Source organism: Anabaena sp. TISTR 8404 (assembly GCF_056847745.1).
The window spans coordinates 3690737-4152109 of record NZ_CP180578.1 but is presented as its reverse complement, the minus strand read 5'-3'; the positions used below and the strand labels follow the sequence as shown (position 1 = coordinate 4152109).

At 40.4% G+C, this 461373-nt stretch carries 405 protein-coding genes, 1 tRNA gene, 1 other RNA gene and 4 pseudogenes (1 of these 411 running past the window's edge); 202 read left to right on the top strand and 209 right to left on the bottom strand.

From position 1 onward, the window contains the following. Nucleotides 1-318, top strand: partial view of an ATP-dependent Clp protease proteolytic subunit gene (locus ACMX3D_RS17960; protein WP_482747237.1) — the 3' portion only. Its footprint begins 276 nt before the window's first position; only the last 318 of its 594 coding nucleotides appear in the window; the start codon falls outside the window, past its left edge; it ends in the stop codon at nt 316-318. A gap of 189 nt (nt 319-507) precedes the next feature. After that, a complete protein-coding gene (locus ACMX3D_RS17955) occupies nt 508-1206 on the top strand; it encodes a J domain-containing protein (protein WP_482747236.1) in 699 nt (232 codons plus the stop codon). A gap of 132 nt (nt 1207-1338) precedes the next feature. Here ACMX3D_RS17955 and truB read toward each other — a convergent pair whose 3' ends face one another. Continuing rightward, a complete protein-coding gene (gene truB / locus ACMX3D_RS17950) occupies nt 1339-2217 on the bottom strand; it encodes a tRNA pseudouridine(55) synthase TruB (protein ID WP_482747235.1) in 879 nt (292 codons plus the stop codon). Between the two features lie 95 nt (nt 2218-2312). After that, nucleotides 2313-2912: an MBL fold metallo-hydrolase gene (locus ACMX3D_RS17945; RefSeq protein WP_482747234.1), complete on the bottom strand. Its 600-nt coding sequence runs from the start codon at nt 2910-2912 to the stop codon at nt 2313-2315. A gap of 130 nt (nt 2913-3042) precedes the next feature. Here ACMX3D_RS17945 and ACMX3D_RS17940 point away from each other — a divergent pair, with 130 nt between their 5' ends. Then, nucleotides 3043-3468: an acyl-CoA thioesterase gene (locus ACMX3D_RS17940; RefSeq protein ID WP_482747233.1), complete on the top strand. Its 426-nt coding sequence runs from the start codon at nt 3043-3045 to the stop codon at nt 3466-3468. 16 nt (nt 3469-3484) lie between these two features. Here ACMX3D_RS17940 and ACMX3D_RS17935 read toward each other — a convergent pair whose 3' ends face one another. Then, entirely contained in the window at nt 3485-4123 is a 639-nt protein-coding gene (locus tag ACMX3D_RS17935) for a glutathione S-transferase family protein (protein WP_482747232.1), read from the bottom strand. Nucleotides 4124-4335: 212 nt separating this feature from the next. Here ACMX3D_RS17935 and ACMX3D_RS17930 point away from each other — a divergent pair, with 212 nt between their 5' ends. The 3 genes from ACMX3D_RS17930 (at nt 4336) to gatC (ending at nt 6197) form a co-directional block, all read left to right on the top strand. After that, a complete protein-coding gene (locus ACMX3D_RS17930) occupies nt 4336-5037 on the top strand; it encodes an SOS response-associated peptidase (RefSeq protein ID WP_482747231.1) in 702 nt (233 codons plus the stop codon). A 224-nt stretch (nt 5038-5261) separates the two neighbouring features. Then, a complete protein-coding gene (locus ACMX3D_RS17925) occupies nt 5262-5783 on the top strand; it encodes a photosystem I assembly protein Ycf3 (protein WP_482747230.1) in 522 nt (173 codons plus the stop codon). A gap of 120 nt (nt 5784-5903) precedes the next feature. Continuing rightward, entirely contained in the window at nt 5904-6197 is a 294-nt protein-coding gene (gene gatC / locus ACMX3D_RS17920) for an Asp-tRNA(Asn)/Glu-tRNA(Gln) amidotransferase subunit GatC (protein ID WP_482747229.1), read from the top strand. Between the two features lie 49 nt (nt 6198-6246). Here the strand turns inward: gatC and ACMX3D_RS17915 are convergent, their stop codons facing one another. After that, nucleotides 6247-6867 (bottom strand): CBS domain-containing protein, encoded by a 621-nt coding sequence (locus tag ACMX3D_RS17915; RefSeq protein WP_482747228.1) that lies wholly within the window; start codon nt 6865-6867, stop codon nt 6247-6249. 413 nt (nt 6868-7280) lie between these two features. On the opposite strand from ACMX3D_RS17915, the gene ACMX3D_RS17910 reads away from it, so the two are divergent. Next, nucleotides 7281-8456 carry a hypothetical protein gene (locus ACMX3D_RS17910; RefSeq protein WP_482747227.1) on the top strand — a complete coding sequence of 392 codons (1176 nt, stop codon included), beginning with the start codon at nt 7281-7283 and terminating at the stop codon, nt 8454-8456. 285 nt (nt 8457-8741) lie between these two features. Here the strand turns inward: ACMX3D_RS17910 and ACMX3D_RS17905 are convergent, their stop codons facing one another. After that, complete coding sequence (locus ACMX3D_RS17905) at nt 8742-9185, bottom strand: hypothetical protein (RefSeq protein WP_482747226.1); 444 nt, start codon at nt 9183-9185, stop codon at nt 8742-8744. A gap of 213 nt (nt 9186-9398) precedes the next feature. Here ACMX3D_RS17905 and ACMX3D_RS17900 point away from each other — a divergent pair, with 213 nt between their 5' ends. After that, entirely contained in the window at nt 9399-10106 is a 708-nt protein-coding gene (locus ACMX3D_RS17900; RefSeq protein WP_482747225.1) for a M15 family metallopeptidase, read from the top strand. 71 nt (nt 10107-10177) lie between these two features. Here ACMX3D_RS17900 and ACMX3D_RS17895 read toward each other — a convergent pair whose 3' ends face one another. From ACMX3D_RS17895 to scyA, 24 genes are all read right to left on the bottom strand, one after another. Then, on the bottom strand, nt 10178-10651 hold the full coding sequence (locus tag ACMX3D_RS17895) for a TspO/MBR family protein (RefSeq protein WP_482747224.1): 474 nt from the start codon (nt 10649-10651) through the stop codon (nt 10178-10180). Between the two features lie 89 nt (nt 10652-10740). Further along, nucleotides 10741-11214 (bottom strand): TspO/MBR family protein, encoded by a 474-nt coding sequence (locus ACMX3D_RS17890; protein ID WP_482747223.1) that lies wholly within the window; start codon nt 11212-11214, stop codon nt 10741-10743. A 362-nt stretch (nt 11215-11576) separates the two neighbouring features. Next, nucleotides 11577-12515, bottom strand: coding sequence for a DUF6174 domain-containing protein (locus ACMX3D_RS17885; protein ID WP_482747222.1), 939 nt, complete (start codon nt 12513-12515; stop codon nt 11577-11579). A 155-nt stretch (nt 12516-12670) separates the two neighbouring features. Continuing rightward, nucleotides 12671-14005 carry a hypothetical protein gene (locus tag ACMX3D_RS17880; RefSeq protein ID WP_482747221.1) on the bottom strand — a complete coding sequence of 445 codons (1335 nt, stop codon included), beginning with the start codon at nt 14003-14005 and terminating at the stop codon, nt 12671-12673. A 358-nt stretch (nt 14006-14363) separates the two neighbouring features. Next, on the bottom strand, nt 14364-14939 hold the full coding sequence (locus ACMX3D_RS17875) for a hypothetical protein (RefSeq protein ID WP_482747220.1): 576 nt from the start codon (nt 14937-14939) through the stop codon (nt 14364-14366). Between the two features lie 476 nt (nt 14940-15415). Next, complete coding sequence (aroF, locus tag ACMX3D_RS17870) at nt 15416-16480, bottom strand: 3-deoxy-7-phosphoheptulonate synthase (RefSeq protein WP_482747219.1); 1065 nt, start codon at nt 16478-16480, stop codon at nt 15416-15418. 13 nt (nt 16481-16493) lie between these two features. After that, nucleotides 16494-17591: an anthranilate phosphoribosyltransferase gene (gene trpD / locus ACMX3D_RS17865; protein WP_482747218.1), complete on the bottom strand. Its 1098-nt coding sequence runs from the start codon at nt 17589-17591 to the stop codon at nt 16494-16496. Nucleotides 17592-17597: 6 nt separating this feature from the next. Beyond that, the gene (gene trpB, locus ACMX3D_RS17860) at nt 17598-18827 is read right to left on the bottom strand and encodes a tryptophan synthase subunit beta (RefSeq protein WP_482747217.1); all 1230 of its coding nucleotides are present in this window, start codon (nt 18825-18827) and stop codon (nt 17598-17600) included. Between the two features lie 220 nt (nt 18828-19047). Beyond that, entirely contained in the window at nt 19048-19866 is an 819-nt protein-coding gene (gene trpA / locus ACMX3D_RS17855) for a tryptophan synthase subunit alpha (protein WP_482747216.1), read from the bottom strand. Between the two features lie 305 nt (nt 19867-20171). Further along, nucleotides 20172-21008 (bottom strand): indole-3-glycerol phosphate synthase TrpC, encoded by an 837-nt coding sequence (gene trpC, locus ACMX3D_RS17850; RefSeq protein WP_482747215.1) that lies wholly within the window; start codon nt 21006-21008, stop codon nt 20172-20174. 62 nt (nt 21009-21070) lie between these two features. Then, complete coding sequence (locus ACMX3D_RS17845) at nt 21071-23269, bottom strand: anthranilate synthase (protein WP_482747214.1); 2199 nt, start codon at nt 23267-23269, stop codon at nt 21071-21073. A 294-nt stretch (nt 23270-23563) separates the two neighbouring features. Further along, nucleotides 23564-24940 (bottom strand): alkaline phosphatase family protein, encoded by a 1377-nt coding sequence (locus ACMX3D_RS17840; protein ID WP_482747213.1) that lies wholly within the window; start codon nt 24938-24940, stop codon nt 23564-23566. A 29-nt stretch (nt 24941-24969) separates the two neighbouring features. Continuing rightward, nucleotides 24970-26211 carry a metabolite traffic protein EboE gene (eboE, locus tag ACMX3D_RS17835; protein ID WP_482747212.1) on the bottom strand — a complete coding sequence of 414 codons (1242 nt, stop codon included), beginning with the start codon at nt 26209-26211 and terminating at the stop codon, nt 24970-24972. Next, complete coding sequence (locus ACMX3D_RS17830) at nt 26208-27443, bottom strand: 3-dehydroquinate synthase (RefSeq protein WP_482747211.1); 1236 nt, start codon at nt 27441-27443, stop codon at nt 26208-26210. Before ACMX3D_RS17830 ends, eboE begins: the two co-directional genes overlap by 4 nt. A gap of 20 nt (nt 27444-27463) precedes the next feature. Continuing rightward, nucleotides 27464-28303: a bifunctional chorismate mutase/prephenate dehydrogenase gene (gene tyrA / locus ACMX3D_RS17825; protein ID WP_482747210.1), complete on the bottom strand. Its 840-nt coding sequence runs from the start codon at nt 28301-28303 to the stop codon at nt 27464-27466. A 47-nt stretch (nt 28304-28350) separates the two neighbouring features. Further along, nucleotides 28351-29250 carry a UbiA-like protein EboC gene (gene eboC / locus ACMX3D_RS17820; RefSeq protein WP_482747209.1) on the bottom strand — a complete coding sequence of 300 codons (900 nt, stop codon included), beginning with the start codon at nt 29248-29250 and terminating at the stop codon, nt 28351-28353. 46 nt (nt 29251-29296) lie between these two features. Continuing rightward, nucleotides 29297-30220, bottom strand: coding sequence for a TatD family hydrolase (locus tag ACMX3D_RS17815; protein ID WP_482747208.1), 924 nt, complete (start codon nt 30218-30220; stop codon nt 29297-29299). A gap of 16 nt (nt 30221-30236) precedes the next feature. After that, complete coding sequence (locus ACMX3D_RS17810) at nt 30237-30992, bottom strand: EboA family metabolite traffic protein (RefSeq protein WP_482747207.1); 756 nt, start codon at nt 30990-30992, stop codon at nt 30237-30239. Between the two features lie 86 nt (nt 30993-31078). Then, nucleotides 31079-32269 carry a scytonemin biosynthesis PEP-CTERM protein ScyF gene (gene scyF / locus ACMX3D_RS17805; RefSeq protein WP_482747206.1) on the bottom strand — a complete coding sequence of 397 codons (1191 nt, stop codon included), beginning with the start codon at nt 32267-32269 and terminating at the stop codon, nt 31079-31081. Nucleotides 32270-32421: 152 nt separating this feature from the next. Continuing rightward, the gene (locus ACMX3D_RS17800) at nt 32422-33774 is read right to left on the bottom strand and encodes a ScyD/ScyE family protein (protein WP_482747205.1); all 1353 of its coding nucleotides are present in this window, start codon (nt 33772-33774) and stop codon (nt 32422-32424) included. 41 nt (nt 33775-33815) lie between these two features. After that, nucleotides 33816-35105 (bottom strand): ScyD/ScyE family protein, encoded by a 1290-nt coding sequence (locus tag ACMX3D_RS17795; protein ID WP_482752372.1) that lies wholly within the window; start codon nt 35103-35105, stop codon nt 33816-33818. 153 nt (nt 35106-35258) lie between these two features. Beyond that, the gene (scyC, locus tag ACMX3D_RS17790; protein WP_482747204.1) at nt 35259-36239 is read right to left on the bottom strand and encodes a scytonemin biosynthesis cyclase/decarboxylase ScyC; all 981 of its coding nucleotides are present in this window, start codon (nt 36237-36239) and stop codon (nt 35259-35261) included. 33 nt (nt 36240-36272) lie between these two features. Further along, entirely contained in the window at nt 36273-37334 is a 1062-nt protein-coding gene (scyB, locus tag ACMX3D_RS17785) for a tryptophan dehydrogenase ScyB (RefSeq protein ID WP_482747203.1), read from the bottom strand. A gap of 266 nt (nt 37335-37600) precedes the next feature. After that, nucleotides 37601-39502 carry a scytonemin biosynthesis protein ScyA gene (gene scyA / locus ACMX3D_RS17780; RefSeq protein WP_482747202.1) on the bottom strand — a complete coding sequence of 634 codons (1902 nt, stop codon included), beginning with the start codon at nt 39500-39502 and terminating at the stop codon, nt 37601-37603. A gap of 1096 nt (nt 39503-40598) precedes the next feature. Here scyA and ACMX3D_RS17775 point away from each other — a divergent pair. Next, on the top strand, nt 40599-42536 hold the full coding sequence (locus ACMX3D_RS17775; RefSeq protein WP_482747201.1) for a scytonemin biosynthesis sensor histidine kinase: 1938 nt from the start codon (nt 40599-40601) through the stop codon (nt 42534-42536). Nucleotides 42537-42689: 153 nt separating this feature from the next. Further along, nucleotides 42690-43496 (top strand): response regulator transcription factor, encoded by an 807-nt coding sequence (locus ACMX3D_RS17770; protein ID WP_482747200.1) that lies wholly within the window; start codon nt 42690-42692, stop codon nt 43494-43496. A gap of 225 nt (nt 43497-43721) precedes the next feature. Here ACMX3D_RS17770 and ACMX3D_RS17765 read toward each other — a convergent pair whose 3' ends face one another. After that, nucleotides 43722-44456 (bottom strand): phosphoadenylyl-sulfate reductase, encoded by a 735-nt coding sequence (locus ACMX3D_RS17765; RefSeq protein WP_482747199.1) that lies wholly within the window; start codon nt 44454-44456, stop codon nt 43722-43724. A gap of 2 nt (nt 44457-44458) precedes the next feature. On the opposite strand from ACMX3D_RS17765, the gene ACMX3D_RS17760 reads away from it, so the two are divergent. The 3 genes from ACMX3D_RS17760 to ACMX3D_RS17750 all read left to right on the top strand — a co-directional run bounded on the left by ACMX3D_RS17760 (nt 44459) and on the right by ACMX3D_RS17750 (nt 47702). After that, nucleotides 44459-45484, top strand: a complete 1026-nt coding sequence (locus ACMX3D_RS17760) for a class I SAM-dependent methyltransferase (protein ID WP_482747198.1) — start codon at nt 44459-44461, stop codon at nt 45482-45484. 209 nt (nt 45485-45693) lie between these two features. Continuing rightward, complete coding sequence (locus tag ACMX3D_RS17755; protein ID WP_482747197.1) at nt 45694-46614, top strand: ribonuclease D; 921 nt, start codon at nt 45694-45696, stop codon at nt 46612-46614. A gap of 245 nt (nt 46615-46859) precedes the next feature. Further along, nucleotides 46860-47702, top strand: a complete 843-nt coding sequence (locus ACMX3D_RS17750) for a tetratricopeptide repeat protein (protein ID WP_482747196.1) — start codon at nt 46860-46862, stop codon at nt 47700-47702. Between the two features lie 349 nt (nt 47703-48051). On the opposite strand, the gene ACMX3D_RS17745 is transcribed toward ACMX3D_RS17750, so the two are convergent. From ACMX3D_RS17745 to thrB, 3 genes are all read right to left on the bottom strand, one after another. After that, entirely contained in the window at nt 48052-49665 is a 1614-nt protein-coding gene (locus tag ACMX3D_RS17745; RefSeq protein WP_482747195.1) for an NAD(P)H-quinone oxidoreductase subunit 4, read from the bottom strand. A 301-nt stretch (nt 49666-49966) separates the two neighbouring features. Next, nucleotides 49967-50476, bottom strand: a complete 510-nt coding sequence (locus tag ACMX3D_RS17740; RefSeq protein ID WP_482747194.1) for a hypothetical protein — start codon at nt 50474-50476, stop codon at nt 49967-49969. 58 nt (nt 50477-50534) lie between these two features. After that, nucleotides 50535-51464, bottom strand: a complete 930-nt coding sequence (gene thrB, locus ACMX3D_RS17735; RefSeq protein WP_482752371.1) for a homoserine kinase — start codon at nt 51462-51464, stop codon at nt 50535-50537. A gap of 127 nt (nt 51465-51591) precedes the next feature. On the opposite strand from thrB, the gene ACMX3D_RS17730 reads away from it, so the two are divergent. Together ACMX3D_RS17730 and ACMX3D_RS17725 are read left to right on the top strand one after the other, a co-directional pair. Next, nucleotides 51592-51816 (top strand): hypothetical protein, encoded by a 225-nt coding sequence (locus ACMX3D_RS17730; RefSeq protein ID WP_482747193.1) that lies wholly within the window; start codon nt 51592-51594, stop codon nt 51814-51816. After that, complete coding sequence (locus ACMX3D_RS17725; protein WP_482747192.1) at nt 51806-52183, top strand: PIN domain-containing protein; 378 nt, start codon at nt 51806-51808, stop codon at nt 52181-52183. The genes ACMX3D_RS17730 and ACMX3D_RS17725 overlap by 11 nt, the downstream gene beginning before the upstream one ends. On the opposite strand, the gene ACMX3D_RS17720 is transcribed toward ACMX3D_RS17725, so the two are convergent. Both ACMX3D_RS17720 and thrS read right to left on the bottom strand, forming a co-directional pair. After that, nucleotides 52173-53111, bottom strand: a complete 939-nt coding sequence (locus tag ACMX3D_RS17720) for a hypothetical protein (RefSeq protein ID WP_482747191.1) — start codon at nt 53109-53111, stop codon at nt 52173-52175. The two genes, ACMX3D_RS17725 and ACMX3D_RS17720, sit on opposite strands and share 11 nt — an antisense overlap. Before the next feature lie 194 nt (nt 53112-53305). Beyond that, nucleotides 53306-55147: a threonine--tRNA ligase gene (gene thrS, locus ACMX3D_RS17715; RefSeq protein WP_482747190.1), complete on the bottom strand. Its 1842-nt coding sequence runs from the start codon at nt 55145-55147 to the stop codon at nt 53306-53308. Nucleotides 55148-55551: 404 nt separating this feature from the next. On the opposite strand from thrS, the gene ACMX3D_RS17710 reads away from it, so the two are divergent. Both ACMX3D_RS17710 and ACMX3D_RS17705 read left to right on the top strand, forming a co-directional pair. Beyond that, complete coding sequence (locus ACMX3D_RS17710; protein WP_482747189.1) at nt 55552-55872, top strand: DUF2605 domain-containing protein; 321 nt, start codon at nt 55552-55554, stop codon at nt 55870-55872. Nucleotides 55873-56183: 311 nt separating this feature from the next. Then, nucleotides 56184-56501, top strand: a complete 318-nt coding sequence (locus ACMX3D_RS17705; RefSeq protein WP_482747188.1) for a DUF2973 domain-containing protein — start codon at nt 56184-56186, stop codon at nt 56499-56501. Nucleotides 56502-56688: 187 nt separating this feature from the next. Here ACMX3D_RS17705 and ACMX3D_RS17700 read toward each other — a convergent pair whose 3' ends face one another. Next, nucleotides 56689-58980 carry an amylo-alpha-1,6-glucosidase gene (locus tag ACMX3D_RS17700; protein ID WP_482747187.1) on the bottom strand — a complete coding sequence of 764 codons (2292 nt, stop codon included), beginning with the start codon at nt 58978-58980 and terminating at the stop codon, nt 56689-56691. 928 nt (nt 58981-59908) lie between these two features. Here ACMX3D_RS17700 and ACMX3D_RS17695 point away from each other — a divergent pair. From ACMX3D_RS17695 to ACMX3D_RS17680, 4 genes are all read left to right on the top strand, one after another. Then, nucleotides 59909-61915, top strand: a complete 2007-nt coding sequence (locus tag ACMX3D_RS17695) for a DICT sensory domain-containing protein (RefSeq protein WP_482747186.1) — start codon at nt 59909-59911, stop codon at nt 61913-61915. 149 nt (nt 61916-62064) lie between these two features. Beyond that, the gene (locus tag ACMX3D_RS17690; protein ID WP_482747185.1) at nt 62065-62484 is read left to right on the top strand and encodes a photosystem I reaction center subunit II PsaD; all 420 of its coding nucleotides are present in this window, start codon (nt 62065-62067) and stop codon (nt 62482-62484) included. A gap of 139 nt (nt 62485-62623) precedes the next feature. Continuing rightward, nucleotides 62624-64141 carry an anthranilate synthase component I gene (gene trpE / locus ACMX3D_RS17685; RefSeq protein ID WP_482747184.1) on the top strand — a complete coding sequence of 506 codons (1518 nt, stop codon included), beginning with the start codon at nt 62624-62626 and terminating at the stop codon, nt 64139-64141. Between the two features lie 461 nt (nt 64142-64602). Next, complete coding sequence (locus tag ACMX3D_RS17680; RefSeq protein WP_482747183.1) at nt 64603-65211, top strand: pentapeptide repeat-containing protein; 609 nt, start codon at nt 64603-64605, stop codon at nt 65209-65211. On the opposite strand, the gene ACMX3D_RS17675 is transcribed toward ACMX3D_RS17680, so the two are convergent. The 3 genes from ACMX3D_RS17675 to yidD form a co-directional block, all read right to left on the bottom strand. Then, nucleotides 65201-65437 carry a hypothetical protein gene (locus tag ACMX3D_RS17675; RefSeq protein WP_482747182.1) on the bottom strand — a complete coding sequence of 79 codons (237 nt, stop codon included), beginning with the start codon at nt 65435-65437 and terminating at the stop codon, nt 65201-65203. The two genes, ACMX3D_RS17680 and ACMX3D_RS17675, sit on opposite strands and share 11 nt — an antisense overlap. 89 nt (nt 65438-65526) lie before the next feature. Further along, nucleotides 65527-66390: a DUF4114 domain-containing protein gene (locus ACMX3D_RS17670; protein WP_482747181.1), complete on the bottom strand. Its 864-nt coding sequence runs from the start codon at nt 66388-66390 to the stop codon at nt 65527-65529. A 330-nt stretch (nt 66391-66720) separates the two neighbouring features. Continuing rightward, nucleotides 66721-67020 (bottom strand): membrane protein insertion efficiency factor YidD, encoded by a 300-nt coding sequence (gene yidD, locus ACMX3D_RS17665; protein WP_482747180.1) that lies wholly within the window; start codon nt 67018-67020, stop codon nt 66721-66723. A 62-nt stretch (nt 67021-67082) separates the two neighbouring features. On the opposite strand from yidD, the gene ACMX3D_RS17660 reads away from it, so the two are divergent. The 12 genes from ACMX3D_RS17660 (at nt 67083) to uvrC (ending at nt 86578) form a co-directional block, all read left to right on the top strand. Then, nucleotides 67083-67787 (top strand): diacylglycerol/polyprenol kinase family protein, encoded by a 705-nt coding sequence (locus ACMX3D_RS17660; protein WP_482747179.1) that lies wholly within the window; start codon nt 67083-67085, stop codon nt 67785-67787. Nucleotides 67788-68352: 565 nt separating this feature from the next. After that, nucleotides 68353-68712 (top strand): CTB family bacteriocin, encoded by a 360-nt coding sequence (locus ACMX3D_RS17655; protein WP_482747178.1) that lies wholly within the window; start codon nt 68353-68355, stop codon nt 68710-68712. A gap of 376 nt (nt 68713-69088) precedes the next feature. Continuing rightward, the gene (locus ACMX3D_RS17650; RefSeq protein WP_482747177.1) at nt 69089-69460 is read left to right on the top strand and encodes a CTB family bacteriocin; all 372 of its coding nucleotides are present in this window, start codon (nt 69089-69091) and stop codon (nt 69458-69460) included. Nucleotides 69461-69657: 197 nt separating this feature from the next. After that, nucleotides 69658-69936, top strand: coding sequence for a CTB family bacteriocin (locus ACMX3D_RS17645; RefSeq protein WP_482747176.1), 279 nt, complete (start codon nt 69658-69660; stop codon nt 69934-69936). Between the two features lie 570 nt (nt 69937-70506). Beyond that, the gene (locus ACMX3D_RS17640; RefSeq protein WP_482747175.1) at nt 70507-72327 is read left to right on the top strand and encodes a beta-barrel domain-containing protein; all 1821 of its coding nucleotides are present in this window, start codon (nt 70507-70509) and stop codon (nt 72325-72327) included. 59 nt (nt 72328-72386) lie between these two features. Next, the gene (locus ACMX3D_RS17635) at nt 72387-74555 is read left to right on the top strand and encodes a peptidase domain-containing ABC transporter (protein WP_482747174.1); all 2169 of its coding nucleotides are present in this window, start codon (nt 72387-72389) and stop codon (nt 74553-74555) included. Between the two features lie 30 nt (nt 74556-74585). Next, nucleotides 74586-74891: a hypothetical protein gene (locus ACMX3D_RS17630; protein ID WP_482747173.1), complete on the top strand. Its 306-nt coding sequence runs from the start codon at nt 74586-74588 to the stop codon at nt 74889-74891. Between the two features lie 264 nt (nt 74892-75155). Then, a complete protein-coding gene (locus ACMX3D_RS17625; protein ID WP_482747172.1) occupies nt 75156-75419 on the top strand; it encodes a hypothetical protein in 264 nt (87 codons plus the stop codon). A gap of 394 nt (nt 75420-75813) precedes the next feature. Continuing rightward, a complete protein-coding gene (locus ACMX3D_RS17620; RefSeq protein WP_482747171.1) occupies nt 75814-81180 on the top strand; it encodes an AAA family ATPase in 5367 nt (1788 codons plus the stop codon). Between the two features lie 278 nt (nt 81181-81458). Beyond that, on the top strand, nt 81459-82715 hold the full coding sequence (locus ACMX3D_RS17615; RefSeq protein WP_482747170.1) for a hypothetical protein: 1257 nt from the start codon (nt 81459-81461) through the stop codon (nt 82713-82715). Between the two features lie 12 nt (nt 82716-82727). Next, nucleotides 82728-84497, top strand: coding sequence for a DNA methyltransferase (locus tag ACMX3D_RS17610; RefSeq protein WP_482747169.1), 1770 nt, complete (start codon nt 82728-82730; stop codon nt 84495-84497). A gap of 203 nt (nt 84498-84700) precedes the next feature. Next, nucleotides 84701-86578: an excinuclease ABC subunit UvrC gene (uvrC, locus tag ACMX3D_RS17605; protein ID WP_482747168.1), complete on the top strand. Its 1878-nt coding sequence runs from the start codon at nt 84701-84703 to the stop codon at nt 86576-86578. A 16-nt stretch (nt 86579-86594) separates the two neighbouring features. On the opposite strand, the gene ACMX3D_RS17600 is transcribed toward uvrC, so the two are convergent. The 3 genes from ACMX3D_RS17600 to acsF form a co-directional block, all read right to left on the bottom strand. Beyond that, nucleotides 86595-87707 (bottom strand): hypothetical protein, encoded by a 1113-nt coding sequence (locus ACMX3D_RS17600; protein WP_482747167.1) that lies wholly within the window; start codon nt 87705-87707, stop codon nt 86595-86597. Nucleotides 87708-87709: 2 nt separating this feature from the next. Beyond that, nucleotides 87710-88780 (bottom strand): DNA cytosine methyltransferase, encoded by a 1071-nt coding sequence (locus ACMX3D_RS17595; RefSeq protein ID WP_482747166.1) that lies wholly within the window; start codon nt 88778-88780, stop codon nt 87710-87712. A gap of 173 nt (nt 88781-88953) precedes the next feature. Continuing rightward, nucleotides 88954-90030, bottom strand: a complete 1077-nt coding sequence (gene acsF / locus ACMX3D_RS17590; RefSeq protein ID WP_482752370.1) for a magnesium-protoporphyrin IX monomethyl ester (oxidative) cyclase — start codon at nt 90028-90030, stop codon at nt 88954-88956. Between the two features lie 337 nt (nt 90031-90367). Here acsF and ACMX3D_RS17585 point away from each other — a divergent pair, with 337 nt between their 5' ends. Next, nucleotides 90368-90865 (top strand): TM2 domain-containing protein, encoded by a 498-nt coding sequence (locus tag ACMX3D_RS17585; RefSeq protein ID WP_482747165.1) that lies wholly within the window; start codon nt 90368-90370, stop codon nt 90863-90865. Here the strand turns inward: ACMX3D_RS17585 and ACMX3D_RS17580 are convergent. The 7 genes from ACMX3D_RS17580 to ACMX3D_RS17550 all read right to left on the bottom strand — a co-directional run bounded on the left by ACMX3D_RS17580 (nt 90862) and on the right by ACMX3D_RS17550 (nt 94029). Further along, on the bottom strand, nt 90862-91521 hold the full coding sequence (locus tag ACMX3D_RS17580) for a DUF2996 domain-containing protein (protein ID WP_482747164.1): 660 nt from the start codon (nt 91519-91521) through the stop codon (nt 90862-90864). The two genes, ACMX3D_RS17585 and ACMX3D_RS17580, sit on opposite strands and share 4 nt — an antisense overlap. 3 nt (nt 91522-91524) lie before the next feature. Further along, entirely contained in the window at nt 91525-91647 is a 123-nt protein-coding gene (locus ACMX3D_RS17575; RefSeq protein WP_482747163.1) for a hypothetical protein, read from the bottom strand. A gap of 53 nt (nt 91648-91700) precedes the next feature. Next, on the bottom strand, nt 91701-92738 hold the full coding sequence (locus ACMX3D_RS17570) for a threonine aldolase family protein (protein WP_482747162.1): 1038 nt from the start codon (nt 92736-92738) through the stop codon (nt 91701-91703). A 243-nt stretch (nt 92739-92981) separates the two neighbouring features. Beyond that, nucleotides 92982-93371: a transfer-messenger RNA gene (gene ssrA / locus ACMX3D_RS17565) on the bottom strand. Between the two features lie 176 nt (nt 93372-93547). Beyond that, nucleotides 93548-93682, bottom strand: coding sequence for a hypothetical protein (locus ACMX3D_RS17560; protein WP_482747161.1), 135 nt, complete (start codon nt 93680-93682; stop codon nt 93548-93550). Next, a complete protein-coding gene (locus ACMX3D_RS17555) occupies nt 93679-93807 on the bottom strand; it encodes a type II toxin-antitoxin system RelE/ParE family toxin (RefSeq protein WP_482752369.1) in 129 nt (42 codons plus the stop codon). Before ACMX3D_RS17555 ends, ACMX3D_RS17560 begins: the two co-directional genes overlap by 4 nt. Before the next feature lie 24 nt (nt 93808-93831). Then, nucleotides 93832-94029, bottom strand: a complete 198-nt coding sequence (locus ACMX3D_RS17550) for a hypothetical protein (protein WP_482747160.1) — start codon at nt 94027-94029, stop codon at nt 93832-93834. 373 nt (nt 94030-94402) lie between these two features. Here ACMX3D_RS17550 and ACMX3D_RS17545 point away from each other — a divergent pair, with 373 nt between their 5' ends. After that, nucleotides 94403-94540, top strand: a complete 138-nt coding sequence (locus ACMX3D_RS17545) for a hypothetical protein (RefSeq protein WP_482747159.1) — start codon at nt 94403-94405, stop codon at nt 94538-94540. A 217-nt stretch (nt 94541-94757) separates the two neighbouring features. Here ACMX3D_RS17545 and ACMX3D_RS17540 read toward each other — a convergent pair whose 3' ends face one another. After that, nucleotides 94758-95084 (bottom strand): hypothetical protein, encoded by a 327-nt coding sequence (locus ACMX3D_RS17540; protein WP_482747158.1) that lies wholly within the window; start codon nt 95082-95084, stop codon nt 94758-94760. A gap of 177 nt (nt 95085-95261) precedes the next feature. On the opposite strand from ACMX3D_RS17540, the gene ACMX3D_RS17535 reads away from it, so the two are divergent. The 5 genes from ACMX3D_RS17535 (at nt 95262) to ACMX3D_RS17515 (ending at nt 97239) form a co-directional block, all read left to right on the top strand. Then, the gene (locus tag ACMX3D_RS17535) at nt 95262-95729 is read left to right on the top strand and encodes a hypothetical protein (RefSeq protein WP_482747157.1); all 468 of its coding nucleotides are present in this window, start codon (nt 95262-95264) and stop codon (nt 95727-95729) included. After that, nucleotides 95726-96115 carry a hypothetical protein gene (locus ACMX3D_RS17530; protein WP_482747156.1) on the top strand — a complete coding sequence of 130 codons (390 nt, stop codon included), beginning with the start codon at nt 95726-95728 and terminating at the stop codon, nt 96113-96115. Before ACMX3D_RS17535 ends, ACMX3D_RS17530 begins: the two co-directional genes overlap by 4 nt. A 30-nt stretch (nt 96116-96145) precedes the next feature. Next, nucleotides 96146-96481, top strand: coding sequence for a DUF5674 family protein (locus ACMX3D_RS17525; protein ID WP_482747155.1), 336 nt, complete (start codon nt 96146-96148; stop codon nt 96479-96481). Continuing rightward, nucleotides 96478-96837 (top strand): hypothetical protein, encoded by a 360-nt coding sequence (locus ACMX3D_RS17520; RefSeq protein WP_482747154.1) that lies wholly within the window; start codon nt 96478-96480, stop codon nt 96835-96837. The genes ACMX3D_RS17525 and ACMX3D_RS17520 overlap by 4 nt, the downstream gene beginning before the upstream one ends. 192 nt (nt 96838-97029) lie before the next feature. Then, entirely contained in the window at nt 97030-97239 is a 210-nt protein-coding gene (locus ACMX3D_RS17515) for a hypothetical protein (RefSeq protein WP_482747153.1), read from the top strand. A gap of 38 nt (nt 97240-97277) precedes the next feature. Here the strand turns inward: ACMX3D_RS17515 and arfB are convergent, their stop codons facing one another. Together arfB and ACMX3D_RS17505 are read right to left on the bottom strand one after the other, a co-directional pair. Then, on the bottom strand, nt 97278-97691 hold the full coding sequence (gene arfB, locus ACMX3D_RS17510; protein ID WP_482747152.1) for an alternative ribosome rescue aminoacyl-tRNA hydrolase ArfB: 414 nt from the start codon (nt 97689-97691) through the stop codon (nt 97278-97280). Nucleotides 97692-97769: 78 nt separating this feature from the next. Then, on the bottom strand, nt 97770-97949 hold the full coding sequence (locus ACMX3D_RS17505) for a hypothetical protein (protein ID WP_482747151.1): 180 nt from the start codon (nt 97947-97949) through the stop codon (nt 97770-97772). Nucleotides 97950-98042: 93 nt separating this feature from the next. Between ACMX3D_RS17505 and ACMX3D_RS17500 the strand changes: the two genes are divergently transcribed. The 3 genes and pseudogenes from ACMX3D_RS17500 (at nt 98043) to ACMX3D_RS17490 (ending at nt 98939) form a co-directional block, all read left to right on the top strand. Then, entirely contained in the window at nt 98043-98249 is a 207-nt protein-coding gene (locus tag ACMX3D_RS17500; protein ID WP_482747150.1) for a hypothetical protein, read from the top strand. A 75-nt stretch (nt 98250-98324) separates the two neighbouring features. Beyond that, entirely contained in the window at nt 98325-98639 is a 315-nt protein-coding gene (locus ACMX3D_RS17495) for a hypothetical protein (protein WP_482747149.1), read from the top strand. A 107-nt stretch (nt 98640-98746) separates the two neighbouring features. After that, a pseudogene (locus tag ACMX3D_RS17490) lies at nt 98747-98939 on the top strand (hypothetical protein). A 32-nt stretch (nt 98940-98971) separates the two neighbouring features. Here ACMX3D_RS17490 and ACMX3D_RS17485 read toward each other — a convergent pair. The 4 genes from ACMX3D_RS17485 to ACMX3D_RS17470 form a co-directional block, all read right to left on the bottom strand. Continuing rightward, nucleotides 98972-99385 carry a DUF6632 domain-containing protein gene (locus tag ACMX3D_RS17485; RefSeq protein ID WP_482747148.1) on the bottom strand — a complete coding sequence of 138 codons (414 nt, stop codon included), beginning with the start codon at nt 99383-99385 and terminating at the stop codon, nt 98972-98974. A gap of 234 nt (nt 99386-99619) precedes the next feature. Then, nucleotides 99620-100705, bottom strand: a complete 1086-nt coding sequence (locus ACMX3D_RS17480) for a tyrosine-type recombinase/integrase (protein WP_482747147.1) — start codon at nt 100703-100705, stop codon at nt 99620-99622. A 303-nt stretch (nt 100706-101008) separates the two neighbouring features. Beyond that, the gene (psb34, locus tag ACMX3D_RS17475; protein ID WP_482747146.1) at nt 101009-101179 is read right to left on the bottom strand and encodes a photosystem II assembly protein Psb34; all 171 of its coding nucleotides are present in this window, start codon (nt 101177-101179) and stop codon (nt 101009-101011) included. A 301-nt stretch (nt 101180-101480) separates the two neighbouring features. Beyond that, nucleotides 101481-101645, bottom strand: a complete 165-nt coding sequence (locus ACMX3D_RS17470; RefSeq protein WP_482747145.1) for a type II toxin-antitoxin system ParD family antitoxin — start codon at nt 101643-101645, stop codon at nt 101481-101483. 131 nt (nt 101646-101776) lie between these two features. Between ACMX3D_RS17470 and ACMX3D_RS17465 the strand changes: the two genes are divergently transcribed. The 3 genes from ACMX3D_RS17465 to ACMX3D_RS17455 all read left to right on the top strand — a co-directional run bounded on the left by ACMX3D_RS17465 (nt 101777) and on the right by ACMX3D_RS17455 (nt 103795). Further along, entirely contained in the window at nt 101777-102187 is a 411-nt protein-coding gene (locus ACMX3D_RS17465) for a type II toxin-antitoxin system RelE/ParE family toxin (RefSeq protein ID WP_482747144.1), read from the top strand. Continuing rightward, a complete protein-coding gene (locus ACMX3D_RS17460) occupies nt 102171-102500 on the top strand; it encodes a helix-turn-helix domain-containing protein (RefSeq protein ID WP_482747143.1) in 330 nt (109 codons plus the stop codon). Before ACMX3D_RS17465 ends, ACMX3D_RS17460 begins: the two co-directional genes overlap by 17 nt. 437 nt (nt 102501-102937) lie before the next feature. Continuing rightward, complete coding sequence (locus tag ACMX3D_RS17455; protein WP_482747142.1) at nt 102938-103795, top strand: hypothetical protein; 858 nt, start codon at nt 102938-102940, stop codon at nt 103793-103795. A 153-nt stretch (nt 103796-103948) separates the two neighbouring features. On the opposite strand, the gene ACMX3D_RS17450 is transcribed toward ACMX3D_RS17455, so the two are convergent. From ACMX3D_RS17450 to ACMX3D_RS17405, 10 genes are all read right to left on the bottom strand, one after another. Next, a complete protein-coding gene (locus ACMX3D_RS17450) occupies nt 103949-104896 on the bottom strand; it encodes a F0F1 ATP synthase subunit gamma (RefSeq protein WP_482747141.1) in 948 nt (315 codons plus the stop codon). 152 nt (nt 104897-105048) lie between these two features. Then, complete coding sequence (atpA, locus tag ACMX3D_RS17445) at nt 105049-106569, bottom strand: F0F1 ATP synthase subunit alpha (RefSeq protein WP_482747140.1); 1521 nt, start codon at nt 106567-106569, stop codon at nt 105049-105051. Nucleotides 106570-106711: 142 nt separating this feature from the next. Next, nucleotides 106712-107266: an ATP synthase F1 subunit delta gene (gene atpH, locus ACMX3D_RS17440; RefSeq protein ID WP_482747139.1), complete on the bottom strand. Its 555-nt coding sequence runs from the start codon at nt 107264-107266 to the stop codon at nt 106712-106714. Then, entirely contained in the window at nt 107266-107835 is a 570-nt protein-coding gene (locus ACMX3D_RS17435; protein WP_482747138.1) for a F0F1 ATP synthase subunit B, read from the bottom strand. Before ACMX3D_RS17435 ends, atpH begins: the two co-directional genes overlap by 1 nt. Nucleotides 107836-108118: 283 nt before the next feature. Next, a complete protein-coding gene (locus ACMX3D_RS17430) occupies nt 108119-108550 on the bottom strand; it encodes a F0F1 ATP synthase subunit B' (protein WP_482747137.1) in 432 nt (143 codons plus the stop codon). A 178-nt stretch (nt 108551-108728) separates the two neighbouring features. Further along, on the bottom strand, nt 108729-108974 hold the full coding sequence (gene atpE / locus ACMX3D_RS17425) for an ATP synthase F0 subunit C (RefSeq protein ID WP_008233924.1): 246 nt from the start codon (nt 108972-108974) through the stop codon (nt 108729-108731). A gap of 154 nt (nt 108975-109128) precedes the next feature. Continuing rightward, a complete protein-coding gene (gene atpB, locus ACMX3D_RS17420) occupies nt 109129-109893 on the bottom strand; it encodes a F0F1 ATP synthase subunit A (protein ID WP_482747136.1) in 765 nt (254 codons plus the stop codon). 62 nt (nt 109894-109955) lie between these two features. Beyond that, nucleotides 109956-110441 carry an ATP synthase subunit I gene (locus ACMX3D_RS17415; RefSeq protein ID WP_190697182.1) on the bottom strand — a complete coding sequence of 162 codons (486 nt, stop codon included), beginning with the start codon at nt 110439-110441 and terminating at the stop codon, nt 109956-109958. A 236-nt stretch (nt 110442-110677) separates the two neighbouring features. Continuing rightward, the gene (locus ACMX3D_RS17410) at nt 110678-110833 is read right to left on the bottom strand and encodes a hypothetical protein (RefSeq protein ID WP_482747135.1); all 156 of its coding nucleotides are present in this window, start codon (nt 110831-110833) and stop codon (nt 110678-110680) included. Between the two features lie 355 nt (nt 110834-111188). After that, nucleotides 111189-111734, bottom strand: a complete 546-nt coding sequence (locus ACMX3D_RS17405; RefSeq protein WP_482747134.1) for a peroxiredoxin-like family protein — start codon at nt 111732-111734, stop codon at nt 111189-111191. Between the two features lie 451 nt (nt 111735-112185). On the opposite strand from ACMX3D_RS17405, the gene ACMX3D_RS17400 reads away from it, so the two are divergent. From ACMX3D_RS17400 to ACMX3D_RS17385, 4 genes are all read left to right on the top strand, one after another. Further along, nucleotides 112186-112971 carry an HAD family hydrolase gene (locus tag ACMX3D_RS17400; RefSeq protein WP_482747133.1) on the top strand — a complete coding sequence of 262 codons (786 nt, stop codon included), beginning with the start codon at nt 112186-112188 and terminating at the stop codon, nt 112969-112971. A gap of 71 nt (nt 112972-113042) precedes the next feature. Then, entirely contained in the window at nt 113043-114218 is a 1176-nt protein-coding gene (locus ACMX3D_RS17395; RefSeq protein ID WP_482747132.1) for a DNA double-strand break repair nuclease NurA, read from the top strand. 474 nt (nt 114219-114692) lie between these two features. Further along, nucleotides 114693-117419 (top strand): PAS domain S-box protein, encoded by a 2727-nt coding sequence (locus ACMX3D_RS17390; protein WP_482747131.1) that lies wholly within the window; start codon nt 114693-114695, stop codon nt 117417-117419. 173 nt (nt 117420-117592) lie between these two features. Further along, on the top strand, nt 117593-118378 hold the full coding sequence (locus tag ACMX3D_RS17385; protein ID WP_482747130.1) for an FHA domain-containing protein: 786 nt from the start codon (nt 117593-117595) through the stop codon (nt 118376-118378). A gap of 59 nt (nt 118379-118437) precedes the next feature. Here ACMX3D_RS17385 and ACMX3D_RS17380 read toward each other — a convergent pair whose 3' ends face one another. The 3 genes from ACMX3D_RS17380 to ACMX3D_RS17370 all read right to left on the bottom strand — a co-directional run bounded on the left by ACMX3D_RS17380 (nt 118438) and on the right by ACMX3D_RS17370 (nt 124502). Next, the gene (locus tag ACMX3D_RS17380; protein ID WP_482747129.1) at nt 118438-120654 is read right to left on the bottom strand and encodes a beta strand repeat-containing protein; all 2217 of its coding nucleotides are present in this window, start codon (nt 120652-120654) and stop codon (nt 118438-118440) included. A 1458-nt stretch (nt 120655-122112) separates the two neighbouring features. Continuing rightward, nucleotides 122113-122880, bottom strand: coding sequence for a class II glutamine amidotransferase (locus ACMX3D_RS17375; RefSeq protein ID WP_482747128.1), 768 nt, complete (start codon nt 122878-122880; stop codon nt 122113-122115). 170 nt (nt 122881-123050) lie between these two features. Next, complete coding sequence (locus ACMX3D_RS17370; RefSeq protein ID WP_482747127.1) at nt 123051-124502, bottom strand: MFS transporter; 1452 nt, start codon at nt 124500-124502, stop codon at nt 123051-123053. 71 nt (nt 124503-124573) lie between these two features. Between ACMX3D_RS17370 and ACMX3D_RS17365 the strand changes: the two genes are divergently transcribed. Beyond that, nucleotides 124574-125092, top strand: coding sequence for a phosphoribosyltransferase (locus ACMX3D_RS17365; RefSeq protein ID WP_482747126.1), 519 nt, complete (start codon nt 124574-124576; stop codon nt 125090-125092). An 83-nt stretch (nt 125093-125175) separates the two neighbouring features. Here ACMX3D_RS17365 and ACMX3D_RS17360 read toward each other — a convergent pair whose 3' ends face one another. Then, entirely contained in the window at nt 125176-126093 is a 918-nt protein-coding gene (locus ACMX3D_RS17360; protein ID WP_482747125.1) for an AEC family transporter, read from the bottom strand. Between the two features lie 101 nt (nt 126094-126194). Between ACMX3D_RS17360 and ACMX3D_RS17355 the strand changes: the two genes are divergently transcribed. Next, nucleotides 126195-127010 carry a M15 family metallopeptidase gene (locus ACMX3D_RS17355; RefSeq protein ID WP_482747124.1) on the top strand — a complete coding sequence of 272 codons (816 nt, stop codon included), beginning with the start codon at nt 126195-126197 and terminating at the stop codon, nt 127008-127010. A gap of 248 nt (nt 127011-127258) precedes the next feature. On the opposite strand, the gene ACMX3D_RS17350 is transcribed toward ACMX3D_RS17355, so the two are convergent. Both ACMX3D_RS17350 and ACMX3D_RS17345 read right to left on the bottom strand, forming a co-directional pair. Further along, entirely contained in the window at nt 127259-127567 is a 309-nt protein-coding gene (locus ACMX3D_RS17350; RefSeq protein ID WP_482747123.1) for a DUF1830 domain-containing protein, read from the bottom strand. A gap of 114 nt (nt 127568-127681) precedes the next feature. Beyond that, complete coding sequence (locus tag ACMX3D_RS17345; protein ID WP_482747122.1) at nt 127682-128377, bottom strand: response regulator transcription factor; 696 nt, start codon at nt 128375-128377, stop codon at nt 127682-127684. 205 nt (nt 128378-128582) lie between these two features. Here ACMX3D_RS17345 and ACMX3D_RS17340 point away from each other — a divergent pair, with 205 nt between their 5' ends. Further along, nucleotides 128583-129971, top strand: a complete 1389-nt coding sequence (locus ACMX3D_RS17340; protein ID WP_482747121.1) for a sensor histidine kinase — start codon at nt 128583-128585, stop codon at nt 129969-129971. Between the two features lie 351 nt (nt 129972-130322). Here the strand turns inward: ACMX3D_RS17340 and ACMX3D_RS17335 are convergent, their stop codons facing one another. Then, entirely contained in the window at nt 130323-130646 is a 324-nt protein-coding gene (locus ACMX3D_RS17335; RefSeq protein WP_229542675.1) for a hypothetical protein, read from the bottom strand. A 418-nt stretch (nt 130647-131064) separates the two neighbouring features. On the opposite strand from ACMX3D_RS17335, the gene ACMX3D_RS17330 reads away from it, so the two are divergent. Both ACMX3D_RS17330 and ACMX3D_RS17325 read left to right on the top strand, forming a co-directional pair. Beyond that, nucleotides 131065-131925, top strand: a complete 861-nt coding sequence (locus tag ACMX3D_RS17330; RefSeq protein WP_482747120.1) for a GGDEF domain-containing protein — start codon at nt 131065-131067, stop codon at nt 131923-131925. 320 nt (nt 131926-132245) lie between these two features. Then, a complete protein-coding gene (locus ACMX3D_RS17325; protein WP_482747119.1) occupies nt 132246-133061 on the top strand; it encodes a DUF1838 domain-containing protein in 816 nt (271 codons plus the stop codon). A gap of 43 nt (nt 133062-133104) precedes the next feature. Here ACMX3D_RS17325 and ACMX3D_RS17320 read toward each other — a convergent pair whose 3' ends face one another. Continuing rightward, complete coding sequence (locus ACMX3D_RS17320; RefSeq protein ID WP_482747118.1) at nt 133105-133473, bottom strand: pentapeptide repeat-containing protein; 369 nt, start codon at nt 133471-133473, stop codon at nt 133105-133107. Continuing rightward, a complete protein-coding gene (locus tag ACMX3D_RS17315) occupies nt 133463-133777 on the bottom strand; it encodes a hypothetical protein (protein WP_482747117.1) in 315 nt (104 codons plus the stop codon). The genes ACMX3D_RS17320 and ACMX3D_RS17315 overlap by 11 nt, the downstream gene beginning before the upstream one ends. Before the next feature lie 136 nt (nt 133778-133913). Between ACMX3D_RS17315 and ACMX3D_RS17310 the strand changes: the two genes are divergently transcribed. Beyond that, nucleotides 133914-134534, top strand: coding sequence for a hypothetical protein (locus ACMX3D_RS17310; RefSeq protein ID WP_482747116.1), 621 nt, complete (start codon nt 133914-133916; stop codon nt 134532-134534). Here ACMX3D_RS17310 and ACMX3D_RS17305 read toward each other — a convergent pair. Next, nucleotides 134531-135583: an aromatic ring-hydroxylating dioxygenase subunit alpha gene (locus ACMX3D_RS17305; RefSeq protein ID WP_482747115.1), complete on the bottom strand. Its 1053-nt coding sequence runs from the start codon at nt 135581-135583 to the stop codon at nt 134531-134533. The genes ACMX3D_RS17310 and ACMX3D_RS17305 overlap by 4 nt on opposite strands. A gap of 237 nt (nt 135584-135820) precedes the next feature. Between ACMX3D_RS17305 and ACMX3D_RS17300 the strand changes: the two genes are divergently transcribed. Together ACMX3D_RS17300 and ACMX3D_RS17295 are read left to right on the top strand one after the other, a co-directional pair. Beyond that, the gene (locus ACMX3D_RS17300; protein WP_482747114.1) at nt 135821-136300 is read left to right on the top strand and encodes a YbjN domain-containing protein; all 480 of its coding nucleotides are present in this window, start codon (nt 135821-135823) and stop codon (nt 136298-136300) included. 10 nt (nt 136301-136310) lie between these two features. Next, nucleotides 136311-137036 (top strand): lipoate--protein ligase family protein, encoded by a 726-nt coding sequence (locus tag ACMX3D_RS17295; protein ID WP_482747113.1) that lies wholly within the window; start codon nt 136311-136313, stop codon nt 137034-137036. A 73-nt stretch (nt 137037-137109) separates the two neighbouring features. On the opposite strand, the gene ACMX3D_RS17290 is transcribed toward ACMX3D_RS17295, so the two are convergent. Next, a complete protein-coding gene (locus ACMX3D_RS17290; RefSeq protein ID WP_482747112.1) occupies nt 137110-138450 on the bottom strand; it encodes a KamA family radical SAM protein in 1341 nt (446 codons plus the stop codon). Nucleotides 138451-138485: 35 nt separating this feature from the next. Beyond that, a complete protein-coding gene (locus ACMX3D_RS17285) occupies nt 138486-142016 on the bottom strand; it encodes a WD40 domain-containing protein (RefSeq protein WP_482747111.1) in 3531 nt (1176 codons plus the stop codon). A gap of 335 nt (nt 142017-142351) precedes the next feature. On the opposite strand from ACMX3D_RS17285, the gene ACMX3D_RS17280 reads away from it, so the two are divergent. Beyond that, nucleotides 142352-142732 (top strand): hypothetical protein, encoded by a 381-nt coding sequence (locus ACMX3D_RS17280; RefSeq protein ID WP_482747110.1) that lies wholly within the window; start codon nt 142352-142354, stop codon nt 142730-142732. A 606-nt stretch (nt 142733-143338) separates the two neighbouring features. Further along, nucleotides 143339-143596 carry a hypothetical protein gene (locus ACMX3D_RS17275; protein ID WP_482747109.1) on the top strand — a complete coding sequence of 86 codons (258 nt, stop codon included), beginning with the start codon at nt 143339-143341 and terminating at the stop codon, nt 143594-143596. A 234-nt stretch (nt 143597-143830) separates the two neighbouring features. On the opposite strand, the gene ACMX3D_RS17270 is transcribed toward ACMX3D_RS17275, so the two are convergent. The 10 genes and pseudogenes from ACMX3D_RS17270 to ACMX3D_RS17225 all read right to left on the bottom strand — a co-directional run bounded on the left by ACMX3D_RS17270 (nt 143831) and on the right by ACMX3D_RS17225 (nt 153144). Beyond that, nucleotides 143831-143947: a PsaJ protein gene (locus ACMX3D_RS17270; protein ID WP_482752368.1), complete on the bottom strand. Its 117-nt coding sequence runs from the start codon at nt 143945-143947 to the stop codon at nt 143831-143833. 90 nt (nt 143948-144037) lie between these two features. Beyond that, the gene (locus tag ACMX3D_RS17265) at nt 144038-144517 is read right to left on the bottom strand and encodes a DUF4383 domain-containing protein (protein WP_482747108.1); all 480 of its coding nucleotides are present in this window, start codon (nt 144515-144517) and stop codon (nt 144038-144040) included. 634 nt (nt 144518-145151) lie between these two features. Beyond that, nucleotides 145152-146156: an SDR family oxidoreductase gene (locus ACMX3D_RS17260; protein ID WP_482747107.1), complete on the bottom strand. Its 1005-nt coding sequence runs from the start codon at nt 146154-146156 to the stop codon at nt 145152-145154. 107 nt (nt 146157-146263) lie between these two features. After that, a complete protein-coding gene (locus tag ACMX3D_RS17255; RefSeq protein WP_482747106.1) occupies nt 146264-146821 on the bottom strand; it encodes a general stress protein in 558 nt (185 codons plus the stop codon). Between the two features lie 134 nt (nt 146822-146955). Continuing rightward, nucleotides 146956-147468, bottom strand: a pseudogene (locus ACMX3D_RS17250) (phytoene desaturase family protein); the annotation flags it as partial. A gap of 422 nt (nt 147469-147890) precedes the next feature. After that, on the bottom strand, nt 147891-149087 hold the full coding sequence (locus ACMX3D_RS17245) for a site-2 protease family protein (protein WP_482747105.1): 1197 nt from the start codon (nt 149085-149087) through the stop codon (nt 147891-147893). A gap of 223 nt (nt 149088-149310) precedes the next feature. After that, the gene (locus ACMX3D_RS17240; protein WP_482747104.1) at nt 149311-149958 is read right to left on the bottom strand and encodes a DUF3226 domain-containing protein; all 648 of its coding nucleotides are present in this window, start codon (nt 149956-149958) and stop codon (nt 149311-149313) included. A 2-nt stretch (nt 149959-149960) separates the two neighbouring features. Continuing rightward, a complete protein-coding gene (locus ACMX3D_RS17235; protein ID WP_482747103.1) occupies nt 149961-151145 on the bottom strand; it encodes an AAA family ATPase in 1185 nt (394 codons plus the stop codon). A 145-nt stretch (nt 151146-151290) separates the two neighbouring features. Beyond that, nucleotides 151291-152421: an aldo/keto reductase gene (locus ACMX3D_RS17230; protein ID WP_482747102.1), complete on the bottom strand. Its 1131-nt coding sequence runs from the start codon at nt 152419-152421 to the stop codon at nt 151291-151293. Nucleotides 152422-152646: 225 nt separating this feature from the next. Next, the gene (locus ACMX3D_RS17225) at nt 152647-153144 is read right to left on the bottom strand and encodes a bifunctional nuclease family protein (RefSeq protein ID WP_482747101.1); all 498 of its coding nucleotides are present in this window, start codon (nt 153142-153144) and stop codon (nt 152647-152649) included. A gap of 337 nt (nt 153145-153481) precedes the next feature. On the opposite strand from ACMX3D_RS17225, the gene ACMX3D_RS17220 reads away from it, so the two are divergent. After that, nucleotides 153482-154162 carry a riboflavin synthase gene (locus ACMX3D_RS17220; RefSeq protein WP_482747100.1) on the top strand — a complete coding sequence of 227 codons (681 nt, stop codon included), beginning with the start codon at nt 153482-153484 and terminating at the stop codon, nt 154160-154162. 62 nt (nt 154163-154224) lie between these two features. Here ACMX3D_RS17220 and ACMX3D_RS17215 read toward each other — a convergent pair whose 3' ends face one another. Both ACMX3D_RS17215 and ACMX3D_RS17210 read right to left on the bottom strand, forming a co-directional pair. Then, nucleotides 154225-155910: a M23 family metallopeptidase gene (locus ACMX3D_RS17215; protein ID WP_482747099.1), complete on the bottom strand. Its 1686-nt coding sequence runs from the start codon at nt 155908-155910 to the stop codon at nt 154225-154227. 83 nt (nt 155911-155993) lie between these two features. Further along, on the bottom strand, nt 155994-156818 hold the full coding sequence (locus ACMX3D_RS17210; RefSeq protein WP_482747098.1) for a biotin--[acetyl-CoA-carboxylase] ligase: 825 nt from the start codon (nt 156816-156818) through the stop codon (nt 155994-155996). A gap of 193 nt (nt 156819-157011) precedes the next feature. On the opposite strand from ACMX3D_RS17210, the gene pgeF reads away from it, so the two are divergent. The 5 genes from pgeF to ACMX3D_RS17185 all read left to right on the top strand — a co-directional run bounded on the left by pgeF (nt 157012) and on the right by ACMX3D_RS17185 (nt 164655). Next, nucleotides 157012-157803, top strand: a complete 792-nt coding sequence (pgeF, locus tag ACMX3D_RS17205) for a peptidoglycan editing factor PgeF (protein ID WP_482747097.1) — start codon at nt 157012-157014, stop codon at nt 157801-157803. A 173-nt stretch (nt 157804-157976) separates the two neighbouring features. Beyond that, nucleotides 157977-161000, top strand: a complete 3024-nt coding sequence (locus ACMX3D_RS17200) for a beta-propeller fold lactonase family protein (RefSeq protein WP_482747096.1) — start codon at nt 157977-157979, stop codon at nt 160998-161000. 394 nt (nt 161001-161394) lie between these two features. Continuing rightward, on the top strand, nt 161395-163077 hold the full coding sequence (locus ACMX3D_RS17195) for an iron uptake porin (protein ID WP_482747095.1): 1683 nt from the start codon (nt 161395-161397) through the stop codon (nt 163075-163077). A gap of 50 nt (nt 163078-163127) precedes the next feature. Next, nucleotides 163128-163547, top strand: coding sequence for a hypothetical protein (locus tag ACMX3D_RS17190; RefSeq protein WP_482747094.1), 420 nt, complete (start codon nt 163128-163130; stop codon nt 163545-163547). A gap of 241 nt (nt 163548-163788) precedes the next feature. Then, entirely contained in the window at nt 163789-164655 is an 867-nt protein-coding gene (locus ACMX3D_RS17185; protein ID WP_482747093.1) for an alkaline phosphatase family protein, read from the top strand. Nucleotides 164656-164758: 103 nt separating this feature from the next. Here the strand turns inward: ACMX3D_RS17185 and ACMX3D_RS17180 are convergent, their stop codons facing one another. Then, complete coding sequence (locus ACMX3D_RS17180; RefSeq protein ID WP_482752367.1) at nt 164759-165670, bottom strand: helix-turn-helix domain-containing protein; 912 nt, start codon at nt 165668-165670, stop codon at nt 164759-164761. A 76-nt stretch (nt 165671-165746) separates the two neighbouring features. On the opposite strand from ACMX3D_RS17180, the gene ACMX3D_RS17175 reads away from it, so the two are divergent. Both ACMX3D_RS17175 and ACMX3D_RS17170 read left to right on the top strand, forming a co-directional pair. Continuing rightward, nucleotides 165747-166160: a thiol-disulfide oxidoreductase DCC family protein gene (locus ACMX3D_RS17175; protein WP_482747092.1), complete on the top strand. Its 414-nt coding sequence runs from the start codon at nt 165747-165749 to the stop codon at nt 166158-166160. A 37-nt stretch (nt 166161-166197) separates the two neighbouring features. Further along, the gene (locus tag ACMX3D_RS17170; RefSeq protein ID WP_482747091.1) at nt 166198-166998 is read left to right on the top strand and encodes a Uma2 family endonuclease; all 801 of its coding nucleotides are present in this window, start codon (nt 166198-166200) and stop codon (nt 166996-166998) included. Nucleotides 166999-167065: 67 nt separating this feature from the next. On the opposite strand, the gene ACMX3D_RS17165 is transcribed toward ACMX3D_RS17170, so the two are convergent. Beyond that, nucleotides 167066-167497 (bottom strand): hypothetical protein, encoded by a 432-nt coding sequence (locus ACMX3D_RS17165; RefSeq protein ID WP_482747090.1) that lies wholly within the window; start codon nt 167495-167497, stop codon nt 167066-167068. Nucleotides 167498-167874: 377 nt separating this feature from the next. Between ACMX3D_RS17165 and psbQ the strand changes: the two genes are divergently transcribed. The 8 genes from psbQ (at nt 167875) to ACMX3D_RS17125 (ending at nt 177017) form a co-directional block, all read left to right on the top strand. Continuing rightward, nucleotides 167875-168339 (top strand): photosystem II protein PsbQ, encoded by a 465-nt coding sequence (gene psbQ / locus ACMX3D_RS17160; RefSeq protein ID WP_482747089.1) that lies wholly within the window; start codon nt 167875-167877, stop codon nt 168337-168339. 270 nt (nt 168340-168609) lie between these two features. After that, nucleotides 168610-169680, top strand: a complete 1071-nt coding sequence (locus ACMX3D_RS17155) for an NAD(P)/FAD-dependent oxidoreductase (RefSeq protein WP_482747088.1) — start codon at nt 168610-168612, stop codon at nt 169678-169680. A gap of 46 nt (nt 169681-169726) precedes the next feature. After that, nucleotides 169727-170575: an alpha/beta fold hydrolase gene (locus tag ACMX3D_RS17150; RefSeq protein ID WP_482747087.1), complete on the top strand. Its 849-nt coding sequence runs from the start codon at nt 169727-169729 to the stop codon at nt 170573-170575. Between the two features lie 192 nt (nt 170576-170767). Further along, complete coding sequence (gene hemJ, locus ACMX3D_RS17145; RefSeq protein ID WP_482747086.1) at nt 170768-171352, top strand: protoporphyrinogen oxidase HemJ; 585 nt, start codon at nt 170768-170770, stop codon at nt 171350-171352. A gap of 70 nt (nt 171353-171422) precedes the next feature. Next, nucleotides 171423-171905: a hypothetical protein gene (locus tag ACMX3D_RS17140; RefSeq protein ID WP_482747085.1), complete on the top strand. Its 483-nt coding sequence runs from the start codon at nt 171423-171425 to the stop codon at nt 171903-171905. Between the two features lie 151 nt (nt 171906-172056). Continuing rightward, nucleotides 172057-172920 (top strand): DUF6671 family protein, encoded by an 864-nt coding sequence (locus ACMX3D_RS17135; protein WP_482747084.1) that lies wholly within the window; start codon nt 172057-172059, stop codon nt 172918-172920. A gap of 693 nt (nt 172921-173613) precedes the next feature. Further along, nucleotides 173614-176139: an AAA-type ATPase lid domain-containing protein gene (locus tag ACMX3D_RS17130; protein WP_482747083.1), complete on the top strand. Its 2526-nt coding sequence runs from the start codon at nt 173614-173616 to the stop codon at nt 176137-176139. A 167-nt stretch (nt 176140-176306) separates the two neighbouring features. Beyond that, nucleotides 176307-177017, top strand: a complete 711-nt coding sequence (locus ACMX3D_RS17125; protein WP_482747082.1) for a sugar transferase — start codon at nt 176307-176309, stop codon at nt 177015-177017. Nucleotides 177018-177023: 6 nt separating this feature from the next. On the opposite strand, the gene ACMX3D_RS17120 is transcribed toward ACMX3D_RS17125, so the two are convergent. The 7 genes from ACMX3D_RS17120 to ACMX3D_RS17090 form a co-directional block, all read right to left on the bottom strand. Next, nucleotides 177024-177863, bottom strand: coding sequence for a carbohydrate ABC transporter permease (locus ACMX3D_RS17120; RefSeq protein ID WP_482747081.1), 840 nt, complete (start codon nt 177861-177863; stop codon nt 177024-177026). 182 nt (nt 177864-178045) lie between these two features. After that, nucleotides 178046-179065 carry a catalase family protein gene (locus tag ACMX3D_RS17115; protein WP_482747080.1) on the bottom strand — a complete coding sequence of 340 codons (1020 nt, stop codon included), beginning with the start codon at nt 179063-179065 and terminating at the stop codon, nt 178046-178048. Nucleotides 179066-179104: 39 nt separating this feature from the next. Further along, a complete protein-coding gene (locus tag ACMX3D_RS17110; RefSeq protein ID WP_482747079.1) occupies nt 179105-179665 on the bottom strand; it encodes a 5-formyltetrahydrofolate cyclo-ligase in 561 nt (186 codons plus the stop codon). An 82-nt stretch (nt 179666-179747) separates the two neighbouring features. Beyond that, the gene (locus ACMX3D_RS17105) at nt 179748-180692 is read right to left on the bottom strand and encodes a GDP-L-fucose synthase family protein (protein ID WP_482747078.1); all 945 of its coding nucleotides are present in this window, start codon (nt 180690-180692) and stop codon (nt 179748-179750) included. Between the two features lie 23 nt (nt 180693-180715). After that, entirely contained in the window at nt 180716-181795 is a 1080-nt protein-coding gene (gene gmd / locus ACMX3D_RS17100; RefSeq protein WP_482747077.1) for a GDP-mannose 4,6-dehydratase, read from the bottom strand. A gap of 473 nt (nt 181796-182268) precedes the next feature. Then, nucleotides 182269-183027 (bottom strand): undecaprenyl-phosphate galactose phosphotransferase family protein, encoded by a 759-nt coding sequence (locus ACMX3D_RS17095; protein WP_482752366.1) that lies wholly within the window; start codon nt 183025-183027, stop codon nt 182269-182271. Between the two features lie 113 nt (nt 183028-183140). Further along, nucleotides 183141-184283, bottom strand: coding sequence for a glycosyltransferase (locus ACMX3D_RS17090; protein ID WP_482747076.1), 1143 nt, complete (start codon nt 184281-184283; stop codon nt 183141-183143). A 280-nt stretch (nt 184284-184563) separates the two neighbouring features. On the opposite strand from ACMX3D_RS17090, the gene ACMX3D_RS17085 reads away from it, so the two are divergent. Further along, a complete protein-coding gene (locus ACMX3D_RS17085) occupies nt 184564-185496 on the top strand; it encodes an NAD-dependent epimerase/dehydratase family protein (RefSeq protein WP_482747075.1) in 933 nt (310 codons plus the stop codon). 4 nt (nt 185497-185500) lie between these two features. Here the strand turns inward: ACMX3D_RS17085 and ACMX3D_RS17080 are convergent. Continuing rightward, nucleotides 185501-186198, bottom strand: a pseudogene (locus ACMX3D_RS17080) (Uma2 family endonuclease). Nucleotides 186199-186340: 142 nt separating this feature from the next. On the opposite strand from ACMX3D_RS17080, the gene rfbB reads away from it, so the two are divergent. Both rfbB and rfbA read left to right on the top strand, forming a co-directional pair. After that, nucleotides 186341-187414, top strand: a complete 1074-nt coding sequence (rfbB, locus tag ACMX3D_RS17075) for a dTDP-glucose 4,6-dehydratase (protein ID WP_482747074.1) — start codon at nt 186341-186343, stop codon at nt 187412-187414. Further along, complete coding sequence (rfbA, locus tag ACMX3D_RS17070) at nt 187411-188325, top strand: glucose-1-phosphate thymidylyltransferase RfbA (protein WP_482747073.1); 915 nt, start codon at nt 187411-187413, stop codon at nt 188323-188325. The genes rfbB and rfbA overlap by 4 nt, the downstream gene beginning before the upstream one ends. 171 nt (nt 188326-188496) lie before the next feature. Here the strand turns inward: rfbA and ACMX3D_RS17065 are convergent, their stop codons facing one another. The 3 genes from ACMX3D_RS17065 to ACMX3D_RS17055 form a co-directional block, all read right to left on the bottom strand. Continuing rightward, the gene (locus ACMX3D_RS17065) at nt 188497-188985 is read right to left on the bottom strand and encodes a lecithin retinol acyltransferase family protein (RefSeq protein ID WP_482747072.1); all 489 of its coding nucleotides are present in this window, start codon (nt 188983-188985) and stop codon (nt 188497-188499) included. 249 nt (nt 188986-189234) lie between these two features. Further along, entirely contained in the window at nt 189235-189753 is a 519-nt protein-coding gene (gene pgsA / locus ACMX3D_RS17060; RefSeq protein ID WP_482747071.1) for a CDP-diacylglycerol--glycerol-3-phosphate 3-phosphatidyltransferase, read from the bottom strand. Between the two features lie 20 nt (nt 189754-189773). Continuing rightward, nucleotides 189774-190337 carry a Uma2 family endonuclease gene (locus tag ACMX3D_RS17055; protein ID WP_482747070.1) on the bottom strand — a complete coding sequence of 188 codons (564 nt, stop codon included), beginning with the start codon at nt 190335-190337 and terminating at the stop codon, nt 189774-189776. Nucleotides 190338-190471: 134 nt separating this feature from the next. Here ACMX3D_RS17055 and ACMX3D_RS17050 point away from each other — a divergent pair, with 134 nt between their 5' ends. Next, nucleotides 190472-191890 carry an aspartate ammonia-lyase gene (locus tag ACMX3D_RS17050; RefSeq protein WP_482747069.1) on the top strand — a complete coding sequence of 473 codons (1419 nt, stop codon included), beginning with the start codon at nt 190472-190474 and terminating at the stop codon, nt 191888-191890. A 213-nt stretch (nt 191891-192103) separates the two neighbouring features. Here the strand turns inward: ACMX3D_RS17050 and ACMX3D_RS17045 are convergent, their stop codons facing one another. Continuing rightward, a complete protein-coding gene (locus tag ACMX3D_RS17045; protein WP_482747068.1) occupies nt 192104-192526 on the bottom strand; it encodes a hypothetical protein in 423 nt (140 codons plus the stop codon). 743 nt (nt 192527-193269) lie between these two features. Between ACMX3D_RS17045 and ACMX3D_RS17040 the strand changes: the two genes are divergently transcribed. Both ACMX3D_RS17040 and ACMX3D_RS17035 read left to right on the top strand, forming a co-directional pair. Beyond that, nucleotides 193270-194241: an Npun_F2552 family protein gene (locus ACMX3D_RS17040; protein WP_482747067.1), complete on the top strand. Its 972-nt coding sequence runs from the start codon at nt 193270-193272 to the stop codon at nt 194239-194241. An 878-nt stretch (nt 194242-195119) separates the two neighbouring features. Beyond that, nucleotides 195120-195308 (top strand): TLTLP motif-containing protein, encoded by a 189-nt coding sequence (locus ACMX3D_RS17035; protein WP_482747066.1) that lies wholly within the window; start codon nt 195120-195122, stop codon nt 195306-195308. Nucleotides 195309-195373: 65 nt separating this feature from the next. Here ACMX3D_RS17035 and ACMX3D_RS17030 read toward each other — a convergent pair whose 3' ends face one another. The 3 genes from ACMX3D_RS17030 to ACMX3D_RS17020 form a co-directional block, all read right to left on the bottom strand. Continuing rightward, nucleotides 195374-195994: a Uma2 family endonuclease gene (locus tag ACMX3D_RS17030; RefSeq protein WP_482747065.1), complete on the bottom strand. Its 621-nt coding sequence runs from the start codon at nt 195992-195994 to the stop codon at nt 195374-195376. A 94-nt stretch (nt 195995-196088) separates the two neighbouring features. Then, nucleotides 196089-198893, bottom strand: coding sequence for a bifunctional acetate--CoA ligase family protein/GNAT family N-acetyltransferase (locus ACMX3D_RS17025; protein ID WP_482747064.1), 2805 nt, complete (start codon nt 198891-198893; stop codon nt 196089-196091). A gap of 129 nt (nt 198894-199022) precedes the next feature. Beyond that, entirely contained in the window at nt 199023-199496 is a 474-nt protein-coding gene (locus tag ACMX3D_RS17020; protein WP_482747063.1) for a hydrogenase maturation protease, read from the bottom strand. A 334-nt stretch (nt 199497-199830) separates the two neighbouring features. Here ACMX3D_RS17020 and ACMX3D_RS17015 point away from each other — a divergent pair, with 334 nt between their 5' ends. The 4 genes from ACMX3D_RS17015 (at nt 199831) to ACMX3D_RS17000 (ending at nt 202980) form a co-directional block, all read left to right on the top strand. Beyond that, entirely contained in the window at nt 199831-201006 is a 1176-nt protein-coding gene (locus ACMX3D_RS17015; protein ID WP_482747062.1) for a hypothetical protein, read from the top strand. 236 nt (nt 201007-201242) lie between these two features. After that, a complete protein-coding gene (gene psb34 / locus ACMX3D_RS17010) occupies nt 201243-201413 on the top strand; it encodes a photosystem II assembly protein Psb34 (protein ID WP_482747061.1) in 171 nt (56 codons plus the stop codon). 63 nt (nt 201414-201476) lie between these two features. Continuing rightward, entirely contained in the window at nt 201477-201647 is a 171-nt protein-coding gene (gene psb34, locus ACMX3D_RS17005) for a photosystem II assembly protein Psb34 (protein ID WP_482747061.1), read from the top strand. Between the two features lie 232 nt (nt 201648-201879). Continuing rightward, on the top strand, nt 201880-202980 hold the full coding sequence (locus tag ACMX3D_RS17000) for a hypothetical protein (RefSeq protein ID WP_482747060.1): 1101 nt from the start codon (nt 201880-201882) through the stop codon (nt 202978-202980). A 128-nt stretch (nt 202981-203108) separates the two neighbouring features. Here the strand turns inward: ACMX3D_RS17000 and ACMX3D_RS16995 are convergent, their stop codons facing one another. The 3 genes from ACMX3D_RS16995 to petN form a co-directional block, all read right to left on the bottom strand. Then, nucleotides 203109-206213: a GAF domain-containing sensor histidine kinase gene (locus ACMX3D_RS16995; protein ID WP_482747059.1), complete on the bottom strand. Its 3105-nt coding sequence runs from the start codon at nt 206211-206213 to the stop codon at nt 203109-203111. Between the two features lie 644 nt (nt 206214-206857). Then, complete coding sequence (locus ACMX3D_RS16990) at nt 206858-207019, bottom strand: hypothetical protein (RefSeq protein WP_482747058.1); 162 nt, start codon at nt 207017-207019, stop codon at nt 206858-206860. Between the two features lie 7 nt (nt 207020-207026). Beyond that, a complete protein-coding gene (gene petN / locus ACMX3D_RS16985) occupies nt 207027-207116 on the bottom strand; it encodes a cytochrome b6-f complex subunit PetN (RefSeq protein WP_083468698.1) in 90 nt (29 codons plus the stop codon). A 528-nt stretch (nt 207117-207644) separates the two neighbouring features. Here petN and ACMX3D_RS16980 point away from each other — a divergent pair. The 3 genes from ACMX3D_RS16980 (at nt 207645) to ACMX3D_RS16970 (ending at nt 210508) form a co-directional block, all read left to right on the top strand. Then, nucleotides 207645-208247 carry a DUF3038 domain-containing protein gene (locus ACMX3D_RS16980; protein WP_193889087.1) on the top strand — a complete coding sequence of 201 codons (603 nt, stop codon included), beginning with the start codon at nt 207645-207647 and terminating at the stop codon, nt 208245-208247. Nucleotides 208248-208272: 25 nt separating this feature from the next. Further along, the gene (locus ACMX3D_RS16975) at nt 208273-209901 is read left to right on the top strand and encodes a DUF4335 domain-containing protein (protein WP_482747057.1); all 1629 of its coding nucleotides are present in this window, start codon (nt 208273-208275) and stop codon (nt 209899-209901) included. A 322-nt stretch (nt 209902-210223) separates the two neighbouring features. Next, entirely contained in the window at nt 210224-210508 is a 285-nt protein-coding gene (locus ACMX3D_RS16970; RefSeq protein WP_482752365.1) for a YiaA/YiaB family inner membrane protein, read from the top strand. A gap of 163 nt (nt 210509-210671) precedes the next feature. Here the strand turns inward: ACMX3D_RS16970 and ACMX3D_RS16965 are convergent, their stop codons facing one another. From ACMX3D_RS16965 to ACMX3D_RS16945, 5 genes are all read right to left on the bottom strand, one after another. Continuing rightward, nucleotides 210672-211133: a ferredoxin gene (locus ACMX3D_RS16965; protein WP_482747056.1), complete on the bottom strand. Its 462-nt coding sequence runs from the start codon at nt 211131-211133 to the stop codon at nt 210672-210674. Further along, nucleotides 211133-211519, bottom strand: coding sequence for a DUF1257 domain-containing protein (locus ACMX3D_RS16960; protein WP_482747055.1), 387 nt, complete (start codon nt 211517-211519; stop codon nt 211133-211135). Before ACMX3D_RS16960 ends, ACMX3D_RS16965 begins: the two co-directional genes overlap by 1 nt. A gap of 38 nt (nt 211520-211557) precedes the next feature. Next, entirely contained in the window at nt 211558-211767 is a 210-nt protein-coding gene (locus ACMX3D_RS16955; RefSeq protein ID WP_482747054.1) for a DUF2997 domain-containing protein, read from the bottom strand. Between the two features lie 501 nt (nt 211768-212268). Then, nucleotides 212269-212808 carry an SH3 domain-containing protein gene (locus ACMX3D_RS16950; protein ID WP_482747053.1) on the bottom strand — a complete coding sequence of 180 codons (540 nt, stop codon included), beginning with the start codon at nt 212806-212808 and terminating at the stop codon, nt 212269-212271. A gap of 239 nt (nt 212809-213047) precedes the next feature. Beyond that, nucleotides 213048-215024: an ABC1 kinase family protein gene (locus tag ACMX3D_RS16945; RefSeq protein ID WP_482747052.1), complete on the bottom strand. Its 1977-nt coding sequence runs from the start codon at nt 215022-215024 to the stop codon at nt 213048-213050. A 335-nt stretch (nt 215025-215359) separates the two neighbouring features. On the opposite strand from ACMX3D_RS16945, the gene recN reads away from it, so the two are divergent. Further along, nucleotides 215360-217105: a DNA repair protein RecN gene (gene recN / locus ACMX3D_RS16940; protein ID WP_482747051.1), complete on the top strand. Its 1746-nt coding sequence runs from the start codon at nt 215360-215362 to the stop codon at nt 217103-217105. Nucleotides 217106-217274: 169 nt separating this feature from the next. Here recN and ACMX3D_RS16935 read toward each other — a convergent pair whose 3' ends face one another. Then, complete coding sequence (locus ACMX3D_RS16935; protein ID WP_482747050.1) at nt 217275-217571, bottom strand: DUF2188 domain-containing protein; 297 nt, start codon at nt 217569-217571, stop codon at nt 217275-217277. A gap of 3 nt (nt 217572-217574) precedes the next feature. Here ACMX3D_RS16935 and ACMX3D_RS16930 point away from each other — a divergent pair, with 3 nt between their 5' ends. From ACMX3D_RS16930 to ACMX3D_RS16915, 4 genes are all read left to right on the top strand, one after another. Further along, nucleotides 217575-218672: a helix-turn-helix domain-containing protein gene (locus ACMX3D_RS16930; RefSeq protein WP_482747049.1), complete on the top strand. Its 1098-nt coding sequence runs from the start codon at nt 217575-217577 to the stop codon at nt 218670-218672. Continuing rightward, nucleotides 218656-219168: a PIN domain-containing protein gene (locus ACMX3D_RS16925; RefSeq protein ID WP_482747048.1), complete on the top strand. Its 513-nt coding sequence runs from the start codon at nt 218656-218658 to the stop codon at nt 219166-219168. The genes ACMX3D_RS16930 and ACMX3D_RS16925 overlap by 17 nt, the downstream gene beginning before the upstream one ends. 475 nt (nt 219169-219643) lie before the next feature. Then, a complete protein-coding gene (locus tag ACMX3D_RS16920) occupies nt 219644-220135 on the top strand; it encodes a TerB family tellurite resistance protein (protein ID WP_482747047.1) in 492 nt (163 codons plus the stop codon). Between the two features lie 423 nt (nt 220136-220558). Continuing rightward, a complete protein-coding gene (locus ACMX3D_RS16915) occupies nt 220559-222133 on the top strand; it encodes a mechanosensitive ion channel family protein (RefSeq protein ID WP_482747046.1) in 1575 nt (524 codons plus the stop codon). 211 nt (nt 222134-222344) lie between these two features. Here ACMX3D_RS16915 and ACMX3D_RS16910 read toward each other — a convergent pair whose 3' ends face one another. Then, on the bottom strand, nt 222345-223217 hold the full coding sequence (locus ACMX3D_RS16910) for an S-methyl-5'-thioadenosine phosphorylase (RefSeq protein ID WP_482747045.1): 873 nt from the start codon (nt 223215-223217) through the stop codon (nt 222345-222347). A gap of 705 nt (nt 223218-223922) precedes the next feature. Between ACMX3D_RS16910 and ACMX3D_RS16905 the strand changes: the two genes are divergently transcribed. The 5 genes from ACMX3D_RS16905 (at nt 223923) to ACMX3D_RS16885 (ending at nt 230940) form a co-directional block, all read left to right on the top strand. Further along, nucleotides 223923-226010, top strand: a complete 2088-nt coding sequence (locus ACMX3D_RS16905) for an S-layer homology domain-containing protein (protein WP_482747044.1) — start codon at nt 223923-223925, stop codon at nt 226008-226010. Between the two features lie 128 nt (nt 226011-226138). Next, entirely contained in the window at nt 226139-226909 is a 771-nt protein-coding gene (locus ACMX3D_RS16900) for a hypothetical protein (protein WP_482747043.1), read from the top strand. A gap of 100 nt (nt 226910-227009) precedes the next feature. Beyond that, complete coding sequence (locus tag ACMX3D_RS16895) at nt 227010-227576, top strand: hypothetical protein (protein ID WP_482747042.1); 567 nt, start codon at nt 227010-227012, stop codon at nt 227574-227576. A gap of 504 nt (nt 227577-228080) precedes the next feature. Further along, entirely contained in the window at nt 228081-229415 is a 1335-nt protein-coding gene (locus ACMX3D_RS16890; protein WP_482747041.1) for an alpha/beta hydrolase family protein, read from the top strand. A gap of 265 nt (nt 229416-229680) precedes the next feature. Then, complete coding sequence (locus tag ACMX3D_RS16885; RefSeq protein WP_482747040.1) at nt 229681-230940, top strand: alkaline phosphatase PhoX; 1260 nt, start codon at nt 229681-229683, stop codon at nt 230938-230940. A gap of 188 nt (nt 230941-231128) precedes the next feature. Here ACMX3D_RS16885 and ACMX3D_RS16880 read toward each other — a convergent pair whose 3' ends face one another. Both ACMX3D_RS16880 and ACMX3D_RS16875 read right to left on the bottom strand, forming a co-directional pair. Beyond that, nucleotides 231129-231998 carry a TauD/TfdA dioxygenase family protein gene (locus tag ACMX3D_RS16880; RefSeq protein WP_482747039.1) on the bottom strand — a complete coding sequence of 290 codons (870 nt, stop codon included), beginning with the start codon at nt 231996-231998 and terminating at the stop codon, nt 231129-231131. Between the two features lie 195 nt (nt 231999-232193). Beyond that, the gene (locus tag ACMX3D_RS16875) at nt 232194-233252 is read right to left on the bottom strand and encodes a glycoside hydrolase family protein (protein ID WP_482747038.1); all 1059 of its coding nucleotides are present in this window, start codon (nt 233250-233252) and stop codon (nt 232194-232196) included. A 225-nt stretch (nt 233253-233477) separates the two neighbouring features. On the opposite strand from ACMX3D_RS16875, the gene ACMX3D_RS16870 reads away from it, so the two are divergent. Together ACMX3D_RS16870 and dxs are read left to right on the top strand one after the other, a co-directional pair. Continuing rightward, complete coding sequence (locus tag ACMX3D_RS16870; RefSeq protein ID WP_482747037.1) at nt 233478-234167, top strand: S-layer homology domain-containing protein; 690 nt, start codon at nt 233478-233480, stop codon at nt 234165-234167. Between the two features lie 246 nt (nt 234168-234413). Next, a complete protein-coding gene (gene dxs / locus ACMX3D_RS16865; protein WP_482747036.1) occupies nt 234414-236321 on the top strand; it encodes a 1-deoxy-D-xylulose-5-phosphate synthase in 1908 nt (635 codons plus the stop codon). Between the two features lie 246 nt (nt 236322-236567). On the opposite strand, the gene ACMX3D_RS16860 is transcribed toward dxs, so the two are convergent. The 9 genes from ACMX3D_RS16860 to ACMX3D_RS16820 all read right to left on the bottom strand — a co-directional run bounded on the left by ACMX3D_RS16860 (nt 236568) and on the right by ACMX3D_RS16820 (nt 246266). Beyond that, nucleotides 236568-237602, bottom strand: coding sequence for a diguanylate cyclase domain-containing protein (locus ACMX3D_RS16860; protein WP_482747035.1), 1035 nt, complete (start codon nt 237600-237602; stop codon nt 236568-236570). A 916-nt stretch (nt 237603-238518) separates the two neighbouring features. After that, a complete protein-coding gene (locus ACMX3D_RS16855) occupies nt 238519-238941 on the bottom strand; it encodes a response regulator (RefSeq protein ID WP_482747034.1) in 423 nt (140 codons plus the stop codon). 396 nt (nt 238942-239337) lie between these two features. Then, nucleotides 239338-240360: an NF038130 family PEP-CTERM protein gene (locus tag ACMX3D_RS16850; protein WP_482747033.1), complete on the bottom strand. Its 1023-nt coding sequence runs from the start codon at nt 240358-240360 to the stop codon at nt 239338-239340. A gap of 307 nt (nt 240361-240667) precedes the next feature. Beyond that, entirely contained in the window at nt 240668-241051 is a 384-nt protein-coding gene (locus tag ACMX3D_RS16845; protein ID WP_482747032.1) for a hypothetical protein, read from the bottom strand. 244 nt (nt 241052-241295) lie between these two features. Continuing rightward, the gene (locus ACMX3D_RS16840; protein WP_482747031.1) at nt 241296-242495 is read right to left on the bottom strand and encodes an LL-diaminopimelate aminotransferase; all 1200 of its coding nucleotides are present in this window, start codon (nt 242493-242495) and stop codon (nt 241296-241298) included. A gap of 67 nt (nt 242496-242562) precedes the next feature. Next, the gene (locus ACMX3D_RS16835; RefSeq protein ID WP_482747030.1) at nt 242563-242898 is read right to left on the bottom strand and encodes a thioredoxin family protein; all 336 of its coding nucleotides are present in this window, start codon (nt 242896-242898) and stop codon (nt 242563-242565) included. A gap of 370 nt (nt 242899-243268) precedes the next feature. Continuing rightward, the gene (locus ACMX3D_RS16830) at nt 243269-244063 is read right to left on the bottom strand and encodes a PspA/IM30 family protein (RefSeq protein WP_482747029.1); all 795 of its coding nucleotides are present in this window, start codon (nt 244061-244063) and stop codon (nt 243269-243271) included. 161 nt (nt 244064-244224) lie between these two features. Next, on the bottom strand, nt 244225-244932 hold the full coding sequence (locus ACMX3D_RS16825) for a PspA/IM30 family protein (RefSeq protein WP_482747028.1): 708 nt from the start codon (nt 244930-244932) through the stop codon (nt 244225-244227). Nucleotides 244933-245015: 83 nt separating this feature from the next. Next, nucleotides 245016-246266, bottom strand: a complete 1251-nt coding sequence (locus tag ACMX3D_RS16820) for a hypothetical protein (protein ID WP_482747027.1) — start codon at nt 246264-246266, stop codon at nt 245016-245018. Between the two features lie 133 nt (nt 246267-246399). Here ACMX3D_RS16820 and ACMX3D_RS16815 point away from each other — a divergent pair, with 133 nt between their 5' ends. Both ACMX3D_RS16815 and ACMX3D_RS16810 read left to right on the top strand, forming a co-directional pair. Beyond that, a complete protein-coding gene (locus tag ACMX3D_RS16815; protein WP_482747026.1) occupies nt 246400-246945 on the top strand; it encodes a DciA family protein in 546 nt (181 codons plus the stop codon). Nucleotides 246946-247791: 846 nt separating this feature from the next. Further along, a complete protein-coding gene (locus ACMX3D_RS16810; protein ID WP_482747025.1) occupies nt 247792-248109 on the top strand; it encodes a hypothetical protein in 318 nt (105 codons plus the stop codon). 211 nt (nt 248110-248320) lie between these two features. Here ACMX3D_RS16810 and menB read toward each other — a convergent pair whose 3' ends face one another. After that, a complete protein-coding gene (gene menB, locus ACMX3D_RS16805) occupies nt 248321-249154 on the bottom strand; it encodes a 1,4-dihydroxy-2-naphthoyl-CoA synthase (RefSeq protein WP_482747024.1) in 834 nt (277 codons plus the stop codon). A 247-nt stretch (nt 249155-249401) separates the two neighbouring features. Next, the gene (gene menD, locus ACMX3D_RS16800; protein WP_482752364.1) at nt 249402-251153 is read right to left on the bottom strand and encodes a 2-succinyl-5-enolpyruvyl-6-hydroxy-3-cyclohexene-1-carboxylic-acid synthase; all 1752 of its coding nucleotides are present in this window, start codon (nt 251151-251153) and stop codon (nt 249402-249404) included. Nucleotides 251154-251356: 203 nt separating this feature from the next. Between menD and folB the strand changes: the two genes are divergently transcribed. Together folB and ACMX3D_RS16790 are read left to right on the top strand one after the other, a co-directional pair. Beyond that, nucleotides 251357-251725: a dihydroneopterin aldolase gene (gene folB, locus ACMX3D_RS16795; RefSeq protein WP_482752363.1), complete on the top strand. Its 369-nt coding sequence runs from the start codon at nt 251357-251359 to the stop codon at nt 251723-251725. A 71-nt stretch (nt 251726-251796) separates the two neighbouring features. Then, nucleotides 251797-252255, top strand: coding sequence for a gamma-glutamylcyclotransferase family protein (locus ACMX3D_RS16790; RefSeq protein ID WP_482747023.1), 459 nt, complete (start codon nt 251797-251799; stop codon nt 252253-252255). A 52-nt stretch (nt 252256-252307) separates the two neighbouring features. On the opposite strand, the gene ACMX3D_RS16785 is transcribed toward ACMX3D_RS16790, so the two are convergent. The 3 genes from ACMX3D_RS16785 to ACMX3D_RS16775 form a co-directional block, all read right to left on the bottom strand. After that, a complete protein-coding gene (locus tag ACMX3D_RS16785; protein ID WP_482747022.1) occupies nt 252308-252931 on the bottom strand; it encodes an anti-sigma factor family protein in 624 nt (207 codons plus the stop codon). A 171-nt stretch (nt 252932-253102) separates the two neighbouring features. Then, nucleotides 253103-253759, bottom strand: a complete 657-nt coding sequence (locus tag ACMX3D_RS16780; RefSeq protein WP_482752362.1) for a sigma-70 family RNA polymerase sigma factor — start codon at nt 253757-253759, stop codon at nt 253103-253105. A gap of 592 nt (nt 253760-254351) precedes the next feature. Further along, complete coding sequence (locus ACMX3D_RS16775) at nt 254352-254639, bottom strand: hypothetical protein (RefSeq protein ID WP_482747021.1); 288 nt, start codon at nt 254637-254639, stop codon at nt 254352-254354. Between the two features lie 145 nt (nt 254640-254784). Here ACMX3D_RS16775 and ACMX3D_RS16770 point away from each other — a divergent pair, with 145 nt between their 5' ends. Further along, on the top strand, nt 254785-255597 hold the full coding sequence (locus ACMX3D_RS16770) for a L,D-transpeptidase (RefSeq protein WP_482747020.1): 813 nt from the start codon (nt 254785-254787) through the stop codon (nt 255595-255597). A 70-nt stretch (nt 255598-255667) separates the two neighbouring features. Here the strand turns inward: ACMX3D_RS16770 and ACMX3D_RS16765 are convergent, their stop codons facing one another. The 6 genes from ACMX3D_RS16765 to gcvT form a co-directional block, all read right to left on the bottom strand. Continuing rightward, the gene (locus ACMX3D_RS16765) at nt 255668-256213 is read right to left on the bottom strand and encodes a late competence development ComFB family protein (RefSeq protein WP_482752361.1); all 546 of its coding nucleotides are present in this window, start codon (nt 256211-256213) and stop codon (nt 255668-255670) included. Nucleotides 256214-256324: 111 nt separating this feature from the next. After that, nucleotides 256325-257233, bottom strand: coding sequence for a M23 family metallopeptidase (locus ACMX3D_RS16760; protein ID WP_482747019.1), 909 nt, complete (start codon nt 257231-257233; stop codon nt 256325-256327). Between the two features lie 347 nt (nt 257234-257580). Beyond that, the gene (locus ACMX3D_RS16755; protein WP_482747018.1) at nt 257581-258549 is read right to left on the bottom strand and encodes an AEC family transporter; all 969 of its coding nucleotides are present in this window, start codon (nt 258547-258549) and stop codon (nt 257581-257583) included. Nucleotides 258550-258710: 161 nt separating this feature from the next. Further along, entirely contained in the window at nt 258711-261602 is a 2892-nt protein-coding gene (gene gcvP / locus ACMX3D_RS16750) for an aminomethyl-transferring glycine dehydrogenase (RefSeq protein ID WP_482747017.1), read from the bottom strand. Nucleotides 261603-261716: 114 nt separating this feature from the next. Beyond that, nucleotides 261717-262103 (bottom strand): glycine cleavage system protein GcvH, encoded by a 387-nt coding sequence (gene gcvH / locus ACMX3D_RS16745; RefSeq protein ID WP_482747016.1) that lies wholly within the window; start codon nt 262101-262103, stop codon nt 261717-261719. Between the two features lie 210 nt (nt 262104-262313). Then, the gene (gene gcvT / locus ACMX3D_RS16740) at nt 262314-263444 is read right to left on the bottom strand and encodes a glycine cleavage system aminomethyltransferase GcvT (RefSeq protein WP_482747015.1); all 1131 of its coding nucleotides are present in this window, start codon (nt 263442-263444) and stop codon (nt 262314-262316) included. A 160-nt stretch (nt 263445-263604) separates the two neighbouring features. Between gcvT and ACMX3D_RS16735 the strand changes: the two genes are divergently transcribed. Next, nucleotides 263605-264099, top strand: a complete 495-nt coding sequence (locus tag ACMX3D_RS16735; RefSeq protein ID WP_482747014.1) for a pentapeptide repeat-containing protein — start codon at nt 263605-263607, stop codon at nt 264097-264099. Between the two features lie 102 nt (nt 264100-264201). On the opposite strand, the gene ACMX3D_RS16730 is transcribed toward ACMX3D_RS16735, so the two are convergent. After that, on the bottom strand, nt 264202-264552 hold the full coding sequence (locus ACMX3D_RS16730) for a DUF760 domain-containing protein (RefSeq protein ID WP_482747013.1): 351 nt from the start codon (nt 264550-264552) through the stop codon (nt 264202-264204). Nucleotides 264553-265027: 475 nt separating this feature from the next. On the opposite strand from ACMX3D_RS16730, the gene ACMX3D_RS16725 reads away from it, so the two are divergent. Both ACMX3D_RS16725 and ACMX3D_RS16720 read left to right on the top strand, forming a co-directional pair. Further along, the gene (locus tag ACMX3D_RS16725; RefSeq protein WP_482747012.1) at nt 265028-265465 is read left to right on the top strand and encodes a BON domain-containing protein; all 438 of its coding nucleotides are present in this window, start codon (nt 265028-265030) and stop codon (nt 265463-265465) included. A gap of 292 nt (nt 265466-265757) precedes the next feature. Continuing rightward, nucleotides 265758-266615: an amino acid ABC transporter substrate-binding protein gene (locus ACMX3D_RS16720; RefSeq protein WP_482752360.1), complete on the top strand. Its 858-nt coding sequence runs from the start codon at nt 265758-265760 to the stop codon at nt 266613-266615. Between the two features lie 86 nt (nt 266616-266701). On the opposite strand, the gene ACMX3D_RS16715 is transcribed toward ACMX3D_RS16720, so the two are convergent. Both ACMX3D_RS16715 and ACMX3D_RS16710 read right to left on the bottom strand, forming a co-directional pair. Continuing rightward, nucleotides 266702-268687, bottom strand: coding sequence for a potassium channel family protein (locus ACMX3D_RS16715; RefSeq protein ID WP_482747011.1), 1986 nt, complete (start codon nt 268685-268687; stop codon nt 266702-266704). A 287-nt stretch (nt 268688-268974) separates the two neighbouring features. Continuing rightward, nucleotides 268975-270102, bottom strand: a complete 1128-nt coding sequence (locus tag ACMX3D_RS16710) for an acyltransferase family protein (RefSeq protein WP_482747010.1) — start codon at nt 270100-270102, stop codon at nt 268975-268977. A gap of 311 nt (nt 270103-270413) precedes the next feature. Here ACMX3D_RS16710 and ACMX3D_RS16705 point away from each other — a divergent pair, with 311 nt between their 5' ends. From ACMX3D_RS16705 to ACMX3D_RS16660, 10 genes are all read left to right on the top strand, one after another. Then, nucleotides 270414-270875 carry a DUF3598 family protein gene (locus ACMX3D_RS16705; RefSeq protein ID WP_482747009.1) on the top strand — a complete coding sequence of 154 codons (462 nt, stop codon included), beginning with the start codon at nt 270414-270416 and terminating at the stop codon, nt 270873-270875. Beyond that, entirely contained in the window at nt 270872-270994 is a 123-nt protein-coding gene (locus ACMX3D_RS16700; protein ID WP_482747008.1) for a hypothetical protein, read from the top strand. Before ACMX3D_RS16705 ends, ACMX3D_RS16700 begins: the two co-directional genes overlap by 4 nt. A 1000-nt stretch (nt 270995-271994) precedes the next feature. Next, a complete protein-coding gene (locus ACMX3D_RS16695) occupies nt 271995-272708 on the top strand; it encodes a hypothetical protein (protein ID WP_482747007.1) in 714 nt (237 codons plus the stop codon). Next, on the top strand, nt 272612-273676 hold the full coding sequence (locus ACMX3D_RS16690; protein WP_482747006.1) for a hypothetical protein: 1065 nt from the start codon (nt 272612-272614) through the stop codon (nt 273674-273676). The genes ACMX3D_RS16695 and ACMX3D_RS16690 overlap by 97 nt, the downstream gene beginning before the upstream one ends. A 5-nt stretch (nt 273677-273681) precedes the next feature. Beyond that, entirely contained in the window at nt 273682-275115 is a 1434-nt protein-coding gene (locus ACMX3D_RS16685) for an oligosaccharide flippase family protein (RefSeq protein ID WP_482747005.1), read from the top strand. Nucleotides 275116-275145: 30 nt separating this feature from the next. Continuing rightward, entirely contained in the window at nt 275146-276324 is a 1179-nt protein-coding gene (locus tag ACMX3D_RS16680; protein WP_482747004.1) for a hypothetical protein, read from the top strand. 298 nt (nt 276325-276622) lie between these two features. Beyond that, nucleotides 276623-277465: a DUF2382 domain-containing protein gene (locus ACMX3D_RS16675; RefSeq protein WP_482747003.1), complete on the top strand. Its 843-nt coding sequence runs from the start codon at nt 276623-276625 to the stop codon at nt 277463-277465. Nucleotides 277466-277802: 337 nt separating this feature from the next. Further along, nucleotides 277803-278699 (top strand): DUF2382 domain-containing protein, encoded by an 897-nt coding sequence (locus ACMX3D_RS16670; RefSeq protein ID WP_482747002.1) that lies wholly within the window; start codon nt 277803-277805, stop codon nt 278697-278699. A 123-nt stretch (nt 278700-278822) separates the two neighbouring features. Continuing rightward, nucleotides 278823-279704 (top strand): YsnF/AvaK domain-containing protein, encoded by an 882-nt coding sequence (locus tag ACMX3D_RS16665; RefSeq protein WP_482747001.1) that lies wholly within the window; start codon nt 278823-278825, stop codon nt 279702-279704. 682 nt (nt 279705-280386) lie between these two features. Next, nucleotides 280387-281232 carry a hypothetical protein gene (locus ACMX3D_RS16660; protein WP_482747000.1) on the top strand — a complete coding sequence of 282 codons (846 nt, stop codon included), beginning with the start codon at nt 280387-280389 and terminating at the stop codon, nt 281230-281232. Nucleotides 281233-281483: 251 nt separating this feature from the next. Here the strand turns inward: ACMX3D_RS16660 and ACMX3D_RS16655 are convergent, their stop codons facing one another. Beyond that, on the bottom strand, nt 281484-282062 hold the full coding sequence (locus tag ACMX3D_RS16655; protein ID WP_482746999.1) for an HdeD family acid-resistance protein: 579 nt from the start codon (nt 282060-282062) through the stop codon (nt 281484-281486). Nucleotides 282063-282219: 157 nt separating this feature from the next. Further along, nucleotides 282220-283566: an erythromycin esterase family protein gene (locus tag ACMX3D_RS16650; RefSeq protein WP_482746998.1), complete on the bottom strand. Its 1347-nt coding sequence runs from the start codon at nt 283564-283566 to the stop codon at nt 282220-282222. Nucleotides 283567-284053: 487 nt separating this feature from the next. Here ACMX3D_RS16650 and ACMX3D_RS16645 point away from each other — a divergent pair, with 487 nt between their 5' ends. After that, nucleotides 284054-285328 (top strand): tetratricopeptide repeat protein, encoded by a 1275-nt coding sequence (locus ACMX3D_RS16645; protein WP_482746997.1) that lies wholly within the window; start codon nt 284054-284056, stop codon nt 285326-285328. A 168-nt stretch (nt 285329-285496) separates the two neighbouring features. Further along, on the top strand, nt 285497-285988 hold the full coding sequence (locus ACMX3D_RS16640) for a DUF1499 domain-containing protein (RefSeq protein WP_482746996.1): 492 nt from the start codon (nt 285497-285499) through the stop codon (nt 285986-285988). Between the two features lie 12 nt (nt 285989-286000). On the opposite strand, the gene ACMX3D_RS16635 is transcribed toward ACMX3D_RS16640, so the two are convergent. Together ACMX3D_RS16635 and ACMX3D_RS16630 are read right to left on the bottom strand one after the other, a co-directional pair. Next, on the bottom strand, nt 286001-286801 hold the full coding sequence (locus ACMX3D_RS16635; protein WP_482752359.1) for a phosphate/phosphite/phosphonate ABC transporter substrate-binding protein: 801 nt from the start codon (nt 286799-286801) through the stop codon (nt 286001-286003). A gap of 23 nt (nt 286802-286824) precedes the next feature. Beyond that, nucleotides 286825-287094 carry a hypothetical protein gene (locus tag ACMX3D_RS16630; RefSeq protein WP_482746995.1) on the bottom strand — a complete coding sequence of 90 codons (270 nt, stop codon included), beginning with the start codon at nt 287092-287094 and terminating at the stop codon, nt 286825-286827. 227 nt (nt 287095-287321) lie between these two features. Here ACMX3D_RS16630 and ACMX3D_RS16625 point away from each other — a divergent pair, with 227 nt between their 5' ends. The 6 genes from ACMX3D_RS16625 to ACMX3D_RS16600 all read left to right on the top strand — a co-directional run bounded on the left by ACMX3D_RS16625 (nt 287322) and on the right by ACMX3D_RS16600 (nt 292749). Beyond that, nucleotides 287322-287954 (top strand): bifunctional 4-hydroxy-2-oxoglutarate aldolase/2-dehydro-3-deoxy-phosphogluconate aldolase, encoded by a 633-nt coding sequence (locus tag ACMX3D_RS16625; protein WP_482746994.1) that lies wholly within the window; start codon nt 287322-287324, stop codon nt 287952-287954. Nucleotides 287955-288037: 83 nt separating this feature from the next. Beyond that, nucleotides 288038-288550: a L,D-transpeptidase gene (locus ACMX3D_RS16620; protein WP_482746993.1), complete on the top strand. Its 513-nt coding sequence runs from the start codon at nt 288038-288040 to the stop codon at nt 288548-288550. Nucleotides 288551-289115: 565 nt separating this feature from the next. Continuing rightward, entirely contained in the window at nt 289116-289655 is a 540-nt protein-coding gene (locus ACMX3D_RS16615; protein WP_482746992.1) for a L,D-transpeptidase, read from the top strand. Nucleotides 289656-290122: 467 nt separating this feature from the next. Then, nucleotides 290123-290947 (top strand): alpha/beta hydrolase, encoded by an 825-nt coding sequence (locus ACMX3D_RS16610; protein ID WP_482746991.1) that lies wholly within the window; start codon nt 290123-290125, stop codon nt 290945-290947. A gap of 136 nt (nt 290948-291083) precedes the next feature. Continuing rightward, complete coding sequence (locus tag ACMX3D_RS16605) at nt 291084-292022, top strand: DNA adenine methylase (protein WP_482746990.1); 939 nt, start codon at nt 291084-291086, stop codon at nt 292020-292022. Beyond that, nucleotides 291994-292749, top strand: coding sequence for an HNH endonuclease (locus ACMX3D_RS16600; RefSeq protein WP_482746989.1), 756 nt, complete (start codon nt 291994-291996; stop codon nt 292747-292749). Before ACMX3D_RS16605 ends, ACMX3D_RS16600 begins: the two co-directional genes overlap by 29 nt. Before the next feature lie 6 nt (nt 292750-292755). On the opposite strand, the gene ACMX3D_RS16595 is transcribed toward ACMX3D_RS16600, so the two are convergent. The 7 genes from ACMX3D_RS16595 to ACMX3D_RS16565 form a co-directional block, all read right to left on the bottom strand. After that, complete coding sequence (locus tag ACMX3D_RS16595; protein WP_482746988.1) at nt 292756-294354, bottom strand: Hsp70 family protein; 1599 nt, start codon at nt 294352-294354, stop codon at nt 292756-292758. A 49-nt stretch (nt 294355-294403) separates the two neighbouring features. Continuing rightward, entirely contained in the window at nt 294404-295351 is a 948-nt protein-coding gene (uvsE, locus tag ACMX3D_RS16590) for a UV DNA damage repair endonuclease UvsE (RefSeq protein ID WP_482746987.1), read from the bottom strand. Between the two features lie 248 nt (nt 295352-295599). After that, on the bottom strand, nt 295600-296427 hold the full coding sequence (map, locus tag ACMX3D_RS16585) for a type I methionyl aminopeptidase (RefSeq protein ID WP_482746986.1): 828 nt from the start codon (nt 296425-296427) through the stop codon (nt 295600-295602). A gap of 187 nt (nt 296428-296614) precedes the next feature. Beyond that, nucleotides 296615-297001, bottom strand: a complete 387-nt coding sequence (locus ACMX3D_RS16580; protein ID WP_482752358.1) for a cupredoxin domain-containing protein — start codon at nt 296999-297001, stop codon at nt 296615-296617. 165 nt (nt 297002-297166) lie between these two features. Beyond that, on the bottom strand, nt 297167-300025 hold the full coding sequence (locus ACMX3D_RS16575) for a M16 family metallopeptidase (RefSeq protein ID WP_482746985.1): 2859 nt from the start codon (nt 300023-300025) through the stop codon (nt 297167-297169). Nucleotides 300026-300166: 141 nt separating this feature from the next. Next, nucleotides 300167-300610, bottom strand: coding sequence for a VOC family protein (locus ACMX3D_RS16570; protein WP_482746984.1), 444 nt, complete (start codon nt 300608-300610; stop codon nt 300167-300169). A 141-nt stretch (nt 300611-300751) separates the two neighbouring features. After that, on the bottom strand, nt 300752-301261 hold the full coding sequence (locus ACMX3D_RS16565) for a TIGR02652 family protein (RefSeq protein ID WP_482752357.1): 510 nt from the start codon (nt 301259-301261) through the stop codon (nt 300752-300754). A 244-nt stretch (nt 301262-301505) separates the two neighbouring features. Here ACMX3D_RS16565 and ACMX3D_RS16560 point away from each other — a divergent pair, with 244 nt between their 5' ends. From ACMX3D_RS16560 to ACMX3D_RS16550, 3 genes are all read left to right on the top strand, one after another. Next, a complete protein-coding gene (locus ACMX3D_RS16560; protein WP_482746983.1) occupies nt 301506-302024 on the top strand; it encodes a gamma carbonic anhydrase family protein in 519 nt (172 codons plus the stop codon). A 288-nt stretch (nt 302025-302312) separates the two neighbouring features. After that, nucleotides 302313-302438, top strand: a complete 126-nt coding sequence (locus tag ACMX3D_RS16555; protein ID WP_482746982.1) for a photosystem II protein Y — start codon at nt 302313-302315, stop codon at nt 302436-302438. A 281-nt stretch (nt 302439-302719) separates the two neighbouring features. Next, nucleotides 302720-303982: a bifunctional folylpolyglutamate synthase/dihydrofolate synthase gene (locus tag ACMX3D_RS16550; RefSeq protein ID WP_482746981.1), complete on the top strand. Its 1263-nt coding sequence runs from the start codon at nt 302720-302722 to the stop codon at nt 303980-303982. A gap of 36 nt (nt 303983-304018) precedes the next feature. Here ACMX3D_RS16550 and ACMX3D_RS16545 read toward each other — a convergent pair whose 3' ends face one another. Further along, entirely contained in the window at nt 304019-305317 is a 1299-nt protein-coding gene (locus tag ACMX3D_RS16545) for an ABC transporter substrate-binding protein (protein WP_482746980.1), read from the bottom strand. Between the two features lie 139 nt (nt 305318-305456). Between ACMX3D_RS16545 and pilM the strand changes: the two genes are divergently transcribed. The 4 genes from pilM (at nt 305457) to ACMX3D_RS16525 (ending at nt 310664) form a co-directional block, all read left to right on the top strand. Beyond that, a complete protein-coding gene (gene pilM, locus ACMX3D_RS16540) occupies nt 305457-306563 on the top strand; it encodes a type IV pilus assembly protein PilM (RefSeq protein ID WP_482746979.1) in 1107 nt (368 codons plus the stop codon). 4 nt (nt 306564-306567) lie between these two features. Further along, on the top strand, nt 306568-307332 hold the full coding sequence (locus ACMX3D_RS16535; RefSeq protein ID WP_482746978.1) for a PilN domain-containing protein: 765 nt from the start codon (nt 306568-306570) through the stop codon (nt 307330-307332). Further along, nucleotides 307329-308093: a pilus assembly protein PilO gene (locus ACMX3D_RS16530; protein WP_482746977.1), complete on the top strand. Its 765-nt coding sequence runs from the start codon at nt 307329-307331 to the stop codon at nt 308091-308093. The genes ACMX3D_RS16535 and ACMX3D_RS16530 overlap by 4 nt, the downstream gene beginning before the upstream one ends. A gap of 117 nt (nt 308094-308210) precedes the next feature. Next, a complete protein-coding gene (locus ACMX3D_RS16525) occupies nt 308211-310664 on the top strand; it encodes an AMIN domain-containing protein (RefSeq protein WP_482746976.1) in 2454 nt (817 codons plus the stop codon). 396 nt (nt 310665-311060) lie between these two features. Here the strand turns inward: ACMX3D_RS16525 and psaB are convergent, their stop codons facing one another. Both psaB and psaA read right to left on the bottom strand, forming a co-directional pair. Further along, nucleotides 311061-313292, bottom strand: a complete 2232-nt coding sequence (gene psaB, locus ACMX3D_RS16520; protein ID WP_482746975.1) for a photosystem I core protein PsaB — start codon at nt 313290-313292, stop codon at nt 311061-311063. A 118-nt stretch (nt 313293-313410) separates the two neighbouring features. Beyond that, entirely contained in the window at nt 313411-315669 is a 2259-nt protein-coding gene (gene psaA, locus ACMX3D_RS16515; protein WP_482746974.1) for a photosystem I core protein PsaA, read from the bottom strand. A gap of 516 nt (nt 315670-316185) precedes the next feature. Between psaA and ACMX3D_RS16510 the strand changes: the two genes are divergently transcribed. The 3 genes from ACMX3D_RS16510 to mltA all read left to right on the top strand — a co-directional run bounded on the left by ACMX3D_RS16510 (nt 316186) and on the right by mltA (nt 319704). After that, a complete protein-coding gene (locus ACMX3D_RS16510) occupies nt 316186-317766 on the top strand; it encodes a hypothetical protein (RefSeq protein WP_482746973.1) in 1581 nt (526 codons plus the stop codon). A 435-nt stretch (nt 317767-318201) separates the two neighbouring features. Next, nucleotides 318202-318456, top strand: a complete 255-nt coding sequence (locus ACMX3D_RS16505; RefSeq protein WP_229540623.1) for a hypothetical protein — start codon at nt 318202-318204, stop codon at nt 318454-318456. A gap of 3 nt (nt 318457-318459) precedes the next feature. Beyond that, complete coding sequence (gene mltA, locus ACMX3D_RS16500) at nt 318460-319704, top strand: murein transglycosylase A (RefSeq protein ID WP_482746972.1); 1245 nt, start codon at nt 318460-318462, stop codon at nt 319702-319704. Between the two features lie 59 nt (nt 319705-319763). Here mltA and ACMX3D_RS16495 read toward each other — a convergent pair whose 3' ends face one another. Next, the gene (locus ACMX3D_RS16495) at nt 319764-320633 is read right to left on the bottom strand and encodes a DUF5895 domain-containing protein (RefSeq protein ID WP_482746971.1); all 870 of its coding nucleotides are present in this window, start codon (nt 320631-320633) and stop codon (nt 319764-319766) included. 251 nt (nt 320634-320884) lie between these two features. On the opposite strand from ACMX3D_RS16495, the gene ACMX3D_RS16490 reads away from it, so the two are divergent. Continuing rightward, complete coding sequence (locus tag ACMX3D_RS16490; protein ID WP_482746970.1) at nt 320885-321589, top strand: Uma2 family endonuclease; 705 nt, start codon at nt 320885-320887, stop codon at nt 321587-321589. Between the two features lie 93 nt (nt 321590-321682). Beyond that, the gene (locus tag ACMX3D_RS16485) at nt 321683-322852 is read left to right on the top strand and encodes a homocysteine biosynthesis protein (protein ID WP_482746969.1); all 1170 of its coding nucleotides are present in this window, start codon (nt 321683-321685) and stop codon (nt 322850-322852) included. Nucleotides 322853-322967: 115 nt separating this feature from the next. On the opposite strand, the gene ACMX3D_RS16480 is transcribed toward ACMX3D_RS16485, so the two are convergent. Further along, nucleotides 322968-323978: a hypothetical protein gene (locus tag ACMX3D_RS16480; protein ID WP_482746968.1), complete on the bottom strand. Its 1011-nt coding sequence runs from the start codon at nt 323976-323978 to the stop codon at nt 322968-322970. Between the two features lie 376 nt (nt 323979-324354). On the opposite strand from ACMX3D_RS16480, the gene ACMX3D_RS16475 reads away from it, so the two are divergent. Further along, the gene (locus tag ACMX3D_RS16475; protein ID WP_482746967.1) at nt 324355-325233 is read left to right on the top strand and encodes a tetratricopeptide repeat protein; all 879 of its coding nucleotides are present in this window, start codon (nt 324355-324357) and stop codon (nt 325231-325233) included. 461 nt (nt 325234-325694) lie between these two features. Here ACMX3D_RS16475 and ruvC read toward each other — a convergent pair whose 3' ends face one another. Beyond that, on the bottom strand, nt 325695-326186 hold the full coding sequence (ruvC, locus tag ACMX3D_RS16470; protein ID WP_482746966.1) for a crossover junction endodeoxyribonuclease RuvC: 492 nt from the start codon (nt 326184-326186) through the stop codon (nt 325695-325697). A 247-nt stretch (nt 326187-326433) separates the two neighbouring features. Between ruvC and ACMX3D_RS16465 the strand changes: the two genes are divergently transcribed. Further along, nucleotides 326434-327804: a gluconeogenesis factor YvcK family protein gene (locus ACMX3D_RS16465; RefSeq protein ID WP_482746965.1), complete on the top strand. Its 1371-nt coding sequence runs from the start codon at nt 326434-326436 to the stop codon at nt 327802-327804. A gap of 68 nt (nt 327805-327872) precedes the next feature. Further along, nucleotides 327873-328328, top strand: a complete 456-nt coding sequence (gene tsaE, locus ACMX3D_RS16460; RefSeq protein ID WP_482746964.1) for a tRNA (adenosine(37)-N6)-threonylcarbamoyltransferase complex ATPase subunit type 1 TsaE — start codon at nt 327873-327875, stop codon at nt 328326-328328. 1284 nt (nt 328329-329612) lie between these two features. Here the strand turns inward: tsaE and ACMX3D_RS16455 are convergent. Further along, entirely contained in the window at nt 329613-330788 is a 1176-nt protein-coding gene (locus tag ACMX3D_RS16455; protein WP_482746963.1) for a patatin-like phospholipase family protein, read from the bottom strand. A 506-nt stretch (nt 330789-331294) separates the two neighbouring features. After that, nucleotides 331295-332614: a dihydroorotase gene (locus ACMX3D_RS16450; RefSeq protein WP_482746962.1), complete on the bottom strand. Its 1320-nt coding sequence runs from the start codon at nt 332612-332614 to the stop codon at nt 331295-331297. Between the two features lie 244 nt (nt 332615-332858). Between ACMX3D_RS16450 and lepB the strand changes: the two genes are divergently transcribed. The 5 genes from lepB to ACMX3D_RS16425 all read left to right on the top strand — a co-directional run bounded on the left by lepB (nt 332859) and on the right by ACMX3D_RS16425 (nt 340497). After that, nucleotides 332859-333500: a signal peptidase I gene (gene lepB, locus ACMX3D_RS16445; protein WP_482746961.1), complete on the top strand. Its 642-nt coding sequence runs from the start codon at nt 332859-332861 to the stop codon at nt 333498-333500. A 15-nt stretch (nt 333501-333515) separates the two neighbouring features. After that, the gene (locus ACMX3D_RS16440) at nt 333516-334298 is read left to right on the top strand and encodes an MOSC domain-containing protein (protein WP_482746960.1); all 783 of its coding nucleotides are present in this window, start codon (nt 333516-333518) and stop codon (nt 334296-334298) included. A gap of 1024 nt (nt 334299-335322) precedes the next feature. Next, nucleotides 335323-337158 carry a two-component system response regulator gene (locus ACMX3D_RS16435; RefSeq protein WP_482746959.1) on the top strand — a complete coding sequence of 612 codons (1836 nt, stop codon included), beginning with the start codon at nt 335323-335325 and terminating at the stop codon, nt 337156-337158. A 410-nt stretch (nt 337159-337568) separates the two neighbouring features. Beyond that, the gene (gene ldpA / locus ACMX3D_RS16430; protein WP_482746958.1) at nt 337569-338708 is read left to right on the top strand and encodes a circadian clock protein LdpA; all 1140 of its coding nucleotides are present in this window, start codon (nt 337569-337571) and stop codon (nt 338706-338708) included. A 52-nt stretch (nt 338709-338760) separates the two neighbouring features. Beyond that, nucleotides 338761-340497, top strand: coding sequence for a R3H domain-containing nucleic acid-binding protein (locus tag ACMX3D_RS16425; protein WP_482746957.1), 1737 nt, complete (start codon nt 338761-338763; stop codon nt 340495-340497). A 120-nt stretch (nt 340498-340617) separates the two neighbouring features. On the opposite strand, the gene thyX is transcribed toward ACMX3D_RS16425, so the two are convergent. Then, nucleotides 340618-341340 carry an FAD-dependent thymidylate synthase gene (thyX, locus tag ACMX3D_RS16420; protein WP_482746956.1) on the bottom strand — a complete coding sequence of 241 codons (723 nt, stop codon included), beginning with the start codon at nt 341338-341340 and terminating at the stop codon, nt 340618-340620. A gap of 164 nt (nt 341341-341504) precedes the next feature. On the opposite strand from thyX, the gene ACMX3D_RS16415 reads away from it, so the two are divergent. Further along, entirely contained in the window at nt 341505-341723 is a 219-nt protein-coding gene (locus ACMX3D_RS16415; protein WP_482752356.1) for a high light inducible protein, read from the top strand. A gap of 84 nt (nt 341724-341807) precedes the next feature. Here the strand turns inward: ACMX3D_RS16415 and ACMX3D_RS16410 are convergent, their stop codons facing one another. After that, complete coding sequence (locus ACMX3D_RS16410; protein WP_482746955.1) at nt 341808-342452, bottom strand: class I SAM-dependent methyltransferase; 645 nt, start codon at nt 342450-342452, stop codon at nt 341808-341810. Between the two features lie 147 nt (nt 342453-342599). Between ACMX3D_RS16410 and ACMX3D_RS16405 the strand changes: the two genes are divergently transcribed. Together ACMX3D_RS16405 and ACMX3D_RS16400 are read left to right on the top strand one after the other, a co-directional pair. Further along, the gene (locus tag ACMX3D_RS16405; RefSeq protein WP_482746954.1) at nt 342600-344219 is read left to right on the top strand and encodes an ArnT family glycosyltransferase; all 1620 of its coding nucleotides are present in this window, start codon (nt 342600-342602) and stop codon (nt 344217-344219) included. 289 nt (nt 344220-344508) lie between these two features. Continuing rightward, nucleotides 344509-345129, top strand: coding sequence for a hypothetical protein (locus tag ACMX3D_RS16400; RefSeq protein ID WP_482746953.1), 621 nt, complete (start codon nt 344509-344511; stop codon nt 345127-345129). 114 nt (nt 345130-345243) lie between these two features. Here ACMX3D_RS16400 and ACMX3D_RS16395 read toward each other — a convergent pair whose 3' ends face one another. Both ACMX3D_RS16395 and ACMX3D_RS16390 read right to left on the bottom strand, forming a co-directional pair. Next, nucleotides 345244-345639: a four-helix bundle copper-binding protein gene (locus tag ACMX3D_RS16395; protein WP_482746952.1), complete on the bottom strand. Its 396-nt coding sequence runs from the start codon at nt 345637-345639 to the stop codon at nt 345244-345246. Between the two features lie 622 nt (nt 345640-346261). Continuing rightward, nucleotides 346262-347905, bottom strand: a complete 1644-nt coding sequence (locus ACMX3D_RS16390; protein WP_482746951.1) for a B12-binding domain-containing radical SAM protein — start codon at nt 347903-347905, stop codon at nt 346262-346264. 537 nt (nt 347906-348442) lie between these two features. Here ACMX3D_RS16390 and ACMX3D_RS16385 point away from each other — a divergent pair. Both ACMX3D_RS16385 and ACMX3D_RS16380 read left to right on the top strand, forming a co-directional pair. Continuing rightward, nucleotides 348443-348565: a hypothetical protein gene (locus ACMX3D_RS16385; protein ID WP_482746950.1), complete on the top strand. Its 123-nt coding sequence runs from the start codon at nt 348443-348445 to the stop codon at nt 348563-348565. Between the two features lie 125 nt (nt 348566-348690). Beyond that, nucleotides 348691-350892, top strand: coding sequence for a lytic transglycosylase domain-containing protein (locus ACMX3D_RS16380; RefSeq protein WP_482746949.1), 2202 nt, complete (start codon nt 348691-348693; stop codon nt 350890-350892). A 161-nt stretch (nt 350893-351053) separates the two neighbouring features. Here the strand turns inward: ACMX3D_RS16380 and ACMX3D_RS16375 are convergent, their stop codons facing one another. The 4 genes from ACMX3D_RS16375 to ACMX3D_RS16360 form a co-directional block, all read right to left on the bottom strand. Continuing rightward, complete coding sequence (locus tag ACMX3D_RS16375; protein ID WP_482746948.1) at nt 351054-351683, bottom strand: PEP-CTERM sorting domain-containing protein; 630 nt, start codon at nt 351681-351683, stop codon at nt 351054-351056. A gap of 164 nt (nt 351684-351847) precedes the next feature. Then, entirely contained in the window at nt 351848-356932 is a 5085-nt protein-coding gene (locus tag ACMX3D_RS16370) for a WD40 domain-containing protein (protein WP_482746947.1), read from the bottom strand. Next, nucleotides 356905-358239, bottom strand: a complete 1335-nt coding sequence (locus tag ACMX3D_RS16365; protein WP_482746946.1) for a P-loop NTPase fold protein — start codon at nt 358237-358239, stop codon at nt 356905-356907. Before ACMX3D_RS16365 ends, ACMX3D_RS16370 begins: the two co-directional genes overlap by 28 nt. Before the next feature lie 608 nt (nt 358240-358847). Next, nucleotides 358848-359066, bottom strand: a complete 219-nt coding sequence (locus tag ACMX3D_RS16360; protein ID WP_482746945.1) for a hypothetical protein — start codon at nt 359064-359066, stop codon at nt 358848-358850. Between the two features lie 404 nt (nt 359067-359470). Here ACMX3D_RS16360 and tatC point away from each other — a divergent pair, with 404 nt between their 5' ends. Both tatC and ACMX3D_RS16350 read left to right on the top strand, forming a co-directional pair. Further along, nucleotides 359471-360265: a twin-arginine translocase subunit TatC gene (gene tatC, locus ACMX3D_RS16355; protein WP_482746944.1), complete on the top strand. Its 795-nt coding sequence runs from the start codon at nt 359471-359473 to the stop codon at nt 360263-360265. After that, a complete protein-coding gene (locus tag ACMX3D_RS16350; RefSeq protein ID WP_482746943.1) occupies nt 360262-360597 on the top strand; it encodes a tRNA-binding protein in 336 nt (111 codons plus the stop codon). Before tatC ends, ACMX3D_RS16350 begins: the two co-directional genes overlap by 4 nt. Nucleotides 360598-360696: 99 nt before the next feature. Here ACMX3D_RS16350 and ACMX3D_RS16345 read toward each other — a convergent pair whose 3' ends face one another. Further along, the gene (locus ACMX3D_RS16345) at nt 360697-361005 is read right to left on the bottom strand and encodes a DUF3067 family protein (protein ID WP_482746942.1); all 309 of its coding nucleotides are present in this window, start codon (nt 361003-361005) and stop codon (nt 360697-360699) included. A gap of 229 nt (nt 361006-361234) precedes the next feature. Between ACMX3D_RS16345 and petC the strand changes: the two genes are divergently transcribed. The 3 genes from petC (at nt 361235) to ACMX3D_RS16330 (ending at nt 363333) form a co-directional block, all read left to right on the top strand. Beyond that, the gene (gene petC / locus ACMX3D_RS16340; protein ID WP_482746941.1) at nt 361235-361774 is read left to right on the top strand and encodes a cytochrome b6-f complex iron-sulfur subunit; all 540 of its coding nucleotides are present in this window, start codon (nt 361235-361237) and stop codon (nt 361772-361774) included. A gap of 123 nt (nt 361775-361897) precedes the next feature. Continuing rightward, the gene (gene petA, locus ACMX3D_RS16335) at nt 361898-362899 is read left to right on the top strand and encodes a cytochrome f (protein WP_482746940.1); all 1002 of its coding nucleotides are present in this window, start codon (nt 361898-361900) and stop codon (nt 362897-362899) included. 95 nt (nt 362900-362994) lie between these two features. Further along, nucleotides 362995-363333: a cupin domain-containing protein gene (locus ACMX3D_RS16330; RefSeq protein ID WP_482746939.1), complete on the top strand. Its 339-nt coding sequence runs from the start codon at nt 362995-362997 to the stop codon at nt 363331-363333. Nucleotides 363334-363405: 72 nt separating this feature from the next. Here the strand turns inward: ACMX3D_RS16330 and ACMX3D_RS16325 are convergent, their stop codons facing one another. The 5 genes and pseudogenes from ACMX3D_RS16325 to ACMX3D_RS16305 all read right to left on the bottom strand — a co-directional run bounded on the left by ACMX3D_RS16325 (nt 363406) and on the right by ACMX3D_RS16305 (nt 372245). Then, a complete protein-coding gene (locus ACMX3D_RS16325; RefSeq protein ID WP_482746938.1) occupies nt 363406-364026 on the bottom strand; it encodes a hypothetical protein in 621 nt (206 codons plus the stop codon). Nucleotides 364027-364409: 383 nt separating this feature from the next. Continuing rightward, nucleotides 364410-364760, bottom strand: a pseudogene (gene trxA / locus ACMX3D_RS16320) (thioredoxin); the annotation flags it as partial. A 308-nt stretch (nt 364761-365068) separates the two neighbouring features. Continuing rightward, entirely contained in the window at nt 365069-366232 is a 1164-nt protein-coding gene (locus ACMX3D_RS16315; protein ID WP_482746937.1) for a GuaB3 family IMP dehydrogenase-related protein, read from the bottom strand. 726 nt (nt 366233-366958) lie between these two features. Next, nucleotides 366959-369412: an endonuclease MutS2 gene (locus tag ACMX3D_RS16310; RefSeq protein ID WP_482752355.1), complete on the bottom strand. Its 2454-nt coding sequence runs from the start codon at nt 369410-369412 to the stop codon at nt 366959-366961. 442 nt (nt 369413-369854) lie between these two features. Next, nucleotides 369855-372245 carry an NACHT domain-containing protein gene (locus ACMX3D_RS16305; protein WP_482746936.1) on the bottom strand — a complete coding sequence of 797 codons (2391 nt, stop codon included), beginning with the start codon at nt 372243-372245 and terminating at the stop codon, nt 369855-369857. A gap of 160 nt (nt 372246-372405) precedes the next feature. Here ACMX3D_RS16305 and ACMX3D_RS16300 point away from each other — a divergent pair, with 160 nt between their 5' ends. The 4 genes from ACMX3D_RS16300 (at nt 372406) to ACMX3D_RS16285 (ending at nt 374143) form a co-directional block, all read left to right on the top strand. Beyond that, complete coding sequence (locus ACMX3D_RS16300; protein WP_482746935.1) at nt 372406-372618, top strand: hypothetical protein; 213 nt, start codon at nt 372406-372408, stop codon at nt 372616-372618. Between the two features lie 103 nt (nt 372619-372721). Next, nucleotides 372722-372991 carry a hypothetical protein gene (locus tag ACMX3D_RS16295; RefSeq protein ID WP_482746934.1) on the top strand — a complete coding sequence of 90 codons (270 nt, stop codon included), beginning with the start codon at nt 372722-372724 and terminating at the stop codon, nt 372989-372991. Beyond that, nucleotides 372988-373446, top strand: coding sequence for a type II toxin-antitoxin system VapC family toxin (locus ACMX3D_RS16290; protein WP_482746933.1), 459 nt, complete (start codon nt 372988-372990; stop codon nt 373444-373446). Before ACMX3D_RS16295 ends, ACMX3D_RS16290 begins: the two co-directional genes overlap by 4 nt. A gap of 109 nt (nt 373447-373555) precedes the next feature. Further along, entirely contained in the window at nt 373556-374143 is a 588-nt protein-coding gene (locus ACMX3D_RS16285; RefSeq protein ID WP_482746932.1) for a Uma2 family endonuclease, read from the top strand. Between the two features lie 146 nt (nt 374144-374289). Here the strand turns inward: ACMX3D_RS16285 and pyk are convergent, their stop codons facing one another. Beyond that, nucleotides 374290-376056: a pyruvate kinase gene (pyk, locus tag ACMX3D_RS16280; RefSeq protein WP_482746931.1), complete on the bottom strand. Its 1767-nt coding sequence runs from the start codon at nt 376054-376056 to the stop codon at nt 374290-374292. Between the two features lie 422 nt (nt 376057-376478). Here pyk and crtR point away from each other — a divergent pair, with 422 nt between their 5' ends. Both crtR and ACMX3D_RS16270 read left to right on the top strand, forming a co-directional pair. Continuing rightward, complete coding sequence (gene crtR, locus ACMX3D_RS16275; RefSeq protein WP_482746930.1) at nt 376479-377381, top strand: beta-carotene hydroxylase; 903 nt, start codon at nt 376479-376481, stop codon at nt 377379-377381. A 16-nt stretch (nt 377382-377397) separates the two neighbouring features. Next, nucleotides 377398-377538 (top strand): YpmS family protein, encoded by a 141-nt coding sequence (locus tag ACMX3D_RS16270; RefSeq protein ID WP_229543472.1) that lies wholly within the window; start codon nt 377398-377400, stop codon nt 377536-377538. Nucleotides 377539-377572: 34 nt separating this feature from the next. Here the strand turns inward: ACMX3D_RS16270 and ACMX3D_RS16265 are convergent, their stop codons facing one another. Then, nucleotides 377573-378712, bottom strand: coding sequence for a protein kinase domain-containing protein (locus tag ACMX3D_RS16265; protein WP_482746929.1), 1140 nt, complete (start codon nt 378710-378712; stop codon nt 377573-377575). Nucleotides 378713-378819: 107 nt separating this feature from the next. On the opposite strand from ACMX3D_RS16265, the gene ACMX3D_RS16260 reads away from it, so the two are divergent. The 3 genes from ACMX3D_RS16260 to ACMX3D_RS16250 are packed head-to-tail and all read left to right on the top strand — an operon-like array spanning nt 378820 to nt 380709. After that, nucleotides 378820-379914, top strand: coding sequence for a PstS family phosphate ABC transporter substrate-binding protein (locus ACMX3D_RS16260; RefSeq protein ID WP_482746928.1), 1095 nt, complete (start codon nt 378820-378822; stop codon nt 379912-379914). Beyond that, nucleotides 379911-380276, top strand: coding sequence for a papain fold toxin domain-containing protein (locus ACMX3D_RS16255; protein WP_482746927.1), 366 nt, complete (start codon nt 379911-379913; stop codon nt 380274-380276). Before ACMX3D_RS16260 ends, ACMX3D_RS16255 begins: the two co-directional genes overlap by 4 nt. 13 nt (nt 380277-380289) lie before the next feature. Beyond that, nucleotides 380290-380709, top strand: coding sequence for a hypothetical protein (locus ACMX3D_RS16250; protein ID WP_482746926.1), 420 nt, complete (start codon nt 380290-380292; stop codon nt 380707-380709). Nucleotides 380710-380731: 22 nt separating this feature from the next. Here ACMX3D_RS16250 and aroH read toward each other — a convergent pair whose 3' ends face one another. The 3 genes from aroH to ACMX3D_RS16235 all read right to left on the bottom strand — a co-directional run bounded on the left by aroH (nt 380732) and on the right by ACMX3D_RS16235 (nt 382698). Further along, nucleotides 380732-381145: a chorismate mutase gene (aroH, locus tag ACMX3D_RS16245; protein ID WP_482746925.1), complete on the bottom strand. Its 414-nt coding sequence runs from the start codon at nt 381143-381145 to the stop codon at nt 380732-380734. A gap of 77 nt (nt 381146-381222) precedes the next feature. Beyond that, on the bottom strand, nt 381223-382044 hold the full coding sequence (sppA, locus tag ACMX3D_RS16240) for a signal peptide peptidase SppA (protein WP_482746924.1): 822 nt from the start codon (nt 382042-382044) through the stop codon (nt 381223-381225). 357 nt (nt 382045-382401) lie between these two features. Continuing rightward, the gene (locus ACMX3D_RS16235) at nt 382402-382698 is read right to left on the bottom strand and encodes a hypothetical protein (RefSeq protein WP_482746923.1); all 297 of its coding nucleotides are present in this window, start codon (nt 382696-382698) and stop codon (nt 382402-382404) included. A 419-nt stretch (nt 382699-383117) separates the two neighbouring features. Between ACMX3D_RS16235 and ACMX3D_RS16230 the strand changes: the two genes are divergently transcribed. The 3 genes from ACMX3D_RS16230 to ACMX3D_RS16220 all read left to right on the top strand — a co-directional run bounded on the left by ACMX3D_RS16230 (nt 383118) and on the right by ACMX3D_RS16220 (nt 385788). Continuing rightward, on the top strand, nt 383118-383915 hold the full coding sequence (locus ACMX3D_RS16230) for an MlaE family lipid ABC transporter permease subunit (RefSeq protein WP_482746922.1): 798 nt from the start codon (nt 383118-383120) through the stop codon (nt 383913-383915). An 81-nt stretch (nt 383916-383996) separates the two neighbouring features. After that, complete coding sequence (locus tag ACMX3D_RS16225) at nt 383997-384413, top strand: DUF3119 family protein (RefSeq protein ID WP_482746921.1); 417 nt, start codon at nt 383997-383999, stop codon at nt 384411-384413. 115 nt (nt 384414-384528) lie between these two features. Beyond that, nucleotides 384529-385788, top strand: a complete 1260-nt coding sequence (locus ACMX3D_RS16220; RefSeq protein WP_482746920.1) for a DUF3086 domain-containing protein — start codon at nt 384529-384531, stop codon at nt 385786-385788. 100 nt (nt 385789-385888) lie between these two features. On the opposite strand, the gene ACMX3D_RS16215 is transcribed toward ACMX3D_RS16220, so the two are convergent. The 3 genes from ACMX3D_RS16215 to ACMX3D_RS16205 form a co-directional block, all read right to left on the bottom strand. Continuing rightward, nucleotides 385889-386107 carry a hypothetical protein gene (locus ACMX3D_RS16215; RefSeq protein ID WP_482746919.1) on the bottom strand — a complete coding sequence of 73 codons (219 nt, stop codon included), beginning with the start codon at nt 386105-386107 and terminating at the stop codon, nt 385889-385891. A 145-nt stretch (nt 386108-386252) separates the two neighbouring features. Further along, nucleotides 386253-387806 carry a GMC family oxidoreductase gene (locus ACMX3D_RS16210; protein ID WP_482746918.1) on the bottom strand — a complete coding sequence of 518 codons (1554 nt, stop codon included), beginning with the start codon at nt 387804-387806 and terminating at the stop codon, nt 386253-386255. Nucleotides 387807-388039: 233 nt separating this feature from the next. After that, complete coding sequence (locus ACMX3D_RS16205) at nt 388040-390670, bottom strand: DNA polymerase III subunit alpha (protein WP_482752354.1); 2631 nt, start codon at nt 390668-390670, stop codon at nt 388040-388042. A 198-nt stretch (nt 390671-390868) separates the two neighbouring features. Here ACMX3D_RS16205 and ACMX3D_RS16200 point away from each other — a divergent pair, with 198 nt between their 5' ends. From ACMX3D_RS16200 to ACMX3D_RS16190, 3 genes are all read left to right on the top strand, one after another. Next, nucleotides 390869-392185, top strand: a complete 1317-nt coding sequence (locus ACMX3D_RS16200) for a dicarboxylate/amino acid:cation symporter (protein ID WP_482746917.1) — start codon at nt 390869-390871, stop codon at nt 392183-392185. Between the two features lie 92 nt (nt 392186-392277). After that, the gene (locus ACMX3D_RS16195) at nt 392278-392754 is read left to right on the top strand and encodes a hypothetical protein (protein WP_482752353.1); all 477 of its coding nucleotides are present in this window, start codon (nt 392278-392280) and stop codon (nt 392752-392754) included. A 615-nt stretch (nt 392755-393369) separates the two neighbouring features. After that, nucleotides 393370-396603: a HEAT repeat domain-containing protein gene (locus ACMX3D_RS16190; RefSeq protein ID WP_482746916.1), complete on the top strand. Its 3234-nt coding sequence runs from the start codon at nt 393370-393372 to the stop codon at nt 396601-396603. Nucleotides 396604-396683: 80 nt separating this feature from the next. Here ACMX3D_RS16190 and ACMX3D_RS16185 read toward each other — a convergent pair whose 3' ends face one another. Together ACMX3D_RS16185 and ACMX3D_RS16180 are read right to left on the bottom strand one after the other, a co-directional pair. Beyond that, nucleotides 396684-397070: a response regulator gene (locus ACMX3D_RS16185; protein WP_482746915.1), complete on the bottom strand. Its 387-nt coding sequence runs from the start codon at nt 397068-397070 to the stop codon at nt 396684-396686. A gap of 130 nt (nt 397071-397200) precedes the next feature. Next, nucleotides 397201-402399, bottom strand: a complete 5199-nt coding sequence (locus tag ACMX3D_RS16180; protein WP_482746914.1) for a response regulator — start codon at nt 402397-402399, stop codon at nt 397201-397203. A 456-nt stretch (nt 402400-402855) separates the two neighbouring features. Between ACMX3D_RS16180 and ACMX3D_RS16175 the strand changes: the two genes are divergently transcribed. The 8 genes from ACMX3D_RS16175 (at nt 402856) to ACMX3D_RS16140 (ending at nt 410248) form a co-directional block, all read left to right on the top strand. Beyond that, a complete protein-coding gene (locus ACMX3D_RS16175; RefSeq protein ID WP_482746913.1) occupies nt 402856-403401 on the top strand; it encodes a universal stress protein in 546 nt (181 codons plus the stop codon). Nucleotides 403402-403443: 42 nt separating this feature from the next. Further along, the gene (gene hoxE / locus ACMX3D_RS16170) at nt 403444-403956 is read left to right on the top strand and encodes a bidirectional hydrogenase complex protein HoxE (RefSeq protein ID WP_482746912.1); all 513 of its coding nucleotides are present in this window, start codon (nt 403444-403446) and stop codon (nt 403954-403956) included. Then, the gene (locus ACMX3D_RS16165) at nt 403943-405592 is read left to right on the top strand and encodes a NuoF family protein (protein ID WP_482752352.1); all 1650 of its coding nucleotides are present in this window, start codon (nt 403943-403945) and stop codon (nt 405590-405592) included. Before hoxE ends, ACMX3D_RS16165 begins: the two co-directional genes overlap by 14 nt. A gap of 421 nt (nt 405593-406013) precedes the next feature. Beyond that, nucleotides 406014-406730 (top strand): bidirectional hydrogenase complex protein HoxU, encoded by a 717-nt coding sequence (gene hoxU / locus ACMX3D_RS16160; RefSeq protein ID WP_482746911.1) that lies wholly within the window; start codon nt 406014-406016, stop codon nt 406728-406730. Nucleotides 406731-406763: 33 nt separating this feature from the next. Continuing rightward, a complete protein-coding gene (locus tag ACMX3D_RS16155; RefSeq protein ID WP_482746910.1) occupies nt 406764-407294 on the top strand; it encodes a DUF3122 domain-containing protein in 531 nt (176 codons plus the stop codon). A 63-nt stretch (nt 407295-407357) separates the two neighbouring features. Further along, a complete protein-coding gene (locus tag ACMX3D_RS16150) occupies nt 407358-407903 on the top strand; it encodes an NADH-quinone oxidoreductase subunit B family protein (protein WP_482746909.1) in 546 nt (181 codons plus the stop codon). A 138-nt stretch (nt 407904-408041) separates the two neighbouring features. Next, nucleotides 408042-408647: a CBS domain-containing protein gene (locus ACMX3D_RS16145; protein ID WP_482746908.1), complete on the top strand. Its 606-nt coding sequence runs from the start codon at nt 408042-408044 to the stop codon at nt 408645-408647. A 149-nt stretch (nt 408648-408796) separates the two neighbouring features. Beyond that, nucleotides 408797-410248 carry a Ni/Fe hydrogenase subunit alpha gene (locus tag ACMX3D_RS16140; protein WP_482746907.1) on the top strand — a complete coding sequence of 484 codons (1452 nt, stop codon included), beginning with the start codon at nt 408797-408799 and terminating at the stop codon, nt 410246-410248. On the opposite strand, the gene ACMX3D_RS16135 is transcribed toward ACMX3D_RS16140, so the two are convergent. After that, nucleotides 410226-410777 (bottom strand): peroxiredoxin family protein, encoded by a 552-nt coding sequence (locus ACMX3D_RS16135; protein ID WP_482746906.1) that lies wholly within the window; start codon nt 410775-410777, stop codon nt 410226-410228. The two genes, ACMX3D_RS16140 and ACMX3D_RS16135, sit on opposite strands and share 23 nt — an antisense overlap. A 166-nt stretch (nt 410778-410943) precedes the next feature. After that, nucleotides 410944-411555 (bottom strand): peroxiredoxin, encoded by a 612-nt coding sequence (locus ACMX3D_RS16130; RefSeq protein ID WP_190680562.1) that lies wholly within the window; start codon nt 411553-411555, stop codon nt 410944-410946. 142 nt (nt 411556-411697) lie between these two features. On the opposite strand from ACMX3D_RS16130, the gene ACMX3D_RS16125 reads away from it, so the two are divergent. After that, nucleotides 411698-413848, top strand: coding sequence for an amylo-alpha-1,6-glucosidase (locus ACMX3D_RS16125; protein ID WP_482746905.1), 2151 nt, complete (start codon nt 411698-411700; stop codon nt 413846-413848). A gap of 104 nt (nt 413849-413952) precedes the next feature. Here the strand turns inward: ACMX3D_RS16125 and ACMX3D_RS16120 are convergent. The 5 genes from ACMX3D_RS16120 to ACMX3D_RS16100 all read right to left on the bottom strand — a co-directional run bounded on the left by ACMX3D_RS16120 (nt 413953) and on the right by ACMX3D_RS16100 (nt 420482). Continuing rightward, nucleotides 413953-414026: transfer RNA gene (locus ACMX3D_RS16120), tRNA-Met, on the bottom strand. A gap of 167 nt (nt 414027-414193) precedes the next feature. Then, a complete protein-coding gene (locus ACMX3D_RS16115; protein WP_482746904.1) occupies nt 414194-416428 on the bottom strand; it encodes a peptidoglycan DD-metalloendopeptidase family protein in 2235 nt (744 codons plus the stop codon). 825 nt (nt 416429-417253) lie between these two features. Beyond that, a complete protein-coding gene (locus ACMX3D_RS16110; RefSeq protein WP_482746903.1) occupies nt 417254-417715 on the bottom strand; it encodes a tRNA (cytidine(34)-2'-O)-methyltransferase in 462 nt (153 codons plus the stop codon). A 468-nt stretch (nt 417716-418183) separates the two neighbouring features. Beyond that, nucleotides 418184-419323: a glutamate--cysteine ligase gene (gshA, locus tag ACMX3D_RS16105; protein WP_482746902.1), complete on the bottom strand. Its 1140-nt coding sequence runs from the start codon at nt 419321-419323 to the stop codon at nt 418184-418186. A 241-nt stretch (nt 419324-419564) separates the two neighbouring features. Next, nucleotides 419565-420482 carry a histone deacetylase family protein gene (locus tag ACMX3D_RS16100; RefSeq protein WP_482746901.1) on the bottom strand — a complete coding sequence of 306 codons (918 nt, stop codon included), beginning with the start codon at nt 420480-420482 and terminating at the stop codon, nt 419565-419567. Between the two features lie 237 nt (nt 420483-420719). Between ACMX3D_RS16100 and ACMX3D_RS16095 the strand changes: the two genes are divergently transcribed. Further along, nucleotides 420720-421736, top strand: coding sequence for a mechanosensitive ion channel family protein (locus ACMX3D_RS16095; protein WP_482746900.1), 1017 nt, complete (start codon nt 420720-420722; stop codon nt 421734-421736). 147 nt (nt 421737-421883) lie between these two features. On the opposite strand, the gene ACMX3D_RS16090 is transcribed toward ACMX3D_RS16095, so the two are convergent. Continuing rightward, on the bottom strand, nt 421884-423896 hold the full coding sequence (locus ACMX3D_RS16090; protein WP_482746899.1) for an S-layer homology domain-containing protein: 2013 nt from the start codon (nt 423894-423896) through the stop codon (nt 421884-421886). A gap of 329 nt (nt 423897-424225) precedes the next feature. Here ACMX3D_RS16090 and ACMX3D_RS16085 point away from each other — a divergent pair, with 329 nt between their 5' ends. Further along, the gene (locus ACMX3D_RS16085; RefSeq protein WP_482746898.1) at nt 424226-425116 is read left to right on the top strand and encodes an alpha/beta fold hydrolase; all 891 of its coding nucleotides are present in this window, start codon (nt 424226-424228) and stop codon (nt 425114-425116) included. Between the two features lie 279 nt (nt 425117-425395). Continuing rightward, the gene (locus ACMX3D_RS16080; RefSeq protein ID WP_482746897.1) at nt 425396-426412 is read left to right on the top strand and encodes a serine/threonine protein kinase; all 1017 of its coding nucleotides are present in this window, start codon (nt 425396-425398) and stop codon (nt 426410-426412) included. On the opposite strand, the gene rimM is transcribed toward ACMX3D_RS16080, so the two are convergent. Beyond that, nucleotides 426395-427051, bottom strand: a complete 657-nt coding sequence (gene rimM, locus ACMX3D_RS16075) for a ribosome maturation factor RimM (RefSeq protein WP_482746896.1) — start codon at nt 427049-427051, stop codon at nt 426395-426397. The two genes, ACMX3D_RS16080 and rimM, sit on opposite strands and share 18 nt — an antisense overlap. 76 nt (nt 427052-427127) lie before the next feature. After that, complete coding sequence (locus tag ACMX3D_RS16070; RefSeq protein ID WP_482746895.1) at nt 427128-428411, bottom strand: valine--pyruvate transaminase; 1284 nt, start codon at nt 428409-428411, stop codon at nt 427128-427130. Between the two features lie 227 nt (nt 428412-428638). On the opposite strand from ACMX3D_RS16070, the gene ACMX3D_RS16065 reads away from it, so the two are divergent. The 5 genes from ACMX3D_RS16065 to fghA all read left to right on the top strand — a co-directional run bounded on the left by ACMX3D_RS16065 (nt 428639) and on the right by fghA (nt 432398). Further along, the gene (locus ACMX3D_RS16065) at nt 428639-429748 is read left to right on the top strand and encodes an S-(hydroxymethyl)glutathione dehydrogenase/class III alcohol dehydrogenase (protein WP_482746894.1); all 1110 of its coding nucleotides are present in this window, start codon (nt 428639-428641) and stop codon (nt 429746-429748) included. Nucleotides 429749-429829: 81 nt separating this feature from the next. Further along, on the top strand, nt 429830-430492 hold the full coding sequence (locus ACMX3D_RS16060; protein WP_482746893.1) for a Uma2 family endonuclease: 663 nt from the start codon (nt 429830-429832) through the stop codon (nt 430490-430492). A 52-nt stretch (nt 430493-430544) separates the two neighbouring features. Continuing rightward, nucleotides 430545-431024: a DUF29 domain-containing protein gene (locus ACMX3D_RS16055; RefSeq protein WP_482746892.1), complete on the top strand. Its 480-nt coding sequence runs from the start codon at nt 430545-430547 to the stop codon at nt 431022-431024. Between the two features lie 20 nt (nt 431025-431044). Beyond that, nucleotides 431045-431524, top strand: coding sequence for a DUF29 domain-containing protein (locus ACMX3D_RS16050; RefSeq protein ID WP_482746891.1), 480 nt, complete (start codon nt 431045-431047; stop codon nt 431522-431524). 31 nt (nt 431525-431555) lie between these two features. Then, on the top strand, nt 431556-432398 hold the full coding sequence (gene fghA / locus ACMX3D_RS16045) for an S-formylglutathione hydrolase (RefSeq protein ID WP_482746890.1): 843 nt from the start codon (nt 431556-431558) through the stop codon (nt 432396-432398). A gap of 22 nt (nt 432399-432420) precedes the next feature. Here fghA and ACMX3D_RS16040 read toward each other — a convergent pair whose 3' ends face one another. Both ACMX3D_RS16040 and ACMX3D_RS16035 read right to left on the bottom strand, forming a co-directional pair. Further along, a complete protein-coding gene (locus ACMX3D_RS16040; RefSeq protein ID WP_482746889.1) occupies nt 432421-435147 on the bottom strand; it encodes a non-ribosomal peptide synthetase in 2727 nt (908 codons plus the stop codon). Continuing rightward, a complete protein-coding gene (locus tag ACMX3D_RS16035; protein WP_482746888.1) occupies nt 435148-435837 on the bottom strand; it encodes a DUF6875 domain-containing protein in 690 nt (229 codons plus the stop codon). It abuts the gene before it with no gap. 1441 nt (nt 435838-437278) lie between these two features. Between ACMX3D_RS16035 and glgP the strand changes: the two genes are divergently transcribed. Together glgP and ACMX3D_RS16025 are read left to right on the top strand one after the other, a co-directional pair. Next, entirely contained in the window at nt 437279-439492 is a 2214-nt protein-coding gene (glgP, locus tag ACMX3D_RS16030; protein WP_482746887.1) for an alpha-glucan family phosphorylase, read from the top strand. Nucleotides 439493-439605: 113 nt separating this feature from the next. Next, on the top strand, nt 439606-440400 hold the full coding sequence (locus tag ACMX3D_RS16025; protein WP_482746886.1) for a Tab2 family RNA-binding protein: 795 nt from the start codon (nt 439606-439608) through the stop codon (nt 440398-440400). A gap of 108 nt (nt 440401-440508) precedes the next feature. Here ACMX3D_RS16025 and ACMX3D_RS16020 read toward each other — a convergent pair whose 3' ends face one another. Beyond that, complete coding sequence (locus ACMX3D_RS16020; protein WP_482746885.1) at nt 440509-440790, bottom strand: DUF2470 domain-containing protein; 282 nt, start codon at nt 440788-440790, stop codon at nt 440509-440511. Between the two features lie 216 nt (nt 440791-441006). Here ACMX3D_RS16020 and ACMX3D_RS16015 point away from each other — a divergent pair, with 216 nt between their 5' ends. Further along, nucleotides 441007-441765 (top strand): metallophosphoesterase family protein, encoded by a 759-nt coding sequence (locus ACMX3D_RS16015; protein WP_482746884.1) that lies wholly within the window; start codon nt 441007-441009, stop codon nt 441763-441765. Between the two features lie 151 nt (nt 441766-441916). Here ACMX3D_RS16015 and ACMX3D_RS16010 read toward each other — a convergent pair whose 3' ends face one another. Next, a complete protein-coding gene (locus ACMX3D_RS16010; RefSeq protein ID WP_482746883.1) occupies nt 441917-442771 on the bottom strand; it encodes a M48 family metallopeptidase in 855 nt (284 codons plus the stop codon). Nucleotides 442772-443123: 352 nt separating this feature from the next. On the opposite strand from ACMX3D_RS16010, the gene ACMX3D_RS16005 reads away from it, so the two are divergent. Further along, the gene (locus tag ACMX3D_RS16005; RefSeq protein WP_482746882.1) at nt 443124-443657 is read left to right on the top strand and encodes a DUF4330 domain-containing protein; all 534 of its coding nucleotides are present in this window, start codon (nt 443124-443126) and stop codon (nt 443655-443657) included. Nucleotides 443658-443786: 129 nt separating this feature from the next. Here the strand turns inward: ACMX3D_RS16005 and ACMX3D_RS16000 are convergent, their stop codons facing one another. Next, on the bottom strand, nt 443787-444689 hold the full coding sequence (locus ACMX3D_RS16000) for an alpha/beta fold hydrolase (protein ID WP_482746881.1): 903 nt from the start codon (nt 444687-444689) through the stop codon (nt 443787-443789). Between the two features lie 455 nt (nt 444690-445144). On the opposite strand from ACMX3D_RS16000, the gene ACMX3D_RS15995 reads away from it, so the two are divergent. Next, nucleotides 445145-445720, top strand: coding sequence for a hypothetical protein (locus ACMX3D_RS15995; protein WP_482746880.1), 576 nt, complete (start codon nt 445145-445147; stop codon nt 445718-445720). 178 nt (nt 445721-445898) lie between these two features. Beyond that, nucleotides 445899-446678 carry a hypothetical protein gene (locus ACMX3D_RS15990; protein WP_482746879.1) on the top strand — a complete coding sequence of 260 codons (780 nt, stop codon included), beginning with the start codon at nt 445899-445901 and terminating at the stop codon, nt 446676-446678. 39 nt (nt 446679-446717) lie between these two features. Here ACMX3D_RS15990 and ftsE read toward each other — a convergent pair whose 3' ends face one another. After that, nucleotides 446718-447467 (bottom strand): cell division ATP-binding protein FtsE, encoded by a 750-nt coding sequence (ftsE, locus tag ACMX3D_RS15985; protein WP_482746878.1) that lies wholly within the window; start codon nt 447465-447467, stop codon nt 446718-446720. A gap of 246 nt (nt 447468-447713) precedes the next feature. After that, nucleotides 447714-448466 carry a WecB/TagA/CpsF family glycosyltransferase gene (locus ACMX3D_RS15980; protein WP_482746877.1) on the bottom strand — a complete coding sequence of 251 codons (753 nt, stop codon included), beginning with the start codon at nt 448464-448466 and terminating at the stop codon, nt 447714-447716. A 739-nt stretch (nt 448467-449205) separates the two neighbouring features. Between ACMX3D_RS15980 and ACMX3D_RS15975 the strand changes: the two genes are divergently transcribed. From ACMX3D_RS15975 to ACMX3D_RS15960, 4 genes are all read left to right on the top strand, one after another. After that, nucleotides 449206-449922, top strand: coding sequence for a response regulator (locus ACMX3D_RS15975; RefSeq protein WP_482746876.1), 717 nt, complete (start codon nt 449206-449208; stop codon nt 449920-449922). 185 nt (nt 449923-450107) lie between these two features. Then, nucleotides 450108-451778 (top strand): SpoIIE family protein phosphatase, encoded by a 1671-nt coding sequence (locus ACMX3D_RS15970; RefSeq protein ID WP_482746875.1) that lies wholly within the window; start codon nt 450108-450110, stop codon nt 451776-451778. Between the two features lie 3 nt (nt 451779-451781). Beyond that, on the top strand, nt 451782-452207 hold the full coding sequence (locus ACMX3D_RS15965; RefSeq protein WP_482746874.1) for an ATP-binding protein: 426 nt from the start codon (nt 451782-451784) through the stop codon (nt 452205-452207). Between the two features lie 205 nt (nt 452208-452412). Continuing rightward, the gene (locus tag ACMX3D_RS15960; protein WP_482752351.1) at nt 452413-452853 is read left to right on the top strand and encodes a hypothetical protein; all 441 of its coding nucleotides are present in this window, start codon (nt 452413-452415) and stop codon (nt 452851-452853) included. A gap of 19 nt (nt 452854-452872) precedes the next feature. Here ACMX3D_RS15960 and ACMX3D_RS15955 read toward each other — a convergent pair whose 3' ends face one another. Next, on the bottom strand, nt 452873-453286 hold the full coding sequence (locus tag ACMX3D_RS15955; protein WP_482746873.1) for a ketosteroid isomerase family protein: 414 nt from the start codon (nt 453284-453286) through the stop codon (nt 452873-452875). Nucleotides 453287-453467: 181 nt separating this feature from the next. Beyond that, on the bottom strand, nt 453468-453989 hold the full coding sequence (locus tag ACMX3D_RS15950) for an orange carotenoid protein N-terminal domain-containing protein (protein ID WP_482746872.1): 522 nt from the start codon (nt 453987-453989) through the stop codon (nt 453468-453470). A 204-nt stretch (nt 453990-454193) separates the two neighbouring features. Between ACMX3D_RS15950 and queG the strand changes: the two genes are divergently transcribed. After that, nucleotides 454194-455168, top strand: coding sequence for a tRNA epoxyqueuosine(34) reductase QueG (gene queG, locus ACMX3D_RS15945; RefSeq protein WP_482746871.1), 975 nt, complete (start codon nt 454194-454196; stop codon nt 455166-455168). Then, entirely contained in the window at nt 455143-455781 is a 639-nt protein-coding gene (locus tag ACMX3D_RS15940) for an HAD-IA family hydrolase (protein ID WP_482746870.1), read from the top strand. Before queG ends, ACMX3D_RS15940 begins: the two co-directional genes overlap by 26 nt. A 146-nt stretch (nt 455782-455927) precedes the next feature. On the opposite strand, the gene ACMX3D_RS15935 is transcribed toward ACMX3D_RS15940, so the two are convergent. Further along, nucleotides 455928-456302 carry a hypothetical protein gene (locus ACMX3D_RS15935; protein WP_482746869.1) on the bottom strand — a complete coding sequence of 125 codons (375 nt, stop codon included), beginning with the start codon at nt 456300-456302 and terminating at the stop codon, nt 455928-455930. 215 nt (nt 456303-456517) lie between these two features. Between ACMX3D_RS15935 and ACMX3D_RS15930 the strand changes: the two genes are divergently transcribed. Next, a complete protein-coding gene (locus tag ACMX3D_RS15930; protein ID WP_482746868.1) occupies nt 456518-457048 on the top strand; it encodes an orange carotenoid protein N-terminal domain-containing protein in 531 nt (176 codons plus the stop codon). A 97-nt stretch (nt 457049-457145) separates the two neighbouring features. On the opposite strand, the gene ACMX3D_RS15925 is transcribed toward ACMX3D_RS15930, so the two are convergent. The 4 genes from ACMX3D_RS15925 to ACMX3D_RS15910 all read right to left on the bottom strand — a co-directional run bounded on the left by ACMX3D_RS15925 (nt 457146) and on the right by ACMX3D_RS15910 (nt 461261). After that, entirely contained in the window at nt 457146-457904 is a 759-nt protein-coding gene (locus ACMX3D_RS15925; protein ID WP_482746867.1) for an ABC transporter ATP-binding protein, read from the bottom strand. 328 nt (nt 457905-458232) lie between these two features. After that, the gene (locus ACMX3D_RS15920) at nt 458233-458409 is read right to left on the bottom strand and encodes a hypothetical protein (RefSeq protein ID WP_482746866.1); all 177 of its coding nucleotides are present in this window, start codon (nt 458407-458409) and stop codon (nt 458233-458235) included. 168 nt (nt 458410-458577) lie between these two features. Then, nucleotides 458578-459795 (bottom strand): ABC transporter permease, encoded by a 1218-nt coding sequence (locus tag ACMX3D_RS15915; RefSeq protein WP_482746865.1) that lies wholly within the window; start codon nt 459793-459795, stop codon nt 458578-458580. Next, complete coding sequence (locus ACMX3D_RS15910) at nt 459792-461261, bottom strand: efflux RND transporter periplasmic adaptor subunit (RefSeq protein WP_482746864.1); 1470 nt, start codon at nt 461259-461261, stop codon at nt 459792-459794. The genes ACMX3D_RS15915 and ACMX3D_RS15910 overlap by 4 nt, the downstream gene beginning before the upstream one ends. Nucleotides 461262-461373 lie beyond the last annotated feature (112 nt).

Here is a 461373-nt window from a genome sequence, read left to right as displayed (position 1 = left end):
ACCATTTGCGTTGGTCTAGCGGCTTCAATGGGTTCTTTCTTGTTGGCTGCTGGTACTAAAGGCAAGCGGTTAGCATTGCCCCATTCCCGGATTATGATTCACCAACCTTCTGGTGGAACCCGTGGACAAGCAACCGACATCGAAATTGAAGCCAGAGAAATTCTGCGGATTCGCAATCAACTCAATAACATTTACGCTCAAAATACTGGTCAAACTTTGGCCAAGATTGAGAAAGACATGGATCGCGACTTCTTTATGTCCGCCCAAGAAGCTAAAGAATACGGATTGATTGACCGTGTGATTGAAGAGCGAATCTAGGAAGTGTGAAGTGTGAAGTGTGAAGTATGAAGTGTGAAATTTTGTGCTTCATACTTCAGCCTTCATACTTCATACTTTCCCAAAACTGTCTAGTTTGAACTATAAATTAGAAAATTACTGTTTATCATTAAAACCTTAGGTTAAAAGCAGATAGCTGATAGCCATATATTAGATAGCTGACATCTCGAAATGGATCTAGGAGATTGCTACCGTTTATTGGGTTTAAGGTCGGGAGCCTCTTTTGCGGAAATCAAAACGTCTTATAGACGGCTGGCGCAGCAATATCACCCCGATATCAACCCGGATGACAAAAAAGCTAAAGATAAGTTTATTGCCTTGACCGAAGCTTATAGGCTGCTCTTAACGGTAGTACCGCCAGAGGAACCTGTCGAACAGCCGTCAAGTCAGTCGTTTGTGTCTAGGCGCGAGGAACCAAAGACGACTCGTCAAGGAACAGCACCAAAAACCACAGTCACCACTGAAACGTTTGTGTCTAGGCGTGAAGAACCAAAGGCGACGCGTCAAGAAACTGCGCCTCAAACCACAGTCACTACTGAAAAGCCACAGACACCGCCTGCAAATATTGCGGAAATTGAACAAAGGCTGAAGTGGAAGACTTACGAGCAATTACAAAGATTTTTAAAAGAAAAAAGATTTCCCCAAGCGATCGCCCTCGCAGAAGCTTTAGTAGACCGTTTACCTAAAGATGCAGAAGTTCGCCAATGGTTAGCGATCGCTTATCAAATTTGGGGACGAGCGCTAATTAATGAAAAGCAAGTCCTCAAAGCCAGAATTTACCTGAAAAAAGCCCTAAAAACTGATCCTAATAACAAAGCTTTGTGGAATGAAGTGCAACGGGATTTTCAGAAAATAGAGCAAATTTTTTAAAATTTGTCAATAGTCAAGAGTCCATAGTCCATAGTTAAAAGATACAGCAGAAAGCCTTTCAACCCTGTTCTCTGTTCCTCGTTTCCTTTTCCCTGCTATAAGAAATTTATAGCTATTGACTATTGACCATATTCAAGAAATTGGTTCAAACACCATTTGAGGAATTAATACTTCCTCTTGTGATTGACCAATTCCTAAAAATCGCGTTTCATCTTCATATACGCGCACAATTCCAGAATTATTTGAATTTACAGAAATTTTTTGTCCCTGACACCATTTCCGGGCGAGTTCTAGAGGTAAACTTACAGTAGGCAAATGCTGCAAAGCGACATCGGGAAGTATTGGTTGAAATGTCCCAGCTTGCAACTGTGCTTCTAACTCAGCAAAAGAAAGACTATTACTTAAATCAAAACCGCTGCTTTGAGTACGAGTTAAAGCTGCGAGAGTTCCGCCAGTGTTGAAAACTGTGCCTAAGTCACGAGCGATCGCTCTAATATATGTACCACTACCACAGGCGATCGCCACATCTAATTCAGGAAAATCCCCTTCGCGCCAATCTAAAATATCTATCTGAAAAACTTCGACTGTACGTGCTGGAACTTCCACAGTTTCCCCTTGACGCGCCAAATCATATAATCGTTTTCCTTCAACTTGAATTGCACTGTAAATTGGCGGTATCTGTTCAATTTTGCCGATAAATTGCGTGATTGCAGTTTCGATTTCAGTCAAACTCAAATTAGCACAAGGTTGTGAAGCGATAATTTCTCCTTGCAAATCATCGGTTGTGGTACGTACACCAAAACGAATAGTAGCTTTGTAAGCTTTTTCTCCTGGTAGATACTGCAATAATCTTGTAGCTTTACCAAGTGCAATCGGTAAAACCCCAGTCGCGGCTGGATCTAAAGTTCCCGCGTGTCCTACCCGTTTAAGACGCAACAGCTTGCGTACCCGCGCCACGCAGTCGTGAGAAGTCCAATCAAATGGTTTGTTTAAATTGAGAAAACCTTGCACAGTAATATTTTTTGATGCTTCTTGATGTGCTGTACGTCAATATGTCTGAAATTCTTGGCAATGACAAAGGGCAAATGACTACCCTGACTTACCTATCATAATGTTGCTGCTAATTCTTTTAAAAGCAGGTGTCCATCTCGAAATACTGACCAACCATCTCCTACTAGTACTGTTTCCACCTTGCTTAATTGTGCCAGCCTGTGTACAGAAGCGATCGCTGCTTCTGGATCAAGTAACTTTTCTTTTGCCAATATAGTCAAAGTTCCTGCTATGTGCGCCCGTATTAAATCGCCAGTAATCAAAGTAGTTTCTTCTAGTAGCAGCGCTAGTTCCCCAGGAGTTTTGGAACCTTGAAGTTCAATTATTTTTAACCCAGGTACAAACTCATCACCATCAAACAACCAGCGATCGCAAGCTATGGGGAAAAATTCTTTTTCTGCTGCTGGGCCAGCTATCTTAGCATAAGTTTGCACAGCAATTTCTTTCGCTGCCCTAATATGTTCAGAGTTTGTCAGTATAATCCAATCCACACCACCGAGAGATTCGAGGTGATTCCAGTCGTGGTTTGATAAAGCTACTGGATCAATCAAGATATTACCATCTGGACGAATCCAGGCAATCCCATTGAAATCAATATTTCTTGCAGGATTGAAAGTAGACCAGCCATATAAATCGGGACGGTGCAGAGATTTCATAATGATTCTGGTACTGTACCTTCAATAAATCGTAAATTAAGAGAGTTGCATCAATAATGTATCAGTAATTTTGTCTATAGTTCAAATTAGCATTTTCTTTTTATTTCACTCACGACATCCGATTATTTTCATGCAACCATTTAAGACTTTACTCCGTGTCCGGCACTATGAAATGGATGCTTTGGGACATGTGAATAATGCCGTCTACCAAAATTATTTAGAACAGGCGGCCATTGAACACTCAGAACATCTCGGTGCAACTTTAGAAGTTTACCGAGAATTAGGTGGTGTATTTGTGATGCGACGGGTAGAAATTGACTATCTCCGGCCAGCAGTAGCTGGTGATACTCTAGAAGTTACCACCTGGTTAAAAGAAATGCGTGGTACTCGTGCCTTTCGACGGTACGAAATTCGCAAACAAAACGAAGATGATTTATTAGTCACGGCTGAAGCACTGTGGGTTTGGGTAGATGCCAAAACTATGCGTCCACGACCAATTCCTAACCAAATTTCCGATAAGTTTGTGCCAATTCAAAACTTGAGTGTAGCTGAATAATCAACAAAGAATTTATTTAGCAAAACTCAGCTTCTAGGGGCATTGGTTCATGTGTAATACTGATATACCCTGGTTGAGATTTGACTCGTTCTATCCATTTTTGAATAGCTGGAAAGCTTGATAAATCAAAACCACCTTCATCGGCTACATGGGTATAAGCGAATAAGGCAATATCAGCAATAGTATAGCGATCGCCAACAAAATACAAATGAGATTGCAAATGATTTTCCATCACTCTTAATGCTGCATAACCAGGTTCACGCTTTTGTTCTAAAGCAGCCTGATATTCTTCTGCTTTCCCTAAAATTGAAATCCAAAATCTTGATGTTGCAATATACGGTTCATGACTATATTGCTCAAAAAATAACCATTGGAAAACTTGTGCTTTCAAAAAGCGATCGTAAGGTAAAAATTCTGTGTATTCACTGAGGTAAGCCAATATGGCATTTGATTCTGTTAAGTATTTCCCTGGTTCAACTTCCAAAACAGGTATTTTGCCATTAGGATTTTTACTTAAGAATTCTGGTGTCCGACTCTCTCCCTTTAAGATATTCACCTCGATTCTTTCATAGGGAATACCCATTTGTGATAATAAAAGACGTATCTTATAACCATTACCAGAGGGTAAAAAATCGTACAGACGTAGCGTTTCCATGCCAAAAATATGAATAAGATTAATGGGAGAAATGAGGCTCTAAAATACAATATCTTACAAATTAATTCGAGATGAACAGGATGATTATTTCTCTTTTATGTATCTTCATCAAAACTAGATTTATCTGAACAAATAAAAAAACAAAGTATTAATTATCTCTAGTATTTATCAAATTTAAATGTTCAATTTAATTCAATGGATAAATTAAAGATATGTGTGGAAGATTTACTTTAAATCAGCCAGATGCCTCTCTAGCTAAGGCTTTCCATCTCCAACAAATTCCAGAGTTAACTGCTCAATACAACATTGCACCAACACAAATGGTGCCAACCGTGCTACACAACCCCAGCAATAAACAGTATGAATTTCAACAGCTACGTTGGGGCTTAATTCCTGCTTGGGCAAAAGATGCCAAAATGGGAGTAAAGCTAATTAATGCTAGGGCAGAAACAGTGGCAGAAAAACCAGCTTTTCGATCAGCTTTTAAGCGCCGACGCTGTTTAGTAATAGCTGATGGCTTTTATGAATGGCAAAAGCAACAAGGTAAAAAGCAGCCCTTCTATTTTCGCCTGAAAGATGGGCAACCCTTTGGTTTTGCAGGGTTGTGGGATATATGGCACTCACCAGAAGGAGAAGAAATCACCTCTTGTACGATTGTGACAACAACAGCTAACGAATTGCTAGAACCAATCCATGATCGTATGCCAGTTATTCTAGCTCCTGAAGATTATGATTTGTGGTTAGATACTGGAGTACAAACACCAGAAAAACTCCAGCCACTATTAGATCCTTATCCTGCCCAAGCAATGACAGCCTACCCAGTGAGCAGTTTAGTGAACAAACCCCAGCACAACAGTCCAGAATGTATTATCCCCCTTAGTGAGGAGAATGCCCTCCCAAATCAGTTAAATTAACTATTGAGTGCTAAGTCTGAGTGCTGAGGAGCCACTGCGTTGGGCGGGTTTCCCGACTCCCTCAGTGGCGTTGCTGAGTGCTGAGTGCTGAGTAAAAATACAAGCCTCTAATCTCTAACCTAAGCACCTTTCTCCCCTAAAAAGGTGTACTGCACCAACCGAGAAACGCTTTAACTCCCAAGAGCATCTTTTGAGCTAGTAGCTGTACAACCATAGAGGCAGTTATGCCAAGAACACAAAAAAACGATAACTTTATTGACAAATCTTTTACAGTAATGGCGGATATCATTTTAAAGATTCTGCCAACTAACAGAAAAGCTAAAGAAGCATTTGTTTATTACCGGGATGGCATGTCGGCACAAGCAGAAGGTGAATATGCCGAAGCATTAGAATATTATGAAGAAGCCCTGACTCTAGAAGAAGATTCCAACGATCGCAGTTATATTTTCTATAACATGGGGCTAATTTACGCCAGTAACGGGGATCATGACAAAGCTTTAGAACTTTATCACCAAGCAATTGAAATCAACCCACGTCTACCCCAAGCTTTGAATAACATCGCCGTGATTTATCACTACAAAGGCGAAAAAGCGAAAGAAGCTGGAGATAATGACGGTGGTGAAGCTTTGTTTGACCAAGCAGCAGATTATTGGATTAGAGCCATTCGCATGGCTCCCAATAACTACATTGAAGCGCAAAACTGGCTGAAAACCACTGGGCGGATGCAAATTGACGTATTCTTTTAGTCAATAGTCATTAGTCAATGGTCAATGGTCAATTGTTAATAAAGCAATGAGCAAAAACTCTTGACTCTTGACTCTTGACTCTTGACTATGGACTTTTGACTATTAACTTATAACCAAACCATGATTGATCGTGACCAAGTTCATAAAGTAGCTCTTCTCGCTCGGTTAGAATTGACACCAGAAGAAGAAGAGCAATTCACCACTCAGCTAGGCAGTATTTTGGATTATGTACAACAGCTGAGTGAACTAGATGTTAGCAATGTGCCACCAACTGCACGAGCAATTGATGTCAGCAATGTGACACGAGAGGATGAGTTACAACCTTATCCTGACCGAGATGCTATTCTAGAGGGTGCGCCTGAAGAAGAACGCGAATATTTCAAAGTCCCGAAAATCCTCAACAGCGAAGAGTAAGAAAGTCTGAAGGCTGAAGTATGAAATTTATTTTTCACACTTCATACTTCTAAGGCTTATAGTTCCGGCATTCGGGCGCATTGGGATTTTCCCGACAGTATTCTTCAAAAGAAACTTTAGCCGAAACCATGCCTTCAGCTTTTTGATGGGCAGCCTCTGCTTGTAGTTCTTCCACTTCATCCCAAGCAGCAGCACAGGCTTTAGAATAAGCGCCATACTGAGTACAAATGGCACGGGCTGCTTCAACGGCTTTTTGAATTTTTGTCTCCAGCCTCAGTGCTGTTGGGGCTTCCACAAAATTACTCTTGGTTAAAATATCAGTAATTGAGATGATGCCTAACAGCTTACCTTGAATTACTGGCGCTCTGCGGATACCTGTGTTGGCAAACAACCGCGCTACATATTCCACACTCAACTCAGGATTAACCACAATGCAAGGTTTACTCATTATTTCATAAACCCTTACTTGCTTGGGGTCTTTACCGTAGGCTATTACCTTATAGACAATATCTGTTTCGCTAACCATGCCATAGGCATCATTATCATAGCGACGATCCACAACCAAGGCACGCAAGTTTTTTTCCTTCATCAGCTGAACTGCTTCAGCGACAGTTGCCGAACCACGAATGGTAATTACATCCTTGGTCATGATATCTTCAGCTTTCATCATTGCTGTAGTCTCCTGGTAAATAGCAGGGAAGCAAGGAAGTAGGAGAGCAAGTATTTCGTGGAATAGTATTATGCAGGTGGTTTTCTTTCCTATTCCCTACTTTCTACTTTCTATTCGCTACAACAATAAATTAGTGCAGGTTTCGATTCATGATGTTATCGAAAGTGACCGAAGCAGAAAATCTCGGTATGAAACATATTAAAGTGTTAAGTATGAAGTATGAAGTGCGAAGTATGAAATTTTATCCTTTAGTCTTCATCCTTTCTCCGTGACCAGGCTAGGATGATCACAGCACCATTCAAACTGCGGCTGAAACATTTTGCTAAAAGTCAAGCCAAAGCACTACACAAATGGTGCTTGCTGTAAGTTTGCACCCAGGTATACCATCTGCCAGTAAATTCTGAGACTCAGCCATGTCAAATCGTCGTTATCCACCCGCCTACTTACGTTATCTCAAAGCTAGGTTATGGAATTTTAGCAAGCCTGCTTTTTGGGGAACCGCAATTTTTTTATCAGTGCTAGGGCTAGTAATTCGAGAATACTGGACTAACCCAGATGCGTTTACCCGCAAACAAAACAGTGAAGTCACAACTGAGAAAACTGATAACTCTACCTTGTCGGCAGAAGATAAAGCGATCGCCGCAGATATTGATAACTTACCAGTTCTATATAATGAAGTTGAACAAGCAACTAGCCCTGTAACAGCTACTACCCCTACAGATAACCCCAAGTTGAAAAAGGGTAAAGATTTCCTACAGGAATTAATTAACAAACAAAAATCCTCTAAAGATACCAAATTAAATCCTAGCTTAGGGATTATTGATAGTACATCTGTATCCGAGGCAAAAAATCCTTTTGTCGCTCAAACCGAAAATCTGTTACAAGTTGGCACACAATATAGTACTAGTCAGTTCTTAACTTCGTCGTCTCAACCAAAAGAGTCAGCAGAAAACCCTTATGCAGTAAGAATTGGCATCAACCAGACTCCTCCAAATAATCCATACAACTCAATTAGTTCTTCACCAACGATACTTGCACCATCGGCTAATCAAACACCACTATCTACTAACATTAATAGTGCAACTTCCAACCCCAGCAATTCTTTTGGGCAAACCCCATACAACGGAGTTCCGCAGAATTTATCTACCATTAATAGCGCGACTTCTAATTTCAACAGCAATTTGGGACAAACTTCGTATAATCAAGTCCCGCAGAATTTATCTACTAATAGTCAGACTTCTATACCTAACACAAGTTTCAATAGCGGCACAGGCTACATCCAGCCCACTGTAACCAACGTCCCAACAAATAATTATAACGGTGTAAACACTGTGCAGCCGTTGCCTAACCAATTACCAGCAACAACGACAACACAACCTGTTACTTCGGCTGTACCAAATAACACTACACCCTACTCTGTTCAGAATTCCTCTTCATATCTTGTTACACCTGCTGCTCCAGCAAGTTATCAAAACAATCGCTATTTTAGAGGTCTACCTATTCAAATACCGCAGTCTAATTTCTCAACTACTCCTCAAATTCCAGGACAGTCTACAGGTGGAGTCCAGGGAAATCCTTACAGTTATTAATCTTCAAGATTGTAACTAAACGGCACTGTCTTAGAGTTAGCAAAGCGACTCAACACAGTGCCTCTACTTTTACAATCACAGAACATATCCCTCTTTAATCACCTCTAGAAAAAAATCTAAAACCCATATTTTTTAAGACTTTTATCAATTTCGGCGTAGTTTGGGTTGAGGAACGAAACCTAACATTCAAAAGTCTTGGCATTGTTGGGTTTCACTTCGTTCCACCCAATCTACACTTGTTTTTCTTTCTACTGAGTACTCAGCACTCAGCACTTTGCTATAGCTTCAATGCCAAAACTTTGCCTGTAGATTTTGAAAGCAGTTTCTCGGTTGGTCAGAACAGTTAGTAAATACCAAAGTTCGAGTTGTTTCTTTCAATATTTTCGTTTCTAATACACTTGGGCTGATGTGATGTTTTAGTTTGAGTTTTAGCTCATCTGTAATGGGTAAATCTTGAATTTCATTGCACAGAAATCTTACAGATTCGGTTTTGCTACGTTCTGAATAGATAAGCTTGAGAATGTTGTCAATGCCAAATCCTGCTATATATTCCGCTAAAATGCCCACCAGGCCAAGTAGTCCTAAACCACCTAATAAACCCAACGGCCCTCCCAAGGATGAGAGTAGCGTAACAACGACGGCGACACTCCCCCCTGATGCAGCAGTTGCAATTACGAAGAGTATGCCAGGAAGACCTAAACCAGCAATTTTTTTGATGATTTCATCCATTGTACTTACCTATCAATTTTTAAAAGATACTCCCATGAAGTGGCACAGCTTCATGTGAAATTTCCTTAGTAAAATTTGCTGGCATTGCCGATTTGAAAAACTCCTCTAACTTTTGCCTTTAAAACATAAGAGGATTTTTGATTTGGTTGAACTACTTAGTATGATTTAAGATTCTGGAAAAATGTCATCTAAAATCTCAAATCCAAAATTAGTATGAGACCTTATCACCATATACCCATTGTTGAATGCGGTGAACCTTTAGTAGAGATTCCTTTGGAACTGTTCGCGGTGGAATCTCCCCATCCTTATGAAAAATTGGGTGCGATTTATGGCGAATATTCTCCTTATTATCTGCGTCAGAGTGTTGTGGAAAATTTAATCCAAGCTCAAAATTATTTGGAGTCACTGCGGACTCATTGGCGTATTCAAATCTTTGATGGCTATCGCCCTGTGACTGTGCAGCAGTTTATGGTCGATTACAGCTTTGCTACAGCATTACAAGAAAGAGGACTCACGGAAGCAAAGTTATCACCAAACCAACGCCAAGAAATTTGGGAGGTGGTTTATCAAATTTGGGCTGTTCCTAGTATGGATGAAAAAACGCCGCCGCCTCATAGTACAGGGGCTGCGGTGGATGTAACTTTAGTAGATGATGCAGGGCTAGTAGTGAATATGGGTTCGCCTATTGATGAGTTGTCAGAGCGATCGCATCCCGATTACTATGCCAATCATCCCCAAAAAGAAGCACAACAATATCATACTCACCGTCAGCTATTAAATGATGTCATGTTAAAAGCTGGCTTTCAACGTAATCCTAGAGAATGGTGGCATTTTTGTTTTGGGGATCAAATGTGGGCATGGCTAAATAATCAAGCAAATCCGGCTAATAATTTTACAGCGCGTTATGGTCGAATTTTATAGCAAAGTGATGAGTACTGAATATAAACACAGTTGCATTAAATGTAAACAAATCTACTCCCTACTCTCGACCTTCACGCATCTTCAGGATTAAGTTGCTTTAATTCGTCTGTAGTTAGTGTGCCAATTGGACTCCAAACTAAATAAGGAATCAGCAATACAGTTGCTAGTAGTGAAATTGGCAAAACCGCTAAAGCTAAAATGATGGCTGAAATCATCCCAACTAAGCCAATAGTTTCGCCAACTTTCAGGCTGCGTAATCTTAGCATCAGCGGGATGTAAGCAATGGTGATGATTTCTACGAACAGGTATAAACCCATCAACAACCAAGTAACCAGGCTTCCTGGGTTGTGCTGCCAGACGATGTTAGCAGAAATTGCACCGCAAATAAAAATTGCAGTCCAAATAAAGGGAATCAGTGGTTCAAAAACTAGCCATTGTGGGCGGCTTAAATGGGCGAACCATTTCACATCACGGGGAGTAATGAAAAAACTACCAAAAGCAATTAAGAAAGTTATTACCCCAATAATTACACCGGATGAAATCATACCCTCATCCTTTTTTTATCTTTTGTCAAGTTGTACACTGCCAGTTTGACAACATAAGGTAAGGGTGAAATCAATCGCAGGTTTGATACTTAAGCATCTTGAGGATTGAGACTCTGCATCTCCCAAGTGGTATAAGTACCAATGGGACTCCACAGTAAAAAGGGTACTAATAATAATGCTGCCCAACCAGAAACAGGTAAGACAGCCAGAGTCAATATCAGACCGATAATAAAACCTGTACCACCAATAATTGTGCCTGCTTGAAGACTCCGCAACCGAAACATCACAGGCGTGTAGGCAACGATCGCAATTTCTAAAATTAAATATAAACTCATCAACAACCAAGTAGATCTTGTTCCTGGGTTTTTTTCCCAGACAATGTAAGCCGACCAAGCACCACAAATAAAAATCACAGTCCAGATAACAGGAATTGCGGCTTCAAAAGTCAGCCATCTTGGTCTTTGTAAGCGTTTGAACCACTGGCGATCGCGCGGCTGAATTAAATTAGCGCCCAAAGCCACTAATATCGCTACGCCCCCAATTACCATCCAAGATTTAATCATGCCTTTATTCCCTTGTAATTGCTGCTTATCGCTGAAATATCACCATTTATAGTGTGATTTTGTCAATCTATTTACTAAATACTCATCATCCCTGAGTCTGAGAACTTCATTGCAGTCAGAGATATTTAAATTTATACAAGCTTGATTGAGAAAAAAAAGGGGCATACAACTGCCCCTACGGATAATATATTTTTGAGATATTCCTAATTCAACGTGAATTTGACAAGTCTTTTTTGACCTCACCCCAACCCCTCTCCGAGGCGGAGAGGGGCAAAATCGAAAGAAAAAATCAAGGTTTCAAAGCCTCTCCCACTGTGGGGGAGAGGTTTGGAGAGGGGTTATTTCAATCCATCGAACTGAGGTTAATTCAAGGGTTTAAGGTTGCTAATGGTGAGGTATAGTTCTTCATCAGCTATTTGTTGGTTGTAATCGATATTGATTTGCGTGGGATAGCCAAATTTAGGATCATATTTGACTGTGATATTAGCTGCTTTTCTGGTAATTGCATCTTCAATGATGCCAAACAGTTTAGGAATAGAATTATATTGTTGGAATAATTCTGCATCCACTGGTTCATTATTATTAACAGCAGTAATAGAAGCAACTCGACCATTACGGACTGTAATGACTACTGGTTGTGTAGCCTTGGGCGCACAAAAACAACTCCTGCTAAAAGTAAAGCGATAATTAGTCAGCTTTTGCTGATTCCACAATTGGCGGTTAACTTTTAGTTGAGTGGAATTTGAATCATTAGGAGTTGGTGTTGGTTCATTTTTTGCACCAACCCACCGCTGAGAATTCACAACAGTATCTATTTTATTTTCTAAAGCTGTTAGTGCTTGCGGTGCATTGGGAGAGCCGAGATAATGATTAACAGTTTTCTGTTGTTTACCAATAGTTAGAGAAGTAATTGCCGAAGGTAAATCTGTAGGGCCGCCTTGATAGTTATTTGCTAAAGATAAATAGTTGAGTTTGTCAAATTCTGCAACCAATTTTCTCACTGCTTGCGGACTAATCCTTGCAGTTCGCTTACCCACAACTTTAACAAAACGTTCTCCTTCGTAGACAACTCTACCATCAGGAAATATGGTTATTTTATAAATTGGACAAGCACCAAAACAAGCCGTTCTTTGTAAAGAAATAATACCGGAACGTAGCTTTTTAGTATTTTGATTAAAGATTTGTTGATTAGAAGTCTGTGCAGTTAGTTGTGGTAACTGTATTGTAGATTGTGCTAAAACTTGGGCATTCAAAATTAAAGATACAAGTAATCCTGTACCGATTACGATAGGTGATCGCATATAATTTCCTGATAAACTAATGAATTATTCTGATAGACAGAACTAATTACAAAAAGTTTCCGATGCTGGCTTATAAAACCAACATCAGCAGGTGAATCTAAGTTAGAGTACAATCACCTATAACAATCTTTTTTGATTTATGTAAATCAACAAACTTAGATCCCCGACTTCTTAAAGAAGTCGGGGATCTGGTTATTTACGAGTGACGGGTAACTGCTAGATAAAGCGTTATTGTTTTTTGCCAATACTTTTTTTCTGAATTTAGAAAATAACAATAATAAAAAGCCTGATATGAACAGTGGTATTGCAGCAGTAGGTTCTGGAACAGGTTGCAAATTTTGTCCAGGCTGAAAAGGCAATTCATTGAATGGAATATCACTGAATAGACTGTTGAAGAACTGATCGAGTTGATTAGATATAGTACTGTTATCCCCACCAATTCTTCTAGAAAGGATAAGTCGGTTAAATGTCTGGGTTGCAGAACTATCAAAATTACCCGTTAATTCAATAAATTCTTGTCCAAATGTTCCTACAAGAGAATTAATCAAACTATTAACATCGCTTGGCGTTTCTTGGAAAAGGGAATTTAAAAATTCGGCATCGTCACCAACACCAATAATTGTGTTGTTGCCATCTATTAGCAAGTTACCATTACCTACAATTGTATTGTTACTAGTGAAAACAAAATTGCCATTACCTACAATTGTGTTGTTAGTACCAAAATCCCAATTCCCATTACCCAGAGTTATATTTTCATTACCAAATTGCCAATTACCATTACCTACAGTTGTATTGTTGGTTCCTTCATCCCAATACCAGTTGCCATTACCAACTGTTGTATTGTCTTGACCAAAGTTCCAATTACCATTACCAACGGTTTGATTATTTTGACCAAATTGCCAATTACCATTGCCTAAAGTTGCATTATTATTTCCATCGTCCCAGTGCCAGTTACCATTGCCAATTACTGTATTATTACTACCAAACTTCCAGTTACCATTCCCGATTGTGGCGTTGTTATTACTAAAATTCCAGTTGCCATTGCCAATCGTGGCGCTGTCGCTGCCATAATTTGTGTTGAAATTTCCAATCGTTGCGTTGCTAGTACCAAAATCTCTGTTGCCATTACCAACGGGTGCGTTGTTTCCATTAAAAGGTGGCGTATTTAAATTGAACGGATTGCCAGCACCACCAAATTGAGGTATCCCGCCACTGGTAAATGGGTTATTACTACTATTGAATAAGTTATCACCTAAAACTAACCTTAAGCGATTAAAAATTAATTGCTCAAACCGACTACTACCATCACTTGCAAAAGGGTTGATTCCACCAGGAAGCGTACTAGGACTGGTAAAAGGATTGCTAACACCTTCAGGTATGTACTGACCAATATCTGAGAGGTTCTCGAAAGGCGATCGCTGCGGCGAACTGCCATTACTGCCAGTAAAGAAATTACCCGCACCAAAAGGGTTGACAGCAGATTCTTCCATCAGCATTAATCTCCTATTTAACTTCAGGTATTTTTAGAACAGTAAAAAATTGAAAGTTAACTTAAGTCTCTACAAGCAATTAATTTTTTTATTATTTATAATTTGTCTTTACTTAATTTTTAATAGATGTTTAGACACGAAATTATCAATCTTATCCCAAATAAAATTATGATATCTTTAACTAATAAACAATGATTTATTTTTTGATTTGCATAACATTTTTTTCTTTTTCTAGTTGTGCAGTAGTGTTAAAGACACTTTAATAGCCTGATGACAATACTCAAGAATAGAAAATGAAACCGTAGTTAAACAGTTGTGTTTAACTGCGGTTTTTAGAGAGTCCTAATATCTGTTGCTATTAAGCGAATGGGAAACCACTACCGCCTGCAAAGGGATTTTCACCACCTGCAAAGGGATTTTCACCACCTGCAAAAGGATTGTTACCACCTGCAAAGGGATTGCTACCACCTGCAAAGGGATTGCTACCACCTGCAAAGGGATTGTTCCCGCCTGCAAAGGGATTGTTCCCGCCTGCAAAGGGATTTTCACCGCCTGCAAAAGGATTGTTCCCGCCTGCAAAGGGATTGCTACCACCTGCAAAAGGATTGCTACCACCACCAGTTAAAGGATCACTACCACCTTGGTTAATAGCAGTCCAAGGATTGACACCACCTGTTAAAGGGCCACCAGGTGCATTTGGGTTGCCAAAGTTAGCAAAGGGATTACCACTATAGGGAGCGCTACCGTTATTTGGATTGCCACCGTTGCCAAATGGACTACCACTACCACTAGCAGATCTGCCAAAAGCCTCAATGATGTCGTCTGATTCTACACCGGGAATATCTAGCAAAGCACCGAATGGTGATTGTCGCAGCAGAGCCTCAAGTTCTTCGCTAGAAGGGTTAGTGTTACCGCCATTATTTGAATCTGTCATGAGAAAATATCCTCCTAGATTTCGGATATAAATTTTGTTAGTACTGAAAAAATCAAGAAACAAAAAAATAACAAAAGACTAGTTGTGTCTCTTGCTTTTGGCTAAATCTAGTTAGCATTCTTTGCAGAAGTGAGCGAATATTTATTGCTATATTTAGCAGCTTGATTGCCAAGAAAGTTTACTGTTTTTAATCAAGCTATAACTAATTTTACATCCAGATATATGCTAATAATTTATTAGAGTTAATGCAATGATAAATGTTTATGTCTTTTGCAAAAAATATAATATTATTAGCTCAATAAAAGCTGATTTTAGTAAGGAAAATATAAATTGGCGCATGATTATGGCTTTAATATCATGCGCCAATTATTGATAAAAATGAAATTGCATTCCAACAACAAAATAGAGTATTAATAGCAAATATTATAAATATTTACTACTAAATTTTTACTGTTGTATGTAGGCAAAAAAGAAGACTAAACAGTAGCAAGTAAAGCTGGTACAGACCAACGTCCAACGACTTTACCAATAACTGACATTTCGTATGTTAAGCGGTCAAATCCTTCAGGTGTAAGAGATTGTGGCCCGTCAGATAACGCTCTAGCTGGATTGGGATGAACTTCAATCATTAAAGCGTCAGTACCAGCAGCGATCGCAGCTAAAGCCATAGGTTGCACATATTCAGATTTACCTGTACCATGACTTGGATCAATCATGATTGGTAAATGAGTGAGCGATCGCAACACCGGAATTACAGATAAATCCAAAGTATTGCGAGCATATTTACTATCAAAGGTTCTAATACCTCGCTCACAAAGAATTACATTCGGATTCCCCGCTGCAAGGATATATTCTGCTGCCATTAACCACTCATCAATTGTGGCGGACATCCCCCGTTTGAGCAGAACAGGTTTATCTTGTGCGCCTACTTTTTTGAGCAACGCGAAGTTTTGCATATTTCGCGCACCTATTTGAATAACATCAGCCACTCTTGATAATGCTGGTAAATCAGCAGCATCCATCAGTTCTGTGATGATACCTAAACCTGTTGCTTCCCGCGCTGCTGCTAACAAATCTAAAGCACTTTCACCATACCCTTGGAAAGCATAAGGTGAAGTACGAGGTTTGTAAGCTCCACCCCGCAAAAACTTGGCTCCAGCTGCCTTAACTCGCTTGGCGGTTTCAACAATCATTTCCTCATTCTCAACAGAACAAGGCCCAGCTACCACTACTATCGGATGCTGCTCACCAATGTAGACATCACCGTTAGGCGTGGGTACAACAACCTCGCTGGCTTCTCCATAGCGGAATTCTCGACTCACCCGCTTGAAAGGTTTTTCCACCCGCAATACTTGCTCAATCCAAGGGCTAAACTCTTGAATTTGCATCCGATCAAGAGTAGAAGTATCGCCAATCATTCCCAAGATGACTTTATGTTCGCCAACACTTTTTTCGACTGTCACTCCCCAAGTTTCTTTTAAACCTTGGCTGATGCGAGTAATTTCATCATTAGGTGTACCGTTTTTCAAGACTACAATCATCTTCTGTTCCTCATTAGTGCAAAAATTCAGCAAGTTGTTCTAACTTTGTCCAAGCAGCGCCACTTTGGAGAACTTCTTTAGCCAAAACAATGCCTTTGACGCAACCTTCTAAAATGTCTGTTGTGCCTGCAATTGCTTCACCAACTTGCAGCGCTAGAGCTGTATTTAAAGCAACTACATCCTGTTGTGCTGGAGTGCCTTTTCCTTGGAGGACAGCCTTTAAGATTTCTGCATTTTCTTGGACATCGCCACCGCGCAATGCGTCCGTTGGTGCAGGATTTAAACCGAGTTCTTGCGGATTGAGAGTTAGACAGCGGACTGTTCCAGCTTGCAGCACAGCTAAATCAGTCACATCTGCCAAACCTGCTTCGTCTAATCTTTCTCTACCGTGAAGTGCGATCGCTTTTCGGCATCCCAGTTGTGATAAGGCTTGGGCAATTTCTTCTATTAACAGTGGGTCGTTCACACCAATAATTTGCCCTGTTGGACGCAGTGGATTTACCAAAGGCCCAAGCAAGTTAAAAATAGTCCGCACCTTGAGAGTTTTGCGTAAATCAGCAACGGCTTTGAGTGCTGGATGCCAACCTGGAGCAAACAAAAAGGTGATGCCCACTTCACCAACCGCCGCTTGTACCTTCTCCGGGTTAGCATTGAGATTGATTCCCAAAGCTTCCAACACATCAGCAGAACCAGCCTTGCTAGAGGCAGAACGATTACCATGCTTGGCGACTTGCACCCCAGCAGCAGCAGCCACAAAAGCTACAGCTGTAGAGATATTAAAGGTTGAAGCACCATCTCCACCAGTTCCGCAAGTGTCAATTAGGGGAGTAGAGAGTGGGGAGTAGGGAGTAGGGTAAGAAGATTGGGATTGTAGGACGGTGGCCATGCCTACTAGTTCTTCTGCGGAAACACCTTTAGCTTGAATTGCCGCTAAGATGGCTCCTGATAAGACTGGAGGAATAGTTTCTGTTAACCAACCGTGCATTAAATCGGTAGCTTGGTCAACTGTTAATGATTGGCGCTTGAGTAGTTGTTGCAATAAAGCTGACCAGTCGGATGAAGCAGAAGTTACAGAGATTTTGTCCAGTGGGTTTTGAGTGATGGCTACCATATTAAATTAATGATTGAGGACTTTAGCGACAGTTTGAACATCCTTATCACCTCTACCAGAGCAGTTAATGACAATGCGGGGGCTGCCATCTAACTGTGGACAGAGAGTTTCTAAATAGGCGATCGCATGAGAAGTTTCCAATGCGGGAATAATCCCTTCTAGTTGCGAAAGTCGCTGAAATGCTTCTAACGCTTGCTGATCAGTCACACTGTAATATTCAGCACGACCCAGATCCTTCAAATAACTATGCTCTGGCCCAACACCGGGATAATCTAATCCCGCACTAATCGAATGAGCTTCGATAACTTGACCATCATCATCTTGAAGAATGTAGCTCATCGCACCGTGTAGAACTCCTACTCTACCTAATGTGAGAGTCGCGGCGTGTTTGTCTGTATTCACGCCTTCTCCGGCTGCTTCTACACCAATTAGACGCACAGAAGGTTCATTGACAAACTCATGAAACAATCCGATCGCATTGGAACCACCACCCACACAAGCTAAAAGAATATCTGGTAGTTCGCCCCATTTCTCTTGAGCCTGTATGCGAGTTTCTTTACCAATCACAGCGTGGAAATCACGCACCAACATCGGATAAGGATGAGGGCCAGCTACAGAACCCAAAATATAATGGGTGGTTTCAACATTCGTTACCCAATCACGAATAGCTTCCGAAGTTGCATCTTTGAGAGTGCCAGTACCAGCTTCCACAGGGCGCACTTCTGCCCCCATCAACTTCATACGGAACACATTCAGGGCTTGCCGTTCCATGTCGTGGATGCCCATGTATATGACACATTCCAAGCCAAACCGCGCACACACGGTTGCAGTTGCTACACCATGCTGTCCTGCGCCTGTCTCGGCAATAATTCGCTGCTTGCCCATGCGTTTGGCTAACAATACCTGAGCCAATGCGTTGTTAATTTTGTGAGCGCCTGTATGATTTAAATCTTCCCGCTTTAAGTAAATTTGCGCCCCTGTACCATCAGGTCTGGCGTAGTGTGCCGTCAGACGTTCCGCGAAATATAACGGGCTGGGTCTGCCTACATAGTCTCGGAGTAAATTTTGTAACTCAGTTTGGAAGTTGGCATCATGACGATACTTTTCAATAGCTGCTTCCAACTCACTTAAGGCAGGCATTAAGGTTTCGGGTACATATTTACCGCCGAATTTTCCAAATCGGCCTAAAGAATCAGGTTGTGTAAATTTGTTCTTGATGTCTGGAGTGCTGACCACAGTCTAAAATCCTCTTAATTCTTTCAAAGGTATTGTTTCACGCAGAGGCGCAGTTGACTTTTTACTGTATCTGGAAAACCTCTCTCCAAACCTCTCTCCTATGAGGAGAGAGGCTTTGACTTCTCCCCATTCCCTTATAGGGAAGGGGGTTGGGGGGTTAGGTTTAGAATTGGTTTTTCCACATGAAGTGAAAAGTCATATACACAGAGAATGCAAAGATTTACTTAGCCAAACCAACAGGTTGTAGAGATATTGCTGATTTGAGTTCTCTACACAGTTGTTCTACTGCTTGTAGTCCTTGAGTTAGGCTACCTTCTGCGAGGCGTGTGACGAAGGCGCTACCAACAATGACTGCATCTGCGCCCCATTCTTTAACTTGAAGTGCTTGTTCTGGTGCGGAGATACCAAAGCCTACACCAATGGGTTTGTCGGTGACGCTGCGTAAGTCTGTGAGTAAGTGTTGTACACGATTCTGGATTTGAGAACGCATTCCGGTAACACCTGTGACGCTAACGAGATAGATAAAGCCTTGAGATTGACGAGCGATCGCATCAATCCTATCTTTAGAACTAGTAGGAGCTACAAGTAAAATCACTTCAATGCCAAAAGATGCGGCAGTTTGAATTAATTCTGCTGCTTCTTCTAAGGGTAAATCTGGTACTACTAAACCTTTCACGCCAACGTCAGCAATTAAGGCTAAAAACGATTTAATACCCCGATGCAAAATCGGATTGTAGTAAGTAAATAAAATGATTGGTGCTTTTAAAGTAGGAATTACGTCTTTGAGCATTTCTAGCACTTGCTCTAATTTGGTTCCTTTATTCAAGGCGCGAGTAGCTGCTGCTTGAATTACAGGCCCATCTGCTAAGGGGTCAGAGTAAGGAATACCCAATTCGATAAAGTCAGCACCATTGCGATCTAAAATGCGTAAAGCGTCGGCAGTAGTTTCTAAATCTGGGTCACCAGCTGTGATGAAGGGAATCAAGGCGCATTGTTGACGCTGGCGTAAAGATTGAAAGTTATTAGAGATAGTAGTCATAATTAGTAAATTGGCGTGAATACTTATCGTTAGGATAAGGCAGGAGGCAGAAGGCAGAAGGCAGGAGTAAAAATTAGACCTCTTGCATAAATCTTTTTTTGTCTCGCGCAAAGGCGCAAAGACGCAAAGGAAAGCTTGTAAATAGGTACTTTTGCAAGAAGTCTATTGTTTTAGCCTTGTTCATTTTTTCTTACATAATTTAGCTTTTTCCTGTCGTTTTACTTTAATTTTTGATTTTTATAAGAAAAGGTTCAGGGAGAAAGGATTTATCTTTCTCCTTGACCCAACTTCTGCAAAGAGTTGATTTAAAATTGGTGAGTTTTTCCTAATAAAATATGCACAGCATTTTCTACATCATTTTGTTTAACTAAAGACTCTCCAACTAAAACGGCTCTAGCACCAACTTCAGCAACAAAAGATAAATCAGCAGGTGTATAAATTCCTGACTCACTGACAACGGTGATATCTAGGCTTTGTAATTGTGGCTGTCGCTGTGATAAAAGCTGCTGTGTTGTTTGTAAATCAACTGTAAAATCTTCGAGGTTACGGTTGTTAATTCCGACTAAACGTAGGTTATCTAGTTGTAAAACTCGATCTAGTTCAGCTAAGGTATGAACTTCTACTAAAGCAGTCATACCCAAGTCATGAATGATTTGTAAAAAGCTTTGCAGTTCTTCGTCTGATAAGATGGCGGCAATTAATAAGACTGCATCTGCACCTGCTGTGCGTGCTAGATAAATTTGATAATGGTCAATGATGAACTCTTTGCATAATAGCGGTAATGTAACTTGCGATCGCACTAAACGCAAGTTATTAAAACTACCTTGAAAAAATTTTTCATCCGTGAGAACCGATAGACAAGCCGCACCACCATTTTGATATGATTGAGCGATCGCAACTGGATCAAAATCTGCTCTAATAATCCCACGACTGGGTGATGCCTTTTTAACTTCGGCAATTAAACTAGGTTGATAAGCGTTTTCCTGTAAGGCTTTCAAGAAATCTCGCACAGGCGGCGCAGCAGTTAACTGATTTTGGACAGCAGTTAAAGATACTTCCTGCTGCATTTGTGCAACTTCTTGCTGTTTATGCCAAACAATTTCTTCAAGGATATGTCGAGGCGAGACAACTTGTTTAGTCATAAATATTCTTTGCGCCTTTGCGCCTTTGCGTGAGGTAAATTAATCGCCGGATTTAGTAATAATTACATGAATATTGACTCTTTTGTTTGCGTATATGTCCGCACTACGTTTTTAATCATTGCTAGACCAACTTCTCCAGCTAAAGTCATGATTGATTCTGGATGAAACTGTACAGCTGCAATAGGAAGCGTTTGATGTTCAATACCCATGATTACTTCGTCTTCCGAAATCGCCGTTACTCTAAGTTCTTTAGGTAAACGTTGTGGTATCGCAAACAATGAATGGTATCTCCCAACAGTAAAAGATTCCGGTAAGCCTTGGAACATCACAGAATCAGACGCAGTGACGAAAACTCGTGAGGACTTACCATGCTGGGGATAGTTAAGCACTCCCAACTCTCCGCCAAAAGCCTCTACAATACCTTGCAACCCTAGACATACACCAAACAGAGGTATTTGACGACGGACGCAAGCAGCAACAGTCTCTGGAACTTTAAAATCATGAGGTCTACCAGGGCCAGGAGATAAGACAACTAAATCTGGGCGTTCTATATCGAACAGAGATTCAGGAAAACCATGACGAAGTGTGGTAACGCTTGCACCTGTAGAACGAATGTAATTAGCGAGTGTGTGAACAAATGAGTCTTCGTAGTCAATAAGTAAGATGCGTTTCCCAGGTTCAACATTCGGAACACATTTGCTCAAGTTCGTAGTGCTGCAATCGTCAATTTTTTCGTCTTTTTGTTTAGCACGACGAATTGTTTCAAATAATGCTGCACCTTTGGTAATTGTTTCTTGCTCTTCTGCTTGTGGTACAGAATCATACAAAAGAGTCGCACCCACGCGCACTTCTGCAATTGAATCTTGCAAGCGGATAGTTCGCAGAATTAATCCAGTGTTTAAATTACCATTGAAATTTAAATACCCAACTGCACCACCATACCAACGTCGGGCGCTGCGTTCATGCTGTTCGATAAATTGAATTGCGGCGCGTTTGGGTGCGCCGGTCACTGTAACAGCCCAAGTGTGGCTAAGAAAAGCATCTAAAGCATCAAACTCTGGCCGCAAGATACCTTCAACATGATCTACTGTATGGATGAGGTGACTATACAATTCAATTTGGCGACGACCAATAACTCGTACTGAACCTGGTTCGCAAATGCGGGACTTGTCATTGCGGTCTACGTCAGTACACATTGTCAACTCTGCTTCATCTTTGGGAGAGTTGAGTAAAGAGCGAATTTGTATAGCATCATCTAAAGCATCTTGTCCCCGGCTAATTGTGCCACTAATCGGACAAGTTTCTACACGGCGACCTTCAACTCGCACAAACATTTCTGGCGACGCACCGATAAGGTATTCGCCACCAAGATTAAAAATAAATCCGTAAGGACTGGGATTAATTTGTTTGAGAGTTTCAAATAAATTACTTGGTTGTTCTTCACAAGCTGTGAAAAAGTTTTGGCTGGGAACTACTTCAAATAAATCACCACGCCGGAAGTAGTCAAGGGCAAATTCAACTTGTTTGGCATATTCGCCAATTTGATGGTCAGCATTTTGTGTAGGAGTTAAGCGTTGACCTCGATAATCAACAGACTCGCCTGTGCGCGGCAGATTATAAGTGCTACCGTGTGCTGTAATAAAGTCGTATTCTAATCTAAAAGCTTTTTGCTGATAGTAGTCAACAACTATCAATTCGTCAGGTAAATATAGAACTAAATCTCGCTGATCTGTAGGACGTTCTAAACATGGCGCAATTGGTTCAAACTGAAATACTAAATCGTAACCAAATGCACCATATAATCCTAAATGTTCGTCTTCTTGACTAGAAAAGGTATGGAGAATTTCGCGGATAACTGTAAATGTTGAAGGTTGTTTACTACGTTCTTCTTCTGTAAAACATTGTTCTGTAGGTTTAACTAATCCAGTGATGCTGTTTTGGTTTTTAGTTATGTGATGAAGTTGTTGTACTTGGGATAAACGATCAAACAGCAAAGCTAACAAAATTTTACCGCGATCGTTTAGTGCTGTGAGCGTAAAACTATTTTCTCTTGTAGTTAATTCTAAAGGTGGATTAATGAATCCGATCGCCCATCGTTTATATCTGCCTGGATATTCGTAGCTGCTAGTTAATAAACCTCCGCGCTGAGAATTGAGGTAAAATAGAATTTCTTCAATGGCATTCTCCATCTTGACTTCTGTAATTGCACGAGAGATGCGCACGTTATCCAAGGTTGTGTAGGAATGGGATTCAGTAATCATAAATAAATTATTTAGAATTTTAGGAATCAACTTGGAACGATAAGAAAATTATGGAGCTAGAATATCTATTGATGTGTTTGTTAGATATTTGGTAATTAGAAAAACCTAATATCCTTTATTTAGACTACTCAAAATAAACTGGCCAATGAATGAACAATTTTTCGCACAAGATAACATTTTATTTGCGATTAATATCATTTTGTTTGGATGAATACAAGTTGATTAATTTTAATTTTTAGCCATGCTACTTTAGAAAGAAATTTCTATTTTTTGTATCTACCAAAAGATAAGTATTTATTTCTTAGTTAAATGCTCAAGAATTAACTGACAAACACTAGTAGCTTGTATAGATGAAGAATCAAGTAAATGAGTTTGTTGGCTAATCAATAATGGCGCTTCAGCGGTCGAAGGCGGAAGACAACCGTGTGAACCTTTAACTAAATCAGCGTCTAAAGGAATAACATCCAACAAGTAGCGAAAGCCTAATTTTTTCTGTAAAAGTTTCAATGCAATTTTGGCTTGCGGAACTTTAATTTGTGGGTCAATAAAAAGTTCTACAGGGTCGTAGCCAGGTTTGCGATGAATATCTACAGTTCTGGCAAAATCAGGAGCGCGAGAATCATCCAGCCAGTAATAATAGGTAAACCAAGCATCTGGTTGAGATACTGCGACTAACTCTCCTGAGCGAGAATGGTTGAGATGATAAGTTGGCTTTTCACTTTCGTCTAAAACTTGTGCAACTCCATCAATTTCTTCGAGCAGCGATCGCACTTTCGGTATATAAAAAGGATCATTCACATAAACGTGCGCCAGTTGATGGTCTGCAACTGCGAAGGCTTTACTCGCACCTGCATCTAGCAGTTCTCGTCCGAGTTCTTCTCTGACTGTTAATAAGCCGTTTTCTCGCAATACACGATTGAGATGTATAGGCTTAGATACCGATGTAATTCCGTATTCTGATAAGACTACGACTTGTGTGTCGCGTTTTTCGTAGTATTGAATCAAATCGCTGCAAACTGCGTCAATTTCTTGTAAATCTTTGGCTACTTTATCCGTATCAGTTCCGTATTTTTGTAAGCAGTAGTCTAGATGGGGTAGGTAAATCAGTGTTAGTGTTGGATTATGATGTTCTTCAACAAATTTTGCTGAGTCTGCAATCCATTGAGTAGAACGAATTGATGTATTAGGCCCCCAAAAGTTAAATAAAGGAAATTGACCTAGTTCTGATTGGAGTTGCGATCGCAAATTTTCTGGTTGAGTATAAATATCAGGGATTTTGCGTCCATCAGCAGGATACATCGGTCGGGGTGTAACTGCATAATCCACTGAGGAGTACATATTGTACCACCAGAATAAGTTGGCGCAGGTAAAGTTGGGGTCGATTTGTTTAGCAATATCCCACACTTTCGGAGCTTGAACTAATTTATTAGACTGTCGCCAAAATTTGATTTCACACTCGTCCCGAAAGTACCAACCGTTAGCAACAATTCCATGTTCATCAGGTGCTTTCCCTGTAAGGTAAGTTGCTTGTGCTGTACAGGTAACAGCAGGTAAAACGGGTTCTATTGTTACAGCTTTTCCAGAAGATTTCCAACGCGAGAGGAATGGTGTATGTTCGCCTATCAAGTTGGGTGTTAATCCGACTACATTGAGAACGACTGTTTTTTGCATAATAACCGCAAAGGAAGCAAAGGAAATATTTAACTATGAACTAATTTTTTTGTTAATAAATTTGTGAGAACCCATTCATATTCACGTTGAATTGATGCTGGTAAGTCTAGTTTCATTTCATCTGGTAAGACTTCCCAAGTGTAGGTTTCGATTTCTAAATGATTGCAGAAATGATTATCTTGTAGCATATTTAGAACATTTACAATATCGTCTTGGGTGGATTGTAATAGTTGATAATCACGCACAAAAATCGGAACGTGAAAGTGTATCCGCCATTCTTCATCTGTGGGATTTTCTAAGTTTGGCAAGGCGGTTTCTAAGTCTGAGTAGTGAATTAGTCTGTTATTATTTGTCCGAGCAATTACTTGATGTAAATATGTTGATTCAGCGAAAGGTTTCAATTTTTCTAATATCAACTGTCGTTGTTGTGCATCTTTGGGTATGTTGACTTGCAAGGCTGCACTAATCTGAATTTTGCCGATTTGAATTCCCGCAGCTTGAAACTTCTGTAAAACTGAGATGGGATTTTCGTACTCTACAGCAAAATGACAAGTGTCGTAACAAACTCTTACATGGTCTAGGATGTATTGTTCGGCAGTTTCTTGAGTAATTCCTAAATGTTTTGTTAAATAACCTCCAGCAATTGGTAATAAATATCTTTGGAAATACTCAATTACTTCGTCTGCATTTTCAACTAAGCCATCTGGTTCCGGTTCTAAATCTATATGTAATAATTTTCCTTGTTCAGTCCGGATATGTATCATTTGTTTTACTAATTGTGCTATTTGCAAACTAGCACTTTCCATGACTGAATTTTGAACAAATTGATTTCCTTTGAACCAAGGTTTGTAAGATAAAGGTAATGTGGAAATGCTACCTTCTATATCAGGTGGTAACAATTCCGCAAGAATTTGCATCAATTGTAATGTATAGTCTAAGCGTTCTTGCTTTGACCAATCTGGTGCATAAACTTGATCTTTGACTATTTGCCGATGAAATTGTCCATAGGGAAAGCCATTTAAAGTAAATACATATAAATCTTGTTCAGTTAACCACGACTGAAACTGAGATAAAGTATTTCCTTGAAGTAATTCTTTAGCTGCTATGGCTGCTAAACGTAAGCCAATACCAAATGGTTTATCTGGTGATAATTTTGCTTTAAGTAATGGAAGATATTGCTGTAGATTAGCAAAAACTTTTTCCCACTCTTCGCCAGGGTGAATGTTAGTGCAGTATGTGAGGTGAAAGCTTTTGTCAGTTCCTATTTTCATCTGTCACCTCTGTTTATTGTAACTATGTTCTGTTGTTGGTCAAAATCAAGCAGTAGAGATATTGCTTGTTTGTACAAAGATAAATCTACTTCGTGAACTTCAATTCCTTTCCCAATTCTTTGTAGCAATGTTAGGGTTAATTCGCCACCTAAATGTTCTCTAAATTCGGTCAAACCTCGGAATAGACAACGAGTATTTTCCGGTGATGATTGTTCAGCTAGTTCTGGTACATATAAGGTAAAACCTAACCCTGCAAGTGTGGTTAATATCTTTTGCCATTCGCTATGAGATAGCATTCCGAGAAGGTAAGAATAGGTACTATCTAAAGCAATACCAATTGCTACAGCTTCGCCATGTCGTAATCTATAGTCTGTCAATTGTTCTAATTTATGTGCAGCCCAATGTCCAAAATCTAGAGGACGGGATGAACCCATTTCAAAAGGATCGCCTGCTTTGGCAATATGTTCTAGGTGTAACTGGGCGCAACGATAAATTATTTGCTGCATACTATCCATGTCACGCTGGGCGAGGGCGGTGGTGTGATTATGGATAAAATCAAATAAGTGAGCATCTTTAATTAATGCTACTTTTACAGCTTCAGCAATTCCAGAACGCCAATCGCGATCGCATAATGTAGTCAAGAAGTCTAAATCATTGATTACTGCATAAGGTGGGGCGAATGTGCCTAAAAAGTTCTTTTTACCAAAGGCGTTGATACCGTTTTTCACTCCGATACCAGAATCGTTCTGCGCTAATACTGTTGTTGGAATGCGGATGAGGCGCACTCCCCGATGTGCTGTTGCAGCTGCATAGCCTACCAAATCCAATACCGCACCACCGCCAATTCCTAATAAGTAAGAATGACGACATATTCCTGCGGCTTCAATCAGTTGGTGGATTTGTTCTAATAATTTTGGTTCATTTTTTGCCGCTTCTCCTCCTGGAATTAGCATCGGTTCAGCAGCTAATGTGATCACTTCTGCATAAAAATTTGCATAGTTAGCGATTTGCGATAATAAATCTGGCCAAAACTCTAATAACCCGGCATCGACTAACGCTAAAATTTTCTTAGGTTTCTTGTCGCCATCAGCTGCGATCGCCTGTGCTAATGTAGGATTTTTGAGATTAAATATATTATTAGTAAAGTGAACTTCATAATTAAATTTAACTGCAACAGTTTGTTGTATAGATTGCAGCGTAAATTTAGTTTTTTGCTGGACATCAACTATCATATTTTTGCGTTTATCAAATTTTAGCTAAAACAATTGTTTGTTTGAAAAAATGCTTGAGTCTTTTCAAATTCTTGAATTAATTTCTCCCGGTCTTTTTGCGCTACTAGTTTTGCCAAACGGCTATAAGTCTGAGCTAAAGATTTGATTGCGTGACATCTTTCTTCGGTAGCTAACATAATGTCAACACATAAATTAGGATTTTGGCAAAATAGCCGTTTCAATATTTCAATTTCTTGACGAAAGCTAGGGGAGGAAATTGATAAGCTCTGCTCTAAATCAATGTTTGCTTGTGCTAGAACAACTCCAAGGCTAAGTCTACAAAAATGCTGTGTTGCTTGAATATACACCATCATGCGATCGTGTTCTTCTGGTGTAAAGGTGATTAATTCCGCACCTTGGTTTTGCAAGAAGTCTAATAACCATTGAAATGATTCATGATTACGTCCAGGACAAATTACTACTTTTTGTTCCCAAAAAGATTTGATACTTGGCCCAAACATCGGGTGTAATCCTATAACTGGGCCAGTATGATGTAGCAACATTGCTTGAGTTGGCTGAGTTTTAATACTTGTGATGTCACACAAAGCTGTATTAGGAGATAAGTATTTAGCTGTACGCTGAATAACTTCAACTGTATGTTTAATAGGAACGCTGATTAATACTAAGTCTGTATTCTTTAACAGTTGGTCTGCATAATCCCAATCTTCTTGTTCGAGAACATTTACTTTATGGCCTACTGCTAAAAGTTTTTCTCGAAATAACTTGCCCATCCTACCACGTCCACCAATGATTGTAATTTGTCGGGATTTGACATCTTTCATTGATGCTAATTTTGGGTTAAGTGAGGATTGCAAAACCATGTGCTAGTCTCCAATTTTCAAAAATTTATTCTTTGAGACTTGATGCGTTAAGTTACGGCAAATATTTTGGCTAATAACATGGAAATTGGCAGAAGACTCAAAACTAATAAACCGTAGGGTAAACCTGCAAAACCAGCAGCTACAGTTGTATCTAAAATAATTAGTGATAATACACCAGCTTTAACTGCAATCTTGATTTGTTCTGGAGTAGGTTTGCTTACTGCTTTGATAAAAGGTAGTAATACTCGAATAGCTAATAAGATTAAGAAGGGAAAAGCAGCGATAACTTGATAGTTTGTAAGCCATCCTAATCCCAAAATTCCGACAATAACTGCGACTATGAGCAATACTGCGATGATGCCTGTGCTGTGTTTTGCGCCATGTACTTCACCTCGACTGAGGGCAGTAATTGCAGCTATGTAAACTATAGGAATTAAAGCTAAAAACCAAGAATTTTCTAAGGCTGCGGGGACGACACTCACTCCTAGTAATAAGTTACCCCCTCGGCACAGTCCCATATTAATCGGGCCAAAAATTGGGTGATGCTTGGCGATCGCATCATATAATAATGCAGCGGTGGCGATCGCTATTGCAAATATCCCGCTCAACCACGAAACTTGTGCCGCAGCCACTATACCAACAATCAACAATATACTCCCTAGGATAGTTGCGCCTGTGCGAGAAGCTCTACCGCTGGGAATCGGTCTTTCTGGACGTTCTTCGGCATCTAATTCGGCATCAAATACATCATTAAATACGATACCGCCACCGTATAAGCCAGTGGTTGCGAGGATTAACCATAACAGTGGTGTGAGATTTGCTTCTACAAAGTACCCGGAAGCAGCAAAGCCAGCCATAATATCTGCCCAGGCGGTGATAATATTAGCAGGTCGGAGTAATTGCAGATATGCCCAGAAGCGGTAAGAGTTGAGGATGGCGGTGTTCATATTTTTATTCACGCAGAGGCGCAAAGGCGCAGAGAGGTTTTTGAGTTTATTCAATTAGTGCGTATTCATGATGCGACTCTACCAATGGTTCTTGTCCTCGGAGGACGGAATTGTCGCTGAATGTTTGTCGTTGGTCGATGGGTGGGAGGTTGAGCCAGTCTGATTCTTGCATTTGACCACTTTGACTGTATGCAGCAAGGGCATTTTGATAACAAACTTTCTGCACATCAGTTTCGGGAATGCCACGTTCTAGCATGAGTAGGGCAGTTTTCGGTACAGCCAGAGGATCGCTTACTCCCCAGTCAGCGCTACTATCGACAATGATGCGATCGCTACCATATTGACGGACAATTTCTACCATACGGGCATTCCCCATTTTAGTATTGGGGTAAATTGTGAATGCTGCCCAAAAGCCTCTATCTAAAACTTCGGCCACAGTTTCTTCGTTGTTATGATCAACAATCACCTGCGATGGTTTTAAACCGTGTTCAATGCAGACATCCATACTGCGCCTTGTACCCGCTTTTTTATCGCGGTGTGGTGTATGAATCATCACCAACATATCTAGTTCTTTAGCAAGTTCTAGCTGGAGGCGGAAATATTTGTCTTCGGCGGGTGTCATATCGTCGTAGCCAATTTCGCCAATGGCAACTACACCTTCTTTGCAAGCATACAACGGTAATAGTTCCATCACTTGCTCTGCTAAGGCTTCGTTGTTAGCTTCTTTGGAGTTCAAGCCAATTGTGCAGTAATGTTTAATCCCAAATTGTGAAGCCCGAAATCTTTCCCAACCAACTAAACTGCTGAAGTAATCTTGGAAGGAACCAACATTAGTACGCGGTTGTCCAAACCAGAAAGCTGGTTCAATTACTGCCACAATTCCTGACTTCCGCATCTGCTGATAATCATCAGTGGTGCGAGAACTCATGTGAATATGAGGGTCAATAAACATCATATTGTTAGTACTCATAGATATTTTTGTGATTTTATACAGCTTGTTGAATAGCGATCGCTTTTTGCAAGTCTTCTAAAATACCAGCATCAGTAAATTTTTCTACTAATGGCCAAATTTCCACCGAAACTGAGCGGTTAGCACTTTGACGTTCGTGAGCATAATCAATTAGCATCCTCGCCAATTCTGAGTTCGCACGCACATCCAAACCTTGAATTAGATGCAACGGACTACCCACAAATAACGCTTTCAGCACCATCTGATTCCATGCCAAATTATCAAAATACTCAGATGGATAGGGATTATGTAAGGCTACAGCATTAAATAACGCTGTCATATTGCTGCGAATTCCTTCCGCTGCCCGCTTTTGCAACTTTTCTGGGTAAGGTAATAAAGGTAAAGCTTGATAAAGTGCGACTAATTCGCCAACATCAGCGGCTGTAAATACTTGTTCTAAAGAGTATAAATATTTCTCAGAATTTGCTTGTGCCAGAGTTAATACTAGTAATGTACGCGCCGCTTGATCTACACTCCAATTTCCAGGAGACCAACCCAGCCGAATTGCTGAAGCAGTGTTAATGTCTTGAGCAGTTAACTTTAGTTGATGTTTGCTTGTATAACGAGGCACTCTACTAAAAGCACTAAAAAATACTCGTATATTAGCACCGCTGTTTATTTGCTCACTGATTTCATCCAGCCAAGTAACAGCCTCTTGAGTAACTTGTCGTGCTACCCAGTGATTTAATAACTCATTAATATTAGTTATTTTGTCATCAATTACAGCAGTCATATATACACCTTAGAAAAAAGTATGAAGTCTGAAGGATGAAGTATAAAGTCTCAATTTCATCCTTCATTCTTCTTAGTTCCTATTTTTTAAATAGAAACTTTTTCCGGTTCTGTTTCTAAACCAAGAACTAATTTTTGTTGCCTATTTTTACGCCATTTAGCAGCAGCAGCACCCAGTCCAAATAACCCCATGCCTAACATTGCGCTTGGCTCTGGTACTTCGTTTCTACCTTCAACGCTCAATACTTGCACACGACCTTGAAAGAAATCGCCGACATAGAGTTTGCCATCTTTATAGGCTGTACCACCAGTCCAGTTAAATCTGCCTGGTGTAAGGTCGAGGGGGTCGCCAAAGGGCGGCTCACCTAATTGAGGAGGCGGTACAATTTCGCCAGAAGCATTAAGGGCTGGTTCGCCAAATGCTGTCAAGAAGTTACCGTTTTTATCAAATACCTGAATGCGGCTATTGATAGAATCAGCCACATAGATATTTTCAAACTCGTCTACTTCAATGCCAATTGGTTGATTGAACTGTCCTGGCCCTGTGCCTTGCGTACCAAAGGTCAAAATCGGGTCGCCTTCTGGAGTGAGTACCTGAACCCGATTATTAAACTGGTCACTCACATAGAAATTTCCACTGACTGGAGAAATTCTGACACCTGCTGGCCCTTGAAACTGTCCAGGTGCAGTACCAGATGTACCAATAGACCCAAGAAGCTCACCATCGGGCGTATATTTGTTGATTTTATCGCCGCTAAAATCTCCTATATAAACATTACCTTGTTTGTCAAATGTCACACCAGAAGGGCCAAAGAAAGCCCTACCAGGGATAAGACCACCAAATGAGCCAAAGGAGTTAATAAAGTTACCCTGAGGATCGTAGACATTAACACGGTTGTTAAAAACATCACCTACATACAAATTCCCTGTTTGGGGAGAGATTTCTAAAGCTGATGGCTCGTCGAATTCTCCTGGGCCTGTGCCACCTCTGCCAATTGCACCTATATAGTTACCTTGAGGGTTGAATACTTCGACGCGGTTGCCGATATCTGGATTAAAACTGCCATCTGGGTTAAGACCACGACCGTTACTTATCAAGGTGTTTCCAGCGCTATCTACGGTGATGCCTTGAGGTACAAACAACTGTCCAGGAGCAAAGCCGGGGCTACCAATGCTACGTTCGTATTTTAAAGTTAACGATAAAGCTTGAGCAGAGCTTGCCAGCACCATAAATCCGGTACTAACAAAGGCGATCGCAAAATGTTTTACTAATCCCATGAGTTTTACAGTTCTGGTTGATGAGTTATACTCTTTGCTAGATAAATCTTGTTCCCAGACCCCGTTTGGGAAAGTGAAAATTCGGACTGCTGCCTTCTGTGAGGTCTACAACTTTCGCAGTGAGGTAGCAGTCCATTCTGTTAGTAAAAGAATTAGACCATCTGTGCTTTGGCTAAGGCTTCGCGTTTACGCTTCTTCGCCATTGCAGCTTTACCAAAAGCAGCAGCTACAAGTGTCCCGGCAATGGTAGCGGGTTCGGGAACTGGTTCTGAGCCGCCTGAGTTGGGATTAATTCTGACGATTTGGCCTGTACCTGCAAGTCTAGCGCGGTTGGAGATGTATAAATTACCATCAGGGCCGTAAGTGATTCCAGAAGCTGCTTCTAGGCCATCACCACTCCAAATGGTAGTGCGAGTACCATCAGTACCTATTTTAATTACTGAGCCACTAATATCACCAGTAATAATCCCGCCCTGCTGAATTGCTTTCCACTCAGAAACATTGATGTGTTGCAAGGCATATAAGTTACCTTCTGGGTCGTAGGCAACACCCGTTAGCTGAGTAAAACCATCAGCGATAACTTCGGTACTCAAATCATCGGGATTAACTGAGAAAATCCGGGCTTCGCCTTCTGGATAAGGGAAGTATGTGTATTCGCTAATGGTTAAACTGCCATCTGGAGCAACTGCAATTCCTGTGGGTACTGATTGATTTGATACTGGTAAACCGTTAGAACCAGTTGTATAACCTGGAGGTAGTGGTGCGCCTCCTGTGGGATCTACTGTTCCTTCAGGAAGTGTCGGAAATTCCAGGCTATCTGGTGGTAGGAGTTTCGGAGGTAATGCAGCAACATTCTTAATCCCACTACCATCAAGTCCTACAGAGTAAAGCGTATTTCCTCCGCCATCAACAACAAAAGCATTGTCCCCCTTAATTGCAAAAGCATAAGGGTTAGAAATTATATCTGAGCCATCAGGATTATTGTTGAGTTCATAAGCGCCAAAATCAGCAAGAGTTGTTAGTCCGCCAGTCTTTAAGTCTACCTTGTATAATTTGCCAAGGTCAGGCGCTTTTAACACTGTATCTCTGTTAGCGGGATTACCAGCCAAACCTGTTAATAAATAAGCATTACCTTTAGAATCAAATTTAAAGTCTGCGGGGCCTGCTGCTTGTTCCCCAGAAGGTGATAATGCTAAAGAAGTCAGACCGGACAGAACATTTTTTCTGGTACCGTCTTTGGCAATTTTAATTAAGGAACCATTCTGAGCGGCACACAAAGGTATATATGACGAGCTTGGTGATGGGATACATCTTCCATCACTGCCATCACCACCGAAACCACTTTCTGTGACGTAAATATTACCGTCAGGATCAAAGGCTAAATTGCGTGGGTTATTTAGACCATCGGCTACAACTGTTAAACTAGCAGCTTCGGCTGCTTGTGTTCCAGCAACGACGGCAATACCAACACTAAAAAGTGTAATAGTTAAATGTTTGAGTTTCATTTGTCGTAAGTTGTGTATTAGTAAAGTTGGAAAATTTGTGGTCAGTCATTTGTAAGAACAAATGGTTCTTCGGGGGAGTTACCACTACTGAATTTGCGCTTCCGCAACCAACTAATGCCTAGAACGCCAAACGTTAATAGGCCGAAAGTAGAAGTTGGTTCCGGAACAGCTTGTTGATTCTCAACTCTGATGATTTGCCCTTGTCCAGGGCGATCGCTTTGATTACTGATGTAAAATGCACCATCAGAGCCAATAGTTAAGGCATTGGGTGACTCTAAACCATTGCCAGAGAGAATCGTTGTGCGAGTACCATCAGCAGCTATTTTGATGAGCGAACCATCAAAATCACCTTTCCAAGCTGACTGATTGGCATACTGCAAGGCATACAAATTGCCCGCAGTATCAAACTCTAAGTCTGTTAGTTGGGTAAAGCCATCTGCATAAACTGTGGTTGTGCCATCAGTACCAACGCGATAAATTTTGGCTCCCCCTTCTGGAAAGGGAAAACCAGTGAATTGGCTAACGTAGTAAGCGCCATCAGGGCCTTTAACCACACTTGAGGGTACTGCTTGGATCGCTATTTGTGATAGTGGTGGTTCTGTGGGGGTGGGTACTTGGCCTGGTTCGTTGGATGGTGTACCTGTGGGTGGAAAGACTGGATTAGTTAAGATATCTTGGGGAAATACTGTGAGTGCTTGTAAGTTACTACCATCAGTGTTGACACTGAGTAAATCGTTAGCTCCAGCATCAACGGTAACTATGCGATCGCCATCAATGAAAAAGCCCAAAGGATTACTATTGATATCACCACCATCGGGGTTATTGACAAGTTCATAGTTGGCTAAATCGGCAACAGTTTTCCAGGAATTACGTTGAAAGTCCGGGGTAATGATTTTTCCTAGTACAGTGTTGCCCAAATTGCGATCGCGAAAGGTAGGATCAGCCCCATATCCCACTAAAACATAGGGCTTACCTTTGCTATCAAATTGGATATCTCGCACTCCACCGGCTCCTGTACCATCAGCTAAGGCGATGGAAGGTAAACCTGTGAGTACAGGTTTAGTTTGGCCATTCTCAATTTTGAGAACTTTACCACTTGTGCCATAGCACAAAGAACCACCTTGACCGCTCACTGGTGGTACACAAGCGCCGTTTCCTCCAGTTCCTGCCTCTGTGATATACAAATTACCATCAGGGCCGAAGCTTAAACCTCTGGCATTGTTCAAGCCGTCTGCGATGACGGAAAAAGAGGCTGCATCAGCTGTTTTCATTCCGGCAACAGCGGCAACACAGAAAGTGAGTAGGGTAATGGTTAGTTGTTGGAGTTTGATGTGTTGCATTGTTTTAACGCAGAGGAATATGGAGGTAAACACAAAGGTACGCAGAGATTTTTGACTGAGAGTCTGTTAGTATATTTCGGCGTAAATAAAGTACTTATTTTTCTTGATTTCAGACTTCATACTTCATACTTCAGACTTCACACTTCAGCCTTTTCCACTAGCAACTAATTCTGGCTCTTTGGCTACTGGGATGTAGCTCATACCTCTGTCAAAAGATTTGAGGTTGCCAGCTTTACCTTCTAGGAGGCGTTTGATGTTCATGCTTTCTGCACCAAAGTCTTCAATCTGGAGTTTGCCGTGAGGTAGTTGTTCTCCGTCTTTCCAGAAGGTAATGCGATGCAAAATTAAACCAGAAGCATCAGGGTCGTTAAAGGCGTAAGCTGTGGGGATAAGTAGCGCTACAGAACGTTGATAGTAGTCGTAATCTGGATAAAAATATTCTTGTTCAAGCAAGTAGTATTTGCTTAAGCTATGAACACGTACAGAGATTTTGACTTTCTGGTTATACTCATCTAAAAAGTCGCCCGATGAGCCACTCACTTCACCAATAGGACGGACTAAATGCGCCCATTCGTCGATATTTTTGACATCTTTTAAATAATCAACTGCAATTTCTAATGGAGCATCAACATAGATAGTATCAGTATCAATAAAGTAGCGTCCTTTAGCTGCTGTCTTTCGACCAAGTTTGCGCTCTAAATTAGCTTTGAGAGAACGACATTCGGAAGTGTGGACGGTGTGAATCCCTTGCATAATCATTGATGTTTGCCGTTTGGGATCAACAAAGCTCAACCAATGAAAGTACACGCCTTCTTCGTCTGTTCCTGGCTCTATATAGTTGGGTGGAAAAAGTAATACTGGATAAACTTGGAAGTATTTATTGTACTCCAGTCCGCAATGCCACTCAATGCCATAAAACAGAGAGTTTTCTAGTTTTTTAACGTGGTAATAGAGGTTTTTTTGATAGCCAGATGCAGTTCCAAGCCAAGTATCTTCGTCAATTTGCTCTTTCATCCGGCTATATAGCGTCCATTCATCTAAGTTTTTTAAACTACAAAGATACTCAAAAGCACTCTCCGGTGAAGTAGCTATATAAGCTGATGTTGCAAAGGTATTTTTTTCCACTTGTCGCTCCTCAAAGTAATAACTTGCTCTGGTTTACGCAGCAATTTGTTGATTTTTTCTGGCTCTGGCTTTCAAAATTCGTTCTTCTGCCAATCTCTTAGAGGCATCATTAGTAGTGATGCCTTGTTGATGAGCAATGCCAAAAATCTTTAGTAGTGTGTCGTAAATATTATTGACTTGCTTGAAGGCTTTCTCTTCGTCATAGCCAATCATCTCGTTATAAACATTGATGATGCCGCCAGCATTAATTACATAATCAGGGCAGTAAAGAATGCCTTTTTCTATGAGTCTTTGACCATGCAGGCGCTCATTATCTAGTTGGTTATTGGCAGCACCAGCAATAATTTTTGCTTGGATTAAGGGAATTGTTTGACTATTAATAATTCCTCCCATCGCACAGGGAGAAAATACATCTACATCTAAACCATAAATTTCTTCTGGTTCTACAACAGTAGCACCAAATAAGTTTTTTACTTCTGCTGTTTTTTCAGGGCTGATGTCAGTCACAAAAAGTTGTACGCCATGCTCATGTAAGTGCCGACAAAGGTTTTTACCAACGTTACCTAAACCTTGGACAGCAACTTTCATCCCTTCTAGTCTTTGGGTCTGCCAATTAAATTCGACAGCAGCTTTAATACCTAAGAATACTCCTAAAGCTGTAATGGGTGCAGGGCCACCTGATTTTTCTTCGACACCAACTACATAATTAGTTTCTTGTTTAATTGTGCGGACATCTTGGGGTGTAATGTTGACATCTTGTCCTGTGATAAAACGACCTTTGAGGCTTTCGACAAATCGTCCATAAGCTCTCAACATTTCGTCTGTTTTATCGGCGGGATTAGCAATAATTACTGCTTTGCCCCCACCTGCTGGAATGTTGGCGCAAGCAGCTTTATAAGTCATACCCCGACTGAGGCGCAAAGCATCTTTTAAAGCAGCTTCTTCGTTGACATAAGGATAAAGTCTGGTGGCTCCCATTGCTGGCCCTAAGCTAGTGTCATGGATGGCAATAATTGCTCTGATATCAGGATTTTTCCCATGACAGTAGAGAATTTGCTCGTGACCCATTTCTCTAACAGTTTCAAATAGCTGCATTTTGGTATCCCATTCTTGATTGTGGATTGGTTAGAGCAAGTTAGTGGTGAATTTAGGAAACACTATTTGGGCTAAAGAATGCGGCAAAATTAGCTAAATAAACATCGATTAATTGTAAAAAAATCTTAAAAAATATCTAGCTAACTTTGCCATGTTGGTAAAATGCAGAGCAGGTCAAAACTCAGTGTTTGTGGTGTAATTGTAAAACTAAAAACTTTGCTTTTTAGTTAGCGATCGCCAAAGACCTAAATACTCCAGCCTGAAAGTTAAACTAAGGGAAAGGAAACTTGCTTGGCTGGAGTTTTCACAGTATTTGAGTTATTTGAACCGCTGGCTTTGACACCTTGCGCTGCTAAACTTTTGTTACGTCCGCCAGAAGGTGCTGGTTGGTCAGCGTCAATTACAACATCAACGACAAAGGGAACATCAGATGCGATCGCTTGTTGCAGGGCTGCTTCTAAGTCAGACTCTTTGGTGACTCCAACTCCTGCTGCACCCATACCACGGGCAATCATCGCAAAATCCGTTGGGGGAATTTCTGCGTCTGCACCTTTTAACCCCAATATCTTCATACCTTGATGGCACATATTGTATCGGGCATCATTCAGGACAATCCAAACAGCAGGAATTTTATATTTGACTGCGGTGCTGATTTCGTTATTCATCAGCATTGCACCATCACCAACAATGGCGACGGCTTTACCTTTTATCGCTTGGGCTGCACCAACTACGCCTGTCGCAGCGTGTCCCATCGCACCAACTCCGGTACTGACTCGGTAACGATTGGGTTCGGTAAAGCGCAGACAATGAGTTGACCAAGTAAAAGAGTTACCACACTCCGCCAAAACTACCGCATCACTACCCTCTACAACTATCTTTTGAATAGCAGCCATCAATACTTCTGGCCGTACTGGCGAGTCTGGGGCTGCTTCTATAGGTTCAGGTTGGGGGTTAGGTAACAACTCTGTCGGGAAAACAGTTTCTGGTAAATGCTCCAAAAGTTCTTGTAAATAAGCTTTGATATCAGATTGAATAGCGAAAGTCTGAGCATGGGGATAAGCCACACCAGGAACTTCCGGATCTATATCAACATGGACAAAGCCTTTTGCAGGAACCATTGTCGGACTCCAGAAAGAAGTCGGTTCGCCTAAGCGGGTTCCCAGTACGAGGGTACGGGCAGGCTGATGTTTTTCCATATAGGTAATGACGGAAGCATCACCACCTAAACCTGTGACTCCTACAAACTGGGGATGATCTTCTGGGAAGATGCCTTTGCCACGAGGGGAACACATCACCGCCGCACCTGTTGCCTCTGCCAATGCGTAGATTTCATCAGCTGCCTCCCGCGCCCCAAACCCAACCCAAATAGCGAAGGGTTCGGAAAATAGTAACTCCGCAGATTTCGCAACTTTTTCTTTTTGAGCAGTGATTCGATATGCATCTATATATAGTTGTGGCCAGGAAATGCCTTCAACTAAACTTGTTTGTACCGCAGTCGGGATGCTGATGTGGGCAACAAATCCGCCTGGTTGGGCTAAACCCAACGCCAGTTTACGGAAAATTTGCGGCAGTTGGGCAGCAGATTCGACTGTGATTGCATAGTTGAACAATGCGCCAGAGGTGAAAATACCACCACTAGGCAAGGTGTAACTGCTGGTTTCTTGAATTGCCCAGCGTCCCCGTTGGGGTGCGGAGGTACAAGCTGACAGTAGAATCACTTTTGCACCTTCACCACGGGCAGCAAATAACCCGGTGAGAGCGTTGGTAATTCCAGGCCCGGCGGTGGTAAAGACGACAGTTGGGCGATCGCTGGCAAAGTAAGCTTCAGCAGCTGCAAAAGCAGCGCCTGCTTCATGTCGGAAATTCAACACTTGTATTTGGCTGTTCGATAGCGCATTCCACAAACTGGCCATTGCACCACCAGCAATGCCAAAAGCACTGCATACACCCAGGTTGACCAACATTTGCGCGATCGCTTCTGCAACCGTGAGCGTAGGACTGAAATCATTGGGTAACAAAGTTTCAATTACCCTGGGATGTTGCAAATGGTCAAGCGTGGGAGAATCTCTAGGCGGAGATTCTACGTATTGATTGCCATTTGCAGGAAATTCTTCGTACAGCTCAGTAGTAACTAGCTGAGAATTGGAATCAGTATAATTTTGGCTCATTGCTTTCACTTAATTCCCGATACTTGCACAAGGGTCTTGGGTATATATTTAGGCAATAGGTGATATATAACACTAAGAAACTTGTCGCTTATTTTACGGATATGACCGGGCTGGTTTGAGAGTGGATGTTTATGCGGCTTTTCAGCCCAGTAAAAAAAACTTTTAAAAAAAGTGAAGAAAATTAAGGCAGTACTTATGAAAATCAGAGTACGGGAAATTAATACTTATTTGCAATGAAAAATCTTTTGATACCGTTACCAATTCTTTCGCAATTGTTGTCTGCGCTACATTTATACAGTCCAGCTTGTTGATTGATATCTTGCGTTAATTAGCAAGTTGTGTCAAATTAAGTTTAAATAAATTAATATTATCTTCATGAGACCCAGCACTGCTATGGTCAAAATTTTATATTCAGCACTTATGCTTTATGCTTAAAATTGTAGTCGCAAAAATCACTGGGTAATTTTTTTTGAAAAGCTAAGAACGAGATACAACTTAGGATAGATGATTGAATAATACTTATATAGTGTTGAGAATAATGTATTTCTTTTGACAGATGAGAAATTTGATTTTGGTATATTAAATTCCTGAGGAAGGCAATTAAGAAAAATTAAGAGGTAAATTGTATGATCTAAAACTTGTAATTCTACCTAAACGGCACGATAAACTACGTAGCCAGTCTTTTATCAAGCTCAAGCTACAGAAGTTTTCGGAAATTTGTAACATCAAATTTCAAATAACACCAAGATTTCACAGAACTAAACAATAAGTCTGCATTAGTGGAACATTACTTTTCAAAAGAATAGCTAATTCTGGAAAGAACAATAGTTCCCATAACTATAAAGACAGAGAAGCATTAGTCAGCCGCTGTACTGGTAAAATAATCCAGTGTTGACGGTAATTTTAGCAATAACTGTCGAAAGAATTTGCTTAATTCGTATATGCACTGTGTTGTGTAGTTTTCCCTTGGGTGATTAGCTTTTCTTAAAGGTTACATTTCTTCCTAAAATAATGATGAGGCAGTACTACTTTCAAAACACAGACGCATACTCCATAAATGAACAAAGGTAACTATGATTTGGAGTTTTGAATTAGCATGGCACTACAGTCAGAGTTAGAGTTTAAGTTCGCTCATTTTCTTATTAATAATGCTGTAGATGCAGCCTTCTGTTTAGGTGCAAATTGGCAGTTTATTTACGTCAATGATGCAACTTGTAGAATGATAGAATATTCTCGTGAAGAATTGCTGTCAATGGCGTTGCCTGATATTGATTTAGATTTTTATGTTCATAATTGGTCAGAAAAAAAATTACAAGAAGCTGTCACCTTAAAAACTCGCTACCGAGCTAAGGGAGGCAGAATATTTTTAGTAGAAATATCTCTCAAATTTTTAGAAGATCAAGGGAGAGAATTTAGCTGTGCTTTTGTGCGCGATAAAAGTCATGAGATAATAGAATTAAGCACCCAAAAGTGGATTAATGAGTTAAGAGATACTAACGCCAATTTACAACAGCAGGTTTCTGAACTCAAGCAAAGAGAAATGAACTTAGAAACATCTCTTTCTTTACTGAGTTCTACATTAGAATCTACTGTGATCGGTATTGTAACAATTAATTTTGAAGGTGATATCCTGAGCGTTAATCAGAAATTTTTGGACATGTGGCAAATCCCAAAATCTCTGTTTCGCTCCCAGAAATGCCCTCAGTGCAAAGAATTTTTTGAAAACCAAATCAAGCATCCAGAAACTTTTAATCGGCTGATTTGGGAAGTTTCTAGCCAATCTGACATTGAAAGCTACGACATTATCGAGTTAAAGGATGGCAGAATATTTGCTAACTATTCTCAACCTCAGTGGTTAGAAGGCAAAATTACTGGTAGAGTTTGGAGTGTTTGGGACATCACTGAATCAAAACAAGCAGAGGCAGCATTACGTCTGAACGAAGCTAGATTTCGGACTTTGGCAGAAACAACAGATGCCAGCACTTTTTTGATTCACGGTACACGAATTTGTTATGTGAATCCCGCAGTAGAAATGCTGACAGGCTACACAAAAGCAGAACTACTAAATGGGTTTGATATTCGTCAATTAATCAAAACTAAAAAACAGCGACAGATAAGTAAGTTACGAGAGACTCACAACTTTGAATACCAAGAAATCAGAATCCTGACTAAAAATGCTACAGAACGCTGGCTTGCTTGTGCAGTAGCCAAAATTAATGGCACACTTGATTTTCAAGATCAACAAGTTGAAATGATTGTCGGTATTGATATTACAGATTATAAAAACTCAGAATCAGAACTTAGTAAGGCTTTAGAACAAGCAAAACAACTTGGTGACTTAAGAGCGCGTTTTTTATCTATGGTCTGTCACCAACTCCGAAATCCGTTGAATGTTGTCTCATTTTCTAATAACTTACTCAAGCGCTATATTGACAAACAAACAGAGGAAACAATCGAACCTTTACTGGAACAAATTCAAACTTCTATTGAACAACTCAGCCAAATGTTGGATGAGATTTTGTTCTATGCTAAAGCAGAAGCAACAAAGCTGAAATTTGAACCAGAATCTCTCGAATTGGTGAAATTATGCAATAGTTTAGTTGCCAAAATGCAGATGAGTAATCTGCAAACTACAATAAATTTTGCTTGCCAAAGTAATTGTGTGCAAGCTTATTTGGATAAAAAAATAGTAGAGACAATTCTCAATAATTTGCTGGATAATGCCATTAAATATTCTCAATCAGGTAGTATAATTAATTTGGTGCTTTCTTATAATCAAGAAAAAGTAATTTTTCAAGTTAAGGATCAAGGAATTGGCATCCCATTAATAGACCAACAACGAATATTGGAACCGTTTTATCGTGGCAGCAATGTCGATAGCATTCCTGGTACTGGCTTAGGATTAGCAATTGTTAAAAGCCTTGTAGATTTACATAATGGTCAAATTACAGTAGAAAGTGAAGCTGCCCTAGGTACTACTTTTACTGTAATGCTGCCATTAAATAACCAAAATTCTCATGGTTCAGAGTTATGAGTGTTGAGTCTTGCAACTCAAAATTCTTAACTTGGAACTACAGCAGAATATATGAGTGGCCATTATGATGCCCATTCTATTAATAGTGTCCCTATTTAAGACTCAGCAAAGAGTTGACTAAATATTTCCTGTCACAATTTTAGTAACAGAACAATGATTTCCAAATCATCAAAAAAAATTCTCGTTATTGAAGATGATAGCGTTACCCGCACTCTTTACTTAAAGGGTCTGAAGCTGGAAGGTTTTGATGCAATAGGGGCAGAAAATGGCTTAGTGGGTATTCAAAAAGCGCAAGAAAATCTACCTGATTTGGTGGTTTGCGATATTATGATGCCTCATCTGGATGGTTACAGTGTCCTGAATGCATTACATCAAAATCCTCAGACAGCAGCTATTCCTTTCATTTTTCTGTCTGGTAGCGACAGTAGGGCAGATATTCGCAAAGGTATGGAATTAGGTGCAGATGACTATATTACCAAACCTTCCACACTAGATGAATTGCTTAGGGCGATCGCAACTCGGTTCAGAAAGCAAGCTTCTCTGAAAAATTGGAGCAATAATATATCTGAAAAAACTCCAGTATCAGAAGCAGAAAATCCCGCAAGCACTCATAATCCTAAATCAATTTTTCCTTCTATTCCGCAATTAAAAGAAGTATTTGACTTTATTGAAGCTTATTTCCGCCAAGGAATTACGTTGTGTGATGTGGCTGAGGCAGTTGGATATTCACCTGCTTACTTAACTAATCGAGTTGCAAAACAAACTGGAGAAACTGTCAATAACTGGATTGTTAAACGTCGAATGGCGGAAGCTCGTTCTTTACTACAAAATACGGATGAGACTGTTGAGCAAATTGCCAAATTATTAGGCTATCAACATGTCTGTCATTTCTCGCGTCAGTTCCGCCAACATCATGATTTACCCCCCCATGCTTGGCGGTTGTGTTCTAGAAATCAATAACTTTGAGTAAGTATATGACTCATATTTGATTAGTGACAAAAATCAGTACACATCTAATTTTCTTATTATCTGTTCCCCGTTCCCTGTTCCCTACCTACACAAGAATTTTCAGTAATCAAATCGGATTCCTATATATTGTAGTGCTGAGTAGAAACCGAGTAATTTTAAAGTGGCAATTTTGTAGAAGCGCAAATCTTTGCGCCCCTACAGTGTAGGCTTGACTTACTATTTTTGTAAGTTTCCTACGTGCAGACCGCACTCTTTAGCAGTAGATTCTTCCCACCACCAGCGACCTTCACGTTCATGCTGGTTTGGTAGAACGGGTCTGGTGCAAGGTTCGCAACCAATACTGATAAAACCGCGTTCGTGTAATTTGTTGTAAGGTACATCTAAAGCGCGAATGTACTCCCACACTTGGGCGGAAGACCAGTTGGCTAAGGGGTTGAACTTAATTAACTGATGGTCTTCAGTAGAAAATGCGGTGTCAATTTCAATTACAGGAATATGGTTGCGGGTGCTAGGACTTTGGTCTTTACGCTGTCCTGTAACCCAAGCATCAAGGGTATTCAATTTGCGGCGCAGTGGTCTAACTTTGCGGATAGCGCAGCATTCTTTGTGACCGTCTTGATAAAAACTGAACAATCCTTTTTCTTCTACCAAGGCTTGTACTTCTGCGGCATCGGGGAACATTAGTTCTAACTTAATGCCATAATGTTCTCTGACTTTATCTAAGAACTGATATGTTTCTGGATGCAAGCGTCCAGTATCGAGGGTAAAAACGCGGAAGTCTTTGGTGATTTTGGAAGCAATATCAATTAAAACAACATCTTCAGCACCACTGAAGGAAATTGCCATGTTGTCAAAACTTTCCAAGGCGAATTTGAGAATTTCTCTGGGAGATTTTTGACTATATTCTGCTTCTAAAGCAGCAATATTTAAATCTGTATGGGCGGCTACCATGTGTGAATGTTCTCTTCTCTCTGAACTTGAATTTTACCAATTTAAGATGCTGTTATACCAATTCTCGACAACAACTTACGGAAATCACTCCAGCGATTGTAGACAAAAATGATGCAATGTCGTGCAGTGGTATGAGTTGCGATCGCTGTTACACTGCAATTATCTCGCTCTACCCAGATCCAATGCCCAACCCACTAAAGCTAAACGACTACAAGCAACAAATAGCCGATCTCTACAGTCGCAGAAGTTTGACTTATGATCAAAGCGATTGGCATCTCCAAATTGCTCATCGTCTGGTGGAATATGCCCAACTCAGCCAAGGACAGCGTGTCTTAGATATTGCCACTGGTACAGCTATGGTTGCAATTAAAGCGTCTGAAGTTGTTGGGGCTGGAGGTGAAGTCGTTGGTATAGATATCTCTCCAGGAATGCTTGACCAAGCCAAACGTAAAGTGGAAGAATTAGGACTTACTAATGTGAAATTTCAATTGGCGGATGCAGAAGCATTGCAATTTCCAGTTAACAGTTTTGACTGCATTTTGTGTTCATCTGCATTAATTTGGATGGAAGATATTTCCGGTGCATTGCGTCATTGGTATCAATTTTTAAAACCAGGTGGTTTACTAGGTTTTCATGCATTTGCAGATACGGCTTTTATTGGTGTTGTCGTTGTGCAGAAAATCGTGGAAAAGTACGGTATTTCACTTTATTTTAGTAAGCCAACAAGTACAGAAGAAAAGTGTCATAATTTGCTAAAAGCGGCAGGTTATAACTGCATTGAAATTGAATCTGAGCAATACGGTAGCTATGTCAGTTTAGAACAAGCAAAACAGATGTGGGCAGGAAATGAGTATCTAGCGCCAGGTCAATCTCCTAATCCTTTATCGCAGTTATCAACTGAACAAATAGAGCAAATTAAGGCTGAATTTGAATTTCAATTAGCTGCATTAGAAACTGAACAAGGCATTTGGAACGATATTACTGTATTTTTTACATTCGGTCGTAAGCCAGTTGAGGAAAATTTCTAGTAGACTCACCTGATTAAGTAAGTAGGGTAGGTATTCCCAGCCTCATTCTTAATTAACCAAGAATATAGTAGTGAATGTCCACCTTATATATACTGCGTTTTTTCAAAAATCAAATATGAATTCTATAGAAGACAGCTATGGGTGCAGTAATGGAAAATCATCTCTCAAAACTCAATAGTAATACTAATAAAATTTAAAAAGTATTAGCAATGCCATACTTAACTGCTGCTAGGGACATTCGTAATTTCATTGCTGAATATGTCAAATCTAAAACCTTATGGATAGATACAGAAGTAGCTGACTATAACAGCCGCAATCCGAGATTATCGCTCATTCAAGTATTAGATAATCCTAATGATATGAGTGGTGATCGCGTTTTACTTTTGGATGTCTTAGATCAGGATGAATTGGTAGCTTATTTTATCGAGCAAATCATGGTCAAGCCGGACATAGAAAAAGTATTTCATAATGCTAGTTATGATGTAAAGTTTTTAGGTAATAAAAAAGCTAAAAATATTACTTGTACTTTAGAAATATCTAAAAAAATTCCTTATTATCTTTTACCAGTACCTAACTACAAACTCCAGACTTTAGCTAGTATTTTGTGTAACTTTCACTATATTGATAAACAAGAACAAACTAGCGATTGGGGACAAAGACCTTTAACAGAAGAACAAATAGATTACGCTTATCTTGACTGCATTTACCTTGCTCAAGTACATAAACGTTTGTTAGAATTACAAACAGAAGGTAATCCTGAGCCAAAAACAGAAGATTTAGTAGCTCTCAGTGCCAGATATACCCAAATAGAAGAGCAATGGAAGCTATTAAATTCGGAATTTGAACATTTGCAAGAGCGCATTAAAAAAGCTATGCAAGCTCAAAATGTATCAGAAACATCTTCCTTTAAATTGACTTCTTATGAACGGAAAACTGTGAAAACCAATTTTTTGGAATTGGCAAGACTGGTACAAACTCAAGGATTAACTTTAGATTTCCCTGTGACATTGACTCAAAAACTGCAAAAAGATTTAGGGGAAAATCTAGAACAATTATCTGTAGAAATAGATACATCTAATGCTTGGCGGTTAACTTCCAAAACTCAGGAAAGCAATAACGAGAATGAGTAAAATCAGCTTTTGAGTTTAGCATAATTAACATTTATAATAAAAGTATAAAGTATAATTAACCACGCTTAAATAACAGCATAAAAGTCAAAAAGTTGATAAACTTCCCGGTTGAGGCGAGAGTTAACCGTTATTAAACCTAGGGAATATTAGTGAAGTGTGTTATTTAACATTACACATCGACATTCCAGATTTAATTAACTTGGGTGTTAATTCAGTCTAGGTGGAATGGTGGTTGAAAGCAACTTATGAAGCTGCTGTTATTGGAGCAAAAGCGGGTGAAGGAAAAAAAAGTATTGGCTATAGTTGTGCTGACTGTATTGAGTGCAATTACCCTTGTCTCTTGCAATCGAGACAAGAATGTGTTGGTGACAGAAATAGGCTTCACTCCTCCTAGCCGTCGGACAATTAAAACCTCACAAGCAGGGACGCTGTATTTGCAAGGGCAAAATCAGCATCTTAAAGGCGACTTACAAGCCGCGATCGCTTCTTATACTAAAGCACTAAACCTCAATCCTGACTATAGTGCAGCCTACAAAGGGCGAGGACTTGCCTACTTTGATACTGGAGACAAGCAAAAAGCAATTGCTGATTACAACGAAGCCATTCGCCTGTCCCCCAACGATGCCGAAGCCTTTAACAGTCGGGGAAACGCCCGTGCCTCCCTAGGAGATAATCGAGGTGCGATCGCAGATTACACCCAAGCTATTAAGCTTTCACCCAATTATGCCGAAGCTTATAATAACCGAGCTAATGCCCGTGCAGCCATAGGCGAAAAAGACGGTTCACTGGATGATTACGACCAAGCAATTATTCTAAATCCCAGATATGCGATCGCCTACAATAACCGTGGTAACGCCCGTGCCGCCCAGGGTGATAAACAGGGAGCTATATCCGATTACAATGAAGCCATACGCCTGAATCCTAGCTTTGCCCCGGCTTACAATAACCGAGGTAACGCCCGTGCCGCCCAGGGTGAAAAACAAGGCGCAATCAACGATTTAGAACAAGCTGCCGCTATCTTCCAACGTCAAGGTAATAACGAATTGTATCAACAAGTAATGAATAATCTTCAAGAACTTGGGCAATAGTACAGCAGGGAACAGGTGACAGGTGATAGGTTACAGGTTAGTAGAGACGCGAAATTTCGCGTCTCTACTAGTTAGGACATCAGTACACAATAGAACTAAGACAGCAAGAGACTTTTAACCCTGTCATATCATGTCCGGCAAATCAGTTATGATTCAGCACATTTGTGCAGAAAGATAAAAACTCTTTATCCTCCTGCCCCCTTGCGGTCTATATGACAAGTCTTTTACCGGAATCGATATCACCTGTCCCCTGCTATAAACCTGCAAAATTTTAGGGGTGATTACAAAATCACCCCCATATTCCCCTCATATTAGAATTTACTTTCAGCACCCTTATTGGGACGTATTTTTACTTTGAAATATTAACTAAACTTTCAACTGGAGCATTAGCCAAGGTTGGCGCTGTAAAAATTTGAGAGTACAGACTTGCTGGCTGTTGACGAGCCACAACTGGTAGCACTTGCCGAGCATGAGTAGCTACTTCTACTGTTTTCACATCGTATGTCTGCGTTGCTAGTTTGGGATACAAACCGATACCGATGATGGGAAGTAACAGACAAGCGGTGATAAACAATTCACGAGGTTTCACATCAGGAACTACAGCATCTAGATGTAACTCTTCACTTTGCTTACCGTAGAACACTTGGCGGAGCATGGACAACAGGTAGATTGGTGTCAAAATCACGCCAACTGCTGACAGTAGCACAACTACAACCTTGAAGCTGGAACTGTAAACATCGCTGGTAGCGATACCGAGGAACACCATCAATTCGCCGACGAAGCCACTCATTCCAGGTAAAGCGAGAGAAGCCATTGCACCAGCAGTGTACAGTGCGAAAGTTCTAGGCATTACCTTACCGATGCCACCCATTTTATCCATCATCAAGGTGTGGGTACGTTCGTAAGTTACACCAGACAGGAAGAATAAGCTGGCAGCAATCAAACCGTGGGAAACCATCTGTAACATGGCTCCACTAATACCAAGTTCTGTGTAGGAAGCTAAACCAATCAACACAAACCCCATGTGAGCAATTGAAGAGTAAGCCAAGCGGCGTTTGAGGTTGGTTTGAGCAAAGGCGCAGCAAGCACCATAGACAATGTTAACTACACCCAAGATTGCTAAAACTGGAGCGAAGTAAACATGAGCATTAGGTAACATTTCAATGTTGAAGCGGATTAAGGCATAACCACCCATCTTCAACAACACACCAGCCAAAATCATGGAACCAGGCGCAGATGCTTCACCGTGAGCATCGGGTAGCCAGGTGTGTAAAGGGAAGATTGGCAACTTCACACCGAAGGCGATTAAGAAACCAGCGTAAACTAATAATTCAACGGCTTTAGGATATTGTTTCATTCCTAGAGATGCGATGTCGAAGGTGACAGTATCTCCAGAGAATGCCATCGCAAAACCAGCAACAAGGATAAATATAGAAGCAGCAGCAGTATAAAGAATAAATTTGGTAGCAGCATAACGGCGTTTTGCTCCACCCCAGATGGAAATCAGCAGGTATACGGGAACTAGCTCGATTTCCCACATGAGGAAGAACAATAGCAAGTCTTGGGCAAGAAACACACCCAACTGGGCGCTGTACATTACCAGCATCAACCCATAAAACAATCGCGGCTTGTTGGTAACTTTCCAAGCCGCGAAGATTGCTAGGGTGTTGATTAAGCCTGTTAACAAGATGAGTGGCATCGACAAGCCATCAACTGCTACAGACCAATTTAAACCAATTTGTGGAACCCAAGAGTATTTTTCGACGAATTGGTAAGTTGAGCTTTGGAAATCGTAGTTATGCCAGAAGGCATAAATCATTAAGGCAAAGTCCGCGATCGCTACTCCTAAACCATACCAACGGACTGTTTTTCCTTCTTTGTCTGGAATTATGGGGATGGCCAAGGCAGCCACCAAGGGCAAGGCAATTATGGCAGTTAGCCAAGGAAATTCGACAGCATTCATCACTTCTGACAATCTTTTTTTGTTTTCGCTTTTAATTACATTATATTAAGGAATTCGTACATTTGTAAACGTAATTTATCTCTAGAAAATTAAATTTTGGATATCGATGAGAATATATACTCATCAATTCTTCAATTTTGACCATCATCAGGAATAAATACTCATGAAATTTAATGGCTAGTCCATTCTAGATATAAAGTTTTGTAAAGTCAATAAAAACGGTGGCTTATACCACCGTTACAAAACTTAATCTATTGTATGTCTAACGAGCGATTTTACCCATAAGATTTTGGGTTAAGCCCTAAACGATGCGGTTGACAATTGTCCAAACTTCCCCATCTGAGCGGACATGGGGAACTGAAATCGTCTTGAATCCGGTAATAAAGGGCTTGTAATAAACTTGCCAATACAAAGGACTGAGATGATCGGCTGAGGCTTTCAACAGGCGGATTTCGGTTGCCAATTCTGCCGCTAGTTCGTTAATGCGATCGGCGTGAACCTGTGCCACCTTTTTTGCTTCTTCTAGTTGCTGTTGGATGGTAAGTTGTTTAGACTCAACTTGCCAACGAGCGAGTTGGGCTTGTTTTTGTTGTAGCTGGGCTGTCAAAGCAGTGATCGCATCATCGATACCTTTGAGTTCAGCAGATAATTGCGGATTTTCTCTAGCTTGGCGGCGATAAGCTTCAACAATTGCTGAAGGTGAATTATTATCGCCAGATATCTCATTATTATTAGTGAGAGCAGCCCGTTCTTGCTGAAGAACTTGAATTTGAGATTTGATGGCTGCTATCTCGGCTTGAATCTGCTCCATAGTTAAAGTGCTGAGTGTAAAGTGCTGAGTGCTGAGTAAAAATTCTAGTCCCTAGTCTCTAGCCTCTAGTCTCTCTTTCATACGTTGCGCCTTGAGTGTCTAAAGCCAGCGATCGCACTTCGGCTTCAATACCTGTCGCTTTCCAGGCTGTGATCATTGCCAATTCCACAGCTTGGGAATGTGCCACATCAGCTAAAGCTAATAGCGTCGGCCCTGCACCACTAATCACCATGCCATAAGCACCAGCCTCAACCGCCGCCGCATTCACAGCATCGTAACCAGGAATCAAGGCTTTACGATAAGGCTGATGCAACTTATCTTGTAAAGCTGCTTTTAGCCATTCTGGGTTTCCAGTTTCCAAGCCGCGTAACAATAATCCTAAATGGGCAGTATTGAAAATTGCGTCGGCACGGCTAAATTCGGTGGGTAAAACACGCCGTGCTTCTGAGGTAGACAACTCAAAATCTGGGATTGCCACGACTGGGATGATATTTTCATGCCAAGGAACATCACAAATTTCCCAACCAGCATCACTAGTAGCCGCCAGACGACATCCCCCGATTAATGCTGGAACTACATTATCAGGATGTCCTTCCATTGCGATCGCAATTTCCATCACCTGCACCTGAGATAGAGGTTCACCCGCGAGTTGATTTGCTGCGACCAACCCGCCGACAATTGCTGTCGCTGAACTACCCAAACCCCTCGCCAGTGGTACACCCAAACCAATCTCAATTTTCACAGGCGGCGGAGTCTGATCTATATATTGATAAAACTTCAAAAACGCCTGATAAAGTAAATTACTCTCATCAGTTTGCACTCGTTCGGCTTCTGCACCTGTGACATGAATAGTTAAACCGCTTTCATCTAAGCGTGTAAACCTAAACTGGTTACAAAGCGTCAAAGCTGCACCAATGCAATCAAAACCCGGCCCCAAATTAGCAGTCGTAGCGGGGACATTAACCGTAACAGAAGAAATAACAGACATCTGCAAATACTCACCTAACCAATCAACCAGCATCCCATGTAACTGGTTGATTTGTTCATTGCTCAACCTCATTTGGGGTATATATGGGGTATATATGGGGTATATATGGGGTACAAATGGGGCCTATATGGAAGTTTTTCAACTGACGACAACTGTTGATGCTACTGGGCATTTGCATCTTGACATCCCAACACAGCTATCGCCTGGTGAAGTAAATATTGTGGTTGTGCTAAGTCCAGTTACATCAGACAGCACGCAAAAATCTAATTATGATTTTTCCGATCTTGCTGGTAAATTAGTTTGGCAGGGAGATGCACTAGCAATGCAAAAAGTGTTGAGAGATGAATGGTAGTCGCTACTTGTTGGATACTAATGTGATCGTCGCGCTCCTACAGGGTAATTCACAACTGTTACAATTGTTGCAAAATGCTGATTGGATAGGAATCTCGATTATTAGTCAACTTGAATTTCTGGCATTTTCACGGTTGACGCAGAGTGATATCCAACTTTTTCAACAATTTCTCCAACGAGTTGAAGTCGTTAGTTTAACTGCTGGTGATGCAGTGTTGATTCAGCAAATTATTCAACTTCGACAGCAATATCGTCTAAAACTACCAGATGCGATCATTGCAGCAATGGCACTTCAGACAAATGCAAAACTAGTAACTGCGGATCAGGAATTTGCGAAAGTATCGGCCTTAACAGTTATTAGTTGGTAGCTATAACTTCTCTATGTTTCCAATTTACCTTGTACCCAGTCTGATATCCCCATTGGTTTTCAAAAGGTTCAGCAAGATAATCAGGTAAAGGTTGAACAGGATTCAAATGTCTGATAAATATTCCACTTCTGGCAAAGAAAAAGCCAGTAGATGAAGTATCTCCAGGTTCATTACTAATATCAAATGAGTCGCAAATGAGTAAGACTCCACTTACAGACGAATTATTTTTTCTAATTAATTTTTGTAATGTTCCTTTAAGCTTCATTAATTCATTCACAAGCTTTCCAGAATCATTGTTTATATTTATAAATTTATTAGATACATCGATAACAGCAATTCCATATATTGCTTGTGTTGATAAATGAGTTTTCCAATTTTTAATTTGTTGATTTGCTTTTTCAATGACTTTCTTATATCTTGTATCATTTGTGTTTATCTCAATATGCTTGCATTCCACAGCTATAGGAATAGGGTGGTTATTTACATCTATTTTAAAGTCAGCCAGTCCTTCATCTTCTGTTGCAGTTATTCTAAACCCTTTCTTACTTAAAAACCAAGCTGCAAAAGAAAGTTCTGTTATTAAACTTTGAAAACCATCTGTCTCCTTTAACTGAGATGTAATTTGCTGCCTTACTTTAGCATCACCATAGTTTGCAAAATTACCTAGTGAGAAACTTACTGGATTACCACCACTAACTTTTGAAAATATATAGTTATCTAACAAGATAGAAGTAAGCTCTGGAAAAATATCTCGGTTTTCAGGAAATTTAATTATTCCCCTTTGTGCAATCATCTGTTCGCAAATCTGGTATCTTTGGACTGCTGGATGATTTGGCTTTCTTTTACACAGTTTTTGCCAGCCTTCTTCATTGAACAGATCTTTAATTAACTTTTTTTGAGCAGTAAAATGCTGAACAGAGTCGGACATATCATAGAACTGTACCATAGAGTAAATTTGATTGGTAGAAGTGCAATTTTAAATAAAGGATTTATGCAAGAGATAGCTGAAATTCTTATTTTAAATTAGAGGCAATTATATGAATTGCCTCTAAAGCAAGTACTTTTCCTTAACTCCTCAATTAGTCTAGGCCTGACATCTGTAAGAAAGACCCAATCTGAGGGCTAAAAGTTCTCGAAGTTTGCGATCGCATCTTTCAATTTCTGCACTACTTCATCTACAGAAATTGCGCCTAACTCACCAGAAGCGCGGGTACGGATGCTTAAAGAGTTGGTTTCAACTTCCTTCGCACCTACCACAGCCATTACGGGTATTTTATCTTTCTCGGCGTTGCGGATTAATTTACCCAAGCGATCGCCACTGGTATCGACTTCGGCACGGATACCCAAAGCTTGCATTTTCGCTACAACATTTTTAGCAAAGTCTAGCTGTGCATCACTAACAGATAGCAACCGCACTTGCACTGGTGCTAACCACAAGGGGAAATCACCTGCATACTCTTCAATTAATATCCCAATCAGCCGTTCTAAGGAACCGAAAGGTGCGCGGTGAATCATTACCGGACGCTTGCGAGAACCATCTTCAGCAACATACTCTAAATCAAAGCGTTCTGGTAAGTTGTAGTCAACTTGCACAGTTCCGAGTTGCCATTCTCTTTCCAAAGCATCTTGGAAGATAAAGTCGAGTTTTGGCCCATAAAATGCCGCTTCCCCTATACCTTCAAAGTGTTCCATTCCTAGTTGTTCCACGGCGCGGCGAATCGCACCTTGAGCTTTTTCCCAAGCTTCATCGGAACCGATATATTTATCACTAGCAGGGTCACGGAAACTAAGTCTGGCTTTGAAGTTCTTTAGTTGCAGTTTATTGAACACAGACAAAATCAAATCCACTACGTTGAGAAATTCTGCGTCTAGCTGTTCTGGAGTAACAAACAAGTGCGAGTCATCCACAGTAAAGCCGCGCACTCTGGTTAAACCGCCTAATTCCCCTGATTGTTCATAGCGGTAGACAGTACCGAATTCTGCCAAGCGCATTGGTAGTTCTCGATAAGAACGTAACTCGCTCTTATATATTTGGATGTGGAAGGGACAGTTCATCGGCTTCATAACAAAGCCTTGCTCAAGTGCGGCGGCGGCTTCATCCTCTGCCATTAAGGGGAACATATCTTCTTTATATTTTTGCCAGTGACCGGAAGTTTTAAATAAATCCACTCTGGCAATGTGGGGAGTTACTACAGGCAAATAACCGCGCTTGAGCTGTTCCTGCTTGAGGAAGTCTTCTAAAATATTCCGCAATAAAGTACCTTTGGGAGTCCACAAAGGTAAACCCGGCCCTACTAAGTCGGAAAAGATAAATAATCCCAGTTCTTTACCAAGTTTGCGGTGGTCACGGCGCAATGCTTCTTCTTTACGGCGTTTGTATTCAGCTAGTTGTTCTGGAGTTTCCCAAGCAGTACCGTAAATGCGCTGTAGTTGCGCTTTGGTTTCATCCCCACGCCAATAAGCACCCGCAACGCTTTCTAAATCGATAGCTTTGGGGTTTAAATCTTTGGTATTTTCTACGTGAGGCCCGGCGCACAAATCCCACCATTCATTGCCTAGATGATAAATGGTGATTGGTTCTTTCAAATCTGCCAGAATTTCTAATTTATAAGGCTCATTAATTTCCTGAATGCGGCGTTCGGCTTCTTCCCGGCTGACTTCTTCCCTAATTACTGGCAATTTACGATTAATAATCTTAGCCATCTCTTTTTGGATGGCTTTGAGGTCTTTGTCAGTAAATGGCTCTGGACTGTCGAAGTCGTAGTAAAATCCATTTTCTATCCAGGGGCCAATTGTAACTTGCGCCTTGGGAAACAGCTTCTGCACTGCCATTGCCATCACATGAGAAGTTGTGTGGCGAATCTTTTTTAAAGTCTCTGATTCGCTGGTGCGGGGTAAATAAACTTTTTCTGGTTGTTCTGCTGGATGCAGTTCTTGATTAGGCGACATTGGCTGCTGAACCATTGGCGAAGGATTACAAACAGTGATTTATTAGTTAAAATGCTGAAAAACTTACCCAAATATAACATATGGTTATCTTTGGGTTTGACAGAGTTTTAGCTGCACTGGATGCACTCTAGCATTCTATAAAGTATGTAGACACCCCTTGGGTGGCTTCCCGCAGGGTAGGGTGAAGTCTGAAGTATGAAAATTAAAATTTGGCTTGTTGTCGGCGGTGTCTGGTCTACAGTCTTTGGGTTTAATTTTTCTACAGTAAAAGTATTATGTTCTTATTTTTAGAATTATAACTTTGTAACTATTCTCACAGATTTTTTTAACTTTATTTCTTGAGACATAGCATATAATAATGTTAAGTTTTGTAAAAAACGTTAATATTAATAAGAAAAATAGAAGTATCCTTCAGATCTATGCAAGACTCAAATTTACCAGGGGCGGAGTTGCTGAAAACGGTCTTAGAGCCTTTGTTAGAAGACTTTCAGTATTGGTTTACGCGATCGCGTAACCTGTTGGAAACTGAGCAACTCTCATTTATGAGTCATCAAGAACAATCTGACCTGCTGTTACGAGTCAAGCAAGCACAAGCAGAATTGAATACAGCGAAAATGTTATTTACTGCCACTGATAAACAAGTCGGAATTGATATGACAACTTTAACGCCTTGGCATCAATTGGTAACTGAATGCTGGAATGTAGCTATGCGCTTCCACCAAGAAAAAGAAAACGCTTAGCTACTAATTTGCTCTAGCGATATATAGCAATAGCCAAGGTAGTTAGGACATCAGTAAATCGACTTTTAACTCTGTTACCTGGTAGATGACATCATTCGCATCAACACTATAAAATCCTTAACAAATTTTTTATTAACAAACAATGTATCCTATGCTACCGTAAACTGAATAGCCGTTGACAAATTTTTCCACATAAATAATATAAGCGCATCAAAAGCGCCTTAAAAATTAACACCCGCTGCAATCCCCAATATCAGCGAAATTTTTCAGTACAAGGTTTTTAAACTTGCTGCCCCTGGAGGAAATCCCTAATGTTGCACCTACTTTATATTCTGGCTTTTACGATTCTTGCTTGTATCGCGGTTGCTAATTTAATTCGCAACTTAGTCATGTTTAGTTTTGACCGAGAGCGAAATTACCCAGCTAGATCTTCAGCGATGAATAATCAAGGTTATCGTGCCTCCAAGAAACAGTTTGTACCACATCCAGAATTATTGGATAGCGCGGGCAATCTAATCAAAGAACCACTTTTAGTTATGCGCTCCATCAATGTTGAAGATGCGAGGCAACAGCTAGATGCTATTTACGAAGCTTCTCCAGGACACAAAAGTGAAAATCAAGAAAAATAGAGATTAGAGTGTAGCAAGTAGGGAATAGGGGCTAGGGACTACTTTAAAAATTAAGTTTGTTTGCCCTTTTGATTCCCGTTCGCACAGCCTCTTTGTTAAGAGAAGGGTAGTATGAAAAATAAAGATTTATACTTCATACTTCATACTTTCCCATCCCCTAGCTTTATTCATACTTTATCTTGGGCGTTTAAGCTTCGATAACTACGCGGAGATTGCCGCGTTTTTTAGCTACGCGGCAGGCAGTAGTATTACCAGAACGCTCAAATTCCAAATCCAGAATAGTGGTGCCAACGCGCAAATTGTGAAATGACAGGTGATTAATCGACTCTGGTAAAGCGGGGTCAATAATTCGTAAGCAGTTATTTTGCGCGTCAGGTACTAGATTTACGATCATTTGCAGCAGTTGGAATACACTACCAGTAGCCCAAGCTTGCGGTGTACAAGCAACAGGATACTGTACAGGGGCATTATCACCTTTGCGTTCGTAGCCGCAAAACAGTTCTGGAGGACGTTGGTAAGGCTGTGTACTCGTCATGTCGAAGATACCTTGGAAAAGTTCCAGGGCTTGATCGATTAAGCCGAGCGATCGCAAACCTATCGCAATCAAAGAGTTATCATGAGGCCACACCGAACCAATGTGATAACCCATCGGATTATAAGCCGGGGACAAGCTACTCAAAGTCCGAATTCCCCAACCATTAAACATATCTGGGGCGCGTAGCCTTTCTGCCACACTGTAGGCTTTTTCGGGGGTAAAGATGCCCAAGTGTAAACAATGACCAGGGTTAGATGTAATACTATCTACTTGTTTGCCTTCGCCATCCAAAGCTAAGGCACAAAAATCTTGGTCTTCCATCCAAAAGTCCCGATTAAAACGCACCTTGAGATTTCTGGCTTCTTCTTGCCAACGGTCGGCTAAATCAAGCCGCTTCTTCATTCTGGCAATTTCCACCAAGCGAATCTTAGCAGCATAAACATAAGCTTGAACTTCGCACAGGGCAATGGGGCCGTTAGCCAAATCTCCCTTGCGGTCAACAATACAGTCGCCTGAGTCCTTCCAACCTTGGTTAGCTAAACCACGTTTAGATCTGCGATAGTAACTCAGGTAGCCAGTTGCTTGCAGACTGCGATCAATCCACTCCATCGCCGCTATAGCATTCGGCCAAAGCTGTTCTAACGTTTCATGGTCATGAGTCCACGTGTAATATTCTGCATACAGCATCAACCACAGAGGCGTAGCATCAACTGTACCGTAGTAAGGTGTATGGGGAATTTCTTGACAACGAGCCATTTCCCCTAAACGTAACTCGTGCAGAATTTTGCCTGGTTCTTCTTCGCGCCAATCATCCTCAACTTTCCCTTGATATGCTGCCAATAGCATCAAGGTTTCTTTGGCAATTTGCGAGTTTAACATCAAGGTTTGAGAAGCCGTAATGATGGAATCTCGACCAAACAGCGCTGAAAACCAAGGTACGCCAGCAGAAACAGTCTTGTATTTGCCAAAGGACTGGCGTAACAAGTACATATCTTGTTCAGCGCGGTCAATCACTCGATTGAGTAGACTTTTGTCTGAACTAATACGGGTAGTTTGTTCCACCCAATGTTGTTCTTCCATCAATTCTGCGGCTTTAGCCTGTCCTAGGGTAAAAGCCGCACTAACGGTAGAACTAGAGGTATTGTTAGTTAACAAATTAATGCGGTAGCCGAGTTTTTGAGTTTCATGGGATGCTAACTCCAACCGCCAGACAGCAGTGTAACCTTTGAAGTAGTCTGGTAGGCGATGCTGGAATTGGATACGAGACTCCATCACTAAGCCATCCAGACCTTGGTAGGCTAATGTTAAAAATTCTTCTTTGTGTGTTTCAGCGTGAGGCGATACAGGCACAGCAGTATCACCGTTCAATGCGGCTTTGTCTTCGGGTGTAGGTTCGACTAAACGTAAAAGTTTACCTCGTTTTTCTCTGCCATAACCCCGCACTTCAAACAAATCGACAAAATCTGCATCAAAGCTAATACTGAGTTCAAAACTTACAGTAGTGGTGCTGTAGTTTGAGACTTCGATTTCTTCAAACAGTGCGCCATTAAGAACAATTTCGCGGCTAATGCCAATATTATCAGCTTTGAGGCGATCGTCAATTCTGGGGTTAGTGCATAAAACAGAAAGGGAAAAGCCTTTTTCAGCTGTGCTGCTCAGGAGTATAGGCGATCGCCCTTCAATTTGCAATTCTAGGCGGCTGAGAAATCGCGTATCACAACAAAACAAACCCATACTGGGGTTCGCATCATTGAGGGAACAGCCAGAAATGTTCCCCATCGTGTCTGTCACTAAAAATAAATCATCATCTTTAACCGTCAGTGTTGGTTGTGGTCTTTCACTCACAACACAAGGCCACTCTGGAATAGGAAGTTGTTCTGCTGGGATAAAAGTCTTTCCGTCCAAAGAAATTTTTTCTTGGGTGATTAGCAAATCTGGTGTCATCAGCCAAAGTTCCGTGTATGAGTCTATGTTGTCGTAGTTTTAGTAACATTGATAAGTTCAGCAGCAGCAAAGTCCAATCTAAAAAAATACTGCTCAGAACTGTAAAAAAGACGTTATGAAAAAGCTAGTTGACAAAATTTACATAACAAATCTTTATAAATTTATATTTTCTTGAGTAAAAGTCAAGGCTGATAATACAGGATTTTTACTGAGAATAAATCAACCTTGGTATATACTCTCGATTTACGCAATTTATCTTTTATTTTTAAAATAAAGCTATGTAATTGAAGAATTCAAAAGTCAGAATTCAGCAACCAGAATCAATCAGTGGTTGAAAAATGACCTCCACTCACACCTAGATAAATTCTGTAGACGCAAAGCGGCTTTCCTTAGGGTATTCTGGCTCCCAACTCCTGAATTCTGTTTTGATAAACTTTCCGTTAACTGAAGAGCCGATCTGACCGAGAATGTATATTGAGCGTAGTAGCTTATGATTTAAATCATCCCAATGTCCAAAATATAGATAAACCAACAACATTTAGGTGAAGACTACAGTATCTTTGGCGAAGGGCTATGCCACGTCTATGCCTTCCTACGCTAAGGTGCCAACGGTATTAATAGCCGTTATTGTTCTTTGCTCTTCTCTAGACTGGCATATCTGTAAAGAAACCTATGGGCGCTCCTCCTCGTGCAGTTGGGCAGAGTAACTCGCCATCTGAAGACTAAAAGCGGAAACATACACAAAAACAGTGTTTCGACTTTTAGCCACATAGAGTGGAAGCAAATTGCTGCTACTGCCTTTTAACAGTGCCGTTTAGGATTCTTTACATAACGCAGCTGTTTGCCTAGTTTGAGAGTTCATTGTAATTTGTACAATGCAGCTGTGACGTGGATATTTTCTGTGAAAGTGGCTCCTTAAACAATATTCATGAGCATTTCGACTTCCGTGCTGAGTGATCTGCTACAGTTCATTCCTTACCTCCGGCCCCAGCTCTATTTCAAAGCTTCACTAACCGCCCTCTCCCACGCAATGGAAGATCAGGTTTTAGCGGCGACTTTAGACAGTCCCTTGGTAATTGCGAGTTTTCAACGAGAGCGATTTTATCGCCAAGAAGCTCATCGCTATCAAAGGCTGGCGCAGCGCAGTAATCAAATATACGTTTTATCTGCACCAGAAACGGACTTTGCCAATAGCTCAGAATACTATGAAAAAGTTGCTTTTGAACCAGATGATGCTTTAACTCAAGAGTGGCACTTGGTAGTAATTGCAGATAATTATGCTACCTGCTTGGTGTGTCGGGAAAGCCTGGGTTCTATTACGAAAAATCAGCAAGTACCAGAGTTTAGTACTGGCCTTGACATCGACACAGCCCGGAGGTTTGAGGGTATTTGGACATCGGAGCGAGGAGTTAGCATCAAAGCAGCACAATTGCTATTAGACAGGATTTTAGTTTATCGACCAGACTTAGCCAACAAAGTGAAAGAAGCACGGCAACGGTTTGGCATCGGAGAACCAAGAATTTACTCTCAAATCGGACAAACCGAATTTGCTTGTGATATTGATACAGACCCCTTTGTGCAGCGGTTGGTGACTTATTTGCAAGCTAGTCAGTATAAATTGCACAAAGCTTATCGCTCAATTATTGCCCAAGCACGTAAAGAACGCTTAATCAACTCTATTAGTACAGCGATTCGGCGATCGCTTGATCCCCATGAAGTTTTGCAAATTGCTGCCCAAGAATTAGGGCAACACTTAGGCGCGAGTCGTTGTTTAATTTACCGCGCTCAAGCTCATGATTCGCAAGCGATAATTGAACACGAATTTTTGACAACTGGTGTTTTATCTGTATATGGGCAAACCTGGGATTTAGATAAAAATGCTTTATTTCAGGAAGTCGTACAGCAAGGTGAAGGTGTTTGTGTAGCTGATACACTTAACGACTTGCGCATCAGTAGTTCAGCAACACTTTCTTTAATTGCCAAAAAATTTAGCATTCGTTCTTGGTTAATCGAACCAGTGTTATCTCAAGGACGATTGCTAGGTATCATCGAATTACACTATTGCAGTGTACCACCCCACCAGTGGCAACCAGGGGAATTTGATTTGGTAAAAGCGATCGCCACCCAAATCGGAGCCGCTTTAATTCAAGCAGAAGCTTACGCCAACCTCGAAGAACTCAACCAGCAGCTAGAAGCCCTCGACCGTACCCGCAGCAACTTGATAGCCATTACAGGGCATGAACTGCGAACCCCTTTATCCACCATTCAAGTGTGCTTGGAAAGTCTCGCCAGTGAGCCAGATATGCCTGTGGAATTACAGCAGGTAATGCTGAATACCGCCCTAGCCGACTCAGAACGGATGCGAAAATTAGTACAGGATTTTCTCACCCTCTCAAACCTAGAAAGCGGCCGCGTGGAATGGCATCCAGAATCACTCACCTTACAAGAGTGTGTGGATTTAGCACTCAGCCGCACTCGCACCCGCCCCACGATCGAAAATCCACCAAAAATCAAGACGCAAATTGCAGAAAACCTGCCCTTAGTTAAAGCCGACGGTGATTGGTTAGTGGAAGTATTGGCAAAATTGATAGACAACGCCTGCAAATTTACGCCAGCAGATGGGGAAATTACCATTAAAGCTATTCACAATAAAAATCAGATGGTTGAGGTCACTGTGGCTGATACAGGGCGGGGAATTGAACCCAATCGCTTGGAAGTGGTATTTGACCGCTTTTATCAAGAAGAAGGGGCGCTACGTCGTACCGCTGGCGGTACGGGTTTGGGTCTGGCAATTTGTCGTCAAATTGTCAATGGTTGGGGCGGTGAAATTTGGGCAGAGTCAACAGGCAAAGACCAAGGCAGCCAGTTTCATTTCACCATTCCTGTTGTTTTGGGTAGCCAGGAAGAGAAGCGGGCAAAGGTCAAGAGTAAATAGTCATTTGTCAATGGTCTATGGTCATTTGTAATGAAAAATAACAAATAACTAACAACAAATGACAAACAACTGTTACAGACTATGACACGATCGCAATATGATCGTAATGGCGGTGTTACGATGCCCTAAAAACCTTGAGAGAATGCTTTATGGCAGAAACACTTTCTGGAAAAACCCCACTGTTCGCCGGCAGCACTGGCGGCTTGCTAACTAAAGCAAAAGAGGAAGAAAAGTACGCTATCACTTGGACTAGCCCCAAAGCCCAAGTGTTTGAATTACCTACAGGTGGCGCTGCTACCATGAACCAAGGCGAAAACTTGCTGTACTTAGCTCGTAAAGAGTACGGCATTGCTTTGGGTGGTCAACTCCGGAAGTTTAAAATCACAGACTACAAAATCTACCGGATTTTACCCAACGGAGAAACTACCTTCATTCACCCAGCTGATGGTGTCTTCCCTGAAAAAGTTAACCAAGGCCGTGAGAAAGTGCGTCACGTACCCCGTCGGATTGGTCAAAACCCCAGCCCAGCACAACTCAAGTTCAGCGGTAAACAAACCTATGATGCCTAAAGCATAGGTATAGGTTAAGGGGGACTGGGTAGGAGAAAAGTATGAAGTGTGAAGTATGAAGTGTGAATTTTCATTCTTCTGCTTTGAGCTTTGATTCTTTATCTTTCTCAGTCCCCAATGTTCAATTCTCTAGCAATTTATGATCTTCCCTGATTTCACAGATTTTTCTCAGCTGGCTTCGCAAGGTAACTTTGTCCCGGTGTATCAAGAATGGGTGGCAGATTTAGATACACCAGTCTCAGCATGGTACAAAGTTTGTGCAGGTCAGCCTTACAGCTTCTTGTTGGAATCAGTGGAAGGTGGCGAAAAAATCGGACGCTATAGTTTTGTAGGTTGCGATCCTTTGTGGGTTTTGGAAGCCAGAGGTGACAAAACAACCCAGACACACCGCGACGGTTCACAAGTTGTGTTTGCAGGCGACCCCTTTACAGCTTTAGCCCAATGTCTTGAGCCTTATCAGCCAGTTAAGTTACCGCAACTACCGCCAGGAATTGGCGGACTATTTGGGTTTTGGGGCTATGAATTGATTCGCTGGATAGAACCGCGTGTCCCAGTCCATCCCCAAGATGAGCGCAATATTCCCGATGGGTTATGGATGCAGGTCGACCAACTGTTAATTTTTGACCAAGTGAAGCGAAAAATTTGGGCGATCGCCTATGCTGATTTACGCGAACCGAATGTAGATTTACAAGCAGCATACCAAAAAGCCTGCGATCGCGTCACCAATATGGTCAGCAAGCTATCTCTACCGCTGTCATCCCAAAAAACTATTCTGGAATGGACACCCCCAAGCAATCAAAAAGCAGGGAATGTCGAGGTAGAATACACCAGCAACTTCACCCGCGACCAATTCTGCGCCAGTGTCCAAAAGGCAAAAGAATACATCAAAGCTGGGGATATCTTTCAAGTTGTAATTTCCCAGCGTCTCTCTACAGAATATACAGGCGACCCTTTTGCTCTTTACCGTTCCCTGCGACAAATTAATCCTTCGCCTTACATGGCTTATTTCCACTTCCAAGATTGGCAAATTATCGGTTCCAGTCCCGAAGTGATGGTAAAAGCAGAACGTGACCCAGAAGAGGGAATTATCGCCACAGTCCGCCCCATTGCGGGGACACGTCCACGGGGTAAAACAACCAAAGAAGATACCGCCTTAGCTGAAGATTTACTGCAAGACCCCAAGGAAATTGCCGAACACGTTATGCTGGTTGACTTGGGACGAAATGATTTGGGGCGAGTTTGCCAAAGCGGTAGCGTGAAAGTTGATGAATTGATGGTCGTTGAACGTTACTCTCATGTGATGCACATCGTTAGTAATGTGGTAGGTAAATTAGCACCCAATAAAACCGCTTGGGATTTACTCAAAGCTTGCTTCCCCGCGGGTACAGTTAGCGGCGCACCTAAAATTCGGGCGATGGAAATCATTAACGAATTAGAACCGAGCCGTCGGGGTGTTTATTCTGGCGTGTATGGTTATTACGATTTTGAAGGACAATTAAATAGTGCGATCGCTATTCGTACAATGGTAGTCCGAGATAACATTGTTAGCGTTCAAGCTGGTGCAGGTTTGGTAGCTGATTCTGAACCAGAAAAAGAATATGAAGAGACGCTAAATAAAGCTAGAGGACTATTAGTAGCGATTCGCTGTTTACGCTAAAGAAATTTGACCCAAATACATAGTAAAAAATCTATCTTGGGTATTTTCAAGTTTTGTTGACTCTTATGTACTGTAAGTTATGTTGTTATCGTAACTTACTGTGATCAGACTGAAGCAATAAGACAAAAAATCAAGGATTTTCGGCAGTTCAGGGTGTAAATAGGCAAAAATCTGAGAAACTTACACCCAGCCTTAACAGACAACCTGTCTGTCTCAATCCTATGTGATTCTTTGAAGCTATTCTCGTCAAACTTCAAATATTCCTATTTCTCATATAAAGAGGAACTATCAACACATAGCTGAGAAATTATTGTGCATTTGTAACGATTTTGTTATATTTCTTTACATGCAGTTACATAAAGTAACTTAAATGCACTCAAGCATTTACCCTAAGACTTTAATTGCAAAGTCAGTTCAGGTGAGTAGTTATTGACCAACATCAACTAAATCAAGTTAGGTAAATGATTAATTGGAAGGCAGGCTGTATGGATGCTGATGAACTTCTCAGACGCTATCAGGCAGGAGAGAGAAATTTCACTCAGGTGTGCCTGCACTCAGTTAACCTTAGTGAGGTATGTTTAGCTGGAATTAATTTGGATAGCGCCAGCTTAGTGAATGTAACTTTATCTCATTCCAGTCTGCGTGGAGCCAACCTCATTGAAGCAAATTTGGCTGCGTCCTGCCTTTGGAGAACAAACCTTAGTGGGGCAATTCTAATTTGGACAAATTTGAAAGCTGCTAACTTAATTCGGGCAAACCTGAGTAATGTAGACTTACATAAAGCTACTCTACAGAAATCAGACCTACGTTTAGCAGACTTACGCAATGCTGACCTCAGTGGAGCAGATTTAAGTGGTGCAGATTTGAGCTACGCTAATCTCAGTGGTGCTAACTTAGCAGGAGCAAATCTCAGTGCTGCAAATTTAACTGGAGCAAATTTAAGCAAAGCAGACTTAAGTTATGCCAATCTCCATAGAACCATCTTCTTCAAAGCTAATCTGAGTGATGTTGATTTATCACAAGTAAACATCAATAATGCTGATTTTTATGAACTGATTACTAGTCAATAATGTCTAAAATGGCAAACCAGGAATCGATGATTGCAGAACAAAGCTGACCAAAAAAGGTATCTGTCTCAGATTCACCATACTGTATCTTTTGATCAGCAAGTATTAAGCCTAATTGAATAGATAGTGCAAATGAAAAGAAGCGATCGCTTCTGGAGGAAAGAAAAAAGCGATCGCTTGAATTATATATTGGCAGATGCAAAAAAGGCTGTTTAAAAAGTACACGCAAGTAATCACTATTTTTTCATACTAAAGAAAAATTCTATTTACTCCCCTGAAACTCTAAGTAAAATTATGACTTGTGAGTAGACAGATGTTCTACAGCCTAGCTTTTTTTAGAGAACGGCGACGAGTTCTGAGTAAACCAATAGCACCGATACCAAACAGCGCTATAGTTGCAGAAGGTTCTGGAACGCTGACACCTTTTGTTAATGCAGTCGCGTTTCTTTCACCAATATCTATGGCAAAAACCACATCATTATAATCTTTGTCGCCACCGCCCCATAAGTCTTCATAACCCAAGACTAAGAAGTTTTTGTACACATAAGCCATTACGTGTTGCAAACCATCTGGGTTGGTAGCTTCATTTAAACCAAACACGCCTTTAACTGTTTTTCCTTGTTGGTTAGTTCCATAAATGCCACCATTGATATCATTAGAGTGCAGCAAGAAATCAAGTGTAGTACCAGCTTGGAATTTACCTAAGTCTACCCAGTCGCCAACATTTAAGGGGCTGTCTTGTTGGCTTTTGTTAGCTAAAGCATCGTTGGGATTTTGACAAAAATCGCTAAAATTTTGAAAGCCACTATCTTTAGTACTACAAGAGGTGTCTCCAAAAATTTTCCCTGTGGTGACTGTATCACCATACGTTGCTTGAAAATCTAAACGGTTACGATATCCGCCAGCTGTTTCACCAATAAAAAAGACCTTAGTATCGTAAGCATATTTCAGTTGCAGTTGAGATTGAGATAAGTCAACTTTATGTGCGCCAATTGTCTCAGGTGCTAAGTAGCGGGCTTCTTTACCAACAAAGTCTCTAAAGTTTTGAATATTATCTTTAAACTCTACTGGGGCTTCATCTCTGCTTTTGATGTTAACAGCATTTGCTGGTGTAGCAGATACCCACAAGCCAGATACTAAAGCTGTCGCTGCAAGTAAATTATTGAACAATGAATTTTTCATGACTTTCTATTGTCTTAAATCATGAATCCATTAGTAAGAGATTTGCTATTGATTCGTCTAGCTTATCTTGTGGAAATTGTTCACTTTTTTATATTTAGAGCTTTGAATTATAATTAATTATAAAACTTATGTATTTATACTAAAAAACTATTTTTATAAGTATTTTCTTCTAGCTAATTAATGGAAAAATCTTCAAGTAGAAATACAGAAACGAAAATATCTAACAATTCTAAATGATGGGTGAATAAATAAGTTGTCTACTTCCTTCATCAGGAAATTCACAAATCAACTAGGAATGCTGTGGATATTGCGTATCACTCTAAGATATTTTTAGAGATTTCGCGTGTCTTGTTGAGTTTCATCCACAGAATTTACCAGAGTGTGACTACAGCAATCTTGCTGCGTTACTGTTGGTGTTATTTCTGGTACCGGATCATAACCTCCAGGATGAAATGGATGACAACGCAAGATGCGCCGAATTGCCATCCAGCCACCACGCACTACTCCAAACCTTTCAATTGCTTGGATGGCATACATTGAGCAAGTTGGCTGAAAGCGACAAGTCGGAGGAAACAACGGAGAGATAAACATTCTGTAACCCCGAATTAGCCAAATGAATAATATTTTCATTCCTGTCACCCAAATCTTATAAATTAGAAACAAGGGTAAAAATTGTTTATTTTGTAACATCTTTGTTAACTCTGATTCCTGGTTTAACATCAACTCTACCTTTGTGGCTGCAAATTACCATAGTTGCAGTTTGGGTGCTGCTTATTCTCCTTGTCTCATGGGTGGTAAGTCGCTTTGCCACTGCTGATTCAGAAATAGTCAGAAAAATTGTTCATATTGGTACTGGCAATGTGATTCTGCTGGCGTGGTGGCTAGATATCCCAGCCAATGTAGGTATTACAGCTTCGATTCTAGCGAGTATTGTCACTTTGTTATCTTATCGATTTCCGATTCTTCCTGGGATTAACAGTGTCGGTCGCCAAAGTTTAGGAACGTTTTTTTATGCCGTGAGTTTTGGCATTTTGGTTGCGTGGTTTTGGCATTTGCAACAACCACAATACGCGGCCATCGGAATTATGGTGATGACTTGGGGAGATGGTCTAGCAGCGTTGGTTGGTCAACGCTTTGGCAAACATAAGTATGAAGTTTTTGGGGCGCATAAAAGCTGGGAAGGCTCTTTAACGATGACGTTAACCAGCTACATTGTGAGTAGTGTGATTTTGTTTGGTGTCCAAGGAAATATCTGGCAAACTTGGGTGGTATCCTTGGCTGTAGCGATCGCTGCTACTGGTTTAGAAGCCGTTTCCTTTTTGGGTATTGATAATTTAACGGTTCCTTTGGGTAGTGCTAGTCTCGCCTTTTTATTGACTACTTATCTACTGAGTTAGAGTTAGATAGTTTGCCTTAGTTTTTATAGGTATACTTCACTTTGTGTTAGTTTTAGTTTTATTTTATAGCAGGCAACAGGCAACAGGCAACAGGCAACAGGCTTTAAAGTCGCTCAGTGTCCATGTTTGATCATTAGCCTTTGTCATTATCTATGCTTAGACTGCTATACATCATTACTTGGCAATTTCTGACTAATCCCGCTTTAATGCCTTTTGACCTATTACTATTAGCTAAATACCAATGAGATAGCTTATCAGCCCTTAATAATTAATAACTTCACAATTCAGTAGTCAAAAGAGAAGATTTTGTATTCTACATTCTAACATCACTGAATTATTGCAATGGGTATTTGCTCAAAACATGTAAATATTCATCAGAATTTACTATTTTTACTCGAAGCATATAAGGATATCTTGAACACATAAAACATTTTTTTATATCTACTTCGAGTAGTAAAACTATAGTTTTGATTTCTATCTATAGATTTATGATTTCTTGACAAACAGTGCTTATAGTTGGGTACTTAGGTGGTGAATCCACCAAACGTAAGTGAGGCTAACAATCATGTCACATCAAATATTTGTATCAGAGTTGTTGATCGAGTTATCCGATCAACAGCAGGAATTAGTTGCTGGTGGTGCAGACTTTGAGTTGGCTGGCAGTAATTTCGCCAAACGACTCTCCCATTTACAAGGGCTATCATTATCTGGCCCTAGTGGTAGCACTAGCCATTCTGTTGGTGCAACTGGGGCAGTTAATACTGCTGCCCAAGATTTCTTGACATTAGGCGCACCATCTGCGCCTACAGTTGCTGCTTTGGGTGCTGCTCCAATACTGAATGGTTCGGCAGCAGCTCCCATAGGTACACCGACTGGAGGTACTGAAACTGTACCAGGTGGTACTAGCTTACCAGGTATGCAATAAATTCAGCTAGTCTAAACCATTCCCACAGAAAGCCAAGAGAACTATATGGTCACACCATAGCGCTTCGCTAATATAGGCTGGGACTGGTATGTAGGGGTATTACCTCTACTAATCTGCAATTTTTATTCTGAATAATTCACAGAGCAATGCAGAAGCCAACTTGTTCATATTTTCAATAAAGTGCAGCTATCTAGAGCGATCGCTGTGGTTATGAGCAATTGGATGGCTCTTGGTTTTCTGTTTAAAAGTCAGCATTGATGAATGCTCGAAGCTAGTGTGCAATTTTTTCTGCTTATTTACCTGAGAAAAGATTGCATATATGCATTAATCACTCAGAATTCTTGGGTGATTTATTACGTAAGTGAGGCTAACAATCGTGTCACATCAAATGATCACGTCCGAATTGTATATTGCATTATCTGATGAGCAACAAGAGGTGATAACTGGCGGTGCAGACTTTGAGTTGGCTGGGAGCAATTACGCTAATAGAATAGCCAAATTACAAGGTTTTTCGGCTTCCGGCCCTCATGGTAGCGTTGCTAACTCCATCGGTACAAATTCAGCAGTTAATACCGCTGCACAAGATTTCTTGACATTGGGCGCACCATCTGTGCCTACAGTTGCGCCTTTGGGTGCAGCTCCCATTCTCGGTGGCGGCGGTGTCGAATCTGGCACACTAGGCGTTTCTACACCACAGACAGGCTTAGGAGGTGAAGTAAAATCAGCCAATCTTTTAAAGCATCACTAGATCTGACGCAAAAAGTTCAGCTGTCATCCCTTAGCAAAATCTGCAATTTACTTATTGGTATGGTAAAGAGATCGCTCAATCAAGGTTGTAGGTGATCAAGCTGATCTTTAGAAACGCTAGATAAAGAGGATTCCAGAATTTTTTGGGTTTTCTCTGGAATCCTTTATTTAGATACTAGCTAAGTGAGACTAAAAATTATGTCACCTCAAATTGTATCAGGTTTGTTGATTGAGTTAGTTCATCAACAGCAAGAATTACTGACGGGTGGTGTTGACTTTCAGAGAAACGACATCTATTTTGATCAAAGTTTTGCAAAGCAAACAATGACCAACACTCAGCAGGAGCAAACTAATATTTCCAATACTTACACCCAGATGGCAGATTGCAAGAGTAGTGCGCAGTCTTCATTATCGATTAACCCTATAGACAACTCTACCCCTGCAACACCAGTTAATAGTTCTGTAGTGTTGCCTTAAATTAGTCCAAACAGTTCATCAAACAGGAATATCAATAAATTTTTCTGCTTTGAAAATCAATTTTAAAAATTATTTTGCACGAATTAAGAAGAGGGGAGAGGAGATAGTTATTACTCGCTCGACGTAAGTGAGGTCTTTGAGGGAGTTTGAGCATTCTCCTCTGTTTTCTCTCCGCGTTGCCCACGTTAGAGATGTGAGAAAAGTTGTTATTGCGCTTGGCAGCTACTTTTCTCTTCCCCCATATCTAATTATACAGGATTATTTGTGATGATGTTCTTTGCCTTTTATAAAGATAATTTTTGCAAGAATTTCTTTGAGCGATCGCCTTATGAGAAAAATCTAGAACTTGCTTGTTGTTGGCTGATTTTGCTGGGAAAAATACTCTAATTATCTGACTATTCCTTTTGAATTATTACCAAAGATAGTTATTTTTCTGAGACATGGGATTTGCAATCAAGTTATGTAACGTTGCTGATGATCAGCATCACCAAGTAAAGTCTCAAGGATTAAGACAAAAGCTATAAATTTCCTTCAGTTTATACATCAAATTCAAACACAAGGTGCAATGCCGTGAATTCCTTAAATGCTCAGGAAAACTATACTGGCAATAGTTTGAATGACCTGAATCCAGAACTACTCCCTGTATTTGATGTTAATGAATTTATCCCCAGTATTGGTAAATGGATAAACATTGCTGGGGGAATCATGGTCAGTATTTTTGTGCTGGCAGTGAGTCTATCTTCTATTCTCAAATACAATGTCACAGTTAAAGTTCCGGCAACAATTCGACCTTTAGGAGAACTAAAAGTTGTTGAGTCTGCTATTACTGGAACAGTGCTAAAAATCGAGGCGAAAGACAATCAAATAGTCAAACAAGGTCAAGCGATCGCCTACGTTGATGATGCTCGGCTTCAAAATCAAAAAAGCCAGCTACAAAATAGCCTGCAAAAGAGTAAATTACAACTAGGTCAAATTGATGCGCAACTGAGTGAAATTAATATTCAACTTGCGGCTCAGACCGATTTAATGAACCGAACGATTTTAGCGGCACAAGCAGAGTTAAGTGGTACTGAACGCAACTATCAAGACCAGCGAATTAAAGCTTTCGCGGAAATGACCCAAGCACAAACAGCTTTAACTTTAGCAAAATTACAAAAAGACAGATTACGACGAGAAAAACTCTTAACAGCATCTGTGGCAGAAACAGAAGCCGCCTTGGCATTAGCGAGAGTCCAGCGCGATCGCTGGCAACGTGAAAGATTATTACAATCAACAGTGAAGGAAGCTGAAACAGCCTTAAGGATCGCGCAAAAGCAAAAAGACAGATTATTGCGTGAGCAACTTTTATCGACCACTTTGCAAGAAGCAGAAGCCGCCTTGGAAATGGCAAAATTACAGCGCGATCGCTTGCAACCGATAGTACCACTAGGAGCAGTTGCGCTCAATTTCTTTGAAGAAAAAGAACAAGCAGTCAAAGCGGCCAAAGCCAAGCTAGAGCAAGCTAAAGCCAATGCTAAAAATCTTCTCGATGAAAAAGAACAAGCCGTAATGTCGGCTAAAGCTAAACTTGCACAAGCTCAAGAAAATGCTAAAAATAGCCTAGAAGAAAAAGAACAAGCCGTCAAAGCGGCTGAAACTAAATTAGAACAAGCCAAAGCCAACGCTAAAAATAGCTTGGAAGAAAAAGACCAAGCTCTCACAATTGCCGAAACAAACTTAATCAAAGTTAAAACCGCACTCAATCCGAGTAATTCTTCTGTAACTGTAGCATCGGCAAGAATTAAGCAAGAACAGGCTAAGGGAGAAGCAAATTTAGCGGCTTTGAAAAAAGAAAGAGAAACCCTACTCCAGCAACGTACAGAATTCCAAAAGCAACTGGACACCACGCAAAAAGAACTGCAACAAACTGAAAATGACTTGAGTAAGACTGTGATTCGAGCGCCGATCGACGGTATTTTACTGCAATTTAAACTCCGCAACCCCGGACAAGCAGTGCAACCCAGTGAAGCGATCGCGCAGATTGTACCGCTAGATGCACCAATGCAAATCAAAGCCATAGTACCCGCACAAGATATCAGCAAGGTAAAAGCTGATCAAAAAGTTCAGATGCAGGTTTCAGCTTGTCCTTATCCAGATTACGGCACACTTAAGGGTACTGTAAAAACCGTTGCACCAGATGCTTTAGCAGTGGAAAAAAACAGTGCATTACCTAATGTGCAACCAGCAGCTGCTTATGAGGTGACAATTGTACCTAAAACTTTATTTGTCGGTAGTGGCGCTCATCAGTGTCATCTCAAACCAGGGATGGAGGGACGCGCTGATATCATTTCTCGCCAAGAAACAGTTATGCACTTTATTCTGCGCAAAGCCAGGTTAATTGCAGATATTTAGTAAAAGTCTGAATTATCAAGTTTGAAGTCTGAAGTAAAAATACTGAATTAAGAATTATCATGTTTGGTCTATTCAAAGGCAAAAAAAATTACCAGTGTGTTTTACAGTCAAGTGAAGAGGATTGTGGAGCGGCTTGTCTAGTTTCAATTTGCAAACATTACGGACGCTTCTTAAGCATGAGTAAAAGCCGAGAAGCGGTAGGAACTGGACATTTAGGCACAACCTTACTAGGACTAAAACGTGGCTCTGAGACGTTGGGATTTAATGCTAGAGCTGTCAAAGCCGCACCTGCGATTGTTGACAGAATCACAGAAATTAATCTCCCAGCAATTATTCATTGGCGTGGCTATCACTGGGTTGTGCTGTACAACAAGCGAGGGAAAAAGTATGTTATTGGTGATCCTGCGATCGGCTTACGCTACGTTAGCCGACAAGAACTAACTACTGCTTGGAATGGAGTCATGCTCTTACTAGAGCCAGACCCCACGCGCTTTTTTGTGCAGTTTCAAGAAGAAAAAAAGCAAGGTTTAGGACGATTTTTTCAGCGCGTATTGCCTTATCGAGGTTTGCTAAGTCAGGTATTACTGATCAATATTGTCTTAGGTGTACTCGCGCTTGGTAGTCCTGTTTTGCTGCAACTGCTAACAGATGATGTTTTAGTGCGGGGAGATACCCAGTTATTGGTTGTGGTTGTCTCAGCCGTTGTCATCAGCAGCTTGTTTAGCAGTAGTTTGCAAGTCATACAGTCCATTATGATTGCTCATTTTGGTCAACGATTGCAATTGGGACTGGTAATGGAGTTTGCCCGCAAAATTCTCCAGTTACCCTTGAGTTATTATGAATCACGCCGCAGTGGCGAAATTTCTAGCCGACTGCGAGATATCGACGAAATCAATCAGTTAGTATCGCAAATAGTCATTCTGTTACCCAGCCAGTTCTTCATTGCAGTAATATCTTTTAGTATTATGTTGTTTTATAGCTGGCAGCTAACACTGGCAGTTATTGTTGTTGCTTTATTAATTACGGCATCTACTTTACCTTTCTTGCCGATTCTTCAACAAAAGACTCGTAGTTTGTTAATTTTGGGGGCAGAAAATCAAGGGGTATTGGTAGAAACATTTAAAGGCGCTCAAGTAATTAAAACTACCAATTCTGCTCCCCAATTTTGGGATGAATTTCAAAGCCGCTTTGGTCGTTTGGCACATCTAACTTTCAGCACTATTCAAATTGGGATTATTAACGGTACTGTTTCTAGATTAATTTCTACTATTGGTGGAGTGGTTCTATTAGGACTAGGCAGTCTATTGGTAATTCAAGGACAATTGAGTATTGGTCAAATACTTGCTTTTAATGCTTTACAAGTAAATGTCTTTAATTTAATTAACTCTTTAGTTGGCTTTGGGGATGAGTATTTTCGCTCTCAAACAGCTGTCTCTCGGCTTTTAGAAGTAATTGAAGCCACGCCAGAAGTGATTGGTGGTAGTCAAAAACCAAATGTACCAATACCTGCTGATGCAGATATTCGTTTTTCTCAAGTTACCTTTCATCATGCTGGGAGAGTTGACTTATTAGAAGAGTTTTCTTTGAAACTTCCTGGCGGAAAAGTTATCGCTTTGATTGGGAAATCAGGGTGTGGTAAAAGTTCTTTAGCAAAACTAATCGCTGGTTTGTATCAATTGAATTCTGGGAATATCCGCATTGGTTTTTATAACATTCAAGATATTGCCCTTGATTGTCTACGCCAACAAGTAGTTTATGTGCCGCAAGAACCGCATTTTTGGAGTCGCTCAATTATCGATAATTTTCGCTTAGGTACGCCCCATATTTCTTTTGAGGAAATTGTCAAAGCGTGTGAAATTGCTGATGCAGATGGTTTTATTAGTCAACTACCCAATAATTATCAAACTGTTTTAGGAGAATTTGGTGCTAATCTCTCTGGTGGACAACGACAACGATTAGCGATCGCTAGAGGCATTCTCACAAATCCACCTATATTAATTTTAGATGAAGCAACAGCCGGACTTGACCCCGTTAGCGAAGCACAAGTCTTAGATCGGCTGTTAGCACATCGCCAAGGTAAAACCACAATTTTGATTACTCATCGTCCTAGTGTAGTCAATCGTGCTGATTGGATTGTCATGCTAGATAAAGGTAAATTACAACTACAAGGCACACTAGAAACATTTCTTTCTCAACAAGGAGAACATTTAAAGTTTTTATCCCACTAACAATTTTGCTGAGTATCAGGAGTTAATAATGTGTCTGAAAATAACCAAATTAACAATTCAGAATTATTTAGTGAATTATCAGAACAAGAGCAACAAAGTTTAGCTGCTGGGCAAAATTTAGATTTTCTTAATAGTAAAAATGATTTTGTGTTTCAGCTAACCAATATAGAAACAGAGGCAAATAATAATTTAAATTCAGGAGGTGATTCCGGCACGCAAAACACTAAATATAAATTTTTTCAAATTACATTAGGTGCTTCTATAACTTTTGGTTTTCCAATAATTAACTTTACTGGCGATAAATGGAATAATTGGTTAAAAAATATATTTAAATGATTTTTATATAAATAAATAAACAATTTAGAAAAATAAACCTAAATAGTAAGTTTATTTGTTTGTTATCTCTGGCAAGTCTCTACTCATAACTTTGCCAGAGATGATGCTTTGTAATTGGCGGTTTTTAATTATTATATTTAGACCAAAAGGATGATAAATAAGTTTTTTATTTTACAACTAAAGAATAATTTCAAGAAAAATAAAATAGACAATAATCAAGATATAGGTTTACAAAACCTATACAACTAAGTGAGGTAACAAATTATGTCAACTAAATTCAACACATCTAATTTACTTGTTGAGTTATCAACAGAAGAACAGCAGCTTTTATCTGGTGGGCAAAATAATGGAAAACCGACCTATGGTGGTGGAAAACCGACATATGGTGGACAACCCACCTATGGTGGTGGACAACCGACATATGGTGGTGGACAACCATCATCTGGATATGAATCCCGCAGTTTCCCCATTTATGTTTGCCGTCCTGTTTACACCAATGAAGGCGATACCTACGGCGGTAGTCAATAAATAATAAGTTGGTTAGCTTAAATACAGGGTAATTACCTGTATTTTAAGCTTTGTAAGTATTGGGGAGAGGCAAAAATTGATTGCTCATGACTCACTCAAAATACATTAATTTATGAGTGAATTCAGCCAATATTTAGTTTTCTCTGAAGGCTTTAAATTAACTTGCCAAATCAGAGAGATAACTTTTGTTGAGAGGAGTTTAAATATTTGCTCTCCCCTTACTTAAAGTTTCATCCTTATGCTCGGCTTGTTGCATTTTTATATTTATCTAAAGTGCATAATGAACTAGTTTTGCGAAAGTTTTCTCAAGTTGAATCAGAAAAAGTATTACAGCACTCTTGGCACTTTTAAAAGTGTGCAAATTATACTGGGTAGGCTGGTAAAAATAGCTCTGATGCTTGAGCAATCTATGATCGCACTGGAAGGGTACAAAATCTTAAGAGAACTTTATGACAGTCCTCGTTCTCAGGTTTATCAGGGATATCGAGAGTTCGATCGCCAACCAGTAGTGTTGAAATTTTTGGGACAGGAGTATCCTAGCCCAGAAGCGCTCGCTCGGTTTAAACTCGAATACGAACTTACACGCCGCTTTCAAGTTCCGGGAATTATCCAAGCCTACAGCGTCGAAAAATATGAAAATACCTTAGTGCTGGTGTTAGAAGATTTCGGTGGACAACCTTTGCGGAGTTTGCTCAATCAACAGCCTTTAGCACTGGAGAATTTTCTTTTCATTGCAATTCAAGTTGCAGTGGCTTTAGGTGAAATTCATCAACAACAAATTATTCATAAAGATATTAATCCTGCCAATATTCTCCTCAATCCTCTAACGCAACAGACGAAGATTATTGATTTTGGCATTGCTACCTTATTGTCCAAAGAAAATCCGACGTTGCGTAACCTGAATGTTTTGGAAGGAACCCTAGCTTACATTTCTCCCGAACAAACAGGAAGGATGAATCGGGCGATTGATTATCGCAGTGATTTTTATTCTTTGGGTGTGACTTTTTATGAACTATTAACGCAGCAATTACCATTTGTTAGTGATGATCCTGTAGAACTAGTCCACAGTCATATTGCTAAACAAGCGATTCCGCCTCATCGACTAAATCCAGAAATTCCGCTAGTCCTCTCTCATCTAGTGATGAAGTTGCTGGAAAAAACTGCCGAGGAACGTTATCAAAGTGCGTTTGGTTTGCAAGCAGATTTACAGCAATGTCTTGATTTATTGATTAATACTGGAGAAATTCCACCTTTTAAATTAGGCAAAAAAGATAGTTCCGATAGATTTCAAATTCCTCAAAGACTTTACGGAAGGGAACAAGAAGTAACAGATTTACTAGCAGCATTTGAGCGTGCTAGTTATGGACAAAGTGAAGTAATGTTGATTGCTGGTTATTCCGGAGTTGGTAAATCAGCTTTAGTGCAGGAAATATATAAACCGATTACTCAAAAGCGGGGATATTTCATTTCGGGAAAGTTTGATCAGTTTCAACGCAATATTCCCTACAGTTCACTGATTCAGGCATTTACAGGTTTAATTGGTCAACTGTTAACGACAACGGAAGCCGAAATTAATCTTTGGCGCGAAAAATTATTAAATGCTTTGGGTGACAATGGCCAAGTAATTATCGATGTTATTTCCGAAGTAGAACTGATTATTGGTAAGCAACCACCTGTAGTTGAACTACCACCACAGGAAGCCCAAAATCGCTTTAATTTAGTTTTTCAAAACTTTATTACTGTGTTTACCCAAAAAGAACATCCGTTAGTGATGTTTTTGGATGATTTGCAATGGGCGGATAGTGCATCGTTGCAATTGATTGAGATGTTAATGAGTCAGTTAGACAGCCGTTACTTGTTGTTAATTGGTGCTTACCGTAATCATGAAGTAGATTCTACCCATCCTTTGCGGAGTGCGATCGCTTCTTTAGAACAAGCAGGGGTAATTATTCACGAACTTACTTTAACACCCCTCGAACTGCCGCAAATTCAAACACTGCTCAGTGATACTTTTAATAGTCATGATTGGGCAAGAATAACTCCTTTAGCACAGCTATTACAGCAGAAAACCAACGGCAATCCCTTCTTCATGAATGAGTTTTTGAAGTCGCTGTATACCGAAGGATTACTGCAATTTGATTTTCAGCGGCGGGAATGGGATTGGCAACTTACTCAAATTCAGGCGGCGCAAATTACCGATAACGTTGTTGAATTGATGGCGGGGAAAATTCAAAAGCTACCAACAGCAACTCAACACGCTTTAAAGTTAGCATCTTGTATTGGCAATCAGTTTGAATTAAAAACTTTAGCGATTGTGGAAGAAAAATCTTTGCCGGAGACAGCTGCCGAGTTATGGGAAGCTGTGGAGATGGGGCTGATTTTTCCTCAAGGTAATGATTATCAATTATTACAAGTAGGCGATCGCGAAGTAGCAGCCAATTTAACAAACTTGGATGTCGTCTACAAATTTTTACACGATCGCGTCCAACAAGCAGCGTACTCACTCATACCCATCAAGGAAAAACAAGCAGTTCACTTGCAAATTGGACAGTTGTTATTGCAGAATGTCAGCACCGAGGAGCAAGAAGAAAAGATTTTTGACATTGTTAACCAGTTAAATTTTGGCTTAGATTTAATCACAGATGAACAACAACGACAGCAATTAGCCCAGTTAAACTTAACAGCCGGGAAAAAAGCCAAAGCCTCCGCCGCTTACGAACCTGCTTTAGAGTATTTGACAACAGGCATTAACTGTTTAGCAGCATCAAGTTGGCAACAGCAGTATTCTCTGGCTTTATCTTTGCACGAAGCCGCAGTGGAAGCTGCTTATTTGACTGGTGCGTTTGAATACATGGATGAATTAATTGAGGTAGTGCTACGTCACGCCCGCACCACAATTGATCAAGTCCAAGTTTATGCTGTCAAAATTCAATCTCTTGTTGCTAGAGATGAATTGTTGACAGCTTCAAAATTAGGTTTACAAGTTCTCAAACTTTTGGGAATTCCCTTAGCCGCAAACCCAGGACAATTGCAAATTATTCTGGGTTTGTTAAAAACTAAACTTGCTTTAACTGGTAGACAAGTACAAAACTTAGCTGATTTACCCAAACTTACTCATCCCACCAAGTTAGCCGCAATTCGCATCTTAGCCAGCATTGCTTCATCAACTTACCTAGCCGCCCCGAATCTTTTTCCCTTAACTGTGTTTAAACAGGTGGAACTTTCGGCTATACATGGTAACGCTGCTGAATCAGCTTTTGCCTACGCTACTTATGGCTTGATTCTTTGTGGTGTAGTGGGAGATTTGTCTGGGGGATATGAGTTTGGTGAATTGGCATTGCAACTAATCGAACGCTTTAACGCCAAAAATCTGCAAGCAAGAACTTTGTTAGTCGTCAATTGTTTTGTGCGTCACTGGCGCGAACCTATCTCGAATACAATTCCTGCATTGCAAGCTGCTTTTCAAATTGGACGTGATACTGGTGATACAGAATATGCTTCATTTGCCGCTAACGCTTGTAGTAGTCATTGTTACTTCTGCGGACAAGAACTTTTGGAAGTAGATAAGCATTTAGCGAGTTATGTAGAGGCAATTCAAAAATTCCAGAAAAAGCCAGTTTTTGATTTAATACAGATGTATCGACAGGCGATCGCTAATTTACAAGGTAAAAATCCTAATCCTTGTGAGTTGGTGGGAGAGTTTTACGATGCAAACAAAACGTTACCGCTACACATCGAGACTAACTATCGCACCGCAACTTTTACGGTTTATACTCATCTGTTGACGCTGAATTATTGGTTTGAAGACTACAATACTGCTTGGCAAAATGCTGAGTTAGCAATTCCTTATTTAGATGCAGTAGTAGCGTTATTTATTGTCGGTTGGTTTTATTTTTATGATTCTTTGGTGCGGTTAGCGGTAGCAGCGACAAAAAGTTTAACAGAACGACAAACATTATTAAAACAAGTAACAGCAAATCAGAAAAAATTGAAACCTTGGGCGCAATCTGCACCGAGTAACTACGCTCATAAATTAGCATTGGTGGAAGCAGAATGGCATCGAATTCACGGCGAAACAGCAGAGGCGATCGCTTGTTATGATCGGGCAATTGCTTTAGCACAATCAAATCAGTATCCTAATGAAGCAGCTTTAGCAAATGAATTAGCAGCCAAGTTTTATTTAGCCCAAAATAAACTAAAGGTAGCGCAAGGATATATGCAAGATGCTTCCTATCTTTATTTACAGTGGGGTGCAAATGCAAAAGTTAAACATCTGGAAACTCAATATCCCCAACTCTTAGGACGCAAGTTAGAAAGAATTACCATTCCGCATCTTTCCACAAAAAACACCAACGCTGCCAGCATTACAAGTAGTGGTGGTTCAGCATCGCTGGATTTAATGACAGTGATGAAAGCTTCGCAAGCCTTGTCAGGAGAAATTCAGTTAGATAAATTGCTGGCTAACTTGATGCAAATTTTAATGGAAAATGCTGGAGCGCAACGAGGGTTTTTGCTACTCGAAACCAAAGGTAAATTTTTAATTGAAGCGCAAGCAACCGTTGAAAAAAATGATATTCAGGTATTGGAATCACTCAGCATTGAAGATAGTCAAATTCTTTCGGTAGCGATTGTTAATTATGTGATTCGTACCAAAATTAGTGTAGTCCTTAACGATGCTACCCGCAAAGGCGAATTTATCCGTGATCCTTATATTCGTCAATTTCAACCGCGATCGCTTTTATGTGCGCCGTTAATTAATCAAGGCAAACTTACAGGTATTATCTATCTCGAAAATAACTTAACAACCGGAGCCTTTACTCCCGATCGCTTGGAATTACTCAACGTACTTTCAACTCAAGCAGCGATTTCTCTGGAAAATGCCCGTTTATACACCGACTTAGCCGCCCTAAACCAAGCTTACGAACGTTTTGTTCCTCGTCAATTTCTGCAATTCCTCAACAAACAAAGTATTGTTGATGTGCAATTAGGCGATCAAGTCCAACAAGAAATGTCGGTTTTGTTTACCGATATTCGTTCATTCACTACTCTTTCCGAAACTTTAACTCCCGCAGAAAATTTCCAATTTATCAACTCTTACCTGAGTTGTATGGAACCAATCATTATTCAACATAACGGTTTCATTGATAAATATATTGGGGATGCCATCATGGCTTTATTTGCAGGCAATGCTGATGATGCGGTGCAAGCAGGTATTGCGATGTTGCAAGCTTTGGTAACTTACAACCAAGAACGGCAAGCGCAAGGCGAAGTCCCAATTCAAATTGGTATTGGCATTAATACAGGTTCGCTGATTTTAGGGACAGTTGGCGGCTTGAATCGCATGGATGGAACAGTAATTAGTGATGCCGTCAACTTAGCTTCACGGATAGAAGGCTTAACTAAAACATTCAACACACCATTGTTAATTACAGACCAAACATTTCAACGATTAAAGAGTTGCGATCGCTCTTATATTCGCATAGTTGGGCAGGTAAAAGTCAAAGGTAAAATCACTGCTGTCACAGTCCATGAGGTATTTACCGCTGATGTTCCAGAAGTCTGCCAAGGTAAGTTAGCAACCACAGAATTATTTACCGAAGCACTGACACTCTACAACCAGCAACAATTCGCCTTAGCCGCAAAATGTTTTCAAGACTGCTTGCAACAAAATCCCTTAGATCAAGTCGCGCAAATTTACCTTAATCTTTGCCAATCAGAGTTAAAACTCTCAACAATTTTTCCCGAAGAAATTAAGTTATAAGTCTACATCTTATGTTTTTGATAAAATTTCAGATGAATTACGAGGATGTTTTAAAAGTGAAGGGCTTTTGTAAGAAAACTTACAATGTAATTGATAGTTTACTGGTTGTCGCATATCAAGAAGAGTTGCCTCTCCAGAGGACTAATATTAAATCGGGAAGTATTTTTTTTCTAAAAATGTACTACGTGGCGTTAAACTAGTATAGCTGTTATCAGGGGCAATATTGCTAATTTTGTCATTATCTAGGAGATATGTAGAGCTTAAATGAGAGGTATAATTTGGTAATTCTTTCAGATAAATGGATAGAAAATAGTTTACAAAGAAGTGAGCGTCCTTCTCCAGATGCTCCTATTCAGCAAGAATTATGCAACCTTCTTATTCAACGCTGCTTTGAACATTCTACAACCTTAGCTATCAGAAAAGGACTTTTATTAGCTGCTGCTTTTGACTTGCTCATAGCGGCAGAATATTATTGTGCTGTTACGCATAGTAACTGGCTTTACAGTCCAGGCAAGCAACCTCGTCTTTTCTTCCATTACACTAACTGTTGTCCACGAGCAGCTTTAAAAAATGAATTTTACTTTCACCCTTCTAAAAAACCACAATCAGGAAAAATTGGCACAGCTACTGCCAAATTACTTGTTATCTTTATTCAAACTATTTTTAGACATTTAAATTACGATGAGGAGGTTCGTAGGGTATCGGAACCAGTAGATCTAATAATCGTTAATAGAAGCATAAAATCAATACTTTTTGCTGAAGTTAAAGCATCTCCATTACTTACACCAGCTATTTCTGTGATTTCTCAAAATCTTACTGATGAAGAGGACGGAGAAGCAGTTGAAAGAGGTTTTGGAACTGTAGATAACACTAGTTTTTTTGATCTGCCTTTAGAAATATTTATACCTAAACAAGAAAGTGATGGTGAATGGTCGGAACACTATTACCCAATTGGGAAAAGACTCGATATACAAGATAAAAATTGGGGGTTTCGAGGTCTTATCTCATTGCTTCATAATTCACCAGATTTCTTTTTAAGTTACGTTAATTTCTGGATTAGTGCTTTTAATGCGTATTATCCTAAAAATCGCAAGAGTATATTTTGGCTTACTAATGCTTGTGGATCTCCTTCTCCTAGACCATCACAATGGCCTACTAGGGGAAAAGGTGAAGGTAAGGGTCCTGAGTCAATATCCGACTCGAAAACAAGTGTAGGGATGGATAGAACAGATGATATCAAAAAAGGCATTTATCAAGTAATAAAATTGGGTACAGAAGGAAAACCAAACATTAAAGAGTGGAATTACAAAATAGGACTGATTTCTAACATTCATGCCTATCGACATTTTGGTGAGTATCTTGAACCTCTAAAAGATATTGTTTGGACTCTTGACACAACTAAAAAAGCCAAAAAGATTAGTGATTTACCAGAAGACCAAGAAATTTATAATTTGTTCGATGGAATTATATCTCTTACGCATTTGGTAGCACGTGATGAATGGATTGAAAGCTTGTTCAATCCTATTGTGAAATAAATATATTTCTATATGACAATTCTATTTTGTAAACTTAGAAACAATATTTTCATTGAATCTGATATTTGCTTGGCAGAAAGAGAACTTAAATCATTCTTTAAGGTTTTAATTCCAATTGATAGTTCACAAGAGTTATCCAAACACATTGATCTTCCTCCATCCTGCGCTCATATCCATATTCGTGAAGATGGAATTATTGGTTATGTTGTCAGGGGAATGGATGCTCCTATTGTTGAAATAGTAAAACAATTAAGTTTTATTCAAGAAATTTGGTGTCCTTCCGATTGTATGGATTTGACACAGCTTCCTCCTGCCTCTTGGTGGATTAAATGCAAGCAATCGAACATCGAAATGATAGTTATGCTTCCTCTTATGGCAGCAGGCGAACTTTTGACTAACTCTCCGACAAAATTAGTATCAGAAAATGACCTTCATGAATTAGTTAAAACAATAGCATCTTGTGAAAAGGATACTAAATCAATTTGGTATAAATCTCTCATTCGGAGGAACACATCAACTCCTCATGTACACGATTTGCATAAGTATAAAGCTAAGTTTTTTCCTAGAATGATTCGGTCATTTATTGTGTCTGTTGCTAAACAAGCCCCTCGAACAAAAGATGGTAAAGTAAAAATTCTTGATCCTTTTGTTGGCAGTGGTACAACTTTGGTCGAGGCTTCTCTACTTGATTTTGATTCAGTTGGCTTAGACATAGATAAGCTCTCTTGCTTAATATCTCAATCTAAATTAACAACTCTTGTACAACATATTAAAATAGAACAAGTTAAGAATATTATTGATGCGTTAGAAAAAAATAAATATCCGTTATTTGTGAAAAATATAACAGCTAGTATTTACTCTTTCCCTCAAAAGATTTCCCAAAAATTTGAGAAAAAAGGCAATCTCGAAGAGAAGAATAAATATGAACAGGAAATCGCACACTGGATAGGAATTATTCAAGAGATCGAAGATGAAAATACTAAGCTAGTGGTTAGTATATGCTTAAGTGATGCATTAAGCAGAAAATTTAATATTAGAATGATGGGAACAGGTGTAGGCCGCTTTGCTTTGGAAATTGGCAAATATGATATATCCTCAATGGTTAGAGCTAATCTTAAGTCTCTTATAAAAACTATTTCTGTTTCTAAGACATTAATTAAAGCTTACAATCTATCATTAGGAAATGTAGAAATTATATGTGACAGTGCAACCAATATTCCCCTACAACCATCAAGTGTTTCAATTATTTTAACATCTCCTCCTTATCTTCCAGCTTCATCAGGTAGGGAAAATTATTTAGTGAGTAAAGCTATTTCAATAAAAGCTCTTAACTTAATGTCAGATGATGAAATAGAGGCTGCTGAAGTTAAGAGTGTTGGTTCTATGAATAACCGATATGAACTGATGTTAGATGCAGTTCCAAGTGAAGTAGTAGAACTATACAATTGGCTAAAATCAGATGAGCTTAGATACATAAAGGCAATTCCAACAGTTATATATTATCAGAGTCTTAGAAAAGCTTTGGAAGAAACTTATAGAGTTTTGATGCCAAAAGGAGTAGCTATATATGTAATTGGCAAGGAAAGTATATTTTATAAATATAGTACGAGAGAAGTTATCTATAAAGTAAAATGCGATGAAATATTTTATAAATTAGCTCAAAGTGTCGGTTTTACCATACAGGAAAAATTTGATATAGAGCTTGATAAAAAAAACAAAAATGCCCGTCCTCGCTCTCTTGATTCATATTATGAATCAGTATTTTTTTTGATTAAAAATTAAATAAAAGCTTTTATGAATTTAAACTTTTAGGATCAAGCTCTTACTTATTCATATTCTTTTTGATGGGTGATTTGTTTACTAGTACGTATTTATACTAAAACCTAGTATCGACTCTGAAGGCTGATCATCACTACCTTCGGCAAGAGCAAATTATTCTCTAAAATAGAGATAGGTAAAAGCGTAAGATTACCGAAAATTTAACTGTGACAACATCTGCTGAGATATTACCACTGGTTAAAGATCCAGAGCGTTTAGAAAGTCGATTAGCTGAAATCCCGCCGGAACCAGGAGTTTATTTTATGCGGGATGGCAGCGATCGCATTATATATATAGGTAAGTCACGGAAATTGCGATCGCGTGTCCGTTCTTATTTCCGAGAAGGTTACACTAAAAGCGAACGTATCGCCACAATGGCGAGACAGGTAGCAGAAATTGAATTCATTGTTACAGATACAGAAGCTGAAGCATTGGCTTTGGAGGCCAACTTAATCAAGCAGCACCAGCCATACTTTAATGTGCTGCTCAAAGATGATAAAAAATATCCCTATGTCTGCATCACATGGTCAGAAGATTATCCGCGCATCTTCATCACTCGCAAACGTCAACTAGGCAAAGAAAAAGATAAGTTCTACGGGCCTTATACAGATACAGGTTTATTACGCGAAATCTTACGCATTAGTAAGCGCATCTTTGCTTTGCGACAACGACCACAACCACTCTTCAAAGACCGTCCCTGTTTGAACTATGATATGGGGCGTTGTCCTGGTGTCTGTCAACAATTGATTTCACCAGAAGAATACCGTAAAACTGTGCAGAAAGTAGCGATGGTATTCCAAGGTAGAACTCAGGAATTGATTGACATTTTGACAGAACAAATGCACAAAGCTGCTGAGGCGCTGAACTTTGAATCAGCGGCGCGGATACGTGATCAAATTTCTGGCTTAAAATCTCTGACGGCAGATCAAAAAGTATCTTTACCAGATGATACAGTTTCACGGGATGCGATCGCTTTAGCAGCAGATTCTCAACACGCCTGTATTCAATTATTCCAAATTCGCGCTGGACAATTAGTCGGACGTTTGGCGTTTGTCGCTGATGCACACGCCGAACCAGGAGCGATTTTACAACGCGTTTTGGAAGAACATTACCAAACTGCGGATGCGGTGGAAATTCCCGCCGAGATTTTGGTACAGCACGAGTTACCCGATACGGAAATATTGGCGGATGTTTTAACTCAGCGTAAGGGAAGAAAAGTAACGATTTTAGCTCCTCAGCGCCAAACTAAAGCAGAATTAATTGAGATGGTAGAGCGAAATGCCCAATACGAATTACAAAGAATGCAAAAATTGGGCGATCGCAATACTCAAGCCATGCAAGATTTAGCTGATATTCTCGATTTACCTGAGTTACCCCACCGCATTGAAGGTTACGACATCTCCCATATTCAAGGTTCCAATGCTGTCGCTTCCCAAGTCGTATTTATTGATGGTTTACCTGGGAAGCAACATTATCGTCATTACAAAATCAAAAATCCCGCAGTCACCATCGGACACTCTGATGATTTTGCCAGTTTAGCCGAAGTCATTCAACGGCGTTTTCGCAAATATAGTGAAGATTCACAACTACAACGCGCGGGAAATCCTGACTGGCCGGATTTAATTATGATTGACGGCGGTAAAGGACAATTATCTTCAGTCGTGGCTGTGTTGCAAGAAATGAACTTGTTAGAAGACTTGCGGGTTGTCAGTTTGGCGAAACAGCGCGAGGAGATTTTCTTACCAGGAGAATCACTACCTTTGCAGACTGATGCAGAACAACCAGGAGTACAATTATTGCGACGGTTACGGGATGAAGCCCATCGCTTTGCTGTGAGTTTCCATCGCCAACAACGTAGTGATAAACTAAGGCGATCGCGTTTAGATGAAATCCCCGGATTAGGACATCATCGCCAAAAGCAACTCTTAGGGCATTTTCGCTCAGTTGATTATATTCGCCAAGCTACACCTGCACAACTAGCCGAAGTTTCAGGAATCGGCCCACGACTAGCGCAGGAAATTTACGATTACTTTCATCCCTCATGAAAAAGCTGCAATTCTTTTATGCTTCATTCATTAATTTGTCTAAAATCTCATTCCATTTTTCTTTATGTATTTTTTGTAGTTCATTATCTAATTCTATCAACTGAGAATATCCCTCAATAAAATCAGTGATGGACTCGATTAACCTTAAATAGTATTTAATTGTCGGAATAATTCCATTCAGAATTACCTGACAACCATGTTCAGATGCAATTTCTTTAATCAAGCTATTAATTTGTTCTGATTCTGATACTTTAATATCTTTTGAAGCAAAAATGTAATATCTTTTGGCATTGTATTTAATAATTTTTTCTTTAGCACGATAAACAATGTGTAAAGTTATTTCTTGACCATGTTTTACTTCTATAGCTTCAACAAGATGATTATTTTGATCAAATATTTCAATGTCTCCAGCAGTTCTAGAAGTTCTGTCAGAAGCTGTATGACTGCCTAATTCTCTGAGCCTACATAAACTATACCTGGATACTTCTCTAACTAAGATTTGATATATAGCATATAGAGCAATAACAGGTAATTTTGAACCACCAAGAGTTTTATATTTATAGTTAAAATGCTCATCTAAAGCATAAATTACACTTTTTATATTTAACTTTTCAGGATTTGTTAATTTAATAATTTCAACTATATTTTTATCCTTATTTAGATTGAGCAATTTAAGCAGTAATTTTAATACATATTCTGCTTTCTCAGGATTATGCTGTACAAAATCAAGAATATTGAGAAATGCTTTTTTTAAAGACTTAGGAGTTATTCTGCCTTCATATTGTAATGTATAAGGATAGGGTAGTTCTAAAGTACGAGTTAACCAACCAGATTGCTTCATTGTAGGTAAGCCTAACTCTGTTAATGTAGGAGTGATAAAATCCTCATCTATCCTCCTTCCTGCAAAACCATTTGGCAGTTCAGCTTTGTGATATCTAATATCCTGAGATGGGTGTAAAATTTTATGTACTAGAAGAGTAATTAGTACAGTATAAACTGCCTTTCTTTCAAAGCATTTTTTAGCAACTTCCGCAATATAATTTTGATATTCTTCAGGTAATTGAACTTGATCAAGTTCAAATTCAGATATATTTTGATAAATTTCTAGAAGCTTTTCTCTGTGATTCATTATCAAAAGGGGAGTTCTAGTTGAATAGGTCGCTCAACACGCGAATTTTTATGATTACTAATTATTTCAGCCTCCGTTCCTAAATAGCAAAAAAATTGTTTTTTTATTTGATTAGCCAGTTCATACATTACTGGTATAGCAACGGAATTGCCTATTTGCTTATAACACTCTCCTAAATTAGGATGAATTTCAAAACTATTAGGGAAACCCATAATTCTATAACACTCTCTAATAGTTAATTTACGAACTGCTTTTTCTTCAGGTATATAAATAAAAAATCTACCTGAAGTCTCTTGAGATGGTATGGTTGGATGTACACCTTTAATAGAATATATTCTATTAGGCTGATGATGAACTCTAGATAAATGTTCTGTGTTTGGTCTAATACCTGTTTTCCAAATATTTTTATTACGATAACCTACAAAAATTAAACCAGACGCTTGTTGTTTTGGGTTTTCTATCATTGTGTAGTCTTGAGGATTTAGATATTCAAAATCTCCTGAAGTACACAAAAATTCTTTTAAAGTAGGAAACGGATAAGTTTTTCTGAGAAGACCAAAATCAAATTTTCTATTTTTTGTAGCAACAAATACTACTCTTTCTCTATTTTGTGGGAGTCCAAAATCTTTAGAGTTAAGTATTTCATAATTTACTACATAACCTATATCTTCTAAAGAATATAATATAGTTTCTAATGTTTTTCCTTGATCGTGGTGTAATATATGCTTAACGTTTTCAAGCACAACAATAGGTGGATTAATATGTTCAATAATTTCGCAAATATGAAAGAATAAAGTACCTCTAGTATCTTGAAAACCTTTTCTTCTGCCGCAAATACTAAAAGGTTGGCAAGGAAAGCCAGCTGTCAAAACATCAAAGTAGGGTAAGTTTTTTATATCGATTTTCCTAATATCATGTGCTGGCATCTCTCCAAAATTATTAAAGTAAACTTGTCGGCAAGCCTCATTAATTTCACAGGAGAAAACACATTCATATTCAGCTTTTTCAAAAGCTAATCTAAAACCTCCTATTCCTGCAAATAAATCAGCAAATTTTAGTTTTACTTCCTCCATACAAATTATTAAAATACTGTTCTAAACATCTGAGTCAAGTATTATAACATAACATATTTTTGAAATTATTTAAGACTTAACTATAGAGACGTAGCAATATAAGACATCTATAAAAAAGGAACGGCATTACTAAATTAATACCGTTCCCTAACTAAAATTAGTATTTATTTAATCTAACGAGCCATACCATGAGCGGAAGCAGCATCAATTGGCTTCATCAAGTACAACTTCAAGAACTGCCAACCATTAGAAATGTATAATGGCAGCTTCTGGAAGAATTGTAAGAATTTGGGAGTGTTAGAGTTAGCGATCGCACTCAATTTTTCGTTATTCTTGACGCATAAATCTAGGCGATCGTAAAACTCTGGATTGTCAACATCCAGCATCACAGGGAAGACTCGACCTGCGGTTTCATTGGTTTTCTTGATGACGTAGATATCGTATTCACGTGCATCTAAACCAATTGAGGCGTAAAAGTCTTTGCGCTGGAGGTCATTGAGATACATTGTCACAAACACTGACAACAAAAAGAACCGACTCCACAGTTTTGCTTTCCATTCATTCAGCATTTGTGGCTGTGCTCTCATGATGGCATCAAAGAAATCACCATGACGGTTTTCATCCTGACACCAGTTTTCAAAGAACCGGAAAATTGGATAAATTCGGTCTTCGGGATGCGCTTCTAGATGACGGTAAATGGTGATATAACGCCAGTAACCGATTTTTTCGGAAAGATAGGTGGCGTAGAAAATGAATTTTGGTTTAAAGAAGGTATAATTGCGGCTCTTTGTCAAAAACCCTAAGTCCAGAGACAAATTAAAGTCTGACATCGCTTTGTTCAAAAAGCCAGCGTGACGTGCTTCATCCCGTGACATTAGGTTGAAACACTCTGCTAGGACGGGGCTTTTATCTTTTAAGCGGCGGCCTAATTCCTTGTACAGCAAGAAGCCAGAAAATTCTGCTGTACAAGAACGCTCTAAAAATTCAATGAACAACTGGCGAGTTTCCCCGTCGATGTGATCCCAGGATTGTTCAAACTCGGCATCCCGAACGAAGTGATGGCGGTTATAGTCAGCGCGGAACTCTTCTAAGATGGCTTTTAACTCATCTTCGTTTACAGAGATGTCCATCCGCGCCATCTCATCAAAATCGGTAGTATAAAACCGTGGTGTTAATAAGGTTTCTTTTGCCGGGACTTTAATCCCTGGCCGTATTTCTTCAAAGCCTGGTTTTTTGAGGGAATCTACCATGTCTTGATTGCCACGAGTGTCTTTATTATCTTGATTGCGCCAAAGAGCCAATGGTAATGCTCTCATAAGGCACAGCAAAGGACAATAATTAATTTGTATAAATTTCAGTCTACCAAGGTGCAGCGGTAAACTGGTAGAGGAAACGTTAAGAGTTGCAACAATACTTCAAGCTTTGTGGAACTGAACGACGGGAATAGGTAGTCATCTCAAAAAGGGCTGGCGTAATAAATCAAGACTTTTATGTAATCTAGCTTTTGGTGATGCTGAGATCATCCGAAACACCGTTAGCACAGATTATCTTAAAAAAGAAGCCCAAATCTGAGGGGATAAAAGCACGATGAATCCTGAAAACAATCAGCATAAAGACCGTTTGTTTGTCTCTTACATTTTGAGTGCAGGATTATTTTTTGGCTTTGGGGGGCTGCATCGCCTATACAATGGCAAGATAGGGACAGGTATATTATGGTTGTTAACTGGGGGTGTTTTTGGCATTGGACAGTTCGTTGATCTGTTCGTCATACCGAATATGGTGGATGAATATGAACAGAAGCTCCGGCTGAAAGCTGGGTTAACTCCTTTGGGTGTACCGTTAAATCAACCTATAGTTGCTACCCAAGTAAATCGCTCAACTGGCAACCAACTCATGGTAGAACTAATTAAAGCCGCAGAAAGCCGAGGCGGTAGTATCACTGTGACGCAAGCTGTGAAAGCAACAGGAGCCAGCTTTGTAGAAGTAGAAACTGTTTTTAAAGAAATGCTGAAATCAGGATACGTGAAAATAGATAACGACCCCATCACTGGAGCCGTCACGTACCATTTCTACGAACTCAATTAATTCCTACCTAACCATTTCTGGCTGTTCAAGCGCCGCACTAAGCCAAATACTAATAAGTCAAGAGTAGTTTTTCGTTCGTCAATTAAGAAGGACTCAAGAGTACTGGTTTTTTTGCCTTCGTTGCAGGAAAAACCTTTTTGCCCTTGAATATCTTCATCGGGGAAATACACGTTAAATTGACGCTGACCATTTTGCCAACTGCCGATAACTTGCCAGTATTCTTCATTTGAGGATAAGCCAGCGATTGGCAGCTTTTGTTTAGCAAAAGACAATTGTAAATCTTTCACACCTTCTTCAGTGATCGCCTTTTGCAAAGCAGGTATGTATTCTTGCTGGATAAACTCTACAAATGGCTTATCTTCAACGGCTGGGGCTTTCTCTTTTTTGGCTGCTTTAGCGGCGGCTGGTTTTTCTTCTCCATCTGCGGCTTTAGCGGCTGGTTTTTCTCGCTTAGGAGGTGCATCAGCTGTTGTCGCCGCGTTCGGGTTAGTTTTTGGGTTAGCTGCTTTGGGGTCTGGTGCGTTGGCAGTAGGTATATCTGTGGCTACTGGTTCGCTGGTGCTGGGGGCGTGTGCTTCAGCGACAGTGGGAGCTTGTTTGTCAACAGTGCTGGGAGCTACTTCTCCCGCTTGATTGTGATTGGTTTCGTCTGCCATTGCTCAGGTCAATCCTTTATCTAGCTTTGGGAGCGATCGCTCACCTTTGTGTACTAATTTATCTTGATTTTGACATACAACAGCTAGTTGATAGTCAAGAGTTAATAGTCCATAGTCAAAAGTCAATGGTTAATAGTTAAAACTCTTATATTTTGAGGATAAAATTTTCTGGTACTAGTTTAGGCGATCGCTTCCTGAATATCTCTGACTAACTCATCCATTCTTGCTTTGGTTGTACTCCAAGAACACATAAAACGTACTCCTCCTACACCAATAAATGTATAAAATTGCCAGTTTTTTTCTTTTAATTTTTTAATTACTCTCTCTGGTAGTTTTGCAAATACAGCATTAGCTTCGCGCGGAAACATAATTTCCACACCATTGATTTGTAGTAACTTATTCTCTAAATATTCTGCACATTGGTTAGCATATCGAGCATTTTTCAACCACGCGCCTGTTTCTAACAAACCTAACCAAGGCGCAGAAATAAACCGCATTTTAGAAGCTAATTGTCCTGCTTGCTTACAGCGATAATCAAAATCTTCTGCTAAAGCTTTATTAAAGAAAATAATTGCTTCCCCTAAAGCCATACCATTTTTTGTCCCACAAAAACACAACACATCTACACCACTTTTCCAAGTCATTTCTGCGGGGCTTTTATTCATGGCTGCAACAGCATTAGCAAACCGAGCGCCGTCCATGTGAATTTTTAATTTATATTTATGAGCAATTTCTTTAATTTCCAGAAGTTCTTTAATAGAATATACAGTTCCTGATTCCGTTGCTTGTGTAATACTAATAACTTTAGGTTTAGGAAAATGAATATCTGTACGCTTGGTGACAATGGCTTCTATACTTTGGGCTGTTAGTTTGCCATTTTCCCCCGAAGCCAGGAGCAGTTTAGAACCATTAGAAGCAAATTCCGGCGCACCACATTCATCTGTTTCTATATGCGCTGTCTCATGACAAATTACACTATGATATGACTGACATAATGCTGCTAAAGATAAAGAATTAGCTGCTGTTCCATTAAAGGTAAAAAATACCTCACAATCAATTTCAAATAATTCCCGAAAATAGTCCGCTGCTTTTTGAGTCCATTCATCGTTACCATAAGCTGGCGCACTACCAAGGTTTGCTTGAAGCATGTACTCCAGCGCTTCTGGACAAATACCAGAGTAATTATCACTAGCAAACTGTTCTGCATTAATACTCATATTATTCATGGGAAACATCATCGCTACCGAATGGTAATTGATCAACCGAATCTCATCTGATTTTAGTTCGCACTTAGCTATTACGCCTTTAAATCTGTTGATTGTTAAGCGTCAACAATATTCAACAATAGACTTCTTGCAGAAGTGTGGAAAAGTTACTTTTGCAAGAGGTCTAATCAACAAGAAAAAAGCTCCAAAACAAAATCCACCAAATCATTGTTTGGTGGATTTGTTGGTTGTATTTAGTGGATCCGAGCAGAGTCGAACTGCTGTCCAAATTGGGTATTGACCCCCCGCTCATTCACAGGTTTAGCCTTTCTGACCCTCAAGGCGGGAATCGTTCATTATCCCGAACGTAGGATGCTCTGATTTAATCTTAGCTAACAAGCCAATCAGAGAACGCTTGTTAGAGCATCCGTTGGGGGTTGGTCTCTAATCCTTAACGGAGTCAAACTAGAGACGCTCGAACCTATAAGAGGCGTTTTAGGCAGCTACTAGAGCTTCCCGACGAGCAAATTTTACGATGTTATTCGCATTTACTTTTTTTTGAGCCTGATATTTACGAGAGAAGACTCACTCTCGACCTGAGTCACAGAGTAGCGTTCGCCAACCTGTCGAAACCGTTACGGACCCATGACCTCTACACTTTTATTATAGATCTTTGTGATGGAAATGTGTTACAAGATGACAAAGAAATATTAAACTCTCATTCTGTACCTTAACTGTCATGAGTCAGACTACAGGCGGAGTTCGCTGGGTAATTCAAGATGTTGCAGCGTTACCTGATAACGAATGAATGCGTTATGAAATTACTGATGGAGAATTGTTTGTGATGCGATCGCTCCACTTAACCAACTATGATGCTTTGTAAACTGGCGATCGCACTTTCCTGCATTATGTAGATGATCACAAACCATCTCCCATACTGTAGCCGAGTCAATCATTCGTCCTCTGACTCTTCAAAGAGACTTGGGATGTCTCTTGCCCCATGTAGAATACGAATGATTTCAATACCTTGGTTTATGGGACGGGAAAAAATTAGATAATTTCCTACTGGAAAACTTCGCAGATTAGGTACTAAGGAGTCAAGAAGCTATCCCACTAATAAAATCCGGTTAATCCAGATATGAATTGTGGCTAAAGAAAGAAAAGCGTTGAAGCAGTCCGAAATTCGCTCCCATCGCACAACGAGACGGCGATATTTTCTTTGATACCAAGCGAAACAACGCTCTTGTTGAAAACGTGGAACTGAAATTTTAATTGGTCTGCCTCGTTTTTCTTGGTCTTCCAAGTACGCTTACTCAGATCTTGCACCTAGCTGGATAAACACGTAAAAAGTATATAAAAAGTGCAAAATATTACAGTAGCTAAAGAAACATGGTTAAGTATAACCTGTAGTGATATAGACTAAATAGCTAAGTACTAATACATATACGATTACAAGTTACTAGCAAGGGTGACAATCAACATAAAATAGTTAGGTTTGCCTTTAATACCCAAAATATGTGATAAAACTCACTTCTTGCACCTGGAAAACTGGATGTCAAAACCATGACTACGTGCAAGGGGAGTTAGCCGTTCAATGTCAAGTAAAAGAAAATACATGACTATATGCGGAAAAATAGAATCAAGGGCAGTTTGTGCAGCTTGTCCCCAGTTAGGTGGTGACGCTGGCTGAATATGGAGATGAGTCCAGTGAGCAATCAGGAAGGCAGTCAGAGAAAGAATCAGCCAGCGATACATACCCAGCAGAGTTCCTTACCCAAAGCGATGTAAGCCAAAACGATGCTTGGCAGTTTTAAACCAACCTTCAATCTGCCAACGACGCTTACCCCACCATTGAAGAGTAACTTGTAATTGTATATGTATTAGTACTTGGTTATTTAGCCTATATCACTACAGGTTATACTTAACCATGTTTCTTTAGCTACTGTAATATTTTGCACTTTTTATATACTTTTTACGTGTTTATCCAGCTAGGTGCAAGATCTGAGTTAACGCTTATATCCACAAATACATTTAATCTTCACTCGACTTATACTCTAGCCCTTCACCTTCACCGGGGACTATTTTTTGAGCAGTGCCATTCAGGATTTCTGCCCACATTTCATCAAAGGTAATACCCCGCTTCTTAGCTAAATATTCCACCCTTTCTCTAATTAACTTGTCTCGCTCCTGAAGTTTGGCACATAAAAGAGATTGCGCCTGGGCAACCTTAGTTCGACCATTTACCCAAGCATCCACAGTCAGCACATCATTGTAATACTCACCAAGTGCCGGAATCGCTAACCTTTCATCCTTTCTGGGCATTTCATCCTTTCTGGGGTTTGATTCTACTGCATTCATATTGCTACTTTAAGTGACTCTATTTTTCCAAATCTGCCCCAGAATTGGCACAAAAAAGGAATATCAAAATTTATTGTCCCAAATTTGTAGCAAATTTGGGACAAAAAAGCCCACTTTTGATAGGATGCAGAAGTACATAAAAAGCTGCTTCAGTTGGAGAACCAAAGCCATTAAAATATGCTTAAATTCAAGTCAAAAATTGTTGCTATAGGAACAAGTTTGGTTCTGTGTGGGACTGCTTTACCAAATCACCCAGTTAACGCGAATCCTGCGGTACTTGCACCCGCCGCTTTTTGTGCAGGCACGGCTGGGGTAGGATGTGTACTGGTTGGAGTTGCTATTGTAGGTGGCACTGCTTACTATATCTGGCGTTCTAGGGACGGGAAGCATTATGCAGCAGACGCAAATGGACAGATCAACAATTCCTTTAGATTGGTTGGTACAGCAAAGCCTTTGCAGAGTAGAGCTATATCTGGGATAGAGGCTGCAAAATTAGGAGATGCTCACTGGGCTAATACTTTTACTGACTGTTATAAGATTGCCAAAAAGATAGGTAAAACACTAAAAAGACAACACCCAGCCGTTGGTGGTGGATACTGGTGTATTTTTCCTGGAGAACAAACAAGTTTTGGAGACAACAGATGAACTTACAAGAATTAGAACAATTCAACGAGTTGAGAGGCGACACCCTTTTAACATCTATCCAGACTTTTCCTAGTTTCAATGCACCAGGATATGAACTTACGGGTGGAATGGAGGTTTGTAGTGGAGTTGATGATGCAATTGCTGAGATTGAGACTATTGTGTGGACTGCTGGTTACAAAAACAATCCTGAACATGAATGGAAGCTGGTTAGCTATGAGGTGTTTGTACCTCAAAAAATGGTTTTAGTTGGTAATGGCAATATGCCCTCGTGTGAAACTGCTCCAGTGCATAGTGCTGTCATCTACTGCTATTACAGTCCGATAAAACCAGAAGTAATTAACCAGTTGATTCAACAAAATCAACCTTGGGTTATAGGTAATGAATAATCTTAAAATCAATGATAGGGTGCTAGTACATTGATTCAAGTGATACGTGAACGTGCTACGAAACAGCAGATTGACGAAATGCTCAAAACCTGGGGAGTATTTATCAAAATAGTAGTGGATATCGAGCGCGAAATTTTGGCTGGTGGTGCAGAACGTCACTATGAATGTGAGCAAGAATTGTTGAAAGATGGTAGTAAACAAAAAAATCTTTGGGGTGCAGATTGGTGTCCTTTCACTCAGGAAATGGTGTTTGAATCGATTATTAACATTCGCCCCAGCCAAAACAATCGTACTATGATCATTGAATCCCCTGATATTAGAGAGCGAGTTACTCAGATTACCCTGCGATTACTAGGAGGATTATGATACCGAACTGGAGCGCAATTGAAGCAAGTTTTTTAGGTCAACCCCATCCACAGCAGATGGGAGAATTGGCAGCTTCTTTGGCACGTCTCAAATCCTGGTGTCAAAAGAATGCCAGCCGTGAATTAGTGCCAGTGTTGCTTTCGGAAAACCTACTATACGTGAATTTGTTACAACAAAAAAGCCAGATTAATAATACTGAATTAACCCAACTCCAAAACTTGCTAGAAGACTGGCAGCAAAATTGGGTAAATATTTACGATAATCCAACCAAAACAGCATCCTTGGCTGCGGCTGCGGCTACTTGGTCAGAACGAGTGTTGAAGATGTCGGGGTTATTGTCTACAGCAGTTATGTAGCTAAGATTTAGAAACTGCAATCAATCGCTCTCTACACTTTCTTTTGGCAATTATGAAAGCATGAAAATTAACCGCAACATTCAAATACTGTAATTCGGAACGAGAGGAAGTTAAATAAATCTGCCAAAGAATTTTGACAAAAAATTTTTAATAATTGTTTGTAGCGATCGCCCTACAATTTCCTTTAAGAATATGAGACGTTATTATTTTATAGCAGAATTTAATATCAATAGTTCAGGGAAATTAGAAGTTAAATACTATACAGCAGATGGCGGAACTTCTGAAAATCCCAATGATGCAAAACTGTACGAGAAAAGGCAAGACGCGGATATTGTAGTAATTCAGAACGATACTGAAGCAAGTATATTTGCTGTAAATTCAATGCCAATATTTTGTAGTTAGCGATCGCCCTCAGCACTTTTCTTTGGCAGCATCAGATTTTAATCAATTATCTGCCTTCTCATTGACTTAATTTGACTACGCTTAGTTTTACTGTCAAGACGTTTTTTTTGAGAACTGCGAGTTGGTTTGGTTGGTTTACGGATTTCGGGCAATACAACTGCGCTTAGTATGAGTTGCTTGAGTCGTTGCAAAGCTTCTTCCCGGTTTTTTTCTTGGCTACGGTGTTCTTGAGCTTTGATGACAACAACCCCATCCTGGGTGATGCGTCGGTCGTTGAGCTTTAGAAGTTGCTGTTTATAGAAAGCGGGTAGTGATGAAGCTTCAATGTCAAAGCGCAAGTGAATGGCTGTAGCAACTTTATTGACGTTTTGACCCCCTGCTCCTTGAGAACGAATCGCGCTAATTTCGAGTTCGCTATCGGGGATGATGATTTTATTTTTAATTTGCAGCATAACTTATATATAGCTTATTGGGCGCGATCACCCCTTCTTCTCGCTAATTCTTTGCTTGTAGAAATTTTATATACAATATTAGTTTTGTTCCTCCAGAAGCTTCTTACCTTTAGCAACATAAGGAGCTATTTCCTTGCGGATAATTTCACTCATCGTAGTGCTATTGGCTATACACCAAGCTTCAAAAGCCACCTTATGCTCTGGCTCTATCACAATTTGTATATAGTCTTTTTTGCGGTCTAATTTTTTTCTGGGCATGACTTATTTTTTTATTTCTCTATAATTTTATCATGATAATTATCATGATAAAATTATCAACATGAGGGTAAAAAACTACACTCTCATCAGGAGGTGAAAAGACTGACTCAATCTAAAGGTGGCGGAAACGGACATCAAGAATACAACCCAGAGGTTGAATTCGAGTACGTTGATGCTGATGTCTGGTACGAGAAAAATCCTGAAACGGGGGAACGTATCGATGTAACCACTACAGACGATATTCTTGACCAGATGAATGATGAGGACGAAGAGGAAGATAATCCACCTTCGTCCAAATAACTCTAGATAACCGTTTGTATTAACAATGCTCCTAGTTAGCAGCTAGGGGCTTTCCTTGATTTTAACTCAAATTATATGTCGGCAATTTATTCTCCTCTTTACCTCCAAATTTATGAGCGTGAAGGGACTCGCTGGTTTTTTCATCCTGGCAATGTTTTCTATAATGCTCATGGCATTTCTACCGATTTAGAATCGACACTCAAAAGAAACGGATTAACTAAAATGAAAGTTTTGGTTGAGCTATTCCGAATCAACGGTGGTAAACCAGGTTATTATTTAGCTAATATTAGAGACAAAAAATATCACTATTGCGGACAAGACTGGGCAGGTGTCAAAGCCAAGTTAAGAGAATTAGGTATTGGCAGAGATGAGCCAAATTATCACTCTTAAATGAACAATTTCTGTAGAGGCGATGGCGCAAAGCGCCCGCCGGAGGCGATCGCATTCTTGCTTGTAAATAGTTTGATAAAACAAGGGTAGAGTTTGAGCTACCACTAATGACTACCACCAAGATTCACGCGCGTTGTTGGCATTCATAACGTTACTCTGTTGGTATTTTACACAGAGGCTGATTGCTGGCAGTTGGGGTTGATTAGTTCTGGTGGTGCAGTGTTTGGTGAGCGCAAACTTTACTATACGCCTGAAGCTGCGGAGAAAGCAGGGCGTGAGTGGATTAGACAGGGTAATTAAACGTTGCGTGTCTACTGATCTAAATAAGTCCATCACGGTAAATGAACTTTTGGGGCGGTTTCACTATTAATTACACTAGACACCATTTTGCGCGGCGTAAGGAAGGCAAGGACAATTGCCACCAAGAATAATGCTGGAACATCACCAAACAGGTGTCCACGTTCAACAGGATCAATTACTGCGTGTACCGCCATAATTAGCCCATGCACTAAACTTGACCAAACAGTGAACCAGATTAAACTGAGATTCGCTTCTGGTTGTCGAGAAGCCAACAGCAAAAAGACACCAAGCGTCGCATAAACACCAATGATCATTTGTTCATATTCGTACTGACTTGGTTGCCATAACCAGCCTGATGGCCAGATTTTAGTCAGCGGATAAATAAGTAAAAAGGCAATTCCGACAATAATGAGAGCGATTTGTAAGTAACGATGACGCTCATCCATTGTTATCACCTCTGCTATTTTCCTGTGCAGTCTTTATCAATAAAACTGCTTAGTTTGTAATAGTATCGCCACTAGTGACACTTCAGTTTTGAAGTGTTAGAAATTTTAATGCTTGATTCAGTGTTTTAGCAAAGTGAATTCCCCATTTTTTATTCTGCAATTCCAATTGCTTATGATTTCGTTGAATCTAGCGAAAAATCACAAAATTATCGGCTAGGTTTTTTGGTGGAATTATCAAAACCTGGGCAGCACTGTACCCGTGCCAGCATCCTTTTTGGAGCGAACATACCTCTTAGTAGTATCGCTTTTTTTGTGCCTTAACTGGTCTTGCACCTCAAACAGTGGCTTAACTTCCACCGCCCTCGTTGCGTGAGAATGCCTTAACCAGTGACCAGAAAATTCTATTTTGGCCACCTCCGAGATATCCTGAATCAACTGTTTAATTGCTCTATCGCTTAACGGCAACCCGCGCTTTTTTGGGTCAGGTGACATATTGGGGAAAACTGGCATCTTGTCACTAGCCATCCCTCGGTACTTTTTAAGCAACTTAGATGTCTCGTGATCTAAGCCAATTTCGTGGTGCTGGCCACCCTTTCCCCAAAACTTAATTGTGTAATACCCGCGTTGTCTATCTTCTGGTATTGGGTCAAATTGCCATTGAAAGTTGTGCCAATATAACCCCGGATAATCTTCTTTGGGTTTCCCTGGTTCATCACCAGGAACAGTTACACGTCCTACTTCGCCAACCCGCATTCCGCTATAAAACAGCAAACAAAAAATTAGCCAGTGCTTACCCCCCAACTGCTTGGCAGCAAGGGCTAGTTTCTCCATCTCCCAATCTTCTAAATATCGCTCTGCCTTCGGTAATTCACTAAAATTGTCGTAATTTATCGTACTTGCAATATTCCGCAAGAAATAGCCACAATTCTCAGCCGAACCATAACTCCACAGCGAGCGGAGCATCAAAATCTTGTTTGTTTTTGTATAAGGGGAAACCTCACCCCAAGAGGCAATAAATTCCAGTAACTTTGGTTGCTGAATTAATCTTAAGTCGGGTATGCCTTCACTGCGTACCCAATCAAGAAATTTTTGACCAAACCGATAGTATTTTCGCTTAGTTTGTTCGCGGTTCTGCGACCCCGCCCAAGCTAAGATTAACTCAGAATCATTACTAACAGCAGGGGTGCGGTAATAATATTGCCTGATGACCTCCGATACCAATTCTGGAGTTACTTGTGGCGAAGTATTTGGCGTTACAACATTTCCTGACTTAGCAGGCAGAACTTCTACAGAGCTAACCTCAATATTAGTAACATCCATTAGAGAAATAAGAGTTACGTGAACATAAACATATAACTTCCTGGAAGAGCCATTTCAGGAAGCTTTTATTTTATTCTAAGGCTTAAGTGGATGTGCGGGGACTGCCTAGTTCAGTATTGGTGGTCAAGCAACGCCCCATTTTTTGTGAATAGATGTAGCATTTAGATTTTGAACACCTCATCATTATGTAGTTCATGAATGGCGATCGCCCTCCCAAGCAAAAAACCCCGGCGTTAAGTACCGAGGTTTAGAGAAGAAGCCTTTTGGGTCGATGAGAGATGCCGATACCGAAATCCACAAATATTAACTAACTGCAATTGCAACCAAAACTAGAGCAGTAACAAATATAGTTGCAATTGCACCTTGTATCAGGTAATTACGCTGTTCCCAAACTGCTGGATACTCAGCGCAGTATACCTGGGGTTCAGTTGGGTAGTTGTTGAGAACGCCGTTTTCATTAACTGTGGTGTACATAGTTTTTTTATTGCTTATTTATTAATTTATGTAAATAAATATAACAATATTGTTACGAATGGTCAACATGACTTGACACAAAAAGTCTGATAGCGTTAATAAAAGTCGCTAATCAGCAATGGGGTACTCAGGCGAGGAAAGAAAGCGCCGTGCTGGTGCTGTATTGCAGATTTTGGAGCGAGTCAGGGCAGTTTCTTAGAGGAAATAATAGGCGATCGCCTAGTTTGTGCGTTCATCATGATACTGTCAAGGTAATTATCAAGATGAATGATAAAGCAGACAGACCAGTTTTACCTAGACATTAGATATGAGCAATATAGGGAGAACAAAGTATCTCTTTCAAAGCATCTTGTTCCTTGAGAAGCCGTAAACCTTCACGGATAACTTCACTTGCGGAAGTATACATACCGCTTTCAACTTTAGATTGTACCCACTTTTCCAATTCGGGGGTTAAAGAAACGTTCATCTACTACCTCTGGATAGGCTGATATCAATCATCCTATCGGGAATAACAAAAAATATCCAAGTTTGTTATTGCTTTATATGCCAAAATTACTTATTGACACAATATGCTAATTTCAGCATAATTTATAGTGCATGGATACAGAACAAGAAAAACCACAGCTAAAAAAATTTAAATCAATAGCCAGCGCACTAGATGATTTGAAAGAGTTTCCTGAAGATGTACAGGATGTAATGGGATATGCTCTTGAGTTGGCACAACGTGGTAAAAAACATCCAGATGCAAAACCTTTACGTGGGTTTCCAGGTGCGGGTGTTTTAGAAATTGTAGATGATTTTGATGGAGATACGTATAGAGCAATATACACTGTTAGATTTGAAGGAGTTGTGTATTTATTACATTCTTTTCAAAAGAAATCAAAACATGGTATTGCTACACCAAAACAAGATATTGAATTAGTAGAAAAGAGATTAAAAGCAGCTAAAGAGGATTATTTACAAGAGATTAAAAGGAGCGAAGTCAAGAAAGATGGACAACCAGAATAAAGTTGTTAGTGGTAGTGGTAATGTATTTGCTGATTTAGGGTTATCTAATCCTGAAGAACGTTTAGTTAGGGCTGAACTGGCGATGAAAATTAGTGAAATTATTACTACTCAAAAACTAACTCAGGTTCAAGCTGCCGAAATTTTAGGTATAGATCAACCAAAAGTTTCTGCTTTAACTAGAGGTAAACTAAAAGATTTTTCAGTTGAAAGATTAATAAAATTTTTGAATATTTTGGGTAATGATGTAGAGATTAGAGTCAAACCTAAACCCGAAAATCATACTTCTGCTTCTACTACTGTAGTTTGCTTTTAAAGGTTGAGTTGAGCGATCGCCGATTTCATGTAAAATATTGCATAAATACGGAATGAATTTTCTCACGCAGAGGCGCAAAGGCGCAGAGAGAACCAAGAGTTTTTTAACTATGTGTCGGTTGGGTTAGACGCATGAAAAATATTGATACTAAATAGACAATTCTATTTTGCGTCGTAACCCAACATCAATGATTTTAGTAAACAATCAATTCTTGTATAGAAGTTAAGAGATGGTAAATTAACTACAAAATAATGTTGGGTTCCACTGCATTCCACCAAACCTACAGAAGATAGCGATCGTACTTGCGCTGCTTAGTATACATGAATGATATTTTTTGTCAATGTGGAACTCCTATAGGCTTCAAATATATATTTGATTTTAAAAATTACACAAATATTGTATTCTTATAAAAAAGTTTTTCATATATTAAAACACATATGTTTCACGGTCTTACGCATGAAAATATATATGCTGCTGCACGACTAACTTCTGTATTTGAACTACGCAATGGAGAACTCAAGAAGGTTTCAGGAACAGCTTTTGGCGTTGCTTGCCCTGATGGAGAACTTGCAATAATTACTAACAGGCATCTCGTTGAGTTGAATTATAACCCTCCATATATTTCAGAATATTGTGGCTTTAAATTAAAGCATTTAGTTTGCGAAATTCGTGGAAGAAATTTTGATGACGGGTTCCCTGGAATTATAAAGACACTAACTGTACCAATGTCGCATAATGAAGTTTGTTTTGATGATAATAGTGCTAATGATGTTGCTGTAATCTTTGATGTACAGTCGTATAATTCAGATGAATCTATTGATCGTCATTGGGATTACTGCTTTGAACTAAGTGACTTGGCAACTGAAAAGGAGCTATATTCTGACCTGCATCCATTTGATCTTCTTGCATTTACTGGATTTCCAAGTGGTTTTGACAAATCAGAGTTAAGAGCCATTATTCGTAGTGGAACAGTTGCCTCTGATCCTCGCTTTTCTTATAGCTATGAAGGGAAAGAAAAGGGAGAAATAATTCTCTATGAAGGATTTAGTTTTGGTGGTTCATCTGGAAGTCCAGTTATTGCAGTTCCAAAAATTGCCCCTAAAAATGTGGAATTTTCTTTACCACATTTAAATCAAGATCGTAGATTTTTACTAGTAGGTATTAATGCTGGTCATACTCTTGATACTTCACATATTGCTACAATACCTCAACATTCTGGACTTTCATACTTTGTTAAATCGTCAGTAATACGTCGTATTTTAGATAAGTGTATTCAAAAGAAAAAACAGCAATAAAGACGAAATAAATAAACAAGTCTAAAACTTGATAGAAATGTTGTTTTAAATCTTTTTACCGAAAATATAATCATCGAAAACACAAATAGCTAATCGCTAGTTTGAAAATCACCAGCAATTAGCTATTAGTTGTAGTTAACAATTGACTTGTTCCTAACTCAGTGCTTCTGCACCGCCGACAACCTCTAAGAGTTCTTGAGTAATAGCGGCTTGTCGGGCTTTGTTGTAAGACAGCGATAGGTTTTTAATCAATTCACCAGCGTTGTCGCTAGCGTTACTCATGGCTGTCATCCGCGCTGCTAGTTCACTGGCAGCAGATTCTTGTAATGCCCGCAGTAATTGGTTGCCCAAATACAGGGGTAGCAAGGCATCCAGGATTTGTACTGGGTCTTGCTCAAAAATCATGTCGCTGGCTAAAGGTTGAACTTGAGAAGTTACTTTCTGCCGTTCAACTTCAAATTGACCACCACGAGTTGTCAAGCGGAAAATTTCGTCGTCTGCTGCTTCTAAACCTTGGGTGTCAAGAGGTAGCAAGGTTTGTACTACAGGACGAGAACTAACCAAGGAGACGAAACGAGTGTAGATTAATTCGATACGGTCTACTTTTTCCGAGAGGAACAAAGACAGCAATTCGTCAGCAATTCTGTTTGCTTCTTCGGCGGTGGGGATTTGTTCTAAGCCACTGTAGGTAGCATCGATAGGCTGGTTGCGGCGTTGGAAGTATTGGGTAGCTTTACGACCAACCAATACAAATGTGTAGTCAACACCTTCTGCCTTGAGTTCCTTGGCGCGGTTTTCAGCACGACGGATGACGTTGTTGTTATAACCGCCACACAAACCTCTGTCGCCAGAAATGACTAACAAGCCTACTGATTTAACTTCCCGTTTTCTCAGTAGTGGCAGGTTTGCATCTTCAAACCGCAGACGGGTTTGCAAACCATATAGCACTTGCGCTAGTCTGTCAGCGAAGGGACGAGTAGCCAGCACTTGTTCTTGCGCCCGACGTACTCGCGCTGCTGCTACTAGCCGCATGGCTTCTGTGATTTTTTTGGTGTTTTTGACCGACTGAATGCGATCGCGTATTGATTTGAGGTTAGGCATATTTTTGGTTAGTAGTCAATGGTCAATGGTGAGCCAGCGCGGTCTTGGGGGAAAGCCCCATGAGCGACTGGCGAACCCCAAAGGGGTCAATGGTCAAGGGTCAAAAGTCTTGATCTTTGACTATTGACTCTTGACTCTGGACTCTTGACTAATTACGCTGCTGCTTTGAAGGTCTTTTTGTAATCGTCTAAAGCAGCTTTCAATGCGGCTTCTTCTTCATCACCTAGTACTTTCTTGCTTTGTACTGATTGGTAATAAGGAGACTTACCAGTTTTCAGGTAATCGCGGAAGCCTTTGGTGAAGGTGGTTACTTTATCTACAGCGATATCATCTAAGTAACCATTAATACCAGCGTAGAGAATTGCTACTTGTTCAGCTACAGACAGAGGCTCGTTTTGAGACTGCTTGAGGAGTTCCCGCAGGCGTTGACCCCGTGCCAATTGGTCTTGGGTAGCTTTATCTAAGTCAGAAGCAAATTGCGCGAAGGCTTGGAGGTCGTCAAACTGTGCCAGTTCGAGCTTAATCTTACCAGCAACTTTTTTCATTGCCTTGGTTTGTGCCGCAGAACCCACACGGGATACGGAAATACCAGGGTTTACAGCAGGACGAATACCAGCGTTGAACAAGTCAGAAGACAAGAAGATCTGACCGTCGGTGATGGAAATTACGTTGGTGGGGATGTATGCGGATACGTCACCTGCTTGGGTTTCGATGATGGGTAGAGCGGTCATGCTACCAGCACCCAACTCATCGCTGAGTTTAGCTGCTCTTTCCAACAAGCGAGAGTGAATGTAGAATACGTCTCCGGGGTAAGCTTCCCGTCCGGGTGGACGACGCAGTAGCAAGGACATTTGGCGATATGCTTGTGCTTGCTTGGAAAGGTCGTCGTAGATTACCAGAGTAGCTTTGCCTTTGTACATGAAGTACTCAGCAATAGTAGCTCCGGTGTAAGGAGCCAAGAATTGTAAGGTAGCAGGGTCACTGGCGTTAGCTGCAACAACTACGGTGTAGTCGAGTGCGCCTTTTTCTTGTAAGGTTTGAACTACGTTAGCTACGGTGGAAGCTTTTTGACCAACGGCTACGTAAACACAAACTACATCTTCACCTTTTTGGTTAATGATGGTGTCAATTGCGATCGCAGTTTTACCTGTTTGACGGTCGCCAATGATTAACTCGCGCTGACCCCGACCGATGGGAATCATGGAGTCGATAGCGGTAATCCCGGTTTGCATGGGTTCGTGTACAGAGCGACGAGCAATGATACCGGGTGCAGGCGATTCAATCAAGCGGCTTTCTGTGGATTTGATGTCGCCTTTTCCGTCGATGGCACGACCTAAAGCGTCAACAACCCGTCCAATTAAGGCTTCACCGACACCGATTTGGGCAATTCTACCAGTAGCTCTAACAGAACTACCTTCTTGGATACTATTACCTGTACCCATGAGTACCGCACCCACGTTATCTTCTTCCAAGTTTTGGGCGATACCAACGGTGCCATCTTCAAATTCTAAAAGTTCCCCAGCCATAGCCTTTTCTAGGCCATAAATCCGGGCAATACCGTCACCTACTTGTAGAACGGTTCCAACGTTAGCAACTTTGACTTCTTGGTCGTATTGCTCGATCTGCTGTTGAATAATGCTGCTAATTTCGTCAGGTCTAATTGATATGCTCATGGTGTATGTTTTTCTTTTGCAACACGGAAGAAATAGTAATCAATATCGAAATGCTGAGTTGAAAGTGCTGAGTGCTGAGTGCTGAGTGCTGAGTGAAAATTTTCTCCCCTGCTCCCCTGCTCCTCTGCTCCCCTGCCTCTTCCTAGCCGTTAGTCAAACGCAAAGACAAGCGACGTAGTTGACCACGTAAACTAGCGTCGATTACCTGTGAGCCGACTTTGATAATCACACCACCGATTAATTCGTTGTCTACTCTACTTTCCAGTTCTACTTGACGAGCATTGGTGATAGAGATGACTTTCTGTTTAATCGCTTCCTCTTGCTCTGGTGAGAGCGCAACAGCAGAAGTTACTTCTGCTAACACAGTTTGATTCAGCTGCCGCAGCAATGCCAAATACTGTTTTAAAATCTGGTCTAAGAAGAAGATGCGTCGTTTGTCTACTAACAGTAGCAAAAAGTTGCGTAAGTAAGGATTACCACCTTCACCTGTTATTTGGCTGATCACCGCTTTCTTGGTTTCAGGCACAATAAAGGGGTTATCGATAAAGTTCCGCAGTTGTTGAGAATTTTGCAACAAGTCTAGTAAGGCACGTGCATCGTTACCGAACTCTTCTGTCAGATTTTTGGACTGTGCTACTGACATCAATGCCTGTGCGTAAGGCTGGGCGATTTCGGCTGTTTCTACATTACTTTTCATTACCGTCCTCCCACCTGAGCAATGCTACGGTCAATTAGTGCCTGTTGAACATCGTCACTAACACCAGAGCGCAGCTGTGATTCGACTTGTTGTAGTGCCAAAGCGGCTACGCGCTGCCGCAATTCGGTTAGCGCACGCTCTCTTTCGGTATTCAAGTCTGCTGCTGCTGTTTGTTTCAAGCGTTCTACGTCTTGTGCTGCTTTATCTAACAGAGCTGCTTTAGTTGCCTGGGCGCTTTCTTCGGCTGCTTGGCGAATGCGTTGTGCCTCAGCTTGAGCCTGGGTCAACTGTTCTTGCGCTTGCGAAAGAGAAGCTTGCGCTTCTTTTAAGCGTTGTTCTGCTTCCTGAATCGCAGTTTCGATATTGGATCTGCGCTCGTTCAGGATATTGCTTAAAACTTTACGTCCAAAGTAGAATAATATGCCAATCAGAATCACTAAATTAATCAGATTGGTTTCTAAAATGTCTAGGTTTAGACCGAAACCACCTTCTGCTGCGCCTTCTGCCAATTCAGAGTGAACAGCTTGAGCTTCTGTGGCAAGTAAAAAGAAAATGCCCATGATAGCCATCTACAAGTGCGCTGCTCGCTTGCTAATAAGTTTTGTCTTCCCGTAGGAAAAAAGTGCTACGAATTTTAGATTTTAGATTTTAAATTTTAGATTTTTTGGTTTATCCCCCACCGAAATTTTAGATTTTTCATTTTTGATTGAGTAATTTATCAATCGGCAACCTAAAATTGGCACTGTAAATCCAAAATCGGCAATCCAAAATCCAAAATTGGCTGACACTTAATTAAGCGCTCTGGGACAAATGCCCAGTTGCGCGTATGCTTTCGCTCTAGCTAGTTTTAGCTTATCTAGCTAAACTCGGCCCTAAGAGTTTTTCTAGGATCTGCCTGCTGAGAGCATCAACTTGTTGTTCTAAGGAACGCATAGCTTCCTGCTTTTGTTGCTCTATTTCAGCAGAAGCTTTTTCTCGTTGAGCTTGAGCTTCTTGTTGCGCCTCAGCAATTTTCTGGGCAGTAATATTCTTAGCCTCAACCTGAGCAGCTTCTAAAGTAGCTTGCGATTGTCTGCGAGCTTCTGCTAGTTGTTGCTCATATTCTTGAGTTAGGCGTTCGGCTTTGGCTAAACGTTCCTTGGCTTCAAGGGTATTGGTGCGGATGTAATTATCGCGATCGTCCAGTACCTTGGTCAGTGGCTTATAGAAAATTACATTCAACAAGGCTGCCAACAGCAGGAACTGCAATGCCATAAAGGGCAAGGTAGCATCGAAATCAAACATTTCTCTCCTCTTTGGCTGGAGTAGCAGTTTTCATGGCTTGCAACGTTATCCAACCTTTCGTATTTTAGAGACCCATAGCCACAAGGGTCAGCCTACATCATAACTACTCAATACCCAAAATATTTCGGTTGTAGAGACGTGATAATTCACGGCTCTACAATCACAAAACTTTTAGGTTCTAGGAAAATGGGTTAGCAAACAACAGTACTAGCGCGATTACTAGACCGTAGATAGTCAGGGATTCCATGAACGCCAAGGTTAACAGCAGAGTACCGCGAATTTTGCCTTCTGCTTCTGGTTGACGAGCAATACCTTCTACTGCCTGACCAGCAGCGTTACCTTGTCCAATACCAGGGCCGATAGCAGCCAAACCAATTGCTAGAGCAGCAGCCAGAACTGAAGCAGCAGAAACTAATGGATCCATTTTGATTTTCCTTGCTTTAAGTACAGAACTACAAAAGTAAATTAACTAACTAGTAAAGACGTGTTTTTTCACGCTGCACCGAGTTCTCACAGATCGCACTTTGCGACGTTTTGAGCTTTGATGCTCGTCGGAACTGTGCTAACAACTGAGGGCTTTAATGATGCTCCTCATGCTCTTCGCCGCCGTGTCCTTCCATTGCCTCATGAATGTAGGCTCCCGCTAGGGTAGCAAATACCAGGGCTTGGATGGCACTGGTAAATAAACCCAAGGCCATTACAGGCAGAGGTACAAATAAAGGCACGAGCAGCACTAATACCGCTACAACCAATTCATCCGCCAAGATGTTACCGAAAAGACGGAAGCTTAGGGAGAGGGGCTTAGTGAAATCTTCGAGAATGGCGATCGGCAACAGTACGGGTGTTGGCTCTATGTATTTCTTGAAGTAGCCCAAACCGCGTTTGCTGAAACCTGCATAAAAGTAAGCAAGAGAAGTCAGCAGTGCCAATGCTACCGTCGTATTGATGTCATTGGTGGGAGCCGCTAATTCACCAGATGGCAGCTTAATTAGCTTCCAGGGAATTAAAGCACCTGACCAGTTCGATACGAAGATAAACAAGAACAATGTACCAATAAATGGTACCCAAGGGCGGTACTCTTTCTCACCAAGTTGGTTTTTTGCTAGATCACGAATAAATTCCAGAGCGTATTCCATTAAGTTTTGGATACCACTGGGAACTTTTTGTATGTTCCGAGTAGCAGCTAATGAAGCTATTACCAGAACGCCAATGACGAACCATGAGGTGAGAAAAACCTGCCCATGAATTTTGAGGTTGCCTAATTGCCAGTAGAAATGATGACCTACTTCTAATTCGGCGAGGGGAAAAGAATTAAAGGCGTTTAAAACACTAAGCATTTGCATTCTTCAAGCATTTTCCCCAACGAGCGAGGATGGGTGTATTGTCTTTAGTGAGCCTGATTTTGTTAAGAATCAGGAAGGAACGCAGTTTGCACCGTATAGACGAGGAGCGTGGCTTTGTATGTAAGAAAACCCAAAAAAATGGGCATTACGTGTAGATCGTTCCATTGAGTTGCTAGTATAATCAACCCAATAAATAAAGCAAAACGATTTTTGCTTAGACGATTTTTCTCAGCACCCAATCGCTCAACGTCATTAGCCAGCATCTTTAAGTAAACCACACCTGTACACGCCCCTATTAAATAATTCAGGGCAATGTTTAAGGAATAAAAAATCCACACAGAGATAAATATAATCCCCGTCAAAACAAGTGTGATTACCAACAACTTCTGATAGAGTTGATAGAACTCCTGCATAGAAGTGTTGACTGGTTCTGTGTCCTCAAAACCAGATGGAGAATCTTGTTGTGTTGTCGGAGGGGGTGCAATTGGTTCTTCTGACAAGCTCACGGGACTTGAAACCAGTACAGCTAACTTATTATGACTGCACATTCAGTCAGCTGAATCATATCACGATCCGGTAACAATACTTTAGAAAAAAACAATTAACTTCTTGTTTCTGACCCAAACGCAAGACAAATTTCACTTTGGGCAGGCACAAAGCTAAAGAAGATTTAGGAAAGAGGCAAAACTTAAGATGTAACGCGAATCTCGCCTGGACATTTCCTAAATTTATGCACAATTGCTTTGTTCTAAAAAATTTAGTGACCTCCAAAAGCCTTGTGTAATCAGCTACTTAATGTGTCGGGAAAGCTGGTGTTTAGAAAATTAGTTGGTGCTTGAGGAGCGTAGACGCAAAACGTCTTGTCGTTAGACATCACACCAAAGCTTAATTTAGCTAAACTCCAGCCTGTCGAGTTTGTACTACCCACTGAAGAGGGCATTGCTGTGTACATTCTTAATTTACATTAGATTGGCCAAAATTGCTTGCGCCTGTGGCTGATTATGAAGCAGGTGAGAAAAATTAGGTGCTGAATGGGGCGTTTATAGAGGACTCATATTTGATTAGTGAAAAAAATCAGTACACAACTAAATTTCCTGTTATCTGTTCCCTGTTCCCTGTTCCCTGTTCCCTACCTACACAAGGATTTTCCGTAATCAAATCGGATTCCTATATAGCTTGCGAATAGTCCATAATATTTCCTATTAGCCAAATGTATCCTTGTGGAGTAAGCGATAGAGTAACTGTCTACCTTTACTCCATCATGAGCAACAAAAGCTAATCAAGTCGAAAATTTACTACCACTCGGTTCCACGGAAAGGATAGTTTCTGGGAATGATATACTCTAGTCCGTTTAGCAGGAAAGTAAAATCTACGCGAGAGAAGGGATGAGTACCGATGTTTGCAAAGTATAAACGACCGTCGGGCTTGATTAAAAATACAGCGGGTTCGCTAAACAAAGCGGGTTCAGTTTCAAAATGTCCTTTGGTGAGATATAGTCCCCAACGGCGCATTTCATCTGGCGTTAAATCATACCCAATTGTGGTATTTTTGATGCTGGCTTTTGCTTGAAATTGTTGCGCTTTCTCTATGGTATCGCCGCTGATAGCGATCGCTTCTACACCGAGGTTTTTGAAAGCATCAAGTTTTTGCTCTAAATCAGTAATATATTGTTCGCAAATCGGACAGTGCAAACCTCTGTAAAACACAAGCATTGTGTAGTTTTTAGGAGTTTGCTCTGATAATTTCCAGATGCTGCCATTTAAGGTTTTGACTTCCAAAACCGGAGCCGCATTACCCATGAGCAGTTTGGGTGAGGTTGTTTTTTCAGATTGAGTAATCATTATTTTGCCTCAAATTTGATATGTGCGTTTAGTCAATAATTTATCTCGCACTCGTTGATGTACTTCGCAAAATCCGGGTATTAATTTACCTCAAACCAAAGCCAAGAAATGCAGAAACAAGAAATAAATAAGATTTATTTAATTTCTTTTTTTAAAGGTATTAAACTTGTTAAAAAACACAAAAATCAATAATCAATAGCAGATATGGGCGGATGGACGCAGATAAAATTTACTTATACATAAACTCTATTTACTTAGAAAAATTATTAACTAAATTAATAACAACCATCAGGTTATAACAATTTGCTCTTGAGTAAAGTAAAAGAAGTCATTATTAACCGCAGATGAATTTGCTGCGCAGAAATTATAAATTCTCAAAAACTAACAAAGATTACTACCAAATTTTTATTTTTCAGGTAAGCTGACAAAAGCAGTTTTCATCCTCAAAACAATGACCGCAAGTAGTCCTACGATTTTAGCCTTAGACTTTGACGGAGTAATTTGCGACGGACTAATTGAGTATTTTGAGGTAGCATGGCTTACCTACTGTAAACTGTGGTCGCCTGCTAACGATACACCACCCGATGACTTGGCTTTGAGATTTTATCGTCTCAGACCTGTGATTGAAACAGGTTGGGAAATGCCTGTTTTAATTAAGGCTTTGTTAGAGGGAATGTCCGATGAGCAAATTCTTCAAGAATGGACAACAATTACTCCACAAATTTTATTAACAGATAACTTGCAGGCTAGAGAAATCGCTGCAAAACTAGATCACCTGCGCGATGAATGGATTGCTACAGATTTAGAAGGTTGGCTGAGTCTGCACAAATTTTATCCAGGCGTGATCGAAAAAATCAAATTAACTTTGGCTAGTGATGTGCAGTTGTTCATTGTCACGACGAAAGAAGGGCGGTTTGTACAGCAACTATTACAACAAGAAGGGGTGGATTTACCTGCAAAAGCAATTTTTGGTAAAGAAGTGAAACGTCCTAAATACGAAATTCTGCGAGAATTAATTCAGACAGCAAATCAACAGCCAGTTAGTTTATGGTTTGTCGAAGACCGCATCAAAACTTTGCAGTTAGTGCAACAGCAAGCTGACCTTGGAGATGTAAAACTTTTCCTGGCAGATTGGGGCTATAATACCCAACCAGAAAGGAAAGCGGCTCAAGATGACGAGCGTATTCAGTTACTATCGCTGTCGCAGTTTGCCAAGAATTTCTCAGATTGGTTGTAATAAAGTTGTAGAGACGCAAAATTTTGCGTCTCTATAATGGCTTCAGTAGGGTGAATAACCTCTAAAAATCTATGCTTGACCTGACAAAATTAGCGCGACAAATGCAAGGCTTAAGTCAGCATCTATCACAAGAAGCTGTTGCTGGTCGTCAGCGTTTAGAATTAGCGCAACAACATTTAATAAATGCTTACGAGTGTCAGCAAGATTTGATTGAGCGTCAAGAAAAATGGCGCGATCGCATTCTCTTTGCTAATGCTACCCCAATTGAGCCATTAGAAACTCGTGTTACTATCCCAACTCCACCCAAGGTGCATACTGTTATCGCTACTGACGGTTCACAAATCGCCCCTAGCCACCACGAAATTGCTTATTGCTATCTCTTAAATATTGGCAGAGTAGTTTTACACTACGGTCAAAACCGTCATCCACTACTTGATAGTTTGCCAGAGGTATTTTACCGCCCCGAAGATTTATATACGTCTCGGCAGTGGGGAATTAGAACTGAGGAATGGATGAGTTTTTGTCGGACTGCAAGTGAAGCGACGGTTTTAGCGGAATTAGCCTGTGCAGCTAGGGGAGATGCACCAACTTTAGCAATGGTGGATGGTTCCTTGGTTTATTGGTTTTTGGAACAGTTACCGCTGGATGCCCGCGATCGCATTTTACCGCCGATTTTGCAAGCTTGGCAGCAGCTGCGCGATGCTGGTATTCCGTTAATGGGTTATCTCAGTGCTTCACGTAATGTTGAAGGTATCAACTTTTTGCGGTTGGTGGCTTGTCCCCATCCAGTTCCCGACTGTGTGAGTTATTGTCCCAACCAATTAGAGAAAGTTCCTTGCAAAGTTTTTGAACCTTTACGAGATACATCTTTGTGGTCAACTCAACTCGAACCGGGACAACGTGGCCCACTGTGGCGGAGTAATGCGCGAATATTAGAGTTTTATGAAGGACAAAGCATTTATTTTTGTTATGTTCACGTTGGTACGGAAATTGCCCGCATTGAAGTGCCAGCTTGGGTTGCAGAAAATACAGCGATGTTTGATGAAGCTTTGGGTTTAATGCTGGCGCAAGTCCAAAAAGGATATGGCTACCCAGTGGCGATCGCAGAAGCGCATAATCAAGCTGTGGTAAGAGGTGGTGATAAAGCGCGTTTCTTCGCCCTTTTGGAAAAACAAATGATTAAAGCTGGTTTGAAGAATGTTGGTACTTCCTATAAAGAAGCACGTAAACGGGGAAGTATTGCTTAAATTATTAAAGAGCTTAATATTTATCAAAAATTGTCAAGAATATTAAATAACATCCGTAATACTTCTTATCTTTATTTTGAAGATTTTACGTTCAATTAAAAATTTTTTTGGGAAATCTATACTTAGAAGATTAAGTAACAAAAATCTACTCGTACCAGAAAACACAAAGTTATCAGGTGAAGGTAATCAAAAAAAGTAGCACATAAGGCTAAAAACTGCCGTGTACGGTAATAAATTTTTATTGCTATTAACCGACTAATTTTAGATTGTCGAGTTGTTAGTACTTTATTGGCATGGCTTTTGAATTTGTGAATAAATGAATTCTCACAAATTAACGTGAATTCGATGAACCTCTCCCCAACCCCTCTCCGAAGCGGAGAGGGGCTTAAATATAGACTTTTTAAATCTGTCGAACTCGCGTCAAATTAGGTTTTTCAATCTTGATAAAGTCAAATACAAAGGACAAAGTTGAATATGAAAACACAAGTTCAATTAACAGAACACCAATCAGAAAGAAATTATTCTCGATTTTTTTCCCTATCCTTAGACTTATTATGTATTGCTAGTTTTGATGGATATTTTAAGCATATAAACCCAGCTTGGGAGAAAGTATTAGGTTGGTCAGAAAAGGAACTATTAGGTAAACCATTCATTGAATTTGTTAATCCTGCGGATATTGAAATTACGCTTTTAGAAATCCAAAAATTAGCAATGTCCTTTGAGACAATTCGCTTTGATAACCGCTATTTATGCCACGACGGTTCATATAAATGGTTATCATGGACTGCTACACCATTTGATGCCGAAAAGTTAATTTATGCAGTAGCTCGTGATATCACATTGCAAAAAGAAAACGAGATAACATTACAAAAAAATATTCAAGAGTTAGAAGCATTCAAATTTGCTTTAAATGCACATTCTTTAGTAGCAATTACTGATGCAACAGGCAGAATCAATTACGCTAATGATAAATTCTGTGAAGTTTCGCAGTATTCTAGGGAAGAACTTTTAGGACAAGACCACCGGATAATTAATTCTGAATATCATTCCAAAGAATTTTTTGCAAATTTATGGAAAACTATTGCCGCAGGTAAAATCTGGAGAGGAGAAATTAAAAACAAAGCTAAAGATGGCAGTTTTTATTGGGTGGATACACTGATTGCACCAATGTTGAATAGCAACGGTAAACCACAGCAATATGTAGCTATTCGTACAGATATTACACAACGTAAGCTTTCTGAGTTAGCTTTGTTGGAGCGATCGCGTTTATCATTATTAAGTGCAGAAGTCAGTTTGGCTTTATCTCAAAGTGGTACACTCTCAGATATTCTGCAAAGTTGCACAAATACAATATCAAAATATCTAGATATTGCTTTTGTATGTATCTGGACTTTTGAGCGACAAACACAGCAGTTAGAATTGCAAGCAGGGGTTCATTGTGAAGATTCTAACTGTAATGCTTTAAGTCATGAGCAAGAATTTCCCAATCATCTGGTTGTAGCTAACAAAATTGTTGGTCTAATATCACAAAGCTATCAACCAATTTTAAATGAAGAAGTCAAAGTTAATTATCCAGATAACCTGCTTGATACAACATTATCAATTTTACGATTCTCTGCCTATCCCTTAATTGTTGAACAGCAATTGATTGGTATTATGGCTTTGTTTAGTCAGCCATTATTTAATGAACCTACTCATAATTTGTTAAATTGGATTGCCAATAATATTGCTGTTGCTATTGATAGAATTTGGGCTAGAGAAGAATTATTGAGTCGTCGGGAAGCGTTATTATTGCGTTTAGCAAGTCAAATTCGCAGTTCTCTTGACCTGGATACTATTTTAGAAACTGCTGTTCATGAAATCCGCAGTTTATTGAAAGTTGACCGTTGCTACTTTTTGCAATATTCTCCTGATACTGAGCAACCTAGCCTTGCTATTACCCATGAAGCACGAAATCTTAATTTACCTTCTATCTTAGGTAATCTATCGCTGCAAAATCATCCTTATTTAACAAAAATGCTCTTAGATCAAGAGTTAGTTTGTATTGATAATACTCACAAAGATTTGCACAATAATCAAAATATACAAAAACTCCTGAGTGAGTTTGATATTACTTCGCAATTGTTACTACCAGTTAAGAGTCATGCTGGTGAATTTGCAGCGATTGTTTGCAGCCATTGTCATGGCGATCGCATTTGGGGTAATAGTGATATTGGACTATTGCAAGCTGTGACTGATCAACTAGCGATCGCAATTGATCACGCCCAATTATACACTCAAAGCCTCACTGCTACTCTAGCTGCCCAAGCTCAAGCAGAACAACTTACAGAAGCTTTGCATCAATTACAGCAAACCCAATCTCAACTTATTCAACATGAGAAAATGTCTAGCTTAGGACAATTAGTAGCTGGAGTTGCTCATGAAATCAATAATCCAGTTAACTTTATTCATGGCAATCTCACTTATGCTAATGAATACGTTGAAGACTTACTAAATCTATTAGATATCTATCGCGAACAGTATCCCGAACCAACACCAGAAATTGCTGCACTGGAAGCAGAAGTTGATTTAGATTTTATTACCGATGACTTATCAAAACTGCTGAATTCCATGAAAATGGGGACTAATCGCATTCGCGAAATTGTGTTGAGTTTGCGCAACTTTTCCCGTCTTGATGAAGCTGATAAAAAGTTAGTTGATATCCACGAAGGTATTGACAATACGTTGTTAATTTTGCACCATCGCTGGAAAGATAATGGAATTGGTTTAGGTATATCTATTATTAAAGAATACGGTAAATTACCATTAGTTGATTGTTATCCTGGACAACTTAATCAGGTATTGATGAATATTTTAACCAATGCGATCGATGCTTTAGAAGACTCAATAATTAAGCGAAAAGACTTGTCTAATACAGAGAAAGAATTATCGAAGCCGACAATTCGGATTCAGACAGAAATTTTAGATAATAATTTTATTTCTATCCGCATTGCTGATAATGGTTCTGGGATGACAGAAGAAGTTAGAAACCGTTTATTTGACCCATTTTTTACGACTAAGCCTGTAGGTAAAGGTACAGGTTTAGGATTATCTATTAGCTACCAAATTATTATCGAAAAACATGGCGGTAGCTTGCAATGTATCTCAGAACCTGGAAAAGGTACAGAGTTTATCATTCAAATTCCTGTGATGCTCAATTAATTAAAGTTCTACTAGGGAGAAATCAAAGAGTTACCATTTCTACTGAGTCAAGTTTTGCATGGAAATTCCCTTACATCAGCAGCAAAACCAGATTCTACTTTCACCAACAGCCGAAAAATAAGCCGCGATCGCCTAAACTATCTAACATAGGATTAGCGATACAACGGTAAGCCATGCAAAATATCAATCAATTTAGCACTACAGGCCTAAGTTTAGAGCTATTCCATGTGCAGACAAACACTGCTTTTGAGTTACCACTGAATTTGACTGTCATTCGCATTGGTAAGCCAAATGATCAAAATGCGCCTGATATAGACGTTTCTAGTTTGCCAAATGCTGAGGTTGTTTCTCGCATTCATGCCCAAATTTTAGTGGATAATAGCAATTACTTAATTGAAGACTTAGGCAGTTCCAACGGCACATTTCTCAACGATATCAAGCTAGAACCTGGAATTACCTACCAGTTAAAGTTAGGCGATCGCATTGACCTTGGGCAAGGTCATCATATAACTTTTATTTTTCAGAATAAACTAGAATATGCACAAAACTTGCTGACATCTTCTGATATCACTCAAATTTCTCCCCAAATAATTGAGCAAAATAAACCAACCGTGGTAGATAAAACAACCAAGCTAATAGGTTTGGCTTTGATAGTGGCCAGCATCGTTATTTTAACTGCAAATATTAGAGTTGGGGTATTTTTTAGTCTCCCTGGCGTAGTTTTATGTTTTGTGGGAATTTTCTTGTTGTGTCAGCAACGTATCAACCGCAATTTAGGCTGGGTGTTGATTGTATTGGGAATCCTGGTGATTATATTTACTAGCAATCTTTTCGCCTCAGTTAACCTTTTACTTTTACTGGCAACATCGACTTTATTTTTTATTGGATATTTACTTGTTACCACTGGTAAAATCTTCGGTTACGATTGGCGATCGCTTCAACAACTAATTAATAAATAAAAGGTCACGCTCTTAGCGTAACCTTTAGTTATTGCACTATTTCGATTTTATGGAACTCTTTAAACAATTACAAAATTGCTTGTGCTTAGTGAAGGTGTACCAGATATTTGTGCTATTTGCACTTGTCTAAATCCACCAGCACTACCATCTCTGTCAAAATACAGCGCACCAGTACTGTCGTTATAGATAAATCGCTGATCGCTAGTTGTTGCAGATGTTCCCAGAGTAAACTGCGCAATTGACAGTGAACCTGCTAACAACCCGCCACCAAAACCAGCAGCAGATATCTGAAGGATGTCATTAGTGATGCTGAAGTCAGTAATAGTATCAGTACCTTCATTGAAACTATTAAAGACAAAGGTATCCGCACCGCCGCCGCCAGTAAGGATATCACTACTTCTGCCACCTATGAGAATATCATTGCCATCACCGCCAATCAGGGTATCATTTCCATCACCACCATCGAGGATATTATTGCCTGTAGCACCAATGGTGGAGAGAAGATCACCACTACTGCCACCATTCAACGTGTTATTCCCTGTTGAATAGTCCACAATCAATGTGTCGCTACCATTACCACCGATGAGGGTGTTCTTACCAGACGAACCAACAGCGGAAAGCTCATCATTCCCAGTACCGCCATCTAGTACGTTATTTCCTGCGGAATAATCCACCAATAATCTATCATTGCCACCTCTGGCGTTGAGGATGTTATCACCTTCGGAAGCCACAGCAGAAAGAAAGTCATCCCCATTGTCACCATTGAGGGTGTTATTGCCTGTTGACTGTTCTACATTCAATGTGTTGCTACCAGCGCCACCATTGAGGGTGTTATTTCCAGATGAACCAACCGCAGCAAGATAATCATCCCCAGTGCCACCATTGAGAATGTTATTACCGCTTGACAGATCTACATCTAATATGTCGTCACCTGCATTCCCAATGAGGATGTTATCACCTGATGAACGAAAAGCCGTCAGGGTGTCGTTACCGTTGTAACCATTCAGCACATTATTCCCTGTGGAATCGTCAACGTTTAACGTATCGTCGCCTGTGCCACCGTTGAGGTTGTTATCGCCAGATGAACCAACCGCAGATAGAAAATCATCTCCAGCACCACCATTGACGGTGTTAACACCTGTGGAACCGTCAACGTTTAATGTATCTTCGCCATCACCACCATCGAGGGTGTTATTACCAAATGCACCAACAGCGGAAAGCTCATCATTCCCAGTACCGCCATCTAGTACGTTATTTCCTGCGGAATAATCCACCAATAATCTATCATTGCCACCTCTGGCGTTGAGGATGTTATCACCTCCGGAAGCTACAGCAGAAAGAAAATCATCCCCATTGTCACCATTGAGGGTGTTATTGCCGGTGGACTGTTCTACATTCAATGTGTTGCTACCAGCACCACCATTGAGGGTGTTATTTCCAGATGAACCAACCGCAGCAAGATAATCATCTCCAGTGCCACCATTGAGAATGTTATTACCGCTTGACTGATCTGCATCTAAGATATCGTCGCCTTCGCCACCGTTGAGGGTGTTATCACCTGCGGAAAGATAAGCCGTTAGGGTATCGTTACCAGCGCCACCATTCAGTGTGTTATTGCCAGTAGAATCGTCAACGTTTAACGTATCGTCGCCTTCGCCACCATTGAGGGTGTTATTCCCAAATGAAGCAACAGCGGAAAGATAATCATCATCAGCGCCACCATTCAGTGTGTTATTGCCAGTAGAATTGTCAACGTTTAATGTATCTTCGCCCTCACCACCATTGAGGGTGTTACTTCCTTCGGAACCAATCGCGGAAAGCTCATCGTTACCAATGCCGCCATCTAGTCGGTTACTGCCTGTAGAATAATCCACAATTAATCTATCGTTACCACCTCCAGCGTTAAGGGTGTTATTCCCTGCGGAAGCAACCGCCGAAAGATAATCATCCCCAGCATCACCATTGAGGGTGTTATTGCCAGTTGACTGATCGACATTCAAGATGTTGCTACCAGCACCACCGTTGAGGGTGTTATTTCCAGATGAACCAACAGCGGAAAGATAATCATCTCCAGTGCCACCATTCAGTATGTTATTGCCACTGGACTCATCCACATCTAATATATCGTCGCCTTCGCCACCGTTGAGGATATTATTCCCCTCCGAACGATAAGCTGTCAGGGTATCGTCACCGTTGTCACCATTCAGCACGTTATTGTCTGTTGAATAGTCAACGTTTAAAATATCATCGCCATTAGTACCATTGACAATTGCCATAACTTTTACCTAAATAAATCGATTGTTTCAGTAACTTGAAAGTTTTCAAGTTACATATTTTGCTGTTTTCATCGACAAAAAAGATGCCGACAGCAGATGCCTTCAGCATTTTTTTCGTGAGTATAGAAGCAATACAATTCGATTAAATTTTAAAGGCACAATTTGCAACATAATGTTGGCTTTTGCTGTCGCATTAACTAAGTACAAACATATTTAACTAAAGCACATATGGATTACATAAGGAAAGTAATTTTTTATAAATTTTTCTCGACTGATTCTCAAGAAACTGATAGACATAAGAGCTTTATTTTTTAAAGCTTATTGTTAAGTATTATTGAATGTGCTGCTGCAAAGTTTGTGAACAGCTTGCCAGTAATATGAATCTGTTTATCTATGACTGAGAAACTTTTTCTTGATGTAGCAAGGCGAATTCAAGTTCAGATTAAACAATACCAATTTTGATGATTTTTGCTAAACATTAATATTTTCCCAGGAAAATACTACACTCTCAGATAATCCTGACAGAGTGAATGTATGCTTCTAGCCAGCTAACTGCTATATTATTCCCTTCAAATTGGTATGTATGATATTGTTAGCTGTTATCTATATCTGCATTCTTTGTGCCTCTATTAATTCCAATACAAGCACTCATATTTAGGCTTTATTTCAACCATCCTTTGATCATTAGCGATCGCTAATCAAGTATCGAAAAATCAAGCTTAAAAACCAAGTATCGAAAAATCAAGCTTAAAGATGTATATGACACAGAAAGACACTTCCACGTTTATATTGTGGGCTGTTGCCTGTGATTATTTAGCTTAGAAGCTAGGTAATATCTAAATAATTTATTGAAATTGTACTGTATATTTACTGAAGTGTCTATGCTCTACAAATGCATCTTTACATACTCTTTACAGTAGATACTACAGCTATATATATAAGTATACCTATACCTATATTTGTATATTATTCAGTTTTTGATAGCGAAGAAATATGTTACAGGAAGTAAATGGAATGCAGAGCTTAGTTTTAGCGAAGTAGGGCGTATTTTGGTCTCTTTGGTAGGAGATTACAGGCAGACAAATTTTATCTATTTTTTAAATAAAAATAACAAAATTATTAATCTCTTTCTGTATCTTTGGGATATGAGCTTGATGATGCTTACTCAGGCTTTGACAATTTGTCGTGTTTGTCGATGATTGTTAATTTTTTTGTCGATATTGAATTTTCTGAGAAAATTTACAATCAATTAATCTAGCAGTCAAAGCATAGATAATGACAAAGACTAATGATCAAACATGGACACTGAGAGACTTTAAAGCCTGTTCCCTGTTCCCTGCTAGAACTGCTCTTAACCAGTTATGTATTATCATAAGTTCCACGACATTAGCTAAGGTTTGTGCCTATTCCTAACTCTCTATTGTCAAGACAGACAAAGAGTAATGAAACAAAAGAGGGTTATTTCTGAGGTAAACCGTCTTGAAAGACTAGCAATTCTCCGGGTTGGATTGTTGTCCAGACTTCGTTATCGGTGAGGGGACTAGTAGCGATGACGGCGACGCGATCGCTTGGCGAAGTCAACTCCCGAAAATCTACCGTCATATCTTGATCAATCAAGTGGGCTGCTGCAAAGGGGGCTTGACGCACAATGTAGGTGAGTTTTGTGGAACAGTGGGCAAAAAAGTGTTCTCCATCCGATAATAAGTAGTTAAAAACACCTACTTTGGCAATTTCAGCAGTAATTTGACGCAGAACAAAATTAAGTTTTTCTAAAGTCGGTTTACCTTCAGGAAAAGCTTCTCGCAGAGTTTCTAGGATGATGCAGAAGGCTTTTTCACTATCGGTATCTCCCACAGGTTCGTAAAAACCCATATTTTTGGGATGATAATCTGGTAAATTGCCATTGTGGGCAAATACCCAATACCTACCCCACAGTTCTCTTCGGAAAGGATGACAGTTTCTTAAGGCTACTTCACCCTGAGTTGCTTTACGGATATGGGCGATGACATGAGTAGAGTGAATAGGATAGCGCCGTACCAAGTCTGCTATTGGAGATGTCACAGAAGGTTTGTCATCTAAAAATAGCCGACATCCCTTTCCTTCAAAGAATGCAATACCCCAACCATCGCTATGATCGTCTGTTTTTCCTCCGCGTGCTGAAAAACCTTCAAAGGAAAAGCAAATATCCGTGGGAACATTACAGTTCATCCCTAGCAGTTGGCACATAATCACTAACTATCAGTTGGATTTTGTGAAAAAAATTGAGAGATTTAGATACCCGAATTCTCTAAGAATTCGGGTATCTTGTTGTTATAGAGTATTAAAAACACATTACTGTAGATAATTTCAGTTCAATTAGTGCAGAAAAACATTTATTTAGCAAAAATTCTAAATTCTTAACTTTCCTTTTGTTCCTGACGTTTTTTCAGTTTTAACAATATTTCTGCGTGCATTTCCCGTGTAATTGGATAAAAATATGTCAAAACTAAGCCACAAATTAAACAAACAGTTGGTAAAGGCCCAACTGCTAGGCGAATAGCTGTGAGTGCTGATTCGGGTTGAATAGGTAGAGTACTTTGCCCGACAACAGCTTCTTTAAAACCAGCAGATTGCAAGGAGTTACCTACTAAAAATAGGGCTAAACCTAAACCGCATTTCTGTAAGAAAACCATGAACGAATAAAATATACCTTCGCGGCGTTGTCCAGTTTGGAGTTCATCTAATTCAATTACATCGGGAATCATTGACCAAGGAATTAAATAAGCTGTAGACACACCAACACCAGCCATCACAGCCATGACATACATCAACACTAATTGGCCAGGCTGTAAGAAAAATAATCCAGCAGCGGCGATAATCCATAAACTCATCCCTAGAAAATAAACCAGTTTTTTGCCAAGCTTTTTACTTAAAGCACTCCAGACAAATAACATAGCTAATGATGTTCCTTGCACAGCAATTAGAACTGTATTTACATCTGTTTTGTTGAGATGCATACAATACAGTACAAAAAAAGGAATGATGCTGGCTGTAATTTGGAGAGCTAACCAAGAAAAAAGATATATACCAATTACAAAGAGAAAAGGTCGATTTCTAAAGACAATTTTTAATTGTTCCAAATACGGTAGAGATGGGGGTTCTTCAATTTGGATACGTTTGGCTTCAAAAGCTAAGATACGATCGCGCACTCCAAAAATGCACCAGTACAAAGATACAGTCGAAATTACAGTACAAATTGCTGCTAAGACTAGATATTGTTGTTGATCACCAGAAACTTTCAAAAAAACTATTTGCGCCAAAATTAATGATAAAATACTGCCACCAATCGAAAAAGTAAAGCGAAAACTGTTGAGACTGGTGCGTTCATCATAATCTTGAGTCAGTTCAGGAGTCATTGCTGTGTAAGGCAAATTCACAACAGTGTAAAACACCTGAGATATCAATCCAATTACTACGTAGTAAAAGAACAAAGCCCAAGTATTACTACTGCGATCGCTACTAAATTGCGGTACAATCCACTGCAAGAAAAAGAAAATACCAAAAGGAATTGCACCATACAACATCCAAGGAAGACGACGACCCCAACGCCGAGATTTTGTTTTATCAGTTAAGGTTCCCACAAATGGATCGTTGACGGCATCCCAAATTTTGCCAATCAACAGCACGCTACCAGCTAAACCTGCGGGAATCCCAGCAACATTTGTTAAAAAAACTAGCAAGTAAAAAATTGAAATATTGGCAGTAATTGCTGGCCCTAAATCGCCTGCACCATAAGCCAGTTTTGTTTTAAAATTCAGTTTTGCACTCAAAGCAGCATTTTGGGCAGAATCATCAGCAGAATTGTTCATGATATCTTGCGCTCATACTAAAATGTAAAATTTGCGATCGCTATAAGTATTACCTCAAAATCACTTTTTTTATGCCAGACCTTTACGTTTCTTGGTCAGAATACCACTATAAAATTGAACAACTGGCTGTTCAGGTGTATCAATCAGGTTGGGAATTCAACCAAATTGTTTGCCTAGCCAGGGGTGGACTGCGAGTCGGAGATATTATTGCGCGGATCTATGAAAAGCCACTGGCAATTTTAGCTACATCATCCTACAGTGGCCCTGGTAAGCAAGAAAGAGGCAATCTCACGTTTTCGCATCATTTGACGATGACTACTGAAAAGTTAGGTTCCCGCATTCTTTTAGTTGATGACTTAGTAGACTCTGGCATTACCCTTCAAGAAACTATTCCTTGGTTAAAAGAAAATACTGATTCGCCCATCGAAGAAATTCGCAGTGCTGTCATTTGGTATAAAGCCTGTTCGGTGATCAAACCCGATTATTATGTTGATTACTTGCCTGACAATCCTTGGATTCACCAACCCTTTGAACATTACGAACATACTAGTCCAGCAGATTTGGCAGCAAAGTTGAGTCAACTATGCTGATGGAAGAAGCCGGGTGCAGGGGTGCAAGGGTGTGTGGGAAAAAGTAATAACAAATGACAAATGACCCTTGACCATTGACTAATTCAAAACAACCATAACCAGACAGGCAAAGTCACCAGCAAGATAACGACTCCCAATGCTAGAGAAGTAACTGCAAGGTCGCGGTCAAGATTGAAGGTTTCAGCTAGAACCATTGTGGCAAAGGCTGGTGGCATTGCCATTTGTAAAACAATTACCTTGGCAGCGGAACCAGTTACACCAAAAAGTGATAAAGTACTGCCGAGAACTAAAGGCACTAGCAGCATTTTGATTGCCAAGCTGACTGCTGCTTGTGGTAGTCTTTGCCAAGAATTGAGCAGAGAAAGTCGCATTCCAATTAATACTAGAGATAAAGCTACAGCAACCCAACCCAATTTCTCTAAATAAAATTCCATAGCGGTAGGAATACTCATTTGGCGAAACAGCAAGCCAAAACCAAAACTCCACAGGGCAGGATTAATTAAGATAGCCTGAAACATTTGCCAGTAGTTTGTCCCACCGTAGCCAAAATGAGATGCTAGAGCTACACCTAAACCGTAAGCACCAAACAGTGACCCCAGTAAGTCGTAGAATAAAGCCCAGGCAAAATAATCTTGGCCTACCATTGCTAAAGTGACAGGAAAGCCGATATAACCTGTGTTACCTACCATAGCCGCTAAAATAAAACTTCCCTGAGTGGGGGGAAAGAAAGTTGTATTTGTAAGATAAGCTTGTCCTTTAATAGCCAACCAGGCCAAAAGTGCGCCCAATAAAATGGCTAAATGAGCGATCGCAGGTGCAATCCAAATCTGTGCCGATAAGTCAGCTTGACGTAAAAAAGCAACAATACTTATAGGTACTCCCACCCAAAACAGCAACTGACCTAAACGAGGTGGAACTGTGGCAGGCAGTTTCCGTCCCAAGAAAAGTCCTACTAAGATTAAGCCTACCAGTTTGACGTATAGTTCTAGGAGGTTTGTCAAAATTTCGCCGAGAAATTACAGATGTAAAATTTACCGAATATGCTAATCTCTGTCCAGTCTACAGTCTGTTATGAATTTTGAACAAAAGCAGGAGTGAACCCTTGAATAAAGCTGGGTTTTCTGGAAAACCCCCCAATTCGTCCGGTGATTCAGGTGATGATATTCCAGTGGCTTTACGCGATACTCCTGATGTCGCATCCAAGACACCCTTACAACCTCTGGTTTTGCTCATTGGGGGAGTCGCAGGATTTATCCTGCTGGCTGTAGTTAGTGGTTTTTTGTTTTCTCTCACTACACCGAAAAAAACCGCCGATTCTCAAGCTTCGCCAGCAAACTCTGTTACTACAACTCCAGCCACTGGTAACTCTGGAAATTCTCAAGATAATAATGTGGTGTTGGGACATTTAGCATACCCAGAAGCACCAGAGTCAGAGTTAGTGCCAATTACTGCGGATGGGCGGATAAAAATGCGAAAAGCAGCTGCACAAAAGTTTCGGGAAATGTCGCAAGCAGCGCGGAGTGCAGGCGTAATTCTAGTGCCAATTTCTGGGTTTCGCTCTGTGAAAGAACAAGAGCAATTATTTTTTAATGTGGGTGCGCAGCGAAATCAAACCCCAGCACAAAGAGCCGCTTTAAGTGCGCCTCCTGGCCATAGCGAACATCACACAGGTTATGCAGCGGATATAGGAGACGGATCTGCACCAGCCACTAATCTCCAGGCTGACTTTGATAAAACCAAGGCTTTTCAATGGCTACAAGCAAACGCAGCCCGCTTTGGCTTTGAGATATCTTTTCCTAAAGATAATGTGCAAGGTGTGAGTTATGAACCTTGGCATTGGCGTTTTGTTGGCGATCGCCAAAGCCTAGAAATGTTCTACAAAGCTAGGAATTTAAAACCAACTCCGGTATCGCCTTGAAAAAAAATTCAGAAGTCAGAATTCAGAATCAATTAGTGGGGAAAAAGACCCGCCACTCAATTGGAGAATTCTGACTCCTGACTCCTGAGTTCTTACTTATATATAAAATCTACCACTACCACGATCAGACTTTTTCGTATTCATCAACAAATTCACCTCAATTTTATTAGTTCAAACAAATTTAATTTCCGCTTTCGTGTATCAACACTCAAATATGAACTATTAAAATTAGCCAAAATTTTTAATGTTCAGTTGATAACTTGCAACTCACGACAAACAATTTTTTTGGTCACAACCAAGCCTGGTGTGGTATTGACTTGAATTTCTAATTCAGCTTCTGGAATCGCTTCAAATAAAATTTGCTCACCAGAAAACACTACATGCTCAAAATGCAAATTAGCAACATTTGAGAGGCGAGCAATTTGAAGTTGGTTTGTTTTGTTTTTGTAAAAACAAAGAATTTGGTCACTCATATCTTCAGTTTCAAAGTTTTGAGTCGTGTGTTTTCTAGCTAAAGATGCGTAGCTAGAAATTAAATCAAATAGTTTTCTTCTCAAACTTAAATACGAGAATATTACACAAACATGGAATTCTCGTGTAGAAAATGTGTAGAATTTGTGCAATCACTCTACACATAATTTTGAATACTGCTTACACTATGAGGATTATAGTTATGATTTCAAGCGATAACCCAGTCCATGAACCGTTTCAATAAAATCTTCTGACGCACCTAACTCTCGAAGTTTTTGCCGCAGACACTTAATGTGAGATCTAACAGTTTCTTCTACGGGATAGTCATCAACTGACCAAACTTGTTCAATAATGCTAGAACGACTGAGTACCCGCCTACCATGAGCAACCAATAATTCTAAAATCGCATATTCTTTTGGTGTTAATGATAGATAATGTCCATTATAAGTAGCCTCGTAAGTACTGGGACTAAGATGCAACTTACCCCAAATGAGACTGATGGTGCTAGTAGAACTACCTCGTCTTAGTAAAGCACGAATCCGAGCCATTAACTCTTCTAAATCAAATGGCTTGGCTACATAATCATCTGCGCCTGCATCTAACCCAGCAATTTTATCAGCTACTGTATCACGGGCTGTGAGCATTAATACTGGTGTGTTAGCGTTCCGATGTGCAGGATTATTCGTGCTAGTAGTACGTAAGCGATGACAAAACTTAATTCCATCTAGCTTTGGCAAAGTTACATCTAGCACTACCAAGTCATACTTCAGTGACTCTGCTGAGTTCCAAGCTGCTTCACCGTCTTTAGCCAGATCTACCACATACTGCCGTCTGCTGAGTGCCTCTGCTAGTACCTCTGCCAGTTGAGTATCATCTTCAACTATGAGAATTCGCATATTCTATCCTTTATTCAGCATTAGGCAAACACATTAGTGGAAAAAAGCAAAAGTCAAAACTTCAATTGTAGGCGTTAGTCTGATTTCTGCTGTTAATTACCAGCAGCTTGTTAATATTATCATTGTTGCTGTTTTATCGTGCTGTTTATTTTAGCTTTTATTTATAAAATAAGCATAAATAAGCAACTATTGTTCAACTAAATTTATGACTCAGCAATTGATCAAATGGCCATTCCAAAATAAATGGATTGTGGGAGGCTTTAGTTTAACTTTGTTGCTGATGGGACTCGTCTGTTTTGCTTCAGTTAAAAATATTGATGAAATTAAACATGGCGCTAATAAAGTACAGCAGACATATCAAACTTTGAACACTTTGACAAATGTCTCTGCCATAATGACAGCCGCAGAATCAGCTAGGCGAGGATATATTTTTTTAGGTAGTAATCAAGACTTACAGCGTTATCAACAGGAAGCAGCAAACATACAGTCTGAAATGCAACTTTTAAAAAAGCAAATCCATGCCACTTTGAGCCAAAAACAGCGATTTGAGCATTTAAATTATTTGGTAAATCAAAGAATAGCTCTTTTAGAAGAATCAATAAAAATATATCAAAAAGATAAAACAGCATTACAATTACAAAATAATCTGACTGCTCGCAGTGTTGAAATTAGAGAAAAAATTTGGGCTGCGATCGCAGATATTAAAGCGGAAGAACAAGATTATCTCCAAAGTTCACTAGAACAAGCAAAACAAAGTATTCATTTAAGAAATTTCCTAGAAGTTTTAGGTATTATTTTAACTTTAATTGTAATTTTTAGCTTATTTTTACTCCTAGAACGTCAATGGGTTAAGCGTGAGAAAATTAGCGCTTTAGAATTTTCTCTTGCTCAAGAAAGAAAAATAGGAGACTTAAAATTTCAATTATTTTCTATGATTTCTCATGAATTTCGTACACCTTTAAGTGTTATCTTACTTTCCTCTCAGTTATTACGCGAAACTCTTGAGAATATAGCAGATGAAAAACAATTAAAAAATATTAAGCGTATCCAATCTTCAGCCAAAAATATCAATCATATCTTAACAGATATATTAACACTAACTAGAGCAGAAGCAGGACAGTTAGAATATAAACCTCTATTAATCAATTTAGAAAGCTTTTGTTTAAATTTAGTAGAAGATTTACAACTTTTTAGTACACAACCACACATGATAGAGTTTATTAATAATGGTGGCAATTTTCGTGCCATGCTCGATGAAAAATTATTATATTCTATTCTTAGTAATTTGTTGTTGAATGCCATCAAATATTCTAGGAGTCAAGGCAAAATTTACTTAGTTTTAAGTTCGGAAATAGAAGCTACAGTTTTTCAAGTAATTGACCAAGGGATTGGTATTCCACTTCCAGAGCAACAACAAATTTATGAACCTTTTTATAGAGGAAAGAATGTTGAGAATATTGCCGGGACAGGTTTAGGATTAGCAGTAGTCAAAAAATGTTTAGAATTACATAAAGGTGAAATTTTTGTAGAAAGTCAAGTTGATTATGGTACAACATTTACTGTAAAAATTCCTCATAAAAACTTAGAATTATAAATTAATATAGGACTCATCTTTGATTAATGAAAAAACTCAGTATACCTTGGAGAGCCTTCTTTCCTGTTCCCTGTTCCCTGACTACGTAGATCGTTTCAGAAATCAAACCGGATTCCTATAGGTGTTAAATTTTAACTGTTGATAGACAACGAACTCATAAAGTGAGTATGCAATAAATATGTGTTTCAAAAATCAAGTATCTAATACCCACCTATTTGGGTATCAGATACTTGATAGCTGCGATTTTTCTTCGCCTAGGTGTGTAAGAAATTTGACGGTTTTTCTCTTCTACCCCTTATGCAAACCATTGATTTTGCACATCTCTGAAGTCTTACTATAAAAGATTTTGTTTTATTTCTCAGCATTTTCAAAATCTGTTAATGCACAAGCAAACTCTCTAAAAGCTGTTTTAATTAGTACCTCTCTCATACCTCTTTCTAACGAAGAATTACGGATCATATCTGTCAATTCTAAGAATAGATATGAAACAATAAAACGGTCTTGACGGTCAAATTGTTTGAGACAATTCAAGATAAAATCGTAAAGCTCGGTTTTTCTGGGTTTACTTTGTTCTTCCCAAATTCGGAATGCAAGTTGAAAGGTTTTTAGGCGTATCTCACTCATATTGTAGGAAGTGTCTTTGTAGCGAATTGATACGCGTTGAGGCAGTTCCATAGGTTTTGGTGTAGAGAAATGATGTGAAGTACTATTCAGTTGTTTTTTTGCTTATCCGGATAAATGCACAACGATAAATGAGATTATCTGATATCGAGGCTAATTAATTAAGAAATTTGTATTTTTCTTTGTTCCAAAATTCTATTCCTAATAGAAGCGCTTTAGTTAGAAATTGCTTAAATATAACCATGTATAAAGATTGTCATGTTCCCTAAAGTAACTTGATAATTGCATTTGTAACCATCTTTAATCAAGAATTACAACTTTTAGTTATTATCATGTCAGTAGATTATTCTTTGAATATAATTAATTAGATTAACATTGACAAACTCAAGAATATATGATTGGGTGAAAAATAAAGGCTAGGCTTATAACCCACAAGGAACTGCAAAAAATGTTGCAGTTAAGCTGAGGAAATATGAATTTAATTACAATATTAGAGAATCAACCTAAATCATGCGTAATCTGGCTCAGTGTGTTCTTAATAGGCTTGATAGGCTGGTTAGACTACTTGATACCACCTGAAATTTTGATAGCAATTTTCTATTTAATTCCTATTGGTATTGCTACATGGTTTTCTGATAAATGCGGTGGCATATTAGTTTCATTGATTAGTGCATTTACAAATTTATTAGTAAATCAAAGACCAACTTTTCACTATTTACATCCTCTTGTTCCTTACTGGAATACAATTGTAGTTTTAGTATTTTTCTTGTTTACTAACTATCTTTTATCACAACAAAAGCTGACGTTAAAAAATTTAGAAAAACTAGCTCGGACTGATGCTTTAACTGGATTAAATAATAGGGCATTTTTCTTAGAATTATCAAACATTGAAATTCATAAATCTTTAAGACATAAAGAACCTTTAACTATTGCTTATTTTGATGTTGATAATTTCAAATTAATCAATGACCAGTTTGGGCATCCTGTAGGCGATCGCCTACTATGTTTAGTAGCAGAAAACGCTAAAAATAATTTACGTAAAATCGATATAATCGCCAGAATTGGTGGTGATGAATTTGCTATTTTATTACCTCGTACTGGTTACGATGCTTCCGAAGTAGTATTACAAAGATTACAAAAAACTTTATCATCTGCTATGCAAGAACAACATTGGCCTGTAACTTTTAGTATTGGTGCAATTACGTTCATTCAACCCCCAGCTTCGGTAACTGAAATGATAGAAAAAGCCGACAATTTAATGTACAGCGCCAAGAAAAAGGGGAAAAACTTACTACACCACGAATTAGCAACGAATTTAGCCAATGAATCCTAGTATGACGCTAAAACACACATTCATTGCATAATCATTTTATGGGTAAAAGCTTGTAGCGTTTCCTAGTCTGTTGAGGTAAAAATTTATCTGCGTCCATCTGCGTTTATCTGCGGTTAATTATTCTTTTCTGTACCTCACTGGAGTGATGAACGCCATATCAAATTTTTGTCTGTTTTATTTTTACCTATTTTAGATGATGGCTTTATTTACACCGCACTGTACTAGTAATACGTTGAGAAGAACTAACAAGACAGGTATACTCCCCATTTTGACTAGTTTAAGACTATGCTTTGTTTAGTCAGTTAATTAGGAGACACAAGATGGTAGCAGAAGTTCAAGAATTAGAAGCTCAACATTGGGTAAAAACTCGTTCTTCCCTCGATTCTAGTGAATCTACATTTTTAATTTGGCAAGGTAAAATTTACAGTTTTCTTCCAGGAGAGAAAAGAAAACTCTTATTTAAAATGATGGGAGTAAGTGTCAGTAGATGCATTTCCACAGGAGAAGATAGCTGGGATTTTACTTCTAGGGAACTGACTTATTATTTACACCCAGAAACAGAAGAGATTTTGCGGAAATGGGAAAATCCTTGGACTGGTGAAACTGTACCTGTGTTACACGTTGCTAATAATCCTGTACAAGGACATTTTAAAGGGAAATTTCCAGCACAAATTGAGGGAGACAGCACAACTTTTGTATTTGATATTTTTCCTACGTATCCAAATCCTTTAGCAGAAGATCCAAAATTTGCTGAATATAGTCCCTATAAAACTTATCAAGCCGCAGAATTATTTAAATTAACTGTACCAACCGCAGATTTATTAAGCGCAGAACTAAATTCAGTATCTCAACTCAAACTGAGTTGGGATAGGATTGGTCAATGGCTGCCTTGGATGAAAATGGGCGATCGCTCTGGTAATCTCATCTATAGTGCTTTTGGTAGCAAAGTTGGTGGTTTAGCAGAATTACCCCAGCTATTACAAGATGAAATTAATCACCGCGTTCCTTTATATAAAAAAGCTCCCAAAGCATTTTCTGATGGGGAAGATATGACTTCTTGGCTATACTTCCAAAAGCATTTTGACGCTTACTTAGCAGGCGAAATCTTTCCGTTACCAGAAGCAGAAGAATTGTAAAGTAATTTGTATGGCAGGTAGTTGGTTTCTCAACCCTGTCACATCAAAACTTCCGCATATTGTTACTAATGGGGTCAAATCCTTTGGAAAAGCGGGTGCTGTCATCATAATAAGCACCAGTTAAATCTGCACCATATAGCTTAGTAAAGTTGAGTTTAGCTCCCCGAAGATTTGCTTCTTTTAATTTGACACCGGATAAATTAGCTTTTGTCAAATTTGCTCTTGCGAGGTTAGCTTGACTCAAATCGGCTCCCCAGAGTTTAGCTTTGGCGAGGTTAGCTTGACTCAAGTCTGCTCCCCACAAATTAATTCCCGGTAAGTAAACAGATATTAACTTAGCTCTACTTAAATTGGCTGCGGGAAAATATCTCTCGCCTGCGGCGTAACGTCGCTTGAGTTGTTCAGCATCCATGAGTCGTATTGACCTTTTTCAGTAATAGAGAAGTAATTTGTTCCCATTCCTGGTTTAGCTCACCGATAAACTCTGGCTGACTACTGCGACGATACCAGTAACATGCATTATTCAAGTCACCTTCTTTACGATGTAAGTAGGCGTGAACCCAAGCACTGTCAACATCACTGGCATTTTGGACTATTTCATGAGCTTGGTTCCAATTACCTTTTTTGTCATACCACAAAGCTTGCAGCGCTTTTGGCAGGGTTTGCGGACATGACACCTGTTTGTCGATCAATCGCAGGAATTCCTGAGTATTCACGATCGCCACTCCACAACTATCAAACCTCTATTTCTAAGATACTTCCTGATTGCCATGAGTGCGGTCGCTCTTAACTACAATTATTATTGCAACTAAGATGACTTGATTGCCTAGCCTAATTCTTCAGGAGGTAAATATGGCTTTTAGTAGTTATAAAAGCATTGGTGAAGTTCTCAAAACATTTCAAGTTACCTACACAGAAGCTAATTTTATGGTAGAAGCGGAGTTTAATATTCCTAATTATTTTCGGGAAGACTTAGCAATTGTCATGCGGGAAGGAGTAGTTGATAATTCCGAGTTTGCTATTTGTGAGAACTTAATTTATCCAGTCTTAAAGGAAGTTTGGAAGCATTACAACAGTAAGTTTACTTTATGGAGTCATCAATCACTAAATTATGATGAGCAACTATCAGGTTTTCCTGAGTATATTTTGGCTAAACGTTCACCTTTGGGTAAAATCGTATTTGACAAGCCATATTTTATTTTAGTGGAAGCCAAACAAGATAATTTTGAAGCAGGTTGGGCGCAATGTTTAGCAGAAATGATTGCTGCTCAAAGACTGAATCAAGAATTTCCAGTTCTTATCTACGGCATTGTTTCCAATGGCACAGTCTGGCAATTTGGTAAGCTAGAAGCACAAAAATTTATCAGAAATATCACTCCTTACACTATCTATGAATTAGATAAATTATTCGCAACTGTTAACTATATTTTTCAACAATGTGAATTCCAACTAGATAATTTACTAGTATCTTAGCCCAATCTCTCTACTTGACTTCTCATTAATCTTTGCACACTCACTAACGCCCGATTCAATTCATAATTGCGTCTTTGAGAATTCTGTAGATAAGCCTGCTGTTCTTCCTCAATCATCTTTACATCTTGAATTACTAAACCATCTAGTAATTTTTTGGCTGCATTAAATAAACTATTTTTCACGAACCGTCGAAACCATACAGGTAATTTATGCAATCGCCAAAAGGCATTGAGTGAGGTGAAATGAATTAAATAAGCTTTAGTATGTGTCTCATTGATAGGACACAATAAACAATAAATTTTAAAGTCTTTACCTAACGTAGAGCGCCAATGGGGATAAATATAACTGACATCCAACGGTTCAGGATGTAATCTTCGCAACGCCGGGAAAAATAACTGAGATATCGACCAAATTTTGTCAATTTTATAATAACTTTGGGCTGTATAATGAGCATCTACACGGTGAGCATCTTCGTTGATATCTTGTAAAGATGCTGCTGCCCAAGCTTGCAAATCTTGATGTAAATGTCCGTGATACATATCCATCAAGTTTTCGATTAAATAAGAATAATGAGCTTGACAATTAATAACAGTAACTGAAGCAATATAATTCAAATTTTCCCACTCTGGTAAACCCAATGGTTGAACAGATGGTTCTGCATCACCAGGAAATAACCAGATAAAACCGTCTTGTTCTTTAACTGGGTAGCGGCGAATTGAACAGTTTGGTAGTTTTTGATTTGCAGCTAAATAAGGAACTTCTGTACACTTACCAGAGGAATTGAAACGCCAACCATGATAGGCACATTCCAATTCATTCCCGGTAACTTGCCCGTGACTAAGTTTAACTTGGCGGTGGGGACAACGGTCTTCTAAAGCGTGAACATTGCCTGTACTATCACGGTAAAGTGCGATCGCCTGATGCCATAGTATCACTCCTACGGGTTTATTTGTCACCTCATTGCTACGTGCAACTACATACCAGTGATTGGGATTAATACCCAATTTACGTACATCATAAGTTTGCACAGATTGAGAGAGCGATGACATAATTGAACGCATCCTTTTCCGCATTAATCTGGTACTACACTCTTTGTGTGGTTGAAGTGCAGTAAAAGTATCTTACAAGTAATGCTTGGGAAAATAAATTGTATTTTTTTTAACTGAGAAACAAACTTTACTGACACTGATCACCAGATTATTACTTAGGGAACTAAAACTAATTTTGTTTACAAGCTATAAAGTATGTGTAGATAAACCAGTAAACATATTCAAGCGAAAATTTTTATGGCAAGCTACCAAGAAACCCTAACTAACGATGAATTGCTGAAGGAACTAATCGACGAGACAGCGACTATCAACCATCTCGAAGTTATTGAAAACGTCATCGACTCTTTAGAACAAGACGACAGCGCAATGGTTAGCCACACTCCAGACGGTGGCTATCTCTGGAAGTTTAACTACGGTAGCGTGGAAGTATTTGTTCAACTCACAGGTACAACCGATGAAGACACAATTACGGTTTGGTCTGTAGTGCTAAAGTTACCCGCCAAAGATGAACCCAAATTAATGCGCCACCTTTTGGAAATGAACTGTTCTAGCACTTTTGAAGCTCGGTTTGGGATAATTGAAAACAAAGTTGTCGTCCTGTCAACACGCACACTAGCTGAATTGTCTCCAGGGGAAGTCTCACGCTTAATTACAATTGTTGCCACCATCGCCGATAACAACGATGAAGTTTTACAATCTGAGTTTGGTGCAGTTTAAGTATTAATTAATGTCTAACAAGCAGGTTTGGCGACTAATACCTTTCTTGGCAGCCTCTGGTAATGTACAGATGGCTATTGATAAATGGCTATTAGAACAACACCATTCCAGAAAGCATCCTCCAACTCTGCGCTTTTATACTTGGTCGCCAGCTGCTATTTCTCTCGGCTATCATCAACGACAATATCCCCAAGATTGGCAGAATTTAACTTGGCAAGGTGAAAAACTAGATTTAGTGCGCCGTCCTACTGGAGGAAGGGCAGTATTACACCAAGGTGATTTAACTTATGCTGTAATTACATCTGGTTTGACTGGAAACCGCTTACAAGCATACACAAAAATTTGTGAGTTTTTGATTCAAGGATGGCGATCGCTCGGTGAGGAATTAAGCTATGGTACAGCTGGGCGAGGCTACATCCATAACCCTAACTGTTTTGGTACGGCGACAGGTGCAGATTTAATTTTGCCCAATGGTGCAAAACTCATTGGTAGCGCCCAATTAAAACGCGGTGACGTAATTTTGCAACATGGTTCCATTCGCTTGCAACCAGATGCGGAATTGTTTGCAAAGGTATTCAGTACAGAATCATGGAATAACTTGCAGTTTCCTCACAGTCTCGAACAGATTATGACGGCTTTGATTGCTGCTGCGAGAGATTGCTTTGCTATGGAAATAGAAGTGCAGCAGTTATCAGAGTTGGAATGGGAAGAGATTTTAAACGCGGAGGATTTTTGACTACACTAGCTGTCATTTTAGTGATTTTGTTGCTAGTGTAATGAACAATTAAACTAAATTATGGAACCCGAATTCAATCAACAACAGCCCGAATTGATGCTTTCAGAATTTTGTTTAATTTATCCTCATAAAAAAATTCCTTTTCACCCATCGCCGGAACTAAATCAGTTAACCAAGTGGCTTTGTCGTCATAAGTTGCAAAAAATGGGCGTTTACACCAATTAGGATCGCGTCCTTGTAAAAAAGAAAGCACAAAAACTTTCTCGCCATAAATTTCAGTTACGCCATCGATGGCAATTTTTCCTGGTAGTGCTGACATAACCGGGCCTCTAGCCGTCCGCGCTAACCCAGATACTTTTTGTATAGCTGCTTGATAAATTTCCCAAGCTTTAATTATTGGCACTTCAAAGTAATGTTTTGCCCCAGTATCACGTTCCATAAACATATAGTAAGGAATGCAACCAAGCCGGACTTGTTGTTGCCACATCTTTATCCAGACTTGTATGGAATCATTAATTCCTCGCATGAGTGGCCCTTGAGTACGAATTTGTGCGCCTGTGCTGCGAATGCGTTGGATGGCAACTTGGGCGATTTGGGTTGAGATTTCTTTCCAGTGGTCGTAATGTGCCATAATTGCCAGATGTTTGCCTGCATGGGTTACTTTTTCAAACAAACGCAAAATCTCATCAGCATCTTCATCGCTAACAAAGCGGTAAGGCCAGTAAGCTACTGATTTAGTCCCAATCCGAATTGTCTGGATATGTTCAAAACCTGCGCCTAGTAGTGGTTCGATGTATAAAGCGAGATGTTTGGCTTTCATGGTCATGGGATCTCCGCCAGTAATTAAAACATCTGTAACTTCTTGATGTTGGCGGAGATACTCTTGGAAAAGTCCTGATTCACGGGTAGCAAATTTTAGTCCGTCCATGTTGACAAACTGAGGCCAGCGAAAGCAGAAGGTACAATAGGCATGACAAGTTTGACCGGCTGTCGGAAAAATCAAGACTGTTTCTGGATATTTATGTTGAATTCCTGGGACTGGCTGTCCATCTAAAGTGGGAATGTTATGTTCTGCTTGTCCGGCGGGATGGGGATTAAGTTGCGATCGCACCGCATTGACTACTTGATGCAGAACGTCTGATGTAGAATTTTGCAGATGCCAAACAACCTTGTCTAAAGATTCAGGTGTCAACATCTCTGGTTGCGGAAAGGTAAGGCGAAAGATGGGATCATCAGGTATGTTATCCCAGTCAATGAGTTCTTCTATTACGTAATTATTGACACGAAAGGGTAAAACTTGAGCAACTGCTTTCATTGCCAAGCGTTCTGCTGTAGAAAGTTTTTGCAGTTGCGGTAGCCTATCTATGTCTTTGATTCCATATAACTCAATAATTCTAGAGTTAAGTTGTAGCATTTTATAAATAAAAATTCTTATGAGGTTAAATATGTTTAATTTTCAGTAGCGCCCAGTTCTTTAAGGATATTTTTCTGCTCTTTACCTAAACCTAATACACCCTTAATATTCATTCCCTCATAAGGTCTTTTGGGCATTAGCGTTTTGATGCATTCTCCGGTTGTGACATTCCATTGCTTGATAGCGCCATCCTGAGAACCACTAAACAACGTTCCATCTGGGCTGAAAGTCACGGCACGAACCCAATTATTATGTCCTTGTAAAATATTTAGACGTTGACCTGTATCAACATCCCAAATTTCTATTGTGTGATTAACACAAGCACAGCTAACCAACTTACCATCAAAACTAAAAGCAACAGAACGTATCCAAGCTTGAGTGTCTAAAATTTGACAACATTCTCCTGTATGGCTATCCCAAATGCGTGCTGTTTGATCATCACTTCCACTAGCTAACATTTTCTGAGATGGGCTAAACGCAACTGACCAAATTCGCAGGCTATGTCCTTCTAAAACCCGAATACATTCTCCGGTATAAACATTCCACAGCCGTAGTGTTTGATCATCACTGGCACTAGCGAGAATTTCACCATCAGGGCTAAAAGCAACAGATTGCACCCAATTGCTATGTCCGCGTAAAGTTTCAAAGCCTTGTCCAGTACGGACATTCCACAGTTTGACGTTGCAATCAACACTACCACTAGCGAGAATTTGACCATCAGGACTAAAAGCAATAGACCGAATGCGATCGCTATGTTGCAAAACTTTGACGCACTCTCCAGTGAGAACATTCCAAAAGCGAATAGTCTGGTCATCACCACCACTGGCTAATACTCCTACTTCTCCATCCAGGGAAATTGGTGTAAAGGCTGTAGACCACAGACGGCCAGCGTGTCCCTCTAATGTGCGGCTACATTTACCTGTTGTTACATCCCACAACCTGACAGTTTTATCATCATTACCACTGGCGATGATTTTGCCATCAGGACTGAGGGCTAAAGCGTGTACCCAACTGGTGTATCCTTGCAAAATTTGGATACATTGATAAGTTTTGATATCCCAAAAGCGCACAGTTTTGTCATAACCACCACTGGCAAGTGTTATTCCATCAGCACAAAATGCAACAGACCGAATGGAATTAGTATGTCCTTCTAGGGTTTTGAGTAAATTACCTGTTTTCACATCCCAGAGTTTGACTGTTTTGTCGTCGCTACAACTGGCAATGATTCCGCATTCAGCACTAAAAGCAATGGAATGTATTAAATTTTTGTGTCCTTCCAAGGTATTTAACAAATTACCAGTTTTTACATCCCAAAGCCGTACAGTAGCATCATCGCTACAGCTGGCAAGTATTTCACCATCGGGACTAAAAACTACGGACTGTACTAATTTGGTATGACCCTCAAGAGTCTGCAAGCATTTACCAGTTTTCACATCCCAAAACTTCACAGTTCGGTCAGCACCACCACTAGCGAGGATTTTGCCATCAGGACTAAAAGCTACCGAACGAACAAAGTAGTTGTGTCCCTCTAATATTTTTAAACATTTTTGGGTGCGGACATCCCAAAGTCTAATGGTTTTATCGCTACTAGCACTAGCAACAAGATTGCTATCAGGACTGAAGACAACAGATCTCACCCAACTGGTATGTCCTTCAAAAGTTATCAGATGTTTTCGACTATCAACATCCCATAACTTAACTGTATGGTCATCACTACTACTGACTAAAGTTTTGCCATCATGACTAAAGGCTACAGTTCTGACCCAGTTAGCGTGGGCTTTCCAGCTAAAAAGTTGCTCACCATAGGTAGGTTGCCAAAAACATATCCGACCATCAGCGTCACCTGTAGCAAGAATTTCTTTATTTACTGGGTTAAATGCCACTGATAAAATACTATCAAATATGCCTGTAAATACTGATTTAGATAAGTCACAGTTGGCAAAATTGACATTATATAAATTTTTACCTATTAAATATGCTTGCCATATTTTTAAATTAGAAAAATTACATCCGCTTAAATCAATTTCCAAATGGCATAAAAGATTAATAATATTTCCTCCAGCGTAACCAGATGTTAAGGGAGTATTTACTTGTAAATAAGTAATTATATTTAATAAATGTTCTTGAATGCGGTTTTGGTTGCCAAAGGTATTAATTAATGTTTTAGCAATCGGTTCCAGGATCAAGCGAATTTGCGTATTTCTAATTTGGGCTTCTGTCTGGGTTTTTAATAAAGCATGAGTTTTTAATAAGGAAATTTTTTCGAGATTATTTGTAGAGATAATTTCTTGACAAATTTGATTAACAAATTCGCTGAGAGTATATTCCATCACTACAGCCTGAAGCATAAACTTCGCTAAACCTTTTTCGTTAAAAATTAGCGATCGCCGTCTTAGTGATTCTAAAGCTGCAATGAGTTGTGCTTGGGAGGTAGTTGAAATAATATCTGTTTGTAACTCTAAAAGTGACGTGGGTTTACAATTAATTGCTAACCAGTAGAGAATTTCTTTTTCTAAACTTGACAAGCGAGAAAATTGCTGTTGTAAAAGATTACTCACATCACCCACAAAACCTGAAGTATCAGCACTGAGGAATTCTCCTATATTTCCCCCAAAAACTTCTTGAATTGTGTTGGCAACTATTTTTAAGGCTAAGGGATTACCTGCATAATGATAAATTAATTTGTTCCAGTCTTGCTCTGAGCCAAAAAACTCACCTTTACCCATAAATATACTCTTTGCAGCTAGATTTCCTAAGCCACTTAGCTGCAAAGCACGAACTTTAAAGTTATCACCTTCTAAAGTCAGAATTTCTTTAGGAATTTCTCGGCTGGTTAAAACTAAACAACTTTGATGAGGCATTTCTCCAACTTGCCGGAAAAATTCACCATATCCTTCATATCCTTGTTTATATTGTCCAGCACAGTCACCTCCAACTAAAACAGACTCAACATTATCTATGACTAGGAGACATCGGTGTTTTCGCAAACAGGCAATTAATTGCGAAACTCCCACTTCTGTAAACTCATTTTCTTGGGGAAAAAAGGTAATCAAGTCCGTCAGAATCTCCTTTAAGGTGGGTGCATGACGGAGCGATCGCCAAATAACATACTCAAACTGACCCTGAATATTTTGTGCCAACTTAATAGATAATGCTGTTTTGCCAATTCCTCCCATACCAAATATGGCTACCAACCGACAACGGTCGTTGCTTATCCATTGGCTGATAACCTCTAACTGCGGTTCACGTCCAAAAAAAACCGAGACATCTGGCGCTTCACTAAAGTCATAACAAGATAAAGTTTTTGCTGGTATTGATAACTGATATTTTTCCTGAAGAATATTTCTGATTACCTCTAATTTCCCAGGAATACTCCCAGCAATCCCAAACTTTTGATAAACCGAACCAAGCCGCTTCCGCACTGCTGCGGCACTAATATCGAGGGTAGTTGCTATAGACTCTGCTGTTTCACCTGCTAAAGCTAGACGTAAGGCGTTGAGTTCAGCCTCTGATACATTGTGTTCGACTGTAACTGTTCTTAAAAAACTTTCAGGAAGTTCTGTCATTGAAGTAAATCTCTCCAACCACAACTATTGATAGGTTATGTGAGGTAGATGTATAGTCCAGTTATACTCAATTATATTAACTGGAACTGCAATCTTTTCCTTGTATCAGCAACCCTGGACACACAGAACATTCAAAGGCTAGATCAGCTCTGTAAACAACAAAAACTTATATTTAACAAGACTCTAACACTACTAACTATACTGTTGATTATCAATTTGTCAATTTTAGCTATCAATGTAATTGACAACTGTGAGGGGTCAATGTAGAATTTATGACAAATGTGGTGTAAATAGCGAGGATAGCTGAAGTAACTAGTACTAAGGTACCCCACACTATGCCAATACCTGACGCTTCAAATTCTATTCAGGAATTATTTAACTTGTTGGAGGAGGATTTTCTTGCCTGTCACACTTGCAAAGATGGAATAATTGAACTGAATATTCGCAAGATAGGAACCGAAGAAGTAGAACTACGTCTCGTTTCGTTTCGAGGTTCTGTCCGATGTGTTCAAGCGGATCTAAATAGGTATTTACAGGAATTACCTAAAGATACGCAAAGTCAAGTGTTTATGTACCGCGATCGCTTTCGCGTAGGGTTGAGAAGATTGTTAAACAATGGTTTTGGACAAATCAGCCTAGATTTTTCTAAATGTAAAAAGGGAAATAACCCGCCAATATTTGGCTGTATGGTTTCTGAGTTGTTGAATAATGACTAAGTTTGGTTTTTTATTTGTTATTTCCAGCAATTAGTCATCAATACTTCAAGTTTAGAGAAACAGTAAAAAACTGTTTTCGTGCTTGAGGTTAGCAACTAAATTATTTTCCAGCCCAAGAGAGTCTAGTAAAAGACTACAACAGGGTTGATGAGTGCTAAAAAAGCACTACATCAGCCCTGTTTTTTTATTCAATTAACAGGAGGGAAACACAAATATGAATCGTCACAGTTTTTTATTTCACTGCACTTCCAAATTCATGAAATTTTTTGCATGGATATTATTTGGTCTATTAATTGCTTTCCTTTTATCACCAATTTTTGGAGGTTTACATATTGCTATTAGTCTCCTACCTTTTATTCTAGATTTATTAGTTTTACGAGTTGGATTCATTCTTGTTTGTTTGGTATTAACAACAGTAGTTGTTGAATCAGTTCGTTAAGCAAAACAAAAAGTATTTGACTTTCACATCTGGCATCATTTTCAACTCTATCCTCGTTCACCCTCAATTAAAAACCTCACTGCTAGTGTGAAAGTTTAATATTGTTTCTTGATGCAGATGCAATATATTTTGTCAACTGAATTGTGTCTAAATTAGGAGAAAAATTAGTGGTAAAAAAACATCGTGACTTTTCCAGACAAGAACAATTTCATCCTATATTAGTGATTTTAGTAGCAGGTTCGCTTTCGTTGGCAATTATTGATCAAAGTAATCGCCCAGCATACTTTGACATTGTGAAAATTGCAGTTGTTTATTTTTTTGGCACAGTCAAGTCCCAAAAAAATTTAAATGAGTCTAACAACACAGATAATTTAGAAATCTCAGACAGTTCAGATAGCTCAAAATGTGATGATACTCATCAGTAATGGAACTATATTAGCTGATAAAAATAGTATAGGCTAATTTAGGAACAAATTTTGGTTTTAGTCTTGCTCAAAAGAGTGAGCCAAAACTACTAATTGAAAGAAAATGTATTGCTTCAGCAGCAGAGTAACACATTGTTAAAATGTATCAAATTATTTTGATATATATCAAAATTAAGCATTACTCATGAGTAATGCTTAATTCGCTATGGTCTAATAACCACAAATTATTACGACCTATGGCATCGGATGGAAGAGAAGGTCAGGTAAGTAGTAATTAAAAATTGCCCAAGTAGAAAAGGCAATTGATATCGCAAGCACAGCCAGCACTGGTGCGAGGAAAAGATACTTCAGAAAATATCCTTGTTGGTTGTTTGTTTTCTACATATAATACTCCTAAAAAATTTCACAACTGTAAATGTTAGTTGTTGCATTTTTGTCAGATTAAACATTTTGTGATACGTTAACACCTGCAACTTTAGACGGAATGAACAGTCCATAATAACCAGCAGCGATCGCTGATAAGAAATTGACCCAAACATTATTACCAAAAAGTGGCATTAACCCAAAAAATGTCTTAGCAAAGGGTAATAATCCCATAATTGCTAATACTAAATATGCAACTGCAAAAGTAGCATTAAATAACCGAGCGCTTTTAGCACTGGTATAAGAAGCAATACCTAACAACCCGACAGCACACCGCACCAAATTATGCAAAAAATTGGTGGGAAATAAACCAAATATATAGCCAAACCCCGCAGCGTAGGCATTAGGAGAGGCATCTAAAGGTACGAAAGATGCACTTGTTCCTGGCAAAGATACCAAAGCAGGTGTAAATCCTGCTAAACCTATTAATAAAAAGAGAATCCCGATGCTCAAAGCACAGTAACGCTCTACCATTTTTGCAGTCTGGATATTTTCCATTTTTTTACTCCTGTGATGGTTTAATTTTTGAGAATAGTCATACCAATTCGTAATTACAAAAGGTTAACAGCCTCAATGTTTGTAGGTTTGAAGCTGTGACCAACAAAATTTTAGAGAATTAGTATTACTGCTAACCAAAGTTTTATGAAGCTCAATCTGCTCTATTTAAAACACTTAGTTGGCAAGACATAATACTTTCTATTCAACTGAGAATCTCAAATTTTATCTCTATCAAAAGGCAGGGTTGAGTATTGAAAGTAATATCTAGCAGTGTTCTAAACTGTCACGCATTTAGAGATACTTTATAAAGTAAAGCTTAAATTGTAAGGTGCGTTATGGCAACGCTTAACGCACTGAGAGATATGGTGCGTTACGGCTAATCCTGATTTTCTCAAACTCCCAAATCCTTACATAGCCGTAACACACCCTACAAATTTTTTCATGTTGATTAGACCTCTTGCAAAAGCAACTTTTGCAAGAGGTAGGGAACAGGCAATAGGCAACAGGGAACAGGAAGAACTTGGGGCTATGCCTCGTTCCCCGTTAAGAGTTCCCGACTTCTGCAAGAAGTCTATTGTTGACTACTGACAGTAAACAGCTAACAGTTAACAAACATCATGAATAATTAAGCTATTCACTCAATTTGTTTGAATGCTTGTGCAGCTAGTAAAGCTAATAACGCTCCTGCGCCTATTTGAAAAATCGGCAATTTACCCAAGGCATCAGTTATGCTGGGGATGACTAAATTTTGATAATCACCATTAATTCTGCTTTCTTCTGGAACAGGTTGGTAAAAATTGTTAGGTGCATCTTCAGACTTTAATTCGCCACTACTACGTTGTAGATTAAAGCCAAACAGCAATAACAACGAATCTACCAATGAAGGCGATATTTTCTGAGCTAAATCGAGTAATTTAGCTATATCTCCTACTAAAAGGTCACGAGTTGGATGTTCTGCTGCATAAAGGATGGCATCAGCTACAATTTTTGGATCATAGTAAGGTGGTATTCCTGCTGGTTTCACTCCTAATTTTGTTAAGCCATTATTCCAGAACGGAGTGTTAATTACGGCTGGTTTAATACTTGTGACACTGATAGGCCATTTTTCATGGATTAATTCGACGCGCATCGCTTCGATAAAACCTTCAACTCCATGTTTGGCACAGGAATAAGCACTTTGATAAGGAAGCGATCGCCTACCCTCCATTGAGGATACATGGATAAGTGCGCCTCGCCCTTCACGCTTCAAATGCGGTAATGCTGCCATTGCACCATATACTTGTCCCATCAAACTGACATCAATGACGTGCTGAAATTCTTCCGGGGTTGTTTTGTCAAAACTGGCAAACATCCCAATCGCCGCAACGTGAACCCAGGTATCAAGTCGTCCGTATACCTCGACAGTTTTATCTGCGATCGCTTTTACTTGGTCAAATTTTTGCACATCAGCAACAATATAAGTTGCTTCACCACCAAAGCCGCGAATTTCTTCTACTAAAGACTTTAGCTTTAACTCACCACGAGCCGAAACAACTACCTTTGCACCCTGTTGAGCAAATTCGAGCGCTGCTTTACGTCCAATACCACTAGAAGCACCAACAACTGCCACGACTTGCTGATTGATTGGCTTTAATTGCATAGATATTACTAGATAAACTTCTTATTTGATTTGAAGGTGTTGAGTGCTGAGTAAAAATCTCTATACAGTTTTTTTCATTTCATACTTCAGCCTTCATACTTCAAACTTCATACTTCAGCCTTTTCAGAACCATAAACACCCCAATTTTGGATATCTTGTTCGCGTAATATTGCTTCGGCGCGGTTAATTTCTGCTTCTGTGCCTTCGAGGATGAGCAAATAATAACTTTGTTGCAGGCGATCGCTATAAATTCTTGCTTTCTCTTCTGGAATACCTAAATCAGTTAATGCTTTCACCAAATTTTGATTTGCTGCGGCTCCCACAGCCACACCTGCAACGCTACTGACTAACGCTACACCTACAGAACCGGCTGCTAGTATTGCACCCAAACCAGGAAGCGCCAGGCTGCTCAAACCGACTAACAAACTACCCCAACTAGTTGCTGTCAGCGTATCTCCTACTGGTGCGCTGGCATTTACATTTTGATTGTTAATGCGATCGCTGATTTGAGCTTCACCCATAGCCTCATTCGACTTCACATCTTTAGCAATTACAGAAACATTTTCCATAGGAAAGCCAGAAGCTTTCAAATCATTAATTGCTTGCTCTAATTTTTGAGAATTAGCAAATACACCTAACGCACGCACCCTGTTTTTAGTTACCATATTAATTTTCCTTGGTGACAATTTGATTAATTAGAGTTATTGACCTTTAATCACAGATGTAACTGTTGACTTAATGGAATCTTTTGCTTCTTTGAGCGCTTGAGAAATTGGCTTCTCAGAGTGCAGAAATACCCGCCCACAATTGAAAATAAATCATGTAGATTATTGAGATTGTAATTACCAACAATATCAACAATTGATTTAGGAGGCGCATTGAAAAAAGGAGTAATTACTGTAACAAAGCGCTACCAAAATTCAATATATTCGGCGTATTTTTGCACATCATGTTGATTAAATTTAGCAATTTCTGCACAAGTTGCTTCTACAGATTTATGAGCTAAAAAATATTTGCCATCAGGATGAGGACAAAATGCTACTGGGTCACAAGTCAGATATTCTAACCCGTACTTATAAAGTTCTAATTCTTGAATAACTGGCCCTAAAAAGATAAATAAGTGATTCATTGCACAGGGATTAAATTTAAACCCAGGTGCTTCATTAGGCATCAACTCTTCAGTTGTACAACCACCACCAGGAAGCGATCGCCCTTCCAGCAGCAAGACGCTGTAACCAGCTTTGAGTAAGTAGCCGGCACATACCAAGCCATTGTGGCCAGCACCAATAATTACAACGTCATACGCTTCCATGATTGCCATTGAGAAATTAATGTATTTTCCCCGATGTTAGAAAATACATCCAACCTCTCAATCTTTCGTGGGTTATATTATTCTTAATAACTAAAGGTAGTGTCTGTCACACTAAAAAAACATTCTCAAGTATCTTATCAAAACGATTTAGCTTCATGTAGTGACAAATTAGTTAGTAAAATAAGCTAAAGCATATTCCTGAGTTTTTTATTTCTACCTACGGTAAGGTGCTGTAAATAACAACCTAATATCTCTTAATAAAATGGGTTTTTGCCTCACGCAGAGACGCAGAGGCGCAAAGAAGGAGCTAAGAAAATCTAGTAAATTCTGATATTAAACAATAACCGCTAACACTCACGAATCAACACAGATAATCTACTCTAACTATCCGCGTCCATCCGCATACATCAGCGGTTACAAATTTAATTAACAGTAGACTTCGCAATTACTCCCAACTGCAACCCTGGCGGATAACTACCTTCTTCTTTAATCCGCTTAATTTCAACATCAGTAAATGGAATATTTAACTTTTGTGCAACTGCACTGACAATATCACCCCGGTCAATAACTCCAGCTACCGCACCAGCCGGAGAAAGCACCGTAATGCGTGGTAACTGTTCATTTTCTAACTTGTTGATAACTTCAGCAATAGAAGTTGATTCCGTAACTGTCGGTATTTCTGTCAGAGGATGAACAATACTTTGCAGAGTGCGGGTTTCCCATTCACTTCTTTCTACCAAGCGTAAATCCTCAATTGCAACCAGACCGCGATAACGTCCATCAGAAGCCGCAAAATAAACTTGTGGTGCAGCACTATCTAATAGATATGAGTCGGCAAAGGTGCGTAAACTTTGGTCAGCATCAACTACGCGAAAGTCACGCGTCATCGCATTACTAGCTACCATCTTCAACAAAGTTTCTTGTAATGTTGTTACGCGGTCATAGGTATTGGCGTTACGAATGCCAAACCAACCGATCATCGCAATCCACAAACCAAGTGCTAACTCTCTAGTAAAGAAATCTACTGCAAATCCTAAAGCGATCGCTGCATAACCCAAAATTTGCCCTGATCTTGCTGCCCAGTGTACCGCTTGAAAGCGATCGCCTGTCACTTTCCATAGCGCTGCTTTTAACACCTGACCACCATCTAACGGTAAGCCAGGAATCAAGTTAAATAAGGCTACAACTAAGTTAATTCTCGCTAAGTCTCCCACCATTACACTGAGAGGATTAGTATCAGGGATAAAAATTGCTACCAGCCGCAATAAGAAAAACAACCCCACACTAACCAATGGCCCAGCTATCGCCACTTGAAATGCTTTACCAGGAGTTTTTGATTCTTCTTCAATGGCGGCAATGCCACCAAATAAAAATAAGGTAATGGAATTCACTTTAATACCTTGCGATCGCGCTGCCAAACTGTGACCTAGTTCGTGTAATAATACCGAACCAAACAGCAGCAATGCCATAACTATCCCCGCACTCCAAGCTATAGCAGAACCCCATTCTTGGTAAGCTACACCAAAATTGAGGGTTGCTAGACCTAAAATTACGAACCACAAAGGGTCTAAAAACAACGGGATGCCGAATAAATTCCCAATTTTCCAGTTGGTTTGCATTATATTACCCTAAATCTACATATCTTCCGCAGTTCACTCTAATAACACTCAAAGAATTTCACAACTTCTTAAGGTTGGAAAATTCTTCCGTTTACACCACTAGTATGAGTATTAATAAATACATTCAAAAAATTTAATGAGTTATGAACAAAACAGCCATAGCCCACAATAAATATTTTACAAACAATAGGCGATCGCTTCTGTGAAATAGCAAAAGATAAGATTATAAATCGTATAGACTTTTAAACCATGTTAAAAATATCTGGGCGTTTGAATGCTGAGGATTTAAGATTTTATACTTAATAGCCTGATGTAATTGTCTACCTGGCTCTTCTTGCCATGCTAACCAAGTGTAGATTTTAGCTTTATCAATATAAGAATCTTTAAATAGCGCTCCTTGATTTTTTGCTTCTTGTGCTACTTCCTGAGCATATTGCCAAATCGATTCACTTTCATCTCTAATCAGATAAGCTAAAAACGTTTCTAACATACCACTTATTTGATTATCTGGCATAATCCAGATCCCAAACTTAATTCCATCTTCTGTCGTATGTATAAGTCCTGTCTTTGGTAGTTTTTCAGGAATGTCATGTATACTCAGCAAACAAGCACTTCTGATACTTTCCCAACGAGCAGATAAATTTTCATCTGCATCTATCATCACTCCTAAATGAGTAAGTCCTGACGCTTTTAATTCTGTAGATATAAGATTTGAGTCTATATTTGGATAACCTTCACAATCTTTTATTAATACAATTTCTTCTCCTCTTTTACCCCAAGAAATCCCGTTCTTTTCGATTAATTCTGGTATAACTCGTAAGTCATCTTTCCCTTCAACTAATAATCTCTTAGGATTATATTTTTTCACCATTACTAACGTACCTCAATGTCTCTTTCAGCAGCAATGACAATTTGAGGTTCTGTAAAGACTACACTTGTTTCTTTATCTCGCTCAATTCTATGAATTCTAATACCATCTTCATTTGTATCTTCCTGCTCTACAATACTGGCTAAACTTGTCCAACAATCGCTGTTATGAGTAGTTGCAAAAACTTGCACATTTAATCTTTTGGCTGTTTCCCAAATCATTTTCCACATATCAGACATCGCCGTAAAATGGAGTCCAGTATCAATCTCATCAACAAATAAGTATCCATCTTTAGCGCACACTATAGCTAGTGCAAGTCCTAATATCCGCCAAATACCATCACCCATACTGCCAATTGGTACACGTTGGTTACTATCAAGAAGTACAAAAAAACCACCGCGCGAATCTGAGGAATACCTTAATTTTTGAGAACTAACTGGAGCAATTCGTTGAATTTTAGAATCTATGCTACTAAGCGCCTGCTCTACAAGTTTTTCTTCAGGCGTTAGGACTATCTGATCAAAAAGTTCAATCATCTTCTCTGTTCCTAGAGAAGATGATGTAACAAATTGTATTTTTGGTGCTGGATTTTTACTATCTATACGCAATTTTACAGTTTGATCCACATTAAGTCCGCCATTAGCTGACAGAGGTAATTTCAAAGTTTCTTCTTCTTGGTCAAAATTCCACTTTACACTGAAATCAAGTTTCCTTGAAGCCTCTGGAACATCCACTTCCTTCAAAGCATCTGCTAAATCAGGTTTCCTTAAAGTTTTTTGCACATCACCTTTCCTTAATTCCTCTAATCCTTGAAGGGCAAGCAATATTTTTGCAAAAATTTCGTCTTCACGTCGTTCTTCTATAGATGCAACAAACACCTGTTGAATACTACCGTTACTGCCTGAGATTGAAAATTTACTTTCCTTTTCAATCTCGTGACCATAAAAAATGTGACGGATATCAAACTCTTGATTTTGGCTACTCGCATCATCAAAACAATATTCACTCCGTCTAGTCATTGCTTGACGTAGTGACTCAAGATTATTTTGTGAGCATAAAAGTTGAATAGCTTCTAATATTGATGTTTTACCACTATTATTTTTACCAACCAGCAGATTAACTCTACCAAGCTGCTGAAGTTCAAAAGATTTGAAACTACGAAAATTTTCTATTTTTAACGTCTTCAACATAAATTTATTGGGCGAGGGCAACCAAGAACTAATAACTGGTATTAGTATAAGCAGTCTTAACACCCTTCAATCTAGCGAAAGGAACAATTGTTAAATTTTATTATGCGATCGCTCCATCTTCTCCATTATATTCACGGCGATCGCACTATCCCCACAATCTTCTACCTGTTTTACCTTTTAATCTTTTGTGAGCATCATCTAATAAAGCTGGAATATCTAATTCTTCTGGACATCTAGGTAAACAATCACCGCATTCTGTACAGCGATTAGCTTTCATTCCGGGAAACCAATGGCCAGCATTTTCAAACATGCCATAACGATATTGCCCGTAATCTGTCATATCATAAGCCACAGCTAAATTACGTAACCTTAATAGCTCTGGAATGTTGATATTTTCAGGACAAGGTAAACAAGCATAGCACTGGCTACACTTATCACTTCCTAAAACATTTTTTTGCTGATTTTCTAACCGCTGAAAAATAGAAATTTCTGCTGATGTCAACTTACTATTACTATCAGCAACTCGTAAAGGTTCGATTAATTCTTCTGGCTTGGCTGGCCCGACGCTCAAAGTTGTAATCCGGCTATCACTAAGTAAAAATCGATAGTTTAATTCTAAAGGTGAATATGGCTGACATAAATCTTTAAGGGTTTGCGGTGGTGTGTAGAGTCGCCCACCCTTGTCAGCTGGGGAAATGATAAACACGCCCATGTCTTTCTCGGCGGCTAACTGAATTGCTGGGGCGTTGCGTTGAAAGAAATAGTAATAATGCAGATTGACAAATTCAAATAAATCTGTGTTTATGGCAGCTTGTATTAACTCTAAAGACCCGTGAGTGGAAAAGCCAACGTGTCGCACTAGCCCATCTACAACGGCTTCCTCTACGGCTTGCATACAGCCAGTTTTGGCTTGCACCAATTTAAGATGCTCCCAAGTGTTTAAACCGTGAATTCCTAAACAATCTAAATAATCCAGATGTAATCGTTCTAGGGATTCATCGATGTACCGACGCATACTATCAGCGTCGGCTGTGGGTGGAATTTTGGTGGTGATATGCAGTTGAGAACGAGGTACAGATAACCCGTTTTTAATCGCCTGGCCGAGCAAATATTCACTTTTGCCGTAACCTCTGGCTGTTTCTATATGATTAATTCCAAGCGCTAAGGCTTGAGCGATAGTTTGCTGAGCATTTTCAGCATCAGCTAAATAACGCATTGTTCCTAAAGAAAAAACCGAGAGGTGGAGATTTGTTTTGCCAAAGCGTCGGTATTGCATTACTTGAAGTTACCAGAAGTGATACCAATTTGAACAATGATTGCGGCAGATGGATTGCTCTAAAGAGCATACAATAGCTGTTTTACAATCCAAAATCCAAAATCTAAAATCCAAAATGGTATGAGAATGAAGTGCGAAAAAGAAAGAAGGAAAAATTATTTTACTTCTTTAATTCTTGAACTCTTTCTTTCTCAGCACTCCGCACTCATTAATTAGCACTTTACTTTAGCTATCGCCATTACCGAAGCGCTTAATCAAATCCTCAGGACGGAGATTGGAAATAAATTCACGAAACGCTTCTTGTTCTGCTTCATCAGCATCACGATCTACCGGAATTGAGGCATCAGCAACTACTTCTTCCATTACCCAAATTGGCGTATTTGTACGCAGGGCAATGGCGATCGCATCACTGGGACGGGCATCAATTTCTTTTTTGACTTCGCCTTGCTGCACAATCAAAGCTGCATAAAATGTATCCTTCTGTAAGGAATGAATAATTACCTTTTCCAGAGTCATGTTCCACGTCTCCAGAATATTCACAATTAGGTCATGAGTTAATGGTCTGGGCGGCTTTTGATTCTCTAGCGCACCCATAATTGCCCTAGCTTGTTCTTGTCCAATATAAATTGGTAAAGCACGCCGATCTGAGGCATCTTTCAAAAGTACAATCGGGCTGCGGGTTATGGCATCTAATGCTATGCCAGCGACTTTCATTTCAATCATTGACGAAGCCTCTACAATCCTGGGAGAGCTTGAGGTATTGGTAACAATTTATACGGTTTATCGAGTTGTCGTGAGAAGGAATAAACATAGGCAGGTTTTCTATAATTGCTTCTATTAAACTCCGAACTTGGTGTGAAGACCAGAGTAAGTCAAATGAGTCTACCTAGACAATAACCTTCTTAACCAAGTATGCCTTGTGAAGGATGCGAATGTGTTATCAACCTTATAATAAAAACAGTCAGAAATTATACTTAAAAAGTCTTGCATTCTTGTAAGAAATACCAGTTGATTTTCGGCAAAATTAGGCAATAAATAGAGTTAGTTTCAAATAATAGCCGTGTTTACAGGATTAGTCCAAGCTTTAGGAACAATGAAACCCTTGGGGGGCGATTCTTGGCAAATTACTTGTGTGAATCAATCTTCTAATGTAATTATGCAGGATTTAGCTTATGGTGACAGCGTAGCTGTAGATGGGGTTTGCTTAACCGTTGAAGAAATATTAAAAGACGGGTTTATTGCCACTGCTTCCCCAGAAACTCTGCGCCGCACTACCCTAGGGCTTGAGGAAACACAACAAAGATATGTGAATTTAGAGGCTTCGTTGCGGGTAGGTAGCAAAGTCGGCGGTCATTTTGTGATGGGTCATGTAGACGGTGTAGGTCGGTTACTAACAGCCGAACAGACAGCAACTTCTTGGGAAATGACTTTTACTGCACCTGAAGCGATCGCGCGGTACATTGTCCCCAAAGGTAGCATTGCGGTAAATGGCATTAGTCTCACGGTAGCTGCTTATGAACCAGAACTTTCGCAATTTACTGTGGCTGTCATACCCCTCACCTATGCTGACACCAATCTTCGCTGTCTTGTCCCTGGCAGTTGGGTGAACTTAGAAGGGGATATTCTCGGCAAATACGTGGAAAAATTTCTTTCCCCTGGCAAGCAGCCAGTTAAATCTACAGATGATGCTGGATTTCATGAAATTACACCCGCATTTTTAGCAGAACACGGATATTTGTAAAAAGGTAAAAGTAGAAAGGCAAAAGTAAAAAGAAAAATCTTTTGCCTTTTACCTTTTAACTTTTAACTTCCTGGGTCGCCAACTACTTGGGCTGTCCGTAAGTTTTGTAACAATTGACTCAAACCTGCTTGTAATTGTCCGCCTGGGTCAACAGCCACCCATCCGTCTTGGGTCAGGTGACGTGCTTCAAAGTGCAGGTGCGGCCCTGTGGAGTTCCCTGTGCTACCAACTCGTCCAATAACCATTCCTGGTTCTACTACTTGACCGGGTTGCACAAAGATTTCGGACATGTGACCGTAAAGGGTTTGTTGGGCAGCATTGTGAGTCAGGATGACAGTTAAACCATAACCACCAACCCAGCCTGCTGTATCAACTTGTCCTTTAGCGGCAGCGAGAACAGGTGTACCCATAGGCGCACCCAAATCTGTACCAGCATGGAAACGGCGATCGCCTGTGATTGGATGAACTCGCCAACCAAACAATGAAGTAATGGTTGCGGGGATAGAAAGGGGATAGCTGATTCCTGCACCGCCACGATAGGCAATTGTATTTGTATAAGGAATTTGGGGCAGAACTGATGCTAAGGGAATATCGTAAGCCACCGTACTTACACGTGGTGCCACATTCCCTTCAATCATTGGTGGGGGTAAAGCGCCAGCGCTGGGGGCAACGGGAGTTGTACTAACTTTAGTAGCGCCGAACTCGCTGGGATTGGGAATAAACCGATTAGGACGAAAAGCCGTTTTGACTTCACCACCAGAAGCAGCGCGGGTAGAACGCCATTCACTGCTGTTGCTAGTAGTTATGGCAGGTCGCCCTGGTGGAACGCTGGCTAACTGAGCATTTTGACTTTTCTTCAGCCAAGTGGGGGCTGGTTTGCTTTCAGAATTAGCTACACGCTGATTACCCGTAGGTTTGGCTTGGTTACAAAAACCAGCGGATATGGCTTGCCCAGAGGGTAAAATCGTGCGACAACCACTAGAGCGTTCTGTGATGACTACAGAATTGGGTGCTTGATAGGTAGTATTGGTCTCGGCACTGCCGTAATTGTTGGGGTCAATGTAGGCGTTGTTATAATCTTTGATTTTTTCTGTTGTCGCCTCAGCAGCCCTGTTAGAGTTATTTGCTGGTTGGGCGATTTCTGGAAGTTTTTCTGGTGTGGTACGAGGCGCAACTGGTTTAGCTAACTCTGGGAGTTTTTCTGGTGCAGTGCGAGGTGCGACTGGTTTGGCAACCTCAATTTTGGGTTGTTCTTCTCTCACACTAGCACTTGGTTGAGCAACTTCCGGCTGGGGTTTAGCTATCCGCACGTTAACTGGTTTTGGCTGTGCAGTTACGGCCGGGGTGCGATTGCGTCGAGTAGTAAAAACTGGCTCAACAGCTGCTTCAGCTTTGGGTTTAGACTGTCTCTCCGGTTCTTTAGATTGGGCAACCTCTGGTTTGCGGAGTCTTTGAGTGAGGTTAGCACGGCGTTGCGAAAATTCTGTTTGCGCCTTGGGTACTTCCGGGATAACAATATCTTTTTTTATGAAATTTGTTTTGCCTGCTGACTGGGAATTTTCAACAGGAACAATGTTATCTATTGATGTTTCTGTTTGGGCAAACACGAAGCCACCACTAAGCAGACTGACGCTACTTAGTAAACAGAGACTCTGGGCTGGCAGGGTAGAGACAAAACGTTTTTTCGTCGTACCTTGCTGATTAGAGTCTTGGGAAGGATTATGGGCAGATGTATTGCGCTGCGTCATTGGTTCTCTCAGTTATTTTAAATTTGCCTAAAGAGATGATGCTAGTGGTTTGTCTTGCCCAAAGAGCGAATTTAATAACAAACCTATAATGGGACAGAAGATTTACGGTACCCCAGACTGATTGTACCGGGTTCAATGTAAAGTTCTGGTGTTTTTATGTCTGTTGTATCATAAGTTTCCAAAGAAACACGTAATTTACCCTGAGAAGTAACGCCAACTACAGTGCCTGCCAAATCATTAATGTATACTTTGTCACCTATATTGGTTAGTAATTCCAGATAGCGAGACAAGAGTATGCTTATTCCTTCTTGGGCAAGGCACTCCATACCGGACTCTATCCCCCGTAAAACGACGGAAGTGAGTATTTCCAGACAAGAAATCGGTTTGGTAGCGTAGGAGGCTTGCCACATTTCTAGATTTATTCCAGTTTCAGGTACTGGGTTTGTCCAGTTAATGCCAACTCCAATTACTGCTTGGGTAATATATCCATTATTGATTTTAGTTTCTGTCAAAATTCCGCCTAATTTGCGGCCATTTAAGACTAGATCATTAGGCCATTTGATTCCCACATCCACGCCACAGCAACGTAGTTGAGAAGCAATGCCCCAAGCACTAGCAAGAGTTAATTGATAACTGGCACTAGCTTCTAGTTTAGGCGCGATCGCCATCGAAAGGTATAAGCCTCCAGTAGGAGAAATCCATTGCCGTCCCCACTGTCCTCTACCCGCAGTTTGTTGTCTGGCAATTACCACAGACCAAGGTTTTGCACCTTCTGCTAACAAGTTCCACAAGCTTTGATTAGTAGAAGCAATGCTATCAAAAATATACAGTGAGAATGGTGAATTTCCCCAGCTTCTTCCTGCTTTTAAAGCTAATTCCAACTTTTGCCGATCAAATTCCACAGACATGAACCGAAATCCCGTTGTTCAAGTTAACATTAATTGGCTGATTTTGATAAAAGGGAATAAGGAGGAGCCACTGCGTTGGGCGGCTTTGCCGACTTGAAGCAAGTGGCGTTTGAGAGTTGGGAGTAGAAAAATTTTTTAATGCTCAATTCTCAAAACCCAATGTTCAATACCCTCTATTTTGGTTAGGTTCAAGATGCACACTTGGCACTGGCGCAATTGGGAAGGACTGCCATACCTTACCTGTAGTCTTTTAGAAAATTGGCAACACGGCTTTTTTACTCACCAGTTCTGGCCGCGATCGCCCCAAGATTTAACACAAGTCCTGCACCCAGAGGCATCAGCATATCGCTTAAAACAGGTACACGGCAATACAGTACTCACTCCCCAAGAAGTTGACTTGCACTTAAGCAACATTGCAGAAGATGAAGAATCTGCTTTTGCCTCGGCTGACGGTTTAATCACCGAACAACCTTTACAAGCAGTGTGGGTAGCCAGTGCAGATTGTACACCTGTATTAATTGGAGACGTGAAAACTGGACAGGTAGCTGCATTACACGCGGGTTGGCGGGGTACTGCTGCGAAGATTGTCCCCCAAGCGATCGCCCGCTTACAAACCCAAGGCAGCAAATTAGAAAACTTAAGAGTTGCTCTCGGCCCAGCGATCGCTGGTGAAGTTTACCAAGTTTCTGTTGAGGTAGCTGCGGAAATCGGAGCCAGTATTATATCACAGAACGACGTACAAAAAATTGTTCAGGCGTTACACGAGTTACCCAATTCTCCGTTATTAGCCGACCCAGAACCAGGAAAGGTCAGAGTTGATGTCCGGCGGGTAAATAGTTTGCAGTTAGAAAATTTGGGAATTAGTGCCGAACAAATTGCGATCGCACCTTATTGCACATACCAAACTCCTGAACATTTCTTTTCTTACCGCCGTGATCAACAAAAGAAAGTCCAGTGGTCAGGAATTGTTAGCAGGAAAAAATAACTAGCGCCAAAATTCAGAATTGTGCGATCGTCTTCACCTTGCTTAAATAACTAAATCCTGACTTAGACCCTAATTAAAACCAAATAATAACCAGAATTTATCCTTGACTTAACTATCAATTTTAAAGATTCCCATAGTAACAATAAAGGCAATTTTCTGCCTAGAAAGATATTATGGGAATTAGCAAACATCAAGGGCGTTTATTAGGACTTGTACTGGCAAGTACCTTAAGTCTAAACATCAAATCTGTGAGCGCTCGGACAACTCAACCTGTGGGTAACATAGAAGGTGGCGCAGCCTTGTTACCCACAGGTCAGGTGATTACACCCGCAGCAGCACCAGGCTCGACCTTTGCTCCTTTAGGCACAGGTTTGCGTACCGATGACAACGCAGATGCAGCCGAAGCCGTCAGCACAGCCCTTAGCCCAGATGGTAGAACGCTGTTAGTACTCACCAGTGGCTACAATCAGAACTTCCGAGACCAAAATACTGGCAGCACTTTTACTTATCCAGTACTAGATCCGTTAACTGGCAAGCCAAGTAGCGTTACAACCCCAAAAGCTGAATGGGTTTTTGTTTACGATGTCAGCACTGGTAGGTTAGTTAAACGGCAACAGATAAATATCCCCAATACTTATAACGGTTTAGCTTGGTCACAAGACGGACGGCGCTTTTACGTCTCCGGTGGTATTGACGATCGCGTCTATGTTTATGCTTTCAATGGTACTCAGTATGTACCAGATGCCCCGTTTATTTTGTTAGGTCATAATACTAACCAAACTGCACCCTTCCCTAATTACGATGGCGGTTTGTTAAAAGATACACCAGCTAAGGCTGTAGCAACAGGAGCAGTCGTAGCAGGTGTAGCAGTTAGTCAAGATGGTAAAACTTTAGTCGCGGCTAACTTCGAGAACGACTCAATATCCATTGTCGATGCAGCCACACGTCAGGTACTCAAAGAAATTAAGTTCTTTGTTCCAGGTGGTAAAGTTGCCACAGGTGAATTTCCCTTTGATGTTGCCCTTAAGAGTGGCAAAAATGGCGCAGCAGAAAAAATTTTCATCAGTAGTCAACGTGATAACGAAGTACTGGCTGTTAGCATTACATCTGGTGAAATTATCCGTATCCCTGTAGAAAGCCAGCCCAACAAAGTACTTCTCTCACCAGATCAAAATCGACTTTACGTAGCTAACGGTAATAGTGATTCAATTTCCGTCATCGATACCAATAGCAATAGCGTTGTCCAAACCATTTCTCTGTCTCGACCCAGCGATAAATATAAAGGCGCAAATCCCAACTCCTTAGCTCTGGGCCCAGATGGACGGACACTTTATGTTACCTTGGGCGGTGAGAACGCTGTCGCTGTAGTAGATCTACGTCCTGGTCGTGTAAGTGGACGTATCCCTACTGGCTGGTATCCCAATTCTGTCAGTGTTAGTCGAGATGGTCAAAGGCTCTACGTTGTCAATGCCAAAAGCAACTCTGGCCCCAACCCATCAAATAGCCGCACAACACCAGCAGGACAAGCACGCAACACCAATTTTAGAAATGAGTACAACTGGGCTTTAGAAAAAGCTGGAATCTCCGTTATTCCAGTTCCCAGAGGCGGAACGTTAGCCAGACTTTCGTCGCAGGTAGACAGGAACAACGGTTTCTACAATCGTCGTCCTGATCGCACACTCAGATTGGTACAAAATAAAATTAAGCACGTTATCTACATAGTTAAGGAAAATCGTACCTACGATCAGGTACTAGGTGATTTACCTGTGGGTAACGGCGACCCAGCACTCACCCTATTTCCACAACGCGTTGCACCTAACCATCACAAACTTGCCCTTGACTTCGTAACATTTGACAACTTCTACGACAGTGGCGAGTCAAGTGGAGTAGGTTGGAACTGGTCTACCTACGCTCGGACAACAGAATACACTGAGAAAACCCAATCAGTGCTTTATGGTAATGCTAACTTCAATGGTTTAACCTACGATTACGAAGGTACTAATCGCAACATCAGTCTGGGATTACCGCAAACTTCCGCTAATAAATCTCCCATCAACACACGCTTGACAGGAATTTTAGATCCCTCTGGGCAGTCTTCCATATTACCTGGAGACAGAGATGTTGATGCTCCCGCAGGTGATGGTGATTTAGAATCCAATGCTGTTGGTGGCTATCTTTGGGACGCGGCGCTACGTGCAGGTAAGACTGTACGCAATTACGGTTTCTTTGTTGACAATGGAGTGCCTTACATTACTAGTCAAACTGATCCTACCAAACCAGATCCCAACAACCCAGCTTATATACCCATTTCTCCAACTCCTTTCGCTGACAACATTCCTCAAGCTCCTGTTACCAAAACTGTCTTGTTGGATAAAACCGATCTTTACTTCCGGTCATTCGATCAAAATAATTCAGATATTTTTCTAATCAACGAATGGGAAAGGGATCTGGCACAAAATGGTCTGCCTAATTTAATGCTCGTGCGTTTGTCCCACGACCATTTTGGTTCCTTTGGCACTGCTTTGTTCGGACTCAACACTCCTGAACTGCAAATGGCAGATAATGACTATGCAGTAGGCAGGCTAGTAGAAAAAATTTCCCATATGCCGGAGTGGAAAGAAACAGCCATTTTCATCATTGAAGATGACTCCCAAAACGGCCCAGATCATGTTGATTCCCATCGTTCCATTGGCTATATAATTTCTCCTTACGTCAGACGTAAGGTGATCGTCAGCACTAACTACAACACTGTTAGTATGCTGCGAACAATGGAAGATTTACTCAACATTGGCTACTTAGGAATGAATGATGCCAATGCTGAACCAATGTCAGATGCTTTTACTACACAACCAGACTTCACACCTTACACAGCTATTGTGCCAGGTAACTTGTGTGCTGCTTCTGTAGATCCCAAACTAGTGCCAGCTTGCCGAGACAATAATGTGGAGAAAACAGCAGGTATGTCGATTCTCCACGATAAAAATTGGTGGGCGCAAATCACTAAAGGCTTCAATTTTATCGGTGAAGATAAGCTCGACCCAGAAGAATTCAACGAAATTCTTTGGGCAGGTATTAAAGGCGATGATATTCCGTACCCTGAAGAACGCAGCCGTGCAGATTTGCGAAGAAATCGCGCTCAATTACTAAAACGTTGGCAGTTGAGTTTAAAAAATTCTGTGACGGAAGCTAGTAAATAAAAGTAACCAATTACAGCATGAAAGATAAAAGATGATTGTTGCAATCTTTCATGATTTTGTGAATAAATTTTATTTTTAATCCCAAAAAAAGCATAGTTTTTATCTGAATTAACGTGAATTCGACAAGCCTGTTTTAACCTCTCCCCCAACCCCTCTCCGAGGTGGAGAGGAGCAGAAATATTCTTCGTTATCAAGGGCAAAATAATGGGTTCAAAGCCTCTCCCCCTGTGGGAGAGAGGTTTGGATAGGGGTTTTCATAGCCGTCAAATTCACGTTGAATTATTGATCACAACGGGATTTAGGAGTTAGAAGCCAGAATTAAAGATAAATTCTGAACTCTGAATTCTAGCTTCTGAATTCTTTTTATGAAATGGTGTGAGGACGACAGAAAAAAATGAGCAGAATGTTTTGGCAGTGGCTGCTAATTTCTCCATTGACTTTAGGGCTATGCTCGTTAATTACTGCCACAACTGAGGTGATGGCAAAACCAGTTTTAGCTGGAGAAATTCAGCCATCTCAAGAGCAGAGTAATTTTTTATTACAGCCATCTGAATCAACAGAACAAGTCACATCTGTTTCACAACTATCAGATGTTCAACCTACAGATTGGGCTTTTGGTGCATTGCAATCTTTAGTGGAACGTTATGGATGTATAGCAGGTTATCCTAACTCAACTTACCGAGGTAATCGGGCTTTGACACGGTATGAATTTGCAGCGGGGATTAATGCTTGCTTGGAAAAAGTAAATCAACTAATTGCAACTACAACTAATGACCTTGTAAAAAAAGAAGACTTGGCAACACTACAAAAGTTGCAAGAAAACTTTGCGGCGGAATTGGCTACTTTGCGTGGTCGAGTTGATGCAGTAGAACCTCGCGTTGATGTTTTAGAACAACATCAGTTTTCTACCACAACTAAACTCAATGGTGAGGCTATATTTGCTTTATCGGGTTTTGTGGCTGGGCAAGATGCTGATCATGCTGACATTCCCCAAATAACTAATTTTGGCGATCGCATTCGTCTAAACTTAGATACCAGCTTTACTGGCAAAGACTTACTGAGAACTCGATTACAAGCTTCCAACTTTAATTATTTTTCTGGTACTGGTGGTACTGAAACTCGATTACCAGAAGGAACTCTGGCTTTTAATAGTGAACTTGAGGATGAGGAACCTGAAAATAATCAAATCGGAATAGATACGCTGTTTTACAGATTCCCGATTGGCCAAAAAACCTCAGTCACTTTCTATGCTAACGAGGCGGAAGTAGAAGACATCGTAGATACGGTGAATCCATTTATAGATGGAGATGAGGGAGCTTATGGTGCTTTGTCTCGGTTTGGCAGCCGCAACTCTATCTATTATTTAGTGCCGTCAGGAGCCGGAATTGGTGTTAAACATCGCTTCTCTGATCAGTTGGAATTAAGTTTAGGATATGTATCTAATACCGCAGCCAATCCCAACCGGAGAAATGGCTTGTTCAACGGTTCTTATGGTGCGATCGCGCAATTAACTGTACAACCAAGCGATCGCTTCAGTATCGGATTTACTTATGTCAATGCCTACAACAATCTCGGTGAAGACTTGGCAATTCCAGGTACAGGTAGCCAAAAGGCTAACTTGGGGTTAGTTACAGATTTGCCAACTTCTACCAATGCCTATGGCATAGAGGCATCTTACCAATTAAATCCCCACTTTTTTGTCAATGCGTGGGGTGGTTATGCCAATAGTCGAGTTTTAGGCGTAGGCTCTGCTGATATTTGGAATTATGCTGTGGCTTTGGCTTTCCCTGATCTAGGCAAACAAGGCAATCTCGCCGGCATTATCTTTGGTATGGAACCGAAAGTTACAGGTGCATCTGAGGCGATCGCAGATGAATTCACAGAGATAGTTCCAGAAGAAAACCGCGACTCTGCTAGAGACAGAGATACTTCTTTCCACATCGAAGCTTTCTATAGCTATGCAATTTCTGACAATATCACGATTACCCCTGGTTTGATTTGGCTAACTGCTCCCAATCATGATGCTCGTAACAACGATGCTGTACTAGGAGTTATTAGAACCACCTTCACTTTCTAAAGTCGGTCTGATTTTCAACAGTTTTCACACTATCAATTAAGAAACGCCTGATGCACAATACACAATTCGCCAGCATCTTTTTCAGATATAGTTTGGCAACTTTATTATTTTTGCCCAATTTTTTTCTAGGCTTAACCCGCTCAGTAAAAACACTTGCTGAGAGTACAACTAATAACTCTCCTTGTGATTCTAGAAATCCATATAACTTAGTCGCAGATACTACAAAAATCCGCAGAATTAAAATTTCTTGGCAGGTCTGTCAAAGCAATGATTTTTATCAAGTCAGTCAGAGCGATGATGAAAAAGAAATAGCACAAATTGATGACCCAAAAGCACGTAGTTGGACTTACATTGGTGCGAGAGATGAGACAAAATATAAATTTAAAGTTCGCGGGTGCAATAAAAATTCTGCCCAAACTCCAGATTGCACTCCTTGGAGTGAATTGTTTGTAAAAACACCTGATTGGTAATTTCTTGGTTGTCTTATTTTCGGGAGGTGCGATCGCGCCTCCCAAACTACATTCCTATCTAACTCCAAACAAAAGAATTAAAGACTACTTAATTTCCTCTTAAGTTTAACAATGTACCTTACAGAAATTGCTTCTTTCGCAAGAAGTGAAATTAATGACAGCTAAAAAATATTTGTCATAACTCTAGATACCCATAAAAAGCATTAATTATCTACCGATAAAGTTTAGAAAAGGTTCATATATGTTGAGGAAAATTCGCCATTCTTGGCAAGTTACCAACGGACTAGCTGTATTAACCAGCTTTTTTACGGGTAGTCATGCAGCATTAGCAGCCACTACAGTGCCGACTTTCGATCACATCGTCGTCGTCATAGAAGAAAACCACGGATATACACAAATCATTGGTTCTAGCAACGCTCCATATATCAATTCACTAGCGTCAGGTGGCGCTCTCTTCACTAATTCCCACGGTGTGACACACCCAAGCCAACCCAACTACATAGCTTTGTTTAGTGGCTCCACACAAGGTAGTACAAATGATAATTGCCCATTGACATTTACTAATAAAGCTAACCTAGCTACCCAATTAGTTGGAATCGGCCGGACTTTTACAGGTTATTCAGAGACTATGCCTAGTGTTGGTTATACAGGTTGTAACTACGGCGGATCTAATGGTTACTATCGTAAGCACAACCCTTGGGTTGATTTTACTAATGTTGCTAGTTCTGCAAATCAACCATATACAAGTTTTCCTTCATCTGCGAATTTTGCCAATCTGCCTACCGTCTCCGTTGTTGTTCCCAACCAACTAGATGATATGCACAATGGCACGATTCAACAAGGTGATACCTGGTTGAAAAATAATCTAGATGCCTATGCACAGTGGGCTAAAACTCACAATAGCTTGCTGATTGTTACCTTTGATGAAGATAATGGCACAACCAACAATCAGATTGCAACTATCTTTTATGGCGCTCATGTTAAAGTGGGACAGTATAGTGAGAATATTAATCACTACAATGTCTTACGCACAATTGAAGCAAGCTATGGATTATCTGGCTTGAATAATGCCGCTACATTAACCCCAATTCTTGATGTGTGGCAATAAATTTTTAACCTCTATGTCGCTTCTCTGAAAAGAATTAAAAATGGCAAGTGTCAATTATCTTGCCATTTTTTAAACATTTTATTGATGATTCATTTCACTTTTATTAAATTTTTACCTGTTCTCTGTATACTTTTGGTGTTATACCCATGAATTTACGAAAGACATTGGTAAAATGACTTTGACTTTGAAAACCAACTTGCTCAGATATTTGCTCGATAGTTTTTTCGCTGCCAGTCAATAATTTTTTTGCTTTAGCAATTCGGCAATTCATGACATACTGATGAGGTGCAAAACCCGTAGATTGTTTAAATAGACGAGAAAAATGGTACATACTTGTGCCAACAACCGCAGAAATTTCAGCTAAAGTCAAATCTTTTTCTAGGTTGTCGTGGATATAAGAAATAGCTTGACGTAACTTTCTCGGCGAAAGACCTTTGCTATTAGAGAAATGTGGAACTTTATCACTGGCTATTGAGTGATGTTTAAGCAAGTGAATGCAGAGTGTAGTTTTAAGAGACTCAATATAAATTTGGCTACCTCCACCATCTGATTCTAATTCTGACTTCAGTGCTAGACCAATTTGTTGAATGAATGGTTCAGGTGCAGCAAAGTGGGGTGTTAATTCAACACCTTGTAAATCGACCGACTCTAATATAATTTGATTGAAAAAGGCAGGTTCTAAACTGAGGAGAAGAAATTCAGTTTCTGTTGTCCAACGAGAAATATGATGTATGTTGGCAGGTACAATTGCTACATCACCGTTGAAAATATTTTCACGCTGAAAGCGTCCATCTAACACTCGTTCTGCTTTAGTTAAACGATGGGATATGTTAACAGAGAGGATGTGTTGTTTTGGGGAATGTTCGGGGGTTTCATGGGCAGGCTGTTGATAAATATCTAAACGAATACCATCCCATTTAGCATGGTAACTAGAAATCAAGGGCGATCGCGGCAGAACTTCTGCACAAGCATCTTCTTGAGCAAAATCAAGTTTTAAGATTTTCTCTTCTAGCATCATTCTCACCGCAGAGATCATTAATTTAGGTGTAAGGTTATACTTAAACCGTAATACGAAAAGAGGTGCTATTTCAATGAATTACTATGTAATATACGACGGAAATTGCAATCTCTGCGTTACTTTAGTGCAATTTTTAGAAACTCTAGACCAAGGCAAGCTGTTTCGTTACACCTCTATGCAAGACGAACAAACGCTTACACAGTGGGGAATTACATCTCAAAATTGTCAACAAGGAATGATATTAATTGATGCTAATGCTCCTGATCGACGTTGGCAAGGCAGCGATGCGGCGGAAGAAATTGGCAAGTTACTACCGATGGGAAGTTTGTTTGTCGATGCTTATCGCGCCATACCTGGGATGAAATGGGCAGGCGATCGCTTCTACGAACAAATCCGCGATAATCGTTATACTTTGTTTGGCAAGCGTGCTACTACTTACCAATCAGCATACTGTGTGGATGAAAGCTGCAAAGTTGGTAATGATTAGTATATGAGCATTTGATAGTCTACTTTAGGGGGTGGGCATGACAATAAGTAAGCCAGATTTAGAAACATCCCAGACGACTGATATTGTGGACTGGGAACCCCCAATGCCACCCACAGATTTAATATTTGATGACGGAGAACCATTGGAGTCAAATCGCCACCGTATTGCCATGAATGTCTTAATTCGGTCATTGCAGCAAGCTTGGGCTGACCGAAACGACTTTTATACAGGTGGTATTATGTTCATCTACTACAGCAGCACCCAAGCACGTAACAATGATTTTCGCGGCCCTGATTTTTTTGCAGTGCTGAATGTTGATGGCACTACCACTAGACAAGGCTGGGTAGTCTGGGAAGAAAACGGGCGTTACCCAGATGTCATCGTCGAATTAATGTCACCATCTACAGCGCGAGTTGACAAAGTTACAAAAAAAGAGATTTATCAACAAATCTTCCGCACACCAGATTACTTTGTCTATGACCCCTTTGACTCCAACTCTTTACAAGGTTGGCATTTAGACGCAAATCAGACTTACCAGCCCTTAACCCCAAACGAAAGTGGTTGGCTGTGGTGTCAGCGTTTAGGTTTTTGGTTAGGGACTTGGGAAGGCACAATAGACCGAGAAACAGCAATTTGGCTAAGATTCTACGATTCAGATGGCAATCTTGTGCCTTTGCCAGAGGAAGCAGCACAAGCACAAGCACAAGCAGCACAGGCACAAGTCGAAGCAGCACAAGCCCAAGCCCAAGCCGCCCAAACACAAGCCGAAGCAGCACAAGCACGTGCTGAACGTTTAGCCGCCCGTCTACGAGAGTTAGGTGAAGACCCTGATGCTTAATGATGAGTGTATGGAGTTAAGCGGATGAAGGCGAAAAACTGAAATTTCAGACTTCAGACTTCACACTTCATACTTCAGACTTTTCATTAAATAGTTCTAAAATCTGCCGACAAAATTGTTTTAGCTTGTCGCCTATTTGTGCAGACGGTGCAGACTCACCAACAATGTTCCAGTTTTCTACTGTCGAAAGTCGCCACGCCTCACCGCGATGATCAAATCCAGCAACTTCTACACCAATTGCCCGACGTGCGTTTGTGATTGGATCTTGATGAAAGCGAATTTGAATTAAGACACTACGACTACGCCAGGATTTGCTGATTCCCGGAAAGTGAAACCCAATGTCTATTGAATCTGGATCAACCAATTCTCTGGTTTCAGGATCATTCTTCCAAGGTTTCAAATCCGACTTCGCATCGGGAAACTCGAATTTGAACAAATTAACTACCGTAGCTATCTTACTGGCGAGTTCAAGGTTAGTTGCCTGTTCAGCTGCGTTCACGAAAAAACACTCCTAAATAGTTAGTCAGCTTTGGGGAATGTGACGACAGAAAACCGCCAGAAGGCTAATCTTATTAGTGTTTCAGCTTATCAAGACGTTTTAAATTTCGCAACTTGAAAATTACCTTTTCTTAACAATTTATGAAGTATGAAGTATGAAGTAGTAAATTTTAGATTTAATTTACTCTCAGGCTTATTGAGTAATTATACTTAAAAAATTGAGGAAAGTATTTGAATCTGTACCCCTATTCATAAATAGTCTGGAAAAATTCTCAGAATTTTCCGCAAAATCATCTACTTGTTAGAACGATAAATTACCCTGGCGATCTAAAATTACACTGTTAGCTGGCAAACGTAAAAAAAAGTTAAGTTCAGTTTATGGCGCGTCAACGCTCGATTTTTTCAATCATCCTGGTATTATTGGCTACATTCCTCATTAGTTGTGGTGGCCCTGGGGTAGCAGTTGCACCTCCAACTTATACAGCAGATCAAATTGCACAAATTCAGGAATATGTACCTGAAATTCAGACTGTGCGCGATCGCGCAAACGAACTGAAAACCCTCATCCAAAAAAATGAGTGGATTAAAGTGGGTAACTTTATTCATGGCCCAATGGCAGAAGCTAGACTGACCATGACTTACATCACACCCCATCTTTTACCCAAAGACCAAACCGCAGCCCGTCAAATCACCAGAGATTTGCTGAACCACTTGGTTAAAATTGATCAAGCGGCTAGTACTGGCAATAGTTTAGTTGCCGCGAGTAACTACCAAGCTGCTTTTACAGATGTTGACAAATTCCTGCAACTGTTGCCTGAAGGTAGCAAGGAAGCTGAATCCTAAGCAGTGATTCCTGAGTGATAAGTTATGAGTTAGAAGAAAAAAGGCTGAAGTCTGAAGTCTGAAGTCTGAAGTCTGAAGTCTGAAATGAAGAAACTTGTACAGTAAGCTTTTTGACTTTTGACTTTTGAACGCCAGTTGCTTCAAGTCGGCAAAGCCGACGACACTTGCTACAACGGAGGAAACCTCCGCAACGCAGTGTCTCCCCAATGCACTGGCTCCTTTTGACTTCTGCCTTGCGGTACTAGCTCATAACTTCTTAATATCCAAGCAATGAGTCATGTAATTATTATCGGTTGTGGCGTGGTTGGGGCTGCGATCGCCTATGAACTAAGTCAAGTCACAGGGTTGCAAATTACCGTTGTTGACCAAAAACCACCCGCACAAGCCTCTACAGGCGCAGCCCTTGGCGTTTTGATGGGTGTCATCAGTCAAAAAATTAAGGGCAAAGCTTGGCGACTGCGGCAAACCAGCATTGAACGCTACGAAACCTTAATTCCTGAATTAGAAGCGTTAACTGGGAGTAAAATCCCATTCAATCGTCAAGGTATTCTCCATCTGTGTTGGAAAGAAGAAAATTTTGATAATTGGGCAAAATTAGTTGAAACCCGTCATTCTCAAGGTTGGGACTTGGAAATTTGGGACACAGCCAAACTGAAAAATCTTTGCCCACAGGTAGATAATGACAACATTACTGGCGCAGTCTATTCACCCCAAGACCGTCAACTTGACCCCACAGCTTTAACCTTAGCTTTAGTTGAAGCCGCCCAACAAAAAGGCGTAACCTTCAAATTTGGCGTAAATGTTTTGAATATCTCAGCCACATCAATCGAAACTACAGCCGGAGAAATTACTGCTGATTGGATTGTGGTTGCGGCTGGACTGGGTTCTACACTATTAACATCCCAGTTAAATCAAAAGGTTGATATCCGCCCTGTTCTAGGGCAAGCATTACAAGTACATTTAGAACATCCCATCGGCAACCCTGAGTTTCAGCCGATGATTACTTGTAATGATGTGCATATTGTCCCTGTGGGCGGGGGAGATTATTGGATAGGCGCAACGGTGGAGTTTCCTAGCAATGGTGATGAAATTCCACCCAATCATGAACTATTAGAGTCTGTTAAACAACAAGCGATCGCCTTTTGTCCAGAATTAGCATCAGCGACTATCACTCGCACATGGTCAGGGTTACGCCCCCGCCCCGAAGGTCGCCCAGCACCCATAATTGAAAAACTGCCAGGATTTAACAATATCCTCCTCGCCACCGGACATTATCGTAACGGTGTGTTACTAGCGCCTGCAACAGCATCTGCGATTCGTGAGATGATTATTGAGAATTAAACAATAATATTTCTCCTGAGTTCTCAGTTTCTATTAGGAAAGTAGCGTGTCTGTAACAGAAAATAAAGTAAAAGTTGATTCGTTAGAGTGGTTTTATCGGGAAGCTCAACCGATTGGACAAAGTGATTTATTACCTGTAATTTTGCTGCACGGAATCGTATCCCAAAGTTATAGCTGGCGTAATATTATGCCAGCTTTAGCCAGCCAAGGAACAAGAGCGATCGCACCAGATTGGATTGGCTATGGCTTTTCTTCTATGCCAGAAAAACGCGATTTTGCTTACACTCCTGACGCATTTATTACAGCTTTAGAAAGTTTTATACAAACATTAAAACTTGAAAAATTTTCTTTAGTTGTGCAAGGGTTTTTAGGTTCTGTAGGTTTACAATATGCCTTGCGTCATCCTGAACAAATTGCTAACATTGCTATTTTAAACGCACCGATTTCTAGCACAGCTAAATTACCTTGGAAAATCCAACAAATGGGTTTACCGTTAGCAGGTGAAATGATGACTCAAGACCCTTTATTAGTTGACCGCACCCTAGAAGGTGGTAGCCGTTATCGCATCGAAGATAAAGATTTAGATGTTTACCGCCGACCTTTTTTGAAAACTTCTGCGGCTGGGAGAGGCTTATTATCAACCATTCGCAATTTGCAACTTCCCCAAGCAATGGCAGAAATTGAATCTGGCTTTCAAAAATGGCAACAGCCAATTCTGATTCAATGGGGCATGATTGACCCTTGGTTATCCATAGACATAGCACAAAAATTTAGCGATTCTGTCTCTAATGTAGAATTAATAAAACTTAATAATGTCGGACATTACCCGCAAGAACATTACCCCAAAGACATTTTAGAAGATTTACTGCCTTTTGTTAGGCGTGTCAACAAATAATCAGAAATAAGTTTTGCCAAAATCGATATTATAAAAAATGAAACCATAGGTAAACACAGAGAAATTATCTGTGTTTAACAAATAGCTAATTAGATGATTTGGCACAGTATTTAATGTGATCGTAAGCGAATATTGACAAATTTCTAGTAACTTACGATCTCATTAAAGCTACCTTAATGGAGAAGAGAATTCATGGCTTATTCTTGGTTTAAAGCATTTCATATCATTGGAATTGTAGTTTGGTTTGCTGGGTTATTTTATCTGGTGCGTCTGTTTATTTACCATGTAGAAGCTGAACAAGAACCAGAACCAGCACGCACGATACTGAAAAAGCAGTATCAAATTATGGAACTACGTCTTTATCGCATCATCACTACTCCCGGAATGTTAGTAACAGTAGCGATGGCGATAGGTTTGCTGAGTACCGAACCAGACGTTTTAAAACAGAGTTGGTTACATTTCAAACTGCTATTTGTCGCCATTTTATTGGCTTATCATCATTACTGCGGTCGTTTGATGAAGAAGTTAGCAGCCAATGAATGTCGTTGGACTGGTCAACAGTTACGTGCTTTAAACGAAGCACCTACAGTCATGTTGGTGGTGATTGTACTATTGGCTGTGTTTAAAAACAATCTACCTACAGACATCACTGCTTGGGGCATTTTTGGTCTAATTATATTTATGGCTGTGACTATTCAGCTATACGCCAAGAAACGTAAGCGTGATAAAGAACAGATGATGGCACAGATAAGCCAAGTTCCTCAAGAACAAAGTTAGACAAAAACGCCTGAGATATCTTAAATTAAGAAATGTTAAGAAATATATTTGATATCTCAGGCGTAAATCAATGTCAGCAAAATATTTAGGTAAACCCCGTCCATTATGGCGAGTAATTTTATTGTCTGTGATTACAGGTATGCTGTATTACGGCTGGTACAAATGGATTATTCAAGAAGAATTACGTCGTTATAACGGGTTTGGTTGGTCAGGAACGCTGTGTTTAGCACCATTTGTTTTCGGAGTAGCAATTCCCCAAGCTTTGCGAATATTTGATCCTGATGTACCTGGATGGTTTGGTTGGTTTTCGCTTTTGGGTATTGTGTGGATTTATATCGTTCAGTTTAAGTTATATAAGACTGTTAATGAACTGTACCGCCAAGCAGGATGGAAAGAACCTTTGGTAGTTTGGTGGTTATTTGTTCCCGGATTAAATTTAATTGTTGGTTTGCGACAAATCCATTTTTTAAGCCAGTTTTGGGCCAAACAACAAGGCGTTACTGTTTCAGATTATCTGGCTGAAAATATTCCTTTACTTTCGGCTAATGCTTAACAGATTTAGGTATTTATAAGCTTAATTTTGTAGGGTTTGTTATGGCTTTAGCCTAACGCACCTTGATAAAATCTAAAAAGATGGTGCGTTGCCCTCCACAAAAACGCACCCCACTGTTTTTTAATATTTAATTACATTGATATATTACACGATGCAAATTCAGCAATTATTTAGCAAGCGAGTAGGCGTAATTGCAACAATGCACCAAAAAGAAAAGGTAATTGCGCCATTATTAGAAAAAGAATTATATATTAAAACTATAGTTCCATCTAATTTTAATACTGATGCTTTTGGTACATTTACAAGAGAAGTAAAACGCCCTGGTAATCAAATTGAAGCTGCTAAACTAAAAGCAGAAACAGCCTTAAAATTGACAGGTGAGACTTTAGCGATCGCCAGTGAAGGTAGTTTTGTACCTCATCCACTTGTACCATATATTTACTCCAATCGAGAAATTGTTATTTTATTAGATAAAGAAAACGAAGTCGAAATTATTGGTGAAGAATTTTCAATAGAAACTAACTTTAATCATCAGGTAGTTGAAAATATTCAAGAAGCATACAACTTTGCTAAAAAAGTTGGTTTCCCTGAACACGGAATAGTTATTTATTGGGAAGATTTTACTACAAATACCGTTGAGGTAATTAAAGGCATTACTACAGAAGCGAAACTGACACATACTATTAACACAGCCTTAAATAATTCTATAGATGGTAAAGTTAACTTAGAAACAGATATGCGGGCGCTTTACAACCCAACCCGCATGAAGAATATTGAAAAAGCAACTTTAGATTTATTAACTAAAATTAAAAGCTTATGTCCGCAATGTTCTGCACCCGGTTTTGCTATAAGTGAAAAAATAGCAGGATTGCCATGTGAAATGTGTTCTATGCCTACTAGTTTGACACTAGCGGTAGTTTATCAGTGTCAAAAATGTGGTTTTAAGCAAGAAAAATTATTTCCTAATGGAAGGGAATTTGCTGACCCAGCGCAATGTATGTATTGCAATCCTTAAGGAGAATAGAAAAATCTAGTTTGACTATTGATTATCAAGATTTTCCTATTTCATTTTCAGCATTTTTTTGTCCAAAAAAAATCTCTCGCTACTAACTAGCAACGAGAAGATTCAAAGTTATAGTTCGTCAGGTGATCGGAATAGTATCTTATTTAGTATGTATTTTAGATATATTTGTTCCTCCATTAGATAGATAAAAACTTTGCCTAGTCTTGATAGATGTATATATCTACACTATTAATAAATTCCATAAGAAATTTAGAATTGAAACATGAAAACGAGTATATAATAGCCGAGATGAAGGTCAGTAAAAATAACTAATTAAACAGCATTCAAAGTAGAGTTTATCTGATGAATAAAATTTTTAGACAAAATGAATATGTATTAAAAAAGCCCCAAAGCTTTGAAAAGCCAAAGGGCGGACGGTATGGTGTGAGGAGCAAACTATTTGTTTACTGAAATATAAGTTAGCAAGGGAATGTGACAATCTTGTCACATATATATGAAAAATATGCGATCGCAAACAATTCTAGCTACGGCTAAAAAATACCGCAGCCAACACAATTAAACCTAAAAGTGCTAAAGGAACCCAAAGATTAGGGACATCCGACAGACTCATCACGCAGTGCTTTTGACATTCTGATCAGGGATAATTCCATTTATACAGCAAGCAGCCTGCACGGCAAACCCACAATGACATCACAAGAAACAGTCATTTGGCTACAAAAACGTACAACTTTAGGAATTCTCTCATCGGTGGCGTTGAATGCGATCGCCCAAGTCTTAGAAGAAAAAGTTGTACCACAAGGCAGTAACTTAGTCAGCGCAGGTACTCCCCCAGAAGCCCTTTATATCCTCAAAGACGGTCAAATTGAAAGTGATACCAGTAATAAAAGTAACTTTACTCTGGCTTGTGGCTTTCTACCAGGGGCAGTAATTAACCTCAAAGAACTGCTGTTAGATGAATTAACACCATCGACAATCATTGCGCTTACAGAATGCTATGTATGGGTTATCCCGGCTTTTGAATTTCGCATCCTAGCCAGCCAATACCCAGAAATTACCCAAGTATTATCTCGCTCCTTAGCCCAAGAATTAGCGCAAGTCACATCAGCTTTAACTTACGAACAAGAACGTTCTGTCGCCTTGCGTCCGTATCTAGTTACCAAAGCCCAACGGGGTATTGTTGGCACAAGTCGCTATGCAGTCCGTTTACGCGAACAAATACGCGAAGCCGCAGCTGACCGCAAATCAGTAGAAATCTTCGGTGAACCGGGCTTAGAAAAGGATAATATTGCTGCTTTGATTCACTATGGTTCACCCAAACGTCGGGAACCGATTATTAAAATAAATTGTGGTATTCTCCAAACTAGCGGTATAGACTTATTTGGTCGTGCAGGCGGCAAACCAGGCCTTTTAGAATGGCTGGGAGAAGGCACTTTAGTACTCAACAACATCCAAGAATTGCCAGCAGAATTATTACCAGCAATGGTGCAGTTAATCAAAACAGGCACTTACACCCCTGTAACTCGTGCTGGCGAACCAACAGTCGCACCCCGCACCAGCCAAGCCCGAATTTTGATTATTTCCGAAAAAACGCAGTCCAAAATTGAACGCTGTGTAGGCCGTGTAATTAAAGTACCGCCATTGCGGGTGCGAAAAACAGATATCAAAGCACAGGTAGAATATTACATCAGTCTTTACGTGCGATCGCGCGGTTTGCCAAAACCCCATGTCACCCCAGAAGCCTTACGCCGCTTGCAATCTTATGACTTCCCTGGCAATCTTAAAGAGTTAAAAAATTTAGTAGAACGGGCAATTGTCCAAGCAGCAGACAGACAAGAATTAACAGAAGAAATCTTCTGGTCAGCCCAAACCAAGAAAAAAGAATTTCGCGTTAATTTGTTGAATGCTTATCCTGGGCTGCGAAAATTCTTAAGGAGTGACTGGTGGCCAGACCGCATTAACTATGGCTTTACTGTGGCAGCTTTTGCGATACTCCTTGGGGTGTTATTTCTGGGGCCGCAAACACGCGATCGCAATTTTGCTTTAAATTTATTTTGGGCTTGGTGGTGGCCTTTCTTTTTATTTATCTTTCCCTTTTTAGGTCGCGTTTGGTGTGCCGTCTGCCCCTTCATGATTTACGGCGAAATTACCCAAAAATTATCTCTGTGGTTATTTCCTCGACAACTCAAACGCTGGCCGAGAGAAAAAGCAGAGAAATGGGGTGGATGGTTTGTGTTTGGCCTATTTACCCTAATTTTCTTGTGGGAAGAACTCTGGAACTTAGAAAATACAGCTTACCTATCAGCTTGTTTGCTGTTGTTAATTACCGCCGGCGCAATGATTTTCTCAGCCATATTTGAACGGCGGTTTTGGTGTCGCTACCTCTGTCCCATTGGCGGGATGAATGGTTTATTTGCCAAACTCTCCATAACTGAACTGCGGGCGCAGCAAGGTATTTGTTCTGCTACCTGCACCACCTATCAATGTTACAAAGGCGGGCCGCAAAAAGGCGAAGGTATGGAAACCAATGGCTGTCCGTTATATTCTCATCCCGCCCAGCTAGAAGATAACAGAGATTGTGTCTTGTGCATGACTTGTTTAAAAGCCTGTCCCCATCGTTCCGTTGAGTTTAACTTGCGTCCCCCAGGAATTGAACTGTGGACAACTCATGTACCACGCAACTATGAGGTTGCATTGTTGTTTTTGCTGTTGGGTGGTGTATATCTGCATCGATTACCAGAATTGCAATCTTGGTTGGGTTTACACATAGATTTAACCCAATTTTGGCAGCACTTGGGATTATCACTCTTAGTTTTGCTTGTCCCAGCTGCTTTAGCTTGGGCAGCTTACGGCTTGATACAACTATTCAATTTTCATCGCAAACCTAAATCATTTATAGAAATTGCCTACGGTTACTTACCATTGGTGTTAGGAGGTAACTTAGCTCATTACCTACGTTTAGGTTTAGGAGAAGGTGGGCGAATTTTACCCGTCACTTTAGCTACCTTTGGGCTGAATAGCGAACATTTGCCCGTACTGGTAGCACATCCAGCAGTTATTGCCTTTTTGCAAGGTGCTACTTTAATTTTTTCTGTGCTGTTAACGATAGTATTAACGCAAAAAATAGCACGACAACCAATGCGATCGCTTTTTTGGCAACACTTAGCAACTATTGGGTTAGCAGCTAGTATGTGGGTGTTAATAGTCTTTTAGCTAGACTCACTTTATGCATTCAATACTCAAAATTTAAAATCTCTCTTTGTATTCAAAGATTATATGAACTTTGAGCTAGAGATTTATTACTGGGTGAATTTTTGTTTATATTAGCACTCAGTACAAATGTAGTCTGATCAAGATACCTTGATCAACTTAAACTCCTTATGATGTCAATACCTACTGTTACTTCTCATGCAGGAGGTTATGCTGTGGATGAATTAGCTCTTGCGGCTCAACATAACGCAGCTAATTTTAGACAAAAGCCCTTACATAGCTCAACCTCAAGCATTACAAAAAGATTTATTGACATTTTAGGAGCTATTGTTGGACTCATTATTACAGCGATCGTGGCAATTCCTATAGCAATTGTCACTAAAATCACTAATCCCGGCCCGATATTTTATTCCCAAATTCGTTGCGGTATCAACGGAAAACCTTTCCGCATTTGGAAGTTCCGTTCGATGGTTGTGAATGCTGAACAACTCAAGCATTTAGTAAAAAATCAAGCTCAAGGTCACATCTTTAAATCTGTTGATGACCCTCGTATTACTCCAGTCGGTAAATTCTTACGTCGCACCAGCTTGGATGAGTTACCACAATTTTGGAATGTTCTCAAAGGAGAAATGAGCTTAGTTGGAACACGTCCCCCTACACCTGATGAAGTTATCTATTATTCACCTCATCACTGGGAGAGATTAAGAGTCAAACCAGGTATGACGGGAGAATGGCAAGTCAATGGTCGTTCTAGCATCAAAGATTTTGAAACCATTGTTCAAATGGATATAGATTATCAACGTAAGTGGTCTATAGTTTATGACCTGATGCTGATATTTAAAACAATCTGGGTAGTCTTGAATAAAAGTGGCGCTTATTAGCCAAAATTAACCTTTAACACCACTTCCAGTTTCAGTGGGTACGATATAACGTTGTAAAAATAGAAATAGTATTAGTACTGGTGCAATAGAAATGATCGAACCAGCCGCTACTAAGCGCCAGTCCAAAGAAAAAGTACCTGCTAATTTTGCAACTCCTAAAGGTAAGGTGTAAAGTTTTTCGTCTTGAATCACAATTAAAGGCCAAAGAAAGTCACTCCAAGAGCCAATAAAGACGAAAATTGCCAGAGTTACTAATGCTGGACGAATAGCAGGTAACATGATATGCCACCACAAACCTAACTCCGAACTACCATCCATACGAGCTGCTTCTTCTATTTCTTTTGGCACACCCATAAAAGCTTGTCGTAGTAAAAAAATGCCAAAAGCCGAAGCTAAACTAGGAAAAATCATTCCCCAATAAGTGTTTACTAAACCTAGCTGGACTGTCAAAATGTACAGGGGAATCATGACAATCTGAAACGGAATCATGATTGTAGAGACAATCGCAATAAAAATCCAGTCTCGCCCCGGAAATGATAATCTGGCTAAAGGGTAAGCAGCTAAAGAACAAAATAATAAATTTAAGCCAACAGTCAGCAACGAAACCAAAGTACTGTTATATAAATATTGGGCAAAAGGTAAAGATTGCCACACAGTAGAGAAATTGTTTAGTGTAGGTTGGCTGGGTAGTAATTGTGGCGGCGATTGTAAAATATTTTCTGTTGGTGATTTTAAAGCCGTACTAATTAACCAGAGTAAGGGAAATAGCGTGATGAGTGCGATCGCTCCTAAAACTATATAAATTAATACAATATTCAACTTGGGATTCTGTTTGAAAAATTTCATAATTAACCTTTTATTTGATGCGTCAGAAACAATTGTCTCTGACGCAAGCTATTAGGTAAAAGTTATACCTTGCCGATGGAAGGCTTATCATTAACGCTGCCACAAGCATGTGCAGAGTTTTGCATAATTAAGCCACATCTGAACATAAGATAACCCCTGAACTTAAGCAGTTTCCATTTGATTTACATTGGTTCATCTTGAACTACTGTATGAGGTTGTGGTTCCCGCAGGCGTTGGGCAATTTGCTCTCGTCGATACTTTGCAAGTTCGCTGTAAAGCCTCTTGCGTGAGAGATTCACACTGCCAACAGGCTCATGTTCTAGGAGTGTGTGCCAAGGGGAAAATAACATACCTTCATCTAAACGCTTACGTTCTTCAAAATCGAATTTTTGACTAGGAATACGCACAGTTGCAACTTTAATAAACGGTGAATCTGCCTCTTGCCATTCCTGAACGTGGTTTTCAATTGGTGTCTTTTCATCATCTACATAAAACTGAATCAGGAAGTCAAAAGAGGCTTCTTGACCTTCTAGTGTCAAATATTTGACTATTGCTTCCCGTAGGTAATTTTCCGATTCTGGAACTGTTTCGGGAGGTTGTTCCGGCTGTTGTGGTTTGACGGAAAATTTGACAAATTTATCGCCAAACTTAAATGGAGCCATACTCCAATATTGAATCAAAAGTGGATTACCTATCTTCTTACTACCAATTTTTTGCAAAATAGCAAAGGCGTAAGTCAGTTCTTCTATTCGTTCTGGTGTAAGTTGTCCATTACCTGCTTTGGCTAAATCGGCATAATCACGAACATCTTTAGTCAAGAAAATAGGATAATTGTTGAGGATAAAATCTTGAGTTTTTTCTTCATCATCTAGTACTTTTTGTCCATCTACATTGATTACCTTGATGGCAATACCTCGAACATCAGGCTGGCTATCGGAGTTGAATGTACCACGTTTTTGAGGCGCACCACCATTAGAAAAACGAATCCACACAGGATAAGTTTGAGGGGTTTTAAACAAACCTATTCTCAAGTCTTCAGAAAGATGTGGTTCAATAATAAATTCTCCCCAAAGGAGTCCATGACTTTTGCTATGAATTTGGCGGAGGTCTGGGCCTGTTTGCTGTTGAGCTTGAAGACTAGTTGCTATAATCTCATCGAGCAGTGCTTCATGCTCAGTGGTAGATGATACTGGATTATTCATAGAAAATACTTGATTATGTGTCTTCATTATCCTGAAGCTTTAATCTTTCCCAGTCAAGCCAGTTTCACTCACAACAGTTTTGAGAGGTTTATCCCAAGGTGCGCTCGGTATTTGGTGCAAGTAAGCAAAATCAAATACTATACCTACAGTTGATTTATTTGACCATTCAGGAGAACTGAGTAAGCGGTCATAATATCCGCCGCCATAGCCCAAGCGATATCCGCGAGAATCGCACGCTACACTAGGCACAAGAATTAAATCTACTTCACTAGGGTCTATTGTTGGCGCATCGGGATAAGGTTCACTAATGCCATAACTGTTAATTTGCACTGAGTCTTCCGATGTCCAAACATGCCAAGATAGAGAATTACCAACGCAACGGGGAAAACCCCATTTATATTTAGTGTCTGCAAATAAAGGACTGAGATCAGGTTCTTGACGAAAGCTGAAATAAGCGAGTATTGTCTTTGCTTCATCATAGTGAATCAAAGTTTGTAGTTGTGTACAGATGCGATCGCTTTTTTCTCTCCATTCATGAACGGACATCGACTGCCGTTGTTTTAGTAATGTGCGGCGTAGTTTTGCTTTATCTAACCTCATCTCAACCGTACCCACAAAAAAAATTGTAGAGACGTTGCATTGCAACGTCTCTACATTAAGATAACGTTTACCCTATAAGTAGTTAGGCAGCGTTTTGACGATACCAATCAATGGTATTTTTTAGCCCTTGCTCAAAGCTAACTTGTGCAGTAAAGCCAAAAGCTTGCTTGGCTCGTTCTGTATCTAAACATCTGCGTGGTTGACCATTAGGTTTGTCGGTTTCCCAAACAATTTCACCGTCAAATTCCATTAATTCGCAAATTAGGGTAATCAAATCACGGATAGAAATTTCATAACCAGTACCTAAGTTAACTGGTTCCGAGTCATTGTAAAACTGAGTACCCATAACAATTCCCCGCGCTGCATCTTCAGAATAAAGAAACTCGCGGGTAGGACTGCCATCACCCCAAACTGGTAGTTGTTTTTCTCCCTTAATTTGGGCTTCGTGGACTTTGCGAATTAATGCCGGAATGACATGAGAACTGCTGGGGTCAAAGTTATCTTCTGGCCCGTATAAATTTACTGGCAGTAGATAAATGCCATTGAAGCCGTATTGCTGGCGGTAAGATTGCAACTGCACTAACAGTGCTTTCTTTGCCACACCGTAGGGTGCGTTAGTTTCTTCCGGGTAGCCATTCCAAAGGTCATCTTCTTTAAATGGCACTGGCGTAAATTTAGGATAGGCACAGATAGTACCAACACAGACAAATTTTTCTACTCCAGCTTGATAGGCAGCATGAATTAGCTGGGTTCCCATGATCAAGTTGTCGTAGAATAACTCTGCGGGCTTTTCGCGGTTGAGACCAATCCCTCCCACGTGAGCCGCTAGGTGGATAATGATGTCTTGTTGGTCAACTGCACGTTGACAGTTTTCCCACACACGGATGTCGCATTCACGCGATCGCGGTACCGTAATTTTTGCACTATCAGCCCCAGCCTTACACAGCTGATCTATTACTTGACGACCCAGGAATCCCGCTCCACCTGTGACGAGAATCCTTTTATTTTTTAATTCTAAGGCAGTCATATTTTTATCCTCAGCGGTGTTAATCAGAAGTGGAGAGCGCCCAATTCTTGCCGAATAGTGGCAATATCAACAGGCACTGATGAACCATTGCCATTGGGTGAAGTGTGACCCAAAGCTTGTAAATCTGCTTCCACCATGAGGGCGACTAATCCTTCAAAGGTGACAGAAGGTTCCCAACCTAACTTTTGTTTTGCCTTAGTAGGATCACCAATTAGTAAGTCTACTTCTGCGGGACGTAGGTAGCGATCGTCAAACTCTACGTAATCTTGCCAATTAAGATTGACATAACCAAACGCCAACTCTAAAAATTCTCTGACTGAGTGGGTTTCACCAGTGGCGATTACGTAATCATCTGGCTGGTCTTGTTGTAACATCAACCACATAGCTCGGACGTAATCTTTAGCATAGCCCCAATCTCGTTTAGCATCGAGATTACCCATATAAAGCTTTTTCTGCTTACCAGCAACAATTCTCGCTACTGCTCTGGTAATTTTACGGGTAACAAAAGTTTCACCACGTCGTGGTGACTCATGATTAAACAAAATACCGTTACAAGCAAACAAATTATAAGATTCGCGGTAATTTACTGTTTGCCAGTGAGCGTAAACTTTTGCACAAGCGTAGGGGCTACGGGGATAAAATGGTGTTGTTTCGCTTTGCGGTACTGCTTGGACTAAACCATACATTTCGGAAGAACCAGCTTGGTAAAAACGCACTTCAGTACCTGTGCGTCGCTGGTAATCTCGAATAGCTTCTAATAGACGCAGTGTTCCCATCCCAACTGCATCAACTGTATACTCTGGTGAATCAAAGCTCACCCTAACATGAGATTGCGCACCCAAGTTGTAAATTTCAGTTGGCTGAACTTCTTCTAAAATTCGCCGCAGCGTTGTACCATCCGTCAAGTCACCGTAGTGAAGCAACAACCGCACTCCCTCTTTATGGGGGTCTTCGTAAATGTGATCGATGCGGTCTGTGTTGAAGGTGGAAGTCCGACGAATAATCCCATGAACTTCATAACCTTGTTCTAACAAAAACTCACTTAAATATGAACCATCTTGACCGGTAATACCAGTAATCAACGCTCGCTTAGTTTGCACCATGCTCAATTATCCCTTGTTATTTTTGCTCTACATAGTTTCAGTCCAACTGATACAACCTAGCAGCTAATGGCTAAATTGCCTAATGGGAAACTTACGGGTCTTAATTGATAGCAGAAATTTGCCGTAAACAAATATACTTAATTAAGAATTATTTAACAAGTCAATTTTGAGTAGCCTAGCGCAGTGTTTGGATATAATTTCTGATATATTTCGTAATTTTTACAGAAACTTCATATAAGCTTGATTTTTGTTAAGTCTGAATTAATTGAAAATTTAAACAATTAGTTTATTAGGTTGTTAGCAGGTAAAAGCTGAAAAACTGAAATTTAAGAGTTAGTAAATAATTTTTTCTGTAAATAAAACTTTTTTCTTCTTGCCCATAACCTGAAGATTAACACAATTCAATCCTAGTAGAAACACTGAAGAACTAGATAGGGGCAGAGAATGCCCCTATGATCAATGTTGATTTTTCCTCAGTAAGCTCCGTTATTTTTAGGCATAATAACAACATCAATCGTTTTCAGTATTATCCACAAGTCAAGCCAGAAATTCCTAAATTTGACATAGTGCAGGTCTATTTGAACTCTTCTGGGGTAAGGAATATCATTACGCCCCGAAACCTGCCACAAACCAGTAATTCCTGGACGGATTGTTAATATCTGACCTATGTGATTACCGTATTTTGGTAATTCTTCTGCTACTAGGGGGCGCGGCCCGACGACGCTCATATCTCCTTTTAAAACATTCCAAAACTGAGGGAATTCGTCCAAGCTAGTAATGCGTAAAAATCTACCAATTTTGGTAATTCGGGGGTCATGTTTCAGCTTAAAACTGCTTTCAAATTCTTGCCGCAACTGGGGTGATGTTTCCATCATTTGCACGAGTATTTCATCTGCATTGCTGACCATTGTGCGGAATTTAATACAATTGAAGCGTTTGTAGTTTTTACCTACCCTTTCTTGGACATAAAAAATCGGGCCTTCTGAGCTTAAAGCAATCAGTAAGGCCAAAATTAAGTAAAGGGGAAAGAACAAAATCAATACTGACAGCGAAAATCCGATGTCGAATAGTCGCTTAGCAAACTCTCCGTTTAAAGCCTGAAGATACAAACCTTTGGGTTTGACCTTAGGTGTCTTTGTTTTTTTACTACGTTTTAAGAAAGTACGCGTAGACGAGCTAGCGTCTTGCCGTAGGCTTCGCTTGCCGGAGAGGAGTGAGCTCTGGGCAGTCATCATACTCCTTAATAATCCACACCACACATAGTCCCAATCTTAAAGCCAAAATGAGGTGCTTCTGGAGGGAAGTTCCAAAAGCATACACAATTTCAGCACACAAATTTCGACCATTACTCTAAGTATGGTCTGGTTTTGTGGCACTTGTTGAGAAAATCTAAATAACGCTGTGCAAAAACTTGCGGTGAAAACTGGGCAGCGTGCGATCGCAAATACTCAGGATTGAATACATTACGATACATTTCAAATTTTTCCACTGCTGCTGTCAAGGCTGCTACTGTTTGCTCTGGAAAAAATATCCCTGTTCCTTGCTCCTTGTGCGATCGCACATCTCGGACTGTTTCTAAAGCACCTCCTGCACCATAAGCAATCACTGGAGTACCACAAGCTTGTGCTTCCACTAAGGCAATGCCAAAATCTTCACAAGCTGCGTAGACAAATGCCCTGGCTTGAGCCATATATTTTTTTACTACATCATCAGGCTGCCAACCCAGTATTTTTATGTTAGAGTTGGCTATTTGGCGAATTTTTTCCATTTCTGAACCTGTACCAATTATGACCAATGGTAGCTGCAATTGATTAAAAGCTTGGACAATTAAAGATACTTGCTTATAGCTAACTAAACGGGAAACAGTCAAGTAAAAATTTTCTTTTTGGAGAAAAAGAGGAAATGCTTCTACATTAACTGGTGGATAAATAACCGTGGCTTCTCGTCGATAGCAACGCCAAATTCGTTTAGCTGTGTGCTGAGAATTGGCAATAAAGTAATCAACGCGGTTAGCACTCAATACATCCCACTGGCGCAGCTGATGCAGTAGATACTTTGTTAACCACCCTGGCAAACCACTACCTAGTTTACTTTGCTGGAGATAATCAAAAGTCAAGTCCCAGGCATAACGCATAGGACTGTGACAGTAGCAAATATGCAATTGGTTGGGGGTAGTGAGAACGCCTTTAGCTACAGCATGAGAAGAAGACAAGATTACGTCATATTGACGCAAATCCAGTTGTTCAATCGCTAAGGGTAACAAAGGCAGGTATTTTTGCACTCCATTACGGGCAGCGGGAAAGTACTGAAGAAACGTTGTACCAATTTGACGTTTGTACAAGTAACTTTCAGGATTGCTGGATTCAAAGTCAATCAGGGCATATAAGTCAGCATCAACATGGTTCAGAATCTCTTGTACAACTAGTTCTGAACCGCCAGTGGCTTTAGGTGTTAACCACTCATGAACCAGAGCATATTTCAAGGGCACAGTTAACTTGAATAGGTGGAAAATACATCAGACAAATTGTGAGGAAGCGCCCCAGATTTAACCCCAGACGGAATTCTGCCGAAAGTGGTTCCAGAGGGATGCAGCAACCTGATAACCTCAAATGGGGGAGTGGGGAGTAGGGAGTAGGGATTAGGGATTAGTATCAAAGACGGATAGATAATTGGAGATATCTAACCTAAGCGCCTCTAACCTGTTACCTGTTACCTATAACCTCTATCCCCTAACCTCTCCGTTAGCAACTGATATAAAAGGGGAATTTATGCGAATTTTAATTATGGGTGGCACTAGGTTCATTGGTGTTTACCTAACTCAAATACTGTTAGAACAAGGACATGAGGTGGTACTGTTCAATCGGGGTAATCGTCCTGTACCACCCGGAGTAGGACAAATTATAGGCGATCGCACGGATGCAACACAGCTAAAAGACAAATTGTCACAAGAAAATTTTGACATCATTTTTGACAATAATGGTCGAGAATTGAGTGACACTCAGCCATTGGCAGAAATTTTCCAAGGACGGGTGCAACAGTTTGTTTATATGAGTTCGGCGGGGGTATATCTCAAATCTGACCAATTACCCCATGTTGAAGGCGATGCGATAGACCCAAAAAGTCGCCATTTGGGTAAATCTGAAACAGAAGCTTACTTGGCTGAAAAAAATTTGCCCTTTACCTCAATTCGCCCGACGTACATTTACGGGCCAAGTAACTACAATGACTTAGAAAGCTGGTTTTTTGATAGAATTGTGCGCGATCGCCCAATTCCCATTCCTGGTAATGGTTTACATATTACGCAGTTGGGTCATGTAAAAGATTTGGCAACTGCTATGTCTTTGGTAATCGGCAATCAAAAAGCGATTGGGCAGATTTATAATATTTCAGGCGATCGCTTTGTTACATTTGATGGTTTAGCCCGTGCTTGTGCTGTAGCGGCTGGCAAATCACCAGATGAGATTAAGATAGTTCACTATGACCCGAAAAAGTTTGATTTCGGCAAGCGCAAAGCTTTTCCAATGCGCGTTCAGCATTTCTTCGCATCGGTACATAAAGCGCAAACAGAATTAAATTGGCAGCCTGAGTATGATTTAATTTCTGGTCTAACAGATTCCTTGAACAATGATTATCTCGCCAATGGACGGGATAAGAAGGAAATTGATTTCTCTGTAGATGAGGAGATTTTGCAAGCTGTGTAAATTTTTATAGCTGATTTGGGTCAATCCCTAATTCCCTTAACTTGGCAGCTAATCTCTCAACCTTTGCAGCTAATATATCAACTTGTTGGTTTTCCTGCTCAACAGGAGTAGGAACCCAATTTCCATCTGCATCATACCAGCGCAACCATAACCGCTCAATTCCTTGGTAAGAGCCTTGCCAAAGTCCTAATCCCAGTTGCAAACTTGGCATCCAAATTCTTGGTGTAGTTAAATCTATTTCACTATAGCGGTCTGCCACCAGTTGGAATGCTTGTAGTTTATCTGAGTAACGGTCAAAGACAATATAGTAGGGAACCCGCAAAATTCGCTCTTAAACTTCCCATTTTGTTGGAGGTTGGTTAACCTCACGCAAAGTTTGTCCTAAATCTTCTTTCTCTGTTCCTGGAGACAATAACTCCAATACCACAAAAGGCGCAACACCTCTTGCCAAATTACATAACTTAAACGTAAATCTTTTTGTTCATACAGGTGAGAAACACCCACAACTGCAAACCAATCTGGACGCTTGTACCATAATGGATGGCGCAGGTCGTAGTAAAGATTTAAGTCACTAGCAGTAAATACCTCGTCTGCTCGATAACTGGGTGGAAAAAACGTTTCGCGCAAAAGCTGGGGTTGAAAAATGTAAAATTCGTCAGGTAAACCGGGTTCTTTTGGATCTTCACTCTTGAGATCATACATTGTAGGTAGAGTTTCTTTTGCGGGACGAGGTGGATCTGTTTGATACTACTAGAGGATAGATTAAAAATAAATAGAGATTTTGTTTAGTTTTAATTATGTTTATACAAATATACATTCAATTATATATCAATTTTAAGGATGTATGCTAACAGCATTAGTAACTGGTGGTGCTGGATTTATAGGTGCAAATTTTATTATTTTAGCTCGAAAAAATAATTGGTTTAACATTATTAATTTAGACAAACTAACTTATGCGAGTAATCTAGAAAATTTAGCAGAGTTACGAGGCGATCGCAACTATCATTTTGTGCAAGGCGATATTAATAACGTTGAATTAGTTAGTTATTTACTAAATAAATATCAACCTGATGTAATTATTAACTTTGCTGCTGAAAGTCATGTAGACCGTTCTATTTTCAGTCCGCAACTTTTTATCCAAACTAATGTAGTTGGTACATTTAATTTACTAGAAGCCAGTCGATTTTATTGGCAAAAACTTTCACCAGAAAAACAGCAACAATTTCGGTTTCTACACGTATCTACAGATGAAGTATATGGCTCACTTCAACCTGATGAACCTGCTTTTCGAGAAGATACACCCTACGCACCTAATAGTCCTTATGCCGCTTCTAAAGCCGCAGCGGATCATTTTGTCCGTGCTTACTACCACACATATAACTTGCCTACTTTAACAACAAATTGCTCCAATAACTATGGAATGCGCCAATTTCCTGAAAAACTCATTCCCTTGACTATCCTGAATGCTGTGGATGGTAAGCCTTTACCAATATATGGCGATGGGCAAAATATTCGAGATTGGCTTTATGTTATCGACCACTGCGAAGCTATATATTTAGTCTTAAGACACGGAAAAATTGGCGAAACTTATAATGTTGGCGGACTGAATGAACAAACAAATTTAACAGTTGTTAAAAAAATCTGTGCCATACTTGATGAACTAGCGCCTAAAACTAATTTTTCCTATTCTTCCTTAATTACTTTTGTTCCAGACCGCCCAGGACATGATAGAAGATATGCAATTGATTGTAGTAAAATCAGCCGAGAATTAGGGTGGCAACCTCAAGAAAACTTTGATAGTGGTTTAAGAAAAACAGTGCAATGGTATCTCGATAATTCAGCTTGGGTAGAGCAAGTACGTTCAGTAGCTTACCAGAATTGGTTAAAACAAAACTACGAAAATCGTAACGCAAAATGAAAGGAATTATTTTAGCTGGTGGCTTTGGTACACGCCTTTATCCGATTACTAATGTTGTTAGTAAACAACTAATGCCAATTTATGACAAGCCAATGATTTACTACCCCTTGTCTGTATTAATGTTGGCAGGAATCCGTGAAATTTTAATTATTTCCACACCCAATGATTTGCCATTATTGCAAGAACTTTTAAAAGATGGTAGTCAATGGGGTTTGCAATTTAGCTATATTGAACAGTCTTATCCTGAAGGTTTAGCTCATGCTTTTATTTTAGGTAAAGAATTTATTGCCAATCAGCCAGTCTGCTTAATTTTGGGTGATAATTTATTTTATGGTAATGGTTTAAGAGAAGTTTTACTGAGAGCCGCACAATTAAAAGAAGGTGGACTTGTTTTTGGCTATCAAGTAAAAGACCCACGTCCTTATGGCGTAATTGAATTTGATGCTGATGGTTGGGTAACAGGGATAGAAGAAAAACCTGCAATACCCAAATCTAAATATGTTATTCCAGGTATATATTTTTATGATTCTCAAGTAGGAGAAATTGCAGCCAACCTCCAACCTTCGGCGCGGAATGAGTTAGAAATAACTGATGTGAATATGGCTTATTTAAAGCAAGGAAAATTAAGAGTTGAACTTTTAGGTAGAGGATATGCTTGGTTAGATGCAGGAACACATGAATCTTTACATCAAGCTGCTAATTTTATTCAAACTTTAGAAGAAAGACAAGGATTAAAAATAGCTTGTATTGAAGAAATAGCTTATAACCAAGGCTATATAGATTATAAGCAACTCAAAGACTTAATTGAACCAATGGCAAAAAGTAGCTATGGTCAATATTTAATCTCAATTTTAGAAGACGATTATCTCATTGCCAGAAAGAGACCACAATGCTTCATTAATTCGCATTAAAAACTCCGCGCAACATTGCATTTATAGCAGTCGAAGCATAGATTAGGACAAGAACTAATGCTCAAACATGGATACTAGGAGGCTTTCAAAGCCGTTCTCTACGATAAGAAGTAGCGTAACGTGCTATCTAAAGTGCAGTATTGCTAATCAAATATAGTTTTATGTTTATAGTTAATTAACTATAATTTTTTTATATTTTTGTGAATAAGTTACAAATAACTGGTTTATTAAAATGCCTAGAGACCACATATATACAGAAGAAAATCCTCTTCTAAGTAAACCATCTTCCATTAGTTTTCTTATCTGATAACTCTCCTTAATTCCTGTTTTACAAAAAAAAGCAAAGTGTTCACAGTTATTTTCAAAAAGGTTATATTCTCCTTTTCCTATAAAGTTTTCAGCCCGTTGTATAACTGCATCAGGTAGATCATAAGGAATGCCAAGAACATCATAATCTAATGCGTATACTTCTTTCCTGCCTTTTACATTACCTGCTGCAAATGAAACTAAAGAAGTTCTTGTAATGACAAAATTATTTTTTTTACTGTTATTACCCGTAAAATGTATAACGTTACCGTCTCCACAATCGATACCATGATGAGTAAACTGAGGAATAATAGAGTTACCACACCAAATAAAAATGTGATCACCTTTAGACATACAATATCTAATAAATCAATTAGTTATTTCTAGTATTCCCAAAAAATAAACAAAGATAACATATTGAAGCAAAAAATATTTAATGTGAATTTTATACGATTTTCAGATTTTACACATTTAATTTCATAATAGAGATGAGCAAAATTTCCACAGCACAAGAATTTAATCTAATTTAAATGTGCAAAGTAAACATTTTGAAGTATTCAAAATGTTTAATATTTGGAAACAAACGAAGAATAGTTAAGTAAATTACTCAACAGTATCCACTTTCGGTGGTAAAAGATAAATTAATCCCGATATTAAAGTTAAAGCCACAGAAACCCAAAAAGCAATTAATGCAGGAGTTTGCCATTCTGATGATAAAGGTGCAATCAAAAGTGCGATCGCTACTATTTGACTGACAGTTTTCAGCTTACCCCAAATATTTGCCCCAGTAATCGTAGTTTGATTTACCCGCCAACCAGCGATCGCTAATTCTCGCGCTAAAATCAAAAACACTCCCCACGCTGGAACCTTGCCCAACTCAATCAACAGCATTAACGGCGCAAGCACCAAAAATTTATCTACTAAAGGATCTAAAAACTTACCCAAATCACTAATTTGGTTGAGTTTCCGTGCTAAATATCCATCTAACCAGTCAGTTAAAGCAGCAACTAGAAAAATTGCCAAACATGTCCATCTAGCTTGTACTGTCGGGTTGTACAAACCATAAAGGAGAAATGGTACACCGAGAAGGCGAGAAAAAGTAATCCAGTTGGGTAAAGTCATGATTTAGCTTGAGGAATTATTTATAATTTTAACCAATCAAATAATTGCCCCAATGTCAAATGTAAATCACTAACTAAATCGGGAACTGGCAATATATCTTCTTCGTTTTCTAAAAATATTATTTGTTGGTGAGGCGGATAAACTAAAACACAGTATTCCTCTGGGTCAATTAACCAACCTAAGCTAGTACCATGATTTAAACAATGTAAAATGTTTTTGGTAACTTTGGTTGTACTTTGTTCAGGCGGGAGGATTTCAATTGTCCAATCTGGGTATGTATTAAACATATTGGCGATATTGCCTATTTCATCTACAGGAATTCGATTCCACGCAAATACTGCGATATCTGGAACAGTGGAACGTCCACCAAAAGTACAGCGTAATTCTGGAAAAGCTAATGCTGTTTTTTGAGGTTTTACTACGCTATTAATAGTAGTGACTAATTCACCTTGAAGTATGCTATGTTTACCTTGTGGCATAGGTTTTTGAATGATTTCACCATCGATATATTCACTTGCTGGTTTAGTTTCTGGTAATTGTAAAAATTCTTCTAAAGATATACGGCGAGTTGGTGTTTTAATCATAATATTTACCTGCTCGTATTTAAACTTAAGTTAGCTTAAATTAATTGATTTGGTGCTGGAATGCACATAGTAAATAGGGCGTGAGTGTCATTTACATGGCATGATCTGTATTTTGAGATCATCCAGACAATACTATGACTGACAATATAAATTTTCGCATTGAGCGCGACTCAATGGGCGATCGCCAAATTTCTAGTAACGTTTATTACGGCATTCAAACTTTACGCGCTACAGAAAACTTCCCTATCAGCGGCATCAAACCTTTGCCTACTTACGTAGATGCTTGCTTGATAATTAAAAAGGCTACCGCAATTGTTAACGGTGAATTAGGCTGTATTTCCCAAGATATTAGTCAAGCAATTGTCAAAGCCACCGATGAAATCCTTGCAGGACAATTGCGCGAACAGTTTGTTGTCGATGTTTATCAAGCTGGTGCTGGGACTTCTCACCACATGAATGTTAACGAAGTGCTGGCAAATCGGGCGTTAGAAATTCTCGGTGATGAAAAAGGTAATTACAAAAAAGTTAATCCTAACGACCATGTGAACTATGGGCAGTCTACCAACGATGTTATCCCCACAGCGATTCGGATTGGTGGTTTATTAGCACTCACCCATACACTGCACCCAGCTTTAGAAAAAGCGATCGCTGCCTTAGAAAGCAAAGCGGTAGAATTTCAAGATATCGTCAAATCTGGCAGAACCCACATGCAGGACGCTGTACCTGTGCGTTTGGGTGATACTTTTGTAGCTTGGGCGCAAATTCTCACAGAACATCAAAACCGCATCTATACTGCTTCTGGAGATTTGATGGTGCTGGGTTTAGGTGGTAGTGCGTCGGGTACAGGTATGAATACCCATCCTTTATATCGCGCCCGTGTGGTGGAAGTTCTTTCGGAATTGCTGAATATGCCTTTAGAACCTGCGCCTCATTTAATGGCAGCTATGCAGAGTATGGCTCCGTTTGTTAACGTTTCTGGTGCTTTACGCAACTTAGCACAGGATTTAGTCAAAATATCTCATGATTTGCGGTTGATGGACTCTGGGCCAAAAACTGGTTTGAAAGAAATTCAACTTCCGCCAGTTCAACCAGGTTCTTCGATTATGCCAGGGAAGTATAACCCAGTCATGGCAGAGATGACATCGATGGTGTGTTTTCAGGTAATGGGTTACGACAGTGCGATCGCACTTGCCGCCCAAGCAGGACAATTAGAATTGAACGTGATGATGCCGTTAATTGCCTATAACCTGATTCACAGTATCGAAATTCTGGGTAATACCATCGCCGTGCTGACAGAACGCTGCATTCAAAATATTACTGCCAACAAAGAACGTTGTTTAGCCTACGCTGAAGGCAGTTTAGCTTTAGTCACCGCACTAAATACTCACATTGGCTATTTAAATGCTGCGGAAGTCGCCAAAGAATCATTAGCAAGTGGTAAATCTCTACGACAGATTGTTTTAGAAAAAGGATTAATGACTGAGGAAGAATTAGCCGAAGTGTTAAATCTAGAACAGATGAGTAGTATTGTACCCTTGAAGAAAGAATCTTAATCAGATTTCTGAACTAAATGTAGGGTGGGCATTTTCAGTAAAGCACTAAATTAACAAAGAATATAGTAGTTAATGCCCACCTTACCAACACCTGAGTTTGACGTATTGAGACTCAGTGTTGTAAAAGCTAAATGGAAGATTTCATCCCCTAATTCAGCAATGCCCTAGATTTTGCAGTCAAATTGAACGGAGGAGTTAAAAATAATATAAATGTTACCTTCGTCGAATTTTTATACTTTCTTTTCTACACTTTGGACAACTAGCTATTTTATAATCTTTATATTGTTTGTATTCTTTTCTACAATTAGGACAAACAAACACCTGAGCAACAGAAACTCCAGCAGCTACTGCGCCACAAACCGATTCAATAACCGCGCCTTTAGTCCAACTTGTTGGTAACTCAGTTCGTCCTGTTAGATAACCTTGACGTGAACCTTTATAACACGCTATGGAAAATTCAATACCATTGGGGATTTGCCCAATTACTTCTACAATGTCACGTCTTGCTAACATGATATCTTTTTGAGATGCCATTGATGTTTTTGCAAATACAAAACTTCCTGCTGATAAAGGTATCGTCGCTAAAAAAAGTGTAAAAAAAACTGTGAATTTTTTGGAACTTGTAGTAAGGCTCATAAACCTATTCCTTTGTAAATAACTAAATATTTGTTCAAATTATTGCAATAGGTAACCGTAATAAGTAACCAAAGTACGAAAGAATAGCCCAAAACCTGCAATACCCAAAAACTCTGAAAATTCGCTAAAAGTTCTGGTGATGTTCATACGCCTTCTCACCTGCAAAACTAAAGACTTGAGATGTTGTTCTGAGTCTAGAAAATTAGCTCAACGTTGTCCCTAGTGAAATGTTGGGTTTTAAACCTATCAAAATGTTAGGTTTACAAGATGCGACTACAGCCTGAGAATCCCTCAATTCAAGAATGTGAATAGGACTTGAGTTCAATCCCTCATATTCAATTTGCCAACAATATTATTAGCAATTAGACGATTGAGTACAACACATCCCACTTGCGTAGACGCGGAGCGTCTTGTCATTAGACATCGCTCAATGTTTCGTTAATTTGCACATATTGAAATGTGTCAATTCACAAACATCATTCTTGCATAACTAACCCCAAAAAATACTTAGAAAAAGATGAATCTGCAAAAAATCTCTCTTGAGGCAGATGCTGATTTTGCTTATAAATAAAAGATAAATTTTATCATTACAAGACAATAAAACTAATTTCCGCATTTTTGTGAAGCTGGAGTGGTAAATACTGTGTTTAAGCTTCTATAGGAGAAATTTAATATCATGTAAGATGTTGTCCAATATTCACACCCTACTTTCTCCTATCGATTTTCAACGCAATTATTTACCCATGCAGACATACAAACCATCTGTCAGCTTAATCAGGGCTACGTCTTACGAAAGCGAAGCTTTAAGGGAATCTTTAACCACTGTGCTAGAACCCCTGGGAGGAATAGCAGCTTTTGTCAAACCCGGACAAAAGGTATTACTCAAGCCTAATCTTCTCACAGGTGCACGTCCTACCAAGGAATGTACTACCCGCCCGGAATTGGTTTACGAAGTTGCCAAAATGGTAATTGAAGCTGGTGGTAAACCTTTTTTGGGAGATAGTCCCGCTTTTGGTAGCGCTAAAGGAGTCGCCATTGCCAATGGTTATCAACCTTTTATCCAAGAACTCAATCTTCCCATCGTCGAATTTCATGGTCAGCGTTACCAAACAGTTAGCGATAATTTTAACCACTTGCTACTGTGTAAAGAAGCGATGGAAGCTGATGTAATTATTAATTTGCCCAAAGTCAAATCACATATGCAATTGACTTTAACATTAGGCGTGAAAAATTTGTTTGGTTGCGTTCCCGGTAAGATGAAAGCTTGGTGGCACATGGAAGCTGGGAAAGATGCCAATCGTTTTGGAGAGATGTTAGTAGAAACGGCGAAGACAATCAACGCAGATTTAACAATTTTAGATGGCATTATTGGTCATGAAGGTAATGGCCCTAGTGGTGGCGAACCTCGGAATTTAGGAATTTTAGCCGCAGCATCAGATGTATTTGCCTTAGACAGGGCTATGATAGAAATTCTCAATGTTCTGCCCCAGCAAGTTCCTACTGTTGCTGCTTCCCAAAGACTAGGGGTTTGTCCTGAACTAGATGAAATTGAATTTCCTCTGTTACATCCTGATTTATTACAAATTCAAGATTGGCGTTTACCAGATAAGTTAATGCCAATTGATTTTGCTATGCCTCGCGTGATTAAATCTACGTTTAAACATCTTTACATTCGATTTATCAAGGAACCCATGAATACCTATGGCAGAGGTTAGTTTAAATAAGCAATTTTAGAGAATTAGTAACTGCAAAGTCAGCTACAGCAAGGACAAAATTCAGAGAGTAATCTTTAATTACCCTCCGATTGCTTAACCAGACAACCGCCATTATCTAGTGGCGGTTTTTTATGTGAATAATTTGTCATCAAATGTTGATTTAATTATTAATTCTGACTCAGGAATATTTGGCGATCGCCTTCTCTCATTCTCCAGGTATTATTACTCTACCTATATATATATTGACAACCTCAATGTAATGTTACATAACACTAGTATGGTGAATTTAAAAATCTGTTATTCGTGTGATCACTGAATTACCAATTTCCAAATTAGTGGGTATGTCTATGCGGATTCAGCGTATATTTTTGATGTTCAATCTTCTCATCAACTAATGATTCGCCAATTTTAATCTGTTGCTAGTCAAGCTGAGTTAGATAGTAAAAAACCTAAAGTTATTCAGTACTATTTCGGTAGACATTACTTTTGCATAAAATCGTTCAGACCAGTAAAACCAGCCTAGATTAAGTATTTCCAGATGTTATAATACAAGCAATTGCTCTCATGGAAGATAGTAATTCATACATGTACAAAAGAAAAAATGTAGTTTTTGATGCAATTTATTAACCTTGACTTAACCCAAAGATGCCAAATCATAGCAAGGAATCGTAACATATTAGTCACTTAGATAATTCCGAAATGTTTTTCTGGAACTTTGTATCAATCTTGTCGGAGATAAAATTATTGTTATGACACCTGTCAAACTAGTTCACTTTTTTTACTGCTACACAGTAGTTAGTAAAAAATCGTTAAAATGACATCAAGACTCTCTCCGAGAGATAAAACTTATCAAGTGAGTTGAAGAATTTCAAATTTGTATGGATTCAAATAGTCAGTCTGCCAACCCTACCGATACATATTCCCATCGTTTGGCAGACCTTGTGGGAACTGCGATCGCTCTGTTAACTTTAACGTTACCTCTGTTTGTCATCGCCCATTATTCCTCAGATAATGTACCAACTAATCAACAACCCCTGACATATCAATTGCACAAAAGCTCAAAGTAATCTAAGTTCACTTTAGTGAATCAGCACTAATAAAAAGCGTTGCTGGAAACCTAGCGGCGCTTTTTTTATAATTGACCAGCATTAAAAACTTGTTCCGCCGTCAAATTTAACTCAGGGAAAGTAGGAGATATGATTTTGTCGCTACCCCGAAACGGATAGACTTGATATTCTCCATCAATTAGTTGATAGATTGATAAAGTAGGTTGTTTGGGATTTCTAATAAACTTCCTAGCCCCTAAAGCAGCATAGTCAATAATCCAGTATTCAGGAATACCCATCTCTTCATAATCAGCAAGTTTGAGATAGTAATCATCGCGCCAGTTATTACTGACAACCTCAATCACCAAAGGAATTGATGTACCTTTAGTCACTGTAGAAGATTTTTCCCAAAGCGGCTCATCAACTATAGCAGTGTCATTAAGGATTAATACATCTGGGAAATAACCTGATTCTCTTTCTGGGGGTTTTACTATTGCTTGATTAGGGATAAAGTAGGGGAGATTTAATCGTCTAAACTCTAAAGTTAATTCAGCAGCCGGAAATCCTTTTATTTTTTCATGTTTCCCTGTTGGCTGTGCCATTTCAACAATTTCCCCATTGTGGAGTTCGTAACGTACCCCAGAGTTTTCAGGATACCAAGCAATAAATTCATCAAAGGTGACTATTTTTGGTAAGGCTTGGGTCATAAAAATTGATGACTGTCGTTGGCTTTGATTCTAGAAGCGCTGTGCGTTATATTAACCCTACTCACAATTACTTCAGCACTTTGGCAGACATTGACTACAAAGAAATTTCAGCTTGCATTACAGTTGAGTCGTTTGTAGATTGAAGGTGAAAACCCAGCTTTTCACAAACTTGTTGCATTCCGTAATTGTCTGCCAGAATGTTGGCTGTAACCCGGCCGATGTTTTCTTGACGGCCAACTTGCAGTAATCGCCGTACCATTTCAGTTCCTAAACCTTGACACTGATAGCGATCGCTCACAATCATAGCGAATTCGGCAGCATCAGTACCGTGCAGTTTACTTAATCGTCCGACTGCCAAAATTTGCCGTATTTCTGTTTGCGGGTCTTGGTGTTCTGCTACCAATGCCATTTCCCGGTCATAATCAATAAAGCAAATACGCGTGAGTCGTTCGTGGGTGATGCGTTGACTTAGTTTAATCAGGTGGAAGTACCGAAAATATACGCTTTCTTCTGAGAGTGTTTGGTGAAACTGCACCATTAATGGCTCATCTTCTGGGCGAATAGGACGGATGGTGACTGGTAGACCAGATTTCATCTTCCACTCGCCGACGTATTGGGTAGGATAAGGACGAATGGCTAATTTGGGTAGTTGGTTTTCTTGAATATCTGGTGCGTGCAGAACAATGCGTGCATCTAATGCAATCAATCCTCCAGAATGTATGGCAGTTGGGGGAATCGCCAACAACGGGTTGATATCAATTTCTTTAATCCACCGTTGTTCTACTACCAGGTGGCTAAATGCCACCATCAACTGTTCCAAGGCTGCCATATCCACACTTTGCCGTCCCCGCACACCTTTGAGGGCTTTGTAAATTTTGGTGTGTTCCATCATTCGCCGCGCCAAAGTTGTGTTGAGAGGAGGCAGTGCGATCGCGCTATCCTGAAATACTTCTACTAGTTGTCCGCCTGCACCAAACAACAGCACTGGCCCAAATTGGGGATCAAGACTACTACCAATAATCAGTTCGTAGCCGTCTGTTTTTACCATCGGCTGTACTGTTACGCCGAGAAAAAGTGCTGAGTTCTGAGTGCTGAGTTCTGAGTAATGAGGGTCTTTTTGGATTTTTTCTTGTACGGAAGATTCGATGGTGCGATAGGCTTGTCTGACTCCTTCAGCATCTCGGATATTTAACTGCACACCGCCGACATCGGTTTTATGGGTAATGACATGGGAATACAGTTTGACAACTACGGGATAGCCAATACTATCAGCGCATTTAACCGCCTCATCCTCACTTTTAGCTACGCAAGTCTCTACAACTGGGATGCCATAAGCTGCTAATATTTGCTTTGATTCAAATTCTGTGAGAATTGTCAGCCCGTCTTGACGAGCGGTGGAAATAATATTTTGGACTAAATTGCGGTTTGGTATACCTGAGTTAGGATCAACTGCGGATAAAACAGGTGTTTCGTAGATACCGCGCAGGTTATAGCTAGATTGCCACATATAACTAAATACCCGCGCCGCCGTATCAGGATAGCGATAAGTGGGGATACGTTGACGATTGAGAATTGTTTCGCCAGCGGTGACTTCTGCACCTCCCATCCAACTGGCAAGAATTGGTTTACCGGGAATTTGGGCGTAAGGCTTCAATTGTTCTGCTGTTTGGGTGGGGTCTGTCATGGCTTGGGGCGTGAGAATTACCAACAAGCCATCACTATTGGGATCATTCGCCGCAATTTCCAACGCTTGGGTGTAACGTTGTGGGTCTGCGTCCCCCAGAATATCAATTGGGTTATTGTGGCTCCAGTGAGTTGGGAGTATTTTGTCAAAAGATGCGATCGCCTGTTCTGAAACTGATGCCAATTCACCACCAGCCTCAATCAACGCATCTGTAGCTAATACTCCTGGCCCGCCTGCATTAGTCAAAATTGTCAAGCGCGGCCCCTTTGGACGAGGTTGTTTTGCCAACACCTCCGCCATATCAAATAAGTCAGAAATACTATTAACCCGCAACACGCCACAACGCCGGAAAGCTGCATCTAACACAGCATCACTCCCAGCCAACGCCCCTGTATGGGAAGCTGCTGCCTTGGCTGCTGCTTCTGTGCGACCTGCTTTAATGACAATAATTGGTTTGGTGAGTGCAACTTCTCGCGCCGCAGAAATGAAAGACCGCGCATCACCAATGGATTCCATATAAATCACAATACTTTTGGTGTGCGGGTCATCGCCGAGGTAGTAAATCAAGTCACCCCAACCGACATCTAACATCGAACCTATCGACATAAAGGCGCTAAAACCGACGTTTTCCTGAAAACTCCAATCTAGAATCGCCGTACACAGCGCCCCACTTTGACTAATAAAACCGACATTTCCCGGACGCGCCATTGCACTGGCAAAGGTAGCATTTAACCCACTCAGGGGACTCATCACTCCCAAGCAGTTAGGGCCAATAATGCGAATATTACCACGCCGCGCTTGTGCGAGAATTTCTTGTTCTAAAGCGATCCCGCTTGCACCAGCTTCTTTAAAACCAGCAGAAATAACGATCGCACTTTTAACCCCTGCATCTACACACTCAGCAATGATTCCTGGAACTGTCGGTGCTGGTGTCGCAATCACCGCCAAATCAACTGCTTCGGGGATATCTGAGATTTTGGGATATGCTTTAATACCTAAAACACTGTGCCGCTTGGGATTGACTGGAAAAACAGTCCCCCCAAAGGGATTCGTAATTAAATTCCACAGCAAAGTGCGTCCCACACTACCAACCGTTTCACTAGCACCAATCACAGCTACAGTCTTTGGTGCAAAGATAGCATCAAGAGGATTCAGCTTCTCTGCCTGCAAGATATCAAAAGCGCGATCGCTTGTGGGCTTGAGAGATTTCTGCATCAATCCTCCTTAGTAATAGTGCTGAGTTGAAAGTGCTGAGTGCTGAGTTGAAAGTTACCGAAGTTTGCCCGGAGGGAAACCCTCCTTGCAACTTTTCGCTGAGTATTTGCCATCAGTCTATGCGTGAGTTCAGCACGGGTTTGATTTCATCCAGAAATTTTTAAACTTGTCTAGAATCTGCATAATTTTTCCGAGGGCGATCGCTTTGCCAGTTTCGGTAATTTGCGAGATGCGATCGCCAAATTCAAAGTTAACTCCTGGTACTGTCACCCACAAAGCTGGCGGACAATGACCGTAGAGAGTTTTCGTCAAAGCTAGGAGTGATGGCGGATCGGCTGTATGTCCTGCGATCGCATTTTCACCGCAGGGTGAAAGTGATTGCACCTGTACATCAAAACATTCTGAAGGCACATAAGCATCAACAAAGATTGCCAATTCTGCATTTGCCAAAGCATCAGCTAGTTCCGGTGTCAGTTGGTGGACTGCTAAGGATTTCACCGCAGATAAACGCCAAGAAGCAATTTCATCAGCTATTCTTTGACCAATGCCATCATCACTACGTAAGTCATTACCGTAACCAATCACCATGACAGTTGCATTCATGTTTTTTTCGCTTGCTTCCATCCAACAGAAATTTTTTAGTCAATATTCACGCTGACCTACTTATCTCTAGATTAGACTTTTAACTGTTAAGTCAATCATGGGAAACAAGCATAAATAAGTTACGAAACGTAAATATGTCTCAAAAACTGACTAATAACGAATGGAAACCTTAAATAGTTAGCTTTCTCTGTACAAAACTACTTATCTGACGGAATTTTGCATGATTTAGGTTACAGTGTCGCAATCATCTAAACTCATGACCTAAAATTATATGCGCCTTTTTGTATGTTCTTTGTTATTGGTTCTCAGTCTTGTATTTTCATTCACACCGCAGGTGAAATCAGCAACACCTGCTGCGGATATTGAGCAGTATCTCATTAATGCTCAATTTCAACAGGGAGAAGCCGCTTTTGTTGCCAAGCTTCAAGAAAACAAGAATGATGATCAGACACGATTTAAATTGGGAGTTGTGCAATTAATGGGTGCAACTCAAAGGTTAATGCAGTCCCTGTACCGTTATGGTTTGCAGCAAAACATAATTACTCAATTTTTCCCAATTTTACGTCTTCCCGTACCGATAAATCCCACACCACAGCCAGTCACCTACACCGATACTCGAAATATTCTGCAAGACTTACTCAAGGATCTCACCCAAATCAAAGAGACTCTTGAACCTATCAAGGATGATAAAGTCAAGCTGCCGTTGCGAATTGGTTTGACACGAATGGATTTCAACGCCGATGGCAAGCTACAAGAAGATGAATCTTTCTGGAAAACTTTCAGCTTATTAACAGGGATACCCGCAACAGAAAAAGCTGCACAAAATTTAGCGATCGCATTTGATGCGGGTGATGTAATTTGGCTCAAGGGATATTGCAATTTACTGTCTGCAATTACTCAGGTGGTGTTGGCATACGATGAAAGTAAACTGTTTGATTCAACTGCTCATTTAGTTTTTGCTAAACCGCAAACTGCTTATCCTTTTCTCGCTAATGGTACGGGAGCATTTGGTTGGGGTAGTGTTGATATTAGCGACATGATTGCATTCATTCATCTGATCAATTTTCCAGTTGTGGAACCAGAGCGTTTAACGGCTGCAATGCAAAATTTACAAACCATGACAGCCTTAAGTCGTCAATCTTGGAAATTAATTTTAGCCGAAACCGATAATGACCAGGAATGGTTACCCAACCCTCGACAAAAAGGGGTAATTCCGAATGCAGTAGTCACCCAACCCATGATTGATGGTTGGTTGACTTTTTTAAATGAAGCTGATGCCTTGCTGACAGGTAAAAAGTTAATTCCATTCTGGAGAAAACGCGAAGTTAGAGGTATTAATTTAAACAAAGTCTTCACCCAACCCCGTGAATTTGATTTGGTGCTATGGGTACAGGGAACTGCTGCTGCACCTTATTTACAGTTGGGTAAACTAACCGATTCAAATACTTGGCAGCAATTGTTAGAAGTTTTCCGGGGACAGTTCTTTCAGTTCGCAGCTTGGTTTAACTAAAAAACTGTTCTTCACTTAGCACAACAACTCAGCGTAATTTTGCGTTTACCTCAGCGCCTCTCTGCGTTCTAAACATTTCCTGGTGGAACACAGCGACAAATGCGATCGCCTGACTTTTCTTCCCTGATAAGGGGCTTTTATATTAGTTATTAACCTTTTTTTGTCAAGCCCTGTTGACTATTTGTAACAATATTGTTAAATTTAGTTACATAAGTTAACAAATAAGGAAAAACACTATGTACACCACTGTGAATGAAGACGGCGTTCTCAATAACTACGCAACTGAGCCTCAGATGTACTACGCTGAGTACCCAGCAATTTGGGAACAACGTCGTTATGTTATTCAAGGCGCAGTCGCTGCTTTATTTGTGACTGCTCTAGTTTTATTTGGTTTTGCAGTTAGCTAAGATTTTTTGATTTCGGTATCTGTATCGCTCATCGTCATAAATTAACAAACAAGGAAAAACACTATGTACACCACTGTGAATGAAGACGGCGTTCTCAATAACTACGCAACCGAACCTCAGATGTACTACGCTGAGTACCCAGCAATTTGGGAACAACGTCGTTATGTTATTCAAGGCGCAGTCGCTGCTTTATTTGTGACTGCTCTGGTTTTATTTGGTTTTGCAGTCAGCTAAGATTTTTTGATTTCGGTATCTGTATCACCCATCGTCATTTGAACTTCTCCCCTTGACCTCGGTTAGTTTCGCCGGGGTTTTTTGTTGGAGTAGATTTAAATAAGAAGAGTGTAAGTGTTCAAAACTTTTACATCTCTAACCCCTATTTTTAGTTAGTTTTAACTTAATTGATATCAGTTCTTAAATATCTGCCTTTATCCTAAGTTTGACTGATCAACCAGGGTGATAGTAGATGATGTGGAAAAAAGTTTTCTTGATTGCTATTGGTGCGATCGCGGCGATCGCAATTGGCGCTTTGACCGAACTGCGGGGAATTGCCCAAACTCCTACAGATTTAAATTTAGCGGCTTATCATGCGCCAATTCACTATCAAGATACCGACAGTACTAAATACAGCGGCGACTACATCACGCGGTTTAACTATGACGGAGATTGGCGAGGCACAAATAATTGGGATAATCTTTCCTATTATCCGCTGAATGCTCATGCTTACTATTCTGTAGCTGAGACTTGTACTCATAAATTCATCACCTATTCCTTTTTCCATCCTCAAGATTGGACTGATATTCCCTTCGACCAAGAACACGAAAATGATTTAGAAGGCTTGCTGGCGATCGTTCGCAAAGATGGTACAACCTTTGGCAAACTCGAAGGTATCGTTACAGTATTTCATACAAACTTTTACTCCTACACACCTGCTGGTAGTCCTTTAACAAATGGTGCAGAAAATATTGATGGAACGCTGACTATGAGCAGCTATAATGGCTCCCTGCATCCCTTGACAACACAAGAAGCTAAAGGTCATGGCTTACGAGCTTGGCCTGCGGGAGATTTTAATGGAGCCAGCAACCAAGACGGAATCATCTACTATCCTTCAACAACTACTGCCGAAGTACCTAGTTCTGGCAATGATCGCAGTGTGCTGTATTCGTTAACTGATGTATTTGCTTCTGGTGGTTTGTGGCAACGTCAATTAGATGAAGCGTCTAGTTCTTCAGCAATCACTTATGCCACATGGGGAACCTTCAAGGGAGATTCTAGCGGTAGTTGTGGTGCTGGGACACCAACTTGCGCTAACAATTCTGCTAATACACCTTGGGGTTGGGATGACTCCGACGATGGCGCAGTCTACAGAGGGGAAATGGCTTTAGATCCGGCTCATTTAGTAGATGTTTACTTTAATGGACTGGGTAACTTTGATACAACCTACATCCGTAACCGATATATCCAAGATTTGCGAGACAGAGGCTACAATTCCAGCAATCTTCCTCCAGGCTGGCCGACTCAAATCAATCTTAATACCTTAATTGGTAAGCTGAAAAACCAGTGTTGATAATAGGACTTACGCACAAAGGTTATTTATTTAAATTGGGTATAAGGGGATAACGCTGTAAAGTGTAAGGGTTTTGCACACATACACCCCACACCCTTACACCCCTAAACCCATTTTTTAACTAAGAATTACATAGGAATTTCTATGCAAATCTCACAACCTTTGCCTGGTTCAGAAACACAATTGAGTTGACCGCCATGTTTATCAACAACAATTTGATAGCTGATAGATAAACCTAAACCAGTGCCTTGACCTGGTTGTTTGGTAGTAAAAAACGGTTCAAAAATGCGCGATCGCAACTCACTTGGAATTCCACAACCATTGTCAGCAATGCAAATTTGAATAGTATTTGCTTCTGTAACTTTTGTCCGAATCCAAATTTTTGGCTTGTCAGTAATTTTGCCATGAGCCACAGCGTCTTCTAAAGCATCAATCGCATTATTCAGAATGTTCATAAACACCTGATTCATCTGGGCTGCATAACAGATTACACGGGGCAAATCACCATATTCTTTAATTATTTCAATACTTGGGAAATTGCTATTTGCTTGCAGGCGATGTTGCAAAATTAATAAGGTACTTTCAATGCCTTCATGCAGGTAAACAGGTTTCTTTTCTGCTTCATCTAGTCTTGCAAATGTACGTAAAGACAAAACTAATTGTGAAATCCGGTCTGCTCCCATCATCATAGAATTGAGCATTTTAGGTAAATCATGCGCAATAAAATCTACATCTACTTTTGCTGATAAATCTCGAATTTCTGCTTTTGTCCTGGGATAAGATTTCTGATAAAGCTGGAGCAATTTCAGTAAATCTTCCGTGTACTCTGTCAGATAAGTAATATTTCCAAAAATAAAACTTATTGGGTTGTTAATTTCGTGTGCTATGCCTGCAACTAGCTGTCCTAAACCAGCCATTTTCTCACTTTGAATTAACTGACTTTGAGTTTGCTGCAATTCTTTGAGAGTCTGTCTGAGTTCTTCCTTTTGCCGCCGAGTTTGTTCGAGTAATTCTGCTTGTTGAAGTCCTACGCCTAATTGATTACCAATCTGCACTAATAAATCTATTTCATCTTCTTGCCAATCACGTGCTGCGGTGTTGTGATACGCAGCTAATAATCCCCAAAGTTTATCACCTTGAAAAATTGGCACAATCATATAGGAGCGGGCTTCCATCAATTGGCTCAAAGATATATATTGATGAGCATCTTGATTGTGATAAATATCTCTAACTACCAGAATCTCACCTTTAGCAAAATCGCCGCCTTGAGTTTCTTGTAAGTAGTCATTAGCAACTATACTCAAAAGTTTGCGGACTGATGCCCAACCTGGGGCTACTGACTCAGCTACAAATTCGCCACTCCAATCAGGCCGAAAACGGTAGATTGTCACTTGATCTACTTCCAACAACCGCTGGACTTCTTGGGTACTGGTAACAAAAATTGTGTTTAAGTCAAGAGATTGGCGGATTTTCTCAACTGTGAGGGCTAAAGCTTTCTCTCTTTCGGCGGCTTTTCGTTCTCTTTCAGCTGCTTTAGCGAGTTGTTCAGCTTGCATTTGCACTTGTCTTAATGCTTCTGCTTGCTGTAATGCTACTCCTAGCTGTATGCCGACTTGAGCTAATAAATTAATTTCTTCATCTTGCCAATAACGCGGCTGGGAGTTTTGATAAGCTACCAACAAACCCCACAATTTTTCACCTTGGGAAATTGGTACAAAAACTTCATGACGAGGATATTTGCCAGCTTGGGTTTCTTGTAGCAAGACGCGTTCTGTTACAGGCTGGGATTTTACTATTGGTGTCCAGCCGTCAACAATAGAATCAGCAACAAATTCACCACTCCAATCAGGGTAGAAGCGATAAATTGCGACTCGTTCTACTTCTAAAAGTCGTCTGACTTCTTGAGTAGTGGTTTTAAAAATAGCGTCAATATCTAGGGATTGGCGAATTTTTTCAACAGTATTTGCCAGCGCCCTTTGTCTTTCAGCAGCTTTACTGATGGCATCAGCTTGCAGCTGCATTTGCTGTAAAAATTCTGCTTGTTGTAAAGCTACACCTAGTTGAGTACTAACTTGGGTAAGCAAGTAAACTTCATCTTCTTGCCACTCACGACTGCCAGTGTTTTGGTAAACTGCCAACAAGCCCCAGAGTTTTTGACCGTGGTAAATTGCAATAATAACGTAAGCTCTGGCTTGATAGCTTTCTAAAACTTTGAGGTAGCAGTCGGTAAAACCATACTCGTAAATATTATGACAAATACGATATACTTCACCTCTTGTAAAGCGGCCACCCTCACTGTCTTGTAAGTAAGTATCCATCACTGGAGTTTGGGCTAATTCTTTAGCACTACACTCGCTAATATTTTCTTTTAATTCTGGTTGCTGCGATTGTTCATTAATAAGAGAAATCCAACCTTCTGCTACTGATTCAAAGACAAATTCACCACTCCAATCAGGATTGAAGCGATAAATAGCGACGCGATCGGCATTTAGCAACTGCCTAATTTCTGCGGTACTGGTGCGAAAAATGCTTTCTAGATCTAAAGACTGACGAATTTTCTCGACTGTGATGGCAATGGTTTTTTGCCATTCAGCTGCTTTTGCTCTAGCTTGTGCTTGTGCTAGTTGTGCTGATTGGATTTTGACTTGTTCGAGATAGTCTGCTTGTTGTAAGGCAACGCCTAAATGTGCGGCTATGAGTTGTACAAATTCAATTTCTGATTCTTCCCATTGCCGAGAGTTACTACACTGATGAATACACAACAATCCCCATAAATCTTTCCCTCTGATCAAGGGAGCAATTATATTAGCACGTACTTGAAATTGTTCTAATAGCTGGATGTAGCAATCACTCGCACCAGCTTGATATATGTCAGCTATTGCATGAATTCGTCCTTGTAGATATTTACTAACGAATTCCGCAGCAAAGCACTCATCACGTAGTTTGACTGCTAGGGCTGAAGCCCACTCTGGGCCTACATCTTCATAGATGATTTCTCCTTTCCATCCCAACTCAGGATAAAAACAAAATACACTGACTCGATCAGTTTTCAGCAACTGTCGTACTTCAGTGACAGTAATTTTGAAGATGGTGTCTATATCTAAAGTTTCTCGAATCCGGGCAATTACTCCAGACAAGGCTTTTTGTTTCTCACTCTGATACAGAGAGAATGCAATATCTGACTGATATTCTGTTTGTGTTGAATTCGGTTGTGTAGCAGAAGAGTTTTCCATTCCCTATAGGACTTTAAATATCGAAAGTCTTCTATTTTAGGATTCCCTCATTAACAGGAAAGATAACAATATATATTTTGATATATATCTAAATCGTTTTATGCATACTTACTTTCTCTGTCACAAGACTATTAATTATTAGTTTTTCTGTCAATATAGTAATCTAACCAGATTCCTGAAATACTCGTAGAGAGAGGGAACAGGGAACAGGGAACAGGGAACAGGTAAAAAGCAATAAAAGTGTACCTAGCTTCGCAGAAATCAAATATAGGAATCCGATTTGATTCCTGAAAATATTTACGTAGGAAGGGAACGGGGAACAGGGAACAGGTAAAAAGCAATAAAAGTGTACCTAGCTTCGCAGAAATCAAATATGAGTCCTATATGAGTCCTATGTATATATCAAAAATTAATTAATGAACAATATTATCAAGCTAAGCATACAAATTAATATATAGCAGTCGAAGCAGAGATAATGACAAAAACTAATTATCAAACATGGACACTGAGCCACTTTAAAGCCTGTTCCCTGCTATATATTTATAGTACTTTTTTTAGAAAGAGTTTTGACTTAATAGAAAACAATACAGGGATGCGATATTAACGATCGCATCCCTGCAAAAAATCATTTAACTGCGATCGCATCATCGCTTTTTAGGAGATGTGCGTCGCTGTTCGCGTTTTTCGGCTTCTCGAAGACGGCGATCGCGCCATTCTGCCAACGTCAAGTAGCCAACGCCACCAGTAACTGCTACTAACAGCACCAAGGCAAGTAAAGCCAAAATACTCAGAAATGGGCTTTCCACGATTCCTCTACAGTCCGTTGCGTCCCCAAACTACCATTGCGATCGACCAAGTGAACACAACGAGTAGTGATACCCAACCCAATGTCAAAATTCCCATAGTTCTAAATTTTGCAAATAATTACAAAAGGTCTCTAATATTTATCATACCGGGAACTGGTTATTGGGGATGAGGAATTCAACAACCAGAATTCAGGAGCCAGAATCAATTGATGGAGGAAACAGTCTTGCCACGAAGTTTAGGCTGCTAAAAAGATGCGATCGCCTGTAAATCATCTCAGCATGAGCATTTATACTTGTGTGTCAGCCAAGAACTTGATTGTTGATTAAAAAATTATTAATTGCCGAGCATCAATTATTTATTATTGATGTTGATTTATACTTCATACTGAAGCAGCGGTTAAGGCGAGGAAGATTTTTACTAAGGTAGAGAATTTTCTCCTCTGCTAAGTGTATGGAAAATAAATTTTCATCTTGTAGAGTAAGACAGTGACAACTGCTGTTCACCAAAATGCAACAAGCTAGGAGAAACTTCTAGCCAATTTATTTTATGGGAAACCAACCTTAATCCTAGAGAGTCTGGTTTCAAAATAGGTAACAGCACCAGCCCCTACCAGCCCGATCACCTATGCTAAAAGTTATGCACTCGGCCGCCGACCCAGCCACACCCAATTCTCAATGGGAGGACTTAATCAAGCTTCCAACCCCAAACACAGTTCAATGGGACAATATCAAAACTCAATTGGACTTGGTGCTGTTGGCGCTAGAAACCTTAACTGGGATTGGTTCTGAGGCAATGCTCTCAGCGGCAGTTAACCTAAATTTAGAGTCAAGAGTGCCAGACCGCGTAGCTTTATGGCGACTACGACAGTCTAATCCCCTACGCAAAGGTCAAGGAGGGCGAAAAAAGCTAGATGTTGAAGAAGCGCGATCGCTTGTTTTAATCATCTGCTATCTCGCCAAACAGCACCAAGAACTAATTCGTCGTGCTGTTGGGTTACTAGAGCAAATGGCGGAAACCAACCGGGAACCTCATCAGGCTGCTTTACTGGGAGATTACATTGATGCTTTTTGCAACACTTACCAAGAGCGGATGGAAGAGGATGACCAAATTTCAACGGAATTACTAACCCACCTGGCACTCAAATTGCTTGTAGACTTGTTATTCTACAGCGCTCCTGGTGGACACCGCCGTCTCTGGCTCGCACTCATCGACTCCGCAAAATATTGAAAACGTCTCCTTCGCAGTTTCTGCCATGCCTGTATCAAATTCTGTCATTCGTCGCTATACACCCCCCACTTGCACACTAGAAGTATTGGCGCAAAGCTCTCCTTTGTCCCGTTGGATGGGGAAAACTGTCATTAAGCAACTCAGCTTTGAGTTAAGCATTGACGATCCACGACTACCAGAAGAACGCAGGGTTGTAATTCGGGGCGATCGCGACCAACTCGAAACTTTGTGTGATGCTGTCACCAGCTATGTGCAAGCATTCCTCCAACAGTCCCCAGAAAGTTTTTGGGTTAGTTTTTCTGGCTCCCAAGACTCAACTAAAACATCTGATAATTCAGAGTTGAGTGATATTCACCAATCTTCTTTATCTACACAGACTTTAAAATCTTTCACATCAGATATCCCTAGAGCCAAAATCTATCTGGAACCCAGCAGTTCTTTAACTCACAAGCTGCATCTTGGTTCTCTCGCCAGTCAAGCATCTAGTCCATTTATTCAACTAAGTCTGTTACAACTTTTTGATTTAGCCTCAGCCTTGGATGAATACTCAGCTGATGTCATGGCGTTACCTGCGCTAAATACTACCAGTTCTGTGATTCGCTTCCCGGCTTGGACACCTGTAGCCGCAGTTTTGGTATTAAGTGTCGGTTTATTGCCTCTAACTTTACAATACGCCAATAATCATCGACAAAATCAGCCAACAACAGCCAAACAATCTACTTCTAAAGAATCTGATGTCGCTCTAGCACCTCCGCCATCAGCAAACCTAGCTACACCGTTACCTGGACTGACATCTCCAGATAATTTGCCACCCCTACCACCGATAGATTCTACTCTTCCTCTACCGACTTCCCGTTTGCCAGCACAACCTGTTATTTCTCCTAGTGCGAACATTTCCACTAACTCCCAAACATCCCTTGGGCTACCTTCAACATCTGCAAAAAATAGCTTGAACGTACCTCAGGCAGCAATTAGTTCCAAGAATAATGCCCCAAGTACTGCATCTAGGACGATTCCTAGTCAAAAAATTGCGCTTAACCCCAATCTCAATCTGAACCCCTCACAGCCAATTACCAAGGGTGAAATTGCTCTACCACAAAGGCGGAGTCTACCACCTCGTCTATCTTCTGGAACAGATAATAATATATCATCTACTACTCTCCCAGCAATTCCTCCTCCGCTTGCTACTCTGCCAAATGAAAGCCGCAGCAACAATCTTCCTCAAGGGTATTCTCCAACAAACCAACAACTAGAAGAAAAAATTAATTCTTCGCTCCCATCTTCAGCAGGAGATAGTAGTCCATTTATTGATAGATTGGGTGACGATCCTAAAACTGCTGCGCCTCCCAATGTAGCTACTGGCACATTATTTGACACACCCCAAATAGCAGAAGCCCGCAGTTTCTTCCAGAAGCGTTGGCAACCACCATCTGGATTGAACCAAACATTAGAATACAGCTTGACTGTAGATGTTGATGGTTCCATTGCGCGGATTTTACCTCTGAATAAGCCAGCAAGAGAATTTATTGACAATACAGGAATACCAGCAATTGGTAAGCCTTTTGTTTCTGCGAATAAATCGGGACAAAATGTGAGAATTCGGGTTGTTTTCAGTCCTGATGGTAAAGTCCAAACCTTTTCAGAGTCTGAATAATTAAATTTAACAACTTCATGCCATTTATCAAACTGGTACATAGTTTTGTACCAGTTATTCTTTTATTTCTGGACTTTTCAATTAACATTAGACTTCTTGCAAAATTCCTTATTTGCGAGCTTTTCTTTGCGTCTTTGCGCGGCAGTCGCTTCAAGTCGGGGAACCCGCCCAACGCGCTGCCTTGCCTTTGCGCGAGACAAAAAATATTTATGCAAGAGGTCTATTTTACAGTCCAGTTACTAAAGTGGTAATTTCATTATTGTCATTGAATGTACTAATCTATACGATCGCTATTAAATTCCTGAAACTACAGGTCGGAAATATGCACCCACTAGGTTCACAAAAAGACAGTGCAGCTTGGGTTATTCAAACATGGGCTGCTTTTATACTTTCGATTTCTATGACTTCTTTTGGTATTGTTAATTTGCCTGTCGATAGCTGGATTAAAGGTTTTATGGGTATGGGTTTAGCTTTTTCTGTTGGTTCAACTTTTACTTTGGCAAAAACTACCAGAGATTTGCACGAAGCTAAAAGATTAACGGCGAGAATTGATGAGGCGAAAGTAGAAAAATTACTTTCACAGCATGATTCTTTAAATTTAAAATGAGGTTGGCAAAAAATTTTATATCTCACGCCAAGACGCAGAGGCGCAAAGATTTACAGAGCTTTTCTCGTTTAGTAAGCGCAATTGAAGTCTTAAGACCTAATTAATTAAAAATAAAAGGACTGGATTAACCAGTCCTCTTTTGTAATTATTTAATTTGTTTATTTTAATAACGGGATTTTTTGTTTTTGAGTTTTTGCTTTTTCCGTCGTTTTTCAGAAGCAGCAACTGCCAGTTCTACCGGATAACCAACAACAGGAATTACTTGATATTTGCGCTCATCTTCTAACTTTCTAAGTTCTGTGTAATCTACCCAATGAATGCAATCAACCGGACAGGTGTCGATTGCTTCTTGAATAACTTCTTCTGCGTCCCCATCTTGACGAATTACGCGCGATCGCCCGTAATCTGGTTCAATGTAAAAAGTATTTCGCGCAACATGGGCGCAGTGTTTACAGCCAATACAGGTAATTTCGTCAACATAAACACCTTTTTGCCGCAACACTCCACCCAATTCCGGTTCCAAGCCAGTACGTTCTGGGTCATCCCGCAAAAAACCGCCTAACTCTGGTTCCAAACCGGAACGGTTATCTTCCTGTTCTTCCGGCGAAGGCAGAAAATCAGACATTACGCACTCCAGCGTTGTACTACTAAGCGAATAGAACCGTCTTCATTTTTTTGTTGTTCAGTAACTTGAAAGCCTGCCATTGCAGTTTCTTTCACAACTGTTTGGAAAGCATAACGCTGAGTTACTTGACGCAAGAAACCGTCTACAGATAGATTTTGCTGCCAGTATTGCAAGTCAGCAACTAATTCATATTCTTTGCCATTCCATCTAAAGCCGATGTCATAGCCATTTTCCTGCTCAATGGTCACTTCCGCAGGATGGGTTTGACCGCGATAGCCACGTACCTCACGCGGGCCGGGTTTCCAGTCGATGCCCAAATCAGTTAGCGCATCTTTTAAGGATTCAAGGTTACGGATTTGAGTCTTAATTTGGCTAAAGTGTGACATGGTGGTTGTAAATCAACGACAATAAACTGTTGGAAAACTTACCATTCGCTGTAAGTAGCTTGGGTATTCGCTAGGTTAGATTGTTGTACCTGATTTGCGAAAAACTCTGAGGTTGGCTCTTGACTAAGTACTTGCCCCAGCTGTGCTTCAATTGCCGCTGTAACCTCGGCACAAGAAGCACCCACAATGCCAGTGACTTTCTCTTGTACCCGACCGTCTGGATAAATTATGAATTCTAATGTCTCCATGCTTTTGGCCAACCACGATAGTAAGCTTGGACTGTACTCCTTAGCACAATGCTAGAAAGCTTGCCCTCGGAACATTGTTACTTAGATACAAAATTGCCATTTTTTAACTAATGTTCCATCTCTCAATATAAATATCTCAGAAAATTTACAAAAGTTATTAATTTAATAAGTCAATACATCTGTCATTAGTTAGTCTCTCTTAACCTTATGGAATAGTCAAGTTTATAAGTCAGCTTGTTACAGTCAGAGCTAAAACCCTACTAAACAAGGACTCTTCGGTAGTATAGCTAGATCCGTAAGTCACAAAACTATGTAATTTATTGAAAAAGTTTATCATTATTATTATCTCAAACCTATTCTCTCTAGGGTCATAAAGTATGAGAGTCATAGGTTAGATGATGTGTAGCGAGATTTTGTATTTCGGTACAGTAGCGATCGCTCACCTTACTTTATCAGGATTAGAGCTGGTAGTTAGGGATTAAGTGTAAGTCTAGACATCGCTTAATTTGCTGGACAAGTAATGATACATCCTTGCGGCCATATCGATAGTAGGTCTTCTCGCACCCAACCAGTCACATTAGTTGGAAACTTGATGCGATACCAACTGTATTGACCCGCCTGTTTGTAAGAATCTTCTACAGTTACCAAATCACCAAACAAGCCGTTATGCACAACTTTGCTTTCTAGGTTAGGAGATGAACGCACGTTAATTTTACTACCCTGAGACCCCGCTATGGTTGCATAACGCTTATTGCTTGGCTTAAATCTGACTAAATCACTCCGTATCCAACCGCTTAATGTACCTTCCACCTGCGGTTGCACGTAATACCAGTAATTGCCATCATCTCCTACAGTAATATTCAAAACCTCTACATTACTGCCTATGGGTAAAATTTCTTCTACAGATGCTGTTAAAGATGCACCTGTTCGCAGATTACTTCTACTTGTCAAAGTTGCTGGACGAGCCATAGCAGGCAATACTCCAGTCATTAATGTTGTAAAAATCAACAATCCGGCTGTCAAATTTGTCCTTAAACCCATAAATTCTTGAAAAGATAGCTCGTTAATACAGAAGAATTTGAACTTGCAAGTTCTTTTACTTTGGATACAAAATACAGCATCCAAAATACAGAAAAAATGAGGAGATTTTTCAAGGCGCACAGCTAACGCACCACCCCAGATATTAAAATGGTGCGTTGCGCTATGCGACAACACACCCTAATTTGATGTTGAATTAGTTTGACTAGCTCTAGTTAGGTTAGTTTTTGTGAAGTAAAGTATTAGCTAAATTTTCTAATTTCAGCAATGTCTTCTGCGGCTAATAACTCTCGAATGAGACGTGATATGGACTTCTGTACTAACCGAACCCCAATTTGCTGACCCAACTGCTGCACACCAGGATTTACTAATAATTGGGCTAACTGAGGAGCCATCTGTATTGGTTCAAAACCACGAGTTTCTTGGAGAATTTGCAAAATTCGTTTGATATGTTCTAAGGTTTGTTGCTGTTCAACTGTTGCTGCTGGCGTTTCATTGACAGTTGTTAAGCCCACTCTTTCTCGTAGCAGGTAAGTGAAGTTATGCAAAACATTTTTACTTAAAGCGCTAACTCCGTTGACGAATTCATCTACTAACCTGTCACGAATAAATGCGCCACGTTCAGAAGATAAAAAGTCTATCCCCTGATTTAACACTAAATTAAAGTCGTAGTCTTCATTATTGCGGGCATTGCGTAACAAGTTTTCTAAGCGATTCCAGCGGAATTTGCCTTCTTTAAATAGTAAGTCTCGCAGTGAGGTTCTTAATTGTGGTGCTGGGTCAGTTAATAGGCGCTTAGAAACGTAGGGGTAAGCTTCACTAAGAACTTTGAAGTTAGGATCGATAAAGATAGCAATCCCTTCCAGTGTCACCAGAGAGCGGATAATTAAAGCGTAGTAGGGAGGAACGCGGAAAGGATACTCATACATCAAAGCTGAGAGTTCGTCGGTGATGCTTTTAATGTTGAGTTCCGCTACACTAGCACCTTGGGCATCAGCAAACACTCTGGCAAATGCGGGAATAATTGGCGTTAGGTCTGTGTCTGGTGTTAAAAAGTCCAGTTTGACGTAATCTTGAGCCAATCCTTCAAAATCACGGTTAACTACGTGAACGATCGCCTCAATTAAACCATATCTCTGGGGTGGCTGAATTTCGCTCATCATCCCAAAGTCGAGATAAGCCAATTTACCATCGGGTGTGGCTAACAAGTTACCTGGATGAGGGTCGGCGTGGAAAAATCCATGTTCTAATAACTGTCGCAGAGAACACTGCACACCAACTTCAATTAGGTAACGCGCATCTATACCTTGAGCGCTGATTTCTGCTGTCTGGGTTAATTTTGTACCGTTGATCCACTCCATCGTCAATACACGACGATTGGTATATTCCCAGTAAATTTTTGGTACGTAGATGTCTTTTATATGACCGTACAATTGAAAGAAGCGCTCGGCATTTTCACCTTCATGGATATAATCCATTTCTTCAAAAATGCGATCGCCTAATTCATCTAAAATCCCGACTAAATCACTCCGCACCCGTTTGACATTTTTTTGTACCCAACCAGCAAGGCGGCGCAAAATATATAAGTCAATAGTAATTCGTTCTCTTAAATCGGGGCGCTGAACTTTAACTGCAACTTCTTCGCCTGTTTTTAGTTTACCTTTATAAACTTGTCCTAAAGAAGCCGCAGCTATTGGTTGCGGTGACAATTCTGTATAAATATCTTCTGGTGGTGCGCCCAGTTCTTCTTCAATAAACTGGTAAGCAATTTCATTCGGGAAGGGCGGTAATTGGTCTTGTAACTTAGTTAATTCTTCTAAATAAACAGGCGGTACTAAATCCGGTCTGGTGGATAAAGCTTGCCCAATTTTGATATAAGCAGGCCCCAATCGTGTCAGCAGTTCTCTCAGCTGAGCCGCGCGGCGACGGTCATTTTTTACAACAATTCCCCGTTTGCTGTCCCACCACAACCCAAACACAAAGGCTAGAGTTGGTCGCAATACAGTAGTAATCCGTTGTAAAACTTCTAATGGTCTACTTTGGTAATGTGCCGCAACTTCTACGGGATTATATCGGATTGCTTCAGACTCGGCATTCTGCACCAGCAAATTTGGCGAGCGAATAACCAGAGTTTGTGTACCATCGTCTGATACGACTACAGTTTTATGTATTTCGCCCTCAATCGGTTGGGAAGTTTGGGGAAGTGTCTTAACCATCATGAAGAAAGCCACCAGTCGAATGGAATATGTTAAGCATTGTAACAATATGTTTAGCTGCCAACATCCCTAAAATTGGGGATCAGCTTAATTAGCATTTTCCGAAAAAGAATGTTGTCGCTACTACTACTCAAAATATTTATTTACACCAGCAGAGGCAATAGCGAGGTTTGCTACACTGAAATGGACGTACTAGTTCCATTCTAAGTGCTGAGTAGAAAGTGCTGAGTGCTGAGTCAAGGCGCTGTGTGCCTACGGCACTACAAAATTTGAGATTTTTTCAAAAACACACTCAGCACTCAGCACTCAGCACTCAGCACTAACGAGGGAGAAGCTTGATGTTGCTAGGTCTGCGAATTGAAAACTTTGCCCTGATTGATCAACTGGAACTAGAATTTGGCGCTGGGCTAAATGTCTTAACAGGTGAAACTGGCGCAGGAAAATCGATTATCTTAGATGCGATTGATGCGGCTTTGGGCGGCAAAGTTTCCAGTCGAGTGATTCGGACTGGGACAAACCGCGCGATGGTAGAAGCAACTTTTAAATCTAGTTCCGCCCTCGCCGCTTGGTTAACTGAACAAGAAATAGATTTAATTGATGAAAACTCAGTAGTAATTAGTAGAGAAGTTACAACTACAGGTAGTAATGTCCGCAGCCGATCGCGGGTGAATGGTGTGTTAGTCAATCGGCAAATCATGGTAGGATTGCGCGATCGCTTAGTAGAAATTACTGCCCAAGGTCAAACAGTCCAAGTCGGACAACCTGCCCAAGTCCGTGAATGGTTGGATGTGTATGGTGGCGATGCTTTAATCCAGCAACGGCAAGTAATTGCTACAGCCTATAATGCTTACCAACAAGCTCATCTTGCCTTAGAAAAACGCCGCACCTCTGAACGGGAACGTTTGCAACAACTCGACTTGCTTACTTATCAAGTGCAAGAGTTAACAACAGCCAACCTCAGCGAACCCCAAGAATTAGAACAATTAACGCAAGAACGCGAACGCTTAAATCACGTCGTTGACTTGCAACAGATGAGTTACAAAATCTATCAGGCTTTGTATCAAAACGACGGAGATACTCCAGCCGCAGCGGACTTACTAGGAGATAGTGAAGCCACCTTAAATGACATGGTGGAATATGATAGCCAACTGCAATCATTATTAGAATTGGTGAGAGACGCACAAACAGCAGTCGTCGAAGTTGGAAGACAGATTAATGCCTACGGGGATAGTTTAGAAGCTGATCCCCAGCGATTGGAAGAAGTAGAAGAAAGAATCCGAGAATTAAAGCAAATTTGCCGTAAATATGGGCCGACACTCACAGAAGCGATCGCATATTACCAACGCATCCAACAAGAATTAGCCGAACTCAACGATAGTGAACAATCCATCGAAAGTTTAGAACAGCAAGAAAAAACTTGTTTTGATAAACTAACTCAAGCTTGCCAAAAATTAACCAAACTCCGCCGTCAAGCTGCGAATAATTTAGAATCTCGGTTGATCGCAGAACTGAAACCTCTGGCGATGGAGAAAGTACAGTTCCAAGTGGAGATAGTACCCATCGTCCCAACTGCGGCTGGTGCAGACAAAATTACCTTCGTGTTTAGTCCCAACCCTGGCGAACCATTGCAACCATTAACAGAAATTGCTTCTGGTGGGGAAATGAGCCGCTTTTTATTAGCACTGAAAGCTTGTTTTTCGCAAGCAGACTCCGCTGGGACATTGGTATTTGATGAAATAGATGTCGGCGTTTCTGGGAGAGTCGCCCAAGCGATCGCGGAAAAATTATACCAACTCGGCCAACACCATCAAGTATTATGTGTGACGCACCAACCTTTAGTTGCAGCAATGGCTGACCGTCATTTCCGGGTGGACAAGCAAATTATCACCCAAGGCAAAGGTAAAAAAGCCAACAACGGCAGTGCAGAACAGCGTACAGTTGTGCGAGTTACTTATTTAGATAACATCAATACTCGTAGAGAAGAACTTGCTCAGTTAGCTGGCGGTAAATCTGCAACAGAGGCGATCGCATTTGCTGAATCTCTCTTGTTACAAGCAGCCAACCACCGCCGAGAGTCCACTTGAGATGATGTTTGCAAAGCCTTACTTCATCAGTTTACTAAAGAAGTTTATAAATTTTGGCAGCAAGATGGTTTAAGCTAATTTAAGAAAGGACTGTAGCTATAGCCGCAGCCCTAAAAATCACTCGATTTGTTAAAGCTCCTTAGACTCCCACATCTTTGGGGCTTTTTGATTAGCCTTTAGGTGGATATGGATCATTGCCATAGGACCAAGCCTCACGAATTTGGCCATTGGGACGATGGATAACCAGTTCTGATGCCTGTGACTGGGCAAATGGTTTTCCAGCATTGATCGCACTGCTTTGGGTTTGGTGAGTACTAAGAGGATTGGGATTCCCCTCAACTTTTACAGCCCATGCACCATTGTACGGAACTATATGAACTTTTGACATATATCTGTCTCCTGTGGGATTTTTTGCCCACAAAAAGTTTACAATAAATATTTTAACACAAATTTGTAAACCAACCACCTTATGATCGGCACTCGTATCAAGCTCGCTAGAAAAAAAGCTGGCTATTCACTACGTGATTTAGCCGAAGTTCTAGATGGTAAAGTGTCTGCACAGGCAATTGGCAAATATGAACGAGGTGAAATGACTCCCAGTTCTAATGTTTTGCTGGCTCTGAGCAAGGCATTAGGTGTTACTTTGGCTTACCTAATGGATAGCCAAGGAATCGAGCTAACTTCTGTTGACTTTCGTACTAAAGCAAGTACTAATGGTAAAGATCGCGCTCGTGTGGAAACCGAAGTCATCGAATGGGTAGAACGATACCTCCAAGTTGAAGAAATTCTGGAACTAGACGGGACTCATTGGGAAAAACCATTTGAGCAATTAGCTGTAATTTCTTCCATTGAAGAAGCAGAAGACATTGCAAATCGTGTACGAGAACGTTGGAAACTAGGTTTAGATCCGATTCCTAATATGACTGAACTTCTTGAGGAAAAGGGTTTAAAAGTTCTCATTGTGGATCTTCCAGAAAAAGTATCAGGTTTCACTTGTCTTGTAAAAAGGCGAGGAGATTTACCAGATTTACCAGTAATTGTTGTTAACAAAAAATGTTCATTGGAACGTCGAAGGCTGACTCTTGCCCATGAACTATTGCATCGATTAATTGATCCTCAAAATTTGTCAGAAAAAGATGAGGAGGTTGCTGCCAATCGATTTGCAGGGGCGTTTCTTATGCCTCGTTCCCATTTGGAAAAAGAAGTTGGCAAACATCGCAATTCACTTGGATATAGAGAATTAATTTCTCTCAAACTGATCTATCGAATTAGCGGTGCAGCACTAATTGTACGTTTACGAGATATTGGCATTATCTCTAGTTCTTTACTTACCTATATGTTTCAATCTGTGGCTCGAAATTGGCGTACTAATGAACCAGAAGAATTAGAGCCGAAAGCTCAAAGAGGTGAGTATGAAAAACCCCGACGCTTTGAGAGGTTGTGCTATCGTGCCTTAGCCGAGGATTTGATTTCGCTCTCTAAAGCAGCAGAACTCTTACGTTGTTCCATTGAAAAAGTAGAAGCTGGACTAAAGGGGCCAAAATCATTAGATGCGAGTTCTTATTAGTGACACATCTTGTTTAATTGATCTGCGTAAAGCCTCCTTATTGGAGGCTTTTGTTCAGCTTCCGTATGACTTGGTAATTCCTGATGTTTTATTTGAACAAGAATTAGTAAATTTTTCAGTTTTGGAGAGAGAAATCGTAGAGAAAAAATTAAGAGTTGTCAGCTTATCTGGTAAGGAAGTTCTCAAAGTTCAAAGAGTAAATCGAGATTATCCTGCTTTGACATTAAATGACTGTTTTGCTTTTGTTCTTGCAGAACAGATCCCAAGTTGTATTTTAATGACTGGTGATCGACGATTGCGCGACCTGGCAACGAGTTCTGGTATAGAAGTTCACGGAATTCTTTGGGGAATCGACGAAATGTATAGTGTAAGATCAGCTACAGTTAGCCAATTATACTCAGCACTCCTGCTTTTCAAGGCAGATTCTACTGTGAGACTTCCTGTAAGTGATTTAAACCGATGGGTAGAAAGATATCAATCTTTGCTGAATGGTTAACAATATTAAGTACTTTCGCTATTATAATCGCCAATCTGTAAGAATGCAAAAATTGAGATCTAACGCGTTGGTGCAAACGGAAGTGATTTTGTTCGTGGTAGTTATTGAATTTGGCGACAGACGCAATTTCTTTTGCTGAGTCTTTGTTATTGTAAGCCGACAATCACCGCCGCCAGAAGTCTACTAGAAATTAATTAAGAGTTATGATTTCATAGCAAATAACCGTTTTTTCGACGTTTATTTATTTATCAATTAGGTTTATTTAATAAGCGAAATTAATCCAAAAACATTTACCAATATAAATTGATGATAAAATGGCTTAACTGTCTTAAGTGTCTTAACTGTCCTTGCATTCTTATTAAAAGTCGGACACATTAAAAAGAACAAATTGTGGTGTTACACATTTCAAGTGTTTTGAAGTAACAACCATAAGAATAAGCAACATAAATTATCAAAAAGATTAGAGAGGTAATGTATGAGTCAGGTTAAAGACGTATTATCTGCTTCAGAATTTCTGAAAAAGAATTTAGGTATTTCTGCAATTCCTACTGAAGCATACCTTAACTATGGATATGCACTGCTGGCTATTGCTGGAGCAGATACAGATGTTTCAAAAGCTGAATTTAACTGGTTAGTAAATCATCAAAGATTGGCTGGCGCTCCTGAAGAAGTAATAGAAAATTACAAAACATTTGACTATAAAAATGCTGATTTAGCAAGCTTGCTAGACAAGATTTCAGTTGACGTTTCTACTTGGTCTAAATCAAGGTCATTGTTATATCATGCAATTCAAATGGCTCGTGCCGATGAAAATTACTCAATTGCAGAGCAAAGAGCTGTCAAAAAAGCAGCTAAACTTTTAAAAGTTGAAGATGATATTGCCTTCGCTATCAATAGATTGATAGATACAGAAGAAGCAGTAACTGCATTACGCAAAGCGCTACTACAAACTGAAGTTTTAGCTTAATCTAAAAACCTTGTGTTGCTTCATCAATATTAGTTATGCGATCGCACTTTCGGTGAGTTGACAGGATAGCACCGCTTAATCAGAGTCTATAACTTCTTGCACGAAATATTAGAGGCATTTATCTGAATTGTCATAAAAGTTTACTCCTCAAAAGTTTTTAATTTTAGAGCGCATGAAATACAGGTTTTGGGTATGGATTTATCACCTAATTTATAAGTCCAAAACCCTTCTTTTTTATGGATACAGATAAGGTTTTTGATAAACTGAAGCCCGATTATCTCAAAAATAAAACTGGCTGAATTCCCAAGTAAAGGGGTAGCAGAAAAGTTAGTGATATTAGCAGGCGATCGCAGTATTTATGTTTTGCTCTAAATGATTCAAAATTTTCAATTAAACAAGTCTATAGCAAATTAGTATTTAAATATGAATATACTAATTATTCTCGGTGAAGTTATATTTTTAATAGTTATTTCCTGGCTGTTTAACTGGCTGATTGGCATAATCTTCAAGCAGGTTGCTAAAGTTTCTTGGTTGCAAGGAAGAACTACAAATATCACCTTTTTGCGTCGGAGTATCAGCAGAATTTTAATTTTGCTGTGTGTTGTGCTATGTCTGGCGCTGGTTGGGATAAATGGGATGATAATTTATCGAGGTGGAAACGTTCAGGAATTTCAACTAAATCTAATTCGCAGTCTGCCTAATCAATTTTGGATTAATCTTGCCACAGCAAGTTTAAAAACTATTAGTTTGCTAATGCTAGTGAAAATTAGCGTAGCACCTTTAAGTCGGGGTATAGACTGGATTTGCGAGTATGCTAAGAGAATAGATCAAATTAAAGCTAATGATGAAAGTGTCGAAGCTTTTTTTACAGTATTAAAAAGGATTATTATTCATAGCCTCTGGATAGGTTCGGCAATTTTATGTGCTAATTTTTTGTACCTCCCGCCAGTTGTTCCTAAATATACTTTTATTGCTTTAAAAATTTACATTTTTATCTCAGTCGGTTTGCTGATTGTCAAAGCTGTTGCTACTATTGTTGATACTCTTGATGACCTAAGTTTACAATTTTCTAACTCTAACGATCTGCTGCGCTTATATGAACGGTTACGCCACTTAATTCCACTATTCAAAAAATGTTTGGAATACGTTCTTTATGTTGGTATAGTAAATCTTGTTGTTCCAGAAATAGAACCTATTGCTTGGATAAGTGCTTATACTCCTAGAGTAGTCCAAATTATTGGGGTTTATTTTCTGAGTAATGTTTTGATTGAAGTTGCTTACTTTATTCTTGATGAGTTCTACTTAAGAACTACAAATACTGATGATTCAGAGCAACAAAAACGGCTAACACTGATTCCTTTAATCCGGAGTTTTGCCAAATATTTTATTTATTTTACTGCCGGAGTAACGATTCTCAAACTGATTGGCATTGATCCTGCGCCTATATTAGCAGGTGCGGGAATTGTAGGTATAGCAGTTGGTTTTGGGGCGCAAAACCTGATTAATGATGTCGTTTGTGGATTTTTAATTCTATTTGAAAATTATTACTTGGTAGGTGATTATATTGAAGCTGGAAAAATGGAAGAGAGAAGTGTTGAGGGAGTTGTAGAAGCAATTGAATTGCGAACTACTCATGTCCGCCATCCTGATGGTCAATTGCAGATTATTCGTAATGGAGATATTGGTTCAATTATCAATTATTCTAAACGGTATATATATGCAAGAGTAGAAGTTAGTGTTTCATATAACTCTAATTTAGATCATGTATATAGAGTGGTTGAGAAAGTAGGACAGCAGTTAAAAGCGGAAGAACAAGATGTTTTAGAACCTACGCGAGTAGCTGGAATAGAACATTTTGGGGAAGATAATCTGTTGCTGCTGACGCTGACAAAAGTTAAGCCGGGAAAACACCTGCATATTCAGCGTGTTCTTCGTAAGATATTGAAGGATAATTTTGCTCAGGAAGAAATTGAACTTTGCGGTTTTGCTAAGAATTAATTAGCTTTTTCACATTAGACCTGTTGCACGAATGTTATAAAACACGAATTTTAAGTCTCACGCAAAGGCGCAAAGGCGCAAAGAGTTACAGATAATTCGCTTGTTTAGTAGGCATAATCTAATTCATGCAAGAGGTCTATTGAACTAAATGGTAGCAACACCCAACACAGAAATCCATGTTGGGTTACGCTGCGCTTCACCCAACCTATATTTATAAATATTTTTGTAATAACAATTTTAATTTCTCTTTTGTTGCTGCTGGTGCTTTATCTAATTGAGTCAAAATTGCATATTTCAATGCTGAGTGTGCGTCACTGGGTGGTGGATTTTCACTTAAACGGCGCACTGTTTCTTGAATTACTTTTTGGGCGTTAACTGCATTTCGTTGCAGGTTACCAATTACCATCTCTACGGTGACGCTATCGTGATCTGGATGCCAACAATCGTAATCTGTTACTAGTGCTAAGGTTGCGTAGGCAATTTCTGCTTCTCTGGCTAACTTGGCTTCTGGTAAGTTGGTCATACCAATTACTGTCGCATCCCAACTGCGGTAAAGGTTCGATTCGGCTTTGGTGGAGAATGCTGGCCCTTCCATGCAGATATATGTGCCGCCACGATGTAGGGTGACATCTGGTAAATTGAGAGATGCGATCGCATCTGCTAAAACTCCAGCTAAATTTTTACAAATCGGTTCCCCAAAGGCAATGTGAGCCACAATTCCTTCCCCGAAAAAGGTGGAAATGCGATTTTTTGTTCGGTCTATAAATTGATCTGGTACTACCATATCTAGTGGTTTCGCTTCGGCTTTCAAGGAACCAACCGCACTAGCCGAAATTAAATACTCTACACCCAGTTGTTTCATCGCATAGATGTTAGCGCGAAATGGTAACTCCGAAGGTAACAGTGTATGATTGCGCCCATGACGCGCCAAAAAAGCTACCTTTGTTCCTTCTAATGTCCCCAAAATCACAGCATCAGAAGGCGAACCAAAGGGAGTTTCGATTTGCACTTCTTCTACATCTTTGAGAGCAGCCATTTTATATAGTCCGCTACCACCAATAATGCCAATCTTAGGTGTAACCATAATTTTTGAAGATACTCGTTGCTGATCTGCCTAGTTATTTTACACAGGACTTAGGTAGTGTAGGACTTACGTGGAAAAATAATCTTGAGACTGTGTGTATGAGTGTAGGGACGCGTGAGTGCAGGGGTGTATTTTTAACTTTAAAGGCTCAAGTTCCAGCCTCAGAGGTTCAAGTTTCACCCTCAAAGGTTCAAGTTCCAGCCTCAAAGGCTCAAAGTTCACCCTCAAAGGTTCAAGTTTCAACCTCAGAGGTTCACAGTTCAGCCTCAAAGGCTCAAAGTTCACCCTCAAAGGCTCAAAGTTCACCCTCAAAGGCTCATGCTTCACCCTCAAAGGTTCAAGTTCCAGCCTCAAAGGCTCAAGTTTCACCCTCAAAGGCTCATGCTTCACCCTCAAAGGATCACATTTTTAACTTTATTTAATTATCTCCCGCGCATTCTTGCTCTTCTACACCCTTACATCCAATCCCAAAGTCATCAAGATATCACCTGAGCCACTTGCTACCAATGGCGCTACGTCGGTATATTGACGAGAGCTATGATGCTTTGAAGATTGCGGCTAAAACTGTAGTTGTAGTCAGATAGGTGAGGAAATTGTGAAAGTATGAATGCTAACAATAGTAATACTTTTACCTTTTGCCTTCTACCTTCTGCCATAAGTTATTATTCATGCCGTGACGTTTAAACACTTGCATCTCAACAACCAATGGTAAAGTCCCCTCTTGTGGCCACACTCTATGTCAACCCTGTAACGGGGAAAGATACTAATGATGGTTCACGGTTGAGTCCGTTTAAAACCCTCACCCGTGCCTTAAGAACCACAACACCGATAATTATTCAGTTGGCATCGGGAACTTATAGCAGCGCCAACGGTGAACAATTCCCCTTGGTGTTGACTGCGGGGGTAACAATCATTGGTAACGAAACTAATAAAGGTGCAGGAATTGTTATTTCTGGGAGTGGCGAATACCAAAGTCCAACTTTTAGTGTGCAGAATATTACTTTGTTGTTGCTAGGTGATGCCAGTCTCATGGGTGTGAGCGTCACAAATCCTATTGCTAAAGGCACTGGTGTGTGGATTGAGTCTTCAATTCCTTATATAGCTAACAATACTTTTACTAACTGTGGACGAGAAGGAATATTTACCACAGGAAATGCTAAACCCGCGATTTTAGATAATGTGTTTGTCCAAAATGCTGCCAGTGGTTTGTTTATGGCGCGGAATAGTAAAGGAGAAGTGCTGCGGAACACTTTTCAAAAGAATCCTTTGGGGATAGCTGTGACGGACTCAGCCGCCCCATTAATCGCAAATAACAAATTATCAGATAACCGGACTGCGATCGCGCTTTCTCGTGATGCCCGTCCGGTATTACGGCAAAATTTAATCATTAACAATGCTCAAGGTGGGTTGTTAGTCAATGCTAACGCTGTCCCAGATTTAGGTAATAGCCAAGATGCAGCCCGTAATATCTTTCAAGATAATGGCGAGTTTGATTTACAAAATGCTGCTTCACAACCTTTAGTTTCCGCAGGTAATCAATTAAATCCGACTTTAGTCAAAGGACAGGTAAATTTCATCGCCGCGACAGAAGATTCTCCCAGACTTGTGACTGGGAGTAGCAGTTTTCCTGATTTGCTGGGACACTGGGCGGCGGCGTTTGTAGAAGCATTGGTTAGTCGAGGTGCAATTAGCGGTTTTCCTGACGGTACTTTTGGCCCGAACGCACCTATTACTCGCGCCCAATACGCTGCTGTGATTGCTAAAACTTTTGGGTTGCCAAGCAGCACAAAACCCGCTAAATTTCCTGATGTAAAACCTGACTTTTGGGCAGCACCAGCTATTTTCAGTGCGGCGGAAGCTGGATTTATTAGCGGTTTTCCTGATGGCACGTTTCGCCCAAGCAACAATCTCACCAGAGTACAGGCGATCGTATCAGTTGTTAACGGTTTAAAATTTACAGGAGGCAACCCGAATGTGTTAAGTGTATACCGCGATCGCGCCCAAATTCCCAGTTATGCTACTAATGCTGTGGCTGTCGCCACTCAGAAACTACTAGTAGTCAACTATCCCCAATCTGACTTATTAGAACCACTGCGGGATATTACACGCGGTGAGATTGCCGCTTTACTATATCAGGCATTGGTCGCTAAAAGTAAAGAAAAAGCGATCGCCTCACCTTATATTGTTAGCCCCGATGTGGAAGTTCCCACCTTCGCCGACTTAACCGGACACTGGGCGGAACCATTTATTCGCGCCTTAGCCAACCTGAATTTAACTCAAGGTTTTGCTGATGGTAGCTACCAGCCAGATAAACCCATGACTCGCGCCCAATATGCAGCTTTAGTGGCTGTTGCTTTTAACCCTACTCCCAAACGTCCAGCCATTGAATTTATTGATGTACCTCAAACTTTTTGGGCTTACAAAGCTTTACAAATTGCCGCGAGTGGTGGCTTTGTGAGTGGATTTAGCGATCGCACCTTTCGCCCCGATCAAAATGTCCAAAGACTACAGGTGATTGTTTCCCTCGTCAACGGACTAGGCTTACCCGCAGCCCAAAGCAATACTTTACTCCCTTACACTGACAGTAATACTATTCCTGAGTATGCGCAAAAAGCAGTGGCAACTGCTACACAACAAAAAATTGTTGTCAACTATCCTAAGCCTAATTTACTCGCGCCAACACGAGAAGCAACACGAGCGGAAGTCGCAGCAATGGTTTATCAGGCCTTAGTTGCTATTAACCGCACACAAATTATTAATTCACCCTATATTGTTTCGACAGCCAACAGTTGACCAAGTAAAATGAAAAACACTGCTTATATACTTGGAAACTCTTGGTTACCAACCCTATAGCTAAAAACACGCTAGGCTATAGGCGATGGGTCGAAAACTTATACCTGTTGCCTCAAGCCAATAGTCCCATGTTCACTAAAACGCCAGAAACTTCTGCCGAATTGGCAGCAGCTTTACTCCTTCATTACAGCTTCGACCTCAGCGGCTATAGTGCCATTGAGTTAGTTAACCGTTGGCAAAATCAATATCCTCTAGATTGGCTGCACCTAGCCGTAATTGAAGCGCTGTATCAAGGTCGCTATAAAGCCGTTTCCGTGCAGCAAATCCTCGCCTTTTGGCAACGGCGGCAGCAGGCGATCTATCATTTCAACATGGAATTTGAACGCCTGATTTGTAGTAAATTCCCTGAAATCTTAACTGCACTGACTACGCCAGCTTTACCACCTGCTAATGAAGATGTTAGCTCAGAAAATGTAGCGAATGTTGCCAATTTGGCAGCAGCAACAAATTCTTCATACGCTGTGAATGATGAATATGAGCAAAACCAAAATACTGCTGTTCAAGTGATTAACAGACAAACACAGACAGCATCTAGCAGATTAGAAAGCCAAAGAGTCAAAAACATTTTGGCATCTTCGACATTAAATGTTGCGTCTTCTGATGTGAAATCTAGGGTGAATTCACAACCAGTGCTTCCCAACCCTGCTTCATCATCAAACCCTGACACAAAACTGCTGACATCTACAGTCAACCATCCGCCAATTGGGCGTTTTACTCCAGAGACAAGCGATCGCACAGAGTCATTTACATCGAAACTCAAAGCTATTTCTAACGACAGGTCGCAACGTGTTGCAACTTATAGACAACTTGATATGGAACATAGTCCACAAAGCTGGTAAATCTAATAATACAAAAAACTAAAAGCGAGTTGTAAATTTGTAATCAATATTTAGTCTGCACTGTTTTCTTTTGCTAGATGCACGGTATCTCTTAAAAAAGATGAATCTACCCAAATGGCTTTTAGTCAGCTTATCAACGTCAATCTTAGCTTCACAAGTTGCCACAGCGAATACTGTTGATAAAAATAAAACAGTAAATATTGTTGCACAAAGTGCTTATCAAGATAAGATATGGCCTTTAATTAAGAGGCATGTACCAAATGCTGGCGATAAGAAAAGCCTATTATGCGTCTTTTCCAAGACACGTAATTTGACACCTTACAACATTCTTTTAGAGGAATTGTATAGAGAAAGTTTTGGTGATGGAGTTGCTAAAATAATGAGAGATTTTTTGAGAAAAAATTCTCATGACTTTACTTATCAATTCCACATGCAGGCGATGAATAATGGTGCTGTCAGAATTAACGCTTTAGATACAAGAGATAGCTATATAAATCACAATTACATAGTCGATTTTTATCCTAATGAAAAATTTAATTTCATTAATTATGGTAAATTACCACGTACAGATCAAAGCCAAGAAAAAATTTTGCAAATTTACAAAAGATACCTTCCTTCTGCATTGCAGAAAAGCTGTATTCAATATTTCCAATATTTGGAACGTTGAAGTTTTTTAAAATTAAGTTTTATTTGAAATATATTGTATAATTATCTCTATTTTGTTCCTTGGATTAGACTTTTCCTCTGTGTAGAGTGACAAAAAAAGCTAAGTTTAAATTTCTCCTATAAAATAAAATTTGCTTGCTATTTTGGGAAAATTAAACGGGCGATCGCATCTGTAATCATAAATAAAAGTTTATTTAATTTTAAATTAAACTTATACTGATTTTTACTAAAAGATTAAGTAACCAGCTTAGTTTAGCTATAGCAAAATTAGTTTTGTTCAATAGATAAATTTCTGGGTACTGCTGAATTGAGATAGAAATTTATGTGGAGACGTTGCCTTAGAAAGTATCTACTTTCTTTTTTATCAAAAAATTCAGTTGTGTAAATAATTTTTAATCGACATTTATTTTATTGCAGACATCTGAGCAATAAAGTAACTGAAATTTTTGCTGTTAAACGATTTTGTTGACCAAGAAAAATAACTTTTTCCCATAGGATTTTTCAGATGGTTCAAGTCAGCTTTAATATTTGGGGTAACGGTTCTATTAACCGTTTGGGGCGCATTGATTCTGATGCACCGACCTATGTGATTATTCATGGTTATCAAAGCACTGCTGGCAATGCAAATAATAACTACACACCCACAGATTGGATAGCAAACATTGCCCAAACCATTCGACAGCGCGAGTCGAATGCAAACATCATTTTAGTTGATTGGGAAGAAGGAGCTAGTTCCTTGTATTATCCGACTGCTGCTGGCAACACGCGGGATGTCGGTAATCAGTTGGCTACGTACTTAATTAACAATGGTGTAGATCCAACTTATACCAACTTGATTGGACATAGCCTGGGGGCGCACGTAGCTGGATTTACTGGTTCTGCTTATCGTGCTTTTACTGGAAGTTCTATTGGACAAATAGTCGGGTTAGATCCAGCAGGGCCGGAATTTGAAGGTGTAGCAGCCAGCGATCGCTTAGATCCCACTGATGCAACTTGTGTTACAGCGATACATACCAGTTCAACTCTAGGCTATGATGCGCGATTAGCTACCTTAGACCTTTATATCAACTGGTATGACCTTTTCCAACCAGGACAGTCAAGTTTTGTTGGCAATCATGGCTATGCCCACACCCTGTATACACAATTACTTCAAGGCTATAGCTTTACCCAGTCCAACAGCACTCTCCTGAACTTGAACAAAGTACTTAATGCGGGATTTCTGGGAGAAAACTATGACAGAACTAAAAATAATCAAGTAATTGCTGCACTCAATCTTTCAGGTACTTCTAGCAACGATACCCTAGCAGGTGGTGCAGCAGGTGATACCATCCGAGGCAATGGTGGCAATGACCGAATTACAGGTGGCGACGGTAATGATTTGCTGTATGGCGATAGTGGTAGCGATCGCATCAATGGTGGACGAGGTAACGATTCTGTCTTCGGTGGTACTGGAAGCGATCGCTTGTTTGGCGATGACGGCAACGACGTGCTAACAGGTGTAGATGCTTCTGTAGGTAGAGGTTTTGGTGAAATTGACCGCTTGACTGGTAGTCTTGGAGGCGATCGTTTTGTAGTCGGTACTACCACAGGTATATTCTACAGCGATGGTAATACCAGTACTTCCGGTCTAGGCGACTACGCCCTAATTACAGATTTCAATGCCTTAGAAGACACTATTCAATTATTTGGCTCCCGATCTAGCTATAGCTTAGGAATCTCACCAACTGGTTTAGCTACAGGTACAGCTTTATACCTAAATGAAAGTAATCTGGAACTAGTGGCCATCATTCAAAGCTCCACCAACCTCAGCCTGAGTGCCAGCTATTTCGTTACTGTCTAATACAGCTTTACAAAACAAACTTTGCATTCCTCTGCGCTTACCTTGGCGCTACTTTGCGTTTAAATTTCAACCTTCTATTCACCACGAATTTACTCAAAAATCCCCAATAAACATACTTATAGAGAGTTTTTGGATTTTATTAGTATTTTATATACCTTTTATAAGGTTATCTTAGCCGTCTCTTAACATCACTCACTTACAACTTCTGAGTAACGACTAGCAATTAAGCAGTCAGTAAATTACATTCAAAATTCAGGAGAACACAGTGAAATTATCAAGGCGGAAATTTTTCACCTTAGCTGGAACCGGAACAGCAGGTGCAGTCATCTTATCGCCATTACAAGCTTTTTACGCCAAGCGCACATTAGCTGCCGGGCCTTACGGTGCTTTGCAAACCGACCCTCTGGGTGTCCTAGATTTACCTGCTGGATTCTCTTACCGGAGATTATCAGAAACAGGACAAACAATGACTGACGGCTATAGAGTTCCTGGGGGACACGATGGTATGGCGGCTTTTCCCGGAACCAATGGTAATACCATTCTCATTCGTAACCACGAACTCACTCCAACTTCTAGCAATGGTTTGAACGCTCCCACTGGCAGCAAGTACAACTCAAATGCGAGGGGCGGTTGTACTAAATTGGTCGTTAATTCTTCCCGTAACCTGGTTGAACATCGCGGAATCCTAGCCGGAACTATTCGTAATTGTGCTGGTGGCCCTACGCCTTGGGGGTCTTGGTTAAGTTGTGAAGAAACCTTTGAAACCAATAACAACAAGAAGCATGGTTATGTGTTTGAAGTTCCCAGTAGTGCGAATAGTTTTGTTACTCCTGTTCCACTAACAGCTATGGGGCGTTTTAATCACGAGGCTGCCGCTGTAGACCCCAACACAGGCTATATCTACATGACAGAAGACCAGCCAAATGGACTGTTCTATCGCTTCGTTCCCAACCAACCCAACAACCTGAGTGCTGGTGGTACACTATACGCCTTAAGGATTATCGGGTCATCTGGAATCAACACAGCTACAGGTTTCCCAAAAAATATGCCTAGAACTGTGGACTGGGTACAGATTACCAATCCTGACCCCAGCACTGATACTGTCAGAACAGAAGGGTATAACAAAGGTGCTGCCAGATTTTCCGGTGGAGAAGGCATCTTTTACGGTGGTGGTTATGTCTACTTCACTTGTAAGAGTGGCAGTAGTTCTGGAAATGGTCAAATTTGGCGTTATTCGCCTGGTAACAATACTGTTGAACTTTATATTGAACCTAACAATTCTGGTGTGCTAGACAATCCAGACAACATTGTCGTGTTCCCCAATCGAGACATCTTCCTGTGTGAAGATGGAGATGGTACTGATTTTATTTTGGGCATCACGCCAACAGGCTCACTCTATAAATTTGCTCGTAATCGTTTGAATAGCAATGAGTTTGCTGGAGTTTGTTTCTCACCTGATGGGCAAACTATGTTCGTGAATATTCAATCCCCAGGAATTACTTTTGCTATCTGGGGCCCCTGGTAAAGTTATCTCTTGATGCTGTAATATCTGCGCCTCTGTGGTTGAAATACAGGGTATTTCAGGTAAATGAGGTACAAGCGTAAAACCCAAAATTATGTAGAGACGTTACATGTAACGTCTCTACAGTATTCTACGAATATGCAAACTGCTTACAGAGGCACATAGGAATCGGACAAACTCTTGTTTAAGTTCTAGAAAATTGGGGTTTTCTCTAGGGCTGCCACACGTAATGCAACACGCTTACACTTACTTGCATCATAAGGAATGCCAGCGTGCATAACTTGTGAGTTATCCCAAACCACCAAATCACCAGGTTGCCAAACATGAGCATAAACTGGTGTATATTCTAAAACTCTGTGAAATAGTACTTGCCAAAACTGTTTTGCTAAATCTAGTTCATCTTCCATCCCCACAGGTATTGATGTATCTGAACCAAGATATAATCCTCTCTGCCCAGTTACCTTGTGAGTCGAAACAATAGGATGCTTTTTCATCGGCACATCCGGCCCCGGCTGATAAGTTCTTGGGGGCAGATGATACATTGACATTTGCTCTAATTGCTGTTGATATTCAGGTTCAAGATTGTTATAAGCTTCTACCATGTCAAGGAATTCAGTTGTGTGGGGTTGACCATCAACTCCTTGTGTTGGTATTTCTACGCCATACAACATCACCACATATAAAGAATTCATATCTAGACCTTCTGTTCTCGGTAGAAAGTCTTTGTCATGATGCCATTGCCAAGCAAACTGTCCGATGATTTCTTGAGTATTTTCTTTAGGATTTCCTAAAATAGCTACACCAGGACTTTGTAAATCTGGGTCTATATCTGGGTCTAGGGGTTGAGGCAGATACTTAAAGCCCAAGTCTCCAAAAGTTTGGTTGGCAAATTCTTTTAATTGTGGTGCAGTTAAATGTTGGTTTCTAACAACAATCACACCATTTTGCCAAAGAGATTGTTTAAATTCCTGTATTTGTTGGTTGGTCAGTTGCGTCAGATTGCAACCTGGCAATACTTCCTTACCTAGCCTGGAATGCTGTTTAACTGTTTGCTGCTGCATTATTAGATTCCTGTTTATGTAAGTTTTTTCTATGCGTATAGATTTGAATACCTTGCACCTATACCAAAATTATTTTTATTTAATCAGGATCAATTCAATATTGCCTAACTGTCTTATTTGAAGCCATCTCCCAAACAGCAGACGTGATAGTCACTCTATCGGTATGGGGATGGATATATAGCAGAATCAAAATATTTATTCGCCCCAGCGATGCCACTGGCGAAAATTGCTTCCATCACTGACTGCTAAACCAATTTGATGCTGTGAAGATAGTTCATCGTAGCCACCTTCATTCGCGCCAATATAATACATCCGAAAACTGCCGTCATCCATCGGTACAATACAAGGCGTACCTATTGCCCGTGCATCCCAACGACCAGAACCTTTTTGGGCATGAGAAAAGACAGAACCTCCTGGTTGGTCTCCTGTTTCTTTTTGCCAATGAATTCCATCATCGGAAATGGCTAAACCAATGGAGTGATAACCACTGGTATTCACACCTTCGTAAAACATGACGTACTGTCCCTTTATTTTCAGCACATGGCGAGTCCCAATGCCTCTCTCATCAAAACTCCCAGACTCACCTGCTGCTAAAATCTGACCTACTTTTTCCCAGTGGAAATTATCAGTAGATACAGCTAAACCGACTAAAAATCCTTTTTCGGGGTTGAGGGTGTGGTAATACATTTTCCAAGTGCCATCATCATCAGGTAGCACTTGCGGCCAGGCGCAGAATAAAGCATCAAATTCTCCAGGCTTGCCTAAATCGAGAAAAGCGCCTTGATAATTACCTTCCAAACGTACCCAATTAATGCCGTCACGAGAAATTGCACAGCCGGGGCGCATATTTAACCCTTTTGCGTGAAATTTTCCCATTTCAACTATTGTGCGATCGCCACCAAAGTACCACATCCAATAAAGATTATCTCGGAAGTAAACATTACTAACGCCAACATGGGCTGAGTCAAACCGCTGGGGATCTGGGTGCGGTTCAAAAATAGCCCCTCCAGTTAAAGAACCTTGAACACGTTGCCAATTAATTCCATCAGCAGAAATTGCTAAACCACAACGACCAGTAGGCAAATTGATTTGTCGGTCAAAGTCAGCGTCTCGACCGTAGTACCACATCTTCCAAGTCCCATCAAGACACCGCAAGACTTGTGGCGAAGAAATTCGTTCAGAGTCCCACCAGCCTTCTGGGCCTGGTGTTAATACTAATCCGGGTTGATTGAGTGGGGTTTTTGCTTGATTCATATATATAATTTAGGTTGAAATTTAAATTGCTACAGTTTGCTGGTAATTAGATTAGCGATCGCTCCATCATGCTGTAATCTTCAACGCAGCTGCGCAACATTACTTAAACATCATTCGTCATGAAATCAGAAATTCATCTGATGGGTTTCCGAATCTAAGTAGTCTACATTTGAATTTAAGTTCAGTCTGACAGTTTGTTGTGTTCGCATGAGTATCTGAAAAATAATGAGAAATATAAGTCGGTACATCAGTACTATTTCTTTAGTTGTGCTACTGCAAAGTTTTCCTTTAGTTGTTCAAGCACAATCAACAGAAACGCCTTCTCAAACAACCTCAGATCCCATTCAACAGGTAATTGCAGCCAAATGGATGACCAATTCTCCAGATGGCAATTTTTATCCCGAAAGATTGCTGAGTCGGGCAGAACTAGCCTCGATTATGGTCAAAGTATTTCGACTTGATAAACGACAAACTGTTAGTCAAGAAAACCTTCCCACTCCAGATGTGCCTCCCTCTAATCCAGCATTTAACGATATTCAGGTAGTCTTAAAAACGGAGGTTATGAAAGGCTATCGGGGGAATTTGTTTTTTCCCAACCAAAAAGTGAATAGGGCAGAAGCTTTAGCAATATTTGCCCAAGCTTACGGTGTATTTCAATTTGATGATGATTCTGTGAATGAAATTCTTTCATCTCATCCTGATGCTAAAGCAATTCCGACTTGGGCGAGAAAAGCGATCGCAACAGTAGTTTCGGAAGGATTCATCAACACAGATAGCCAAGGCAATATTTCCCCATTGCAACCTATGACTCGTGGAGATATGGCTTACTTGTTGAGTAAATATTTGCAACGGCAACGACAACTACCAGATACACCAGAAGTTCCGACTGTGCCTAATAATACAGATTCCCCTTAGTAACCAAGGTAACGTACCCATATTCTGAGGATTTACACATAAACATACAAAATCAAGGGTTGAGTTGGCTAGGGATATAGGTATTCAAAACCCTAACACCTACCAAAGCAGAGAGTGTTGTTACGTAAATTCTCATTCTTGACGGGTTATGTAACAGAATTGCAACTCCCCATAATTATGGGGATAACCCGACCGTGGGAAAATCAGAATACCAGAAGTAGAAATTAGAGAGGAAAACCCTATAATATGCATCTGAGTGAAATCACCCATCCTAATCAGTTGCACGGTTTATCTATCCGGCAACTGCAACAAATTGCCCGCCAAATTCGAGATAAACACCTCCAAACAGTAGCAGCAACAGGCGGTCATTTGGGGCCAGGTTTGGGTGTTGTAGAGTTAACTCTAGGGCTTTACCAAACATTAGATTTAGATCGGGATAAAGTTATTTGGGATGTAGGACACCAAGCTTATCCCCACAAACTAATTACAGGACGCTACAGTAACTTCCATACCCTTAGACAAAAAGACGGAATTGCTGGCTATCTCAAGCGCTGCGAAAGTAAGTTCGACCACTTTGGCGCAGGACACGCTTCTACAAGTATCTCAGCAGCTTTGGGTATGGCATTAGCCAGAGATGCCAAAGGAGAAAAATTTAAAGCCGTCGCTGTTATTGGTGATGGTGCTTTAACTGGGGGTATGGCGTTGGAAGCTATCAACCATGCTGGACATCTGCCGAAAACTAACCTGCTGGTGGTACTGAACGATAACGAGATGTCTATCTCTCCCAATGTGGGTGCGATTCCTCGCTATCTTAATAAAATGCGTCTCAGTCCGCCAGTACAATTCATCAAAGATAACTTTGAAGAACAATTCAAGCAAATTCCTTTTGTAGGTGAATCCTTGTCTCCCGAACTTGGACGCATCAAAGAAGGGATGAAGCGGTTGGCGGTTCCCAAGGTGGGGGCGGTATTTGAAGAACTGGGCTTTACCTACATGGGGCCAGTCGATGGACACAACTTAGAAGAATTGATTGCGACTTTCCAACAAGCGCATCAAATACAAGGGCCAGTTTTGGTACACGTAGCCACAGTTAAAGGTAAAGGTTATGAACTGGCTGAACAAGACCAAGTAGGCTACCACGCCCAAACCCCATTTAACTTAACAACTGGCAAAGCAATTCCTTCTAGCAAACCTAAACCCCCTGCTTATGCCAAAGTCTTTGCCCACACTTTAGTTAAACTAGCTGAACAAAATCCGAAAATTATCGGTATTACAGCAGCAATGGCGACAGGTACAGGTTTAGATAAACTCCAAGCTAAACTGCCTAATCAATATATAGATGTTGGCATTGCGGAACAACACGCTGTGACTTTAGCTGCGGGTTTAGCATCTGAAGGTATGCGCCCTGTGGCTGCTATCTACTCTACTTTCTTACAACGGGCTTACGACCAAATCATTCACGATGTCTGTATTCAAAACTTGCCTGTGTTCTTCTGCTTAGACAGGGCGGGAATTGTTGGTGCTGATGGCCCCACCCACCAGGGGATGTATGATATCGCTTATTTGCGCTGCATTCCTAATATAGTATTGATGGCTCCCAAGGATGAAGCCGAACTACAACGGATGATGGTAACTGGCATTAACCATACAACTAGTGCGATCGCTATGCGCTTCCCCCGTGGTAACGGTTATGGTGTACCCTTGATGGAAGAAGGTTGGGAACCTTTGGAAATTGGTAAGGGTGAAATTCTCCGCAATGGTGATGATGTGTTAATCGTTGGCTACGGCACAATGGTTTACCCCAGTATGCAAGCAGCGGAAATTCTCAGCGAACACGGCATTGAAGCAACTGTAATTAATGCGCGGTTCGTCAAGCCTTTGGATACAGAATTGATTTTACCGTTAGCTAAGAAAATTGGTCGCGTTGTCACTATCGAAGAAGGTTGTGTGATGGGTGGCTTTGGTTCTGCTGTAGCCGAAGCTTTACTAGATGCTGATATCGTTGTCCCTGTGAAGCGCATCGGTATTCCAGATGTGTTAGTGGAACACGCTACCCCAGAAGAATCTAAGGCAGAGTTAGGTTTAACTAGCCGTCAACTTGCTGAAAGAGTTATGCAAGCTTACTTTCAAAAGCAAGTATCTACAGTGGTTTAAATCTGCTGTGTGAAATCTAGGAATTAAATATTTCGATTAGGGTGGTAAATTACCACCTTTTTTTGTATTTTTTATTAATGCGATCGCAGTTTTCGATATATAGCTATAGCCAGAATAGTTAGGACATCAGCAAATGATAAAACCTAGACAGAAAAAAACTTTAAAGCCTGTTCCCTACCATACTATAACTTTCATAGAATTTGTGGGTGCGATCGCTAAACACCAATTTTATCTGCTGTAACACTATTAATTATGAGCAATTGCATCAAATACAGCATAACGAGCTTTTCCTTGCTGTTTAGCATGATACAAAGCTGCATCAGCATTTTGGAGTAAAGTTTCTGGTTGGTCAGAACCTCCCCGATTGATAGTAACACCTATACTGGCTGTGGTAGAAATTTGATTTCCATTGAGGATCAGGGGTAAGCCTAAAGTATCTTGAATTCGTTTGGCAACATTAATAGCATCATTAATATCTTTAATATCTTCTAGCAGCACAGCAAACTCGTCACCGCTAAACCTTCCTACTGTGTCACCACTACGTAGACATGATTCTAGTCTGCGAGCGATCGCTACTAATAAATCATCGCCCATTGCATGTCCAAAGCGATCGTTAATTTCTTGGAAGCCATCTAAATCTAAAAATAAAATTCCAAAACGGTAATCAATTCGGCGTTTACTTCTTTCTACCGCTTGCTTCAATCGATCTAAAAATAAAGGTCGATTAGGTAATGCTGTCAGTCCATCATAAAAAGCATTCTGGAGTAGTTGCGTCTCCATCTGTTTGCGTTGCGTCACTTCTTGAAGAACTAGCAATGCACCCGTAATATTCCCATTCTGATCACGAATAGGTGCAACATAATCTCCTACTAATATTTCTCTACCATTTTTGGCAATTAAAACACAGTTATCTGGTAGATGTAAAACTTTTCCTGTTGCTATTGTGTGTATGGCTAAATTCTCAATTGTTTCTTCTATGTCTTTGTCAATTAGTTTTACAACTTCTGCTAAATCTTTCCCATATGCCTCTTCTTGCTGCCAACCTGTGAGTGCTTCAGCCATTGAATTCATAAATTGAATGCACCCATCAGGATATGTGGCAACCACAGCATGTTGCATACTGTTAATCATTGCCATCATTAGTTGCTGTTCTTCCTGCATTCGTTCGTTAATTGGGTGCTTGTCAATAGCCATTTCGACAGCAATATGCAGTTCTGTTTCTGCGAAAGATTTTACAATATCATTTAAAAACTCTTTCGGCTCTTTCTTATGTAATTTCATATATTTCCAATGACTATTTAAATATAATACGAATATATGAAAAAATCATAGATAATCTTGGATATTTGTATCCCATTATTTTCCTCGTTTTCCTCATTTAACCATATATGAATTAATACTAATTTACGGAGTAATTATCATATCTTTTTTACAAGCTTATATCCAAAAAAGTAATATATGAAACCTTTGATCCCAAATAATTTAACCTTTTTTGGAGATTAAGCGCTTGGAAATTCTCATCCTCAGCAACTAGGATATTGTGTGTCAGCATGTTAAAACAACCTACTTGCTAAGTTCAGATATTTTCGGAATTGTTAACTCAATCTGAAGGTTCATAATTCTATGATAATCAATATCTAAATTATCGGTGTGTCTGATCGGCTAAAATGCTGAATAGGTTTTAGATGAGATATTCTTATTTTCAGTATGATTTGTGTTTAGAAATACTCAGAAATATCTCTGGTTTGCTTTGTTTTCAAAGTTGATTCCAGTAAAATCACGAAAAACGTAAATAATTTTAGGTAATAAAAATAGCAATCATCAATAATTATCTAAATATATCTTTTTATTTAATACATCTATCACTAATCCCAATTCAGTATGAATTGGAAAACCTATAGGACTCATATTTGATTGCTGAAAAAAAATCAGTATAATCAGACAAGACTTTTTTCCTACTCCCTGTCTACACAAGTAACTTCGGAAATCAAACCGGATTCCTATATATTTTGTTATAATTTATTTGTTTCTGTGCTTTTAAAGTAATTTATATAACTACTAAAGAGAAAATATTTGTATCTAGGTTACTTGCTTTGTTTAAGTCTTAGAAGGAAACAAAAATCAAAAATTAAATAAAAAGTTTTACCAACCTTGAAAAGGCTAATCCTAAATACAAAAAATAACAGGATATAAAAATTTAACTGCGGTTACAAGCCAACTCTTCTTGAATTGTCATCATCAAAGCAGTCAGATTTATAGGCTTGACAAGATAACGACGAGCGCCTAAATTTATAGCTCGTTCTTGATCGGCTTTAAAAGCAAAGGCTGAAACTACAATAATAGGTATCTTTGGTAAATATGGATGTTGCTGGATTTGCTCTAATAGCCAATAACCATCAACACCTGGCAGTTTTAAATCTAGTAAAACCAAATCTGGCTGAAAGCTTTCTATCGTTGAGAACAAAGCTGTGCCATTCGACAGGCTTTTAACATTATATCCACAATAACCCAGATAGTCGCTCAGCAACATCCTATTTACATCATTATCTTCAATTAGTAAAACTTTTTTTAATTGCTGTGGATGCACTTGCTGATTTATTTTAAGTAAATGTGTTGTCATTACAAAATAAAACTTAAGACAAACATCTCAAAAAACTACTGATGAAAGGAATAAAAAGAATATATTAATTGTCAGATTGATTAAAATAGTTAAATTTTATTTAAGACGTGCTGTTATGTAAATTAAGATTAATTTTTGTCTGATATTTACTAAATAGGATTATTGTAACTTATCGATTAATTTTCATAAAAACTTAATGTTTCATGGATATTTATTTAATTTTTAGTAATAAACCTTTGCTTTTTTGAATTTTCACCATTGTAAATATACTTAAATTAATTGCTTATTTTTGTGCTAAAAACAACAGTAATTTCACAGGTAAAATATTAAGAGTTTATAAAAAAAAGGAGCAATTTATGCTCCTTTACTTAGTTTTTTAGAATAGAAACCGGAGTCTCAACCGGATACTTTTTTTAACTTGCGTTGTGTAGCAACGATTCCAGCGACTCCCAACATACCAAGTACTACCGAGGGTTCTGGTACTGAAGTTGAAGAGACATATCCAGGTGTTTGCCAAGAGTAAATCGCACTGTAAGATATACCATCATCGGAAGCTGTAATACCGGAAGCAGTGGGGTTAAAGCTGTAAGCGAAGTAAGTGTTATTGCCGACAACTACTTTGGCGATTTCACTTGCTGCGATTTCACCTTGGTAGGTGCTTAATGTCGCTTGGAAAGTGAGTACTTCTTTGAATGATGTCAGTTGAGCTATTTGAGTTTGCAGTGTTAGTTTCGTAGCAGTAGGAGTTGTAGGTGAGTTCAGTAATAGTTGAAGGGATGAAATCTTAGTTTGGACTTCTGAAGCAGTTGGTAGAGTTGTTTTACCAGGGAATAGTAATTTCACTCCGCCATTCCACGCTTCATTCAGCTTGGTAGAAAGTGTGCTGGCAAGTTTACTCTTAACATCCAAGTGACCAACTAGCTGTAGTTCTACGCCGCCATTTGCACCAAATTGAAATCCACCAATGTTTGGATCTCCCATCCCTAATAAAGGAAACGAACTTGTGACTAATGATTTGGTAGTTGCTGAAAACCCATTCCAAACTGATTGGAAAGGTGTGTAGGTATTTAACAAATCACCCAGCCATTGCGAACCAAAAGTATTCCAGTCGCTTGCGGTGACACTGCTGACATTGGCGCTGTATTGTCCTTTTGTAGCAGTGAAGCCAACGTTAGAAGTAGGATTTTCAGTACTGTACCAAAGTTCAACGTTAGAGCTAAAATCTTTATCTGTTAAAGCTTTAACAGCAGCAGTTGTATCTGATTTAATGAACTGACCGTTTGAACCACCTGTGTAGGTATTGATCTCGTTAGTATTATTGAAAGAAAAAGTTGTAGCTTGTGCTGGGTTAGTGGCGATCGCACTCACGCCAACAGCCATTGAGGCACCAATTGCAAGTGTTTGGAAAATTCTTTTCATTTACTGTCTCCGCCAGTTTTGAGGTATTTTTATATACTGTCTTTGTTTCTAGAATTGGATTAGCCTGACTACAGGCTTTGGCTTTTTGAGAATGCTACTGGTAAAAATCACAACCAGCTTTCAGCCATGTTTAGTAGTTACGCACACCAATCCAGTTTAGGAAACCGGGAGACTTTATTGGGTAAAGCTGTTGTAGATTCTGAATAAAAAGATGACTAATATTTTGCTGTTTATTTACGTGAAATTACAATATTTCGGTTGATAAGCAAGTTATTGTTACTACATTTATCTTAAATAGCTGTTGGTATTAACCTTTTTTCATCTTCTGCTGTATTCCCAAGCAGCTTGCGATCGCTATTAGTCCTAACACTGCTGAAGGTTCTGGTACTTTGCGTGGACGAGGAGATTTACTACTAAGATTTGCCCACCTATTACTATATGGAGGAGTGTAGGTTGACAATTGAGCAGCGCTTACAGCGGAGGAATATTCAGGAATAAAGCTAGGTGTGTAGTAGTTAGCTACTTCAGGCTTTGAATTCATCACTTCTATGTTGCGGGCGTTGCGTAACAGCAAATCATTTTCTGCCGAGTTCGATGTATCCGCAGCTTGAGACGAGTGTTCTAATAATGAAGTGTTGCTGAATGCCCAAACAGGCTGCTGTCCGAAAGTACCGATCACTGCGAAAGACACAGCACAAATGCTGAGTTTGAAAATATTGCTTACCATAGGCATGTGTTAATTACTTCTAGGGATTAACTTTGGGCAACAGTATAATTGACAATTTTTATCTTGCAACTGGCTTTCAGTATTTTCCCTGTAGTTTATCGTAAAAAAACACCTGCCTCAAATAGCAAACAATAAAATTTTTGTAACTTTAAAACATTGCTACAGCATTCTAAAAATTACAGGCTACTAAAATGCGTACTTTCCTGTATTAGAGAAACTTGGCAATTTTTTCAACAGCGGTTTCTAACAAAGGCGGTTCATGTACCAAGGCAAACCGGACATATCCTTCTCCAGATTTCCCAAAACCAGCACCAGGAGAAGCGGCTACACCAGTTTGTTTAACTAACTGGGTACAAAATTCTACTGAATTTTGCTGCCAAGGAGAAGGTAACTTGGCCCAGATATACATAGTGGCTTTAGGGCTAGGAACTTGCCAACCAATGTGATGTAGGGCATTCACGAAAGCATCGCGCCGTTGGCGGAAGGTGGCGACTGTATTTTGGACTCCTGCTTGTGGGCCAGTAAGGGCAGCGATCGCCCCATTCAAAATTCCTTTATACTGATTAAAATCTACTGCGGCTTTGATTTGGCGTAAAGCTTTGATTAATTCAGCATTACCAATGGCATATCCGATGCGGAAGCCGCCCATGTTGTAAGACTTAGAAAGAGTGAAAAATTCAATTGAGACGCTTTTTTCAGGATCGGCTTGCAGAATTGACGGTACTAAGGATTGAGAATGAGGAAAGCTTTCTCTTGCGCCGCTAATTTCCTCAAACACCAAATCTACATAGGGGAAATCGTGAACTAAAACAATATTGTGTTGTTGACAAAAAGCTACAGCTTCTTGGAAAAAAGCCAAAGGCGCGATCGCTGCTGTCGGATTGTGCGGATAGCTCAACACCATCATTTTCGCCTGAGCTACAACAGCAGGGGGTATATCAGCCAATACTGGTAAAAAACCGTTTTCTGCCAATAATGGCATAGGGTAGATTTGACCACTAGCTAAGTAGACTCCGCCTGCATGGGACGGATAACCAGGGTCGAGCAATAAGGCATAATCACCGGGATTTAATAAAGCTAAAGGTAAGTGAGCCGTACCTTCTTGGGAACCAATTAAAGGTAGTACCTCTGTTTCTGGATCGACCTTGATGCCAAATTTTTGTTCATACCAATCAGCCGCAGCTTGACGAAATGCTTGCGTACCGTGAAATAACAGATAACCGTGAGTACTGCGGTCATCAAGAGATTGCGCGATCGCTTCCAGAACATGCGCCTCAGTGGGCAAATCAGAAGAACCCAGTGACAAATCAATTAACTGTTGGCCGACAGACAGAGCCGCCGCTTTGGCTCTGTCCATATCAGCAAACACGTTAAATTGTAGAGGTTGTAAACGTTGTGCAAATTGCATATTAGTAAAAGGTCAATGGTTAATAGTCAATAGTCCATAGTATTGACTGTTGACTATTGACTATTGACTAATTTCTATTTAAATGCGTATCTAGCAAACTGAGTAACTTATCTTTACCGATTACGCCCTCGGTTGATTCTAATAATTTTTCACCTTGAATAAGCCTTAAGGCTGGTACACCTTCTACCCCATACTGTTTAACAGAAACTGGGTTAGGGTCAACTTCCATTTTGACAACTTTTAGGCGATCGCTAAATTTGTTGGCTGCTAAATTAATCAGTGGCGACATTAATTGACATGGGCCACACCACGAAGCCCAAAAGTAAACTAATACAGGCTGCTCAGATTTCAACACTTCGGTTTCAAACTCAGCATCAGTGATGGTGATTACACCCTTACTCATGGCAGTCTCCATTAGTTGACATCAATACTTGGCACAAAAAATACTTTATCTCAAAGTCTTTAATAGACCATAATTAGTAGTCCATCGTCCATAGTTAATATAGCCGTTTGCATTTGAGTCTAATACAAACCTAACCCCCAACCCCTTCCTTTGTAGGGAAGGGGAGTAAGACTCAAAGCCTCTCTCCTACAAGGAGAGAGGTTTGGAGAGAGGTCAAAAATGTACTGCACCCAACCGAGAACTGCTATAGTCCATTGTTTATGGTTAACCAAAGGAATCCTCAACTATTGACCATTGACTTTTAACTACCGAAGCAAAATCCCACAACCAACAGGTGTGGGACTAGCTCAAATCAGTATCCAACAAAATTTTACATTTGATCTAGTTGCTTGCGTAAAGATTCCAACTCAGCATCAACTACTTCATTCGATTGGGCAGGGTTAGTTTGGGAAGGCGTGGTTTGTTGCTGTGGTGGTAGCTGGGGTTGATTAGGAGCGCTGGCTGGGCCGAGTGCCATTTGTGCCTTTAACGCTGCCAATTCATCATCAACGTCGCTACCAGCTTCCAACTTGGCAAACTGGGTTTCCAAATCAGCACCAGCTAACTCTGCTGCTGACTGGGCGCGGGCTTCTTGCATCAGGACTTTTTCTTCCATCCGCTCAAAAGCAGCCATTGCACTGCTGCTATTCATACCCCGTACCATACCTTCCAGTTGCTCTTGGGCTTTGGCAGTAGTAATCCGTGCCTTGAGCATTTCTTTTTTGGTTTTGGCTTCGGAAATTTTACTTTCTAGCTGAATTAAGTTGCGTTTAAGAGTTTCAACTTGAGTACTTTGCTGATCTAAGCTAGTTTTTAGGGCTGTGCTGGTTTCGGTGAAAGTCTTTTTACGTTCTAGCGCTTGACGTGCGAGGTTTTCATCACCTTTTTGCAGTGCTAGTTGGGCGTTGCGCTGCCATTTGTTGATTTCATTTTGGGCATCATTGTACTGTTTTTCAGTACGTTTTTGAGCTGCGATCGCTTGAGCTACACCCTGACGCAACTGTACCAAGTCTTCCTGCATTTCCAGGATGGCTTGCTCTAGCATTTTTTCTGGATCTTCAGCTTTATTTACCAAATCATTGATATTTGCACTAACTACTCGCTTAATGCGATCAAATAATCCCATAATTTGTTTTCCTTTTGCAGTTTAGGTACTTGATTGGACAGTTAAGGTTTTTACTATTTAATAGTTTCTTCTTTAAATGTAATCTTTCCGGCTTGGTTCGGTACCTCCCGATACCACTTAATTGTTTAACATATACCCTGGTTGTAGCAACTGACCAGTTTTTAAGGCTCTTGAGCTAATGGTAATTGCTGTTGTGGTGTGTTTTCTGACTCATGCCGCACCTGTTGTTTCATTGCTGCCAATTCTGTATCAATACTGTTGGCAGATTCTAGGGAAGCAAATTGTTTTTGCAAATCATCACTGTTGAGTTCAGCTATAGCTGCTGATTTCGCTTCAATTTGAAAAACTTTTTCTTCCATCCGATCAAACGCATTTAGGCTGCTAGTAGGCGAAACTCCACTGAGCATTTCTTGGAGTCGATAGGATGCTTCCGCCGAACGAGCGCGGGCAATATACATATCTTTTTTGGTTTTAGCTTCGGAAATCTTGGCTTCTAGCGATCGCATATCTTGCTTCAGCCGCTCGACAATTTCTGTTTGTTGACTGATTTGATTGGAGAGGGATGTAGCAGTTTCTTGATAAGCACGACGCTTAGTCAAGGCTTCTCGTGCTAGAGGTTCATTGCCTTGTTCTAGTGCTAGTTGGGCGCGACGATACCATTCTTCCGCCGTAGATTGGGCGGCAATTGCTTGTCGTTCAGTGCGTTTTTGAGTAGCAATTGCTTGTGCTACCCCTTGTCGTAATCGCACCAAATTTTCTTGCATTTCAGCGACGGCTTGTTCCAGAATTTTTTCTGGATCTTCTGTACTGCCTATCAGACTATTTAGGTTAGCCCGAATCACCCGCAGGATACGCTTGATTAATTCCATATCGGCTCTCCATTCACTTTTGCCAGTCAACAGGCAGAGCATTTTGTCGATGTTTTCCTCATCCTATCTTAGATTTTGATCACTCATGGTTGCTGCACTCGTGCTTTAATTCCTTGTTTTTGTAGTTCTTGTAATCTTTTTTCGACTTGCTCTTTTGTTTTCAACGCCCCAAGAAAAATCAGTTTTTGGTCGCGCGATAAATAAGCATCGGGAACTACTTGCCGTGCCGTAATAATTGAGCGATCGCCTTCATTATCCATCACAATATGATAAAACCCATCTGCTGCCGGTTTGATTTCGGCGTTTACCTGTGGTGTAGTAATTGTAGGCTGCTGTGCAGGTTGGGCTTTAGCAATAGGCGGGATATTCAACGGCTGTACTGGTTGCACATCTGGTAATGGGTTAACTACTGGAGGCGCTACTGGTGTGGGAATTACTACAGGCGGATTTATAGGTGCGATCGTAGTTGCGGGAAGTTTTGGTTGTAAACCAACTATATCGTTAGGATCTTTCAGTTCGGGAAATTCTTTAGCCGCCAAATTGGGATACTTGGGTATAGGAGTAAGTTCTGTCTGGGCTGGAGGTTTGGGCTGGTTTTCTGGTTCCTGAGTCTGAGTTCTATCGGTATTAGCACTGGAATTGCTATTAAATATTTTATCGAGACTCAACTGTGGCAAGCTTTTAGGATTAAATACCACGTAACCCAAGGTCAAACTAGCCATCAACAACAGCAGCATGGAGCCGATACCTAAAGGTGATAGCAAACTATCGTTAGAATTGCTGGGTGGTTTTGTTGGTTGTTGTGGCTCATCTGTTAAACTCCGCAGCAATGCTTCACTTGATTCTAGGTAATCGTCTGGCTGGGTAGAAGTTGTGTTTGCCTGCATCAGATTTTCACTGTGAGCAGCCTTGGCAGTTGCAGGTACTATACTGCTACTAGAATTTGTAGATGGTAGCGGAATTTGTGTTTGGCTCGAATCAGTCGAAGATGATTGCTGGGGCTTTGCTGCTTCCTCTGTCTTGGCTATTGCTGGTTTTTCTAGAGGTACTTCGGTTACAGGTGCAGGCGGTATACTGGGTTTAATTTCTGTTACAGGTAGCTGAAGTTTGCCAGCCAACGCCGTCATTTCTAATTCTTCCTGGGGTTGAGTGTTAATGTAATTGCCTGTGCGTGGTTGATAGGCTGTCTTTGATGCTATGCGTGAACGACGGTATCTAGCCAACTCTTGATCCAGTTGTACTTCCAAACTGGCCAGGGCTGCGGCTAGTGCTGGCTTCAACTCAGGTGTTTTGGATGATTGAATACCGGAATCTATGGGCGAGTTTTGACTCATTGCCTGTCTGCCTCAAACCTAGACTGTTGGATTAACTTTAGATAATTTGTGCCAATAGTAGCGAAAAATTTCGCATCACTATAGACTTTCTTGAACTATCTTGAATTTCAGCACTCAGCACTTTTAAGTAAGGATGTCTTGGAAATCAGTCAATGATATTTTAGGCTTTCTGGAACAGCAAGCCAGATGGCAAGAGCAGCCATTGCAAAAAGTGCTTCAGTTTTGGGCAGAAGTGGTAGGTGTAGTAGCAGCCAAGCATACCCAACCATTGGTAATTCAGCGTGATGTTTTGCGAGTGGCTACTTCTAGTGCTGCTTGGGCGCAGAATCTAACTTTTAAACGCCAAATTATCCTTTTAAAGCTAAACGAAAAGTTGCCTACGCCTGTGGTAGATATTCGCTTTTCTACGGCTGGGTGGCAAAATCCTTCAGCAAAGCCACAAGAACAAGTTACAGGCTTGCCAAAGGAACATCCTAGTTACCTGGGGAATGTGAGTAATGTTCAGCAAAATGATGCATCTGCACTGGAAAATCCGCAGACTGCATTTAGCCAATGGGCAGAAAAAATGCAAATGCGATCGCATGGTTTACCTCTTTGCCCTCAATGCCAATGTCCTACACCCCCAGGTGAACTTCAGCGCTGGCAAGTTTGTGCGATTTGTGCTTCCAAGCAATTTTGAACAGTCAAAGACCCAGGATTAATGTTTAATAAACTTAATATTTTTATAAAATAAATTTAAAAGTTTTTCTCAACTTCACATTGCAGTTTTATCTCGTGGGAAATACTTAAGAAATCTAGGGTTAATTTCTCTCTGCTCAACAAATAGTTAGAAATTAAATACTTGGGGCTTTGAGTTGGCATTTATCCAAACAACTCAATATTTGGCTGAGACTATTTCACTTTCAGAATGATACAAATCATTGAGTGAAGGCACTCATTTGTCTGTATGCCTTTACAAGTTCGTGTGTTTCCTGACTTGTTTAACGAAAATAAGTCCAAATTTTGGATGCTTTCTATTTTCAAAACTGTCTCAGACCACACTAGATTCTTTTAGTGTTGGTATCTCTTTTATGAGTATTTATAGACACATATAATATTTAATTTCCGAAATAGCTGAGTACTTGTTGTAGTAAAAAGTATTTCTCAGCTAAGGAATTGTCACTGTTGATATCTCAGCCAGACTTATGTAAATTTGAGTCATAATGGCTAAAATATATACACAATTTTATCGTTAACTAGCTATATATAAGCCGATTAGAAGAATAAAGTTAAATATTGATTAAATCTAAACTTTTACTTTTAAGCTTGATCCCTAGCTATTTTTAGCCAAAAATTAGTAGGTAAGCACTTTAGTAATCATTTAAAAATATAACAAGATTCTAAAAACATCCTGAAGTTTATTTTTCTGTTGGGATCGCTAGAACCTAGAGTAAATAATAATTTGTTGGCAATATTCCGTATTTATATGTAGGCGCAAAATATAAACATGTAAAGTAGCCCTGAACAGCACTAAAGATGAACTCAAATGAAAGCAATAAAATTTTTGACATCTGCCTGTAGATATTGCCGTCATTACAAACCAGAAGGTCGCCGTGGCGGAATGTGTCAACAGTTGGGAGCGCCTGTGCAAGCAAGTTGGAAAGCTTGCTCTTTAGCACTTCCACCTTTTGCGCCTTCATGGGAAACTTTAGAAGATTCTTGGAGTTTGCCAGATGGAACACCAGTCTTAGATAGTTCCCATTCTCTAGTTTCAGTTGCCGACAATATGACAGTTGTGCCTATTGAGGAAAGAGCTAATTTGATTCCTGAAGAGGCTAAGGCTACTAAGGTAGTGCTAATTTAGCCAATATTTCTAATTGGACTCAGTTTATAGACATTCAAAAAAATATTTCCCTTGAAAGTTGCTAGTGCTGTCAACTTTGACATCTCCAAAAATCGCACCTGATACCAATTTTGGATTGTGAATTGAAAACTTTGTCAAAAAGCTTTTCCAGACAACCATAAGTTACCTAACCTCAAATTGATATACCTCAAAGGTGCGATTTTTGCCATTTTTAAGGTAGCCAAGGGAAAGAGCGAAAATTGGGCGATCGCTTTTCTAAAAATGCTTGTTTTCCTTCTGCACCTTCTTCTGTCATGTAATACAGTAAAGTTGCATTCCCCGCAAGTTCTTGTAAACCAGCTTGTCCGTCACAATCAGCATTAAATGCGGCTTTAAGACAGCGAATTGCGATCGGACTTTTTTGTAAAATTTCTTGCGCCCATTGAATACCTTCATTTTCTAATTGTTCTACTGGCACAATACAGTTAATTAAGCCCATCTCTAGGGCTTGTTGAGCATTGTACTGACGGCAAAGAAACCAAATTTCTCGTGCCTTTTTTTGTCCGACAATGCGGGCGAGGTAACTAGCACCAAAGCCACCGTCAAAACTGCCGACTTTCGGGCCAGTTTGTCCAAAAATAGCATTATCAGCAGCAATGGTGAGGTCGCAAATCAAGTGTAAAACGTGTCCACCACCGATCGCATATCCAGCTACTAAAGCAATCACTACTTTCGGCATGGAACGAATCAAGCGCTGTAAATCCAGCACATTCAAGCGGGGAATCCCAGCATCATCAACATAACCAGCTTGTCCCCGCACACTTTGGTCACCACCAGCACAAAAAGCATACTTACCATCAGTATGGGGGCCAGCACCAGTAAACAGAACTACGCCAATATTTGTATCTTCACGAGCATCACAAAACGCATCATAGAGTTCAAATACGGTTTTAGGACGAAAAGCATTGCGTTTGTGTGGGCGGTTGATAGTAATTTTTGCAATACCATCGGTTTTGTGATAAAGGATGTCTTCGTAGGTTTTGACAGATTGCCAGTTAACTTGCATGAGAATGAATTGCGCTATTGTGCTTGAGAATTTTATCGCGGACTGAGAAGCGATCGCTAAAATTTACTCTCTCAAAAAATATGAAGTGTAAAATATGAAGTATGAAAAACAAATTATGTTGATTTCGGAAGAACCACGGGCTATTCGGGAAGCAAGAGAGGAAGAGGCGCAATCACGGATTTGGAAGCTTGGTTGCAAAATCAACAAAAATTCACTCTTTTTGTTGATTTTGCGTTGTAAAATTAAATCAAAAATTTAGAATACTCCCACTTAAACCACTATCTGCGGCAAACTTTTGCAAATTTTCCTGTCGCCATTTAGCATCAGCTTTCCGATTTGTCTGCAATTCCAAAACCCGAATTCCTTTATGTGGGAGTGGGTTTAATTTTCGCTTTAACTCCTGCCAAGAAGTAATCAATTCATGCTGCACACTATATGTGGCGCACAATTGAGCAAAATCAATATCCTGTGGAGTACCAAAAAATTCTTCAAAAGGTGGGTCAAATTTGGCGATGGGTAACATTTCAAAAATTCCACCGCCATTGTTGTTAATTAATATAATTGTTAGATGACCGACAAATTTATTGCGGATTAAAAAACCATTTGTGTCATGTAATAGTGCTAAATCTCCTGTTAACATGACGCTGCTTTGTTGATGATGAGCAATTCCTAAAGCGGTGGATAATGTGCCATCAATTCCATTAGCACCTCGGTTAAAATATGTTCGCACGCCTAAATTATTTGGTTGCCAAAAATACTCCACATCTCGCACAGGCATACTATTGGCAATAAATAAAGGTGTGCCAGGGGGTAGGGTTTGAGACAATAGCCAGGCGGCTTTCCCTTCAAATAAATCCTCCATTTCCGCCATAGTTTGGTCAACAGCATTTCTGACTTTCGCTTCTGCAATACACCAACTTTGCAGATATTCAGATAGCGAATTTTTCTTGTCGCTTTCCCTTACATCCAACTCATCTACACTTATTCGTAAATGTGTTGTTCTTCCGTGAAGAGGGTCGAGGTTTTGGTTGCTAGGGTCAATTACCCAGCGTCGAGATTGTGTAGCGCTTAACCAAGTCCGCAGTTCTTTACTGGTAGGCATATCTCCTACCTGAATTACCATTTCGGGTGCTAACTGCTTTGCTAATTGCTGATTACGTAAAATCAGGTCGTAGGTGGAAATTAAATAAGGGTTGAGGTCAGCATAATTTCTCAATGGCGAAAGTCCCTCAGCGAGGACAGGCCATTGCAGAGTTTGGGAGAGTTTAGCGATCGCTCTACAATACTCTAGAGGATTTTGTGGTTGAGCAACCCCAGCAATAATCATACCGCGATCGCAATTTTGCCATTCATGGGGAATTGGCAATGAGCAGTGGGGAGTCGGAATAGTATTGGTGACTGCGGCGAAGAATTCTTCTGGGTCAAATTGAAAGTCAGTACCGTCGGGGACTGGTGCAAGGGGGTCACGGAAGGGAATATTCAAATGTACTGACCCTTTTGTTGGCGTTTGCGTTCTTTCCCAAGCATAAATTACCATTTGCCGCAAATACCCCAGCATTTCCATATCTGGGGAGGGCAAAGCTAACTCGGCTTGCCAGTTTGGATAACTACCATATAATTTCACTTGGTCGATGGTTTGACCAGAGTGACAATCTCGCAGTTCTGGTGGTCTATCGGTAGTTAGAACAATCAATGGTACGCGGCTTTCTTTGGCTTCAATAACGGCGGGATAAAAGTTTGCGCCTGCTGTACCAGAAGTACAAATTAGTGCTACAGGTCGTCCAGTGGCTTTAGCTACTCCCAAAGCAAAAAAAGCCGCAGAACGTTCATCGAGAATAGATATAGCTTCAATATCCGGTACTTGTCGCGCAAAGGCGACTGTTAGAGGTGTAGAGCGAGAACCAGGACAAATAACAGCACAAGTTAAACCTAGACGCTTTAATGTCTCTGTCAATACAAAAGCCCAAAGTTGATTAACATTTCTATAGGCGACCAGCATCAAATCCAAGGTAGCTATCAGACAATATTCAATTTTAAAGGGAACAGGGAACAGGGAATAGGGAATAGTGGACGAGGGTGTGAGGGTGTAGGTGTTCAAAACCCTTACACCCCTATACCCTTACACCCAGTATCAACAGACAAACTTTGTGTGTAAGTCCTATGTTTGTTAAATTTTGTATGGCAAATTTATCTCAAACACTTATGGACTGCATTCATTTAACGGGAATTCGCTGCTATGGCTACACAGGATATTTGCCAGAAGAACAAGTCTTAGGGCAATGGTTTGAGGTAGATGTCAAGTTATGGTTAAATCTTTCTCAAGCTGCCGAGACTGATGCAATCGCAGATACTCTCGATTATCGCAGCGTTATTAGTACAATTCAAAACTTAGTCAAAACATCCCAGTTCGCTTTACTAGAAAAGTTAGCAGGTACAATTGCTGACTCTATCTTGCAACAGGGCGATCGCGTTACACAAGTCCAAGTCGTTGTCACCAAACCTGCCGCACCTATTCCTGATTTCGGTGGCAAAATCAGTATTGAACTCACCAGGACTAAGTCTAATCTTTAAACTAGCCTCTAGTCTCCAGCCTCTAGCCTCTGACTTTCACCAGATATACCTCACCAAAACCCCATATACAAATGACAGAATTAAACACAAAATTTTCTGAAGAAGTGCGGGTTTTTGTTTACGGTACGCTGAAACCTGGTGAAGCTAATTATCAAAAATACTGTGCAGGTAAGGTGTTAAATATCAAAAGGGCAGTCATACTAGGCAAGCTTTTTGCTTTGCCTATGGGCTACCCAGCGATAACATCGGGACAAAATCAAGTCCACGGCTATTTGCTTTCTTTCTCTGACCCAGAGATTTTACAGGCTTTAGATTATCTAGAAGATTACCAGCCCAATAGACCAAGCTCAGAAAATCTTTATAATCGCCAAAAAGTTGAAGTATACACTCAACAAGGCGAAGCTCTTGGTTGGGCTTGGGTTTATTTGATGACTTTAGAGCTGGTTAACCAATTAAATGGCACTCTTCTAGCTGATGGCTGGTGGAGTGGTTGCGGTTTAACAGCGCAGGAATACCTTGGTTGTGAATGAATTATAACAGCGCAGGAATACCTTGGTTGTGAATGAATTACTCACTGCACGATTAATTTAATTCAGACTCGATTTTTTCTAGTCCACGCTGTTTGAAGTCAATTGTTTTTTCTGGAAAGGTTACTGCTGCTTTCGGGATTTCAATGACGGGATTATTTAATGCCACCATCAGCGGTGCAGCAGGAGTAGCAGATGTTTTTGCTGCTGATGTGGATTCTACTTCTACTTGTAATTTTTGAGCCAGTTGTGGTGTTCTAGATTCACTTCCAGGTAACAAACCTGAAACTACGCCAATCACACAAGCAGCAACTGCCGCACCGCCAAATGTCCAGGCTAGGCGTGAACGACGGTGCAAACGGGAAAATACTTTCTGGGCTGTGACTTCTGGTGAGTGTGCTGCGGTTGGTACAGGTAAAGTCCGTAAACCTTGCCGCAATTTCAATAATCTGGCATACAGACGTTGAACAGCCGCATCATTTGCCAGCCATTCTTCTACTTGCCTACGTTCTGTCGCTGTCACCTCTCCATCGAGGTATGCACTCAATAACTCGAAGCGATCGCGCTTCACCATATCCATAGTACCCGTTGATTCGTTGGTATGCTGATCCATTCCTGCTGACAAATCTTCTGGAAGATGCAAATGGGAACGGTCGTAAAACTGAGAATCAGTAGTCATCTTAACATTATTACTAATTCATACACGGGTAAAATTAGCCAGTAATTTTAAGAAATTCATTGAGAAATTCATGGTTTTTTCTCCAGACGGCAGCAGCACGCTTTTTGATTCCTTACAATTCTTAATCAATGCTTAAATTCTGGCATTCAGCAAAGGAAAGAGACTGTAATTTTAGGTATCTAGATAATTTTGCAATTGAGCTTGCAATCTGGATCTTGCTCTGGCTATTCTCGATTTCACCGTTCCCAAGGAAACCCCTGTAATTTCGGCGATTTCTTCATATGCCATACCTTCGATTTCTCTTAAGACAATTGTAGTCCGAAAAACTTCTGGTAAGTCAGCGATCGCTTCTCGCAGTTGCTCGTAAAACTCTCTAGTGGTCAGTTCCTCTTCAGGGCCGGGAGTGTCACCAGCAATTTCCCAATCCATTTCGCCATCGTCTACCGCACGGGGAGCATCCAGGGACAACGGACTAACAACCCGCTTGCGTTTACGCAACTCATCGTAAAACAAGTTGGTAGCAATCCGGCTTAACCAGCCACGAAACTTAGCCGGTTCTTGTAATCGGTTAATATTCCGATACACTCGAATCCAAACTTCTTGCGCTAAATCGGCTCTATCGGGCCAATCTGGAGCTAGGTGGTATAAAACTCTATCAACTTGGGTCTGATAGCGGCGCAGGAGTTCTGCAAACGCAGCACGATCTGGGCGCAGTCCTTCTTGACAGCGCAAAATTAGATCGTGATTTGAGAGTTTGTCAACTTGCACCGATGCTTCTGAATACTTCGCATCAACCGTTGACCAGGATACAGCAATCGATTGACTCATAGATCGTACTGGCATTAAATCATCCCTTACTATTAGACCTACTAATTTACTGGATGTTCCTAAATTAGGTGCCGGATTAATGACTGGAACATCAAAGTATAGAATTTAGGTGAGATTCCTGGTTACAAAAATAGTGACAAACTCTAAGTTTTTCTGGAAAAAAAGCTATTTCATCTGGATTGTGCCACATTTATACCTTTGGTGGGTTTAGGTATAATTGTGCGGCTGATCAAAACTGACTATTTACGCTTGACAATTTTTGTATTTTCTGTATAAAAAGCCAAGCCTCTATCACCTTTCACTCTGTCACTTGTGATTTGTCCCCTGCTATTTTACGCTGCTCAGGCTTAAGGGAAAAATCTCAATCTGCTGACAGACCAATATTTAAATTTCTGAGCTTCTACTTTCAATACTGAATTAATGTTTGAGAAGTGGTTAGACTGTTTGAGATATCGTGGTAACTTCACAAAGGGTAGAGTAAAATCTTGTTTTTGGTCATTTTTGCCAGAAAGTATGAAGAGCGGGGAAATTCATAATTATTAGTTATGAGTCAGAAATTCTGAATTTCTGCTGCCATCCTTTAAAAGGAATGTTATTTTTCCGGTCTAGTTACCAAAATTGTATTTTTTTCTGGATGTTCCTGATAAATAGCCCCAGTATTAGCTGGATTTGGTATACGGACTTGAAGAAAGAAATTAATGGAAAATGTGATTGTGATTGCTAGCAATAGTTTTTCAAACATGGATTTTCTCCCACCCACACCATTAATGATTGATTGCTGCACTGGGAAATTTCTAGAAAAAAGCTTGAACGGAGAAAACCTTCGCTCAGTCTTTGCAGAGAGGAGGTTTCTCACCAGAATTTTTATTTGCTGGGACATCCGCTTAAACTTAGTTTGCCCAAAAAGATTGGCAAACTTATAAGGAAACAGATAATTATTTATAAATTATTGATAATTGAATGATGAGCGCATTCAATTATTCCAAGAAATAGGATCTGTCAGGGATAAACAATAGGCGATCGCAATGGTAAGAAATGAATCTGTAGCGCGTATAGCAATGTTTCTCTGTTTTGGCACAGCCATCTTATCCTTAGCTGTCCATTGGCGAGTTACAACAACGCAACAACAGTTGGAAAATTCAGCCTCCGCTAATGGCAAATTCCCCGGCATTATAGGGGAAACAGCCTTTGGCGCATCGACAAATGCTGGTAAATCCATCCCACGACAAAATCCCCAGAGGACTGATAAATTCCAGTCCTCCGGTATTCAGCCTCATCATAAATCGGGTACAGTGATTGAAAATGTAGCAAGAAACACTGATATATCTAATAACAGGCGATTAGTTGGGTTTGAGCCAGAAAAAACAGAAAATCGCAATACTAATGCTCAACCAATATCCTTTTTTAACAAGTTTTCCAATCAACAAAAAACTTCTAATCAACTGGGGACGAATACACAAGTAGTGGTTGATTTAAGCGATCGCCGTACTTATGTTTATCAAGGAGATTTAGTTATAGCCAGTTATCCCATTGCTATCGGAAAGAAAGGTTGGGAAACGCCTACGGGTTCTTTCCAAGTGATGAATATGCAACATGACCCGATTTGGCAACACCCAATCACAGGCAAAATCTTTCCACCTGGAAATGATAGTCCTTTAGGTGAACGCTGGATAGGTTTTTGGACAGATGGACGGAATGAAATTGGCTTTCACGGCACGCCAGATATTCATCTGTTGGGAACTGCTATTTCTCACGGTTGCTTGAGAATGCGGAATTCTGATGTTCGTTTGTTATACGACCAAGTTAAGGTAGGTACAGTGGTAACAGTGCGTGATTAGTCAAAAGTCCATAGTCAAAAGTCAATTGTCAATCTATTTTGACTCTTGACCATTGACTTTTGACTAAAATTTATTTTTGCTCAAAGCTAGGTGCATAAACTTGGAGTAAGGTACTAACTTGGCGCAGTACTTCATTACCAGTGCTTTTACCCAAAACTGGTGTTCTTTTGTCGTTGGCTGGTTGGTCGAGGTTCCGACTGATTGCCTCAGTTACTTGTTGGGCAATCAATTCTTGTAGTTCGGCTTTAGCACGTATACGTTGATAGTTAGCACCTTCTTCTGTGGTGGCATACAAAGGTGGTAAGCGGTTCAAGGCATAGGCTGCAATATCGCCCACATCTAAAGAACTTTCGCTGGTAGCTTCAATTTCAGCAACGCGGGCGATCGCTTCAGTTAAGACTAATTCTTCCATGACGTTGATAAATTGTTTGCGTGGTACTGCCACTACCTCACCAGTTAATAGCGCTCCCATTAATCGATCCAGCGCCATATACTCTTCTATTGAGAGTTCGGATGCGTTATCACAAATTCGCCCAACTTCTGCTTCCATTGCTGGTGTAAGATAACCATCCTGGAGAGCTTGTTCCACAATTTTTTCAATACTCATAACGCTCATCTTATTTAAGCCACCCAAGTAAGGTAGGGACGGTGCCAATTCAATTTATCCTGCCCAATTATCGGCGCATAATATACAAATTATGCACACACACTATTCAATACGTCTCTACTATTCAAAAACCTTTGTTCGCCAGGGTACTGGATCAACAGATTGTCCATTGACATATAAACCCCAGTGCAAATGCGGCCCTGTAGCAGCACCTGTTGAACCTACTGCGCCAATTAATTGACCAGCTTTGACAAAATCGCCTTCCTTAACGTTAATACGACTTAAATGCAAAAATATGCTGGTCACTCCTTGACCGTGGTCAATGCCAACTACATTCCCGTGAACTCGGAAGCCTTGAGAGACTTTACCAACTAAAGCAACTCGCCCTGGTGCTGGAGCAGTTACAGGTGAACCATTCGCTCCGGCGTAGTCAACACCCCGATGATAATAATCATTTGCAAATTTACCATTATAGTAACGGCGCACGCCATAAATTGTACTCACCCGTGCTTTATTTGGTGCGAGAAATTTACCGTTCCAATATTTTTCTGGTGTTTGCAAAGCTTTGAAGGCTGCTACACGCTTGAGTTCATACTCAGTAGCTCCATCAGCCGATTTTCCTGGTGGTAGAGTGATACGTTGTACAGGAAATTTGCGCGATCGCAATTTAACTGTTAAGTTTTGCACTTGACCATCCCCAGCAATTTTTAACGTTCTAGTTCCTGCTGTTTCTAGTGGTGTTGTGGGGATGAATGCCCGATATTTATTAGGGGAAACGGCAAAGGCTGGGTAAGTTTTCTCGCCTACTACTACTGTTGGTTGCTGATTGTTATCTTGATTATTGACATCAATCATCACAGATAGGGTATCTCCCAACTGAGGATTACTGGGAGATAACTGCACTTGTAAAGCGTCTGCTGGCAATGCCAAAGCTACGGGCAAAGATGCAAATGTCCCAAGGAATAAATTTTTGGCGTAGCGACTTATTTGCCAACTCTGAGAATTTCTAGCGCGATTCTCGATAGTCATAGAAATATAGAATAATCCCTTACTTTTGTTAACTTAACAGACAGACTAGATGATAAGCGCTAGGGCTTCATAACCACAGCAGATGCTTTTGAACATCATAATATGATGTTCAATGGTGTCAATAGATATTCTAGAGAATAAGTTATACCTATTTGTATGCGATCGCCAATGATCATCATTCATTTAAATGAATAGTAAATATGGACAAGCCAAGGCTAGGCTCTATGTAACAAGGATTGAGAGATTTTTGCTCAAAACCTTGCTTAGCCGATACATTATAGTGTCCAAATATTTATAACTCAACATTAAGAAGTTGTATCAAAAATTATTAAGCTTATTGAAGCCACTTAGCTGAACCAAAGAAGCCACAAAGGTAGTACCAGAAATAAGCCAACAAACGTCAAAGCAATACTGCTGGCTAATAAGTTCCGATCTAAGTCATACACTTCTGCCAAAATCAGTACAGAAAGTCCTGTAGGTGTTCCAGACATTAACACCAGCACTAGACGTTCTTCACCTGTTACACCTAGAGAGGTTGCGCCTAATCCTACTATTACAGGTACAACAAATACTTTTAGGACACTGGCAATCGAAGCAATTTTTAAACTTTTCCAACCCGTGATTGTACCTAGTCGCAGTCCGACAAGTAGCAAAGCAAAGGCGATAACTACCCAAACAGCTTGTTCTAATCCTGACTCAACTACTGCTGGTAATTCGATAAATTGAGTACTTAAACCCAAAAAAAATGTCCACAAGCTGGGAACTGTGACTAAATCCCGTAACTGAGTCCACCACTGGTTATTAATTTTGCTCTTACCAAAATAGCTGGCAATTAAGACAGCTATTCCGTAAGTACCGATAACGTTGTTGGTAACACTGAATAACACTGCCCAGTCGTTGTTTTTTGGACTAGTCAGTACTTGGGTAAGTGTGAGTCCCACAAAACCTGTATTACCTAAAATGGCAGCTAGAATAAAACTGCCCAAACTTGCTTGCATCAAAGAAATGTCTACTGTCAAGTCCGAATTTGGCAAGTCTGGCGGCTGTTGACTTCGGAACCATTGTAAAGCTTGCCAAATCAGCAAAGCTAAAATCAGGCTTAGCAACAATACTCCAACTGCTACTCCCGGTATAAGTACACCATGAGACAAGTCAGTGTGACGCGCCAAAACTAAAATTTGTAATGGCACTCCCACCCAGTACAACGCATTACCAAGCCATTTGAGAAAACTATCTGGAATTAACCGAGAGCCTAGTAGTCCTATACCAACCCAAACTAAAAAAGGGGTATAGGCATGAATCAGACTGTCAATCATCTGAAGTATGAAGGGTGAAGTGTGAAGTATGAAGTATGAAGTATGAAAAGCTCGTCGTGTCTGCGGCAAGCTGTTTTAGTTCGACATCTTGTACACTTCACTATTTTGGTTAAACAAGGAAGCTGTTGCTAGTACACCAGCACAGCTTCCTACATTATTATTTATTGTGAGTACGCCTCCATAGGTAAACAAGAACAAACAAAATTCCTATCACCGAAAGCTGCATCAATACGACCAACACTAGGCCAGAATTTTGATTCGCGTGTCCAAGGTGCGGGGTAGGCGGCTTGTTCGCGGGAATAGGGATGAGTCCATTCGCCAGCAATGAGACTTTCCGCTGTGTGAGGTGCGTTCTTCAACAGATTATCTTCGATATCCATCTTGCCTGATTCGATTTCGGCAATTTCTTGGCGAATAGCAATCAAGGCATCACAAAAACGGTCTAATTCTTCTTTAGATTCGCTTTCAGTGGGTTCCACCATGATAGTGCCTGCTACAGGCCAAGAGACAGTTGGTGCATGGAAACCGTAGTCCATTAACCGTTTGGCGATATCATCGATGTCGATGTTGGCGGATTTTTTGAGCGATCGCAAATCTAAAATACACTCATGGGCAACTAAGCCATTTTTGCCTTTGTACAAAACTGAATAGTAAGTTTCGAGTCTCTTCGCAATATAGTTAGCATTGAGAATTGCCACTTTCGTAGCTTCGGTCAAACCAGCCGCACCCATCATGGCAATATACATCCAAGAAATTACCAGAATGCTGGCACTGCCCCAAGGTGCAGCTGCAACCGCCCCAATATCTTGTGTACCATCTATCTTGACAACTGAATGCCCAGGCAAGAAAGGTACGAGATGGGCTGCTACACCAATTGGCCCCATACCAGGGCCACCACCACCGTGAGGTATACAAAAGGTTTTGTGCAAATTCAGGTGACAAACATCTGCACCAATATCGCCAGGACGACACAACCCAACTTGGGCGTTCATGTTTGCCCCATCCATATATACTTGTCCACCATGTTTATGAACAACAGCACAAATTTCTTGAATGGCTTCCTCAAATACACCGTGAGTTGAAGGATATGTCACCATCAAAGCCGCAAGTTCACTACTATGCTTTTCTGCTTTGGCTTTGAGGTCATCTACATCAATGTTACCGTCAGAGTCACAGGCAACGGCTACCACCTTCATCCCACACATTACCGCACTGGCAGGGTTTGTTCCATGTGCCGAGGTGGGAATTAAACAGATGTTGCGGTGTGCTTCACCCCGACTGGCATGATATTCGTGAATTACTAAAAGTCCAGCGTATTCTCCTTGAGAACCTGCATTGGGTTGCAGCGAAATTCCCGCAAACCCAGTAATTTCGGCTAACCACGCCTCAAGTTGATGGAAGAGAATTTGATAACCCCGTGTTTGCGATGGCGGTGCAAAGGGATGTATCTTGCCAAATTCTTCCCAACTCACCGGAATCATCTCAGCTGTTGCATTCAACTTCATTGTGCAAGAACCTAGAGGAATCATCGATGTAGTTAGCGATAAATCCTTAGTTTCTAGTTTGTGCAGATAACGCAACAACTCTGTTTCTGAGTGATAGCGGTTAAATACTGGATGGGTGAGGTAGCTGCTTTGGCGAGATAGGGAAATATCAGAAGTTAAGTTAGTTAATTCTTCTATAGAGAAGGGTAATTCATCTTTATCCGCGAAAATTTGCCACAGGTCGATTAAATCTTCTGGGGTAGTTGTCTCATCTAAAGAGATACCAACAGCAGTATTATCAAAAATTCGTAAGTTAATCTTTCTGGCTTGGCAACCTGCAAGAATAGCTTCGAGGTTTTGCGTCCCTAACTCTACTCGTAGCGTATCGAAGTAATTTTCCGAACTAATCTTATAACCCAGACGCTTTAATCCTGCTGCCAAGATTACAGTTAGCTTGTGGATATTTTCAGCAATGTTTTTCAGTCCCTCTGGGCCGTGATAGACAGCATACATACCTGCCATAACTGCCAGTAGCACCTGTGCGGTACAGATGTTACTTGTTGCTTTTTCTCTGCGGATGTGTTGTTCACGGGTTTGTAATGCAAGGCGTAATGCTGGCTTACCGTTGACATCTTTTGATATCCCCACAATCCGCCCTGGAACTTGCCGTTTATACTCTTCTTTAGTGGCAAAGTATGCCGCATGAGGCCCCCCAAACCCCAAGGGAATACCAAAGCGTTGTGTGCTACCCACGGCAATATCAGCGCCAAATTCACCCGGTGGTGTAAGTAAAGTTAAGCTGAGAGGATCAGCGGCGACTGTAACTAATGCCCCTAATTCATGGGCTTTGTCGATGAAGGCGCGATAGTCGTAAATAGTGCCGTCAGTAGCAGGATATTGCAAAACTGCCCCAAAAATTGGTTCAGCAAAATCAAATGTTTGATGGTCGCCAACTATGATGTTAATTCCCAGAGGTTTAGCCCGTGTTTGTAAGACATCAATCGTTTGGGGATGACAGTCACGAGAGACAAAGTAGCTATGGGCTTTATTTTTGCTGACACCATAACTCAGACTCATTGCTTCGGCGGCGGCGGTGGCTTCATCTAGTAATGAAGCGTTGGCAATTTCCAAACCTGTTAAGTCAATAATCATGGTTTGGAAATTCAGCAGTGCTTCTAGCCGTCCTTGGGCAATTTCTGGCTGATAAGGAGTGTAAGCAGTATACCAACCGGGATTTTCTAAGATATTACGTCCAATTACAGGTGGTGTAATGCAGTCGTAATATCCCATACCAATGTATGAACGACACACTTGATTTTTAGCAGCAATATTTTTTAACTTTGCTAGTGCTGCATATTCACTTAGCGCGTCGGGTAATTGTAGCGTTTGCTGCGATCGGATTGCTTGTGGTACTGTGCGATCGATGAGATCTTCTAGGCTGGAAAAACCCAACAGTTCCAGCATTTGCTGAATGTCATGGGAGTTAGGGCCTATATGTCGTTCTAGAAAATTCGAGGATGCTGAATTTGCAGGGCGGGTAGACTTGGTTTGAGGGGCATGAGATACCACAAATTGAACTCCGGACGCAACTATTTAATATTTTGCAATAAAAAATACTTTTAACAAGCCGACCTAAAGGAAAAGTATGAAGTGTGAAATTTCATACTTCACACTTCACACTTTTTATTGGCCTTCTACCTGGGCGCTGTACTCATCCGCAGTTAAGGTATCATCAAGTTCACTAGGGTCATTAATGCGTACTTTCAAAAACCACCCTTCACCATAGGGGTCATCGGATACTACTTCGGGATCATCAATTACAGCTTCGTTACGTTCTTCTACTGTGCCTGTGACGGGTGAATATAGTGTTTCAACAGCTTTCACTGATTCAACTGTGCCAAATTCCTCACCTTTCTCAACAGCAGCACCAATCTCTGGCAATTCTACAAAGACAATACTACCTAATTGGTTGACGGCAAATTGAGTAATGCCAATGGTAGCAATGTCACCATCTAGGTGTACGTATTCATGGCTATCCAAGTATTTCAAATCATGAGGATATTCAGCCATATTATTTACTCTCCAAATATCACAAAAATAATTGCTTCAACAGTAATGCTGGTCATATTTGATTATGAGCTTTACTGTAGATTGAGTAGTTCACAACACATTATTCCTTAAAAACTGCAAAGGATGAAGTGTGAAGTATGAAGTGTGAAGTATGAAGTGTGTAGACACCCTTTGGGTGGCTTCCCGCAGGGTAATTTCAGTTTTCATACTTCATTTTTTAGTTTTTGAGCGATAAAAGGGGCGTTTGACTACAACTGCTGGGTAAGTTTTCCCGCGAATTTCTATTTCTAGCTGTTGACCAACGCTTGCTAGTTTAGTGGGAACGTAAGCCAAGGCAATGGGATAACCAAGTGTCAGAGAGATAGTACCACTGGTAACTTCTCCGACGACTTGACCTGCTGATAAAACTTGGTAGCCGTGACGGGCGATGTTACGTCCTTGCATTTGTAAACCGACGAGTCGGCGTTGCACTCCGTTGGCTTTTTGCTGTTCTAATACTGACCGACCAATAAAATCACCTTTGGTATCGAGGTGAACTAACCACCCTAAACCTGCTTCTAGAGGTGTGGTTGTATCGTCGATATCTTGGCCGTAAAGTGCCATTGCGGCTTCCAGGCGGAGGGTATCTCTTGCACCAAGTCCACAAGGAACAACACCAGCATTGTGTAGACTACGCCATAATTCTATGCCTACTTCTGGGTCTACCATAATTTCAAAACCATCTTCCCCGGTGTAACCTGTACGGGCGATGAAGGCTGGTTGACCGAGGATGATTGTTTGTAAATGACCAAATGCTTTGACTGGTTGTAAGTCTGCTTCGACTAATGGCTGGAGATATTTCTCAGCTTGTGGCCCTTGCAGGGCTATTAAAACTTTTTCGGGTGAGAGGTCTTGAAATTGAATTTCATCTAAATTGAGGTTTTGCAATAGCCATGTTTTATCTTTGGTAGTGGTCGCTGCGTTGACAACGATCGCCACTTTTTCTACACCCGTGTTATCTTCACCTTGGTAATAAACAATAATATCGTCAATAATTCCCCCTTGGGGATTGAGCAATACTGTATATTGCGCTTGACCAGGTTGTAACCGACTCAAGTCGGAAGGTACTAAACCCTGGAGTTGGTCAATGACTTTTTTCCCTTCTAGGGTGAATTTGCCCATGTGGGAAATATCAAACATCCCAGCGGCATTTCTCACGGCTTCATGTTCGCTGGTAATACCGCTATATTGTACAGGCATTTCCCAACCACCAAAGCTGGTTAGGCGGGCTTTGAGTTCTACACCCAGTTGATATAAAGGAGTTCGCGCCAAGGATGCGGCGATGTTTTCTTGATTAGCCACGTAGTTATGCTTTGCGATCGCACTTCAACATCTATATATCCTAAGTCAAGGATGAAGTCTGAAGTCTGAAGTATAAAATTTCAGACTTCACAATTCATACTTCAGACTTTAACCTAGTAATGTTATTTGTAGGAGTGTTGAGATTTGTTAAGAATACGTTATGAAGTATTGGCGCATACTAGCTAGTTTTGTTTTAGCTATGGCTTTATTTTTATTTCCCTTATCGGCAGAGGCTGCTAGTTCTTCGAGTATTACTCGTTCTGCTGGCGATGAAGTGAAAGGGAAGGATTTTTCTGGTCAAAGTTTAATCGGTAGTGAGTTTACTAACGTTGATTTAGAGAATGCTAACTTTAGCAATGCTGACTTACGCGGAGGTGTATTTAACGGTACTATCCTCGAAGGAGTCAATCTACACGGTGTAGATTTTAGTAATGGTATAGCTTACTTAGCCAGATTCAAAAATGCTGATTTAACTGATGCAGTTCTGACAGATGCGATGATGCTGCGATCGACTTTTGATAATGTTGAGATTACAGGTGCAGATTTCACTAATGCAGTATTAGATGGGCCACAGGTGAAAAAACTTTGTGCTAAAGCTAGTGGTGTCAATTCTAAAACTGGTGTGGATACGCGTGAGTCTTTAGGTTGTAAGTAAATTAATAAAATTAACCCTCCCAATATTTGGGAGGGTGATTGAATGGAATTTTACAACGCAGAGAAAACCAATAATTTAGCCATGTTTTGCTGTTTGTTAGCACTATAATTGCTCCGAATTGTTAGCGTTGTCATCCGTTAAGCGAAAAGTTTTTTCTATTTGGAATCTTTGTTCGGCATTACGTAAAAAATAACCATCTACCATTGCTGAACCTAATAATCTACCCAATTCTTCGCGGCTAGTAGTAATAACAGTATCAAATCTATCATGAGGTAAATTTCCCAGCATAGCCACAATTGCCTGTTGAATTAATTGTAAGACTTCTGGCGAATCTGGTTTAGATAGTTCGACAACCGTCTCACGATTTAGAGATTGCACATATTCCCAAAACTTATTTTTGCTAACATCTTCAGGCATAAAGTTTTCTGGCTGGCGAGGGGAAAGATTACTCATAGTATTGTTTCCGGTTGTACTTCGATATATTGAATTTATCAGGTTATTTGTGTTTTTATAGTCAGATTAACCGAACATCTAAAATCTGGTTTTTTCTACATATTTCCTAGAAAGGGAAGAAATTTAGGTTTAAAAGTAACCTATCTTACATAGTAGTTAATTATCTCATTTATATAATTTGTGTATCATTTATAACTTTAAAATTAGTTGCCCAAAAATATGAATTTTTGACAAAATATAGGCAAACATCTAATTAATCTGATAACATCAAAAAACCGTTGTTGGGTCGCACCTCATAACCCTGTAAAACTATCTTGGCATCTACGTTGCTTAATAGCTGGCAACTTGCTTATTTAAATCAAATCTGATTAATTTAGGTGTTTTGCTATAGCCTAATTGATTGTTTTTGAAATTGTCTATTCAGAATAGCATCTATCTCAATTGACCGCTGCAAGTATTCAATTCGGAGACAGAAATGAAAAAGTTAATTCCGTTTCTCATCAGTAGCATTCTGGTAGTTGGTGCTTTTGGTTGTCAAGAAACTCCTAAAGATGCTGCTAAGAATCCTAGTACTAATAATGAAGCGTCCGAAGCGTCAGCACAACCAGCTTCTGTGACTACTCAAACTACAGATAAAACTCCTAAAACGACAACACCAAAAACAGCAGAAACAAAAAATGCTACTGCAACTACAAAATCTGAGACTGAATTAAAAAATGAAGTCACTAAAAAGCTGAAAGCAAGCCTACCAAATAATAAATTAGAGGTAGAAGCTAAAGCAGGTGAAATAGTAATTAAAGGTACTGCTGCTTCACCAGATGAATTACAGAAAGCCGAAAAATTAGTTAAGGAAGTCCCAGGTGTGAAAGGGGTGAAAGTAGAAGCAAAGGTGCTATTACCAAACAAAATTTAAATTTAGCTAATGATTAGTTTAACAGGGTTGAGATATATCTCAACCCTGTTTTTTTATTGCTGATTACTGTATCAGTGGGCAAAGGTAAAGAATCATTACCGTATGCAACTACTTTGTATTTGACAGCGATAATTACTGTATTTTGTCAATCATAATAGATGTTTGATGCCTAAAGTTTATATGTGAGGGTGTTGTGAATAAAAGTATTAGTTTAACTTGCTTATCTACGTTTACAAGTATCAAGAAATATACTGAAATTGCTCTCCCCGTTGTTAGTCTGGCGTTGGCAGCAATGATACCTAGTGTTGCTGTTGCGGAGACTGTTATGCAAAAAGTTGCTCGTACAGGGGTTCTGACTGCTGGTACTAGTAAAGATGCACTGCCTTTTGCCTATACCGATAACCAAGGTAAATTGACTGGTTATTCTGTAGATATGTTGAATTTAATCAAACAACAGTTAGAAAAACAATTAGGCAAAAAAATTCAATTAAAATTAGTCGGTTTGACTCCAGGACAGAGAATTCCAAAAATAGTAAATCGGGAAGTTGATATTGTTTGCGATGCTAGTAGTTTTACATGGGAAAGAGATAAACAAGTTGATTTTTCTGTTAGCTATGGTGTGACTGGTACGCAATTATTGGTGAAATCGGGAAGTGATCTTGGTTCTGTTGAGTCGTTAATTGGTAAAAAAATTGGTGTGCTGGCGCAAACTACTAATGAACTGGCTATTAAACAAGCGCAACCTCAAGTAAAGTTAGTGTATTTTAAAAGTCGTGCAGAAGGATACGCAGCTTTGGAACAAGGGAAAATAGATGCGTTTGCATCCGATAGCATTTTGTTAGAAGGATGGTTGCAAAAGACTAAAAATCCTGATAATTTTGCGATCGCACCTGACCGTCCATTGTCACGAGAAGGTATCGCTTGCATGGTTCCAGAGGATAATTCTAAGTTTCTTGATACCGTAAATTATTCGCTGGTCAAGTTTATGCAAGGTTTTGTCAACGGTGAAAGTCAATATGTCTCGATTTTTGACCGTTGGTTCGGGCCGCAAGGTGCAGTGTTTCTCAACCGAGATTTACGAGATTTAACTGTGGAAACGATGCAATTAGTTATCGAATTCCGCGAAGAAATTCCAAAACGAGATTTTTAATCAGGGGTGCAGGGGTGCAGGGGTGCAAGGGTGTAAGGATGTTGGGAAAGAAGATCTACTCAATACTCAGCACTCAGCACTCAGCACTATTCAATATGCGCCGAAACTTGGGATTTACTCAATTCATACACTAAACGATGTGCTTGGTGCAGATAGAGTGGATATTGCAGAGTTGCTGGTAGTTGCTTCATTAAGGTTCTGGCTAGATGTATGTCGCAACCCGTAACTCGTGCAATTACTGCTGCACCTTCAAATGCGGCTTCTGGGGAAATTGTTTTCTCGACTCGTACCAAGCAGTGACCTGGTTTTATGGTTCCTCGTTCGACGGCTTGCAGTCCTTCTATGGTGGCTAATACAATCAAGCGATCGCCTACTGCTAGTTTAATATCATCAGAAGGCATAAACTTGGGTGTGTACTGGTTAGCTCTCAGATGAAAAATGGGTACTATTCCATAACCGTATGCAATATCCGCGATTAATTTGCCATTGAGGGTGTCGTCAGCTTCAATTTGATATTCAGTAACTAACGTTGTTTGGTTATCTAAACGAAATAAATTTAAAATATTTTCCCCAAATGCGGCGGCGGCGAATGCTTCGGCTGCTAGTGCATACACTCCTAATACTCTGGCATTAGGCAGTAGTTTTGCCACATTTTCGCTAAAACGCGGGTCAAAGGTACGAATTACTAAGTTGGTTTGGGGGTTAACAGTGCGTGCTTTTAAAGCAATTTCTAAATTTGCCACTTCATCATCAGTTACTACAATTACACTTTTCGCAGTTTGAATATTGACTTTGCTTAAAGCATTATTGATGTTTCCCAAAACTAAGGGCATTTGGGGTAACACTCCTGGTTCGAGGTCTTTGGTATTTACTCCTACCAAAGATTGTCTGAGTTCTTGCAATAACTGTGCTACTCTTCGACCAACTCTCCCCATCCCAATAAGAATTACATGGTCTGCTTTGGGTACGCGGGGACGACGCTTAGAAAACTGGAATCTTGTAGATAAGACACGTTCTGTCATTAAAGCGTAGAGAATGCCGACAAACAGCGTACCGGTTACACTCATGATGATGCTGAATAAATGCAGCCACCATGTAATTGGAAACGGTATGGTTTGCTGCCCAAATAAATCACCGTAGCCGCCAAGACTCAATACCAAAGCTACATTCAAAGCATCTTGCCACGTAATTTGAGGATACTGCAATTTATATAGCAGCGTCCCGCACAAAAAGTAACTCAGCATTAGCATTGCGCCAACAAAGGCTACACGCCGGGTTTGACTACTTTCTTCCCAAAACTGACTTAATTTGTGACGGAAATTTTGCCATCTGATTCCAGTCACAATTTCATCCCAGAATTGTCCAAATGTGTTGAACTGTTTTGTCGGACTAAAGGCAAGATTTTCAGTTACTTCAACATAAAAAATAACATCTCCAGGAAGAACTTTAGCATCTGGTTTCCATTGATAAAAACCTTTGGGTAGGGGTTTTCCGGCTCTGGCGTGGATAAGTACGCGTCGGTTGGTAGTATTGATTTCATAAAGACGGCAATGACTCCAGCGATGAGAATTGTCAATAGATACTCCGAAGACTCGCAGTAAGCGGTTTTCTAAAGTAAAAAATCCTCTGGTTTCACTACCTAATGCAGCTAAAGCAAAACTATTAGCTGGTAACTGTGTGGCTTCAAACGCAACATAATTACCTAGACTTTCTCGGAGTAATTCATTGAGATTATCTTGGGCTGAACGGATGACTAAGCGAACTTGAGGGTTGAGCGATCGCGCGGCAAATGCTGCGGCTATATTTACGCACTCATCACTAGTTACAATTAAAATTGCCCGACACTGTTTAATTCCCGCTTGTTCTAATATTTTCGGTTGGCGACAATCACCAATCACCAGTTTGTCTATTAAATCTGGTAATTCAGTAATTTCCCAATTTTGCGTATTTACTTCTTCAATCGCATTGACTTTAACTCCAAATTCCTTCAGCACAGACACGCAATATTGCCCTAAACTGCCCAGTCCACAAACTAAGAAAAAGTTTGGATCTATTGTTGCATTCTGTCCCATATTTTTTAGTCAACAGATTTACTTGACTTTTTTATGTATTGATTTTTTATGATTATTTCGCCACTGCCTCATTAAATTACACAAGATACCCGACTTTTTTAAGAAGTCGGGTATCTGCACCTCCAGAATTATCCCAAACCGAATAGTTTAGAAGTTACAGGTAATAATTAGTTTGCTGCTTCTACCAATGTGGCGACGGCGGGTAAGCCAGAAAATAACCCCTTTCATAGTGATAGCTGTCAGCCTCAAAATTGATTTTGATATCAAGTTTGGCTAATTAACAAAGTTTAAACTTTGAGAAACCAACGCTGACGATACATAAAGACGGCAACAGCCCACCATAGTAATACAGTAACCAGGGCAAATAGTAATGAACCGTTAAAAGTGCCTGCCCAAGATGCAAAGATATTTTGATATATCCAGTTGAAGGTGCTGGGGGCGGTTTCGCCTGTGCCGATTTTAGTTTTGACTAAGATTTTAATTAGTAACACAGATGCGATGAAAAGAGCGATCGCATTCAAGCCCATAATCTCAAATGGTTTACTCCACCGTTTGATTAATCGCACTTCGATAAGTTCGTAACAAGCAGCTAATAATAGTAACGCCCAACCACTAGTAAAAATAACGTAAGAACTCGTCCACAATTTTTTGTTAATCGGAAATACCCAACCCCACGCCCAACCAAGAATTAAGCAACCAATCCCAAATAATGCTAATCCTATACTTGTACGTGTTTGCATTGGCTGATTGCGTATCCATTGACCTGTGAAGTAGCCTGCAAGGACGCTAACAATAGCAGGAATTGTGCTGAAAAGTCCCTCTGGGTCTCCCATATTCTGAAAACCATCACCAGCATACAGATGGGCTTTTGGTATAATTAGGCGGTCAATGTATGCGCCAAAGTTACCTTCCCGTGTCAGCACACCAGCACCATATTCGGGAACTGGAACATACATCATGGTTAGCCAATAGCCGATGAGTAAGACTGCGGCTAATATCCATTGTCCTTTGCGTGGTAGGTTGAGAACTGCCAAGGAAGCTAACAGGTAAGTTAAGCTGATGCGCTGCAACACTCCCATAATGCGGATGCTGCTGAAATCAAAAGTCCAGACACCTTTATTCCAAAAGCCGTTTAACAATAAACCTAAAGCAAATAAAATAGCTGCACGGCGGAAGATTCGCCCATAAACAGCAGAGGTTGGTTTGTTATCTGCGGTGTATTTTGACAAAGAAAATGTCATTGCTACACCAACAATAAATAAAAAGAACGGAAATACTAAATCAGTTGGTGTGCAACCATGCCAGTCAGCATGAGCCAGAGGAGGGTAAACATCATCTGCGACTCCTGCCATATTCACGAGAATCATACCAGCAATGGTGATGCCCCGAAAAACATCCAGTGAGGTCAGGCGCATAGGCGGAATTTTGTTTTTTATGAGAGTCTAAACTATTGCGCATCTAACTTGCACATTTTTTCGTGTTGGCTACTGACGGTTAACAGTCAACAGTCAACAAACTTTATGAGTGATTGTGTAATTTAAAAGCGTAATAGCTTATGATACTTCACTGTTCTCAAGGGTCAATGGTGGGATTCCAAGGTTGTTTCCTGCCAACCTGCAAGTATTATTTTTATATGAGTGAACAGATGCAATATTGGTTTTTAGATGTGTCGCTCTCTCATGTATAAAGAAAAAATAGGTATACAAAATTTATTTTTACTAGCAATATGCCAAAACAACTGAGTGAATTTCGAGTTTTCCCCAAACATATTGGCACTTGGTCAGGTTATTGGATCAGAATGGATGCTAATGCTCAAGAAACTGACCGTTTTGCAGCAGAAGTTACACAAAATATCGTTGATAATCAATGGTTACAAACAAATACTTACCATTATGCTGATGGTCGAACTGTGACTAACCGTTTTATTGGTAAGGTAATTAGTGATGATGAAATAGAAATAGAAGCAGTAGATGTTCCTGGATGGGACAATTTTACTACTATTGCCAGGGAACATGGAGATAGCATTATTATTTTTAATGTTTGGCATAAAGCGACAGGTAAATTATTTGCAACAGAAATGATTAATCTTGTAAATAATGATCATAAATGTCGCACTAGCCAAAGTTTTACAGAAGATGGGACATTAAAAGGTTTGATGTTAATAGTTGAGAAACGAATTGCTAATTGAAAATAGGCGTTCTCGTTGATAAAAGTTTTGGCGATCGCCTGATTCCGCCAAAAACAGAGCGATCGCTTTTATACAAACCCCTAATTATATCCCTAAGCAACCAGCCTATCGGAGAATGATTTATCCACCAGAATCGGTAGCTAAAGCAATTTTGTATGCGGTAAAACATCCCAAGCAAGATATGTTTGTTGGCTGCCAGTTATTGAATTTGAGCAAGTACATTAAGATACTTGAGACAATCAGACATCTAGTTAATTCATGATGTATTATATTGCTGGATCAATCAGGATAATCAGTTGTATCGTCAACTGAAACCTAATTTCTTCAGTCAGTATATTTCGACCACCAAAATTCCAAAACTCAGAGAAATACAGAACAATAGCAGCAAAAACTCCATTCTTTAATAAAATTTGCCGAAACTGCAAAGAAATCAGTAAGTATATAAAGTTTGTGTGAAGTTATACATTGTCCAGGATTTTATCTGAGGTAAAAACACTATACTGAACTGTGGAATTTATTTAGTTTGTATGTTATAAAAACCACAAATCCTTCCTAGAAAATATAAAATATACTTTTGGATCTAAACTTTATATCTTGAGGAATCAACACTAGTTAATCTTTAAATCAAATAAGCTAGTGAATATTGCTCTTTAATGGGTTTTTTAAACAAATAAGACATAGCTGATCTATCTAATAATCAAATTAGATTGCTGAAATTATATATGTCAGGGGGAAATGAGAAATATGGTACGGAATAAACATTATTGAATATGTAATATTTTTCTGAAAAAATAAATTTCTCGAATCACACACTACACTTGAAAATAAAGTGTGCCAATGTTCTATATCTAAAAAAATATAGGAATCCGGTTTGATTAATGAAATTAATTGCAGAAGGAGGGAATAAGGAACAGGCAACAGGGAACAGGAAATAAGGAATAAAGGTATACCTAGCTTCGCATAAATCAAATATGAGTCCTATTATGACAACTTGATGATTAAATATTTGAGAAGGAAAAATAATATTATCAAAAAAATAGAAGTTCAAACACCATAAAATGCTAAAAAATCAATTTTTAATACTTTCACCAACCATGTTCAATTAATTTGAGAACTAGTATGAAATCTCCTGTAATTGCGATTGGGTTAGATGCGGCAGATCCGGTATTAATAGAAAAGTGGATATTAGAAGGACATTTAGAAAATATAGCTAAACTCCGAGAGCAAGGAGCCTATGGACGTTTGAGCAATACAGTTGAATACTGTGGTCATCCTACAGAATTTGCAGTAACCGAGCCACTTTGGGTAACATTTTCTACAGGTTGTAAATCTCCCACCACTGGTTATTGGGATACCATCAAATATTTTCCCCAAGACTATAAAATTGAGTGTGACATTGTTTTCAGTGGCTATGATTATCAAGAATATGCTCCTTTTTATGCTTTAGGACAAAATTATAAAGTAGCAGTATTTGATTTACCAGTAACGAGACTATCGGAAAAAGTCAATGGCATTCAAATTTTAGGATGGGGTGGACATTATCCCTATACACCTAGCTATTCTCATCCGCCTGAACTTTTCGCAGAGATAATTAAGCAATACGGTAAAAATCCCATTCTTTTTAATGATGTTAGTATTTGGTGGGATAAACCTTATGTCAAATGGCTAAAGCAAGCATTACAGCAAAGTGTTAATCATCGTGCAGCTATTTGTTGCGACTTATTAGAAAAAGACACTTGGGATTTGTTCTTAGCCGTTTTGGAGAAACGCATACTGCTGGTCATGACATTTATAATTACAGTCAATCAGACCATCCTTTATATCCTTATTTAAATAAAAATAATACCCAACCCGATATATTACTAGAAACTTATAAAAACATTGATAAAGCAATCGGGCAGATTTTAACAAAAGCACCTAAAGATGCTTATATATTGTGTTTTTCTATTCACGGTATGGGGCCTAACTTCAGTGATATGTTGAGTATGGCCTTTTTACCCGAAATACTATACCGTTATAACTTTCCTGCTAAAGTGGCTCTAGCTCCTGGTAAATTAGGAGTTCAGCCTCCAGAAATGATTACTCATCCTATTAGGAATTCATGGGCTGGAGAAATGTGGATTAGGAATTATGAACCGAATCCTCTAAAACGTTTCTTAAAACCTTTAACTCCCAGTCAGCTTTTACACGCTGATCAAAATGGTCTAGCATCTCCTTATCCACTCCTTAAACACGAAGAACCTATGGGTTGGATGCCGGCTCGATGGTATCAACCTCTTTGGCCGCAAATGAAAGCTTTTGCGCTGCCATCTTTTACCAATGGACATATTCGCATTAACTTACAAGGACGCGATCCTCAAGGTGTAGTTGCAGCGGATGAATACGAAACTTTATGTAATGAACTGACCCAAATATTATATCGGCTTCAAGATGCTAGGACTGGAGAACCTGTTGTTAAAAAAGTAGTTCGGACACGGCAAAATGCCCATGATAACGATGCGAAAAAACCAGATTCTGATTTGGTAGTTATATGGCATGAGCGCATGACAGATGTTGTCGATAGTCCAGAATTTGGACGTATTGGCCCTTTGACACATTTTCGTGCTGGTGGTCATTGGAACCGTGCATTTTTGATAGCAAAAGGCCCTGATATTATCCCTGGTTCTACTTTGCCAGAAGGAGAAGCGGTGGATTTAGCACCAACAATTTTAGAATTAATGGGTGCGCCAATTCCAGAATATTTTGAAGGAAAACCTTTGCTGAAAAAAATGACAGTTGATGCAACTCTTACTCCACCTTGACTAACATGTCAGAAAAACGTAAATTAATCAGTAATTCCCTGGCAATGTTAATCAATAGATTAACTCAGGGAGTAATTTCTTTTGTTTTAACTACTGCGATCGCTCGCACTTTAGGAGCATATCAATTAGGGCAATATTTACTAGCTATTAGCTATTATTATATTTTTGTAAACATTGCTTCTCAAGGGTTAAAAACCTTTTTTACGAGAGAAATTTCTAGAGAACCGGAAGCAACACCAGTTTATTTAGTTAGTGGAACTTGCTTACAATTAATTTTTAGCATTATCGCTTATGTAGCATTAGTTTTGTTGGTGTTTTTACTGCCTTATAGTCAAGATACCGCCAAAATATGCTGTGTCATGGGTTTAACAATTATTCCCTTTGCTTTGTCTAATATTACTGAAGCAATTTTCCAAGCTCAAGAGCAGATGCATTTGATTACTATATCAACCGTACCGATTTATATCCTGCGATTAATAGTAATGATTTGGCTAATGCAACTAAAGTATGGTGTGGAATATCTTGCTGGAATTATGGTGGTTTCAGAAATAGTCATTTTAACTATTGAATGGCTTTTACTAACACGCACAGTTCAAATAAACTGGGAAATTAAACCAAGTTTTATTTGGCAAAGTATTAAAGCTTCTATGACATTTTTTGCCATTGAAGGTATGGGAATTATTGCCAGCCAATTAGATGTGCTAATTTTATCTCTACTAGGCAATGAAATTTTAGTTGGGCTTTATGGTAGTGTTGGGCAATTACTTCAGCCATTGACAATTGCAGCAAATAGCGTGAGTTTGGCAGCATTTCCGAGAATGTCAAAAGCTGTAGATTCGGGAAGACAAGCACAACGTCAAATTACCGAAAATATTATTGAAATCCTCTTAATTATGGCACTGCCATTTTGTGTAGGTTTATTGTTTGTCGGTCAAGAATTACTATTATTTGTTTATCGTAACCAAGAATTTGCTCAAGCAACCTTATTTTTACAATTAACTGCTTTAACGTTAATTCCTTACCCTTTTATTAGGGTTTTAGGTGATACATTAGTAGCCAATGGATTAGAGAAGTTTAACTTAATAGAAGTAGTGATCACTACTATATCTGGAGGCTTATCAGGGATATTTTTAGTTGCTCAGTATAAATTGGTTGGGGCAGCATTAATGACGATAGTCATGAGTATCAGTGGATTTAGTTTATTTATATATGCTGTGTCCACACGAATATTTGTATTAAATTTCTGGAGAATCTTTCAGCGACCACTTTTAATTAGTAGTTTAATAGGCGTTATCCTGTTCTTACTCAAGCAAGGCAATGTAAGCTTTATTTGGACATTAATCATATCCACTGCAACTTATATATTAATTACTGGTTTGATAACCATACAAACTTTGGGTGGATTCAGCCTGGTTTGGCAAAAAATAGTGAAAAGATAACACTGTAGATGTTTGATAAATCCAAATATTATGATTATTAAAAACTTGACCAACAGAAAAAACGGTAACTTGTCGGGTATAGGTGCAACAATAATTTGGGAAGACCGCGATCGCCCAGAACAAGAAATATATATTGATACTACCGCAGAATTTGCCCCAGACTTATCATACAACCCCCACAGTTTTTTAGTAGCGTGCATTATGGTGGCATTTCATTATGGAGAAAAGAGAATTGCAATAGATGCAGAAATTTGTCCAGAGTTGCGCCAGGGTTTGATTACAGCGATGGGTTGGGTGCGCCATTGGTATAAGAGCGATCGCCCTTTAGTCCAAATTGAAGCTAAAATTCAATCACAGCCAACTATTCACCTTTCAAATCGTAGAGCCGGGTTGTTTTTCTCTGGCGGTATAGATGCTTTATCTACACTGCGCAACAATCATCTAAATTTCCCACAGCAGCACCCAAGAACTATTAAAGATGCCTTAATGGTTTATGGTTTAGCAAATACTACCTTAGAAACTTTTGAACAAGCCATAACTTCTCTCCAAAATGTTACTCAAGATGCGGGAGTGACATTAATTCCTGTTTATACAAATATTTACTCTCATGTTAAAGATTTAGAGTACAGCGATTATAAATTTTGGCGTTATTATTTAGGTGGCGCAGCTTTAGCAGCTATTGGTCATGCATTCCATAAAAGATTGAACTTTACTTATATTAGTTCTAGCGATCAAATTGCTTATCTAGGCCCTTGGGGTACTCATCCTTTGCTAGATACAAACTATAGCAGCTATGACTTGCAAATTCACTATGCAGATATTAATTTATCGAGATTAGATAAAACCAAATTAGTAGCAGAGTGGAAAATAGCATTGCAACATCTTCGAGTATGTGATGAGCTAGTTTTACCTGCTGGTTATTTAAACTGTGGTCAATGTCCTAAATGTGTAATGACCATAAGCGCACTGGCTGCTTTAGGAGTATTAGATAAAACTAATACATTTCCTGTAAATGATCTAAATGCAAAGTTATTAGTATCTCAAGGTCGCCCATTTGATCCAGATGAAGAAGCAAACTATCTAGAATTATTACCGTTACTAAAAAATAAACAACGTAGTGATTTAGTACGTGCTATTAAACTTGTTAGTTTGCGTTATCGAGTAAAAAATAGTTTGAAACAATTAAAACAGACTTTAACAGTTAGATAACTTCTTGAATCATAGTTTAATATGATTAAAATGCAGGCGATCGCTTATAGCTATTCTCGCCTCAATAAACACTACAAACTATCTTCCTGCTTGCGGAATATTTTTTAACCTACCTTATCTAACTTAAGTGCTAAACTAACTGGCTCTTAATACAGAGCAAGTTTTTGATATTTTAATCATAAAGTATAACTTGACAACTATAAATATCTCAATTGAATTCAGCCATCAGTCAGAGGATTTTTACCACGGTAATTTCTAACTTAGACATATAAATAGATTACTCAATAAATTCTCAGCTATGCCTCTTTATAAACTCGAAGAATTTGACCCCCAATACCGAGAAACATTTGGTGGCGATGATGTTAAAAATTTAGATCTCTATACTGAGGGAGGAATAAAAGTCGGTTCAGTAAGTGATGCCTTAGTTGACCATGATGGACGTTTTCGCTATCTAGTTATTGATACAGGTTTTGATACACTAGGCAAGAGAATCTTACTACCGATTGGTCTTTCCCGCATCAACTATCCAGAACAACGTGTCTACGTCGATGGGCTTAGTAAGCAACAAGTAGAAATGTTACCTGAGTACCAAGAAAACTTTGTAGTTGATGAAGATTATGAAGAAAAAGTACGCAGTGTATTTCGTCCTGCAAGCAGCGATTTAATTTACGATCGCAACACATATAATTATCAACAAGAACCTAATTTCTACGGTTTGAGTGATCAAGCTCATCAAACTCTCAGACTTTACGAAGAACGGTTAATTGCTAATAAGCAGCGGGTGAAAACCGGAGAAGTAGCAGTTGGTAAACATATTGAAACAGAAACTGCAAGAGTTACAGTTCCCATTCAAAAAGAGCGTGTTGTTATCGAGCGAGTTCCACCCGCAGACGCAGAAACAGTTGTTGATTCTAACGCACTTCAATTCCAAGAGGGTGAAGTCGCACGGATAGAAGTCTACGAAGAAACACCTGAAATTCGTAAAGAAGCATTTGTCCGCGAGGAAGTCCGAGTTAAAAAATTAGTAGACCGAGATATGGTAGAAGCAGAAGATACAATTCGTCGAGAAGAATTAGATATTAATACTACAGGCGAATTGCAGATAGATGATGCAGGTAAGAATATCCAGGGAACTATTTAATTAAAAGGGAATAGAAAATATTGTGGGTGATAGTTATACTCTATTACCCGCTTTTTCTTTTAACCTTGAATTAGAATATAGTATGAATGTTTATAACGATTAAATACAATACCTTTCCTGTGTAAAGCTACGCTAAATCTAGCATTTTTAAATGCAAAGTAATGCTGAGATTAGCACAAGGTTGCACAAACTATTATTTAAACAATTAGGCAGAAAAATCTATCACTTTCGATAATATTTAATTGTAGCAATTCATTCGCGAGAAAGATGTATATTAAAGAATAAATTTTTACATTAATAATTGAAAGATGTTATAAGAGTTCAGAGGTAAAATATAATGGCTCTTTACAAATTAAATGAATTTGACCCTAACTATCGTGACACTTTTCAAGGTAACGATATTAAAGGCTTGGGCGTATATACAGAAGGAACCGATGAAAAAATTGGTACTGTCAACGATGTTTTAGTAGACGATGAAGGACATTTTCGCTATTTAGTGGTTGACTTAGGTTTCTGGATTTTTGGTAAAAAAGTATTATTGCCAGTAGGTCGCAGTCGCATTGATTACGGTCGCGATCGCGTTTATGCTGTAGGCATGACCAGAGAACAAGCAGAAGACTTACCAGAATTTGATGAACGCCAACTAGATTACGATTATGAAGAACGGGTACGTGGTGTTTATCGCAATCCAAAATATAGCACCACACCTCTAGAAACCACCACACCTCTAGAAGCATCTGCACCTTTAGGAACAGGTTATACCGCAACACCAGCAACTACACCAACTTTCACCCGTGATACCTATAATTACAACCAAGAGCCTTCTTTATTTGGTTTAAATGACCAAGATCATCAAACCTTGAGACTGTATGAAGAACGGCTAATTGCCAATAAGAGACGGCAAAAAACTGGTGAAGTCGCTGTTGGTAAGCATATAGAAACCGAAACTGCACGAGTTTCAGTACCAGTAGAAAAAGAACATGTCGTAATTGAACGTGTAACACCAGATGATGCTGGTAGACCTATTGCTCCTGGTGAAGCTGACTTCCGTGAAGGTGAAGTTGCACGTGTAGAAATTCACGAAGAAACTGCTGATATTCGCAAAGAAGCATTTGTCCGTGAAGAAGTCAGAGTCAAAAAAGTGGTAGAACAAGATACCGTTGAAGCGCAAGAAACAATACGTCGGGAAGAGTTAGACGTAAATGCTCCTGGCTTGCCAATTGAAGAACGCTAATTAACAAAATGATGAGTGATTAGTAAATAACTAATTGCTCATTAGATATAGTACAGGTGAGGCTTGTTCAGCAGCTTTACCTGTACTAGTAGTTATCAAATTATATTTATAAATAGCCAAGCAATGCTAAATAATATTGAACAAATCCATCAAAAACCTAGGCTTTATAACTTGTTAGCAACTTTAAAAAACAAGGTTGCAGGTTTTGATGTCATAGATAACCAAGGTCAACTGGTTGGTAAAGTAAGAGATTTAATTTTAGATAATCAGCGTCGATTAAATTTAGTTATATCCCAACAAGTACATCAAATCCAAGCGAAAGAACAACCAGTATTTAAAGAAAGACTAGCTTTGTTGTGGAGCCAAAAAATTCAAAGAATAGATACTATTACTAAAACTATTTTTTTAAACATAGATACAGCAACAATTGAATACATACCAGAAGATTTAAAAAATCAAATAATTGGATATCAAGTTTTATCTGAGGATTCTACTGAACAAATATCCCAGGCTGAAATAGAGAGTAGTACTATGGACACAGCTAATTTAGAAGAATTTTCGGAAGACACTATTGTTCGTTTACTAGAAGAACAGCTAATAGTTGATACTAACAAACATAAAATTGGCGAAGTAATTGTTCGTAAGGAAATTGAAACCCGGATGGTACAAATTCCTATCCGGCGGGAGAAATTAATTGTGGAACAAGTTAGTCCACAACGCAAGCAACTTGCAGAAATTGATTTAGCATTAGATGAAATTTCTGAGATTGCATTTACGGAAACTGATGGTGCAGCAGTGAGCAATTTTGCTAGTGATTTAAGTGTAAGTGGAGAATTTAGCTCACCTAAAATAGCCAGTTTACTTTTAAATGCGATCGCGCTCGAAAAAAATCATGGATGCCAACGAGTGCGAGTATCTATTTTATGTGAAGATGAAGCACGCAAGCAAAAATATCAAGAATGGTTTGACCGCTGTTCTAAAGGTCAACAGCCTAAAGCTATTTAATAAGTTTCTAGCAGATGACTAATAGTAGGGTGATTCGGTTCACCCTACTTTTTTATATATTTTATCAAAGCAGAATTCAGAAGTCATAATTAAATTCTGTACAGTGGCTACTCTGACTTCTGAATTATTATCAATATTATTAATAAAGCTCCCAAGAATTTTCTTGCGGAGCTTGCTGAGTGTGAAACAGTAAATGATTAAAATTTATCTTGACTAATTTGTCCCTGCATCTTCCCAAAGATATAGCAAGAGACAAGTGACAGGGTTAAAAATCTTTTTCTGTCTACGTTTTATCATTTGCTGATGTCCTAATTGTCTTGACTATTGCTATAGGGTTGCGTGCAAACTCAAGTTAACCTCACACATAGCAATCTGTTTGATTCCCAAATCACTTGTCAAGATGGAAAATAGAAAAAAATAGTAAAGATGTATTCAGTTTTACAAAAATCAGTACAACTGCCAAAGTTTTTCTTGATTCTCTGTTACCTTCCTACAAAATCCTTCTCTAGTTAGAGGAGAAAAATTGTTCAAAGGATAGAAGAAAAAGTAATTGGCAAAATATAACCTAATAATATAAATGAATTAGTGTTGTTATTTTATTTTGAAACTGAACTTAATCAGTTGGGTATAAACCAAATAATTTGTGGTTAAGAATTTTTCTTGTAATAAATGGAGATATTTGATGGTGAATTATAGAAGCATTTTTTATAGTAGTTGGATGCAAAAGCTTTGGCAGACTAAAGGTGCGATCGCCATAGCATTAATGGCAATAGTACTTCCTGCGTGCGGTTACAACGAACCACAGGCGATAACTCCAGCCACGCAGCAGCAACAACGCAACCAAGTTAGTCGAGAGGTAGTAGAAACCGAAGTAGAAGAAACCACAGACAAAACAGATGAACTCATCGGTAAAACTGTCACCATTAAAACTCAACCAATTAGATTAATTGGCCCTACAAGCTTTACAGTTAATGATAAAGAATTATTTGATAGTCAAAATTTTCTGGTTATTAATGCCACAGGTCAGCCTTTTACATTACCTAGCACAAATAACATTCCCATTCAAATCACAGGGCAAGTTCGCAGATTTGATTTAGCCCAAATTAATCAAGATTATAAATTAGATTTACAGTCAGAGTATTACAGAGATTACGAAAATCAACCTGTGATTGTTGCAAAGTCATTAGCTTTATCTCCTAACCCAGGTGAACTTACTACCAACCCCAGCGCCTACTATGGTAAAAGGTTAACAGTCACAGGCGAAGTCGAAAATATTAATAGTCCGGTTGCATACACCCTAGATGAAGATAAGTTGCTGGGTGGAGAAGATTTACTCGTCTTGCATACACAGCCACAAGTAAAAGTGAAGCGGGGAGAAGAAATAACTGTCTCCGGTGTCTTGCGTCCCCTAGTCATTGCTGACTTAGAGCGAGACTATGACCTAACTTGGGATTTAAATGTGCGGAAGCAGCTAGAAGCAAAATATCGTAATAAACCTGTATTGGTAGTTACGAATGTGGCTCCTTAACTTTTTGAGAACTGGCGCTGTTAAATTCAAGGATTAAACCAGTAGAGTTCAAGTTTTGTAGGGTGTGTATTCGGTGAGAGTACGACACCGCTAGATATTTGCGGTGCGTTAGGACTATCGTCCATAACGCCACCCTACGAAACTAACGCTATTAAATGCAAATCATGAGTTTCAACACGTAGTGTAAACCTACACCCTTAACCTCTTACACTCAGCCTCAAACAACTATTTTTCTGTGTAATTCTTATTATTTAAAGCAGTCTGTGTTGTTCACCCCACTTGCGTAGCCTCAAAGCTAAAAGCAACATGAGAACCCCAAAGACAATGGCATAAGCAGCAATTATCCATAAAATTGCTAATGCTCCAGCCACAGGCCAGATAATTAGCAAAATGCCAAAAATAAGGGATGCAATACCAGCTGCGATTAACAACCATTCATTTTCAACTTCCTGGCGCAGACTACTGGCTGCAATAATCTCAAAAATGCCAGTGATAATTGCCCAAGCGGCTATCAGATAAAGCAATACTAATGCAGTGATAGCCGGCCAAATAAATGCCATCACTCCGACTGCAACTCCAATTGCTCCTTCAATTACCAACAACCATCCGTGGATATTGGTTAGATGATCTTTAAATCCAGCGATCGCTAATAATATACCGCCCCCCAGCGCAAAGGCAGCAAAGAAAAATACTAATGCTGTTAAGGTAATTCCTGGCCACAATAGCGCGGCTAAACCAAATATGATGGCAAGTATTCCCCGCAATGCGAGTGTCCACCAATTTCGTGCTAAACGCTTTCCTATTCTTAAATGCTCAAGGTTTTGTCTCATAAATTGAGTAAGTATTTAGTCATGAGTCATTTGTCAATAGTCAATAGTCCATAGTCAGAAGACAGAAGACTAAAGGATGAAATTACCCTGCGGGAAGCCACCCAAAGGGTGTCTACACACTTCATACTTCATACTTCATACTTCACACTTCATACTTTTACAGCGCGGTGGGAAAAGTTTCTGGTGGTTCATTCATTTGCCAATAAGCTGTACGGTCTAGGGGTTGAACTCCCTTGGTATCATCAATGTGGATAACTGCATCAAATTGGTCAGGAAGACAAGCATCAAAATAATGGCTACTGCGCTCCGTTTCTGGGCGGTAAATTACACCAATTGCCCTTTCTAAGCGTGGTTTTCTGAGAACCTCAATGGCAGAATTATCACCTCTGAGAATTAGTAAAAACTGTGGTATTTCAGTCTGATGAAATACGGCTTCGTAACTTTCGGGTAAGGCCGAGCGAACTTGCTTGAGTTCGGCACTTCCTCCCCAATGAGAAGCAGCGGTAACTGTACCTGTGTATGTACTAAATCCAATTAGTACAGCATCATTTCCATAACGTTCGCGCACTAATTGACCAACATTTAGTTCTCCTACTCTTTTCATTTCAGTTGCTCTAGCATCTCCTAAATGGGAATTGTGTTCCCAAACAACAACTTTGCTTTTTTGTCCTTGGTGATCAAAATGAGCAACTAGTTCGTCTAAGGTTTCTACCATGTGGCGATCGCGTAGATTCCAAGATGAAACTCGTTCTTGAAACATCGAGCGGTAATACATCTCGGCATTTTTTACTAGTCGTGCGTTCTGTTCGGCATAGAAATATTCATCCATCGCTAGGCGACCATCTTTTTGAAAATACTCGTTTGTCCGACTTTGCAGTTCCCGCAACTGATTGATTACTTCTTCCTCACAAGGTTGTGCTAGTCCAAAACTCGTAGCATAGCCATAAGTTTGAGTATCCTCGCCAAAATGCTCTAAGCATGAGTAACGATGACGAGCGCGATTAGCTGCTTCTGGGTCAACGCGCTCAAGGTATTCAATCACTGCTTCTATAGAGCTATACATACTGTAGAGATCTAGCCCATAGAAGCCCACTTTGATACTATCTTGTGGTAAATTATCATTATATTCACGTAGGCAGTAAACAAAGTTTAAAACATCAGTATTCCGCCACATCCAAGCCGGAAAGCGTTGAAATCCTGCCAATGCAGCCTCTGGCGTTTGGTCATCACTCGCACTCTGCACATAACGATTTACACGGTAAGCATCCGGCCAGTCTGCTTCTACGGCTACTGCTGTAAAATTTTTCTCTTGAATCAGTCTTGTAGTAATCTCAGCCCGTTGTTCATAAAACTCATGGGTTCCGTGAGAAGCTTCACCAATCAGAACAAAACGGGCATCGCCAATTAAGTTCATCAATGGGTCGTAGTCTTGGGCTGCACCTGTCAGTGGATATGCAGATTTACGCACCACATCGACGAGGTTGGTTATGGTTGCATCTGGCATAAGAATTATTTATTAGTCAGTGTTGTCAAGTTCTCAGTTCAGCATCACTTTGTGAGCCAAGACCGATAACTATTCCACCTATTTGATAAACTTGTCATTTGCTAAACTCAGCATAAAAATTTCTAACTCCTCTTCCATCTGACTAATGGTGCATGGTGCTAGATAGATTAATCTCTCTGTAGGAAGACGTAGCTGAAAAAACTTTAGATATCGGACTTACTTATCAAGATTAGTTATTGAGATTGGTTTGAAGGGTTTTGTGTACTGACACCCTATACCCAAACTTCACCAAGGTTTCAACTTTTTTCATGACATTTTTCTCAGCAGTTTTGAGCATGGTCTTGCGATTTTGACATCAGTTGTGACATACTCAGGAATTAAATACGGTAAGTCTATCGAGTTAATGGTATTTAAATCTTAAACTCAAAATTTGCCGAGTTGATAAACGTTTGACCCCCGTTGCTCATACTAAAGCCAGGAATCAACAATGCTAAAAGATGCGCAAGGACTTGAAGTGACAACAGACTCACCAGCAGCGATCGCAGCCATCAACCAATTTATGGAACAATCCCTCAGTTATGGCAAAGATACTGAAGCTGTGATTAAAGAAGGTGTGAAAGCAGATCCAGGCTGTGCAATAGTCTATGCCTATGCAGCAGCCTATTATCTGACTCAAGAAAATGCTCAGGCTTGGAAGCAAGTTAAACCATTACTGCAAGCGGCTCAGTGCCATTTAGTCGGGATAACACAAAGAGAACGATTATATATCCAAGCGATCGCAGCTTGGGCAATGGGGGCAATTGATCAAGCGATCACATTACATGAAAAAATAGCCGCAAATTATCCGCGTGACCTAATTTCTGTACAGCAGGGACAATATCACTACTTTTATTTAGGCAACAAAGAAAGATTGCTCAAAATTGCCCAACAAGTTCTACCAGCCAATCCAGAAAATCATTATCTATACGGGATGGTGGCTTTTGGTTTAGAACAATGCCATGAACTAGAAAAAGCAGAAGCAATGGGTCGAAAAGCAACAGCTATGAATCGTCGTGACCCTTGGGCGCATCATGCAGTTGCCCACGTTATGGAAACGCAAGGCAGAATAGATGAAGGCATAGCTTGGATGGAAAGCCTCGCTGATACCTGGGAAAACTGCAACTCTATGCTCTACACACATAATTGGTGGCATGTGGCGCTTTATTATCTAGAGCGAGGTGATATGCAAAAGGTATTAGCTCTGTATGATACTCATGTGTGGGGTCGGGCGAGAAAAGAGTCTCCTAAAGATGAAGTAGGAGCGATCGCATTGTTGCTTAGGCTAGAGTTACGCGGTGTTGATGTCGGTAGTCGTTGGCAAGAATTAAGTACTTATCTTTTTCCACGTATTGATGAACACGCTTTAGCCTTTCAAGATTTGCACTATATCTATGCCCTAGCCAGAGCTAGAAGATTTGACTGGGTAAACGAGATGTATCTGAGTATGCAAAAACATGCTCACAGCGTTAATCCATATTTGCGTCAGAACTGGTTAGAAGTAGCAATTCCAACTGCTAGAGGTATGGTTGCTCATGCCAAAGGTGACTATTCAATCGCTAAATCTGAATTAAAAATCGTATTGCCACTATTGCATAGGATAGGTGGTAGCCATGCTCAACGAGTCTTATTTGAGCAAGTATATCGAGATGCTATTTGGCGTAGTGAAAAACAAACAGGACTTACATACAAAGATTTGTCTTTGAGATTGGGGGTAAGGGTGTAAGGGTGTAGGTGAGGTGTTCAAAACCCTTACACCTCTATACTCTTACCTATCTACACCCATTATCAACAGATAATCTATCTGCATAAGTTCTGAAGAATACTCGCAGCAAACATCCTCAATGACGGAAAATAATCTAGTGCTATTTCAATCTTGAGGAGTAGATTGATCATGATTAGTTTACTAACAGCAGTTGCACAGCAACACTTGTTGAGAATAGTTTTTGTGATATTTATCACCCTGACTAGTAGTGTCGTCCTGCCTGCTGCTACTTGGGCTGACTCTTCTAGTTTAGGAGTTAATCATGGTCATCTAACTTCTTGTCCGAGTTCACCAAACTGTGTTGTCAGTCAAGATGCTGATGCCGACCATGCCATTGACCCGATTACTTATCATGTAGACCAGGATACGGCGCGAAAAACCTTACTTAAAGTTCTCACGGTTGTTCCTCGAACAGAGGTGATAGAAGAGACAGATAATTACATTCATGCTCTTTCTCGAAGCCGGATATTCAAATTTATTGATGATGTGGAGTTTTATTTTCCTCCCAATGAGTCAGTCATACATGTGCGATCGGCATCTCGTGTAGGACAATCAGATCTCGGTGTCAACCGCAGGCGTTTGGAGCAAATTCGTTTGGCTCTGCGCGATTTAAATATTTGATTTAATCTATAACTAGCGATCGCTCACTGAACCAATCACCTCATATCCAGCTTGAATCGCAGTATTGTAGATTGTAGCGATCGCCTTATACTCTGACATATCTACAGCAGCAAAACGCTTCACACCAATTTTTTTCATTGCGGCTTGTAGTTCGGCATCTGGTTGAAGTAGCGCCGCTTGAATCTGCTGAATCAGTGATTTATCTAAATGTTGTGCAGTTACTAAAGGCGGCATCGGACACGGGCCGATAACTTCTACTACTCGCAGATGCTTAGATAAATCAGGGAAATCTTGTAGTTCTTGCTCCAACACTACACTATCAATACCTGCACAATCTGCCAGTCCTTCAATTACCCAATGTATTGAACGCTGATGAAAACCTGATTGTACTGTCTGGGCAAAAAAGTCTTTCGGATGTCTGCCTTGTAATAATCTATGTCGCAACAGGTTATAGCCACTGTTAGAGCCAGGGTCGTTGTAACACAGGGTTTTCCCAGCCAAGTCTGCAAAACTAAACAGATTACTGCTGGCATTGACAATCACATCCGTAAAGTAAATCGGACGGTTTTGATAACGTGGTGCTTCCATAACTGGAGCCACTACAGGTTGTAACTGATTTGCAACTACTTGACTATATCTGACTAGAGGTAATCCACAAATAAATGCTAGGTCTAGTTGTTCTGTTAATAGTGTTGGGTCTTTCAGTGGGTCATATTTACTGGCTTGCAGTTGGGTTTCGACTTTCAAAACACGACCTAAATAAGCCACAATTGCTTCGTAAAACCAAAACCAATTAGGTGCTAAGTAAGACATGACCCGCAGTTTTGTTGGCTGATTCACTTACTATTCTCCAAATCCAATTCATCTTGCGGCGTTGTAACTATCAGCAGCTTGCGGTAAGACCAATGAATACTGAGGAAAATTAAGCTCATCAATGTCAAAAACATGATACTGAAAATTATTCCATAGCCTTTAGTGTGCCACCATAATCGTCGGAAAAATGCTGTACCCAGTCGTACAGGCTGCCACAGAACTTGATTGATGCTTTGAGAATTGTCCAAGCTAATAGTTAAGGGTACTGCTGTGTTCTGTGGCGCAATTGTCATTTCGATTACTCCTTGAGGCTAATTCTAAAATTAAATACGGTAATTCGATAGATTTAGTGATGTATATCAAATATCGCATAGCTTGAGACAACAAGCAAGTTTCCAGAAAACTCTTAAAAGGCAAAGCGCATTTCTCCCTTGCTCCCTGCACCCTGCCCCGTTTCTTTTTAAGAATGTGTCACGCTGGTAATGAAGATTTTCATGCCTTGTTTCAAGTAAGAGCGAGAATGTCTAATCAAGTTTGGTTATCACAGTTGCGAAAAAACAGAGCGATCGCTGTTATCCGTGCGTCAAAAATAGAATTAGGAGAACAGATGGCAATGGCGGTAGCATCTGGAGGAATGCAGCTAATAGAGATTACCTGGAATAGCGATCGCGCGGCAGAATTGATCGCTAAATTACGAATGAAATTACCTGATTGTCTGATTGGTACAGGTACACTATTCAACGTGCAGCAGTTACAAGATGCGATCGCCTCTGGGGCGCAATTTCTCTTTTCGCCCCACATTGATGTAGCAATGATTGCAGCAGCGGTGGCAAAAGATGTGCCAATCATACCAGGGGCGTTAACTCCTACAGAAATCGTGACTGCTTGGCATCAAGGTGCTAGTTGTGTGAAAGTATTTCCTGTGCAAGGCGTGGGAGGAGCCAGTTATATCAAAAGTTTACAAGGGCCACTAGGGCATATTCCTTTAATTCCAACAGGTGGCGTAACACTAGAAAATGCCTCAGAATTTATCCAAGCTGGGGCTGTAGCTGTTGGCTTGAGTAGTGAATTGTTTCCGAAAAAACTGGTTGAGGCGGAAAATTGGCAAGCGATCGCCCAACACGCAAGTAACTTAATTCAGCATTTAGCGTAGCAAAATACACAACTACTGAATTTTTAGGCTACAAAGTAAAAAGGAAACAATTCCCTAGACTCCATCGTTAGAGTGCATACATAATGAAAAGTCTGATTGATTTTCACCAAGTGCGCCACTTCAAAAAATTGGTTATAGGTGCAGCAATATGTTTGAGTGTGATTGGTGCTGCCACAAATGCAGTAAAAGCTAGTTCCAAAGAAGAGATAATTAAACAAACAATCCAAACGCTACAAAAATCAGAGCAACGTTGGATTCAAGTGAATCTCTCAACACAACGGCTAATAGCATGGGAAGGGAAAAAACCAGTTTACGCCGTTACTATTTCTACAGGCAAAAAGTCTACTCCGACTCGCATTGGTAGCTTTAAAATTCAATCTAAGCATAAATCAACACGAATGCGAGGCAGAGACTATGATGTTCCTGACGTTCCTTATACAATGTTTTACCAAGGGAACTACGGAATTCACGGAGCCTACTGGCATAAAAAATTTGGCACTCCAGTAAGTCATGGCTGCATCAATGTTGCACCTAACCATGCTAAATGGCTATTCAATTGGGCATCTTTAGGGACACCTGTGGTCATTCATCAATAAACAAGCAGAAGAAGTAAGACGGCAAGGAGCAATCAAGAATAAATCTTGCCGTACTGTACCAAAAAATTAGTAAAAGAGAAATAACAGCAAATCAAGACATTACTGTAGTCAGACTCCGGAATCGTAACTATTTAACTTGAAGTAATGAATAGAAAAGTAGATTATTCTAGTCAGTCCACATCATTCTGCGTAAATCTTCGAGACAATTACAAGTGCAAATTTTAATCTCAAGAACTTTGCACTTGCTCAAGTTACAACAGTGAAATAAATCATCGTCAACACCAAAACTATAGTTTCAAAAGAGAGAACTTCGGTAGCAAGAGGAAAAATCAACACTAGGCATAAAGGTAGAGAATTTAGAGGTGCAAGTGATGAAATCCCTGAAATTCTTATTTCCTCAGACCTAGTTACAAGATCCAACCTTGGTACGTAGCTGCTGTATTAGTCTCCCATGATACTAGTATTGGTGATGTTGGCGGATAATCCGCGTAGATTTTCCATAAACACCTAGGAATGTTTGTGAAAACTACAACATATTTTTTGCGTTGTTAGAAGGTGATGCATAATGCAAACCCAGACTAGTAATGTTGGAATTCGTCGTTCAGGAAATTTTTGTACAGGTATAGCGCTGTTGTTAGCAACTTTTTTCTCCTCAGCGCTACCAACAACGGCTGACCCTAATTCTGTAATAGCAACAGCCGCGTCACTCAATAACAACAGCGTCAAAATATCTGACAGTCGGCAAGTTTCCCAACCTCGCCGAATTGAAATTGATTTATCCCAACAACGCTTACAGGCATGGGAAGGTAAAAAGCTAGTATATTCGTTTCGTGTTTCTACGGGGAAAAGAGCCACTCCCACACCAATCGGTAGATTTCATATTCAGTCGAAGTATCGCACCAATAGAATGCGGGGTAGAGGGTACGACATTCCTGATGTTCCTTATGCAATGTATTTCTATCAAGGCTATGCGATTCATGGTGCTTATTGGCATAACCGTTTTGGTACTCCAGTCAGCCACGGTTGTGTGAATTTGCCAGTTAAGCAGGCGCGTAAGCTTTACAACTGGACAAAGCCAGGTACTTTAGTAGTAGTAAAACGGTAATACCAAATTAATATGAAGATGCACTTAATGATTTGGGAACAGAAAAACTCTGCGTCACTCTGCGCCAACCTTTGTGTGCCTTTGCGTTAAAAAGATATAATTCTGTGCAGCTTCACAAAGAAACGATATAAGTTTATTTTGCTCAGTTGAGGATGGGCTTTTTGCTTGTCCTTTACTTTTTTGTGTCTATTATTAGCGAACTAGCACGACCCCAACCTAACTCCAGTGTGGTTGTATGGGTGCAAAGATGTTCATCTATATTTCTGAGCGCGATCGCTGTTGAGGAAATCTTTTATGGTTTATTTTCAAAGCCTAACCCTAGAATTCAAAGTTGGAGTTTAATCCTAGAAATTATTAAATCTGCGTTAGTTACGTGTGGAGTCTCCTCAGCGAAAAAGATAAATCGTTAGTATTACTAGCAGTTTTGGGAAAAATTGATTATTACTTAATCAAGTTGCCATACATTTATGTCGCGATCGCAACTTAAAAAGCTGCTCATTGGTGAACTCAGTTGGCAACGACTGGTGCGCTCATTGTTATTTATTTACGGCTTTTTCGCGCTTTACGTCTTTTTTAGAGCAGATAGCATGATTTTTTTGCCTCAGCCTGCTACTTATCAAGACAACCCTAGTATTCTGAAACTGCCTGTTACTGACAGCCAAAAAATTTCTGCTGTGTATTTACCTAATCCTAATGCAGAGTACACAATTCTCTATATTCACGGGAATGCTGAAGATATAGGTGATATTCAGCCTCTTTTAGAACGTATACATAAATGGGGGTTTAGCATTTTTGCTTATGACTATCGCGGTTATGGCACAAGTGATGGCAAACCAGGGGAATTGAACGCTTACCAAGACGCTGAGACAGCATATACCTACCTAACTCAGCAACTTAAAGTACCACCTCATAAAATTATTGTGTATGGACGCTCTGTCGGTGGAGGCTCAGCAGTTGAATTAGCCACTCGCCATCCTGTTGCAGGCTTGATTTTGGAGAGTAAGTTTATATCTGCATTTCGAGTTGTTGTGCCTTTTCCGCTACTTCCTTTTGATAAGTTTGCCAATTTAAATAAACTTCAGCAGATTAATTGCCCAATTTTAGTTATGCACGGTCAAGCTGATCAAACTATTCCTATCAAACACGGATATAAACTATATGAAGCGGCTGCTGATCCTAAGATGTCGTTATGGGTAGATGGTGCAGGACACGATGATTTTACTTGGGTAGCAGGCGAGCAACATCGAAAAACTTTAGTAAGATTTCAACAATTGATTGAGAAACATAAATGAGAATAAAAAGGTGAGTTAGGCGATCGCATATAAAGAAACAATTTTTTTGATTTCATACCTAGTATTTTCTCTTAATAAATTACTTTACTCATTATGTTAAACTGAATTAATATTATTTTTTATTCTTATTGTTAAAATGGTCAACTTACCACATCCGATTCAGTATCAGGGCAGTAAGAGAAAACTTGCATCAGATATTCTCAGTTTTCTGCCTAGTAAAGTGGAAAGATTTGTAGAACCTTTTGCAGGAACAGCAGCAGTTAGTATAGCTGTTGCCTTTAAGAATATTTCTCAAAACTTTTGGCTTAATGATTTAAATAAACCCCTTGTTGAACTGTTAGAGCTAATTATAGAAAAACCAGAGGAAATCATAAATGCGTATGCAGATATTTGGAATGCTCAAAATAGTAACTCTGTCAGCCATTACTTTGAAGTTAGGCAAAAGTTTAATAAGACAAATGATCCAAAGCTTTTTTTATATTTGTTAGCTCGATGTGTAAAAGGGGCTGTTCGTTATAACTCTGAAGGTTTATTTAATCAAAGTCCTGATAAGAGAAGAAAAGGAACTCAGCCTGATAAGATGAGGAAAAATATAGAAGGAGTTTCCGCTTTCTTAAAGGGTAAATGTAAATTTACATACCTAGACTATAGAGAAGTTTTAGCCAAAGTGCAAATTAGTGATTTTGTCTATCTTGATCCTCCCTATCAGGGTGTGTGCGGGGATAGGGATTCAAGATATTTCTCAGGAATTAATTTTGATGATTTTGTTCTAGCTATTGAACAATTAAATCAACGTGGAGTAGTGTTTGCCATTAGCTATGATGGCAAGCGAGGTAATAAAACTTTTGGTATTCCATTACCTAAAGAATTAGGACTCAAGAAGATTGAAATCGAAGTAGGTAGATCATCACAAGCAACGCTACTGGGGCGAGAGGAAATAACAATAGAGTCTTTATATTTGTCGCCAAATTTACTACTTGAAAAATCTACAGAGCTAGAGAGCTATATTAGCAAAGTACCAAAACAACTTACTCTTTTGGAAAATCATGGAAAGTTCTCAGCAGTTGCCCGATGATTTCATAAAACTTTGTCAGTCAGTAACCGCTAAAAGACCAAAAGCTGTTATTGATCATATTTTGCAATATGGTTTTATTACAACGGAAGAACTGAAGGAAAGGTATGGCTACAATCATCCTCCAAGAGCAGCTAGAGATGTTCGAGAACATGGAATTCCTCTAGAAACCTTCCGTGTAACAGGAAGTGATGGAAGAAAAATAGCTGCCTACAGATTTGGAGATGTTAGTAAGGTAAGGTTTTCTCGTTTATCTGGTAGGACAGGCTTATCAAAACAGATCAAAGATGAGTTAATCAAGAGATATGGTTGTAAATGCTTCATTTACTTAGAAAAAGTTGACGAGCGCGATTTGCAAATTGACCATCGTGTTCCGTTTGAAGTTGATGGAGAGCCAGAACTAGCGCCAGAAAGTTTTATGTTGCTTTGTGGTTCTGCTAATCGAGCTAAGTCTTGGTCATGTGAGCATTGTGAAAATTGGACTAGCATTAAAGACAAATCTATTTGTTTGTCATGTTACTGGGCATATCCAGAAAAATACATACACATCGCAATGCGAGAGATTAGGAGGATAGATCTAATGTGGCAAGGAGAGGATATTGAGATTTATGAAAGATTGAAGCAACAAGCTATAAGTCTGGAAAAAGAAATTCCTGAGTTTATCAAGGAAATTCTTGAACGCGAAATGAGACAAAACGACGATATTTCTGCTGGTGATTCCACCTGCTAACACTGTTTAACTCAACTGTGCGACGAGTTGATTCTCTAACAAAGTATCATTCGTCAACAAATCCTCAACAGAGATTCGCAAAAAGCGTTGGTCATCAACTTGGAAGAGGATTTTTACCCGATCGCTCCCCGGATATCCTGGTGGGGTAAGTTGAGCAATAGTTCTTGCACCTGCGCTATCATTCAGAGGTTTGACAGTAGTTTCACCGCTATCTAGGCGACGAGTAATTAAGCGATCGCCATCAAAATAAACTTCGGTATTACCTGTGTCTGCGCCTAATTCTCCGACAATTAATTCAATACTGGGTTGATTCTCTACAGATGCGCCTAAGAATAATTCTACAGGTTGATTCATCGGGTAAGCTTGCCCGGATTTAATAATGGGATGCCAACTGTGACGCTGGTTGCGGCGATCCCAGTAACGAATCCCGTAACTGTGATATAGAAAATCTTTAATTTCCACGCCTTGAGATAGCTGTAATGCACCTTGGGCGATCGCTTCAAAAGGCCGTTCACACCGAATTTTTTCTGGCTCAAAATACTGTTTTACCCATGTCTGCACTGCTGGTAGTTGTGCAGTTCCACCTACTAACAATACTGCATTAATATCTGCTAATTCTATTCCCTGGCGACGTGCTTGCTGCAACAGATTTGTCATTGACTCATCTAATCGCTCAAAAAATGTGTGTTCTTTGAGGATATTCTCTAAGTTATCGCGGTCTAAATTTAATTCGTAACTTTCAAATGTTTCATCATTAAAATAAACTTCACTTGCTTGGTTTTGAGTTGATAGCTGAATTTTGACTTTTTCTGCCAATCTTGTTGTCAACGGACTCACCGTCAGTCCTTGAGTTTTGGCAAAGTAATCAACTAACCAATTGTCAATATCTGTTCCGCCTAAATTTTGCCCTGCTTTCGCCAAAACACGCGCCGTTTTGACTTTTTGCTTGGAATTTTCGGCTAAAGATTTATTACCCCACTTGAGCAAAAATCCGACGGGTTTAGTGTTTCCTTGTGCGCCTTTATCCAAGCTTACTAGAGATAAATCTAAAGTACCGCCGCCAAAATCAATCACCAAGAGATTTTCTTGATCAGTCAAGCCATAACCCAAGGCTGCTGCTGTGGGTTCATCTAACATCCGCACCTGTTCAACAGGAAGGCTTTGGCAGACTTTTCCTAACCAGTGGCGATAGGCTTCAAAACTATCTACCGGGACGGTTAATACTAAAGAATCTAACCCACCTTCTAAGGGTGCTAGTTGTTCAATAACTTGAGAGAGAAACCATTGTCCTACTTGTTCAAAGGTGACGATTTCTCCGTCTAATTCAGGTAGAAAGCCTTGAATTTCTGCACCGATACCGCGTTTGAAACTGCGAAAAAATCGGGTTTCGCCTTTGAGATCTAGACCACGATCGCGTACTTGTTGCCCTACTAAAACTTTACCTTGTGCTGCTTCTTCAACATACACCAAGCTGGGAATTAGTGGGGGATTGAGACTTTGTTGAATTGATAAACCAGATAAACTCAGAGTTTCGGCCTGCTGGGTGACGGGATTCCAACGGGCAATGACTGTGTTGCTAGTACCAAAATCGATTGCGATCGCCATAGTCTCTTAATTATTTCACGCGAAGGCACAAAATTTTCTCAACAAAAAATCATTGTCCCATAAGCCACCAACTACGCAAATAGGCGATCGCTTCTTCTTTGCGTTTGGCTTCGACTTCTATCCACGGTGCTTGATGATAAATATCAGGCATATCGGTGATTAAATCACTGTGTTTTCTATCTTTAAAGGCTGTTTCACCGTTGGAAATATGAACTAATTGCCACTCTGGATTTTTCCAAGTTGTTCGTGCTGCCTCAAACATAGTAGCTACACTCGGATCATTGTAGCTATCTAAATTTTCGTGGCAAATATGGTGATGAGCATCAAATACCAGCGGAATTTCGGCTTCTTGACAGACTGCTAAAATTTCACTGCTGCTATAGGCGTATTCGTCGTTTTCTAAAGTTAAACGATTTTTGATAGCTTCTGGTAGTTGAGAAATGACTTTTACTAACTGTTCGGCGCGTTGTGATTTCCCGCCATGAATGTTCATCAACGACCAAGGCGAACGAGGTAAACCGAGTAAATCTAAATCCCGCGCGTGTCTTGCTAAGATTTTGATACTTGTTTGTACAATTTCCGGCGAATCAGAACTTAGCACTACAAATTGATCTGGATGTAGCACCATTCTTATCCCCAGTGCTGCGGCGCGTTGACCGATTTTGCTTAAATCAGCGCTCATTTCTTCTAAGATATTTTCGCCAATTTGGTCTTCTAAGTCGTTCATGGGAAATAAATTAGAAGTCATTCGATAAAGGCGAATTTGATTCTGTTCGCAAAAAGTCAACGCATCATGCAGCCGCTGCAAATTATGCTGATAAAGTTGTCGTAAGGTTTTTTCCCGTTCCGCAAGGGAGAGTTTCAAGTAGCGTGTGCGTGTGATTATTTTAAAGCGGACTTGTTGAGAAACTGTAATACAAACTAAGCCTAAGTTTGGCAGAATAGTTTGAGGCGATCGCTGTTGATTCGCTAGATTTTGGCACTGGATAGTAGTCATTTTCGCAAACGCTAGAGTCTTACCTACTTTTCGATTGAACTAATTTCTGCCTTCACTGCTAAGTCTCTCTGGGATGAATTTTCCAGATATTGAACTTAAACAGCATAAAATCCATCCCAACGTTAATTTATCAAGTGCGCTGTTGGGATGAATTGCGATCGCTATAACTTATAGCAATAATTAGGGCATTAGGAAATATCAACGACAGCAAAAGACTTTTAAATCTGTCACCTGTCACCTATCACCTGCTAAACTTTAGTGCGATCGGTCAAAATTTCATAACCAGTTTCTGTCACCAAAACTGTATGCTCAAACTGAGCCGATAAAGAATTATCTACCGTTACTGCTGTCCAACGGTCAGCTAATGTGCGCGTGTGTTTGGAACCTGCATTTAAAATTGGTTCAATTGCCAAAGTCATTCCCGCACGCAATTTTACATTTGGCATATCGCGTGTACGGAAGTTAAATACTGAGGGTTCTTCGTGCAAGTTACGACCAACACCATGTCCGGTGAATTCTTCTACCACACTATAACCATTAGCTTTTACATGGTCTTCAATCGCTCCAGCCAAGTCAAGCAGATATGCACCCGCTTTAACTTGTTCTATGCCTTTATATAAAGCTTCTTCCGCTACGCGAATCAGTCTAGCGGCTTCTGGAGTAACTTCCCCGACAGCAATTGTAATGCAAGAATCGCCGTGAAAACCTTGGTAATAAGCACCTGTATCTACTTTTAATACATCTCCAGCACGAATGACTTTCTTGGGACTTGGGATACCATGCACGACTTCATTGTTAATACTGGCGCAGATAGAACCAGTAAAACCGTGATATCCTTTGAAACTGGGTATTGCGTCCATTTCGCGGATACGTTTTTCCGCGTAAGCATCCAAGTCGGCTGTTGTCATACCTGGCTTGACCAACTCAGAAATTTCTTTTAGTACCGTTGCGACAATTTTCGCCGATTGCCGCATAATTTCAATTTCACGCGGCGATTTGATTTCGATTCCCCGGCGTTGTTTTTTTGGAGGCGCGGTCTTAGCTGGTTGAGAAAGCAAGTTGCTGAAAATGTTCATGTGCTAATAATAATTACTGACGCTTTGTCGCTACGGAGTCCGTGCTTTTTCTAGGATAATTGAGAAACTATATCTATATTTAAGTTATAGCAGGGAACAGACTTGAAAGTCTCTTGCTGCCTGTTTTTGATAATTAGCTTATGTCCTCATCTAACAGGCAAACGATAACTGATCTGCCAAAAGGTAATTACGAATTACTGACGATAATTTCTCCTGTCATTCCACCTTCAGTATGTCCTGGTATGGGACAGCGTAAGCTATATCGTCCAGCTTTTAGGGGGACAAAAACCCATTCAGCTTCCGCACCAGGCTTCAGTTCTAGTTCGTGAATCGCTCCTTTAATTTCTACTTTGCCTGCTTCTACTTTTTGTGTCCAGATGCCATCAGCAAAATCTTTGGCGGTAAAATAGTGCTTTAATTGGCTGGGATTTCTGAGTCGGAGTAGATAGCGTTTACCCGCAATTAACTCTAGATGATTTGGTTCAAATTTGAGTTCGTTAGTAGAATTACCTAAATTAACTGTAATTTCTGTTGCTGGTTGCTTGAGCAAATTACCAGCACCATTTTCTGCCATTGCTGATGGAATAGAAATTATCAAACTCAGACTTAGTATAAAAGACAATTGAAGTATGAAGTATAAAGTATGAAGTCTGAAGGCTTTTACTAAGGATTTTTGCATTACTCCTTTGTCCTCGCTAACAACAAATGACAGATGACGAATGACACTTAACATTCGTCATTAATCATTATTTTTATCGGCTACAACAGCTGGCCCAGCTGTCACAACCACAATTTTATCTGGGTGGAGTAACTCACGCGCGGCTTGATTTACTTGGACAAGGGTAACTTGCTTGATTTTCTCAGCAAAGGAATGTAATTCTTTGATGTCCATTCCATGTATCTGATTCATCAGTATGGTATGTGCTAATTCTTCTGGGTCGGCGAGGGAAACTCTATAGTTACTAATTAGAGTGTTTTTTGCTGATTGCACATCATTTGCCGTTACACCTTGCTGATGAATTTCTTGTAAGAGTTTGCGGGTACTGGCGATCGCTTTGGTACTATCTTCAGGACTAGTTTGCATCTCAATCCAAAATGTCCCGGCATTCTTTTGGGCTTGTAAGTAGCTATATATACCATAAGTTAACCCTTGGCGATCGCGCACTTCTGTTCCTAAATAACTAGATAAAGTATCGCCTCCCACAATTTGATTTAAGACTAACGCTGCATAATATCGCGGGTCTTGACGGGTAATGCCTGTGTAACCCATAAAAGTAATGGCTTGAGCTTTACCTGCAATCACAGGGTTTACACTGATAACGTTATCTGGTAGTTTCACTGTCGGATATTGTAGCTGCGGTGCTTGACCACTAACTTGCCAGTCTCCTAATTCTTGTTGTAGTAGCGATCTCACTTGGGTTGGGTCAAAATCTCCGACTATAACAAGTACTGTTGTATCTGGACGATAATGTTTTGCCTTAAAAGCGATGACATCCTCACGCTTAATTCGTTGCAGACTTTTTTGAGTGGGAAAAGTATGTAAAGGATGTTGTTTCGGGTAAAGTGATTGTACAAAAGTTCTTTTGGCTACTTCTGCGGGATCATCCAGTTCTTGTTTCAAGTCAGTTAAAGCTTGCTGGCGATTTAATTCCCATTCTTTTTTAGGAAATGTGCTGTTTTTTACAGCATCCCCTAAAGTCTGAATTACGATGGGTAAGTCTGCTGCTAAACTATCACCCTCAATCCTGACACCTTCACGATACGCTGTAAAATCCAGAGATGCACCTCTTTCTTCCAAGGCTTTAGCCAGAGTTAAGGCATTTTTACTTTTCGTACCACTCATTAAGTTATCAGCCACCAGAGATGCTAGTCCCGCTTGATTTTCTAAATCAAATTCTGTTCCGGCTTTGATGTGGCCGCTTAAGGTAACAGTGGGAGTGCTTTTATCAGGTAATAGTAAGACTTGCAAACCGTTAGCTAAGGTGAATTGTTCTGGTAGCGCTGGCGTAGAAGAGTTCTGGCTTTCACCGTGGGAGACTTGCTTGACAACATCGTTTGTTTCATCTATCTGTGGCAGATACTTATCCACCTCTGATGCTGCTACAGGTGTACCAACAGATAAATTTTCTGTAGTTTGGTTTAAGTGTAATTTTGTACCAGTTTCGCTTAGGTTTTGATCTGTTGGCTGGAACAAACCGAGTACACGCGCTTCTGGTTTGAGATATTTGTTGACTACATTAACAATATCTGCTGCTGTTACTTGACTGATGGCGGCTAAATAGCGTTCTGTAAAGCGATAATCACCAGCAGTTGTTTCATCGTTACCTAATTGCATTGCTTGAGAAGTGATATCACGATTACCTAAAATCACCCCAGCTTCTACCTGCATTTTAGCTCTAGAGATTTCTTCTGGCTTTGCACCTTTTTGCGCTAAATTAGCGATCGCTCGATTTAATACTTTCTCAATCTTCTTCAAATCTTGCTCATCATCTGCTGTGACTAACAACTCATACCAACCAGCATCCCGCAAGCTGGCGACGGAGGCTGTAACTTCACTAGCTAAACCAGATTCTACCAAAGCCTGATAAAGCCGCGAATTCCTTCCTTCAGTCAAAATGTAATCCATCACTTCCAAAGCAGGGATATCCGGGTGATTTAAATCAGGTAGTGGATAAACTACTTGCAGCATCGCTGCACCTCCCTGTTCTCGTAAGATTATGGGAGTGGGGAGTGGGGAGTGGGGAGTTGAGAGTTGGGAGTTTTGACTATTGCCTATTGACTCTTGACTCTTTGGTAATTTGCCAAATATCTCTTTGACTGTCTCTAGAGTTTTAGTCGCTTGGAAATCTCCGACAATTACTAATACGGCATTCTCAGGAGTATAGAATTTGCGATAATATTCCCGTACTTGCTCGACTTGAAACTTTTCTACATCTGCTGTGCTACCACCAACAGGTAAGCCGTAAGCATGATTCGGAAATACTGCTTGCATTACAGCACGGTTGAGGCGATATTCAGGACTATTTTCATAGCCTTGTAATTCCGAAATTACTACCCGTTTTTCACTTGCTAGTTGCTCAGGATCAATGAGAGCATTTTGCATTCTATCTGCTTCTAACACCAGCAGTGCTTTAAGTTTCTCGCGTTCTACAATGCCATAATAAGCAGTTTGGTCGTAACTAGTAAAAGCGTTTGAGTCGCTACCTAAAGCACTAAACAACTTGCCAAATTGAATTGGACGTTTTTTTGTGCCTTTGAACATCATATGTTCCAGTTGATGTGCAATACCGTTCACTCCTGGTGCTTCTTGGCGTGAACCGACTTTGTACCACATTTGCACACTCACCACTGGTGCAGTATGTACTTCTTTGGTTAAAACAGTCAGACCATTTTCTAATACTGTTTTACGGACGTTTTCTATTATTGTTGAGTGATTTATATGACTTGCAACCAATTGTGTTTGAATATTTTCAGATTTGATTTTAGCTGTATATTTGCTGTTAGCAGGTTGATCACTTAAACAAAATACTGTGATCATCCAAAAACTTAAAAGTAATAATGGCCAACGATATCTATACCCAATAAAAAACAAAGACATTTTTTGGTAGATGTATTGCAATGAAATTATATATAAGCGCTATTAACATCAGTCTAGTCTTTATTTGGTATCAGTAAAATCAGCGGCATTACTAAAGAAAAATTCGTCTAACAACAAAAGTATATAAAGAGACAAATGTACTTAACCGAGTTTAGTTAAATTACGAATAAATTCTAAAGGTAAATTATCGCTGTCTGCAATAAAAGTAACTTCCCAGATGCGATCGCCTATTTGTTGTTGTGTTGGTTCTAAAAGGACTTTGAGGGATGATAATTGTTCTGGCTGGCTTTGGGCTGCGGCTGCAAAACGTGCTTTTAAATCTGTCAACCAGCTAGGTAAATCTGAGGTTACTTCAGTCAAATCAAAAGATAAATGATAATACCCCACATAATGCTCATCTTCAAAAGCATCGGGGGCAGGTTTTGGTTGGGGAATTTGAATAAGTTCAATTCTGCCGCCTAATCCTTCCATCCAGCAAGCCAGGGTATAGCCTGTAGTGAAGCGTTCACATACTGTAAACCCTAACAGCTCATAAAATGCGATCGCTCGATGAATATTCGCAGTTCGGATAGAGGCGTGGTGCATAATTTTAAAAAGTATGAAGTGTAAAGTATGAAGGATAAAGTTAAGAAATCCTTTGCACTTACTCACTTTTTATACCTAGAAAAAGTTTTTCCAGATTTAATAGTTAAAGTAATTTCATACTTCATACTTCATACTTCAGTCTTACTCAAACAATCGGAAATAAGGATAGCGCACAGGAACTCCCGGCTCTTTTTCCAGATCGAAATTAATCACTTCCCAGCACGGTTCTTCTGTGGAATCAGGACTAAATTCTACTGGTAAGCCATATAGTCGCGCTGATGTCGTCTCTGGTTGTCCAGAACGCCAAGGCGTGCTGCGTTCTAAATAGCCACTCATCAATTCCTGATAACGTCTAGCAATAATTACCCTTGTAGCTCGATAGCCTTGGGTATACAGTTTGTCCAAAGCTTCGTGAATTTCAAACCGTATCCCATCAGGATGAGTGTGTTGTCTATACCATTCGCCATTCCATCTGCGCCAATGACGACCCGACTGTAGATGAATTAACTCCTCAGTCTTAGGGTTGGCTTCAAACGCGCCATGACGAGGACAAAGATAGGTATCTGTTAGTGTCAAAGCCGGAATAGTCTGCCGACAGTGGGGACACTGAATTTCGTGACCAAATATTGGGTACTGCAAACCTGGATTCATCATGAAGTGCGTACAAACATAATTTCTTCTTCATTAGCACCATTAGGTTCGATTTTACACTTCGGCTCCTCCACTTTGAGAAAATTGTTTGTAACTGCACAGAAACGTATTTGCAGTTTAGAACAATTGTAAACTGTGTTTTCCTCAGTGTAGAGGCTTAACAACATGATATTCTGGTTGTGCAACCAGCCTCAAAGGTTGGAGTTTCTCCAGTGTTCCTGGGTACCATACTTCATATTCTATCGTGTCTACTGCTTCTTACTGGCCATCTCCTGATTTTTCTCACGCAGCCTTCGTTGCAGATAATGCTGTTGTCATTGGTGCTGTGAAAATCGAAGCAGGAGCAAGCATTTGGTATGGAGCAGTAATTAGGGCAGACGTAGAACGTATTGAGATTGGTGAATGCACAAATATCCAAGATGGAGCCATTCTCCACGGTGATCCTGGACTGCCCACTATTTTAGAAGATCATGTGACTGTAGGGCATCGTGCTGTGATACATTCTGCTTATATTGAGCGCGGCAGTTTGATTGGTATTGGAGCAGTAGTTTTAGACGGGGTAAGAGTAGGCACTGGTAGTATTATCGGTGCAGGCGCAGTAGTTACGAAAGATGTACCGCCCTTATCTTTAGTTGTTGGCATTCCTGGCAAAGTGTTGCGTCAAGTTAGCGAAACCGAAGCAGCAGAACTGATAGAACATGCTGAACGTTACAAAAAGTTAGCCTTGGTTCATGCTGGCAAGGGAAGTGATATTGGCTTTTAGGAAAGTGTGAAGTGTGAAGTCTGAAATTTTATCCTTTAGCCAACTCTCTTCGAGAGAGGGAACAGGGAAGAGGCAACGGGCAACTGTGAGATGTCATCAGGAGGAAAGCTTAATAGGCAACAGGTGGTTTCTTTCTGTTGCCTGTTCCCTGATTAACCAATGACTCTTGACCAACACTGTAACTTTTCTTTACATATCTGGTTGGAAAAAATGCCCAATTCAGCTAAAAATAAAAATGAGAAGAGTTGATAAAACTTTAATTTCTACTTAACAGAGGGGTTCTAAATTATGGATATCGATTTTCGTGTAGCGATCGTTTTAGCGCCTATAGCTGTTGCAGCTGGTTGGGCTTTATTTAACATCGGTGCAGCAGCATTGAGACAAGTTCAAAACTTTTTGAATAGAGAAGCCTAAATATAAATTTACATTAACATCTGCAAACCGACTGTTTCTGGGAAAGGGCAGTCGGTTTTGTCCTTCTTTTTTCATTGGTTAATAAGGGAACAGGGGATAGAAAGAAACATCGGTTGCCAGTTAAGCTTGCCTCCTAATGACATCTCACTGTTGCCTTTTGCCTGTTCCTTCTCTCCAAAAGAGTTAGCTAAAACACAGAATTTCACACTTCATACTTCATACTTCATACTTCACACTTCACACTTCACACTTCATACTTCATACCTTCACACTTCATACTTGTGAATACCAATTCTTTGCTGCAATCTTTTCAACATTTTGGTGTGAACCTGGGACTCTCACGTATTGTCAACCTGTTGGCAAACCTTGGCAACCCCCATGAACGTATCTCAGTGATTCACGTTGCTGGTACAAATGGTAAAGGTTCTGTCTGTGCTTATCTTTCCTCAGTACTTACCGAAGCTGGCTATCGGACAGGGCGTTATATTTCTCCTCATTTAGTTGACTGGACAGAACGTATTTGTATCAGTGAACAGCCAATTTCTTCAGAGGAATTGAGCCAATTTTTACAAAAAGTCCAGGCTGCGGTTTCTCCTGATGAAGAATCTCCCACTCAGTTTGAGATTATTACCGCCGCTGCTTGGCTATATTTTGCCCAACAACAAGTTGAGATCGCAGTTATAGAAGTTGGGTTAGGCGGGCGTTTAGATGCGACCAATGTCTGTACTGAACCGTTAGTGACTGTGGTGACTTCCATTAGCCGCGAACATTGGCAACAATTAGGCCCAACGATCGCTGACATTGCCAGGGAAAAAGCCGGAATTCTCAAGCCTGGGTGTCCGGTTGTGGTTGGGCCATTGCCAGCCGATGCCGAAAAAGTTGTGCGATCGCGTGCCGAAGAATTACAATGCCCAATATTTACGCCCCAACCTGCACTGCAAATCTCTCCAGGTTGGGCAGAATATCATACACTTCAAAATCCGCAAAATTCAATTCAATATCCTTTACCTTTACAAGGACAAGTTCAATTAACTAATTCAGCTTTAGCTTTAGCCACCTTAGAAATTTTGCAACAACAAGGTTGGCAAATTTCTGAATCAGCCATCATCAACGGTATGGCAAAAACCAAATGGCCAGGACGAATGCAATGGCTGACTTGGAACAATCATAAATTATTAATTGATGGCGCACATAACCCTGCTGCGGCTCAAGTATTGCGTAATTATACAGATAGTTTAAATACTAAAAATGTAACTTGGATAATGGGTATGCTTTCTACAAAAGAGCATGGCGATATATTTCAAGCTTTGTTAAGAACAGGCGACAAATTATATTTAGTCCCAGTCCCAGATCATGGTTCAGCCAATCCAGAAGAATTGGCAAATCTGGCTAATCATATTTGTCCAGAATTAAGCTTATGCAGAACTTGTGATGATTTATCATCAGCATTAGAATTAGCTTTTACTGAACCAGATAATTTAGTAGTTTTATGTGGTTCTCTTTATTTGATTGGTCATTTTTTAGGAACATTTAATTATCAATAAATCATGTAGAGACGTTGCATTGCAACGTCTCTACATTTACCGATTATTCCATTGTTGCGCTGCATCTTCAACAGCTTTATCAACAGTTTTTTGTCCTAACATAGCTGCTTGCAAATTATCATAAATCGCTTTTTGCAACTTTTTAAAATCTTTTAATTTTGGCGTTAATACCTCTGCTTGTTGTAATTGTGTTGCACTAATAACTCTCGCTTTTTCTACTGTGGAAGCATTAGCTGGCATATCTTTAAAGTAGCTATCAGATAATGCTTTGGTTGTTGAAGGTAAAACATTAGCAGCTTTAGCAAAAGCTAATTGATTTTCGTCATTAGTGACAAATAAAGCAAACTTAGTAGCCGCATCAGGATGTTTGCTGGCGCGAGGAATAATGATATTCATCACCGCAACATTTTTTTTACCTGTATCACCAGTAATTTGGGGTGCAATAGCTGAAGCTTGAGCAATTTTTGGTGCGTTATTAGCTATTGTTTTCAGAAATTCTGGCCCCGACGCTAAAAAAGCTGTTTCACCAGATTGATATAAATCAATAGCATGACGATGACCTTGGGTTAAAACTTCTTTTGGTAGTAGTCCTTTTTTGTACAAATCAACCCAATATTGAAATGCTGCTTTACCTTGTGGTGTGTTAAAACCTGCTTTACCTTCAGCATCTACTAAAGTCACGCCCATCTGTACTAAAGACTCCATCACTTCTCCGGAATCTTGCGGTACAAAAGTGATAAAAAAGGCATATTTACCAGTCTTATCTTTAATTTGTTGGGCTACTTGTGCTAGTTCTGCGTATGTAGCTGGTGGTTTACTGATACCTGCCTGTTTTAATAATTCAGTGTTATAAATAGTTAGCCGTGTTGTGAGATACCAGGGAATTCCAAAACTTTTGCCATTGAGTGTGCTGGCTTTCCAAATGTTGGGTAAATACGCAGAACGCACATCTTGTGGAATTGTGGTATCTAAGTCTAACCACGCATTTCGTCCTGCTAGTTGGGACGCAAAATCGGGATTGAGGTTAACAACATCAGGTGGCGTTTTTGCGGAGACAGCTGTTAAAATTTTGTTCTCCATCGCTGCCCAAGGAACATCAACCCAGTTAACTTTTACACCTGGGTTTTTTGACTCAAAATTAGAAATTAAAGTTTGAAAGTAGTCAGTAAATTGAGGTTGGAGTTGCATTGTCCAAAACTCTATATTGGCTACTTCTGTTGTCGCCTGTTTTGTTCCTGTACCGACATTACCTGTGCTGCAACTAACAATCCAACTAGTCAATAAGCCGATTATTGCCCAAGCTGTTAGTTGTTTGAATTTTTGCAATCGAATCATTTTACCAGTATTTTCACCCTTGATAGAAATGAAAAGCTTATGCAGAATTAACGAGATTATAGGCTAAATCAATTACCCGTAAAGCGCAACATATTGCGTTGACAATTTAAATTTTCAATTTTAGTAGTCCGGCGGAACTGTGGTGAAAAGCTTCAATAGTCTGTTTGGCAAATCTAATAAAGGGGTTGGCATCGAACTTGCACCAGAACGGGTAAATATCGTTCAGTTACGCAAGCAGCGCCAAGGCTTAAAAATAGAATCTTTGACATCGGTTCCGGTTCCCGAAGGAGTGGTAACTGATGGTCAAATAACTGACCCCCCAACAATGGCGCAAATCATTCAGCAAGCGCTGGCTGAAAGTAAAATCAAGGCTTCTCGTGTTGCTACCGGTGTACCTGGACGAGATTCTATTGTACGTCTCATCCCAGTGCCAGCTGAGTTAGATGACAAAGAATTACGGGACATGGTTTTAAACCATGAAGCAGGCTTGTATTTACCATATCCTCGTGAGGAAGCTGATGTAGATTATCAAAAACTTGGGTATTTTGTAGATGAGGATGGCATTGAAAAAGTACAGGTGTTGTTAGTTGCTACTCGTAAGGAAGTAACAGATACCTATATTAGTACGTTTGAGCAGGCAGGACTGCAAATCGATGTTTTAGAGATTAACAGTTTTGCGCTGATTCGGACAATTCGTGACCAACTGCGGCAATTTGGCCCACAGGAAGCAGTGGTACTAGTTGATATTGAGTTCGACAGTACAGAAATAGCCATCATCGTGAATGGAGTACCGCAATTTTCGCGGACTGTGCCAATTGGCACTTATCAAATGCAAGAAGCCTTAGCAAGGGCTATGAGTTTACCCAATTCACGAGATATGGAACTGTTACAGGAAATGACTATTCCTGCAACTCCTATGGATGGTGGGCAAACTGGGGTGACGGGAATTAACCCAGGTATGGCAGCGATGATGAGAGTTTTGGGAGAACTAACGGATGAATTGCGCCGTTCTATCGATTTTTACTTGAATCAAAGTGAAAATTTAGAAGTAGCGCAGATTTTGTTAGCTGGGCCAGGGGGCGGACTGCAACAGCTAGACGAGTTCTTTACACAACGCTTGAGTTTGCCAACTACTCAAATAGATCCGGTTGGGGCGTTGTCTTTGCAAGTTGATGAACAAAAATATCCTAGTACACAACGCTCTGGTTTAGCGATCGTACTTGGCCTCGGAATGCGGGAGGTATAACAGAATGTACAGTTTAGATGTTAACTTTCTTAAAGACCGCCCTATTTATCAAAATAAGAGTGACAAAAAGGCAGGTAAAAAGCTTGCAGTTGGAGATCCTAAACCAATTTTTTTGGGAGTTGGCTTGGGCTTGTGTTTGCCTGTTTTTGCTGGGGCTGGTTGGTGGATACTGCAAACGAAAAACGGTGAACTAGAGCAGAACATAGCACAGTTAGAACAAGAAGTCAATAAATTAGATGCGGAAATAGGAAGCATTAATAAAATCAAGGAAGAAACGAATGCAGTTAAAGGGGAAACTCAAAGTTTAGTGACTGTATTTGACCAGATTCGACCTTGGTCAGCGATGTTACAAGATTTGCGCGATCGCATTCCTGCCGCAGTCCAAATTGAGAACGTCAAACAAATTCCACCTACTCCAGCAGCAGAAGGCCAACCGCCCACTAATCCAGCAGGTGGTATCGAAGTTACCGGATTAGCTCGCTCTTTTAACGATGTCAACGATTTCTTATTGAGTCTGCAACAGTCTCAATTTTTGAAAGCTTCAGACAGCAAAATTACAACGGCAACCTTAGTAGATGCACCCCTATCACCAACTGCGGCTGCATCTAAAGTACCCATCAAACCGCCGCAAATCGTTAGATACACTATCCAATCGAGTTTAAGTGACGTTCCCGCTTCTGAACTAATTCGGGAGTTAGAACAAAAAGGCACGGTAGGACTAGTCGCTCGAATTCGCACTATGCAACAAACAGGAGTCATCCCGAAATGACGCTGAGTGAAGATTTGAATTTTGCAGATCAAGGTGGGGAATTTGATTCAGAGGCATCGCCCTATCCTGTAGTGTTTGGTGTTACCTTCACCCCTCAAATTATTGGGATTATCGCAGGGGTAGTGGGGCTTGCTGGAGCATTGTATATACTGCTCAATCTGGTAATGCCAGCTTGGGACAACTATCAGCAGCAGCAAGCTAAAAGCGGTGAATTGCAAGGACAAATTGAGCAAAAAAAAGCCACCATCAAACAAATTGACCAAGTAAAAAAAGATTTGGCCAATGCACAACAACAAAGAATTCAGGTTTTAGGTTTGTTTTCTAATGAAAAAACTTTAGATACTTTACTGCTGGATCTGAATCGTTTGATTGAGTCTGGAAATGCTCAAGTTCCTCCTAATGCAGTCAAAGCCAAACTCCAGAAGTTTGCACCTGTTACTAATAAAGCAGAAGCTATTACGGATGGCTCTTTAGGAGTAGCAGTTAATAACAAACTGAAACGCATAAGTATAAATGTCGAATTTGTTGGCACTTATGAGCAAACCCAATCTATTCTGCGTAACATAGAGCGTTTACAGCCTTTGTTAATAGTTAGAGACTATCAGTCAGTCTTAACTCCAGTACAAGCTACTACCCAATCAGGCAAAGTTATACGCCAAGTAGGGCCTGCACCTATTACTACATCCTTTCAACTACAGGCTTTGATGCCACTTACACCAGAAGAATTGGCTGCGGCTGCTAAAGCACCTCCTAAGCAATAGTGCTGAGTGCTGAGTTATGAGTGTTAAGTGCTGAGTGCTGAGTTATGAGTGTTAAGTGCTGAGTGCTTTTTCTCAAAAAGTGTTGCTTAAAAATGTTTATAAAGTGAGGAATGAACTGTGAAACAGCTTCACGGTAATAGCTTAATATTGGGTGCTGCCGCTTTGACATTTTTGGCAGCTCAACCAGGGTGGGCGCAGGTAACTCAAGTTAATGAGGTCAAGTTAAATCCTGTTGATGGTGGCATTAACGTTGTTTTAAAAACATCTTCAGGGTCTCGCCCACAGGTTTTTACGACTAAAAGAGGTAAAACTTTAGTATCTGATATTATTAACGCTCAATTACGTTTACCACGAGGCAGTAACTTCCGTCAAGATAAACCTGCATCAGGAATTGCCTCTGTCGAAGTCGTTCAGCTAGATGCTAATAGCATTCGGGTGATAGTGACTGGTGACAACGATGCGCCTGGTAGCCAACCAGTGATGCGAAAAGATGACAGAATCACTCTCGGCTTTACGCCATCGACAGGAACAATAGCTTCAGCACCAACGCCAACAACATCAACAACGCCCCCTGCGAATGTTCCAGTTCCAGTGCAACCAAGTCAAAAACCAGATGTTTTGGTTCCTAACCCAGAAATTAGTATTGATGGCAGACCAGCACAAGCTGCTGGCCCTGGTCAGCCTGTAAGCCAAGCCCCTCCATTCTTACCTAGAGCCGTTGCTCCACCAGTAGGAGATATCGCAGTTTCTGCTACAGATGCCTCTCCCAGCAACATTGACCTCGGAACCCAAGAACGCGTTCCTCGACTGGTGTTGCGAGATGCACCAGTGCGCGAGGTTTTATCGCTTTTGGCTCGTGCTGCTAACCTCAATTTGGCTTATATCAGTGGTGATCCTTCAGGAGGCCAGCAAGGCTCTGCTCCTGCCAATGCACAGGCAGGTTCTCAAACAATCTCTTTGGATATAGAAAACGAGCCAGTACAAGATGTATTTAACTATGTCTTGCGTTTAAGTGGTTTAGAAGCTAACCGCAATGGTCGTACTGTTTTTGTTGGGCCTAGATTACCAAATTCAACTCGTGATGTTGTTGTGCGTAGCCTGCGACTGAATCAGGTAAATGTGGCATCAGCTTTGAATTTCTTAGTTGGAATGGGGGCTGAAAGCGCAGTTACCAGAGAAAGGCAAGTGACTAACGTAACTGCTGTACCTGTAGGCGCTGGTGCTAACCCAGTCACTCAAAGTCAGACAACTACAGAAACGAGAATTGAACGTCTTACACTTGATGATTCTAAATACACAACACCTTTACTACGAGGTTTACAGGCGTTAGGAGATGAACGAACCAATTCTATAACTTTGATTGGCCCTGCCAAACAGATTGATATAGCAATTTCTCAACTAACCCAGCTTGATGTTCGTCGTCGTCAAGTGGCAGTTAACGTCAAAATTGTTGATGTTAACCTTTTAAACACTCATAATACTAATACCAGTTTTTCTTTTGGTGTTGGCAATAATTTTTTCGTTAATGATGGCGGTGCTGCATCTTTGAATTTTGGCGGTTCTAGACCAGCTACTAGTACTGAAGCAACAAGTAGCGTAACTAGTACACCAGTGATTTCCAACCCAATTCAAGGACAACCTTTTTTGAATCAAAATGGTACATTTACAGTGCCAAATGGAGGTTCTGGTATTAGAGTCATACAAGATGGTCAACTTGTACAAGACACTCCTGGTAATGCTACTTTCTTGAGTCCAATATCTCCAACAAATAACAATCCAACGACACCAGGTCTTTCTAGTTTTACGCCAGGAACACCAGATACAGTAACAATTACTACTGATCCAGTCACAGGAAGGCAAACTGCTACTTATGCAGCAGGCTCTCGTGCAACGGCTGAATTTAGTTTGCCAACTTTGTATCAATTCCCCAAACGTTTCTTAGCAAGTTTACAAGCTCAGGTTACAAGCGGCAATGCCAAAATTTTGACAGACCCGACATTAATTGTGCAAGAAGGTCAAACTGCCAATGTTAACCTGACTCAAGAAGTAGTAGGCAATATTAAGAATGAAGTCACTCGTGGTGATAATACTTCTGTGCAAACAGTGACCGCTGAGAAAACAAGCGTGGGTTTAACACTTGCTGTCAAAGTTGACAGAATTGATGACAATGGCTTTGTTTCATTGTCTGTAGCTCCTATTGTTAAAGCTCCTCAATCTTCAGCGGAAATTAATGTTGGCGGTAATAGTCAAAGTATATTTTTAGTATCTGAACGATCGCTCAATTCTGGCTTAATTCGTTTACGTGACGGTCAGACATTAATTCTCTCAGGGATTATTCAAGACCAAGACCGGGTAACTGTTTCTAAAATTCCTATTTTGGGAGATTTGCCACTGATTGGTTCACTGTTTAGAAGAACAAACAAAAATAATCAGCGTAATGAGGTAATTGTGTTGCTCACGCCTCAAGTTATGGATGATTCGGAAAACTCTTCTTACGGTTATAACTACACCCCCAGCCCAGAGGTAAGGCAAATTCTTGAGCGTCGTGGCTTGAGTACACCTAAGCGGTAAGCTCTTATGGCGAAGTGCTGAGTGCTGAGTAGAAATCCAGTTAATTCAATGTGAGTTCGACGCATTTAAAAAATACTTCTCCAAACCTCTCCCCTGCAAGGAGAGAGGCTTAAAAAGCTTCACTATTTCGTGAATAATCAATATCTTCAAGCCCCTCTCCGCCTCGGAGAGGGGTTGGGGAGAGGTTCATCGAATTCCTAAGAAAACGCTGTTTTCTTTCGCCCTTCCCACAGGTGCGCCTCCGTTGGAGACTCGCGTTAATTCAAGTCAAGGCTTTCAGCAATTAACAATGTCATTACTATGTGACTTCGGCTATAACTTTTTGATCATCCCAAAAAAAATCCCCCACCTCACGGCGGGGGATTTTTTTACTTACCTACAAAACTAGTAGCCAGATCAACCGAACTTACCAGCAGTGGAGGCGATGAGGAAGGCTGCGTAGGTGAGGACATAGCCAACGGTGAAGTGAGCTAGACCAACCAAACGAGCTTGAACGATGGAGAGAGCAACGGGCTTGTCTTTCCAGCGAACTAGGTTAGCTAGAGGAGTACGCTCGTGCGCCCAAACCAAGGTTTCGATCAACTCTTGCCAGTAACCTCTCCAGGAGATGAGGAACATGAAGCCAGTTGCCCAAACTAGGTGTCCGAAGAGGAACATCCAAGCCCAGACAGACAGGTTGTTCATACCGTAGGGGTTGTAACCGTTGATCAACTGTGCAGAGTTAGCCCACAGGTAATCACGGAACCAGCCCATTAGGTAGGTAGAGTTTTCGTTGAACTGAGCAACGTTACCTTGCCAAATACCTAGGTGTTTCCAGTGCCAGTAGAAGGTTAACCAACCTACTGTGTTCAATGCCCAGAACAGAGCTAAGTAGAAGGAGTCCCAAGCGGAGATGTCGCAAGTACCGCCACGACCAGGGCCATCGCAAGGGAATGCGTAGCCAAAGTCTTTCTTATCTGGCATTAATTTAGAACCACGAGCATCCAAAGCACCTTTGACTAGGATGAGGGTGGTGGTGTGTAGACCTAGTGCGATCGCATGGTGTACCAAGAAGTCGCCAGGGCCAATTGTTAAGAACAAGGAGTTTGTGCCAGAGTTAATGGCATCCAACCAACCGGGTAACCAAACGTTACCGTAGTTGGGATAAGCTGTGTAGGCAACACTATCAGGGTTAGACAGCAAGGTGTCTAAGCCGTAGAGTACTTTACCGTGAGCAGCTTGAACGAATTGAGCGAATACTGGCTCAATTAAGATTTGCTTTTCAGGAGTACCGAAAGCAACTACTACGTCGTTGTGAACGTACAAACCCAAGGTGTGGAAGCCTAAGAATAGCGATACCCAGCTGAGGTGAGAGATAATCGCTTCTTTGTGCTTCAGTACACGGTCTAATACGTTGCCTTTGTTTTGTTCGGGGTCGTAGTCACGTACCCAGAAAATCGCACCGTGAGCAAAAGCACCAACCATCAAGAAGATAGCAATGTATTGATGGTGTGTGTACAACGCTGCCTGAGTTGTGTAGTCCTTAGCAATGAATGCGTAAGGAGGCATTGCGTACATGTGCTGTGCTACTAGGGAGGTTACGGTTCCCAATGCAGCTAGGTGAATACCTAACTGGAAGTGCAGAGAGTTGTTATAGGTGTCGTACAAACCTTGGTGAGGCAGGTTGAACTGACCTTCGCTCTTGCTACCAGGTACTAAACCGGATTTGGAGTTCAGCATTTCTTTGATGCTGTGACCAATACCGAAGTTAGTACGGTACATGTGACCAGCAATGATGAAGATCACTGCGATCGCCAAGTGGTGGTGAGCCATGTCGGTCAGCCACAGAGATTCTGTCTGAGGATGGAAACCACCTAAGAAGGTCAGAATCGCTGTACCAGCACCTTGAGAAGTACCAAAGATGTGACCTGCGGTATCAGGGTTTTGCGCGTAAACGCCCCAGTTACCTGTGAAGAAAGGTTGCAGACCTGCTGGGTGGGGTGCGGTGCTGAGGAAGTTGTCCCAACCTACGTGCTGTCCGCGAGATTCAGGGATAGCAACGTGGATCAAGTGACCAGCCCAAGCCAAAGAGCTAACACCGAACAAACCAGCTAGGTGGTGGTTTAGACGGGGTTCAGCACTCTTGAACCAAGAAAGGCTAGGACGGAACTTGGGTTGTAGGTGCAACCAACCAGCGAACAGGAACAATGCAGCCAACAACAACAGGAAGACTGAACCTGTGTACAGGTCATTGTTTGTCCGCATACCGATGGTGTACCACCAGTGGTAAACACCAGAGTATGCAATGTTTACAGGATTACTAGCGCCGCCTTGAGTAAAAGCTTCAATTGCTGGTTTACCAAAGTGGGGATCCCAAATTGCATGAGCAATTGGGCGGATGTGTAGAGGATCTTTAATCCACTGTTCAAAGTTACCTTGCCAGGCTACGTGGAACAGGAGGCTGGAAGCCCACAGGAAGATGATTGCCAGGTGACCGAAGTGAGTAGCGAAAATCTTTTGGTAAAGATTTTCTTCGGTCATGCCATCGTGGCTTTCAAAGTCGTTACCTGTAGCGATCGCATACCATATCCGACGCGTGGTCGGATCCTGTGCGAGATCCTGGCTAAATTTTGGAAATTTTGTTGCCATAGCTTTGATATTTCCTCTGACCCTTAGCCATCAGGTTTCAGCTTGTGGAGTTCTGAGTTTTGAGTTCCAAGCTTTGATGACTCAGCACTCAGCACTCAGCACTCCCTATAACTGATTGCTATCCTACTGAAAGAATGTGTGCGTGGAAGAATGCCCAGGTGGTAGCAATTCCTCCTAAGAGGTAGTGAGCTACACCCACAGCACGGCCTTGAGTGATGCTCAAAGCGCGAGGCTGAATTGCTGGTGCTACCTTCAGTTTATTATGAGCCCAAACGATAGACTCAATGAGTTCTTGCCAGTAGCCGCGACCACTGAACAGGAACATTAAGCTGAATGCCCAAACAAAGTGAGCGCCCAAGAACATTAGTCCATAAGCAGACAGCGCACTTCCGTAGGAGTTGATTACTTGTGAAGCTTGCGCCCACAAGAAGTCACGCAACCAGCCGTTGATAGTGATGGCACTTTGGGCAAAGTTACCACCAGTAATATGAGACACATTACCTGCTGCGTCTACTGTTCCCCAAACATCAGATTGCATTTTCCAGCTGAAGTGGAAAATCACAATTGACAAGGAGTTATACATCCAGAACAATCCGAGGAAGACGTGATCCCAACCGGAAACTTGGCAAGTACCGCCACGGCCGGGGCCGTCGCAAGGGAAGCGGAAGCCTAAGTTAGCTTTATCAGGAATCAAACGAGAGCTGCGAGCGAACAGTACGCCCTTCAGCAGAATCAGAACTGTTACGTGAATGGTGAAAGCATGGATGTGGTGAATCATAAAGTCAGCAGTACCCAAAGCAATGGGCATCATTGCGACTTTGCCACCTACAGCCAAGATACCGCCGCCAAAAGCGTAGCTAACAGGCTCTAAGGCATTGGGTGCAGTGCCACCAGGAGCCAAGGTGTGCAGGTTTTGCACCCATTGAGCAAACACTGGTTGCAACTGAATTGCATTGTCGGAGAACATGTCTTGGGGACGGCCCAAGGCACGCATTGTGTCGTTGTGGATGTACAGACCAAAGCTGTGGAAGCCGAGGAAAATACAAACCCAGTTGAGGTGGGAAATAATTGCATCCCGGTGACGAATCACCCGATCCAACAAGTTGTTTTGGTTAACTACAGGATCGTAATCCCGCACCATGAAGATGGCAGCGTGAGCCGCACCACCCACAATCAAGAATCCACCGATCCAGATGTGGTGAGTGAAGATACACAGCTGTGTAGCGTAATCAGTAGACAAGTAAGGATAGGGAGGCATCGCGTACATATGGTGCGCGATGATGATGGTCAGCGAACCCAAGAAGGCAAGATTAGTTGCCAATTGAGCGTGCCAAGAGGTGGTCATGTTTTCGTAGAGACCTTTATGACCTTCCCCGGTGAAGGGGCCTTTGTGGTTTTCGAGGATCTCTTTGATGCTGTGACCGATGCCCCAGTTGGTGCGGTATTGATGACCAGCAACAATGAAGAGAACTGCGATCGCTAAGTGGTGATGAGAAATATCAGTCATCCACAAGCTACCTGTTACTGGGTTTAAACCGCCCTTGAAGGTCAAGAAGTCAGCATACTGACCCCAATTCAAGGTGAAGAATGGTGTTAAACCAGCAGCAAAGCCGGGGAACAGGTCGATCAACAAGTCTTTGTTCAGGATGAACTCATGGGGCAAGGGGATATCTTTTACGGCTACCCCTGCATCCAATAGCTTGTTGATTGGCGCTGATACGTGAATCAAGTGACCAGCCCATCCCAAGGAACCACAACCCAGCAATACTGCCAAGTGGTGATTTAGCATCGACTCTACATTCTGGAACCATTCCAGTTTGGGAGCGCGCTTGTGGTAATGGAACCAACCAGCAAACAGGAACAAGCCTGCTAGTACCAAGCCGCCAATAGCAGTTACGTAAAGCTGGAAGGAGTTGGTAATACCCCAGCCACGCCATACGTGGAACAAGCCTGAAGTGATTTGAATGCCGTGGAAGCCACCACCGACATCACCATTTAAAATGTCTTGTCCCACAATTGGCCAAACGACTTGAGCACTGGGCTTCACGTTCAACGGGTCGCTTAACCAGGCTTCGTAGTTAGAAAACTTCGCGCCGTGGAATATCATCCCGCTTAACCAGATTGTCACTACAGCCAGGTGACCGAAGTGAGCCGCAAATATTTTGCGGGAGATGTCTTCTAGATCGCTTGTATGTGTATCAAAATCGTGGGCGAGAGCGTGGAGGTTCCAAATCCAGGTGGTGGTTTTGGGACCTCTAGCTAGAGTTCTGTCGAAGTGTCCGGGTTGCGCCCATTTCTCAAATGAGGTAGGTACCGGGTCGTTATCGACTATTACTCTTGCTTTCTTTTCCTCTCGCTCCGGAGGACTAATCGTCATTCGACCTCCTCTCGTGATAAGGAATGAGGAATCATGAAACCACAAAGTGATCCTTAGTCGCTTTCTCCAGGAGTGGCTGGAGCAGCGATGAAGACGCTATGTGGAAGTTTGTTTCTGTTGAATTATAAAGTCTTTACTTGTACATTGTTGGAGAGAATTTAACAATAATTCAAATTCCTCAGATTAACTGTCTGATCTCGCTTTTAACTTTAAACTCCTGAGCAAAAAGTCAATACTTTCTTCATTTAATTTACAAAGAATAATAATTTGTTAAATTTATGATTAATGGGTATAATGTCCACACACTAAGTATTCTTGACTTTGGTCACAGATATTTTTAGTACGAGAGTAAGGCATCTGTTAGCAAAAATAGTAAAAAAGATTACTGGTTTCCTATCATTTTAAAAAAATACATACTAGTTGAGTAGAATTTCACCTTTTAGGCTATGGTATGCAATGCACTCTTTAGGGCAAAATAATTTTGCAGATTTTGCAGACTATAACTGGGTGTAAGGCATGAATTTGTGGTATGTGAAAGTTTTAAAACAGATCCTCCCCAGGAGTCTGAATATTTTTAAGTGGCTAATTATACTTATATTGGTCTTGACTAACAGCTGTGCCCAGAAAGCTGTTAGTCAAGATGTATCTGTTAAACATACGGAAAAATCTCAACCAACTTCGCAGCAATTTACCGAAGTTGCTCCACCAGAGGTAATTCAAGAACTGCGTTCAACTTTAGAAGTTTACCGCCCTCAGGTAACTATAGTCACGCCTCAACTTGATGAAACTATCCAAGATACTAAAGTTACAGTTCAACTTCAGGTAAAAGATTTACCTATATTTAAAGATCCAAAATTTGAATTAGGGCCTCATCTTCACGTAATTTTGGACAATCAGCCTTACATACCAGTGTACGACTTAAGCCAGCCCTTGGTTTTGTCTGATTTATCTCCAGGTACACACACTTTACGAGTTTTTGCATCCCGTCCTTGGCATGAAAGCTTTAAGAATGAAGGTGCTTATGCCCAGACAACATTTCACATTTTTACGAAAACTGACGATAACAGCCCTGATACTAGCCTACCTCTACTAACTTACAGTCGTCCCCAAGGTAGTTATGGCGCTGAACCAATTTTACTAGATTTTTATTTAACTAATGCCCCACTGCGCTTAGGGACTAAAGATGATGCCAACGACCCCTTTAGTGATTGGCGCATTCGTTGCACGATTAATGGTGAAAGCTTTGTATTTGATCGCTGGCAAGCAGTTTACCTCAAAGGCTTCAAACCGGGAAATAATTGGGTCAAACTAGAATTCTTGGATAACCAAGGTAATCCCGTTAAAAATGCGTTCAACACCACTGTCAGATTAGTTAATTACCAACCCAAGGGCAAAGATACCTTGTCCAAAATTGTCAGGGGTGAACTTAAGGTTGATGAAGTACGCAGCATTGTAGACCAAAGTTATACTGCCAAGCCACCAGTTCCCGAACCGATCCCCACTGTTGAACCAACACCTGAACCAGAAAAACAACCACTCCCAATACTTGAAACTCCAGAAGTATTTCAACCGCAACCAACTGAGTTACCACAGCCAGCGGTGACACCCACACCTCAAGCTACTGAGTCACCAAAACCAGAAGTTACACCTACGCCTCAAGCTACTGAGTCACCAGCACCAAAAGTCATCGAGTCACCAGCACCACAGCCAGAGGCGACACCCACACCTGAAGTTACAGAGTCACCAACACCACAACCAGAAGTTACGCCCACACCTGAGGTTACTGAGTCACCAACACCAGAGGCGACACCTACACCTGAAGCTACTGAGTCACCAAAACCACAACCAGAGGCGACACCTACACCTCAAAGTACAGAAGTTCCTGAAAAACAAGAAACTGAGTCTTTAAAATCTAGATTTGGTAAATATTTTCAGCGGACTCCTCGCTCTACACTTTCACCTAACTTAGTTCCTGCACCACCAGAAGTTATTAAGTCGCCTGCACCAGAACCAGAACCACAGGTGATACCAATACCTCAAAAGACTGAATTACCTGAACAACAAGTCAACCCGCGAGAAAATAGTCCAGTTCCTTAAAGGTTGTTAAACGCAAAGGAGCGCTAAGGTAGCAAAGTACGCAAAGTGTTTTTTTGTTTTACCGTAGCACTCCTACAATTTTGTCGAACTGACTTTTTAAGGACTAACTCCGGAAACGAAAAATCAAAGGTTTAAGCCAGGGTATAGGGGTATAGGCGTGTAGGGTGTGAGTGATCAAAACCCTTACCCACATACCTTTACACCCTTACACCCACTCTCAACAATCAATCTGAGTGCGTAACTCTATTTTCAAGGAACAGGTTCAAGGATTGGCCGTCTAGAGGGAGAATAAAAGTCAAGACTTAGGAGTAGTACCTCATGGTTGATTAATGTAAAACTCTCCGGAAAGCTTTTCTTGCTCCCGTATGCTTACTCTTTTCATTCTGGGGTGACGTGGTTAACATGGGTTGAACATATTGCGAATGATTCAACTTTATGCCTAGAACACCGAATGAATATGCCGTCTATCTCTTGCTGGAAACGGGTCATCGTGAAGAAATAAGGTTTCCAAATATTCAAGAATTCCAAAAATGGTATAGTGGCGAACTTGTGCCTAAGTCAACCTCGAATGATTTTATTAGTGTACCGATCAAGAATATTCAGGGAGAGTATATGGTTGTCCGTCCATCTCGGATTGTCGCAATCCGGGTAGAACCACTGTTTAGCTCTAGCGTTGAAAGATTCGACTAAATCATGAGAAAAACCCTTGCTTTGGCTTCTTTGAGTCTGGGAATTGCCCTTGTAAACACAATTTGGCCAGCTGTTGCTCAAGTTCCGATCACGATACCATTACCTGTACCGTTGCCAACACAGCCAAGCACTCCACCTGAGGTACAATTACCACTCCAAGCAGTTGACATCGGTAACGCTTGTACTCCTGTGTCTACGTGCTTGGGTTGGGATGAGCAATTGTTTGGTAGTAAAGGTAAACCGGGCGATCGCAAGGCTGTATTAGCTGCCATTGACAACAGTTTGAGTTACTTAGCTAAAGATAATGCGATCGCTGCATATCAAAATTATCCCGTACCTGGGATTACTCATGATCGTGTGCGTCGCAGTTTGGTACGTTTCCGGCAATTAGTTGCAACTGCTAAATCCGCAGCACAACTACAAACTGCTATCCGTCAGGAGTTTGTGTTTTACAAATCTGTGGGCAATGACGGCAAGGGTACTGTTAAATTTACTGCTTATTACGAGCCTGTTTATCAAGCTAGTCGTGTTAGAACTTCTATATATAAGTATCCTCTTTATCGACTACCGTCGAATTTTGACCAATGGGCTAAACCTCACCCAACACGCCTTGATTTGGAAGGAAAAGACGGTTTGCTGGGAGATAAAAGCCAGTTGCATGGTTTAGAATTGCTGTGGTTCCGCGATCGCTTAGACGCATATATGGTACACATCCAAGGTTCTGCTCAAATCAGGTTAACCAATGGCAAGACAACAGCTGTCGGTTATGCAGGCGGAACTGATTATCCTTGGACTAGTATCGGCAAAGAACTAGCCAAAGATGGCAAACTGCCACTAGACGGTTTGACAATGCCACGCCTAATTAGTTTCTTCCGCCAAAATCCCTTGGAGTTAAGTAATTATTTACCACGCTGGGAACGTTTTGTTTTTTTCAAAGAAGTTCCTGGTAGAAAAGCTACTGGTAGTCTGAATGTTCCAGTAACAGCAGAGCGTTCTATTGCTACTGATAAATCTATCATGCCTCCTGGCGCACTCGCGCTCATTAATGGTTCATTCCCTTATCCTGCTGCTGGTGGTAAATTAGAATCTCGTACTGTCAGCCGTTTTGTCCTCGATCAAGATACAGGCAGCGCGATTAAAGGCCCAGGACGGGTAGATTATTTTATGGGAACTGGTAAATTAGCAGGCGATCGCGCTGGTATTACAGGTGGCAATGGTTCACTATACTATTTGCTACTGAAAAAATAATGGATGAAGTATGAAGTGTGAAGTATGAAGTCTGAAATTTCATACTTTACACTTCACATTTAGTAAGGTGGATAGCCAAAATCATCTTCATCAGCATAAATATATGAACTAGAAACACCTGCCATCGCAACTTTACTGGTTTCTGTTCTTACAGGTTCCTTACCAAATTCTTTATATTCTTCAAAATACTTACAAATAATTGCAGACTCAGGTGCATCAGAAGCAATTAGGTATTGTGTTAATGTCCCAACTGTGGGATGTTTGTAGTCTACAGTGGAAGCAACTAGCACAGTATTAGGTTCAATACCTCTTTCTTCACATTCAATGATGGGGCAAAAAATTCCGTGTGCGTGGAACAATGGCCCTTTCGGTGTTACAGGTTGTTTGCGATATACAGCATAAGCTCTTTCTAACTCTGCAACAAAACCACCTACAACTTTGCCTTGTTGAAATTCACAATAAGTTTTGCTGAAACTTGCGCCTGCTGCACCATTGAGAGTTAATTGGAGTGGTGTTTCATGCAAAAATTTCTTATCTTCACTAACTAAAAAAATTAAATAGCGAGTAAAAGTTTTAAACTTAAGTTTATCGGCTAAAAAGGCATCATAATTTTCTTTTAAAGTGCCTAATTTAATCCCAGTTTCTCTGTCTTTGACTGACAAAGGCCCTCTGCGCACTATCACCAAGCGCGGAGTAGTAGTGATAAAAACTGTTTCAACACCAGAGCTAAATTCATGCTCTACTTGCTGCCAATTTTCATCTGGTTGAAAACCCACAGCATTGGCATTATCTAGCTTGATGGCAAGACCATAGGTTTGCATACCATCCGTGCCATACCGAGGATTAATCATCTGACACCAAGGGATGACTTGAGAAGGCGGTGCATTAAATTTCTCGTCTTCAAAGTCGAACTTAGCAGATGCTTTCATCGTTTTAGGCTGTAGGTGTGTTTTATTATACAAGTTTATCGTTATGTGCTGATGTGGGAATTGTATTTCCCATTTGTACCATCCAAATGGTACATTCAACACATTCTGAAGTAGATTTTAACAGGAGCTTTTGTTACTGGGTTTGTTTGTCTTGATCATGAGTTGGATGTCACCTGGAAATAAGGCATTTTAAATGTAAAACAATGCAGAAGTTAAAATGAATCATAACTACCAGATGCAGTCATCTCCTCATGTCCCTCGCTAAAGAACTAGACTCTCCTCAAGCAACCCCAGAAGATGTTATCTTTCCTCCAGGTGATTTATACAGCGACGAACCTCCCTTGGAAACAGAACTGCATCTAGAGCAGATTATGCTCTTACTCAAGTGTCTTAAGTGGTTGTGGCGAGACAGAAACGACTTCTACACTGCGGGAAATCTTACCATCTATTACAGTTGGAACAAACGCAAAGATGAACTCTTCCGAGGGCCAGATTTTTTTGTAGTGTTGGATACAGAACGCAGAACTCGCAAAAGTTGGGTAGTTTGGGAAGAAGATGGGAAATACCCCAACTTAATTTTAGAAATTCTTTCGGAATCAACTGCAAACACAGATAAAGGTTTGAAGAAAAAACTGTATCAAAATACCTTCCGTACACCTGATTATTTTTGGTTCGACCCAGAAACGCAAGAATTTGCTGGGTTTCATTTAGTCGATGGCCAATACCAAGCTTTAGAACCAAACACTCAAGGATATTTGTGGAGTCAGCAGTTAGGTTTATACTTGGGTATTCATGAAGGATTATTGCGGTTTTTTACACCAGAATGCCAATTAGTGCCTACGCCAGAAGAAGTAGCAGAATCTGAACGCCACCAAAAAGAACTAGCTCAAGAAAAAGCCGAAAGGTTAGCAGCTAAATTGCAAGAATTAAATATCGACCCAGAAACAATTTATTAAAAGGGAACAGAGAACAGGGAACAGGCAACAGTTCGAGACCCCATAATTACTGTGTAAGCCCAAAATACCTACTTAGCCTAATCTTAGTATAGTATGCGAACGATCGCCGAAATTAACGAGAAAATCAGCCGTCAGCGTGCAGTCGTTTTAACAGTTGAAGAAGTAAAAGCACGAGTCGCAGAAGTCGGCGTGAGCAAAGTTGCAAAAGAAGTTGATGTGATTACTACTGGCACGTTTGAGCCAATGGAATCCAGTGGTGCAATTATTAATCTTGGACACACCGACCCCCCAATCAAAATTCGCCGTTGTTGGATAGATGGTGTACCAGCATATTCAGGTTTTGGCGCTGTAGATTTATACTTAGGTGCTAGTTGTGCTGTTGATGCAATGGACGGAGAAGAAGTCCGCGAACGTGGCGGCGGTCATGTGATTGAAGATTTGATTGCAGGTAAACAAGTACACGTTAGAGCGCAAGGACAAGTCACTGATTGTTACCCAAGGGCAAGTTTTGAAACCACAATTACCCGTGACACCATAAATCAGTTTTATTTATTCAATCCTCGCAACCTTTATCAAAATTTTATCGTGGGTGTGAATGGTGGCGATCGCCCACTGTTTACCTATCTCGGCCCTTTGCAACCCCATCTTGGTAACGCCGTCTACTCTAATCCTGGCGCAATTTCTCCTTTGTTTAACGACCCCGATTTACAACTAGTTGGCATTGGGACACGGATTTTCTTAGGCGGCGGTATCGGCTACGTAGCTTGGGAAGGGACGCAACACTTCCCCTTACAAAAGCGGTTAGCTAATCGTACACCTATTGGCCCCGCTGCTACCTTAGCCTTAATTGGTGATGCTAAACAAATGGAAGCCCGTTGGGTGCGTGGTTGTTACTTCAAAAGTTATGGCCCTTCGTTGATGTTAGGTGTGGGTATACCATTCCCTGTATTAAACGAAGTTGTAGTTGAACACTGTGCAGTTCAAGATAAAGATTTAGTAGCGCCAATTGTGGATTTTTCCATTCCCCGGCGCGTTCGTCCTACCTTTGGGTTGGTGAGTTACGCCCAACTTAAATCTGGGCGACTCACCATCGAAAATAAAACAGTGAGAGCTGCACCTTTAGCCAGTATGTTTTTATCTAGGCAAGTGGCCACAGAGTTAAAAAAATGGATTGCAGCAGGCACTTTTACCCTCACAGAACCAGTCGCCCCAATTCCACTGGAGCGATCGTTTTTACCCCAAGACCGTTGGACAGACTTTTAATTCAAAGTGCTGAGTAGAAAGTGCTGAGTGCTGAGTTAGGAGAGTGCCTGCGGCACTAAATAAAGCTCAATTAACTTACTCTTAACACTCAGCACTCAGAACTCAGCACTCAGTACTATTCTTGCGGTGGCTTTTGTTTCTTAATTGGCTTAGGAGTAGGGGTAGAAGTTTTTGGCAGAGGTTTTAATACTGCCGAGGCTTCGCCGCCACCTACTTTTTTGATTGGGCGTGGGCTGGGGCTTTCTCCTGCGTTGCGTCTGGGAGGGAATGGTCGGCGACCACCGCCACCACCACGGAACCCACCAGGGCCACCTCTTTGGGGTGGTCTACGTTTTTTGGGCAAATCTGCGATCGCTTCAGCCGTTTCTATGGCCAATTGATCACCATCTCGTTTTACTTGAAAATCCCAGAATTTGCCCACAGCTTTGGTGGCTAGGACACCTTTGAGTTTTAGCTTAAAGTACTTGGGTTTTTCATCTTGTTTGCGAGCAGCCTGCTTAATTTTGACAACCAAGTTCTTGTCATCAAAAGACTGGTAAACTACCTCGCCACGCACAGAAAAACCACCATCGGGAATATCTGATGAAGGTTTAATGTCGCTTTTATCAGTTACAGCATCATCAGCTTTAGGCAATTCATTGTCTGACGAATCTTGTGCTTGCTGTTTTGCCAGATTTTCTGGTTCCCACACACCCACAATTTGAATGTGCAAGGCATCATTTTCTTGTTTAGTACGTGGATAAACTACCCACAGATGATTTTTTTCTAAATCAAGATGATTCTTAACTAAGCTCATAATTCTGCCGAGGAGAACAGCTTGGAGTTCCACACCATCCGCAGTCAGGAGCGTACCTTGAGTAAATTGTTCACTGCTTGCAATGTAACGACCCCGGACTAAGCCGATCGCTCTGTACTGCATTGGTTCGCTGGGTGGTGGAATCGGTTGCTGTCGATTGGCTAAGTGAGCATCATTGGCTGTCTCACTAGGGTCAATAGTCGAATTATCCGATTCAGAAACTGGAGCTGCTACTGTTGGTACATTAGCAACCATGTCTATCTTTGTTTCAGGTTGATTAGATTCAGGCAAATTTGAAGATTCAGGCGAAGGCATCAGGTCGGAATTCATAAAAACTCCTTGCGGCGGAGACACATCCCATTGTGGGATTTTACTAAAGCAACTGGAAAGAGCGTTTGTGCGGCTGATGAAAGTATATTTGTTTTCCACTAAGTCACACGACAACGCCCAATACAATTCTAAAAACGCTAAATTTACATTTATACTCTAAATGTTTAATCTAACGTCTAGACACCAGTTTCGGAAGCATATCATAGGTACAACTCTGACGGCTCCCCCTAAAGTCATCACTTACTTTAGCAGCGGAAATAGTTATTTGTTATAAAATTCACAAGCAATTGGCGGTATTCCGCAAAGTTTTGGAAATTTTTCATTTCCAGCTTGTGTTAATCATAATGTCATTAGAGTTCTGGAGAATTATACAACTGTGTCTCAACCGCGTAATCGTTGGATAGTTCGGGTTATCTTGGCATTAGCAGTTCTAATGTTTGTCGGTGTATCTATAGTTCCTATTATTAGCGCATTCAATAACCCGACACCGACAAGCCAGAATAATGCAAGTCCCAATGGTAACTTAGCTTCCTCTGACCAAAAATCAAAATTGCAAGACGAAGTGCGAGGTTATGAACTAGTTTTACAACGGGAACCCGAAAATCAAACCGCCCTTAAAGGTTTATTACAAGCGCGGCTACAACTTTTAAGTTTGAATCAAGGTGATGTTCAAGGAGTAATTGACCCTTTAGAAAAACTAGCAAAACTCAATCCTGAAAGGTCGGAATACGGAGTACTACTAGCGCAAGCTAAGCAGCAAGTTGGTGATAAAGAAGGAGCAGCACAAGCATATCGCACGATTCTTGATACTAAACCCGGCGATTTGAAGGCTTTACAGGGTATGGTAGCGCTGTTATTAGACCAACAACGCCCAGAAGCAGCTATTGGCTTATTACAAGACACTTTAACTAATGCTACTCAAGCTAATACCATTCAACCGGGAAGTGTGAATGTGGTTGCTGTGCAAGTGTTACTAGGCAATGTTTATGCTGCTCAAAAACGCTATCCCCAAGCTTTTTCTGTCTATGACCAAGCGATTAAGAAAGACCCCAAAGATTTTCGCCCAGTCTTAGCTAAAGCCATGCTTTTGAAAGAACAAGGGAAAACAACCGAAGCTAAACCTTTGTTTGATAGTGCTGTCAGTTTAGCTCCTGCTCAATATAGAGATGAAATTAACAAAGCCGCAACTGCTTTCCCTACTCCTAAGCCTGCTGCATCTTCAGCACCTGTACCAACAACTACTCCTAAGCCATAAGAAATTGGGTATTAGGAAGATAACACAGGATGGTTTAATAAAACGATAAAAAAACCTATTTTTAGGGGTTTTTACCTAAGAAACCTCTGACAAATGCGATCGCTTATGCTCAATCAAAGTTGAACATTGCAGGCGATCGCTTCAATAACTAGATAATTCCTCAACAATTAGTTTTCAGTTTGGCTAATCTGCAATCATCAACATACCATCTGAATGTAATCTATTTTACTTACCAGACTCCGCATTTGATAAACCAAAGAAAGGGTAATCAGCCCTCTGGGAGAGGTTTCTGCTGCTAGTCAATCGCGGGCAAGACACACTATAGAACAAGACGGTTCAGATAAGAATATTTAACCGCCAATGTACGCCGCTAAATCAAGATTTTAATTGATTTATTGGGTTTATTTCTCAGGAATCTCGCCTTAGCTGAACCGTATTGCTTTATTGTCAGTGTACAAAAATTACAACTGAAACGATGCTGTCAAAGCTACAGCCAAAGCATCGGCTGCGTCGTCTGGTTTAGGAACTACCTCTAAATTCAATTCACGCGCCACAGCTGCTTGCACATCAGATTTATCTGCATTGCCATATCCGGTGAGGGCTTGTTTAATTTGCGCCGGAGTATATTCTACATAAGGTAAGCGATGTTGTCCCAAAACTAACATCATTACACCTCTTGCTTGTGCAACGAGAATAGTATTTGACATACGATAGAAGAACAGCTTTTCAATTGCAACTAAATCTGGTTGTAATTCCTGAATCAGAGTGTGCAAATCATCAAACAAGGTACACAAGCGCTGTCCCATTTCTGCATCTGCCGACGTACTAATTACCCCAAAGTCAAGCATATCTACTGTTGTGTCTTGTATTTTGCTAGGGCTTTGTTTGCAAGTGATTGCGCCAAATCCTAAAATTGCTAATCCAGGATCTAAACCTAAAATTCGTTTTTCCATTAAATTAACTTTGACCAAGCCAGGGTATTGTTTAACTGGGCAGGACTTACGCACAAAGGCTATTTATTGAGACTGGGTGTAAGGGGACACCCCTTTACCCCTATACCCCTTGTCCATACTGGCAACTTTGATGACTTGTTGTAAGTCTCAAAGCATTGAAATATTTAATAATGGCACACTTGGTGTTAAAACCAGGTAGTGTAGATTTTCTGTTAATCATATTTTGTAGCACTGCTTTAAATCAGGTATGTCAATTGGTTTTCTCAGGCAAGCCCTCAACGCCCTGCAACAGCAGTCGCGCAGCCGTACATCTCATCGAGTTAACCAGTGGTTTAAGTGGTTATCTCCCGGACTATCAGTAAAACGCTGGTTACTTATCAGTGTTGGTGGTGTATTTTTGGCAAGTTTGGGGTTAGCTATATGGGTGAAGTTGACCCCGATTTTTTGGCTGTTGGAGTTGTTGAGAAGTTTTCTGGGAGTAATTACCAACATCTTACCCAACTATATCAGCGGCCCTTTGGTATTACTGTGCGGCTTACTATTGCTGCTGTGGGGACAAACTCGCACTGTCGGCTCTATTACTGAGGCGTTCAAACAAGAAGGTGAAGCAGAACTTATTGATGTTCTGTTAGCGCATCGCCGCTTGTACAGGGGGCCGAAAATTGTAGTAATTGGTGGTGGTACGGGACTTTCGACTTTGCTGCGGGGATTGAAAACTTATAGTGCTAATATTAGTGCGATCGTGACGGTAGCTGATGATGGCGGGTCTTCTGGGCGGTTGCGTCAAGAATTTGGTGTGCTACCTCCAGGAGATATTCGGAATTGTTTAGCTGCATTAGCAGATGAAGAAAAGCTATTAACAGAATTGTTTCAGTACCGCTTTCGGGCTGGTGATGGGTTAACTGGTCACAGTTTTGGCAATTTGTTTTTAACTGCCATGAGTGATATTACTGGCGATTTGGAACGGGCTGTGGCTGCTAGTTCCAAAGTGTTAGCAGTTCGAGGACAAGTTTTGCCAGCAACGCTCAGCGATGTGCGTCTGTGGGCAGAATTAGAAGATGGTCGTCTTATAGAAGGAGAATCTAACATTCCCAAAGCTGGCGGTAAAATTGTGAGAATTGGTTGCACACCAGCTAACCCTCCAGCCTTGCCCGCAGCCATTAAAACCATCAAAGAAGCTGACTATATTATTATTGGGCCAGGTAGCCTATATACTAGTTTGATTCCTAATTTACTAGTACCAGAAATTGCGAATGCGATCGCTCAAACTAAAGCTCCTCGCATCTACGTCTGCAATATTATGACCCAACCAGGAGAAACCGAAGGATATACTGTTGCTGACCATATCCGAGCAATTGATGCTGCTTGTGGTCAAAGACGGTTATTTGATGCTGTCCTAGTACACAAAAAATCACCTTCTCCCCAGTCACTCATCCGCTACGCTCAACAAAATTCTCATCCAGTTTTTCTAGATAGAGAAGATGTATCTTTATTAGGACGACGGATTGTTTTAGCTAATGTATTGTATGAAGATGAAACTGGTGTTGTACGTCACAATCCCCAGAAACTAGCGAAAGTTTTGTTGCGGTGGTACAGTGGCGCTCATCATGGCAAGTGATCATTTGTCCTTTGTCATTAATCATTTAGATAAACTAATGACTATTGACCATTGACTTTTGAGTAACCATGAAAATTCTACTTGCAGATTTACAAGCAACCTTGGATTTAGGTATCGAACTAGGTCAAACTTTAACTCCTGGGAGCGTGATTTTATTAGAAGGAGATTTAGGAGCTGGTAAAACCACACTAGTGCAAGGCATTGGTCAAGGTTTAGGCATTACAGAATCAATAGTCAGCCCTACTTTTACTTTGATTAATGAGTACACTCAAGGACGCATACCCCTTTACCACTTAGACTTATATCGCTTAGAACCACAAGAGGTGGCGGCTTTAAACTTGGAAACTTACTGGGAGGGTATTGAAGTAGAACCAGGAATTGTAGCCATAGAATGGGCAGAAAGAATGCCTTACCTGCCAGAGAGTTATCTGCGTGTGCGTTTAACTTATGGAGACGACAGTAATCGCCAAGCACATATTACACCACTACATTGCAACATCAACGAATTAATTGCTAAAATATAAATAATTTATTAATATTTATTTAAAATAATATACAATTCTTCGTTTTATGCAGTGTTATGTAAAAAAAATTTGGGTAGGCAGCAGTTGTGTAGATTATCCCACCCAAAATAAGTGTGAGCGGCGACTTTTGCCGCTCAGTATTCATACATCATGGCTGTAGTTTGAGAGGGCTTTCTGGATACGGTTCTATAACTGAACTACAAGGACAAATGTCCTATCCAAATCAACCTCACATTATAATGACACTACAAAATTTTACCGATAGCCGAGAGCGGACAATACACTCGTTCTATCTACCACTACCGCGTTCATCGAAGAAATTGACTAACATTACTGCCTTCATTATTCAAAAATCAATGAAATACTGTGCAATAAGAATCTGACCTTGATTGACATTTACTAGCTACTGCGTTTAGCTAAGTTTGGCGTATGCTCGCAGGTGATATTGCTGTAGATGTCGGTAAATATTGAGTCAAAGCTATTGAATGAAACAATCCTTTGGAGAGTGACATCTAGCAGTTTGCTAGACTTTTTGAGTACCTGCACTCAAGGGCAATTACATTCAAATTAGAACTGACTTGAATTTCTTGTCTAAGAAATCATCGTTCTGAGAAGGCTCATAGATAGATGACTTTTACTCAACCAGTCAATACTGGTACATTTGTTTTATCTATTGGTATTGTTTTGCTCTTCGTACCTTCCTTTGATTAACTAAGTAAATTGTTTCTTTTAGTTTGTTTCATTGGATGCTAGTTTTTTGTATCTAACTCCGGTTTTATAGCCAATGCTGGCTGTTTAAAAGCCAACTAACTAACAGAAAAATCAATCAGAAGTGTAAAAATAGGTTTTAAAATCGTCCAAATTAAGTGCATATAAAATTTATATATGTATAAAACCGAGTTTTCACAGAAATTTGCCCGTTTACTTAACCCTATTAATTCTCTTCTTTTTTTAGTGGGAAAATCCGGATAGTTAAACACAAAAGGCTGATTGAAAAAGGTGAAAAGATTTACGATCGCAAAGCTATCTTGTCAGCTATCTGTCGGCTTAGTATTCCCAAGTTAAGAGCAGGAGATGTAATCAAAAAGTAACTAATGATAAATTTATGAGATTAATTAATTTAAATAAGTTTGATTAAAAGAAAATCTTATGACCATACTAATAGCTCTTCATGAAGCCCAAACAATTTTAACCAAGTACCATAGTATTTATACGAATTAAAATCGTAGAAACACTCAACTTTTTTCTTCAAAATCTCAATGCTAGTATTTCTACGTAGTCGGACTAGTTAGCAGCAATAAAAGATTTAATCGCGTCTTTTACCAGAGGGCCACAATCGTCACGGGTATAGTAGGTGCAACCTTCAGTGACAAATTTTGTGGCGGCGTTTCTCAACTGTGTAATAACTGCATCTCTAGAGTCGTCTATTTCTTCACTCACTTGAGTTTTTGTAAATCTGTTAGTGCGCTCCTTTGGTTGTAATAAGATGCGAGTATCTTTGTAAGTTTCCCCTGATTTAGCTTTAAAACGCTCATTTAAATCAAACTGAAGACGTAAATAACGTTGAGATTCATAACCACCCATAATTTGACGGCAGATTGTGCTGTCAATTTCTGAAGTTGGCTCCATAAAAACATCAGTAAGATGTTTAGCCCAATCTAAACTTTTCCAGGTTTTAATTTGATCATATATGTATGGTTCACCTGTTTGCCCTGTACCAATAGAAAGAATTGCAATATCTTCCAACTGACGGATTTTATCTAAATTATATTTTTGCTTAATGCTTGCAGAAATAGAAGATTGACTAATCCTCATCGCTAGACTCAGGGCTGCTAATGCCGGATTATTAGCAGAAACGCCACCATCAATATGAGGGAAAACCCAATTACCAAATTTAGCTTTATTAACAGGTTCTAATTTATAGGGAGGAAAGAATGTAGGTGCTGAAGCCGACGCTGCACTTATCTCCCACAAGCGGCAATCATCATACCATCTAGCACCTATGTCAGGATGACAATTGGTAAAAAATGTCGTGTTGCGATAAAGCATATCGTAAGCCAAAATCAAAATTATTGGTCTTTCAATATCCTGAATTCTTGTATCTAAAAACTGTTTTTTTAAGACATTAATCAATCCTTCATGAGTGTATTTAGGCAGTGCAAATACCTCAAACAATTGTCGAATCAAACCTGGTAATTTCTGATAACGATTTTTGCTTTTAAGAGGAAATATATATTTACCTTGTTCGCTATATAGTTGAATCAGTTCATCACTTTTTTTTCCTAAAGCAATTCCGGCGGTTAAAATTGATCCAGTAGAAGTACCCGCAATTAAGTCAAAATATTGCTGAAGAGATTGACCTTTGATTTGAAAAATTTGTTGCTCAACTTCTTTCAGGATTTGTGCTGTGATCACTCCACGTATACCACCACCGTCCAAACTTAATATTCTGAAGGACATAGCAATTCTCCCTAAAAGTGCTGAGTACCAAATAGCGAACTTGGGATTACTACCATAGGACTGACGCAAGAAAACGGAAAATTAAGGTTTTACAGCAGGGTGTAGGGGTGTAGGTGTTAAAAACCCTTACACCCTTATACCCTTCTGCTAATTGCATTTATTCCCTCCCGGAAGACAGGTGTAGGGGTGTAGGTGTTAAAAACCCTTACACCCTTATACCCTTACCGCTCTACACCCATCTCAACCAAAAATCTTGGTGCGTAATACCAATTTGAAAAATGTTTGCGATAGATGAATTGATAGAAGCTATACGCAGACAGCAATTCTCAATCCAAAATCCAAAATCCAAAATCCAAAATGGTATAAGTTTTGTACCAAAGTAAAAATCCCTGGACACAACATTTTTAGCCATAGCCTTAGCAAAGTTTGACTTTACCTGTAAGACCATGACCAGAATTTATTGTGCTTTCTAGTTCTAAACTACGTAAGGCTGAGTTCGGTGATTCCTACAAAAAAGTTAAAGCTTGTCCCCGCACTTCGGTATTCACCCGATTTTGTTCATAAACAACTTGTCCTCCAACAATCGTAGTTACAGGCCAGCCTGTGAGGTTCCAGCCTTCAAAAGGACTCCAACCACACTTGGTTAACAATTCTTCGCGGCGGACTGGACGATAAGTATCCAAGTCTACTAGTACTAAATCGGCATCATAACCAAGTGCGATCGCTCCTTTGTTAGGAATACCATAACCTTTCGCCACCGCCTGAGACATCCAATTAGCAACTTGCGCTACAGTGCATTTTCCTTGCATCGCCGCAGTTAACATCAAAGGTAAAGAAGTCTCTACACCTGGCATTCCTGAAGGGGTATTCGGATATTCTTGCGCTTTTTCTGCCAAGGTATGAGGTGCGTGGTCTGTGGCGATAAAATCAATGACACCATCGCGTAAAGCTTGCCAGAGAACTTCATTATCGTGAGGCGATCGCAACGGTGGATTCATTTGGGCTAATGTGCCAATCTCTTCGTAGGCACTTGTATTTAATAACAAATGCTGTGGTGTTACCTCTGCTGTCACCCAAGTTGGTTTATCTTGACGCAACAACTCGGCTTCTTCGGCTGTGGACATATGGAGAATATGCAGCCGCCGCTGATATTTTTTAGAAAGATTTAAGGCTTTTTGTGTGGCTAAAAGTGCGGCTTGATTGTCTTGAATTTGCGAGTGAATGGCTGGGTTATGAATACCTGCAAATTCTTGTCGTCGTTGGTTAATGCGTTCTTGGTCTTCGGCATGAACAGCAATCAAGCGCTTTCCTTGAGCAAAAATAGCTTCGAGTACAGCATCTTGGTCAACTAGTAACTGACCGTGCATTGACCCCATAAAAACTTTAATTCCTGGTGTCGGCTGGGCAGTGAGTAAATCTGGCAGCACTTCTGCGGTTGCGCCAATAAAAAAGCCATAATTCACCACAGACTTACTAGCCGCACGTTGTAGCTTGTCATCTAATGCGGCTTGAGTAGTCGTGAGAGGACGGGTATTAGGCATTTCTAAAAACGAAGTGACACCACCTTTCGCGCAGGCACAACTGGCAGTGAACAAGTCTTCTTTGTGTTCTAATCCTGGTTCCCGGAAATGCACTTGCGGATCGATCACTCCTGGCAACAAAGTTAACCCCTGTGCGTCAATTTCTCTGGTTGAGGTAGTGGCAGCAATTTCCGGTGCAACTTCTACGATAAGGCGATCGCGTGTGAGTACGTCCCCCAACATGAATTCACCATTGGGTAAGACAATGCGAGCGTGGCGAATTAATAAACTTTGTAAAGATGACATGAAGTTGAAAAAATTTACTCAAGGAGTTATGTGTTACTGAGAACTCTGATTTTAGGTTAAACTTGGTTGCCCTTTTTGGGAGAAATTTTTGCAGCTTATTAAAAAAAAGTTTATTTTTAACTTATGAATCTATCTGTGAAGATGCTACAACCATCTGAGAAAACCTAATTCTCTCGTTAAAATTAACAAATAGAGTCTCCCTGAGCTAGTTAATTCCTACACTTTTCCTTACTTCAGTACTTTCATGCAAAATCAAGTGTCTGATAAAAATTCTAGTCAAAAACCTGATAATTCCTGGATTGCCGAGCTAGGTAGAACAGTTGTATTAAGTATCGTTCTTGCTCTTGGCATTCGTACTTTTGTCGCCGAAGCTCGCTGGATTCCTTCTGGCTCTATGGAACCAACTTTACACGGTACCCAAAACCAATGGGAAGCAGACAAGATTATTGTTGATAAGTTGAAGTATAAGTTTGCCAGCCCTCAACGGGGAGATATTGTTGTCTTTTCACCTACAGACGAACTCAAAAAAGAACAATATCAAGATGCTTTTATTAAACGTGTAATTGGCTTGCCAGGAGAAACAGTACAACTACGGGATGGTAAAGTTTACATCAATAACAAACCCCTCGATGAGGAAAGTTATCTCAGTTCTAATCAACGTACTGTAGTTGATGTTTGCACTTCGGGACAACAACCAGCTTTCTTGAGCAAACCTCAAACAATACCACCAAATTCATACTTGGTGTTAGGTGATAACCGCAACAGTAGTTACGATAGCCGTTGTTGGGGTGTTGTTCCCCGTGAAAATATCATCGGTCGGGCTGTATTGCGCTTTTGGCCGCTGAATCATGTTGGTGGTATTGATAAATCGCCACTGTATCCATAACCGAGTCGTGTTTGAATGCCATACCTAGCCAAAATCTTAATTTACCCAATTAAGTCACTAGATGGGGTAGAAGTAATACAAGCCGAGGTTTTGTCTAGTGGCGCATTAAAGTGCGATCGCGAGTTTGCCCTTGTTGATGAACAGGGCAATTTTGTTAATGGCAAGCGCCATCCCAAAATTCATCTACTGCGATCGCATTTTAATATTTCAAATCGAACTATCTCACTAAAAATCCCCAACCAGAATTTGCCCCAAGTTTTTCATTTGGATACAGAACAAGAAGCACTAGTAGCCACTTTGAGTAATTTTTTTGGTTTTTCTCTTACCATAGTGCAGAACTCACTGATGGGTTTTCCCGATGACACAGACTCTCCAGGGCCAACAGTGATTAGTACCGCAACTTTAACAAAAGTGGCTTCTTGGTTTCCTGGTATCAGTGTTGACGAAATGCGCCGTCGTATACGTGCCAATATCGAACTTGCAGGCGTACCAGCGTTTTGGGAAGATCAGTTATTTAGTGAACCAGGGAAGTTTGTATCTTTTCGAGTCGGAGATGTGCTGTTTTGTGGAGTCAACCCATGTCAGCGTTGTGTAGTACCAACGCGCCATCCTGACTCAGCCGCAGCTTACTCAAATTTTCAAAAAATATTTATCAAACAGCGGCAAGCTACATCACCAAAGTGGGTTAATTCATCCCACTTTAATCATTTTTATCGGTTGAGTGTGAATACCAAATTACCAGTATCAGAATCTGGAAAATTATTACAAATAAATGATGAAATTGAAATATTTTCTTAAATTAATAAATATTAGTTAAATTTACAAAGTAAAAATTTACAAAGATAATTTAATTGCTGTTGAGTTAGTATTCAATTGGGCTGATAAGAGCTAGAAATTTCTGCTCAGGCTTTTAGTTGCAAATAGCGCAGGCTCAACAGTATGGCGAAGGGCTGAGTCACCGAAGTTTTCTCAACGGGGGGAACCCCCGCACGCAACTTCTCGCTGAGTGCTGAGGGACTTCCAACTAAAAAAATATACTATCACTGTGTAGGCAGGGGGCAGGGAGCAGGTGAGACCAGCACCTGTCTTGGCGGTCTCCGTCACGTAGAAGCGAAGCGGCTTCCCGTAAGGTAGGGGGACTGGCGAACCCGAAGGGAAGCAGGGGGAAAAAGAAAAATATCCTCTCTTGAAAATTGGATATTTTATTTTCTGCAAGTCCCTACGTGCTGAGTAGAAACTTATTATTTACCCTACGGGAAGCCGCTCCGCGTCTACAGGGGTTTCAGCAATCAATATAGTCCTAACCTATGCTTCGACTGCTATATCTGCTGAGAATATTCAATTTCAACTTTGATGAACGAAACTTCCAGTGTTACTCGGTAGTGTACCTCATGTAAATGAAGGTGCTGTATTTGTGATTTTCACTGAGAATGTGTGTTGGCTTATAGCAGTCAGTGTAAAAGTTGAGCTAGATAAAGCTACTTAAGGTGCTATAACAAAGTTTGAGCAATTAGTATAAAAATCAATTTGCCAACAATATGTATGCATATAACTTAGCAAAAGTAAATCTTGAGCGGCTGTCGCGTATCTAACTTGCACATTTTTTCGGATTGATTGTGGACTACTGACTGTTGAGTATTAACCGTCAGCAGCCAAAGAAGCTTATGAGTAATTGTGTACTTTCAAGATTTAATAGCTTAATACAATACATTCATCATCAAACACAGACATCAAGAAACTTGCAAGATTTTTACCTGTTTCTTGTACTCTGCTATAACTATCCGTTTGAGAAAATTATGGAATTGACTAGAAGCAAGGCATAATGAACTACCAGCAGTTAGATCCGGATAAAAAAGACATTTTAATAATTGATGACAACGCAGATAATTTAAGAGTTTTATCATCACTACTGGCTAGAAAAGGATATAACGTTCGCAAAGCTTTGAATTGGCAAATGGCTTTAACTGCGTGTCAAACAGTGTTACCGGATTTAATCTTACTTGATATTATGATGCCAGAAGTTGATGGCTATGAAGTTTGCCGACGGTTTAAAGACTGGGATTTAACAGCAGATATTCCCATAATTTTTATTAGTGCGTTAGATGATGTCTTTGATAAAATCAAAGCTTTTAGATTAGGAGGAGTAGACTATATAACTAAACCTTTTGAGGTTGAAGAAGTTGTATTGCGTGTACAGAATCAACTAGAACTAAGAGCAGCGAGGCTAGAAATATTAAGGCTCAATACAGAACTAGAACAAAGAGTAAAATATCGCACTTGGGAACTAGAAAATGCTCTGCAAAAACTTCAAGAAGAAATTACCTCTCGTCAACAACTGCAAGATAAACTACTAAATATAGTCCTTCATGATCCACTCACTGGATTACCAAATCGAGTTTTGTTTTTGAGAAAACTAGGAAATGCTCTCAATCTTGCTAGAGAAGATAATAATTATCAGTTTGCTGTACTGTATTTAGATTGCGATCGCTTCAAAGTTATTAATGATTCCTTAGGTCATCTTGTAGGAGATGAATTACTCATTGCTATTGCCAAACGCCTGCAATCATGTCTAAATCCAGGTGATACTCTAGCACGATTAGGTGGCGATGAATTTGGCATTCTTTTAGAAAATATTACAGATGTTAGTGATGCCATTCAAGTTGCTGAAATAATGCTACAACAGTTATCTATCACATTTAAATTATCCAGATACGAAGTATTTATGAATGCGAGTATCGGTATTAATTGGGGTAATAAAGACTACGAAAAACCAGAATATTTATTACGCGATGCTGACACTGCAATGTATCGTGCTAAAGCCCAAGGAAAAGCTAGATATAAAGTTTTTGATCCAGCAATGTACCATGAAGCAATGCAACTTCTAGAAATAGAAAATGATTTACGTAAGGCAATTGAACGGGAAGAATTAATTATTTACTATCAGCCAATTGTTTCTCTGCATACAGGCAGAATTTCTGGATTTGAAGCACTAGTGCGTTGGCTACATCCAATTCGTGGTCTTATGACTCCTACAGAGTTTATCCCCATAGCGGAAGAAACAGGTTTGATTAATACTATTGATATTTGGATGTTGCAATCAGCCTGTCATCAATTACGGATTTGGCAAGATCACCCAGCGACACCAGAAAACCTCACTATCAGTGTAAATTTAAGTGCGCGTCTTTTTAGTCAACCTAACTTAATTGCACAGATTGATCAAATTATTGATGAAACTAAAATTAATCCTTCAAATCTAGAACTAGAAATTACTGAAAGTGTCATTATGGAAAACACAAATGTTGTGCGAACAATTATTGAAGAAATTAAGCATCGCAACATTAAGTTAGTAATGGATGACTTTGGTACTGGTTATTCCTCCTTAAGTTATATACATAGTTTTCCTTTAGATTCTTTGAAAATAGATAAATCTTTCATTACTAGGATGCAATTTCAACAAGATTATATGGGATTGGTACCAACAATAATTAGTCTTGCTGAATCAATGGGTATGACTGTAATTGCTGAAGGAGTAGAAACCAAAGAACAATTAGTAAAATTAAGACGTTTAAATTGTGATTTTGCTCAAGGCTATCTGTTTGCTCAACCTCTGAAACAAGAATCGGTGATTGATTTTATTGCGTCTATGCCTCAGTGGTAATATAAAATTTATAATATATATCATCAGCTAATCTTTAATTAACTAAAAATAGTATTTTGACAAAAATTTGAAAACTAGCAAAGTCTTACCAAATTATTCTCCAAAAACCTCGTAGTGTCATTACTTTTGTATCTTAAACTGCATAAAAAGTGGAGTTTGCTATTATTCCTGTGCAACTGTTAAAGTAACAATTTGTACAAGAAAGTCAAAATAATTAAAATTTACAATTTTTAGTAGAAATAAAGTTACTGTTTACTTTGTCAAAGTAACAAAAGAATATTTTGCAACAGTTCATTGACAGTCGCTCTCAAAAGTGAGACTCTGGGAACTCAGAACTCAGAATAAAATAACCAAAATTTTTTATCGATTAAAGACTACTATTTTCAGTTACATGAAAGCATAATAGAGATGTGACTGATTTGTTTGCCCCTTTATACTCCTTGGAAAAAGGTAACTGGTTCAAGCTCATCTGTGGAGCCAGCTACCAACATCTGCCAGCAGTCAGAAGTTTAACATTAGCCTACACTTTGGCGGGCGCTGACTGCATAGATGTGGCAGCTGATCCAGCAGTAATAGCAGCAGCCCAAGAAGGGTTGCAAGTAGCTAAAACGCTGACGGTGGAAGCTCAGCAACGAGGCTTCAGATATCAAGGCGGTTCACCCTTATTAATGGTGAGCTTAAACGATGGTGAAGACCCGCATTTTCGCAAAGCCGAGTTTGATGCACTTAAGTGTCCGACCGACTGCCTAAGACCTTGTGAGCGAGTTTGTCCGGCACAGGCAATAGTATTTAACCGGACACAAGATAATTTTTCGGGAGTAGAATCTCAGAAATGCTACGGTTGTGGTCGTTGCATACCACTATGCCCATACGATATAATTTATACTAGATCTTATATGTCAACGCCAAAGGCGATCGCGCCAATGGTAATTTCAACGGGAGTAGATGCCGTAGAAATTCACACACAAGTAGGACGGTTAGTAGAATTTCAGAAATTATGGCAAGCAATTTCACCTTGGGCTGAACAACTCAAGGTATTAGCTATTAGCTGTCCCGATGGCGAAGGCATGATTGACTACTTAAAGGCAATTTATGATCTAATTACCCCACGTCCTCGTAACCTAATTTGGCAAACTGATGGTCGCCCTATGAGTGGTGATATTGGAGATGGTACTACTCTAGCGGCAGTCAAACTAGGACAAAAAGTATTGGCGGCTAACTTACCGGGATATGTGCAATTAGCAGGTGGCACAAATAGCTACACCGTTGCTAAGTTAAAGGCAATGGGACTCCTCAAAAGTGCTGAGTTGAAAGTGCTGAGTGCTGAGGATAAAACTCAGCACTCAGTACTCAGCACTCAGCACTACGTTGCAGGAGTAGCCTATGGGAGCTATGCCCGTGTATTGCTGTCGCCAATTCTCGAACAGTTAGAGCATAAGGAGGTGAATAACACCAGTGTCAAAGCGACTGTCCACCTGGAATCAGAACCAGACTTAATGTGGGAAGCTGTAGCGCTTGCCCATTCTCTCGTTTCCCAGATCAAGTCATAGCAGGAGCGGTAATCGCTCGTTCGTTATCTCTCAAAACGTCACAATAGAAAGCATGACGATTAAAGACGATCTCCAAAAGTTATTAGACATCTTGCCCCAAGACTTGCGACAAGTACTAGAAAATCATCCTCAGCGAGATAATTTAGTTGAAGTAGTCTTGGATTTGGGTCGTCGCCCAGAAGCTCGCTTTCCTAATCAAGCTGAGTATCTGAGTGAAACACCCGTAACTCAAGCACAAATTGATGATTGCATTCAGCGAGTCGGCACATTTGGCGGAGATAATCGAGCAGGAATTGAGCAAACTTTGCATCGGATCAGTGCTATCCGCAACCGTAATGGTAAGATTATTGGCTTAACTTGCCGTGTCGGTCGTGCAGTATTCGGTACTATTGGCATGATCCGCGATTTGGTAGAAACAGGTAAATCCATTCTCATGCTGGGTCGTCCAGGTGTGGGTAAAACTACCGCCCTACGGGAAATTGCCCGTGTGTTGGCAGATGAATTAAACAAACGAGTAGTAATTATCGACACCTCTAACGAAATCGCTGGGGATGGTGATGTTGCCCATCCTGCCATTGGTCGTGCTAGACGGATGCAAGTAGCTCATCCAGAACTTCAGCATCAAGTCATGATTGAGGCTGTGGAAAACCACATGCCAGAAGTGATTGTGATTGATGAAATCGGTACGGAACTGGAAGCTTTAGCAGCTCGTACCATTGCGGAACGAGGTGTGCAATTAGTAGGCACTGCTCATGGGAACCAAATTGAAAACCTGATCAAAAACCCGACTCTTTCTGATTTAGTTGGGGGTATTCAGGCTGTGACACTGGGAGACGATGAAGCCAGAAGGCGCGGTTCGCAAAAGACGGTGTTAGAACGCAAAGCTCCTCCTACCTTCGAGATTGCTGTAGAAATGTTAGAACGGCAGCGTTGGGTAGTCCATGAAAGTGTTGCTGACACAGTGGATACTTTATTACGTGGACGGCAACCAAGCCCACAAACACGCACTGTAGATGACAGCGGCAAAGTTGCAATCACTCGGCAGCTATCTGTGGTTAATGGTCGTGGTGGACAGCTAACAAGTGGGGAAGAAACCTTCTCGTCAGCGCGGCAGTCTGGTGGCTGGCGTGCATCTGGACAAATGGTAGCCCTACCACCATTGACTGTAGAGCGGGAAAAGGTGGTTGGACAAAGCGAGTTTGAGCGCTTGCTGGATGAATCCTTTAACTACTCAGATAGCATTGATTTCGCTGCGACTAAAAATTCTGGGCCAAACGGTGAAGATTTGCCTCTGCACGTTTATCCGTATGGGGTGAGTCGCCACCAACTAGAACAGGTAATTAGTGTACTGACTTTACCTGTGGTCTTGACAAAAGACATCGACAGTGCTGATGCAATTTTGGCATTGCGATCGCATGTCAAAAACCACGCTAAACTACGGCAAATGGCTAAAGCTCGTCATGTACCCATCCACATGATTAAGGCCAGCACCATTCCCCAAATCACGCGTGGACTGCGACGGTTGCTAAACATCGACGACCCAGAAATTGCTGATGACCGCGAACTGCAACTGTTCTTGCACAGCGGTAGCGATGACGAAATTGATGCCCTGGAAGAAGCCAGACTTGCTGTTGAGCAAATTGTTATTCCCAAAGGACAGCCAGTTGAGTTATTGCCTCGTTCTCCCCAAGTGCGCAAAATGCAGCATGAGTTGGTAGAACACTATCGCCTCAAATCCCATAGCTTTGGTGAAGAACCGAATCGTCGCTTAAGGATTTATCCGGCGTAATTAATTTTGAATTTTAGATTTTAGATTTTGGATTAAAAGCTTTAATTAGTAGGCTATTTCAAAATTCTAAAATCAACCTGATTTCTAGCCCCCTTTTCTAACCGGACAGGGGGCTAAAATTTAAGGTGCTAATCGAGCTTTACCTAAACGCTGCTTTTCATACCATTGTGCGATCGCGGGTGTCCACTCGGCAAAATGCGGCCACATTAATTCGCACAACTTTTGAATTTCTAATTGAGCATCTTTTTTATTTCTCAGGTCACAGAAATGCAAAAATGACCTGACATTGAAGCTGACTACAAAATGTTGGCGATAGTCAAAAGGTACTATCCCTCTAGCGTGTTCTTCAGACATACCAGCTTGAAAACTTGCTGCATATCTTTTAGCCGCTTCCATGCACCATTCTAAATCTGCGGCACGTTGCTCTGGTGAATAGTAATATTTTTTGCCTTGTCTATCTGTGTAGTAACCAACAGGACGCAGATAGAAAACATCTTCTATATCTTTTTTGCCTTCTATTATTTGTATAAATTGATTCCCTGTATACCTAAAAGATTGGACATCAAAACTCACGCCCACGCGATGAGTCCGGGCTTGTTGCATGACGCTGTGAGGAAAATAGCCACAGTTGAAGACAATCTGGGGATGTTCTAGCGGCCCGTAGTGTCCTCGTTCTCCTGCTAACAGGCGCTTGACAATAACTTCGCCGCATTGTGATTCCGAAGGCCATGAATCTCGTTCATCAACCACAAATGCGTCGGTATAGTCCTGGTGCATCGCAGCATAAATCACTTGCTGCGGATTTGGTGTTTTGGTAATCACCTCTACTCGGAATCGGTGCATGGGTTTTCTCAGACTAGGTACAAACGAGGATGAAAGCCTGTGTATGAAACATGGCTGGAAACTCAATCCACCATCATATATCTTTGGGCAGACTCAGATACTTTACAAAACTTTACTTATGCTGTTACACTTCTTTACAAGCGAAAGCAATTGGGGAAAATTTAATGCGTACTAACGGTTCCATTGTTGATGATCAGGGCAAGATGAACAACTTTGCGGTTGAGCCAAAAGTTTATATAGATGAACAAGGCGATCGCACTGGCTTCACACCATACGCAGAACTGCTCAACGGTCGTTTAGCAATGATTGGTTTTATCTCGCTGATAGCATTAGAAGTATTTACAGGACATGGTGTTTTTGGATTTTTATCTAGCCTGCAATAATTAAATTTTTAAAACGCAATTTTTCACAAATTTATAGAGACGGGAAATTTCCCGTCTCTATGTTTTTTAGGTCAGATTAGCAGTTTAATTACGATGAGCAATCACCGCATAAAAGGGATCTCCAGCGCCAATACCCATCAACTGTAAGAAATATGGCATTGTTGACTGGCGAACAATCACTTCAGGAGTGGTAAATCCAGGTACTGAAGTGAAGTAGTTTTTGACTAATTCGACTCTAGTGGCTTCGGAAGCATCACGCCAAGCTTGAATTGCTTTTTGATAAAACATCCGGTTAGAAAAGCTGATAATGGCAATACCGCCAGGTTTGAGAATGCGGTGAATTTCCGAAAAAATTGCTTCTGGGTACTGTATGTACTGCACAGAAACGCAGATGAGAACAGCATCAAAATCTTGATCTGGTAGGGGTAGCTGAGGATTTTCGTTGAGGTTTTGAACAAAGTAATGATTTAAACGGGGGTTACGTGCTAACTCCTCAGCATTGAGTCCGTGTCCCTCCACATGGGCAAATTCTATTTCTTCTGGTAGATGCGATACCCAACTGCTCATCATATCGATGATGCGGGTGTTAGGTTTGAGGCGATCGCGGTATAAATCTGTTAACTGTTGAATAAACCCATCATCAACATGAGTGACAAAGCGAGGATAGGCATAAAATAGCCGATCATCGGTATCATCTAATTTTTGGCGTTGATTTGGTCTAAGTAGCATAATTATGTCTATTTTGAAAAAGTTTTTGATGAAATTGGTGCAACTTCCGGTATTCTTCTGCACAAGTACTCTGTTACATATTTTAATAAAAGCAGCCTAAATAAAGTTAAAAGTACCTACTAATCAAGCTAGAAAAGTTTTAATTAAATGTTGGATAAATCACATTCATTGCAATCTATTTGGCGGCAATTTCGCTTATCAGCCGCATTTCCTTACATCAGCTTGTTAATTTGGCTACTGCCGTTATTACTATTTACATCTGGACAAAATAGCCTGATGGCACATGATGAAGGGCTTTATGCTTGGCGTGCGCGGCGGATGTTTGATTCTGGTGACTGGATAGCGCCTTGGGGTACTGTGCATCATAAAACCCCTGGTTTTTATTGGATGATTGCTAGTGCTTATACACTGTTTGGAATGAGTGAAGTGAGTGCCAGAATTCCCAGTGCGATCGCTGGAATATTGTGTTTATTTCTCATATATGAAATTGGCAAAATTATTCTCAATAAAAAGTTGGCTTGGTTAGCTGCTGCTATTTTGAGTTTAGAATTTCTCTGGCTGCAACATTGTCGATTAGGCGCACCTGATGTGCCTATGATTTTTTTGGTTTTATTAGCTATTTTTTCATTACTTAAAGCTGAATTACAACCTAAATATTCTGCTGTTTGGAGATTAATTGCTGGTTTATGTTTAGGCTTAGGCTTTTTAGTCAGAAGTTTTATGATTTTTTTGCCAGCGATCGCACTATTGCCTTATCTTATTGGGGGACATCGCCGTCACCGTCATCTTAGTAGCCCTGTTTTATATTTAGGTTTCGTATTAGGTTTTATCCCGACTTTGATTTGGCTGTGGTTTAGTTGGCAGCGTTATGGTAGCGATAGTTTAGAAGCTTTATTACAGTTTGTTTTTCAACTAGGTTCTGAGGAACGTGAAGGAAACGGCATCATATTTTATTTCTGGAATGTGCCTTTAAAAGCATTTCCTTGGGTGTTTTTCAGTGTTTTAGGTTTAGTTATTGCCTTCCGTCGTCCTATACCTCATTATCATTTATTATTAGTTGGCTTTCCTATAGTTTTATTTACAGAACTGAGTATTTTCTCAACTCGATTATCTCACTATAGTCTTTGCCTTTATCCTTTCATTGCTTTGTTAGCAACTTTAGGTTTAGATTGGTTGGGGAAAATTTACGAGAAAACACAACCACCTAGAAATCTTCCGCGTAACTTAAGTTATGGCTTCGGCGGATTAGGTATTTTACTTTTACTAGCAGGGATATACATTCTTATTTGGGGTAATGCAGATATCCGCAAGTATGCACCTCTTGGCTTGATTGTAGGTTTAAGTTGGTTAAGTTTACCTGCGGTATGGATTAGTCGTCACCACTTTGGTTACAAGTTTCTCACAGCACGTTATTGGTTAGCTGGTTGGTTAATTCCCTGTTGGCTGGCTTTAGCTGTAGCTGGTAGTTTGGGATTAATCGGTGATTATAACCCAGCGTTTAGAAAGTTTTTTCAAGAACCTGCGATCGCCTCAATTTTGCAAACTCATCCAATTTACTTTGTTAATGTTGATAGTAAAAATGCTGTACTCTTAAATTTCTACACACCTATTCACGGAAAAACGTTAGAGACAATTTCTCAACTACCAGCTTTTAGCTACGCTTGGATATATTTAAAAAATTCTCCTGATTTATCTCGTCCTCACCGCGTTGTTGGGACAGTGCAAAGTTATCAGCTAATTCAAGTCAAGGGAACGGGGAATAGGTAACAGGTAACAGGGAAGAAAGAGTCCATAAATTAGTGTAGAAATTCGCGGTGTCTAGATCCCCGACTTCTTAAAGAAGTCGGGGATCTTTGATTTCACGAATGATTTAGAAAACATTAAATAAATTATTGATAATTGTTCGATATTTAATTACTTCTATTTATGGAATTAACAAAAAAGAGTGTTTGATTTTACTAATCAAAATGAATATTTTGAAGATGTACTCGCATTGACCGCATTAAAAGCAAATTTTTATAGAGAAAACAAAATGGTTTGAAAAAGGAGAAATTCAATGAAAGCCTGGAAAATGATGCTGTTTGTGTTGTTATTCTTACTAAATTTCGCGGTAGCTCAACCTTCTTGGGCAGATAAAATGTCTAAAGTTAGCCCAGATTATCCGATAGTTGTGCAAAATCTGAATAGTCTGTTAATGGCGAGAAATAATCCTGAACAGGCTGGTTACACCGCAGAAGAACTACAACAAAAAATTGCAGCGCTACAATTACAAAAGCAAACTCTAGAAACTTCTGAAGATTGGGCTAGTTGTCGCAATGAAACAGGAAGACCACTAGCTATTTATAGCCGTAAACCTGAAGATTCGATTCAGAACAGTCTCTACTATTTAGGAAATAGACAAACTACTGATGAAGATTGGGATTGTGATGCTGTCTATATACCAAGTGATGCACAAGTTGCAGGTCTAAACTTACCAGCAGGAGAACCAGCAATTTTGAAGCTTACAGATGGCGCACAACTAGTTGCTAGAATCAATCCAACTACACAAGAAATGCATTTCGATGTTCCGCCAGCTTTGGTAGAATTTCTCAAACCTGATCAAGTAACTTGGGCGGCAGTTCCTAACTTAGCTCAAGCAGACATTAATATGCAGATTCCTAATGCTCCAAATGATTGAAATGAAATGATTTAGCGGCGATATCAATCATGATATCGTCGCTTTTTTTATTGCAATTTATGTTGTGATGACTGTAGCGATCGCTATCTATTTTCAGATATTAAATGAACTAGATTAAAGTGCATCTTCTGTGATTAAACTAGCTCTGCGGAAATAAGAAGCTGAATTGAGTCCCATTGCTTTGCAGTGTTCCGCACATTTACGGCAAATAGCAGCACAAAACATCATTGTAGGGTCTTCATTCATCTGCTCACAAGCCATTGCGGTGCGATCGCACATTTCTGCACACAAACTACAAGCATTTCCCATAAACTCGGAACCATCGTTCATCATATTGACGCACATCATGCACATTTCTGCACAGTCGCGCATCATCGACATCATAGTCATATCCATGTATCGACCCCCCTGATTTTTACAGTATTTGAGGGTATCAATACAAATATTGTGGCATTCGATGCAGGTTTCTCTGGTAGCTTCTACTGCGGTAAGTATAGATTCAGTCATCATAATAGTAATTTCCTAAAAACTTAAATGCTGTGAGATAGTTGGCTTAATTAGCAAGTTAAAGGTTTATTTTTGAGAATTCAATAGCTTGTCAAATTCCCAGAACTAGAAGAACACTAAATCTATGAACTTGCTGGAAATTTCAGCGGTTGGCAGAAATTTGTTCAAAAGCGAATTAGCTCAAATCCTGATTAATTAAGGCTGGAAAATATTCCTGTTTTCGTCAAGCATTAATTATGAAGACTGATTTCCCACTCAAAAGTGGGACATTTACGGTTGCTTTATCTGTATATTTCATCCTCGCAACACGATATTAGTCGGGTGAACGCATCGGTATTTTGTTCTGAACTTAATCCATACAATCCTTATTTAGTAAAGCTTTTAGGCATTTTCACGCGCAATAAAAATATGAGGGAAAATATGCTATGAGTACATATACTCTAAGTAAGCTAATATCAAGATTTCATGACTTTATTGCAATATATTGCGTTTAGTTGGCTATGCTTCAGTTAACTCTTCCACTTTTTTCGTGTTGACTGCTACCTTCAGCAGTCAACAGTCAACGAACTTCATGATTTATTGTGTAATTTAAAAGCTGAATAGCTTATTAGTTTGCGCCTAATAACTAAGGACGTATTTTTTGTGAATAAAATGAAGCAGATTCTTGGTTTTTGGCACAGTCTTGTGCGAACTTAATCAGATGATGTCCGACTAGCCCAACGTGAATTAAGTTCTCAATATTGCCTGTTTTCAGCGCAGGTTTGGCCATTTTCCAAAAAGTTTGACGATAGTTACCAAATACACCAACACGCAGCAAAATATTAGTTAAATAAGTTAAGCCTTTGCGAATATTTGCCCACGAAGTCCGAGCAGGGCTGTTAGGTACGGTGATACGGTTTGGGTAAGTATGTTCTATGTTGTAGGCAAACCGCTGATATAAAAATTCTGGTTTATATGCTTCGGTAATACAACGCCGCCACATCTCGATAACTTGCTGATATGGCATCAAAAACTCAACATTTGATTCACGACTTTCATCAAAGACGAGCCGTCCTTCGGCTTCTAACCGCCGCCATAAAGGAGTTCTAGGTAGTGCATGAAGTAGGTTAATTGTCAACATCGGAATTTGCGACAGACGAATAAATTCCAGAATTCTGTCTGCTGTTTCTGGTGTATCTGTATCTAACCCAATGATGATTCCTGATACTACTTCCATACCATAGCTATTCAAAACCTTAATGGCCTCTAAGATGGGTATACTGAGATTTTGGTCTTTGGAAATAGAGTGGAGAGCCTCTGGTTCTGGTGTTTCAATGCCGCAAAATACTGTACAAAAATAAGCTTCGCGCATCATAGCCAGCAATTTTGGACTTTGAGCAAGATTCAGTGTTGCTTCACAGGCAAATTGAATAGGATAGCCATTGCACTTTTGCCAGTCAATTAAGTGAGGTAGCAACTGCATCGTGGCGCGGCGATCGCCCACAAAGTTATCATCAACAAAATACACTGCGCCTAAAGTGCCAGATTTACGCATCGCATCAAGTTCAGCCACAACTTGCTCTGGGGTTTTCATTCGCGGATTTCTGCCATAGAGTTCAGGAATATCACAAAACTCACAGCGATAAGGACAACCGCTAGAAAATTGGACATTTGCCAGAAAGTAATGATTGAGATTTACCAAATGATAAGCAGGTGTCGGGAACTCAGTTAAAGGTAAACGTTCTTTGGTGATAAACCGAATTTGCTGTGGTGGACGTTCGTGATTTTGGTCGAGATACTCAATCATGCGATCGCTGGCATCTCCTAATTCACCCAAATGTAAAATATCAAAGTCAGGATAATATTCTGGACAACCAGACACCGAAGGGCCGCCCAAAACTGTAATTTTGCCTGCTTGGTGAGCAAGTTGATTAATTTGATTAATCTGTGGTTTTTGGATATGCATACCACTGACAATCACCACATCTGCCCATTGATAATCGGCTTTTTTGGCAGGATGTAAATTTTCATCAATAAAGCGGACTTCCCATTCTTGGGGTAAGTAAGCCGCCACAATCAAAATACCTTGGGGTGGCATAAAAGCCCGAACATTACCCATAAGTGGATAAGCATGATGAAACGTGCCAAAAGAACGACTGTACTTGGGGAAGATGCAGAGAATACGCCGCTGATGTAAGGGAACATAACGGGCTTTTTTAGTGGTAGGAGCGGTTGCCAAATCTGCCGTTACAGGAATTTGTTTTTCAAAAGGCTTGAGTTTCACAGTCATTGCTAATTTTTCCACAGAAAAACGAGCAGCTAATTTGATGATTTATTGGCAAAATTAGCTGTAATTTTCAATAGATTACCGTGAGACTTTAGAAATTCCTAACTATCTAGATATATAGCTTTGTCTAGAAGTGCAATATGATTGAGTATGTTAAAAGCCTGACTTTTTAAGACATCTAGAAACATCAGGCTTTGCAGATGAACTTAATATTCTTACTATTGATTGATACAAAATATCAATATTTTCAACTTTTGATAGATGTAGAACAATTAATTGTCGTAATCCGATTTATTTCTGATCCTTCGGACAGACAGGGAAAACGAAAGAATAAGTAAAGGTCTACAGATTTTTTACAAAAATTAAATTAAGAGTGCTACAGCAGCTTTAAATAAGTTTTAAGTAGACGATTTAAATATCAAAGCTAGATAGAAAGCCTATGAGTCTTCAGAATTATGACTCTTGAATTCTGAAATTCTGCTGTATGTGTAGAAAGCGCAACAAAAACACAGGATCATCTATCTAAGTGTAGAGTGAGTGATGGCAATAATTCAGCGATCGCCATTGGCAAAAAAACAGTCGCAATTGGACGGTTGGGTGAAGAAACAGCAGGTTAAATTTGCCAAAACTCCGACTCTGTGTCGGTTATGGCTGAATAAATAAAATAAATCTATTATGGAAAATTCGTATGTAAAATTAAAAAGTCCCAAAAAATTAAAAATTACTAACACTTCTGGCTAAGAGTGTTAGAGTTTCAAAAATTCATCAACAATTTTCAGCGGGTATCAATGCTGAAGCAACTCAAGAAAAACCAAGTTCCTTTAATTATTGGCGCAGCAGTGTTTGCCTTTTCAGCTGGGGCAATGGTCTCAGCACCTGAAATTGGCAAAACATTCAGTCAATGGCTCAAACTAGATAAAAATCAATCAGAACAGCTATCAGAAGCAAATAAAGTTAAATCTAGTGTGTTTCCACTGGTGAATCAATCTCCAGTAGAACGAGCAGCAAAACTAGAAGCGATCGCCAAAGGATTTGCTTCAGCAGACCGCAATCGCGCCCGCTATCTTTTAGCAAGTGATTTAATTGAAACTAGAGATGCTCAACAAGCCCTTGATTTACTAACGGGATTAGAAAAAGATTATCCTGTGTTAGCGCCCTACATATTGCTGAAACAAGCTCAAGCACAGGATATTTTAGGTGAACAAGGCAAAGCTTCTGATCTGCGGCGAAAAGTTCTCAAAGATTATCCCAAAGCAGCAGCAGCAGCGAAGGCGCTGTATTTAATTGGTCAACCAGAAACCCAAGATCAAGCGATCGCGCAATTTCCTTCCCATCCACTCACCTGGGAAATTATTCGCCAGCGCTTGCAAAAAAATTCCAATCAGCCGCAATTAAAATTAATCTTGGCGAAATATGCCTACAATCAGCCAGGGATAGTTGGAATTTTAGATCAATTGATGAAACAGCCAAATCTCAAACCCGCAGACTGGGAAGTAATTGGCACAGCTTATTGGGAAAATGCACAATTTCGCAAAGCGGCGGTAGCTTACTCTAAAGCACCAAAAACAGCCCAAACTCTTTACCGTATAGCACGGGGGTTACAAGTAGGTGGCCAAAGCCAAGACCGAGAAAAAGCGATCGCTATCTACAAGCAACTAGTGCAGCAGTTCCCCAATGCACGAGAAACGGGAACTGCATTATTACGTCTGGCAGACATGGCAAAAACCCGTAAAGATGCCATACCATATCTCAATCAAGTCATTGCGCAATTCCCAGAACAAGCACCGACAGCACTAGCAACTAAAGCTAAAATTCTCTCTGGTCTGAACGATCAAAAATCGGCTCAACAAGCTTGGGATTTACTGCTGAGCAAGTATGGTAACTCAGATGAAGCCGCAGAATACCGTTGGAAGATTGCCCAAGATAAAGCCAAAGCTAACGATTACGTCACCGCCTGGGAATGGGCGCAACCAATTACCACCAATAACCCTAACAGCATTTTGGCTCCCAGAGCAGGTTTTTGGGTTGGTAAATGGGCAATTAAATTAGGCAAGCAACAAGAAGCCAAAACAGCATTTGAGTATGTAGTTGGTCAGTTTCCCCATTCGTATTATGCCTGGCGATCGGCCAATATCTTAGGGTTGAATGTCGGCAATTTTAACAATGTGCGCCAACTAAATCCGGAAGTAGTTCCACACCTACGTCCAGTCCCGACAGCTGGTTCAGACACCTTTAAAGAATTGTATTTATTAGGTCAAGACCGTGATGCTTGGTTGCAATGGGAAACAGAATTCTTCAACAAAAAGCAGCCCACCGTTGCAGAACAATTCACCGAAGGGTTGATGCGCTTAGCTAGAGGAGAAAATCTTTCGGGAATAGACATCATTTCTAAATTGGAAGATAGAGAAACACCCGAAGAACAAGCTCAATATCAAGCCTTAAGCAAACAAATCACTTATTGGCAAGCCCGTTATCCATTTCCCTATCTCAAAGAAATTGAAAAATGGTCTACCGAACGTCAACTTAATCCCTTACTAGTTACAGGTTTAATTCGTCAAGAATCACGGTTTGAGCCTAAAATTAAGTCAGTTGCTGGCGCTACAGGGCTAATGCAAGTATTACCCAGTACAGGTCAATGGATAGCATCAAAAAATAATTTGGATAGCAAAACAATTGATTTAACAATTCCCAATGACAATATTATGCTGGGTACATGGTATTTAGATTATACCCATCAGCAATATGGTGGTAATTCTTTGTTGGCTGTAGCTAGTTATAATGCAGGCCCTGGTAATGTTTCTAAATGGCTGCAAACTCTTCCTAAAGAAGATCCTGATGAATTTGTCGAAGAAATTCCCTTTGATGAAACGAGAAATTATGTCCGCCAAGTTTTTGGTAACTACTGGAATTATCTGCGGCTATATAACCCAGAAATTTCTGCGGTAGTAGCGAAATACTCAGATGCACACCCAAAATTACCAACTCAGTGATTTTTCAAAAAATTACCGAAAAAGATTCAAATCATTTTGAATCTTTTTCGGTAAATAGATGTAACATAAAGCTGAATTTTACACCATTCGTTTGAAATTCGCTGACAAATTCAAACTTTGGAATTTAGATAAAATTTGAATTCATTAATTACGAATTGGTATTAATTCTGGCGTGTAGATCCAAATTTTCTTTTTATAGCAATACCAAAACCAGTCGCCGTCAAGCTACCAAGAATAGTTAGAGGTTCTGGTACAGATGCTCCTGTTGATTGAGTAAAGTTGGCGTAAGTTAATTCTGTAAAATATAACTGTCCAGCACCAATTCGCCCTATTCTACTTAACCCAATATTATTGTAGTTGACTGACCCACGCCACCAGCCGGCTCCCAGACCACCTTCAAAAATAAAGGGAATATTCCATTCATCAGATAAATTTCCCTCTGTATCTTCTAATTGCCAAAAAGCATTACCAGATAAGTCATAAACATTAATTATGCTTTGCCAAAGGGTTATGCTGGCTTGTTGAGCATCATGAAGATTTTCGTAAAAAGTTGTAATTCCTGTAGTTGTGGGAGATAACTCTTCAAAAGTTCCCTTAATAAAATTTACGTTATACTTTTTATCTAAAACTTTTAAGCCTCTGATAGCCTTTAAAGCATTTTTTTCTTCATTCAGAATAAATGTTGGCCCATTTTCTTCAGGAGTAATGTTAAAAGCTTCTGCTTTCGTTATCAAACCACCGCAAATGAGTGCGAATACTACCGTTGCAACAGCTAGAGATTTTTTGCTCATATAGGTAGAGTCAATTTTTTTGACGTTTATTTGCTGTATCTGTTTTGAGCTTAGCTTTTTGTGTCGCGTTTTTTTAACGATTCGCAACTTTTATTTCTCTTTAAAGATACAAGGGATAAGTTCATAAAAACTTCAATTTTTATTGTCAAGTTTGAGGTTGTGTTTTACTGCCTAAAACATAAAGCGCGATCGCTTTTACTCACTTTGGGGTTAGTTTGGAAATAATCATGGAGCAAATCGCAACCCCGCCTTAATAAATTATCTAGTTTGAGATTTGCTAGAGGCCGAAAAATGACCATGCCTTTACCACTGCCTGCTGCTAAGGTATTACCATCCGGGCTAAAAGTCACACTGGTCAATTCTTCTTGATCACCTTTTAGCGCAATCAGTAATGTTCCATCGCGGTTCCATAACTTGAGTTTATCCTCACTGGCAGCTACTATCGTTTTGCCATTGGGACTAAAACTCACACTAATGAAACTATCACCATCCCCAGAAATATCATTGAGTAGTTGACCGTCTCGGCTCCAAAGTTTCACTGTGCTGTCAACACTTGCTGAAGCTAGAATTTTACCGTCATTTGACCAAGCTACGCCATTCACTGGACGACTGTGACGGTTTAAGGTTTTTTGCAGTTTGCCATCACGACTCCAAATAATTACCGTTTTATCGTCACTGGCCGAGGCTAACAATTTACCATCAGGACTAAAATCCACCCAATTAACAGCATCTTGATGTCCTTTTAAGGTATTCAGTAGTTTGCCATCCCGACTCCAAAGCTTAACTGTGCCATCCTTACTAGCCGAAGCGATAATTTGACCATCACCAGACCAAGCTACACCTAATACGGTATCTCGATGTCCGGTTAAAGTATGCAGGAGTTTGCCGTCACGTTGCCAAATTTTGACTGTTTTATCTTTACTGGCTGAGGCAATATTTTGACCATCCGGCGACCAAGCCACACCCCAAACTTGACCTTGATGACTTTTTAAGATACGTAAAAGTTGACCTTTACTATTCAAGATTTTGACAGTAGAGTCACGACTGGCTGCGGCTATGGTACTGCTATCGGGGCTAAAACTGATACTCGTAATCCAGTCTTTTTGGTCACTCTTGGGATTACGTAGCAGCACATCATCCCAATGCCAAAGTTTCACAGTTTTATCACGACCAGCAGAAATCAAAGTTCGACCATCAGAACTAAAACTTACACTATTCACCCAATTGTTATGTCCTCGGAGAGTTCCCAACAGCAAACCTTGAGGACTCCACAACTTTACTGTTTGATCAAGACTAGCTGAGGCAATTGTATGACCGTTAGGACTAAAACTGACGCTAGTAATTTCCCCAGTATGCCCTGACAAAGTTCTAATCAGCTTACCTTGGAGATTCCATAGTTTGATTGTTTGGTCTAAGCTTCCTGAAACAATAGTCTTACCGTCTGGCGACCAAGCTAGGCTTTTGACAGCATCATCATGTGCTTGCCAGCTTTTCAGCAATTGACCTTCTCGGTTCCATAGCTTGATGCTTTTATCCGCACCAGCAGAAGCCAAAGTTTTACTATCTGGTGACCAAGCTACATCTAAGACGGAACTTTTATGTCCGGTGAGGGTACGGAGTAATTTTCCATCACGACTCCACAATTTCACAGTGTTGTCAGTACTAGCTGAAGCAATAATTTGACCATCGGGACTAAAATTTACACTATTAACTACAGCTGTATGACCTTTCAGGGTGTTAATTAATTTACCTTCTCGGCTCCATAATCTCACCGTTTTGTCTTGACTGCCAGAGGCAATAAGTTGACCATCGGGACTAAAACTTACACTGTTGACGATATCTTCATGTCCCCAGAGAGTTTTAATCAAAGTACCATCAGCACGCCAGAGTTTAATTGTATTATCAGCGCTACCTGAGACAATTAAGGCGCGATCGCGGCTAAATACTGCACTATTAACACCACCTGTATGACTTTCTAAACGGTTAAATTCCCTCACTCCCGCAACTGCTTGATACAGCGCCGTCTGCACTTGCTGTTTGGTTGAGGAATCCACCCAAAGCGCTTGTTGTAATTTTCTGCCAGCTTTTATCCCTTCTTTTAACGCATCGATACCTTTTTGGGAAGCGAATAAAGCTTCACTGGAGACACTCAGGGTTTTGATTTCGCTATCTAAAACGGTGATGATGGAAATAGATAAGCCGAAGATAGCTAAAAATGCCACTGACAAGGCAACTTTCAAAGAACGATTTAATCGCGCTTCGTTAAGTTGTTGCTTTTCTTTAGCTTCTGCCAGTTGTGCTGTTAATTCTTTTTCTTTCAGCACAGATCTTAATTGTTCAATTTCTAGCTGACTTAATTCTTCACGTTTGCGTAATTCCCGCAATTCTGTGACTAAATCTAACCCTTGCTGGGGTTGAGCTTCTGGGAGTCTGACTTGTTGCTTTTTTTGGCGAAGTTCGCTTTTAAGTCGCTCAATTTCCCATTCACTTTGATCAACTTTGCGACGTAGTTGATCAAGTTTAGCTTGTAAGCTTGATTCTTGTTCTTGCAAGTAGCGAATCAAGTCTACTAAATAATCATGAATTAATTGATAACGCTCTGGTACATCAGGAAATAGCACTACTAACCCAGAGCTTACTAAAATGTCCAAGACTAATTCTAGCTTCCCCGCATCTTCTAATTCAGCAATTTCTGTAGCTAATTCGGCACGAGTTTTAAAAGGTCTTTGATTAGTTTCATCGGTGAGTAAATATAAAACGAGTAAAGCGGCTCGTTCATTTTCTGGGCCACAATCTTTAATTAATTCCTTGATATAACGCTCAATTAGTTTATTAGGTCGATATGGTTGATATTGTTCTAAAGTATTAATTCGTTCATCTTGCAGTTGTGCGCCTACAACTTGCAACTCAATCGGTCTGACTTCTCCTAGGTCTGCTGATAAATCTGCGACCAAAGCATCAATTAACGCTGGTTCTAAATGCATCTGAGAACGTTCTGTTAACTTTTGAATGATGACTTTGGCATATTCTGGGGAAAAGTTATTTAATTGATAACGAATCTTTTTATCGAGGATATTATAATCAATAGCTTCTAATGCTGACAGATTTTTAAACTCTAATAACCGATGTAAATAATCTTCTCGAATAGAAAAAACTATTTTGACAAAAGAAATATTTAAGCAATCTCGCAAAAATCTATCAAACTTCTGCCTTTCTACTGGGTTATTACAAGTAAAGAAAAATTCTTCAAATTGGTCAAAAATCAAAACTGTAATTAAATGATTATTCGCATTTTCGGTTAATTTAGCTAAGATGTCGGCGGTAGTTATGGGAATTTTGAGGTCGGATGTCGTGACTTCCATCGCTGTCTCTCTCTGAATTTGAGACATCGCCGCAGTTAAAGCTTTAGCAAATTCTCGCACCCAATCTGTGTAAACTTGAATGACTACAGGCACAGCAATTTGATCACCGACGGTACGATTTTGTAATGCGGGTACGAGTCCGGCGCTAACGGTAGAACTTTTACCTACACCTGACTGACCGTGAATCACCATCAACTTTTGATCAGCGCGGCTAATTTTGCCAATTAAGTTATTAATATCATCTTCTCTACCAGAAGCAGCGATTTCTAAGGCGACACTACTAGTACCATAAGGAGACATCAACGCTGGGTTGGTGGCTTGTCTTTGGGGTTGCAAGCGTCCTGCACCAATAAAAGCCCGAAAGCCGTATTGTTGCTCAACAGAACGTCGTTTTTGTCTGATAGTATAAGCTTCGAGATAGCGTCCAGCGGCAAAATAAAGCGATCGCAGTATCCGTAATAAGCGAATATAACGATGGGCATTATATTGATGGGCGCTGTTTTCTAACGCATTTGGTAGTTCTTTGGCTGCTTTATCTAAATATTCATTAGCAACTTGATGATCACCTAAACTTTGCTGTGCTTCTGCTAAAACTAAATAATAAATTTGCGCCAACAATAAGGGAAATAAATATTGATGAGAAGCACTTTGTTTTTGAGCTTCTCCTAATTTCAATAAAGAAACATGAGCTAAAATACTTGCCTGCATCCAGCGTGACTGCTGCAAAGCAACTTGCGCCAAAAAACCATAGTCACAAGCTAGTTGAATTTGACTACCATAAATTTGATGTAATTCTAAAGATTTTTGTGCTACAGTCTGCAATTCTGACCACTCTTGCAGATGTTCTAAAACTTCAGCTAGTTGACTAATAAATTCAGCAACTATATCGGGACGTTGCGCTAATTGCAACACATTGCATGATTGCTGTAAATAAGATTTAGCTGTATCCCAATGGCGACGATTTTCAGTTTGATTTTGCTCAGCGAGGCGGGAATAACATAACCCTAAATAATAAAGTAATACGCCTTGGCGGACTAAAGGCGAAGTGTGGTTGCTGAGGATATCTAATTCTGTATTCCAGGTATTAGGAATTGATTGGTTGGTATTTTCTGGTTCGTTTTCTAATGCTAATTGTTGCCAAACTTGCAAGCTTTGCTGAAAATGGGTTAAGGCTTGCCCAATGCGATCGCTAACATAGTTATCTAAACCAAAAACAAATTCTAAACTTGCATATAATTCTGGTTCTAAGGTAATACCACGATGTCGTAACTCCTGAATTGCAAAGTGGAGTTCGTCGTTATGTTCCCAGATTTGCTCTAAGGTAGAATATTGCTCTGTACCTTGATTACCTTGATGTTGTGTAGGTAAAACTGTAGCAAATAAAGAGTCTGTTTCTTGGCGCAAAAATTCTTGCAACTGAGTTGTTGTCATTTCAAAGCGAATTGGTGTCGCCGCCCAACTCGCAAAATCTGGGGCTAAACGCACTACTTTTTGCAACACCTCATCATTCACCCAAAAAATCATCGGGAATGGGTGACGCTTGGGAAATTCATCGCGGATTTGATTGATTGAGCTAAGTAAATCATCAATGCGCTCTACTGATTCTAATCCCAAGATGTTCAACGCTGACGGTTGCTGTTCATCGGTGCGCAGTTGAACATGAATCGCACTGTAAAGACTTCTCGCATTTTGGGGTAAAACTAACTTCAGGACTGAGTTTGGTAAAATTTTTTCTAGTTGTTGCAGTATTTGCTCTTGCAAAACACAATAGTTGCAACACACTAACACTACGGAGAATTGTCCCCGCGACAGGGAAATTGCTCTGCTTAAACTCCGCAACGCCCGCTCGTTGGCAGATTTTATGTCTGCTTGTGTGTGTTCAACCATAATTTAAATTTTTGCGTTTCTGCGATAACTGGGTTGACAGCAAACCAAGCTCCCCGATGATCACGATATTCAAAAACAAACAAGCTACGTAATAAAGTGTGATAAGCGATATCACCACCTACTCTTTGCTGTTGTACTACCTGAAAAATTAGTTCCCATTCATGGGGGTCGATGGCGTGAGCGCGGTAGTCTCTTTGGCGTTGAATCACTAGTTCTACGCACTCGCGCTCAAAAGGTGGATCTTGTTCTCTCAAACAGTCGAACAGCAGCCCCAGTAAATCTCGTACATGACCACCGCTAATTAAGCACAATCGATCTAAAGTTTCCAGGTTATCAAATATCTCTGTAGTTAAGCCTAACCGATCGCTAGGTTCGATGTCAGGAAAGGCTCTAGCTAACACCATTTGTCGCATCAGTGTTAAGCCTTGATTAAATATTTCTCCAGAACGCAGGCGCACGGGTATCATTGGCAAAACTTTTGGTGCTACACCACCACCCAAACGATGCTGAAGTTCAGCACTATCGTTAGAAAAGATTAAAGATAAGGGAATAGTGTAAACTAAATGACATTCTAGTTTACGTAATTGCTCACCCCGTTCAATAAATAAGTATTCTGGCAGCGATCGCCCGGATGGTAAAGAACGAATTGCGACGCGATCTAAGTTATCAACAATAACTACTAAGCCTTTTTTACCTTGATTCTTCAGTTCTTTAGTGGCGCGTTCTAGTAGTTCTTTATTAATAGACTGCAAAATATTTTGGGTGCGCGGTTCGAGGTAGTCTCTTAACCGTCGTCGCAGTTGGGGACTTTCTTTGGTTTTAGCGGTGATTTTGGCTATCCCTACAGATAATTCTGCTTCTACTCCCAAGTCGATTGGTGTTTGTAAAAAATCGACAACTTCTGTAAACAATTTCGCAAAGTAACTCGGCTTGAGTCGGATTTTGTTTGCTTCAAGACTTTCGCTCACTTGTCCGGCGATCGCTAGTAAAATATCCGTTACATCCACGTCTGCCATTTCTAAGACATGGGTAGACTCAAAATAAACTACATGAAATTTTTGCTCTTCTAACTCGGCTTTCAATCGTAATAATTCTGTCGATTTCCCACAACCCAGATGTCCAGTAAATAATTGGCAAGTCGGTGTATCTGGTGAAATTCGCGTAATTGTCCGCAGCAAAGCTTCAATGATTTTGCCGCCACGCACCGCAGCAAAATCGATATAGTAACGGCGATCGCTTGCATCTCCCATCATGAGAGGTCGGCTAGGATTACAAGCCTGATAAAATCTTTCTAAATCTAAAGGCATAACTAATCTAATTCACTCTGTTAACAATAGGGATAGTGCAACCTGCTAAATAAATATATTTCTTTTACTTAATTTATGTATTTATTCAAAAAAATTTATTTACTATTACTTACTGAATTTGCAGTTTGCCGAAAAATTAATTTAGATTTATTTTCTCATAGCACACAGTATGATTGTTCTTCATTAACTCAGAAAATCTATAGCCCTGTTTATTTTATTTAAAAAAATGAATATATAGCAATTTGTTAAGAAATTACAAAAACAAATCTACTCCCACTTCTCTACAAACTTTAAATCAAGCTAAAGATAATTAATTTCGTATAATATTTATATTTTTTTATATAGAAAAAATTGTGTAGTACCGAATATAGGACTCATATTTGATTTTTTTAAAAAATCAGTAGTCCTTAATTTTTTCTTTGCTGTTCCCCGTTCCCTGTTCCCTACCTCTACGAATGATTCAGCAATCAAGTCGGATTGCTATATAAAAAGTGTTGAGTTCAGAAAACAGAGTACAAACTACATAACACAGCGACTCTGCACTTTGGTAACTCAACACTACTAAAACTTTCTGACTCAAACTTAATTCCTCAGATTTCGCCTGATAATTAATCCCTGCACCCACCATGACGGAGACATTCTCCCGTTTGATCTTCTCTAGAAGACAATAGCCAGGGCGCTAGATTCGGTTGAGTATTAATACCATCAATCTGATTGATAAAAGGAGTGGTAAGAATTGGCACATCACCACTACTCGCTAAACCGGGTTCCGCATTGTACAAATAAGCAGGTAATGCCATCAGTCCAATGCAAATTATCCTATGCATACAAACCTCAGCGAACAATTTGCGTTAGCAAAGCTTTCCGAAGGAATCGCACTATTTGTAGATGCCACCTTAATGAATCGGAGTTTCCAAACTCAGCATTGTATGTTGATGTTGTGTCAATTTATGCAATGCTAATGGCCGCAGAGACGTGATTTTTAAAATATCGGTTCCATCCATTTGTCTATGTAGTTTACAGGATGGGCATGACTCACAAGATGGCTTCCCACTAACTTATGCAAGCCGTACTATAAAAAAACAGGAAAAAAATCTTTAATTAGAAACAAATATAATTTCGCTAGTTAGATTTTGAGTGAAAACTGACGCAGCGATACTATGCTGCTTTGGCAGGGGCGTAAGGGAGTAATAGAATAGTTAACAAATGTTGCCTACCTCATAGCCTACTCATGACTCCCTCATCAGAAGTTGACACTATCACTAATGCCAATATTGACCTAGAAGGACAAGGCAACTCAGACACTGATCCTCTTGATGAGTTGCCTGGCGAAGTCGAAATGTCGCTTTTCGACCACCTAGAAGAGTTACGACAGCGGATTTTCTATTCATTAATAGCCGTAGTAGTATGTGTTATCGGCTGTTTTTTGGCTGTCAAGCCACTTGTTCAATTACTAGAAGTACCAGCAAAAGGAGTGAAATTTCTTCAACTTGCACCAGGAGAATATTTCTTTGTCTCCCTCAAAGTTGCTGGTTACAGTGGACTGGTACTTTCTAGCCCGTTTATCCTTTATCAAATTATCCAGTTTGTGCTTCCAGGATTAACACGCCGTGAACGTCGCCTATTGGGGCCAATAGTTTTAGGGTCGAGTGTGTTATTTGCTGGTGGATTAGTATTTGCTTATTCAGTGCTTATTCCCGCAGCTTTGAGATTTTTTATTAGTTATGGTGCTGATGTAGTAGAACAACTGTGGTCAATTGATAAGTATTTTGAATTTGTACTGCTGCTGTTATTTAGTACTGGTTTGGCATTTCAAATTCCGATAATTCAATTATTGCTAGGTAATTTGGGTATTGTCTCTTCCGACGTAATGCTTTCTGGCTGGCGATATGTAATTATGGCAGCCGTGATTTTAGGCGCTGTTCTTACCCCTTCTACCGATCCCTTAACCCAAGCTTTGTTAGCTGGTGCAGTTTTAGGGCTTTACATGGGAGGAATTGGTTTAGTTAAGCTCACAGGCAAATGACCCAAATAACTTATAGTGACTTTGAAAAAATAGAAATGCGTGTAGGCAAGGTCATTAAAGTTGCAGAATTTCCTCAAACACGTAAACCAGCCTACAAACTTTGGATAGACTTTGGTGATTTGGGGATAAAAAAATCTAGCGCCCAAATTACCAAACTTTATCAACCAGACGATTTAGTAAATAGTTTAATCTTAGCTGTTACTAATTTTCCACCTCGTCAAATTGCTGATTTCATTTCAGAAGTTTTAGTTTTAGGTGTAGTTTTAGATGATGGCAAAGTAGCATTAATTCACCCAGATAGAGATGTGCCTTTAGGCGCAAGAATTTTATAGTTTAAGTTTTGGAGCATTATTAATTAATAAAAGAATAATTTCAAAAGGAGTAGGATTTTGTAGCTTTAGTGACTCCTATCTCCTGACTTATCCCTTAGTTTATACAATCCATTCAGAGGCGCGTTCACCCAAATCGAGGGGAATGCTAACAGCTTTGCCAAGGCGGGGGCGATCGCGTGTTTGGGCAATAAAAGTTTGTACCTGTGCTGTACCCCCTAAAGCATTAAGATAATTAGCGATGCTCTCAAGATGTTCTTGGTACTCTGCCTCTGTGAGAGGAAAAGAAGCTTGCTCTAGATATTTCCACATGACTTGCAGAAAAATCTTGCCTTGAGTACGGCGGAACTGGACATCGTAAGAATGTCCCCACTTATCAAGCAACAGTTGGTGTAATTCCTTTCCTGTCATAGCTTCTCTCAATTAGATTTTACATTTAGTTATGATGTTAAGTTCCGTAACTCAAGTATGATAAGGATATAAAGAAATGTAATGCTAACAGAAAAGCTGCTAAAAGTATCTTGCAACAAAGAAGTTTAGCATCATTGGTTAGCATTTCGACCGAGACAAGAGTTGCTCAAGTATTAGTACTCTTGTCAAAATGCTTAGACAAAATATACAAAGAGCGAGCGCGTAGGATATGGCTCAATTTTCGGAATCAATGGACGTTCCCGATATGGGTCGTCGTCAATTCATGAACCTGCTCACCTTTGGGACTGTCACTGGAGTAGCTCTGGGTGCATTGTATCCCGTTGTTAACTACTTTATTCCTCCTGCTACTGGTGGTGCTGGTGGTGGTACAACAGCAAAAGACAGCTTAGGCAATGATGTGAGCGTTAGTCAATTTCTAGATAGCCATAACGTAGGCGATCGCACCCTCGTTCAAGGATTGAAGGGCGACCCCACCTACATTGTGGTTGAAAGCAAAGAAGCTATTACCGATTATGGTATTAACGCTGTTTGTACCCACTTGGGTTGCGTTGTTCCTTGGAACGCAGCGGAAAACAAATTTAAATGTCCTTGTCACGGTTCTCAATACGACGCAACTGGTAAAGTAGTCCGAGGCCCTGCGCCACGTTCTTTGGCTTTAAGCCACGCCAAAACCGAAAACGACAAGATTGTTCTCACACCCTGGACTGAAACCGACTTCCGCACCGGCGAAGAACCTTGGTGGGCATAATTTTTAGTCAAAAGTCCATAGTCCAAAGTCCATAGTGTAAATCATTGACTATTGACTATTGACCCTTGACTCATGACTCTTAACCCTTGACTACTTCATCCAAGAATCGTTGTCCTTACAGAGATGAGAAATGCCTTTACAACAGCGAGGTTAACTCGCAGTGCTAGAGCAATTACTAGAACATTGCTCATAGCGATCGCTACAGTAACATTCTTCTTTACTAGCGATATCGCTTTGCCTCAAAGTGCTGCTGCTTATCCCTTCTGGGCGCAGCAAACCTATCCTGAAACTCCCCGCGAACCGACAGGTAGAATCGTTTGCGCTAACTGTCACCTAGCAGCCAAGCCAACAGAAGTAGAAGTACCTCAATCAGTGCTGCCTGACACAGTATTTAAAGCTGTGGTAAAAATTCCCTACGATACCAGCGTGCAGCAAGTTGGTGCAGATGGTTCTAAAGTTGGTTTAAACGTTGGCGCAGTATTGATGCTACCCGAAGGCTTCAAACTTGCTCCTGAAGACCGCATTCCTGAAGAACTGAAAGAAGAAGTCGGCGATACCTACTTCCAAACCTACAAAGAAGGTTCAGACAACGTTGTTATTGTTGGCCCCTTACCTGGCGAACAATATCAAGAAATTGTCTTCCCTGTTCTGTCTCCTAACCCTGCAACTGACAAAAACATCCACTTTGGTAAATATGCAGTTCATGTAGGCGGTAACAGAGGACGCGGACAAGTTTATCCTACTGGCGAAAAGAGCAACAACACAGTTTACAACGCTTCCGCTACTGGCACCATTAGCAAGATTGCCAAAGAAGAAGATGGTGACGGTAACGTGAAATATTTAGTGAACATCACCACCGAAGCTGGTGATGTGGTCACTGATACAATTCCTCTAGGCCCAGAACTAATTGTTTCTGAAGGACAAACAGTAAAATCTGGTGATGCTTTGACCAATAACCCCAACGTTGGCGGTTTCGGTCAAAAAGATACAGAAATTGTGTTGCAAGATGCCAGCAGAGTTGGTTGGTTAATTGCCTTTGTCGGGCTGGTAATGTTGGCTCAAGTAATGCTAGTTCTCAAGAAGAAACAGGTTGAAAAAGTTCAAGCTGCTGAAATGAATTTCTAAAATTTTCTGATAAATCCTTTTTTAAAAAGACAGGCAATATGCCTGTCTTTTTTAATTTTTGATAACGAAGATTCAATACATTAAATTGACAGAAAATGATTAGTCAAGAAAACGCTGAGCATTATCTATGGGGTAATAGGTGTCATGGTTGGCATTTAGTCAAACAACCAAATTTGAGTGTGATTCATGAACTTATGCCACCAGGAACATCTGAAGTGAAGCATTATCATGAGCGATCGCAGCAATTTTTCTTTATTTTATCTGGAACTGCAACATTAGAAATAAATGGCGATCGCCAAATTCTATCTCAGCATGAAGGTATAGAAATTTCCTCTGGTATAACTCACCAAATCTTAAATGAAAGTGACAATGATTTAGAATTTTTGGTAATTTCACAACCGCCTAGTCATGGCGATCGGATTTTGGTAAATTAACTGGCAAAAACTTTTTTAATTCTTGTAGGTTGGGTTACACTTCGTTACACCCAACCTACGGTAATTACTAAATTAAATATGACATCTTAAAGCAACACAAATACAATCTGAATAATCCTTGAGAATTTCTCTTACTTTAATTTGCCATAAAGTTTCTTCCTCACTCATTATTGAACCTCCATGAATTGTATTTACAAAAGCCTGTATTCCTGTAACCTCTCCTAATTCATGCCATTCGCCATTAGGAGTCACAATTGCATAAGGTATTACTTCAGGTAAATCAACAACTCTACAAGGATAAGATATGGCTGTTGCTGAGTCTAATGGTTCCATTTCTAGAAAACGATAATAATCCCACTTACCTTGAGGATTAATCGTTGTCATTTTATATAAACCTACTTCATCAATTCCATCGGCTTCTTCTTCAAACCATCTTAGTCTATCACCTAGTTCCATTTTGGCTAGACCTCTCAGATCATGACTAGAAATTTCCCAATCTGTAGCTATTTTTTCAATTTCTTCTGTGGAAAGTGTTGTTAAATATTCTATTTCTTCTATAATTTTTTCTTCATTTAGATATTCTTTATACTGTTCAACCTCTAACTCTGAATAGTATGGGGCAAGAATTTCAATAATTTTTTCTTCTATATTATTTGTGTCTAGTGGTAATAAGACTAAAGCAGAAAAATGCATTTTTCTTAAAAAAGAAAATAAGTTTTGAGCAAAAACGTCAATTTATTTTTAGCAGCAGAAGAAAACGTACAAAGATTAGCAACTAAACTTGAATAATTAAATGTTTATCAAGAGAAGTTCTAATTAAAAACGAATTTTATTACATAAACTAAAATTTCCTCAAACTAGTAGTCTGAGGAACTATAAATGAAGCCTATGCTGGCTAGATATTTAATATTTGAAAACCAAAATTAGGCTCTTCAAATATATTGAATGTACATTAACTAGTACGGAGAAAGTTTTATTGAGACGCGAGAATTCGCGCCTCATAAACTTTTTGACAAATATTTACCTAAAACTAATGCAAAATAGCGTCTCAAAAGGATTGTATTACCGATTGAGGTTTAACCAAGATACTTTTCCAAAGTATTAGCTAATGTAGTTTTGGGTACAGCACCAACGACCATATCAACTTTTTGCCCATCTTTAAAAATCATTAATGTGGGAATGCTGCGAATGCCATACTGACTAGCAACTTGAGGATTCTCATCAGTATTAACTTTCACAACTTTTAGTTGACCGTCGTACTGAGCAGCAATTTCATCGACAACAGGAGCTACCATACGGCAGGGGCCACACCAGGGAGCCCAAAAATCAACTAAAACAGGTACACTGCTGTCGAGTACTTCTTGCTTAAAAGTAGAATCTGTAACTTGTGCGGCTGCTGACATGCCTAAAAACCTTTGCCAATTACATTTCTGAGTTTCGTGAAAATTCTACCATAGCAAAAACATCTGCTTTGAAGAGTAAGGATGTACATTTGCAAAGAAGCTCTCGGATTTATTCACAAACATAAGGAACCGCCCGAACAGTAGTCCGGGCGGAGTGTGGTGTGAGGAGTGAACGGAAACATGCGTCTCCGCTTTCTCTATTGTAGGCGACATACGGGATTTTTCCAGTTGAATGTTTGAGAGTCTGGAAAAATTTCCTTAAGAATTTCAACTGAAGTATGAAGTGTAAAGTCTGAAGTTTGAAATTTTATCCTTCAGCCTTCATAATTTCTTTATTTACCCATGCCTAATTGTTGAGCTTTTTGGTACACTTTGCCTTCAGTTAGCAAGGAAGGAGCAATGACAACTTCAACTTGCTGCATTTCTTTGATGTCTTTGGCTCCTAAAGTCCCCATACTAGTTTTTAAGGCTCCCAACAAATTATGTGTGCCATCGTCTAATCCAGCCGGGCCAATGAGAATTTGCTCTAGAGTGCCAGTTGTACCAACTTTAATCCGAGTCCCACGAGGTAATACTGGGCTAGGAGTTGCCATTCCCCAATGGAAACCACGTCCTGGGGCTTCAGCGGCTCTAGCAAAGGGTGAACCAATCATTACACCATCAGCACCGCAAGCGATACATTTACAAATGTCTCCCCCAGTGATTAAACCACCATCAGCAATCACAGGCACATATTTACCAGTTTGCTGATAGTAATCATCGCGGGCGGCAGCACAATCTGCGATCGCAGTTGCTTGGGGTACACCTACACCCAACACTCCACGAGAGGTACAAGCTGCACCAGGGCCAATTCCCACTAATACCGCAGCAGCACCAGCCTTCATTAAGTCCAAAGTGACATCGTAGGTTACACAGTTACCTAACACCACTGGCATGGGCATAGAACGGCAAAATTCTGCCAAATCGAGAGTAACTACCGACTCTGGTGATAAATGTGCGGTGGAGACCACTGTAGCTTGGATGAAAAATAAATCTGCCCCAGCTTTGGCCACTACCTCACCGTATTTGCTGGCTGCTGCTGGTGTAGCACTCACCGCCGCAATGCCACCTTGTTGTTTAATTTCCTGAATACGTTTTTCAATTAATTCCGGCTTTATGGGTTCGGCATAAAGTTCTTGCATTAAGGAGACAAATTCATCCTTTCCTACCGAAGCAATCCGATCTAGGATGGGGTTTGGGTCAGCATAGCGAGTTTGGATACCCTCTAAGTTAAGGACACCTAATGCACCTAGCTGTGATAAACGCACAGCCATACCTACATCAACTACACCATCCATTGCACTAGCAATAATTGGGATTTGTCGCTCTATATTGCCAATCCGCCAGCTAGTATCTGCCAAACTAGGATCTAAAGTTCTTTTACCGGGGACTAATGCAATTTCATCAATTCCGTAAGCCCTGCGAGCTGTTTTTCCCCGCCCAAGTTGAATGTCCACGCTGTTAACTTTTCTCAAAACTGTTCTAGCTAGGGTATCAAATTGTGAGGGGATTTGCAGCGATTTTTTGGTAATTAACTACAAAGATGTTTCAAGTTAGAGGCGCTTAGTCTAGATACTAGAGGCTAGGGGATAGAAAAGAAAGTTTTTTACGATTGGTGCTGTGTTTTTACCATGATTGACTGTTTTGAAAATAGCGTAGGGAGAACAGGGAATAGGGGAAGAAAGATTTACTGGTTAATACCTGACTAGTTGAAGTAGACAAAATACATGAGGAAGGAAATTTTGAGATAAAAGCAATAAGCGATCGCTATTTCTGCTTTCATAGTCTCCATGAAGGTAAATTTGCTCAGAAAATAGCAAGAAAATACAAATTTCATGATGCTTTTTGATAGCTTTAGCAAAGCATTTAAAATTGTTAAAGTTGGTAGAAGTTAGCGATCGCTCAATTACTCATATAAAATTTCCAGTTAACTTCATCGTTGATGACAAGTTTGGCTTGAATGAGAGGATTTTAACCATCTGTTGACAGCAAAGACTAAACCATATAGTCTAAATCTCGATTCAGTTTTCTGGAATTCACAGTCAAGGCATTGTATTCAATACCAGTAAAGCGTTTATAAATAAGTTCTATAACTAGCCATCGGGGAATATACCCCAATTAAAAACCCAGTCGTTGTGACTGGGTTTTTGGCAATTGATTATGAATTCTTCTTCAAAGCCCTCTTAAGAAATTTGAGCAATGGTTACACCACTACCGCCATCAGCTTGTTCTGCTGGCTCGTAACTGCTGACTCGCGGATGCTGTTGCAAGAATGCGTGAACACCTTGTCGCAATTTACCTGTACCGTGTCCGTGAATAATCCAGATGGGGCCATTCGCTTCGGAAATGGCTTTGTCTAATTCAATTTCGGCATCGGCTACGCGCTTACCCCGCAAATCGATTGTGTTTTTCGAGGTACGAATTGCTGGTGCTGCTTGGGGTGGTGGCGTGGTTGGTGCTGGTGCTGGTTTTGGTTTGACAATAGGTTCAGCTTTTTGACCATCGAGAGATTCGATGTCCTGCAATTTTACTGTCATTTTCATGATGCCGAAGCGGACGTTTAACTCGCCATCTTCATCGGGGGCGGTTAAGACTTCGGCTGTTTGTCCAAATTGGGAAATTCGGACGCGATCGCCCACTTTCGGCATGAAACCAACTTTAGGCTTAGGTGCAGGGGCTGGCTGGTATTTTTGCGTAATTTGATTTAACGCATTAGTAGCTTGCTGGGCATCTTGGGCTGTGGGTGTACCTTGCTGCAAGCGGCGAATAACTTGGGCAATTTCGCCTTTGGCTTGGGCGATCGCTTGTTGGATTGCAACTTCCTGGGAAATTCGCAAGGATTTTTCCCGTTCCTGTAAGGCTGCGGCTTTGTCGGAGACTTCTTTATATAACCGTTCCGCTTGCTGCAAAAGTTTTTGGGCTTCGGCTGCTTTGGTTTCTTGGCGGCGACGTTGCGCTTCTAACCCTGCAATTACTTGGTTAACCTCGTCTGTTGCTTCGCCGACTTGAGTTTTGGCTTGTTCGACTACTTCTGGTTTTAAGCCCAAACGCAGAGCGATCGCTAAAGCATTAGAGCGTCCAGGAATCCCCCACAATAAACGGTATGTAGGCGACAGCGTAGCTTCATCAAATTCTACTGAGGCATTTTCAAATCGCGCATCTTCATATTTCAGGGCTTTTAATTCCCCAAAGTGAGTTGTGGCAATTGTTAGCTGGGCGTGTTCTGCGAGATATTGTAGGAGTGCGATCGCTAAAGCGCTACCCTCGGCTGGATCTGTACCTGCACCTACTTCGTCGAGGAGGACAAGTGCTGAGTGCTGAGGAGCCACTGCGTTGGGCGGCTCTGCCGACTTGAAGCAAGTGGCGTTGCTGAGTGCTGAGTGGGGTTCATCTTCATTTTCTAAAGCATTCAGAATCCGGCTAATACGGCGGATATGCCCGGAAAATGTTGATAAACTTTGCTGAAGAGATTGTTCATCACCGATGTCTGCTAATACTTGGTCAAACCAAGGCATCTCCACAGGTTCGCGGGCGGGGATGAATAAACCTACCTTCGCCATTATTGCTGCTAAACCGAGGGTTTTTAAGGTGACAGTTTTACCACCAGTGTTCGGCCCGGTAATTGTGACTACCTTGATATGGGGACTAATCAATAAATCTACCGGAATTACGGCGTGGCCTTGCTCGTGCTGTTGCTGCCAAACTAACAAAGGGTGACGTAACTGGCGTAAGGTGATGATTTCTTGTTCGTCGCGGTTAATGAATCTGGGGGGATTAGCTTTTAGCCAGTAACTGTAACGCGATCGCGCCGCAGCTAAATCTAGGGTAGTGACAATTGCTAAAAGCCTTTCTAAATCTGGCGTGACGGCTGCCACTTGCTCAGTCAAAGCGCGACGGATTGCTTCTTCTTCTGCTTGTTCTCGTTTCAGCGTTTGCCGCAATTGATTACCCATCGGCACGATGGAATTAGGTTCCACGTACAAAGTCACGCCACTCGTAGAAGTATCGTGAACAATACCGGGGATAACATCTTTGTGGCTGGCTTTTACCGGGATAACAAAGCGATCGCCGCGTTGAGTAATTAGCTGTTCCTGAACCGCGTTGGATTTAGCTTGTAAAATATTATGCAGTTTTTGGTTAATTTGGCTGCGTAATCGCCGCAAATCGTCGCGGATTTCACCTAGTTTTTGGCTGGCGCGATCAGCGACAGTACCACGTTCATCAATACAACGGTGAATTTCCTGCTCTAATTCTGGGTAAGTACGTAAATCTGCGACTAATTCAGTTAATACTGGTATATCTTCCTGGTTATCAATAACACGCCGTAAATTTCTAGCACCGGATAGGGTGGTTGCGATCGCGAGTAATTCATCGCCAGCCAAAATCCCTCGGAGTTCAGCGCGTTCTATGGAATCACCAATATCTTGAATACCATCAAAAGATAAGCTTGTAGTTAGACGACTTTCCAGTTGGTAAACTTCTTTAGTCTGTGCTAATAACTGCTCACTGACTGACTGTGATGTAGGAATTTGTAAATTAGTTGATGCGATCGCCCCTAGCTTTGTTGCCGCAAATGTCGCCAAATGCTGGCAGAGGCGATGCCATTCTAGTAGTTCTAAAGTTTCCGCTTGGATCAAGGCTGCAACATCTAAAAAAATCTCATATAAAATTATCGTAACAACAGAGTCGCCTTTACAGCCAATATCAGAAGATGCACTTGCCTTGCTTAGGTGACATGGAATAGATGCAATCGGCTTTACATCATGCCTCAAAGAGCATTTATACTCCTTCAGCAGTAAAACTTTCTTGTTTGTGATCAATTATGTAGGGAACCAATAAACTTCTGCTCTGCTTTGTTTTGAAAAGCTTGTACCTCTTCCACAATTAGCTCTAATCAATTTTCTTAACCTTAATAACTGTTGAGCAAGGTTTCATGCTACTCCTGGTTTATCTTCTAAAAACTAGCACAATTTGACTATGCGAACTGAAAAGCAAAAGGGTGATCGCCCTTTTAACTTTCTCACAGCTAGAAGTTAACTATATTTTATATCTTGTATCACTTATCTAATTTTAGATATCTTATCCACTTCTACTAAATGTTAAATTTCTATTTGGTAACAGCAAATTATTTTCAATTTCTTGCCTCACTTCCAGCCTGACATAACAGTCACTATTTAGGCAGTCTATTAGTAAATTATTGGCATATAAATACTGTTGTAATAGTGACTTTTGTGCTTCGTTGAGCTGCCAGTCATGGCCAATATTGCAATGCTCAATCATAACGGCTCTCAGCTTTTCATTCCAAACTTGGCCATCAGCCTTCCACCAGTAATTAAAGGCTTTGTAGTCGCTTCTTAGAGGTGGCAATTTGCTTTTGAGTTCATCAAGCAAAATTTGTAACTCAGGACGTGGATTATTTTCTAGATAAAACTCAAGATTTGAATCAAAGTGATGAGAAGAGATAGTATTTAAGCTTTGTCTAGCTACACGAATTTTTTTTGCTTCAAAAAAGATCGCAACTTCTAAACTCAAGGCTGGAGTACCTATACCGCTAACTCCAGGATCGCAAGCTTTATAGAAACCTCTGTCTGAAGTACCCGTAAGAGCTAGATCAAAGGCTAGAATACGAGGAAGAATTTCAAAGTCTGAATAGTTACACTGAAAAAGAATCAAATGTAAGTAGACACCTCTAATTTCTGCTGGCGGATATGGCACTGTAGCTAAAGAAGATTTTTTATCTACCCAACTTATCAAATTTTGTAATTTTTCATCTGTGCTGATTATTCCATCAATTTTACGCTTCATCAACTGCAAAAAATCGTCTGCTTTTCGCATCATCCCTGCTGGTATCATTCCTGCTGTGAGCAAAAATACTTCTCGCCATCGTTTCTCGGTAACATGCTCAATCAAAGTTTCATAAGCAGAATTAGCAACTATTTTTCTTGCTGCAAAATACTCGTGAAAGGTCAGATGAGAAAAGGAATAAATACCTTTTGCTCTTTCTACTAATAATCCATGCTGTGCTTCAATAGATTTTAAAACAGCTTCACTATCTAGTCTCAAAGCTTCTGGATCTATGTCAGCATTTCGTAAGTTACGAATAAAGTTAGCAATGTATTCCTCTACAGATTTTTGTTTAAAAAAATAATCTTTCCCTGTAAAAGTAGTCAGCGCAACTTGGCTTAATAAGTCTTCTTTACGCTGCAAAGATAGATTTTTATATACTTGATCCCTTTCAATGTTGCGTTTGGCATCCCATTTTTTAAGCAATACATCTAATCCTTCTTTATAAAGTTCAGAACGGTTGGCTGGGAAATCTCCACTATCTCCAAACACCAAACACAGTAATGTCAGAAGTAAAGGACTACTTGCTAGTTCTTGGATTGGTTTATTTTCTTTCAGTTTTTGAATAAATCTTTCACCTTTAACCTGATCAGTTAACTGGAACCAATTTTTAGCAAAAATGGCTATTTGTTTTTCGTCAAAATCTGCCATTTCCACTTCTGTAAAGCTTTCAAATATGTATTCTTTAGCAGCAATACGACAGGTAATTACAAACTGATTGTTATGAAACTGGTCAGAAAATTCTCGAATTTTTCGTAAGACACGCTTGGTATCTTCTTCTCGTACTTCATCCAAGCCATCCAGTAATATTAATGCCTTACCCTGTCTCAATAGTTTCTCTACTGTTATGTTGGTATAAGTTAACTCGCAGATTGATAACTGGTGAGCAAGAAATTCCAAAATATTTAGTTTTCTAGGTGCTTCTGCAAAATCTTTGAGCGTGATGAACAACGGAACTCTATCTGCTTGGAACTTCTCCTCAATACACTGCATTGCTAGATACTTTAAAAAAGTAGTTTTTCCTGCTCCTGGTTTACCTAATACCATTAGCTTACTGTGACGCTGTACCGCCTCTAATCCCGATACTCGTTCCTGTTGTATCTGGCTCAGTCCAATTCGCTCAAAGTTATCATGGTCACAGTTTTGCATTAGTTCTGCAACTTTAAGCCGTCTTCGGCCTGTTATTTCCTCCAAAATATTGACATTCGTGTAAATACCTTGTTTTCCTGTTAATTTAATTGGTTTAGGCATATCTAATACCCGCATAGTTCCGCACTTTTCTTTGATGTAGGGTTTGATTTGTTTGCGGATTTCTTGTACTAAAGCATCAATAGAACCATCTATGTCATCTGTAGTGAAATGACTAGAGGGTTTTTGCTGTGAGTATTTTTTGCTCAGATACTCCCGTAACCGACTTTCTTTAACAGGTCCACGTCCGGTGATACTAAATTTTTTGTAAATACCTGTAAGACAAGTGCTGAGGTTACTTTCAGAAATGTTTAATTCTTGAGTGACCTGAACTCGACTCTTACTACGACCGAATATTTCTACAAAGACTTCTTTCTCTCGTTGCGACAATTCACTGTATTGCTCCAGTTGCTTAAGAAAGTCCTCTGATATAGACATTGACCACGTCCACAATTACTTATAAGTCAGTGTAGCCAAAGTTTTTATCAAAATGTGGAGTTAACTCAGTGTAAGTCAGGCTAAGTCAAGGCAAGTCAGATAAATAGCTACAAAAGAAAATTGCGAAATTTAACTCAGTAAAGCTTCTGAGGAAATCGTAATGCTAGAAACACTAATCCCTTTGATTGTTAATAAGTCTGTTGAAGTTGTTGTTGGAATACTGCTAGAAAAGTTTTGTAAATGGCTACTAAGTGATGCCAATATCAAAAGTGCCAGCAATTTTTTGAAAATGCAGATTCTTGTACTTTATTTAGATTTTGTTTTGCGAAAAACACCACTAAAATCTCTACCAGAAGAATCACAAGACAAGTAGTAGAGATGATCAAGCGATCGCACCCACAAATCACAGGCGATCGCCACTTTCTAAACTCTCATCGTGCTACCATTACCAATAAATTTTTGTGGGAGGTCAAGCAATGGCTACCCTTAATGCCTTGAATATACCCGATGAGTTATATGCACAACTGCAAGAGTTAGCGAAAGCGGAAAATAGCTCAGTTGATGCTATAGTTATTACAATCTTGCAGAAGGCTTTGCAGGCAAAAACACAGCCAGCAGAGGACGAAAAGTATAAAAATGTACTGAAAATACTGGAAGAAAGTAGCCGCAATCGTCGCCGCTTAAATCCAGCAGACTTTGGATTACCTGATAGTACTGAACTGATTCGAGAAGACCGGGACAGATGACCACACCTCTCAGATGCGTAGTAGATACCAGTGTGTGCATCAAATATTTTATTGCTGACCCATTAACTACCAAAGTTAAGCAACTGTTTGGTCATCTTTCCAATTCACAGACGGAAATTTTTGTCCCAGACTTGTTTTATATTGAGTCTGCAAATGTGATGTGGAAGTATGTTCGTGCAAGAATGTACACTGCTGCTGAAGTGCAAACAGATTTAGCCACGCTCAAAAGCTTTCCCTTGCGTGTTGTTTCAACGGCTGATTTGATGGCGGATGCGGTGAATATCGCCTTAAATTACAATATCTCGGCTTATGATGCTTGTTATGTTGCACTTTCGCAGCAAGTTAATGCTATTTTACTGACTCTTGATGCAAAACTGGTGAGAGCGTTAAATAATTCATCTAATAATATTTGCTCGTTTCATGATTTTGAGATTCCGCCATTGTCGTCAATATAACAGTGTCTCTACATAAATATATCTGTTGCGGTAAACAATGACGAGCGATCGCAAAACTCTCATCGCCCTATTTATAATTAGGCTAATGTTACCTGAGTAAATAAATCTTATGGTTGTGCAGACTCCCCCCCGTCAATACTCCGCTGAGGAATACTTGGCACACGAAGAGGCTGCTGAGTGCCGCAGTGAATACCGTGATGGAGAAATTATACCAATGACCGGAGGCTCAATTAATCATAACCGAATCATTCGCAACCTGAGTAGATTACTTGAAATCGGCTTACAAACACAGTCTTATGAAGTTTTTTTGAGTTACTTGCGTCTCTGGATTCCGCGCTACCGAGAATATACATATCCTGATGTTTTGATCATCAAAGATGAACCAGTCTTTCAATCAGGACGGCAAGATACAGTAATAAATCCCTGCATTATTTTTGAAGTGCTTTCTAAATCTACTAGTAGTAGAGATAGAGGTGATAAATTTACTTATTATCGCTCTATTCCCGAATTTCAAGAATATATTTTGATTGACCAATATCAACTTCACATTGAGCAGTTTAGCAAAACTCCTGATGGTAATTGGCTATTTAGAGAATCTGACGATGAAGATGGAGTTTTAACTTTAGTTGCTGCTAACTGCCAAATTCCTCATCGCCAGATTTACGAACGAGTCAACTTTGAAACTCAACCAGAGTAGTTATACCAATTCGCAGTTCGCAATTAAGAAAGCTTGATTTTACAAGAGTTTCAGAATTTGAATCTGTTGCCGAATTTTAGAGAATTGGTATTACTTAAAAAATCAAGCAAACTCTTTTACCTTTTGCCTTTTGCCTTTTGACTTGTTTACGGTGTTCCCACTGCACCAGAGTAAACTAAGCCCCGTTGCACATCCAAGGTTAAAATTGCCCCATCACGAATGACTTGGGTGGCTTTCTTTACCCCAACAATCACAGGTACACCGAGACGTAAGCCAATCACGGCGGCGTGACAAGTCAAGCTTTCTTCTTCGGTGATAATGCCAGATGCTTTGCGGATGGCCTCGACAAAATCTGCACCGGTGCGGGGTGCTACTAAGATATCGCCGGGGTTAAAGTTGCTAACATCCATACCTGTATGAGCAACCCTAGCACGACCACTCACTGAACCTTGTCCCAGTCCAATTCCTTGACCCAAGACGGCTGTCACCACTTCAACTTTAATTAAATCTGTGGAACCAGAAACGCCTTGCAGTGTACCAGCAGTCATCACAACCAAATCACCTTCAAAAAGTAATTTATGCTCTTGGGCGACGTTGATGGCGGCTTGGAATGTCTGACCTGTGGAAGGTAAACCCAATACCAGTAGCGGTTTTACGCCCCATACCAGTTGTAATTGTCGAGCTACGTTGACGTGGGGTGTCACAGCCAAAATCGGTGTGTAGGGACGGAATTTCGACACGTTACGCGCGGTTGCCCCTGTTTGGGTTAAGGTCATGATGGCAGATGCGCCTAGGTTTTCAGCAATTTGACCTACTGCTTGGCTGATAGCGTTGGGAATGGAACGTCTACTATCTCGTAATTGGCGTGTGTCTGCGTTTCGTTGTTCTTGTTCTATGCGTTCAGCAATACGTGCCATTGTGGCGACTGCTTCTACTGGGTAGTTACCTACAGCAGTTTCGTTGGAAAGCATGACTGCATCAGTGCCATCTAAAATCGCATTGGCTACGTCGGATACTTCCGCACGGGTGGGGCGAGGATTACTCACCATGCTATCTAACATTTGCGTAGCGGTGATAATCGGAATCCCCAAGCGGTTGGCGGTGGAAATCAGCCGCTTTTGTAGTATTGGGACATCTTCTGCTGGCAGTTCGACCCCTAAGTCACCTCTCGCCACCATTACGCCATCGCATAAAGCCAGAACTGCTTCCATTTGTTCAATGGCTTCGTGCTTTTCGATTTTGGCAATAACTGGTACTTGCTTCCCGGTGCTGGAAATCAGTTCTTTGATTTCGATGACATCTTGGGGGTTGCGGACAAAAGAAAGTGCTACCCAGTCTACGCCTTGGTCTAGACCAAACATCAGATCCTCGCGGTCTTTGTCGGTCATGGCTTTAATTGACAAGTAAACCCCAGGAAAGTTTACACCTTTGTTGTTGGATAACTTGCCACCAACAGTTACACGGCAACATAAATCACCCTTTTCCCGATTGGTTTCTTCCACTACCATTTCTACTCGCCCATCATCGAGGAGAATTTTGGCTCCGGGGGGGACTTCTTCTGCTAAATATTCGTAAGTAACACAGCTTATCTCTTGTGTACCTACAATTTGGCGATTAGTTAAGATGAAGCGATCGCCTTTTGCTAAAACTATAGACCCATTTTCAAATCGCCCCAAGCGAATTTTTGGCCCTTGCAAGTCTTGCAAAATTCCCACTGGTTGATTTAGTTCAAAGGCTGTCTGCCGAATTAAGCGAATATTACGCTGATGATCGGCATGAGTACCGTGAGAAAAGTTAAGGCGCAGTGTTGTTGCTCCTGCTTCAATAATCGCCTTGAGCATTTCTGGGCTACTGGTAGCAGGGCCAATTGTAGCAACAATTTTTGTCCGACGTAGAGAATCTCGTAATTGCATAGGGGCTGATTTTAGGGAGCTTGTTAAGCAGTCATAGTAAATTAAGGGAGATGCTGTATTCAGTTACTGCCACATCAATAAATTTAACCAGTTAGCGAGGGGCAGTTAAAGAGTGAAACTAAAGAAATGATTCCTTAGTTTTCCCTCTTAATTTTTCTTAGTAACTAGAGATCAGAATAGCTATCGTACACTAATCCTGATGCCCTCCTTCCCCAGGCTGACTTTTTTCATCTACTCTTTGATAACTGAGTGACACACCCTAGTGATCAGCAAATACTTGGGTTTCGTCTGGAATCATAGCGTTATTCATCTGCTGCTAAACAAATGTTTAGATAAATCTTGCTATACAAAACTTTATCAAACTTTATTTTTTACTAATGTTTGTCGTATATTCGTAATGTTTGGTAAAGAAGGAGTCAGAAATGCTCGCGTTGGAGGCAGAACAAAAAATATTGAAAGTCCCGCCCAAGGAATTGTTAGCGCCTCCCGGTAATTTCAGCCCGACAATGCTGATTTTTTTGTCTGCTGTAACCATGCTGGTGTTCTCGAATTGCGGCTACTGGCTGTGGGAATGGCCACACTGGTTATGCTTTTGTATTAACACCCTAGCTTTGCATGGTTCTGGCTCAGTAATTCATGATGCCTGCCATCAGTCGGCGCATCGAAACCGGATAATCAACGCGATGCTCGGTCATGGTAGTGCTTTAATCTTGGCTTTTGCTTTTCCTGTATTTACGCGCGTACATTTGCAGCATCACGCCCATGTCAATCATCCCAAAGATGACCCAGATCATTATGTTTCTACAGGTGGGCCTTTGTGGCTGATTGCAGTGCGGTTTTTATACCATGAAGTTTTTTTCTTTCAGCGAAAACTGTGGCGTAAGTATGAGCTATTGGAGTGGTTTATTAGCCGCTTGATTGTTGTCAGTATTGTTTACATTTCAGTTCAGTATGGTTTTTTAGGTTACATCCTCAATTTTTGGTTTATTCCTGCCTTTGTAGTTGGGATAGCTCTGGGATTGTTTTTTGATTATCTGCCACATCGGCCTTTTGTCGAACGCGATCGCTGGAAAAACGCCCGTGTTTACCCCAATCCCATTCTTAATCTTTTGATTATGGGGCAGAATTATCACTTAATTCATCATCTTTGGCCTTCAATTCCCTGGTATAATTATCAACCAGCATATTATGTGATGAAGCCGCTTTTAGATGAAAAAGGTTGTTATCAAACTTCGGGATTATTGCAAAAAAAAGATTTTTTTGAGTTTGTTTACGACATTTTTTTAGGAATTCGATTTCATCATCACAAGCCCACTGAGAACTAAAAATTCGGAGGCTGAAATGAAAATTTGGGTATGGAGTGCCATTGGACTTTTAGCTGTCAATTTAACTGTGCTGGCAATTGTGGCATTTTTAATTCATCGAGACAGCACTCAGCCAAACTATAATCAATCACAAATAATTCAAAATTCTGGCTCTTAACTACTGAATTGTTTTGTGTTGAATCCAATCCAAATTAATGTTTAATACCTTGTGGTGTGGGTAGGGCATTTTGAATTTCAGGTTCGGGTGAAATTATCTGCACAGACCAGTAGCTAACAAGCATCAAAATCAAACCAGATACCACACCAAGTACTAAACCAACTAATAAAGGTGACTTTTTAGGAGTAATAAAAGTTTCAGTAGCACTTGTTTGTTTTGCTAAAAATGGTTCTGATATTGTGCTGCTCAACACCGAGTTAGAGTGATAAGCAGATAAAGTATTTTGAGATGGAAATGTTGATAGAAGAGTAGCATCTCTATTGCTGATTTGAGTGTACACATTAATCAGCGGTACTAGGGCTTCTAATGCTTCCTTTGCCGATTTATATCGGTCTTGAAAGTGGTAACGCACCATCTTATTAATTACCGCAGCTAACTCAACATTTACCTCAGCTAAATGTTGCCAAATAATTTCACCTGTTGTTCGGTCTTCGGGTAATTGTGTAGGATGGACTCCTGTGAGTGCTTGAATTGCGATTATACCTAAAGCATAAATATCACTACTAGGTCTTGGTCTGCCACGTTGTTGTTCACTAGGCATGTATCCAGGTGTACCGATCGCAATTGTAGATTGTTCAAGAGGAATAAAATTTTTCTGGTCTTTAACCAATTGTGTCAAAATCGGTTTAACAGCACCAAAATCAATCAAAACTAAGCGATTGTCTTGGATTCGTCGCATAATATTGCTGGGTTTGACATCTCGATGTATCAAACCATGACTATGAACAAAATTGAGGATTTCTAGAACTTCTCGTAGTAATTGAAAAACCTTCGTTTGTGGCCAACGATAACCAGGCTGAAGTTCTGTACTAAGAGTATGTCCCTCAATAAATTTTTGTACTAAGTAAAATTCTTGCTCATCTTCAAAATAAGTCAACAGATGGGGAACGAAATCATAGTCGCCGAGTTTTTGCAGCGCTTGTGTTTCTCGATTAAATAGCCGTCGGCGGATTTCTACAGGAATCGAAACTTCGCTACTTGGTAAAAAATGCTTGACGACGCAGGTGGGACGGTGAGGAAGATGCGTGTCTTCAGCCATGTAAGTTTTACAAAACATTCCTTGACTTAAAACTTGCACAACCTGGTAACGTTCACTTAGTAACTTTGCTAACATGTTACGATGTACCTGACGGTTGCTCTAGGTAATATTACGTAAAGGTATTTACTTATAGTTTTAATATATATTCTTTATTAAAGAACGCTTAATAAAATTCAATTTCAATGAGCAACAGTAACAGAAAAGCTGTTTCACTCAGCACAGACGCTATGCAGATGATCAGAGGGCTGATCATTGGCGAAGTAATTACAATTGTACTCATTGGTGGGCTGTGGTTATGGCTGAGGCCACGCTTATTTGTCAGTAATCGTGCGGTTTCTGTCTCTAGTCAAAATCCTGAAGCTGTAAGTAGTCTTACGGGTTCAACCTTTGCCAATGTTGATGATATGCCAATTGGTGCTTTCAATTACGGTGGAAGTACCGCTTGGGCATCAATTAGGCAATTAGTAGATTCTCAGATTCAAAATACTCGTCCAGAATTTCAATTGCTCTACGTCAATCCTACGCAAGGTAGCCCTGGTTCTGGAGCGGGGATTAGAATGTTGCTTGATGGCAAATTAGACTTTACTCAATCATCCCGTCCTTTAACGGAGGCAGAACAAGCTCAAGCTAAAAAGCAAGGTTTAACAATTAACCAACGTCAAGTTGGGCTGGATGGAGTTGCAGTAGTGGTTAACCCAGAACTGCAAGTACCAGGCTTAACAGTTGAACAGTTACAAAAAATTTATCAGGGAGAGATTACTAACTGGAAGGAAGTAGGTGGAAAAGACTTGCCAATTGTGCCGTTGTCCCAATCTCCAGAAAATGCCGACACGCTGTTATTCCCTGACAAGCCAGCTGATAAACAAGGGTTCAGTTCGCAAGTTGAATATGTTTACTCGACTACAGAAGCATTGCGCCGTGTCCAAGCAACTCCTGGCGGTATATATTATGCTTCTGCTAGAGGAGTAGTGTATCAATGTGGTGTGAAGCTACTGCCTTTAGGATTGACTTCTGAAGAGTTTGTTTCTCTCTACCGTGAACCAGTTGTGCCGTCAAATCAGTGTCCACGACAACGCAATCAACTGAATACGGCAGTGATTAAAAACGGTAGTTATCCACTGACTTCTAAATTATTTGTGATTATTAAGCAAAACCAAAGTCAAGCACAACAAGTCGGGGAAGCATACGCCAAACTGTTGCTAACAGAACAAGGACAAAAAGCGATCGCTCAAGCTGGGTTTGTTCCCATCAACAGTCAGGAGATAGCTGCTAATTGACCAATTCTAACCTTCATGATCAATTGAGTGCGATCGCTTCTTCATTCCAAATCTTTGAGTGTGTTTCCTGTGCTATTTCCTTGCGCCAATTTCTAATTGAGCAAAACGTTTCCGGCAAACAGATTAGCCTGTTTACAGGTAGTACAGAAGATCCTTTTTGCAACATCTACCATGAACGTCTTCAACAAAACATCTCTATCAACGGACGACATGAAGTGATCGCGGTTGAAATTGACGGACAAGAACTCATTTTTGACAACATTCACCCCGAAGGAGTTGTCAGATTAGAATGGATGAATAACCTTTACTGCCCTGCACAAGATTTAGGCGGCAATTTCCAAGTTACTGAAACTGAATTTTAAATTGGAGGGACAGATGGTTGATTTATATGACTTAATCCGTAATATCCAAAAACGTCCTGCGATGTATTTAGGACGAGTTTCTATCTCCAACCTCCGCACTTTTCTGGCCGGTTACTGTTTTGCACGTCGCCAGATGGCAATCCCTCAAACACAACAGGAACAGCAATTTTCAGAATTTCAAACCTGGATTCAGCAGAAATTCAATTTGACTTCTAATCAAACCTGGGATCAAATAATTTTATTTTTTTCTCAAGATGAGACTACTGCTTTAGAGCAGTTTTTTAAATTATTTGATGAATTTACGCAACAATATGCCAGTGAAATTTCAACAAATGCAACTGTCGATATACCGCCTGTAGTACTATTGCCTAAATATCAACAAGATCCGAGTGAAATTTCAACCAATGCGACAACTGACTTGATGGCGACTTAGGAACTCAAGATTGAGAGCTACTTCATACTTTTGACTCAACTACTGACTGTGATGTATGTAAAGACTGAGGTAAACTCCAGTCCGGACGTAAATTAGAAGCTTGGCGCAAATAGATGTGGTGAATTGGCACGGAGGCTGGCAAATAAGCGTGAATTAAGAAGCGGACGCAACGTTGTAAACTACCTTCAACGTGCATTTGCTGTACATCCAACATAGCCACATTATCCCAACCAGAACGGGTGCGTGCGATCGCCGCCGGAAAAATCGCATCTAAATCGCGGGTGACGGAGAAAGTTACGCTAATCATATCCTGTGGTTGGATTTGATTTCGTTGTTCTAGTTCATCTAGCAGTTCGGTTACTGCTTCTCGCATTGCTTCAATCGTGTTTTCGCCAACGGTTGTTGCTCCACGAATCGCTCGCATTTGCCACTCCACGCCAAATATCCTCCTTAGTTAAAAGTCAAAAGTCAAAGGTCAAAAGTCATTAGTTATTTACTAATGACTAATAATATTTATGGTCGATATAACCACAATGGCAAACCACTGGTAGACATTTCAAATTCCAACCAGTCAACACCTGCACCCAATCTTGATGAAACCTGACGACTCCCCGGTAGAATGCGACTTAACAAAGGTTTTGGTTCTTCGAGAGTAAAACATGGGGTTTTTTCGGGGTCAAGACCAACCAGTTCTGCTGTCCAACGACGAGCATCTTCTTCTGTTCCCAGGCGGTCTACAATACCCAATTCTAAAGCTTGTTGCCCAGTAAAAATCCGTCCATCGGCGAAACTTTTCACAGTTTCCACTGCTAAAGAACGGCCATCGGCTACAGTTTGGACAAACTGCTGGTAACTTGTGTCAATCAACTCTTGCAGAATACTTTGTTCTGGTTCAGTTAGTTCTCGATCAAATGCCAATATGTCTTTATAGGGGCCTGACTTAATAACTTTGAAAGAAACACCGATTTTTTCAAGCAAGCGTTCCAAGTTATTTCCACGCAGAATTACACCAATGCTTCCGGTAATGGTTCCGGGGTTAGCCATGATGTGTTCGGCTCCCATACCGATGTAGACACCACCAGAGGCGGAAATATTACCAAAACTAGCGACAATTTTGACTTTTTCGCGCAATCGCTTGAGAGCGCTGTAAATTTCTTGGGAATCTCCGACTGTTCCCCCAGGGCTATCGATGCGTAAAAGTAAAGCTGGAAATTTCTTTTCTTCTACGGTTTTGAGGGATTCTAATACACGTTTGCGAGTAGCACTTGCGATCGCACCAGTAATTTCAATCCGTGCAATTTGTTTACGAAACTTGGATTTAAACGGCCAAACCATGAGCAGTCAAAAAACCTCGTATATGATCTCACTATAAAATGCCCATAGATTAAAATAAATGAGCATTCTGCTATTCAAGCATTTTATAGCAGACACCGAAAAGACTGCTGGCGGTTACTTTTTGCTGGATGTAGGCTTTCTGAAAATTTATAGTCTTTTTTAAATAAATTCTGCGGTCACAGTTCCTAAACTTTGGCAATCCATGACTTTGATTTTAATAATTAGGTAATTAATTTAACAATATTAATCTTTAATGCCAATCCTGAATAAAATTTGGTTTGGCTTGTTCAATGCTTACTATAGTTGGATTTTAGAATTTTTATTAGCCGATCAAGACCTGACGCGCAAATAATTTACTCAAGAGTCTATGCGTAAAATTTGACAACGGTAATAAGCATAAGTATCAAATAATGCTCCGACAAAGCTCCAAGTCAAACCGATAATTAATAGTCCGCGTAGAGATGAACCACTACCAAAAATTGCAAGAAAATGTAATATACCCGTAGCGCAGGCATCGGTGATTGTTTGCAATCCGGGCAAATAACCGATGACAGTTAAAAGCAGCAATATACCGCCAATTAAGAATATAGGTGCAAGAAAGCTAAAAATAATCGTAACTAATAAGGAACGGAGAAAGTTCATCAAGAAACTCATGAAAGACAACCTCCAGCAAGAAATCGCACAACAGCTAAATAACTATTTATCATCTTCTACAATACGTGCGATCGCCCCCTAGAGGTGAATATGTCAAAAATCTTAAGTTTTCATTAAAAAAACAGACAGTAACTACACAACCTGCACCACGTACAAATGCGTCTGTAAAGTGATCAAACCTTTATTAATTCAAGCTTTGAGCTTATGTCTACTAAATAGCACACATCACAAAGTATGTTGGCAAAGCTTTATTTTATGAGAGTAACTTTAAACTAAGTTAACGTGAACCGATTTAAAAAGTCTGAAGTGTGAAGTGTAAAGTATGAAATTCTGCCTTGTGACAAATAACAAATGGCTCTTGACTGTTGACTGTTAACTTTCGCTATTCTTAAGGCAATTACCGAGTTAGCTACAAAACATTGAGCCAGATTACATCTAATTTCAGTTTAGCAGCATGGGGTCAGCGATTGCTGGCAGCGATTTTTCTGGGGGGACAAGTGATAGTTCACCTGCTGCGGGGCAAGATACATTGGCGGAATACTGTAGAACAAATGGCCGCAGTCGGGCCAGACTCTTTATTTATTGCTTTGTTAACAGCAATTTTTGTGGGTGCTGTGTTTACCATTCAGGTGGCGCGAGAGTTTATTAACTTTGGGGCGGGTAATATTGTCGGTGGCGTGCTGGCGGTGGCTTTAACACGAGAACTTTCACCTGTACTCACAGCAGTTATTTTAGCGGGGCGAGTAGGGTCAGCTTTTGCCGCAGAAATCGGTACTATGCGGGTTACAGAACAAATTGATGCACTCTTGATGTTAAAAACAGACCCCATCGATTATTTAGTTATCCCTCGGATGATTGCTTGTTGCTTAATGCTGCCAATTTTAACGCTGCTGTCGTTAGTAACAGGTATGTTTGGTGGATTGATTGTGGCCACTAACATCTACGGACTCGCTGATACAGTATTTCTAGACTCCGCCCGCAACCTGCTAGACACTTGGGATATTTGTAGTGCTTTGGTGAAAGCAGTTTGTTTTGGCTTATTAATTGCTGTTGTTGGGTGCAGTTGGGGTTTGACAACCACAGGTGGTGCTAAAGGTGTCGGACAATCAACTACAACCGCTGTAGTAACTGCTTTGCTGCTGATATTTATTAGTAACTTCTTTTTGTCGTGGTTGATGTTTCAAGGTGCGGGTAGCGCTTTAGTGAAAGGGTTTTAGGAGTGCTGAGTGCTGATTAGCTTGTTTTTACCTTGTTCCCTTGCTGATCAGAGAAAACTGTTAACACCTAAAATAGGAAAGATGTCTACTACCGAAACAGGATTTGAAACAGTGACCAGTTCATTTGCGCCTAACTCCGCAGCAACAGTGGAACTCAAACCTAGTTACAATATCCCTGTTGTGTTGGTGATTGCAGCGATTCTTATTGTGATTGTGCAACCTTTGATAGGAGGAGCGATCGCACTTTTCGGCTTGTTTCTTTTGTTTCAAACTGTAACATTACGCTTGCAATTTACTGCCACCGACTTAGATATTTACAGAGGTGAAAAGTTAATTCGGCGTTTTCCTTACCGAGAATGGCAAAACTGGCGGATATTCTGGAATGGGTTTCCGGTTCTGTTTTATTTTAAAGAAATCAACAGTATTCACTTTTTACCAATTTTGTTCGACCCCAACACCTTAAAAAGTTGTTTGGAAGAACGTTGTCCACGTATTTAGTGCTAAGTCAAGAGTCAAGAGTCAATGGTTAAAAGTGTAAAGTGCTGACAAATGACGAATGACGAATGACAAATAACCAAAAATTTATTCGCGTTTAGGAATTAGATTATCGTTTATGAACCCTGAGGCATCTCAAACTCCAGAACCAATAGATGAGTGGTTGGAGCAAATACAACCAGAAAACCCTGAAACAGAAAATCCAGAAAACTTATCTGTAGAGTCTGTTCTGGAAACAGAAGCACCAGCTTCAGCAGTTGACACAGAAGCAAGCGACACAAATATAGAATTGGCTAATTTTACAGATGAACCAGCCAAAGAAGTTCTATTAGCAACTGACACAACTGCAATAGGGTTAGAAACAAAATCAGAATCACAAAATAATTCCTTATACGCTGAAGCAGAGCAAAGATTAACGCAGTTGCAAGAAACGGAAGCTGCACTCAAAGCTGAAATTGCCACTTTGCAAGTAACTTACAACACACTGCAAACTCAATTAAGTGACACACAAACTGCACTGGGGCGTATTGTTCAAGAGTCACTGGCGCAATTAGAACAACGCAAACAAGCACTGCAAATTTCCATAGAACAGTTAGAACGCCGTCAAGAACGCATCCGCAATGAAATGCGAACTACTTTTGCGGGCGCATCACAAGACTTAGCAATTCGTGTTCAAGGTTTTAAAGATTATCTCACTGGTAGCTTACAAGATTTAGCCGCCGCTGCCGAGCAGTTACAACTAGTACCAGAAGTTAAAGAACGAGAAAGAGAAAAGCCAACTGTAAGAGAGGCTAAACCCACAGAACCCGAAACAAGTACACCACAATTTGCCCAACAGCAGTTTCAAGATACGGCCAAGCAAGTTCGCCGTTTAATTGACCAATATCGCAACAAACCTGATTATTATGGGCCTGCTTGGCAACTACGCCGCACCTTTGAACCAGTTCATGCAGAGCGAGTCTCGAATTGGTTTTTTGGCCAAGGAGGGCGGGGTGCTTTGCGGACAATGGGTAGCCGGTTGCAGAATACATTGATTGCTTCTGCCATTATTTCGATATTACATAAACTATATGGCGATCGCGTCCGTACTTTGGTTTTAGCTAACACACCAGAACGCTTGGGTGAATGGCGGCGGGGTTTACAAGATTGTTTAGGTATCGGTCGCCCAGATTTTGGACCTGACCGAGGAGTAGTATTATTTGAAGCAGCAGACGCTTTAGCACAAAAAGCTGACCGTTTGGTAAAAGCTAATCAGCTACCTTTAATTATCATTGACGATTCTGAAGAGCAAATCAGTTTGGGAATACTGCAATTTCCTTTGTGGTTAGCATTTGCTCCTGACCCCAAAGCAATGAGAAATTATGATGATGACTTTTAAGTGCAACTCATTTGTTCTGTTCTCGAAATAAATAATTTAAATTTGGTAGGGTGCGTTATGGACATTAGTCCTAACGCACTTCAAGTTTTTACTAATTTATTTATTCATTACCAAATCTTGTTAACAATTCCTCGCGGGATAATTCGAGTAATAAACGGCTATATTCTTGGGGTGGTAACTGTAGCAGAGGCTCAATTATTCTTTCTAATTCTGCATCTAGGGAACCAAATCTAACTCGCAATAAGTTTTCTACTACTTGGCGCTGCCCTTCTTGTAAAGTAGCTTCACGCCATTCTAAATAAGCTTGCGATAAGTTCATAATCACCTCTTGGTCATCTTCTGTCAGATTTTCTTGGTTGATGACTGTTATTCGCCAACTAACGTAAGATAGAGGGTTTTGAACCCGCGTAGGCGGGTTTTGTCTGTGTAGCTGCGACTTGAGTCGCTTGGTGCGAGATGTGAATTTACGCAGTTGTTAAAGCTGCTGGCTGTGAAACCCCACCACTGGCTTTAATCATATCGGCTGCTTTTTCTCCAATCATGATTGTGGGTGCATTCGTGTTTCCCGTTGTGAGGGTTGGCATAATTGAGGCATCTACGACACGTAACCCTTCAACACCGTATACTCGCAGTTGGTGGTCTACTACAGAATTGGCATCTGTTCCCATTTTGCAAGTGCCGACTGGGTGGTATACAGTGTCACAGGTTTCTTTGATGTAAGCTTGGAGTGCTTCATCACTAGTTACATTAGCGCCTGGTGCAACTTCCTCACCTCGGAAGTCATCAAATGCTTTTGAGTGCAAAATCTGGCGAATAATTTTGATACCTGCAACCAACTTTTGCAAATCAGATTCGCTTTGGAGATAGTTCATCCTGATGATAGGTGAATCATTGGGGGAAGCAGAACACAGGGTGATATGACCACGACTTTGAGGATTAGTCACACAGGCTGTAGCTACAAATCCTGGGGCTTCACGGGCGTATGCAGGATGTGTCCACAAAACAGGGCCAGAGTACAACTGCAAATCTGGTGCAACATCTGAACGACCTTCAGTGTGTAGGAACAATCCAGCTTCGGCAATATTACTAGTTGGAGCAGGTTGTAAATCATTCGTTGCTTGGTATGCAACCGCCACATGAAGATGATCTTGGAGGTTTTGACCAACTCCTGGTAAATTAACGACTACGGGAATATTGAGCGATCGCAAATTTTCTGCATTCCCAATCCCAGAAAGCATCAGCAGTTTCGGCGAATCAATTGCACCAGCACAAAGTATCACTTCCTGGTTGACAAAGGACTGATGTATTGTTCCGTTGTGCTGATACTCTACTCCTACGGTGCGGTTTCCTGCAAACAATAACCGAGTAACTAATGCACCAGTGGTAACTGTTAAGTTAGGACGCTCTAAAATCGGTACGAGAAACGCGGCGGCTGCACTGTGTCGCTGACCATCTTTAACTGTTAACTGATACAGTCCGGCTCCCTGCTGTTGTGCGCCATTAAAATCAGGATTGAGTTCATAACCTAGTTCTACTGCTGCTTCGACAAATTTATGTGATGTTACAGCAGGCGCAATTGGGTCGGTAATGCTCAAAGCACCACCGACACCGTGAAATTCGGATGCTCCCCGTTGTTGGTTTTCCGATTTCTTGAAGTAAGGCAACACATCTTGGTAACTCCAACCAAGATTGCCTAATTTCTGCCAATGATCATAATCATACCGACTGCCACGAATATAAATCATGGCGTTGATTGTACTGCTTCCACCTAAGCCTTTACCGCGCGGACAATAGATTTTGCGATTGTTTATGTAGGGTTCTTCTTCCGTAAAATATGCCCAGTCAACCTCAGTACCCCAAAGTTGTGGCCAGTATAGAGGAACTTGATACTCTGGTTTAGTAGCTGGATTGCCAGCTTCGAGTAATAATACAGTTGTTTTACCGTCTTCTGTGAGGCGGTTAGCCAGAACGCACCCAGCCGAGCCTGCGCCAATCACAATATAGTCATATTTAGTCATAAGCTGCTGAATTAATTGCAAAATTTCTAAAATCTTACTATTCTCAGCGATCGCACAGCTTATATCAATTTTGGATTTTAGATTTTGGATTTTGGATTAAAAAGCTTGATTGATAAACTATGGGACTTACGCACTCAGATTGATTGTTGAGAGTGGGGGTCATGGGTGTAAGGGTGTGTGGGTAAGGGTTTTGCTCACTCATACCATACACCCTGAGCTATGCCAATTTGGTATTACTCTGGTAAGCCTGTAATTTGCAGTAAATCTAACTCGCGCTCAAAGATTTCATCAATGGGTAACATTTGACCATCGGTAGTCATAAATTTATGGTCTTTTGTGGCTCGAATAACTGAACCGTCTTCTAAACCATACTCGAATACTTCCTGTTGTCCTCGATTATGCCATTGAGCGATCGCCTGGGTATACACATGACCATGACTATCAACGGTGAACACGCTGCATTCGAGTTGTTTTTCAACAATTTCGCCAATGGGTATCAAGCCATATTCAACTGTTAACACTCGTGTATTGTAGCTGAGGCAATATTCGGCAAACTTTAGCATGTCATCAAATAACTTTTCAGCTACTTGCTTTTTCACACCGTTTTTCGTGGAACCATCAATGAATTTTTCCTGCTGCTTCTGCATTTCGGAAACTTTCTTTTTCCCCATCGCGCGGCGCAGCAAGTCAGCTTGTCCTAAAGAATAACCAGCCATGTCTTGAGCAATTTTCATGATTTGCTCTTGATAGACCATGATGCCGTAAGTTTCATTTAAGATTGGTTCTAAAATCTGGCTTTCATAGTCAATATTTTCGCGCCCGTGTTTGCGGTTAATAAACTTAGGAATCAACCCCGCATCTAAAGGGCCTGGTCGATAAAGTGCCAGAATTGAAGAAATATCTTCAATATTAGAAGGTTTCAAATCACGGACAATTTGTTTCATTCCCGATGATTCTAATTGAAATATCCCTTCTAATTCTCCCGATTCTAAAAGTTCATAGGTTTTCTGCACATCTTTAGGCAGAGTTTTATGTTCGCCTTTGGCTAAAATCTTTTGTGATTTTCTTTCTTGGTTAGTTATTTCGTAAGGGTCGATTCTATAACCTTTGTTCGCCTCAATCAAATCAATGGTTTTTTGAATCATTGTCAGGTTTCTTAAACCCAAGAAGTCCATTTTTAATAGACCCATTGATTCCAAGTCTTCCATGAAATATTGGGTAATTACTGAACCGTCATTATTTCGTTGTAGAGGCACAATTTCATCAAGGGGGTCAGCAGAAATAACTACACCTGCTGCGTGGACACCGAAGGTTTTGTTCGTTCCTTCGATACGCATTGCCATATCAACCCAATGGCGCACTTTCGGGTCATTATCATATTTTTCTTTAAACTCTGGTTCGGGGGTTTGATCAGAAATCATCACCTTGAGTTTAGTTGGTTTCCCCCGCACCACAGGAATTAATTTTGCCATTTTGTCGGCTTCGCCATAGGGAATATTCAAAACTCTGGCGACATCTTTTAATACAGCTTTAGAAGTTAAACGGTTAAAGGTAATAATTTGAGCAACTCTATCTGTACCGTATTTTTCTGTTACATAATTAATAACTTGATCCCGTTTTTCAATGCAAAAATCGGTATCAATATCAGGCATTGATTTACGTTCTGGATTCAAGAAACGCTCAAATAGTAATCCATGATGTACGGGGTCAATGTTAGTAATTCCCATTGTGTAGGCTACTAAAGACCCCGCCGCAGATCCACGGCCTGGCCCTACAGGAATATTGTTATCTCTGGCAAATTTGATGTAATCCCACACAACTAAAAAGTATGTAGAAAAACCCATTTGCTGGAGCATTTTTAGTTCATATTCTAGTCTTTCTTTATATACTGAATCGACTTCTGCGCGGGTTTTTCTGTTTAATCTATCTAAAAGACCTTGCCAAGCAACTTCTTCGACGTAAGTATCAGCAGTGTGACCAGAAGGAATCGGATAGTTAGGAATGCGAGGCTCACCCATAATATTGTAAGGCTCGACTTTATCTGCGACTTCTTCGGTAGTAGCTATTGCTTCTTCAATAACATCATCGGGTAAATGGTCGCGGAATAGCATTCTCATTTCTTCGGCAGATTTGAGATATTCTGTGCCGCTATAACGCATCCGGTTATCTTCAACAATTAGCTTGCCGGTTTGAATACAAAGTAAAGCGTCGTGGGCTTCAACATCAAAACAAGAAATATAATGAGAGTCATTAGTAGCAATAAATTTTATGCCTAATTCTCGCGCAATTTTGACAATTTCAACATTAACAATGCGGTCTTCTTGGGAGCCGTGGTCTTGAATTTCTAAATAAAAATCATCACCAAATACATCTTTATACCACTGGGCAACTTTGCGGGCGGCATCTGGTCTATTACTGAGAATTGCTTGGGGAATTTCGCCACCTAAACATGCACTGGTGACAATCAAACCTTCATGATATTGTTTGAGTAATTCTTTATTAATGCAGGGACGAGAAAAAATACCTTTACCTTGTACACCTTTGAGGTGAGAAATAGTGGTTAATTTAACTAAATTTTTATATCCTTGATTATTTTTTGCTAAAACAATTTGATGATAACGGGGGCGACGTTCTTGTTTTTCGATATCGCCGTTAATAATATACATTTCGTTGCCAATAATTGGCTTAACATTTTTACTACGGCAAATCTTCAGCAGTTCCACAGCACCATACATGACACCATGATCTGTTACTGCGATCGCTTTTATCCCCAATTCTATGGCGCGGTCAATCAAGTCTGGTAGCTGACTCGCCCCATCTAGCAAACTATAGTCACTGTGAATATGTAAAGGTACGAAAGACATAATTTTGTCAATAGTCAATGGTCAATGGTCAATGGTCAATAGTCATTTGTTATTTGTTATTTTTACCCCTGCTCCTCTGCTCCTCCGCTCCTCTGCCCCCCAACTCCCTAGATTGATTAGATTATCTTGTTTAAGTAAATTCCACTTCCGCAATTGTTGTTGTAATAGTTACCTTAGTTCAGTTACTAAGCTTTACCAATGAGTCAAACAGAGAGTCAACATCCGCCCGATACCACTTCCCGTCCTTGGTGGCGGCGCATTCCTCTGACGTTGCAAATTGTGATTGCCTTAATACTGGCTGTGATTCTGGGAATTGCCTTGGGTGCGGGAAATCCTAGCCCTAGCAATGCTGCTTTCATCAACAATTTAGCAATTCCAGCAGAACTTGTACTTAAGGCACTCCGGGCTTTGGCAACACCGCTGATTTTGGTAGCAGTGCTGCATACTTTTATGACAGCGAGTATCCCTGGTACAGCCGGACGGCGGTTAGCGTTATTACTTTTTACCAATACCACTGTAGCGATTTTGATTGGGCTATTTGTGGCTAACGTCCTGCGTCCGGGAACTTGGGGAAGTTTACCCAAGCCAAAGACAGCGGTTGCAGGTGCAAGTATTGACCCTTGGGGATTAATTAAAGATGCTGTACCAGAAGCAGTGCTTGCGCCGTTGGTGAATAATAATGTAATTCAATTAATTGTTGTTGCCCTTTGCTTTGGCATTGTTTTGCGCGGCTTGAAATCAGAACAAATCGCCCAAGGTAAGACAGGATATCAACCAATTGAAGATGTGATTGGGATTTTGTTTGAGGCGGTAATTCGCATCCTTAATTGGGTAATTGCTTTGGTTCCCTTTGCTGTGTTTGGCATTGTGGCTAAAACTGTGGCGGAAAAAGGCTTTGCCCCTTTTGTGTCTTTAGCGGCTTTTATTGTGGCGGTGCTGGTAGCGTTAGTATTACAGGCTTGCTACTATCTCACCAGAGTTAAATTTAATTCTTGGGTAAACCCATTGAGATTTTTGGCTGGTGGTTCTGATGCCTTTATTACGGCGTTCTCGACTTCTTCTTCGACTGTAGCAATGCCTATTACCTGGGAGGTTTTGCAAACCAAAATTGGTTTGAGAGAATCTTCAGCATCTTTAGGGGCATTAGTCGGCGCAAACTTTAACAATGATGGTACTGCCCTTTACGAGGCGATGTCTGCGTTGTATATTTCTCAAGTGATTGGACAGCATTTAAATTTGGGACAGCAGTTAATTGTAGTGCTGACATCGATTTTTGCATCGGTGGGGGCTGCTGGTATTCCCAATGCGGGGTTGGTGACGATGACTTTAGTGTTTACTTCGGTGCGCTTGCCGACTGAGTATATCGCCTTGTTGGTGACTGTTGACTGGTTTTTAGACCGTTGTCGGACTGCGATTAATGTGATGGGAGATATGACTGTGAGTGCGGTGCTGGATGGGAAAAAGCCGCGTTATGAGGAGGTAGAACCAGGCATTAAAGGTGAGGATGATAATTGAAGGCTTCTAATAACCTTATATTTGTACGCTGTGTGATTGATCAACCTTTACCAGTGGGAATCATAACAAAAATTCACCAAGGTAAAGAGCCAATGGCCTACCAAAACATTACAGCCTCCCTTTCCCCAGAAGATATCCAAGAAATTAAAGCCGCCTTTGCAACCATTCAAGCAAAGTTGCCTTTTCTCGTCACTCTGAGTGTCGAAGAACGACGTAAATTATTTAAGATGGGCGATAAAAGCCTAGCTTTCGTCAACAATAGCCTGACTGCTGCCCAGTCGAACCGCGAAATTCTACCAGCCAGCTTTGATGTAGATGAATTTGTCCGGGATTATCAATTAGCCGCCACCCTCACCGAACTGTTGATTGGACTGCGACAACTAACAGAACAAGTAGATGACACTTTGTTGGCAGTTGGCAGTGAAGCAATGGGTAGTAGTTTAACAGTTTATGATTACGTCAAGACTGCGGCTAAGAAAACTCCAGGATTAAAAACTGTTGCTGAACAATTGGGGGAAAGGTTTAAAGCGATGAAAAGTAAACCTGCTAAAGCTGTATCTAATTCATAAGTTGTAATTTAACGTACAAGATTAGATCCCCGACTTCTTTGAGAAGTCGAGGATCTGATTTTAGTGCCATATTTAGATGAGCGAGTCTTTGATACTCGTGAATGAGTCTTTGATACTCGTGAGTGAGTCTTTAATATTCGTGGACGAGTGTTTGATACTCGTGGGCGAGTCTTTGATACTGGCGTGAGAGTGTTTGATACTCGTGGACGAGTCTGTGATACTCAGCGATGAGTCTTTGATATTGGCGCGAGAGTGTTTAATACTTGTGGGCGAGTCTTGAATACTCGTGGACGAGTGTTTGATACTCGTGAGCGAGTCTTTGATACTCAGCGATGAGTCTTTAATACTGGCGTGAGAGTATTTGATACTGGTGAGCGAGTATTACGTTGTGTGCAATTGTCTCTCAAACCTAACCCCCAACCCCTTCCCTACGAGGGAAGGGGAGCAAGAATTAAAGCCTCTCTCCTTCCAGGGGAGAGGTTTGGAGAGGGGTTCTTATATCCAGCGAACTCACGTCAAATTAAATCCGATTTTTTCACTACGAATCAGGAATTACAAATTGCTAGTTTGATAATATACCCATAACCCCGTGTAATCTGCCAGCTTGCCCCAAATATGCTGCTAACTCCCCGCCGCACCCGCAAAGCTTCACCTTTTATCCTGTATCCTTTAGCCTTCATCCTTTCCTTTTTTCTCACCTTGACTTGGGTAAACGCTAAAGAAACATCCAAGCCTCAGCCAGAAGCATGGCAGATTAACGGTATAGTAGCCGCCCTTGATGATGGACATGACGAAGTTAAAAAACTCGCTTTTGATAAATTCAATGAATATGATTTACAAAATTTGAAATCAGTAATAGAAAAACCAGAGAATATTGCTCAAAAAGCTGCCAAACTCCTCAAGGATAAATCCGTTGAAAGTTATGTTCGTTCCAGTGCAGCAGTGGCATTGGGAAATCTGGGGGAGGTTGCCAAACCCTACGTCAAAGACATCGCCGACATCCTCAAAGATCAATCCGTTGACTCAAATGTTCGTGCCGGTGTCGCACAGGCATTGGGAAATCTAGGGGAGGTTGCCAAACCTTACGTCAAAGACATCGCCGACATCCTCAAAGATCAATCCGTTGACTCAAATGTTCGTGCCGGTGTCGCACAGGCATTGGGAAATCTAGGGGAGGTTGCCAAACCCTACGTCAAAGACATCGCCGATATCCTCAAAGATCAATCCGTTAATTTAATTATTCGTTATTATGCAGTGGAAGCATTGGGAAATCTGGGGGAGGTTGCCAAACCCTACGTCAAAGACATCGCCGACATCCTCAAGGATAAATCCGTTGACGAATATGTTCGTTCCAGTGCAGCATTGGCATTGGGAAATCTGAGGGAGGTTGCCAAACCCTACGTCAAAGACATTGTTGACATCCTCAAGGATAAATCTGTTGACTCTGAAGTTCGTCGCAGTGCAGCAGAGGCATTGGGAAATCTGGGGGAAGCAGCTAAACCCTATGTTAAAGACATCCTCGACTTCCTTAAGGATACAAATAAAACCACTGACCTATATATTCGTTCCCGCGTAGCAGCAGCATTGGCAAATCTAGGGGAAGCAGCTAAACCCTACGTCAAAGACATTGTTGACATCCTCAAGGATAAATCCATTGAATCTAATGTTCGTTCCAGCGCAGCAGCAGCATTGGTGAATTTGGGAGAAACTGCCAAACCCTACGCCAAAGACATCTTTGACTTCTTCAAGGATAAAACTTCTATTACTATTGCCTATAGTAATGACTCCAGAATTCGTACTGGTGCAACAGAAGCATTGGCAAATCTGGGGATGAAAGACACAAGCAAACTCTATGTTAAAGATATTGGTGACATCCTCAAAGATAAAACTATTGACCAAGATATGCGTTCTGGTGCAGTTGTGGCATTGGGAAATATTGGGGAGGCTGCTAAACCCTACTTCAAAGACATCCTTGACTTCTTCAAGGATGAAACTGTTGATAAAAATTTTCGTAAAGATGCAGCAGAAGCATTGGGTAAGATAGAACAACTCAACCTAAATAATGTTGTAGTAATTCTGGATAGAGTCTATTACGTAGGTCAATCAGAATTTTTGCAGTGGCGGTTTTTAAGCTATTTCCTGGGTGGTGGCACTGAGGAAGTCAAAACACTCATGACATGGCTGGGGTTTCCTAAAAAAATTCCTGCGTCATTAACCCATGACCAAGCTGATAAAACTCTCAAAATTTTTGCCCAAGCTTGGGAACCCAGCCGAGATTTTGCACGATTACGGGAAGATTTAGCCAAACAAATTGCCCTAGTCGCCAGAAAAGTATCTTGGCAACCGCAAGATATTGGGATTTTAGAAACTCACTACCACAACCTCAAAAACGCCGGATACAGCGAAGCCGACTCACTGCAATCAGTTATAGTTAACCTCAAGGGTTGGCAGTGGTTTTTCAACGCCAGAATCACTCTCATCTCTCACGCCGCCTTTTGGCTTGCCCTGATCTTTGCCTACCCCAAATTCCCCCAAATCCAAGCCATCTTCTTCTGGAACCCTTGGGTTCGCCGCATCTTGGGCGTGGGTTACGTCGGCTTTCTCCTCACCTGGGTTCCGTTTTTCCGCCGCAAGTTATTTGAACCCTTCAAGCCTTCCCTCCTCGCCGATGCCAGGTTAGATAACTTTCATGACCAATCATATTTCCCCCAGTCGCAAGTCAAAATCCCTTCAGGTGACATCTTCCCAGTTACCGCCGCCCTCCCAAGCATCAAAGGACAAGTTATCTTACAAGGTGATTCCGGCTTAGGCAAGTCGATGTTTCTCCGCCATCTGCTGACAAACTCTCAGCGCATTGTTGTTTACCTCCCCGCCCAAAAATGCGATAAAGGCGTAATCGAAGCCATTCAAGACAAGCTACACGGGCAAGCCCAAGATGCCGGCTTCCTCAAAAACCTGATTTACAGTGGTGCAATTGACATCTGCATTGACGGACTCAACGAAGTCACCGCCGAAACACGTGCCAAAATCTGCCAGTTTGTCGAAAGCTATTTCCGGGGCAACATTATTATGACTACCCAGCCCCTAGAATGGACACCACCCTCAACGGCAAAAACCTATTACTTGCAGCCCCTAGAACAAAGCCAAATTCAAGAGTTTTTACTTTCCCGCCAGCCGCGACTGCCCAAAGATGCCCTAGTCCAAGGTAAAGATTACGAAATAGCCTGCATAGATTACTTAAAAGAAGTCCTTAACCCCCAGCAACCCGAAGAAGAATTAAAAGCTGCCCGTCGCATTCTTTCTAACCCAATGGATTTAACCGTAGTTGCCCTGATGTTATCCCAAGGCAAACATCCCAACTTGTTCCGCCTGCAAGAACAGCAATACAATTTAATGGCAGCAGAATATTTCAAAGAATGGAATCAAGAATTTCCCTTAAAAAAATTCGCCGCCGCTGTCTACGAAATGCGACTCCAAGACAAACAAGCCTTACCCGCTGAGGAATTTTTCCAAGTTGTGAAATCTTTAGAAGATGAGAAATACAAAATGGTCGTCAGCCGTCAATGGCAAGATGAAAAAGGCGAAGCCAAGCAAGAATGGTACTTCCGCCACGATAAAATTATGGACTTTTTCTTAGTGCAGAACTTCCTGGGCGACAGTGATGAAGCGGAAGGATTATTAGTTGATAGAATGGGCGACCCCCGTTTTCGTGGGGTTTATTTTTTGTTAGCAACCTTGCTACCGTTAGATGCAGCCAAAGAACTGCGGGAAAAATTGATTCAATACGCGGCGGATACTAAAGACAATACGGTGAGTAATACCTTTGTGCAGTTGTTACGGACTAGGTAGTGCTGAGTGCTGAGGCTGGTGTTGGGTTTCGCGATCGCTTCACCCAACCTACTTTTTTTCACACTTCAGACTTCATACTTTTAACTTTCCAGGTTCCAGCCGAGGGCGATCGCAACTTGATTAGCTAATTCTAGAGGATCGAAGGGTTTAGCGATCGCCGTTACTATCCCCATCTGATCATAGCGGCGGCGGTCACTGGCTTGAATTTTGGCAGTCAATAAAATTACGGGAATTTCTTTGGTTGCTGCGTTCGCTTGGAGTTTTTCAAAGGTAGTTATGCCATCCATGTCGGGCATCATGACATCTAGCAAAATCGCATCTGGTTGGTAAGTCTCGGCTTGCGTAATCCCTTCTTTGCCAGAACTCGCCGTGACTACATCCCAACCTGCGACGGTTTCTAAACAAATTTTGGCAACTTCTTGAATGTACTGTTCGTTATCTACTACGAGAATCCGTTTTGCGGCCATAATTCAGTACCTAGTACAAAAGTCTGAAGTCTGAAGTTTGAAGTTTGAAGTCTGAAGTCTGAAATTAAGAAACTCTGATATTAAGGCTTGTTTTCTTTTTCTCCATTCCCTACTCCCTACTCCCCACTTTCTACTCCTTATATTTTTGAGTGATTCTTTGAAGTAATTCCATCACTTTTTGTTCAAATTCTTGGGTTGTTACACGTCCTTTGGTTAAAAATTCGGTGTGTCCTAATTTCAGGCGTTGACGTTCAGATTCATCTAAATCTTTGGCTGAGTAAACAACTACTGGCATGTGACATAGTTGATTGTGTTGCTTTAACCAATCAACTACCACAAAACCATCGCTTTCTGGCAAAATCAAGTCAAGAATTAACAAGTCTGGATTAAGTTGTTGGCTTAAGTGGATAGCTTCTCTTCCGGTTTGCGCTAAACAAGTTTCGATATCATGACGCTCAAACAAAGTAATGAGCAAATCTGCTAAGTCGTGGTCATCTTCCACAATTAAAATCCGGGCGCGTTTGGAAGGTTTTGCAACGACTTGCTTGAGTGACTGTAACAGAAAGCTTTCTTGGATTGGTTTACTTACCCAATCAGCAAAATCTGTGATTGAGTTGTTGTTGCTGTTGGATTTATAAACACTACAAATCACAATCGGAATGTGCTTGGTATCTTCTCGCTCTTTTAATACTGCCATTGTTTCCCAACCGTTCATTCCCGGCATGAGCAAATCAAGTAAAATCACATCTGGTTGTTGCGCCGATGCGGTGGCGATCGCTTCTTCCCCGGTAGCAACTGTTACTACTCGATATCCGCCTTGTTGCAATAGTGTTTGCAGTTCGGTGCAGATGCTTTGGTCATCGTCGCAAAGTAGGACTAGGGGGGAGTGCTGAGTGCTGAGTGCTGAGTGCTGAGTGCTGAGTGCTGAGTGGGGAGTGGGGAGTGGGGAGTGGGGAGTTGGGAGGGTGAAGTAGAATGTACTACCTTTTCCTAAAGTACTTTCCACCCAGATGCGACCACCATGTTGCAGCACAATGCTTTTACAAATTGCTAAACCTAAACCTGTACCGTCGTGGTTGCGCGAATCGGAAGAATCAACTTGTTGAAAACGCTCAAAGATGCTTTCTAGTTTGTCTTCTGGGATACCGCGTCCGGTATCTTTGACTGTGAGCAAAACTTGATTTTCTTGTTGCTGAGCCTCTAACCATACTGTCTCTCCTGTGGTAGAAAATTTAATGGCATTACTCAGTAGGTTGGTTAAAGTTTGCACAATCCGGTCAGGGTCAGCCAATAATCTGACAGATAAACTGGAAATCCCTAATGTCACTCCTTGTTTATTTGCTAAAGGTTGGATGATGTTCACTGCTGACTGAATTAAATCGGCAAGGTTGCAGATTTCCCGCGCCATCTTGACTTTGCCTGACTCAATTCGTTCGATGTCTAAAATATCATTAATCAACCGAACTAGGCGATCGGTGCTATCTGTGGCAATTTGCAAGAGCCGTTTTCCTTGGTCGGAATCTGCTTTTAATAAACCACTGGTAAGCATTCCCAAGGAGCCATGAATAGATGTCAGTGGTGTGCGCAGTTCATGACTGACAACAGAAACAAACTCATCTTTCATCCGCTCAATTTGTTTGCGCTCTGTGACATCACGCAAAATAACTGTATAGTAAACTTCCTCTCCCATATTTAATTTAGAAATGGAAGCCTCAGCCGGGAATTCACTCCCATCTTTGCGTTGACCAAATAATTCTCGTCTTTCTCCCATCCGCCGCGCTAAGCTCGCAGATTTGCCAAAGTCAGATACGTGCTGACGATGAGCTTGGGTAAATCGCAGTGGTAAAAGGATATCAAGCTTCTGTCCCATGACTTCCTGCGCAGAATAGCCAAAGATTTTCTCGGCTCCTTGGTTAAATAACGTAATACGTTGTTCACTGTCGATAGAAATAATGGCATCATCAGCTATGTCTAAAATCCGCGCCAATTTGACTTGCGAAACCCGCAATTCTTCTTCTATGCGTTGGCGTTCATCGAGTTCTGATTGCAATTGATGGTTGACTTTAATTAATTCAGCAGTGCGTTCAGCAACTCGTAATTCTAGTTCGTTATTCGCTTTTTGTAAGGCTGCTTCTGTGCGCCTGCGATGGGAAATGTTTCGCGCCACTACGACAGCCGCAGGTTTTTGTTGATATTCACAAGGAGCAGCCACTACCTCAAGATGAATCACTTCGCCATTCAGCCGGATAAAATCTTCTTCGACTAAAGGAAGTGGCTGTTTGAATTCTTGGAGATATTCAATGCGCTCTTGAACTAATGCGTGGAATTTAGGATGTACTAAATCAAGTACTGGTTTTCCTAGTAATTCTTCGGGTTGAGTTGCGCCAAACAGTTTGACAGCAGCACTATTTAAAAAGGTAAATTTACCTTCGCTTTGAATAAAAATTGCTTCGGGACAGATTTCTACTAGTTGGGTGTAGCTGGCTTGGCTTTGTTGTAATGCAGCTTGGGCAGAAGCGCGATCGCGTTGATTGCGTAATGCGACAATACCATAAGTTAAATCTTCTGCCAGTTTTTTTAATAGCTGCACTTCATCATCATCAAAGGCGTTTGGCTCAGCAGCATAGATATTTAGCGCTCCAAATGCTAAGTTGCCTGTTTTTAAAGGTAAAGCAATAGAAGCACCATAGCCGCGTTCTTGTGCTTGACAACGCCAAATCTCATATTTGGGATCAGTTAAAACATTCTGAATAATGCAGGTTTTACCTGTGCGAATGGCTGTACCCGTTGGCCCCTGACCACGCACAGTATCTGACCAAGTAAGCTGGAGCTTTTGTAAATAACCATCATCATAGCCAGCTTGGGCAACAGGGCGAATAGTTTTTTCAGCATCATGTTCGGCAAAGGCTACCCACGCCAGCCGATAGCCGCCAACTTCCACAATGATTTGGCAAATTTTATTGAGTAAATCTTGTTCGTCTTGAGTGCGAACAATAATTTGATTGCAAGTACTCAATGTCTGGAGTGTCCGATTAATTCGGCGAATTTCTGTTTCTGCTTGTTTGTAATGAGTAATATCGCGGGTAATTGCCAATTGGACAAATTTACCATCAGCTTCGTTGTACAAAGGTACAGCATGAGTTTCCATCCAGCGGCGATTACCTTGAAAAGTAATAATCTCAAACTGCAAAGTTCCTTTATTACCTTGGCAAACACTTTCATGGAGTTGGCGAAATGCTTGTTGATATTCTGGCGCAATCAAAGAATAAACTGATTTCCCCATCACCTTGGCTTTGCTCTTAGCTTCGATGATTGCTAGTCCTGCGGGATTCATTTCTAATAGTGTGCCATCAGCAGCCACTACTTTGACACATTCTGGTTCACCTTCAAAGATGGTACGCCAATCAGCTGAGAATGCAGAAACTTGTTCAACTGGTGCTAAACTTACTTGCTTGACTTGCTGCTGATGAGTTTGCGCCATGTGCTTGAGCAATTTTATCCGCTCTAGGCGATTTACAATTCGAGTTACCAGTTCTGGCCCGACAATTGGTTTGCTAACAAAATCATCAGCACCGACGCTATACACCTGATTTACAATGTCGGCATCGCTATGTACTGTGAGAAATAAAATCGGTAATTCGCTCCAATTCGGGTCATTCCTCACGACTTGGCAAAGCTCAATACCGCTGCTGTGAGGCATTTCTACATCCAGAATCAACATATCTGGCTTGACAGTTTCCAAGGTTTCCCAAAAGCGACGCGGATCATCTAAGGATATTACTTGTAATCCCCAGGGTGAGAGTAAAGTTTGTAATAGAGATAGAATTTTGGGATCATCATCTACCGCTAGGATTTTAGCTTCGCCTTGGGGTAATTGTTGCAATAATTGCGCGATCGCTTCTGCCACCTTTTCTGCTTTCATTGGCTTTTGTAAAAAGGTGTGTCCCCCTTGACGCGCTAATTGTAAACGATTCCCTAAATCTGTTTGCTCAGTAAAAACTAACACTGGCACAGGTGGTTTTCGTTGAGCCAGTTCTGCTAAAAAACTCAAACTATCTTCTTGATGTTCCGAAAAACTAGGATCAAGCAACACTGCATTGGGATGTTCGCGGTAAAGCAGCGTTCTGGCTGACTCTAAATTAGTGGCGATGCTAACTTGAAATTCTGAGTTAGTGTTGGCTTTTGCTAGTTGTTCACCTACTGTATTATCTCGATCCACTACTAAAACTAAGGGCAAGCCATGATTAGCCGATGGTGAAAATCCAGCTGCTTCGCCTTGAGTTTGAATTTCTTGACGCAATGATTTCACCCAAGTTTGCAGCTTGGTTTGTTCTTCTGGCGTTAAAGTTTGTCCAGGTTTTAGGAGTTGCTCGATTTTACGTGCCAGTTTTGAGCCTGTAGGAAAGCCAAAAGTCCCCAATGAGCCAGCTAAGGTATGCGCTTCTTTCTCTGCTTGGTTTAGTAATTCTCGATTTAAAGTTGATTCGGTGAAAGCTACTTGTTCTAGTACCTTGATTTGCTCATCGACTCGTCCTTGAAATCTTTGCCAAACTCCCGCGATCGCTTTTAATGTTTGCTGCTGCGATGATGATTCTTCTTTGGGTTTGTGGTTTTTTGATTTGGAATTCGCTGATTTTGTAGTTACTTTCTCTTCTTCTTGTGGTTTCAGACGATAGCCAATTCCATAAACTGTTTCAATTAAATCACTTGGCGCTCCTACTGCTTTTAATCTCTGCCGCAATCCTTTAATATGAGTCCGAACTGCTTCTTCTCCAGGAGTATCTTCGTAAGACCAAATATGTTCTAAAATCATGCCACAGCTAAATACTCTGCGGCTGTTGCGTAAAAATAACTCTAACAGCGCATATTCTTTAGGAGTTAATGATAGTAATTCTTCTTGATAAGTTACTTCACAACTACTAGGATCAAGGCGCAAATTTCCCCACTCTAAAACAGGTTGTGATGTTGTACCGCCGCGACGCAATAAAGCTCTGACACGGGCTACTAATTCTTCTTGTTCAAATGGTTTAACTACATAATCGTCTGCGCCTGCGTCTAAACCAATTGCTTTGTCATGACTGCTATCACGCCCTGTTAATAACAAAATTGGCATTTGCAAGCCACTAGCACGAATTTTCCGACACAGACTAATGCCATCTATATTTGGCAAAACTACATCTAATAAAATCAAATCATAATTGTAAGTTTGAATTAAGTCCCAAGCAGTTTCACCATCATTTGCCACTTCCACTGCATAGTTTTGGTTGGTGAGAACGGCGGTCAGTGCATAGGCATTTAACTCGTCATCCTCGACAACTAAAATTTTCATATCCTAACATTTCCTGATATTAATAATATTAGATAATGAGCTTCAAAATTTAAATTAAAAATATAATATTATTTTAAATTTGTGGTTTAAAGCATATTAAAGTATTTATCTCTATAATGTTAAGTTTAATTCACAAATATCAATATTTATCAATCTTTAGAAATAGTTGACAAGAAAATCAAGTACTTAAGTTAACAACAAGCAACCAAAACTTTTACTTTTCAGGTTGAAATTTAGAAATCTCTATTAGCATCCTCACAAGTTCCTCAAATTCTTGCTTTATAAGAAAGATAGATGTAATTCGCAGGTTGTTAGCCAGATTATCACAGCTAATTAAATAGAAGAATTTTATTGATTGTTGCTAAAAACCGATGCGGAATTCTTAACTGCTGCTCTGTATCCCCAGTTCAAAAACTTCAATCACTAAGTTATTAGCAATTACAGCCAGAGGTCTATATGCTGAAAAAGATTTTAGTTGCATTGGATCGTTCGGAAATGGGACAAGAGGTTTTTGAGCAAGCATTGGCTTTAGCGAAGGTAATGCCAGCCCAACTACTATTGCTGCATGTTCTATCTCCAGAAGAAGAAGGTAGCCCTTATATTCCTATGTTATCTAATGTTGACTACTATCCAGGCTTGAGTGGTCAAAGCTTAGATTTATACCAAAAACAATGGGATAGCTTTAAAGATCAAGGAGTGCGGATGTTGCAATCTTTCTGCGCTCAAGCCAACACAGCAGATGTCACATCAGAATTTAGCCAAATTTTGGGAAACCCTGGCAATACTATTTGTAAATTGGCTGCTCAATGGAATGCAGATTTAATTATTATGGGACACCGGGGGCGTTCTGGAATCACAGAGTTTTTCTTGGGAAGTGTAAGTAACTACGTTCTTCACCACGCCAACTGTTCAGTTTATATCGTGCATTGCCCCACTCGTTTGACAAGCCCGGAAAAAACCGTAGCTAAAGCTACTGGAAATGCCAGCGTCGCTTCATCTTAGTGTGCGATCGCCATCTGCTCCCACCTATCTCTATCAGTAACAATGACAACTGCTTCCTCTGTAGTTCTGCCCCATCCCAGTGGTGACAAACGCCTGAAGATGCTAGACGCAACTATGAAGCGTCATCAGTATCAACAAGATGCCTTAATTGAAATTCTCCACAAAGCCCAAGAACTATACGGTTACTTAGAAAACGATTTATTACTTTACATTGCCCATAAATTAAAACTGCCTCCTAGCCGAGTTTATGGCGTAGCAACCTTTTACCATTTATTTTCTTTAGCACCCCAAGGCGTACATAGTTGTGTGGTGTGTACAGGTACGGCTTGTTATGTCAAAGGTTCTCCAGCAATTTTGGCAAGTGTCGAAAAAGCTGCTCATATTCATGCTGGTGAAACCACAGCCAACGGGCAATTATCACTACTAACAGCGAGATGTTTGGGTGCTTGTGGAATTGCGCCTGCTGTAGTGTTTGATGGCACAGTTTTAGGAAATCAAACTCCAGAATCAGTTGGTGAGCGCATACAAGGATGGCTGGACAATGGAACTAAATGAATTAAAAGAAATTGCCAAACAAGAACGCTCTCAAACTAAATTAGTACAGATTCGCTGTTGCACGGCGGCTGGTTGTTTGTCTGCTAATTCTCAAAAAGTTAAACAAGAACTAGAAGCAAATATCAAAGCCGAAGGCTTAGAAAATGATGTGCAAGTTTCTGGCGTTGGCTGTATGCGCTTGTGCTGTCGCGGGCCGTTAGTGCAAGTTGACACTCCCGGCGGAAGCAAACTTTACGAGAAAGTTACCTCTGAAAATGCAGCTGCAATTATTGAAGGGTTGGATGGCGGTAAAACCCACGTTTGTGAAATAGATTTATCCCAGCCATTCTTCTCTTATCAAAAGCCGATTGTTTTAGAAAATAGCGGTAAAGTTGACCCAGAACGCATTCAATCTTATATTGCCGCCGAGGGTTATCAAGCTCTTTACCATGTTTTGCGGGAAATGACACCCAGCGAGGTAGTAGAGACAATTACCCGCAGCGGTTTGCGTGGACGAGGTGGTGCTGGTTATCCGACGGGAATTAAATGGGCGACTGTTGCTAAAGCGAAAAGCGATCGCAAATTTGTCATTTGTAACGCTGATGAAGGCGATCCTGGCGCATTTATGGATCGAAGTGTCCTAGAAAGCGATCCCCATCGAGTTTTAGAAGGAATGGCGATCGCAGCTTATGCTGTTGGAGCTAATCAAGGTTATATTTATGTCCGGGCAGAATATCCTATTGCTATTCATCGCCTGCAAACTGCCATTCATCAAGCACAACGCCTCGGTTTGTTAGGTAGCCAAATCTTTGAGTCTCCCTTTGACTTTAAAATTGATATTCGTATTGGTGCAGGAGCTTACGTCTGCGGCGAAGAAACAGCGTTAATGGCTTCTATTGAAGGGAAACGTGGTCTTCCTCATCCTCGCCCACCTTATCCTGCTGAATCTGGTTTATGGGGACATCCCACCTTAATCAATAACGTTGAAACCTTTGCCAACATTTCACCAATTATTCGCAAAGGTGCTGATTGGTTTGCGAGTATTGGTACTGCCAAAAGCAAAGGTACAAAAGTATTTGCCCTTGCTGGCAAAATTCGCAACACAGGTTTAATCGAAGTACCAATGGGGACTTCCTTGCGGCAAATTGTTGAAGAAATGGGTGGCGGTATTCCTGACAGTGGTAAAGCTAAAGCTGTGCAAACAGGCGGCCCTTCCGGTGGATGTATTCCTGCTTCAGCATTCGATACACCAGTAGATTACGAATCCCTGACTAACTTGGGTTCGATGATGGGTTCTGGCGGCATGATTGTCATGGATGACAGTACCAACATGGTGGATGTTGCGCGATTCTTTATGGAATTTTGTATGGATGAATCCTGCGGTAAGTGCATTCCTTGTCGAGTGGGAACTGTGCAGCTACATGGATTATTAACCAAAATTCGCGAAGGTAAAGCAACTCATGCTGATTTGGAATTGCTAGAAGAACTGTGCGACATGGTGAAACACACTAGCTTGTGTGGTTTAGGACAGTCAGCACCAAATCCTGTGTTTAGTACTTTGCGCTACTTTCGGGAAGAGTATTTAGCGTTGATTAAAAGTGCTGAGTCATCGAAGTTTACTCAACGCGGGGAACCCCCGCACGCAACTTCTCGCTGAGTGCTGTGTATAAACTTAGTTTTTTCAAGGCTTTGAGCAGTTAACTAACGTGGTGTGCAACTGTTTCTTAAACCTAACCCCCAACCCCTTCCCTACGAGGGAAGGGGAGTAAGATTTAAAGCCTCTCTCCGCTTCGGGGAGCCAGTGCGTTGCGGGGGTTCCCCCCGTTGTAGCAACTGGCGTGAGAGGTTTGGAGAGGGGTTTTAAAAATATTCATACATCACATTAACAATGTGAGCCATCACATTAATGACGTAACCCATCACATTAATAATGTGACCTATCGCATTAACAATGTGAGCCATCACATTAACGATGTAACCCGTCGCATTAAATAATCAGACACAATTACACACTCTGTTCCCTGTCCCTTGTTCCCTGTTCCCTGTTTCCTGTTTCCTGTCCTCTATCCCCTATTGTTATGACAGTCAAAACCTTAACAATCAACGACCAACTCATTAGCGCCCGCGAAGAGGAAACGGTGTTAGAAGCGGCGCAAGCAGCAGGAATTCATATTCCGACATTGTGCCATTTAGAAGGAGTGGGGGATGTGGGTGCTTGTCGGCTGTGTTTAGTCGAGATTGCTGGGAGTAATAAATTACAACCTGCCTGCGTGACAAAAGTTAACGAAGGAATGGAAGTTTGCACCAATAGCGATCGCCTGCAAAAATACCGTCGCACAATTGTCGAAATGCTATTTGCAGAAGGTAATCACATTTGTTCAGTTTGTGTGGCCAATGGTAATTGTGAATTACAAGACTTAGCGATTGAAATGGGTATGGATCATGTACGTTTAGAGTATCACTTCCCCAATCGCAAAGTAGATGTTTCCCACGATCGCTTCGGTATTGACCATAACCGCTGTGTGCTGTGTACTCGTTGCATCCGTGTTTGTGATGAAATTGAAGGCGCACACACTTGGGATATGGCAGGTAGGGGTACACACTCTCACGTCATTACTGACTTGAGTCAACCCTGGGGAACATCTCAAACTTGTACCTCTTGCGGTAAATGCGTTAACGCTTGCCCCACAGGTGCTATTTTCTACCAAGGTTCCAGCGTTGGGGAAATGAAACGCGATCGCGCCAAACTCGATTTTTTAGTTACCGCAAGGGAAAAACAGCAATGGAATCTTTAGCCGTTGACTTTGAGCCTACGCCAGGAGGGAAATATGAAACTCCGTCGCATCCGACAAACGTTTTGGTGGCTGCTACTGGTAAGTATTTTGACAATATCTATATTCCTGGCTTTAGGAAGTCCCACATCACAAATGGTACTGGCTGCTGTCACACATTTAGAAGCAGCACCAGGCGAAATTCTTTATCGCTCACAGACAAAATTAGATGATCAATCAGGACACGTTTGGCAAATTGTTCTGTTTAAGCAAATTTATCCTAATCAAGACATCACTTTAAATCTGCGGCTTGTAGGTTTTCCTAACTCTGCTGAATTATTTCATCCCCAACCACTTAAAATCACAACTGCTTCCGGCAAAGTTTTCACCGCTGCTGATGTTTTCTTAGATGAAGCGCCAGCACCAACCATCGCTCAATACGATGTCAAAGAGATTTTGCCCCAATTACCCAGCGAACCCCTACAACTAGGTATACCTTTACCCAAACAAAACTTTATTAAGATCTCAGTTCCTCAGTCCGTCGTGCGTGAATGGCGTGAACTCCTCACCGCCAAATCTTCAACCTGACAAGATACCTCCAACTCAGCGCCACTCAGCGTTTCACTCAGCGTACCTTTGCGTTTAAAAATTATGTCTCGCTTACGACTAGCAACAGTATGGTTAGGTGGCTGTTCCGGCTGTCACATGTCCTTTCTCGACTTAGACGAATGGCTAATTGATTTAGCCGGACAAGTAGATTTTGTTTACAGTCCCTTCGCTGATATTAAAGAATATCCCAACGATGTCGATGTAGTGTTAGTTGAAGGTGCGATCGCCAATGAAGAACACCTCACCACAATTCGCACCGTTCGAGAACATTCCAAAATCTTAATTTCCTTTGGCGATTGCGCCGTTACTGGAAACGTTACCGCTTTACGTAATCCATTAGGTAGCGCCGAACCAGTCCTGCAACGTTGTTACATCGAATTAGTTGATATTCATCCTCAAATCCCCCAAGAAGCAGGCATTGTACCCACATTATTAGATCGAGTTACACCTGTACATTATGTAGTTCCCGTTGATATTTATTTACCCGGTTGTCCACCTTCAGCAACTCGCATCCGTGCTGCATTAGAACCGCTGTTGCAAGGTGAAAAGCCACAACTCGAAGGACGCGAATTCATCAAATTTGGTTAATAAGGGAACAGGGAACAGGGAATAGAAAGAAACAACCTGTTGCCTCTCTGGAAGAGAGTTGACTAAAGAATAAAATTTCATACTTCATACTTCACACTTCATACTTTTTCTCCCCCACTTTCCTACAGGAGGTTCATCATGTTAAAAGCAGCAGACGTTATGACTCACGATGTCGCCAGCATTCGTAGTTCTGCGACAGTAGCAGAAGCAGTGCAATTAATGCGAGCGAGAGACTGGAGGGCATTAATTGTTGAACGTCGCCACGAACAAGACGCTTACGGCATTATCAGCGAGAGCGATATTGTTTACAAAGTCATTGCCTATGGCAAAGACCCTAATAAAACGCGTGTATACGAGGTGATGAGTAAACCTTGCATCGCCATTAATCCTGACTTAGGTTTAGAATACGTTGCCCGATTGTTTGCCGAACACCATCTGCACAGAGCGCCTGTTATCCAAGGTGAATTAGTCGGGATCATTTCGCTTACCGATATTTTGGCTTTAAGTGACTTTATTGAACAACCCCGGTCACTTCTATTAGAGCAACAGCTACAAGATGAAATTAAAAAAGCTCGCGTCGTCTGCACAGAAAAAGGTGTGCGCTCAGAAGAATGTGCCGCTGCTTGGGATGCAGTTGACGAAATGCAATCAGAAATGGCACACCAACTAGCTGAAAAAATTGACAGAACAGCTTTTGAAGAATATTGCGACGAGTTCTCGGAAAGTATGAAGTATGAAGTGTGAAGTCTGAAATTTCATTCTTTAGTCAACTCTCTTCCAGAGAGGCAACGGGCAACAGTGAGATGTCATCAGGAGGAAAGCTTAACAGGCAACAGGCTGTTTCTTTCTATTCCCTATTCCCTGTTCCCTGTTCCCTTATTAACCAATGACCAATGACAAACAAAATTATTATTGATCCCGTTACCCGTATTGAAGGACACGCCAAGATTAGTATTTTTTTAGATAATGCTGGTCAGGTGAGTGATGCTCACTTTCATGTCACAGAATTTCGCGGGTTTGAAAAGTTTTGTGAAGGTCGGCCGCTGTGGGAAATGCCCGGAATTACGGCACGAGTTTGCGGTATTTGTCCGGTGAGTCACTTGTTAGCTTCTGCTAAAGCAGGCGATCGCATTTTAGCTGTCACAATTCCACCAACAGCTGCTAAACTCCGACGATTGATGAATCTAGGGCAAATTCTTCAATCCCATGCGTTGAGTTTCTTTCATCTCAGCGCCCCCGACTTATTACTGGGAATGGATAGCAATCCCCAAACACGCAATGTCTTTGGTTTAATTGCAGCAGAACCAGAATTTGCTCGTGGTGGAATTCGCTTACGCCAATTTGGACAAGAAATTATTGAGTTACTAGGAGGCCAAAAGATTCACCCAGCTTGGGCTGTTCCCGGTGGAGTGCGAGAACCACTAACACCAGAAAAACGCAGCCACATCCAAAACCGCATTCCAGAAGCACGCACCACAATTTTGAATGCTTTAGCAAGATTTAAAAATTTACTCAACGATTATGCAGCAGAAGCCCAAACCTTTGGTAACTTCCCCAGTTTGTTTATGGGTTTAGTTACTCCTAATGGTTTATGGGAAACTTACGATGGACACATCCGCTTTGTCGATAGTGCAGGTAATATCATTGCCGATAAACTCGACCCGACACACTATCAAGAATTTATCGGGGAAGCAGTTCAACCAGACTCTTACTTAAAATCTCCCTACTATCGACCTTTGGGATATCCTGACCAACATGACCATTGCCGTTTAGATAGTGGAATGTATCGCGTAGGGCCGCTGGCACGGTTAAATATTTGTAGTCAGATTGGTACACCTTTAGCTGATCAAGAATTAGAAGAATTCCGCGATCGCGGTCAAGGTACAGTCAAGTCATCTTTCTTTTATCACTATGCCCGCTTAATTGAAATTTTGGCTTGTATTGAACACATTGAAATTCTGCTTGACGACCCAGACATCCTATCAAAGCGACTCCGAGCCGAAGCAGGCGTTAACCAACTAGAAGGAGTCGGTGTCAGCGAAGCCCCACGCGGTACATTGTTCCATCACTATCGCGTTGATGAAAATGGTTTACTACAAAAAGTCAATTTAATCATTGCCACTGGTCAAAATAATTTAGCAATGAATCGCACAGTTGCTCAAATTGCCAGACATTTTATCCAAGGTAATGAAATTCCTGAAGGAATGCTCAACCGTGTCGAAGCAGGAATCCGAGCTTTTGATCCCTGTTTAAGTTGTTCAACTCACGCCGCCGGACAAATGCCTCTGCAAGTTCAATTAGTAGCAGCAGATGGTAATATTATCAATCAAGTTTGGCGGCATTAAATTGTTCTAACAAGGTCTCAACACTAGCATTGTGATCGAAGAAAGAAAATAAGTGTCGATAAATTAATTTTCCATCTTTGTCTAATACAAATTGTGCTGGCAAAGGCGCTCCTAATGCTTGCCCAACTCTATATCTCCTAAAAACCTGACAGCTTGGATCGCTTAACAAGGGCATTTTTAAGCCCAAATCTTGTACAACTATTTGACTTTGTTTTTCATCAGTACTCGTAATCATCAAAACTTCAATACCACGACTTGTAAATTGCTCGTAGTTTTCATTCAAAGCTTTAATTTGAGGAAAGCAAAACGGGCAATATTGCTTTTCAGTAAAGATTCTCGTAAAGGCAAGTAACACTGGTTGCTTGCCTCGATAATCTGACAATTTAACTAAAGTCCCGTTAGTAATATCCGGTAATTGAAAATCTGGTGTTCCTATTTCCAGGTGGAAGTAACTAGTAGCCGGTACTGGTAAAAAGTTACGAAAAAATCGCTCGTTAAACAAACCGCTAAAATCAGTTGAAGTCAACATATTTTTATTATTGATTTATATAAATAACAACAGAAAATAAAACCACAGATAAACACTGTAATTAACACTGATTTTAGATCTGTGTTTATCTGGTGTTCATCTGTGGTGCGGATGAATTTCGCCATTAATCCCAACAAACATTGTTGGAATTGAAAGCTAAAAAATTCTAGACGGAAGCGAAGTAAACTTTAGACTTCACAGGGTCAGGTGTCATAGTCTTATCGCCAGGTTGCCAGCCAGCGGGGCAAACTTCGTCGGGATGTGATTGGACATACTGAATAGCCTGTAATGTCCGCAGGGTTTCATCAACGCTACGACCAAAAGCTAAGTTGTTAATTGTAGCGTGTTGGATGATACCATCTTTGTCAATCAGGAATAGACCACGCAATGCAACACCTGCTGCTGGGTCAAGGACGTTGTAAGCTGCGCTAATCTCTTTCTTGATGTCGGAAACTAGGGGATAATTGAGGTCGCCTACGCCACCAGATTTGCGATCAGTTTGAATCCAAGCGAGGTGGGAGAACTCACTATCAACGGAAACACCGAGAACTTCAGTGTTAAGTTTCTTGAATTCTTCGTAGCGATCGCTAAATGCTGTGATTTCAGTAGGACAAACAAAGGTAAAGTCTAGGGGGTAGAAAAATAAGACAACATACTTACCGCGATAATCGGAAAGTTTGATTGTCTTGAATTCCTGATCTACTACAGCGGTTGCTGTAAAATCGGGAGCTTGTTGACCAACGCGGAGGCTTCCTTCTGTTCCGTAAGTGAGGGACATTAACCTAATTCTCCTTCAACTTATATTCCGTTTTAGTAGCGTTAGAGTTCGGGTCAGGTAAAACTCACCCATCCACGCTGTCTCACAGATTAATTACGATCTGTTACGACTATATCATAGTCATAACGATTCTGAGTAGCAAATGACCAATTTAGATACAAGAGAATGGTTACTCACCAATGGCTTAGGCAGTTTTGCCAGTGGTACAGTTTCTGATGTCCGCACACGCACTTACCACGGTTGGTTGTTTGCTGCTACAAATCCGCCGTCTGGGCGCACCTTATTGTTATCGCACTTAGAAGCCAGCTTGGAAATATCAAAGAGTGTTGTGGCTTTGGGGACAAATATCTGGGGTAGTGGTGAGATTAAGCCAACAGGTTACGAACTACTGCGCTCTTTCGATATTAACCCAGTTCCCAAATGGATTTGGGGTGAAGATAACTGGCAATTAAGCAGGCAATTGCTAATGCCCTATGGTTTAGAGGGGAGTAGGGAATTGGGAGTAGGGAGTAGGGAACATAGCCACCACTCTCATCGAATATTGATTCACTATCGTTATGACGGTGCAGAAACAGCCATTCTAAGACTACGATTACTGATTTGCGATCGCGACTTTCATCATCAACAAACTGCCGCAGGCTTACAATTTTCGCAATTACTGGGACAACAGCAAGTTTGCCTACAAGCGATCGCATCTGGAAGTTTCGGTAAACCTTGGTACTTACGTTGGACACAAGGCAAATATCAAGCAGACGCATTTTGGTATTGGAATTACGTTTTACCAGAAGAAACACGCCGGGGATTAAGTGATTATGAAGACCTTTATAGCCCTGGCTATTTAACCGTCACTCTCCAGCCAGGAGATACCATAACTTTAGAAGCACGTTTGGGTTTTCCTGACCCACAACAAAGCCCTTTAGTACCTGAAAGCTTTGCAGAAGCAGTAGAGGCAGAGCAAGAAAGACTCTGCCAAATTTTTGGATGCAGTAAAAAAGGAAATGGCGACTGGGAATTAGGGACTGAAGGCGGGGAACTATTAAAAAGTAAGGATGCAGGGGAGACGAAAACAGAGAGAAACATATTTTCCCCTTGCCCCTTGCCCCCTGCCCCATTTCCTTCTTCCGATACCCAATCCCTAATCTGGCAACACTTACTAAAAGCCAGCGATCAATTTATTGTTTATCGAGCTTCTACTAGTAGCCCTACACTCATAGCTGGTTATCACTGGTTTAATGACAGAGGACGTGATACTTTAATTGCCTTACCGGGCATAGCATTAGTTACGCAGCGCTATGAATTAGCAAAAGGATTATTACAGACTTTTGGGCATTACTGCCGCCACGGTTTAATTCCTAATGCGTTTCCTGATGGTGGTGGTGAGCCATATTACAACAGTATTGATGCAGCGTTATGGTGGATTGAAACATTAGGTCTTTACTTAGAAGCTACTCAAGACTGGGAGTTCTTAGTAGACCAATTTCCTGTAGTCCAGCAAATCCATAAAGCCTTTGTTGGTGGTACACGTTATAACATCCAGGTTGATGCTACTGATGGATTAGTAGGCTGGTATGCACGCGGTGTAGCCTTGACTTGGATGGACGCATTAGTTAACGGTCAGCCTGTCACTCCTCGTCATGGTAAGCCAGTAGAAATCAATGCCTTATGGTATTCAGCTTTGTGTTGGATGAGCCAATGGGCAAAACGCTTAAGTCAGATGCAAGTAGGAGATGCAGCACGTTTGGCTAAACAGGCGCAGCGTTATGCACAGCAAGCACAACAGGTCAAAGTTTCGCTACAAAAATTCTGGAATCCAATATTGGGGTACTTGTACGACACTATTGAGCCGGACGATCGCCGCAATTCTCAAATCCGACCTAATGCTGTTTTGGCGCTATCTCTACATCATTGTGGATTTTCGCAACAGCAAGGTCGTCAGGTACTGGACTTAGCCACTTATCGCTTGCTGACTCCCTATGGTCTTCGCAGTCTTGATGCTATCGATCCAGAATACGTAGGCAAGTACATAGGTAGCCCCCACGATCGCGATCGCGCTTACCATCAAGGTACAGTTTGGAGTTGGTTAATTGGGCCGTTTACTCGTGCTTGGCAGCGTTTTTACCCCAAAGAACCCCTGCCTTTTAGCTGGCAGCCTCTTATAGACCATTTTTTCTCTAATGGTTGTCTTTGCTCCATCTCCGAAATTTTTGATGGCGACCCACCACACACACCCAGAGGTGCGATCGCCCAAGCTTGGTCAGTGGCTGAGATCATGCGCCATATCAACAACTGTTAGTTTACCAACTGAATTACTTGCGTCATCTTATCAGTTCGACAAGATTGAATAGATCTTTACTGATTCACTCAGCACTCAGCACTTTTTACTTTTCACTCTTTAAATGGCTCAGGTCGGATTTGAACCAACGACCCCAGGCTTATGAGTCCCGTGCTCTAACCAACTGAGCTACTGAGCCAAAATCTTTCGCATTAATTCTTAATATAGCATATAGATTTGTTGATGACTAGTCTGTTTTCTAATTATTTTTCACACACCATCGAATCTCATGTTTAACACCACCAAGCAAAAGAGGGAGGAATACTCCCTCTTTTAACAAAGCAATAGCTGATTTGGATACAGCGGTTATATACGGTTCTGTTGCGGTGGTAGGAAGGCGATAGGGTTAACTGCACCCTTGCCAGATGGATGGATTTCAAAGTGGCTGTGAGGCCCAGTACTGAAACCAGTACTACCCATTAAAGCAATGGTTTCTCCTTGACGTACTTGCTGACCTACACGCACCAAAATCTTACTGTTATGACCATAGCGAGTCATGCTGCCATCAGGGTGGCGAATATCCACGAGATTACCGTAGCCACCTTTATTCCAGCCAGCTTTTTCAATCACACCGTCAGCCGAGGCATAAACTGGAGTTCCAGTAGCGTTAGCAACGTCAATCCCCTTGTGCATTCTTCCCCAACGCCAGCCATAACCAGAAGTAAATACTCCTTTTGCTGGCCAGATATACGCTACAGATGAAGTGGAAGGAGGAGGTATAGTTTCATCAATTGGCTTGGGCAAGTATTGATCTACTGCTGCCAAAGGCGGTAATTGTGGCGATACCTGAGTTCCCCGCGTTCTTCTGGAAGAATCAGATGCGTTGACCCCAATGGGTGGTGTTGCTACCCTGGGCTGATTCGGTAGAAATTCTGGATTAATTGGCTCATCGCTAGTAGTGCGAGTAGCACGAAATTCTGGCTTAATCGGTTCAGCGCTGTAGCTTGGCAATATTGGTGTCGGAACAGGAATTGGCACTGCAAAATTCTTAGTTCCCGATACAGGCTTAGTTACTGCCAAGTTATTAGGACTAGCTACAGGAATTGGTATGGCAACGCTGTTACTGTCAGTATCACTAATTGCTTGTGCAACAACATTTCCAGACTCTTGAGCGCGGTATTTTTGCTGTAGCCTTTGAATTTCTGCCTGTAAACTCCGCAGACGCTCGTTACTTCTGTTTATTGCTACCTTTTGCGCGGTTTGGTTTCCTGGCTGTAGTTCAGCAAAAACTTTTGGTACGGGAGTGTCACCACCTACACCGTAAGCATTAGCATTAGCAGTATTTGTTGATGTTTGGTTATTTGTTGCTGCTGTGGTTGGCTGAGCAGCATTATTGTTGTTGACAAAAACTGGTGAAACTGGTGCTAATGGTATATCGGGGTTGCTGCTGGCAGTATTAATAGGTATACCAGCTACTTTGGAGTTATTGCTCAGCTGCCCGCCAGATGGATTAACTACCACAGGTATTGGGATTGAGCCATTGCGATTAACATTTGCAGATGGCAGAACTAGCCTTTGATTGATTTTTAGCTGGTTGGGATTATCGATATTGTTGAGTCTTGCTAGTTCTGCAACTGTGGTGTTGTATCGTTTGGCGATCGCTGCTAACGTATCTCCAGGCTTAACTTCGTAAGCTGTATCAGAATCCGTTGGTGCCACTATCTGTAGTGTCGCAGGTGCCGATGTTGTTGCTATTGGCTGTATCTGCTCACTTGGAGATTTTGTCTGCTTAGTCTCTGGGAAAAATTTTGTTTTGTCCTCATCAACAAGCGCGGGCAACTTTTGTACTGCCTCTTCACTGGCGCTGGTTTGTGGCAACTTCTCTGCGACAGTTGTCTCCTGCGCTGATGCAGTAGTTTTTGCTAAATTTTTCGACTCCCCAGACCGCAACTCCGCCAGACTTGCTCTTAAACGGTTCGATTTTTCTTGCAAGTGATACAGGGCAAACTCTTGTTGTGCCTTTAGTTTAGCGTTGACTTCATCGCTGGCTGATGTAGCTTCGCTGCCTGTGGTTGGTACTTGGTTTGCAGAAAGAGCGGTTTTGGTAACAGCTGCATCATTAGCTTTTGGAATTTCCTGCGCTTCTTGATCCTTTGCTAATTGCCGCTGGTTGATGGAATTTTTGTCTGCTGCTGTTTGGGAAAGCTTCTCTGGTGCTGGAACTGGCACAGAAATTCCACTTGCCGCAACTTGTAATTTAGCTTCAAGCCCAGGCAACTGTGAAATTGCTGTTGGTTCCACAATGACAGGATTTTCTGGCATAGTCGCTGAGGAGACTAGTTTGGTCTCCAGCTTTGTGGGAGCAAATTTCACCTCAGTGTCAGGAGCAGCAGGAAGATTTGAGGCTACCTTTTGGCTACCTACAGGTGCTGCTGCTTGGGCTTGATCGCTTTGTCGAGTCACTAAAAGACTGGTTGCCCCGACGGAGATAGCCAAGCCAATCATGGCGGCTTGGGTGCTAACCCGACGATTAATCTTGGAATTTACCACATTTAACTGTTCAGCCGGGACACCATCATTGCTGGGGGTATTTTTCAGCACAGCCTTTACTCTTTTTTTCAATGCTCGTTTCAAAGACGACCTCCTATGATCACTAGCGCTTAACTGACCTCGATTTTGCAGTCGGAATACTAGTCAATGATTTAGATCACATCTAAAGATAGACCTGGATCACATTCACCAGAGATACTTACGCAAGATTAACCTGCTTCTCTGATTTAGACAAGTTTACACCTGTTAGCAAAACATAAAGTTGCTGTGCTTACTTGTCCGCTCCACTCCTCACACCCTAGAACTTTTGCTCTTTACAGTTGTCAGCGCCTACTTTACTTTACTCGCTGGGATGGGAAAAGTTGATATTAGCCGAATCTGCTTTTATTGTCAGCAATTTTAATTGCTATGACTTCTATAAAAGTGATGCCTCCTGCTGTAGATATCTTCAAGGTTTTTCTCCTTGATCCGTCTTCCCAACACGAGACTTTACGTTGATTATTCCCTAAAAGACAACCGTACAAACTCTCAAGTACTTTTGTCCTCCTGAAATATACTTATTCGGACACAATAGTACAAATGCCTTATGCGTATAGGTTTTAAGCCTTTTATTTCCTGAGACTAGGCGAATGAAATTCACCAAAATCTATCATTTAAATTTGGTATAGTCAGAAATTTAATATATAAATTTCTTATATTAAAGCTACCTAGTGAATGAGTTTTTTTCAGCAAATGTACTTAAAGTTAACTAATTATAGTATAAAAAAATCAATTTGCCTGTAATGATGTAAAATTATTAATCTAGCGAAAATCTAGTTTTCAGGTGATTTCAAACCCTTCATAAGTATAAATACTTATGAAGGGTTTGATAACAAACTACACTAAATAACCTAGTTGCCGACGAGCTTCAAACAATCCGACAGCCACACTTACCGAAAGATTGAGGCTGCGAACTCCAGGTTCAAACATGGGAATGTACAAGGTTGTATCACAAATTGATAAGGCCTCTGGAGATAAGCCTGTAGTTTCACTACCAAACAGTAGCCAATCATTGGCATCAAACTGAAATTGCGTGTAATTTGAACTACCCCTGACAGAAAAACCGAGACATCTGCCCCCACGTTGTTGATGTAAGCTTTTAAAAGCTGTCAGTGACTCATGATAATGCAGTTTCACGTAAGGCCAGTAATCTAACCCGGCTCTTTTAAGGTAGCGATCGCTAATTTCAAACCCTAATGGCCCGACTAAATGTAATTCTGTACCTGTAGCAGCGCATGTACGCGCAATATTACCTGTATTAGGGGGAATTTGCGGATTTACTAAAACTACCTGAGGCATCGTCTGTTGAACTGAGATATTGTATAAAAAGTTATATTGACAAGACAAAATCTATCAAAAGATAGAGGTTATCGATAGGTTTTATTAATAACTATTCAGTAATTTACATCGATTAGTTTTTCAAAACAAAAAATAGTCAATTTTTCCAAAAAAATCTTTGGAGAGTGTATTTTATGAACTTACAGACAAAATTACTATGTTTTTTTAGAACATAATTGTTAAGATGCGTTGAAGTTATTTGCTGGCTAATTTAAGAAAATCTACCTTACGTATGAAACCATAAGTTGTTGTCATGGGCTAGATATAGTTAACGCCTGAGTATTGGGTACTAAATACTGGCAAATAGTAGCTTTCAAATTACACAATCAATTATGAGGTTCGTTGACTGTTAACCGTAAGCAGTCAACAGTCAACCTGAAAAGCAGGCAAGCTTAGATACGCAATAGCTTATCTAACCTCAATGCTTGATTAAGCCAGCAAAGATGAACAGAGTTTGTTTTCTAGTTCGATTTCGCGTTCTTGTGTAGCTACAATAGCTTGGGTGATAACACGCTGACAGTCAAACCCTACGCTATGCAGTTGTAGCCATTGTTGGGCTTCATTACCTTCGCGCAGGATTTTATGTAGAGGAGAAAGGAAACAGCTAAAGCCTTGTTGTTTGGCGATCGCCCAAACTTCTTGATATAGTTCAGCAATCCAATCTCTGGCTAAAATGGTTCTGCCATCTTGCCAATGCCTGAGTTGGGCATCAAGGCTTGCACTAGCGGCGGCTGTTTCATTGTTAGTGGTAAGAGCAATTAGTTCTTCTGGCGAGAAAATACTGTTAGTTAAGGGATCTAAATCGGGATTTTCTATTAACTGCAACAAACGCGCTTCTAACAAGGCGGTAATTGCGAGTAAAGCAATGGGATCGGTAACTAAATCACAAATTCGTAGTTCTAGACGATTTAGATCATGAGGACGGCGATCGCCATTTGGTCGCACCGACACCCATAAATGCCGAACATTTTGCATTGTCCCAGCAACTAACTGCTCTTCTACCCACTGAATATGATGAGCATGGCTGGTAAATAGTGGTACGTAGGACGGAGTTTGGGGAAAAACACCCCAACGAGTAGAGTGATAGCCTGTGGCTTTGCCATTAAAAAAGGGCGATGAAGCACTGAGAGCGAGAAACAAAGGGGCTTCTAAGCGAATTAGCCGACACGCCCGCATTAATGTTTCTGGGTCACTAATGCCTATGTTGATATGAACGCTGGCAGTCACGACATTTGTGCCGTAGGTCTGCTCAATATAGTCATGATAAGGATTAGTTGGATCGGAACGAAAGAAGCGATCGCCCCCACTTAAAGACAGCGTACTTCCTGGAATTAAAGTGTAGTTACCCAACCGCTGGAGGTACTTTCTTAACTCTCGTCGGGGATGCAACAAAGCACACAAGAGATTTTCGTAACTTGTGGATGGATTAGTTGTGTACTCCACATTGCGACTATCTGGTTCCCGCACAAACCCCTTCAAGTCGGCAACAATCTTATCGGAGAGACCAATAATTTCACCTTGAGGTGTACCAGTGTACATCTCAATCTCAAAGCCTTTTAATAGTACCACTTACTTCTCCTTGGCTCTCCCAGCCTATTAATTGTATCGAATTAGACGATTTTCTGTATCAAGTTTGTCGTCATCTAAACGTTAAGAATCTTTTAGCGAAACATTTGTAACGACAAACTATTTTTTTTATTCCTTAGTAAATACTTAATATAAAAGTATAAATTTTATTTCTATCTTGGTATGGAGGTTCACGTATTACATTAGGTTGAAAAAACCGTACTAAAGTTATTCTGTCTTTTCCTTAGAGTCGAAATTGATGGTATACCTGACTAGCTGCACGATGCAGCAAAGAATGTCGCCATACCAGAGAATTCATATCATCTGCATAGCCACCACCAATGACGCAGGCTACTGGATAGCCTGCACTGACACAGGTACTTAAAACCTGCATTTCTCGACGGAAAAGACCAGTATCAGTTAAGGCCAATTTTCCCAAGCGATCGCCGATATGAGTATCAACACCTGCATCGTAAAATACTAAATCAGGCTTGACATCTGATAACAAATCTGGCAAGTAACTTGCCAAAATTTGTAAATAGGCTTCATCTTCTATTCCCACAGGTAAGGGAACATCCAAATCGCTTTTTTGTTTTGTACCGGGAAAATTCACTTCACAGTGCATCGAGAAAGTAAAAACACTTTCATCATCCGCGAATATGAAGGCCGTGCCGTCTCCTTGATGAACATCCAAATCTACAATTAAGATTTTCTGGACAAGTCCAAGTTTTTGCAAAACACGTGCAGCGATCGCTAAATCATTGAAAATACAAAAACCAGACCCATAATTGGGAAAGGCATGATGAGTACCGCCAGCCGTATTGCAAGCTAAACCTTGACTTAAAGCCATTTGAGCCGTAAGTATTGTACCACCAACCGCTACACAGGTACGATTTACTAGCTCTGGACTCCAAGGTAATCCAATTCGACGTTGTGCTTTATAGTCTAGGGTTCCCTCACAATATGCGTTAACGTAATCTGGTGTATGAACTAATTCGATCAACTCTTGGGATGGACGTTGTGGAGTGTGAAACTGTTCTGCTTGTGCTACGCCGTCAGATAATAGCAATTCGTACAATTTCCGGAACTTAATCATCGGAAAGCGATGTCCTTCAGGCAGTGGAGCAATGTAATCTGGATGATAAATAATTGGCAAGTCCATGTTGTTTCTTTTGAACCATAATCTGAGGTCAATTACACCTAAAAATCAGGTAAAAATAATCAAAACACCCTACCTGGAAGATACAACTTATTCTAAATTTACCTATACTGTTTATCAGTCAAAATAACTTACATTTTTATACAAAATCAAAATTTATGCAAATTATTGTTCACTAACAGAGTATTATTCATATAGAAAATTTGCCAAAACATTGACCATTTCTGATCAAAAATAGTTATGATGCAATGGATTTTGCCAATAGCATTTATTCTCGTCAGTTTGCTAGTTGGATTAATTTGTGAAAAAATTCTGTTTCCCAAGCTGAAAAATTTTATAGTGCAAAAACATATTCCTGGGGCTAGGATAATTTTTCACGCTTTACATCAAGTAGCCTTTGTTTGGTTTGTATTAGTTGGTGTTTCATCTGCTTTAGTAGCTGCTCCTAATCTCAATCCAGATTTGAAGATTGTTATCCAAAAAATTATCACTGTTATTTTTCTATTTTCAGTTACTTTAGTTTTTGCACGGCTAACTGCTGGTTTTGTTAATTTATTTATTCGGAAAGCTGAAGGAATTTCAGCTTCACTAATTTCTAATCTCGCCAAAACTGCTGTTTTAGGCTTAGGAATATTAATTATCTTACAAACAATAGGTGTACAAATTACACCTATTGTTACAACTTTAGGTGTAGGTGGTATTGCTGTTGGTTTAGCACTGCAAGATACACTAGCAAATTTATTTGCTGGGTTTTACTTAATTATTTCCAAACAAGTTAGACCTGGAGATTATGTAAAATTAGATGCAGGGCATGAAGGTTATGTTACAGACATTACTTGGCGTAATACCACTATTAAAGAGCTTTCAAATAATGTGGTGATTGTTCCTAATTCTAAATTGGCATCGGCAATTTTTACCAACTATCATCTGCCTGCTAAAGAAATTACTTTAACAATGAATGTTGGGGTAAGTTATGACAGTGATTTAGAGCAAGTAGAAAAAGTTACTGTAGAAGTAGCCAAAGAGGTAATGCAAGAGATTGCACCTGAATTAATGGAAAATAAACCCTACATTAGATTTCATACCTTTGGTGATTTTAGTATAGATTTTACTCTTTATATGCGGGTAAGCGAATACTTTGATCAAAGGATGGGTAAGCATCTATTTGTGAAGAAATTGCACAAACGCTATCAAGAATTAGGAATTTCTATTCCATTTCCCATTAGGGATGTTTATGTGCAGAATAATAGCAATTAAAAACATGGGCTAGAAAAGAAATGAAAAATACTTAAAAAATAAGGTAAAAGATAAGCAATCAAATATGATTGATATCTTTTACCATTGAGTTTTATCCTACTGTGCATTGGTAGAGACGATAAATAGCGTTTCTACAAAACTTTGGTCTTACCTTCTTCCAGGGGTTCTACCACCTTCGTCGTTACTACCACCGTGAGGGTGAGAATTACCAGGGTCACAACCTTCAGAACCGTTACCAATTCCTTGGTTACAATGACGGCGGATTTTGCCACCTTCATTTTCACTACTTTCCTCAACCTCGGCTTGCTGTTGTGTTTGTTCTACAGAGTACTGAGAGGATATATCTGCTACTTCACCAGTGCTGACTAACGCTTTATATATCAAAGCAGTCACTTCAGCTCTAGTTGCTACTTTATCAGCATTCAGAGTTTGAACATTAGGATAATTGACGATAATACCTCTGGTTGTAAGTGCAGCGATCGCATTTCGGACATCACTACGAATACTCGCAGCGTCAGAGTAAGCTGCCAAAATTGACTCTGTGGAACCGCTAAAAGTGTAGTTTAGTCCGCGTGCTAGTGATAGCAGCACTTCCAGACGAGATAAGGCTTGAGTGGGGTTAAATTTATTACCAGAAATGCCTAAAAAGCCTGTAGAATAAGCATCACGGATGGCACTGTAAGCCCAATATTTGGTAGATACATCTCTAAAACTAACGGCCTGACGAATATTGACCTTTTCAAAGGCTTGGCTAATCATCGCCGCAAATTGGGCGCGAGTTACCTGTTCGTCGGGGCGGAAAGTACCATCGGGGAAACCTTGAATCACTTGCAAAGCTGCCAACTCTGCAATAAAATCGTTAGCCCAGTGGTTGCTCGAAACATCGCTAAACTTAACTTGGATACCTTGGGCTACGCCGATTTCCCGGTAACTCATCATCATCTGACCGATGTCATAAGTAGAACTATCATCATCGCTGACTTCATTGAGTTCTACTAAGCGACCGGGTTCTGCTTTTAAAGCTTCTGCCAAGTTGTAGCTAAAACTGCTAATTGTTTGACGAACTAAGGCATATTTACCGCTGCTAAAGGAAGTTGGGTAAACGCTATTTGTGGCAACTGATGAGAAACTTTCTGTCTGGAACTGGCTAACGTTAACGGTTTGAGAACTGCTAAGGAAAGTTACTCGTTGGTCGCTAACTTGGGTGAAGTAGTCGTAGGTGCTACTACCAGAGTCAATTGTGCCGTCTTCGTCAGCATCAACTCCGTAGACAGTACGGACAACCTGATATTCAGTGGGATTAGCAGACAAAATTAAGTTAACGCTGCTGAATCCTTGCAAACATTCAAATTCGCTGTAACCAATAAAGCGGTTTTGTGTATCGTATAATCTAACAACTACGCGATCGCCTGCTTTAATACCTTTAACGAATTTCGCTTTGTGCTTCAGTTTGTATTTGTAATCACCTAAAAACCTTTCTTTGAGGTAGTTCTTGTGGCGTTTGGATTTTAAAGAAACACGGGCAATTACTTCGGAAAAGTCACCAGATGGTTGCAAAATAGCTAAGCTAAAACCTGTCTTTTTCCCTTTGACAGATGTACGAGCAGCGCTGACTTGGGTGCTGCGTTGCGCGATTGTAGTTCGCCGAATAACACTACCACTAGTTTGACGAGTACTGGTCTCTCGACGGGCGATCGCAGTTGTAATCGTCTGGGTAGACTCCTCGTCAAATTTGGCAACACTTCCAGACTCATCAGTCCGATATACCCAAACTTGCTGCTTAGCGTTGGCAACTACTACATGCCAACCAGGTACTATAGCTTGAGAGCAGATTTCTTCTGCTTTTAAACCCAAACAGCCATCAGACCAAGTTTGCTTTTGAGCTTTAACGACACGTAAAGCTGACATATCTGAACCTGTGCGCTCAGAGATAGCCTGTAAAACAGCAACTTTGACTGATTCTGGCAAGTTTGATTCGTTGGCGGCTAACTCATCAGCTAACAGTTGTTGACTTATAGAGTTAACAGGTGTTTGTGCGACGGTGGTAGAGAACCGAGGAGCTGCGGATGCGGAAAAAATTGGAGAGAACATTGCTACAGAAGTTGCAGCAACAATAACTTTGCTCAAATGAGCTAAAGAATGAGTTTTTTTGTGTTTCATCTCACACCGTACCAATCGGCTATTAAGTGAAGAGAAGATGAATTCTCTTGACCTATTAATCCCTTTGTGTAGATGAAACTAACATGGCAAATTTACTCATAGTCTGACTTAACCAACTTCTGTAGCAACTTGCATGAACTGTAGAATTAGCTCTGTGACTGCTATTACAGGGGATGAATGACTATATGTAAGTCTACGTAGTTCTCTTGTTGCGATATGTTAATTTTTTACTCAAGACCGCAACTTAACTGGAAGTCGTTTAAAAATAGCATTTCGCCCGAAATTCTCTAGACTTTACTATATGAAGTAATAGTTTAGGAATCTTAATAATGACTTTAACAACCCAGCAATTAGTTTCAGTAGATTTAGACAAACTAATTTGGACTTGGCAGGGGCATAAAATTCAATACACTGTCATGGGTACAGGCAAGCCTTTGGTACTAGTTCATGGCTTTGGGGCTTCTATTGGACACTGGCGCAAAAATATCCCGGTGTTAGCTGATGCTGGTTACAAAGTTTATGCAGTGGATTTGTTGGGTTTTGGAGGTTCAGATAAACCGCCGCTAAATTACTGTGTAGAAATTTGGGTAGAACTACTGAAAGATTTTTGGACGGCGCACATTCAAGAACCTGCGGTGTTTATTGGTAACTCCATTGGCGCACTTATAAGCTTGATAGTATTGACAGAACATCCAGAAATTACCGCTGGTGGGGTTTTGATTAATTCGGCGGGTGGTTTGAGTCATCGTCCTCACGAATTAAACCCACCGTTACGCATTGTCATGGCAACATTTAATCGCGTGGTGCGATCGCCGCTCACTGGTAAATTTGTCTTTAACCGCATTCGCCAAAAATCCCAAATTCGCCGCACCCTATACCAGGTTTACCGCAACCGGGCTGCTGTTACTGATGAATTAGTTGATTTACTTTATACTCCCTCTTGCGATCCGGGAGCGCAACAAGTTTTTGCTTCCATCCTCACAGCGCCTCCTGGCCCTAGTCCAGCGGAACTTTTACCCAAAGTTGAACGTCCACTGTTAGTGATTTGGGGCGCTGATGACCCCTGGACACCCATCACTGGGGCGAAGATTTACGAAGAGGCGCGAGCGAATGGTAAAGATATTAAAATTATTCCCATTCCTAATGCCGGTCATTGTCCCCACGATGAAGTTCCAGAAATTGTCAACACCCAAATGATTGATTGGTTAACACAAGTCTGAAGTGTAAAGTATGAAGTCTGAAGTATGAAATGCTAATACCATTTTGGATTTTGGATTGTGAAAGGGTTTGTTGGTAAGCTTTTCAGCACTCCATCTGTCGCAATTATTTTTCAAATTGGTATAACAAGTCTTGAATACAACATCAAAAAGTTTTCAGATATCCTCTAATTTTGGTGTTTATCTTTCAGACTTCATACTTCATCCTTCATACTTTATTTGCCGGGTGGGTACCTTTTATTCTTATGGCACCTTGACAAAATCAAACTCAGGTGGTGTGTAATGGAGCTTGATGTGCGTAATAAAGGGACAATTCCCGTAAGTCACTATGCAGATTTTTCTCAGCAAGGCTATCAAGTTATTCGAGAACTGGGACAAAATCAAGAAGCTGGACGCATTACTTACTTAGCTAGTGTTCGTAAAACTCAACAACAAGTAGTAATTAAACAGTTTAGCTTTGCCAATGAAACTGCTGACTGGTCAGGTTCAAAAGCCTACGAATGCGAAATTGCCATCTTGCAGCAAATTGATCATCCGCGTATTCCCCGCTACATAAATTCTTTTGCCACAGCAGAAAACTTTTATTTAGTGCAAGAGTATAAAAATGCTTTGTGTTTAGGGACAAAACGTTGTTTTTCTCCAACAGAAGTCAAGCAGATAGCAATCTCACTCTTAGAAATTTTGGTTTATTTACAACAGCAAGTTGACCCAATTATCCATCGAGATATTAAACCAGAAAATGTTTTAGTTGATGAGCAACTCAACGCTTATTTGGTAGATTTTGGTTTGGCTCGCCGACAAAGTGCAAAAATAGCTTTGACTACCTTATCCGCAGGTACTCCTGGTTTTATTCCCCCAGAAGAACAGTTTGGTGATACTTTGACACAGGCTTCAGATTTGTATAGTGTCGGGGTAATCTTAATTTGCTTACTCACCAATACCCATGCTGTGAATATGGGTAAGTTTGTGAGTAATAGCAGCTTACAATTTCCTAAGTTAGGACACGATATAAATCCACGTTTTCAGTCATGGTTAATTACAATGGTGCAGCCTAACAGGAAAAATCGTTATCCGAATGCAGCTGTTGCTTTAGCAGCACTTAGGTCAATTCCAGTTACTGGTAATGCTTCTGTTATCGAAATTTTACTGGCTGCGATGAAGTTGAAAAAACGCACAGCCATGTTTGCTTTAGCCGTACTTGGGATGCTTGGAGTAGCAGTCACAACGTTAGTATTTTCCCAACAGGGTGGTGCAGCCCAGCAATTAGAAGAAAGCACATCTTTAATTGATTTCCAATAAACCTGGAGGCGGTGTAATTTCAACGCGCCGAGTTTCTATATCTACAACTGGTGTAATTTCTTTAACAAAGGGAATTAAAACTTTTTTTTGTCCTTTCTCACTGGCGATTAATTCCACTTCTAGTAAATCATTGCCAGCCGGGATGACATCTACCACCTTCCCTAGCAGTTCACCGGATGCTTGGAGATAAACTTCCAAGCCAATCAAATCGACAACATGATATTCATCTTCACCTAATTCGGGGCGATCGCTTGCGGGTACAAATAATCTACAATCACGCAATTCCTCTGCTTGGTTGCGATTTTCTACCCCAGCTATGGTAACTACGTATAAATTTTTGCCTTCTAAGTAACGACCACTCAATAATTCTATGGGTTGTGGTTCTATATCACCAGGACGCAAAATCCAACGTGTTCCTGGCACTTCAAAGCGTTCAGGAAAGTCAGTTTCAGGATAAACCCTCATTTCCCCAGCCAACCCTTGAGGGGCAACAATTTTCCCAATTTCTAACCAATCATCTAATTTTAGATTTTGGATTTTAGATTTTGGATTAGCATTCGGGGATTGAGTTTTTTGGGTGTTTGTATTGCCCTGTGCTTTTCTATTTCCTTTGTGTTTTTTCGTTTCTTCGCTATTCATTCCTATCTATCCAATTAGTAAAGCACGGCAGAAGGCTGGAAGTTTTTAAACTTCCAGCCTTCTACCTTCTGCCTTCTTACGCACTCACCACCGCACGCTGATAAACTTGCTCGGCTGCTTTGGCTAGACGTTGCATTCCAGCTACAATCTCATCATCACTGCCAGTCAAGCTAATGCGTAAACATTGGTGTTTGTGTTGCCATTCTTCCTTCAAACCAGGGAAGAAGGTACTACCAGGAACCACAATTACCCCGACTTTTTTAAGTTCTTGGTAAAATTCCCAATCAGTAATGGGTAAATCTTTTAACCACAACCATGCAAAGATTGCACCTTCGCCTCGATGGAGGAACCAAGGTAAATCTTTGGGCATAGCAGCTTCTAAGGTATTTTCGAGAACTGTAAACTTCTTCTGGTAAAAAGGACGAATAACTTGTTCAGAAATTTCTACCAAACTACCAGAGTTAATAGCACGAGCGGCGATCGCCTGTCCATAGCGTGAGGGATGAATGCACATATTTGTCTGGAAGCACTCCAGAACTTGAATAAGTTTTTCATCACCAATAGCTACACCAATGCGTTCCCCAGGTAATCCGGCTTTCGACAAACTCATACAATGAATAATGTTCTCGCCAAACACTGGCTTCATCTCGGTGAAGTTTAACGCCGGGAAAGGTGGCGCATAAGCTGAATCAATCAATACAGGTACATTGTAAGTTGCAGCTAAGGCGGCAATTTTTTTCACCTCATCCTCTGTCATTACGTTACCTGTGGGGTTGCAGGGACGAGAAAAGATAATGCAGCCAGTTTTCTCGGTCACTGACAATTGACTAAAGTCGGGGCGATATTTGAATTTATGGTTAGCTGCATCAATATCCAGAGTTGGTTTGTAAGCAACTAAAGCCTCCGGGAACAAGCACACACCACCATAACCCGTATAGTCGGGACTCAAGGGTAAAACAATTTGCCGCAGTTCACCATTGCTAGTGTAGCCACCAAAGGCATTTGCAGCGTAGAAATAGAGGGTTTGGCTACCGGGAGTAATTAAGATATTGCGAGGAGTTAAGTTTAAACCATAGCGCTGATTGAAGTCCTTAGCGATCGCTTCAATTAATGGCGCATAACCTTGGCTTGAACCATAACGACAAACAACTTCCCCATATTCAGAACTAGCCAAAAGTTCTGCTGTTGCATCCCGCCACAACTGTTCTACCTCTGGCAAAATCAACGGGTTTCCCGCACTCAAATTAATTAATTCCTGCCCCCCACTTGCTTGTAACGTTTCTACAATGTCCTTCATAATCGCTCGTACACCAGTTAGGTTGGACATTTGAGCGCCAATTTTAGTTAGGGCAGGGTTCATAAGCTTTGTACAATTAGAAGTAACTGAGGGGTTGACAAAATTAAGAAAGTTGTGCGGCTGATAGATATCATCTTCCAAGTTTGCCGCCTGTAACTAATGTACCAATCTCACAAGAAAATGCAATTTTAGTTAATCTACAGCAAAAATTAAAAAAGATATTACAACCATCCTCCGATATAAACTCATAAAAGCTTATTAATGAAACTTATATACAGGAGAGTTAAGGCGTGGAAGTTAAAGCAGCAGTAGCTTATGGCGCGGGTAAGCCGTTAACTATTGAAACTGTGCAATTATCAGGGCCACAAGCTGGAGAAGTTTTAGTAGAAATTAAAGCTTCGGGAGTTTGTCACACTGATGCCTATACTCTTTCTGGGGCTGATCCTGAAGGTTTGTTTCCGGCAATTTTAGGTCATGAAGGCGCTGGTGTAGTCGTCGAAGTGGGTGCTGGTGTCACCAGTGTCAAACCAGGAGATCATGTCATTCCTCTGTATACCCCAGAATGCCGCCAGTGTGAATATTGTCTGAGCCTCAAAACCAATCTCTGTCAAGCAATTCGCGCTACTCAAGGACGCGGCGTAATGCCCGATGGTACAAGTCGGTTTAGTATCAGTGGCGAAATGATTCACCACTACATGGGTACATCCACCTTTGCCAATTACACAGTATTACCAGAAATTGCTGTCGCCAAAATTCGAGAAGATGCCCCCTTTGACAAGGTTTGTTACATTGGTTGCGGTGTAACCACAGGTATTGGTGCAGTTATTTATACAGCCAAGGTAGAACCAGGCGCAAAAGTTGTCGTGTTCGGCTTGGGTGGTATTGGTTTAAATGTGATCCAAGGAGCGCGGATGGTAGGAGCCGATATGATTGTGGGGGTAGATATTAATTCCAACAAACGCGCCTTAGCCGAAAAGTTTGGGATGACGCACTTTGTTAACCCCAACGAAGTTGAGGGTGATTTAGTTAGTTATTTGGTTGATTTAACCAAAGGTGGCGCTGACTATACTTTTGAATGTATTGGGAACGTCAAAGTTATGCGTCAAGCATTAGAATGCTGCCATAAAGGTTGGGGTGTCAGCGTAATTATTGGTGTGGCTGGTGCAGGACAAGAAATCAGCACTCGCCCATTTCAATTAGTAACAGGAAGAGTGTGGAAAGGTTCAGCTTTTGGTGGTGCAAGAGGACGCACAGATGTACCGAAAATTGTTGATTGGTATATGGATGGCAAGATAAATATCGATGATTTAATTACTCATGTTATGCCAATTGAACAAATTAATCACGCTTTGGAATTAATGCACAAAGGCGAATCTATTCGCAGTGTAGTGACATTTTAGGTTGATAGATTAAAGGGCGGGGTAAACTACACCCCGACAAATTATTGATAATTTGATTGCTACCAAACTTGGGAGATGAAAATGGTTACTACCAGTGAAGTTATCAACAGCAATCTTAAAGAAAAACCATTTGCAGAAAAGCGCGTCACGTTGCAGAACATCAGTTGGGATGCTTATGAGAAAATTCTTGATGCTTTGGGTGATAATCGTGCAGCCCGACTCACATATTATCAGGGAATGTTGGAGATTATGACTCCTTTAGAAGAACATGAAAGTGCTAATAGTTTAGTTGGTCAATTGATTGAATTACTGGCAGAAGAGCTTAATTTTAATCTCAAGAGTATGGGTTCGACTACACTCAAAATTCCAATTCTCAAGTCTAGTCCAGAACCTGATAAGTGTTACTACATTCAAAATGAGCCTCTTGTGAGAGGTAAAATAGTAGATTTATCAGTAGATCCACCACCAGATTTGATTTTAGAAGTAGATATAACTCATACAGATATCAACAAGAAACAAATGTATCAGGACATGAAAGTTCCTGAATTTTGGCGTTACAACGGGACAAAATTAACTATTTATCTTTTAGAGAAAGGTGAGTATCAAGAATCAGATATTAGTGCAACATTTTCTCTACTAACTAAATCAATGGTTTATGAGTTTTTAGCACAATGCAAAACTCAAGGAGAAACCCAAACTAAACGTGCTTTCCGTAAAAAAATACAAACATTACTCCAACAATAAGTTTACCTGTTGGCGATGATTCGAGGGCATAAAAGTTCACTTAGATTTAATTATGCAAACACCACAAAGCCAACCAACAAATCTCTATGAAACAGATTTTTATGCTTGGAGTCAGCAACAAGCTAACTTACTGCGTCAGCAACAATGGCATCAACTTGACTTGGCTAATTTAATCGAGGAGATTGAATCTTTGGGGAGAAAGGAACGCCAAGAATTACGAAATCGCCTCAGCATATTAATTGGACATTTGTTGAAATGGGAATATCAACCCACAAAACGCAGTCGTAGTTGGTTAGCTACAATTCGCATCCAACGTTTAGATACTGCGGAAATACTAATAGAAAATCCTAGCTTACAATCATATTTACCAGAAATTTTTGAAAAAGCGTACATTAAAGCAATTGCTTTAGCTACTGTAGAAACTAATCTTCCAATTAAAACTTTCCCACAACATTGCCCTTATTCTTTAAAAGAAATTTTAAGCGATCGCTTTTATCCTGGCGAACCTGCAAGCGATGATTTGATGGAGTAAAATTTAATTAAGTTTTCACTATGCAAACACCACAAAACAAACATACAAATCTTTATGAAACAGATTTTTATGCTTGGAGTCAGCAACAAGCTAACTTACTGCGTCAGCAACAATGGCATCAACTTGACTTGGGGAATTTAATCGAGGAGATTGAATCTTTGGGGAGAAAGGAACGCCAAGAATTGAGAAATCGCCTCAGCATATTAATTGGACATTTGTTGAAATGGGAATATCAACCGACAAAACGTAGTCGTAGTTGGTTAGCTACAATTCGCATCCAACGCCGGGAAATCCTCAAATTACTAGCAGAAAATCCTAGTTTACAGTCTTATTTAGAAACAGCAATTTATGAAGCTTATGAAAATGCTAGAGATTTAGCATCAGGAGAAACTAACCTGCCAATTTCAAATTTTCCTCAGCAATGTTTGTATATGTTAGCTGAGATTATTAATGAAAGCTTTTATCCTGGCGAACCTGCAAGCGACGATTTAATGGAATAATAGCGATCGCAACAACTTCGCTATTAAAATCGTGACTCATCTTCAAATCATCTCAGAATACAAATGTTTTGACGGTAAACTTGGTTTTTACTCTCATGCTTCCGCAACTTGCAACAGTGAAATGCGCTTTGCTGTTTATCAGCCCCCACAATCAGCACACAAACCAGTACCAGTTCTCTACTTTCTGTCTGGTTTGACTTGTACGGAAGAAAATTTTATGGTCAAGGCGGGGGCGCAACGCTATGCAGCCGAGCATGGTTTAATATTAGTTGCACCAGATACTAGCCCACGCCACACAGGCATTCCAAGTGAAGATGATGATTGGGATTTTGGCACAGGTGCGGGATTTTATGTAGATGCTACCGTAGAACCTTGGCGATCGCACTATCAAATGTATAGTTACATCGTCCAAGAATTACCTGCTGTGATTGCGGCTAACTTCCCAGTACAAACTAATAAACAAGGCATTTTCGGTCATTCAATGGGCGGACATGGGGCGCTAGTTTGTGCAATGCGTAACCCAGAACAATATAAATCAGTATCAGCTTTTGCACCTATTGTTACACCTATGCGTTGCCCTTGGGGACAAAAAGCTTTTAATGGTTATTTAGGTAATAATCAAGATAATTGGCGTGCTTATGATGCTAGTGAATTAGTCAAGCAGTTAGGATATCACAGTCCAATTTTAATTGACCAAGGCACTGCGGATAAATTTTTAACGGAACAATTAAAAACAGAAGTATTTGAGCAAGCTTGCACCTCTGTAAATCAACCTTTAAATTTACGTTACCAAGTTGGCTACGATCATAGTTATTATTTCATCTCTAGCTTTATAGCAGACCACATTCGCCATCATGCGATCGCTCTAACTTAAATTCAAGTTTTGACTTACGTAATTATGAATTATGAATTGGAATTACTCGTGCCTGTTGTAAACAAAAAGTTAATTTATCAGCGAGAAATTTAACGTTTGGTTCATGCATTATAGTTGCATGAGAACCGGGAATTTCATAGCTTTCTACACCGCCATTTGCTAACTGACTCCATCCTAAATCAGGCTTTAATTCTAAACCTAATTCTGAATTACTAGCTCGAAATACAGTCAATTTACCAGGATAAGCTAACGGTAAATAACTCGTTCCAGCTTGATGGTTAGCTGAAGTAATAGCTAAGAATTGCAAGTCAATAGTTGAGCGTTTGATATAACAAAGATAAAGCTGATAAAAAATGCTGAACTTCCCTACTGTTAAATGCCAATTTATTCTTTCCCACAGATAAGTTAACTGGTCTTTTGGCGACAAACTCAAAAGTTTAAACAAGTGAAAAAACTGAGATTTCCCAACTTTAGTAATATCCGAATTTCCAGACAGTGAAGAGACAGTATCAAACAAAGCCAGCAACGCAACTTCTTCTCCCTCAGCATACAGTTGTTGAGCCATTTCAAAGGCTACCATACCTCCAAAAGAAAAGCCTCCTAAAAAATAAGGGCCATGACTCTGAATCTGGCGGATTTCTTGAAGATAACAAGATGCCATTTTAACCATAGAAGTACAAGGAGCTTGTTGTCCATCCAATCCTTGTGCTTGTAGCCCATAAACTGGTTGATCTACTTCTAAATACCGTACTAAATCTCGATAGAATAAAACATTACCCCCCATTGCATGAACCAAGAACAGCGGCGGTTTAGTCCCAGCCGTTTGAATTAGTACCAAAGATGAAAATGGCTTTGATTGTTCTTGGTCAGTTAATACATTTGCTAACTCTTCTATTGTCTGCGTTGCTAAAAAAGTAGATAAAGGCAACCTTTTACCCAACTTACAGTTAATCTCAATTAATAGCCGCATTGCTAATAATGAGTTTCCCCCCAACTCAAAAAAGTTATCTTTCACCCCAATAGATGAAATTCCTAAAACTTGTTGCCAAATCTCAGCCAATTGCATTTCTAATGAATTACGAGGCGCAACAAAACTTTCTCTAGTTTTCTGTACCAATAACTCAGGTTTAGGTAAACTATGACGGTCTACTTTGCCATTCGGATTTAATGGCAGCGCATCCAAGAAGACGAAGGCAGCAGGTATCATATACTCAGGCAGCTGGTCTTGCAAAAAGCGATGTAATTGACTCTGGCTAGGGATTTTTTCAGGATAAGCAACAACATACGCCACCAGTATTTTGTTACCAGGAATATCTTCTCTAGCTACAACCAAGGTTTGTTTTATCGCTGGATGTTGATTGAGTATGGCTTCGATTTCTCCCAGTTCAATGCGAAAGCCACGAATCTTTAGTTGCTGGTCGATACGACCCAAAAATTCAATGTTACCGTCTGGTAAGTAACGGACTAAATCTCCAGTTTTGTAAAGGCGTGTACCTGGTTCTTTGCTAAAAGGGTGGGGAATGAAATTCTCTGCTGTAAGTTGCGGACGGTTGAGATAGCCCCGTGCTAAACCAACACCACCAATATATAGTTCCCCTGGTTCATCGACAGTGACAGGCTGCAAATCTTCATTCAAGATATAAATTTCTGTATTGCTAATAGGGCGACCAATCGGAGCCAAAATATAATTAGTTCCACGCTGACACTTCCAGAAACTAGTGTCAATGGAAGCTTCTGTTGGCCCGTAGCAATTAACTAGCACATTATCTAGTGGTAAACGCTCAAAAAAGCGTTCTATCAATTCAACAGATAAAGCTTCACCCCCACAAGTAATGTGTTTAAGGCATAGACAATTTTCAATTTCCTTTTCTTCTAACAAAACTTGCAGTAGAGAAGGTACTAGGGCGATGACAGTAATTTGCTGTTCACAGATTACTTTCACTAAATAAGCGCTGTCCCGATGCCCATCTGGATGAGCCATTACCAACTGTGCGCCAAAGCACAAAGGCCAGAAAATTTGCCAGACTGAGGGATCAAAACTAAATGAAATTGTCTGCAAAACTTTGTCTGCTGCTGTTAATTTAAAGGTTGTTTGTCGCCAGTTAAGCTGATTACAAATGCCTTTATGAGGAATCATCACACCTTTTGGTTGTCCTGAGGAACCGGATGTGTAGATGACATAGATAAGGTTATCTATGTTAGTTGTATTTACAGGATTTTCCTGGCTATTCTGAGCAATTACCTGCCAATCTGAATCAAGACAAATTAATTTTTCTTGGTGACTTGGCGGCAGGCTATTAATAAATTTCTCTTTGGTTAAGATTACAGGCGCTTGGGTGTCTTGCAATATAAAGTTTAAGCGTTCAGCAGGATAGGATGGATCTAACGGTACATAAGCACCACCAGCTTTAATAACTGCTAAGATTGCGATCGCCATTTCTAAGGATCGCTCTACACAAATACCTACTAATACTTCATTCCCAACTCCCAAAGAACGTAGATAATGCGCTAACTGGTTCGCTTGCTGATTTAACTCTCTATAAGTGAGTTGCTGATTATTAAACACCACAGCAATTTCATCAGGTGAGCGTTCTACCTGCTGCTCAAACATCTGATGAATACATATCAATTGAGTGTTAGTTTTTTCAGTCTGATCACACTTTTGTAAAGTTTGGGAAGTCTCAGTATTAATCAAAGTATTCACCTGAAGATTTTGTTGCTCATCGAAATCAAATAAAAAGTTAGGCATTTATGAAATTAATTCATGAAATAGTAAATCTTCGGTTGCTATCTGTTTTTTTGCAAGAGCTAATGCTTGACTAGCAGTTTCAAGTTTATTTTCATCTTTGAATTTCTGATGAAAGTGTTTTAAATAAGCTTCTAAATATCTAACTCGATGGTATAGATCATCTGCACTTAGCAAAAAAGGTAGATCCGACTCAACCATAAAGCGGATAGCTAACATGGGAATAGGACTACGAAGCGGACGAAAATTAGGATTATGTAATCCAGACGTTTCATTACGCTGGTGGAATTCTCCAAGCATTAGCCCTAATTCCACAAATAAGGGCTTAAGTTGCTTTTGTACAGCGTCAATTAGTCTGGGCGCATCTTCATGGTTTACATCAGGAAATATCAGAATTATTGCTTTATAAATTGATTCTTCTTTGGCTTTTGGTTCTAAATCTAAAAAAGCATTCCGGTAATTTAAAACTATATCTGATATTTCCTGCTGCCCTATATTTTTAGAACGAATAACTTTCAGCCTGATACTATTTGAGTTTAGTGCTTTAGGGATATATGGACAAACACTCCCAGCTCTACCTAAATCTGAATGAGGTTTAGCTAAAAAATTTCTCAACCAATTCCAAGTTTCAACTAAATAAGGAATATCTTGTTGAAGCTGATCAATCTCATCAGGTGTATAGAGTTGCACCATATTTTAATCACTGAAAGTTGTTTGCTGCTAGATATTTTTACTAAAAACTCAACTGCTGCAAACTAAATACTATATATTCAATGAAAATGAATATATATTTGCAGTTCATCTTTTTATGTTGAGTTCTTACGAAATCTATTTATTTAATAAAATAAATTCTGATTATATTAATACTACCTAAAGATAGATATTACGCTTGATTTATATAACCAAAAAAATACTCTATCTTTGATTAGATAGAGTATATATGCAATACTATGATTGCCATAATTTTTATTAAAAAAATAAAAATATTGGAGTAACCTTTGCTTGTTTTTATAGCTAAGTGTGTTGCTTAATCTGTAGCAACAAAGCTAATAAACAAGCATTTATTTACTAAGCGTGTAGTAGCTATATTTGTATAAACTTTCTAAAACTTCTCATAACTCTACACCATACACAATATTTAACTAGTTAATTCATAAAAACTTTATGTAAAAACCCGTTCTAAAAACTATTTATAAAAAAAGTATTAAGCCATTATGCTATAATTTGTTTAAGCATCAATAGATATACTTATATTAAAAAAAGCGCAAAATAGGGGACTATAACTTGAATAGTAATATTTTATTTATGCGATCGCTAATTTTAATACTCAACCGATTATCATGTTATTTGCTTGTTTTGCTATCAAGCAAATAACATCCTACCGGATAGGCACAAGAATATACAGCAGATTGCAGGTGAATGAGGTACAAGTTTTCACCAAAAAGCAATGTACAACAAGACTTTCGAGCCTATTCCCTGTCCCCTGTTCCCTGTTCCCTGCTGTATATTAAAAAATCGCCTTTATGGGACTTGCAGAAAATAAAACATCCAATTTTTAAGAGAGGATATTTGTCTTTTTCCCTCTGCTCCCAGCCCCCAGCCCCCTACCTACACAGTGATAGTATATCTTTTTAGTTGGAAGTACCTATATTGGCTGGTGTTTTTAGCTTTACCAAAGTTAGAGTTTTTCGGTATGTTAATTATTCAACCTAATATTTAGCAATAATTTCTAATTCGATATCTTGTGAAAACCTTTAGGTAAATACAAAAATCATCAATCATGCCTAAACAAATACCCAAGTTTTTGAAGACTTTGGATATCTGACCCTTGTGGTTTTTGTAAATCATAACGTTGTGATAAATAATGGTATTGAAATAAAAATTAATAATATAAAAATTTTTGTAAATAAAAGTGATGCAAATTGATAGGAAAAATTTGCATAAACCAGAGATAATACTAAAAAATTGAGAGACAGAAAAATCATTAATTTTGACAGAGCATTGATGCTAAAAACGGCTTCGCCTTCAGGGGAGAATTCACAAATGAAGACTCCGGCGGAATCAACCTGAAGGCAATTGTATGGAAGCAGACGATAAGTGAAATCGCAAAAGTTAAGAGAGAGTTTAGATTTATATGGCTAACAGCAGTGCAATGACAGCAGCGCTAAGTTTAAGCGCAAAGATGCCTTTTCCCCTCAAGCGTTTAGCAGATTTAGCATATAACTATTGGTGGAGTTGGAGTAGTGATCGCATATCATTATTTCAAAGCATCGATCCCCAAGAATGGGAACGTTGTGGACATAACCCAGTAGCGATTTTAGAGTCAGCAAGTTACGAACGTCTGACACAACTAGCAGAAGACCCACTGTACCTGAAGCAGATTTCTGCCTTAGTCAAAGAATTTGACCAATACATGGCACAGCAAGATACTTGGGTGAGTCGAGTAGCACCGCAAGTTTCTGCTGAACACCCAATTGCTTATTTTTGCGCCGAATTTGGCATCCATGAATCTCTACCGATTTACTCTGGCGGCTTGGGTATTCTAGCCGGAGATCACCTGAAATCATCCTCAGATTTGGGTGTACCGATGGTGGGTGTTGGCTTATTGTATCGCCAAGGCTACTTTCGGCAACGCTTGAACCGCCAAGGTTGGCAAGAAGACTATTATCTGGATAACCCCTTCCACAAAATGCCCCTGGAGTTAATTAAAACCGCCCAAGGGGAACCACTAACTATCCAGATAGAGATTCGCCAACGGCAAGTAAAAGTGCAAATTTGGCAAGTGCAAGTCGGGCGTGTAACTTTATATTTACTAGATAGCGATCGCCAAGACAACGATCCCATCGACCGCTGGCTGACAGGACATTTGTATGGCGGTAACTTAGAAACCCGCATTGCCCAAGAAGTCGTCCTAGGCATTGGTGGAGTCAGGGCTTTAACCGCCTTGGGAATTAAACCTGCTGTGCATCACCTCAACGAAGGACACGCTGCCTTCTGCACCCTAGAAATTGCCCGCCAAGAAATTGAACGTACAGGCAAATCCTTCTACGATATTGAAGCCAGCGTCAAAAAAAGCTGTGTATTCACCACCCACACCCCTGTACCCGCAGGTCACGATGTCTTCTCACCCGATTTAATAGACTCCTACTTTGCCCAATACTGGCCGCAATTAGGACTATCCCGCGAACAATTTCTCGCTTTAGGGGCGCGGAGACTCGGCGACCCTTGGGAACCCTTTGGTATGACCGTTTTAGCATTGCGGATGTGTCGTGCTTGCAACGGCGTAAGTGAATTACACGGCAAAGTCTCCCGGAAAATGTGGACTGTTCTTTATCCACACCGCACAGAAGACACAGTTCCAATTGGTTACATTACCAATGGTGTTCATGCACCCACTTGGACTGCACCTTTAATGGCTGACTTATATGACCAGTATTTAGGTGAAGACTGGAAAACTCGTGCCATTGATCCCAAGATGTGGACGAAAGTTGATGAAATTCCTGACGAAGAACTCTGGGCAAGACATCAAATACTCAAAGAAAGACTAATTGCTTACACTCGTTATAAAGTCAAAAAATCACGCGAACAACGGGGTGAAGATTATCAAAGTCTTCAAGCCGTTGACAACTTGCTTGACCCAAATATCTTAACCATTGGTTTCGCTAGACGCTTCAGCCCTTACAAACGGGGCGATTTGATTTTACGCGATGCCCAAAGGGCTGTGAAGATTTTTGGCAATGCCCAACGTCCAGTACAGATTGTCTTTGCAGGGAAAGCACACCCAGCCGATGAAGAAGGTAAACGCATTATCCAACGCCTGATGGAATGGTGTCATAATTCGGGAATTATCCACCGAGTTGCCTTTATTGAAGATTACGATATTCACACTGGACAAAAACTCGTTCAGGGCGTTGATGTTTGGTTAAATAACCCCCGTCGCCCCCTCGAAGCATCCGGTACAAGTGGACAAAAAGTCTGCTTTAACGGCGGGCTGAATTGCAGTGTTCTAGATGGTTGGTGGTGTGAAGGTTATCAAGCTGGCGCAGACGGTAAAGGAATTAACGGTTGGGCAATTGGTGAAGATGCTCACACAAGCGACCAAGAATTGCAAGACCGCATAGATTCGCAATCACTGTATCAGCTTTTAGAACAAGAGATTGTTCCTCTATACTACGACCAAGATGCTCAAGGTATTCCTCACCGCTGGATACAGATGATGAAAGCATCAATCAAAACCAATGCACCACTGTTCAACACTGATAGAATGATTGCTGACTATGTTTCTCAGGTGTATGTCCCAGAAATTGCTGCCCATGTTGAACCAATTTTGGCTAAGGTTTTGCTATAGAGTCTTTAAAGAATCTTAATTTTCCTGGTTCAATAAAGGGGTAGGTTAACCTACCCCTTTTTTTGTCAAAAATAAAATTATTTGGAACTAGCAAAAGTTAGCGATTAACTAATATGCGTATATGGCAAGCCGATTTTTATCGGAGTTCACAGCAGGATACATCTAAACAAGTTTTATGGGAGTTGTTGATTTGTGATGCAACTCGCAGCTTTGAGTATACAGCTACCTGTCTTCAGCCAGAAGCAAATTCAAGTTGGGTGACTGAACAAATTCAACAAGCAGCAGGTGCAGAATTACCCGATGTCATTCAAGTTTTTCGTCCTCAGTCGTTGAGTTTAATTGAGACAGCTGGACGAAATTTAGGTATTGCGGTGGAACCTACCCGCCGGACTCTCGCTCTAAAACAGTGGTTACAAGACAGGCATTCTGCTGTTAGTTTGGAAAAACCTGCACCCTTACCATTACCAGAAAACCTCTGGGGTGAACAGTGGCGCTTTGCAACTTTAGCAGCTGGCGATTTAGAAACAGAATTTAGCGATCGCCCCATTCCCATTTTATCTATGCCAGAATTTCTTAAACCTTTAAATCTGGGTTTAGCCTCAACAGTACCTGTTCCTGGTGTAATAATTTACGGTGGTAGACAATCGATGCGTTTGGCACGCTGGTTAGGAACAGCACATCCTGTCTCCTTGAATTACATCGCAGGTGCGCCCGATGGTTTAATTTTAGAAGCTGGTTTGGTAGATAGATGGGTATTAGCCACCTTTGAAGATTCTGAAGTCGCCGCCGCTGCTAATGTTTATGAACAACGTAAGCAACAAAGCCGCGGATTGCATTTTTTGTTAATCCAACCTGATGATTCTGGCATAACTTACAGCGGCTTTTGGTTATTACAAACCGCTGAATAATTATAGATTATGGTTCAAACAAGACAGGCTCAAGAAATTACCCTACTTGAGTGAGAAAGCGTTTTATTTTCAAAGCAGATCTAATTAATTTAAGATTAGCCTAACCTCTCATCCCTTGACTCGCGCCTGTTTTACCATCGCAATCAACGTTTGATGGGCATCTTCTGCATTAGCTAAAACATGATCAAATTGGATACGCACTGGTGTTGCTTCTCCATTCACTTGTGCAGTTAAATCCATACCTTCAGCATCGATTGAAAGCATTTGGGCAGATGTCGCTTCTGTTACCGCACCAAAAGCTTGTGCATACAGCAGTACCGCATCAGCATGATCTTCATTCATGTGGTTGCAGATACGGGCGCTAATTTCAGTAGTAAACTGATCAGACATTTTGCAATCAAATTAAGACAACAGCCTAAATTTTAGGCTAATCTAAAGCAGATTTGTAGCAGTGCTATGTATATGTGCAAATCCAACTTGATTTATCCAGACAATACTTAAAATAACTTTCTATTTATTCAGTATTTTTTATCTGTGTTTACGGAATACGTAGCGCTTATACTGTAGCAAAAATATTAAACTTATTATTATTCCAGCTAAAAGCCGATGAGCGAAACTAGGCAACGACGAATAGTTATTGGGGATGTGCATGGCCATTATGAAGGCTTGATGACCTTGTTAGAGGCGATCGCACCGACATCAAATGATCAAGTATATTTTCTCGGAGACTTAATTGATCGAGGCCCTCACAGCTACCATGTAGTTAATTTTGTACAGCAGAATAATTATCCCTGTCTGCTAGGTAATCATGAGCAGATGTTGTTAAGTCTCTTCACCCACAAAAATGTTCCCACACAAGCCATGCAGGCATGGCTTTATAGTGGCGGACAAGCAACTCTTAGCAGCTACCAAACATCTACCATTCCCCACGACCACCTTGAGTGGTTTCAAGCTCTACCCACCTATCTAGATTTGGGAGACATTTGGTTAACTCACGCTGGATTAGATCCTGCCATGCCTTTGGCAGAACAAACTGCCGAACAGTTCTGCTGGATTAGAGATGAATTTCACAGTATTGAAAAGCCTTACTTTCCTGATAAGCTAATTATTGTTGGGCATACTATAACTTTTACCTTACCAAACGTTACTCCTGGCAAACTTGCCGAAGGTCGAGGATGGCTAGATATTGATACAGGAGCATATCATCCCCGCAGTGGTTGGTTAACCGGATTAGATATTACCAATCAGCTAATTTATCAAGTTAATGTTTTTCAAAATAGCCTGCGTACCTTACCCTTAGAAGATGGGGTGGTTACGGTTGAACCTTCCCAAATCAAAGCTCGCCGCCATCCGCAGCGAGCGTAATTTTTGACTGTTGACTTTGCACAGGTAAATATGACAGTCGAAGCATAGATTTAGGACTATTTTGATTGCTGAAACTACTGTAGACGCGGAGTGATTTCCCGTAGGGTAAATACTGGATCTCTACTCAGCACTCAGCACTCAGCACTCAGCACTAAAGTAATGGTCGGATTCTAGCTCGATAAGCAGCCTTATCCAAGCCGTCACGCCCACTACTAGGTTGGGCATTAATTTCACGTTTAAGATTAGTAATGCGATCGCTAGTAGCCGGGTGTGTACTCAAAAATGTTGGCACAGAGCCGCTATTCAACAGCTTTTGCATAAAGGAAACCATTCCCGATTGGGCATAGCCTGCTCTAGATAAAGTTTTTAAACCTCTTCTATCCGCATCAAACTCATCTTGACGACTGCGCGGCCGGTTAAGTGCTAAGTCTACACCAATCGCCACTGCTTGATTACGGTCTAAACCCGCTGCTGTTGCTACACCACTAGCAAGCGCTCTTTGCCGCAGTTGTTTAACCAGATGCTTTCCACCAATGTGACCAATTTCATGAGCCATTACACTGGCTAGTTCTGCTTCATTTTCTGCTGTTTTCAGCAAACCTGTGTTGACATACACAAAACCCCCTGTAGTTGCAAAAGCATTAACAGAGTTGTCTTCTACAACCTGGAATGTAAAGGGAAGATTGGGGCGATCGCTATAAGCTACCAATCTTTGACCAACTTCTTGTACATAACGATTCACCTCTGCATTTCGGTAAAGGCGAACTTCCCCATTTTTTAGTTCATCATTCATCTGTTTGCCAAGGTCTACTTCCTGGCGATCAGATATATTAGAAAGCTGGAGTATTTGCGCTCCTTGGAACAACAGCGGTAACAAATCTATAGCCCGACTGGGTGAGGGTGTACTCAGGCACAAACTGAGGGCGACTACGACCGAAATAACTGGATATAACCAACTACGTCGCCACCGACGATAATTTGCCGAAAAACCTTTCCAAGTCATCATAAGCATTTCTGATAATAATTTTGGAGCAAGCGAAAATAATCGGACAAAATATGAGACGAAATTACAGCTTTTGAAGTTGCATTTTGATCTTAAGACTACGGATGCGATCGCCCATATTATCCCCAGAGGTATTTATATTAGGTGACAGGTTACAGGTGATAGGTAATAGAGAAAAGTCTGGGTGTAAAGGATTTGCCGACTCTACGCCGATTTTTTCAACTCGTGATACACTGTCGCAAGACTACAACGCCCAGCCATCTTTCAGTCTTACCTCGGTCGGGAAAATTGTCCTGTCCTTGATCAACTTTGTTGCTACAATCAAATACTTTGTTTGTCTTTAGGAAAAGTTTTTATGGCTATTTTTGATTCCAAAGGTCGCTTGTTCGGTAAAATCAACATTCTTGATTTAGGCGCTGCACTCGTAATTCTGCTAGTTATAGTTGGAATCTTCATCTTTCCTGGTACCTCTGGTTCTGTCGCCCAAGTTGGTGCGAAAACAGTCCCGATTGAGGTAGATTTAGCAGTTCGGGGTTTGAATGTGCGCGACCCGGAACGCTTATTTGACAATGGATTTAAAAAAGGTGGTAAAACCAACGTTATTATCCGTAATCAGCCTTACGGTCAAATTGGAATTAAATCTGTGCAACTGCTACCAAGAACTGTAACTGCAACTCAACCAGATGGTTCTGTTAAAGAATTACCAGATCCTAGAACTAACAATTTCAGTACAGATATGCTTTTAACTTTGGAAGGTAAAGCGCAAGTCACTGAAAGTGGCCCAGTATTAGGTAACAGCAAAGTCAAAATTGGTATGCCTTTTGAGTTAGAAGGCTTTAACTACAACTTCAATGCAACTGTTATTGATGTGCGGGTGCAAAATAAATAGTCAAGAGTCAATGGTCAATAGTACATTGAGTGAAGCAGTAGGTTAGATCAGGACAAGGATTAATCTTCAACAACTGACTCAAATAGGCTTTATGGCTAGAAGCTATAAAGATTGACCATTGACTATTGACTATTGACTATTGACTAAAGGTAAAAACTGTCGAATTAAGCCAATGGTGACTGCTGGTAGTTCCAACTGGGGCGTTAAACCCACATCGTCTAATTGTTGAAATACGCGAATCGTTTGGGGGTTGTTCTCAGCTAGACGGCGACCAATTTCGGGGCCAGTAAATTGGGATTTTTGCCCCCAAATAATCGCAGTGGGAGTTGTCAACTTTTGAATATACAAAGATAAATCAAAGCACAAGTCACCCCGGACAAAAGATAGGGCTGCGTATTCAGCATTAGGCTGCTGGGCAGATTGGAGATAAGCCTCGACAATTTCTGGATACACTCGATTAGCTTGAGCAAATTGTCTTTGCTCTAAAAAACTCCGAATACCTGCTTCGGTAGCCACACCAGTACTGTACAGCAAACGATCAATTACAGGTACACTGACTAACTGAGCAAAGAAACTGCGGGAGTAGTCTTCGCCAAAATCCGAAAGTCCAGCGGGTGTGGTGAGAATTAAAGACTTGAATAATTCAGGATGAGCGATCGCTACTCGAATTGTAAACGCTGCGGTCAAAGAAGAAGCGATCGCCGTCACGGGGCCTGTACAAGTCTGCTGCAAAAATTCTCGAATCGTCGTTAAATAATCTTCAATCTGATAATTTCTGACGGGATGTTCTGATCTACCCCAACCGATTAAATCTGGGGCGAGAATCTGATATTCACTAGCAAAAGCTGGGTAAACCTTTGACCATTCATAGGCAGAAGACCCACCACCAAAGCCATGCAGAAAAACTAAAGTTTCTGTTTTTGGTTTAGCGATCGCTGTGTCTTGCCAAGGTAAACCAGTGGCGGTATAGTATACCATTCTCCCTAACGATGTCACGATCGAGCGTTGCTCAAATCCCTGTGGCTGAAACATATAATTTTGTTACTCATTGATGAACAAATACAAATTTGAGTGAAGCAAATGTGAACCGCACCCTAAATACCCGATCCGTTCATGTTTGACTGCGCACACTTGCTATTATTTATTAGCAAATCTTCGATTTTTCCACTTCTAGCCTCAGCCAGATTAAGCAGATGTAAAATTACTGGCTTACGTGTAAAGATTCAGTGATTTTTTTGTCACACTTTTATAGTGTATTTGCCTGGAAATACTCACAGAATAAGATTTAAGCAAGTAGCCTCTATTACTTTAGTCATATGAGGTGTATTGGTTTTTTGTGGTAATCTATCAGAAAACTTACGGAAAGTTTTGAGCGTCCAGAATAGTTGAAATACCTAAGATTAACAACGATTCTGAGTTCAACAAAAACAGCTTTAGATATAATTACTTATCTAATCGTTCTCTAGGTAATGGTAAGGCGGGGCGTTGTGGTAAAGCAGGCTACTCTTCAATCGGATAAAGTACCGACGTTGGTAGATTTTAAAGATTCATTAGAAAACTGCGATGTGCATATAGCTTCAGCTTGGCGGGGACAGTTAGCAGACACTTTAGAAACCGCCAAACTAGGTATCCCTATTTGTGTATGTTTAAATTTAGAAGATTTAAAATGTTTTGAATCTGTAGAGTCTCAGTATGAGCGCTGGGGTGTAATTTTCCGAAATTCCATCGCCATCCAACCCTCAAATCCAGCGTTTCCTACACATTCTGGGCTAATAGTATTGATGGGTTCACCAAAAAGCGGATTTCTGGAAGCCAACTTTGTACACCCAGTCAACTATGTTAGTGCTTATGTGACTAGTTCACAACGGCTAGTCATGTCTGCTTACGATGGCGATCGTCAACTTCTTGGCCAAACCGTACTTCCTGGAGCCAATCTCGCCAATTCTGACTCAGCTGTACCCCCGAATGCCTTGTTGTCTGTCACAGCAAACAACATTCACTCTGTTACTTTTTGTGCTTTTGATGGTCAATTTACTATCGATGACTTTCGTTTTTGTATTTAATTGTGAATAAAAATTAATACAATGCCAGCCCCCAGATGTATGCGTGGGGTAAAAGAAAGTAGCTTCACTGTATCAATCTCGTCAGGACTGGCAATTATGAGTAATTTTGACTTCATCATGCGCCTAATCCCTGGTAAAAGATATATTAGAAAATCTCGTAAACAATTAGGTAAATACTGTGGCAAAGGCTTCGTCTTCTTTGCAGCAACTAATCAACCAGATACCCAACTGGTCACTTCCAGCGTTTAAGTCAGGAAGTCCAAAGCAGCAAAATTTCAAGCCTTTTTCCAGTCCAGGAAGCGTTCTAGGCTACCTGACAATAGTCGTTGCCATGCTCTTGTGGAACTGGAAACTGCTATTAGCTCTTGTTGTTGGTGTTGGGGTAATGCTAATAACCTACTCAACCCAACAATGGAACTGGCAACAACGTTGGGTAGAAATTCAGAAATTGCTCAACGGCCCAAATCGTCGGTTGGTGTTGGCGGTTGGTAGTGGTGGTCTTGCTACTATTAGCACTTATATGGCAGCAGCTATCTGGGTTGACTCCCACAGCCCTTGGATTGCTACTGGTGCGATTTTGCAAGGTTTGGGAACATTATTAACTTTAGTTTTGCTGCTTCGGCAAATTCTCAATCATGATACCAATCAAGAACAAGACATTTTTGAGCAGCTGTTAATTAACTTAACAGAACAAGATCCATTAAAACGTTTGATCGCTGTACGTCGAATCACTAAATTTATCTCTCGTCAGCCAGTTAATGCTGCGTTACAGCAAGAAGTTGTTCAATGCTTGCAACTTCTACTCACTAAAGAGGAAGAAGCGGTTATTCGAGAGGCAGCTTTTGAGAGTTTACAAACCTTAGATAAGCTACAGAGTTTACCATCCAGCACAGCTACTCCTCTAAAACCAGCCAAGTTAAAAGTCCAAACCCAAAAATCCCAAATTTTGAACTATTAACCAACTTCTGAGGTAATTTCATACTTCACACTTCATATTTTATTTCCGATACAGTTTGCCATTACGGACTTGCACCACAGGGTGATTACACCGACGCACCAGTTGTTCATCGTGGGTAGTTACAATAACTGTTGCCCCAAAAGAATTTAACTTTTGGAGAATTTGAATTACTTGCCAAGAATTATCTGGGTCGAGGTTTCCTGTGGGTTCATCGGCCAAAATTAATGGTGGTGTTCCCACAATGGCTCGTGCAACACTTACCCGTTGTTGTTCTCCTCCCGAAAGTTGGTCAGGAAAACAGTCGGCTTTAGAAAGTAAGCCCACCAGCTTTAAAGTAGGTTCTAAGCGCCGTTGAATTTCTTTGCGAGTGTAACCTTGTGCTTGTAATACAAACGTTACATTTTCTGCTACAGTTCTTTGAGGAATTAGTTTGTAGTCTTGAAAGACAATTCCAATCCGTCGCCGCAACAGTGACAAGCGATCGCCCCGCAAAGCTGTTACATTACAGTCATTGACAATCACTTCTCCCTGAGTAGGTAATTCTTCTCCGTATAGCAATTTCAACAGTGTTGATTTACCAGAACCACTCGGCCCTGTGATAAACAGAAATTCTTTCTGTTTAACCTCCAAACTTACATCTAACAATCCATGACAGCCATTATCATAGGTTTTTGTCACAGAGCGTAATTGCACAATCAAAGCATTACTACTGCTTTGTTGTGGAGATGTACTATCTTTTCCTGGAATACTTTGATCAGTTTTAATTGGAGTTTTGATAACTGTTCTCATTGGTTAGAACTAAACACCTGAAAAATTTCAATTTAAGATTCTCTTAAAAATAAGGATTCCCAGGTGTGGCCTGGGAATCTCAAGTTCAAGAGTAAAAAATTAAAATTTTTTGAAGTTTTCAGTAATAACCACAGTCTGTGAGTAGGGAGTAGGTATCAATCTAGTCAAAAGTAAAAAGTAAAAAGGTAAAAAACTAGATTTTTTTGACTTTTGCCTTTTAATTTTTGCCTTCCTAATCCCTATTCCCTAAATCGCATTTTTCGCTGTTAAGCGGTAAACAAAAGCTTTGACTGCAAACTCTGGCAAAGCCAACATCCGTCGCCAACGCCAAGGTTCTTTATACAAACGATACAGCCATTCCAAATGATTATTTCCTAACCAAGCAGGAGCGCGTGTTTTGGTTCCTGACCAAATATCAAAACTACCGCCTACACCAATCCAAATTGCTTGCGGGCATAAATGGCGGTTTTGGGCAATCCATAATTCTTGACGTGGTACTCCCAAACCTACCAAAATTACTTGAGGCTGTAATTCGGCAAGAGTTTGGAGCAATTGGGCTTCTTCTTCTTTGGAATGATAGCCAGAATGAGTACCTACTATATTTAAATCGGGAACTTGCTGTTGCCAGAAATCTGCGGCTTTTGTCGCTACCCCAGGTGCGCCACCGTAAAAAAATACCTTTGTCTGTTTTTGCTTGTGTCCAATTTCTCGCAGTAATGTCTCTGCCAATTCAATTCCTGGACAACGTTGAACTTTTTGCCAGAACAGCCACTGCAAATACAAAACAACTCCAGCACCATCAGGAATTACTAACTCAGCATCATGAATTACCTTGGCTAGTGCGTTGTTTCGCTCTGCTTGCATGGTCATTTCTGCATTGAGCGTAACCACATGAGTTCCTCTGCTGTGTTGCAGGCATTCTAGCAACCAGCCCGGATAGTTACTCATAACATGAACTGGTATTCCCAGTACCGAAAATACTTTAGGCGGTTTAGACATAGCCTATTCTCGATTAGCCTCACATCACACCAGATTGTCTCGAACGATAGTTTATCAAATATTTTAATAAGTCGCTTGGGCAATTTTGGGCAATTAGTAGTTCTCAAAGTATAGAGATAATAGTCCTGAAGTTCTTCCTATCAGCGGATGATAAGCGGCAAAGTCTTAATCTTTACCACGATTTTTAGTGATTAAATTTTCTAATGATTAGCAAATTTATTGATTTGCTATGTTTCATAGCTAACCGTCATCTGAAGACAATATTTACTTGCGATCGCATTCTGGTTATCGTATTGAGTATTTGACAAATATGAATCTGTTGTAAATCAACCAGTATACTCATAAAAAAGGAGGTTAGCTTTTCACTAGCCTCAGACTAAGTAGACTAAAAAAGTCTTTGACAGGGTGCAGCATTGACCAGCTATTATCTGACACGCTTGGGATTAGTTCATATAGTTCTAAAATTTATGTCTGCTTACCTGCCAAATTATCAAACAAAATTAAACTAATTGAGGTCAGTATTTATATCTAAGGTATAACTAGACAAATTTTCATATGCAATCAAATGTTCGCGCGATAATTCCTCACCCACCCAATTAGCAAAACTACTAAACACCAAATTTACCTCAGCAAAAATTCTATATTTATTTTTTACAAATGTTTTTCAACGACAATCTATTAAGATTTTTGAATCAACTCGGTTTGACAGTTCAGTTAGTTTAACGGGCAGAAGTTGACAATGAATAAAATCCGTATTGTTTTGATCGAAGATCATGACCTCACCCGTGTTGGGATTCGGACAGCACTACAGCAAAAAGCAGAAATTGAGGTGATAGGTGAAGCAGCCAATGCAACAGAAGGCTTAAAATTGTTAAAAATACTACAACCAGATATTGCGATCGTCGATATTGGGTTACCTGATAAAGATGGGATTGCCCTGACAAGAGAAATTAAAGCCACTGTTACTGGAGAAGATGCCACAAGAGTCTTGATTTTAACACTTCGAGACAATAAAGAAGCTGTTTTAGCGGCTTTTGCGGCTGGGGCAGATTCTTACTGTATGAAAGATATCAAGTTTGATAATTTGCTAGAAGCAATACGAGTTACTTACAATGGCAACGCTTGGATTGATCCCGCGATCGCCAGAATTGTGTTACAACAGGCACAACAAAATTCACCTAAACAGGAAATACTTCCAACAAACAACCAAAATAGCCCTGAAAATCAAGAGATTGAGGAAATAGAGGAAATAATTGACCCTTATACCCTGACAGAACGAGAGTTAGAAGTGTTACAGTTAATTGTCGAAGGTTGTAGCAATGCAGTTATAGCTGAACGACTTTATATTACCGTTGGGACTGTAAAAACACACGTCCGGAATATTTTGAATAAGCTATGCGCTGATGACCGTACCCAAGCAGCAGTAAGAGCGTTGCGTTCTGGGTTGGTCGGATGAAGTTATTTCAGGGTGTATCAACCCTGAAATAAATTGAGGAAGAAGCTAACTTTGAGTGAATTTATGAGTTCAAAGTGGGTAACTTCTATAATTAGGGCTAGTTTTTTATTTTTTTGTAGGTTGTCATTGGGTGGGATAAAAATTGCATTATCTCGCCACACAAGTATCGGAAATTAAAGTCAAATATGACTGAAACAGAGGTAGAAAAACTCAAGCTCATGATTGTCGATGATGAGCTAGACAATTTGGATTTACTCTACCGCACTTTTAGGCGAGATTTTCAAGTATTTAAAGCCAATCATGCCCTAAGTGCGCTGGAAATATTGGAGAAAGAAGGTGAGATGGCCGTAATCATCTCAGATCAAAGAATGCCAGAAATGAATGGCACTGAATTTCTCAGTCGCACGGTAGAGCGATTTCCCGATACGATCAGGATTTTACTAACTGGTTTTACGGATGTTGAAGATTTGGTGGATGCGATTAACTCCGGTCAAGTGTTCAAATACATCACTAAACCTTGGAATCCTGAACGGTTAAAGGTATTAGTTGAACAAGCTACTGATACATATCGCTTAGTTAAGCAACGCACCCAAGAGTTGCGTCGTTCGCTGCGACGAGAATCTTTATTTAATGAGGTGACAACAGCAATTCGCGAGTCTCTCGATTATGGCAATATGTTGCAGAAAATTGTTGCCACTATTGGACAAACCTTTGATGCGACTTGTTGCTTGCTGATCCCAGTGGAAGGCGATCGCCTAACAAGTGATAAATTCTCTTATCAAGACGCAAAATCTTCTGCATTAAATTGTGCCTTTGACCATAGTCTGTTTGAGAAAGTTGTCGAAACTCGTCATTACCAACTCAATCAAGATACCTTTGATGGCAACCCTTGTAACCATCTGGTAGTACCTCTGACCTATCAGCAGCAACTATTGGCTGTACTGGCTCTTGATCAGTATGGACGCGAAGACCTTTGGCCAGATGAAGACATCAAATTAATTACAGGTGTAGCTGACCAAGCAGCTATAGGTCTTTTCCAGGCCAAACTCTACCAACGTCTTCAAGAAAAACAAGAGCAAATTAGAGCTGAGTTAGAAGTAGCACGCCAAATTCAAAATAATCTGCTGCGGCAAACTTTACCTGATATCAAAGGCGCAAAGTTACAAGCCTGCTGCTATCCAGCACGAGAAGTCGGAGGCGATTTTTTTGAAGTATTCGTCCACCCCAAAGGAGATTTATGGTTAGCAGTAGGTGATGTTTCTGGAAAAGGTGTGCCTGCGGCTTTATTTATGGCTAGTGCCATTTCTGTACTGCGCCGTGAGTTATCTCAAGAAACACCCGCCGAACCCCATGTAATTATCAAGAATCTCAATCACGCTCTGTGCAATGACTTAATTAGTAACAATTGCTTTATTACACTCGTATTAGCTTGTTACACCCCTACTACAGGAGAACTAGTCTACGCGAATGCGGGACATATCTACCCTCTGCTGTGGTCACGTCAAGCTGTCTCCACTGAACAACCTAACTATCTCAAAGTACGCGGCATTCCTCTAGGTATTTTGCCTACTTGGCAAGCACAGTCAGGACGCGAGCTTCTCTCTTCGGGAGATACTTTACTGTTAGCTAGTGATGGGATTACTGAAGCAACAGTATCAAATGAGTTAATAAAATGCGGAAAAATAGATGGCGATTTTGCGACAGTTAGTCACTCTATGCTGAATCAAGAAGGTCTTTGGCAACTTCTGCAAATGGAGCCACAACCACTTTCTCTGAACCATTTACTAGCTCGTATTCAAGCAAATAATCAAGTTCAAGAAGACGATCAAACTATACTTTCACTAGAGGTTTTATAAATAATGAAAAGTGAGCTTCATATCCCAAGTGATTTGAATTATTTAAGTATCGTCGAAAGTTGGTTGCTGGGATGCTTGAAAGTCCAGCTAGGAGAATCTGTGGACTGGTCTCGACAATCAAGTCGTTTAAGACTGGCTTTGGTAGAAGCCTACTCTAATGTGGTGCGTCATGCCCACAAAGAGCAGCCAAATTTGCCAGTATTACTGCGTTTGGAACTGAAAGAACGAGATATTTCCCTAGAAGTTTGGGATTACGGTGAAGGCTACGATATGTCTACCTATTTAGCACCTAACCCTCTAGACAAACAAGAAGGTGGTTATGGATGGCTGATTATGAATCGTTTAATGGATAAGGTCGAGTACCAATTACAAGTTAACGGCGCTAACTGTCTAAAGTTAGAAGCTACCATTCCAGAATTGGTGAAATAACCATGAAGTTTGTTGACTCTCAACACAAAAAATTGAGGTTACTGGTGTATTAAGAAAAATTAAGGGAATGCTAACTTTTACTAAATTTATTTGATTTATAGGGGTAACTTATCAAATACTGTAAAGGAAGAGTTACCAAAACAAATAATTGGTAACAGCAAGCCTTGATTACCCCTACATTACAATCAAAGTCATGATTCCACCTATGGAAGCTTTATTTTGTTTGTCTCCCCGTTATCGTCTGGATGATGAGTTACCTTGGCTAGAAGGGATTGATCCTAGTCGCCATTATTGGATTGCTGTGAACGGAGACAAGAATTTAACTATAGCTATTCCTGGGTTAGTGGTTGACTCAATAAATGATTTTAAACAGGTTATCCGCCAATTTCGCTCTTTGCAGCCAGGGGAACAAATAACTTTCGGAAGAATAGCTAAAACTTGTAAAATTCGCTGTGTTAGCCTAAATTGCTATGCGGTAGAAACAGAAATTAATAATGCGCCTGTGTGGCATTTGTTTGATCAAGAAACTTTAGATAGCCTACTCATGACAGCACACCCTGATTGGGTGTGCGCACCAGCAGATGTTGAGTTGGGAAGAAAATTATTAATGCGCTCTTTACAGTTAGCAGTGGCTACCAAGAGCTAATATTTTTTGTTTCATACAACTATTTTTCTGGACGCAAAGCCAGCAACTCTTGGGGAGAAGCTAGGAGTTTGATTTTGGTGTAGGTAATTTGTCGTTGTGCGTTTAAGATAAACACCCACATCACATTTACACCACACCAAGAAGTTTGGGCTTTACCTGTAATTTGAACTTGGATTTGGTCGTTTTCCAAATTTTCAATAATTCCTTGGCGAGGATCGGCTTTAACTCCTTGGGCTTCTTGTTGTAAATAAGATGCGATCGCATCTTTGCCTACAATACCAGATTCAAAGGGCGGATGCATCACACCATCTTCGGCAAACAGTGTAGCTGTTTGTTCAAATTCACCAGCATTTAAGGTGGCAAAATAATTTAAGATACAAGGTTCTGTAATTCCTTCAATCTGAATTGCGCTTATAGATTGAGCAGTTGTCATAAAATTCCCATTATTAAACTCACTGAAAATTAATTTGAATATAAAAGCCAATATAAAAAAAGCAGCTGTTGAGGTAGATTGTTAATTTCAGCTATTTCTTAAGAAAGAAGTTGTTCCCAGATTTTTATCTGGGAACAACTTTTGGCAAATCATTGAGGTTGGGAGAATATCACAATGTTATTTAGTCAGCTAAAGGATCAACACCCATTTCAGTGACTACTTTGCGAAGAACTGTAATTTGTTGACCAAAATCTAATTCTTTGATTGCTTCTAGTACTTGTCCACCGTCGCGAGAAAGTTTGTAGTCGCTTGGTACTGGTACAACAAAACCTTTCACCATCAATTCTGATAATTCGTACCAAAAAGCCAACTTGGTGTTTGCACTCAGAATACCGTAAGAGCGAGTAAAGGCAGTATTTTTCTTCGCAACCAAGTCACGCATTACGTTTAATTGGTCGGCGTGGGACATCTGCTTGATTTGATTTAGTAGGCCTTCAGCTAACTGTAAACGAGCCGCGCCTGTAGCTGCTGGTGTAATAGAACGCCCCATTTCTGTGTAAGCATACCACAGCACTGCTAGTTGGTCATCGACACTTAAGCTTTGAAATACAGCAATTGTGGAAGCAACAGCATCAACAGGCTGAATGCTGTAGTTAACAGCTTTAGAGAAGCGGGTTGATGCTGAATCAGAAGTGAATGTCATGATGGCACCACAGTTGATTAGTTAAGTATGCTGGAAATTAGAGAGAGGCTTATATTGCCTCTTGCTTTCCAATGTTGCATTATTTCTTTACAAGTTGCAAATAAAATTTACAAATACCTGGGGTAGCAAACTTTCTATGGCAGTATTGACTGTGTAAGGTATAATAACGCTGCTCAAAATCTGGGCAAAATTGAAATCAAGAAAATGAATCAGTGTTATGTAACCAGCAGCAGTAAAGTAAAAGAAAAAGCTTTAGAGCTAGGCTTTCACAAAGTTGGAATTGCTGCTGTAGATGAGGGAGATAATACAGAAGCACAGAGGTTACAAGCATGGATAAGCCTGGGTTATCACGCCGATATGGCATGGATGGGTAACCCGAAACGACAAGATATTAGTTTAGTAATGCCAGAAGCGCGATCGCTTGTGTGTGTGGCGCTGAATTACTACACCCCACATCAACGCCCGGAAGGTGAAGAATACGCCAAAATCTCTCGCTATGGCTGGGGGCGAGACTATCACAAGGTCATGCACAAAAAACTCAAGCAGCTGACTGCTTGGTTAGAATCACTGGGTGAAGGTGTGAAAGCCAGGTACTATGCAGATACTGGCCCTGTGCAGGATAAAGTCTGGGCGCAAAATGCCGGAATTGGTTGGATTGCCAAAAATGGGAATGTAATTACTAGAGAGTATGGCTCTTGGGTATTTTTGGGGGAAGTTGTGACAAATTTAGAACTAGAATGCGATCGCCCCCATACACAACATTGCGGTAGCTGTACTCGTTGTATGGAAGCTTGCCCTACTGGTGCAATTACCCAACCGTTTGTAGTAGATGCCAATCGCTGCATTGCGTACCATACAATCGAAAATCGGGGAGAAAAATTACCAGAGGCGATCGCATCAAACTTACAAGGCTGGGTTGCTGGTTGCGATATTTGCCAAGATGTTTGTCCTTGGAATCAGCGATTTGCCCACACAACTGATGTGGCTGATTTTCAACCGTATCCTGGGAATATTGCGCCCAAGCTGATAGAATTAGCAAAAATCTCAGATGAGGAGTGGGATAAACGATTTCCGGCATCAGCGTTGCGGCGGATTAAGCCAGAAATGTTAAGACGGAATGCCCGTGCTAATCTTGACGCATCCAGGCAAAATAATGACTCAGAAAGTAATTGTTTTTGATTTTGATGGCACGATTGCAGATACAGTAGATGCTCTTATAGGTATTGCCAATCGTTTAGCTATAGAGTTTGGCTATAAACAAATCACTCCTGAACAACTCGCTCACTTGAGAAATTTAACTTCGAGAGAAATTATTAAATACTCAGGTGTTTCTCTCTTGAAAATTCCTTTTCTCCTCAAGAAAGTCAAATCAGAACTAAAAAATAAAATTCACGAATTTCAACCAATTCCCGGCATTCAAGAAGCACTTACAGAACTAAAAAATCAAGGTTACAAGTTAGGAATTATCACATCTAACTCTCAAGAAAACGTTACAGCTTTCTTGAACCATCATGATTTAGATAACCTTTTTGATTTTATTTATTCCGGAGTAACAATTTTTGGCAAAACAACAATAATCAATAATGTATTGAAGCAAAAGCAACTGAAAACTCAAGCAGTTATTTATGTGGGTGATGAGACCAGAGATATAGAAGCATCCAAGAAAGCTAATATTAAAGTAGTGGCAGTCACTTGGGGATTTAATTCTCCAGAAGTATTATCAAAGCAAAAGCCAGATTTTTTAATTCATCATCCTAGCGAACTGCTAGATATTGTGAAAAATTGTTGTTAATTAAAAGGTAACTGGTAATGGGGAGTGGGAAGTAATTTTTTTGGTCACTTCTACATTAACTACTATCTATATAAATCAAGAACAAAGCATAAAGTGTGAAGTATGAATTTTTATACTTCACACTTCACACTTCATACTTTAGATGACTATTTTTTAGGTTGACCCTTTTCTATAGCTTGTTTTACTAAATCATCGCTGACATTAGAAACGCCTTCGTTGCGAGAACCACCAACTTCTTTTGCTAACTCTAAATAATCATCAGGATTACCTGTTGGTTGGGCTTCAGTAGTTCTATCTTCTGCTTCGGGAACTTCTAATTTAGGTGCGGTTGCTGCTTGTGCTGCTGCTTCGCCTTCGGGGGTACGGTCTATTTCGCTAACGCTGAACTGCTGTGCTGCTGCGTAATCAGCCTCAAAATCTACTTTTTGTACTTTTTCTTCGCCACTAGCCATATTTTCTGCGGCTAATTGTGCATCATGGGTAGTAGCTTCATTGGGATTGGGTTTTATTGTATCAGCCATAATTTAACTCTTGTGTAATTTTCTTAAATGCTGGGGCGATTGTACCAAGGTAAATTGCTGAATTACTGCCACCTAGGGAGAGATTATGACCTCTATTAATAGGTAGATATAAATTTTAATTCTAAATTGAAATAAGTCTTTCTCTAGAGGGGAGATCGTAATTATCAAATTTTGTTAACTCTTAGTTTGATATGATAATTTCTCGGAGATAAATTATGACTGCCAGTTACGAAAAAAACGCTCCTCAAGCTTTAAGTAATGAAACTCAAAATGTTGTCAAAGCCTTTAATAGTTTAGATACTGATGCTAAATTAGCATGGTTTTATCTTGTTTATGAAAACATGGGTGACTCCATTACTCCTGCGGCTCCGGCTGCGGCAGAACCGGAATTAGCACCACTTTTATTAAATGATTATCTCCAACTTTCTGATGAAGAACAATTGAATGTAATGCGGGATATAGTTAACCGCAAAGACACAGAATATTCTCGCGCTTACGGTGCATTGAAAGAAAATAATCAATTGTTAGTTTGGTATGTTTGGGCTGTAGCAATGGGTGATTCAGTAGTTGATTATCCTGATAACTACGAACCAAGTAAAGCAATTAATGATTTGCTTTCTCAAATTCAAGGTTTAGATTTTGAAGCGCAAATGTCAGTGTTTAGAACCATTGCTGGCGAAATGGGCTACAGTGATGTCCAGCCAATTGAAACTCAAGCTGAAACTGGTAAAACTTCTAGTCTTTAATTTGTAGATAGAGCGATTTTAATCATTCGTGAGACACAAGATACCCGACTTCTTTGATAAGTCGGGTATCTGAACAAAAACAATTCTTAAGTTTTGCTCAAACAGCCAAGTGAGTCAAATCATTTGGTGTTAGGTGAGAGTGTACTACTTCACCATCGCGGAACCAAACAATTCGCTGGGTTTGACGAGCTACATCGGGTTCGTGAGTTACCATGACTACGGTGATACCACTGGCGTTTAATTCGGTGAAAATGTCTAAGACTTCTTGGGTTGTGCGAGAGTCAAGTGCGCCTGTGGGTTCATCGGCGAGGAGTACGACGGGACGGTTGACAATTGCACGAGCGATCGCTACTCTTTGTTGTTGTCCGCCTGAGAGTTGATTTGGTTTGTTGTTGAGGCGTTTTTCTAAACCAACTCGTGTGAGTGCAACAACCGCGCGATCGCGTCTTTCTGTCGGGTTAACATTAGCATAGGCCATTGGTAACATAACATTTTCTAAGGCTGTCAGTTGGGGTAAAAGATGAAATTGTTGGAAGACGAACCCCAATTTTTTATTGCGGATGTGTGCTAGAGCTTTATCATCCATTTGGGCAACATCAACGTTATCTAAATAATAATGTCCGCCTGTGGGACGATCTAAACAGCCGATAATATTCATGGCTGTAGATTTACCTGAACCAGAAGGCCCCATAATTGAACAATACTCGCCTTCATGGATAGTTAAATTCACATCGTTGAGGGCTTTGACTTCGGTTTCACCGCTACCGTAGACTTTAAAGATATTTTCTAAACGAATAATTGCCGATTTTGGTACAGGATTAGGAACTAAAGAATCGGTTATTGAAACAGTTGTCATAAATATTTAGTTATTAATTAATGCTCAATTCAATAGTAATTAATTTTATTTTAGTTTTCCCCCTAGTCCTTTATTTATCCACCACAAACCCAACCTAATACAAATAAAGGTAACAAATAAACTCAATATTAAAGATGTTCAAAAGGGATGGGGTGGATTGTTAGGAGAGAATTTGGCTAAGGGTTGGTTTATTTTATCAATGTGTTGGACAATAACACCGGAGATAATTGCACCGCCTCCAAAGCCGATACCTATTACTTGGATGGTGTTGTTTAAAAAGCGATCGCTTTTTCAATGTTGTCGTGTTTACTAAAAGTGGGATATGAATTTAAACCGTGTTGTGGCGACAGGGTTCTGTGTCGTCACGACAAGGTTTCGTTTCATAACGACAGGGTTTCGTGTCGTGACGACAAGGTTTCGTTTTATAACGACAGGGTTCTGTGTCGTGACGACAAGGTTTCGTTTTATAACGACAAGGTTCTGTGTCATAACGACAAGGTTTCAAGACATCAGATCTCTGACTTTTGTAAAAAATTGGGGATCTTGATTATCGCAAATATTTTTTATCTTAGTAGCTAAATGGTATAATTTTATACTTTAATATAAAAGCATGAGAAAGGCGATCGCCCTCGGACAAGAGTCTGCGAGGTTTTTAATCCTGTCAACTAATATACTAAGCACTTCTTAATGCCACAATTGGGTCAAGTTTAGCCGCACGGCGAGCAGGAACGACACCGAAGAATAAACCGATCGCACCAGAAACACCAACTGCGGTAGTAATGGCTATGGGAGATATGCCTGCTTCTAAGGGCGTTAAACTTGCAACTATCATAATGCCACTGACACCAACAGCGGTTCCGACTATACCGCCAATTGCAGAGACAATCACCGCTTCAATCATGAACTGTAGCAATATATCTTGTTCTGTTGCACCGATTGCTTTTCGCAGTCCGATTTCTTGGGTGCGTTCGGTGACGGAAACTAGCATGATATTCATGATACCGATTCCGCCGACAAATAGAGAGATGCCAGCGATCGCAGCCAGCATAATTGTTAATGCACCTGTAATTTGACCAACTGTTTGCAAAGCATCTTTTTGTGTGCGGATGGTAAAGTCATCTTCGCCGATGATTTTGTGGCGTTGTCGCAGCAAATTGGTAATTTGAAAAACTGCTGCATCTACACTATTGGCATTCTTCGCCGAAGCGACAATAAAAGTTAACTCTAATCCATAAGGAGAAGTCCGTCCGACAATGCGGTTTGCCATTGTAATTACAGGTATCAAGGCCGCATCATCATAATCAACACCTAAATTGGAACCTTTGGCAGCTAAAACTCCAATCACCCGAAAACTGGTATCCTTGATGCGTAACTGCTGACCAACAGGATTACTATTACCGAAAAGTCTTTCAGCCAATTTTGCACCCAGCACCACAACTTGGTTACTGCGTTTCATGTCTACTTCAGTAAAAAACCGCCCTTTGTCGGTTTCAAAGTCTCGCACTGTTAAAAAACTGGGCGTTGTCCCGATAATGTTGACATCGGTGTTTTTGTTAGCGTAAGTCACCACCTGCCTGCTGTTTAACTCCGCAGTCACATCTGCTATGGTTGGTACTTGAGTAGCGATCGCTCTAGCATCTTCCAGAACTAAAGTTTTCGGCACATCACGAGAAATACGCTGAGTTTCTTGATTACCAGGAATCACAAACAATACGTTCGGCCCCAAAGATTCTAACTGATTAGAAACGTATCTCTGTCCACCTTCACCAATGCCAATCATGGCAATTACCGAAGCATTACCAATAACTATACCTAGCATGGTGAGGGCGCTACGCAGCTTATTCGACAGCAGAGTTTTCCGTGCCATTTGTACGCTTTCTAAGAAGTTCATTGCTTTTGTGATTCCTGCGCCTTCTTGATTTTATAGTCCTTGGGTAAGTCAACAAACACGCGATCGCCTACTTTCACTCCTGACAAAACTTGAGTTTGGTCGCCAACTTGCGCTCCTGTTGTGACTTCTCGAAACTGGGGTTGATTTTTCGCATCAGGGACAAGTACACCAGTTTTACCTTTTTCGGTGACAATGGCCACGGTGGGTAATACTAAAGTATTGCTGATGCGATCGCCTAAAAAAGTCAAGTCAACATTTAAGCCAGAACGTAGTTTATCCAAACCTGTATCTAAAGTCACCCGCACCTGAAAAGATGTCACACCTTGTTCTACCACTGCTTCTGGCGCAATCAAGCGGACACGACCTTTAAATACTTGGTCAGGATAAGCATCAGCCACAATTTCTACTTCTTGTCCTGGTTTAACTCTGCCAATATCTGCTTCGGGGATTTGTGCTAAGACTTCTAAACCTTTAGCAACAGCCACAATAGAACTAGAAGTTGCCGACGCACTTGTAGATGCAGAGGTAGTTGGTGTGACAAATGCGCCGATGTTGGCATATTTCTGCGTCACAATTCCATCAAAGGGTGCGCGAATGATCGTTTCTTGCATTTTGACATTAGCCGCTGCTAATTGAGCTTGCGCTGCTTTAACTGCGGCTTGGCGTTGGGCAATTTCTTCTTTGCGTGTACCATTTTCTAATAAAACTAATGCGGCTTGTGCTTCGGTAACAGCGGCTTCTTTCATTTCTATTTCTTCACTGCGCGAGCCACTTTGCATTAGCGACAACCGCCGACGAGCTTCTTCTAAATTAGCTTTAGCAGATTTATCTTCACTGATTGCTTGATCTAATAATTGCTTTTTCTCTGCACCTTCTTGGTAAAGATATTGGTAACGCTTGACTTGTTCTATGGTGTAGTTTACCCGCGCTTGGGCTGCATCAACTTGGGCTTGAGCTTGGGCAATTTCTTGGGGACGATTACCAGCCCGCGCTTGGGCTAATTGAGCTTGGGCTTGCCGCAAACGGGCTTTCGCTTGCATAATTTCTTGGGGACGAGTCCCGGCTAAGGCCTGGTCTAATTGGGCTTGGGCTTGGGCTAAGTTGGCGCGGTACTGAAGAATTTGGGCTTGTAAATCGCTTATATCCATCCGGGCGATAACTTGATTTTGCTGTACGCGATCGCCCTGTTCGACATATAATTCTGCCAGCACCCCAGGATTTTTCGGACTGATATTCACACTTTGAACGGGGACAACCTTACCACTAGCAGTAATTTTCAAAGTCACATTTTTAGCTTCTACAGGCACAGTTAGTTGTGTAACATCTTGTTCGTTTACTCCCCGATTAAATATGTTGGCAGTAGTAGCAACACCAACAACAACAGCACCCGTGGCTATCAACCCCATCAGCCAGCGGAATGGGTGATACACTTTGCCAATAACGGGGACTTCTATGTAGGTGTTCATAATCACGGTCTAATAAATACTTTTGGGCTTTTGAATTGAGCTAGAGTTACTAGTTGGGATGGGTTACAAGCTGTAGGGCTAAAATGACAGATAGTACTTCTTCTAGTTATTT

What these genes read in the sequence shown, in the direction of transcription:
- ACMX3D_RS16215 (WP_482746919.1), bottom strand. Translation starts at nt 386,107, where the DNA reads ATGAACTTATCGCAAGCTTATTTAGAATGGCGTGAAGCTACTTTACAA.
- ACMX3D_RS16570 (WP_482746984.1), bottom strand. Translation starts at nt 300,610, where the DNA reads ATGCACCACGCCTCTATCCGAACTGCGAATATTCATCGAGCGATCGCA.
- sppA (WP_482746924.1), bottom strand. Translation starts at nt 382,044, where the DNA reads ATGGTTTGGCCGTTTAAATCCAAGTTTCGTAAACAAATTGCACGGATT.
- ACMX3D_RS17235 (WP_482747103.1), bottom strand. Translation starts at nt 151,145, where the DNA reads ATGTTGAAGACGTTAAAAATAGAAAATTTTCGTAGTTTCAAATCTTTT.
- recN (WP_482747051.1), top strand. Translation starts at nt 215,360, where the DNA reads ATGTTGCTAGGTCTGCGAATTGAAAACTTTGCCCTGATTGATCAACTG.
- ACMX3D_RS16685 (WP_482747005.1), top strand. Translation starts at nt 273,682, where the DNA reads ATGTCAGAAAAACGTAAATTAATCAGTAATTCCCTGGCAATGTTAATC.
- ACMX3D_RS17065 (WP_482747072.1), bottom strand. Translation starts at nt 188,985, where the DNA reads ATGTCTAAAGGTGATCACATTTTTATTTGGTGTGGTAACTCTATTATT.
- ACMX3D_RS16380 (WP_482746949.1), top strand. Translation starts at nt 348,691, where the DNA reads ATGCTGAAGCAACTCAAGAAAAACCAAGTTCCTTTAATTATTGGCGCA.
- ACMX3D_RS17710 (WP_482747189.1), top strand. Translation starts at nt 55,552, where the DNA reads ATGCAAGACTCAAATTTACCAGGGGCGGAGTTGCTGAAAACGGTCTTA.
- ACMX3D_RS15975 (WP_482746876.1), top strand. Translation starts at nt 449,206, where the DNA reads ATGAATAAAATCCGTATTGTTTTGATCGAAGATCATGACCTCACCCGT.
- ACMX3D_RS16390 (WP_482746951.1), bottom strand. Translation starts at nt 347,905, where the DNA reads ATGACTGTGAAACTCAAGCCTTTTGAAAAACAAATTCCTGTAACGGCA.
- ACMX3D_RS17750 (WP_482747196.1), top strand. Translation starts at nt 46,860, where the DNA reads ATGAAGCTGCTGTTATTGGAGCAAAAGCGGGTGAAGGAAAAAAAAGTA.
- ACMX3D_RS17720 (WP_482747191.1), bottom strand. Translation starts at nt 53,111, where the DNA reads ATGTCCGACTCTGTTCAGCATTTTACTGCTCAAAAAAAGTTAATTAAA.
- ACMX3D_RS17125 (WP_482747082.1), top strand. Translation starts at nt 176,307, where the DNA reads ATGATGTCAATACCTACTGTTACTTCTCATGCAGGAGGTTATGCTGTG.
- ACMX3D_RS16920 (WP_482747047.1), top strand. Translation starts at nt 219,644, where the DNA reads ATGAGTCAGGTTAAAGACGTATTATCTGCTTCAGAATTTCTGAAAAAG.
- ACMX3D_RS17910 (WP_482747227.1), top strand. Translation starts at nt 7,281, where the DNA reads ATGTCAAATCGTCGTTATCCACCCGCCTACTTACGTTATCTCAAAGCT.
- ACMX3D_RS16675 (WP_482747003.1), top strand. Translation starts at nt 276,623, where the DNA reads ATGCCTCTTTATAAACTCGAAGAATTTGACCCCCAATACCGAGAAACA.
- ACMX3D_RS17300 (WP_482747114.1), top strand. Translation starts at nt 135,821, where the DNA reads ATGGCAAGCTACCAAGAAACCCTAACTAACGATGAATTGCTGAAGGAA.
- crtR (WP_482746930.1), top strand. Translation starts at nt 376,479, where the DNA reads ATGCTCGCGTTGGAGGCAGAACAAAAAATATTGAAAGTCCCGCCCAAG.
- map (WP_482746986.1), bottom strand. Translation starts at nt 296,427, where the DNA reads ATGAACATTTTCAGCAACTTGCTTTCTCAACCAGCTAAGACCGCGCCT.
- ACMX3D_RS16140 (WP_482746907.1), top strand. Translation starts at nt 408,797, where the DNA reads ATGACAAACAAAATTATTATTGATCCCGTTACCCGTATTGAAGGACAC.
- ACMX3D_RS16575 (WP_482746985.1), bottom strand. Translation starts at nt 300,025, where the DNA reads ATGTCTTTGTTTTTTATTGGGTATAGATATCGTTGGCCATTATTACTT.
- ACMX3D_RS16405 (WP_482746954.1), top strand. Translation starts at nt 342,600, where the DNA reads ATGTTGGATAAATCACATTCATTGCAATCTATTTGGCGGCAATTTCGC.
- gcvH (WP_482747016.1), bottom strand. Translation starts at nt 262,103, where the DNA reads ATGGCTGAATATCCTCATGATTTGAAATACTTGGATAGCCATGAATAC.
- ACMX3D_RS16375 (WP_482746948.1), bottom strand. Translation starts at nt 351,683, where the DNA reads ATGAGCAAAAAATCTCTAGCTGTTGCAACGGTAGTATTCGCACTCATT.
- ACMX3D_RS16250 (WP_482746926.1), top strand. Translation starts at nt 380,290, where the DNA reads ATGGTTGATTTATATGACTTAATCCGTAATATCCAAAAACGTCCTGCG.
- ACMX3D_RS17320 (WP_482747118.1), bottom strand. Translation starts at nt 133,473, where the DNA reads ATGGATGCTGAACAACTCAAGCGACGTTACGCCGCAGGCGAGAGATAT.
- ACMX3D_RS17265 (WP_482747108.1), bottom strand. Translation starts at nt 144,517, where the DNA reads ATGGAAAATATCCAGACTGCAAAAATGGTAGAGCGTTACTGTGCTTTG.
- ACMX3D_RS16710 (WP_482747010.1), bottom strand. Translation starts at nt 270,102, where the DNA reads ATGCGCCTGACCTCACTGGATGTTTTTCGGGGCATCACCATTGCTGGT.
- ACMX3D_RS16840 (WP_482747031.1), bottom strand. Translation starts at nt 242,495, where the DNA reads ATGCAATTTGCACAACGTTTACAACCTCTACAATTTAACGTGTTTGCT.
- ACMX3D_RS17415 (WP_190697182.1), bottom strand. Translation starts at nt 110,441, where the DNA reads ATGTGCAGTCATAATAAGTTAGCTGTACTGGTTTCAAGTCCCGTGAGC.
- ACMX3D_RS16660 (WP_482747000.1), top strand. Translation starts at nt 280,387, where the DNA reads ATGGTGAATTATAGAAGCATTTTTTATAGTAGTTGGATGCAAAAGCTT.
- ACMX3D_RS16960 (WP_482747055.1), bottom strand. Translation starts at nt 211,519, where the DNA reads ATGTCACACTTTAGCCAAATTAAGACTCAAATCCGTAACCTTGAATCC.
- ACMX3D_RS16395 (WP_482746952.1), bottom strand. Translation starts at nt 345,639, where the DNA reads ATGATGACTGAATCTATACTTACCGCAGTAGAAGCTACCAGAGAAACC.
- ACMX3D_RS16265 (WP_482746929.1), bottom strand. Translation starts at nt 378,712, where the DNA reads ATGTTAGCAAAGTTACTAAGTGAACGTTACCAGGTTGTGCAAGTTTTA.
- ACMX3D_RS17725 (WP_482747192.1), top strand. Translation starts at nt 51,806, where the DNA reads ATGAATGGTAGTCGCTACTTGTTGGATACTAATGTGATCGTCGCGCTC.
- ACMX3D_RS16715 (WP_482747011.1), bottom strand. Translation starts at nt 268,687, where the DNA reads ATGGGACAGAATGCAACAATAGATCCAAACTTTTTCTTAGTTTGTGGA.
- ACMX3D_RS16600 (WP_482746989.1), top strand. Translation starts at nt 291,994, where the DNA reads ATGGAAAGTTCTCAGCAGTTGCCCGATGATTTCATAAAACTTTGTCAG.
- ACMX3D_RS17740 (WP_482747194.1), bottom strand. Translation starts at nt 50,476, where the DNA reads ATGGAGCAGATTCAAGCCGAGATAGCAGCCATCAAATCTCAAATTCAA.
- ACMX3D_RS16930 (WP_482747049.1), top strand. Translation starts at nt 217,575, where the DNA reads ATGATCGGCACTCGTATCAAGCTCGCTAGAAAAAAAGCTGGCTATTCA.
- acsF (WP_482752370.1), bottom strand. Translation starts at nt 90,030, where the DNA reads ATGGTAGATTCCCTCAAAAAACCAGGCTTTGAAGAAATACGGCCAGGG.
- ACMX3D_RS17895 (WP_482747224.1), bottom strand. Translation starts at nt 10,651, where the DNA reads ATGATTTCATCCGGTGTAATTATTGGGGTAATAACTTTCTTAATTGCT.
- scyF (WP_482747206.1), bottom strand. Translation starts at nt 32,269, where the DNA reads ATGGGATTAGTAAAACATTTTGCGATCGCCTTTGTTAGTACCGGATTT.
- ftsE (WP_482746878.1), bottom strand. Translation starts at nt 447,467, where the DNA reads ATGAGAACAGTTATCAAAACTCCAATTAAAACTGATCAAAGTATTCCA.
- tatC (WP_482746944.1), top strand. Translation starts at nt 359,471, where the DNA reads ATGACTCCCTCATCAGAAGTTGACACTATCACTAATGCCAATATTGAC.
- ACMX3D_RS16785 (WP_482747022.1), bottom strand. Translation starts at nt 252,931, where the DNA reads ATGACTACTGATTCTCAGTTTTACGACCGTTCCCATTTGCATCTTCCA.
- menD (WP_482752364.1), bottom strand. Translation starts at nt 251,153, where the DNA reads ATGCTGGTCGCCTATAGAAATGTTAATCAACTTTGGGCTTTTGTATTG.
- glgP (WP_482746887.1), top strand. Translation starts at nt 437,279, where the DNA reads ATGGCTAACAGCAGTGCAATGACAGCAGCGCTAAGTTTAAGCGCAAAG.
- ACMX3D_RS16820 (WP_482747027.1), bottom strand. Translation starts at nt 246,266, where the DNA reads ATGAGTCAAAACTCGCCCATAGATTCCGGTATTCAATCATCCAAAACA.
- ACMX3D_RS17930 (WP_482747231.1), top strand. Translation starts at nt 4,336, where the DNA reads ATGTGTGGAAGATTTACTTTAAATCAGCCAGATGCCTCTCTAGCTAAG.
- ACMX3D_RS17240 (WP_482747104.1), bottom strand. Translation starts at nt 149,958, where the DNA reads ATGGTGAAAAAATATAATCCTAAGAGATTATTAGTTGAAGGGAAAGAT.
- ACMX3D_RS16790 (WP_482747023.1), top strand. Translation starts at nt 251,797, where the DNA reads ATGACAGAATTAAACACAAAATTTTCTGAAGAAGTGCGGGTTTTTGTT.
- ACMX3D_RS16645 (WP_482746997.1), top strand. Translation starts at nt 284,054, where the DNA reads ATGCTAAAAGATGCGCAAGGACTTGAAGTGACAACAGACTCACCAGCA.
- ACMX3D_RS17460 (WP_482747143.1), top strand. Translation starts at nt 102,171, where the DNA reads ATGGACAACCAGAATAAAGTTGTTAGTGGTAGTGGTAATGTATTTGCT.
- ACMX3D_RS17580 (WP_482747164.1), bottom strand. Translation starts at nt 91,521, where the DNA reads ATGGCAGACGAAACCAATCACAATCAAGCGGGAGAAGTAGCTCCCAGC.
- ACMX3D_RS15915 (WP_482746865.1), bottom strand. Translation starts at nt 459,795, where the DNA reads ATGAACTTCTTAGAAAGCGTACAAATGGCACGGAAAACTCTGCTGTCG.
- psaB (WP_482746975.1), bottom strand. Translation starts at nt 313,292, where the DNA reads ATGGCAACAAAATTTCCAAAATTTAGCCAGGATCTCGCACAGGATCCG.
- ACMX3D_RS16905 (WP_482747044.1), top strand. Translation starts at nt 223,923, where the DNA reads ATGGTAAAGTCCCCTCTTGTGGCCACACTCTATGTCAACCCTGTAACG.
- atpA (WP_482747140.1), bottom strand. Translation starts at nt 106,569, where the DNA reads ATGAGCATATCAATTAGACCTGACGAAATTAGCAGCATTATTCAACAG.
- ACMX3D_RS15960 (WP_482752351.1), top strand. Translation starts at nt 452,413, where the DNA reads ATGGAAGCTTTATTTTGTTTGTCTCCCCGTTATCGTCTGGATGATGAG.
- ACMX3D_RS17405 (WP_482747134.1), bottom strand. Translation starts at nt 111,734, where the DNA reads ATGATTACTCAATCTGAAAAAACAACCTCACCCAAACTGCTCATGGGT.
- gatC (WP_482747229.1), top strand. Translation starts at nt 5,904, where the DNA reads ATGATTGATCGTGACCAAGTTCATAAAGTAGCTCTTCTCGCTCGGTTA.
- ACMX3D_RS16855 (WP_482747034.1), bottom strand. Translation starts at nt 238,941, where the DNA reads ATGACAACACATTTACTTAAAATAAATCAGCAAGTGCATCCACAGCAA.
- ACMX3D_RS16680 (WP_482747004.1), top strand. Translation starts at nt 275,146, where the DNA reads ATGATTATTAAAAACTTGACCAACAGAAAAAACGGTAACTTGTCGGGT.
- ACMX3D_RS17955 (WP_482747236.1), top strand. Translation starts at nt 508, where the DNA reads ATGGATCTAGGAGATTGCTACCGTTTATTGGGTTTAAGGTCGGGAGCC.
- ACMX3D_RS16720 (WP_482752360.1), top strand. Translation starts at nt 265,758, where the DNA reads ATGATACCTAGTGTTGCTGTTGCGGAGACTGTTATGCAAAAAGTTGCT.
- ACMX3D_RS16455 (WP_482746963.1), bottom strand. Translation starts at nt 330,788, where the DNA reads ATGTCCTTCAGAATATTAAGTTTGGACGGTGGTGGTATACGTGGAGTG.
- hemJ (WP_482747086.1), top strand. Translation starts at nt 170,768, where the DNA reads ATGGCTTATTCTTGGTTTAAAGCATTTCATATCATTGGAATTGTAGTT.
- ACMX3D_RS17690 (WP_482747185.1), top strand. Translation starts at nt 62,065, where the DNA reads ATGGCAGAAACACTTTCTGGAAAAACCCCACTGTTCGCCGGCAGCACT.
- ACMX3D_RS15930 (WP_482746868.1), top strand. Translation starts at nt 456,518, where the DNA reads ATGACTGCCAGTTACGAAAAAAACGCTCCTCAAGCTTTAAGTAATGAA.
- hoxU (WP_482746911.1), top strand. Translation starts at nt 406,014, where the DNA reads ATGACAGTCAAAACCTTAACAATCAACGACCAACTCATTAGCGCCCGC.
- eboE (WP_482747212.1), bottom strand. Translation starts at nt 26,211, where the DNA reads ATGAAAATAGGAACTGACAAAAGCTTTCACCTCACATACTGCACTAAC.
- ACMX3D_RS16235 (WP_482746923.1), bottom strand. Translation starts at nt 382,698, where the DNA reads ATGAGTTTCTTGATGAACTTTCTCCGTTCCTTATTAGTTACGATTATT.
- ACMX3D_RS17840 (WP_482747213.1), bottom strand. Translation starts at nt 24,940, where the DNA reads ATGCAAAAAACAGTCGTTCTCAATGTAGTCGGATTAACACCCAACTTG.
- ACMX3D_RS17180 (WP_482752367.1), bottom strand. Translation starts at nt 165,670, where the DNA reads ATGCTAGAAGAGAAAATCTTAAAACTTGATTTTGCTCAAGAAGATGCT.
- ACMX3D_RS16305 (WP_482746936.1), bottom strand. Translation starts at nt 372,245, where the DNA reads ATGTCTATATCAGAGGACTTTCTTAAGCAACTGGAGCAATACAGTGAA.
- ACMX3D_RS16190 (WP_482746916.1), top strand. Translation starts at nt 393,370, where the DNA reads ATGCTGCTAACTCCCCGCCGCACCCGCAAAGCTTCACCTTTTATCCTG.
- ACMX3D_RS15910 (WP_482746864.1), bottom strand. Translation starts at nt 461,261, where the DNA reads ATGAACACCTACATAGAAGTCCCCGTTATTGGCAAAGTGTATCACCCA.
- ACMX3D_RS16080 (WP_482746897.1), top strand. Translation starts at nt 425,396, where the DNA reads ATGGAGCTTGATGTGCGTAATAAAGGGACAATTCCCGTAAGTCACTAT.
- ACMX3D_RS16505 (WP_229540623.1), top strand. Translation starts at nt 318,202, where the DNA reads ATGCCTAGAACACCGAATGAATATGCCGTCTATCTCTTGCTGGAAACG.
- ACMX3D_RS16370 (WP_482746947.1), bottom strand. Translation starts at nt 356,932, where the DNA reads ATGGTTGAACACACACAAGCAGACATAAAATCTGCCAACGAGCGGGCG.
- arfB (WP_482747152.1), bottom strand. Translation starts at nt 97,691, where the DNA reads ATGCTGCAAATTAAAAATAAAATCATCATCCCCGATAGCGAACTCGAA.
- ACMX3D_RS16810 (WP_482747025.1), top strand. Translation starts at nt 247,792, where the DNA reads ATGAAAGCAATAAAATTTTTGACATCTGCCTGTAGATATTGCCGTCAT.
- ACMX3D_RS16200 (WP_482746917.1), top strand. Translation starts at nt 390,869, where the DNA reads ATGAGTCAAACAGAGAGTCAACATCCGCCCGATACCACTTCCCGTCCT.
- ACMX3D_RS17115 (WP_482747080.1), bottom strand. Translation starts at nt 179,065, where the DNA reads ATGAATAATCCAGTATCATCTACCACTGAGCATGAAGCACTGCTCGAT.
- ACMX3D_RS16205 (WP_482752354.1), bottom strand. Translation starts at nt 390,670, where the DNA reads ATGTCTTTCGTACCTTTACATATTCACAGTGACTATAGTTTGCTAGAT.
- ACMX3D_RS16350 (WP_482746943.1), top strand. Translation starts at nt 360,262, where the DNA reads ATGACCCAAATAACTTATAGTGACTTTGAAAAAATAGAAATGCGTGTA.
- ACMX3D_RS16650 (WP_482746998.1), bottom strand. Translation starts at nt 283,566, where the DNA reads ATGCCAGATGCAACCATAACCAACCTCGTCGATGTGGTGCGTAAATCT.
- ACMX3D_RS16900 (WP_482747043.1), top strand. Translation starts at nt 226,139, where the DNA reads ATGTTCACTAAAACGCCAGAAACTTCTGCCGAATTGGCAGCAGCTTTA.
- ACMX3D_RS17695 (WP_482747186.1), top strand. Translation starts at nt 59,909, where the DNA reads ATGAGCATTTCGACTTCCGTGCTGAGTGATCTGCTACAGTTCATTCCT.
- lepB (WP_482746961.1), top strand. Translation starts at nt 332,859, where the DNA reads ATGCAAAATCAAGTGTCTGATAAAAATTCTAGTCAAAAACCTGATAAT.
- ACMX3D_RS16615 (WP_482746992.1), top strand. Translation starts at nt 289,116, where the DNA reads ATGCAAACCCAGACTAGTAATGTTGGAATTCGTCGTTCAGGAAATTTT.
- ACMX3D_RS16895 (WP_482747042.1), top strand. Translation starts at nt 227,010, where the DNA reads ATGAATCTACCCAAATGGCTTTTAGTCAGCTTATCAACGTCAATCTTA.
- ACMX3D_RS17345 (WP_482747122.1), bottom strand. Translation starts at nt 128,377, where the DNA reads ATGCGAATTCTCATAGTTGAAGATGATACTCAACTGGCAGAGGTACTA.
- thyX (WP_482746956.1), bottom strand. Translation starts at nt 341,340, where the DNA reads ATGCACCGATTCCGAGTAGAGGTGATTACCAAAACACCAAATCCGCAG.
- ACMX3D_RS17255 (WP_482747106.1), bottom strand. Translation starts at nt 146,821, where the DNA reads ATGGTAACTAAAAACAGGGTGCGTGCGTTAGGTGTATTTGCTAATTCT.
- dxs (WP_482747036.1), top strand. Translation starts at nt 234,414, where the DNA reads ATGCATCTGAGTGAAATCACCCATCCTAATCAGTTGCACGGTTTATCT.
- queG (WP_482746871.1), top strand. Translation starts at nt 454,194, where the DNA reads ATGAATCAGTGTTATGTAACCAGCAGCAGTAAAGTAAAAGAAAAAGCT.
- ACMX3D_RS17745 (WP_482747195.1), bottom strand. Translation starts at nt 49,665, where the DNA reads ATGAATGCTGTCGAATTTCCTTGGCTAACTGCCATAATTGCCTTGCCC.
- ACMX3D_RS17295 (WP_482747113.1), top strand. Translation starts at nt 136,311, where the DNA reads ATGTCTAACAAGCAGGTTTGGCGACTAATACCTTTCTTGGCAGCCTCT.
- ACMX3D_RS17435 (WP_482747138.1), bottom strand. Translation starts at nt 107,835, where the DNA reads ATGGCTATCATGGGCATTTTCTTTTTACTTGCCACAGAAGCTCAAGCT.
- ACMX3D_RS16975 (WP_482747057.1), top strand. Translation starts at nt 208,273, where the DNA reads ATGCCTGTATCAAATTCTGTCATTCGTCGCTATACACCCCCCACTTGC.
- ACMX3D_RS17370 (WP_482747127.1), bottom strand. Translation starts at nt 124,502, where the DNA reads ATGAACAATTCTGCTGATGATTCTGCCCAAAATGCTGCTTTGAGTGCA.
- psb34 (WP_482747146.1), bottom strand. Translation starts at nt 101,179, where the DNA reads ATGTACACCACAGTTAATGAAAACGGCGTTCTCAACAACTACCCAACT.
- ACMX3D_RS17705 (WP_482747188.1), top strand. Translation starts at nt 56,184, where the DNA reads ATGTTGCACCTACTTTATATTCTGGCTTTTACGATTCTTGCTTGTATC.
- ACMX3D_RS17385 (WP_482747130.1), top strand. Translation starts at nt 117,593, where the DNA reads ATGCAAAATATCAATCAATTTAGCACTACAGGCCTAAGTTTAGAGCTA.
- ACMX3D_RS17055 (WP_482747070.1), bottom strand. Translation starts at nt 190,337, where the DNA reads ATGATTAAAACACCAACTCGCCGTATATCTTTAGAAGAATTTTTACAA.
- menB (WP_482747024.1), bottom strand. Translation starts at nt 249,154, where the DNA reads ATGCAAGTTAACTGGCAATCTGTCAAAACCTACGAAGACATCCTTTAT.
- ACMX3D_RS16610 (WP_482746991.1), top strand. Translation starts at nt 290,123, where the DNA reads ATGTCGCGATCGCAACTTAAAAAGCTGCTCATTGGTGAACTCAGTTGG.
- ACMX3D_RS16825 (WP_482747028.1), bottom strand. Translation starts at nt 244,932, where the DNA reads ATGGAATTAATCAAGCGTATCCTGCGGGTGATTCGGGCTAACCTAAAT.
- ACMX3D_RS17455 (WP_482747142.1), top strand. Translation starts at nt 102,938, where the DNA reads ATGTTTCACGGTCTTACGCATGAAAATATATATGCTGCTGCACGACTA.
- ACMX3D_RS16970 (WP_482752365.1), top strand. Translation starts at nt 210,224, where the DNA reads ATGCACCCACTAGGTTCACAAAAAGACAGTGCAGCTTGGGTTATTCAA.
- ACMX3D_RS17495 (WP_482747149.1), top strand. Translation starts at nt 98,325, where the DNA reads ATGTCGGCAATTTATTCTCCTCTTTACCTCCAAATTTATGAGCGTGAA.
- ACMX3D_RS17620 (WP_482747171.1), top strand. Translation starts at nt 75,814, where the DNA reads ATGCTTGAGCAATCTATGATCGCACTGGAAGGGTACAAAATCTTAAGA.
- ACMX3D_RS16385 (WP_482746950.1), top strand. Translation starts at nt 348,443, where the DNA reads ATGGCAATAATTCAGCGATCGCCATTGGCAAAAAAACAGTCGCAATTG.
- ACMX3D_RS17585 (WP_482747165.1), top strand. Translation starts at nt 90,368, where the DNA reads ATGAATCCTGAAAACAATCAGCATAAAGACCGTTTGTTTGTCTCTTAC.
- petN (WP_083468698.1), bottom strand. Translation starts at nt 207,116, where the DNA reads ATGGGAATTTTGACATTGGGTTGGGTATCACTACTCGTTGTGTTCACT.
- ACMX3D_RS16195 (WP_482752353.1), top strand. Translation starts at nt 392,278, where the DNA reads ATGGCCTACCAAAACATTACAGCCTCCCTTTCCCCAGAAGATATCCAA.
- ACMX3D_RS17095 (WP_482752366.1), bottom strand. Translation starts at nt 183,027, where the DNA reads ATGACTGCCCAGAGCTCACTCCTCTCCGGCAAGCGAAGCCTACGGCAA.
- ACMX3D_RS16270 (WP_229543472.1), top strand. Translation starts at nt 377,398, where the DNA reads ATGAAAATTTGGGTATGGAGTGCCATTGGACTTTTAGCTGTCAATTTA.
- ACMX3D_RS17485 (WP_482747148.1), bottom strand. Translation starts at nt 99,385, where the DNA reads ATGGATGAGCGTCATCGTTACTTACAAATCGCTCTCATTATTGTCGGA.
- ACMX3D_RS16880 (WP_482747039.1), bottom strand. Translation starts at nt 231,998, where the DNA reads ATGCAGCAGCAAACAGTTAAACAGCATTCCAGGCTAGGTAAGGAAGTA.
- ACMX3D_RS17775 (WP_482747201.1), top strand. Translation starts at nt 40,599, where the DNA reads ATGGCACTACAGTCAGAGTTAGAGTTTAAGTTCGCTCATTTTCTTATT.
- ACMX3D_RS16730 (WP_482747013.1), bottom strand. Translation starts at nt 264,552, where the DNA reads ATGAGTAATCTTTCCCCTCGCCAGCCAGAAAACTTTATGCCTGAAGAT.
- ACMX3D_RS16765 (WP_482752361.1), bottom strand. Translation starts at nt 256,213, where the DNA reads ATGAGCGTTATGAGTATTGAAAAAATTGTGGAACAAGCTCTCCAGGAT.
- ACMX3D_RS16130 (WP_190680562.1), bottom strand. Translation starts at nt 411,555, where the DNA reads ATGTCCCTCACTTACGGAACAGAAGGAAGCCTCCGCGTTGGTCAACAA.
- ACMX3D_RS17465 (WP_482747144.1), top strand. Translation starts at nt 101,777, where the DNA reads ATGGATACAGAACAAGAAAAACCACAGCTAAAAAAATTTAAATCAATA.
- ACMX3D_RS17190 (WP_482747094.1), top strand. Translation starts at nt 163,128, where the DNA reads ATGCACAATACACAATTCGCCAGCATCTTTTTCAGATATAGTTTGGCA.
- petC (WP_482746941.1), top strand. Translation starts at nt 361,235, where the DNA reads ATGGCTCAATTTTCGGAATCAATGGACGTTCCCGATATGGGTCGTCGT.
- ACMX3D_RS17200 (WP_482747096.1), top strand. Translation starts at nt 157,977, where the DNA reads ATGGGAATTAGCAAACATCAAGGGCGTTTATTAGGACTTGTACTGGCA.
- psb34 (WP_482747061.1), top strand. Translation starts at nt 201,477, where the DNA reads ATGTACACCACTGTGAATGAAGACGGCGTTCTCAATAACTACGCAACC.
- ACMX3D_RS17310 (WP_482747116.1), top strand. Translation starts at nt 133,914, where the DNA reads ATGGCTTTTAGTAGTTATAAAAGCATTGGTGAAGTTCTCAAAACATTT.
- ACMX3D_RS16870 (WP_482747037.1), top strand. Translation starts at nt 233,478, where the DNA reads ATGAGAAATATAAGTCGGTACATCAGTACTATTTCTTTAGTTGTGCTA.
- ACMX3D_RS16555 (WP_482746982.1), top strand. Translation starts at nt 302,313, where the DNA reads ATGGATATCGATTTTCGTGTAGCGATCGTTTTAGCGCCTATAGCTGTT.
- ACMX3D_RS17225 (WP_482747101.1), bottom strand. Translation starts at nt 153,144, where the DNA reads ATGATTGAAATGAAAGTCGCTGGCATAGCATTAGATGCCATAACCCGC.
- ACMX3D_RS17845 (WP_482747214.1), bottom strand. Translation starts at nt 23,269, where the DNA reads ATGATTACTGAATCCCATTCCTACACAACCTTGGATAACGTGCGCATC.
- ACMX3D_RS16530 (WP_482746977.1), top strand. Translation starts at nt 307,329, where the DNA reads ATGACGCTGAGTGAAGATTTGAATTTTGCAGATCAAGGTGGGGAATTT.
- ACMX3D_RS16725 (WP_482747012.1), top strand. Translation starts at nt 265,028, where the DNA reads ATGAAAAAGTTAATTCCGTTTCTCATCAGTAGCATTCTGGTAGTTGGT.
- ACMX3D_RS17210 (WP_482747098.1), bottom strand. Translation starts at nt 156,818, where the DNA reads ATGTCTGTGGAATTTGATCGGCAAAAGTTGGAATTAGCTTTAAAAGCA.
- pyk (WP_482746931.1), bottom strand. Translation starts at nt 376,056, where the DNA reads ATGCAATTACGAGATTCTCTACGTCGGACAAAAATTGTTGCTACAATT.
- ACMX3D_RS16770 (WP_482747020.1), top strand. Translation starts at nt 254,785, where the DNA reads ATGGTAAGAAATGAATCTGTAGCGCGTATAGCAATGTTTCTCTGTTTT.
- ACMX3D_RS16925 (WP_482747048.1), top strand. Translation starts at nt 218,656, where the DNA reads ATGCGAGTTCTTATTAGTGACACATCTTGTTTAATTGATCTGCGTAAA.
- tsaE (WP_482746964.1), top strand. Translation starts at nt 327,873, where the DNA reads ATGAAAATTCTACTTGCAGATTTACAAGCAACCTTGGATTTAGGTATC.
- ACMX3D_RS16545 (WP_482746980.1), bottom strand. Translation starts at nt 305,317, where the DNA reads ATGATTCGATTGCAAAAATTCAAACAACTAACAGCTTGGGCAATAATC.
- ACMX3D_RS16945 (WP_482747052.1), bottom strand. Translation starts at nt 215,024, where the DNA reads ATGATGGTTAAGACACTTCCCCAAACTTCCCAACCGATTGAGGGCGAA.
- hoxE (WP_482746912.1), top strand. Translation starts at nt 403,444, where the DNA reads ATGACAACTGCTTCCTCTGTAGTTCTGCCCCATCCCAGTGGTGACAAA.
- ACMX3D_RS16025 (WP_482746886.1), top strand. Translation starts at nt 439,606, where the DNA reads ATGCGTATATGGCAAGCCGATTTTTATCGGAGTTCACAGCAGGATACA.
- ACMX3D_RS16090 (WP_482746899.1), bottom strand. Translation starts at nt 423,896, where the DNA reads ATGAAACACAAAAAAACTCATTCTTTAGCTCATTTGAGCAAAGTTATT.
- ACMX3D_RS17380 (WP_482747129.1), bottom strand. Translation starts at nt 120,654, where the DNA reads ATGGCAATTGTCAATGGTACTAATGGCGATGATATTTTAAACGTTGAC.
- ACMX3D_RS17800 (WP_482747205.1), bottom strand. Translation starts at nt 33,774, where the DNA reads ATGAAACTCAAACATTTAACTATTACACTTTTTAGTGTTGGTATTGCC.
- ACMX3D_RS15925 (WP_482746867.1), bottom strand. Translation starts at nt 457,904, where the DNA reads ATGACAACTGTTTCAATAACCGATTCTTTAGTTCCTAATCCTGTACCA.
- ACMX3D_RS17830 (WP_482747211.1), bottom strand. Translation starts at nt 27,443, where the DNA reads ATGATAGTTGATGTCCAGCAAAAAACTAAATTTACGCTGCAATCTATA.
- ACMX3D_RS16365 (WP_482746946.1), bottom strand. Translation starts at nt 358,239, where the DNA reads ATGCCTTTAGATTTAGAAAGATTTTATCAGGCTTGTAATCCTAGCCGA.
- ACMX3D_RS17645 (WP_482747176.1), top strand. Translation starts at nt 69,658, where the DNA reads ATGTCACCTCAAATTGTATCAGGTTTGTTGATTGAGTTAGTTCATCAA.
- ACMX3D_RS17230 (WP_482747102.1), bottom strand. Translation starts at nt 152,421, where the DNA reads ATGCAATACCGACGCTTTGGCAAAACAAATCTCCACCTCTCGGTTTTT.
- ACMX3D_RS16755 (WP_482747018.1), bottom strand. Translation starts at nt 258,549, where the DNA reads ATGATTGACAGTCTGATTCATGCCTATACCCCTTTTTTAGTTTGGGTT.
- ACMX3D_RS17325 (WP_482747119.1), top strand. Translation starts at nt 132,246, where the DNA reads ATGGTAGCAGAAGTTCAAGAATTAGAAGCTCAACATTGGGTAAAAACT.
- ACMX3D_RS17515 (WP_482747153.1), top strand. Translation starts at nt 97,030, where the DNA reads ATGAGACGTTATTATTTTATAGCAGAATTTAATATCAATAGTTCAGGG.
- ACMX3D_RS17410 (WP_482747135.1), bottom strand. Translation starts at nt 110,833, where the DNA reads ATGCCCTCTTCAGTGGGTAGTACAAACTCGACAGGCTGGAGTTTAGCT.
- ACMX3D_RS16060 (WP_482746893.1), top strand. Translation starts at nt 429,830, where the DNA reads ATGGTTACTACCAGTGAAGTTATCAACAGCAATCTTAAAGAAAAACCA.
- yidD (WP_482747180.1), bottom strand. Translation starts at nt 67,020, where the DNA reads ATGAAAATATTATTCATTTGGCTAATTCGGGGTTACAGAATGTTTATC.
- psbQ (WP_482747089.1), top strand. Translation starts at nt 167,875, where the DNA reads ATGGCGCGTCAACGCTCGATTTTTTCAATCATCCTGGTATTATTGGCT.
- ACMX3D_RS17195 (WP_482747095.1), top strand. Translation starts at nt 161,395, where the DNA reads ATGAGCAGAATGTTTTGGCAGTGGCTGCTAATTTCTCCATTGACTTTA.
- ACMX3D_RS17045 (WP_482747068.1), bottom strand. Translation starts at nt 192,526, where the DNA reads ATGAGCCTTACTACAAGTTCCAAAAAATTCACAGTTTTTTTTACACTT.
- ACMX3D_RS16535 (WP_482746978.1), top strand. Translation starts at nt 306,568, where the DNA reads ATGTACAGTTTAGATGTTAACTTTCTTAAAGACCGCCCTATTTATCAA.
- ACMX3D_RS17765 (WP_482747199.1), bottom strand. Translation starts at nt 44,456, where the DNA reads ATGGTAGCCGCCCATACAGATTTAAATATTGCTGCTTTAGAAGCAGAA.
- ACMX3D_RS17185 (WP_482747093.1), top strand. Translation starts at nt 163,789, where the DNA reads ATGTTGAGGAAAATTCGCCATTCTTGGCAAGTTACCAACGGACTAGCT.
- ACMX3D_RS17000 (WP_482747060.1), top strand. Translation starts at nt 201,880, where the DNA reads ATGATGTGGAAAAAAGTTTTCTTGATTGCTATTGGTGCGATCGCGGCG.
- ACMX3D_RS17670 (WP_482747181.1), bottom strand. Translation starts at nt 66,390, where the DNA reads ATGAAAAATTCATTGTTCAATAATTTACTTGCAGCGACAGCTTTAGTA.
- scyB (WP_482747203.1), bottom strand. Translation starts at nt 37,334, where the DNA reads ATGCAGCTATTTGAAACTGTTAGAGAAATGGGTCACGAGCAAATTCTC.
- ACMX3D_RS17175 (WP_482747092.1), top strand. Translation starts at nt 165,747, where the DNA reads ATGAATTACTATGTAATATACGACGGAAATTGCAATCTCTGCGTTACT.
- ACMX3D_RS17635 (WP_482747174.1), top strand. Translation starts at nt 72,387, where the DNA reads ATGTTTGGTCTATTCAAAGGCAAAAAAAATTACCAGTGTGTTTTACAG.
- ACMX3D_RS15970 (WP_482746875.1), top strand. Translation starts at nt 450,108, where the DNA reads ATGACTGAAACAGAGGTAGAAAAACTCAAGCTCATGATTGTCGATGAT.
- ACMX3D_RS16665 (WP_482747001.1), top strand. Translation starts at nt 278,823, where the DNA reads ATGCTAAATAATATTGAACAAATCCATCAAAAACCTAGGCTTTATAAC.
- pgsA (WP_482747071.1), bottom strand. Translation starts at nt 189,753, where the DNA reads ATGACTTTACCCAACTGGATTACTTTTTCTCGCCTTCTCGGTGTACCA.
- ACMX3D_RS16345 (WP_482746942.1), bottom strand. Translation starts at nt 361,005, where the DNA reads ATGACAGGAAAGGAATTACACCAACTGTTGCTTGATAAGTGGGGACAT.
- ACMX3D_RS16630 (WP_482746995.1), bottom strand. Translation starts at nt 287,094, where the DNA reads ATGACAATTGCGCCACAGAACACAGCAGTACCCTTAACTATTAGCTTG.
- ACMX3D_RS16780 (WP_482752362.1), bottom strand. Translation starts at nt 253,759, where the DNA reads ATGAGTCAATCGATTGCTGTATCCTGGTCAACGGTTGATGCGAAGTAT.
- gmd (WP_482747077.1), bottom strand. Translation starts at nt 181,795, where the DNA reads ATGGTGCAAACTAAGCGAGCGTTGATTACTGGTATTACCGGTCAAGAT.
- ACMX3D_RS16450 (WP_482746962.1), bottom strand. Translation starts at nt 332,614, where the DNA reads ATGTCATCTTTACAAAGTTTATTAATTCGCCACGCTCGCATTGTCTTA.
- trpA (WP_482747216.1), bottom strand. Translation starts at nt 19,866, where the DNA reads ATGACTACTATCTCTAATAACTTTCAATCTTTACGCCAGCGTCAACAA.
- ACMX3D_RS17520 (WP_482747154.1), top strand. Translation starts at nt 96,478, where the DNA reads ATGATACCGAACTGGAGCGCAATTGAAGCAAGTTTTTTAGGTCAACCC.
- ACMX3D_RS17655 (WP_482747178.1), top strand. Translation starts at nt 68,353, where the DNA reads ATGTCACATCAAATATTTGTATCAGAGTTGTTGATCGAGTTATCCGAT.
- ACMX3D_RS17755 (WP_482747197.1), top strand. Translation starts at nt 45,694, where the DNA reads ATGCCATACTTAACTGCTGCTAGGGACATTCGTAATTTCATTGCTGAA.
- pgeF (WP_482747097.1), top strand. Translation starts at nt 157,012, where the DNA reads ATGCACACTTGGCACTGGCGCAATTGGGAAGGACTGCCATACCTTACC.
- atpB (WP_482747136.1), bottom strand. Translation starts at nt 109,893, where the DNA reads ATGCAAATGCTTAGTGTTTTAAACGCCTTTAATTCTTTTCCCCTCGCC.
- ACMX3D_RS16635 (WP_482752359.1), bottom strand. Translation starts at nt 286,801, where the DNA reads ATGTCTTACTTAGCACCTAATTGGTTTTGGTTTTACGAAGCAATTGTG.
- ACMX3D_RS17155 (WP_482747088.1), top strand. Translation starts at nt 168,610, where the DNA reads ATGAGTCATGTAATTATTATCGGTTGTGGCGTGGTTGGGGCTGCGATC.
- ACMX3D_RS17700 (WP_482747187.1), bottom strand. Translation starts at nt 58,980, where the DNA reads ATGACACCAGATTTGCTAATCACCCAAGAAAAAATTTCTTTGGACGGA.
- ACMX3D_RS16290 (WP_482746933.1), top strand. Translation starts at nt 372,988, where the DNA reads ATGACCACACCTCTCAGATGCGTAGTAGATACCAGTGTGTGCATCAAA.
- ACMX3D_RS16110 (WP_482746903.1), bottom strand. Translation starts at nt 417,715, where the DNA reads ATGCCTCAGGTAGTTTTAGTAAATCCGCAAATTCCCCCTAATACAGGT.
- uvsE (WP_482746987.1), bottom strand. Translation starts at nt 295,351, where the DNA reads ATGACTACTATCCAGTGCCAAAATCTAGCGAATCAACAGCGATCGCCT.
- ACMX3D_RS16640 (WP_482746996.1), top strand. Translation starts at nt 285,497, where the DNA reads ATGATTAGTTTACTAACAGCAGTTGCACAGCAACACTTGTTGAGAATA.
- ACMX3D_RS17120 (WP_482747081.1), bottom strand. Translation starts at nt 177,863, where the DNA reads ATGAAATTTTTCAAACAGAATCCCAAGTTGAATATTGTATTAATTTAT.
- ACMX3D_RS16055 (WP_482746892.1), top strand. Translation starts at nt 430,545, where the DNA reads ATGCAAACACCACAAAGCCAACCAACAAATCTCTATGAAACAGATTTT.
- ACMX3D_RS15940 (WP_482746870.1), top strand. Translation starts at nt 455,143, where the DNA reads ATGACTCAGAAAGTAATTGTTTTTGATTTTGATGGCACGATTGCAGAT.
- ACMX3D_RS17365 (WP_482747126.1), top strand. Translation starts at nt 124,574, where the DNA reads ATGCCAGACCTTTACGTTTCTTGGTCAGAATACCACTATAAAATTGAA.
- ACMX3D_RS16165 (WP_482752352.1), top strand. Translation starts at nt 403,943, where the DNA reads ATGGAACTAAATGAATTAAAAGAAATTGCCAAACAAGAACGCTCTCAA.
- ACMX3D_RS17905 (WP_482747226.1), bottom strand. Translation starts at nt 9,185, where the DNA reads ATGGATGAAATCATCAAAAAAATTGCTGGTTTAGGTCTTCCTGGCATA.
- ACMX3D_RS17560 (WP_482747161.1), bottom strand. Translation starts at nt 93,682, where the DNA reads ATGATTGACTCGGCTACAGTATGGGAGATGGTTTGTGATCATCTACAT.
- ACMX3D_RS17610 (WP_482747169.1), top strand. Translation starts at nt 82,728, where the DNA reads ATGACAATTCTATTTTGTAAACTTAGAAACAATATTTTCATTGAATCT.
- ACMX3D_RS16860 (WP_482747035.1), bottom strand. Translation starts at nt 237,602, where the DNA reads ATGAAATTACATAAGAAAGAGCCGAAAGAGTTTTTAAATGATATTGTA.
- ACMX3D_RS16150 (WP_482746909.1), top strand. Translation starts at nt 407,358, where the DNA reads ATGTCTCGCTTACGACTAGCAACAGTATGGTTAGGTGGCTGTTCCGGC.
- ACMX3D_RS17530 (WP_482747156.1), top strand. Translation starts at nt 95,726, where the DNA reads ATGAACTTACAAGAATTAGAACAATTCAACGAGTTGAGAGGCGACACC.
- ACMX3D_RS16495 (WP_482746971.1), bottom strand. Translation starts at nt 320,633, where the DNA reads ATGAAAGCATCTGCTAAGTTCGACTTTGAAGACGAGAAATTTAATGCA.
- ACMX3D_RS17900 (WP_482747225.1), top strand. Translation starts at nt 9,399, where the DNA reads ATGAGACCTTATCACCATATACCCATTGTTGAATGCGGTGAACCTTTA.
- ACMX3D_RS17890 (WP_482747223.1), bottom strand. Translation starts at nt 11,214, where the DNA reads ATGATTAAATCTTGGATGGTAATTGGGGGCGTAGCGATATTAGTGGCT.
- ACMX3D_RS16085 (WP_482746898.1), top strand. Translation starts at nt 424,226, where the DNA reads ATGACTTTAACAACCCAGCAATTAGTTTCAGTAGATTTAGACAAACTA.
- ACMX3D_RS16425 (WP_482746957.1), top strand. Translation starts at nt 338,761, where the DNA reads ATGACGATTAAAGACGATCTCCAAAAGTTATTAGACATCTTGCCCCAA.
- ACMX3D_RS17285 (WP_482747111.1), bottom strand. Translation starts at nt 142,016, where the DNA reads ATGACAGAACTTCCTGAAAGTTTTTTAAGAACAGTTACAGTCGAACAC.
- ACMX3D_RS17030 (WP_482747065.1), bottom strand. Translation starts at nt 195,994, where the DNA reads ATGACCCAAGCCTTACCAAAAATAGTCACCTTTGATGAATTTATTGCT.
- ACMX3D_RS17040 (WP_482747067.1), top strand. Translation starts at nt 193,270, where the DNA reads ATGCAGACATACAAACCATCTGTCAGCTTAATCAGGGCTACGTCTTAC.
- ACMX3D_RS15955 (WP_482746873.1), bottom strand. Translation starts at nt 453,286, where the DNA reads ATGACAACTGCTCAATCTATAAGCGCAATTCAGATTGAAGGAATTACA.
- ACMX3D_RS17430 (WP_482747137.1), bottom strand. Translation starts at nt 108,550, where the DNA reads ATGTTTGATTTCGATGCTACCTTGCCCTTTATGGCATTGCAGTTCCTG.
- aroF (WP_482747219.1), bottom strand. Translation starts at nt 16,480, where the DNA reads ATGATTGTAGTCTTGAAAAACGGTACACCTAATGATGAAATTACTCGC.
- scyA (WP_482747202.1), bottom strand. Translation starts at nt 39,502, where the DNA reads ATGAGCCAAAATTATACTGATTCCAATTCTCAGCTAGTTACTACTGAG.
- ACMX3D_RS16760 (WP_482747019.1), bottom strand. Translation starts at nt 257,233, where the DNA reads ATGACTATCGAGAATCGCGCTAGAAATTCTCAGAGTTGGCAAATAAGT.
- ACMX3D_RS16510 (WP_482746973.1), top strand. Translation starts at nt 316,186, where the DNA reads ATGAATTTGTGGTATGTGAAAGTTTTAAAACAGATCCTCCCCAGGAGT.
- ACMX3D_RS16410 (WP_482746955.1), bottom strand. Translation starts at nt 342,452, where the DNA reads ATGCTACTTAGACCAAATCAACGCCAAAAATTAGATGATACCGATGAT.
- ACMX3D_RS17105 (WP_482747078.1), bottom strand. Translation starts at nt 180,692, where the DNA reads ATGACTGCCTTAGAATTAAAAAATAAAAGGATTCTCGTCACAGGTGGA.
- ACMX3D_RS16835 (WP_482747030.1), bottom strand. Translation starts at nt 242,898, where the DNA reads ATGAGTAAGGGTGTAATCACCATCACTGATGCTGAGTTTGAAACCGAA.
- ACMX3D_RS17170 (WP_482747091.1), top strand. Translation starts at nt 166,198, where the DNA reads ATGACAATAAGTAAGCCAGATTTAGAAACATCCCAGACGACTGATATT.
- ACMX3D_RS17400 (WP_482747133.1), top strand. Translation starts at nt 112,186, where the DNA reads ATGACCGCAAGTAGTCCTACGATTTTAGCCTTAGACTTTGACGGAGTA.
- trpE (WP_482747184.1), top strand. Translation starts at nt 62,624, where the DNA reads ATGATCTTCCCTGATTTCACAGATTTTTCTCAGCTGGCTTCGCAAGGT.
- ACMX3D_RS17945 (WP_482747234.1), bottom strand. Translation starts at nt 2,912, where the DNA reads ATGAAATCTCTGCACCGTCCCGATTTATATGGCTGGTCTACTTTCAAT.
- thrB (WP_482752371.1), bottom strand. Translation starts at nt 51,464, where the DNA reads ATGTCTGTTATTTCTTCTGTTACGGTTAATGTCCCCGCTACGACTGCT.
- ACMX3D_RS17020 (WP_482747063.1), bottom strand. Translation starts at nt 199,496, where the DNA reads ATGAATGCAACTGTCATGGTGATTGGTTACGGTAATGACTTACGTAGT.
- ACMX3D_RS15935 (WP_482746869.1), bottom strand. Translation starts at nt 456,302, where the DNA reads ATGGCTGATACAATAAAACCCAATCCCAATGAAGCTACTACCCATGAT.
- ACMX3D_RS17815 (WP_482747208.1), bottom strand. Translation starts at nt 30,220, where the DNA reads ATGAGTACTAACAATATGATGTTTATTGACCCTCATATTCACATGAGT.
- rimM (WP_482746896.1), bottom strand. Translation starts at nt 427,051, where the DNA reads ATGAATAGCGAAGAAACGAAAAAACACAAAGGAAATAGAAAAGCACAG.
- ACMX3D_RS17940 (WP_482747233.1), top strand. Translation starts at nt 3,043, where the DNA reads ATGCAACCATTTAAGACTTTACTCCGTGTCCGGCACTATGAAATGGAT.
- ACMX3D_RS16830 (WP_482747029.1), bottom strand. Translation starts at nt 244,063, where the DNA reads ATGGGATTATTTGATCGCATTAAGCGAGTAGTTAGTGCAAATATCAAT.
- ACMX3D_RS16815 (WP_482747026.1), top strand. Translation starts at nt 246,400, where the DNA reads ATGTCTTGGAAATCAGTCAATGATATTTTAGGCTTTCTGGAACAGCAA.
- ACMX3D_RS17600 (WP_482747167.1), bottom strand. Translation starts at nt 87,707, where the DNA reads ATGAATCACAGAGAAAAGCTTCTAGAAATTTATCAAAATATATCTGAA.
- ACMX3D_RS17260 (WP_482747107.1), bottom strand. Translation starts at nt 146,156, where the DNA reads ATGCAATTAAAGCCAATCAATCAGCAAGTCGTGGCAGTTGTTGGTGCT.
- ACMX3D_RS17470 (WP_482747145.1), bottom strand. Translation starts at nt 101,645, where the DNA reads ATGAACGTTTCTTTAACCCCCGAATTGGAAAAGTGGGTACAATCTAAA.
- ACMX3D_RS17680 (WP_482747183.1), top strand. Translation starts at nt 64,603, where the DNA reads ATGATTAATTGGAAGGCAGGCTGTATGGATGCTGATGAACTTCTCAGA.
- ACMX3D_RS16955 (WP_482747054.1), bottom strand. Translation starts at nt 211,767, where the DNA reads ATGGAGACATTAGAATTCATAATTTATCCAGACGGTCGGGTACAAGAG.
- ACMX3D_RS16210 (WP_482746918.1), bottom strand. Translation starts at nt 387,806, where the DNA reads ATGACTAAATATGACTATATTGTGATTGGCGCAGGCTCGGCTGGGTGC.
- mltA (WP_482746972.1), top strand. Translation starts at nt 318,460, where the DNA reads ATGAGAAAAACCCTTGCTTTGGCTTCTTTGAGTCTGGGAATTGCCCTT.
- ACMX3D_RS16620 (WP_482746993.1), top strand. Translation starts at nt 288,038, where the DNA reads ATGAAAAGTCTGATTGATTTTCACCAAGTGCGCCACTTCAAAAAATTG.
- ACMX3D_RS17215 (WP_482747099.1), bottom strand. Translation starts at nt 155,910, where the DNA reads ATGACGCAGCGCAATACATCTGCCCATAATCCTTCCCAAGACTCTAAT.
- ACMX3D_RS16220 (WP_482746920.1), top strand. Translation starts at nt 384,529, where the DNA reads ATGAACCCTGAGGCATCTCAAACTCCAGAACCAATAGATGAGTGGTTG.
- ACMX3D_RS17330 (WP_482747120.1), top strand. Translation starts at nt 131,065, where the DNA reads ATGAATTTAATTACAATATTAGAGAATCAACCTAAATCATGCGTAATC.
- ACMX3D_RS16020 (WP_482746885.1), bottom strand. Translation starts at nt 440,790, where the DNA reads ATGTCTGATCAGTTTACTACTGAAATTAGCGCCCGTATCTGCAACCAC.
- ACMX3D_RS16950 (WP_482747053.1), bottom strand. Translation starts at nt 212,808, where the DNA reads ATGGGTTTAAGGACAAATTTGACAGCCGGATTGTTGATTTTTACAACA.
- ACMX3D_RS16485 (WP_482746969.1), top strand. Translation starts at nt 321,683, where the DNA reads ATGCGAACGATCGCCGAAATTAACGAGAAAATCAGCCGTCAGCGTGCA.
- ACMX3D_RS16480 (WP_482746968.1), bottom strand. Translation starts at nt 323,978, where the DNA reads ATGAATTCCGACCTGATGCCTTCGCCTGAATCTTCAAATTTGCCTGAA.
- ACMX3D_RS16010 (WP_482746883.1), bottom strand. Translation starts at nt 442,771, where the DNA reads ATGATGACTTGGAAAGGTTTTTCGGCAAATTATCGTCGGTGGCGACGT.
- ACMX3D_RS15980 (WP_482746877.1), bottom strand. Translation starts at nt 448,466, where the DNA reads ATGTCTAAACCGCCTAAAGTATTTTCGGTACTGGGAATACCAGTTCAT.
- ACMX3D_RS17395 (WP_482747132.1), top strand. Translation starts at nt 113,043, where the DNA reads ATGCTTGACCTGACAAAATTAGCGCGACAAATGCAAGGCTTAAGTCAG.
- ACMX3D_RS16965 (WP_482747056.1), bottom strand. Translation starts at nt 211,133, where the DNA reads ATGTCTGATTTTCTGCCTTCGCCGGAAGAACAGGAAGATAACCGTTCC.
- ACMX3D_RS16910 (WP_482747045.1), bottom strand. Translation starts at nt 223,217, where the DNA reads ATGGTTACACCTAAGATTGGCATTATTGGTGGTAGCGGACTATATAAA.
- ACMX3D_RS17450 (WP_482747141.1), bottom strand. Translation starts at nt 104,896, where the DNA reads ATGCCTAACCTCAAATCAATACGCGATCGCATTCAGTCGGTCAAAAAC.
- ACMX3D_RS17925 (WP_482747230.1), top strand. Translation starts at nt 5,262, where the DNA reads ATGCCAAGAACACAAAAAAACGATAACTTTATTGACAAATCTTTTACA.
- ruvC (WP_482746966.1), bottom strand. Translation starts at nt 326,186, where the DNA reads ATGGAAAAACGAATTTTAGGTTTAGATCCTGGATTAGCAATTTTAGGA.
- ACMX3D_RS16040 (WP_482746889.1), bottom strand. Translation starts at nt 435,147, where the DNA reads ATGCCTAACTTTTTATTTGATTTCGATGAGCAACAAAATCTTCAGGTG.
- ACMX3D_RS16435 (WP_482746959.1), top strand. Translation starts at nt 335,323, where the DNA reads ATGAACTACCAGCAGTTAGATCCGGATAAAAAAGACATTTTAATAATT.
- ACMX3D_RS16050 (WP_482746891.1), top strand. Translation starts at nt 431,045, where the DNA reads ATGCAAACACCACAAAACAAACATACAAATCTTTATGAAACAGATTTT.
- ACMX3D_RS16580 (WP_482752358.1), bottom strand. Translation starts at nt 297,001, where the DNA reads ATGGCAGAAAATGGTGCTGGTAATTTGCTCAAGCAACCAGCAACAGAA.
- ACMX3D_RS17595 (WP_482747166.1), bottom strand. Translation starts at nt 88,780, where the DNA reads ATGGAGGAAGTAAAACTAAAATTTGCTGATTTATTTGCAGGAATAGGA.
- ACMX3D_RS16695 (WP_482747007.1), top strand. Translation starts at nt 271,995, where the DNA reads ATGAAATCTCCTGTAATTGCGATTGGGTTAGATGCGGCAGATCCGGTA.
- ACMX3D_RS16565 (WP_482752357.1), bottom strand. Translation starts at nt 301,261, where the DNA reads ATGAATCCAGGTTTGCAGTACCCAATATTTGGTCACGAAATTCAGTGT.
- ACMX3D_RS16095 (WP_482746900.1), top strand. Translation starts at nt 420,720, where the DNA reads ATGATGCAATGGATTTTGCCAATAGCATTTATTCTCGTCAGTTTGCTA.
- ACMX3D_RS16135 (WP_482746906.1), bottom strand. Translation starts at nt 410,777, where the DNA reads ATGTTGACTTCAACTGATTTTAGCGGTTTGTTTAACGAGCGATTTTTT.
- eboC (WP_482747209.1), bottom strand. Translation starts at nt 29,250, where the DNA reads ATGAACACCGCCATCCTCAACTCTTACCGCTTCTGGGCATATCTGCAA.
- ACMX3D_RS17810 (WP_482747207.1), bottom strand. Translation starts at nt 30,992, where the DNA reads ATGACTGCTGTAATTGATGACAAAATAACTAATATTAATGAGTTATTA.
- ACMX3D_RS16100 (WP_482746901.1), bottom strand. Translation starts at nt 420,482, where the DNA reads ATGGACTTGCCAATTATTTATCATCCAGATTACATTGCTCCACTGCCT.
- ACMX3D_RS16070 (WP_482746895.1), bottom strand. Translation starts at nt 428,411, where the DNA reads ATGAACCCTGCCCTAACTAAAATTGGCGCTCAAATGTCCAACCTAACT.
- ACMX3D_RS15950 (WP_482746872.1), bottom strand. Translation starts at nt 453,989, where the DNA reads ATGACATTCACTTCTGATTCAGCATCAACCCGCTTCTCTAAAGCTGTT.
- atpH (WP_482747139.1), bottom strand. Translation starts at nt 107,266, where the DNA reads ATGAAAAGTAATGTAGAAACAGCCGAAATCGCCCAGCCTTACGCACAG.
- ACMX3D_RS16300 (WP_482746935.1), top strand. Translation starts at nt 372,406, where the DNA reads ATGCTAGAAACACTAATCCCTTTGATTGTTAATAAGTCTGTTGAAGTT.
- folB (WP_482752363.1), top strand. Translation starts at nt 251,357, where the DNA reads ATGGACTGCATTCATTTAACGGGAATTCGCTGCTATGGCTACACAGGA.
- rfbA (WP_482747073.1), top strand. Translation starts at nt 187,411, where the DNA reads ATGAAAGGAATTATTTTAGCTGGTGGCTTTGGTACACGCCTTTATCCG.
- ACMX3D_RS16850 (WP_482747033.1), bottom strand. Translation starts at nt 240,360, where the DNA reads ATGAAAAGAATTTTCCAAACACTTGCAATTGGTGCCTCAATGGCTGTT.
- ACMX3D_RS16415 (WP_482752356.1), top strand. Translation starts at nt 341,505, where the DNA reads ATGCGTACTAACGGTTCCATTGTTGATGATCAGGGCAAGATGAACAAC.
- ACMX3D_RS16295 (WP_482746934.1), top strand. Translation starts at nt 372,722, where the DNA reads ATGGCTACCCTTAATGCCTTGAATATACCCGATGAGTTATATGCACAA.
- ACMX3D_RS16625 (WP_482746994.1), top strand. Translation starts at nt 287,322, where the DNA reads ATGTCTAATCAAGTTTGGTTATCACAGTTGCGAAAAAACAGAGCGATC.
- ACMX3D_RS16125 (WP_482746905.1), top strand. Translation starts at nt 411,698, where the DNA reads ATGACCAATTTAGATACAAGAGAATGGTTACTCACCAATGGCTTAGGC.
- ACMX3D_RS16490 (WP_482746970.1), top strand. Translation starts at nt 320,885, where the DNA reads ATGTCCCTCGCTAAAGAACTAGACTCTCCTCAAGCAACCCCAGAAGAT.
- ACMX3D_RS17305 (WP_482747115.1), bottom strand. Translation starts at nt 135,583, where the DNA reads ATGTCATCGCTCTCTCAATCTGTGCAAACTTATGATGTACGTAAATTG.
- ACMX3D_RS16915 (WP_482747046.1), top strand. Translation starts at nt 220,559, where the DNA reads ATGAATATACTAATTATTCTCGGTGAAGTTATATTTTTAATAGTTATT.
- ACMX3D_RS17340 (WP_482747121.1), top strand. Translation starts at nt 128,583, where the DNA reads ATGACTCAGCAATTGATCAAATGGCCATTCCAAAATAAATGGATTGTG.
- ACMX3D_RS16145 (WP_482746908.1), top strand. Translation starts at nt 408,042, where the DNA reads ATGTTAAAAGCAGCAGACGTTATGACTCACGATGTCGCCAGCATTCGT.
- ACMX3D_RS16995 (WP_482747059.1), bottom strand. Translation starts at nt 206,213, where the DNA reads ATGGAAAACTCTTCTGCTACACAACCGAATTCAACACAAACAGAATAT.
- ACMX3D_RS16185 (WP_482746915.1), bottom strand. Translation starts at nt 397,070, where the DNA reads ATGGCCGCAAAACGGATTCTCGTAGTAGATAACGAACAGTACATTCAA.
- trpC (WP_482747215.1), bottom strand. Translation starts at nt 21,008, where the DNA reads ATGACTAAACAAGTTGTCTCGCCTCGACATATCCTTGAAGAAATTGTT.
- ACMX3D_RS17280 (WP_482747110.1), top strand. Translation starts at nt 142,352, where the DNA reads ATGCCAATACCTGACGCTTCAAATTCTATTCAGGAATTATTTAACTTG.
- ACMX3D_RS17290 (WP_482747112.1), bottom strand. Translation starts at nt 138,450, where the DNA reads ATGCTACAACTTAACTCTAGAATTATTGAGTTATATGGAATCAAAGAC.
- ACMX3D_RS16605 (WP_482746990.1), top strand. Translation starts at nt 291,084, where the DNA reads ATGGTCAACTTACCACATCCGATTCAGTATCAGGGCAGTAAGAGAAAA.
- ACMX3D_RS17770 (WP_482747200.1), top strand. Translation starts at nt 42,690, where the DNA reads ATGATTTCCAAATCATCAAAAAAAATTCTCGTTATTGAAGATGATAGC.
- ACMX3D_RS17935 (WP_482747232.1), bottom strand. Translation starts at nt 4,123, where the DNA reads ATGGAAACGCTACGTCTGTACGATTTTTTACCCTCTGGTAATGGTTAT.
- ACMX3D_RS16175 (WP_482746913.1), top strand. Translation starts at nt 402,856, where the DNA reads ATGCTGAAAAAGATTTTAGTTGCATTGGATCGTTCGGAAATGGGACAA.
- ACMX3D_RS17915 (WP_482747228.1), bottom strand. Translation starts at nt 6,867, where the DNA reads ATGATGAAAGCTGAAGATATCATGACCAAGGATGTAATTACCATTCGT.
- ACMX3D_RS16705 (WP_482747009.1), top strand. Translation starts at nt 270,414, where the DNA reads ATGCCAAAACAACTGAGTGAATTTCGAGTTTTCCCCAAACATATTGGC.
- ACMX3D_RS17135 (WP_482747084.1), top strand. Translation starts at nt 172,057, where the DNA reads ATGCAAATTCAGCAATTATTTAGCAAGCGAGTAGGCGTAATTGCAACA.
- ACMX3D_RS17050 (WP_482747069.1), top strand. Translation starts at nt 190,472, where the DNA reads ATGACTGACAATATAAATTTTCGCATTGAGCGCGACTCAATGGGCGAT.
- ACMX3D_RS17110 (WP_482747079.1), bottom strand. Translation starts at nt 179,665, where the DNA reads ATGAGGTTAGATAAAGCAAAACTACGCCGCACATTACTAAAACAACGG.
- petA (WP_482746940.1), top strand. Translation starts at nt 361,898, where the DNA reads ATGAGAAATGCCTTTACAACAGCGAGGTTAACTCGCAGTGCTAGAGCA.
- ACMX3D_RS17335 (WP_229542675.1), bottom strand. Translation starts at nt 130,646, where the DNA reads ATGGAACTGCCTCAACGCGTATCAATTCGCTACAAAGACACTTCCTAC.
- ACMX3D_RS17025 (WP_482747064.1), bottom strand. Translation starts at nt 198,893, where the DNA reads ATGCAGAAATCTCTCAAGCCCACAAGCGATCGCGCTTTTGATATCTTG.
- ACMX3D_RS16155 (WP_482746910.1), top strand. Translation starts at nt 406,764, where the DNA reads ATGAAACTCCGTCGCATCCGACAAACGTTTTGGTGGCTGCTACTGGTA.
- psb34 (WP_482747061.1), top strand. Translation starts at nt 201,243, where the DNA reads ATGTACACCACTGTGAATGAAGACGGCGTTCTCAATAACTACGCAACT.
- ACMX3D_RS17535 (WP_482747157.1), top strand. Translation starts at nt 95,262, where the DNA reads ATGCTTAAATTCAAGTCAAAAATTGTTGCTATAGGAACAAGTTTGGTT.
- ACMX3D_RS16225 (WP_482746921.1), top strand. Translation starts at nt 383,997, where the DNA reads ATGTCTACTACCGAAACAGGATTTGAAACAGTGACCAGTTCATTTGCG.
- ACMX3D_RS17085 (WP_482747075.1), top strand. Translation starts at nt 184,564, where the DNA reads ATGCGAATTTTAATTATGGGTGGCACTAGGTTCATTGGTGTTTACCTA.
- ACMX3D_RS16360 (WP_482746945.1), bottom strand. Translation starts at nt 359,066, where the DNA reads ATGCATAGGATAATTTGCATTGGACTGATGGCATTACCTGCTTATTTG.
- ACMX3D_RS16015 (WP_482746884.1), top strand. Translation starts at nt 441,007, where the DNA reads ATGAGCGAAACTAGGCAACGACGAATAGTTATTGGGGATGTGCATGGC.
- ACMX3D_RS16325 (WP_482746938.1), bottom strand. Translation starts at nt 364,026, where the DNA reads ATGCATTTTTCTGCTTTAGTCTTATTACCACTAGACACAAATAATATA.
- ACMX3D_RS16285 (WP_482746932.1), top strand. Translation starts at nt 373,556, where the DNA reads ATGGTTGTGCAGACTCCCCCCCGTCAATACTCCGCTGAGGAATACTTG.
- psaA (WP_482746974.1), bottom strand. Translation starts at nt 315,669, where the DNA reads ATGACGATTAGTCCTCCGGAGCGAGAGGAAAAGAAAGCAAGAGTAATA.
- ACMX3D_RS17885 (WP_482747222.1), bottom strand. Translation starts at nt 12,515, where the DNA reads ATGCGATCACCTATCGTAATCGGTACAGGATTACTTGTATCTTTAATT.
- ACMX3D_RS16035 (WP_482746888.1), bottom strand. Translation starts at nt 435,837, where the DNA reads ATGGTGCAACTCTATACACCTGATGAGATTGATCAGCTTCAACAAGAT.
- atpE (WP_008233924.1), bottom strand. Translation starts at nt 108,974, where the DNA reads ATGGATCCATTAGTTTCTGCTGCTTCAGTTCTGGCTGCTGCTCTAGCA.
- tyrA (WP_482747210.1), bottom strand. Translation starts at nt 28,303, where the DNA reads ATGGTTTTGCAATCCTCACTTAACCCAAAATTAGCATCAATGAAAGAT.
- ACMX3D_RS17035 (WP_482747066.1), top strand. Translation starts at nt 195,120, where the DNA reads ATGGATTCAAATAGTCAGTCTGCCAACCCTACCGATACATATTCCCAT.
- ACMX3D_RS17130 (WP_482747083.1), top strand. Translation starts at nt 173,614, where the DNA reads ATGACATCACAAGAAACAGTCATTTGGCTACAAAAACGTACAACTTTA.
- ACMX3D_RS16400 (WP_482746953.1), top strand. Translation starts at nt 344,509, where the DNA reads ATGAAAGCCTGGAAAATGATGCTGTTTGTGTTGTTATTCTTACTAAAT.
- trpD (WP_482747218.1), bottom strand. Translation starts at nt 17,591, where the DNA reads ATGGTAGCCATCACTCAAAACCCACTGGACAAAATCTCTGTAACTTCT.
- ACMX3D_RS17505 (WP_482747151.1), bottom strand. Translation starts at nt 97,949, where the DNA reads ATGCCCAGAAAAAAATTAGACCGCAAAAAAGACTATATACAAATTGTG.
- ACMX3D_RS16670 (WP_482747002.1), top strand. Translation starts at nt 277,803, where the DNA reads ATGGCTCTTTACAAATTAAATGAATTTGACCCTAACTATCGTGACACT.
- ACMX3D_RS17540 (WP_482747158.1), bottom strand. Translation starts at nt 95,084, where the DNA reads ATGAATGCAGTAGAATCAAACCCCAGAAAGGATGAAATGCCCAGAAAG.
- thrS (WP_482747190.1), bottom strand. Translation starts at nt 55,147, where the DNA reads ATGGTTCAGCAGCCAATGTCGCCTAATCAAGAACTGCATCCAGCAGAA.
- ACMX3D_RS16595 (WP_482746988.1), bottom strand. Translation starts at nt 294,354, where the DNA reads ATGGCGATCGCAATCGATTTTGGTACTAGCAACACAGTCATTGCCCGT.
- ACMX3D_RS16180 (WP_482746914.1), bottom strand. Translation starts at nt 402,399, where the DNA reads ATGAAAATTTTAGTTGTCGAGGATGACGAGTTAAATGCCTATGCACTG.
- rfbB (WP_482747074.1), top strand. Translation starts at nt 186,341, where the DNA reads ATGCTAACAGCATTAGTAACTGGTGGTGCTGGATTTATAGGTGCAAAT.
- ACMX3D_RS16655 (WP_482746999.1), bottom strand. Translation starts at nt 282,062, where the DNA reads ATGAGACAAAACCTTGAGCATTTAAGAATAGGAAAGCGTTTAGCACGA.
- ACMX3D_RS16440 (WP_482746960.1), top strand. Translation starts at nt 333,516, where the DNA reads ATGCCATACCTAGCCAAAATCTTAATTTACCCAATTAAGTCACTAGAT.
- ACMX3D_RS16005 (WP_482746882.1), top strand. Translation starts at nt 443,124, where the DNA reads ATGGCTATTTTTGATTCCAAAGGTCGCTTGTTCGGTAAAATCAACATT.
- ACMX3D_RS17625 (WP_482747172.1), top strand. Translation starts at nt 75,156, where the DNA reads ATGTCAACTAAATTCAACACATCTAATTTACTTGTTGAGTTATCAACA.
- ACMX3D_RS17875 (WP_482747220.1), bottom strand. Translation starts at nt 14,939, where the DNA reads ATGACAGATTCAAATAATGGCGGTAACACTAACCCTTCTAGCGAAGAA.
- ACMX3D_RS16875 (WP_482747038.1), bottom strand. Translation starts at nt 233,252, where the DNA reads ATGAATCAAGCAAAAACCCCACTCAATCAACCCGGATTAGTATTAACA.
- ACMX3D_RS17880 (WP_482747221.1), bottom strand. Translation starts at nt 14,005, where the DNA reads ATGGAAGAATCTGCTGTCAACCCTTTTGGTGCGGGTAATTTCTTTACT.
- ACMX3D_RS17730 (WP_482747193.1), top strand. Translation starts at nt 51,592, where the DNA reads ATGGAAGTTTTTCAACTGACGACAACTGTTGATGCTACTGGGCATTTG.
- ACMX3D_RS16000 (WP_482746881.1), bottom strand. Translation starts at nt 444,689, where the DNA reads ATGTTTCAGCCACAGGGATTTGAGCAACGCTCGATCGTGACATCGTTA.
- ACMX3D_RS17480 (WP_482747147.1), bottom strand. Translation starts at nt 100,705, where the DNA reads ATGGATGTTACTAATATTGAGGTTAGCTCTGTAGAAGTTCTGCCTGCT.
- ACMX3D_RS16260 (WP_482746928.1), top strand. Translation starts at nt 378,820, where the DNA reads ATGAGCAACAGTAACAGAAAAGCTGTTTCACTCAGCACAGACGCTATG.
- ACMX3D_RS16735 (WP_482747014.1), top strand. Translation starts at nt 263,605, where the DNA reads ATGAAGTATTGGCGCATACTAGCTAGTTTTGTTTTAGCTATGGCTTTA.
- ACMX3D_RS16980 (WP_193889087.1), top strand. Translation starts at nt 207,645, where the DNA reads ATGCTAAAAGTTATGCACTCGGCCGCCGACCCAGCCACACCCAATTCT.
- ACMX3D_RS17245 (WP_482747105.1), bottom strand. Translation starts at nt 149,087, where the DNA reads ATGCAAACCAACTGGAAAATTGGGAATTTATTCGGCATCCCGTTGTTT.
- ACMX3D_RS17390 (WP_482747131.1), top strand. Translation starts at nt 114,693, where the DNA reads ATGAAAACACAAGTTCAATTAACAGAACACCAATCAGAAAGAAATTAT.
- ACMX3D_RS16330 (WP_482746939.1), top strand. Translation starts at nt 362,995, where the DNA reads ATGATTAGTCAAGAAAACGCTGAGCATTATCTATGGGGTAATAGGTGT.
- ACMX3D_RS17375 (WP_482747128.1), bottom strand. Translation starts at nt 122,880, where the DNA reads ATGTGCCAACTGCTAGGGATGAACTGTAATGTTCCCACGGATATTTGC.
- ACMX3D_RS17140 (WP_482747085.1), top strand. Translation starts at nt 171,423, where the DNA reads ATGTCAGCAAAATATTTAGGTAAACCCCGTCCATTATGGCGAGTAATT.
- ACMX3D_RS16775 (WP_482747021.1), bottom strand. Translation starts at nt 254,639, where the DNA reads ATGTCCCAGCAAATAAAAATTCTGGTGAGAAACCTCCTCTCTGCAAAG.
- ACMX3D_RS16890 (WP_482747041.1), top strand. Translation starts at nt 228,081, where the DNA reads ATGGTTCAAGTCAGCTTTAATATTTGGGGTAACGGTTCTATTAACCGT.
- ACMX3D_RS17570 (WP_482747162.1), bottom strand. Translation starts at nt 92,738, where the DNA reads ATGAGTATTAATGCAGAACAGTTTGCTAGTGATAATTACTCTGGTATT.
- ACMX3D_RS15965 (WP_482746874.1), top strand. Translation starts at nt 451,782, where the DNA reads ATGAAAAGTGAGCTTCATATCCCAAGTGATTTGAATTATTTAAGTATC.
- ACMX3D_RS16465 (WP_482746965.1), top strand. Translation starts at nt 326,434, where the DNA reads ATGTCAATTGGTTTTCTCAGGCAAGCCCTCAACGCCCTGCAACAGCAG.